Genomic DNA, 461,373 nt, shown 5'->3' on the forward strand with positions numbered 1-461,373 from the left:
ATGAACCAAGAACAACTTTTTTGGCAACGATTTATTGAATTAGCAAAAGTAAATTTTAAGCCATCTATTTATGATTTTTATGTCGCTGATGCAAAATTACTCGGAATCAACCAGCAAGTTGCCAATATTTTCTTAAATCGTCCATTTAAAAAAGATTTCTGGGAAAAAAACTTCGAAGAGTTAATGATTGCCGCTAGTTTTGAAATCTACGGAGAGCCTCTTGCCATCCAATATCAATTTACAGAGGATGAACAGGAGATTAAGAACACTACGAACGCAAGAAGTTCAGTGGTTCACCAGGTACAGACACCTGAATCGGCTACTCCTCAAGAAACTTTTAAACCGGTTCATTCTGATATAAAATCCCAGTACACCTTTGCTAATTTTGTACAAGGAGACAATAATCACTGGGCAAAGGCTGCAGCTTTAGCTGTATCTGATAACCTAGGTGAGCTCTACAATCCATTATTCATTTTTGGTGGTCCTGGTCTTGGAAAAACTCATATTTTAAATGCGATTGGAAATAAGGTTCTAGCCGATAATCCCCAGGCAAGGATAAAATATGTCTCATCGGAAACATTCATCAATGAATTTTTAGAACACCTCCGTCTCAATGATATGGAAAGTTTCAAAAAAACCTATCGCAATCTGGACTTACTTCTAATTGATGACATTCAGTCTCTCCGTAATAAAGCAACAACACAGGAAGAATTTTTCCATACTTTTAATGCGCTTCATGAAAAAAATAAGCAGATTGTACTCACAAGCGACCGTAATCCCGATCACTTAGACAATTTGGAAGAAAGACTAGTAACACGTTTCAAATGGGGGTTAACCAGTGAAATCACTCCACCTGATTTTGAAACACGTATCGCAATTTTACGTAACAAGTGCGAGAGCCTGCCTTACAACTTTACAAATGAGACGCTATCCTATCTAGCTGGACAATTTGATTCGAACGTACGTGATCTTGAAGGTGCCTTAAAAGATATCCATTTGATAGCCACTATGCGTCAACTGTCTGAGATAAGTGTCGAGGTTGCTGCTGAAGCTATTCGATCAAGGAAACAAACAAATCCACAAAATATGGTTATTCCTATTGAGAAAATCCAAACCGAAGTGGGAAATTTCTACGGTGTCAGCTTGAAAGAATTAAAAGGTTCTAAGCGTGTTCAACATATCGTTCACGCGCGACAAGTTGCTATGTTTTTAGCACGTGAAATGACAGACAATTCCCTTCCAAAAATTGGGAAAGAATTTGGTAATCGAGACCATACAACCGTTATGCATGCATACAATAAAATAAAAACTCTCCTCTTGGATGATGAGAATTTAGAAATAGAGATTACCAGTATAAAAAATAAACTTCGTTAACCTGTGTATAACTTTTCAAAAAAACTTTGTTTTTTCCACAAGTTGTGAACAAGTTAATTTCCGCAGTTTTATTGGTCTTTCATCACTTTTCCACAGAATACACAGAGACTACTATTACTATTAACCTTATAGATAATAAATAAAGGAGAATCCATGATTCAATTTTCTATTAATAAAAATATATTTCTACAAGCACTTAGTATTACTAAACGGGCAATCAGTACAAAAAATGCTATTCCAATTCTTTCAACAGTAAAAATTACAGTAACTAGTGAAGGGATTACTTTAACTGGTTCAAATGGACAAATCTCGATTGAACATTTTATTTCTATTCAAGATGAAAATGCAGGACTTTTGATCAGTTCTCCAGGTTCCATTCTCTTAGAAGCTGGTTTCTTTATTAATGTCGTATCCAGTATGCCGGATTTAGTCCTTGACTTCAATGAAATTGAACAAAAGCAAATCGTTTTGACAAGTGGTAAGTCTGAAATCACATTAAAGGGAAAAGAAGCAGAACAGTATCCTCGTTTACAGGAAGTTCCAACTTCAAAACCATTGGTGTTAGAAACCAAAGTATTAAAACAAACAATTAATGAAACAGCATTTGCAGCTTCTACACAAGAAAGTCGTCCTATTCTTACGGGTGTTCATTTTGTTTTAACAGAAAATAAAAATCTAAAAACTGTTGCAACAGATTCACACCGTATGAGCCAACGGAAATTGGTCCTTGATACCTCTGGTGATGATTTTAATGTTGTCATTCCAAGTCGTTCTCTCCGTGAATTTACTGCAGTTTTTACAGATGATATTGAAACAGTGGAAGTCTTCTTTTCAAATAATCAAATCCTTTTTAGAAGCGAGCATATTAGCTTCTATACACGCTTATTAGAAGGTACCTACCCTGATACAGACCGCTTAATTCCAACTGAGTTTAAAACAACTGCAATTTTTGATACTGCAAATCTTCGTCACTCGATGGAGCGTGCTCGTCTTCTTTCAAATGCAACCCAAAATGGTACAGTAAAACTAGAAATTGCTAATAATGTTGTATCGGCTCATGTAAATTCTCCAGAAGTTGGACGTGTGAATGAGGAATTAGATACTGTAGAAGTATCAGGTGAAGACTTAGTAATCAGCTTTAACCCAACTTACTTGATAGAAGCATTGAAAGCCACAACTAGTGAACAAGTGAAAATTAGCTTTATCTCTTCTGTCCGTCCATTTACATTGATTCCAAACAATGAAGGGGAAGATTTTATTCAATTGGTTACACCAGTGCGTACCAACTAAATAATATTAAGAACGGCTAAACTAGCCGTTTTTATGTTATACTAAAAAATAGCACCTAGCTTATTTTTATATATTTAGTGATGGGGAATAAATGACGTTATATATATTAGCTAATCCTAATGCTGGTAGCCACACTGCTGAACATATCATATTCAAAATAAAAGAAAGTTATCCACAGCTTGCAGTTAACATTTTTATGACAGTTGGTCCTGAGGATGAAAAAAGTCAAATAGAGGCTATTTTAAAGGAGTTTGTCAGTAGTGAGGACCAATTAATGATTTTAGGCGGGGACGGTACACTATCTAAAGCTTTGCGTTTTTGGCCAGCTAGTCTACCGTTTGCTTATTATCCAACAGGATCTGGAAATGATTTTGCTAAGGCAATGAATATAACATCGCTCTATAGAAGTGTAGATGCCATTTTAGAGGGAAAAACAAGTCGGATATATGTTTTAAACAGTTCATACGGAACGGTTGTAAACAGTATGGATTTTGGCTTTGCAGCTCAAGTTATCAATGGTTCGACGAATTCAATTTTGAAAAAAATTCTGAACAAGGTAAAACTTGGGAAGTTAACTTATCTATTCTTTGGTATTAAAACATTATTTTCAAAACAAGCTATAAACTTAGAATTAACTCTTGATGAAAAATCTTATCAGTTAGATAATCTCTTTTTTATTTCTGTAGCAAATAGTCTTTATTTTGGTGGAGGAATCATGATATGGCCAACAGCAAGTGCTAAAAAGAAGGAAGTAGATATTGTTTACTTCAAAAATGGAAATTTCTACCAACGTCTACAATCATTGTTAGCCTTATTAACGAAGAGGCATGAATCTTCTCATACAATTCAGCATTTAACAGGGGTAGATGTAGTTTTAAAATCAAAAGAAAAATTATTATTGCAAATAGATGGAGAGACATGCACTGCAAATGAGGTAACGTTAACCTATCAGGAAAGAAGTATGTATCTTTAAGGAGGAAGTATGTATCAATTAGGATCATTTGTCGAAATGAAAAAGCCTCATGCCTGTGTCATCAAATCGACCGGCAAGAAGGCCAATAAATGGGAAGTTATCCGTCTAGGAGCGGATATCAAAATCCGTTGTAGCAACTGTGACCATGTCGTTATGATGAGCCGGCATGATTTTGAACGAAAAATGAAACAAGTTCTACCAAGTGAAGCCTAGTTGACAGTTTGCAACTGCTGGTTGCGATTTTTTCCTAAAAATTTCTAGTCAACTGTTCCTTTCTAAGCTATAATAGACTTAGAAAAAAGAGGAGGATATAATCATGAAGCAGTTAGCACAACAAATCAAGAATCTACGCACAACCAAGAACCTATCTCAAGATGAGTTGGCAGAGAAACTCTATATTTCCCGTCAGGCTGTTTCCAAGTGGGAAAATGGCGAAGCAACGCCAGATATTGACAAACTGGTCCAGCTAGCAGAAATCTTTGGTGTTAGTCTGGATTATCTGGTTTTAGGAAAAGAGCCTGAGAAGGAAATTGTGGTGGAACAACGAGGAAAAATGAATGTTTGGGAATACTTGAACGAAGAATCCAAACGACAGCTTACAAGAGGAGATTTTATCTTTCTCATTCTTTGTCTTGTAATGTTTATTCAGCATTATTTTTAATGAAGCTTGCCAAACAGCAAGCTTTTTCTCTACTTTTCTGCTATAATAGTCATGATTGAATTTTTAATTGGAGAGTAAAAAACATGGCTTTAACAGCAGGAATCGTCGGTTTGCCAAACGTTGGTAAATCAACCCTATTTAACGCAATTACCAAGGCAGGAGCAGAGGCTGCAAACTACCCTTTCGCGACCATTGATCCAAACGTCGGCATGGTAGAAGTGCCCGATGAGCGTTTGCAGAAGTTGACAGAACTCATCACCCCTAAAAAGACAGTCCCAACGACTTTTGAATTTACCGATATTGCCGGTATCGTAAAAGGTGCCTCTAAAGGTGAGGGACTTGGAAACAAATTCTTGGCCAATATCCGTGAGGTTGATGCCATTGTCCACGTGGTGCGTGCCTTTGACGATGAAAATGTCATGCGTGAACAAGGCCGTGAAGACGCCTTTGTGGATCCAATCGCAGATATTGATACTATTAACCTAGAATTGATTTTGGCGGATCTAGAGAGTATCAACAAGCGTTATGCGCGTGTAGAAAAAATGGCCCGTACGCAAAAAGACAAGGATTCTGTGGCAGAATTTGCAGTTCTTGAAAAAATCAAGCCTGTCTTGGAAGATGGAAAATCTGCTCGTACAGTTGACTTCACCGATGAAGAACAAAAAATCGTTAAGCAACTCTTCCTCTTGACCACCAAGCCAGTCCTCTATGTTGCCAACGTCGATGAAGACAAGGTAGCAGATCCTGAGTCTATCAGTTATGTTCAGCAAATCCGTGACTTTGCGGCAACAGAAAATGCAGAAGTTGTAGTAATTTCTGCGCGTGCAGAAGAAGAAATTTCAGAACTAGACGATGAAGACAAGGGTGAGTTTTTGGAAGCTCTTGGCTTGACAGAATCTGGCGTTGATAAATTGACCCGTGCAGCCTATCACTTGCTTGGTCTAGGCACCTACTTTACAGCAGGAGAGAAGGAGGTTCGTGCTTGGACCTTCAAGCGTGGCATGAAAGCCCCTCAATGTGCTGGGATCATCCACTCAGACTTCGAGAAAGGCTTTATCCGTGCCGTAACCATGTCCTATGATGATTTGATTCAATACGGCTCTGAGAAGGCTGTTAAAGAAGCAGGACGCCTTCGTGAAGAAGGAAAAGAGTATGTGGTTCAAGATGGGGACATCATGGAGTTCCGCTTTAACGTTTGATGGCTAAACTGTCCTTATTCTTCGTTGTTTTACCTTGCCATACCATCAGTATTGTCTGCGGTTTCAACGCCTAGACTAAGAACAGTTTATCGCATCAAAGAGGATGATTACTTGGTTGGAAAGCATTTTCCAGCCTTTTGGTATTTAAGGAGAAAAAATGACACGATTGATCATCGGTCTGGGAAATCCCGGAGACCGTTATTTTGAAACAAAACACAACGTTGGCTTTATGTTGATGGATAAGATTGCCAAGCGTGAAAATGTAATTTTTAGTCACGATAAAATTTTTCAGGCGGATATTGCAACCACCTTTATTGACGGTGAAAAAGTCTTCCTAGTTAAACCAACCACCTTTATGAATGAGTCAGGTAAGGCTGTTCATGCCCTGATGACCTACTATGGTTTGGATGAGACAGATATTCTGGTAGCTTACGACGACTTGGACATGGCTGTTGGGAAGATCCGTTTCCGTCAAAAAGGATCCGCAGGTGGCCACAATGGGATTAAATCCATTGTCAAGCATATTGGAACACAAGAATTTGATCGTATTAAGATAGGTATTGGTCGTCCAAAAGGAAAGATGAGCGTTGTCAACCATGTCTTGTCTGGCTTTGATATAGAAGACCGTATTGAAATCGACTTAGCACTAGATAAACTTGACAAGGCTGTCAACTTTTATCTGGAAGAGGACGATTTTGATACAATTATGAGAAAGTTTAACGGCTAATGAATATACTAGATATACTTCACAAAAATAAGCAAATCAATCAATGGCAGTCTGGTTTAAACAAATCAACACGTCAGTTACTATTAGGATTATCTGGAACCAGTAAGTCATTAGTCATGGCGACTGCCTATGATAGTTTGGCTGAGAAAATAATGATTGTGACTGCTACTCAAAATGAAGCAGAGAAATTAGTTGCAGATTTAACAGCCATCGTTGGAAGTGAGAATGTTTACAACTTTTTTACAGATGATAGTCCAATTGCGGAATTTGTCTTTGCATCAAAAGAACGGACTCAATCAAGGATTGACAGTTTAAATTTCTTGATAGATTCTACCAGTTCAGGAATTTTAGTTGCTAGTATGGCTGCTTGTCGGGTCTTATTGCCGAGTCCTGAGACTTATAAAGGTTCTAAAATACAGCTTGAAGTTGGTCAAGAAATAGAAGTTGACAAACTTGTAAAGAATCTTGTCAACATCGGCTACAAAAAAGTGTCTCGTGTATTAACCCAGGGAGAATTTAGCCAACGAGGTGATATCCTAGATATTTTTGACATGCAAGCAGAAGCTCCTTATCGAATAGAATTTTTTGGAGATGAGATTGATGGTATTCGTATCTTTGATGTTGACAGTCAAAAATCCTTAGAAAATCTAGACGAAATCTCGATCTCTCCAGCTTCCGATATCATTTTGTCTTCAGAAGACTATAGTAGGGCTAGCCAATACATTCAGACAGCTATTGAACAATCGACCCGAGAGGAGCAACAGTCTTACTTACGAGAAGTCTTAGCTGATATGCAGACGGAGTACCGGCATCCAGATTTACGTAAATTCTTGTCCTGTATCTATGAACAATCATGGACATTGTTGGATTACTTGCCAAAGGGAACCCCTTTATTTTTAGATGATTTTCATAAAATTGCTGACAAGCAGGCTCAAATTGAAAAAGAAATTGCAGACTTGTTGACAGATGATTTACATAAGGGTAAAACAGTGTCAAGTTTGAAATATTTTGCCTCAACTTACGCTGAATTGAGAAAATACAAACCTGCCAGCTTCTTTTCAAGTTTTCAAAAAGGTTTAGGCAATGTAAAGTTTGATGCTCTTTATCAATTCACACAGTATCCTATGCAGGAATTTTTCCACCAGATTCCATTGTTAAAAGATGAATTGACTCGGTATGCGAAATCAAATAATACCGTTGTTATTCAAGCGAGTTCTGATGTAAGTTTACAGACTTTACAGAAAACTTTACAAGAGTATGATATCCATCTTCCAGTACATGCAGCAGATAAGTTAGTAGAAGGTCAGCAACAGGTTACGATTGGTCAGTTAGCTTCAGGTTTTCATTTGATGGATGAGAAACTAGTCTTCATCACTGAAAAAGAGATTTTCAATAAGAAAATGAAGCGTAAGACACGTAGAACCAATATTTCTAACGCTGAACGTATTAAGGACTATAGTGAATTAGCAGTTGGTGATTATGTTGTTCACCATGTTCACGGGATAGGTCAGTATTTAGGGATAGAAACCATTGAAATATCAGGTATCCACCGTGACTATGTGACAGTTCAATATCAAAACTCCGATCGCATTTCCATTCCTGTAGAGCAGATTGATCTCCTTTCCAAATACTTAGCGTCCGATGGAAAAGCTCCAAAAGTTAATAAACTAAACGATGGCCGTTTCCAACGAACCAAGCAAAAAGTTCAGAAGCAGGTAGAGGATATTGCGGATGATTTGATTAAGCTTTATGCAGAGCGTAGCCAGTTGAAAGGCTTTGCCTTTTCACCAGATGATGAGAATCAGATTGAGTTTGACAACTACTTTACACATGTGGAAACCGACGACCAACTTCGTTCCATTGATGAAATTAAGAAGGACATGGAAAAAGACTCTCCAATGGATCGTCTATTGGTAGGTGATGTCGGTTTCGGTAAGACAGAGGTAGCCATGCGAGCTGCCTTTAAGGCTGTCAATGATGGAAAACAGGTAGCTATCCTAGTTCCTACGACTGTTTTAGCCCAACAACACTATGCTAATTTCCAAGAACGGTTTGCAGAATTTCCTGTCAATGTGGATGTCATGAGTCGTTTTAAAACAAAAGCAGAGCAGGAAAAGACGCTTGAAAAGCTAAAAAAAGGTCAAGTTGACATCGTCATTGGTACTCATCGCCTTCTATCAAAAGATGTTGTTTTTGCTGATTTAGGTTTACTGATTATTGACGAAGAGCAACGGTTTGGTGTCAAGCATAAGGAACGCTTGAAGGAACTGAAAAAGAAAATAGATGTCCTAACCTTGACTGCAACTCCGATTCCTCGGACATTGCAAATGTCCATGCTGGGAATCCGCGACTTATCAGTAATTGAGACTCCACCGACAAATCGCTATCCTGTACAAACTTATGTGATGGAAACAAATCCTTCCGTTATCCGAGATGCAATGCTTCGAGAGATAGATCGCGGAGGTCAGGTTTACTATCTTTACAATAAAGTTGACACCATTGAACAGAAAGTGTCTGAATTAAAAGAATTGGTTCCAGAAGCTACTATAGGATACGTTCATGGACAAATGTCGGAGATCCAATTAGAAAATACTCTATATGCCTTTGTAGAGGGTGAGTATGATATTCTAGTGACCACAACAATCATTGAAACAGGTGTTGATATTCCCAATGCTAATACACTGTTTATTGAAAATGCAGATTATATGGGACTGTCAACTCTTTATCAACTTAGAGGACGTGTTGGCCGTTCCAGTCGGATTGCCTATGCCTATCTCATGTACCGTCCAGACAAGTCCTTGACAGAAGTAGCTGAAAAACGCTTGGAAGCCATTAAGGGCTTTACAGAACTAGGATCAGGTTTCAAGATTGCCATGCAAGATTTGTCCATTCGTGGTGCGGGAAATATTTTAGGTGCTGCTCAGTCAGGTTTTATTGATTCTGTGGGATATGAGATGTATTCACAATTGCTGGAACAAGCCATCTTGGAAAAACAAGGTAAGGCAACCCAACGTCAGAAGAGTAATTCAGAGGTCAATTTACAGATTGATGCCTATTTACCAAGTGATTATATTGGTGATCAGCGACAAAAAATCGAAATTTACAAGCGTATAAAGAATATTGACAGTCGTGTCAACTATCAAGAATTGCAAGAAGAATTGATAGACCGTTTTGGAGAGTACCCTGATGTAGTAGCCTACTTACTTGAAATCGGTCTATTGAAGTCATTTTTAGACCAAGTTTTCTGTCATACAGTTCTTAGACGACAACATCAAGTGACAGTAACATTCGAACCTATGGCTGGTCAAATTTTCCTAACGCAAGATTACTTTGAAGCTTTATCTGTGACAAATTTGAAAGCTCAGATAAGGGAAAATAAAGGAAAACTAGCTGTTGTGTTTAACATTCAACAGAAAAAAGAATATGAAATATTAGAGGAATTAATTTCTTTTGCCGAAAAATTAAAAGAAATTAAAGCAAGGAAGGCAGAATAAATTTCTCAAATACCTTGAAAAATGGTAAAATAGTGAACTGAGGTAAAGTATGAGACTAGATAAATATTTGAAAGTATCCCGCATTATCAAGCGTCGAACAGTTGCGAAGGAAGTTGCCGATAAAGGACGAATAAAAGTCAATGGGATTTTGGCTAAATCTTCAACAGATTTAAAAGTAAATGATCAGGTTGAAATCCAATTTGGTAATAAACTACTCACTGTAAAAGTACTTGAAATGAAAGATTCGACTAAAAAAGAAGACGCACTGAAAATGTATGAAATTATCAGTGAAAAAAGGATAGAAAAAGATGAAGAAATCTAAAATTCTACAACTGAATAATGCCTTTATTCAGTCGGAGCGTAAAAAAACTCAGCATCAATTGGCAGAACGCCAACAAAAAAATCGTTTTATGGGTGCAATTCTCATTCTAGTTATCTTTCTTTTTATGTTGCCTGCCTATAATCTTGTTGGGACTTACACTAATATTCAGCAGCAGGAAAAGAAGCTTGCTGAATTGGAAAAAAATTACGAAGAACTGACCAAAGAACAGAAGCAGGAAGCAGAGATGGTTGCAAAATTGAAAAATGAGGAATACGCAGCAAAGTATGTTCGGGCTAAGTATCAATACTCTAAAGAAGGGGAATTTGTCTACAATATTCCAGGGTTACCAAAATGACCGAATCTATTTTTAAAATTGTAGAGCAATTTTTACAGCATTCTGATGAAAAATTAGAAGAGTTGAATCAAAAGAATAGAGAATTAAAGCTAGAAGAAAATGAATCGTAGAAAGGAGGGAGTATGCAGAAAAAACTGCTCGTATGGTTATTGCCAGTTTTATTTGGATGGCAGGTGGTCGATAGTACAGAAATACCATTTGAACTCACAGCGCAAGAAGAATACGAATTGACTCATACTATCTATGATCAGTATTTTCAAACTATCCCTCAAAACCCAAATGTTTTTCAAACTGAGAATCTTTATTCGGATGAAGAACTGACTATAGCAGGTGGACAATTACAGCCGAACCAACATTTTTCTATTACGGATGTTCTAGTCAATAGCAAAAAAGAATTGGTTTTCAAAATAGATGACAAGGGTTACATTCTTGCAAGTAGGCATCTACTATTTGATGATGTAATTGTTACAGAAACTACTGTTGAGCAAACTTATTGGACAAAAAAAGGTTTCACATTGTTAACCTCACCAATTGCTAACGAAGCTACGGAAATAAAAAATGATTTACAACCCTATCAAGCTGTTATGGTTTCTAAAATCGTAACAACTTCCCTAGGTGATTTTGCCTATGTTACAGATAAAGGTTGGATTGCAGTAAATAATCTTTCTAAAACGGATAATAGAGTAGAAGCCGTTCAAGAGTTGTTGACTAACAAATATTCCAAAGATACTATTGGTATATATGTGAAACAATTGTCAACAGGTCAAACTGCAGGTGTAAATCAAGAGAAACTATTCTATTCTGCCAGCATTGCTAAACTACCAATTCTTTATTACGTTCAAGAGCAACTGAATGCTGGGTATATTGATTTGACTACTAAAGTGAAATATACAACCGAATCTATATCCTTCCCAGGAGCTTATGTTGCTGGAGGAAGTGGTTCACTGTCAAAAACTCCTGACAATAAAGATTATTCAGTGGAAGAATTAATCAATAAGACTGCTAAAGAGTCAGATAATGTAGCTAGTAATTTACTTTCTTATTATGTAGCTAATAAATTCGATTCCAATTTTTATCAAGTAATAACTGCTAAAACAGGTAGTGAGTGGAGTATGGTTACACGTGAAACTTCAGCTGAAATCGCAGGTAAAATGATGGAAGCCTTATATATTCAAAATGGCTATGTGCTAGAAAGTTTGTTATCTACTCAATTTGATGATCAACGTATTTCGAAAGACATCTCAGTTCCAGTTGCTCATAAAATTGGTGATGCAGATGATGTCAAACACGATGTAGCGATTGTTTACGCAGGGTCTCCTTTTGTTTTATCTATTTTTACAGATAAATCAAATTATGATGAGATTACACAAATTGCAAATGATATTTACGGGATTTTAAAGTAAATGAAAGATAGATTTTTAAAAGTGACACTGGATGGTCACTTTTTTGATAAACATAAGAAAGTACTAGTAGCCGTATCTGGTGGGTTAGATTCTATGAACCTATTCCATCTTTTATACGAATGCAAACAAGTGTTAGGGATTGAACTTGGAATTGCCCATATTAATCATGGACAGAGGGAAGAATCTGTCATTGAGGAAAAATATCTTAGACAGTTAGCAGAAGAAAGTAATGTTCCCTTTTATCTGTCCTATTTTGAAGGTGTTTTTTCAGAAGAAGCGGCGCGAAAATGGCGTTATGGATTTTTTGCTACAATCATGGAGAAGGAAGGCTACACTGCACTAGTGACAGCCCACCATGCAGATGATCAAGCAGAAACTGTCTTTATGCGATTGATCAGAGGAGGGCGTTTACGTCACTTATCAGCAATTCAACCGACTCAGCCTTTTGCAACAGGGGAACTTATTCGACCACTTTTATCTTTTAAAAAGGCAGATTTTGAAAAGCTATTTCATTTTGAAGATTGCAGCAATGCAGATTTCAAATATTTTCGAAATAGAGTCAGAAATGACTATTTACCAAAGTTAAAACAGGAAAATCCTAAAATCGAACTTACTCTCAATAATCTTGCAGTTGATACAAATAATCTATTTCAAGCGCTAAGAGATTTGACACAGGGTTTATCCGTTACAGATGTGATGAGTTTTCAACAACAGACACCTGCGGTACAAAGTTATCTATTAGAGGAATATTTGGAAAAATTTCCTGATTTACAGCTCTCTCGTCCACAATTTAATGAAGTATTACACATCTTGCGTTCAAAAGCTAACTACTATCATTTATTGAAAAATGATTACATGCTAGAAAAGGATTATCATCGTTTTCAAATTTATAAAATAGGACCAGAGACGGATAGTCAACCAGAAAAAATCATGATAAAATCAGAGGGTATTTTTTCTTACGGTTCATATATTTTTTCTCTCAATCATCCTTTGGAAGAAGCGGATAGTATTTTATATTTTCCTACAGAAAATCCAATTGTAGTGAGGAGAAGGCAGGCTGGGGATACCATTTTAATAAACGGAATAAATAAAAAACTCCGCCGTTGGTTTATTGATAATAAAATCTCACAGAAAGTTCGACAAAATGCGCTTATTATCGAGCAGAATGGAGAAATTTATGGAATTACGAATCTTGTTAGCAGTGATTTGAGTAAATCAGTAAAAAATGATATAATCAAAGCTACCTTATATATAAAAATGAAAGAGTAGAACAACTATGTTGGACAAAGATATTAAGAAAATTCTTGTTTCAGAAGAAGAAATCGTTGCAAAATGCAAAGAACTCGGTCAAATTCTAGCAACAGACTATGCAGATAAGAATCCTATTCTTGTAGGAATTTTAAAAGGTTCTATCCCATTTATGGCAGAATTAATGAAACATATTGATGCCCATGTAGAAACGGATTATATGGTTGTTTCTAGCTACCATGGCGGAACGGAGAGTAGCGGTACCGTTAAGATTATCAAGGATTTGGACAATAGTGTTGCAGGTCGACATATCATCTTCGTAGAGGATATTATTGACACTGGTCGCACATTAAAAGAATTGAAAGAACTCTTTGCTTTGCGTCAGGCAGCCTCTATTAAAATTGCCACTCTTCTTGATAAACCAGAAGGTCGTGTTGTTGAAATCGAGCCAGACTACACTTGCTTTACTATTCCAAATGAATTTGTAGTTGGATTTGGCTTAGATTATGATGAAAATTACCGTAATCTTCCTTATGTTGGTGTACTCAAAGAGGAAGTTTACACAAAATAGAAAAAGGTTTCCTACTATATTATGAACAATCAACCAAATAAAGGATTTATAAAAAATCCTTTTCTCATTATTCTCGTTATTGCCACTATTGTTACAGCCTTTCAATTTTTTAACGCTGGTCAGCAAGTAGCAACTCAAGAAATCAGTTATTCACAAGTAGTAACTGAATTGAAAAATAATAATGTATCTGAAATTACTTATCAACCAAATTCAAGTGTTATTGAAATTACTGGTAAGTACAAAAAAGAACAGGAAGCTAAAGATGAGTTAGCTTCAACTATTAAGTTATTCCAAGTTTCTAGTAAAGTTAAGTATAAAAACTTTAAATCACTAATTTTACCGTCAGAAACGAATTTGTCAGAGCTACAAGCTCTTGCAAATGAAAATGGAGTAAAGGTTACTATTAAACCTGAAAGTTCAAATGGACTTTGGTTAAATATCGTCTTTAATTTGTTACCGCTTATCATTGCTGGTGTATTCTTCATGATGATGATGAACCAGGGTGGTGGCGGAGCTCGAGGTGCCATGAATTTTGGGCGAAACAAGGCAAAAGCTCTTGAGCAAAGCAATATCAAAGTTCGTTTCTCAGATGTTGCAGGTGCAGAAGAAGAAAAACAAGAATTAGTTGAAGTTGTTGAATTTTTGAAGGATCCAAAACGCTTTACTAAACTTGGAGCACGTATTCCAGCAGGTGTGCTACTAGAGGGGCCTCCAGGAACCGGTAAAACCTTGCTTGCCAAAGCAGTAGCAGGTGAAGCGGGTGTACCATTCTTCTCCATTTCTGGTTCAGATTTTGTTGAAATGTTTGTTGGTGTCGGTGCCAGCCGTGTTCGTTCATTATTTGAAGATGCAAAAAAAGCAGCGCCAGCCATTATTTTCATCGATGAAATCGATGCTGTCGGTCGCCAACGTGGTGTCGGCATGGGTGGCGGTAACGACGAACGTGAACAAACCCTCAACCAACTCTTAATTGAAATGGATGGTTTTGAAGGGAACGAAGGGATTATTGTCATTGCCGCAACCAACCGTAGTGATGTTTTAGACCCTGCCCTTCTTCGTCCAGGTCGTTTTGACCGTAAAGTATTGGTTGGTCGTCCGGATGTTAAAGGACGTGAAGCAATCCTTAAAGTTCATGCGAAGAATAAACCACTAGCAGCAGATGTAGATTTGAAATTAGTAGCACAACAAACACCAGGATTTGTTGGTGCAGATTTAGAGAATGTTCTTAACGAAGCAGCTCTAGTTGCTGCACGTCGAAACAAAACTGTCATCGATGCGTCAGATATCGACGAAGCGGAAGATCGTGTTATTGCAGGTCCGTCCAAGAAAGATCGTCAAGTCTCAGCTAAGGAACGAGAAATCGTTGCCTACCATGAAGCTGGTCATACGATTGTCGGCCTTGTCTTGTCAAATGCGCGTGAAGTTCATAAAGTTACTATTGTACCACGTGGCCGCGCAGGAGGTTACATGATTGCCCTTCCAAAAGAAGATCAAATGCTTCTATCTAAAGAAGATATGAAGGAGCAATTGGCTGGTCTTATGGGAGGACGTGTTGCGGAAGAAATTATTTTCAATACCCAAACAACTGGTGCCTCAAATGACTTTGAACAAGCAACACAGATGGCGCGTGCTATGGTTGCTGAATATGGCATGAGTGACAAAATGGGACCAATGCAGTATGAGGGCAGTCATGCAATGTTTGGTGGCCAGACAACTCATAAACACATTTCAGAACAAACTGCTTATGAATTAGATAATGAAGTACGTGATTTGTTAAATGAAGCTCGCAACAAAGCAGCTGAAATTATTCAGTCTAATCGTGAAACTCATAAACTAATCGCAGAAGCATTGCTCAAATACGAAACTCTAGACAGTGTTCAGATTAAATCTCTCTATGAAACAGGCAAAATGCCAGAGAATATTGAACGTGATGATGAAGATGTTCATCCCCTTTCTTATGAAGAGGTAAAAGAGAAAATTAATACGAAAGAGTAGTATAAAAATACTCTGGGCAAGACATTCCATAACGGATCTGTCTTCACTCTCAACCACTAATAATAACCACAAAGCCTTCGCTAAGTACATAATCTTGGCGAGGGCTTTTTTACATGATACACATCAGAAACAGGGCATTTACAAGAAAAACGAATCAATAGTTATTTATACTCAACAAAAATCAAAATCAAACCAATCAAGTGTTTTTTAACCATCGTCTACTAACAATTGGTTTTAAAATAGACCAATCTAACTCTCGTATCACTTCTTGAAGCTTGTTTATCACATCATCTAGTGTTTTAAAAGCTTTATTCTTAAACCCTCTCTTTCGAATCTCAGCCCAAACTTGTTCAATTGGATTCATTTCAGGAGTATAGGGAGGAATAAACTCAAAACCAATATTATGTGGTTTCTCTAAGGTACTTGATTTATGCCAAACGGCATTGTCCATCACTAATAAAATATAATCGTCAGGATAAGCTTCAGATAGTTGTTTGAGAAAAACATTCATCCAATCTGTATTGCAACCCCCAGCGATAATGAAGAAGGACTCTCCTGTATGGGCATCAATAGCACCATAGCAATAGCGATACTCACGAATATAGTGGCTATGTACATGCGGTCTCACCCCTTTTGGTGCCCAGGCCTTTCCAATTTTACTAATCCGACCGAAACCCGCCTCATCTTGATACATTAGTCTGACTTTATGATAGCGACGACTATTCTTGAAGCGCTTTCCTATTTTCGTGAATGAAGATTTTATTTTTAGACGCTAGAATCGTTTCGGCGTCTGCTTTTTTAGGGTGTTCTGGTCTTGGCGTCACTTTGCGCCAACCATGGCGTTTCAGAAGGGCATAGAATCCTTCCTTGGTCGTAGGGTGTCCAACCCGTTTCTGATAAGTTTCGTAGAGAGAGTTTATGGTCACAAATTCGCCATTTAGTGAAGCTGTTAACTGTTCTTTTAGAAATGCTTCCTCTTCTTGAAGGGTTAAATATTGACGGTTCCGTCCACCTCGCGTTTCTCTTACTAGAGCTGAAATCCCACCAAGCTCATACTTGCCTTGTAAGGACCAGATTGTATACTTTGAATAGCCGATAAGGTTAGTGATTTCTCTATAACTGAGACCTTCGGCTCTGAACAGGATTACTTGAAGTCGTCTATGAAATGGGGAATAGGTTTTATCTTTCAAATAAGTTTTTAATTCGTTTGTTTGTTCGATAGTAAGTTTCATAAATCTATTATACGTTAGTTTTTGTTTTTTGAACAGTATTATCTCAATCTTAGAACTATACCAAATAACTCCCTTCTGAAACAGAATGCAATGCTTGTCATAGAGTATCAATAGCAAACGTACTTTAAAAAAGAAAAATCAAATAAAGTATGCTAGACAAAAATGTCCTGTAGAAAGCCAGCACTTTTCGATAAACTTAAACCATCAACAAAAGGAGATTAAGAAATGGAATTCGAAAAAGTGTACGCAAGCGTCAAAGGTATTGTAAATAAGGCTCGAAAAGAGTTTTACATTAAACTATGGGATCGAGATGATTGGGAACAAGAAGGAATGATGACCTTGTTTGAATTATTGGAAGCTCAACCGTGGCTAGTTGATGAACAAGTTCAATTATATTGTTATTTTAAAGTCAAGTTCAGAAATCGAATCAAGGATCGTATCCGCAAACAGGAAAGTCAAAAACGCAAGTTTGACCGAATGCCACATGAAGATATTCACGAATTATCTCACGCAATACAATCACCGGGATTGATAAACGATGAACTATTAATGTTGAGAGGTGCCTTGAGAGATTATCGAAAAAATCTGAGCAATGATCAACTTGATAAATACGAAAAATTAATTAGCGGACAATGTTTTAATGGTCGCCGTGAAATGATACGTGATTTACAAATTCATTTGAAAGACTTTCGCTAAAGCTAGTTACTAACATCACGTTAATCGAATTAAGAAATTGGGCAGAAGCACCATAAAAAGTTCTGTTCAGTTTCTTTTTATATAGGTTATAGCACAGGAAGAAGGAATAGGAGAAAAAACAAAGTATCTACATAGAACTTTCAGTGTAAAAAATCCCAAAAAACCGGTTGACAAAGTATATAAGTCGTGATAGAATAAATGAGTTGTCTCTTGAGGGACTGGTTAATAGAGAAACGAAAAAAAGTTTCGAAAAAGTGTTGACAAGACCATCAGAAGATGATAGAATAATTGAGTTGTCTCTTGCGGGACTGGTTAACAGAGGAACGAAAAAAAGTTTCAAAAAAGTGTTGACAAAGTTCACAAGAAATGATAAACTAAGATGGTTGTCGCGAGAGCGCGATAACGACAAGACCTTTGAAAATTAAAGAAGACGAACCAAACGTGCAGGGTGATTTATCTAAGGATAAATCGTCAATGACAAAAAAACAATAAAACGGAAAGCTAGCAATAGCTTGAGTTTGAATCAAAACTTTTAATGAGAGTTTGATCCTGGCTCAGGACGAACGCTGGCGGCGTGCCTAATACATGCAAGTAGAACGCTGAAGTCTGGTGCTTGCACTAGACGGATGAGTTGCGAACGGGTGAGTAACGCGTAGGTAACCTGCCTCATAGCGGGGGATAACTATTGGAAACGATAGCTAATACCGCATAACAGTATTTACCGCATGGTAGATACTTGAAAGGAGCAATTGCTTCACTATGAGATGGACCTGCGTTGTATTAGCTAGTTGGTGAGGTAACGGCTCACCAAGGCTTCGATACATAGCCGACCTGAGAGGGTGATCGGCCACACTGGGACTGAGACACGGCCCAGACTCCTACGGGAGGCAGCAGTAGGGAATCTTCGGCAATGGGGGCAACCCTGACCGAGCAACGCCGCGTGAGTGAAGAAGGTTTTCGGATCGTAAAGCTCTGTTGTAAGAGAAGAACTGTGAGAAGAGTGGAAAGTTTCTCATTTGACGGTATCTTACCAGAAAGGGACGGCTAACTACGTGCCAGCAGCCGCGGTAATACGTAGGTCCCGAGCGTTGTCCGGATTTATTGGGCGTAAAGCGAGCGCAGGCGGTTTGATAAGTCTGAAGTAAAAGGCTGTGGCTTAACCATAGTACGCTTTGGAAACTGTCAAACTTGAGTGCAGAAGGGGAGAGTGGAATTCCATGTGTAGCGGTGAAATGCGTAGATATATGGAGGAACACCGGTGGCGAAAGCGGCTCTCTGGTCTGTAACTGACGCTGAGGCTCGAAAGCGTGGGGAGCGAACAGGATTAGATACCCTGGTAGTCCACGCCGTAAACGATGAGTGCTAGGTGTTGGGTCCTTTCCGGGACTCAGTGCCGCAGCTAACGCATTAAGCACTCCGCCTGGGGAGTACGACCGCAAGGTTGAAACTCAAAGGAATTGACGGGGGCCCGCACAAGCGGTGGAGCATGTGGTTTAATTCGAAGCAACGCGAAGAACCTTACCAGGTCTTGACATCCCGATGACCGCCCTAGAGATAGGGTTTCTCTTCGGAGCATCGGTGACAGGTGGTGCATGGTTGTCGTCAGCTCGTGTCGTGAGATGTTGGGTTAAGTCCCGCAACGAGCGCAACCCCTATTGTTAGTTGCCATCATTCAGTTGGGCACTCTAGCGAGACTGCCGGTAATAAACCGGAGGAAGGTGGGGATGACGTCAAATCATCATGCCCCTTATGACCTGGGCTACACACGTGCTACAATGGCTGGTACAACGAGTCGCAAGTCGGTGACGGCAAGCTAATCTCTTAAAGCCAGTCTCAGTTCGGATTGTAGGCTGCAACTCGCCTACATGAAGTCGGAATCGCTAGTAATCGCGGATCAGCACGCCGCGGTGAATACGTTCCCGGGCCTTGTACACACCGCCCGTCACACCACGAGAGTTTGTAACACCCGAAGTCGGTGAGGTAACCTTTTAGGAGCCAGCCGCCTAAGGTGGGATAGATGATTGGGGTGAAGTCGTAACAAGGTAGCCGTATCGGAAGGTGCGGCTGGATCACCTCCTTTCTAAGGAAATGGAAACCTGTACGTCAGTCTTCTTTAATTTTGAGAGGTCTTGTGGGGCCTTAGCTCAGCTAAGCGAAACCTTTAGGTTGAAGCTTTGTCGAAACTAGCGGAGCTAGTGCACGACAGGGGCCAGCGTCTCAAAAATGATATTATATCGAAACAATTAAATACGTTAACAGGTACATAAAAATGTACGGGGCCTTAGCTCAGCTGGGAGAGCGCCTGCTTTGCACGCAGGAGGTCAGCGGTTCGATCCCGCTAGGCTCCATTAACAGGAGAAATCTTGTTAAGAAGGATAGTTGAATTCACGACTAACTTCTTAGGAAAATAGACAATCTTCCTTGTGTGCAAGACACACAGCGTCAGATTCCTAATTTTCTACAGAAGTTTCGCTAAGGCGACTGTCGTTCATATCCTAAACTTGTCCATTGAAAATTGAATATCTATCAAACATTCCTGATGTATCTGAAAGGATACATTAAGAAATAGTAACAAGAAAATAAACCGAAAACGCTGTGAATATTTAATGAGTTTTCTAGTTTAGAAAAAAACTAGTAATTAAGGTTAAGTTAATAAGGGCGCACGGTGGATGCCTTGGCACTAGAAGCCGATGAAGGACGTGACTAACGACGAAATGCCTTGGGGAGCTGTAAGTAAGCAATGATCCAGGGATGTCCGAATGGGGGAACCCGGCAGGTAATGCCTGTCACTCACTACTGTTAAGGTAGTGCAGAGGAAGACGCAGTGAACTGAAACATCTAAGTAGCTGCAGGAAGAGAAAGCAAAAGCGATTGCCTTAGTAGCGGCGAGCGAAACGGCAGGAGGGCAAACCGAGGAGTTTACTCCTCGGGGTTGTAGGACTGCAATGTGGACTTAAAGAGTATAGAAGAACTACCTGGGAAGGTAGGCCAAAGAGAGTAACAGCCTCGTATTTGAAATATTCTTTATACCTAGCAGTATCCTGAGTACGGCGAGACACGCGAAATCTCGTCGGAATCCGGGAGGACCATCTCCCAACCCTAAATACTCTCTAGTGACCGATAGTGAACCAGTACCGTGAGGGAAAGGTGAAAAGTACCCCGGAAGGGGAGTGAAATAGAACCTGAAACCGTGTGCCTACAACAAGTTCGAGCCCGTTAATGGGTGAGAGCGTGCCTTTTGTAGAATGAACCGGCGAGTTACGATATGATGCGAGGTTAAGTTGAAGAGGCGGAGCCGTAGGGAAACCGAGTCTTAATAGGGCGGATTAGTATTATGTCGTAGACCCGAAACCATGTGACCTACCCATGAGCAGGTTGAAGGTGCGGTAAGACGCACTGGAGGACCGAACCAGGGCACGTTGAAAAGTGCTTGGATGACTTGTGGGTAGCGGAGAAATTCCAAACGAACTTGGAGATAGCTGGTTCTCTCCGAAATAGCTTTAGGGCTAGCGTCGACATTTGAGAATCTTGGAGGTAGAGCACTGTTTGGATGAGGGGGCCATCTCGGTTTACTGATTTCAGATAAACTCCGAATGCCAATGATTTATGGTCGGCAGTCAGACTGCGAGTGCTAAGATCCGTAGTCGAAAGGGAAACAGCCCAGACCACCAGCTAAGGTCCCAAAATAATTGTTAAGTGGAAAAGGATGTGGGGTTGCACAGACAACTAGGATGTTAGCTTAGAAGCAGCTATTCATTCAAAGAGTGCGTAATAGCTCACTAGTCGAGTGACCCTGCGCCGAAAATGTACCGGGGCTAAAACAATTTACCGAAGCTGTGGATAACACATTAGTGTTATGGTAGGAGAGCGTTCTATGTGTGAAGAAGGTATACCGTGAGGAGTGCTGGAACGCATAGAAGTGAGAATGCCGGTATGAGTAGCGAAAGATGGGTGAGAATCCCATCCACCGTAAGACTAAGGTTTCCAGGGGAAGGCTCGTCCGCCCTGGGTTAGTCGGGACCTAAGGAGAGACCGAAGGGTGTATCCGATGGACAACAGGTTGATATTCCTGTACTAGAGTATGAAGTGATGGAGGGACGCAGTAGGCTAACTAAAGCGGGCGATTGGAAGAGCCCGTCTAAGCAGTGAGGTGTGATATGAGTCAAATGCTTGTATCTGTAACATTGAGCTGTGATGGGGAGCGAAGTTTAGTAGCGAAGTTAGTGACGTCACACTGCCGAGAAAAGCTTCTAGCGATGTATCATACTCTACCCGTACCGCAAACCGACACAGGTAGTCGAGGCGAGTAGCCTCAGGTGAGCGAGAGAACTCTCGTTAAGGAACTCGGCAAAATGACCCCGTAACTTCGGGAGAAGGGGTGCTGACTTAAAGTCAGCCGCAGTGAATAGGCCCAAGCAACTGTTTATCAAAAACACAGCTCTCTGCTAAATCGTAAGATGATGTATAGGGGGTGACGCCTGCCCGGTGCTGGAAGGTTAAGAGGAGGGTTTAGCGCAAGCGAAGATCTGAATTGAAGCCCCAGTAAACGGCGGCCGTAACTATAACGGTCCTAAGGTAGCGAAATTCCTTGTCGGGTAAGTTCCGACCCGCACGAAAGGCGTAATGATTTGGGCACTGTCTCAACGAGAGACTCGGTGAAATTTTAGTACCTGTGAAGATGCAGGTTACCCGCGACAGGACGGAAAGACCCCATGGAGCTTTACTGCAGTTTGATATTGAGTATCTGTACCACATGTACAGGATAGGTAGGAGCCTATGAAGTCGGGACGCCAGTTTCGACAGAGGCGCTGTTGGGATACTACCCTTGTGTTATGGCTACTCTAACCCGGATAGGTTATCCCTATCGGAGACAGTGTCTGACGGGCAGTTTGACTGGGGCGGTCGCCTCCTAAAAGGTAACGGAGGCGCCCAAAGGTTCCCTCAGAATGGTTGGAAATCATTCGCAGAGTGTAAAGGTATAAGGGAGCTTGACTGCGAGAGCTACAACTCGAGCAGGGACGAAAGTCGGGCTTAGTGATCCGGTGGTTCCGTATGGAAGGGCCATCGCTCAACGGATAAAAGCTACCCTGGGGATAACAGGCTTATCTCCCCCAAGAGTTCACATCGACGGGGAGGTTTGGCACCTCGATGTCGGCTCGTCGCATCCTGGGGCTGTAGTCGGTCCCAAGGGTTGGGCTGTTCGCCCATTAAAGCGGCACGCGAGCTGGGTTCAGAACGTCGTGAGACAGTTCGGTCCCTATCCGTCGCGGGCGTAGGAAATTTGAGAGGATCTGCTCCTAGTACGAGAGGACCAGAGTGGACTTACCGCTGGTGTACCAGTTGTCTTGCCAAAGGCATCGCTGGGTAGCTATGTAGGGACGGGATAAACGCTGAAAGCATCTAAGTGTGAAACCCACCTCAAGATGAGATTTCCCATAACTTTATGTTAGTAAGAGCCCTGAGAGATGATCAGGTAGATAGGTTGGAAGTGGAAGTGTGGCGACACATGTAGCGGACCAATACTAATCGCTCGAGGACTTATCCAAGATAAGTAATGAGAACGTTAAGAAAAGCGTATGATTTTAGGAAATCAACGCGGAAGTCGGTTAGACTTCAAGGCGATTTTTCTAAATCGCTAGCTTTTTAGTTCGAATACAATTACTTATTAAAACTAGAGTCAATATTGACAAGCGCACGGTTTCTTGTTAGAATATAGATATTCAATTTTGAGTTGACAAGACTCATTAGTTAAGTGACGATAGCCTAGGAGATACACCTGTACCCATGCCGAACACAGCAGTTAAGCCCTAGAACGCCTGAAGTAGTTGGGGGGTGCCCCCTGTTAGATACGGTAGTCGCTTAGCAATTTGGGAGTTTAGCTCAGCTGGGAGAGCATCTGCCTTACAAGCAGAGGGTCAGCGGTTCGATCCCGTTAACTCCCATAGGTCCCGTAGTGTAGCGGTTATCACGTCGCCCTGTCACGGCGAAGATCGCGGGTTCGATTCCCGTCGGGACCGTTCAAATAGTCTGGGAGACTATTTGAAGTTGGAGATAGAGCAAACGGAGTTTGCTTCATATTTTCGACTCGTTAGCTCAGTTGGTAGAGCAATTGACTTTTAATCAATGGGTCGCTGGTTCGAGCCCAGCACGAGTCATATGCGGGTTTGGCGGAATTGGCAGACGCACCAGATTTAGGATCTGGCGCTTTCGGGCGTGGGGGTTCAAGTCCCTTAACCCGCATAGGAGAAATATAATTTAGCCGGCTTAGCTCAGTTGGTAGAGCATCTGATTTGTAATCAGAGGGTCGCGTGTTCAAGTCATGTAGCCGGCATTAGGAAAGATTGCGAACGTAGTTCAGTGGTAGAACACCACCTTGCCAAGGTGGGGGTCGCGGGTTCGAATCCCGTCGTTCGCTTTGAGAGGCCGGGGTGGCGGAACTGGCAGACGCACAGGACTTAAAATCCTGCGATGGCAACATCGTACCGGTTCGATTCCGGTCCTCGGCATGAAGATTATAATAGTTAGCACCCTTAGCTCAACTGGATAGAGTACCTGACTACGAATCAGGCGGTTAGAGGTTCGACTCCTCTAGGGTGCATCACTCGCTTAATGGAGACGTTAGGGGAGCTTTATTTTTAATAGTATCGGGAAGTAGCTCAGCTTGGTAGAGTACTTGGTTTGGGACCAAGGTGTCGCAGGTTCGAATCCTGTCTTCCCGATTATATTATTTTGGCGGTGTAGCTCAGCTGGCTAGAGCGTCCGGTTCATACCCGGGAGGTCGGGGGTTCGATCCCCTTCGCCGCTATATATTCTTGTTTGCTGGACCTTTAGCTCAGCTGGTTAGAGCTCTCGGCTCATAACCGAGCGGTCGTAGGTTCAAGTCCTACAAGGTCCATATATTGGAGGATTACCCAAGTCCGGCTGAAGGGAACGGTCTTGAAAACCGTCAGGCGTGTAAAAGCGTGCGTGGGTTCGAATCCCACATCCTCCTTAGTATTATCGCGGGATGGAGCAGCTAGGTAGCTCGTCGGGCTCATAACCCGAAGGTCGTAGGTTCAAATCCTGCTCCCGCAATTTCTTTAAGAATTTGGCTCGGTAGCTCAGTTGGTAGAGCAATGGATTGAAGCTCCATGTGTCGGCGGTTCGATTCCGTCTCGCGCCATTAATTTAACTTTGTCCAAGTTTATTATCTTGGGCGCGTAGCTCAGATGGTTAGAGCGCACGCCTGATAAGCGTGAGGTCGGTGGTTCGATTCCACTCGTGCCCATATTATATTGATGGAGAATTACTCAAGAGGCTGAAGAGGACGGTTTGCTAAATCGTTAGGTCGGGTAACTGGCGCAAGGGTTCGAATCCCTTATTCTCCGTAGTGAACGAGATTATCGCTTGATATTCTCGTTTTATTGTATCTTGGTAAGGGGCTATGAGGGTCTATTATGAATAAATTTTCAAAATTAGTAGTAGTTGTTTCTATCTTTTTATTACTGTCATTTTCTCTTTTGTTTGTAACTTTCTCTAAGGGGTTACAGGTACCTTATTTAAATAATATCGTTAGGGTTGTTGTAACGCCAATTCAATCGGTTATTTCAGTGCCTACTAGATTTTTTTCTGAGCAGAAAGATGTCTTGACAGATTTGATGAACGCTTACGAGGAAAATAAACAATTAAAGGAAGCTATTATGAGCCTTGAAGGGATGGCTGCTGAAAATATTAGCTTGAAAGAAGAGAATGCATCGCTTCGTAGTAGTTTAGGTGTGGTATCTGATTTTCCTGAAAAACAACTTATTCCGGGATCAGTTTTAGTGAGGACTCCTTCATCGTGGTCGGAGCATATTTCAATTAATATTGGTGAGACTAGTGGTGTGACATCTAATGCACTTGTGGTTGCTAATGGTGGATTAGTTGGAATTGTGAGTTCATTGAGTTCAGATTCGGCGGTTGTTACCTTATTTACGAATTCGGATGAATTCACGAAGTTGCCTGTGAAAATTTCTGTTGATTCTAAAGAAATTTATGGTATTTTATCGGGCTATGATGCAGATACAAATAGTTTTATCATTAATCAGTTGAACTCAGCTGATGAAATTGCAGTGGGTAGCAATGTTGTAACGAGTGATTTGGCTGGTGCGACTTCGGCAAATATCCAAATTGGTAAAGTTTTATCGGTTAAATCAAATAGTAACAGTTTAAATAGAGAAGTATATGTTGAGCCGACAGCTAGTTTTTCAAATATTTATTCGGTTTTAGTGGTAGGTCAAACAAATGCGCAATAAAATGATAGAAATATTCATGTTTCCCATCTTGTTCTTTATTTTATTACTTGATGGACAGATTTCAACGTTGGTAACAAATTGGTCGGTCGGATTATTTACTATTTCAAGTCATTTGGTACTTATGTTAGCTATTTTTTATGCTAATTATGTATCTCTTGGTTTTTCATTATTCATATTTACTTTGCTAGGTTTGGTATATGATATTAGTTATCTTAATCTGATTGGTATTGCTACTACAACTCTTCCTTTAGTTTTATATTGCATCTATTTCTTCTTTCAAGGTGCTGTCAGCAAGCGAGGAATTAATATTTTGATTTTACTAGTAGCTATTTTTCAATTTGAATTTATTAGTTACTCATTTGCTCGCATTTTTCATATAACAAACTTGTCTGTGTTTATCTTTGTTTTTAATAAATTACTTCCAAGTCTACTATTCAATTTGGTCTTATTTTTCGTACTACAACCGTCATTTGAGCGTTTATTTGGAATAACAAACAAGACATAGAAATGTAATAATTGCGTAATATACTTACGCAATTTTTTTGATAAAATGAGAGAGTCAGAAAGTATAGAGGAGTTATGTTCGGATATGAAGAAAAAAATCTTGGCTACAATTATGTTAAGTACAGTCGTTCTATCTAATGCTAATTATGTAGCTGTGATTAGTGCGAATGATGTAGATAGTCAGATTGCAGCAAAAAATCAACAGATTAGTGAGTTGACAGCACAACAAGCTGAAGCTCAACAACAAGTTGATGCTATTCAAGGACAAGTTGATGCAATTGTTAGTGAACAGGCGAAATTAACAGAAGAAAATACTCGTTTGGAAGCAGAATCGCAGACATTGGCGGCAGATATTGAGCGTTTGTCAGCTGATATTGTGTCACGTGATGGTGCTTTAAAGGAGCAGGCGCGTAGTGCTCAAGTTGATGGCTCTGCTTCAAGTTATATTAATACAATTTTAGATTCAAAATCAATCGTTGATGCTGTTTCTCGTGTTAATGCAATGCGTGAGATTGTTTCAGCTAATAACCGTATGTTGGAACAACAAAAAGCTGATAAGGAAGCAATTGCTGAAAAACAAAAGGCAAACCAAGAGGCAATCACTACTTTGGCAGCTAATCGCCAAAAATTGGAAGATGACGCCCAAGTATTGCAAGTGCGTCAGGCTGAATTGGAAGCTGCTAAGTTAAATTTGGCTGTGCAGAAAGCTACTGCTGAAGATGAGAAAAATTCATTGTTGGCGCAAAAGGCAGCTGCAGAAGAAGCAGCTCGTCAAGCGGCAGCTCGTCAAGCGGAGTATCAAGCACAACAGGCAGCTCTAGCACAGCAACAAGTAGCCTCAGTATCAGCACCAGTCGTGTCAACGCCAGTAGAAACTACAGTGACTGAAACGGTTGCGACAGTATCACAATCTACACCAACGGTAAGCACACCTACAACGTCTATATCATCAGGTTCAGGTAGTTCAGCGGCAGCAAATAATGCGCGTTATGACGCTTCATCTTACCCAATTGGTGAGTGTACTTGGGGAGTTAAATCTCAACTTTCATGGGTTGGTCCTTACTGGGGAGATGCTAAACAGTGGTTAGCATCAGCACGTGCTGAAGGTTTTAGTACAGGTTCTACTCCACAAGTAGGTGCGATTGCTGTTTGGACAGGTGGTTATTATGGGCACGTAGCGGTTGTTACTGCTGTTCAATCTTCAACAAGTATCCAAGTTGTTGAATCAAACTACATGGGTCGTCGTTATATTGGTAACCACCGTGGTTGGTTTAATCCTACAACTACATCTGAAGGTGCAGTTTACTACATTTACCCTCCATATTAAGAAATTTTCAAATAGAGCGTGTGGATTTGCGCTCTATTTTTGTTTGAAAAATGAAGGAAAAAGGGTTAAAATAGTAAAGGTAGAAATATATAGGAGGCTGTCATGGCGTTTACTGACTTAAAATTGTTCGCTCTTTCGTCAAATCAGAAGTTAGCTGAACAGGTGTCGAAAAAAATAGGAATTCCTCTAGGAAAATCAAGTGTTCGTCAATTTTCAGATGGTGAGATTCAGGTAAATATTGAGGAATCCATTCGTGGAACTCACGTGTATATTCTTCAATCCACTAGCTCACCAGTTAATGATAATTTAATGGAGATTTTGATTATGGTCGATGCTCTTAAACGTGCATCTGCTGAATCAGTAAACGTTGTAATGCCTTACTATGGCTATGCACGTCAGGATCGTAAAGCTCGTGCTCGTGAGCCAATCACTTCAAAATTAGTTGCCAATATGTTACAAACAGCGGGAGTCAATCGTTTGTTGACAATTGATTTGCATGCTGCGCAGATTCAGGGATTCTTCGATATTCCTGTTGATCATTTGATGGGTGCTCCATTGATTGCGGATTATTTTGAGCGTCGTGGTATGGTAGGTGATGGCTATGTTGTTGTATCCCCTGACCATGGTGGTGTGACACGTGCCCGTAAGTTAGCACAGTTCTTGAAGACACCGATTGCTATTATTGATAAACGCCGTAGTGTTGATAAGATGAATACATCAGAAGTGATGAACATTATTGGCGATATTAAGGATAAAACTTGTATCTTGATTGATGATATGATTGATACTGCGGGTACCATCTGTCATGCAGCGGATGCTTTGGCAGATGCAGGGGCAACAGCTGTTTATGCTTCATGTACGCACCCAGTATTGTCAGGGCCTGCTATGGATAACATTAGTAAGTCAGCAATTAAGAAATTGGTTGTTCTTGATACAATTGAAATTGCAGAAGATCGCTTAATCGATAAAATCGAACATATTTCAACGGCAGAATTATTAGCGGAAGCGATTATTCGTATTCATGAAAAACGTCCTTTGTCACCTTTGTTTGAGGCGAGTCGTGTTAAATAGGTATGAGAAGAGTCAAATGACTCTTCTTTTTTACATTTATTTTCAAAATGTATTATAATAGTTTTATATGTTTTTGAGGTGGCAGAATGGATTTATTAAATCGTTTTAATAAGAATTTGAATCGGATTGAGGTTTCGATGATTCGTCAGTTTGATCAGTCTATTTCGGATGTTCCCGGGATTTTGAAACTGACCTTGGGAGAGCCTGATTTTACAACGCCTGATCATGTTAAAGAAGCGGCTAAGGCTGCTATCGATGCTAACAAGAGTTATTATACTGGAATGGCTGGTCTTTTGGAATTGCGTCAGACAGCAGCTGAGTTTGTGGCTGAAAAATATAATTTACACTACAATCCAGAAAATGAAATCCTCTCTACAATCGGTGCGACAGAAGCTCTGTCAGCGAGTTTAGTTGCTATTTTGGAGGCTGGGGATACAGTTCTTCTGCCTGCCCCTGCCTATCCTGGTTATGAACCGATTGTCAATATGGTGGGAGCAGATATCGTTGAAATCGATACGACGGCAAATGATTTTGTGTTGACACCTGAGATGTTGGAAGAGGCGATTATTGAGCAGGGGGATAAGCTAAAAGCTGTCATTCTCAACTATCCTGCCAATCCAACAGGTGTGACCTACTCACGTGAGCAGATTCAGGCTTTTGCGGATGTCTTGCGTAAGTATCCTGTCTTTGTCCTATCAGATGAGGTCTATGCGGAGTTGACTTACACTGGTCAGCCTCATACTTCGATTGCGGAGTTTTTGCCAGAACAGACCATTTTGATTCAGGGATTGTCCAAGTCTCATGCCATGACAGGTTGGCGGATTGGCTTGATTATGAGTCAGGCTCCCATCATCGCTCAAATTATCAAGAGCCATCAGTATCTTGTGACAGCGGCGTCAACTGCTATGCAGTATGGTGCGGTTGAGGCCTTGAAAAACGGTAAGGATGATGCTCTTCCGATGCGGGCGGAGTACGTCAAGCGTAGGGATTACATCATCGAGAAGATGACGGACTTGGGCTTTAAAATTATCAAGCCTGATGGAGCATTTTACATCTTTGCAAAAATTCCTGCGGGTTACAATCAAGATTCCTTTAGCTTCTTGCAAGACTTTGCGAGAAAGAAAGCGGTGGCCTTAATTCCGGGTGCGGCCTTTGGTCAATATGGTGAAGGCTATGTGCGAATTTCCTACGCAGCAAGTATGGAAAAGATTCAAACAGCCATGGCTCGTTTGAAGGAATATCTAGAAGAAAATGGAACGAATTGAAACGAGAGGCTTAGTCCTTTATAATCGGAATTTTCGAGAAGATGACAAGCTGGTCAAGATTTTTACAGAGAAGGCTGGCAAGCGAATGTTTTTCGTGAAACATGCCTCTAAGTCTAAGCTGGTTGCTGCTATTCAGCCCATGACCTATGCTGATTTTATCGTTAAAATCAACGATGATGGGCTGTCTTATATTGAGGATTTTCATCAGGTACAGCCATTTAAGAATATTAACGGTGATATTTTTAAGCTTAGCTATGCTACCTACATCTTAGCCTTGGCAGATGCGGCCTTGCAGGACAGGGTCTATGACCCAGCTCTCTTTGCTTTTTTGGTCAAGACCTTGGACTTGATGGAGTCAGGTTTGGACTACGAAGTTCTGACCAATATCTTTGAAATTCAGCTATTGGGTCGATTTGGGATCAGTCTGAATTTTCATGAGTGTGTTTTTTGTCATCGGGTTGGTTTGCCTTTTGATTATTCCTACAAATACAGCGGTGTTTTGTGTCCGCAACACTATCAGGAAGATGAGCGACGGGCCTATCTGGATCCCAATGTTCCCTATCTACTTGATCAATTTCAAGCTATTTCCTTTGATGACTTGGAAACCATTTCCATCAAGCCTGAGATGAAGCGAAAATTACGGCTTTTTATTGACCAGCTGTACGAGGAATATGTGGGGATTCACTTGAAATCCAAGAAATTTATAGATGATTTGTCTTCTTGGGGGCAGATTATGAAACCAAGAACAGAAAATGAGGAAACAGAATGAAACGTATTGCAGTAGATGCTATGGGTGGGGACCACGCCCCTCAGGCAGTGGTAGAAGGTGTCAATCAAGCCTTGGCTGCCTTTCCAGACATTGAAATTCAACTTTATGGCGATGAGGCTAAAATCAAGCAGTATTTGACAGCGACGGAGCGTGTCAGCATCATCCATACGACGGAGAAAATCAATTCTGATGATGAGCCTGTCAAGGCCATTCGTCGTAAGAAAGAATCATCTATGGTCCTAGCGACCAAGGCTGTCAAGGATGGTCGGGCAGATGCGGTCTTGTCGGCTGGAAATACGGGAGCTCTGTTGGCGGCAGGTGTATTTGTGGTTGGCCGTATCAAGCATATCGACCGTCCAGGTCTTATGTCCACTCTTCCTACTATGGACGGCAAGGGATTTGACATGATGGACTTGGGAGCAAATGCTGAAAATACAGCTCATCACCTCTATCAGTATGGTATCCTTGGCTCATTTTACGCGGAGCATGTGCGTGGGGTCAAACAACCTCGTGTGGGACTTTTGAACAACGGTACGGAAGATACCAAGGGCACGCCAGTTCACCAAGAGGCCTATAAACTCTTGGCGGAAGACAAGTCGATCAACTTTATTGGCAATGTGGAGGCACGTGAGTTGCTCAATAGTGTGGCGGATGTGGTTGTGACGGATGGTTTCACGGGAAACGCTGTGCTGAAAACAGTTGAAGGCACTGCCAAATCCATCGTTGGTCAGTTGACGGGCTCTATCAAAAATGGCGGTCTGCGTGCTAAATTGGGTGGTTTGTTAGTCAAGCCGACTCTTAAAAAGGCCTTGGGGGCTATGGATTATAAAACAGCAGGTGGTGCTATTTTGCTTGGTCTAAAAGCTCCTGTCATCAAGGCTCACGGCTCTAGCGATGCCCAGGCGATTTTCTATACCATTAAGCAGACACGTTCCATTTTGGAGGCTGGTATTGTTGAAAAATCGGTTGCCAAATTTTCAGTAGTGGAGGAAAGTCATGACTAGAGAGCAGGTCTATCAGCGGGTTGTTGAATTAATTCAGGATGAAAAGGGAGAAGATTTTCAGGTTCAACCTGAATCTACTTTGGCAGATAATATCGCAGCGGATTCGGTGGAAATTATGGAATTCGTTTTGACTTTGGAAGACGAGTTTGGTGTCGATGTTCCTGATGCGGCTATTGAGCGCTTTGAAACCTTGTCTGATATTGTGGATTTTATTTATGAAGAATTACAGAAACGTTCGTAGTTTACGGGCGTTTTTCTTTATTTTTTTACAAAATACCGTTAAATGCTTTTTTACACGAATGTTATGTGATAGAATAAACGAAAAGGCTAGAATATTTTATGAAAGGCGAACATTTTAATGAAAACAGACCTTCTCTATTCAGGAAAAGCTAAAGATATCTACGCAACGGCTGATAGTGACCAGATTGTTGCAGTTTATAAGGATCAGGCAACGGCTTTTAATGGTGGTAAGAAAGAACAGATTGTGGGCAAGGGCCGGCTCAATAATCTGATTTCATCTTTGATTTTTGAAAAGTTGAATGAAGCTGGAGTCAAGACGCATTTTATCAAGCGTTTGTCGGATACGGAGCAGTTGAATAAGAAGGTGGAGATTATTCCTCTTGAGGTTGTTTTGCGAAATGTGACAGCTGGGTCTTTCTCAAAACGCTTCGGTGTGGAGGAAGGGATAGTCTTACCTACTCCTATCGTGGAATTTTACTATAAAAAAGATGAGTTGGATGATCCCTTTATCAATGAGGAGCACATTGCCTTTCTAGAACTAGCTAGTCAGGAACAGATTGACTATATCAAGGAAGAAACACGTCGTATCAATGGGTTCTTGAAGGACTTGTTTGGTCAGATTGGGTTGACTTTGGTGGATTTCAAACTAGAATTTGGGGTTGACTCTTCTGGTCAGATTGTATTGGCAGATGAGTTTTCTCCTGATAATTGTCGTTTGTGGGATGCGGATGGCAACCATCTCGACAAGGATGTTTTCCGTCGGGGTCTCGGGGAGTTGACCGAGGTTTACGAGGTCGTATTGGCAAAGTTACAAGAAGTGAAATAAGGATTGGAAAAAATGGCGAAGCGGATTTTTGTTGAGAAGAAGGCGGATTTTCAGATCAAGGCGGAGGCTCTTTGCAAGGAGTTGACCCATAATTTGCAGTTGACAAGTCTGTCAAGTTTGCGTTTGGTGCAGGTGTATGATGTCTTTCATCTGGAGGAGGACTTGCTGGAGCAGGCCGTTAAGCATATCTTTACCGAGCAGGTGACGGACAAGGTTTTGTCGGATGAAGAATTAGGTCTGGAAGGTGCGGTTTATTTTGCTATTGAGGCTTTGCCTGGTCAGTTTGACCAGCGGGCTGCAAGCAGTCAGGAGGCCCTTCTCTTATTGGGTAGTCGTCAGGAGGTGCGTGTCAATACAGGTCAGCTCTATATCTTGAATGGCGATGTGCGGGAAGAAGAGTTAGCTGCTATCAAGAATTATTTGCTTAATCCTGTGGATTCGCGATTCAAGGATATGGATGCTCCTTTGGTGGCTCAGGAGTTTTCGGTGTCAGATACCGTCATTCCAAGCTTGGACTTTTTTGATAACTTTGGGGCAGAGGAATTTGCGGCTTACAAGCGTGAGGCTGGCTTGGCTATGGAAGTGGAAGACCTACTCTTCATTCAGGATTACTTCAAGTCAATTGGTCGAGTGCCAACTGAGACAGAACTCAAGGTCTTGGATACTTACTGGAGTGACCACTGCCGCCATACGACATTTGAGACAGAACTTAGGTCTATTGACTTTTCAGCTTCAAAATTCCACAAGCAATTGCAGGCGACTTATGACAAGTATCTGGCTATGCGAACAGAGTTAGGTCGGACAGACAAACCGCAGACGCTTATGGATATGGCGACGATTTTTGGTCGCTATGAGCGAGCAAATGGTCGTCTGGATGACATGGAAGTGTCAGATGAAATCAATGCCTGCTCGGTAGAAATCGAAGTGGATGTGGACGGCGTGAAAGAGCCGTGGCTCCTCATGTTCAAGAATGAAACCCATAATCACCCAACAGAAATCGAGCCTTTTGGTGGTGCCGCAACCTGTATCGGTGGAGCTATTCGTGATCCTTTGTCAGGTCGTTCCTATGTTTATCAGGCCATGCGAATTTCAGGTGCGGGCGATATTACCCAACCTCTGACAGCTACTCGTTCAGGGAAATTGCCACAGCAAATCATTTCAAAAACAGCGGCACATGGTTATTCTTCTTATGGAAATCAAATCGGTCTTGCGACCACTTATGTGCGTGAATATTTCCACCCAGGTTTTGTCGCAAAACGCATGGAACTAGGTGCCGTAGTCGGTGCATCTCCCAAGGAAAATGTGGTCCGTGAAAAACCAGTCGCAGGCGATGTGGTCATCTTGTTGGGTGGCAAAACAGGCCGTGACGGTATCGGTGGAGCAACAGGATCGTCCAAGGTACAGACAGTCGAGTCTGTGGAAACGGCTGGTGCGGAAGTCCAAAAAGGAAATGCCATTGAAGAACGCAAAATCCAACGCTTGTTCCGAAATGGTGACGTGACTCGCTTGATTAAAAAATCCAATGACTTCGGTGCAGGCGGTGTCTGCGTTGCCATTGGTGAGCTGGCAGATGGTCTTGAAATTGATTTGGATAAGGTTCCACTCAAGTATGCAGGTTTAAATGGAACGGAAATTGCCATTTCTGAATCACAAGAGCGAATGAGCGTCGTTGTCCGTCCAGAGGACGTAGACACCTTTATCGCAGCCTGCCGTCAGGAAAATATCCATGCAGTTGTTGTAGCCAAAGTCACTGAAAAACCAAACCTTGTTATGACTTGGAATGGTCAAACCATTGTTGATTTGGAACGTTCCTTCCTTGATACCAACGGTGTGCGTGTGGTGGTGGACGCCAAGGTGGTTGACAGTGCTGTCAACTTGCCGGAAACACGTACAACATCTGCTGAAACGCTACAAGAAGACTTGAAAGAACTTTTATCAGACCTCAACCATACTAGTCAGAAAGGCTTGCAGACCATTTTCGACTCATCTGTTGGTCGTTCAACCGTCAATCACCCTCTCGGAGGTCGTCACCAATTGACACCGACAGAAAGTTCGGTGCAGAAACTACCTGTCCAACACGGTGTGACGACGACGGCTTCTGTCATGGCTCAGGGCTATCATCCTTACCTAGCAGACTGGTCCCCTTACCACGGAGCAGCCTATGCAGTCATCGAAGCGACAGCCCGCTTGGTGGCAACAGGGGCTAACTGGTCCAAGGCTCGCTTCTCCTACCAGGAGTATTTCCAGCGAATGGATAAGCAGGCAGAGCGTTTTGGTCAGCCAGTAGCAGCACTTCTGGGATCTATCGAGGCTCAGATTCAGCTTGGTTTGCCGTCTATCGGTGGTAAGGACTCCATGTCTGGTACCTTTGAGGACTTGACTGTTCCGCCGACTCTAGTTGCTTTTGGTGTAACCACTGCAGACAGCCGTAAGGTCCTCTCGCCTGAGTTCAAGGCGGCTGGCGAGCATATCTATTACCTGCCAGGTCAAGCCTTGTCAGAAGACATTGATTTTGCCTTGATGAAGTCTAATTTTGAGACTTTTGAAAAATGGCAGAGCGATTATGCGATTACGGCTGCTAGTGCAGTCAAGTATGGAGGAGTTCTAGAAAGTCTTGCCCTTATGTCCTTTGGTAACCAAGTCGGAGCAAGAGTTGAGCTTGCAGCCCTTGAAGCCAGCTTAACAGGTCAGCTTGGCGGCTTTGTCTTCACATCGCAAGAAGACATTCCAGATGCTGTGAAAATCGGTCAAACCACTATAGACTTTACACTAGTTGTCAATGGTGTCAACCTTGCTGGACAGGACTTGCAGGCAGCCTTTGAGGGCAAACTAGAAGAAGTTTACCCAACAGAGTTTGAACAGGCGACGGAGTTGCAGGATGTTCCAGCAATTACCAGTTCATCGGTTATTCAAGCCAAGGATAGAGTTGAAGTACCTGTGGTTTACATTCCAGTCTTCCCAGGTACAAACTCAGAATATGATTCTGCCAAGGCCTTTGAACAGGCTGGTGCAAAAGTCAATCTGGTGCCATTCGTGACCTTGGATGCGGAAAGTATTGAACAGTCAGTTGACACAATGGTTGACAATATTGCTAAGGCACATATTCTTTTCTTTGCAGGTGGATTCTCGGCTGCGGATGAACCAGATGGGTCTGCTAAGTTTATCGTGACTATCTTACGAAACGCCAAGGTCCGCTCTGCTATTGAACAATTTATCGAAAAAAGAGGCCTCATCATCGGTATCTGTAATGGTTTCCAGGCCCTTGTCAAATCGGGCTTGTTGCCGTATGGAAACTTTGAGGAGGCGGGTGAAACCAGTCCGACCCTCTTCTACAACGATGCCAACCATCACGTTGCCAAAATGGTGGAAGCGCGGATTGCCAATGTCAACTCACCGTGGTTGGCAGGCGTTCAGGTCGGTGATATTCACGCTATTCCAGTTTCTCACGGGGAAGGGAAGTTTGTGGTGACAGACGAGGAATTTGCTATCTTGCGGGATAATGGTCAGATTTTCAGCCAATACGTTGACTTTACAGGTCAGCCAAGCATGGATTCTAAGTACAATCCAAATGGATCCAGCCATGCCATTGAGGGTATTACCAGTCGCAACGGTCAGATTATCGGGAAAATGGGGCATTCGGAGCGTTACGAGGACGGTCTTTTCCAAAACATTCCAGGTAAGAAAGACCAAGGACTTTTTGTTTCAGCGGTTCGCTATTTTACAGGAAAATAAATATGACATACGAAGTTAAATCACTCAATGAAGAATGCGGAGTTTTCGGTATTTGGGGACATCCGCAGGCTGCTCAGGTGACCTATTTTGGTCTGCATAGCTTGCAGCACCGTGGACAAGAAGGGGCAGGGATTTTAGCAAACGATGGTGGGCATTTACGTCGCCATCGCGGCACAGGCCTGATTGCAGAAGTCTTCAAAAATCCAGCAGATTTAGAAGCCTTGACAGGAACGGCTGCTATTGGTCATGTCCGCTATGCAACTTCTGGCTCTGCTTCTATCAATAATATCCAGCCCTTCCTTTTTGACTTTGCTGATATGCAGGTGGGTTTGGCACATAATGGGAATTTAACCAACGCGGTCAGTTTGAAGGCTGAACTTGAAAAAAATGGTTCCATTTTCTCTTCTTCTTCTGACACTGAAATTCTCATGCACTTGATTCGCCGCAGTCACAATCCAGACTTTATGGGAAAAATCAAGGAAGCCCTCAATACTGTTAAAGGGGGCTTTGCTTACCTGATTATGTTGGAAGACAAATTGGTTGCGGCCTTGGATCCTAATGGTTTCCGTCCACTTTCAATAGGCAAAATGAAAAATGGTGCCTGGGTAGTTGCCAGCGAAACTTGTGCTTTTGAAGTAGTGGGGGCTGACTGGGTGCGAGATGTGGAGCCTGGTGAAATTGTCGTCATTGATGATTCAGGAATTCAATATGATAGCTATACAAGAGATACGCAACTGGCTGTTTGCTCTATGGAGTATGTCTATTTTGCCCGACCGGACTCGGTTATTCATGGTGTCAATGTCCACACGGCTCGTAAAAATATGGGTCGTCGTTTGGCCCAGGAATTTCAACATGAAGCGGATATCGTGGTTGGTGTGCCAAACTCCTCCCTATCTGCGGCTATGGGATTTGCAGAGGAATCTGGTTTGCCAAATGAAATGGGGCTGATTAAAAACCAATATACCCAGCGGACCTTTATTCAACCAACCCAGGAATTGCGGGAGCAGGGTGTGCGCATGAAGTTGTCAGCCGTTTCAAGTGTTGTCAAAGGTAAGCGCGTGGTCATGATTGACGACTCTATTGTTCGCGGTACAACTAGCCGCCGCATTGTCCAGCTTCTTCGTGATGCAGGGGCAAAAGAAGTCCATGTGGCTATCGGCAGCCCAGAACTCAAGTACCCGTGTTTCTATGGAATTGATATTCAGACCCGTCGGGAGCTGATTTCAGCCAATCATACGGTTGAAGAAGTCTGTGAGATCATCGGGGCAGACAGTCTGACCTACCTTTCTCTTGAGGGGATGATTGAAGCCATCGGCATCGAAACCGATGCGCCAAAAGGCGGGCTCTGTGTAGCCTACTTTGACGGCGAATTTCCAACCCCTCTTTACGACTACGAGGAAGAGTACCTCCGTAGCCTAGAAGAGAAAACGAGTTTCTATATTGAAAATGTCAAGTAAATGACAGAGGTGTCAACGCTACTTGACAGACCTGTAAACTATTGAAAGGAATCAAAATGACAAATAAAAATGCCTACGCCCAATCGGGCGTTGACGTCGAAGCAGGATATGAAGTTGTCGAACGTATCAAGAAGCATGTAGATCGGACAGAACGTTTGGGCGTGATGGGAGCTCTCGGTGGTTTTGGCGGTATGTTTGACCTGACTAAACTGGATGTCAAAGAGCCAGTTTTGGTATCGGGGACAGACGGCGTCGGCACCAAGCTTATGTTGGCGATTCAGTACGACAAGCACGACACCATTGGTCAGGACTGCGTGGCCATGTGTGTCAACGATATCATCGCAGCAGGTGCAGAGCCGCTTTACTTCCTCGACTACATTGCGACTGGAAAAAATGAGCCAGCCAAGCTAGAGCAGGTAGTAGCAGGTGTGGCTGAAGGCTGTGTCCAAGCTGGTTGCGGATTGATTGGCGGTGAAACAGCTGAAATGCCTGGTATGTACGGCGAGGATGACTATGACCTGGCTGGCTTTGCCGTCGGTATTGCGGAGAAGTCTCAGATTATTGACGGCAGTAAGGTCCAGGAAGGCGACATTCTTCTTGGCTTGGCCTCAAGCGGTATCCACTCCAACGGCTATTCCCTAGTCCGTCGTGTTTTTGCAGATGTTTCTGGCGACGCTCTGTTGCCAGAGCTCAATGGCAGAGCTCTAAAGGATGTCCTATTAGAGCCGACCAGTATCTATGTCCAGCAGGTGTTGCCTCTGGTAAAAGCAGGGCTAGTCAACGGGATTGCTCATATCACAGGCGGTGGCTTCATTGAAAATATTCCCCGTATGTTTGCTGACAACCTAGCAGCTGAAATTGAAGAAGACAAGATTCCAGTCCTTCCAATCTTTACAGCCCTTGAAAAATACGGAAAGATCAAACATGAAGAAATGTTTGAAATCTTCAATATGGGAATCGGATTGGTCCTGGCAGTCAGTCCAGGCAAGGTTGACAGTGTCTGTCAACTAGTTGACGAGGAAGTTTACACCATTGGTCGCATCATCGCCAAGGAAGATAAGAGTGTGGTCATCAAATGAAACGAATAGCAGTGTTTGCATCAGGCAACGGCTCCAATTTCCAAGTCATCGCAGAACAGTTTGAAGTGGTTTTTGTCTTTTCAGACTGCAGAAACGCCTATGTCTTGGAACGAGCTGAAAAACTAGGTGTACCAACCTTTACTTTTGAACTCAAAGAGTTTTCAGATAAGCAGGCCTACGAAGAAGCACTCATCCAACTCTTAGACCAGCACCAGATTGATTTGGTGGTATTGGCAGGCTATATGAAGATTGTGGGACCAACTCTGCTGGCTCAGTACGAAGGTCGTATCATTAATATCCACCCAGCCTACTTGCCGGAATTTCCAGGTGCTCATGGGATTGAAGACGCTTGGCAGGCTGGCGTGTCGGAAAGTGGCGTGACAGTCCATTGGGTGGATAGTGGTATTGACACAGGACAAATTATTCAGCAAGTTCGAGTGCCTAGACTAGCCGATGACACCTTGGAAACCTTTGAAGCAAGAATACATGAAGCCGAGTACCAACTCTATCCAGCGGTTTTGGAGGAGTTGGGGGCGAAAAGAAGAGTGTTATGATAAAGAAAGTCATCTCATTTATTTTGGTATTTGTTTTGGCAGCTCTGCTGTTTAATAGCCTTATTTTTGTAAACTTAGAAAATCCAGCCCGTTTGATTCTGGCTTATGGTCTATCCTTGATTTTATCAGGATTCCTCATGACCCAAATCAAGTAGTTCTGGTAAGGAAAAGGAGAAAATATGACAAAACGCGCACTGATTAGCGTATCAGATAAGAATGGCATCGTAGAACTTGCCCAAGAATTGACCAAGTTTGGTTGGGAAATTATCTCGACCGGTGGTACCAAGGTTGCCTTGGATCAGGCTGGTGTAACTACCATCGCCATTGACGATGTGACCGGTTTTCCTGAGATGATGGACGGTCGCGTCAAGACACTTCACCCAAAAATCCACGGGGGCTTGCTGGCTCGTCGGGATTTGGACAGTCACCTGCAAGCAGCCAAGGACCACGAAATTGGCCTGATTGACTTGGTGGTGGTCAACCTTTATCCCTTTAAAGAGACCATCTTGCGTCCAGATGTGACCTACGACTTGGCGGTGGAGAATATTGACATCGGTGGTCCCTCTATGCTTCGTTCGGCAGCCAAAAACCACGCCAGCGTGACCGTTGTGGTGGATCCGGCAGATTATCCTACGGTTTTAGGGGAAATTGCAGAGCAGGGTCAGACGACCTACCCAACGCGTCAGCGATTGGCTGCCAAGGTATTCCGTCATACCGCAGCTTACGATGCTCTTATTGCAGACTACTTCACCAAGCAAGTCGGCGAAGACAAGCCTGAAAAACTCACCCTTACCTACGACCTCAATCAGCCCATGCGTTACGGAGAAAATCCTCAGCAAAATGCGGATTTCTACCAAAATGCCCTTCCGACAGATTATTCGATTGCGTCTGCCAAACAGTTAAATGGAAAGGAATTGTCCTTCAACAACATTCGTGATGCGGATGCTGCTATCCGTATTATCCGTGATTTCAAGGATCGTCCAACTGTTGTGGCTCTCAAACACATGAACCCTTGCGGTATCGGACAGGCAGAGACTATTGAGCAGGCTTGGGATTATGCTTATGAAGCTGACCCGGTGTCGATTTTCGGGGGCATCGTCGTGCTGAACAGAGAAGTGGATGCTGCGACGGCTGAAAAGATGCACCCGATTTTCTTAGAAATCATCATCGCACCGAGTTACTCGGCAGAAGCGCTAGCTATTTTGACCAATAAAAAGAAAAATCTTCGGATTTTGGAGTTGGCTTTTGATGCACAGGATGCCAGCGAAGTTGAAAAAGAGTTCACAGGCGTTGTCGGCGGGCTCTTGGTGCAGGATCAGGACGTGGTGGTGGAAAGCCCAGCGGACTGGCAGGTGGTGACCGAGCGTCAACCGTCCGAACAAGAGTGGGCGGCCATGGAGTTCGCTTGGAAGTCCTCCAAGTATGTCAAGTCCAACGGCATCATCATCACCAATGACAAGATGACCTTGGGCGTGGGACCGGGGCAAACCAACCGTGTAGCGTCCGTCCGTATCGCTATCGAACAAGCCAAGGATCGTTTAGAGGGAGCCGTTTTGGCGTCGGATGCCTTCTTCCCATTTGCTGATAACGTGGAAGAAATTGCTGCTGCAGGAATCAAGGCCATTATCCAACCAGGAGGCTCTGTTCGTGACCAAGACTCCATTGACATGGCCAACAAATACGGCTTGACCATGGTCTTTACAGGAGTAAGACATTTCAGACATTGAGAGCCTATATCTAGAGACTGGGAAAAACTGAGATAGGATTCCTTCTAATGAGCATGAATCTTACGAAATTGGCTAAGAAATTAGTCCAAGAGAGTATAAACAGAAAGAAAAACACAGACAGTTCGGCTGAATTTCATCTGAAGTAGCTCAATTTGTCTGTGTATTTTTTAGTTATTGGCTAGTTTTTACCCAGCCTCGCTTCAATGACTGAAATGTTGATTGAAGAAGAGAAATTAGATTTACTTCAAGAGTTTGTCAAAGACCAAAAAATCAGAGATTATCATATTACAGATGCCAGTTTAGCGGATATATTATTATTGGATAAGGAGACATCAAGGTGAATGTATTAGCTTATACAATAGCAGAATTTAGGAGACGAAAATCATATAGGGTGAGTACTATTTTGACAATTCTTGGTGCCTTTTTGGTTGTAGCCATTCAGATTTCGGTTTGGACCAGTGTAGTCACTGAAAACACATCATTTCAACTCGTTCTATATGCAGTAATTTCTAGGATGATGTTCATTCTTTTTCCAGATTATCGTACCGCCTCCATTATTTCAGAGATGATTCAAAAAGGTGATGCGGCAGTCTATTTTTTAAGACCCCATAGTTTTATGGGGATGCATTTTTTTAGACAAGTAGGTTCATTTGTTTATGATTTGATTTTTGTAGTCACTCCCTTGACGTTTGCTCTTGTCTTTTATTCATTCGTTACAGGAATATCTCTTGTTCCTGAAATGGTGCTATCATTTATCATGTCGGCTCTATTAGGTCTATTGATTTCGTTTTTATTTGGCTATCTCTTAGGGCTTTTATCTATCCGTTTTAATCAGATTTTAGGTGTTTTAGAATTTTACGATGCCTTGTTGATGCTTTTTGGTGGATCAGTATTACCTATTAGCTTTTTTCCAGAAATGTTGCAAAAACTTATTGTTTTAACTCCTTTCTATGCTATGTTATCAGTCCCTTCATCTATTTTATCGGCTTTATTACCAGCCCAATATGTTTTACAACAATTGTGCTTACAGATGTTTTGGGTTCTCCTTCTGGCTTTATTTATTTCTATGTATCAGAAGAAGCTATTTAAAGTGATGAACTATTATGGAGGTTAGTGATGACAAGATATTTTTACTTGTATATTCATTTTATGAAACTTCAATGGAAGAGGTATATCCAATATAGAGAAGATGCTGTCATTGGAATAATAGGCTATAGCGTGAACACTGTTATCTCAATCTATGTTTTAAAAGTATTTTTAGATAATCTATCAAATTTTCCTGGATGGTCTACAAATGAGTTAGTACTCTTGTTTGGATTTGTAACAATGGCCAGATCTGGCTGGAATTTGATTTTCATCAACACCTTATTTATTGGAGATTATGTCAGAGAAGGAACATTTGATGTCTTATTACTTAGGCCAGTAAACACCCTATTACTCATCATTTTTTCAAAGATAGATTTTGAAAGTATTGGCGAGTTTTGTATTGGTCTGATAATATTTTGGATGGCACTGCTTACAGAATTTGAAACGTTATCTGCTTGGCTTATACTGAAAATCATCCTTTTACTAATAGGTAGTATTTTATGTTACGTAGCAATCCACCTCTTCGTTAACTCATTAACATTTTTTATCAAAGATGTGTATTCCATTAACTTTATTGTTTGGAGACTGGATGAAACAACTCGCTATCCAAATAGTATTTATCCTGGTTGGTTATCAAAATTATTATGGTTCATTCCATATGCATTTATTGGATATTTCCCACTGATGTCAATAACAAAATCGTTACCTCTCTTAGCAGATTTAGGGACTATTTCTGCTAGCTATATCATCTTTTTACTTGTTTATAAGATTGTTTGGAAATTTAGTATTAGTCGTTATCATAGTTATAGGCAGTAAATTTAGGGATTTATTTTGGAATCGGAGAAAATAAGAATAACATAATGATTTATGACTATCTGTGTTGCAACATTCCTCAGATTCTAGTATAATGGTGCGTGAAACCAGAAGTCTACAGATAGCTATTCAGTCGGTCTTTTATTGCTTTGACGCATGAAGATTTCCAGCAGGTTTTCAGTTTACCAGCTATCAAGCTAAAAGACTAGGAACAGTTAGCTAATTGCGACTCTAGCCAGTGAGATAGGTTTTGTTTATTTTTGCTGTGCTTGCAAGAGGATTCTATATCATATCCCATGTGTAGCGAGATCAACAAGATTTTTGAAACTGGGGAAGGGGGAATGTACCATCTAACAAAAAGGTGTGTGAATTGTCAGTCAGTAGTTGGTATTATTGCGATACAATCGCTATACTGAGATTTGGCATAGATTTTGAGAATAGGTACTGGGAGCTACACCTGGTCTTGAAATAGGAACTGATGGTATAAAGGTAAATTGGAACTCTGTAATCTTTTAATATTGGATTAGAGAGATTTTTTAATATGCGTATTATAGTCCTTCAGTTTTACTTTAATGGTTTAACCAAGTGCTAGCTCAACTGCCAACCATCTTTCGTTCAAGGTGGGCTACTGAAACAAACTGACCACTTAATCAAAATCAGACTATCTTTCGCAGAGGAAATTTGGGATAGCTTGCACGCAATTCTTTTCTTTTTTCTAAATGCACGTGAGGCCGAAAATGTTTGCTTTTGATTTTTCTATAAAATATTAAGGAAGTATTATATGAAACAAAATTCTGGACAGACCGTTCATCGCTTTTCTTTGAGAAAAACATCGTTTGGACTAGTATCTGCTACCATTGCTAGTCTTTTCATGCTGTTTTCATTTTCTTCAGAAAGACAGGTATTTGCTGAAGATAGTGCCAAAACAGTGCATTATCGCTATATTGCCGAAGATGAATTAACAGCGTCAGAAAAGCAATTAATCGTAAATGAATTACCGAAATTAGTAGAAGAAAGTGACAATGCCTATTACTTGATTTATAAGCCAAAGCAGTCAGTATCAGAGGGCATTTTGCCTGCTACAGGTGATACATGGTTGGGGCAAGTAACAGGAGCACTTGTTGGAGCAGGGTTGCTGATTTTGGCTATCCGTAAAGGTCGTAAGGGGAAAAAAGAGTTTGCGGGATTGTTCATTTTAGGGGCGACAGGCTCATTGTTATTAGCACCTCCTGCCTTTTCTTTAACCAATCAAACCTTGGCTCGATTTAATCAGGAATTATCTATCAGCGTAGGTGAACAATTGCCAGAACCGATGGCTATTGAGGGCTATAGATATATTGGTTACATAAAGGAAGGTAAGAGTGATGAAATAGCAAAACCTATTCATCCTAACTCTGAGTTACTGGGTACAGACAATGCTGTCAATCCGGATAAACCAAGTTTGGCAGTTGAGCATGTAGATAGTGTTCAAACTGAACCCGTCGCTTATGAGATCCAAGAGGTTCCGAATAGCGAACTCCTAGCCGGTGAGACAGTTGTCAGCCAAGAAGGAGTTGACGGCGTACGCACCATTGTCACCCGTCGCTATACTGTCGATGGTCAGGTTGTTAAGACCGAGGAGATTTCGAACACGATAACGACCCCAGCTACTCCAAGAATCGTTCAAGTCGGTACCAAGGTCGTAGAGGAAGTCGCAAAGGATGCTCCAAGTCATGAACTGCCAAGCCTAGATATTGTGGAAAGTGATACAAGCTATACTGAACCCGTCGCTTATGAAACCCAAGAAGTTCCGAATAGCGAACTCCTAGCCGGTGAGATGGTTGTCAGCCAAGAAGGCGTTGACGGCGAGCGTACCATTGTCACACGCAGCTATATTATTGATGGTCAGGTTGTTAAGACCGAGGAAATTTCGAATACGATAACGACCCCAGCTACTCCAAGAATCGTTCAAGTCGGTACTAAGGTCGTAGAGGAAGTTCCAAAGGATGCCCCAAGCCATGAACTGCCAAGCCTAGATATTGTAGAACGTGACACGATTCGTACTGAACCCGTCGCCTATGAAACCCAAGAAGTTCCGAATAGCGAACTCTTAGCCGGTGAGATGGTTGTTAGCCAAGAAGGCGTTGACGGCGAGCGTACCATTGTCACCCGTAGCTATACTGTTGATGGTCAGGTTGTTAAGACCGAGGAAATTTCGAACACGATAACGACCCCAGCTACTCCAAGAATCGTTCAAGTCGGTACTAAGGTCGTAGAGGAAGTTCCAAAGGATGCCCCAAGTCTTGAATTGCCAAGCCTAGATATTGTAGAACGTGATACGACCCGTACCGAGCCCGTCGCCTATGAAACCCAAGAAGTTCCGAATAGCGAACTCCTAGCCGGTGAGATGGTTGTCAGCCAAGAAGGCGTTGACGGCGAGCGTACCATTGTCACACGCAGCTATACTGTCGATGGTCAGGTTGTTAAGACCGAGGAAATTTCGAATGAAATTACTACAGATCCAAGACCAAAGATTGTCCAAGTCGGTACTAAGGTCGTAGAGGAAGTTCCGAAGGATGCCCCAAGTCTCGAACTGCCAAGCCTAGATATTGTAGAACGTGACACGACCCGTATCGAGCCCGTCGCCTATGAAACTCAAGAGGTTCCGAACAGCGAACTCCTAGCCGGTGAGACAGTTGTCAGCCAAGAAGGAGTTGAGGGCGTACGTACCATTGTCACACGTAGCTATATTATTGATGGTAAGGTTGTTGAGACTAAAGAAATTTCGAATGAAATTACTACGGATCCAAGACCAAAGATTATCCAAGTCGGTACTAAGGTAAAAGAAATACCAACAATTACAATCACTTCTATTGCAGAAGATGAAAATGCAAAATCGGCAGAGGCTAGTTTTGAATTATCAGATAGAACTCAATCTTACATTTCAGCGGTTGCTCAGCTCTATCAGGGAGACCAGCTTGTAAGAGAAATTCCAATTACAGATGTGACTGCACCTCTCGCATTGACAGGTTTGGATTACTATACAGACTATAGTCTAAAAACAATTGTTACCTATAACGTAGGCAAGGGACCAGAGACAAAACTGCAAGAAAGTACACAAGATTTCCGCTTGGATTATAAGAAGATTGAAATTAAGGATATCGACCAAGTGGAGTTATATGGTCTTGACAATGGTCATTATCGCCGTCAATTGTCATTAACTAGCGAATCGGTCAATTTGGACAACTACTTTGTAAAAATCAAATCAGATCGTTTCAAAGAATTACTTCTTCCAATCTCTAAAATTGAAGAAGTAGAGATAGATGGTCAAACCAAGTATAAATTGACTGTTGAAACTGATGAACTGGTTCAGGATACAGGAAAACAATACGATAAAAATTATAGTTTTTATGTGGACCAGCGAGTAGAAAGCCAGAACGGTGTATACACTTCTTTCAAAGAATTGTTAACAGCAATAGAAGCCAACCCAGCAGGAACCTACACACTTGGTGCAGATATGACTGCTGACGAAGTTGACTTAGCTACAGATGCACTCTCTTATGTCACATCTACCTTTACAGGTCGTTTGAATGGTACTCATAATGGCAAATCGTACGCTATCTATAACCTTATTCAGCCACTATTTAATGTCATCAATAATGCAACTATTGAGAATGTAGACTTGATTGACGTTGCGATTATTTCTAAGACAGAAAAAGTCGGTGCACTTGCTAAAACAGCAACTGGAAGTCAGATAACGAACGTTTCAGTAGAAGGTAGTCTTTCAGCTCCTACAAGTATCGGAGGGCTTGTCTATCTCGCAAATGGTGCAACTAAGATTACGAATAGTTCCTTTAAAGGTCAGCTTGTAGCAATAGGAACCAATTCAGGTGGTTCTAATATTGGTGGAATCGTAGGTTGGGCACACGATAATCAGACTACGATTAGTCAGGTGCAATCTGATGTGGCGATAACGCTTTCTGCTCAAAATAATAACTACCGAGCAGGAGCTTTAGTAGGACATGTCCAAAATAGTGCTCGTTTACAAGACGGAGTAGCCAAGGGAACACTTGTCAATTTGACAACAGCTGGTCAGGTCGGCGGAGTAGTTGGTTCAACCTGGAGTTCTGGAGTTGTAAATAATGTTGTCAGCAGCGTACAGGTAACCAATGGTAAGCGAGTTCATGGAGATACCGCCTATGGTTCGGCCCCTATTACCAATACATTTGTTACTGGTTCGGCTAGCGGAGTTGCAGATAAGTGGAGTACTCAAATTTCTGAAACTGAAGCGACAAGTAAAATTGCAGCCATGGGAATTACTGCTACGGTAGCAGATAGTCTGAACAACCAAGCTAAGAATTTGTATAGTGTGGATTATAGCTTGCTAGATAAAGCAACTCCTGAACGTGCTATAGCCTATGCTAACATGGAAAAACTGTTACCATTCTATAATAAAGAATATATTGTTTACTTAGCTAACAAGATGGCCTTGACAGATAAATTAGCTCAAACGAGATTATTAGATGTTGTTCCAATGGTTGGCAATCAAATTGTAACAGATCCAAATAGTCAAAAACAGGCTATCAATCGTATTATGCTTCATTATGCTGACAATACGGTTGCTTATTTGGATGTTGCTTTCAAGGAAGATTTTGTAAATAACCATGTATCTGATTACACAATTGTAGGAACGGATTTACTCTATACTCCAGAAACATTCTTATCAAACTACGATGGAATGGTACATCGCCTTACAAATGATATTTCGAGTCTGGTATTTAACTCTGATAAAGTAAAAGCGGTGTTGGGAATTGTAGAGCCTACGACACCGCCAACAGAAAATGAGTTGAAGAACTGGGCATCGGATTTGGGAGTTCCATCAACTACTGAACAAAAACCATTGTGGGCACTGTATTTGGAAGATAGTTTCAATAGTGTACGTGATCATCTCGCGGAAGATTTACGGAAAGTGTTGGCTTCTGATAAAGCTATCAATAGCCTAGGTGCATCGGTTGAGAATTATCTAGTTCAGAAGATTTCTCAAAATAAAGAAGCATTGGTGCTGGGTCTTGCATATCTGAAACGTTGGTATAATATTGATTTCGGCGATTTAAATACTCGAGATTTGACTATATTTAAACAAGACTTCTTTGGTAATCAGGCAACCTCTACACTAGATGTTATTATTGCTTTGGGTAATTCAGGTTATGATAATCTTCGTCCAAAGAATAACGTTCAGACCTATGCTAACTCTTTACAGTTGGCAAAAGGAAAAGCTACTCTATTTGATTATCTTACAAGTTATCGACAATTATTTTTACCAGACAAAACAAATAATGAATGGTTGAAAGATACAAGTAAGGCCTATATTGTGGAAATGGCTTCGAATGTTGAAGAAGCTGCTAAGAAGCAAGCACAAGCAACACCGAATAGTCGCTATGCCTTGGGTGTGTATGACCGTATTACGAAGTCAAACTGGGCTCATCAAAACATGCTCCTTCCTCTTCTCACTCTACCAGATGAAAGCATGTATATCATTTCTACCATGTCAACTCTATCATTCGGAGCTTATGATCGTTATCTGTATGATGGTGCGTCTAATGGTATGAAGTTCGAAGATTATATGCATCAGATGGTTGATAGAGCAGCAACTCGGCAACGGAATCATTTTGACTTCTGGTATAGTATTTTATCGGAAGAATCACGTGAGAAGCTCTTCCGGTCTGTTTTGAACTATGATGGCTTTAATTTCCGTGACTCAGCAAGTAAGGCTACTTGGAAGAGTCTTCAAAATACGGAGCGTTCTTCTATTGCTAACTTCTTTGGTCCAGTAGGTAAATGGTATGTAGCGAATGGATCAGGTGCGTATGCAACAGGCTCATTGACGCATTTTGTTGTTGATAGAATGCTAGACCAGTATGGTACTTCTGTCTTCACTCATGAAATGGTTCATAACTCTGATGGAGGAATTTATTTCGAAGGAAAAGGTCGTCGTCAAGGTTTAGGGGCAGAATTATTTGCTCTTGGTCTATTGCAAGCTCCAAACGGTAATCAGGCACGTTCGCTAGGGATTAATACTCTATTTACTGGAAATGAGGATTCTATGACTCGTTATCATGCGGCCGATCCTACGGAACGTTACCGTAGTGTTGAAGATTTGAATACCTATGTTCATAACATGTTTGATGTTATTTACTTGCTAGACTACTTAGAAGCTAAGTCTGTTTTGAAACAAAATGAAACTGTTAAGCAAAAATGGTATAGGGTCATTGATAATTACTATATCAAGGATAAGGAAAAGAACACGCATGCAGGAAATACAATCCGTCAGCTGACAATTGAGGAAGCTGCAAAACTGAATACCACCAATGATTTGGTTGACAACAGCATTATCAACCGTCGCGAATATTGGGACACGCATACTGGCTTAACTCGTAATGGTTATTATACTGTTAGTCTCTTTTCTCCAGTTTATTCCGCTTTATCTAATCCAAATGGTTCTCCAGGAGATTTCATGTTCCGTCGTATGGCCTATGAATTGATGGCAGAAAAAGGCTACGTAGAAGGATTCATTCCTTATGTATCTAATCAACTTGGTAAAGAAGCGGAAGCGGCTGGGGAACTTGTGTATGATGGTTGGTTTAGACGAAATGTTGGTCTCATCACTGACAACAGAGTCTTCAAGCACATTTTTAAAGATGAGTATGCTGATTGGGCAACATTTAAGAAAGCTATGTACCAAAATCGTATTAATCAACTTGACAAGTTGGTTGACTTCACAATGACCTACGAATTGGATAAGCCAAACTCAACAAAACAAGTTACGATTAGCTCCTTTGCAGATTTAGAAAAGCTTATGGATGAAGCTGTGGCTCAAGATATGAAGAGCATTGATATCGTACTTGCTCACAATGAGTCAAGTTGGGTCAATGTCCTCAAACAACGGATTTATAATGCTCTTTTGAGAAATACGGATGATTTCAGAACTTCTATTTTTAAATAGTATGAGAAGAAGGAGCGAACTGGTTATATGGTAAATGGTTCCGCCCCTATCGTTCTAGGACTCTGTAAAGTTATCTGTAAGTCGTTACTTGCAAACCAAGACTCTAGATAACAGCATGCTGTCAAGTGGATATATCGTCATTTAGTTTTTCTTTTATTACTTCGACGACTGAAAAGCTCCATTGGAGGTTTTCAGCCTACCACCTGTCATTAAAAGAGTGGTAGTTTGAACTTGCCTTGCCTGATTTTGTAAAAGTGACTTGCTTTGCAAGTATTATCTCCCACCTTGCACAGTCCATTGACTGTGCAAGCAATCTGGGGGATACGAATAGTCCAGTGGACTATTCGTACCTGAGCCTGAAAACAAAAAAGCGAAGTACATCAGCTGGCCACCTAGAAATAAAAAAGCATTGAGTTATGCCTGCGACTGTTGAAGCGAACTTGGTTCGCACTATCTCCAGCCTTCAAAGGTTCCCCAAACCTTTGAAGTGAGTACTAAAAGTAAACTAAAAGACTATAAATATGACAAAAGCGGCTGTTCTAGTCACGACCTTGTCCCTACTTGTTTAGGAGGGATAAGGTCGTTTTTTATACAGCGGACAGTTTTGAAGAATCCATCGGCTAGCTATTATCGATAGTATGTAACCGCCCAATAACAAGGTATCTATCCACCCACTCCCTCCTCCAGTATACTGTTAGAAAAACAAAACTGGAGGATTTATTATGTCACACCCCATCATTCCATTGACTGTTCCCCAATCTCGCCGCTTTGAGAAGCGAGGCAGAAACGATATTATGATGAAAATTCGTCTCGGAAAAGTGGAGCTCACAGTCTTTCACACTATCAATCAAGAAACACTAGAAACAATCTTAGATAAGGTACTGTTCTATGACCATCCAACTCAGTGATTTAGGTCAAGTTTACTTGGTCTGTGGAAAAACAGATATGCGTCAGGGAATTGATTCCCTGGCCTATCTTATCAAAAGTCAGTTCAACCTGGATCCCTTCTCCGGTCAGGTCTATCTCTTCTGCGGAGGTCGAAAAGACCGGTTCAAAGCTCTTTATTGGGATGGACAGGGATTTTGGTTATTGTATAAACGTTTTGAAAATGGGAAATTGACCTGGCCAAACAATGAAGAAGAGGTCAAGGCTCTAACTTCCGAGCAAGTCGACTGGCTCATGAAAGGATTTTCTATCATTCCAAAAATAAATGTTTCAAAAAGTCGTGATTTCTATTGAAATCATGGCTTTTCTTTGTGTATAATGAGATAAAAAGAAGGAGATTGGTTATGTCATCACTAGAAAAAATTATTGAAACACAGTCAAAAACGATAGAGATGATGGCTAATGAACTCACTCTCCTTCGAGAACAGGTTGACTATCTGAGACAGAAACTCTACGGAAAATCATCAGAGAAGGTCGTATATCAACCAGGTCAGCTGAGCTTGTTTGGGGAGGAAAGTCTCCCTGAAGAAGAAGCTGACTTACCCAGTTGAAACGGAGACCATCACCTATAAACGCAAGAAAGCTAAGGGAGTTCGTCAGGCTATTTTCAGCCAGTTCACTCCAGAGATTGTGCATCACGAATTGCAGGGCGAAGACTGCACTTGTCCAGACTGTCATGGTCAGCTGAAAGAGATTGGCTCAACTGTTCAACGACAAGAGTTGGTCTTCATTCCTGCACAATTAAAGCGGATTGACCATGTTCAACACGCATACAAGTGTCAGGCATGTAGTCAGAAGAATCTAAGCGATAAGATTATCAAGGCTCCTGTTCCTAAGGCACCTTTGGCACACAGCTTGGGTTCAGCCTCTATCATCGCTCACACCATTCATCAGAAATTCAATCTGAAGGTACCCAATTACCGTCAGGAAGAGGACTGGCATAAACTTGGCCTGCCCATCAGTCGGAAGGAAATAGCCAACTGGCACATCAAGTCTAGTCAGTATTATTTCGAGCCGATTTATAACCTGTTGCACGAGAAATTGTTGGAGCAGCCTATTCTTCATGCGGATGAGACTTCCTACAAGGTCTTAGAAAATGATAGCCAGTTGACCTACTACTGGACTTTCTTGTCTGGGAAACATGAGAAAAATGGAATTACCCTCTATCATCATGACAAACGACGGAGCGGCTTAGTTGTGGAGGAGTTTCTTGGGGACTATGCGGGCTACGTTCATTGTGACATGTGGAGTGCTTATCGTCAATTAGACAAGGCTCAGCTCGTTGGCTGTTGGGCTCATGTTAGACGAAAATTTTTTGAGGCGACTCCTAAGAAGACAGACAAGACTTCTTTAGGAGCCAAGGGTTTAGCCTATTGCGACCGCCTGTTTGCCTTGGAGAGTGACTGGGCTGACCTGTCTACTGAGGAACGGCTACATAAACGGCAGACAGAGTTAACTCCCTTGATGGACGAGTTCTTTGATTGGTGCCGTGAACAGGCTGTCTTGCCAGCTTCCAAATTGGGTACTGCAATAGAGTATAGCCTCAAATACGAAACCACCTTCCGAGCCGTTCTCTCGGACGGTGACCTAGTCCTGTCCAACAATATGGCTGAGAGGGCTATGAAGACCTTGGTGATGGGCAGAAAAAATTGGCTTTTTTCTCAGAGCTTTGAGGGAGCCAAGTCGACAGCTGTCATTTTGAGTCTTTTAGAAACAGCTAAGCGACACGGACTTGATGCAGAAAAATATATGACCTATCTTCTAGAACACTTACCTAATGAGGAGTCGCTCGCAAAAAAGGAGGTTTTAGAAGCCTATTTGCCATGGGATAAAAATATTAAGAGAGCTTGTAAATAGAAAAAGGTTCCAGAGTCGACAGGACTTTGGAGCCTTTTCAATATACCTTGTTATTGGGCGCTTACAGTAGATGGCTTAATACCAAGTCGGTGTGCTTGCTCTGCTGATTGTATCTTTTCGGGTGATATATAACTCATGATAAGTACAGCCCGATGTCTTGGTCTAGCTACTGCATTGACTGCCTTTATAATCTCATTCACTTCTTCAGGGGCTTCACGTTGCCAATCGTGTTTTCTGTCTTTGTAATCCTCTGGATTAAATTCTAAAGACGGTATCAGCCAATTGCCAAAGCTCTCTGTCGGTTCATGAAATAGACTTGAAACTCTGCACCATCTATGAAACTCTTTCAGTTTTCTTTTTGCTAGTTGTTTTAAATCCATTTACACCCGCCCTCCATCATGTCCAACCCCAATAGTCCGCAAAGATTTCTGTAATTCGCTCCAAGCGTTTCTGTGTTGATTTCAAGCCTGTTCCTGTTAGTTCAGCGATTTCTTCGGGTGTGCGTTCATGTATCCAACGTAGTTCAAACACTAGCTTCATTGTGTCGTCTAATAGCTCTATTGTGCTTTCTATAGCGTTCAATTGGCACTCTAGCCCTTTCAGCTTTATATCACTGTCAAAGCGTTCTACAAGCCATTCTGTGCGTTTATACTGTTCAAAAAACAAAAACTAACGTATAATAGATTTATGAAACTTACTATCGAACAAACAAACGAATTAAAAACTTATTTGAAAGATAAAACCTATTCCCCATTTCATAGACGACTTCAAGTAATCCTATTCAGAGCAGAAGGGCTTAGTTATAAGGAAATCACTAACCTTATCGGCTATTCAAAGTATACAATCTGGTCCTTACAAGGCAAGTATGAGCTTGGTGGGATTTCAGCTCTAGTAAGAGAAACGCGAGGTGGACGGAACCGTCAATATTTAACCCTTCAAGAAGAGGAAGCATTTCTAAAAGAACAGTTAACAGCTTCACTAAATGGCGAATTTGTGACCATAAACTCTCTCTACGAAACTTATCAGAAACGGGTTGGACACCCTACGACCAAGGAAGGATTCTATGCCCTTCTGAAACGCCATGGTTGGCGCAAAGTGACGCCAAGACCAGAACACCCTAAAAAAGCAGACGCCGAAACGATTCTAGCGTCTAAAAATAAAATCTTCATTCACGAAAATAGGAAAGCGCTTCAAGAATAGTCGTCGCTATCATAAAGTCAGACTAATGTATCAAGATGAGGCGGGTTTCGGTCGGATTAGTAAAATTGGAAAGGCCTGGGCACCAAAAGGGGTGAGACCGCATGTACATAGCCACTATATTCGTGAGTATCGCTATTGCTATGGTGCTATTGATGCCCATACAGGAGAGTCCTTCTTCATTATCGCTGGGGGTTGCAATACAGATTGGATGAATGTTTTTCTCAAACAACTATCTGAAGCTTATCCTGACGATTATATTTTATTAGTGATGGACAATGCCGTTTGGCATAAATCAAGTACCTTAGAGAAACCACATAATATTGGTTTTGAGTTTATTCCTCCCTATACTCCTGAAATGAATCCAATTGAACAAGTTTGGGCTGAGATTCGAAAGAGAGGGTTTAAGAATAAAGCTTTTAAAACACTAGATGATGTGATAAACAAGCTTCAAGAAGTGATACGAGAGTTAGATTGGTCTATTTTAAAACCAATTGTTAGTAGACGATGGTTAAAAAACACTTGATTGGTTTGATTTTGATTTTTGTTGAGTATTAATCACTCGGTTGGTTTTGCTAGCCCCTATGTTTATGTCGGTACTGTGTTCGGTTTCTATTTCTAGCTTTCTTCTCGCTATCCTGCTTGGTAAGTGTCTATAGTTCATCAAAACATTATCGAGGAATTTATACTGAATATTTGATAAAGTCAACTGCGTACCCTCCAACTGTGATATAATGGTTTTAGGTTTTTACTCACATAGTCAGTGCGTGCGCATTGGCTTTTTTTGTGTTTTCTCGTACTTCGCTCGTGCTTCATCACGCGCCACCGTCTTTTAGAATTATACAGCGTTCGGATATTCGTCGTTTTGAAAAATCAAAAACGTTCCGTATTTTTGCACCCTTTTAACCCTGTGAATGCTTGATAGTGCTAGCTTTTTAGCCCCCAAACGTTCCGCCATTATTTGTTTTGTAAAGCGAACGTTTTAGTATTTGTTTGTTTGGAAATTGCCAAAGTGCTTCACCTAGATAACCCTCTCAGCCAATAGCTATCCCCTTTTCTAATATAGTTCAAAAACCTTTGATAATGTTTATAATATCTATCACGCTTCATTCTCTTTGGGCGACTGGGAAAACTGTCAAACATATATCCGCCACGGTCAGGGGTCCACCCTGGTTGGACCTTCCTAGCCTCCCTTAGTGCACGTTCCCAATAATACTGACAATCTGTCTTACTGCGGTTTAGTGTCTGCTTATGGATCTGCTGACACGTCCCACAACTAAAATACAGACACCGCTTATATAGTTTCCTGCAACGCCTACCACAATCGGGGCAAAGAAAGAAATACCTATAACCGCCTTTTGTTCCTGGTATTCTGGCCAATTCAAAACGATCTCTACCCATAACAATAAAAAGGTTGTCTAAGTCAATAGTCAAGGGGTAACCGTCTAATTCAGCCTTTCCCTGAGTTATTCCTTTCTTTTTCATAGCTCTGGTAAATGTCTCTATATACAATACTTTCATTCAAAAAAAAATACCCCTATACTGTAAAAACCCAAAACTATTGATTTAAGTACCATTATTCTTCATTTTCAGAAATCAATGCCCGTAATTCCTCTACGGTTAAAGCTTCAAATGGATTGTGAGGTGATACAGACACATTGCCATCATGTTCTAGTTTTGTCTTGGTTTTAAATTCATCATCTTTCCGCTCTAAGTACCATTTGGAAATAGCCACGTCTCCATCCTCTATGGCGTTAGATATGTTCAACTTTGCGCGTGTTTTCAGTCGTTGCTTCAGTAGCTCTTTTCGGTCAGAAAACTGTGGATTTTTCTTGCAATAATCGTATAGTGTCGGCTTTGAGATATTCGCATATAAGCAGGCTTCCTCATCACTTAGCCCCCTAAGAAAAGCCTCTTCCAGTTTCTTAATCGTTCCCTGTGTCATTTTCGTAGGTCTGCCACCTTTATTTTTAGCCATACTGCTATTTTCCTTTCTTTGCTGATATAGCACAAAAAGAGGCGCGTTGCCTCTCTTATCATTTTTAACGGCTTGCATATTGCCATAGAGCCTTATAGTCATTTTCCTTGTCTAAACTCTTCAGCAACTTCATAGCCTCGTCATCTACAGCCTTCAGGTTGGCATGTACGCCATTTACTGCCATATCAGGATAATCATCATCTAACACGCCATCAGCCAACTCCATAAGCTCCAGCTCACAAGCTACCAGCTTATCCAGCAAGCTATCAAAAGTTTCTGACTGCTTGAGTTGTTGCACGCGCTCCAGTTTGTAATCTTCTTTGATTTCATTTTCTTGCCCCTGGTGCGTGTAATAATCTTTGAACCCGTCACAAATCCTCTTGAAGATCTTACTTAGTTTCTTATCTTCTGCATACTCCAGCACTAGCTGACCTTTGCCCTTAATCGTTGCCTCGATTATTGGCGCGTGATAAGTCCCAAACATATAACCAAAGACAGCATTACTTGCCACTTTGGCGGTGTCAATGTCTTCAAAGTCATAAGTAAAAGTAAAGGTTTGTGGTTTGTCAGAAATAGTTTTTAGTGTCATGATATTATTCTCCGTTTCTGTTATTTGTATAAGACTAGTATATGTGTTACTGTGCCAAAGCTGTCAGAATACCCCGCTGATGCCATAGCGATTTTTACGTCAACCACTTCAACGGTTGCCATGAACTCGTTTACTCGCTCTTCAAAATCTTGTGGGCTTTCTTTAGCCAAGTTTTTTAATAGTTTAATTTTCATGTTTTTCCTCCGTTTTTTGCCTAGACCTCTGTTACTTTTACAGGGGTCTGCTCTGACCTCTGTTACTGCTAAACCCTTGATATGACTGGGTTTGCGCAGGGATACATGGGGTTCAGGGGTTTGCTTATATACTTTTATCATTTTTTTGTTTTTAGACTAAAAATATATATATGTATTTTGTGCCTTATTTTTGTATCTTTTTTCTTTTGCCCTATATAAACCTCTGTATACCCCTGTTCCTAGTGTAATAATAATAGCTAGATGGTTGATATGACTGGGTTTGTGAGGGTTCAGGGGTCGGGCTCAAACCCTTGTAACACCCCTGTATACCCCTGTTGCCTCAAAGAATGTCGTTAATATCTTCAAATACCTTTAATTCTTTTGTTTTTTTGTCTTCAGGTATATAACTCTCAAAGCGTTTTAAATTGTTCACGGTGTAAACGGTGACCGCTCTGCCATTTACTTTTTTTCTCTTAGACCTTACCCCAATAGTCTCCAGTGCATTTCTAGCCTTTACACCATTGTTTCCGTAAGTTTTTCTATAAAGCTCCTCCACTAAAAAATTATCTGTTCTAGTGATATATTCTTTGTGGTTTAGCGTGTTAAGTAATAACATTTGAAAATCATCTAAATCCACATCATTAAAAACCTCTACGGCTTTCCACTCAAATTTTTCCCCTTGTTCTTTGAAATAGTCCAAACTAGTCAGCAGGAAACCGATACAGCCGTCTATCTTTGGGGACTTGTCGGGGTGCGTGAATGCTTGCCAATATTCGGAAAAGATTGCTTCACGCTCTGAATCTGTTTCGCCCTCTGGTCTGTCTTGGTACTGTATAAGTACCTTGCGCCCGTTCATTTCATCAGACAACGATACATTTCTGTTAGTATCGATACACAACACGCTAGACAACTGTACAAGTCCTTGGTTACCTCCAACGCTTCGGGCTACGTGTGTTTTTTCGGTTGCAATAATCTTTAGCACCCTTTCCACCCTGTCGCCTACTATGTCGCCTTGCTCGGTTGCTAAAGCCATCTCACCGCCTGAAAATAAAGCCCACGCATTGAGTGCATCAAACCCCTTTGAAATAAGGTTATCTAACTCCACATCTATCTTGTTGAATAGTCCAGATAATGCAATATGTCGCAAGCCTTTCCCTGTTCGTACCCCTGACTTTGCGATGAAAAAATTAGTCTTTGACCGTAAACCGCTGGCAACTTGTGCCATGTAGTAAGTTTGTAAAGTCGCATTGTGTAGCGAAAGTTCATCAGCTATAACATGCCTCAAAAACTTATCAGCCATAGCTTGCCCATCTTTGGCGGTGTTGTAGTCCACTGGGTAATACTTAAAATAAGACTGTTCTTCGTTCGGGTTAGTCCTATAATAGCGGTGTTCTTTCAAGTCAATAATAAAGTCATCCCCTGCTATCTGGTAAGGCTGTAGCGTTCGTGCTGGCTCTATTTTGATATTGTTGGCAATACCTGAAAGGATTTCCAAAACATATTCCCCATCACGTTTAAAGCCATATAGGTTTTGTATAGTGATTTCATCCATTAGAATAGCTTGCTTGTTGTTTACGTCGTATAGTTTGCCCTCATAGAAAACAAATCGCCCTAACAGATAATCAATAACCAACTTAGCAAAGGGTGAGAAAAAGTGATCGTAGGTGATATGGATATACTCCTTTTTGTTGTCGCCCTTGCCTTTGGTCTTCTTCTCAAATGTTGCGGATATGTATTTTTTTGTCGTGCCTTTCTGCTCGGTGATATACATGATCCTATTATCAGGAATAAATACAGTTTGTCCGTTGTACCATGCATTATTCAGGCTATCAACTGCCACGATGTTATACAGTTGTTTCTTGTAGTCCGCCTTTAGTTTAGATTGTCCAAACTCTGCTTCATTCCAATTCAGTTGTAAAATCTCTTTTAATTGTTTCAAACAGTCACCCCCTCAAAGAATGATGTCGCCACTTGCAAGAAATAGCCTGCAAGGTCGCCCCGTTGGGTGAGATTGGCAAAGATTTCAATCGCTCCTATCATGTCCATACCGTTGATATAAAGCTCTCTAACCAAGTAAGCCACGTCTGCCCGTGAGTTAACACCGTACTTTAATAACTCCGTCAGCATTGGTGTATAGATGTAATCAAGGTTCACCCGCATTTTGTCCAGGTTGTACCGTTCCAGCTTCTCCATCTTCTCCAATAGCTCATTGTTTATCGTAGCTATGTTTTTATCTCTGACTAACTCCCATCCGTCCGCTTCTTTGGGGTAATCTTTGACAATTGTCACCATCAACCCTTGATAGATGAATCCAGTCATATAGGTATCAAAGGGCAAAAAGTAATAGAACTTGTAGAAATCCCCTTTCTTGAGTGCTTGTGTTTCCGTGATTGGTAACTTCTTCATGTTCTCCTTGTTGGTTGTGATTTCAATTAGGCTATACATGTCACTTTCTCCGTTTCTTTTGTCGTTGTTGTCCTTTGGTCTGTTCCATGTCCCCCTCTAGCCTCGTAAATCATTTTCTAACCGCTCCAGTCGTTCTTCCAGCTCGTCAACTCGGTTTTGTAGTTCAATGACAAGGTTTTCTAACTCGCCTGTGTAAAATTCGTTCATGTTACTTTCTCCGTTTCTTTTTCAGCTTCTTCAAACGTTGCTGTTCCTTGACCTGATCAAAGGTTGGGCGACGATCTTTATAAAGTTTAATATTGTGGTAATGTCCGCCACTGTCCGCTGGGTGTATGCTATACCTTGCCATTCTCCACCCCCAAAAATATCAAAACATCACTGACCCTATAGAAGATTTTTCTAGTGTCCTCTAGTGGTGGCTGGTAACGTCTTAGCCCGTTATCTTCCCATCGTTTCAAAGTCTTATTTTTTATACCTAGCTCATCCTTCAACTGTTGGGCTGTGATTAGCCCTAACAGTCTTGGCGGTGTTTGCTCACGCGCCTCCAGATAGTTCCCGATAAGCTCCAGAATGCCCGTTTTTAGGTCTGTTTCACTTTGTGCGGTTAGTTCAAGCTTCATCTCTGTACTTCCTCCAATCTTGCAAGTCTGCGGTTAGAAGCGCGTGGATGCGCTTATGCTCCTGGTCGTATTGACGTTGTAGTGGTAGCACTCCAGCAAGTCGTTCTGTTTCATTCTGGGGATATAGTAGCCACCTAGCTTGTTATCACGTCCACCGCATACCGGGATGCCATAGTCAACTATAAGCTGGCGGATATGTTCCCGAATGGTTCGAACGTCCAAGCCTGTCAGCTTCTCAATGTCTGGAGCGGTGATAGGTAAGTCCATTCCAAGCGGTAGTAGCTTGAAAACTTTATATAAGTGATCTGGTAATTTGTTTTCTGTCATGCCTGTACCTCCAGGCTAGCGATTTTGTATTTTATCCAAAGCAATTTACTATCGTGTTCCATATCAAGATAGCACTGCATTTCTTCTGGTGTAGTGTGTTTGAGAATAGTCTCTGTTATTTGTTCAAGTTCTCTAAATGTCAGCATAGTTTTCCCCTAATTGTAATATCTGCCCTGTGATTGTATATAAGCCCCGTAGTTCGCATTTATCAGCCGTCTGGTGTGATTACCCTCTGGCTTGTCTTTGGGCTTGCTATGGAGCTGATACGTTCCTAGATGTAGCCATAGAAAGATATTCAGCGGTGTTAGTATTGCGATAAGCGTTAACGCTGTTTCAATTGTCATTTCTTGCATTATAGTAACCCTCGCTCTTTTAGATCTTCGACAACTAGACTGCGTAAATAGGTCCAAGTGGAAGTAGTAGCGTGTGTAATGTCGTTGCTTAAATTATTTTCTTTGATAGCCTTATCTAAAAAATTGAATAGCAACCACTCAGGGGCTTTCTTGTATCGCTCCGTGATTTCATCATCATGCTTTTTAAGCTCTCCAAGCAAGTTGTTTACATTCGCTTGATAAAACTCTTCATGGTCTGCCTCGGCCTCTTTATAAGCCTCTGAAAGCCTGTAAAACTCCACCCAAAGTGTTGTAATAGCCGTCCTACACTCTTCAGCGATTTCAGTAGCTCCCTTGTGACGTTTGGCTATATGCCACTCGCTTAGAATGTCCAATTTTTCTTCAGCGACTTGTAACTTTTCTTCAAACTGTTCAAAATACTGTTTCATTTTTTACCTCGTTTTGCTGTTTATGATTTTCTGTGTAATGGCCCTAGTGGGCTTTATCCTGTTTGTAAAAGGCTTGATTTCTTTACTATACTTTTTTCTTTATACATTTTTTTGTTAGCCTAGACTATCCCCAGCGGATAACCGCCCCAAACTTACCAGGTTGTCCCTGTGGTCGTGTAAGCCTGTGCCAAAATAAATAGCCTAGCTGTGTGTGATTTTCTTAGGGTGGTTTAGGTTGCCCTGGGTCCATGGCTACCTAATGGCGATACCAGCACCTAATACTTTTCTGCTCCAGTTTTAAGGGTTAGCGCCCTCTGTATGGTCATAATGTCCTAGATATGGTATAATCTAGCTATAAAAATCTTTACTAAAACCCTTTTAATAACAGCTTGCCTGCTTGTTAATTTTGTTTTAGTTAGTGGTTAAAAGGCTTTGCTGATTGGTCTCGGTAAGCCTTTTTTTGTTGCTCTCACGCGCCTTGGGGTGCGTTTTTTAGTGGTCTGAATACCATTGTTTTAATGTCTTGGTATGTCATGCCTAAGTTGATCATAGCAATAGCCATGTCCTCTAGTGCTTGGTATCTGATAAGTTCCTGACTGGTTAGGCTGTCAATGCCATTGTGTCCACCACGGTGTGCCACTAGCTGGCGTTTGTTCATTCCAGTAGTTCCCTTTAGTAGCAAGTTTGTAACAGTGCTGTGCGCGTGTTTTGGGGCTTCCTGCCATGTTTCAATAGCTTCATGTAGTGCCTTGCGCTTTGGCTTCTCTAGTGCCCTCTGGTAGCGAAATTCTGCCACCTCGTCACGCATTTCAAAGAATGCTCGGACTAGGTTCTCTTTAAAGTTTGCAACTTGCTCGGTATTCTTTAGAAAAGTGATCAGCAAAGTTGCCTGTTGTTCGTTTAAGATATAATCTTTTGACTGTTGACCGCTCTCCATAGCTTGGATTTTAAATCCAACCTTTCCGAAACGTTCAAAGCGTTCAAGGTTTTTCCTGATAGTGCGGGTTATGGTGTGGTGTTGCACCTCTGCGCATTCTGCTACAATACTGCTCAATGTGTACGGCTCTTTCCGTCCATCCATGTAAACTAATTCCATGCTTGCCCCTTTCTATACTTGTGTAAGATACAACGCTATAAACTCCATTGGGTTATCTGATAAATCAGCAATCTTTTTCAAATTCGCTTTATTAGGTGCGTTTCTGCCTTTTTCCCAATTATTTACCGTACCTTTGGAAGTGTTGAAGCGTTGTCCGAATTGTTCCATTGTTTCACCTAGGCTTACTCTGATAACTTTGATTCGTTCGCCTAATTCCATGCTTGCCTGCTCCTTTCTATGAACGGTATAACCGTCTATCATGGTAAAAAAATAATGTCGTCATAAGCCACATTAAAAAGTTTTGAAATTTTTTCCACTTGGTCAACGGTTGGAAAACGCTTCTTGTTTTCCCATTTGCTCCAAGTAGTAGTGGAAATACCAAGTTTTTCAGCCACTTCAGTCTGCTTCATATCTGCATTAGCTCGTAGGGCTTTCAGTGTGTACTTGCTCATTACTTCACCTCCTTTTTTATTTGTGAACGGCTTAACCGTGTTTTCAGTATAAACGGTATTACCGTGTTTATCAAGCGTTTTTTAATTATTTTTTAACTTTTTTTCTTTTTTCTTGCTTTCTGTATGTTTTAACCGTATAATTAGAATTATGATAAAAAGAAAGGCGGTGCGGTTATGTCGCTAGGAAATAAGCAGATAATGGCAGAAAATATAAAGAGATTGCTAGATATGAAAGGGCTAAATCCTCGCCAAATGGCACTGGCTTTAGATTTCAAATATACAACCGTTCTCGATTGGGTCAATGCAAAGACCTACCCACGTATAGACAAAATAGAAATAATGGCGAATTACTTCGGTGTAAATAAGTCTGATTTGATTGAGGAAAAGAGTTCCGTCATTCCTTTTTCTAACTTTGACCCTCGACAAGCCATTTTGTTGTCTAACTATTCCAAGTTAGACGAAGCCAATAAAAATAATTTGTTAAAAACCTCTGAACAATTACTACAAAACCAAAATACTTCAATCGTTGAAGAATTGGCTATCACTTACGAAGTCAAAGCTGTTTCACGGCTAGCCGCTGGTGTCGGTTTTGGCTATGATGATAATGAAATAATCACCGTCCAAGTTACCAACGAACCGCCAAAGCATGATATAGCTTCAATTGTTGACGGCGATAGCATGACCCCGAATTATCACGATGGCGATGTTATTTATTTAAGAGATAAGGGTATTTCTTCATACTCTGGACAAGTCTGTGCCGTTGTGGTTGATGATAAAACCTACTTGAAAAGGGTCTACACTGAAGCTACTGGCTTGCGTTTGGTATCGATCAATAAAAAATACAATGATATTGTCATAGATTTCCCACCGTCTGAGGATACACATATCAAAGTTTTTTCTGTCGTTGGTAGTGATAGGGTTATCTAAGCCCTTTCACCACGTTCAAACACTTCTCTGGTATATTTACCCTACTGAATTATTCCACGCTCTCAGGGGCTTTCTGGTGACTGTGTGGAGTGAAAAAAGTCAGATTTTGTCGGTTGCTGAAAAAACTCAACAAAACTCAATAGCTAAAAAAAGTCAGTTTTTATCAGTAGCCGAAAAAGTCAACATTAGTCAACATGAAAAAGGTAGGTTTTGTTAGGAGCTGAAAAATGTCAAGTTTTGTCAATCTGTATATTTTAGCAACCATAGCAAACCATAGCTTCTATATTAGTTGTATGTTAGCATTTGCTAGCATTCGGCGCGTGATTACTAAACTACTAAATTTTATTATCTGAGAAAGGAAGACGATGAACGAATTACAATTCTTAATCTATACGGCTGATAATAGTCAAGAAACTGCTAGCGTGATTATTCGCGGTGAAACGATTTGGGCTAGTCAGAAAGAAATGGCCCGTCTGTTTGATGTTGGAGTCCCAGCAATCAGTAAGCACCTTAAAAATATCTTTGAAGAAGGTGAACTAGATGAAAAAGTGGTTGTTTCCAAAATGGAAAATACCACTCAACACGGTGCAATGGCTGATAAAACTCAAACAAAAGAAGTCAGTTACTACAACCTAGACGCCATTATATCGGTGGGCTACCGTGTCAACTCACAAAAGGCTACCAAGTTTAGACAATGGGCCACTTCCGTACTGCGTGAGTACATGATTAAAGGTTTTGCCATGGATGATGAGCGATTGAAGCAAGGCGAAAACTTGTTGGAAAAAGACTATTTCCGTGAGCTTTTAGAACGAGTTCGTTCTATCCGTGCTAGTGAACGACGAATTTGGTTACAAATCACAGATATTTTTGCTGAAATATCTATCGATTATGACCCTAAAAGCACCCTAACAAAGAATTTCTATGCTGATGTCCAGAATAAATTCCACTATGCTATCACTGGTCAAACTGCTGCGGAAATTATCTATACAAAAGCAGACCATACAAAAGAAAATATGGGACTGACAACATGGAAAAACTCCCCAGACGGGCGTATTCTGCAAGCAGACACCTTGGTAGCAAAGAACTATCTAACCGCTGATGAAATCTGTTCTCTTGAAAGAGGTGTGTCAAGCTACTTTGATTACTTAGAAAGACAGATTGAACAACGAAAAGCCCAAACCATGGCGCAACTCGCTGAAAGCATTGACCGCTTTTTGACTTTCCAAGAATACGATATTTTACAAGGACACGGGAAGATATCAACACAATCCGCCAAAGATAAAGCAAAAGCAGAATACCAACTGTTTAACAAGACGCAAAAAATAAATTCTGACTTTGAAAAATCACTAAAGAGACTGACAGATAAATAAAGATTTTTTTATCTTTTCTGGTTTCTGGTGCGTGCTATCGGTCTATAATCTTTATATCTCGAAAACGCTCCAAAATCGTCTGTATTCGCTTTTAACTTGTGACTGGTTATTTACCCTATCCAACCAAAACAAACGAAAATAGGGCTATTCTCGTAAGCCTACGCATGATATAAACAAACTTAATCTAAAATCTTTTTAATAACAGCCTGCCTGCTGATGTTTAGAAAGGTTTATGATCATGAAAATTACTGAAGTAACAAAAAAAGACGGTAGCATTGTTTACCGTGCAAGTGTCTATCTTGGGGTAGATGCCATTACAGGCAAGAAAGTAAAAACCAGTGTGACAGGTAGGACAAAAACGGAGGTTAAACAGAAAGCAAAGCACGCGCTGATTGAGTTTGCCAAAAATGGTTCAACGGTAAAAAAGGAAGTAGAAGTAAAAACCTATCAAGAATTAGCTGACCTTTGGCTAGAAAGTTACAAGTTAACAGTAAAGCCTCAGACTTTTGTAGTAACCAAAAGGCAACTATATAACCACCTTATTCCAATATTTGGAGTAATGAAACTAGATAAGATAGTACCAGCCACCATTCAGCAGTTTGTTAATGGTCTGGCTCCTAAGTTGGTAAATTTTAAAGCTATTCATTCAATCAATAATAGAATTTTACAACATGGGGTACTGTTGCAAGTTCTGGCCACAAATCCAGCTCGTGATGTTATCTTACCCAAAAAGCAGAAAAAGGGACGTGAGGCGGTCAGGTTCATAGAACCCGAACACTTAAAACAGTTTCTTGATCATGCTGAACAATTAGCAAGTACTAACTTTAGCAAGTATTACCAATATGTTATTTTTAAGTTATTACTGGCCACTGGTTGCCGTATTGGTGAATTGTCTGCCCTGGAGTGGTCTGATATTGACCTAGAAGCCGGCACAATATCGATCAGTAAAACCTATAGCATGGAACTGCATATAATCGGGACAACAAAGACAAAGGCAGGTACTCGTATCATCAGTATAGACAAAAAAACAGCTCTCTTACTGAAACAATATCAAAACCGCCAACGCTTGATGTTTCTTGAGGTCGGCGCGTGTACTCCTGATGTTGTATTTGCCACAACGGTTAGGGAATACCTCCCGCGGATTTCACTACAAGAAATTATAAACCGTCGGTGTAAGGCCTTGGGTATTCCTCGCTTTACTTGTCACGCTTTCCGCCATACTCACGCTAGTTTACTGTTGAACGCTGGTATTAGTTACAAGGAACTCCAATATCGTCTTGGACACTCTAACATTTCAATGACCTTAGACACTTATGGGCACCTATCCAAAGATAAAGAAAAAGAGGCAGTTTCATTTTATGAAAAAGCCATAAATAATCTCTAGGTGTACAAAAAGGTCCACAAATTACAAAAACAACTTTTTACAAGGTACTAGAAACCTTATTAAATCAACGTTTCGAAAGGAAAAAAGAAAAAATAGTATGAAAATCCGTGGATTCGAACTGGTTAGCCAGTTTACTGATGAAAATTTATTGCCAAAACGTGAGACAGCCCACGCAGCAGGTTACGACCTAAAGGCTGCGGAGAGGGTTAGCTTGGAGCCAGGTGAGATTAAGCTGGTGCCAACGGGTGTCAAGGCCTATATGCAGGCCAACGAGGTCCTCTATCTCTACGACCGTTCGTCCAACCCTCGCAAGAAGGGCCTGGTCCTGATTAACTCGGTTGGAGTTATCGACGGCGACTACTATGGAAATCCAGCCAACGAAGGCCACATCTTTGCCCAGATGCGAAACATCACAGAAGAAACCGTGGTGGTGGAAGCTGGGGAGCGAATTGTGCAGGCTGTTTTTGCCCCCTTCCTTTTGGCTGACGGCGACCAGGCCGACGGCGTTCGGACAGGTGGATTTGGCTCGACAGGGAAATAGACTACTATGCAGATTCTCTTTGTGCGGCATTCCGAACCCGACTACAGTATGTTTGACCGGCATGACAATCCTCGGCTGTATGCAGGTTTTGGACGGGATCTGGCTCCCCTGACTGAAAAGGGAAGGGCTTTGGCCCAGGAAGTTGCCAGCAGTCCTGTTTTTGCTCATGCCCAGTTGGTTATCGCTTCAAGCGTCACGCGGGCCTTGGAGACTGCAACTTATATTGCTCATGCCAACCAACTGCCTCTTCTGGTCGAGCCCTTTTTTCATGAGTGGCGACCAGACCTGACGGGGCAAAATGCCAGTCAAGATGAGGCTGTCTTGGCTCATCGATTATTTTTAGAAAATGGCGGAGCGGTGCCCGAGTCTTCTCCTGTTCGCTATGAGACTGCTGCGGAGATGAGAGAGCGATTTTTACAGGCTCTTGAAAAATACCAAGCCTATGACCGACTTGTTATCGTCTGTCATGGTATGCTGATACGCCAGTTTGTTCCCAAAGAAACTATAGCCTACTGCGAAATCCTAGAATATAATCTATAGGAGGAAATCATCATCGCTAAGAAAAAAACAACCTTTGTCTGTCAATCCTGCGAGTACCACTCGCCTAAGTATCTGGGTCGTTGCCCCAACTGTGGCTCCTGGTCTAGCTTTGTCGAGGAAGTGGAAGTCGCTGAAGTCAAGAACGAGCGGGTCAGCCTGACAGGTGAGAAGACCCGACCAATGAAGCTCAATGAAGTGTCGTCCATTCAAGTGGCTCGCACCAAGACCAATATGGAAGAGTTTAACCGCGTCCTTGGTGGCGGCGTGGTGCCGGGCAGTCTGGTCCTGATTGGAGGCGATCCAGGGATTGGCAAGTCCACCTTGCTCCTGCAAGTATCCACCCAGCTGTCTACCATTGGCAGCGTCCTCTACGTGTCGGGGGAAGAGTCTGCCCAGCAGATTAAGCTCCGTGCCGAGCGTTTGGGCGACATCGACAGCGAGTTCTATCTCTATGCGGAGACCAATATGCAGAGCATTCGGACTGAGATTGAGAAAATCAAGCCAGATTTCCTGATTATCGACTCTATCCAGACTATTATGAGCCCTGACATCTCCAGCGTGCAAGGATCTGTCAGTCAGGTCCGCGAAGTGACCAATGAACTCATGCAGATTGCCAAGACCAACAACATCGCAACCTTTATCGTCGGCCACATGACCAAGGAAGGAACCCTGGCTGGACCGCGGACCTTGGAGCATATGGTAGATACCGTTCTTTATTTTGAGGGCGAGCGGCAACACACCTTCCGTATCTTGCGGGCGGTCAAAAACCGCTTTGGCTCTACCAACGAAATCGGCATTTTTGAAATGCAGTCACAGGGCTTGGTCGAAGTTCTCAATCCAAGTGAGGTCTTTCTGGAAGAGCGTCTGGACGGAGCGACAGGCTCTGCTATTGTCGTGACCATGGAGGGCACTCGCCCTATCCTTGCCGAAGTGCAGGCTCTGGTGACGCCGACCATGTTTGGCAATGCCAAGCGGACCACGACAGGCTTGGATTTCAACCGCGCCAGCTTGATTATGGCGGTTTTGGAAAAACGGGCAGGCCTGCTCCTCCAAAACCAAGATGCCTACCTCAAGTCAGCAGGCGGTGTCAAACTGGATGAGCCAGCTATTGACCTTGCGGTCGCAGTTGCCCTCGCCTCCAGTTACAAGGACAAGCCAACCAACCCACAAGAGTGCTTTATAGGCGAAATCGGTCTGACAGGGGAAATCCGCCGCGTCAATCGGATTGAACAACGGATTAACGAAGCCGCCAAATTGGGCTTTACCAAGGTCTATGCCCCAAAAAATTCCCTGACAGGTATCAAGGTACCCAAGGAAATCACGGTTGTCGGCGTGACCACCATTGGCGAAGTCTTACAGAAAGTATTCAACTGATAAAATCATTCGGGAGTGACAGCTAGTCGCTCCTCTTTTTGCGACAAATAGTCGGGAATATGATAAGCTAGAACCAACTTATTTTCTGAAAAATTCAGAAATTCTTATCAGACAAGGAGGTCCTATGTCTTATTTTCAAAACTTTATGAAGGCCAACAAGGCCTATGTTGACCTACATGGTGATTACCATTTGCCTCTTCGTCCAAAGACCAAGGTGGCTATCGTGACCTGTATGGACTCACGGCTTCACGTGGCTCAGGCTTTGGGCTTGGCTCTGGGGGATGCTCACATTTTGCGGAATGCGGGTGGGCGTGTGACAGAAGACATGATTCGCTCGCTAGTCATTTCCCAGCAGCAGCTCGGCACAAGGGAAATCGTTGTCCTCCACCATACAGACTGCGGTGCCCAGACCTTTACCAATGAGGACTTTGCGGCCCAACTCAAGCGGGATTTGGGAGTGGATGTGGCTGGTCAGGACTTTCTTCCTTTTACAGACATTGAAGAAAGCGTGCGGGCAGATATTGCTCTCTTGAAGCAATCTCCGCTCATACCTGATGACGTTGAGATTTTTGGTGCGGTCTATGATGTGGATACAGGTCGCATGACAGAAGTACGATAAAAGACTGGGGTAACCCAGTTTTTTTCTGTAAAATTTATACTCTTCGAAAATCAAAGTCAGACCTTGTTGACTTGATAAACTTCAGTTCTGTCAGCATCTGTCTGTTTTTGATTTGCATTGAGTATTATCAGAATAACCGATAAATCCTTGACAAGTTTTTTTGAATAAGGTAAAATTGTATTATCACAACAGAACAAACAAGAAGGATAAATCTTGATTTGGTTTATTTTAGCTTGTTTTTGGTTCATTTTGGCAATGCTGTGGTTAACAGGTGCCTTTCGTAAAAAATAGGAGGAAATTATGTCAGATAATCGCATGAAATACACTATCGATAGCAATATGCAGTTTCCATTGGTGGAGATTGCTTTAGAAGCTGGTGAATCTGCTTATATTCAACAGGGAAGTATGGTTTACCATACACCAAGTGTGACATTGAATACTAAGCTCAATGCTCGCAGTGGCTCAGGTTTTGGAAAACTAGTTGGAGCAATTGGTCGTTCTATGGTATCCGGCGAATCCATGTTTGTCACGCAAGCCATTTCCAATAGCGACGATGGAAAAATCGCACTTTCACCGTCTATGCCAGGGCAAGTCATCGCTCTTGAGTTGGGTGCAAAACAATACCGCCTAAATGACGGTGCCTTTCTAGCCCTTGACGGTTCTGCCCAGTATAAAATGGAGCGTCAAAGTGTTGGTCGTGCCTTCTTTAGTGGAACGGGTGGACTCTTTGTCATGACGACTGAAGGCGAAGGAACTCTCTTGGCTAATGCCTTCGGTTCAATTAAGAAAATTGAGTTAAACGGTGAAAGTATCACCATTGATAATGCTCATGTAGTTGCGTGGAGCCGTGACCTCAACTATGATATTCACCTTGAAAATGGCTTCCTGCAATCTATCGGTACAGGGGAAGGAATTGTCAATACCTTCTCAGGATATGGAGAAATCTATGTGCAGAGTTTAAATATTGAAACCTTTGCTCGAGTCATTGGCAACCATATTGTCGGTGCGGGTGACTGATAAGGCGGAGGAGGAAGTACCTCTCTTCTTGATGCGATTTTTTAAGATTAAACCAGCTGCGGCTGGTTTTTTGGTGTTCATTTTTTACCACTTACCCTTTGATAGTGACCACTTACTGAAATGCCCTTGTATTTAGAAGCTGAATTGGTATAATAGAGCTATCAAAAAGGAGGGAGCTATGAAAGTTAGGATTGAATTTGATGACAACTTGGAACAGGTTGAAGTTGTTATCCGAGCTAGTCATCTGGGCCCAGAAATTGAACAAATCCAGCAGGCCTTGCAACAGCTTAGCCGTCCCTCGCTCGTCTTTTATAAGGGTAGCAGTGAGTATTTTCTATCTATCGGAGAGGTGCTCTTTTTCGAGACGGACGGGACCAAGATTTTTGCACACACAAGTGACGATGCCTATGAAGTCAAGATGAAACTCTACGAGCTTGAGGAATATTTGCCTATCTACTTTTGTCGGGTAGTAAAGTCAACCATCGTTAATAGCAAGGCGGTTTATTCACTGGATAAGTCCTTCTCAGGCACCAGCCGGATCTCCTTCTACAAGACACATAAGGAAGTCCATGTGTCGCGGCATTATTACCATTTATTAAAAGAAAAGTTACAGGAAATGAGGTAGGAAAATGAAACGTATAATTTGGGGCTGCTTAGTGATTGGATTAGCAGTTTTGGTACTGCTGAGGGATTCTTTAGGCTTGCATCTGGCTATGCCTTTTTGGACAACGGTTTGGTTTGTTTTGACCTTTGTTACAGGAGTGCATCGACTGGTGAAGTTAGATTGGATAGCCAGTATTCTTTGTTTCGGATTGGCCTTTATTGCAGTTAATTCAGTCTATGACTGGGTTGGTTTTGGTACTTGGAACATGATTTTGTCTCTAGTCTTACTCTGTCTAGGTTTGAGTATGGTGTTTAAGTCAAAGAAGCACAGGAACAGACAAGTATTTACTAATGGTGTCATTGGTGACAAGGGACGGGATGTAGCCTTTGGCTCCTCTACTCGTTACATTCATGATGATAATTTTCTCCATGATAGTGTGGAAGTAGCCTTTGGCTCTAGTATGGTTTACTTTGATCAGGCAGTGATTCTAGGAGATAAAGCTGAGTTTCACATCGATGGGGCTTTCTCCTCCATCAACCTTTATCTGCCTGCACATTGGCAGGTGGTCGTGGAAGTTGATAGCTCCATGTCTACTATCAACAACTATGTGACAGTAGCTGCAGAAAAGACGCTATATATCACAGGTGATATGGCATTTTCAACCTTAAATATTTATTCTATGTAAATTGATAAGCACAGAGAAAAGTCTATCCAGGCTCCTCTGTAGGATGAAAAGCCAGAATATTCTGAAAATTATTCAAAAGAAAGGGATTATCATGAAAAAGATTTTGAAAAATGCTACTTACCTATGGGTACTGACGGCGGATATGTTGTCCAATTTTGGCGATGTGGTCTATTATCTGGCCCTGATGAACTATGTTTTACTGGTGCCCAACAGTCGTCTGGCTCTGGCGATTGTGACCTTCTCGGAAATTTTCCCTAGCTTTATGGGACTCTTTACAGGCTATCTGGCAGACAAGACGGTCAACAAAATCAGCACTATCAAGCTGACCCTACTCTTTCGTGTTCTTCTATACCTCATCCTCGGATTCTGCATGGGCTTTGAGCCAGCCCTCTGGATTGTCGTGGTGGCTGCAACTTTCAATGTCTTTGCAGACTTCGCTGGCTTCTATGAAAACGGCCTCTATACACCTCTGGGATTACGCGTAGCGCCCAAGGAAGAGCGGGAGCAGTACTCGGCCTTTCGCCAGACCGTGACCAGCCTCCTCAACATCGCCTTTCAGGCCCTCTCTGCCCTCTTGGTCGGCCTCCTCTCCTACCAAAACCTAGCCTTTCTCAATGCCGGCACCTTTTTAGCCTCCCTCCTCATCATGCAGCTGCTGACGCCAGCCTTTCGCAAACTCCTGACGGAGCAGCCTTTGAAAATAGCAGAGCAGCCTAGTCAGCCTAAGCAGGAAAACAAGAGACCAGGAATTCTAGCTTCTTTCAAACAAGCCATCGTGGAGCTACGTAAGATACCAGAATTCCGTCTGGTCTTGATTACCAGTCTATCATAAATGCCTGTGGTGCCATTCTCTATCCTATTTTAGTCCTCTTGATTAGCGAAGACCCAAATCTTGTCTTTTTCAATGTTGAAACAACTCTTGCCCTTACCATTCTAATCTTCTTTGTTGGCAATATTTTGGGATCGACCTTGGTCTTTACACTTTTCAAGAAGACCAGCATGGTTCAGTTGGAAGTGGCAGCTACTTTCTCCCTACTAGGAGTGTTTATCGGAATCTTGCTCCATCAACTGCCTGTGATTTTCTTCTTCCTTACAACTATGGGGATTGGCTCTGGGGCAAGCGGTCCTAAGTTTAACGCTAAGTTTGTCAACTCCATGCCAGAGGAGCAGTTGGCAACCATCGGCGGTGCAGTATCTACCTACTTCATGTTGGGGCAGGCCCTTACTCGACTACTTGTTTCAGGTCTGGTCTTGGTATTGGCAGTCGATCAGATTAGCGGACTTTTCTTAGCCTTTACTGGAATTTTAGTCCTCTATGTCCTCTATTGGTTGGCACGTAACCAAAAAACGCCAAATTTCAAGTTGAAATTAGCCACCTAATAGAAATTCACTTGGCGACTTGTAGTCCAAGCATTTTTTGGGATAATTGTTAATCCACGTTTCGATAAAAGCGACTTCTTTCGGAGTCGTTTTCTTGGTTCCTTTTGGTAACCACCTCCGAATTAAGCGATTATGGTTTTCGTTTGAGCCTCTCTCCCATGAAGAATAAGGATGTGCATAGTAGATATGTTCCTGTGGAAATACCTCAGACAAACGACTAAATTCTGAACCATTGTCTGCAGTAATGGACAGAATGCAATATTCACCTAATAGTAACCTAAGTGCCTGATTGACAGATTCAGCGGTTTTGTTAGGTATGAGACGGATGATTTGGTGTCTACTCCGTCGGTCGGTTAATACTAAAAGGCAATGATTTTTCACTCTGGTTAGTAGAACTGTATCAATTTCATAGTGACCATTTTCTAAGCGAAGATTGATAAGGTCAGGACGTTCTTCGATAGATTTGCCTGCTGGTCTAAAGTTAGGACTAGCTTGCTTCTTGACACATTTCCCTTTTCTAGGGTAAAGCATGTCTGCTTTTGTCAATCCTAAATGTCCATTATGAAACCAATAGTAAATGGTTGAAATCCCCACTTTCAATTGTTTCTTCTTCACCATCATTTCAGGCGAATATTTTTGCTTAGTATAGTGTAAAATCTTCTCTTTCATTTCTTTGGTTAAGATTAATTTTTTTACCGACCGTTTTCGGTTTGTTTGGTAAACCGTTTGTGCATAGTCTGCGGAATAAACTTTTTTGTACAACCCTTTTCGCACCTGTTGTAGGGTTGTCACTCTCTTGACCTCATTATTAATCGTCTGAGGATCCTTTCCTAGCAAGCCTGCAATTTCACGATTGGACTTGTTTTCATTCTTCCACCGTTCAATCAGGCGACGGTTATCAATTGTCAAATGTTTCCCTTTTGGTGTATACTGTTTATGCATCTCTGTGCCTCTTTCTTGTGTTTGTGGTGAACAACAAGTATAGCACAGAGGTGTTTTCTTATGCCTTAAATTGGATTTCATTTGGCAACAGGAACCCTTGAAACTGTTTTGTCAGCTAAACCAAGGCTACTATTAGCCTTGGCTACTTAGCCTAACAGCTTCAAGCCTGTTATCAAATGAAATTACCGTTCTACTCAAAGGTAGTGAAACATCCATTTTTTGATTAAGGCAAGGTGGCTAACTTCATTATAGAACTTTCAGTAACCAAAAAACACCTCAAAATCAGTCTGTATAGGCTGATTTTTCTGTTCTCTGGCTCCTATCTATGCTATAATGTTCTTGATTGCTACTCTTCGAAAATCAAATTCAGACATGGTTGACTTGGTGAGTGGGAGTGGGAAAGAACTCGAAAAATAAAAACATACTAAGATTAGTAGTGAGGAAATCTCCGACGGGAGAGAGTACTCACTACTTTTTTCATTCTCAAAATGATAAAGTAGAGGTGTCTTGTTAAGTCGAGAACTCTTTTGACGCTAGACGTCGCATCAAAAACTGGCAAGACACCTGTTTTAGAAAGAATGTTATCAAAGTATGTGGGACGCCAGACGTCGAGTATTGAAAATGACATCACTAAAACAAGGAATCATTCAAGACAAAGAGGTAATATCATGCGTGCAGTTTTTGGGATTGATGTGAGTAAGGCAAGTTCAGAAGTGGCCATTCTAGTCAATGGTGAGAAAGTTCATGGCTATGCCATGTCCAATGACGCCATCGGCTTTGCTCGGCTACTTGGCGATTTGAGAACCGTCCATAAGCCAGAAATCATCTTTGAAGCAACAGGTGTCTATTCTCGTCGTCTTCAAGCTTTTCTGGATGAACATGACTACGCTTATACACGGCTTAATCCCTTAGAAGCTAAGAAGCAACTGGATAGCTTGCGTGTGAGGAAAACAGATCAAATTGACGCTGAAAAACTGGCTCAATCTCAATTTGTGCTGAATCGTAAACCCACTTATGTCCAAGAAGAAGTCTATCAAGAACTGCGAGATTTAAGTCGCTTCTATCAGAACTTAACTGAGGACATCGTTCGAGCTAAAAACCGTCTGCACAAGGTCTTGCAAGTCACGTTTCCAGAGATAGAGACTGTCTTATCAAAGCCAACTGGGGAACAATACTGGAACTTATACTGTTCAAAAAACAAAAACTAACGTATAATAGATTTATGAAACTTACTATCGAACAAACAAACGAATTAAAAACTTATTTGAAAGATAAAACCTATTCCCCATTTCATAGACGACTTCAAGTAATCCTATTCAGAGCAGAAGGGCTTAGTTATAAGGAAATCACTAACCTTATCGGCTATTCAAAGTATACAATCTGGTCCTTACAAGGCAAGTATGAGCTTGGTGGGATTTCAGCTCTAGTAAGAGAAACGCGAGGTGGACGGAACCGTCAATATTTAACCCTTCAAGAAGAGGAAGCATTTCTAAAAGAACAGTTAACAGCTTCACTAAATGGCGAATTTGTGACCATAAACTCTCTCTACGAAACTTATCAGAAACGGGTTGGACACCCTACGACCAAGGAAGGATTCTATGCCCTTCTGAAACGCCATGGTTGGCGCAAAGTGACGCCAAGACCAGAACACCCTAAAAAAGCAGACGCCGAAACGATTCTAGCGTCTAAAAATAAAATCTTCATTCACGAAAATAGGAAAGCGCTTCAAGAATAGTCGTCGCTATCATAAAGTCAGACTAATGTATCAAGATGAGGCGGGTTTCGGTCGGATTAGTAAAATTGGAAAGGCCTGGGCACCAAAAGGGGTGAGACCGCATGTACATAGCCACTATATTCGTGAGTATCGCTATTGCTATGGTGCTATTGATGCCCATACAGGAGAGTCCTTCTTCATTATCGCTGGGGGTTGCAATACAGATTGGATGAATGTTTTTCTCAAACAACTATCTGAAGCTTATCCTGACGATTATATTTTATTAGTGATGGACAATGCCGTTTGGCATAAATCAAGTACCTTAGAGAAACCACATAATATTGGTTTTGAGTTTATTCCTCCCTATACTCCTGAAATGAATCCAATTGAACAAGTTTGGGCTGAGATTCGAAAGAGAGGGTTTAAGAATAAAGCTTTTAAAACACTAGATGATGTGATAAACAAGCTTCAAGAAGTGATACGAGAGTTAGATTGGTCTATTTTAAAACCAATTGTTAGTAGACGATGGTTAAAAAACACTTGATTGGTTTGTTTTTGATTTTTGTTGAGTATTAGTTACTGCGTTTCCTTACAAGGACTTCGTGCTTGATTTAAGCAAGGACGAACTCTTAGAGAGCATTCGTCAGTCCACCTCAAAACGGATTTCTGACAAGCGTGTGGCGTACTTAGCCGAGAAGCTGATAGCACTAGCTAATCAATCGTATTGTGCCGTCAAGAAAACCTCTCCAATGCTGGAAGAGGTTCGTTACTATGGAAAAGAATTGCTTCGGCTTTCTGGACAGAGACAGGCAGTCTTAGATGAAATGGTAGAACTAGCTCAGCCATTACCTGAATATGACATTCTGCTCTCTATTCCTGGAATAGCTGAGACTACTGCAACAAGTATTATTGGTGAACTGGGAGATATTCGCCGTTTTCAGTCTGCCAATCAAATCAATGCCTTTATCGGTATTGATCTGAGACACTATGAATCTGGCAACTTCCTCGCTAAGGAACACATTACCAAGCGTGGCAATCCCTACGCTAGAAAGATTCTGTTCAAATGTATTCACAATATCGCTTCAGCCAGTCATACCAATCCTTGCCATATCGCAGACTTTTATGAGAAACGAAAAAGACAATCGCAAACGACTTCTACGAAGCCACATACGATTGCCTCCATACATCGTCTCATTCGGACAATGTATTACCTCATAACGCATAACAAACTTTACGATTATCGTTCTACCCAAAATCAGTAAGATTGTTTATGCTATATTATTGTAACACCTTATCAAAAATTTTCAACATAAGGTGTTCATTTCGTGTACTCTTTTTTACACGAAACTTTAGTCCAAAAGAAAACAATTTCCTTATTTTGACTATTGAACTTAACATATTTTTCATCAAATACCTTGATAGGCTTGACAAATGGTAGAAAGAAATTATTCAACTCTTTGATGAAAAACGCCTCAGCAAGTCTCCTGCTTCTTTCGATCCGAAAAAATTGGCTTGGATGGGCAACGAGTACATCAAGAAAGCAGATTTGGAGACTATTTTCAATCTTGCTAAACCTTTCTTGGAAGAGGCTGGTCGTTTGACAGACAAGGCAGAGAAATTGGTGGAACTTTACAAACCACAGATGTCCTCTGTCGATGAGATCGTTCCTCTGACAGACCTTTTCTTCTCTGATTTTCCAGAGTTGACGGAAGAAGAAAGAGAAGTCATGGCAGGTGAAACTGTTCCGACTGTTTTGAATGCTCTCAAGGAAAAATTGGAAGCTATGACAGACGAAGAGTTTCAACCAGACACTATCTTCCCACAAATTAAGGCTGTCCAAAAAGAAACAGGTATCAAGGGTAAAAACCTCTTCATGCCAATCCGTATTGCTGTTTCAGGCGAAATGCATGGACCAGAGTTGCCAAACACCATTTACCTACTCGGCCGTGAAAAATCTATCCAGCATATTGATAATATGTTGAAGAGTTTGTAAAATCATCATTTAGTTGACTTTTATTACGTCGGCTAATGAGAGGCTTGGTTCAAGCCTTAAAAATAGAAAATAGCTTAGAAGTACGCTGTGAGAAATGCCGTTTCTAAGCTATTTTTGATTGTTCAAATTGTAATTGGACATGTAAAGTTTTAGTCTCTGTCCAGCCTTGTATTATATGAGTGGACCAATATGGTATTCTTGGTCAATCAGAATATAGTTGAGTTTGTATTTTTTGCAGTTTTCAAAATAATAACCCTTGTCTTGTAGAAGTACTTCCTCGGTTGCCCACGAATCATCTATCCGCTTTTCAGTGATATTGGCAAATGCCTTGACGGTTGAGGCTGGGCAAAATGCCCAGTGCTACTTATCAGAGTTCGTGTCAACATCTCAGCGCAGTGGTTGATTGGCTTTAACAGTCCAGTGGAGTGAAACAGTTTGGGGAACTGTTTCAGCTGGTCATCCAAAAACAAGAATATGACCATAAAAGCCCGGACCTACATGTTTGGAAGTGAGGGGAATTCTTTCTGGGCTAGTCGAGTTCTTTCCCACTCCCGATATAGTTGGCGGAAAAAATCAAGCAAGTATAGCGAATGTGGGAGAGGTAGTCAGCTTCAAAATCTTTTTGCCAATCAAAGGGAATATAGCAACCTTCAACAATAAGATTTTGTTGATTTTCGATGGCTGTTTTGATCATTTTGACAATAATGGACCACAGATAGTCTGTTAGCTGGTCATCATCTTCCACTGTTAGTGTCGTCTGGCCACTGTGGATTAGCCCTATTTTGAAGAGGTCGATGGAAAGGTAGTTGAAGTGTTTTTGCTCCAATAGGGTCTGGGCAGCAGTGGTTTTGGGAGTGGGAAAGACACACTTCCTTCCAATAAAGTAGTACGACCAGATTGTATTTCTGAGTATTTTTTCTTTGTAGTTTATGGAGATTGGCTTTCGTTTGCGTACGAACGTTGATTTTTAAGGGAAATATGGAAACGATAAGTTTTATTCTTATCATTCATGACTGCAAACAAATTAGAATACATACGTTGCAAAAGTGGTTGTAAAGCTATAGTGAAAATGGTGCTTAACAATCCAGATAAGAATTTTAGGGAAAGAGCGTAGAAAAATATCGTTTTCCTTGCTATTTTTAAGGAAAAGTGATATAATATATCCAATCAACTTCTTAGAACTACCTAAGGTTTTAAGCATTTATACAAAAATAGAAGATACAAAAGTACTTCCTCTGCTAATTTTTATTAGCGGGGGGGGTATTTTTTTCTATGCTAAAACTTTAAAAAGGGCTATTAGGCGATGTGGCAAATGCCATCACAATATATTAGGAGGATTCCATGTCGAAAAAAGATATGTTTAGAAAAGAACAACGTTTTTCTTTTCGTAAGTTTAGCTTTGGTCTAGCTTCAGCAGTCATTGCAAACGTAATTTTTGGGGGAGCGATTGCAAATAGCCCTGTTGTGCATGCAAACACAGAAACTCGTGCTGAATCTGCAGAGACAGTATCGTCTGCTATAGGGGAGCCGGTAAAGCTTAACGCAGCTACAATACCTGTGTCACCAGAAGGCGAACAAACTCTTTCTGAGGAAAATCAAGCAAGTAAGCAGGCAGAAAATCAAGAAGCAGCGACTTTTGATAAGACGCTCTTGGAAAAGCTTATCTTAGAAGCTGACCTCCTTATTAAAGAGGGTGAGAAGAAGCTTGCAGACAATGCAGAGCTGGGAGCAGCAGTAGCAGCAGCTAAGCCAGTCCTAGGAGCAGCACAAGCTGTATTTTCTGACCAAGCTGCTAGCGCAGAACAGGTAGCAGAACAAGAAGAGGCTCTCCGCCAAGCTAGCAGTAAAGTCGGTGCTCAGCTAGCACTTCTTTCAGAAGATGGTAATGTTACTGTTGTCTTGACTACAAGTGCGGCTACAGACGATATGATAAGATACCCGTCAACAGCAGATGAAGCAACACCAAAAGGGTATGTTAGAGTAGAGTTTGCTCAAGGTCCTTACACAAAGTCAGGTGCATGGGTATGGAAAGGTAATCCTGGGGAGTTTCGAAACGCCAAAAAAGTTGTTTATTTTGTGAAGGAAGGGACAACTTGGGGGCAATTGGTAGATAATCCACAATTTATATTTCCTGAAGCTGATTTGGAAGATAGTGATGTGGTTGTAGGTTGGATTTGGAATAATACGGGATACAGTCCGAATATAGCATTACAGCCTAGAAAAAAACATCAAAATAGCCTAGTTATTAATTCTGTCCTAAAGCCAAATGTGGTTTATAAAGCTGAGCAAGTAGAACCACTTAATGCTAGTATAGAAGAATATAAAGGGAAATATAGTGAGGAAGATGCAGAAAAATGGCGTTTTATCACATTTGATGCACAGGGGGGGCAAGCTCCAGTAAAAAATCAAGTAAATGGTAGTATAGTACAGCGTACTTTATATTCTGTTGCAGTATATTATCAAGGTATCGCTTATTCAAATGGTGAATTCACAAAACGTGTTTTCAATCCTACTTTAGACAAACATACATTTGTAAGATGGCAAACAGATGAAAAAAAAGTTTTACCCAAAGATGCAACGATTATTTCAGAAGACGAAACATATAAAGCCTTATATATCAAACACCTTGATACACAAATCACAGTTGGTAATCAGGCTGCTTTAAAACCAAAAGAAAAAGCAGCAGTTGAGGCAGCAATTAGACAAGCAAACCCTGATACAGCAGATTTGATTGAAACAATAACTGTTAATGACAATGGTAGTGTGGTTGTGACTTATAAAGGTGGCGGTTCAGTCACTTTACCAACCCATTTAAACGTTGTAGAAGATTTAGAAACAGCTAAAGCAGATGCCAACAAAGCAATCGACGATGCGAAAGCAGCAGCGTTGTCAGCAATTGAAGCAAGCAACAACTTAACGCCAGAACAACGAGCAGCAGCTAAACAAGAAGTTGAAACAGCAGCAACGGAAGCGAAACAAAACGTTGCATCAGCAACAACACCAGAATTGGTACAAGAAAAAGAAACAGCTGGTGTGGATGCAATTAAAGCAAAAGCCTTAGAAACAGCTAAAGCAGATGCCAACAAAGCAATCGACGATGCGAAAGCAGCAGCGTTGTCAGCAATTGAAGCAAGCAACAACTTAACGCCAGAACAACGAGCAGCAGCTAAACAAGAAGTTGAAACAGCAGCAACGGAAGCGAAACAAAACGTTGCATCAGCAACAACACCAGAATTGGTACAAGAAAAAGAAACAGCTGGTGTGGATGCAATTAAAGCAAAAGCCTTAGAAACAGCTAAAGCAGATGCCAACAAAGCAATCGACGATGCGAAAGCAGCAGCGTTGTCAGCAATTGAAGCAAGCAACAACTTAACGCCAGAACAACGAGCAGCAGCTAAACAAGAAGTTGAAACAGCAGCAACGGAAGCGAAACAAAACGTTGCATCAGCAACAACACCAGAATTGGTACAAGAAAAAGAAACAGCTGGTGTGGATGCAATTAAAGCAAAAGCCTTAGAAACAGCTAAAGCAGATGCCAACAAAGCAATCGACGATGCGAAAGCAGCAGCGTTGTCAGCAATTGAAGCAAGCAACAACTTAACGCCAGAACAACGAGCAGCAGCTAAACAAGAAGTTGAAACAGCAGCAACGGAAGCGAAACAAAACGTTGCATCAGCAACAACACCAGAATTGGTACAAGAAAAAGAAACAGCTGGTGTGGATGCAATTAAAGCAAAAGCCTTAGAAACAGCTAAAGCAGATGCCAACAAAGCAATCGACGATGCGAAAGCAGCAGCGTTGTCAGCAATTGAAGCAAGCAACAACTTAACGCCAGAACAACGAGCAGCAGCTAAACAAGAAGTTGAAACAGCAGCAACGGAAGCGAAACAAAACGTTGCATCAGCAACAACACCAGAATTGGTACAAGAAAAAGAAACAGCTGGTGTGGATGCAATTAAAGCAAAAGCCTTAGAAACAGCTAAAGCAGATGCCAACAAAGCAATCGACGATGCGAAAGCAGCAGCGTTGTCAGCAATTGAAGCAAGCAACAACTTAACGCCAGAACAACGAGCAGCAGCTAAACAAGAAGTTGAAACAGCAGCAACGGAAGCGAAACAAAACGTTGCATCAGCAACAACACCAGAATTGGTACAAGAAAAAGAAACAGCTGGTGTGGATGCAATTAAAGCAAAAGCCTTAGAAACAGCTAAAGCAGATGCCAACAAAGCAATCGACGATGCGAAAGCAGCAGCGTTGTCAGCAATTGAAGCAAGCAACAACTTAACGCCAGAACAACGAGCAGCAGCTAAACAAGAAGTTGAAACAGCAGCAACGGAAGCGAAACAAAACGTTGCATCAGCAACAACACCAGAATTGGTACAAGAAAAAGAAACAGCTGGTGTGGATGCAATTAAAGCAAAAGCCTTAGAAACAGCTAAAGCAGATGCCAACAAAGCAATCGACGATGCGAAAGCAGCAGCGTTGTCAGCAATTGAAGCAAGCAACAACTTAACGCCAGAACAACGAGCAGCAGCTAAACAAGAAGTTGAAACAGCAGCAACGGAAGCGAATACAGCCATCGATGTAGCTACAACTCCAGCTGAAGCTCAAGTTGCTGAAGATAAAGGTGTTGCAGCAATTACTGGAGATATTCTTGATGTGGCTAAGCAAGACGCTAAGAACAAGGTTGTTGCAGAAGCGGATGCCGTTAAAGCAGCAATTGACAATAACCCAGGTTTGTCAGATGTTCAGAAAACTGCAGGCAAGGCTGATATTGATAAAGCAGTTGAAGCAGCTCTCATTTCAATAAATGGAGCGGGAACTTATTACGAATTGCTCCAAATCAAACTTCCAGTTGCAGCACTTATCAAGCCAGTTGTTCAAACAACACCAGTAGTTGATCCAAATAACTTGACTGATGCAGAATTGGCTCGCATCAAGGTTCTTCTTGAAGAAAATAATGACTTCCCTGCTGGAACAGAAATTATTGTTGCCAAAGCAGGTTCAGTAACAATCAAGTACCCAGATGGTTCTATTGATTTGGTGACACCTGCAGAAACTGTGAAACAAGCAGACTTGACAGCCCCAGTGATTGAAGATGATGCAAAAGGAAATATCGTTATAACACCTTCTGAGGAAGCTACTAAGTTAGTGATTACTTATGTTGATAAAAACGGTAAGGCGCAAACTGTTGTTGTTACTAAAGATTCAAATGGTTTGTGGACAACAACTGATGCAGTTGTGATTGTAGATTCAGTAACTGGTCAAGTGACTATTCCAGATTCTGAAATGAAACCAAATACTCAAGTTACAGCATACTCTGAGGATGAAGCTGGAAATGTTTCTGCAACTGGTTTAGTTGAAATCGTAGCAGTTGATGAGAATAATCCTTCTGCTGGAGTGAAAGTTAAATCAGCTGATAAGAAAGCTAAGCAATTGCCAAATACTGGTGAGAAAGATAATTCAGTAGCTTCTCTTGGATTAGCAGCTCTTGGAATGGGATTGGCACTTTTTGCAGCAAAGAGAAAAAAAAGACGAAGAAGAAGCTTAAAATAACTTCTTCATCGGAACCTCTTTGTTAAGAAGAGTAGGTAATCTTGTGGGTGCATGATCAGTATCTACTAATGGTGACAAAACAGTCATCTTAACGAGATATTTATCTGTATCGATAGAAAGATGCAAAAGGACTTAAAGTCAATTGACTTTAGGTCCTTTTCATTGTTGGTAAGAATTGAAATTTAGCTATAAATGTGAGAAAATAACAGTAAGCGCCCAATAACAAGGTATATTGAAAAGGCTCCAAAGTCCTGTCGACTCTGGAACCTTTTTCTATTTACAAGCTCTCTTAATATTTTTATCCCATGGCAAATAGGCTTCTAAAACCTCCTTTTTTGCGAGCGACTCCTCATTAGGTAAGTGTTCTAGAAGATAGGTCATATATTTTTCTGCATCAAGTCCGTGTCGCTTAGCTGTTTCTAAAAGACTCAAAATGACAGCTGTCGACTTGGCTCCCTCAAAGCTCTGAGAAAAAAGCCAATTTTTTCTGCCCATCACCAAGGTCTTCATAGCCCTCTCAGCCATATTGTTGGACAGGACTAGGTCACCGTCCGAGAGAACGGCTCGGAAGGTGGTTTCGTATTTGAGGCTATACTCTATTGCAGTACCCAATTTGGAAGCTGGCAAGACAGCCTGTTCACGGCACCAATAAAAGAACTCGTCCATCAAGGGAGTTAACTCTGTCTGCCGTTTATGTAGCCGTTCCTCAGTAGACAGGTCAGCCCAGTCACTCTCCAAGGCAAACAGGCGGTCGCAATAGGCTAATCCCTTGGCTCCTAAAGAAGTATTATCTGTCTTCTTAGGAGTCGCCTCAAAAAATTTTCGTCTAACATGAGCCCAACAGCCAACGAGCTGAGCCTTGTCTAATTGACGATAAGCACTCCACATGTCACAATGAACGTAGCCCGCATAGTCCCCAAGAAACTCCTCCACAACTAAGCCGCTCCGTCGTTTGTCATGATGATAGAGGGTAATTCCATTTTTCTCATGTTTCCCAGACAAGAAAGTCCAGTAGTAGGTCAACTGGCTATCATTTTCTAAGACCTTGTAGGAAGTCTCATCCGCATGAAGAATAGGCTGCTCCAACAATTTCTCGTGCAACAGGTTATAAATCGGCTCGAAATAATACTGACTAGACTTGATGTGCCAGTTGGCTATTTCCTTCCGACTGATGGGCAGGCCAAGTTTATGCCAGTCCTCTTCCTGACGGTAATTGGGTACCTTCAGATTGAATTTCTGGTGAATGGTGTGAGCGATGATAGAGGCTGAACCCAAGCTGTGTGCCAAAGGTGCCTTAGGAACAGGAGCCTTGATAATCTTATCGCTTAGATTCTTCTGACTACATGCCTGACACTTGTATGCGTGTTGAACATGGTCAATCCGCTTTAATTGTGCAGGAATGAAGACCAACTCTTGTCGTTGAACAGTTGAGCCAATCTCTTTCAGCTGACCATGACAGTCTGGACAAGTGCAGTCTTCGCCCTGCAATTCGTGATGCACAATCTCTGGAGTGAACTGGCTGAAAATAGCCTGACGAACTCCCTTAGCTTTCTTGCGTTTATAGGTGATGGTCTCCGTTTCAACTGGGTAAGTCAGCTTCTTCTTCAGGGAGACTTTCCTCCCCAAACAAGCTCAGCTGACCTGGTTGATATACGACCTTCTCTGATGATTTTCCGTAGAGTTTCTGTCTCAGATAGTCAACCTGTTCTCGAAGGAGAGTGAGTTCATTAGCCATCATCTCTATCGTTTTTGACTGTGTTTCAATAATTTTTTCTAGTGATGACATAACCAATCTCCTTCTTTTTATCTCATTATACACAAAGAAAAGCCATGATTTCAATAGAAATCACGACTTTTTGAAACATTTATTTTTGGAATGATAGAAAATCCTTTCATGAGCCAGTCGACTTGCTCGGAAGTTAGAGCCTTGACCTCTTCTTCATTGTTTGGCCAGGTCAATTTCCCATTTTCAAAACGTTTATACAATAACCAAAATCCCTGTCCATCCCAATAAAGAGCTTTGAACCGGTCTTTTCGACCTCCGCAGAAGAGATAGACCTGACCGGAGAAGGGATCCAGGTTGAACTGACTTTTGATAAGATAGGCCAGGGAATCAATTCCCTGACGCATATCTGTTTTTCCACAGACCAAGTAAACTTGACCTAAATCACTGAGTTGGATGGTCATAGAACAGTACCTTATCTAAGATTGTTTCTAGTGTTTCTTGATTGATAGTGTGAAAGACTGTGAGCTCCACTTTTCCGAGACGAATTTTCATCATAATATCGTTTCTGCCTCGCTTCTCAAAGCGGCGAGATTGGGGAACAGTCAATGGAATGATGGGGTGTGACATAATAAATCCTCCAGTTTTGTTTTTCTAACAGTATACTGGAGGAGGGAGTGGGTGGATAGATACCTTGTTATTGGGCGGTTACAATACATTTTCGAATCATTGTGAGAAAATAAGGAGATAATGAATGAAAGAACATGCCTTTCGTGAGGGGATGCGGGATGCCATTCCCACAAGCTTGGGTTATGCCAGTATTGGTCTGGCCTGCGGTGTCGTATCTGTCAATTCGGGGATTTCTGCGACTGAAATGGGATTGATGAGCCTTTTGGTCTATGCAGGGAGTGCCCAGTTTGTTATGTGTGCGATGATTTTGGCAGGGGCTCCTCTCCTGTCTATTGCGGTGACGGTTTTCTTTGTCAATCTGCGGAACTTCCTCATGTGTTTGCACACAACAACGATTTTTCAGGGAAACAGTCTGGGTTCCAATATTCTTATTGGTTCTTTTGTGACCGACGAGTCTCATGCAGTGCTTTTACGCAAGCATATTGAGGACAAGGAGATTTCTCCTGTCTGGATGTATGGGAACAACTTTGCCAGCTATGCGTCATGGGTGATTTTTACCATTTTAGGTAATCTCATCGGTGGGCTTATCCCAAATCCAGAGCAGTTTGGTCTTGATTTCGCCCTGGTTGCCATGTTTGTTGGTATCTTTTCCGGTCAGCTGGAAGCTATGGCACGGACCATTCCTGTCAAGAAGATTGGCCTGATTTTGCTGGCTGTTGGTTTGGCCTATGTCGGCTTGTCTGTGCTTGTGTCGTCTTATGTGGCGGTACTTTTAGCAACGCTTTTAGGTTGTTTTGTGGGAGTAATGATTGATGATAAAAACTAGTATTTTACTGATTATTCTAGCTTCAGCCCTTGTAACTTGGGTGCCGCGTGTCCTTCCTTTTGTCCTCACTCAAAACAAATCCTTGCCTCCTAAGTTGATAAAATTTCTCAGTTTTCTTCCGCTCACCATTATCTTTGCCCTGACCCTGTCTAGCATCATGGATGAGGAAGTCGGTTCTCTACCAAGCTTTCTTCCCGTTGAAAGTATCGCCCTGATTCCAACCTTCCTAGTGGTATTAAAGACCAAAAATATCCTACTGGCTGTTTTAGTCGGCGTTTTGACAACTGCGGCTCTCCGCTTGGCTTTCTAGGAGGTAAGTTATGGTAAAGGAAAATGCCAGAGGTGTCGGACTTTGTTTGCTTTTGGCTTTGGTGGGCCAGTGGTCAGGCAGTTTCTTTCCCCTAGTGGGTGGGTCTGTTTTTTCCCTTCTGATCGGAATGAGCCTGAACTTCTATGTTTCAAGCCAAAATGAATTTCAGTCTGGGCTTACATTCACCTCTAAGAAAGTCTTGCAGTATGCGGTGATTTGTTTGGGCTTTGGTTTAAATCTATCTGCGGTCCTTGCAGTTGGTCGTCAGTCGCTTCCGCTTATCCTATCGACTATTAGTTTCGCTTTGTTACTGGCATTCCTGATGTGGAAATTCTTGCCGATTTCTTCTCATCTGGCGACCTTGATTGGCGTTGGGACCTCTATCTGTGGAGGTTCTGCTATTGCGGCGACTGCCCCTGTTATTGAGGCTGATGATGAGGATGTGGCGCAGGCTATCTCGGTTATCTTTCTCTTTAATGTTTTGGCGGCTTTGGTCTTTCCTAGCTTGGCAACTTGGCTGGGTTTCTCGACAGATTCGGGTCAGGCCTTTGGGATGTTCGCCGGAACGGCGGTTAATGATACCTCGTCGGTCACTGCAGCAGCTTCGACTTGGGATAGTCTTTATGGTTTAGGAAGTCAGACCTTGGATACGGCTGTGACAGTCAAGCTGACGCGGACCTTGGCTATTATTCCCATCATGACGGTTTTAGCTATCTGGAAAGCTAGAGGTCAGGGTGTAGGAGCAGATAGCAAGTCTCTCTTAGCAGGTTTTCCAACCTTTATCCTCTATTTTATCCTAGCTAGTCTGGTAACGACAATTGCCGGTCAGTTTGGAATAGGAGCAGACTTTTTTGCACCACTTAAGGCTTTGTCAAAATTCCTGATTTGTATGGCGATGGTGGCTATCGGTTTGCGGACCAATTTGCTTGCTCTAGTAAAAAAGGGCAAATCCTCTCTGGTAGTCGGGCTGGTTTGTTGGCTAGGTGTGACGGTGTTGACACTAGTCTGGCAGGCTCTGCTTGGGATATGGTAAGAAAAGAGCGAAAAGCACCTCCATTTTATCGTTGGAGGTGCTTTTAACCTTGTATTTTATAATGTTAGAAATACTGTTCAAAAGCAATATCCGCCCGTTCATAGGGGAATTTATCCTTATCAACTGGGATTTCGATGAAACCGAATTTCCGATAAAGGTGGACAGCAGATGTGCATTTTCGATTGGAAACGATGATGACTTTTTGAATATGCTTGTCTCTTATAAAATCCATGCAGGCTTGCAAACAGGCTTTCCCAGCTCCTTGTCCTGCAAATTCTTTTTTGGCAGCAAATTTCTCAATCTCCCATTCGCCAGATGGCAGGGGTGCAATCATACAGGAAGCCATGATTTGTCCCTCATCATTGATAGCAAAGAAAATCTTTCCACCATTTGCAAGGCGTTGGTCAATGCTTTCTAAGACGGCACGATCTTCAGGCTCTACTTCAAACATTTCTTCGATCCAAGCTAGATTCATAGCGATAAATTCTTCTTTGTATTCGGGTTTGTAGGTTTCAATCTTCATGTTTTTTCTCCATTTCTTCTATGAGGGGGATAAGTGTAGCAATGGCCTGTTGAAATTTGGAACGTTGCTGAGCTGTCAAGCGACCTAACTGTTTTGCGATCTGCTGATTGGCCTTGTCGATATAGGATTCAACAGCAGTAAGTCCTGTTTCTGTCAAAAATAGGCTGTGTTGCCGTCCGTCAATCTGACTAGTTTTTTTCATGACAAAACCAGAGGTTTGAAATCGTTTGAGGATTTTACTGATGTAGCCCTTATCTAGTTGGAGAGAGTGGCTGATAAAGGAGGCTGTACAGCCGGCGTTCTCATAGATTTCAAAGAGTATTCGAACTTCTGTTAGGTTATAAGCCTCGCCTAGATAGTTATTGCCTAGCAAATGAAAGGCAGGTAGGTAGGAGCGGTTAAACTGTCGTAGTTGTGTAATGAATGTTTCCAAGTAGTCACCTCACACATTTAGTTGCCAAAAACAACCAATTTTATATAGAGTATATCAAAAAATAGTTGCTAAAAGCAACTATTTTTCTACCATTTGTCAAGCCTATCAAGGTATTTGATGAAAAATATTTTGAGTTCAATAGTTAAAATAAGGAAATTGTTTTCTTTTGGACTAAAGTTTCGTGTAAAAAAGAGTACACGAAATGAACACCTTATGTTGAAAATTTTTGATAAGGTGTTACAATAATATTGCATAAACAGTTTTACCGATTTTGGGTAGAAGTATAATCGTAAAGCTTATTATGCGTTATGAGGTAATACATTGTCCGAATGAGACGATGTATGGAGGCAATCGTGTGTGGCTTCGTAGAAGTCGTTTGCGATTGTCTTTTTCGTTTCTCATAAAAGTCGGCGATATGGCAAGGCTTGGTGTGACTGGCTGAAGCGATATTGTGAATACATTTGAACAGAATCTTTCTAGCGTAGGGATTGCCACGCTTGGTAATGTGTTCCTTAGCGAGGAAGTTACCAGATTCATAGTGCCTCAGGTCAATACCGATAAAGGCATTGATTTGATTGGTAGACTGAAAACGGCGAATATCTCCCAGTTCACCAATAATACTTGCTGCAGTAGTCTCAGCTATTCCAGGAATAGAGAGCAGAATGTCATATTCAGGTAATGGCTGAGCTAGTTCTACCATTTCATCTAAGACTGCCTGTCTCTGTCCAGAAAGCCGAAGCAATTCTTTTGTATAGTAACGGACCTCTTCCAGCATTGGAGAGGTTTTCTTGACGGCACAATACGATTGATTAGCTAGTGCTATCAGCTTCTCGGCTAAGTACGCCACACGCTTGTCCGAAATCCGTTTTGAGGTGGACTGACGAATGCTCTCTAAGAGTTTGTCCTTGCTTAAATCAAGCACGAAGTCCTTGTAAGGAAACGCAGTAACTAAGTTCCAGTATTGTTCCCCAGTTGGCTTTGATAAGACAGTCTCTATCTCTGGAAACGTGACTTGCAAGACCTTGTGCAGACGGTTTTTAGCTCGAACGATGTCCTCAGTTAAGTTCTGATAGAAGCGACTTAAATCTCGCAGTTCTTGATAGACTTCTTCTTGGACATAAGTGGGTTTACGATTCAGCACAAATTGAGATTGAGCCAGTTTTTCAGCGTCAATTTGATCTGTTTTCCTCACACGCAAGCTATCCAGTTGCTTCTTAGCTTCTAAGGGATTAAGCCTTGTATAAGCATAGCCATTATCTTCTAGAAAAGTTTGGAGACGGCGAGAATAGACACCTGTTGCTTCAAAGATGATTTCTGGTTTATGGACGGTTCTCAAATCGCCAAGTAGCCGAGCAAAGCCGATGGCGTCATTGGACATGGCATAGCCATGAACTTTCTCACCATTGACTAGAATGGCCACTTCTGAACTTGCCTTACTCACATCAATCCCAAAAACTGCACGCATGATATTACCTCTTTGTCTTGAATGATTCCTTGTTTTAGTGATGTCATTTTCAATACTCGACGTCTGGCGTCCCACATACTTTGATAACATTCTTTCTAAAACAGGTGTCTTGCCAGTTTTTGATGCGACGTCTAGCGTCAAAAGAGTTCTCGACTTAACAAGACACCTCTACTTTAACATAAAGAAAAAGTAGTGACTACTCTCTCCCGTCGGAGATTTCCTCACTACTAATCTTAGTATGTTTTTGATAAAAACAAGTTTTTAATCTGTCTCTTCTTGCAGGATAGAGGAATCAGTAAAGCGTTCAGACTCAATGAATTGCGAGGAAACTTGTCGCAGGGTTAAATTGTCTTGGTAATCTTTAGCGAAGATGCAAGAGTAGAGGACATCCAGTAGGTAGGTGATGGAGGTATCGGTTGAATAGGTTCCGATTTTTGAGTAGAGTCGTTCTTTTGTCGCCAAGCGAAGAGTAACATCAGCAAGTTGAGAGATGGGATTGTCGCCTAGACTGGTCAGGGCGATGATAGGAATTTTTTTTGAACGGAGAATGTTTGCGACCCGTATCAGCGATTTGGTGCCACCTGAGTATGAGATAATGATAGCACACGAGTTTTCCTGAGCCAGATAGGCATTGAAATGAATTTCACCTTGCAGCTGGTGCACACGGACATCCTTTTGGATACGGGACATATTGTGGGCGAACTCTTGGGCATTGAGGAGGTTATTGCTGGCAGCGAAGATGTGAATGGTTTGTGCGGGTTGTAAAAGACGAATGGCGTGATTGAGGTCACGTACTTCAAGGAGGGAACTGGTATCATCCACAATGTCATTAAGTTAACTAACCTATCACATTTTGTGGTGGGTTAGTTTTTATGTTACACTAAAAATAAAAGGGGAAAAGTCATGCTAGATCAGATTAAAGCTCATTTACTTGATAGTATTAACGACATCGTTTCTAGTGCCAATCAGTTTGTGCTTCATCCTGAAAAAGATTTTAGTCGGCAAAGTCAGCTAACTATGAAAACCATGATTCAAGCCATACTGACCATGGGAGGCAATACCTTATCTAAAGAGTTACTTGACTTACATTTACCAGTTACCCAATCTGCCTTTGTTCAACGACGGTATCAGATTAAACACCAAGCTTTTAAAACACTTTTTAGGGATATTACTTCTAAAATTCCAATCTCTGATAATCTCCCTATCCTGGCTGTTGATGGCAGTGATGTGATTCTACCAAGAAATCGTTTTGATAAAACGACCTCTTTTCAAACTGGACCACATCACACTCCTTACAATCTTATTCATATCAATGCTCTCTACAATCTTGAACAAGAGATATATCATGATTTACGGATCCAAGATAATCGAGAGGTTGATGAACGTGCAGCTTTTATTGACATGATGAAGAACTCTTCTTTCAAACAAGCTCTGGTAATAATGGATAGGGGGTATGAATCCTACAATGTCATGGCTCACTGCCAAGAAAGAAATTGGTCCTATATTATTCGTATTCGTGACGGGAATCATTCTATGAAATCAGGATTTAACCTCCCTGACACCCCTTGTTTTGATGAAAAATTTGACCTAAACATCTGTCGGAAACAGACCAATGAGATGAAGCAACAGTATCAAAATTTTCCTAATCACTATCGCTGTTTACCTAATCACACATCCTTTGACTTTCTACCAAGCTCTAGCCGAAAAAGCGACCCAGTTCAGTTTTACGAACTTCATTTTCGAATGGTGCGTCTCGAAATCAAGCCAGGTTTCTTTGAAACTTTGGTGACAAACACCGATTATTCTCCAGAAAAATTAAAAGATCTCTATGCCTACAGATGGGGCATAGAGACTAGTTTTCGTGACCTAAAATATAGTATCGGTCTAACTCATTTTCATGCAAAAAAGAAGGAAGGGATTCTCCAAGAAATCTACGCTCGCTTTATCAATTTTAATGTTTGTAAATGGCTAACCTCACACGTTGCTATTAAAACATCAAAGTTAAAACAGACTTATAAAATTTGTTTTTCAGACGCTGTTTATGCCTGTCGAAAATTTCTTAGAGAAGAACTTACTTCCTTCCAATTGGAAACCTACATTGCCAAACATTTATCCATCATCCGACCCAATCGAACGTTCCAAAGAAAGATAAAAAGCAAGGCACCTGTAAGCTTCACTTATAGAGTAACATAATAGTTGAAAAATAGGGTTAAAAAACCTCCTTTTTGTGCGCCCTAAATACAAAAACTATTCCCGTTTGGTCATCAATTGCTCGGACGGGAATAGTTCCTTTAATTGTTTAAATGCTTAACTTAATGACATTGGGTATCATCCAGCGTTTCTTTTTTTAGTTTGGCAATGTTGTTGGCGATTTGTAGGTAGTTATCGCTTGCTGTGAAAGGAATGTTAGCATCAATGTTGGATTCCTGTTTATTGAGGTAGTCAATCTCTTTCAAAAAGGCATCTTTGAATTCCCTCCAACCGTCAAAGCCCAGTTTTTTACTGATACGGACCAGAGTTGACTTGGAAGTAAAGCAAGAATCTGCAATCTTTTGGATGCTGATGTCCTTGATTTCCTCACGCTTTGTTAGGATAAACTGGATAACTTCTTTTTCGCTGGGAGAAAAGGGATATAGTTCAATTTTTTCTAATAAAAACATAAGCCTCTAAAACTTTGTTTACAAATGAAGGGGAAAAATAGAGAAAATTTGTAAACTCAGGTCCAACCTTTCTAAACTATCTGTTTTTCTATTATAACAAATGCTAAACTAGATGTACAAAGAGAGGAGGACAGAAAGTCAATGATAAAACAGCTTAGAAGAAAATCCATGGTTCGGTCTATCCGTTCTCTGTTTGCCTATGGTCTGGCAGGCTTTCTAGTACCTTATCTTTGGTCAAGAATAGCACAACCTTTTGGGAACTGGGCAGGATTTATAGCTGGCATGCTCATCATCTTTCCACTTTGGTACCTTGTTCATTATCGTGGCTTGGCTGTTCAAGAAGAGGACATGGCTAGCATTGACATGGGGATGGCGATTGGAATTGCGGTTTTTGTGAAAACAAGCCTGTCAACAGGTTTGGGACTGATGATTTCTTCTCTACCAACGCTCATTATCATGGGTCTGGGAGCCAGTCTAGCGGGCTTGGTCGTGGCAAGGTATGAGAATGGGAGGAAGTAAGATGACACTCATCCAAATGCTATCAACTTTCTTAGGTGGATTTCTGTTGCCACTAATCATTCTTTTATTTTGGGGAAGGAGCGTGGCTCGCTTTAGAGTCTTCGGTGGCTTCCTTTCAGCGACTCTCATCGTTGGGACACTTTGGTATCTCAATCATGGCTCAGCTAAGCCCTTGATTGTGCAAACAAGTAGTGTTGTAGTGGATATGGGTTTGGCGACAGGAATTGGTGTTCTGGTTTACGGTCTTGCCAGAGGAAAAGACTGGACTAAGACAAGGCCCCTCTTGCTTTCAGCAATCTTGGGTGGAGTTTTGGCAGGGGTTCTATTAACTGTAGTATAAAATATCGTCATTTAGTTTATCTTTTATTACTTAGACGTAATAGGAAACTCCGTTTCCCTATTTCCAACTTCAAACAATCCACTGGATTGTTTGAACTCGCTTTGCCGTACTTTGCATAAGTAACTTGCTTCGCAAGTCTTATTTCCAACCTTGTACAGTCATTAGACTGTACAAGCAGCCTGCAGCTTTTGATGCGAACAGAGTTCGCTCTATTTCCTAGCTCCAACTATCTCCCAGATAGTTGGAGCTAGTACTAAAAGTAAACTAAACAACTGATATGTAAAGCCCTTTGTCAAGTAAAAACAATCGAACTGATTAAAAAATGAAAAGTATCTAGAAAGAGCCTAGTTCTTAGCTTCGGGCATTGGCCACTCTGATATTCGTGGATTGGTTACCTACAGGTCAATGGTTCTGCCGCGAGTCCTACTCTCTATAAGCGTGGATCACAATTGTGCCACTTAGTCGTTTCGTAGATGACTCAAACCTTGAAGTCCTAAACTCCTTCAAGATACTTTCCATTCAAACATGATTTCAATCCTTATTTCTGTCCAAATTCACCCAGTGATTTTGGATAGAAATAGGGATTCCTCATCGCTCTGCGACGATAAAACTTAATGGTCAAAAGTGTACATGAAAACAAGCGCTAACTTCAAGCTATTCTTCCTGTCATCATCCCCCAAATAAAACCAGACAATTCTCGTGCAATAGCTGTTTTAGCAACATTTTGTTTCTTATTTTTTCCTAGAACAAGTGTGCGATAACGTCTTCTTAAGCGTTCATTAGCCTTATCCGCATAAGCAATCACCTCCACTCGGTTTCCACTTTGTCTCCTTTTCAATTCTTTGGATTTATACCCAATCGTCCCCTTAGCCAATGATTGTGCAGCTTCTATCAGAAGTCGTCTCACATGGCTATTCCCAGCTTTGGTGATAGCACCTCTTCTCTCCTTGTCGCCGCTAGAATTTTCGCTAGGAGTTAGCCCAAGATAAGAAGCAAAATGTTGAGCTGTCGCAAAGCGATTAAAATCACCGATTTCTGTCACAATGGAAAGAGCAGTTAGTGTTTTAATGCCAATAAAGCAAGAAAGCCGTGAGACCTTCTCTTGGTAACTGTCGCTTTGACCCAGTTGCTCAATTCGTGCATCATACCGTTCTATTTGATCTACTAATTTCTCATAGGTCAATAGATATTCTGTCAAAATCTCTGCATAAAGTCCATCAGGATTTAGGGAACGGAGCCAGCGGACATGTTTCTGTGTCCAATTACTGCTTCCCTCGGTATAGCGAAAATCATGTCGGAGACAGAAGGCAAGAATTTGTTGTTTGATTTTCTTCAGAGCCACTTTGTGGTCTGTTCTCATGCGGATATATTCTTTGACTTGTTCATCCTCAACAGTAGGAATATGAACAGGCCGATAGCTACGAAAGGCCAGAGCTTTTGCGAGCTGAGCTGCATCTTTTTTATCAGTCTTAACACGCTTAGATCCTTCCTTCATCACCGTTGTAGGCGCCATCACGATACAGGGAATCCCGTGAGCTTGTAGCTGGTGATATAGGGTAAATCCAAGACATCCGGCTTCGTAGCCACATAACACTTCTGCATCTTGACCATATAAACGACGAAGCTCATTCACATAGTTCACAATATAGCTAACATTTGGACCAACTTTAGTGCTATGTTTGAATTGATTCGCCATCATATCATAATAGCAGAGTGAAAAACTTTCTTTGTGAACATCCATTCCGATGAAAAGTGTGGTAAAATGAAACATATAAGACCTCCAATTGAGTGTGGTAATTCCTGTTAGAAGTTGATTGTTTTTTTATTCTAGTGTACAGGTAAATCCACGAATTCTCAACTGGGGGTCTTTACATATTGTCTATAAAAAAGAAACAACTATCTCCCCCTAGATAGCTGTTTCGTGCGCAAATTACAGTATAAAATATATTCCTAAAAGAAAACTTAAACCAAGAACTTGCCTTCACAAGTAACATACTGAGCTGTGAAGGCGGGTTCTAATTTTAGGAAAATTAAAATTGACACGTAGAGTGTTGTTTTCGGATGTTTTATCGTTTATTTAACTTGAATCGCCAAGGCTTGATACGGCTTAAGGGTGATTTTCTTACCGAGTTTGCTATCAGGATAGTTGCTGATGAGGACTTGGCCGTGGGCGTAGTCGTCTGCTAGGTCTAGTTCAACCTCTTCTGCGAAGAAATTGTTGAGGACTAGTAATTTTTCATCGTTTAATAAACGCTCAAAGGCATAGACTTTCTGGCTGTCCTTATAGGCGGCCTTGTAATCCCCTTCTGAAATCAGAGGGAGTTCTTTCCGCAAGCGGATGAGTTCTTGATAGAAGGTGAAGATTGGGCCTGTTTTTTCGGCTTCAACGTTAATGGTTGGGTAGGATTTGCCAGCTTTCAGCCAAGGAGTTCCTGTTGAGAAGCCTGCATTGTCAGAAGCATCCCACTGCATCGGGGTGCGGGAATTGTCACGGGACTTGGCCTGGATAATCTTGAAGGCCTGCTCAGGTGTGTGACCTTGATCCAAGAGCATCTGGTAGGCATTGATAGACTCTACATCCACGTAGTCATCCATGCTGTCGTAGTCGGGGTCAATCATGCCGATTTCCTCGCCCATGTAGATGTAAGGCGTACCGCGTGACAGGTGGATAGAGGCTGCCAGCATGGTTGCTCCTTCATTACGGAAATTCTTCACATCGACAAAGCGGTTGAGGGCACGAGGTTGGTCGTGGTTGTTGTAGAAAAGGGCATTCCAGCCATTTCCGACGGACATTTCTTCCCCCCAAGTATGGAAGAGGCGTTTGAGTTCCTCAAAGTCAAAGTCCATAATGGTCCATTTTTGCCCGTCCTTGTAGTCCACTTTCAAGTGGTGGAAGTTGAAGGCCATGGACAATTCTTCCCGTTCAGGAGCCGTGTAGAGAATGCAGTTTTCAATGGTGGTGGCCGACATTTCCCCGACAGTCATGAAGCCTTTTTCAGCTCCAAAAGTGGCGTTGTTCATCATCTTGAGGTAGTCGTGGGTAATTGGGCGGTCGGTGTAAGTAGGCTTTCCGTCATTGATTGGGCAGTCTTCGAGGACTTCGTCCTTACCAATCAGGTTGATAACGTCGAAGCGGAAGCCTTTGACACCCTTGTCTTTCCAGAAGTTGACCACCTTGAAGAGTTCTTCACGGACATGAGGATTTCGCCAGTTGAGGTCGGCTTGGGTCACGTCGAAGAGGTGGAGGTAGTATTTCCCAGTCTCTCCAAAGGGAGCCCAGGCATTGCCACCAAACTTGGAAACCCAGTCAGTTGGCTGGTCACGTAGGATAAAGAAATCTTGGTAGTATTTGTCGCCTGCTAGGGCTTTTTGGAACCATTCGTGGTCTGTCGAGCAGTGGTTGAGGACCATGTCTAGCATGAATTCGATGCCCAATTCTTTGCCGACAGCCACCATTTCTTCAAAGTCAGCCATGGTGTCAAAATCAGGATTGACGGCTGTATAGTCTGAAATGTCATAGCCGTTGTCTCGTTGAGGACTTGGGTAGAAAGGGTTGAGCCAAATCATATCAATGCCTAGCTCCTTCAAATAAGGTAGTTTTTCAATAATTCCTCGTAAATCCCCTACACCATTTCCAGTTGTATCCTTGTAAGATTTTGGGTAGATTTGATAAACAACCTTCCGTCTGTCTATTGTCATTTTGCTCTCTCTTTCTTGATTTTTCCTTCTTGCATAAGCAATGATAGGAGGTGCAAGTTACCTTGCGCCCTCCTAGAACATTAATTCTTTGTAACTGTCAGAATAGCTTCGCCTTGTGAGATGGCACGAGGAAGATTTCCGATAACTTGAGTGTCAAAGTCAGTTTGGTTGGTCACGATAACTGGTGTTTCAGCAACAAGACCAGCAGCCTTAATGACATCGATGTCAAAGCTAATCAATTTATCGCCAGCTTTTACCTTGTCACTTTGTTTGACGTGAGCTGTGAAGCCTTTGCCTTCCAATCCAACAGTATCCATACCGATGTGCATAAGGAGCTCAACTCCGTTTGCAGCAGTGATACCAACAGCATGGTTAGTTGGGAAGAGGACAGATACTTCACCATCGACTGGAGCAACCAAGATACCTTCGCTCGGGTCAATAAGGACACCTTGGCCCATGACACCTGATGCAAATACAGGGTCAGTAGCTTGTGACAATTCTTTGGCTTGACCAGTAAGTGGGCTAATCAATTCGATAGCAGCGCCAGTTTCAACAACTGCTTCAGTTGGAGCTACGACTTCTTCAACAGTTTCTTCTTTTTTTGAAAATGCACCTGTACGTTTGAAAACAGCTGTCAAAATCATTGGGACAACAATCGCAACAATCATTGCTAACAAGAATGGACCCCAGTATTCAGCCTTGATAGACAAGATACCTGGAAGACCACCGATACCGATAGAAGCAGCTTGGATGTTAAAGGTTACAGAAAGTAAGCCAGCGATACTTGAACCAATCATAGCAGCTACGAAAGGGTAAACGTATTTCACGTTGACACCAAAGAGGGCTGGTTCAGTAACACCAAGATAAGCAGAAATAGTTGCAGGAAGTGAAACTTGAGCTTCTTTTTCATTGTGACGGTTCATGAGGAAGTAAGCAAATACCGCAGAACCTTGAGCAATGTTAGAAAGAGCAATCATTGGCCAGAGACCAGTTCCACCAGCATCCGCGATCAATTGCGTATCGATGGCATTGGTCATGTGGTGAAGACCAGTGATTACGAACGGTGCATAAAGGGCACCGAATACCGCACCGAAGAGCCATTTCAATGGACCAGTCAAACCAGCCAATACGACAGTTGACAACCATTGACCAATTGTCCAACCGATAGGACCAAGGACAGTGTGAGCCAAGATGATGGCAGGAAGAAGTGATAGGAATGGCACGAAAATCATTGAGACCACTTCTGGAATAACCTTACGCCAGAAGATTTCTAGGTAAGACAGTGCCAAACCAGCAAGGAGGGCAGGGATAACTTGTGCTTGATAACCGATACGGGCAATACTAAATGCACCGAAGTTCCAAGACCAGTCGCTGGCAATGGTTGCTGCATCTGTACCAGGTACAGCATAAGCGTTGAGCAACTGTGGAGAAACCAAACAGATACCAAGGACGATACCAAGGATTTGTGAAGTTCCCATTTTACGAGATACGGACCAAGTGATACCTACTGGCAAGAAGTGGAAGATGGCTTCACCTGGCAACCAGAGGAAGTGATTGACACCATTCCAGAAAGGAGAAACCTGAACGATGGTGTTCCATACAGGGTTACCATCAGCATCGAAGACCAACTGCCCATCTTTCATAGCTTGTCCAAGCCATTCCATCTGAACACCTTCCAAGACGTTACGGAAACCGAGAATCAAACCGCCGACGATAAGGGCAGGAATGATTGGTGTGAAGATTTCCGCCAGCATGGTCATGACACGTTGGATGGCATTTTGGTTACTTTTAGCGGCTGACTTTGCAGCTTCTTTTGATACGCCTTCGATACCAGACACAGCTGTAAAGTCATTGTAGAAGATTGGTACATCGTTACCGATGATGACTTGGAATTGACCAGCGTTTGTAAAGGTTCCTTTTACTGCTGGAATGTCTTCGATGACTTTTACGTTTGCTTTTTTCTCATCTGCAAGAACAAAGCGCATGCGCGTTGCACAGTGTGTTACTGCATTGACATTCTCTTTTCCGCCAATAGCTTCTAGGAGCTGTTTGGCTTCTTTTTCAAATTTTCCCATATATTTTTCCTTCTAGACGGCTTATGGAATCCGTCACCCTATATTTTTTAGACATCTCTCGAAGTATGTCCTTTTTTGAAATTTGTACGGACAAATTTCTTTTGTGTTATCATTGTATCCGATTTCAAAAAATAATGCAAGCGTTTTTGCTTAGTTTTTTTAAATTTTGAAATGAATTTTGTTATAATGTTGATAGTTGTATGTTATTTGACAGATGAATTTGTGAGGAAATGATGAAAAAATACCAAGAAATTTATAATGACTTAAAAGAAAAAATACGGACAAATGTTTATCCGGCAGAAAGCTCCCTACCGACAGAACAACAGCTCCAGGAAATCTATGGTGTTAGTCGTGATACGGTTCGTAAGGCGTTGGCGATTTTGACTGAGGGAGGTTTGATTCAAAAAGTGCAAGGGCGTGGTTCAATGGTCCTTAAGCAAGAAATTCTCAATTTCCCAGTTTCAGGTTTAACTTCCTATCAGGAATTGACAAATGTTCTCCAGCTTTCTACCAAGACAGATGTTGTCAGCTTAGATATGATTACCGTTAATAGTAGCCTTTCGCACTTGACAGGCTTTGAGCCGTATAGCAAGGTGTGGAAAGTTGTCCGTACACGTTCGATTGATGGTAAGGTCTCCGTTGTGGATACAGATTATCTTGCTGTCGATGTCGTGCCAGAGTTGACAACTGCTATTGCTGAAAAATCCATCTATAAATACCTAGAAAATAAGTTAGGCCTTGATATTGCTTATGCACAAAAAGAGATTACGGTAGAGCCGACCAGCCGAGAAGAACGAGATTTGATGCAGATTCAGGATGATTATCTGGTGTTGATAAAATCCAGGGTCTACTTAGGAGATACGCGACAATTTCAATACACTGAAAGTAAGCACAAGATTGATAAATTCCGCTTTGTAGATTTTGCTCGTAGAAAGCATTCTTTATAGGAGAGATTAGCCAAATCAAGTTTTTTACGCTATAATAGATAGAAGAAGAGGTAAGATATGGCAAACTTAAATCGATATAAATTTACATTTGGCGAGAAGCAATTAACCTTGACAACTGAGCATGATAATTTATTCATGGAAGAGATTGAGCGTATTGCACAGGAAAAATACCAAGCCATCAAAGAAAAGATGCCGACGGCGGACCCTGAAACCCTCGCGCTTTTGTTGGCAATCAATGCTCTATCCGTTCAACTAACGCGCGAGATGGCATTTGAACAAAAGGAACAAGAACTTGCAAGCGTCAAAGAAAAGGTCTTGAAAAAGAATGTGACCTTGATTGACTTAGATGAGCTTGAGGACAAGGTATGATTTCATTAGTAATTATTCTCATTTTGGCATGGAGTTTCTACATTGGCTACAGTCGTGGTCTAGTTCTACAGGCCTTTTATAGCATGGGAAGTATTATTGCTCTGGTGGTTGCGACGGCTACTTATAAAAAATTGGCATCCTTCCTTTATCTCTGGGTGCCATTTGCCAATGCTACTCAGGGGAGCTCCAACTATTATTTTGATGAGAAATATCTCTTTGACCTAGATATGGTATTTTATGCGGGATTGGCCTTTCTTTTGATATACGTCTTGGTTTATGCTATTGTGCGTTTCATAGGAATATTTGTCCATCTATTAGAGGCTTTTAATCCTGATACAAAAATGACCAATCTCATAAGCGGCGCCTTGGCTGTCTTGGTGACTTTTATTTCTCTTCAGATTGTCATGGTCTTGCTATCAACTATTCCGTTAGCGATGATTCAAAATAAATTGCACAGTAGTTTTCTTGCCAACATCATGATTCAGTACACACCATTCACTAGTAGCTTTTTAAAATCTCTCTGGTTGAGTAATATAGCAGGGTAAGGGAGACCTTATCCTTTTTATCGTCATTTATAATACTCTTCGAAAATCAAAATCAGACATTGTTGACTTGATTTGATGAGTGGGAAAGACTAAGTAGGAATATATGAATAATAAAATTATTGAAACCCTTGAATTTCACAAGGTAAGACAAAAAATTGAGCCCTATCTCTTGACGGAACAGGGCTTCGAAGAATTACGACAGTTGGAGCCCATGGTGGAAGTCCATCGTATCCAACAGGCCTTTGACGAGTTGACAGACATAGCGCAGATTTTTGTGGAAAATCCCTATTTCAGTCTGGCTGCTACTAGTGACATCGGTCCAGCCATGCGTCGTTTGGAATTGGATACAGACCTCAATATCTCAGAATTATTGGCAGTCAAGCGAGTCTTGGAAGTGTCCAAAACTCTCTTGGATTTTTATGGAAATCTGGAAAATGTCAGTCTTAGCCAGCTGGATAAACTCTTTGAGAAGATTGAGCTTTTTCCACATTTACAGGGCTCCCTCCAGTCCATCAATGATGCTGGTTTTGTAGAGGATTTTGCCTCAGAAAAGCTGGCTCGTATCCGCCGGAAAATCCGTGAAGCTGAAGACCAAGTTCGTCAGGTCATGCAGGATATTTTGAAGACCAAGGGGGACATGCTGTCCGATAGCATTTTGGCAAGCCGTAATGGACGCAATGTCCTTCCTGTTAAAAATACCTATCGCAATAAGATTGCTGGGGTTGTCCATGACATTTCAGCTTCGGGTTCGACCGTTTATATTGAGCCGCGGGCAGTGGTGACTTTGAATGAAGAAATCAGTCACCTACGTGCAGAAGAACGCCATGAGCTCAACCGTATCTTGCAGGAATTGTCGGATATGCTCCGTCCGCATAGTGGTGTGATTCGTAACAACGCCTGGCTTATCGGACATATTGATTTTGTTCGTGCTAAGCATCTCTTTGCGCGTGATCATCAAGCAGTTGTACCCAAACTATCTGAGAAGCAGGATATTGCCCTTCTCAACGTTCGCCATCCGCTGATTGCTGAGCCCGTTCCAAACGACCTCTATTTCGGTAGTCAGTTGACGGCTATCGTGATAACGGGTCCCAACACGGGTGGCAAGACTATTATGCTCAAGACCTTGGGATTGACCCATCTCATGGCTCAGTCTGGTTTGCCTATTTTGGCTGATAAGGGCAGTCGGGTAGCTATCTTCAAAGAAATTTTTGCGGACATTGGGGATGAACAGTCGATTGAGCAGAGTTTATCCACCTTCTCCAGTCACATGACTCACACGGTACAGATTTTGGCGGAGGCGGATCAAGATTCTCTGATTTTATTTGATGAGTTGGGGGCAGGTACCGATCCACAGGAGGGCGCGTCGCTGGCCATGGCTATTTTAGACGACCTTCGCCTACGGGGCATCAAGACCATGGCAACTACTCACTATCCGGAGCTCAAGGCTTACGGGATAGAAACCTCTGGTATTGAAAATGCCAGCATGGAGTTTGATAGCAATAGCCTGCGTCCGACCTATAAGTTTATGCAGGGTGTTCCTGGTCGCTCCAATGCCTTTGAAATTGCCCGCCGTCTTGGTCTATCTGATATTATTATCCAGTCAGCCCAATCTTGGACGGATACAGATAGCGATGTGAACCGCATTATCGAGAAATTGGAAAGTCAGACGGTTGAAAGTCGTCAGCGTCTGGATAAGATTCGTGATGTGGAGCAAGAAAATTACAAGATGAACCGAGCCCTCCGCAAGCTCTATGACGAGCTCAATCGAGAGAGGGAAAATGAGCTCAACAAGGCACGCTTGGAAGCCAAGGAAATTGTAGATATGGCATTGTCAGAAAGCGAGGATATTCTCAAAAATCTCCATGCTGCAGCTAGTCTTAAGCCCCACCAGATTATCGAAGCCAAGGCAGAGCTGAAAAAGTTGGCGCCTGAAGTGGTGGATCTGTCTAAAAACAAGGTTCTGAAGAAAGCTAAAATTCAGAGGGAAGCCAAGGTGGGCGATGACATTATCGTTACAGCTTATGGACAACGTGGGACCTTGACCAATCAGCTCAAGGACGGGCGTTGGGAAGCTCAGGTTGGCTTGATTAAGATGACCTTGACCAAGGAGGAGTTTGAGCTTGTTAAGGTGGAAAAGGCAGAGCAGCCTAAGAAACGTCAGGTTCACACGGTCAAACGCGCCAATGTACGAGGACCAAAAGCCCGCTTAGATCTCCGTGGCAAACGCTACGAAGAGGCTATGATGGAGCTGGATGAATTTATTGACCAGGCCCTGCTCAATAACCTAGCACAAGTCGATATTGTCCACGGTATCGGTACAGGGGTTATCCGAGAAGGTGTGACCAAGTACCTCCGTCGCAACAAGCAGGTCAAGGAGTTCGGCTACGCTCCACAAAATGCAGGTGGTTCAGGCTGTACTATTGTGACGTTTAAATAGCAATCAACCGATGGGAGATTCTTATGATTATCAGAAAATATCAAACCAGTGATGAAAAAGGCTGGATTTACTGTAAGGCACTCAGCTACCTTTTCTCTCCATTCTTTGATGATAGAGAAACAGAGAAGCCCGACCTAATGACAGACGTTTATGATCATCGTGTGGAATGGGTGGCTGAAGTAGACGGACAAATTGTTGGTCTAATCGACATCGATATTTACACTGAGGAGTGCAGCCAGTCTTATATTTACGCACCAAGTAAGCGAACAGCTTATTTTACTAACCTAGCAGTCCACCCTGACTTTCAAGGGCAGGGCATTGCTCAGGCGCTTTTTGAAAAAGCAGAGCAGGAGTTGAGAGCGCAAGGTGTAGAGAAACTAGCCATCTTTACTCGTGAGGATGATGCAGTCAACCATTTATATCAGAAATGGGGTGGACGGTTAGTCTGTTCAGATTATCTTGTCATCGGTACACCTAAAGATACACCTTACGTCCGTTTTGGTGTCGATCTTCCCAATGCTAAATTGGCCTTTACAGATGAAACAGGTCAGCCAGCACCCTACTATCTCCGCGAAGGTGTCTATGTCGTGACAGACCCAGCAGATTTAGAATTGTTTGACATCGAAGAAGTCTATCAAGAACTGACCTATGTGGTGGATTTGACGGAAAAAAGTTGAAGTTTTCAACTTTTTTTATTATGGCTTCGAGCCAGTTTTTCTCGTAGAGAAAAACAAGAAAACCACCAGCTATGCTGGTGGCTGCCAAGGCTTTGAGCTTCCATTTCTTTTTCCTGTTATAATCAAATTGTTCAGGTTAGATAAAGGAGGAAAAAGAAATGGCTAAAACCAGTTACAGTTTATCACATACCAAATGGATGTGCAAATATCACATAGTTTTCACACCTAAGTACCGAAGAAAATCCATTTACTACAAAATTAGACAGGACTTAATTGATATTTTCCGTCATCTATGTCAATACAAAGGCGTGGAAATCATTGAGGGACACATGATGCCAGACCATGTTCATATGCTTGTTTTGATACCTCCGAAACTTTCGATTTCCGATTTTATGGGATATTTGAAAAGCAAAAGTGCTCTAATGATATTTGATAAACACGCTAATTTAAAATATAAGTATGGAAATCGAAAGTTTTGGGCCAGAGGCTACTATGTTAGTACCGTTGGACTGAATGAAAAGACAGTTGCGAAATATATTCGCGAGCAGGAGAAAAATGACATTGCACTTGATAAATTGAGTGTCAAAGAGTATGAAGATCCATTTTCAGATGGTAGTTTTAGAACGAGATAAAAGCCCGTTGTTACGGGCATTAGTCAAGTAATTATAGCACTAACCTGAACGAAGTTCAGCGAACGTCTTTAGACGTCGCTGGAGAGAAACGGCTTATAGCCGGTGTACAAGCCACCCGTTTTCACGGGTGGTTATGACTTTTCTCTTGCTATGGAGTGGACTCCATAGTTTATAATCATAATATCATCAGGGGCTGGAAAGGAAGTGATCTCTTGAAAACGATGAAAGAAGTGGCGGAGGAATTGGGTCTATCCAATGATACGATTCGCTACTACGAACGGATTGGGCTCTTGCAGGTGTCTCGGGATAAAAACGGTTATCGGCGGTTTGACCAACAGGCGATTGACTGGCTCTTCTTGGTCAAAATGCTTCGTAAGTCTGGGATGTCTATTGAAAGTTTGGTGGATTATGTTGCCCTTGTGCGACAGGGGGATCGTACTATTGCTGCTCGAAAGGCTATTTTACAGGAGCAAGAAGAGCGATCGAAGGCGCAAATAGCCCAACAAGAAGCCGTATTGGAGATGCTGAGTCATAAGGTAGCGACCTATGATAGTCAGTTGTTACGCTTTGAACAGGAACGATTAGACAAAGGAGAATAAAGATGCAGACAGTTACACTACACAACGGAGTTGAGATGCCTACAGTTGGATTTGGGGTCTTCCAAATCCCAGATCCAGAAACCTGCCAGCAGGTTGTCGAAGAAGCTATTCGGACAGGTTATCGCCTGATTGACACAGCTCAGGCTTATGGAAATGAAGAAGCAGTTGGTCATGCTATTCGCAATGCTGGTATGCCACGAGAAAAACTATTTATTACAACTAAATTGTGGATTTCAGATATGAGTTACCAAGGAGCCAAAGAAGCTTTCGCGGCCTCTATGGAGAAGTTAGGTTTGGACTATCTGGATCTCTATCTACTCCATCAGCCAGTAGGTGATACCTTTGGAGCTTGGCGAGCTTTGGAGGAACTCTATCATGAAGGAAAAATCCGTGCAATTGGTGTGTCCAATTTTAAACCAGACCAGATTGCTAACCTATCTCTTTTTAATACTGTGAAGCCGATGGTCAATCAGATTGAACTACATGTGTTCCACCAAAAACCAGAAGAGCGGGCCTATCTGGCCAGCAAGGGAATTCAAGTTCAGAGTTGGGGAGCCTTTGCAGAAGGGAAATTTGATGTTTTTACCAATCCTGTTTTGACAGCTATTGCTAGCAAATATGGAAAAACAACTGCTCAGGTCATGCTCCGTTTCCAACTCCAGTCAGGCATTGTTTCTCTATCCAAATCAGCCAAGCCCGAGCGTGTGCGTCAGAATTTTGACATCTTTGATTTTGGGCTGACGGAAGAAGACATGGTGGCTATCCAAGCTCTAAATACAGATACGACAGTCTTTGCCGACCACCACCAAGCCCAAACCATTGAAGCTCTAGCAGGCTATGTAGGGAAGACCTTTTAAGAGTGAGCTTGTTTTTGGCTACAACTGGATTTGACAGGAAGAACCATTTTCCGTTTCACGCTTGCTCCCTGCGGTCTAGTTTGGCTTGACAATACGCTTTTTTAAGTCACTATTTTCTCGACATGCCTATCTCCACTCTCATCCCGTAGCAAATATTCGCATTCTCTTTTTATTTGGTGTAGAATGATAGTACCAAAAACAGAAACGGAGAAAAATGATGGTTCAAGTTGTTACAGATGCAAACTTTGAAGTTGAAACACAAGAAGGCGTAGTCCTTATTGACTTTTGGGCACCATGGTGTGGTCCTTGTCGTATGCAAGCACCAATCTTGGAGCAATTAGCAGATGAAGTGGACGAAGATGAATTACGTATTTACAAGATGGATGTTGATGAGAATCCAAACACAGCTCGTCAGTTTGGTATCATGTCTATCCCAACTCTTTTGTTCAAAAAAGATGGACAGGTTGTGAAACAGGTTGCCGGTGTTCACACCAAAGACCAAATCAAAGCAATCTTGGCAGAGATTGGTTAATTGAAAATGAAAGCAAGTGGTGGATTGACTACTTGTTTTTTTACAACTGTGAGTCATACAAAGATATCAGATTGTGAAGGTTGGCACAAGATGTTATAATAACCTTATCATTGTCATTTTAGAAAGGTTAGATATGTCAACTATTAGTTACAAACCATTAAATCTCTATCGTCAGTTTAAAACAGCAGCTCAAGAGTTTCCAAATGTTGCCATTTATTTTGACAAACCCTACGCATCCTTCCCTGAATTAGGATTGGAAAATACTTATCAAACAGTTTTTGAAGCTATTCAAAAAAGAGCTGCCCAATTTGCAGCGGCAGGTATTGGCTATGGGGACAAGGTGGTTCTGTATAAGAGTCCAGCTTTTGACACCTATTTGTTAGCAGTAGCGGTAACGGCATTGGGTGCTGTTCCTGTTATGATTTCCTATCATTTGCCATCTTCGAATTTAGATGTGTTTGCGGAGCGATTGGAAAAGTCTTTCATTGTCTACGACCAAGAAACGGAAGAACGTGTAGCAGGAATGACTCGAACTGACCTGGCCACAAAGGTATTTTTACCCCAAGTCCTAGTGCAAGAAACAGATACATTTGAAGAAAATCTCCTGCCGGAAGATGTCATTCAGTACATGACTCATACTTCAGGAACGACAGGTGTTCCAAAACTAATCTGCCACACGGCACAGACCATGGGCTGGCGAGTAGCTTGGCAACAGACTATTTTTGACAAGATGACGGAGAGAGGCTTGCTGGCCTTCCATATCTCCCCTGTTCATTCGCGCTATAATATCGGTGTGTCGTCGGCGATTGGTCTAGGCTTCCCCCTCTACCCGCTTTCTTCTGCAAGAAAAGATGATGTTGAACGGGCGCTTGCTCTTCATCATCCAAGTGCTCTGGAAACCCATCCTAACAACTTTGTCCAATGGGCAAGATTGGCCAAGGAAAAACCAGAGGTCTTTAGTAGCATTCGTTATTACCATTCAACCTTTGATGCTATCAATATTGGTACACTTCGCGCCTTCTTGGAGGCTTCTAAAGAGCAAGGTCCAGTCTTTATGCAGGTTTATGGTCAAAGTGAATGTGGTCCAATGATTTTACGTTACCATCGCTTGGAAAATCTAGGAACAGTTAGTGGACGAGATATGGGGATTGGTCTGGAAGGTTACACAGAAGCACGCATCACAGATGCCCAAGGGAATCCTCTCCCAGCTGGAGAAAACGGACATATCCAGTTCCTGTCAAAAGGCCGTGCCGTGACCTACTACAAAGAAGATGCCCGCTTCCAAGATAATGTGTACGGTGCTTGGTGGGATAGTGGTGACTACGGCTGCATGACTCCAGAGGGGACACTTCTTCTAAAAGACCGTCAGGTTGACCTCATTGAGCACATCGACAGCAACCTTGCCTTGGAAGATTTATTGCTGGATAAATTGGACTTTTTATCAGAAGTCGTGATTATCCGCGATGTCAATGGAGCACCGCAGCCGATTATCGCTTTGGCAGAAGATGCTGAGATGAACTGGGAAGCTTGGTGGGCCATGGTTGCAGATCTACCACTATTGAAAGAGCCTATCTTGATGGCTTATGACGACATTCCACGAACAGCGACTATGAAGGTTCAACGCCTCAAAATGGAAGCAGAAATGAAAGAAAAAAATCTGTAAGGGTGACGAAACCAAGCTTGCAGATAAGAAGGAGTTCACATGAAAGAAATTTACCTAGCAGGCGGTTGTTTCTGGGGGATGGAAGGCTACTTTTCCCAGATTGATGGCATTCTAGACACCAGCGTTGGCTATGCCAATGGACAGGTGGAGACGACCAATTATCAACTCCTCAAACAAACAGACCACGCAGAGACGCTCTATCTAGCTTATGATGAGACTCGTATCAATTTGCGGGAAATTCTCCTCTACTATTTCCGCGTCATTGATCCCTTCTCTGTTAATCAGCAGGGACCTGACAAGGGGCGCCAGTATCGGACTGGTATCTATTACACCGATGAAGCTGATTTTCCGACCATCGAGCAAGTCATGACGGAGCAGTCCCAGCTCTTTGGCGGACGCCCCCTAGCCGTTGAAGTGGAGCCACTCGCACATTACATCCCCGCTGAAGATTACCATCAGGATTATCTCAAGAAAAATCCCCAAGGGTACTGCCATATCGATCTTGGGCAGGCAAAAATCCCTCTGATTGATGTTGCAGACTACCAAAAGCCAGACCAGCAAGTCTTAAAAGACAGCTTGACCGACCTCCAGTATCAAGTTACTCAAGAAGCTGCGACGGAAAGACCCTTCGAAAATGAGTTTTGGAATAGCGACCAAGCTGGCATCTACGTCGATATTACGACTGGCGAGCCCCTCTTTCTCTCGACAGACAAATTCGACTCAGGCTGTGGCTGGCCCTCCTTTACCAAACCAATCAGCAAGGAAGTTGCGACTTATTTCCAAGATCTTTCCCACGGCATGAACCGTATTGAAGTCCGCAGTCGGGCTGGTCATGCTCATCTAGGTCATGTCTTTGATGACGGACCACGTGATAAAGGCGGTCTCCGTTACTGTATCAACTCAGCAGCCCTTCGTTTCATACCGAGAGAGGAAATGGAAGAAGCAGGATATGGCTTGTTTTTGGATTTGCTTAAATAAATTTAGGAACGTAGAAAGTCTATTCGCCAAGAATAGGCTTTTTGTGTCGAAATAGTATGTTAGAAAAGATAATTTTGATATAATGATTTATACATAGATAATATTCTAGTTTAAGAAGTGGCTATTTTGCTGTCAATCAACCAGTTAGCTGAGATATTAAAGCGAACTCTTAGCAGAGACATTGGAATTTTTTCCTAGCCTATTTCTTACATTTTAGAGAATAGGAAGACAGGTGATTGTGATGAAAGGAAAATTTGTACTTGTATCGACGATCATTCTAGCCGTCTTTATGATTTGGTTGGGGGTTAGCCAAAAGGAGACTATGCTAGTTCATTATTATCCTTCTGTGACTACCTTGTCGATATCTGAGGACGTGACTTACTCAGATGTACGACAGCGATTAGAGGAATATTCTCAACAGACGGATAGTGTCATTGCCAGACGAGTGATTGAGCCAAGTACATCAGGCGGACGTACCTTTTCTTATGATAATTTTAGTCAATCTCCCCTACCAAGAGGACTAGAGGAATTTCAGTCATCAGAAAAAGTGGAGTCTACACTTTTAACCAAATATTTTATTTTCCAAGGGAAAGCGACGGTAGAGGAGCTTTGTTCTCTTCTTGTTTCGCTTGGATTTGATGAAGTTCAGATTCGGAAGCCATCGACTATTGCTACTTTACTAGCATTTCTGACACAAGGTGGTCAATTCTTAGCCATACTGGTCTTTCTCATTACCTATATGGCTTTGGTCGTGATTGCCAATGTAAGGCAGTTGCGTACAGCAGGTATCCGTTTGATTGCAGGAGATTCACGTTGGCATTTATTTCTACTATCTCTACAGGAAAATGCGAAAGAGATAGCTCTAACTATCCCATTTGTGGTTCTTCCAGCAGTTGGACTGGCATGTCTCATTGGATTAGATGGCTATTCTGTCTACTATCTGGTCGCAGCACTAGTGGGCTATCATTTCTTGCTTGGTTTGATTGTCCTTTTTTTCGCTACTACATTTACCTTGGCCATTCGGACCTATCACTTTTTACCCTTGTTAAAAGGGAAGATGCCCCTGCAAGGGATCCTGACCATTATGGTTATGGGACAAATGCTGGCTCTACTGGTGGTGTCATTGGGTGTGGCTCAAACCGTCTATTATTCAGGGATTTGGCAGGAATACCAAGTAGGTGCCCAGCAGTGGGAGAATGAAGGGGATTACTATAGTTTAGCTTGGAACATTTCTGCGGATGGTCGCTCAGGACTAAATTCGCCTGAAAATTGGTATCCTTTACTAAAGCAAGCTTTGGAGGAAGACGGCGCGCTCTTTGTTAAAAGTAATTTGAATGCCTATTTAATGGGCTCCCAACTGGAAGATGGGACACGCCTTGACAGCTACCATCCAGCAGGCAACACCCTCTACGTTAGTCCAAATTATTTGCAGATACAGGATGTAAACTTAGCAGAAGGAGAAGTGGCGCTCCCTTTACAAGAAGGAGAATTTCAACTTCTGTTGCCTGAAAAATTGCGCCCTGAAAGCGATAGGTATCTCCATCTTTACCAAGATTATATCAATCGTATAGTTAGACCTGCTAATCAAGCACGCTCAGCTACCATTAAGGGAAAAGTTGCCTATCTAAAAGATGGGCAGAAGCAGTTTATCTACAATCATCGTTCTGGTCAACATGTGCAATACCTGACAGACCCTATTTTAGTTGTGCTGGCACCGTCAAGTCTGGGAAAAGAATCTGCTGACTTTTGGTTGAATGAAGTAGATAGCAGTATCTTATTTAAAAATAGAGATAAACTTTTGCGCGAATTGAAGGCAAGAAATCTGTTTCAGTTTGTCAATGAAGTGAAAAGTAGTTCCTCCCTCTTTACGGAACTTTTAGATCGTATTCGGATAGAGACCATTTCAACATCTATGGGTGCTATTTTAGGGATTGTGACATCAATTATCCTGTTTAATACCATGAATCTTCTATACTTTGAAGAATTTAAACGTGAGATTTTCATCAAGGAAATTGCAGGGATGGATTTTTGGGGCATTCATCAGAAATACCTAACGTTCCAACTACTTTCCCTCTTGTTAGCTCTTGGAGCAAGCATGGTAGTAACAGGTCACATTTTCATAAGTAGTATCAGTTTTGCCTTGTTTATAATCAATGCCCTCTACTTATTGAGGTGGCAGGCGAGGAAAGAAGGAGCTTGGAATATCCGTATTTTGAAAGGAGCCTAGTATGTTTTCTATCCAATCAATTCAAAAGAAATTTGGGAAGCGCAGCTTGTTTTCTGATGTAACGCTAGACTTGCAGGCTGGAAAGGTCTATGCCTTGATAGGTGCCAGTGGTAGTGGAAAAACGACCTTGCTGAATATTTTAGCCAAGTTGGAGTCCTATGATGCAGGTGACATTCTCTACAAGAGAAAGGAATTGAAAAAGTTGAAGCCCCATCTCTTTTTTAGGGAGGAATTAGGCTATCTCTTTCAGAATTTTGGTCTTTTAGAAAGTCAGACAATCAAAGAAAATCTGGATTTGGGACTGATTGGTCAGAAATTGTCCAAAGACGAAAGGAAATCGAGGCAGGAAGCGGCACTTGATGCAGTTGGTCTGTCTTATCTGGATCTGTTCCAGCCTATCTATGAACTCTCAGGAGGGGAAGCCCAGCGGGTAGCTCTTGCTAAAGTCATTCTGAAAAATCCGCCATTGATTTTGGCAGATGAGCCGACGGCTGCCTTGGATCCTAAGAGCTCCCAAGAAATTATGGATATTTTGTTATCCTTGAAGAGCCCAGATCGGCTAATTGTGATTGCGACCCATAATCCTTTGATTTGGGAGCGAGCAGACCTTATCATAAAAATGGAAGACTTGTAAAAATTCATACTCTTCGAAAATCAAAATTATCCGTTGTCAACTTACCTTGATGAACTCCAGTTCTATCTTCGGCTTCGTTTCCTAGGCTACTTTTGATTTTCATTGAGTATCAGAAAATATTCTTGATTTTTTCGTGAAATTAGATTAAAATAAAACTAGATAAAACTGAATAACCGGTTGATATTGGGTAGAAGGGAAACTGACTGTTCAATGGACGGAACTCTGGAGAGACCATTTTGGCACCGAAGGGGCAAGGTAGTTCTGCTTGGAAAAGTGGACCTACTGAAACTCTCAGGTAAAAGGACAGAGCGTTGAAAAATAGGCTTTTTCTATATTTTCACGTTGATTCTAGAGGTTGAAGTGTTCAGCCTCTTTTTGTTTTTCCGGCAGCTTTATCGGATTAGAAACGCTTAGGAGGAACTATGTTAGAACTATTTAAGGCTATCAACAATCTTGTTTGGGGACCGCCCCTCTTGTTACTATTGGTCGGAACGGGTGTCTATTTCACCCTTCGTTTGGGAGTATTTCAGATTGGCAAATTGCCGACGGCTTTTTGTCTGATTTTCTCCAGCGACCAGTCTGGTCAGGGAGATGTGTCCAGCTTTGCGGCCCTTTGTACAGCTTTGGCAGCGACAGTTGGTACAGGAAATATTGTCGGAGTTGCGACAGCTATTACTACAGGTGGTCCTGGGGCTCTTTTTTGGATGTGGGTTGCGGCCTTTTTCGGGATGGCAACCAAGTATGCGGAAGGATTTTTAGCCATTAAATACCGTACCAAGGATGCCAATGGGCAAGCAGCTGGTGGACCCATGCATTATATCACCTTGGGGATGGGGCAAAAGTGGAAGCCTTTGGCAATTTTCTTTGCTATTTCAGGTGTTTTAGTGGCTCTCTTGGGAATGGGGACATTTTCACAGGTTAATTCGATTGCCTCTTCTATGTCTGCTAGCTTTGGTCTGGCTCCCCAGTTGGTCAGCATTGTGACAGCTATTTCAATTGCTTTCTTTATCTTTGGGGGAATTGAAAAAATTTCGGATGTTTCAACCAAAATCGTTCCTTTCATGGCGATTTTATACATTTTGGCAAGTTTGATAGTCTTGGTAGTTCACTGGAATGAACTGCTGCCGACACTTGGTTTGGTTCTGAAATCTGCCTTCTCACCTGGAGCAGCAGTAGGTGGCTTTGTAGGGGCAACTGTAAAAGAAGCAATCCAACGTGGTATTGCGCGTGGAGTGTTTTCAAATGAATCTGGTCTAGGTTCGGCGCCTATTGCTGCTGCGGCAGCCAAGTCTGATAATCCAGTTGAGCAGGGCTTGATTTCTATGACGGGTACCTTTATCGATACGATTATTATCTGTACCTTAACAGGTTTGACAATCTTGGTGACAGGTCAGTGGTCTGTCGAAGGATTGGAAGGAGCTCCTCTGACACAGGCAGCTTTTGCAACAGTTTTTGGCAATACAGGATCTATTGCCTTGACGATTAGTTTGGTACTTTTTGCTTTTACAACTATTCTTGGATGGTCTTACTATGGTGAACGCTGTATCGAATTCCTCTTTGGCACCCAGTCTATCTTGCCTTACCGTCTGGTCTTTGTAACCATGGTTGCTCTTGGTGGCTTCCTCAAGCTGGACTTGATTTGGACCATCGCTGATATTGTAAATGGTCTCATGGCACTACCAAACTTGATCGCCTTACTAGCTCTCTCTCCTGTTATCATCAAGGAGACACGCCAGTATTTTGCAAAGAAGAAATAAGATGAGACTGGGCAAAAAGACCAACCTCGCTTCTCAGGGTTCGTGTCAACATCTCAGCGCAGTGGTTGATTGGCAGATTTGTTCGTGTTTTACACTCCAAATCTGACCTAATCAACTGTGCGGGGGCGGGAAGACGAACTCTTTTTTCTACCATTTGTCAAGTCCATCAAGGTATTTGATGAAAAATATGTTAAGTTCAGTAGTCAAAATAAGGAAATTATTTTATTTTGGACTAAAGTTTAGTGTAAAAAGTGTATACAAAAGCAACACCTTATGTTGAAATTTTTTGATAAGGTGTTACAATGATAGAGCATAAACAGTTTTACCGATTTTGGGTTGAAGCGTAATCGTAAAGTTTGTTATGCATAATGAGGTAATACATTGTCCGAATGAGACGATGTATGGAGGCAATCGTGTGCGGCTTCGTTGAAGTCGTTTGTGATTGTCTTTTTCGTTTCTCATAAAAGTCGGCGATATGGCAAGGATTGGTGTGACTGGCTGAAGCGATATTGTGAATACATTTGAACAGAATTTTTCTAGCGTAGGGATTGCCACGCTTGGTAATGTGTTCCTTAGCGAGGAAGTTGCCAGATTCATAGTGTCTCAGATCAATACCGATAAAGGCATTGATTTGATTGGCAGACTGAAAACGGCGAATATCTCCCAGTTCACCAATAATACTTGTTGCAGTAGTCTCAGCTATTCCAGGAATAGAGAGCAGAATGTCGTATTCAGGTAATGGCTGAGCTAGTTCTACCATTTCGTCTAAGACTGCCTGTCTCTGTCCAGAAAGCCGAAGCAATTCTTTTGCATAATAACGCACCTCTTCCAGTATTGGAGAGGTTTTCTTGACGGCACAATAAGATTGATTAGCTAGTGCTATCAGCTTCTCAGCTAAATACGCCACACGCTTGTCCGAAATACGTTTTGAGGTGGACTGACGAATGCTCTCTAAGAGTTCGTCCTTGCTTAAATCAAGCACGAAGTCCTTGCAAGGAAACGCAGTAACTAAGTTCCAGTATTGTTCCCCAGTTGGCTTTGATAAGACAGTCTCTATCTCTGGAAACGTGACTTGCAAGACCTTGTGCAGACGGTTTTTAGCTCGAACGATGTCCTCAGTTAAGTTCTGATAGAAGCGACTTAAATCTCGCAGTTCTTGATAGACTTCTTCTTGGACATAAGTGGGTTTACGATTCAGCACAAATTGAGATTGAGCCAGTTTTTCGGCGTCAATTTGATCTGTTTTCCGCACACGCAAGCTATCCAGTTGCTTCTTAGCTTCTAAGGGATTAAGCCGTGTATAAGCGTAGTCATGTTCATCCAGAAAAGCTTGAAGACGACGAGAATAGACACCTGTTGCTTCAAAGATGATTTCTGGCTTATGGACGGTTCTCAAATCGCCAAGTAGCCGAGCAAAGCCGATGGCGTCATTGGACATGGCATAGCCATGAACTTTCTCACCATTGACTAGAATGGCCACTTCTGAACTTGCCTTACTCACATCAATCCCAAAAACTGCACGCATGATATTACCTCTTTGTCTTGAATGATTCCTTGTTTTAGTGATGTCATTTTCAATACTCGACGTCAGGCGTCCCACATACTTTGATAACATTCTTTCTAAAACAGGTGTCTTGCCAGTTTTTGATGCGACGTCTAGCGTCAAAAGAGTTCTCGACTTAACAAGACACCTCTACTTTAACATAAAGAAAAAGTAGTGACTACTCTCTCCCGTCGGAGATTTCCTCACTACTAATCTTAGTATGTTTTTGACCAGTCGAGTTCTTTCCCGCTCCCTGTTCTTTTAGGATGTTTTCTGCTATAATTATCTCATGAATGATTTTATTACCAAGTATTTGTCTCAATTTAATATTGAGGCCATTGTGACAGCAGGTCTAAATAAGGTTTTATCGCTTGTTTTACTCTTTGTTGCATTTTACATTATCAAGAAGATAGCTAAAGCTTCTGTGAAAAAGGTTTTAGTTCCCTCCCTAAAGGTATCCACTCAGGAAATTGGTCGTCAGAAGACCATCAGTCGTCTGGTGGAGAGTATCCTGAATTATTTGCTCTACTTTATTCTCATTTATTGTATCTTGAGCATTTTAGGTTTACCGGTATCCAGTCTTCTTGCAGGAGCCGGGATTGCTGGGGTAGCTGTTGGGCTGGGCGCACAAGGTTTTCTCTCAGACTTGGTCAATGGATTCTTTATCTTAATTGAACGACAGTTTGACGTCGGAGATGTGGTTAAGTTAACCAACGGGCCCATTACCATTTCAGGAACCATCGTTAGCATGGGAATCCAAACAACACAAGTACGTGATGCAGATGGGACATTGCATTTTATTCCCAATCGCAACATTCTAGTGGTGTCCAATCAGTCAAGAGGGGACATGCGTGCTCAAATCGATATTCCGCTCAAATTTAATACCGATTTGGAGCAAGTCTATCGCGTAATAGAAGAGGTCAATGTGAGAGAAATCAGCAATTTTGACCAGATTACAGGTGTGACTGTATTAGGTCCCCAAAACGCTATTTCGGGACAGTTTATATTTCGTGTTAATCTTTTTGTAGCCAACGGTCAACAGAACAAGATCTATCATCAATTCTTTGGTTTTTATCAAGATGCCCTGCGTCAAGCAGGAATAGATTTACCTTCAAGTGGGCCAACTGTTTTAAAATAAGGAGTTTATGATGCAAACAAAAGATTTTGTCGTTGAAAATGGGCAGATGTATTATAAGAAGAAACCCTTGCACAAACAGCCTCTCTTTTGGACAACCATTGCTGGTGCAGTCCTTTCTTTCATCCTAGGAGTGACCTGTTTTATTTTTATGATTGGTCTAAGCGCAGCAAATTTTGATAATTGGGATACAGGTAGTGACGGATACATTGATGAGACTGTGGAATACACGGAGTATCAAGTTGGTGACTCAGTTGATTTTTCTGATGGTCTTCATGTGACAGTAACGTCTATGGGCAAAGACGATAGCGTAGAACTAGTAGATAGCTACTATGGCACAGCTTATGTTGTTGAAGTGGAAGTTGAAAATTCGACCGCAGAAGAACTCTATTTTGATGAATACTATTTTAGTTTGGTTGATCCTGCTAGTCAGATTCCATTTACCCTAGATATGCGAACCTATGATGTGAATCTAGTTGAAAAGCTGAAGCCAGGAGAGAAAGTACAAGTAAAACTTATCTACGGTATAGATAATGAAACAAACTTTGGTTTTACCTACGAAGATGCCATGTGGACGGAATTAGTCGCAGAAGGTATCTAATTGCTGTAGAAAAAGTTTTAAATACTGCACAATTTTGCTGGTTTATAACGCCCCTTGGTTCAGATTGTTCGGCTTGGTAATTGTACTATATCCGATTTATCTGTTATTTTTACATTTTAAAAAGGAGAACATGTTTATCCACTGTTCTCCTCTTCTTTTAATGAAAAATACCCCCAAAATTGGCACGTCAATTTTGGGGGTATTTTTATTATAGTTTAGTAAACTAAAAGTAAGCTTATACCAAACCTTGGGCAATCATGCTATCCGCAATTTGTTCAAAGGCTGCGATGTTAGCACCTGCGAGGTAGTCTGTACCAAGGTCGTATTTTTCAGCAGTTTCTTTAGCGGTGTTGAAGATGTTTGCCATGATGTCTTTGAGACGACCGTCTACTTCTTCACGAGTCCATGAAAGACGAAGGCTGTTTTGGCTCATTTCAAGGGCAGATACGGCAACACCACCGGCATTGGCTGCTTTAGCAAGGCCGTAAAGAACGCCATTTTCTTTGTAAACTTTGATAGCATCAAGGTCAGATGGCATGTTGGCACCTTCAGCTACACAGTAAACGCCATTCTTCACAAGGGCAGCAGCTTGATCGCCGTTGATTTCGTTTTGAGTCGCACATGGAAGGGCAATATCAGCCTTGCCGTCGTAGTTCCATACAGAACCTTCGAAGTACTTAGCAGTTGCTTTTTCTGCAGCGTATTCTGTCAAACGAGCGCGGCGTTTTTCTTTGATGTCTACCAAGAGGTCGAAGTCGATACCAGTTTCGTCAATGATGTAACCATTTGAGTCTGAAACAGAAATAACTTTTGCACCAAGTTCAGTCGCTTTTTGAACAGCATATTGGGCAACGTTACCAGAACCTGAGATAAGTACAGTTTGGTCTTTGAAGGATTTACCATTTGCAGCCAACATATTGTCAGTGAAGTAAACCAAACCGTAACCAGTTGCTTCTGGGCGGATCAATGAACCACCGAAGCCAAGAGGTTTACCAGTCAAGACACCTGCATCAAACTGGCGGAGGCGTTTGTATTGACCGTACATGTAACCAATCTCACGACCACCGACACCGATGTCACCTGCAGGGACGTCAAGTGAAGGTCCGATGTGTTTTTGCAATTCAGTCATGAAGCTTTGGCAGAAGCGCATGATTTCAGCATCAGTTTTTCCTTTAGGATCAAAGTCTGAACCACCTTTACCACCACCGATTGGCAGACCAGTCAAGACGTTTTTGAAGATTTGCTCAAAACCGAGGAACTTCAAGATGGATTGGTTTACAGTTGGGTGGAAGCGAAGACCGCCCTTGTAAGGACCTACAGCTGAGTTGAACTGAACACGGTAGCCACGGTTGACTTGGACATTTCCATCTTTATCTGTCCATGGAACACGGAAGCTGATGATACGCTCAGGCTCAACGATACGGGCCAAGATGTTTTCTTCGATGTATTCTGGGTGTGCTTCAAAAACAGGCTCAAGTGTAGAGAAAAGCTCTTCTACAGCTTGGAGGAATTCTGTTTCATGTGGGTTGCGGGCTTTGACTGCTTCAAAAGAAGCTTGGATGTAAGCTTTGGCATTTGACATAGGGTCACCTGATTTCTTTTTTATTTATTAAATTGTCTGACAATTTAATTTATCTGATAATTATTATAGCACCATGATTTTTAAATGTAAAGAAGAAAATGTAAGAATTTTAAAAAAATTAATAAATTTTTATTGCAAAATCCGAATATTAGTAGTAAATGAAGAAACTCCGTTTGTTTCTTATGATATAATCAAGAAAGAATGACCTATATGGAGGATAATATGGTTTCAACAGCAACGACACTCGGTGGATTTACCTTTGATAATTGTTTGATGAATGCGGCAGGGGTTTGGTGCATGACCAAGGAAGAATTGGATGCGGTTAAGAACTCGAAGGCGGGTACTTTTGTAACAAAAACAGCAACCTTGGACTACCGCGCGGGTAATCCAGAACCACGTTATCAGAATGTTCCGCTTGGTTCTATCAATTCGATGGGTTTGCCAAATCAGGGCTTGGCTTACTATTTGGATTATCTACTAGAATTGCAGGAAACGGAGCCAGAACGCACATTTGTTTTATCTGTAGTTGGAATGTCGCCTGATGAGACTCATGAAATTTTGAGAACTGTAGAAGCCAGTGATTTTAAGGGGTTGACAGAGTTAAATCTTTCTTGTCCTAATGTCCCTGGAAAACCGCAGATTGCCTATGATTTTGAAACGACAGAAACCATCTTGCAGGAGGTCTTCACTTACTTTACCAAACCACTCGGTATTAAGTTACCACCTTATTTCGATATTGTGCATTTTGACCAAGCAGCAGCGATTTTCAACCAGTTTCCTTTGAAGTTTGTCAACTGTGTCAACTCTATTGGAAATGGTCTATATATTGAAGACGAGCAGGTGGTCATTAAGCCTAAAAATGGTTTTGGAGGTATAGGCGGTGAATATATCAAACCGACAGCCTTGGCAAATGTCCATGCCTTCTACCAACGCTTGAAATCGGAGATTCAGATTGTTGGGACTGGTGGCGTCTTGACAGGTCGGGATGCCTTCGAACACATCTTGTGTGGCGCCAGCATGGTCCAAGTTGGAACAACCCTGCAAAAGGAAGGTGTGGCAGCCTTTGAACGCATTACGGCTGAATTGCAGGCCATTATGGCTGAAAAAGGCTACGAGACCATTGAAGATTTTCGTGGCAAGCTACAGCACTTAGATGATTGAGAACATCTGTTGAAGACATAAAAAGAAGCTAACATTGTACCGTTCTCCCAGATAGTCTTTTAGGGGGTCACGAGGTGATAATGTTAGCTCTTTTTAATGGTCTGTGAAGATCGGTCTGATAATCGTTTGAGGAATGGAATACATAGTCAGAAACATATATTTGTGAGATGGAATTCTGATTTTATTTAGATTTTTTAGCAAAAATGTCGTATACTAATATTAGAACCTCTATTTATAAGTGATGTACTTTTATGGAAGAAATATTTTTTTGAGGGACTACTGACTGTATTTTGAACAAAGGTTCTTAAGTAGGGAGTATGAGGGTAAAGGTATGGAGAAAAGAGCGAACTATATTCGCAGAAAACGATATGCGTCCTATCGGACAAAGATGCATTTGTTTTTTATCTGTGGCTTAGCGACTATTATCTTGGCGATTATTATTGTAAGCGAGCACCTAGTTCCTAGGCTGAATCAGGCCTCAGAATCAATGCACTCAGATAATTCTGTTCGCATCATGGCTCATGGGGATTTGCTCTATCACCTTCCCATCCTTCGTGGGGCGGAGTTGGCAGACGGTCAGTATGATTTTTCTGAGAATTTTACCTACGTAAAGCCCTGGATAGAACAGGCTGATTTCGCTATCGCAGACTTTGAAGGGACCATTTCCCCAGATGTCGAATTAGCAGGTTACCCACTTTTTAATGCGCCTGCCATTGTCGCCAACAATATCCATGATGCAGGCTACGATTTGGTGGACTTAGCCCATAATCATATCTTGGACTCACATCTATCAGGGCTGATTTCCACTGTCAATACATTTAGAGATGCAGGTGTGGATACAGTCGGTGTCTACGCCGAAGGCAATCGGGCAACTGCACCACTCTACATTCGAGAAGTCAATGGTATCCGTATAGCTGTCCTAGCCTATGCTTACGGTTTCAACGGGATGGAGGCTTTGCTGGGTCAGGAGGAATATGATGCCTATTTATCGGATTTTGATAAAGAAAAGATGCGGGCAGAGATTGAGCGAGCTGAGAAAGAGGCGGATATTACCATCGTCATGCCTCAGACGGGTGTGGAATACCAGTTGGAGCCTACGGAGGAACAGACCAGTTTGTACCATCAAATGATTGATTGGGGAGCAGACATCGTTCTTGGTGGGCATCCGCATGTAGTCGAGCCCGCAGAGATTATTGAAAAAGATGGCCAGAGAAAATTGATTATCTATTCGATGGGGAATTTCCTGTCCAATCAGCGTATTGAGAGCATGGATGATACACCAAATTCCCAATGGACCGAGCGGGGTGTCTTGATGGATATAAGGATTCAAAAAGAGAATGGGCAGACAAGTATTCAAACTGCTCAAGCCCATCCAACCTGGGTGAATCGTATCTCTCAGGGAATGTATTCACTGGATGGTTATGAGCGTTTTAGCTATCAGACTTATGTATTGGAAGACTGGGTCGCTGGTGGTCGATACTATGGACAATTGGATCTAGATACACAGGCGCGTGTGGATGCAGCCTATCAAGAAATGAAAGACTTTGTCAATTTGGTATGGTGAGGAGAGAGAAGATGACAGTTCGATTAATTGCAACAGAAGTAAGAGTTCGGTAATTGATACAACAGAATATAGAGAAAGCCTTGGAAGTAGTTGTTTCCAAGGCTTTTTATCTATCCTCAGCAGTAGATGGGGCAAAGGGAGAGGTTGAAGGGAAGGATGACTTCTCATTGAGACACCCTTGATTTGTAAATCGTTAAATTTTAGAGAAATATTCCCCTTATTTTTTATTTACCAGTTTATCAAAATGGCTAGTATAGTGTAATTTTAACTTGTCTTCTCCTAAAAGATCGAGCACTTGTATGGCTTGTTTCATTTTTTCAATTCCTTTACCTGATCGCTTAAATTCAAAGTAGCCAGTAGCATAAAGAAAAACAGTTTGTTCATAAAAGTTTAGTTCATTGTCTAATAATTTTTTTATCTCACTAATCAAATAGGAACAATTTGAAAATTTTTCCATATCTATGCTAAGAATGAAACAATTTATAGCTAGCTGAGTAACGATTCGCTTATTGGTTTTATTTAATGAAGAATAGATGTAATTATGTAGCATTTCTTTTGTTAATAGGAAGTAGGAGTCGTAATTAATTGTTCGCACACAGTTACCTAATAAAATGATTTCATAGTAACCCCAGTTTTCAATTTTAAAGAGATAGTCTGTTAGTTGAAGCAACTCTTCATCTGATGGAACAATGTTACTGTCTAGTGTATGTAGAATGGACTTTACCATAGTTCTCACATACGGATTTAAATTATATTTTGAAGAGTTTGAAAGTAATGAGGCTATATTATCTATATTTTGCGATGAATATTGTTTACGAATATACTGCATTAATTTAGCAAATGATTCTGTGTTGGTATAATCACTATCATGAAGAATAAGAAATTCATCTAGAGAAATGTTTAATTTGTCTAAAATATTGATAAGTCGAACACAAGATATTTCTGACTCTCCACGTTCAAAACGAGATATTTGTGATTTAGAAAGATGCTCATCTGCTAGAGAACATAGACTGATTTGTTTTCCTTGTCTTACTTTTCTCAAAGTTTTTCCAAGATGTAATTTCATCTGATTTCCCACTTTCCCAACAAAAAATTGAACTAGTTTTATTTATTGTACAATAAATAAAAACGGAAAGGAAGTCCAAGTATGAAGAAAATATCAAAACTTATCCCGATTTTGGTATTGATTATGGACATCATTATCATTGTTGGTGGGTAAATCGATTAGGTGTACACCTAATTCTTTAGGCATATGCCTAAAGAATTGTTGCCTATTAGGTAATAAGGAGACGTGTACTTATTTTATCCAATAAATAGTGAGGAGGTGATACAAATATACAAGTAATAAATGGAGTAGAAAGCTGAAAGAGAATTATAGTAGTAACACTTTAATTTTTCTATATTAAATTAAATAAAGGGCAGTTGTTAGATTATAAATAAAAAATAGTATAATAGGTCCATAGATTATATGATTTTTTATAGCTCAAGTCTTTATTATTATTGCAGGAATATTGCTAGACAGGGTTTAAATAATCTTTAGTTTTATTGTAGAATCTGTTATAGATAATTTACTAAAAAATATTATTTAACAGAAAAAATAGATTGACAAAATCTATCAAGTATGACGCTATGTATGCGAAAAAATTTAAAGGAGGATTGGCTAATGGTTAAAGTATCGTTGATAAAAAATGACAAATTGTCAAATGTACAAAATATAACAGGTTTTGCACCTGTTATTGGGTATGAGCCATGGGCTTTAAGGACGATAGAGAGTGTTAAGCAATCATTAGTAGATGGACAACCTATTTTAATCCGTATTCATTCTGCACTATCTTATCCTACAGATAGTGATAGAAATACAGCTAAGTTAGATATGGAATCTCATGCGGTATTAATTATTGGATATGATGATTTTAAGCAAGAATTCGATATTCTAGACCCTTGGAGAGTTGATTGGAACGGTTCAAAAGGGGGACTTTCAACCATTAAATACGAAGCACTTCCTATAGTATGTGTTAATGCGACGGCTGAAAAGAGTACTCGTTGTTCACTAATTCAGAAGAAAGTAGCTGTGTATACAGATAAGTTTTATAATACCAGCGTTAGTATTGATTTTGGATTTTATGTCCCCAAAGGATACATAATAGATCAAAAACAATCTAAATTTACTGAGTTTGATGTAACTGCATCTTACACTTTAAACGGATCAGTATTCACTTATCATAATATTATTCGTGGTGAATGGTGGGTAGGGCAGACTGCAAAAATGGAAATTCCGATTGGTAAGGATATTTCTGAGGAAGTAGATGTGCATTTTGCTGTATCATCTAAATTAGTGGGAGATAGACCATACCACTATGAAGATATTATAAAATTTGAGTTTAATGAAATGGTTGATGTGACTAGTAGCTCTCAGCACAAATATAAGCAGGAATTTGACCTTAATAAGGTTGTAGTTTAAGTAATTAAAGATATCATATTTGTATATGATATCTTTAACTGTATAGAGGTGAAGATATGTTTAGAAAAAAATTAATAGAAGATATTGAAAATACTAATTTGCTATTTTCTAATTTAAAATGGGCTTTACCTATTGATGGATTAGTTAGAACTCCGTTTTTTGATCCTGAAAATCCACAAGATGGATATGTAGTATTTTATTCAGAAGTTAAGCAAGAATATGGTATTATAAAGTTCAATATTTTTACTGGTGAAGTTTTATGGACACAGAGTGTAGTCAACGGAGGATATGGGACACCCTTAGTATATAAAAATTTAGTTATTGTATTGAAGGAATTTGATTCTATTGCAGCATTTTCGAAAGAAGACGGAAAATTTATTTGGGAATATAGAGGGTGTGGGCGAGTACGAAGTTCACTTAATATTATTGATGATAAAATAGTATTTTCTTCAAGCAATATAATTTATTTTATAACCGAAGATGGAAAATTAGATTTTAAAATAGAAAAAGAAAATTCTTTCTTTTTTGGAACAATATCTTTATTTAATGGATATTTATTGACAATGTACACTAAGAATGACGCATTAACGCAAACATCTCATATTGTCATAGGTGGTCTCAATCTTGATGGAGGAGCTCTTTTTGAAGTTGATTTGGGCGAGAGCTATATTATTAGTGCAGACACATCTGGTTTTTTCTTATCGGATGATAGTATATTTGTTTCCTGTGGAGAAATCGTATTCAATATCAATGCTAATTCAGGAAGTATACTTTGGGAACAACGAATATCAGGTATAGCAGGGAGACATTTACCCGTAGTAGATAGTAACAACGTTTATACTACAACTCTGTCAGGGAATATATATTGTATAAATAAAAAATCTGGGGAAATAGATTGGATAATAGAAACAAAAGAAGGTTCAATTGTGGCTCCTCCTAGTATTTTTAGAAAAACTCTTTTGGTTTTAGCTGATTGTTCAATGTACTTTATTGATAAGGTAACAGGTAGAATATATGATCGAAAGGTGATAGGACACTCTCCTTATAGTGCGATTACAATACAAAGTAATTGCATAATTGTGGGCGGTGGCGAACCACCAGCACATGGTTTATTACAAGGATATCAAGTATCTGCAGATTACCCTGATGAATTGCTCATAAATCATTTTGAAATAGGAGATATTGTAGAAAATAATGAGTTACAGGTACTGATAAAGATAGATAGTGATGATATAGAGAATATCAAGATGTTTCCAGCAGTAATATCTCAGAAAGAAATTCTTATAGGTGATAGGATAGGAGAAAGTAAAATATTTTCATTTTTAGTCCCTCTCAAAAATAATAATGTAAAGGGAATGTATTGTGTACCACTTAAGGTTACTTTTAAATCAGGACTAGAGAAAATAGAGCCTATAATTATTGGGTTAAGTTCTAATAATTTATTACCAAGTTCTTTTAAGTTAAATCATTTATATCGGAATATACAGCAATCGGATTATTATAATAGTGGAGCGGCAATTGCTGAATTTTTATTTAGTATTTATGGAAAAGATATGAAACAAGATGAGTTTAGGAAAATCATTGATTATATAAAAGAAAGAAGTAAGTGGAAAGATGCAGATTTTCAAACTTGGAGATTAGTTTTAAAAAGAGCATTGAGTTCGCCAGCAACAACTTTAGAAGAATTTATTATAAATGAAGAGGGGATAGAATGAATAAAAAGCGAACAATAAGTTTTTTTAGACAATTAATTAAAAGTATAGGAATTACTCAAGTTTGTATCTATGTAGGCATCATAGTCGTTTTATTCTTATTGATAGGAATCCAGCCTTTTTTAATATCTGAACTTTTTTCATTTACTAAATCAACTATAGATTATACTTATCTATTCTTACTTTTATTATCATTTTTATCTGTATCATTTGTAGCGTTTCCGAAAAATTATATGTTGCAAAAAGTCAGAAAAGTTTCGAAATCTATTGTTTTTAAGGACATATCAGATAAAAGTTATTCTAAGTTCGTTGATATGAATTTAGGAGAAGTTCAAAATTTAGCATCTGAAATTTCATACTCAGCTAGATCGCTACAGTATGAAAGTATTAGTTTTATTTTAAATGTTATATTGATTATCTCTTTGTACGCATTTTCGCTTATAACCTATGATATTTTTATTGGTGGCGTTTATATATTATTTTGTAGTCTTTATCTATGGCTATCTATTGTATTTTCAAAAGATAATGTTCGCCTGATTCAAGATGCGTTGGATTCAACTAGTGAGACCAATTCCTTTTTTGTTGATTATTTTCAAAATGTAGAGGTAATTATTTCTACATTTAGACAATTTTTTGAAACTAAGAAATACGATACAATTTTAAGCAAAGAGCAAAAAACATATTTTAATCTACAAAAAAGGATAGATAGTCATCAGTTATTGTTACAGTTAATTCTATCAGTTATGACTGTTGTCATGATTGTATTAGTATTAAATAAAAGTAGTGATGGTAGTATGGCTTATATCCTAGTCTTAGTTTACTCATCTATTCATATGAACGGATTTGGCAAACAATTTTTATCTGTTTTAGAATCCCTAGATCGATTAGATTTAGCTTTAGATAAAATTGATTTTGGTAGATTAAATAAGGTATCTATATCACATGAGAATACAGATACAGATAGTTTGATTTCTTTAAAAAATGTTCAATTTTCCCATGGTGATAAGAAAATTTTTGATAATTTAACATTCAGCATTCGAAGAGGAAAATTTATTTTAATTAGAGGAAAAAATGGAACGGGAAAGTCAACTTTATTAAAGTTAGTAAAAGGGATGATTACTCCTGATTCTGGAAGCGTTACGCATTATTTATCTTCAGAACAAATAGGGTATTTATCACAAAAGATGACTTTATTTGATCGTACTTTGAAAGAGAACATGATATACCCTTTGGATAAGGTTGATGATGCCTTGTTAATGAACCTAATCGCAGAATTAAAAATGACAACTCTTATTCAAGATGTACATGGATGGTCTGAAAGAAAACCAGGTGATTTTGGGGATAAGTTGTCAGGTGGGGAAAAGCAAAAGATATTGATTGCCAGAGGTATAATCAATCAATATGAAGTTTTATTATTGGATGAAATAGATTCTGCTTTAGATTTAGAAATGCAGACTCAATTAATGACTATTTTAAAAAAATATTACCAAAATAAAACCGTCGTTATGGTAAGTCATAGGAAAATAGAAGAGTCGTTCTTTGATGATATAATTGATATTGAAACGATTAATTGAAATTAGAATAAACATTAGTTGTTCGAGTCAATTTTTTAGTGACTATAAGATTATTCATAGTGGTAATAAAATTATTCGATTGCATTGGTGAAGTTAATTCTCAATACTCACAGGTATGTCCCAAAAGAATAGTTAGATTTTATTGGGGTAGTGATATAGACCACGGAGTAACTTTGGATGAACTAAAAAATTTATTGATAACTAAAGATATTAAGAAATGTCGAAAAAATACACTTTACATTCTTCGGTAGCATTAAAAAGCCTCTCTTAATTTTTGGGGATTATGTTTCATGCTAACTGTGTGGTATAATAAAAGAAATTATACTAGGATTTAAGATGCACACCCTACATGGTTTTTGCACCCCCTTGAAAGGGAAAAGGTTAGATTGTATGATAAAGCTGATAGCAACAGATATGGATGGCACATTCTTAGATGGTCAAGGAAGTTTTGATAGAGAGCGATTTTCGAGGGTCTTGGATCAACTAGATCAGAAAAAGATTCCTTTTGTTATCGCTAGTGGCAATGGAATTGGGCGATTGCTACAATTATGCCAAGGATTTGAGCAACGACTGATTTTTGTAGCAGATAATGGAGCCCATGTTTATCAAAATGGCCAAACCATGATTCGACGGGCTATTCAGCAAGAAGAAGTCGAAGCTATACTGCATTTTTTCAAAGGACGTTGGGCGGATGTATGTCTGATGTTATCCAATGAAGAAAATATCTATATGCAGGCGGGAGCCGGACAGCCTTTTGAGGGAACGGATTTACCGATTGAACCTGCCCAAATGGCTGCCTTTCAGAGTCGTGTGACCTATTTAGACGACCTCAGTGCCTATCCTATTTCTGAGCCGATTTATAAGGTTGGTCTCTGGGTTCCTGAAGCGCGTGTGGAGTCGATAACGGAAGGCTTTAATCAGGCCTTTCAAGGCACTCTAGTGGCAGTCACTAGTGGCTATGGCTCCATCGATATCTTGCCAGAAGGGATTCATAAGGCATGGGGCTTGAAACAGGTTTTGACCTGTTTGGATATCGAACCTGAACAGGCAATGGCCTTCGGAGATTCGGACAATGATATCGAGATGTTAAACTATGTAGGTTATTCCTATGCCATGGAAAATGCGACAGACAAGGTCAAGGCAGTAGCCAAGTACCGAGCTCCCAGCCATTTGGAAGCTGGTGTGCTTCAGGTCATTGAAGAATATATAGACAATATGTAAAGACCCCCAGTTGAGAATTCGTGGATTTACCTGTACACTAGAATAAAAAAACAATCAACTTCTAACAGGAATTACCACACTCAATTGGAGGTCTTATATGTTTCATTTTACCACACTTTTCATCGGAATGGATGTTCACAAAGAAAGTTTTTCACTCTGCTATTATGATATGATGACCAATCAATTCAAACATAGCACTAAAGTTAGTCCAAATGTTAGCTATATTGTGAACTATGTGAATGAGCTTCGTCGTTTATATGGTCAAGATGCAGAAGTGTTATGTGGCTACGAAGCTGGATGCCTCGGATTTACCCTATATCACCAGCTACAAGCTCACGGGATTCCCTGTATCGTGATGGCACCTACAACGGTAATGAAGGAAGGATCTAAGCGTGTTAAGACTGATAAGAAAGATGCGGCTCAGCTCGCAAAAGCTCTGGCCTTTCGTAGCTATCAGCCTGTTCATATTCCTACTGCTGAGGATGAACAAGTCAAAGAATATATCCGTATGAGAACAGACCACAAAGTGGCTCTGAAGAAAATCAAACAACAAATTCTTGCCTTCTGTCTCCGACATGATTTTCGCTATACCGAGGGAAGCAGTAATTGGACACAGAAACATGTTCGCTGGCTCCGTTCCCTAAAACCTGAGGGACTTTACGCAGAGATTTTGACAGAATATCTATTGACCTATGAGAAATTAGTAGATCAAATAGAACGGTATGATGCACGAATTGAGCAACTGGGTCAAAGCGACAGTTATCAAGAGAAGGTCTCACGGCTTTCTTGCTTTATTGGCATTAAAACACTAACTGCTCTTTCCATTGTGACAGAAATCGGTGATTTTAATCGCTTTGCGACAGCTCAACATTTTGCTTCTTATCTTGGGCTAACTCCTAGCGAAAATTCTAGCGGCGACAAGGAGAGAAGAGGTGCTATCACCAAAGCTGGGAATAGCCATGTGAGACGACTTCTGATAGAAGCTGCACAATCATTGGCTAAGGGGACGATTGGGTATAAATCCAAAGAATTGAAAAGGAGACAAAGTGGAAACCGAGTGGAGGTGATTGCTTATGCGGATAAGGCTAATGAACGCTTAAGAAGACGTTATCGCACACTTGTTCTAGGAAAAAATAAGAAACAAAATGTTGCTAAAACAGCTATTGCACGAGAATTGTCTGGTTTTATTTGGGGGATGATGACAGGAAGAATAGCTTGAAGTTAGCGCTTGTTTTCATGTACACTTTTGACCATTAAGTTTTATCATCGCAGAGCGATGAGGAATCCCTATTTCTATCCAAAATCACTGGGTGAATTTGGACAGAAATAAGGATTGAAATCATGTTTGAATGGAAAGTATCTTGAAGGAGTTTAGGACTTCAAGGTTTGAGTCATCTACGAAACGACTAAGTGGCACAATTGTGATCCACGCTTATAGAGAGTAGGACTCGCGGCAGAACCATTGACCTGTAGGTAACCAATCCACGAATATCAGAGTGGCCAATGCCCGAAGCTAAGAACTAGGCTCTTTCTAGATACTTTTCATTTTTTAATCAGTTCGATTGTTTTTACTTGACAAAGGGCTTTACATATCAGTCGTTTAGTTTGCTTTTAGTACTAGCTTCAAAGGTTCGGGGAACCTTTGGAGGCTGGAAATAAAGCGAACAACGTTCGCATCAAAAAGTCGCAGGCTGTACTGGAGTACGGCAAAGCGAGTTCAAATCACTCCTGTGGAGTGTTTGAAGTTGGAAATAAGGAAACGACGTTTCCTCGCTCGTCGAAGTAATCAAAGATAAACTAAATGACTGATATGTAAAGCCCTTTGTCAAGTAAAAACAATCGAACTGATTAAAAAATGAAAAGTATCTAGAAAGAGCCTAGTTCTTAGCTTCGGGCATTGGCCACTCTGATATTCGTGGATTGGTTACCTACAGGTCAATGGTTCTGCCGCGAGTCCTACTCTCTATAAGCGTGGATCACAATTGTGCCACTTAGTCGTTTCGTAGATGACTCAAACCTTGAAGTCCTAAACTCCTTCAAGATACTTTCCATTCAAACATGATTTCAATCCTTATTTCTGTCCAAATTCACCCAGTGATTTTGGATAGAAATAGGGATTCCTCATCGCTCTGCGATGATAAAACTTAATGGTCAAAAGTGTACATGAAAACAAGCGCTAACTTCAAGCTATTCTTCCTGTCATCATCCCCCAAATAAAACCAGACAATTCTCGTGCAATAGCTGTTTTAGCAACATTTTGTTTCTTATTTTTTCCTAGAACAAGTGTGCGATAACGTCTTCTTAAGCGTTCATTAGCCTTATCCGCATAAGCAATCACCTCCACTCGGTTTCCACTTTGTCTCCTTTTCAATTCTTTGGATTTATACCCAATCGTCCCCTTAGCCAATGATTGTGCAGCTTCTATCAGAAGTCGTCTCACATGGCTATTCCCAGCTTTGGTGATAGCACCTCTTCTCTCCTTGTCGCCGCTAGAATTTTCGCTAGGAGTTAGCCCAAGATAAGAAGCAAAATGTTGAGCTGTCGCAAAGCGATTAAAATCACCGATTTCTGTCACAATGGAAAGAGCAGTTAGTGTTTTAATGCCAATAAAGCAAGAAAGCCGTGAGACCTTCTCTTGATAACTGTCGCTTTGACCCAGTTGCTCAATTCGTGCATCATACCGTTCTATTTGATCTACTAATTTCTCATAGGTCAATAGATATTCTGTCAAAATCTCTGCGTAAAGTCCCTCAGGTTTTAGGGAACGGAGCCAGCGAACATGTTTCTGTGTCCAATTACTGCTTCCCTCGGTATAGCGAAAATCATGTCGGAGACAGAAGGCAAGAATTTGTTGTTTGATTTTCTTCAGAGCCACTTTGTGGTCTGTTCTCATGCGGATATATTCTTTGACTTGTTCATCCTCAACAGTAGGAATATGAACAGGCCGATAGCTACGAAAGGCCAGAGCTTTTGCGAGCTGAGCTGCATCTTTTTTATCAGTCTTAACACGCTTAGATCCTTCCTTCATCACCGTTGTAGGCGCCATCACGATACAGGGAATCCCGTGAGCTTGTAGCTGGTGATATAGGGTAAATCCGAGACATCCGGCTTCGTAGCCACATAACACTTCTGCATCTTGACCATATAAACGACGAAGCTCATTCACATAGTTCACAATATAGCTAACATTTGGACCAACTTTAGTGCTATGTTTGAATTGATTCGCCATCATATCATAATAGCAGAGTGAAAAACTTTCTTTGTGAACATCCATTCCGATGAAAAGTGTGGTAAAATGAAACATATAAGACCTCCAATTGAGTGTGGTAATTCCTGTTAGAAGTTGATTGTTTTTTTATTCTAGTGTACAGGTAAATCCACGAATTCTCAACTGGGGGTCTTTACATATTGTCTATATTTTATAAGTATATAGAAAAAAGCTAGTGCTCTCAATCCAGAGAATGCTAGCTTTTTTTAATTTCCAACACTGGTGAATTTGGTCATACCATAGCGGAAGAGTTTGTAATTGATGGTAAATAAGACTAGGACAACCAGTGGCAGAGCCAGTCCCCATATGGATAGGTCTAAGAAGTAGAGGGCTGGGAAATAGGCTGTAAAAGCATAAGGGAAAACAAAAATCAGCAGGATTTGAATGATTTTTGGATAGATGTTGAGTGGGTATTGAGCCATCTGATTGAGGGCGAAAATTCCCATAGTCAAAGGAAATGATTCCACAATCCAAAATGCTAGAGCGGTTGGACCGAGTTGAATGGCTGCATAGAGTAGCCCGATACAAATGGCAATAAAGATTAGTAAGGCTAGTTTTCCAAGACTCCATTCCATGCCTAGCTCATTTGAAGCCTGGACTAGTGCAAGGGTACCGATGAGAGTTGTTCCGATTCCTTGAGGTTGAATTCGTTCACAGACAAGTTGAAAAAGTGGGTTCACAGGCATGAGGAGGAGGCGTTCAAATTCGCCTTGTCGGATGTAGCGACTGCCAAACATCCAGAGATTGTCAAAGAAAATCAGGTGAATGGAGCGTCCGACGGTCGCTATTCCATAGATGAAAAGCATTTGACCGTAGTTGAAACCAGCGATTTCCTTGATATTTCCAAAGAGGATGTTGAGGAAAATCAGGTAGACAATTTGTTCAATCAAAGAGGAGAAAAGCCCGATGAAGAAGTCCACCCGAAAGGACATCTGGGCCATCATGTAGACCTTGATGTTATATAGATAGAGGCTGATATATTTCTTCATGTTAACCTCCAAAAATGACAATACGACGCTTGGCTTGGGACCAGAGTAGAGCGATGAAGCAGGCTAGAATGGGTATCCATATAACTTGCAATCCCAAAGCAGTTAGATCGCTTTCCTGTCCTAGTAAAATGGAAACTGGAACGTTAACTGCATAATTATAGGGTAGGAGTTTCAAAAAGTTTTCCACAGCCTGTGGATAGAAGCTGAGTGGCAAAAGCGCTCCAGAAGCTAGATTGAAAAGCCCCATTCTCAGAAGCATGACTCCCCAGGCATTGACCGTAAAAAATGCTAAGAAGCCAAAAGCCATATCCAGGAGTTGAACGATGAACATACCGAGGATGGAGCTGACCAGAAAGAGTAAAATGGTCTGGCCGTCAGGTAGATAAAAATCCTGATGAACAAGTATGATACCGATAAATACGATAGCAAACTTTATCAGTTCCAAGAGCTTATTTCCAAGGTCTTTGAAAAAGAGGGCTAGGATAAAGGAATAGGGTCTGAGAAATTCTCCAGCAATGCTTCCTTTTAAAATGCTGTAGGACAAATCTTCCCCGAGTGAGAAAGAATTTAAACTGGCTAGTAGATTAGCAAAGATGATATATGTCGTAAAGGTTTGCAGGGTAAAACCATTGACTTCTGATTGAGTGAAGAAAATGGTTTTCCAGACATAGAGAGCTACCAAAATCTTCACTGCCAGTGAAACGAAAGTCGCTAGAAAGAAAGCCTTATACTGCATAGCATTCATCATGGTCAGGCGGGTCATGTAGAGATATTTACGCATGGATACCCTCCTCATAAATTTGGCGGACCATGGTTTCGATTTCCAATTCCTTCATGGTGACATCTTCAATTGAATAATGATTGAAAACTTGCTCAATCACCTGGGCGCTGGACCAAAGCTTGCTTTGATAATGGATTTCAAAGTGAAAATCATCTATTCGTTCAAATTCCCAGCCCTCCAATTGCAAATCTTTTTCAATCGTTTTATCTGTGGAAAAGAGAATAGTCTTGACTGTGGAAAAGCGTTCTTTGAGGACGGTCAGCGAACCATCGTAGACCTTCTTGCCCTTATCAATGATAAAAATCCGCTCACAGAGGCTCTCGATGTCCTTCATATCATGGGAAGTAATCAAAAAAGTGGTCTGGTATTCTTGATTCATATAGCGGATGAAGGAGCGAATGGTTTCCTTGACGCTGGCATCCAAGCCGATGGTTGGCTCGTCCAAAAAAACAACGGCAGGCTGGTGGATAAAGATAGCCGCAAATTCACAGCGAACCCGTTGGCCGAGTGACAGATTACGGATTGGTTGCTTCATAATATCTGCCAAGTCTAATAGATCAATCAAGACAGTCAATCGCTCTTTGAATACCTTGTCTGGAACATCATATATTTTTGCGTGAAGGATAAAAGATTCCTGGACAGGCAAGTTCCAATCCAAGTGAGATTTTTGTCCAAAGAGAAGGCCGATTTGCTTGTTGACAGCCTTGCGATTTTCTTGCGGATTGAGTCCATTGATGCGGACGGAACCCTGGTCTGGATAGAGAACACCTGTCAGCATTTTGATGGTGGTGGATTTACCAGAACCGTTGGAGCCGATATAGCCGATGATTTCTCCTTTTCTCACTTCTAAGGAAATATCTTGAACAGCAGGGATGGCCTTTTTCTTGGGCTTGAAAAAGGCCTTGATAGAGCCTTTTAGACCGACTTCCTTATCAATGATTGAATATGTTTTTGAAAGATGTTCTGCCTGAATCATATCATTATCTCCTTTTAAGAAAACGTTTGCACAATAATGCTATTATACCATATTTCTTAAGTTGTGAAGGCAGAAAATAATGTTTACGGTAACATTTTGATTAGAAAATCCGTCATGAATTGAGGTGATTCTTGTTTCCCATTTTTTATCCATACCTGCATGATACCGAAGAAGGCATGTGAAAAATAAATACTACGGTATTCTTTTTCCAGTTGTGATAAATTCTCTTTTCCTAAGCGCTCCGCTAAATCATTGGCAATAAGAAGTCGGACTTTATTGATAAGAAAATTTTGGATTTCTTGAGTTCCGTTATGGGTAAGTAGGGCAGAAAGCAATTTTTCACGATAGAGCAACTCGAAAATTTCTAAAAATGATGATTGGCGATTGCCATCATAACGGTCAAATATAGCCTCTAGTTTGTGAAAAAGTCCCTGTTGATAGGAGTCAATCAATTCATATTTATCCTTATAGTGGGTATAAAAACTGGAACGACTGATACCAGCAGTCTGGGCTAGGTGGGTGGTTGTAATGTCATTAAATCCTTGTGATTCCAGGCAGGTTACCATAGCTTCTAAAATAGCCTGTCGGGTTCGTTCTTTCCGATTATCTGTTCCCATAATTTCTCCTTTTGAACATTTTTAGACACAGTGTCTAAAAACAGTTCTTATGACTTGATTTTGAAATTGATACTTGTATAATGTATTTTATCAGTTTTTGGACACGATGTCTAAAGGAGTTGCTTATGTTACAAAAAGTGAAGAATATTTTCAAAAAACCAATGACTTTGGTTACCATTATTGGTGTTGCCTTTGTCCCAGCCTTATATAACATTAGTTTCCTAACCTCTATGTGGGACCCTTACGGTCGACTAGACCAGCTTCCTGTAGCAGTTGTCAATCAAGACCAGTCGGCGAGCTTTCAAGATAAAACCCTCACCATTGGTGATGACATGGTAGATAATATGAAAGAGAGCAAAAGTCTAGATTTCCACTTTGTATCAGAAAAGGATGCGGAAAAGGGCTTGGAAGAAGGGGACTACTATATGGTCATCACTCTACCAGAAGATTTATCAGAAAAAGCATCCAGTCTCTTGACGAATCAGTCTGAACCGATAACGATTTCCTATCAAACATCTAAAGGTCACAGCTTTGTCGCTTCTAAGATGGGCGAATCAGCTATGGAGAAATTAAAGACATCTGTTTCAGAGACGATTACTGAAACATATACCTCTGCCGTTTTTGACAGCATGGGAGAGATTCAATCTGGTATGGTTGAGGCAGCATATGGAAGTCAACAATTGACAGATGGTGCTAGTCAATTAGAAACCGGAAGTCAGACTCTATCATCAGGCTTATCTACCTTATCGTCATCAGGCCAATCACTGGTGACAGGAGCAAACCAATTGGCTACTGGAGTTGTGTCTTATACAGATGGAGTCAATCAGGTTGCTTCAGGAAGTCAAACACTTTCCAGTGGCTTAATGACCTACACAAATGGGGTAGCGAGTCTTGCTTCAGGTGCGGAGCAATTAAATGCCAATTCCTCTCAGCTCATCGCTGGGGTGGGACAATTGCAAACAGGAGCAAGTCAGGTTGAACAACTGGTAACAGGAGCCAATCAATTGCAGGCAGGCTTGGAACAACTCGCTAGTTCAACTAGTTTGTCTGCTGAACAGTCTAGTCAGATACAGGCCTTATTGACAGGGCTTCCTCAGTTGCAAGCGGCCATCAATCAATTAAATGATAGCCTATCAAGTATTGGAGGAGTTGCTGTAGATACTTCTACTTTATCTAGCCTCTTGACGGAGATGGGTGCTCAAGCTCAAGGCTTGTTGACTGCAGCCCAAGCTGATAAAACAGCCAGCATTGAAGCCTTGCAAGCAACGGCTACCTATCAAAACTTGACAGCTGATCAGCAAGCTGAATTGGTTGGAGCCCTCCAAAATTCACCTTCGACAACAATGACAGGAGCCCAAACGATTTTGGGGCAATTATCTCAACTGAGTCAAGCCTTATCTAGCCTACAAAGTCTTTCTGGCATGGCAACACAAATGACCCAGCTACAATCAGCTGTCGGTCAGATCAACACGGCTGCCAATCAAGCCTTGCCAGGTGCCACAACAGCCATTGAAAACCTATCAAGTAGCTTGAGTCAGGTCGACACCGCCCTGAACCAACAAGTTCTATCAGGAACTCAAGCCTTGACGAGTGGTGTGAATCAACTTCAAACGCAATTATCAAATGGAGCAAGTCAGCTCATGTCAGGAGTAACAGTCTATACCGCAGGTGTTGCCCAACTAGCAGAGGGTGGAGCTCAGTTGGTTGCTAACAACAGTAGTATCCAATCTGGAGGTAGCCAGTTAACATCAGGATTGGCAATTTTAGCTACTAACTCTAGTCAACTTGTCAGCGGTTCAGGACAACTGGCTTCTGGTAGTCAGCAATTAATTGCTGGTGCGGATCAATTAGCAAGTGGCGGTCAAACCTTGACAAACGGTATTTCCAGTCTTCGTACAGGTAGTGAGACCCTAACGAATTCGCTCAGCTCAGCCAGTCAACAACTATCAGTCGTCTCTGTAGAAGACAAAAATGCAAAAGCAGTTTCTCAACCAGTCACCTTGGAACACAGTGACAAAGATGATGTGAAAACCAACGGTGTCGGAATGGCTCCTTACATGGTGTCTGTCGCACTGATGGTTGCAGCCTTATCTGCCAATGTTATTTTTGTCAAACACATTGATAATCGCTCCTACAAGAATCGTTGGGACTGGGCCAAAGGAAAACTCTTGCTCAATGGGATCATTGCCAGCCTAGCAGCATTGATTCTGTACGGTGTTCTTCGCTTGATTGGAATCGAACCGGCTCATCCAATGGCAACCTTGGGATTAATCCTCTTAGCTTCTTGGACCTTCATGGCCCTCGTTACAGCCCTGGTGGGTTGGAATAATCGTTTCGGATCCTTCGCCAGTTTAATTATCTTGTTACTACAGCTTGGCTCAAGTGCAGGTACCTATCCAATTGAACTCAGCCCACGCTTCTTCCAAGTCATTCAGCCCTATCTTCCAATGACCTATTCTGTTTCAGGTCTTCGTCAAACCATTTCTATGGTTGGAAATAGTAGTCATCAAGTTTGGATGCTGAGCCTCTTCTTAGCAGGCTTCATGGGACTAGGTCTTTTGATTTATAATCAGAATAATGAATAATTAGAAAACCAACTGCTCCATGTGAACAGTTGGTTTTTGGTTGATGTAGTTATTTTGGGGTCCCTAAATTGATTGTCGCATTGGTGGCTTCAATGGTCAGTTTGTTCTTGCTACCTTTGTTTTCTAGGGTTAGGGTCTGTAGATCGTTTTCTGTCTTGACAGGGTATTTTGTGTACTTATCGCTAGTGAAAATGCCGATTTCCCCGAGTCGCTCTTGTAAGTAAGGGTCTTGGTTAACCATCTCTCCCAAATCCTCCCCATCTTCATAGTAGTAACCTTGGGCTTCTATTAACTACTCAACAAAAATCAAAATCAAACCAATCAAGTGTTTTTTAACCATCGTCTACTAACAATTGGTTTTAAAATAGACCAATCTAACTCTCGTATCACTTCTTGAAGCTTGTTTATCACATCATCTAGTGTTTTAAAAGCTTTATTCTTAAACCCTCTCTTTCGAATCTCAGCCCAAACTTGTTCAATTGGATTCATTTCAGGAGTATAGGGAGGAATAAACTCAAAACCAATATTATGTGGTTTCTCTAAGGTACTTGATTTATGCCAAACGGCATTGTCCATCACTAATAAAATATAATCGTCAGGATAAGCTTCAGATAGTTGTTTGAGAAAAACATTCATCCAATCTGTATTGCAACCCCCAGCGATAATGAAGAAGGACTCTCCTGTATGGGCATCAATAGCACCATAGCAATAGCGATACTCACGAATATAGTGGCTATGTACATGCGGTCTCACCCCTTTTGGTGCCCAGGCCTTTCCAATTTTACTAATCCGACCGAAACCCGCCTCATCTTGATACATTAGTCTGACTTTATGATAGCGACGACTATTCTTGAAGCGCTTTCCTATTTTCGTGAATGAAGATTTTATTTTTAGACGCTAGAATCGTTTCGGCGTCTGCTTTTTTAGGGTGTTCTGGTCTTGGCGTCACTTTGCGCCAACCATGGCGTTTCAGAAGGGCATAGAATCCTTCCTTGGTCGTAGGGTGTCCAACCCGTTTCTGATAAGTTTCGTAGAGAGAGTTTATGGTCACAAATTCGCCATTTAGTGAAGCTGTTAACTGTTCTTTTAGAAATGCTTCCTCTTCTTGAAGGGTTAAATATTGACGGTTCCGTCCACCTCGCGTTTCTCTTACTAGAGCTGAAATCCCACCAAGCTCATACTTGCCTTGTAAGGACCAGATTGTATACTTTGAATAGCCGATAAGGTTAGTGATTTCCTTATAACTAAGCCCTTCTGCTCTGAATAGGATTACTTGAAGTCGTCTATGAAATGGGGAATAGGTTTTATCTTTCAAATAAGTTTTTAATTCGTTTGTTTGTTCGATAGTAAGTTTCATAAATCTATTATACGTTAGTTTTTGTTTTTTGAACAGTATAAAGCTGAGCCATTCCAGAGTACTCTTAAGGGCAGGGGTAATGGTATGATTGTGCTCAGGGGTAGCAATAATGACCCCGTCAGCACGGGTGATTTTGTTGTAAAGGTATTGAATTGCAAAACAATCAGACTGGTCTTCGTCCTGATTGAACATTGGAACATCTTTGATTTCCAAAAGTTCTAGTTCAAACTTCACTTTAAAGTGGCGTTGAATGAATTGCAATAGCATGCGGTTATAAGATTGATCTGCATTTGATCCAACAATTCCGACAAATTTCATAGTATATTCCTCTCTTACAGGTTTTCCCAATCGAAGTTTTCAGCTTCTTTTTGGAGTAATTTTTTTGCGTTAGACAGCTTGCCAGTCATGGTGACAAAGAGGCGGAAGTCATCAAAGATGGCATCCAGTTTTTGACTAGTTTCTAAATCAATGAGCTCCCCATTGGCATCAAAGGCTTGCAAGGAATGTGACAATAAAAATTCATCTGGCAAGACAGTGGCCTTGAGTTCAGGAGCGTTGAGAATTTGACGTAGCTGTAGTTGGGCACGAGAGGAACCAAGTGTTCCATAAGAAGCACCAGTAATCATAACTGGTTTGTTTAATAGTGGATAGACACCGTATGATACCCAAGCAAGGGCATTCATAAGGACAGCTGGAATAGAGTGGTCATATTCGGGAGTTCCGATGATGACTCCATCAGCAGCCTCAATTTTTGCGACCAATTCTTTGACAATTTCTGGTAATTCTCGATTGGCTGGTTTATTGAATATTGGGAGTTCCTTGATTTCAACCAGTTCGATATCTGCCTTATCAGCGAAGTGCTGTTCAATGTACTGCAAGAGTTTGCGGTTGGTTGAGCGAGCGGAGTTTGTTCCGACCAGTCCTAGAAGTTTCATAGCGTCTTCTCTCTTTCCCAAATTTGGTACCTTTATCATACCCGTTTATCCAATATAATGCAAGCGTTTTCTGAAAGTGTAATAAAATTGTTCAAAAATTCACGAGTTTTTTGGTATAATATTAGTATGCAGAGAATATTCTATCTAGTATTTGGTTTTGTTAGTTTGATGCTTGGTGTCATTGGGATTGTTTTGCCGATAGTTCCGACAACCCCTTTTTTACTTTTAGCTGGTTTTTGCTTTGCGAGAAGTTCAAAAAGGTTTGAAAAATGGCTACACAATACAAAAATTTATCAATTTTACGTAGCTGATTACGTTGAGACCAAATCCATTTCCCGTAAACGAAAAAGGCAAATTATCTGGCAAATTTACTTACTCATGGCAATTTCTATCTGGCTGGCTCCTATTTTATTGGTCAAAATAGGACTGGGACTATTAACAATCTTCATCACTTACTATTTGTTTTGGGTCATACCGGAGAAATAAAGTCAGATTTGAGGGTTGAACATTGTCCTCAAAGACGGAAAGGTGATCGAGCAAGGCAACCACAGCCAGTTCCTCAAGCTCAACGGCTTCTACGCCGAACTCTACCACAACCAGTTTGTGTTTGAATAGACAAAAACTCCAGCCACTAGGTTGGAGTTTTGCTTTACCCTGTATTTCCTGTATAATAGACCTATGAAAAGACAGAGTCTTCAAGTTGAATTGTTTCCCCTGAAAAAAGAAGAAATCCTTGCCTACTTAGATGATAAGGGGATTTTGGTGAATGATTATTTTAAGACCTACCTAGCTCACCCCACTTATTAAGAAGTGGTGGAGAAACAGAAGTGTTTGGTTGAGATTGTCAGTCTAGCCGACATGGGATTTGCTAGGGAAGCAACTGCTCCTCAGATAGAGGAGAGAGCCGTGGAGATGGGGCATCAATTACCACCAGCTCATCTGGGAGTTTATCTTCGCCTGGCCTTGTTGGAACAGGAAGTCAGTCAAGATGCCATACTCTCCCAAGGAAAATCACCAGACGGAGCCATTTGTCTGCTGTCGCCTCAGTTGGAGAGAGAGTTTACCTTCCCTCGTAGGTCTATCTTCGCAAGGTTGACCAAGACTTGTGGCTACGTGCAGCCCGCTTTGATGACGAGTATGCCTTCCCCTTAACAACACTTTTTGCATTTGTGACGAAAAATGCGAATGAATCTGTAGTAGGGAGTGAACCCTAAATAACCAAAGAGGCAAATATGAAGGAATTACAATTTTTAATTTACCGAGCAGAAAACGATCAAGAAAAGGCTAGTGTCATTGTCAGCGATGAGACGATTTGGGCCAGTCAAAAGGAAATGGCAAGATTGTTTGATGTTGGTGTACCAGCTATCAGCAAACATTTGAAAAATATTTTTGAAGAAGGCGAACTAGATGAGCATTCAGTTATTTCCAAAATGGAAACAACTGCAAGTGATGGTAAAAATTATCTAACTAGTTATTACAATCTCGATGCCATCATTTCCGTCGGTTACCGTGTCAATTCTCAAAAGGCTACTAAGTTTAGGCAGTGGGCAACGACTGTACTTCGAGAATACATGATTAAAGGTTTTGCCATGGATGATGAGCGTTTGAAGCAAGGCGAAAACTTGTTGGAAAAAGACTATTTTCGTGAGCTTTTAGAACGAGTTCGTTCTATCCGTGCTAGTGAACGACGAATTTGGTTGCAAATCACAGATATTTTTGCAGAGATTGCGATTGATTATGATGCCAATAGCTTGATGACCAAGCAATTCTATGCACATGTGCAAAATAAATTTCATTATGCGATTACAGGTAAAACTGCTGCAGAAATTATTTATGAAAAGGCAGACCATAGCAAAGCAAACATGGGTTTGGTAACCTGGAAAAACTCTCCAGATGGACGTATCTTGCAATCCGATGCTCTTGTTGCTAAAAACTATCTGAACGAAAAGGAAATTCGTTCACTGGAACGCAGTATTTCAGGTTACTTTGACTATCTGGAGCGACAAATTGAGCAAGGAAAGACTCAGACCATGCAAGATTTAGCAGATAGCATTGACCGATTTTTAGCCTTCCAAGATTATGAACTCTTGGAGGGACATGGTCAGATTACAAGGCAGGTAGCCAAGGAAAAAGCTCGGTCAGAATATGCAGTTTTTAATAAAACCCAAAAGATAAACTCTGATTTTGAAAAATTACTTGAAGATTTATCCTCAAAATAAGCACTCGAAAGGAAACAAACATGAAAATCCGTGGAATTGAAATTTGACTAACGTTTGAGAGTGTCATAACTCCCAAACTCTTGATTTTACTGGTTTTTTAAAAAATCGTATCTCTTTAGATTTCCTTAGAACACCTCCAAAGGTGAACAAGAGGGTGAACAAATTTTACAAAGAAAAAAAGGTTATCAGAAGGCGATAACCTAAAAATTTAATGAGTTCAGCAGGCAAGCAACTAGCGTAGTGATCAGCTACGCTTTTTTTGATCGCTGATAAGTGTATTATACCATAGTCATGCACCGCTGTCTTGGTTTATCTTGGTAGTGCGTGCGGTATTGTCTTGCTGTGTCTGAACATTTTTCCCGTGAAAAAATTTGTACAGTGACGGCGTGAAGCGCGGTAAGTAGGGTAGGTAGGGTTACCCGCCCCTATATCGTTCTAGTATCCCACTACGGTACTGACTAGCAAACTCTTCCAAGGCTTCATTCTTAGCCAAGTAGTAAGTAGATGGTAACCGCCCAATAACAAGGTATCTATCCACCCACTCCCTCCTCCAGTATACTGTTAGAAAAACAAAACTGGAGGATTTATTATGTCACACCCCATCATTCCATTGACTGTTCCCCAATCTCGCCGCTTTGAGAAGCGAGGCAGAAACGATATTATGATGAAAATTCGTCTCGGAAAAGTGGAGCTCACAGTCTTTCACACTATCAATCAAGAAACACTAGAAACAATCTTAGATAAGGTACTGTTCTATGACCATCCAACTCAGTGATTTAGGTCAAGTTTACTTGGTCTGTGGAAAAACAGATATGCGTCAGGGAATTGATTCCCTGGCCTATCTTATCAAAAGTCAGTTCAACCTGGATCCCTTCTCCGGTCAGGTCTATCTCTTCTGCGGAGGTCGAAAAGACCGGTTCAAAGCTCTTTATTGGGATGGACAGGGATTTTGGTTATTGTATAAACGTTTTGAAAATGGGAAATTGACCTGGCCAAACAATGAAGAAGAGGTCAAGGCTCTAACTTCCGAGCAAGTCGACTGGCTCATGAAAGGATTTTCTATCATTCCAAAAATAAATGTTTCAAAAAGTCGTGATTTCTATTGAAATCATGGCTTTTCTTTGTGTATAATGAGATAAAAAGAAGGAGATTGGTTATGTCATCACTAGAAAAAATTATTGAAACACAGTCAAAAACGATAGAGATGATGGCTAATGAACTCATTCTCCTTCGAGAACAGGTTGACTATCTGAGACAGAAACTCTACGGAAAATCATCAGAGAAGGTCGTATATCAACCAGGTCAGCTGAGCTTGTTTGGGGAGGAAAGTCTCCCTGAAGAAGAAGCTGACTTACCCAGTTGAAACGGAGACCATCACCTATAAACGCAAGAAAGCTAAGGGAGTTCGTCAGGCTATTTTCAGCCAGTTCACTCCAGAGATTGTGCATCACGAATTGCAGGGCGAAGACTGCACTTGTCCAGACTGTCATGGTCAGCTGAAAGAGATTGGCTCAACTGTTCAACGACAAGAGTTGGTCTTCATTCCTGCACAATTAAAGCGGATTGACCATGTTCAACACGCATACAAGTGTCAGGCATGTAGTCAGAAGAATCTAAGCGATAAGATTATCAAGGCTCCTGTTCCTAAGGCACCTTTGGCACACAGCTTGGGTTCAGCCTCTATCATCGCTCACACCATTCACCAGAAATTCAATCTGAAGGTACCCAATTACCGTCAGGAAGAGGACTGGCATAAACTTGGCCTGCCCATCAGTCGGAAGGAAATAGCCAACTGGCACATCAAGTCTAGTCAGTATTATTTCGAGCCGATTTATAACCTGTTGCACGAGAAATTGTTGGAGCAGCCTATTCTTCATGCGGATGAGACTTCCTACAAGGTCTTAGAAAATGATAGCCAGTTGACCTACTACTGGACTTTCTTGTCTGGGAAACATGAGAAAAATGGAATTACCCTCTATCATCATGACAAACGACGGAGCGGCTTAGTTGTGGAGGAGTTTCTTGGGGACTATGCGGGCTACGTTCATTGTGACATGTGGAGTGCTTATCGTCAATTAGACAAGGCTCAGCTCGTTGGCTGTTGGGCTCATGTTAGACGAAAATTTTTTGAGGCGACTCCTAAGAAGACAGATAATACTTCTTTAGGAGCCAAGGGATTAGCCTATTGCGACCGCCTGTTTGCCTTGGAGAGTGACTGGGCTGACCTGTCTACTGAGGAACGGCTACATAAACGGCAGACAGAGTTAACTCCCTTGATGGACGAGTTCTTTTATTGGTGCCGTGAACAGGCTGTCTTGCCAGCTTCCAAATTGGGTACTGCAATAGAGTATAGCCTCAAATACGAAACCACCTTCCGAGCCGTTCTCTCGGACGGTGACCTAGTCCTGTCCAACAATATGGCTGAGAGGGCTATGAAGACCTTGGTGATGGGCAGAAAAAATTGGCTTTTTTCTCAGAGCTTTGAGGGAGCCAAGTCGACAGCTGTCATTTTGAGTCTTTTAGAAACAGCTAAGCGACACGGACTTGATGCAGAAAAATATATGACCTATCTTCTAGAACACTTACCTAATGAGGAGTCGCTCGCAAAAAAGGAGGTTTTAGAAGCCTATTTGCCATGGGATAAAAATATTAAGAGAGCTTGTAAATAGAAAAAGGTTCCAGAGTCGACAGGACTTTGGAGCCTTTTCAATATACCTTGTTATTGGGCGCTTACGATAGTATAATGGTTTGAATTAGAAAAAGGACAACCTTAAGTTATAGTAATTAGTAGCCTACTCCCAACATAGCTCTAGGGTTCTCAAATTGATAAACTTAAATGTGTCCTGTTTCTAATTCATTTTGCTATAACCGCCCAATAACAAGGTATCTATCCAATCACTCCTTCCTCCAGTATATTGTTATAAAAAACAAACTGGATGATTTTTTTATGTCACAGCCCGTTGTCCCATTGACTGTTCCCCAATCTCGCCGCTTTGAAAAGAAAAGCAGAAACGATATTCTGATGAAAATTCGTCTCGGAAAAACGGAAGTCACATTCTTCCAATCTATCAATCCTGATTTTAGTCGTATTTTTATACTCATGCCTATCGCATATTTTGGGGGTGCTCGTCAGTAGAGTGGATCAGTTTTTCCCTTGATGAATAACATCATTAACTCGTCAACCACAAAAATTATAAGAAATATGTACCGCCTAACGAAGGTGAAGCCATCATGGCTGTCTTGCCCAGCTTCTTTTTCCATTCCCGAACATTACCCGGCTTTTTCTATCAAAATCCGTCTGTTTTTGCTATACTGTTTATATAAAATCCGTTTTTGAGGTGTGAAAAATGAAACTTTTGGTTGTTGGGTCTGGTGGTCGTGAACATGCTATCGCAAAGAAATTGTTAGAGTCTGAGCAGGTAGAACAGGTTTTTGTTGCTCCTGGAAATGACGGAATGACTTTAGATGGTATCAAGTTAGTCAATATCGGAATTTCCGAACATTCTGCTCTAATCAACTTTGCTAAGGAAAATGACATTGCCTGGACTTTTGTTGGTCCAGACGATGCTCTGGCAGCAGGTATCGTTGATGATTTTGAACAGGCGGGACTAAAAGCTTTTGGTCCCAGTCGTCTAGCCGCGGAGCTGGAGTGGTCAAAAGACTTTGCCAAACAAATCATGGTCAAATACGGCATTCCAACAGCAGCCTTTGGCACATTTTCCAACTTCGAAGAAGCCAAAGCCTACATCCAAGAGCAGGGCGCACCCATCGTGGTCAAGGCGGACGGCTTGGCACTGGGCAAGGGTGTAGTCGTGGCGGAAACCGTCGAGCAGGCGGTCGAAGCGGCACGGGAGATGCTCTTGGACAACAAGTTCGGCGACTCAGGTGCCCGCGTGGTCATCGAGGAGTTCTTGGCAGGCGAGGAGTTTTCCCTCTTTACCCTGGTCAACGGCGACCAGTTTTATATCCTGCCGCCAGCCCAGGACCACAAGCGTGCCTTTGACGGCGACCAAGGTCCAAATACAGGCGGTATGGGGGCTTACGCTCCTGTTCCCCACCTGCCTCAAAGCGTGGTGGACACAGCGATTGACACCATTGTCAAGCCTATTCTGGATGGCATGATTGCGGAAGAGCGATCTTATCTGGGCGTGCTCTATGCTGGCTTGATTCTGACCGACCAAGGTCCCAAGGTCATCGAGTTCAACGCCCGTTTTGGCGACCCAGAAACCCAGATTATCCTGCCTCGCCTGACCTCTGACTTTGCTCAGAACATCGACGACATCCTCCATAAACGCCCGACACAGCTGACTTGGCTGGATAGTGGCGTGACGCTGGGCGTAGTCGTGGCTTCAAACGGCTACCCTCTGGACTATGAGAAAGGCGTAGAGTTGCCAGAAAAGACAAAGGGCGACATCACGACCTACTATGCAGGGGCTCGTTTTGCGGACAATAGCAGAGCACTGCTCTCAAACGGCGGTCGGGTCTATATGTTGGTCACCACAGCAGACACCGTCCAAGAAGCCCAAGAAAAAATTTACTCGGAGCTGAAAAATCAGGATACGACAGGCCTCTTTTATCGGACAGATATTGGAAGTAAGGCCGTGAAATAAGGGAAAAAGAAAAGGAAAGACAAGTATGAACATTCCAATTTCCATCATCATGGGTTCTAGTTCTGACTGGAAAACCATGAAAAAAGCAGCCGATGTGCTGGACAAATTTGGCGTAGCCTATGAAAAGAAAGTAGTATCTGCCCACCGCACGCCAGACCTCATGTTCCGTCATGCCGAAGAAGCTCGTGGCCGTGGCATCAAGGTTATTATCGCAGGAGCGGGCGGTGCGGCTCATTTGCCAGGTATGGTAGCAGCCAAGACCACCCTGCCTGTCATCGGTGTCCCTGTCCAATCTCGTGCCCTTAGCGGTGTGGATTCCCTCTATTCTATCGTGCAGATGCCAGGCGGCGTGCCTGTTGCGACCATGGCGATCGGTGAAGCAGGTGCCACCAACGCAGCCCTGACAGCTCTCCGCATTCTCTCCATTGAAGACCCAACTATTGCAGCTCAGCTGGCAGATTTTGCCAAGGAACAGGAAAAAATTGCGGAGGCGATGACAGATGACCTCATCTAAGACAATCGGAATTATCGGCGGCGGTCAGCTAGGGCAGATGATGGCTATTTCCGCTATTTACATGGGCCACAAGGTCATCACGCTGGATCCCGCGGCGGACTGTCCAGCCTCCAAGGTCAGCGAGGTTATTGTCGCTCCCTATCACGATGTGGCGGCCCTCAAACAGTTGGCGGAGCGGTGCCATGTCCTGACCTACGAGTTTGAAAATGTCGATGCCGACGGACTGGATGCGGTCATCAAGGACGGTCAGCTCCCTCAAGGGACAGACCTGCTCCGCATTTCCCAGAACCGCATTTTTGAGAAGGATTTTTTGGCGAAAAAAGCTGGCGTGCAAGTCGCCCCCTACAAAGTCGTCACATCTAGCCTAGACCTAGAAGGTCTGGATCTCAGCAAAAACTACGTTTTGAAAACAGCTACTGGGGGCTATGACGGACATGGTCAGAAGGTCATTCGAGAAGAGGCGGACTTGGTAGAGGCTAGTCAGCTAGCCAACTCTGCCGAGTGTGTATTGGAAGAGTTTGTGAATTTCGACCTAGAAATCTCCGTCCTTGTGTCTGGCAATGGCTCCGACTACACCGTCTTTCCTGTGCAGGAAAATATCCACCGCAATAATATTCTTTACAAGACCATTGTGCCTGCTCGTATTTCAGATGAACTAGCTGAAAAAGCCAAAAACATGGCCCTGCAAATCGCAGACAAGCTCCATTTAGCAGGCACCCTCTGCGTTGAAATGTTTGTGGCAGGGCAAGATATTCTGGTTAACGAAATCGCCCCTCGACCACATAATTCAGGACATTATTCCATTGAAGCCTGCGATTTTTCACAGTTTGACACCCATATCTTGGGTGTGCTAGGACAACCATTACCATCCATCAACCTCCATGCCCCAGCCGTTATGCTCAACGTCCTCGGCCAACACATGGAACAAGCCCAAAACTACGTCGCAGAAAACCCTAGCGCTCACCTCCACCTCTATGGTAAAATAGAAGCAAAGCACAACCGCAAGATGGGACACGTGACGGTGTTGGGGGAAGATGCGGATAGTGTGGAGGAGTTTTGAAAAGGAGCACTCGATATGACTAAGTTAAAATTACAGGCAGATGAAGTAGTTGTTTTGCAAGAAATTGGTGTGGAACATGGATTTGGACTTACCAGTGCATACACCGATGAATTGTACTTGACAAATAGGAATATATATTGTGTGAATAAGGGAATATTTGGGAATACAAAAAATATTTTTTGTTACCCATTGAATCAAATAAAAAGACTGAATGATCGTCCACAAGCAATGTTAGGAAAAAAGTCTAACGGTACACCTTCTTTGGAGATTTATTTTATTAACGGAAATGAATCATTTAGTTTTCAGTCTGGAAATAGGATAAAAATTAAAAAGTGGATAAAAGAAATTAGTAAGACGCTGGGGTATAGTGAACTTCCTGATGAGGAATTTGATAATTCAGATACTCCAATTGGGGAATTAAAAGGAGTGTTTAATGATGCTATGTCTGAGTTAGGGTTTAATTTTCAATTGGGAAAGAAAAAAACTTCAAATTCAATAAATCATAGAGAATCAAAGATAAATAAAAAATGCATTTCATGTTCTGCACCGTTAATTGGTATCAAAGGCCAGATGGTACAATGTCAGTATTGTGATACGCAACAAACTTTGTAATTAAGGAGTCGAATAATATGGGAATTGTTAAAGCTTTCAGCGGTTCAATCAGTAGTACGTTTGCAGATCAATGGAAGGATATATTTACTGCAGGTGTTTTTGATGAGCATATTGTTGTAGCACCAGGCATTCAAAAGTCTCTTAATAATGGTAAAGGAGCTAATTACAGAGGTTCAAATGGTGTGATTTCAAATGGTTCAAAAATTTATGTGCCAGAAAATACAGTTGCCTTTATTTTTAATCAATCTGGTATTGAAGAAATTATCACTGAAGTAGGTGGTTATGAGTATCAGAATGGACAAGCTAGTATATTTAATGGTGATGGTGTAGCAAAATCTATATTTCATCAAGTATCAGATAGAGTTGGTTTTGGAGGGATTACATCTGATGATAAACAAATCGCTTTTGTAAATTTACGGGAGATTCGCAATATAAAGTTTGGTACTAGAGGAGCACAAGTTTACAATGATCACTATTATGGGACAGATTTAGAAATATTTGCATATGGTTCATTTACAATTAAAGTCATAGATCCTGTAAAATTTATTAAGAACTTTGTCCCAGCAAATGTTACTTACTATTCTTTTGATGATGTGAAAGTGCGGTCTCAAATCCTTTCTGAGTTTTTACAGTCTTTCATTGTTGCTTTAAATTCTATGTCAAATAACTATAGAATCTCTCAGTTGCCCTCCCAAGCAAATACTCTGGCACAAATAGTGATAAACGATAGCAATAATGCAGGTACGTGGCCAGAAAGATTTGGCTTTTCGATTGTTCAAGTAGCTATTGAAAATATTGAACTCACAGAAGACTCAAGGGAACTTGTAAAACAATTCTCATCAAACAAGATGAATATGAAAGCATTTGAAGATATATCACAAAAAGCTTCTAATATTGCTGCTCAGCAAAAGATTGCTCAAGGGATACAAGAACATGGATTTGGGGATGGTGGTAATATGATTATGGGAATGAATATGGCCCAAACTCTCAATTCCAATGGTGCAGTGAAGGAAGAAAGTAATTCTTCTATGACTTTAGAACAACAGATTGATGCTTTGAGGAAATTAAAAGAACTGGTTGATACTGGAATTCTTTCTGAAGAAGAATTTCAGCATAAAAAGAAAGAAATTATGGGTCTTTAAATTGCTTACTAATTGACAAGGAGATGGATTTTCCGTGAGTTAATGATTGAGAAAGGGAGCTAATATGCTAACACGTTATTCCCGCCCGGAGATGGCGGCTATTTGGAGTGAAGAGAACAAGTACAAGGCTTGGTTGGAGGTGGAAATCCTCGCTGATGAGGCTTGGGCTGAGTTGGGTGAGATTCCCAAGGAAGATGTGGCCTTGATTCGTAAGAAGGCGACTTTTGACATCGACCGCATTTTAGAGATTGAAGAGGAAACCCGTCACGATGTGGTGGCTTTCACGCGTGCGGTTTCGGAAAGTCTTGGTGAGGAACGCAAGTGGGTCCACTACGGTTTGACTTCGACCGACGTGGTGGATACGGCTTACGGCTACCTCTACAAGCAGGCCAACGACATTATCCGTCGTGACCTTGAAAACTTTACCAATATCATCGCCGACAAGGCACGTGAGCACAAGTACACCATCATGATGGGCCGGACCCACGGAGTCCATGCGGAGCCAACGACCTTCGGTCTGAAACTGGCGACTTGGTATAGCGAAATGAAACGCAATATGGAGCGTTTTGATGTGGCAGCTAAGGGCGTTGAGGCTGGTAAAATTTCAGGTGCGGTTGGTAACTTTGCCAACATCCCTCCATTTGTGGAAGAGTATGTTTGTGGCAAATTGGGCATTCGTCCGCAGGAAATTTCGACTCAGGTCCTTCCTCGTGACCTCCACGCAGAATATTTCTCAGCCCTAGCCTTGATTGCAACGTCTATCGAGCGTATGGCGACAGAAATCCGTGGGCTACAAAAATCTGAACAACGTGAAGTCGAAGAGTATTTCGCCAAAGGCCAAAAGGGCAGCTCTGCTATGCCTCATAAACGCAACCCTATCGGATCTGAAAATATGACCGGTCTGGCTCGTGTGGTGCGTGGTCACTTGGTGACGGCTTTTGAGAATGTGGCTCTCTGGCACGAACGTGATATTTCCCACTCGTCAGCGGAGCGGATTATCACGCCGGATACGACCATTCTCATCAACTATATGCTCAATCGTTTTGGCAATATCGTCAAGAACTTGACGGTCTTCCCTGAAAATATGAAACGCAATATGGAGTCAACTTTTGGCTTGATTTACAGTCAGCGTGTCATGCTTAGTTTGATTGAAAAAGGTATGACCCGTGAGGAAGCCTATGACTTGGTGCAACCAAAAACCGCACAGTCATGGGATAATCAAGTGGACTTCAAGCCTCTTCTTGAAGCAGATGAGCGTGTGACAGCCAAACTCAGCCAGGAAGAAATCGATGAGCTCTTCAACCCAGACTACTATGCTAAGCGGGTGGATGACATCTTTGAACGACTTGGATTATAAAAAATTAAAATTCTTTGGATTTTCCAGAGAATTTTTTTGTTTACTTGCGAATAAATAGGTGAAGGGGAAGCCAGCTCACAACTTATTCAAAAAAAGTATCGTCATTTAGTTTTTCTTTTATTACTTCGTTAACTCGCCTTGCCTAACTCTAGTTATGCCTGCGGCTCATTGCCTAGTACTAAAAGTAAACTAAAAGACTATAAAAAATTTTTTCAAAAAAAGAAAACGATTTGCGAATAAGTAAGTGAGAGGGGAAATTCCCCTCAAGGAGATACACACTTGAAAAAATAAATCATTTTCCAAATGATTTACGAATAAACAAGTGTAGGAAAAATGAAAGGAGAATGAATATGACACAATTTATGAATGAAACAAATCGAAAGTTTGAAGTAAGCCAACCAGAATTCATCACCGTTACATGGAAATGTACCATGAAATAATTAATAAAGTAAGGAGAAAACTATGACCCAATTTATGAATGACACAAGTCGTAAGTTTGAAGTAAGCCAACCAGAGTTCATCACCGTTACATGGAAATGTACAGTTGGATAAAATGATACATAGGTACGTTGATTCATTTTGTAGGTATAAAGTCTAGTGGAGAAAAGTAAATGAAAGAAGCAACTTATACATTATCTTGTGGTAAAGCTGATATAGGGAATAAAAATACTTCAAAGATTGAAGAAAAATTTGAAAGATATATGGAGGGAGTAGCTGAAAAATTAATCAAATCAGATAAAAAACGTATTGATAAATGGTTTTTTCATGTAAGAATTGAGGAATAAGTATGTTTAAGATGGTAGATGCCCAACAAGTAAATAACCAAATTTATGGATTTAAGATTCATATCTCAGCAACTGCTGAAAACTATAAGCAAGTTTTTCAAGTAGTCTATCCTTTACTAGTAGAAAGTAAGGTTTGTTTTAAATATATTGAAGAAGATGTAGATGTATTGCGAAACTTTTCAGAACTTGAAAGTCGAGCAGAGTCTGGGAAGTATTTTACAATTTATCCTAACTCCCATATTCATTTTTTGGAGTTACTAGAGCAGCTCTACCTGAATATACCTAAGGATTTACAAGGAATCTATATTTTGAGCGACCGTCCCTACAAGGATTCAAATATTATTTTTTATCGATATGGATTTTTTGAAGATCATTCTCAATACAATGTTAATGGAATTCCCACTTTAGAGGGACCAAATGGAGAGGTTTGGCAAGATTATCAGAAAGCTTATTTTGACTTGCCACCTTGGATTGACGATATTCAAGAGCCTCAAGTATTTCAGAAAAGTTATCTTGCAGAAAAATATCAAGTTACGGATTGCCTGCGTATGAGTAATGGTGGAAATGCTTACCGAGGTTTTGATAAGGAAACCAATCAAGAAGTTATCATTAAGGAAGCACGAGCGGAAGTCGTTTCATATGAAAAGATTACAAAAAAGATGCTGCGAGAAAATGAATACAAATATGCTAAGCACCTGCAAGCTTCTAATCGAACTCCTAAGATACTGGAAAGAGTAAAAGAGTGGATAAATGACTACTATATCTATGAAAGCATCAGAGGCCAGAATTTGCTAGACTATGCTAGTCCAATGTCACTCTTTACGTACAGTAGCGACACTCCTGGTGAAAATATTGATAAATTTCAACATTTTCTTTCTCTAACAAAACAACTGATACATTTTATTGACTACTTCCATAAACGCAATATTGTTTTAAATGATATTCATGCTAATAATTTTATTGTGTCAGAAGATAATAAACTGTATTTTATTGATTTAGAAAATTCTTATGAAAACGAAAATGATAATTTAATTGGAATATATAATGAAATTAGTTTGAAAGAATGGAATAGACTAGATGGAAAACTTGGGGATTGTCATAAACTGGCGAATTTAATCTTATTTTTACTAGGTCGTTTGCAAATAAGAAGTGGAGAGAAATATGAAGCTTGTTTAACAGATGATTTGCTAAGTAGATATGGTATAAAAACTAATCTATCCCAACTGATTTCCTATCTACTTTCTGACGAAGCAAGTATATCTGTTGCAAAAGAAAAGGTTGAAAATGTAAGAGCAGAGCTAGGAAAAGTCTGTTGTGAGTTAATACCTTATGAAGATTCAATGCCTGAAGTTTCCATTCCCATTAGTCAATTATTGGATTTAGATGGCTTATCCAGATATTTGCATTGTAAGGAAGATGAAGCTCGCTTGAAAATTCTTATTGATAGAGAAACCAATATGGGATTAGATGGCTTGGCTGGAGTTATCGTCTTAATGGAGGACGGGGATCTACCAGCTACCCATCAGCAATATGTTGTAACAAAGATTTTGGACAAAATTGTAGAAACAGAGTATGGACCATCAATTGCATATGGACTGGGGTATGCTTCGCCTTATCTAACTACAGGTGTTGCGGGGGTGCTTAAAGCCTTGCAGTATATTGGTTATCCGAAGTTCCTCGACCTATCGCAAGAATTAGTGAAGAGTTTGTTAGTTGAGTATGGTCAATATCCAGATTTTAGGCAAGGGATGTTGGGAGTTGCAGATACCTTGCTAGATATATTTAGTGCTACAACGGATCAGAAACTACTGGCAACCGTAGAGAAACAGTTAGTGATGGTTGCAATTAAGGCAAAGTATGATAAGAAATTACAAAAAGAATTATTTTATGTATTTTCACGTTACGGGAGAATAAAAAATGAATTTATTATTAAGGAACAAACTGTATAATGTATTAGCTGTTTCACGTTTACTCAATTCATTGGGTGCACACATTTATAACCTTGTTTTCGTGATCTATGCAGCTACTCAATTTCGCTCAACATGGGCGATATCTGTCGCTAATATAATTATGGTTCTCCCTACAATTTTTTCATTTTATATGGGGATTCAAGCAGATAAGACTAAGAAAAAGGCAAACGCATTGTTTTCAGCAGCCCTTGTTCAGACTGTGTTATTCTTTGTTATGTCATTCTTACTTCAAAGTACAACGATTGGAGTATTTGCTCTTGTTTGTGTGATGAATGTAATAACTGATTTACTGTCTGATTATTCTTCAGGTTTGAGGTTACCGATTATGCAGAAGAACTTGAAAGAGGACGAACTTATGGAGGCTTATTCCTTCTTTCAGTTCATTTCTTGTGTGAGTGGTATTGGTGGGCAGGCTTTAGGGTTATGGCTTCTATCATTGTCAGGTAATAATTTTAGTATTGTTGCGATGTTGAACGCTTGTTTCTTCTTTATTTCTGGAATTTTACTCTATACACATAAAAAACATTTGACGCATGATGAGATTGAAATAGCATCGTCACAATCCATCAAACAACAGCTAAGTGATGTGATTGATGGTATTAAGGTTGTTTTTGAAACCAATGCCTCTGGTAATCTTTTGACAACTTTAAGTTGTATTTTACTTATGAATGCCCTAGGTGGTGCACTTGGTTCTATCTATACTATCTATTTTCTAGATAAGAGCTTGTTTGGGATGACTTATGGTCAGAGTCTTTTGACTATCAATGCTATCTTGGTTGTGAGCATGATTGTTGGGAGCTTAACACCAAATGATTACTTTGCAAAGTTATCTCTTACAAAAATGATGATTTGTAATGCGATAGCATTGATCGGAATTGGTTTGAGCCATTTATTGGGGTTAAGTGAGTTTATTGGAGTAGTTTTTCTAGCATTTTCAGCCTATATCGGTGGAAAGGTCAATCCTAAAATTGATTCTCTATTACTAGCGAATACTTCGCCGGAACTACTAGCTCGAACAGATACTTTATTGACCATGTTATTTACACTTTCTCTTCCTGTGGGAACCATTCTCTTTTCTACATTAGCTACTATACATATTCATTTGACTTGGGGGATGTTTGCTTTTATTGGATTGCTTGCAACTATCTTGGCAGTCCAATCTCAGCTAGCAACTGAAAAATCTAAACTTGTATCTGTATAGAATGGTTTGTTACTCAAAATTCTTTGGATTTTCCAGAGAATTTTTTAGTTTTCCTTAAGTTTGACGAGTTATACTCTATTCAAGCTAGAAATAGCGAAATTTCTTTTTCATATAATTTCCAGAAAACAGTCGGCAAGAATTAGCTGACTGTTTTTTTGTATAAAAAATCAAAAAATCCTTGACTCACCCCTAGGGGAATAGTGTATGCTAGGACTATCAAAACAGATGGAGGTTGCTTATGCAAGTCAAAGATGTGGAGAAGTTGACAGGCTTGTCAACTAAGGCGATACGACTGTATGAAGAAAAGGGCCTGATTGAAGTGGCGAGAAATCCGGTCAATGACTACCGAGATTACTCAGAGGAAAATGTGCGTCAGCTTCGCTTAATCAAGTTGCTCCGCTATTTTGAATGTTCTCTAGTAGAGATTAAGGAGCTACTGTCTTTTTCAGAGGAGGATTTGCGGTCAGCCTTGCATGAGAAAAAGCAGGGAATCAACCAGCAAGCAGAAGAATTGGCAGACAAGGTTGATTTACTGACTCAGGTAATCCAGGACTTGGGCAAGAAAGAGGATTGGTTGGAAGAAGCACAGGACTCCATTGCCTTTGTGGAAAGCGGTGAATTTCAAGACTTCAAACAAGATTTAGAAGATGCCTTGTTGCCAAGTATTTGGATGACTCTCTTGCAGACCTTGTCGCTATCAGGTCCAATCCTCTGGCTGTTTATTCGAATCCAAGAGGGTCGTCAGGAAAATCTTTTCCTACTAGCAGTGGTTTCCTTGCTAGCAACCGCTTGGATAACGCTTCTCTGGCGAGACTACCTCGTAACCTGGTGGAAACATCGGGACAAGGTTCGTCAGAAGAATCGTAGTCAGGTCTGGTGGACCCCGATTGGTCTTATCTCCCTCGTAGGTGGAATTGCCTACTTTGTCCTTGTCGGCTGGTTGACCGAAAGATTTTTCCTACCAAGCGATTGGCTCTTCTATGAGTATTCGACTGGTCTGGGCAAGGTTGCTATATTTTTTATCATGACTTTTCTCGTTTTTCTTTTGGGAAAACTGGCGAAGCTGGTGAAGTTATCTTGGAAATACGGCTTAGGTATGGCAGGCGGTTGTATCCTATTGACCGCTCTGCTGATTTCTACCACAACAGCAGTGACCAAAGACCAGATTATCGACATCAATTTGCTGGCTCCGTCCAAGGAATATCTTTACAGCGATGTCAAGTCTGTCTGGACAGGCTTTGGGACCAAGCTAGTGACAGTGAACAGCAAGGGGAATTTAGCTATCGAATTCAACTGGATGGGAAAAAGATTGTGTTTATGCAACCAACTGTTAATCAGAACTTGATCCCTGACGACACCTATATCGAACTAGAGGAGTTTGATCGGCGACTGATGAATTTGGGCATTCCCAAAGAAAGTTCAACAGAGGGCAGTCAGTACAATGAGTTAGATTCGCACTATCTAAAACGATTTTTGCGAATAGTGGAAAATCAATAAAATGAATTCTGTTTTAGTTTCCCTTAAGCTTGGCGAGTTATACTATATCCAAGCTAGAAATAGCAGAAATACTTTTCACCTAAAGGTGTCCCTAGCTCTAAGTCGCAAGCGACAAGAGCTAGGTATCATATAATCTCCTGAGAATACTGGACTCATTGAGTCTGGTATTTTCATTTTGTGCTATAATGGTTTCATGACAAATCGAATTTTAGATATGGAACAAATGCAGGACGAGGAGTATGTTGAGCGTACCCTGCGTCCACAGAAATTAAATGAATACATCGGTCAGGACAAGGTTAAGGACCAGCTGAAAATCTTTATCGAAGCAGCCAAGCTCCGTGATGAAGCCTTGGATCATACGCTTCTTTTTGGCCCTCCAGGTTTGGGAAAGACCACCATGGCCTTTGTTATTGCCAACGAATTGGGGGTCAACATTAAGCAGACCAGTGGTCCTGTTATTGAAAAAGCAGGTGACTTGGTGGCCCTTCTCAACGACTTGGAGCCTGGTGATGTCCTCTTTATCGATGAAATCCACCGTATGCCTATGGCGGTCGAGGAAATTCTCTATTCTGCTATGGAAGATTTCTACATCGACATTATGATTGGGGCTGGGGAGGCCAGCCGGTCCGTGCATTTGGAGTTGCCACCTTTTACCCTGATTGGAGCAACCACTCGTGCGGGTATGCTGTCCAATCCTCTGAGGGCCCGTTTTGGTATTACCGGTCATATGGAGTATTATGAACTGGCTGATTTGACGGAGATTGTCGAGCGGACTGCGGACATCTTTGATATGGAGATTACCCATGAAGCTGCTATTGAGCTGGCTCGTCGGTCTCGTGGAACTCCCCGTATCGCCAACCGTCTGCTCAAGCGGGTGCGGGATTTTGCACAGATTATGGGCGACGGTCTGATTGATGACACCATTACGGATAAGGCCTTGACTATGCTGGATGTGGACCGCGAGGGGCTGGACTACGTGGACCAGAAGATTCTCCGTACCATGATTGAGATGTACGGAGGCGGTCCCGTCGGCCTCAACACCCTGTCGGTCAATATCGCCGAGGAGCGTGAAACGGTGGAGGATATGTATGAGCCTTACCTGATTCAGCAGGGCTTCCTCATGCGGACACGGACGGGGCGGGTTGCGACAGCCAAGGCCTACGAGCACTTGGGTTATCCCTATACGGAAAAATAATGGCAGAGCAGATGAGACAAGTAGCCAGTTTATTTGGAGCTTGGCCTGAGGCAATTATTTGGACCTGTTTAGAAGGTGTCATGGGAGACATTTATGTTGATGACAGCCAGTTGCCCCAGTCAGTTCTAGCTCTCTATGGACGGCAGAGCTTCTTTGGTTTTTTAGCTGGCCAGCCACATCGAGACTTGCTAAAAATGTGCGAGGGAAAGGATATTATACTAGTCCCCCAAAACCAAGCCTGGTCAGACTTGATAGAAGAAGCTTACGGAGAAGGAGTTCGTTTTTTTACTCGATACGCTACGAAAAAGGAAACTGAGTTTGACCTTGGGCATTTACAGAAACTGGTTGATGACTTGCCTGAAAGCTTTGATATGAAACTGATTGACCGTAATCTGTATGAGGCTTGTCTGGTAGAGGAATGGTCACGGGATTTGGTGGGAAATTATATAGATGTGGAACAATTTTTGGACTTGGGGCTGGGCTATGTCATCTTGCACAAGGGGCAGGTGGTCTCAGGGGCTTCGTCCTATGCCAGCTATTCAGCTGGGATTGAGATAGAAGTGGATACCAGGGAAGACTATCGAGGTCTGGGTTTGGCAAAAGCCTGTGCGGCTCAGTTAATTTTAGCTTGTTTAGACCGTGGACTCTATCCAAGCTGGGATGCCCACACCTTGATATCCTTGAAACTAGCTGAAAAGCTGGGCTACCAACTGGACAGACCCTATCAGGCTTACGAATGGAGATAAGATGACACCGACATTTATTTGGGATTTGGATGGAACGCTCTTGGATTCCTATGAAGCGATTTTGGCTGGTATACAGGAAACCTATGAGCAGTTTGGCCTTCCTTTTGACCGTGAAGAAGTAAGGAATTTCATTCTTCGCTATTCTGTCAAGGATTTACTGGTGCGTGATGCGGACAAGTACGGTCTAGATAGCCATGAACTTAATCGTGTGCGTGCGACTTCCTTGAAGGAGAAAAATACGCAGATTCCTTTGATGTCTGGTGCGCGTGAAATTCTGGACTGGACAGCAGAGAAAGGAATTCAAAATTTCGTTTATACACACAAGAGTGACAATGCTTTTCAGGTTTTGGAGGATTTGGGTGTCCGTCACCATTTCACAGAAATCTTGACAAGCGATTCTGGTTTTGCCCGCAAACCAAGTCCAGAAGCTCTGCTATTTCTCATCGAAAAATACGGACTGAACAAAGAAAATACCTACTATATCGGTGACCGTTTGCTCGATGTAGAAACAGCTATCAACGCAGGGATTCAAAGCATCAACCTGCAAATTGATGGTGTGGAGCAGAATTGGAAGATTGTTTCTTTATTGGACATAAAACAAATGTTAACTGATGAATACAAATAAAAACAAACGTAAAACCGTTTGTTTTTTATTTAAAAACAGAAAAAGTATGGAAATTGAGTGGTAATTTTGCTATAATATACAAAAGAATATTTGGAGGTATTTTATGAACGATAAGGAATTTGGACAACGTGTACGTCAACTTCGAGAAACCGCTAGTCTGACACGTGAACAGTTTTGCGATGACGAACTTGAGCTCTCCGTCCGCCAACTAACCCGTATCGAAGCAGGTACTTCTAAGCCGACTTTTTCAAAAATCCAGTATATCGCAACCCGCTTAGGCATGGGGCTCTATGAGCTTATGCCTGATTATGTGTCGCTACCTGAACGATATTCCAAACTGAAGTTTGATGTACTTCGTACACCGACTTATGAAAATGAGGAATTGATGGGAAAACGGGCAGATATGATGACGGAAATCTATGATGATTATTACGACGACTTGCCTGAGGAGGAGAAAATAGCGATTGATGCCATTCAATCCATTATTGATGTATTTGAAACGAAGACAGCAGAATTTGGTCAAGATATTCTAGAAGATTATTTTGAACAAATCCAAAGAAAACCCCAATTTTCAGCCAACGATTTGTTGATAATCCAGCTCTATTTAATCAATTTGAGAATGGAAGTTAAACAGAGTAGTGATTTTCAGCACTTTTTAGACTTGGTGGAAAAGTTACCAAGCCAAGTAGAATTAGTTGAATCTGGGGATTTGTTTATTTTAAGGGATGTGATGATAACTTCTGTTGGACTTTTGGGACAAAAGGAAGAATTTAGCTATATTCCTACACTCTTTGAAGCACTTGATAAGATAATGCAGAAGACCCAAGATTTTCAAAAGAAACCTATTCTTAATCTGCTTAAGTGGAAATATGAGTTGTTAATAAATAAAGATAAAGATGCTGCAACTGCCTTATATGAAGAAGCACTTCTTTTTGCAAGAATAATTGGTAATGCCCACCTAACGGCTAAATTAGAAGAAGAGTGGAGAAAAGATAGTCAATTATAGGACATTTTTGTCCTGTTGGAAAATTTACTAAGATTGTAAAATAGTTTTATCAAATGAAGGAGATAGAGCAATGATTACAATTCTTACAAAAGTTTTTCCATTTGGAGATTTCTCAACAAGCTGGTGGAATTTTTAACATTCACCTTGTTCAAAAAGCCAACATATGTTAGGCTTTTTTTGTTATACATAGACAGTATGTAGGAGGTGGTTGTGTTAGAAAATTGGTTAAACACCAAACAAGGTCAGGTGTTTCATTACAAGATGGAGAGGACTGAGGATGCTATGGGGTGGTTAGGTAATCCATATTTAAATTGTTAGAATTAGAAATAGATTGGTAGCAAGACGGTCTGTTATGTGACATTTTTGTCCTGTTGGAAAATTTACTAAGATTGTAAAATAGTTTTATCAAATGAAGGAGATAGAGCAATGATTACAATTTTTACAAAAGTTTTTCCATTTGGAGATTTCTCGACAAGCTGGTGGAATTTTTAACATTCACCTTATTCAAAAAGCCAACATCTGTTCGGCTTTTTTGCTATACTAGACAATATATAGGAGGTGGCTATGTTAGAAAATTGGTTAAATGCCAAACAAGGTCAGGTATTTCATTACAAGATGGAAAAGATAGAGTATGCCCTGGAACTGCTGGGCAATCCTCAATTTACAGTTCTGGTCATTCATGTTGCTGGAACCAATGGCAAGGGGTCGACCATTGCCTTTATGCGCCAGCTATTTCAGGCACATGGTATGCGTGTTGGAAGTTTTGTATCCCCCCACATGGTGAGTGTGCACGACAGGATTTGTATTGACAGCCAGCCCATTTCAGACCATGATTTTCAGCACTATTTACAGAAAGTCTACGACTTGGAGCAGGAAGTCGCCACTCGTTATGAACCTTTTCGCTATTTTGAGGTCATGGTGCTCATTATGTTCCTCTATTTCGAAGCTCAACAACCCGATGTGGCACTAGTAGAGGTGGGCATCGGAGGACTTTTGGATACGACTAACGTCGTGGCACCGGCTCTCAGCGTCATCACCTCCATCGGCATGGACCATCAGGATTTACTAGGCTCGACTTTAAGGGAAATAGCAGAGCAGAAAGCAGGGATTATCAAGCAAAACGTACCTGTCGTCCTTGGACCACTTTGTCCAGAAACCACAGCCATCTGTCGCCACATTACCCAAGACAAACAAGCCTCTGTCCACCAATTTGGTCAGGAGTTTACCTATAAAGCAGGACAGTTCAGCAATGCGGACTTGGAACTGTCAGAATTGGTTCTAGGCTTGGCTGGTCAGCACCAAGAAGAAAATGCGGCCGTTGCCTTGCAAACTTTTTTGCTTTATATGACTAGTATCCAAAAAGACATTCAGCCTCAGTTGATTCAACAAGCCCTTGCTCAAACCAACTGGGCCGGTCGTTTGGAATTGGTAGTTCAAGAGCCAAAAATCTATTTGGATGGTGCCCACAATGTTCCTGCCATTGAACGCTTGCTTGAATTTATTCAGGAACAAGAAGAACCTGTCACTATTCTCTTTTCAGCCCTTCGGCGCAAGGACTTTCAAGAAATGCTTGAATTATTGGAAGAAAAATTACCACATACTGCCCTTGTATTAACCAGCTTTGCTTATGATGGTGCCTTGTCTGAGGAAAACCGACAAGGACGAGATTATGTTGAGAATTATCAGCAGTTTATAGAAGACTGGCAATCTAGCGAGCAAGGTATGTTGATTGTCACAGGCTCTCTCTACTTTATCTCAGAAGTTCGTCGGATTTTTAAAAAATGAATATCTTTTTGCGAATAAATAGGTATGACACATGCAGAAACAGTAGCCTTTTTAAAGGAATTTGAAAAAACCAAACGCCATACCTTCCGTCAATTAGAGCAGTTTGCAAAAATTTCCAGAACTCCCGATAGGAAATGACATCGGGAGTGCTTTTTGATATAATAAGGAAAGCAAATCCAAGGAGAAGAAAATGACAGAATTAGATGTAGTTTCGGACGTAGTTACTCATCCTGAGGAAACTTATCGACGTAGTCGTAGAGCATCCCGCAGACAGCAAGTGCAACTGAATGGTGAATTTCATGAAAGAGTATTAAAGACAAAGTACTGGCCAGCTCTTGTTTGGAGCTTAGTTTTAAGTGTTTTTAGCGTAGCCAATCCACTGCTAATGCCATTTGCAACCAATATACAAACTCAAAATTTATATGCAGGGATGGCAATGGCAAATGGACAAATCCCTTATGGTGATTTCTTTGGTACAAGCGGGTTATTATTCTACTTACTTGCTTTCTTAGGTCATCTGGGAGGGACTTTCATTATCTTTGGAATCCTCCAGTTTATAGCATTACTGATAGCGGGAATCTATTTTTATAAGATTGTAGCTTATTTTAGTCAGTCAGAACACCTAGCGACAAGTTCTAGCCATTGGTTCTATGTATTTATTTTTGCACTTGGTTTTGGAGGGATGTATGCAGAAATGTTTGCTCTTCCGTTTCTTTTGACTAGTGTGTGGTTTCTGGTCCGCTATTTTGAAAATGCAGTGCGTGATGAGGCATTTATCCTCTACGGAATCGATGCGGCATTGGTATTTTTAATTTACCCAAAAAGTCTGATTCTTTGGTTAGTTGCGGGTCTAGTTTTATTTATTTTTAATATCCAACACCGCCAAGTTACTCGAGGAATCTATCAATTATTAGCAACCATTTTTGGTTTTCTTCTGATTCTATATGCGGTAGGTTATTATGCTTTTGAGGCGCAGATTCTGGGGACAGCTATTCAACAAACTTTCCTTTATAACTTACAGTTAGACTTTCACCATTCCTATCTATATTTAGCCTTGGCGATTGTGTCTGTATTTTTACTCTTATCTGGATTCTTTAAAAGTTTCATCCAAATGGTGTTTTCTTTCAAACAAGGAAGACATACCTATATCAAAGTTCTCCTATTATTGACTTTCTTAGTTCAATGTGTCTTTATTATTGGGAATGCTAATTTTCAATGGAGCCAACTCATTCTTCTTTTACCGTATGGTTTTGCGATGTCGGTCGTTTACCTGCGTGATGAGGATGTAGAAGATTATCGTGGGTATTTGCGTCGTCAATTCTTTCTTCCGTTAGCTATTTGCTTGGGTATTATCGCTCAACCTGCTTATCTTTATTTGGTACAGGGAGATTTGAGAACTGACCGTGAACAAGTTGCCAATTACATTGGTGAACAAACAAAAGATTCGGATAAGATTTATGTTTGGGATAATAGCGCAAGCATCTATCTTTCAAGTCAACGTTTATCTGCCGCAACGATTACTACAGCAGAATCCTATCTGAATACTGACGACAATAAAAATAGCTTGATGTATGACATCAATAAAAATGAGGCAAAATTTGTAGTCGTCAATAAGACTTTGCCAATTCTAGATGAAATCAAGACAAATTTAGAATCACAGTACCAGTCTGTTCAGACAACGGACTACTTTACGATTTATCAAAAGAATGAATGATTGCTCAGGCAGTCATTTTTTCTTTAGCCTATCTGGGAAAAGGAGGGAAAGTGGATATGTGGTATAATGGAAAAATAAGCATTCGGGAAAAATTATTAAAGAAATGTAGGAGAAATGATGTCACATATTATTGAACTACCAGAAATACTAGCCAACCAGATTGCGGCTGGTGAGGTCATTGAGCGACCAGCCAGTGTGGTTAAGGAGTTGGTGGAAAATTCCATTGACGCAGGGGCTAGTCAGATTGAAATTAGTGTTGAAGAGGCTGGCCTTAAAATGATTCAAATTACGGATAACGGTGAGGGGATTGCCCCTGATGAAGTAGCGCTTGCCCTCCGCCGTCACGCTACTAGTAAGATAAAAAATCAATCGGATTTGTTTCGTATTCGCACCCTAGGTTTTCGTGGAGAAGCTCTGCCTTCCATTGCTTCTGTCAGTCATATGATCATTGAGACAGCTACGGCAGACTCTGCACACGGACTTCATTTGGAGGCCAAAGGTGGTGTCATCGAGAAAGAGGAGCCAGTTAGTCGTCCAGTTGGCACACAGATTACTGTTTCGGATTTATTTTACAATACCCCTGCTCGTCTCAAATACGTTCGCAGTCAACAGGCTGAATTATCACATATTGTTGATGTTGTAAATCGATTGAGTCTAGCTCATCCGGAAATAGCCTTTGCCTTAGTAAACGAAGGACGAGAATTAATTAGAACTGCAGGGACAGGGAAACTTCGTCAGGCAATTTCAGGGATTTATGGGATTGCTTCTGCCAAAAAAATGGTTGAAATTATGGCAGAAGATCTGGATTTTCAGATTTCAGGTTACGTTTCCCTGCCAGAGTTGACTCGTGCCAACCGCAACTACATTTCCATTTTCATCAACGGTCGCTATATCAAGAATTTTTTGCTGAATCGAGCGATTTTGGAAGGTTACGGCAGTAAGTTGATGGTTGGACGCTTTCCATTGGCAGTCATTTCTATAGAAATTGACCCCTATCTTGCTGATGTCAATGTGCATCCGACCAAGCAGGAAGTTCGTATCTCCAAGGAAAAAGAACTCATGACCTTGATTCGAGAGGCGATTAGTCAAGCACTTAAAGAGCAGGACTTGATACCAGATGCTCTTGAGAATTTAGCTCAGTCAAGTACTCGACCAAAAGTAAAAGCAGAGCAAGGTACCTTACCACTCAAAGAGCCAAAAATCTATTATGATACGATTAAGCAAGACTTCTTCTTAAAGCCAGACGTGGTCGCTGAGGATGTCAAACCTCTCGAAGAGGATAGGCAAGAGATTGTTGAGTCGCCTGTCGAAAATAAACCTACATCTGTTCAATTTGCAGAACGTCAGTCAGTGGAATCAGAAGATCAGGAGCATCCGAATCTAAGCGCAAAAGAATTGGCAAAACTGGCAGATAAATTAGACCGAGAGGAAACATCGACATTTCCAGAGTTAGAATATTTTGGTCAAATGCATGGGACGTATTTATTTGCGCAAGGTAAGACAGGACTTTATATCATTGACCAGCATGCCGCACAAGAGAGGGTCAAATACGAATACTACCGTGAGAAGATTGGTCAGGTAGACAATTCAGCTCAACAGTTATTGGTGCCCTATATCTTTGAATTTCCGCAGAATGATGCCCTTGACCTCGTCCACAAAATGGATGCCCTTCGTCAAGTTGGTGTCAACTTGGAAGAATATGGAGCTAATCAATTTATTCTGCGTGAACATCCTATTTGGATGAAGGAAGAGGAGATTGAGTCTGGCATTTATGAGATGTGCGACATGTTGCTCTTGACGGATCAGGTGTCAATCAAGCAGTATCGGGCAGAACTGGCCATCATGATGTCTTGTAAACGGTCAATCAAGGCCAACCATGCTTTGGATGATTATTCGGCGCGTGATTTATTGAGACAATTGTCTTACTGCCAAAATCCCTATAACTGCCCGCACGGTCGTCCGGTTTTAGTACATTTTAGCAAGTCAGATATGGAAAAAATGTTCAGACGCATTCAGGAAAATCACACCAGTTTGCGAGAGTTGGGCAAGTATTAACATAGTTGCAAAAGTTGACACATTAGTAAGGGAAGTATATGTACGACTATATCAAAGGAATTTTAACAAAAATCACTGCAAAGTATATTGTGGTAGAAACGCACGGAGTTGGCTACCTCTTGCAAGTAGCTAATCCCTACGCTTACTCTGGACAGGTCCAGCAAGAAGTGACGGTTTATACCCATCAAGTCATTCGTGAGGATGCTCATTTGCTCTACGGATTTGCTACAGAAAATGAAAAATCTGTCTTTCTGAGTCTGATTTCTGTTTCAGGTATTGGTCCGACAACGGCTTTGGCTATTATTGCTGTTGATGATAATGATGGACTTGTTCGTGCTATTGAGCAGAAAAACATTACCTACCTGACCAAGTTTCCAAAGATTGGCAAGAAAACAGCCCAGCAGATGATTTTGGACCTGGAAGGCAAGTTTGTCATGAGCGAAGAAGCGGGTCCTGTTCAACAAGTAGCACCATCCAGTGAAAATATCGCTCTTGATGAAGCTATGGAAGCCATGGAGGCCCTTGGTTACCGCCCAGCCGAACTCAAGAAAATCAAGAAATTCTTCGACGGCACCAACGACACCGCAGAAAACTACATCAAGTCAGCCCTTAAAATGCTGATGAAGTAACGTACCAGTATGATGGTTACTAAAGTAACTCATCATACTACGGCAATCGCTATTTGCGACTTGCCTAGGTACCTTACTAATTCGCCACAAAAATAATGTCGATTTTTGTGGCTCATGTCGTGTCCAGATACAAAGGACGTAAAGGACAAAGAGAAAATAGACGGCCGAACAGAAATTTTGCAAGAAATTTCGTTGTGAGACCTCCGCAATGACAACTAGGTAAAAGGCGAGTTTTGACGAAGCCTTTTGCCAGATGTCAGCTGCGTTATTCGGTGATATTTAGGATTCAGTTTGACAATTTTGCAAAGTATCGTAGCCGTGTTCAACTAACGTACCAGTATGATGGTTGCTGAAGCAACTCATCATACTACGGCAATCGCTATTTGCGACTTGCCTAGGTACCTTACTAATTCGTCACAAAAATAATATCGATTTTTGTGGCTCATGTCATGTCCAGATATAAAAGACGTGAAGGACAAAGAGAAAATAGACGGCCGAACAGAAATTTTGCTAGAAATTTCGTTGTGAGACCTCCGCAATGACAACTAGGTAAAAGGCGAGTTTTGACGAAGCCTTTTGCCAGATGTTAACTGCGTTATTCGGTGATATTTAGGATTCAGTTTGACAATTTTACAAAGTATCATAGCCGTGTTTCAGTCAGTTTATCCTGATTCGCACTTTAGTTATTCACGAAAAGGAGTTTCTATGTCCCCTTGTGCTTGGGTCAATCCCAACAATCCACTCTATATTGCTTACCATGATAAAGAATGGGGCAAGCCACTTCACGATGAGCAGTCTTTGTTTGAGTTGCTTTGCTTGGAATCCTACCAAGCTGGACTTTCCTGGGAAATTGTTCTCAATAAACGTCAGGCTTTTCGCTCTGCTTTTTTCAACTATGATATTCAAAGGGTTGCAGCTATGACAGATAGTGAGTTAGACGGTCTTCTTGCCAATCCCAACATCATTCGCCACAAGGCAAAGCTGTACGCTACCCGCACCAATGCTCAGGCCTTTCTTCGAGTACAGGAGGAATTCGGTACGTTTGATACGTATCTTTGGGAATGGGTTAACTTTACATCTATCGACAACCCTATTAAGACCTTTCGAGAGCTACCGACCAAAAGTGAACTATCAGAAAGATTGTCCAAAGATTTGAAGAAACGAGGCTTCAAATTTGTTGGTCCTGTCTGTGTTTACTCTTATTTGCAGGCGGCGGGTCTCTTAAATGAACACGAGGAATCTTGTGATTTTAGAAATCAATTACGAATTTATTAGATGGGCGAGCAATCGCACCCTAGACAGAGGAGGAATATGAAAGCAGAACTAATCGCCGTTGGGACGGAGATTTTGACAGGTCAAATCATCAATACCAACGCCCAGTTCCTTTCGGAGAAATGTGCAGAGCTGGGAATTGATGTTTACTTCCACACAGCTGTTGGAGATAATGAAAACAGGCTTTTGTCTGTACTGGAGGTAGCCAGCAAGCGTAGTGAGCTAGTCATTCTCTGTGGAGGACTTGGCCCAACTGAGGATGACTTGACCAAGCAGACCCTGGCGACCTTCTTAGGTAGAAATCTTGTGTTTGATGAGTTGGCTATGGCAAAATTAGACCGCTTCTTTGCCAGTCGCCCAGGTCGTGTTCGTACACCAAATAATGAACGTCAGGCACAGATTGTGGAGGGAAGTCAGGCGCTACAGAATCCAGCTGGTTTAGCTGTTGGTGGTATGATTGAGCAAGATGGTGTAACCTATATTGTTTTGCCTGGCCCACCAAGTGAGCTCAAGGCCATGTTTTCTGAGAGTCTCTTACCTTTACTGTCCCAATCTCAGCAGCAACTTTATTCGCGTGTCCTACGCTTTTTTGGCATTGGTGAAAGCCAGTTAGTGACTGTTTTGGCGGACTTGATTGACAACCAAACTGACCCGACGATTGCACCCTATGCTAAGGTTGGTGAAGTAACCTTGCGTCTGTCCACCAAAGCGACCAGCCAAGAAGAAGCAGATTTACGTCTGAATCAGTTGGAAGAAGACATCTTACAACGTGATAAACTGAGAGAATATTTCTATGCTTACGGTGAGGACAATAGTTTGGTCAAAACGGTAGCGACTCGTTTGGCGGAGAAAAGACAAACCATCGCTATCGTCGAACAGGGGACAGGTGGTCTCTTGCAAGCTGAATTGAGCCTGGCTTTGGCTGTTCAGCCGTATTTTAGCGGAGGAAAAGTCATCGGTCAGCTAGGGACAGAATCGGGCAGGCTATCAGAGGAAGCTGACTGCATTCGGCAGGAGCTGCAAGCTGATTTGGGTTTGGCTGTGTCTGTGCTTATCAAACCGAAATCAACAGAGGACAACGTACTTGCAAAAGTATATCTCACTTTGGCTACGACCTCGGGTATTTCCCAAAAAGAGATAGATTTAGGTGGTTATTCGTGGCAATACCTTCGCCAGCTTGCTTGTCTGCAGGCCTGGGATTTTGTACGAAACACTTTGTGAAATAGCAGATATTTGCTATAATAGTTTGACTAAGAAAAGAGGAGAAAATCATTGGCTAAGAAACCAGGAAAAAAATTAGAAGATATTACAAAGAAATTTGGCGATGAGCGTAAAAAAGCGTTGGATGATGCCCTAAAATCAATTGAAAAAGATTTTGGTAAGGGCGCTGTCATGCGTCTTGGTGAGCGTGCTGAGCAAAAAGTTCAAGTCATGAGTTCAGGTAGTTTGTCCATCGACATTGCGCTTGGGGCGGGTGGCTATCCGAAAGGTCGTATCATTGAGATTTATGGTCCAGAGAGCTCAGGTAAGACAACTGTTGCTCTTCATGCGGTAGCTCAAGCCCAGAAAGATGGTGGTATTGCTGCCTTTATCGATGCGGAACACGCCTTGGATCCAGCCTATGCAGCAGCTCTTGGTGTCAATATTGATGAGTTACTCTTGTCACAGCCAGACTCAGGGGAACAAGGTCTTGAAATTGCAGGCAAGCTGATCGACTCTGGTGCGGTTGACTTGGTTGTTGTTGACTCGGTTGCAGCCCTTGTACCACGTGCAGAAATCGATGGCGATATTGGTGATAGTCATGTTGGTTTGCAGGCTCGTATGATGAGTCAGGCCATGCGTAAACTCGGAGCATCCATCAACAAAACTAAGACAGTAGCTATTTTCATCAACCAATTACGTGAAAAAGTCGGTGTCATGTTTGGTAACCCTGAAACAACACCTGGTGGTCGTGCGCTAAAATTCTATGCATCTGTCCGTATGGATGTTCGTGGAAACACACAAATCAAAGGAACAGGCGATAAGAAAGATCAAAACGTTGGTAAGGAAACCAAGGTGAAAATCGTGAAGAACAAGGTGGCTCCACCGTTTAAAGAGGTTGTTGTTGAAATCATGTACGGTGAAGGAATTTCTCGCACAGGTGAATTGATTGAGATTGGTAGCAACCTCGGCATCATCCAAAAAGCAGGTGCTTGGTATTCATATAATGGAGAAAAAATTGGCCAAGGTTCTGAAAATGCTAAGAAATTCTTAGCAGATAATCCAGCAATCTTTGATGAAATTGACCGTAAGATACGTGTTCATTATGGATTGATTGAAGGTGAGGAAGCACCAGAAGTTGTGACAGAGGAAACCCCTGTTGCAACTGAAGAAGTCCAAGATGTTATTTTAGACTTGGATGGCGGCATTGAATTAGAAGAATAAAAGCGAAAAAGTTTGGGGAGACCAAACTTTTTTCTTGCCAAAACCCGAATTTTCCCACAAAAATTTAAAGTTTTTTTAAAAATAGGTCTACAGACGGATGGAATATGTGGTATAATAGACTATAATGTGCTTACTAAGATGTAGCAAAGGAGTGACTACATGATTAAAATTTATACAGTATCTAGTTGTACTTCTTGTAAGAAAGCAAAGAACTGGCTGAATGCCCATCAATTGTCCTATAACGAACATAATCTGGCTAAAGAGGCAATCACCAAGGAAGAAATTTTAAATATTTTAACCAAGACGGAAAATGGCATTGCAAGTATTGTATCGTCAAAAAATCGCTATGCCAAGAGTTTGGATTTTGATATAGAAGATTTAAGTGTCAATGAAGTGATCGACTTGATTGCCTCTAATCCACGTATTTTGAAAAGTCCAATTCTGATTGACGAGAAACGATTGCAGGTTGGATATAAGGAAGATGACATTCGCGCCTTCTTACCACGAGCGGTTCGAAATGTTGAAAATGCCCAAGCTCGTATGCGAGCAGCCCTATAAAGAGTAGGAAGAACTCTATTTATGGAGTTCTTTTTGCACTTTCTTTGTGCTTGTTCTAGAAATATGATATAATGAAAATGAATAAAAATTGAAAGAAGGTGTAAGTATGGGATTCACGGAAGAAACAGTTCGTTTTCGTCTGGATGACACAGATAAACAAGAAATCAGCAAGACATTGACTGGTGTTTATCGTTCGCTAGAGGAAAAGGGCTATAATCCGATTAACCAAATCATTGGCTATGTATTAAGTGGGGACCCTGCTTATATTCCTCGCTATAATGATGCCCGCAATCAGATTCGTAAGCATGAACGAGATGAAATCATTGAAGAATTGGTGCGCTACTATTTGAAAGGAAATGGGATTGACCTCTAATGAGAATAATGGGATTAGACGTCGGTTCTAAGACAGTTGGTGTAGCTATTTCAGACCCCTTAGGATTCACAGCTCAAGGTTTGGAAATCATCCCAATCGATGAAGAAAAGGGCGAATTCGGTCTGGAGCGTTTGACCGAACTTGTAGAACAGTACAAGGTTGATAAATTTGTTGTCGGTTTACCTAAGAACATGAACAATACTAGCGGACCTCGTGTTGAGGCTAGTCAAGCCTATGGAAATTTATTGATTGAGCAATTCAAACTACCGGTTGATTACCAGGATGAACGTTTGACGACCGTTGCGGCAGAACGCATGTTGATTGAGCAAGCGGATATCAGCCGAGGAAAACGTAAGAAAGTTATCGATAAATTAGCAGCTCAGCTGATTTTACAAAATTATTTAGATAGAACATTTTAAAGGAGATACGAATGGCACATCATCATGACCATGAACACGACCACAACCACGACGAACGTGAATTGATTACTTTGGTAGACGACCAAGGTAACGAAACACTTTTTGAAATCTTATTGACGATTGACGGTCAAGAAGAGTTTGGTAAGAACTACGTCCTCTTAATCCCTGCAAGTGCAGAAGAAGATGAGAACGGAGAAGTTGAAATCCAAGCCTACTCATACATCGAGAATGAGAACGGCACAGAAGGCGACCTCCAACCAATCCCAGAAGACGCAACAGCAGAATGGGATATGATTGAAGAAGTCTTCAACAGCTTTATGGAAGAGGAATAAAAAGGTCCAGTGGACCTTTTTATCATGAGCCTGAAAACAAGAAAGCGAATTGAGGTCCAGTGGACCTTTTTATCTTTTGCTTGAAAACAGGAGAGCAAAACTAGGTCCAGTGGACCTTTTTATCTTTTGCTTGAAAACAGGAGAGCAAAACTAGGTCCAGTGGACCTTTTTATCTTTTGCTTGAAAACAAGAGGGCCAAACTAGGTCCGGTGGACCTTTTTATCATGAGTTTGCAAATCAAAGAACGAATTAAGGTCCGGTGAATGTTTTATCTGCTCCCTGTCGTTAGAATGATATTTCTAACGATTTCTTTAAGGAAGCTAGAAAAAATAACTAAAATCAATGAACAACTTGAAGGTAGAGGATTGTATGAAAGAAGAGTTGGGAAAATATTTATCGCAAGACCCTGATATCAATAGGATTTTGGGGATTGTAAAGGATTTAGACTTAGCGGATTCATGGATTTGTGCGGGAACAATTCGTAATTTTATCTGGAATCACTATCGTTTTGATAAAAAAACGGATATTGATATCATCTTTTACGATGAAAAAATATCCTATCAAGAAACGAAAGAAATAGAAGCAAATTTGCATCAAAGATATCCGGAATATCAGTGGGAAGTTAAGAATCAAGTATTTATGCACATTCATAGCCCAGACACCCGTCCTTATCAATCGTCAAAAGATGCAATAGAAAAATTTCCCGAAAGGTGTACCGCAATCGGTGTCCGTCAGACAAAAAACGGGAATCTCGAAATTTTTGCACCTTATGGATTAGATGATATCTATCATTATTTGGTACGACCAACTCCTCATTTTATTGGTAATTCTAAACGTATGGATTTATATGAGAAAAGAATAAAAAAGAAAAACTGGAAAGAACAATGGCCTGTAATAACTGATATGTAAAGCCCTTTGTCAAGTAAAAACAATCGAACTGATTAAAAAATGAAAAGTATCTAGAAAGAGCCTAGTTCTTAGCTTCGGGCATTGGCCACTCTGATATTCGTGGATTGGTTACCTACAGGTCAATGGTTCTGCCGCGAGTCCTACTCTCTATAAGCGTGGATCACAATTGTGCCACTTAGTCGTTTCGTAGATGACTCAAACCTTGAAGTCCTAAACTCCTTCAAGATACTTTCCATTCAAACATGATTTCAATCCTTATTTCTGTCCAAATTCACCCAGTGATTTTGGATAGAAATAGGGATTCCTCATCGCTCTGCGATGATAAAACTTAATGGTCAAAAGTGTACATGAAAACAAGCGCTAACTTCAAGCTATTCTTCCTGTCATCATCCCCCAAATAAAACCAGACAATTCTCGTGCAATAGCTGTTTTAGCAACATTTTGTTTCTTATTTTTTCCTAGAACAAGTGTGCGATAACGTCTTCTTAAGCGTTCATTAGCCTTATCCGCATAAGCAATCACCTCCACTCGGTTTCCACTTTGTCTCCTTTTCAATTCTTTGGATTTATACCCAATCGTCCCCTTAGCCAATGATTGTGCAGCTTCTATCAGAAGTCGTCTCACATGGCTATTCCCAGCTTTGGTGATAGCACCTCTTCTCTCCTTGTCGCCGCTAGAATTTTCGCTAGGAGTTAGCCCAAGATAAGAAGCAAAATGTTGAGCTGTCGCAAAGCGATTAAAATCACCGATTTCTGTCACAATGGAAAGAGCAGTTAGTGTTTTAATGCCAATAAAGCAAGAAAGCCGTGAGACCTTCTCTTGGTAACTGTCGCTTTGACCCAGTTGCTCAATTCGTGCATCATACCGTTCTATTTGATCTACTAATTTCTCATAGGTCAATAGATATTCTGTCAAAATCTCTGCGTAAAGTCCATCAGGATTTAGGGAACGGAGCCAGCGGACATGTTTCTGTGTCCAATTACTGCTTCCCTCGGTATAGCGAAAATCATGTCGGAGACAGAAGGCAAGAATTTGTTGTTTGATTTTCTTCAGAGCCACTTTGTGGTCTGTTCTCATGCGGATATATTCTTTGACTTGTTCATCCTCAACAGTAGGAATATGAACAGGCCGATAGCTACGAAAGGCCAGAGCTTTTGCGAGCTGAGCTGCATCTTTTTTATCAGTCTTAACACGCTTAGATCCTTCCTTCATCACCGTTGTAGGCGCCATCACGATACAGGGAATCCCGTGAGCTTGTAGCTGGTGATATAGGGTAAATCCAAGACATCCGGCTTCGTAGCCACATAACACTTCTGCATCTTGACCATATAAACGACGAAGCTCATTCACATAGTTCACAATATAGCTAACATTTGGACCAACTTTAGTGCTATGTTTGAATTGATTCGCCATCATATCATAATAGCAGAGTGAAAAACTTTCTTTGTGAACATCCATTCCGATGAAAAGTGTGGTAAAATGAAACATATAAGACCTCCAATTGAGTGTGGTAATTCCTGTTAGAAGTTGATTGTTTTTTTATTCTAGTGTACAGGTAAATCCACGAATTCTCAACTGGGGGTCTTTACATATTGTCTATAAAATACGAATGATAAACCATATTTACTAATTAGTAGACAAAAATGTCCTGTTGGAAATCGTGCCTTTTCGATAAACTAAAACCATCAAACAGAGGAGATGGGATGATGAAATTTGAAAAGGTCTATGATAGCGTAAAAGGGATTGTCAACAAGGCTCGAAAAGAGTACTATATTAAATTATGGGAAAAGGAAGATTGGGATCAAGAGGGCATGATGACCTTATTTGAATTGTTGGAAGATCAACCGTGGTTAGCTGATGAGCAAGAACAGTTGTATTGCTATTTTAAAGTGAAATTTAGAAATCGGGTCAAAGACCGTGTACGCAGACAAGAAAGTCAGAAGCGTAAGTTTGACCGTATGCCGCATGAGGATATTCACGATTTATCTCACGTTATACAATCGCCAGGTTTAGTCAATGATGAGTTGTTAATGTTGAGAGGAGCATTGAGGGATTATCGAAAAAAACTAAGCAATGACCAGCTTGAAAATTATGAAAAACTAATTAGTGGCCAATGTTTCCGTGGTCGCCGTGAAATGATTCGCGATTTACAAATCTATTTAAAAGACTTTCGCTAATACTCTTCTATAAAAAGGAAATAGAGGAGGTTCAAAAAATCTTAGAACAAGTGTTTTAAGATTTTTTTGAATTTCGAGTAAAAACTCTTGCAATGTACAATATAATTTGATAGAATGTTCTAGTGCCGTAAAAATTACGGCTGTAGCTTTGATGCAAGAGGTTGCGACACGCTCGGTTGCATTGCCACGCAACACGTGTTGGTTTTCTTGTGGAGCTAGCCTATTATGTTAAATAGACGAAAAGGAGAAAAAGATGGCAAACAAAAAAATCCGCATCCGCTTGAAAGCGTACGAACACCGTACACTTGATACAGCAGCTGCAAAAATCGTTGAAACTGCAACACGTACAGGTGCTCAAGTAGCTGGTCCAGTTCCGCTTCCAACAGAACGTAGCCTCTACACAATCATCCGTGCGACTCACAAGTACAAAGACTCTCGTGAGCAGTTCGAAATGCGTACACACAAACGTTTGATCGACATCATCAACCCAACTCAAAAAACAGTTGATGCTTTGATGAAATTGGATCTTCCAAGTGGTGTAAACGTAGAAATTAAATTGTAATCAAGTAGCAAGGTAGAAAAGCAAGTGTTCATCAAGTAATCGAACACGGGTTAAACTCGGTGTATCTTGGTTTGAGCATGAAAAACGCTCGTTAAAAACTTTTTAACTATAAAATAAGAAAAGGAATATTTTTCTCATGACAAAAGGAATCTTAGGGAAAAAAGTGGGAATGACTCAAATCTTCACTGAATCTGGTGAATTTATCCCTGTAACTGTCATCGAAGCAACTCCAAACGTTGTTCTTCAAGTGAAAACAGTTGAAACTGATGGTTATGCAGCAGTTCAAGTTGGTTTTGATGACAAACGTGAAGTATTGAGCAACAAACCTGCCAAAGGCCATGTAGCTAAAGCTAACACAGCTCCTAAGCGCTTCATTCGTGAATTCAAAAACATTGAAGGCTTGGAAGTTGGACAAGAAATTACAGTTGAAACTTTCGCAGCTGGTGATGTTGTTGATGTAACTGGTACATCTAAAGGTAAAGGTTTCCAAGGTGTTATCAAACGCCATGGTCAATCACGTGGTCCTATGGCTCACGGTTCTCGTTACCACCGTCGTCCAGGTTCTATGGGTCCTGTTGCACCTAACCGTGTATTCAAAGGTAAAAACCTTGCAGGTCGCATGGGCGGCAACCGTGTAACAATTCAAAACCTTGAAGTTGTACAAGTTGTTCCAGAAAAAAATGTTATCCTTATCAAAGGTAACGTACCAGGTGCTAAGAAATCTCTTATCACTATCAAGTCAGCAGTTAAAGCTGGTAAATAATAAGGAAAGGGGAAATCAGTCGAAATGGCAAACGTAACATTATTTGACCAAACTGGTAAACAAGCTGGTGAAGTAGTTCTTAACGATGCGATCTTTGGTATCGAGCCAAACCAAGCAGTTGTATTTGATGTGATCATCAGCCAACGTGCTAGCCTTCGTCAAGGTACTCACGCAGTTAAAAACCGTTCAGCAGTCTCAGGTGGCGGACGCAAACCATGGCGTCAAAAAGGAACTGGACGTGCTCGTCAAGGTTCTATCCGCTCGCCACAATGGCGTGGCGGTGGCGTAGTCTTCGGACCAACTCCACGTTCATACGCGTACAAACTTCCACAAAAAGTTCGCCGCTTGGCACTTAAATCTGTTTACTCAGAAAAAGTTGCTGAAAACAAATTTGTAGCTGTTAACTCACTTGAATTCACAGCTCCAAAAACTGCTGAATTTGCAAAAGTACTTGCAGCATTGAGCATTGATTCTAAAGTCCTTGTTATTCTTGAAGAAGGCAACGAATTCGCAGCTCTTTCTGCTCGTAACATCCCAGGAGTTAAAGTTGCAACTGCAACAACTGCAAGCGTACTTGACATCGCAAATGCAGACAAACTTCTTGTAACTCAAGCAGCTATCTCTAAAATTGAGGAGGTTCTTGCATAATGAATTTGTATGATGTTATCAAAAAACCTGTCATCACAGAAAGCTCAATGGGCCAACTCGAAGCAGGCAAGTATGTATTTGAAGTTGACACTCGTGCACACAAACTCTTGATCAAGCAAGCTGTTGAAGCTGCATTCGAGGGTGTTAAAGTTGCAAATGTTAACACAATCAACGTGAAACCTAAAACAAAACGCGTAGGTCGTTATGTAGGTCGCACAAACAAAGTGAAAAAAGCAATCATCACATTGGCTGCTGATTCAAAAGCGATCGAATTGTTCGCTACAGCTGACGCTGAATAATCAAAGGAGGAATTAACGTGGGTATTAAAGTTTATAAACCAACGACAAATGGCCGTCGTAACATGACTTCTTTGGACTTCGCTGAAATCACAACAAGCACTCCAGAAAAAAGCTTGCTTGTTGCATTGAAAAACAAAGCTGGTCGTAACAACAACGGTCGCATCACTGTTCGTCACCAAGGTGGCGGTCACAAGCGTTTCTACCGTTTGATTGACTTCAAACGTAACAAAGATGGCGTTGAAGCAATCGTTAAAACTATCGAGTACGATCCAAACCGTTCAGCAAACATCGCTCTTGTACACTACACAGACGGTGTTAAAGCTTACATCATTGCTCCTAAAGGTCTTGAAGTTGGTCAACGTATCGTTTCAGGTCCAGAAGCAGATATCAAAGTTGGTAACGCACTTCCACTTGCAAACATCCCAGTCGGTACTGTTGTTCACAACATCGAGTTGAAACCAGGTCGCGGTGGTGAGTTGGTTCGTGCTGCTGGTGCATCTGCACAGGTTCTTGGTCAAGAGGGTAAATACGTTCTTGTTCGCCTTCAATCAGGTGAAGTTCGTATGATCCTTGGCACTTGCCGTGCTACTGTTGGTGTGGTAGGTAACGAACAACATGGCCTTGTTAACCTTGGTAAAGCAGGTCGTAGCCGTTGGAAAGGTATCCGTCCAACAGTTCGCGGTTCTGTAATGAACCCTAACGATCACCCACACGGTGGTGGTGAAGGTAAAGCACCAGTTGGTCGTAAAGCACCATCTACACCATGGGGTAAACCAGCTCTTGGTTTGAAAACTCGTAACAAGAAAGCTAAATCTGACAAACTTATCGTTCGTCGTCGCAACCAAAAATAATATATTCTTAGTTGCCTAGCATTCTATATCATCCGCCAACTCGGTAGGGTTTGTTATGGACTGACTATTCCAGCATCTCAGTTTGATTGAAATGCCAGTTTGACGCAGTGGTTGATTGCAGTTTCTAGTAGCTTAGCTACGTCGAAACTTCTAATCAACTGTGCGGGGGCAGGACAACGAATACGGTAACTGGGGTTCTGTCCAGCTCCCAAGCCGCTGTGGTACATATTTTAAAGGAGAAAATACTAAAATGGGACGTAGTCTTAAAAAAGGACCTTTCGTCGATGAGCATTTGATGAAAAAAGTTGAAGCTCAAGCAAATGACGAAAAGAAAAAAGTAATTAAAACTTGGTCACGTCGTTCAACGATCTTCCCAAGTTTCATCGGTTATACAATCGCAGTTTACGATGGACGTAAACACGTACCTGTATACATTCAAGAAGACATGGTAGGTCACAAACTTGGTGAATTTGCACCAACTCGTACTTACAAAGGTCATGCTGCTGACGACAAGAAAACTCGTCGTAAATAATTTAGGAGGAAAACACAATGGCAGAAATTACTTCAGCTAAAGCAACTGCTCGCACAGTACGTGTTTCACCTCGTAAATCACGTCTTGTCTTGGATAACATCCGTGGCAAAAGCGTAGCAGACGCAATCGCAATCTTGAAATTCACACCAAACAAAGCTGCAGGCATTATCGAGGGAGTTTTGAACTCAGCAATCGCTAACGCTGAAAACAACTTTGGTTTGGAAAAAGCTAACTTGGTAGTCAGCGAAGCATTCGCAAACGAAGGGCCAACGTTGAAACGTTTCCGTCCACGTGCGAAAGGTTCTGCTTCACCAATCAACAAACGCACAGCTCACATCACTGTAGTTGTGGCAGAGAAATAAGGAGGTAAAAACGTGGGTCAAAAAGTACATCCAATTGGTATGCGTGTTGGCATCATCCGTGATTGGGATGCTAAATGGTATGCTGAAAAAGAATACGCGGATTACCTTCATGAAGATCTTGCAATCCGCAACTTTATCAAAAAAGAATTGGCTGATGCGTCAACATCAACAATCGAAATCGAACGTGCTGTAAATAAAGTAATCGTTTCTATCCACACTGCTAAGCCAGGTATGGTTATCGGTAAAGCTGGTAGCAATGTTGATGCACTTCGTGCTCAATTGAACAAATTGACTGGTAAGCAAGTACACATCAACATCATCGAAATCAAACAACCTGATTTGGATGCACACCTTGTTGGTGAGTCAATCGCTCGTCAATTGGAGCAACGTGTGGCATTCCGCCGTGCTCAAAAACAAGCTATCCAACGTGCAATGCGCGCTGGTGCAAAAGGTATCAAAACACAAGTTTCTGGTCGTTTGAACGGTGCTGATATTGCTCGTGCAGAAGGCTACTCAGAAGGAACTGTTCCTCTTCATACACTTCGTGCGGATATCGACTACGCTTGGGAAGAAGCTTTGACAACTTACGGTAAACTTGGTGTTAAAGTATGGATCTACCGTGGTGAAGTTCTTCCAGCTCGTAAAAACACTAAAGGAGGTAAATAACAAATGTTAGTACCTAAACGTGTAAAACACCGTCGTGAATTCCGTGGAAAAATGCGCGGTGAAGCTAAAGGTGGAAAACAAGTAGACTTTGGTCAATACGGTCTTCAAGCAACTACTAGCTCATGGATTACAAACCGCCAAATCGAAGCTGCCCGTATCGCTATGACGCGTTACATGAAACGTGGTGGTAAAGTTTGGATTAAGATCTTCCCACACAAATCATACACTGCTAAAGCTATCGGTGTACGTATGGGTTCTGGTAAAGGTGCTCCTGAAGGTTGGGTAGCTCCAGTTAAACGCGGTAAGGTTATGTTTGAAGTAGCTGGCGTTTCTGAAGAAATCGCACGTGAAGCATTCCGCCTTGCTGGTCACAAATTGCCAGTTAAAGTTAAATTCGTAAAACGTGAAGCAGAATAAGGAGAAGACATGAAACTTCAAGAAATTAAAGATTTTGTAAAAGAACTTCGTGGCCTTTCTCAAGAAGAACTTGCTAAGAAAGAAAACGAATTGAAGAAAGAACTCTTCGAACTTCGTTTCCAAGCTGCTGCTGGTCAACTTGAGCAAACTGCTCGTTTGAACGAAGTGAAGAAACAAATTGCACGTATCAAAACTGTGCAATCTGAAGCTAAATAATAGATTGGGAAAGGAGAATTTCAATGGAACGCAATAATCGTAAAGTTCTTGTTGGACGCGTAGTATCTGACAAAATGGACAAAACAATCACAGTTGTAGTTGAAACTAAACGTAACCACCCAGTCTATGGTAAACGTATTAACTACTCTAAAAAGTACAAAGCTCATGATGAAAACAATGTTGCTAAAGAAGGCGATATCGTTCGTATCATGGAAACTCGCCCACTTTCAGCTACAAAACGTTTCCGTCTTGTAGAAGTTGTGGAAGAGGCAGTTATCATTTAATCAACCTGAAAGGAGAAAATTGACATGATTCAAACAGAAACTCGTTTGAAAGTTGCTGACAACAGTGGCGCACGCGAAATCTTGACAATCAAAGTTCTTGGTGGTTCAGGACGTAAATTCGCGAACATCGGCGACATCATCGTTGCTTCAGTAAAACAAGCTACTCCTGGTGGTGCGGTTAAAAAAGGTGACGTTGTAAAAGCCGTTATCGTTCGTACTAAGACAGGTGCTCGTCGTGCTGATGGTTCTTACATCAAATTCGATGAGAATGCTGCAGTTATCATCCGTGAAGATAAAACACCTCGCGGAACTCGTATCTTTGGCCCAGTGGCACGCGAATTGCGTGACGGCGGTTTTATGAAAATCGTTTCATTGGCACCAGAAGTACTTTAATCTAACAAACTAAGTCCCCTGTTATCTCGCCAGAGTAACAGGGTGCCCATTAGGGCGTAAGAAATCATAGGAGAAATCAAATGTTTGTAAAAAAAGGCGATAAAGTTCGCGTAATCGCTGGTAAAGACAAAGGCGTTGAAGCTCTTGTTGTAACAGCACTTCCAAAAGTAAACAAAGTTATTGTTGAAGGTGTTAACATCGTTAAGAAACACCAAAAACCAAATAGCGAAAACCCTCAAGGTGCTATCGTTGAAAAAGAAGCTCCAATCCATGTGTCAAACGTTCAAGTTCTTGACAAAAATGGTGTTGCAGGACGCGTTGGTTACAAGTTTGTAGATGGCAAAAAAGTTCGCTACAACAAAAAATCAGGCGAAGTGCTTGATTAATCACGAAGGAAAGGAGAAGTATAATGGCAAATCGTTTAAAAGAAAAATATCTTAATGAAGTAGTTCCTGCTTTGACTGAACAATTTAACTATTCTTCAGTGATGGCTGTGCCAAAAGTTGATAAGATCGTTTTGAACATGGGTGTTGGTGACGCTGTTTCTAACGCTAAAAACCTTGAGAAAGCTGCTCAAGAATTGGCTTTGATCTCAGGTCAAAAACCACTTATCACTAAAGCTAAGAAATCAATCGCCGGCTTCCGTCTTCGTGAGGGTGTTGCAATCGGTGCGAAAGTAACTCTTCGTGGCGAACGTATGTATGAGTTCTTGGACAAATTGGTTACAGTTTCACTTCCACGTGTACGTGACTTCCACGGTGTACCAACTAAGTCATTTGACGGACGTGGTAACTACACACTTGGTGTGAAAGAGCAATTGATCTTCCCAGAAATCAACTTCGACGATGTTGATAAAACTCGCGGTATGGATATCGTTATCGTTACAACTGCTAACACTGACGAAGAATCACGTGCATTGCTTACTGGCCTTGGTATGCCGTTTGCAAAATAAGAGGGAGAGAATAAATGGCTAAAAAATCAATGATCGCTAAGAACAAACGCCCAGCTAAGTTCTCTACACAAGCTTACACACGCTGTGAAAAATGTGGACGTCCACACTCAGTTTACCGCAAATTCAAATTGTGCCGTGTATGCTTCCGCGACTTGGCTTACCTTGGACAAATTCCGGGTGTAACAAAAGCTTCTTGGTAAGATAAGATGTGAGAGCGTTTAGCAACCAAGGCAAAGATCGGAGATTTGACGATGAAGTTTACTTCTAGGAAAATCTATCTTCTTTGCTAAGGTTGTAGCTCGAACTCAATTAAAACAACCCCGATACAAAGTTTGCTTGCCGATTTGAACACGGGCGAAAGCCTGTGTGAAAAAGACAAACTTTCCTAGAAACCAAAGTTTCTACGTCAAGTTTTCTATTTTCACTTTGGCTTTTTAGCGCCCTTTGTATCATGAATTAACTAGCAAGTGATTTAATCAAACTGCTAGTAAGAGGAGAAACAACAAATGGTTATGACTGACCCAATTGCAGATTTTTTGACACGTATTCGTAACGCTAACCAAGCAAAACACGAAGTGCTTGAAGTTCCTGCATCAAACATCAAAAAAGGTATTGCTACAATCCTTAAAAACGAAGGTTTTGTAAAAAACGTTGAATTCATCGAAGATGACAAACAAGGCATCATCCGTGTATTCTTGAAATACGGACCAAACGGTGAAAAAGTTATCACTAACTTGAAACGCGTTTCAAAACCAGGTCTTCGTGTTTACTCAAAACGTGAAGATATTCCAAAAGTTCTTAACGGACTTGGTATCGCAATCATCTCAACATCAGAAGGTCTTTTGACTGATAAACAAGCTCGTCAAAAGAACGTTGGTGGTGAGGTTATCGCATACGTTTGGTAATCTTTTAGCTTCCAATTTCGTCATGTGCCTGTGTTAGAGCGTCTTGACATACTCAAGTATGGTCTGCGTCGCTCTGCCGTGCCACATTTAGAAATTGAAACCTAAAAGCATGATACAAACGCGAGAGGACCAGCTCTTCGTGCGTGTTCAAATCAGATTTACTGATTATTTAGTATCATGTAAACTGCTCAATCGAACACGGGCTATTGTCCGTGTTTAAATGAGCCCCCGTGAAAACTAGTCGCTTGACGGCTTGATAATTTAACAGGAGAATTAAAAAATATGTCACGTATTGGTAATAAAGTAATTACATTGCCTGCTGGCGTTGAGCTTGCTCAAAACAACGGCGTGGTAACTGTAAAAGGACCTAAAGGGGAATTGACTCGTGAATTCCCAACTGCTATTGAAATCCGTGTGGAAGGTGCAGAAGTAACTCTTCATCGTCCAAACGATTCAAAAGAAATGAAGACTATTCACGGTACTAGCCGTGCTAACCTCAACAACATGGTTGTTGGTGTTTCTGAAGGCTTCAAAAAAGAACTTGAAATGCGTGGTGTCGGTTACCGTGCTCAATTGGCTGGTAACAAATTGACACTTGCTGTTGGTAAATCACATCCAGATGAAGTGGTTGCACCAGAAGGTATTACATTTGAAGTTCCAACACCAACACAAATCGTCGTGTCTGGTATCAACAAAGAAGTTGTTGGTCAAACAGCAGCTTACATCCGTAGCCTTCGCGCTCCTGAGCCATACAAAGGTAAAGGTATCCGCTACGTTGGTGAATTCGTTCGCCGTAAAGAAGGTAAAACAGGTAAATAATAGCTTGCTGAGGTGGCTTAGCCACCTGGCTGACTATTTCTCAAATTGTTTCGTAAGAAACAGAATCATACATTAAGAGGTGAATATTGTGATTTCAAAACCAGATAAAAACAAAATCCGCCAAAAACGCCACCGTCGCGTTCGCGGTAAAATCTCTGGAACTGCTGCTCGCCCACGTTTGAACATTTTCCGTTCTAATACAGGCATCTACGCTCAAGTGATTGATGACGTAGCGGGTGTAACGCTCGCAAGCGCTTCTACTCTTGATAAAGAAGTTTCAAAAGGTACTAAGACAGAACAAGCTGTTGTTGTAGGTAAACTCGTTGCTGAACGCGCGGTAGCTAAAGGTATTTCTGAAGTGGTCTTTGACCGCGGTGGATATCTCTATCACGGACGTGTGAAAGCTTTGGCTGAATCAGCTCGTGAAAACGGATTGAAATTCTAATAGGGAGGACACTAAGAAATGGCATTCAAAGATAACGCAGTTGAAATTGAAGAACGCGTAGTAGCCATCAACCGTGTTACAAAAGTTGTTAAAGGTGGACGTCGTCTTCGTTTTGCAGCTCTTGTGGTTGTTGGTGACCGTAACGGTCGCGTAGGTTTCGGTACTGGTAAAGCTCAAGAAGTACCAGAAGCTATCCGTAAAGCAGTTGAATCTGCTAAGAAAAACATGATTGAAGTACCAATGGTTGGTACAACAATCCCTCACGAAGTTCGCTCAGAATTTGGTGGCGCTCGTGTATTGTTGAAACCTGCTTCAGAGGGTTCTGGGGTTGCTGCCGGTGGTGCAACTCGTGCTGTAATCGAATTGACAGGTATCGCAGATGTGACTTCTAAGTCACTTGGTTCAAACACACCAATCAACATCGTTCGCGCAACAGTTGAAGGTTTGAAACAATTGAAACGTGCTGAAGAAGTGGCTGCACTTCGTGGCATCTCAGTTTCTGATTTAGCATAAGAAGGGAGATACTCATGGCTCAAATTAAAATCACTTTGACTAAGTCTCCAATCGGTCGCAAACCAGAACAACGTAAAACAGTTGTTGCACTTGGACTTGGTAAATTGAACTCTTCAGTTGTTAAAGAAGATAACCCAGCTATTCTTGGAATGGTTAACGCTATCTCTCACTTGGTAACTGTAGAAGAAGTTAAATAATCTAACAAATAGACTAAGTCGCATAGAGAAATCTTTGCGACTTCTAGTCCATTTTACATATTTACATACAGCGAGTTTGTGGAGGAAGACTCTTGTACTTCACAGGCGCTAGCATATATAAGAGGAGAAATAATAATGAAACTTCATGAATTACAACCTGCTACAGGTTCTCGTAAAGTCCGCAACCGTGTAGGTCGTGGTACATCATCAGGTAACGGTAAAACATCTGGCCGTGGTCAAAAAGGTCAAAAAGCTCGTAGCGGTGGCGGTGTTCGCCCAGGTTTTGAAGGTGGACAAACTCCATTGTTCCGTCGACTTCCAAAACGTGGATTTACAAATATCAATGCTAAAGAGTACGCAATCGTTAACCTTGATCAATTGAACGCTTTTGAAGATGGTGCAGAAGTAACACCAGTTGTGCTTATCGAAGCTGGAATCGTTAAAGCTGAAAAATCAGGAATTAAAATTCTTGGTAACGGTGAATTGACGAAGAAATTGACAGTTAAAGCTGCTAAATTCTCTAAATCAGCTGAAGAAGCAATCACTTCTAAAGGTGGCTCAGTAGAAGTCATCTAAGAGGTGACCGCCTATGTTTTTTAAACTTTTAAAAGATGCCTTAAAGGTAAAATTGGTACGTAGTAAAATTCTATTTACTATCTTTATCCTTTTTGTCTTCCGTGTAGGAACCCACATTACAGTACCAGGAGTAAACGCAAAGAGTCTTGAAGCCTTGTCAAACGTTCCATTTTTGAACATGTTGAGTTTGGTTTCGGGAAATGCTATGCGTAATTTCTCAGTTTTCGCACTAGGTGTTAGTCCTTATATTACAGCTTCCATCATTGTTCAACTTTTGCAAATGGATATTTTACCTAAATTTGTTGAATGGGGTAAGCAAGGTGAAGTTGGTCGTCGTAAACTGAATCAGGCAACACGCTACATTTCTTTGGTACTGGCATTTGTTCAATCTATTGGTATTACAGCAGGCTTTAATGCCTTGTCTGGTGCAAAATTGACCAATATGCCATTAAATTGGCAAACATATTTGTTGATTGGATCAATCTTGACAACAGGTTCGATTATTGTAACTTGGTTGGGGGAACAAATTTCTGAAAAGGGCTATGGTAATGGTACATCAATGATCATCTTCGCGGGTATCATTTCATCATTACCAGGGACTTTTCACGAGATTTACATTGATCGCTTTGTTAATATTGAATCAAGTCGTTTGGGGGAGTCAGCAATCTTTGTTGCTGCACTCGTCGTATTAATATTCTTTGTTGTGTATTTTACAACTTTTGTACAACAAGCAGAATATAAATTACCAATTCAATATACAAAACGTGCACAAGGAGCACCTTCTAGCTCATATTTACCGCTGAAATTGAATCCATCAGGAGTCATTCCCGTAATCTTTGCAGGCTCAATCACTGCAGTTCCAACTTCTTTGATTCAATATTTCGCAAGTCAAAATAAGAGTGCCGGGTGGTTATTGACGGTTCAGGAATACTTTGATTATTCAACTGCTAAAGGTATGATTGTATATGCAGGTTTAATTATTGCCTTTACATTCTTCTACACCTTTGTTCAAGTAAATCCTGAGAAGACTGCAGAAAGCCTTCAGAAAAGTGCAGCCTATATCCATGGAGTTCGTCCTGGTAATGGCACTGAACAGTTTTTGTCAAAATTATTGACAAGATTGGCAGTAATCGGTGCGCTCTTCTTGAGTTTTGTAGCTTTGTTGCCTATCCTTGCGCAAAATCTCTTTGGGCTTTCTTCAAGCATTGCGTTCCTTGGTACAAGTTTGATTATCGTAATCTCTACAAGTATCGAAGGCATCAAGCAATTAGAAGGCTACCTTCTTAAGAGAAAATATGTAGGTTTCTTAGAAATTACAGAATAGAATATAGGTTGACCTAGTCAACCTTCTATTTTGTTTTTAGATAAGTTTGTCAATAATGGCAAATTTATGTGAAAACAAAATAAGGAGTTTGTCATGAATCTTTTAATTATGGGTTTACCAGGTGCTGGTAAAGGGACACAAGCGGCCAAGATTGTTGAGAAATTCAATGTTGCTCATATCTCAACAGGAGATATGTTCCGTGCAGCAATGGCCAATCAGACTGAAATGGGTATTCTTGCCAAGTCGTACATTGATAAGGGTGACCTCGTTCCTGATGAAGTTACTAATGGCATTGTCAAAGAACGTTTGGTTCAGGATGACATCAAGGAAAAAGGCTTTTTACTAGATGGCTATCCTCGCACGATTGAACAAGCCCATGCCTTGGATGAAAATTTGGCTGACTTAGGAATTGAGTTGCAAGGTGTTATCAATATTGAGATTGATCCTTCAAAATTGGTAGAGCGTCTCAGCGGTCGTATTATTCATAAAGAAACCGGAGAGACTTTCCACAAAGTATTCAATCCACCTGTTGGAGACTACAAAGAGGAAGACTTCTATCAACGTGAAGATGACAAGCCAGAATCTGTCAAACGTCGTTTAGAGGTCAATATCGCACAAGGACAGCCAATCATTGATCATTATCGTGCAAAAGGGCTGGTCCATGATATTGAAGGTGACCAAGACATTGACCTTGTTTTCCAAGCAATTGATACAGTACTATCAAAATTGCAATAAACTAATAGATTTGGCTTGCATTTTTTATACAAAGATGATAAAATAGCCTAGTCTGACTTATAATTGTTACCTCTGTGTTCAGAGGACATCAAATCGATATTTAGAGAGGGGTTACTTTTGCATGGCAAAAGAAGATGTGATTGAAATTGAAGGCAAAGTAGTCGATACAATGCCAAATGCTATGTTTACTGTTGAGTTGGAGAACGGACACCAAGTCCTTGCAACTGTTTCAGGTAAAATCCGTAAAAACTACATTCGTATTTTGGTCGGTGACCGCGTAACTGTTGAGCTTAGTCCATACGACTTGACACGTGGACGTATCACATACCGCTTTAAATAGTCGAAATACTTGGAGGGATTAAACATGAAAGTAAGACCATCGGTCAAACCAATTTGCGAATACTGCAAAGTTATTCGTCGTAATGGTCGTGTTATGGTGATTTGCCCAGCAAACCCTAAACACAAGCAACGTCAAGGTTAAGAAATAGAAAGGAGAAAACATGGCTCGTATTGCTGGAGTTGACATTCCAAATGACAAACGTGTAGTTATTTCATTAACTTATGTTTATGGTATCGGTCTTGCAACATCTAAAAAAATTCTTGCAGCTGCAGGTATTTCAGAAGATGTACGCGTGAAAGATTTGACATCAGATCAAGAAGATGCTATTCGTCGTGAAGTTGATGCAATCAAAGTTGAAGGTGACCTCCGTCGAGAAGTTAACTTGAACATCAAACGTTTGATGGAAATCGGTTCATACCGTGGTATCCGTCACCGTCGTGGACTTCCTGTCCGTGGACAAAACACTAAAAACAATGCCCGCACTCGTAAAGGTAAAGCTGTTGCGATTGCAGGTAAGAAAAAATAATATAGGAGGTAGAAAAATTGGCTAAACCAACACGTAAACGTCGTGTGAAAAAGAATATCGAATCTGGTATTGCTCATATTCACGCTACATTTAATAACACTATTGTTATGATTACTGATGTGCATGGTAACGCTATTGCTTGGTCATCAGCTGGTGCTCTTGGTTTCAAAGGTTCTCGTAAATCTACACCATTCGCAGCCCAAATGGCTTCAGAAGCAGCTGCTAAATCTGCACAAGAACACGGTCTTAAAACAGTTGAAGTTACCGTTAAAGGCCCAGGTTCAGGTCGTGAGTCTGCTATCCGCGCTCTTGCTGCCGCTGGTCTTGAAGTAACAGCAATTCGTGATGTGACTCCTGTACCACACAATGGTGCTCGTCCTCCAAAACGTCGCCGTGTATAATCATACATTCCATACACAGCTTTTCGTTTAAGAGGGAGTAAGAAATGATTGAGTTTGAAAAACCAACAATAACAAAAATTGATGAAAATAAAGATTACGGCAGATTTGTGATCGAACCATTAGAACGTGGTTACGGTACAACTCTTGGTAACTCTCTTCGTCGTGTACTTCTTGCCTCACTTCCAGGTGCTGCAGTAACATCAATTAAAATTGATGGTGTACCCCACGAATTCGACACAGTTCCAGGTGTTCGTGAAGATGTTATGCAAATTATTCTTAACATCAAAGGCATTGCTGTAAAATCTTATGTCGAAGACGAAAAGAAAATTGAACTTGATGTAGTAGGTCCAGCTGAGGTAACAGCAGGAGACATTCTTACAGATAGTGACATTGAAATTGTAAACCCTGACCATTATCTCTTTACCATTGCTGATGGTGCCACTTTTAAAGCTGTTTTGACTGTCAATTCAGGCCGTGGTTATGTACCAGCTGAGGGTAACAAGAAAGATGATGCACCAGTGGGAACACTTGCTGTAGATTCTATCTATACGCCAGTGAAGAGAGTCAATTATCAAGTTGAACCAGCTCGTGTTGGTAGCAACGATGGTTTTGACAAATTAACACTTGAAATCAACACAAATGGCACCATTATTCCAGAAGATGCTTTAGGTCTTTCTGCACGCATTTTGATGGAGCACTTAGGTCTCTTCACTGACTTGACTGAAGTTGCAAAATCTGCAGAAGTGATGAAAGAAGCTGAAGTGGCTTCAGATGATCGTATGCTTGATCGTACGATTGAAGAATTGGACCTATCTGTTCGCTCATATAACTGTCTGAAACGTGCAGGCATTAACACTGTATTCGACTTGACAGAGAAAACTGAGCCAGAAATGATGAAAGTGCGCAATCTTGGTCGCAAGAGTCTTGAAGAAGTTAAAGTTAAATTGGTTGATCTTGGTCTAGGATTGAAAAAAGATAAATAATATAGGAGGAAATCATGGCATACCGTAAACTAGGACGCACTAGCTCACAACGTAAAGCAATGTTGCGCGATTTGACAACTGACCTTTTGATCAACGAATCAATCGTTACAACTGAAGCTCGTGCTAAAGAAATCCGTAAAACAGTTGAAAAAATGATCACACTTGGTAAACGTGGTGATTTGCACGCACGTCGTCAAGCAGCAGCATTTGTTCGTAACGAAATTGCATCTGAAAACTATGATGAAGCAACTGATAAGTACACTTCTACTACAGCACTTCAAAAATTGTTCTCTGAAATTGCACCTCGTTATGCAGAACGTAATGGTGGATATACTCGTATCCTCAAAACTGAACCACGTCGTGGTGATGCTGCACCAATGGCAATTATCGAACTTGTATAAGATCATCAATTTTGTTGAGTGTTATGATGATGGAATCCTATTCTGATTCTTAGTCTAGCTCTGGTCTACCGCTGAGCTTGTCTCAGCGGTAACACTCATCATGTTGATCGGACGCTTGTTTACGAAATTACTCTAAGATAGAATAATTTCGTAAGCAGGCGTTTTTATTTTACTCAAAAATTTTGATATACTTATAAAATGAATAGAGAAGACATGACATCCTTAGGCAATTGTTTTGAAGAATACTATTTTGCTAACATTAAAGAAAAGCCAGAATTGTTTATAGGTGTAGAATTAGAATATCCGATAGTTAATATCTCAGGGAAAGCAACTTCTATCCAAGTGGCTACAGATATGATGCGACATATATCTAATCAAAATGGGTTTACCATCGTCAAAAGAGATGATAGAGGAAATCCGATAGAACTCCAGCACGAGTCGGGAGATCTCATACTATTTGAAGTCACGTATAATACACTAGAATTTGCATTCGCAAAAGCCAAAAATATTGGTAGTGTAGAAGAGCGTCATAAAGAATTTCTAGAGCATATTCAATATTATTTGCGCCAAAATGGACACGAATTGCAGGGGTTAGGGATAAATCCCAACTGGGAAATCAATGACAATAGACCGGTAGATACGGGCCGATATAGGATGTTGATGAACTATCTCAAGCTAGGAGAAGGCAAACCTAATATGCATCCCTATACTGGATATGCTGGCTTTATTTGCAGAAATCAAGTGCAGTTTGATGTGAGTCGAAAATCCTTTTTACGAGTCATTAATGCGTTTAATAAAATTGAAGCAGCAAAGGCGTTTTTGTTTGCAAATTCACCATTCGATCATATGGATGATATGGCCCTTACTAGGGATTATTTTTGGGAATATTCAATGCATGGCCTCTTAAAGAATAACGTTGGTATCTATTCAGAGGAATTTCGTACTGAGGCAGAATATTGTCAATACCAAGAAGAGTCCGCAATGTTTTATGTCATCAGGGATAACTGCTATTATTATTTTAAACGAATTACTGTCAAATCTTTTTTTGAGCAAGAAAAATTTGCAGCGTATTCAGAAACTGGCGAGATATGTTACTTTGTTCCGAAAGCAGATGATTTCAAAAATCATCGCTCATACCACTATCAAGAGCTTACCAAACGAGGGACTATTGAATTTCGAAGTACATGTACACAACCATTTGAAACAACATTTGCTCCCATAGCCTTTCATTTAGGTCTGTTCGCCAATCTCGTGAAATTGGAAGAAATTCTAGAAAGTACGGAGTTCTTTAAAGAATTTGGCAGAAATTATTCAAAGTTACGTAGACAATTTTCGAGAAAAAAACTTTCTGATTTAGAACAAAGAATGGTGAAAGACTTTTCTAAGACATTATTAGATTGTGCACATGAAGCTCTCCTTTTGAGAGGATACAGTGAAGAAAAATATTTAACTCCACTGTACAATTCATTAATCGATGACTTCGGGGTATTGTGACAGTCTACTAAAATATGAGTAGGTAGCCATAGATTTTCACAAAAAAACATAAAGAACGGTAAAATTTTGATATACTGGAGGCATACGAAGACAAATATACAATCTCTGATTAGTATGTCTCTCAGTTTTTCGCCAAATTTCATAAAAAAATCTAAAAAATCCAAAAAACCGGTTGACAAAGTATATAAGTCGTGATAGAATAAATGAGTTGTCTCTTGAGGGACTGGTTAATAGAGAAACGAAAACATACTAAGATTAGTAGTGAGGAAATCTCCGACGGGAGAGAGTAGTCACTACTTTTTCTTTATGTTAAAGTAGAGGTGTCTTGTTAAGTCGAGAACTCTTTTGACGCTAGACGTCGCATCAAAAACTGGCAAGACACCTGTTTTAGAAAGAATGTTATCAAAGTATGTGGGACGCCAGACGTCGAGTATTGAAAATGACATCACTAAAACAAGGAATCATTCAAGACAAAGAGGTAATATCATGCGTGCAGTTTTTGGGATTGATGTGAGTAAGGCAAGTTCAGCAGTGGCCATTCTAGTCAATGGTGAGAAAGTTCATGGCTATACCATGTCCAATGACGCCATCGGCTTTGCTCGGCTACTTGGCGATTTGAGAACCGTCCATAAACCAGAAATCATCTTTGAAGCAACAGGTGTCTATTCTCGCCGTCTCCAAACTTTTCTAGAAGATAATGGCTATGCTTATACAAGGCTTAATCCCTTAGAAGCTAAGAAGCAACTGGATAGCTTGCGTGTGAGGAAAACAGATCAAATTGACGCTGAAAAACTGGCTCAATCTCAATTTGTGCTGAATCGTAAACCCACTTATGTCCAAGAAGAAGTCTATCAAGAACTGCGAGATTTAAGTCGCTTCTATCAGAACTTAACTGAGGACATCGTTCGAGCTAAAAACCGTCTGCACAAGGTCTTGCAAGTCACGTTTCCAGAGATAGAGACTGTCTTATCAAAGCCAACTGGGGAACAATACTGGAACTTAGTTACTGCGTTTCCTTACAAGGACTTCGTGCTTGATTTAAGCAAGGACGAACTCTTAGAGAGCATTCGTCAGTCCACCTCAAAACGGATTTCTGACAAGCGTGTGGCGTACTTAGCCGAGAAGCTGATAGCACTAGCTAATCAATCGTATTGTGCCGTCAAGAAAACCTCTCCAATGCTGGAAGAGGTTCGTTACTATGGAAAAGAATTGCTTCGGCTTTCTGGACAGAGACAGGCAGTCTTAGATGAAATGGTAGAACTAGCTCAGCCATTACCTGAATATGACATTCTGCTCTCTATTCCTGGAATAGCTGAGACTACTGCAACAAGTATTATTGGTGAACTGGGAGATATTCGCCGTTTTCAGTCTGCCAACCAAATCAATGCCTTTATCGGTATTGACCTGAGACACTATGAATCTGGTAACTTCCTCGCTAAGGAACACATTACCAAGCGTGGCAATCCCTACGCTAGAAAGATTCTGTTCAAGTGTATCCACAATATCGCTTCAGCCAGTCATACCAATCCTTGCCATATCGCAGACTTTTATGAGAAACGAAAAAGACAATCGCAAACGACTTCTACAAAGCCACACACGATTGCCTCCATACATCGTCTCATTCGGACAATGTATTACCTCATAACGCATAACAAACTTTACGATTATCGTTCTACCCAAAATCAGTAAGATTGTTTATGCTATATTATTGTAACACCTTATCAAAAATTTTCAACATAAGGTGTTCATTTCGTGTACTCTTTTTTACACGAAACTTTAGTCCAAAAGAAAACAATTTCCTTATTTTGACTATTGAACTTAACATATTTTTCATCAAATACCTTGATAGGCTTGACAAATGGTAGAAAAAAAGTTTCGAAAAAGTGTTGACAAGACCATCAGAAGATGATAGAATAATTGAGTTGTCTCTTGCGGGACTGGTTAACAGAGGAACGAAAAAAAGTTTCAAAAAAGTGTTGACAAAGTTCACAAGAAATGATAAACTAAGATGGTTGTCGCGAGAGCGCGATAACGACAAGACCTTTGAAAATTAAAGAAGACGAACCAAACGTGCAGGGTGATTTATCTAAGGATAAATCGTCAATGACAAAAAAACAATAAAACGGAAAGCTAGCAATAGCTTGAGTTTGAATCAAAACTTTTAATGAGAGTTTGATCCTGGCTCAGGACGAACGCTGGCGGCGTGCCTAATACATGCAAGTAGAACGCTGAAGTCTGGTGCTTGCACTAGACGGATGAGTTGCGAACGGGTGAGTAACGCGTAGGTAACCTGCCTCATAGCGGGGGATAACTATTGGAAACGATAGCTAATACCGCATAACAGTATTTACCGCATGGTAGATACTTGAAAGGAGCAATTGCTTCACTATGAGATGGACCTGCGTTGTATTAGCTAGTTGGTGAGGTAACGGCTCACCAAGGCTTCGATACATAGCCGACCTGAGAGGGTGATCGGCCACACTGGGACTGAGACACGGCCCAGACTCCTACGGGAGGCAGCAGTAGGGAATCTTCGGCAATGGGGGCAACCCTGACCGAGCAACGCCGCGTGAGTGAAGAAGGTTTTCGGATCGTAAAGCTCTGTTGTAAGAGAAGAACTGTGAGAAGAGTGGAAAGTTTCTCATTTGACGGTATCTTACCAGAAAGGGACGGCTAACTACGTGCCAGCAGCCGCGGTAATACGTAGGTCCCGAGCGTTGTCCGGATTTATTGGGCGTAAAGCGAGCGCAGGCGGTTTGATAAGTCTGAAGTAAAAGGCTGTGGCTTAACCATAGTACGCTTTGGAAACTGTCAAACTTGAGTGCAGAAGGGGAGAGTGGAATTCCATGTGTAGCGGTGAAATGCGTAGATATATGGAGGAACACCGGTGGCGAAAGCGGCTCTCTGGTCTGTAACTGACGCTGAGGCTCGAAAGCGTGGGGAGCGAACAGGATTAGATACCCTGGTAGTCCACGCCGTAAACGATGAGTGCTAGGTGTTGGGTCCTTTCCGGGACTCAGTGCCGCAGCTAACGCATTAAGCACTCCGCCTGGGGAGTACGACCGCAAGGTTGAAACTCAAAGGAATTGACGGGGGCCCGCACAAGCGGTGGAGCATGTGGTTTAATTCGAAGCAACGCGAAGAACCTTACCAGGTCTTGACATCCCGATGACCGCCCTAGAGATAGGGTTTCTCTTCGGAGCATCGGTGACAGGTGGTGCATGGTTGTCGTCAGCTCGTGTCGTGAGATGTTGGGTTAAGTCCCGCAACGAGCGCAACCCCTATTGTTAGTTGCCATCATTCAGTTGGGCACTCTAGCGAGACTGCCGGTAATAAACCGGAGGAAGGTGGGGATGACGTCAAATCATCATGCCCCTTATGACCTGGGCTACACACGTGCTACAATGGCTGGTACAACGAGTCGCAAGTCGGTGACGGCAAGCTAATCTCTTAAAGCCAGTCTCAGTTCGGATTGTAGGCTGCAACTCGCCTACATGAAGTCGGAATCGCTAGTAATCGCGGATCAGCACGCCGCGGTGAATACGTTCCCGGGCCTTGTACACACCGCCCGTCACACCACGAGAGTTTGTAACACCCGAAGTCGGTGAGGTAACCTTTTAGGAGCCAGCCGCCTAAGGTGGGATAGATGATTGGGGTGAAGTCGTAACAAGGTAGCCGTATCGGAAGGTGCGGCTGGATCACCTCCTTTCTAAGGAAATGGAAACCTGTACGTCAGTCTTCTTTAATTTTGAGAGGTCTTGTGGGGCCTTAGCTCAGCTAAGCGAAACCTTTAGGTTGAAGCTTTGTCGAAACTAGCGGAGCTAGTGCACGACAGGGGCCAGCGTCTCAAAAATGATATTATATCGAAACAATTAAATACGTTAACAGGTACATAAAAATGTACGGGGCCTTAGCTCAGCTGGGAGAGCGCCTGCTTTGCACGCAGGAGGTCAGCGGTTCGATCCCGCTAGGCTCCATTAACAGGAGAAATCTTGTTAAGAAGGATAGTTGAATTCACGACTAACTTCTTAGGAAAATAGACAATCTTCCTTGTGTGCAAGACACACAGCGTCAGATTCCTAATTTTCTACAGAAGTTTCGCTAAGGCGACTGTCGTTCATATCCTAAACTTGTCCATTGAAAATTGAATATCTATCAAACATTCCTGATGTATCTGAAAGGATACATTAAGAAATAGTAACAAGAAAATAAACCGAAAACGCTGTGAATATTTAATGAGTTTTCTAGTTTAGAAAAAAACTAGTAATTAAGGTTAAGTTAATAAGGGCGCACGGTGGATGCCTTGGCACTAGAAGCCGATGAAGGACGTGACTAACGACGAAATGCCTTGGGGAGCTGTAAGTAAGCAATGATCCAGGGATGTCCGAATGGGGGAACCCGGCAGGTAATGCCTGTCACTCACTACTGTTAAGGTAGTGCAGAGGAAGACGCAGTGAACTGAAACATCTAAGTAGCTGCAGGAAGAGAAAGCAAAAGCGATTGCCTTAGTAGCGGCGAGCGAAACGGCAGGAGGGCAAACCGAGGAGTTTACTCCTCGGGGTTGTAGGACTGCAATGTGGACTTAAAGAGTATAGAAGAACTACCTGGGAAGGTAGGCCAAAGAGAGTAACAGCCTCGTATTTGAAATATTCTTTATACCTAGCAGTATCCTGAGTACGGCGAGACACGCGAAATCTCGTCGGAATCCGGGAGGACCATCTCCCAACCCTAAATACTCTCTAGTGACCGATAGTGAACCAGTACCGTGAGGGAAAGGTGAAAAGTACCCCGGAAGGGGAGTGAAATAGAACCTGAAACCGTGTGCCTACAACAAGTTCGAGCCCGTTAATGGGTGAGAGCGTGCCTTTTGTAGAATGAACCGGCGAGTTACGATATGATGCGAGGTTAAGTTGAAGAGGCGGAGCCGTAGGGAAACCGAGTCTTAATAGGGCGGATTAGTATTATGTCGTAGACCCGAAACCATGTGACCTACCCATGAGCAGGTTGAAGGTGCGGTAAGACGCACTGGAGGACCGAACCAGGGCACGTTGAAAAGTGCTTGGATGACTTGTGGGTAGCGGAGAAATTCCAAACGAACTTGGAGATAGCTGGTTCTCTCCGAAATAGCTTTAGGGCTAGCGTCGACATTTGAGAATCTTGGAGGTAGAGCACTGTTTGGATGAGGGGGCCATCTCGGTTTACTGATTTCAGATAAACTCCGAATGCCAATGATTTATGGTCGGCAGTCAGACTGCGAGTGCTAAGATCCGTAGTCGAAAGGGAAACAGCCCAGACCACCAGCTAAGGTCCCAAAATAATTGTTAAGTGGAAAAGGATGTGGGGTTGCACAGACAACTAGGATGTTAGCTTAGAAGCAGCTATTCATTCAAAGAGTGCGTAATAGCTCACTAGTCGAGTGACCCTGCGCCGAAAATGTACCGGGGCTAAAACAATTTACCGAAGCTGTGGATAACACATTAGTGTTATGGTAGGAGAGCGTTCTATGTGTGAAGAAGGTATACCGTGAGGAGTGCTGGAACGCATAGAAGTGAGAATGCCGGTATGAGTAGCGAAAGATGGGTGAGAATCCCATCCACCGTAAGACTAAGGTTTCCAGGGGAAGGCTCGTCCGCCCTGGGTTAGTCGGGACCTAAGGAGAGACCGAAGGGTGTATCCGATGGACAACAGGTTGATATTCCTGTACTAGAGTATGAAGTGATGGAGGGACGCAGTAGGCTAACTAAAGCGGGCGATTGGAAGAGCCCGTCTAAGCAGTGAGGTGTGATATGAGTCAAATGCTTGTATCTGTAACATTGAGCTGTGATGGGGAGCGAAGTTTAGTAGCGAAGTTAGTGACGTCACACTGCCGAGAAAAGCTTCTAGCGATGTATCATACTCTACCCGTACCGCAAACCGACACAGGTAGTCGAGGCGAGTAGCCTCAGGTGAGCGAGAGAACTCTCGTTAAGGAACTCGGCAAAATGACCCCGTAACTTCGGGAGAAGGGGTGCTGACTTAAAGTCAGCCGCAGTGAATAGGCCCAAGCAACTGTTTATCAAAAACACAGCTCTCTGCTAAATCGTAAGATGATGTATAGGGGGTGACGCCTGCCCGGTGCTGGAAGGTTAAGAGGAGGGTTTAGCGCAAGCGAAGATCTGAATTGAAGCCCCAGTAAACGGCGGCCGTAACTATAACGGTCCTAAGGTAGCGAAATTCCTTGTCGGGTAAGTTCCGACCCGCACGAAAGGCGTAATGATTTGGGCACTGTCTCAACGAGAGACTCGGTGAAATTTTAGTACCTGTGAAGATGCAGGTTACCCGCGACAGGACGGAAAGACCCCATGGAGCTTTACTGCAGTTTGATATTGAGTATCTGTACCACATGTACAGGATAGGTAGGAGCCTATGAAGTCGGGACGCCAGTTTCGACAGAGGCGCTGTTGGGATACTACCCTTGTGTTATGGCTACTCTAACCCGGATAGGTTATCCCTATCGGAGACAGTGTCTGACGGGCAGTTTGACTGGGGCGGTCGCCTCCTAAAAGGTAACGGAGGCGCCCAAAGGTTCCCTCAGAATGGTTGGAAATCATTCGCAGAGTGTAAAGGTATAAGGGAGCTTGACTGCGAGAGCTACAACTCGAGCAGGGACGAAAGTCGGGCTTAGTGATCCGGTGGTTCCGTATGGAAGGGCCATCGCTCAACGGATAAAAGCTACCCTGGGGATAACAGGCTTATCTCCCCCAAGAGTTCACATCGACGGGGAGGTTTGGCACCTCGATGTCGGCTCGTCGCATCCTGGGGCTGTAGTCGGTCCCAAGGGTTGGGCTGTTCGCCCATTAAAGCGGCACGCGAGCTGGGTTCAGAACGTCGTGAGACAGTTCGGTCCCTATCCGTCGCGGGCGTAGGAAATTTGAGAGGATCTGCTCCTAGTACGAGAGGACCAGAGTGGACTTACCGCTGGTGTACCAGTTGTCTTGCCAAAGGCATCGCTGGGTAGCTATGTAGGGACGGGATAAACGCTGAAAGCATCTAAGTGTGAAACCCACCTCAAGATGAGATTTCCCATAACTTTATGTTAGTAAGAGCCCTGAGAGATGATCAGGTAGATAGGTTGGAAGTGGAAGTGTGGCGACACATGTAGCGGACCAATACTAATCGCTCGAGGACTTATCCAAGATAAGTAATGAGAACGTTAAGAAAAGCGTATGATTTTAGGAAATCAACGCGGAAGTCGGTTAGACTTCAAGGCGATTTTTCTAAATCGCTAGCTTTTTAGTTCGAATACAATTACTTATTAAAACTAGAGTCAATATTGACAAGCGCACGGTTTCTTGTTAGAATATAGATATTCAATTTTGAGTTGACAAGACTCATTAGTTAAGTGACGATAGCCTAGGAGATACACCTGTACCCATGCCGAACACAGCAGTTAAGCCCTAGAACGCCTGAAGTAGTTGGGGGGTGCCCCCTGTTAGATACGGTAGTCGCTTAGCAATTTGGGAGTTTAGCTCAGCTGGGAGAGCATCTGCCTTACAAGCAGAGGGTCAGCGGTTCGATCCCGTTAACTCCCATATAAGCGGGTGTAGTTTAGTGGTAAAACTACAGCCTTCCAAGCTGTTGTCGCGAGTTCGATTCTCGTCACCCGCTTTGAACATAGTTCATACCCAAACTTGGTTTGGGCGCGTAGCTCAGATGGTTAGAGCGCACGCCTGATAAGCGTGAGGTCGGTGGTTCGATTCCACTCGTGCCCATTATATGGTCCGTTGGTCAAGGGGTTAAGACACCGCCTTTTCACGGCGGTAACACGGGTTCGAATCCCGTACGGACTATATTATTCGGAGGATTACCCAAGTCCGGCTGAAGGGAACGGTCTTGAAAACCGTCAGGCGTGTAAAAGCGTGCGTGGGTTCGAATCCCACATCCTCCTTAGTATTATCGCGGGATGGAGCAGCTAGGTAGCTCGTCGGGCTCATAACCCGAAGGTCGTAGGTTCAAATCCTGCTCCCGCAATTTCTTTAAGAATTTGGCTCGGTAGCTCAGTTGGTAGAGCAATGGATTGAAGCTCCATGTGTCGGCGGTTCGATTCCGTCTCGCGCCATTAATTTAATATTATATTTCGGAGAGATAGCGAAGAGGCTAAACGCGGCGGACTGTAAATCCGCTCCTTCGGGTTCGGGGGTTCGAATCCCTCTCTCTCCATACCTTTACGGGCATAGTTTAAAGGTAGAACTAAGGTCTCCAAAACCTTCAGTGTGGGTTCAATTCCTACTGCCCGTGTTATATGGCGGGTGTGGTGAAGTGGTTAACACATCAGATTGTGGCTCTGACATTCGGGGGTTCGATTCCCCTCACTCGCCTATTTTAATATTGGGGTATCGCCAAGCGGTAAGGCAAGGGACTTTGACTCCCTCATGCGTTGGTTCGAATCCAGCTACCCCAGTTCAACTATATGCCGGCGTGGCGGAATTGGCAGACGCGCTGGACTCAAAATCCAGTGTCCGCAAGGACGTGCCGGTTCGACCCCGGCCGCCGGTATAGTTTAAAAGACAAGGTTTCTAAGCCTTGTCTTTTGTTTTATCTTTTCTATTGCTCTTTTTCAAGTTGCCAAAAAATTCCATTTTCTAAAAAATATCGTCCAATTTGTTCGCCAATGTCTTTTGTTTACTAGGGTATAAGTGGGAATATGTATCTATTGTAGTCGTGATAGAGGCGTGTCCAAGACGTTCTTTTACGACTAGATAATCTTCCCCTTGATTGATAAGTAAAGACGCGTGAGAGTGCCTTAAATCGTGTATTCGTATCTTTTTTAGATAGTCGTTCCTAGCCAGTATCTGCTTAAATTTTTTATCAATCATATTTTTTGTCATTGGTAGTGGTGTGCTTTGAATTACTTGAAGGTTTTCTGTATCTGTTGTAAATTCTTTAAGTAAGTCTTTTTGTTTTTCTTTCCAGTCTGCAAGCATTCTTGCTAATTTATGATTGATTGTAATACGTCTGGTACCTGCTCTAGTTTTTGTACTATTGATATGATTTGTACCGTTAACAAAGTATGCTGTTTTTGTGATGTGAATGCTATTAGTGATTAAGTTTATATCGTACCAAGTTAACGCAACTATCTCGCCCAATCGCATGCCAGTAAAAAAGGCAATCGTAAAGAATAGGTCATAACTTATTTCATCACTTGTAATAAGTTTTCTAAATTCGTTAAATTCTTCTACATTCCAAAAATTTATAGTTGGCTTACTAATAGGTAATTTTCTTATATTTTCAACTGGATTTTTATCTATCAATGACTTTCTTACACCAGTATCAAAAATCTTTTTGAGAAGTATCATTATTTTATTGACTGTATTATGACTTAACGTAGAGCTATCGTTTTGCTTTTTTGGCTTTATTTTGAGATACTCTCGAAATTCAAAAATGTGCTCATAAGATAATTTGTTTAAGTTTGTATTTATGAAGTAAGGTTTGATATGTCGCTCATAGTTGTTTCTTTGTGTGCTGATATAACTGATTTTTCTGTTATTTTGTCGGTCTTCTTCCTCAAGTATATCGAAGAGCATATCGGTTGTTACCAAAAAATCAAAACGTTTTTCTTTTAACTCAACAACACGGATATATTGTTCTAACTCTAAAGCTTCTTTCTTGGTCTTGAAACCTTTACGAATGATTCGTATCCGCTTTTTGGTAACTGGGTGGAAGCCGTCAGAAATATCAACAGTCCAAGTTCCATTTTTTGCTTTCTTAACTGTCATGATGAGCACCTAAAGAAACGTCAAAACCAAGTAATTCAGTAGCGATAGAAGCAGGGATAGTTCCGACACGCTTATTTTGATAAACCCTAAACCCTCTTGCTATTAGAAGCTCTTTCCCCTGTCTGATGATACGTTTAGAAGTTCCTTCAGAGAAACCAAGGGCAACTAGGTCATTCTTATTTACGGTTGCTATCATTGAACACTTTCCTTTCTTTTGTTATAATCTAGTTAGTTAATTTTTAGAGGCGACTTGTTTTCAAGTCGTCTTTTTTTGTCCCCATAAGGGAGAACTATTCTGCTCTCGAATATATTGCTCTATATCCTTTTCATCATTATCAGTTAGCCTTGACAAGCCCTCTTTTAGTAGACCTTGAATGTAGTCCTCTGCCTTTTGAACATCATAGGCTTGATATTTTGCTGTATAGACTTTTGCCAATGTCTTCGCAACTTGTTTCTCTGTCCAAGCCTCTGACTGCCGTAATGTAGGCTTAGTTCTCTCAACGCTCAAAACAGTCTGATTTTCGGTCTTTAGATAGTCTAGCCACCACTTGACCTTTTTTCTTCTCCAACGATTAGTATCTGTCGCATTTGGTTTCACAAAACGATAGTGACCATTGATAGCTTCAAAATAGATAGATGACAGAGGACGCTTTAGAAACAATTGCTCTGCAATAATATTCGCCTTATCCTGCCAACATCTAAGTTCCGCACGAATCCATGAGGGATATTCTACAAGCTCTTGCTTGCTAAGTTGTTCCATACGTTTATTGTAGATACACCATTGTTGATTACCTCTGGAACCTATAGCAACCGTCTCTCCAACTCGTTCTCCATTTTCTAAGACAGATTTCTCATGATACTCAAAATGCTTTGCTTTCGAGATACATAAACCTTTCTTGCAATAGTCATATACTCGCTGAACATCTAAACTACCGTCAAATATGTCGTGAGCAATATCTAAGCGAGTAAAATTAACCGAATACTGATACAACCGACCTATCAAAGCTATCCAATTATTTTCGTTACCGTCCAAAAATTCTTCATATTGGCGACAACCTTGCCCTTTTAATTCGATAAAAACCCCCATTGAAGGTCTATCCTCATTAAAGTACACTTTAATCTCAGAACAAGCATAATGTCGCTGGTACTTGTTTATTCCCCAATTATTTAATGTGAAATCTTCTAAAGGAATTAAAAGAATATCAGTTAAAACACTTTCTGGAGGAATATTTTTAACGGTTACTGCAAAATAATCAATTCTGACTGTATTCATAGGGTTATGCTCCTAGAATTTTAATGTCCTCACATACTAATTTAACACCTGCCCAGTTACTTCGTGCCATGTTCCAAGCTAAACGAACTTTCGGCTTAACCAACTCAATCGGAACATTCAAAAGTGATTCATTTTGAGCGAGCGTAGCAACCTTATCTACATTACCTACAATTTCTAGGTTGATAGCTTTCAAGTCATCAGTAGAAATTCCCATTTCAGTTAGAACTTTCACTTTATCGGCATCAAGGGCAGTACAAGTGATTTTCGTAACTTCTTCAGTTTTGATTTTCTCGCCATTAACCTCGTTATACCTATTATTTACTTTAGCAGATAGAATAACAATTTTTTTAGGCACTTCAAACTGTGTCATATCCAAATCAAGTTGCCCAATCTTAAGGGTAGTATCTGTCATATTGTAAGTCATAATAATTACTCCATTTTCTATTCAAAAAGTCGTATCCTACACGAAAAGCGACTCAATCCCTTCTCCCACAAGGGTTTCAATGACTTCGGTATAACCAACAAGCCGTAACCCCTTACGTATCAAGGGTTTAGAGTACATTTCATGTATGTGTGCACCCCCTATTAGTAATGGGGGTATTTTTCTGACCTCCTGCAAAGCAGTCGGTTGGCTCTTTCTCCTAGCGAAAAGAGGAACGCTCCGCTCGATTCTGCCCCCTGGGCAATCGTCCCCCCTATTTCGCTAGTCCGAAAGACCGTCATTATTAGTTTGGCAGTATATTTCTAACTACCTGTAAAAAATCTTGTTTTGTTTTAACATCGACGAACGGGACGATAGTTAGTACAGGCTCAACAGAATTTAAACCGTCAGCATAAAAGAGTGCTTCGCCTTTCCTGTCTGAAATTGTAGGAACATTTTCCAGTTCACACATACTAAAAGCCATTTTCAATCGGTCGTCCCCTATATTTCCGAGGTATAAAACTGCTGATATTTGGTTTCTAAGTTCAACAGGAATATTCTCTGCATTTGGGTCTTGGGTACTAAGGCAGAGGTGGCAACCTGCCTGCCGTCCTTTGCGTGCAATCAAGCCTAAGTTTTGCAGAATTTCATTCCATAGCTCTTTACCTTGTTTACTAGAACCACAACTATCACGAATAGAAGCAAGCTCATCAATAAACAAAAAATTAGGGGTCATTCCTAAATCATAGGCATCAGCATTTAGCGAACTGTTCTGCTTGATAACCTCAAAACGTTCATCCATAATTTTTACAAACTGTCTTGATAGCTTTGCTAGTGAAGTAGGAGAAGAGCCTACTGAAATTTGTTTTCCCAGTTCTTCTTGGAGGAGTGCCCCAAGAGCATATAAGTCAGCTCCTTTACCATCAACGATAGCTAGATAAGTATCAATACCGCACCCTTTGGCAAGTGCATTAAATAAGTACCATTGTAGAGCTATTGTCTTCCCTGTACCCGTCCTTCCATATACTCCTAAATTAGTATTCTGTTTTAGAGAAAATTGCTGAGTATTGGATAGTTTAACTATTGGCGTAGGTATGTCTTCAAAAAAATCTCTAGTCAATGTTTGGCTATTGAATATATACTGCTCAATTTCTTCCTTTCCAAGTTTATAAATAACATGGTCAGGAAATTCATATTTGGATAGTAGAGGTAGACCCAAGGTTGGAACAAGATATTCTTCAAGATTTTTTAGAAGTTTTAAAAACTTATTCCCAAACAATGGTACTTCGACCATTACAATATCATTGGGCAAGATTTCAAAGTTTAATGTTGCACTATTGGTTACTACATTATCACTTTCTTCGTATAAATTTAGTCCAATCAGCATATCAAATAGAGATTCTCTAACATACAGTATATTTTGAATTTTTGATATAAAAACAGACTTAAAAAATTTTTCAATAGAACAAATTATTCCAATAAATATCAATGAAAGCACTGATTTAATAGGGATTGAGTATGGAGAAATCCAAGTGTTTATCAATAACATTCCTAAAAATAAATCCATTCCGACTCTGCTCAAAAACAATCTTTTAGAGGTTATTATATAAGGATTAAACCTCACTCGTACTGCATGATTCAGCTTGATTAGCTTCATTATCTGTCCCTCCGTGGTCATTTTCTGATAAATAACCCAACAATAACAATAAAAGTGGAATAACTAAAAAACCTCCAGCTACAAACAAAGTATCAAACCACGGAGACATCGTCCCTTTCATCTGGAATATAATATACAAAGAAATAACTAGAGCAGGATAGGTTATGTTGAACATAAATTTATAAATTTTCATAATAATTTCCTTTCATAAAACCAAAGGGGGAGGGGTTAGCTCCCCCTTATATCACTAAGCCTCAATTATTGAGGTGTAAAAAGAAGTTTCCCTGTAGCCTTGGTAAATCTCTTTGTTCATCAAGCTAATCCTAAATTCATCAGAAATACGGTGTTTTTGACGATTAAGAATAATGATGTTTTCTGCTAACTTCTTCAAAGTAGGCTCATAGATTACCCCTTCAATTGGCAAATTTTCCTTTAAAAAATTTCTGGATTCATCATCTAAGGTAAAGTTTACTGATTTGTCTGAATTAAAGCTCTGTACTCGCTTAATTCCATTGATATTTGGCATTTCCATTCCTTCGCTAAGGAAAATATCTTTAAATGTTTTCATCTATGTTATTTCTCCATTTTTTATTTTGTTGTTACAGTCAATATTCTTAAATAAATTGGTGAAGCTCTAGCCTTCATTAGTATTCTCCTCTTTGTGTTTATGTATAAATGTAGTATCGGTCATAAACGACAGTAATTAAGCTACAGTTCCTCAATGTTACCATGAGAAACTGTAATCCTCTACTGCATTATTTCTTTATAGTAAGCAAAAATAACAAGTTTTAGAACATATGACAATCTAACTTGCCTAACCATTTCAGAAGTCATAAATTCTTTTTGATAACTTTCCAATGATGTAATAATAGAATTTTCCAAAAAAAATCTTACAGACAAGGTTCCAACATCCTTATCCTTTGGAATAGACGAAATCGAATGTTTCATTTCATTATCTAATTTATGCCAATCTTTCAAACTTAAAGATTTCGTTTTTTCAAAAGCCTCTTCTAAAACACTTGATGCAGAGGCTTTTAAAATCAAAGTCACTGAAGTTGCCCCTAATTCATTGTCAACTTCTTTCAAATATGATTTTGTTGCATGTTCTAAATTTTCTATATCTTGTTCATTTATTTTAGCGTCTAACTTTTCCTGAATCACTGCTTGTATTGATTCTAACCAATACTTCGCTTCGTAAGATAGACGTACTCCAAGGTGTGAGCGCATTTTTACTCCTATTATTAGTTTTGTTGTATTTGATATACACATTCTATCATCTATATTTGCAGAAATCAAGTAAAAACACCAAAAGATTTCCAAAAATAAAATATTCTATTTCCTTTACGACAGAATGGACGTCTTAAAATATTGATTTAATAGGCTTTGAGTAGTTGTAAGTTCTTAAGTATCAAACTCAAAATCCAGTGTCCGCAAGGACGTGCCGGTTCGACCCCGGCCGCCGGTATAGTTTAAAAGACAAGGTTTCTAAGCCTTGTCTTTTGTTTTGTGCTTGTAATTTCGGCTCATTGTCAACTGTAGTGGGTAGACGAAAAGCTAACACCTAGAGAGGACGAAATTCGTTCTCTCATTTTTAATGTTTAAAGCAATATATATCTTGGTTTTAAAGTTCGTAAAGTTCCTAAAGCCGAACGCTTGCCTCTTGATGTCTTTGATGAGTTTATTGGTCGCTTCCAGCTTAGCGTTTGAATATGGAAGCTCCATGGCGTTCGTGATGTACGTTTTATACTTTAGAAACGTTTTAAAAACAGTTTTAAAGGCAGGATTGACAAGATCCAGGTTGTCCTCTAGAAGCTCGAAGAAATATTTCGAGTTCATCTCTTGGAAATGGAAGAGAAAGATCTGGTAGAGTTCGTAATAGAATTTCAATTCATTTGAGAAATCCAATGTCTTCTGGACAACCTCTCTCGGTGTTACTGTTTGCCCAAAAGTGCGGGAATAGAAGCGATTCAGAGACAGTTTTCGACTATCTTTTTGGAGAATACGCCAGTGATTTTTCATGGATCGATAAGGTAGGGAACGCGTATCGAAAGTCTTCATAATATCAATTCTAGTCGTCATCATAGCACGGCTCAGGTGTTGTATAATGTGAAATCTATCAAGGACAATTTTAGCTCTTGGAAATAGTTTTTTGATGATGGGAATATAGCTACCCGACATGTCCACTGTTACGACCTCGACAGTTTCTCTGACTGCCCTAGGATACTTGTAGAAATAGTTCTTTATGGTTGCTTGGCGGTTATTCTCTAGAATGGTCACAATGCGTGTCGTCTCAAAATCCTGAGCAATAAAGGCGAGTTTTCCCTTGTTCCGACTAAATTCATCCCAGCTCAAGACTTTTGGTAATTTCGTAAAATCATGCTCAAATTGAAACTGAGCCAGTTTCCTCTGGACGACCGATACGGAGATATGTAGTCTCCTAGCGATGGCTATATTGGTCATGTTTTCTGTATGGAGTTGTGTCACTTTCTCCCAAATAGGTTGTGAAATCTGACAGTTTTTCTTGACTAGAGTTGTCTCAGCTACAGTCACTTTTTGGCAAGATTTGCATTGAAACCGCCGTTTCTTAAGCAAGAGGAGGGTCGGAAAGCCCTGGCAATCCAAAATCGGAATCTTTGACGACTTTTGAAAGTCGTACTTGATACACTTTCCTTGGCAATGAGGACAACCGGGGCTGTCGTAATCTAGCTTTGCCCTGATTTCTAGATGGGTCTGATGTTTCAAAATGAAGAGAATTTTGATGTTTTTGTCTTTGATTCCAATTAGTTCTGTGGTATGATCTTCGCTTTTTTATTTCTAGGCTCAGGAATCCAGAGTCACTTCCCTGACTCTGGATTTATTCCATATGAGTCTTTCTAATGTGAGTGTGGTTGCTTTTCATTATAGGTCATATGGGACTTTTTGTATATATTCAAAAAGGCTCCATAATCTCTATGGTGGATTTACCCACTACAGAAATTATAGAGCCGTAATTTCTCTTGTTTGAGTTACTAAAAATTACTATTTTTTTGTGGCTCATTGTCAACTGTAGTGGGTAGACGAAAAGCTAACACCTAGGGAGCGGGAAAGAACTCGACTGGTCAAAAACATACTAAGATTAGTAGTGAGGAAATCTCCGACGGGAGAGAGTAGTCACTACTTTTTCTTTATGTTAAAGTAGAGGTGTCTTGTTAAGTCGAGAACTCTTTTGACGCTAGACGTCGCATCAAAAACTGGCAAGACACCTGTTTTAGAAAGAATGTTATCAAAGTATGTGGGACGCCTGACGTCGAGTATTGAAAATGACATCACTAAAACAAGGAATCATTCAAGACAAAGAGGTAATATCATGCGTGCAGTTTTTGGGATTGATGTGAGTAAGGCAAGTTCAGAAGTGGCCATTCTAGTCAATGGTGAGAAAGTTCATGGCTATGCCATGTCCAATGACGCCATCGGCTTTGCTCGGCTACTTGGCGATTTGAGAACCGTCCATAAGCCAGAAATCATCTTTGAAGCAACAGGTGTCTATTCTCGTCGTCTTCAAGCTTTTCTGGATGAACATGACTACGCTTATACACGGCTTAATCCCTTAGAAGCTAAGAAGCAACTGGATAGCTTGCGTGTGCGGAAAACAGATCAAATTGACGCCGAAAAACTGGCTCAATCTCAATTTGTGCTGAATCGTAAACCCACTTATGTCCAAGAAGAAGTCTATCAAGAACTGCGAGATTTAAGTCGCTTCTATCAGAACTTAACTGAGGACATCGTTCGAGCTAAAAACCGTCTGCACAAGGTCTTGCAAGTCACGTTTCCAGAGATAGAGACTGTCTTATCAAAGCCAACTGGGGAACAATACTGGAACTTAGTTACTGCGTTTCCTTGCAAGGACTTCGTGCTTGATTTAAGCAAGGACGAACTCTTAGAGAGCATTCGTCAGTCCACCTCAAAACGTATTTCGGACAAGCGTGTGGCGTATTTAGCTGAGAAGCTGATAGCACTAGCTAATCAATCTTATTGTGCCGTCAAGAAAACCTCTCCAATACTGGAAGAGGTGCGTTATTATGCAAAAGAATTGCTTCGGCTTTCTGGACAGAGACAGGCAGTCTTAGACGAAATGGTAGAACTAGCTCAGCCATTACCTGAATACGACATTCTGCTCTCTATTCCTGGAATAGCTGAGACTACTGCAACAAGTATTATTGGTGAACTGGGAGATATTCGCCGTTTTCAGTCTGCCAATCAAATCAATGCCTTTATCGGTATTGATCTGAGACACTATGAATCTGGCAACTTCCTCGCTAAGGAACACATTACCAAGCGTGGCAATCCCTACGCTAGAAAAATTCTGTTCAAATGTATTCACAATATCGCTTCAGCCAGTCACACCAATCCTTGCCATATCGCCGACTTTTATGAGAAACGAAAAAGACAATCACAAACGACTTCAACGAAGCCGCACACGATTGCCTCCATACATCGTCTCATTCGGACAATGTATTACCTCATTATGCATAACAAACTTTACGATTACGCTTCAACCCAAAATCGGTAAAACTGTTTATGCTCTATCATTGTAACACCTTATCAAAAAATTTCAACATAAGGTGTTGCTTTTGTATACACTTTTTACACTAAACTTTAGTCCAAAATAAAATAATTTCCTTATTTTGACTACTGAACTTAACATATTTTTCATCAAATACCTTGATGGACTTGACAAATGGTAGAAAAAGAGTTCGTCTTCCCGCCCCCGCACAGTTGATTAGGTCAGATTTGGAGTGTAAAACACGAACAAATCTGCCAATCAACCACTGCGCTGAGATGTTGACACGAGCCCTGAGAAGCGAGATTAAACTTTTTGCCCAGCCTCTTTTTTGGTGTTTCTTTTTTATTAAGAAGGCTTACGAGTTGCTATGGATAGATATACTCTTTTTCAGTAAATTTTCCTTGTTTTTTTGTTTTCCATGTGGTATACTTAACAAGTTAATTAAAAGGTTAAGGGGATTCCTATGAATCGTATTGCATTAGAAATTGAGAAGTACCTGCACGAGATTGTTTTGAGTTCGGAGAATCAATTGGAGATTTTGGTTGGTTCTTGTCAAAGCACGGTGAAGTTGACGAATACGCAGGAGCATATTTTGATGCTTATTGAAAAGGCTGCTTATACTAATACTGAGATTGCTAAGGAGTTGAATGTTAGTCAGGCTGCGATCACGAAGGCTACAAAGTCATTAGTTGCTCAGGGGTTATTGGTGGCGGTTAGAGATGATAAGGATGCTCGTATTGTTCGCTTTAGTTTGACTGAGGCTGCTAAGCCTATTGCTGCAGAGCATGCTCATCATCACGCGCATACTTTGGAAGCTTATGAAGAGCTTTTGGAACATTATAGTCTTGAAGAGCAGGAGTCAATTGCTCGATTCTTAAGTGAGTTAGTGGAGAAGATTAGAAAATAAATGAGATATATTACTGTGGAAGACTTGTCGTTTTACTACGACAAAGAACCGGTTTTAGAACATATTTGCTATTATCTTGATAGTGGGGAATTTGTGACTTTGACTGGTGAGAATGGCGCAGCCAAGACAACCCTCATTAAGGCGACTTTGGGGATATTGAAGCCCAAACAAGGGAAGGTTTCTATTGCTGAGAAGAGTATAAAGGGTAAGAAGTTGAGAATGGCCTATTTACCTCAGCAAATTGCAAGTTTTAATGCTGGTTTTCCGAGCACGGTTTACGAATTCGTAAAATCAGGGCGTTATCCTCGACAAGGTTGGTTTCGTCGTTTGACAGCCCATGATGAGGAACATGTTCGGATTAGTTTGGAATCAGTTGGCATGTGGGAACATCGGGATAAGCGCTTAGGTGCTTTGAGTGGTGGGCAGAAGCAGCGTGCGGTCATTGCGCGTATGTTTGCCTCTGATCCAGATATTTTTATTCTGGATGAACCGACAACAGGGATGGATGCAGGGACCAAGGATGCTTTTTACCAGCTCATGCACCATTCGGCTAAGAAGCATGGAAAGTCGGTTTTAATGATAACTCATGATCCTGATGAGCTGAATAAGTATGCTGATCGAAACATTCACTTGGTTCGTGATCAGCAGTCTCCTTGGCGTTGTTTCAATGTTCATGAAGCGGATGAGGAGGTTGCCCATGTTTGATCTATCTGTATTTCATTATGACTTTATGCAGCGTGCTTTCCTGGCAATCATTGCGATGAGTCTGTTCTCGCCCATTTTGGGGGTCTTTTTGATACTCAGACGGCAGAGTTTGATGTCGGATACTCTTAGTCATGTTTCGTTGGCTGGGGTTGCATTTGGTTTGGTATTGGGGATTTCACCAACGCTTTCGACTGTTCTTGTCGTTATTGTGGCAGCTGTATTTTTAGAGTATTTGCGGACAATTTACAAGAATTTTATGGAAATTGGGACGGCTATCCTCATGTCGACTGGTTTGGCTATTTCGCTCATTGTCATGAATAAATCTGGTGGGAAATCAGGGCTTAGCCTGGAACAATATCTGTTTGGTTCGATAGTGACCATTAGTCAGGAGCAAGTAATTGCTTTGTTTACGATTGCTGTGATTGTCATTGTGCTGACATTGCTGTTTTTACGTCCAATGTATATTCTTACCTTTGACGAGGATACGGCATTTGTAGATGGATTGCCTGTGCGAGCTATGTCCATTGCCTTCAATGTGGTGACTGGTGTTGCCATTGCCTTAATGATTCCTGCGGCAGGTGCTTTGCTGGTTTCAACAATTATGGTTTTGCCTGCTTCTATTGCATTGCGACTTGGTAAGAGTTTTAAAGCTGTTATCTTTACTGGGATGGGCATTGGCTTTTTTGGAATGGTCATGGGGTTGCTGACTTCTTACTATGCAGAAACCCCAGCGAGTGCAAGTATTACCTTGATTTTCATTAGTATTTTCTTACTGGTGAATGTTGTTCAAAAATTTAAAAAATAAGGAGTTAAGATGAAAAAAGTTGGTTTATTATTTTTGTCTGTCTCAGCTTTGCTTTTAGGGGCTTGTAGCAATAGCACAGCTTCTGAAGATGGGAAGTTGAATATTGTAACGACCTTTTATCCTGTTTATGAGTTCACCAAGCAGGTGGCAGGTGATGAGGCAAATGTTGATCTGTTGGTTAAGGCTGGGACAGAGGTTCATGGTTATGAGCCGTCAGCCAAAGATATTGCTCGTATCCAAGAGGCAGATGCTTTTGTTTATGAAAATGAAAATATGGAAACATGGGTCCATGATGTTGAAAAATCACTTGATACAACAAAGGTTAATGTGATTAGTGCGACGGAAGGGATGCTCTTGTTACCAGGTAGTGAAGAAGGTGAGGATCACGACCATAGTGAGGAGGGGCATAGCCATGCTTATGATCCGCATGTATGGTTGTCTCCTGAGCGTGCCATCACACTTGTAGAAAATATTCGTGATAGTTTGGTAGCTAAATACCCAGAAAAGAAAGATGCTTTTGAAACAAATGCGGCAGCCTATATTGAGAAATTAGATGCTTTGGATGCTAAATATTCTGAAACATTATCTGCTGCGAAACAGAAATACTTTGTTACACAACATACTGCATTTGCATATTTGGCTTTGGACTATGGTTTGAAACAAGTTTCTATTACAGGTGTTGCTGCGGATGAAGATCCAACACCATCACGTCTAGCAGAATTGACAGAGTATATTAATAAATATGGCATTAAGTATATCTATTTTGAAGAAAATGCGTCAAAATCTGTTGCAGAAACACTTGCCAAAGAGACTGGGGTTCAGTTGGATGTTCTTAATCCTCTTGAAAGTTTGACGGATGAGGATATGAAAAATGGTAAGGATTATATTTCTGTTATGGAAGATAATCTGACTGCCCTTGAAAAAACAACTTCCCAAGAAGGTTCTGAAATTTTGCCAGAAGAAGGTGCTGAGACTGCGCAAACTGTTTATAATGGTTATTTTGAAGATAGTGCCGTAAAAGATCGTACTCTTTCAGATTATGCAGGTGAGTGGCAATCTGTTTATCCATACTTGCTTGATGGTACACTAGATCAGGTCTGGGATTACAAGGCTAAGATCAAAGGTGGTATGACAGCTGAAGAGTACAAGGCTTATTACGATACTGGCTACAAAACAGATGTTGATCAAATTAACATTACAGATAATACCATGGAATTTGTAGTGGGAGATAAGAAAGAAAAATTCACGTATAAGTATGTGGGCTATAAGATTTTGACCTACAAAAAAGGAAATCGTGGTGTTCGTTTCTTGTTTGAAGCAACGGATGCAAATGCTGGTAACTATAAGTATGTTCAATTTAGCGACCACAATATCGCCCCTGTTAAAACAGATCACTTCCATATCTATTTTGGTGGAGAGAGCCAAGAAAAACTCTTGGAAGAGTTGGAAAACTGGCCGACATACTACCCTGTTGGTTTGACTGGTTTGGAAATTGGTCAGGAGATGCTGGCTCACTAAGAATAATGAGAAGACTGGGCAAGGTGTTCAGTCTTTCTTCTTGACAATTTTTGACTACAAATGTAAACTGAAGTTAGAAAATTATTGTTGGGAGGTGAATGTGTGGAGCAGACAATTTCTGCTGCAGAGTGGCAGGTCATGCGGGTCCTGTGGGCCCATCCTGGTGCGACTTCTCAGGAAATTATTCATGCCTTGCAGGAAGGCTTTGATTGGCAGGCGACGACCATTAAGACACTCTTGGGGCGGCTGCGGAAGAAAAACTATTTGAGAATGGTCAAGGAAACCAGCAAATACCACTATTATCCGCTGATCAGTGAAGAGGAACATTTGCAGGGTCAGGTGGAGCTCTTACTAGCTACCATCTGTTCCACAAAACAGGGGCAATTGGTTGACAAACTGCTAGACACAGGGACATTTTCCCAAAAAAGCCTAGAAAATCTGGCCAGCAAAATCTCGCAGTTACAAAGGACTGCACCCGAGCAAATCGCTTGTCGGTGCTTGGCGGGGCAATGTACCTGTGGGCATCATCATACTCTTCGAAAATCAACCTCAGACGTTGTTGACTTGACTTGATGAGTGGGAGTGGGAAAGAACTCGACCAGTCTAAAAAGAGTTCGTCTTCCCCCCCCCCCCGCACAGTTGATTAGGCCAGATTTGGAGTGTAAAAAACGAACAAATCTGCCAATCAACCACTGCTCTGAGATGTTGACACGAACTCTGAGAAGAGGTGCTGGGCTTTCTGCCCAGCCTCAGCCGACTACCTGAAAATGCGAAAGTAGTAGGGTTCTATCTGCTCAGGGGGAAACGAAGACGTTCGCTCTATTTCTAACCTCCAAAGGTTCCCCGAACCTTTGGAGCTAGTCTGAACCTGATTTTCATTGAGTATAAAAAAGGAGAAAAAACATGAAGCAAACTTTGAAATTGAAAAACTTATCGTGCCAAAACTGTGTCAAGCATGTGACCAATCGCCTCTTGGACTTGGATGGGGTGGAAGAGGTGAAAATCCAGCTGGATCAGCAGTTGGCGGAGGTGGAAACCTCTGTAGCCTATGACTTGGAAGGTTATCAAGAGGCCTTGGAAGATACTATCTATGAAGTAGAAGAGTTGGTATAAAGAAAAAAGCAGCCGTCGGGCTGCTTTTTATAATGCTTTGAGAAACTTGTTCAGGTTTAGCTGTACTTGTGCAAGTGAAATTTGGTCCCAGAAGCCGTCTGATCGAAAGCGTGGAATCAGGTGGACATGGAAATGGGTTCCAGCATCAAACAAGCGATCGTTGCAGGCTATGGTCACACCGTCAATTGTCAATACTTGACAGAGTTTATCAGTCAAAAAGACTTCCAAGTCCGATAGCTCATAGCGAACAGCAGAAGGGATTTGGCTGAGCGTGTCATAGTGTTCCTTGCTGACAATCAGTAGATGCCCCGTTTGGACGGGGTCAATATCCCAGACGACCTTGAAATGTTCTGTCTGGTAGAGAATATCTTCTTCTTTGAGTTGGTGGCAAAAAATGCAGGTCATGTCTTTTCTCCTAGGTTAGCAGAAAAGTAAATCACATAGGATTTCCTTGGGAATTATATGTGATTTACTCTAATTGCCATTTTTTCTTTCCGATCCTGCCGTCTCTTTTCGAAGAAGGCTGCTCCTAGGAAAGATACGATTGGGCGTAAAATGTAGAAATAAAAGGCAAGTGTCGGATTAAAGTAAGCAAATAGGATAACGACGATGTTGAAAAGGGCGACGGTCACCAATTGCCGTAAGTGTGCCATGGAAACAAACCGCTTTGTATATGTTGTTCCGGCAAACTTTTCTTGTAGGACAAAGTAATTCAAAATGGATTGACAGAGATTGACTGCAATGGTCACGACCCCATAACCAACAACAGCCGTGGTAGTTATGCCTTCCATCATCCACCGAGTAAAGAGGGGAATGAGGGCCAGCGTTGCCATAAAGTTGAATTGAACAATTAAGATTTTGCTGGTTGCGTGCTCAATCTGTCCCAGAATCTTGTGGTTGTCATACCAAAATCCGCCACGATGAAAAAGGATACAAAGAAGATGAGGATGCCTGTGAAAAAGTGATGTGTATCAACAGTGTCGCTCGGTAAAGGAATTTCCAGCAACATCATGGTGATGATAACCCCAATCACTGCGTCGGAGAACACCTCCAGATGTTCCTTCAGGCGTTTGGCACGACGTGTCTCATCCTCACGATAGAGTTGGTCCAAAAATGCTTGACGTTCATCGGCAGACAAATGCTCTAACTCAGGATGCAAAAGACTGGCTTCCTGAGCCATTTGTTCAAAGTAGTCGTTCAAAAATTCTTGATTTTTAGGATTTTGCTTGGTATTTTTCATCGCTTAATAAGTCAAAACAGAATACTTCTTCTTCCCACGACGGATAACGGTTAACTCGCCGTCAATCTTGTCACTGTCAGAAAGGGTATAGTCCAAGTCCTGCACACGCTCACCGTTGACATAAATGGCACCATTTTGCACATCTTCACGAGCTTGGCGTTTTGAGTTGACAATACCAGAGGTGACTAGGAGTTCAACGATGTTAAGGTTGTCTTCAGCCTGTACAGCGTAGTTTGGAACGTTGCTGAGGCCCTGTTTGAGCTCTTTTGCGGACAGGTTTTTGATGTTGCCTGCGAACAATTGCTCGGTGATGTTAAGGGCTTGATTATAGGCTTCTTCCCCGTGGACCAAAGTCACGACTTCCCTAGCCAAAATCTTCTGAGCCAAGCGTTCATGACGGGCAGCGTCAAATTGTTTCTCGATTTCAGCAATCTCATCTAATGACAAGAAAGTAAAGATTTTCAAGAAACGAACGGCATCGTCGTCCATGACATTGAGCCAGAATTGGTACATTTCATAAGGGGAAGTCTTGTCAGCATCCAACCAAACAGCGTTGCCCTCTGACTTACCGAACTTCTTACCTGTTGAGTCAGTGATGAGGGGAACAGTCATCACGTGACCAGACTTGTCAGCCTTGCGGCGAAGCAACTCGGTACCCGCAGTCATGTTACCCCATTGGTCAGAACCACCGATTTGTAGGGTTACATTGTGCTTGTCATTGAGTTCATAGAAGTCATAGCCTTGCATGATTTGGTAGGCAAACTCGGTGTAGGAAATCCCTGTTTCAATCCGTTTTTTCACAGAGTCTTTGCTCATCATGTAGTTGACCGTGTAGTATTTACCAACATCACGAAGGAAGTCGATAAAGCTGATGTCTGAGAACCAGTCGTAGTTGTTGACCATTTCGGCCTTATTGTCACCATTTTCAAAATCCAAGAAACGAGAGAGCTGGCCTTGGATTTTTGTCACCCAACCGTCAACGGTGTCTTTGGTCTGCAAGCTGCGCTCCGCATCCTTGAAGGAAGGGTCGCCAATCAGACCAGTCGCACCGCCAACTAGGGCGTAAGGCTTGTGACCAGCTAGTTGCAAACGACGGCTGGTTAAAATCGCAACCAAGTGCCCCAAGTGTAAACTATCTGCTGTTGGATCGTATCCAGTGTAATAAGAAACCTGTCCTTCTGTCAATGCTTTTACCAAGGCTTCTTCGTCTGTCGTTTGAAAGACCAAGCCACGAGCTTTTAGTTCTTCAAAAATGTTCATGTGGGCTGTCTCCTTTAGGTTTAATATACAGGACCATAAACCATTTTATATGATTTTTGGACCGAACTTCATTTAAAAAAATTCCTCCCTATTATACCACGAAATTGCGGAAAATAAACAAAATTTGGTATAATGGAACGATAAGGAGTTAATATGGCGACTAAATCAGATAAGCAAGATTTTAAAAAGAAAATCAGTGCCCTAGGCCTAGGGGATGTAGTAGGAGTTTTCCTTCGGACGCTGAAATTATTATTCAATTCAGTAGCTGTCTTGGTGTTCCTATTCGGTCTTTTTGGTGCGGGCATAGGAATTGGTTTCGTGGTTAGTCTTTTTGATGACGTTAAGATTCCCAAAACAGAGGAACTGGTGGCGAAGGTTTCAGAAGTTAGTCGGATTTCCACCGTTACCTATTCGGATGGTAGCTTGGTGTCGGAAGTTAATTCAGATCTGCTTCGTGTACCCATTACTTCGGAGGAGGTCTCGAATTATCTAAAACAGGCTGTAATTGCGACAGAGGATGAAACATTTGAAACCCACAATGGGGTTGTGCCTAAGGCTGTTTTGCGTGCGGCACTGGGATCGGTTGGTCTAGGTTCATCTAGCGGTGGTTCAACCTTGACGCAGCAATTGATAAAACAGCAACTTGTCGGAGATGCTCCAACCTTTACGCGTAAGGCTAATGAGATTGTTTCGGCTTTGGCATTAGAGCGGAATATGACCAAGGAAGAGATTTTGACCATTTACCTAAATGTTTCTCCATTTGGTCGAAATAATCAGGGACGAAATATTGCAGGGGTAGAAGCTGCGGCTCAGGGAATTTTTGGTAAACCAGCGAAAGACTTGACTGTTCCGCAGGCTGCTTTTATTGCAGGCTTACCGCAAAGTCCGATTGTTTATTCTCCCTATGCATCAGATGGAACACGTAAATCAGATGAAGATATGGTTTACGGTATTGAACGCTATCAAGATGTTCTCTTTAATATGTATCGGGCGTCATTCTTGACCAAGGAAGAATACGAAACCTACAAAGCTTACGATATTAAACAAGATTTTATTGCTCCAGCTCCTGTAATGGCGGATACGAAAGATTATCTCTACTACGAGGTCATGGAAGAAGCGCAAGAGGTTATGTTTGATTATCTGGTAAAACGCGATAAGGTTTCTGAAAATGACTTGAAAAACGATGAAACTAAGGCTTCCTATGAAGAATTGGCTAAGCAAGAATTGAGTCAAGGCGGCTATACGATTAAGAGTACCGTTGATCAAGGAATCTATGCGGCAATGCAGTCTGTTGTGGCAAATTATGGCTCTGTTTTGGATGATGGAAACGAATATGTCGAGACAGGCAGTGTCTTAATTGATAATGCCACAGGAGCCATTTTAGGATTTGTGGGTGGTCGCGATTATGCAACTAACCAAAATAACCATGCCTTTGATACTCTTCGTTCGCCAGCGTCAACCATCAAGCCTCTGTTAGCTTACGGTATTGCGATTGATCAAGGTTTGATAGGTTCTGCCAGCATCCTTTCCGATTATCCAACGAACTTCTCAAGTGGACAACCGATTATGTATGGTTCAGGACGTGGTACTGGTATGATGAACTTACAGACGGCTATTGACCGTTCTGTTAACATTCCTGCTTTTTGGACCTATAAGATGATGAGAAATGCAGGTGTAGATGCCAAAGCGTACATGGATAAAATGAATTATCATATTCCTATGTACGATATTGAAAGTGTACCGTTGGGCGGTGGTGTTGAAATTTCAGTATTGACAAATACCAATGCCTATCAAACTTTGGCAAATGGTGGCGTTTATAACAAACATTACATTGTTGAAAGCATTACTGCTTCTGATGGAACAGTAGTGTATCAGCATGAAGCGGCTCCGGTTCAAGTCTATTCTAAAGCAACTGCAAGTATTATGAACCAGCTTTTGAGACAGGTTGTCAACTCTGGTTATACTACGACGTTCAAGAGTCGATTGAGTGGTTTAAACCCACAGGCAGCATCATCTGATTTCGTCGGTAAGACGGGAACAAGTAATGAAGTCAATGACGTGTGGCTCATGCTATCAACCCCTAGAGTAACTTTAGGTACCTGGGCTGGGAATGATGATAACTCAGAAATGTATGTCTGGACAGGCTACCATAATAATTCACAATATGTGGCTCATATGGTTGATGCGCTTTACAATGTTAATGCGGATATGTTCGCAGGAAAATTTGAATTAGACAGTAGTGTTATTGCTTCTAGCGTCGTTGCTTCTACAGGTCAACGTGCAGGGACGACACAGGTAAATGGGCGCCAAGTAACAGTTGGAGGTGCGATGACAACTAGTTATTGGGCTAAAAATGGTGCACCAGTGACGAGCTATAACTTCATGGTTGGGGGGACAGATAGTGACCGAGCACAGGCTTGGAATACAATTATCGGTTCCCAAACGCCAACATCAAGTAGCTCAACCCAACGAAGCAGTTCGACTCGGAGTAGAACGAGTTCTTCAGCTAATAACACGAACCAGTCATCAGAAACGCAAACAGCAACTAGTGAGCAAGCGAATAATGATTCACCTTGATTTTTTCTAGTACTTGTGCTATAATGGTGTAAATTATTTGTCGTGTGTCTTGTTTGAAATATTGTCCAAACAAGGCTTGCAGCAGTTAAATCAAACTTTTTCAAAGGAAGATTTAGCTGCTCTTTTTGTGTCTATGAGGAAATTTTTTGAGAATTGTTACCTATTCTTAAAAATTCTAAAAATTCAGAAAAAGGATGAATGTTGGTCATCACATGGCTGTATATAATCGAACTCGGGCTACACTCCTGTAGAAAAAGATACAGTTTGTGGAACTTTGACTTTGTTTACCCCTTGGCGTCGTAAACGTCTGAACTTTCTTCGACATTCTGTCTAGAAAGTCCTAGTCGTTCTGACGAGGGTGCGTCAACGAAATCAAAGATTTCGGACTTACCGCTTATTTTCTTTTGGAGTGTAAAACGCCCTCGTATCTTTTAATTGAACTCGGACTAAATTCGTCGGAAAAAAGCTTTGTTAATGAGTTTTTGTTTCGCTAACTGCTCATAACGTCGTAAACGTCTGGTCTTTCTTCGACGTTCTGTCTAGAAAGCCCTAGTCGTTCTGACGAGGGTGCGTCAGCAAAATCAAAGATTTTGGACTTACCGCTTATTTTTCTCTCGAATTTTACGTCCTCGTATCTTATTACAAAGGAGAAAACTTTTGGCAGGACATGAAGTTCAGTACGGTAAGCACCGTACCCGTCGTAGTTTTTCAAGAATCAAGGAAGTTCTTGATTTACCAAATTTGATTGAAATCCAAACGGACTCTTTCCAAGACTTTTTAGATTATGGTTTGAAAGAAGTCTTTGAAGATGTACTTCCAGTTTCAAACTTTACGGATACCATGGAATTGGAATTCGTTGGTTATGAATTGAAAGAGCCTAAATACACATTGGAAGAGGCGCGTGCGCATGATGCGAACTACTCAGCTCCAATCTATGTGACTTTCCGTCTGGTGAATAAAGAAACTGGCGAGATCAAGACACAAGAAGTCTTCTTCGGTGAGTTTCCAATCATGACTGAAATGGGTACCTTCATCATCAACGGTGCAGAGCGTATCATCGTTTCTCAGTTGGTTCGTTCACCAGGTGTCTACTTCAATGATAAAGTAGATAAGAACGGTAAAGTAGGTTATGGTTCAACGGTTATCCCTAACCGTGGAGCTTGGTTGGAATTGGAAACAGATTCAAAAGACATTGCCTACACTCGTATTGACCGTACGCGTAAGATTCCGTTCACAACGCTTGTTCGTGCGCTTGGTTTCTCAGGTGATGATGAAATCTTTGACATCTTCGGTGATAGCGAATTGGTTCGCAATACCATTGAAAAAGATATTCATAAAAACCCAGCAGATTCTCGTACGGATGAAGCGCTTAAGGAAATCTATGAGCGCCTTCGTCCAGGTGAACCAAAGACAGCTGAAAGCTCTCGTAGCCTTTTGACAGCTCGTTTCTTTGACCCACGTCGTTACGACTTGGCACCTGTTGGTCGTTACAAGATTAATAAAAAACTCAACCTCCGTACTCGTTTGCTCAACCAAACACTTGCTGAGCATGTGATTAACGGTGAGACAGGCGAAATCGTCTTGGAAGCTGGTACTGTGTTGAGTCGTGATGTGCTTGAAAAAGTAGAAGCACAATTCGATGAGCTCAACTTGGTAGAATATATTCCAAATGACAATGCTGTTCTTCTTGAGCCAGTTCTTTTGCAGAAATTCAAGATTGTAGCTCCTAAGGATCCAGAACGTGTTGTGACGGTGATTGGTAATGCTAATCCAGCTGAAAATGTGCGTACAGTAACGCCTGCGGATATCTTGGCAGAGATGAGCTACTTCCTCAACTTGGCTGAGGGTCTTGGTCGTGTAGATGATATTGACCACTTGGGTAACCGTCGTATTCGTGCCGTTGGTGAATTGCTTGCTAACCAAGTACGTATCGGTTTGACACGTATGGAACGTAACTTGCGTGAGCGTATGTCTGTTCAAGACAATGAAGTATTGACGCCACAACAAATCATCAATATCCGTCCTGTTACAGCCGCAATCAAAGAATTCTTTGGTTCATCTCAGTTGTCACAGTTCATGGACCAACACAACCCACTTTCTGAGTTGTCTCACAAACGCCGTTTGTCAGCCTTGGGACCTGGTGGTTTGACTCGTGACCGTGCTGGCTACGAGGTTCGAGACGTTCACTACACTCACTATGGTCGTATGTGTCCGATTGAAACGCCTGAGGGACCAAACATCGGTTTGATCAACAACTTGTCTTCTTATGGTCACCTCAACAAGTATGGCTTCATCCAAACACCATACCGTAAGATTGACCGTGCAACTGGTACAGTTACAAATGAGATTGTTTGGTTGACAGCCGATGAAGAAGATGCCTACATCGTAGCACAATCAACATCACCTCTTGATGAAAACAACCGCTTCGTTGATAAGATTGTTATGGGACGTCACCAAGGTAACAACCAAGAGTTCCCAGCAGATTCAGCAGACTTCATGGATGTATCTCCGAAACAGGTAGTTGCTGTTGCGACAGCATGTATTCCTTTCTTGGAAAACGATGACTCCAACCGTGCCCTCATGGGTGCCAACATGCAACGTCAGGCTGTTCCATTGATTGATCCAAAAGCACCTTACGTTGGTACTGGTATGGAATACCAGGCTGCCCATGACTCAGGTGCGGCAATTATCGCTCAACACGATGGTAAGGTTGTTTACGCAGATGCGGACAAGGTAGAAGTGCGTCGTGAAGATGGATCGCTTGACGTCTACCACATTTCTAAATTCCGTCGTTCAAACTCTGGTACTGCCTACAACCAACGTACCCTTGTAAAATTGGGCGACATCGTAGAAAAAGGCGACTTCATCGCAGATGGACCTTCTATGGAAAATGGGGAAATGGCTCTTGGTCAAAACCCTATCGTTGCCTACATGACCTGGGAAGGTTACAACTTTGAGGACGCGGTTATCATGTCTGAACGCCTTGTGAAAGACGATGTTTATACATCTGTTCACTTGGAAGAATACGAATCAGAAACACGCGACACCAAGTTAGGCCCTGAAGAAATCACTCGCGAAATTCCAAACGTTGGTGAAGATGCTCTTCGCAACTTGGATGAAATGGGGATTATTCGTATTGGTGCTGAGGTTAAAGAAGGCGATATTCTTGTTGGTAAAGTCACTCCAAAAGGTGAAAAAGATCTTTCTGCTGAAGAGCGTCTCTTGCACGCAATCTTCGGTGACAAGTCACGTGAAGTACGTGATACCTCTCTTCGTGTACCTCACGGTGCTGATGGTGTCGTTCGTGATGTGAAAATCTTTACTCGTGCCAACGGTGATGAATTGCAATCAGGTGTTAACATGTTGGTTCGTGTTTACATCGCTCAAAAACGTAAGATCAAGGTCGGAGATAAGATGGCCGGTCGTCACGGTAACAAGGGTGTCGTTTCACGTATTGTACCTGTTGAGGATATGCCATATCTTCCAGACGGAACACCAGTTGACATCATGTTGAACCCACTCGGGGTGCCATCACGTATGAACATCGGTCAGGTTATGGAACTTCACTTGGGTATGGCGGCTCGCAACTTGGGCATCCATATCGCAACACCAGTTTTCGATGGTGCAAGTTCAGAAGACCTCTGGTCAACTGTTAAAGAAGCAGGTATGGACTCAGATGCCAAAACCATTCTTTACGATGGACGTACAGGTGAGCCATTTGACAACCGTGTGTCTGTCGGTGTCATGTACATGATCAAGCTTCACCACATGGTTGACGACAAGCTTCATGCTCGTTCAGTCGGACCATACTCACTCGTTACCCAACAGCCACTCGGGGGTAAGGCTCAGTTTGGTGGTCAGCGTTTCGGTGAGATGGAGGTTTGGGCCCTTGAAGCCTACGGTGCTTCTAACGTCCTTCAAGAAATCTTGACTTACAAGTCAGATGATGTGACAGGCCGTCTGAAAGCCTATGAAGCCATCACCAAAGGTAAACCAATTCCAAAACCAGGTGTTCCAGAATCATTCCGCGTTCTTGTCAAAGAATTGCAATCACTTGGTTTGGATATGCGTGTCCTTGATGAAGACAACAACGAAGTAGAATTGCGTGACCTTGATGAAGGTGAAGATGATGACATCATCCACGTAGATGATCTTGAAAAAGCACGTGCAAAAGCCGCAGCTGACGCAGCCGCAGCCTTTGCAGCAGAAGAAGCAGAAGGCAAAGAATAATTAGAATGGATGGAACAAGTTGGTCCAAACCTCAGAACTGAAAGAGATAAGGGCCAACGGTCTTCCACCGTCTGATTTATAGAAAAATAGCTTACCAGCTATCCATTCTGCTGATTATTGTTCAAGAATTTGAGGTCTGGGAATCCAGCCTCTCACAAGAAAAGAAAGGGATTATTAGTGGTTGACGTAAATCGATTTAAAAGTATGCAAATCACGTTAGCTTCACCAAGTAAGGTTCGTTCATGGTCTTACGGTGAGGTTAAAAAACCTGAAACAATCAACTATCGTACACTTAAACCAGAACGTGATGGACTCTTTGACGAAGTCATCTTTGGTCCAACAAAAGACTGGGAGTGTTCATGTGGTAAATACAAGCGTATCCGTTATAAAGGGATTACTTGTGACCGCTGTGGTGTGGAAGTGACTCGTGCAAAAGTACGTCGTGAACGTATGGGACACATTGAGTTGAAAGCACCAATTTCACACATTTGGTATTTCAAAGGCATTCCAAGCCGTATGGGCTTGACCTTGGATATGAGCCCACGTGCCTTGGAAGAAGTTATCTACTTCGCAGCTTACGTGGTGATCGATCCGAAAGATACACCGCTTGAGCACAAGTCAATCATGACAGAGCGCGAATACCGTGAGCGTTTGCGTGAATATGGCTATGGTTCATTCGTTGCCAAAATGGGTGCAGAAGCGATTCAAGATCTCTTGAAACAAGTCGATCTTCCAAAAGAAATCGCAGCTTTGAAAGAAGAATTGAAAACAGCTTCTGGTCAAAAACGGATTAAAGCAGTTCGCCGTTTGGATGTATTGGATGCATTCTACAAATCTGGTAACAAGCCTGAGTGGATGATTCTCAACATCCTTCCAGTTATTCCACCAGATTTGCGTCCGATGGTTCAGTTGGATGGTGGCCGTTTTGCGGCGTCTGACTTGAACGAACTCTACCGTCGTGTTATCAACCGTAACAACCGTTTGGCTCGTCTCTTGGAACTTAACGCTCCAGGTATCATCGTACAAAACGAAAAACGGATGCTCCAAGAAGCTGTGGATGCTTTGATTGACAACGGTCGCCGTGGTCGTCCAATTACAGGACCAGGTAGCCGTCCACTTAAATCGCTCAGCCACATGCTTAAAGGTAAGCAAGGACGTTTCCGTCAAAACTTGCTTGGTAAGCGTGTTGACTTCTCAGGACGTTCCGTTATCGCCGTTGGTCCAACTCTAAAAATGTACCAATGTGGTGTGCCACGCGAAATGGCTATCGAGCTCTTTAAACCGTTTGTCATGCGCGAAATCGTTGCCCGTGATATTGCTGGTAACGTCAAAGCCGCGAAACGTTTGATTGAACGTGGTGATGATCGTATCTGGGATATCTTGGAAGAAGTGATCAAAGAACACCCAGTTCTTTTGAACCGCGCCCCTACCCTTCACCGTTTGGGTATCCAGGCCTTCGAGCCAGTTCTAATCGACGGTAAAGCCCTTCGTTTGCACCCGCTTGTCTGTGAAGCCTATAACGCCGACTTTGACGGTGACCAGATGGCCATTCACGTTCCATTGTCAGAAGAAGCACAGGCAGAGGCACGTATCCTTATGCTCGCGGCAGAGCATATCTTGAACCCTAAAGATGGTAAACCAGTCGTAACACCATCTCAGGATATGGTTTTGGGTAACTACTACTTGACTATGGAAGATGCTGGTCGCGAAGGTGAAGGTATGGTCTTCAAGGATGCGGATGAGGCTGTTATGGCTTACCGCAATGGTTATGTTCACTTGCATACCCGTGTTGGTATCGCAACAGATAGCCTTGATAAACCTTGGAAAGACAACCAAAAACACAAGGTCATGATGACAACTGTTGGAAAAATCTTCTTCAACGCCATCATGCCAGAAGGACTTCCTTACTTGCAAGAGCCAAATAACGCTAACTTAACAGAAGGAACTCCTGATAAATACTTCTTGGAACCAGGTTCAGATATCAAGGCTGCTATTGCAGAATTGCCAATCAACCCACCATTCAAGAAGAAAAATCTCGGTAACATCATCGCTGAAATCTTCAAGCGTTTCCGTACAACTGAAACATCAGCCCTCCTTGACCGTTTGAAAGACTTGGGTTACTATCACTCAACACTTGCTGGATTGACAGTAGGTATTGCCGATATTCCGGTCATCGACAACAAGGCTGAAATCATTGAAGAATCTCACGAACGTGTAGAACAAATCAAGAAACAATTCCGTCGTGGTATGATTACTGACGATGAGCGTTATGCAGCTGTTACAGATGAATGGCGTTCAGCTAAGGAAAAATTGGAAAAACGTCTGGTTGAAAAACAAGATCCTAAGAACCCAATCGTTATGATGATGGACTCTGGTGCCCGTGGTAACATCTCTAACTTCTCCCAGTTGGCCGGTATGCGTGGTCTGATGTCAGCTCCGAACGGACGTATCATGGAATTGCCAATCTTGTCTAACTTCCGTGAAGGTCTTTCGGTATTGGAAATGTTCTTCTCAACTCACGGTGCCCGTAAGGGTATGACGGATACGGCCTTGAAGACAGCCGACTCAGGTTACTTGACTCGTCGTTTGGTTGACGTTGCTCAAGACGTTATTATCCGTGAAGACGACTGTGGAACAGACCGTGGTCTTGACATTCGTTCAATCACAGATGGCAAGGAAATGATCGAGCCACTTGAAGAGCGTTTGCAAGGTCGTTACACTAAGAAAACTGTTAAACATCCTGAAACGGGTGCCGTTATCATTGGTCCAAATCAATTGATTACGGAAGATATTGCCCGTGAAATTGTCAATGCTGGTGTTGAACAAGTAACCATCCGTAGCGTATTTACATGTAACACTCGTCACGGTGTCTGCCGTCACTGTTACGGTATCAACTTGGCAACAGGTGATGCGGTTGAAGTGGGTGAAGCAGTTGGTACGATTGCAGCTCAATCTATCGGTGAGCCTGGTACACAGCTTACAATGCGTACCTTCCACACGGGTGGTGTAGCCTCAAACAGCGATATTACGCAGGGTCTTCCTCGTGTCCAAGAGATCTTTGAAGCCCGTAATCCGAAAGGGGAAGCGGTTATCACAGAGGTTAAAGGTGAAGTTATCGCAATTGAAGAAGATGCCTCTACTCGTACTAAGAAAGTCTTTGTTAAAGGTGTGACTGGTGAAGGTGAGTATGTGGTTCCATTTACAGCCCGTATGAAGGTTGAAGTTGGTGACCAAGTTGCGCGTGGAGCAGCCCTTACCGAAGGTTCTATCCAACCAAAACGCTTGCTCGAAGTCCGTGATGTTCTGGCAGTTGAAACTTATCTTCTTTCTGAAGTTCAAAAAGTTTACCGTAGCCAGGGTGTAGAAATCGGCGACAAGCACATCGAGGTAATGGTTCGTCAAATGCTTCGTAAAGTTCGTGTCATGGATCCAGGTGACACAGATCTTCTCATGGGTACCCTCATGGATATCACAGACTTTACAGATGCCAATGCTGAAGTGGTTATTGCAGGTGGTATCCCAGCAACAGCTCGTCCAGTTCTTATGGGTATCACTAAGGCTTCCCTTGAAACCAACTCATTCTTGTCTGCCGCATCCTTCCAGGAAACAACACGTGTCCTTACAGATGCAGCCATTCGTGGTAAACGTGATAACCTTCTTGGTCTTAAAGAGAACGTTATTATCGGTAAGATTATCCCAGCAGGTACAGGTATGGCTCGCTACCGTAATCTTGAACCACAAGCCATCAATGAAGTTGAAATCATTGAAGACACAGTAGCAGAAGAGCTTGCAGCAGAAGCAGAACTTGAAGCTGTAACTGAATAAATTAAGATGGCACATCTCTCTTTTCTAGGGATGTGCTTTTTGATATTCGGAAATAAAACGCATACATTGCTTGATAAGGAATTAACAAGCAGAATGTTTTCTTAAATCAGATGATTTCGATATAATGTGTACGAAAAAGGAAGTATGTGTTATGTATCAAGTAATTAAAATGTATGGAGATTTTGAACCCTGGTGGTTTTTAGATGGTTGGGAAGAAGATATAGTCAGTAAAAAGACCTATGAACGTTATGAGGATGCACAAAAAGCTTTTCAGAAGGAGTGGGTTAGGTTGTCCGAAAGTTTCCCTAATAAAAAGTGTAAAAATGGCACAATGGTGGCTTTTTGGGATGAATCAGACCAGCATTGGTGTGAGGAATGTGATGAATATTTACAACGTTATCATTCGTTGATGTTGGTTGAGTCCAAGGAAGTCTTACCGCAAGGCTTGCGAAAAAGAGAGGGGAGCTGTCGTGTTCGCCCTTGCCAATTAAGAAATACAGAAAAGCTCGGCTAGTCCGAGCTTTTTGTATTGTGGAGATTAATATTCTAGCAATCCTTTATACAGAGCTAGGGCAGTCGCGGCCCGTGCACCTGTTAGAACACTATACGGGACAATGTGGACAGGGGGCGTTTCTTGGGTAGCTAGTACCTTTGGTTCTAAGTGGATAAGGTGTTTGAGGAGGCTTTCCAATTGTTCATTCAGGAGGAGGGGGCTATGTAGATAAATAACCTGACTATCAATGAGCATATTAAGGTTCAAAATAGACTGTGCGAGATATTTCAAGGAGGTATTGAGTAGGTGTATAGTACCCACATCCCCTAGTTCGTAAGCTGTTAATAAGGTTTCTAAGCGAATGTCTTCTGGATCTTGAACAAGATTTGGTAATAAACTCTGGTCTGCGTTTTGATACAGAAGTTGAGCTTTCTTGATAAGCCAAGTTTCCCCTGCATAGGTTTGGAGACAACCGCGTTTACCACAGGAACACGGTTCGCCATCGGGTTGCACAACAGTATGGCCGATTTCTCCAATAATACTATTATGCTTGCCATAGATAGCTCCATTGTACATGTAGGAGCAATGCATGCCTCTTCCAAAATGAAAGAAGACAAAATTAAGATCTTTTCCTTGATTGAAGAATAGACGCTGAGCTAAACTCATACAATTCACATTGTTCGAAAAATAAATAGGATAAGGAAGTGCATCAGCTACTACTTTTAAGTTAAAATGTTTCCAGAGAGGATTGTCGGTTGTGATGCGGAAATCATTAAGATAGCGTCCTGGCAAGCCCATGCCGATTGCGATTAGCTTTGCTTTTTCTTGTAGAGAATCAATAAAAGGGAGGAGGAGGTCGAGGATTAGCTGGCTTCCTTCTTCTCTTATCCTTTTATTCGACAAGGTAACAGTCTGTTCCCTCAGAAGATTTCCCTTGCTATCTGTTGCCACAATAGACAAGTATTTTTCAGAGAGTTCAATGCCGATGAGGCATGCTTTATCCTCTTCAACCCGTAGAAGGATTTTTTTTCGTCCCGCTTTGATAATCGAAGTCTCTTCTTCACCAATTTCCCTGATGTAACCTTCCCGTATTAAGTCGGCCGTAATACTGCTGGTTGTAGCAGGTGTTATTGAAGTATTTTTTGCGATATCAATACGGGAGATTGGTCCCTGGACATAAATTTGTTCTAAAATTTTTGAACGGAGTTTTAATTGATTTTTTGAATGCATATAAAAAATAATTCCTTAACCAGATGATATAAATTGATTATAAAAAATTATCAAAAAAATAGCAAATGTATTGACAATCTTTTTGAAAAATTATAAAATATAATTAAATAAAACAAAGAAAAGAAAATAAACCAATTAATTGATTTCAAATTATAATTAAAGGAGGGGGTTCAATGACACGATTGATTAGTGCTAATCCTTCGGAGATTATCAAGATGTCTGCTAAAGAATTGAAACAGAGTATCTTGGAAAGTGAAGGGAGAGTAGTATTATCGGAAAATGTAGCCTTTCGCGAGGCATTCGTTGATGACTTAACCAATGCAGAGATTGCTAGAGCTTTTGGTGCAGATCTTATCCTGCTGAATGGAGTTGATGTGTTTTCCCCTTTTGTTAGTGGAATGGGGTCTGTATCAGATACATTTGTGACAGAGTTACGCTCCTTGGTTGCCTGTCCTATTGGGGTCAATTTAGAACCAGTGGATGCAAGCTACGTGAAAGAGGAGAAAGACTGTCTCGTCAAAGGGCGTCAGGCAACAGTAGAAAGCCTTCAGAGGGCTGAGGAACTGGGGTTTGATTTTATCTGTTTGACAGGGAACCCGGGTTCGGGTGTCAGCAACCAGACCATTAGAGCAATCTTGAGAGAAGCAAGGACTATTTTCTCTGGCTTGATTATCGCTGGTAAAATGCATGGAGCGGGTATTGGTGAAACATTGATGACACCAGACTTGGCCGAAGAATTCTTAACGGCTGGGGCAGACATTATTCTCATTCCAGCTGTTGGTACGGTGCCTTCTCTTACTGAAGAAGAAATGCGGTTGATTGTAAATCGTGTTCATCAACAGGGAGGGTTGGCTATGAGTGCTATTGGAACCAGTCAGGAAAGTTCGGATTCTGATACGATTAAGACGATTGCTCTTCAAAATAAAATGTGTGGAGTGGACATACAGCATATAGGAGATGCAGGCTATGGTGGTCTAGCCCCGGTTGAAAATATTTACGCTCTGAGCAAGGCGATTAGAGGTATTCGGCATACCGTATCGCGTATGGCTCGTTCAATCAAACGATAAGGAGAACGATAGTGAAAAAGACAATTATGCTAGTCTGTGCAGCGGGCATGAGTACCAGCCTTTTGGTGACTAAAATGCAACAAGCGGCAACAGCATCTGCTTTAGAACGGGAAATTTTTGCTGTATCTGCCATGGAAGCAGAAGAAATTCTTGCTGATAAAACAGTGGATATTCTCATGCTTGGGCCACAAGTTCGGTATATGTTAGCAGAATTCAAGGCAAAACTAGCTCCTTTAGGGATTCCGGTTGTGGCGATTCCTATGACTGACTATGGAATGATGCGAGGTGATAAGGTCCTAGAAACTGCGGAATCCTTAATAGGAGGATAAAAGATGTATCAGGAAACAGAATTAGAAGTTATTATGTCATTGATTGCCTATGGTGGGGAGGCAAAAAGCTGTGCTTTTGAGGCGATAACTGCTGCAAAAGAGGAAGATTTTACAGTAGCTCAGTCCCGAATTGCCCAAGCAGAACAGGCTTTATTGCAAGCTCACAAGGTACAGACAAGCTTGTTAAGTCAAGAAGCGTCGGGTCAGGAAATGAAGACTGGTTTGCTGATGATTCATGGTCAAGACCATTTGATGACCAGTATCTGCTTTGTTGACTTAGCAAAGGAAATTATTGCTCTGCGGAAGGAAATTGTAGAAAACAATAAAAAAGAAAGGGCAGACTGATGAAAAATAGTTTGGATCGATTGCAGGAAAAGCTGACACCAATTGCAGCCAAGATTGGGAATCAGAAGTTTTTAGTGGCACTTAGGGACTCGTTTGTGGGAATCATGCCTGTTATTATGACAGGTTCTATTGCTTTGCTGATCAATGCCTTTTTAGTTGACCTACCAGACCAGTTTGGAATACCTCAAATTACAGAGACATTCCAGTGGTTAGTAGATATAAACTGGTTAGTGTTTAAGGGAAGTATCCCAATTGTTTCTTTACTCTTTATCTTTTGTTTAGGTGTGAATGTTGCCAAAATTTATAAAACAGACACTACCTCGGCAGGTTTGGTTGCGTTAGCTTCTTTTGTCATTTCGATTGGTAATTCCATTACCAAGACATTCACGTTAGAAAATCTTGGAGATGTCGATTTAGCAAGTATTGTAGAAGGGGTTGCTGGTTTAGAGGTATCAGGATCCAATCTGACAGTTACAATTGGTGGTGTTTTATCTGGGGCTCAAATCAATGCTAGGGGATATTTTACAGCTATATTTATTGGATTTTTAGCAACGGTTATCTTCTGTAAAGCCATGAATAAGCAATGGGTCATCAAATTGCCAGACTCTGTTCCGCCAGGTATTGTCAAGCCATTTATGTCCATTATTCCTGGTTTCCTAGCTATGTATGCTGTGGGGATTTTCACCTACGTCTTCAATTTGTTAAGTCAAGATACCTTTATTGAATGGGTTTATAAGGTTTTACAAGTGCCACTTTTGGGCTTGTCACAAAGTTTCTTTGCAGTTATTCTGCTTGTCTTGCTTAATAAACTATTCTGGTTCTTTGGGCTTCATGGGGGAAATGTACTGGCCCCGGTCATGGAGGGACTATTTGGGGTAGCTATGCTGGCCAACTTAGAAGCTTATCAGGCAGGGGAGACCATCCCATATTTCTGGAATAGTGGTTCCTTCGGTGCCTATGTTTGGTTCGATGGATTAGCACTTGTCTTAGCGATTTTCATTGTATCTAAGAACAAACATTATAGAGAAGTTGCGAAACTTGGACTTGGACCAGTCCTCTTTAATATCGGCGAACCGGTAAACTATGGCCTTCCTGTAGTTCTGAACCCAATTATGTTTATTCCATATCTTTTAGGCCCTTGCTTGATGACAGCTGTTGCTTATCTAGCATCTGCTTGGGGCTTGGTTGCACCTGTAACTCAAAATGTTACTTGGGTTATGCCTCCGATATTGTATGGTTTCTTCTCGACAGCATTCGATTGGCGTTCGATTATTCTTTCGGTTGTTTGTTTGGCAATAGGGACACTAACCTATATCCCATTTGTAAAAATGGCAGACAAGCAAGTAGAATTGTAATGACAACAAAAAGCTCGGTTAATCCGAGCTTTCAGATTGCAGACAAACATCGTTTTGGTGTTTGTCTTTTTTACTGTTTTTAGAGAAAAATGGCTGTTTTAATGCTGAAACCACCCCATCTGGACAAAATAAAAAGGCCTTCTTGCCATCCTTTTAACTAGTTTTTTGAGATTTAAGCACGCCAAAGTCAGTCCAATCTTATCCTCCATTTTGGACTTGCCTTTTTCCCTCGTGTAGCGCAGATTATGGTATTCCTTGGCTGTGCCAAATAGCCATTCAATCGTCTCTTTCCGATGTTGATAGAGTTCCTTCATCCCTCTTTGATGACGAATATCCTCGCACTGTTCCAAATACTCCTTCCAAATATGCCGCGTGACAACTTTTTGATGGTTCTTACTGGTCGTACATACTGATAATAGGGGACAGTTGGCACAAATTGCTGGATCACTTTTGTATTCTCGGTAGCCTTCTCGGGTAGTCGTGCGATAGGTCAAGGTCTGATGTTCAGGACACAGGACACAATCGAAGTGTTCGTCATAGACAAAATCTTTAGGACGAAGTTGTCCCTTCTTCCCACGAGGACGGGTGTAGGGAAGGACAGGAGTGATTTCCTTATCAATTAGAAACTTGGCAATACTGGGAGTTTTATAGCCCGAATCTGCAATGATATACTCTGGTTTCAAGGGTTCAAGCTTGGCGAAAAGTGCAGGAAAAGCCTGACTGTCATGGATATTACCAGCCTCAACACTATAAGCAAGTGCCCAGCCATACTTATCACAGGCAACTTGGGCAGAATAAGCGAAAACTTCCTTATGATCACCTTTGTGGAACCAGCCACTTTCTGGGTCGGTTGTGGAGATTTTCTTAGCGATGGGCTCTGGCTCTTTGGCGGGCCCGAGCGGCTTTTTTCCGTGCTTTACCCGATCTTGATTAATTTCGATTTCCAGCTGTTCACTCATGAATTTGGCCTGCTTTTCCACCTCTTGGTTGATAAACTTACGATTATTGGCCGCAGCTTTAATATGAGTTCCGTCTATGAAAATCTCCGTCGGGTCAATCAGGCCTGCATTGATACACAGCCCAAGAATATGCTTGAAAATGGACTCAATCAACCCTTTCTCTTGAAAGCGACGGGAATAATTTTTGCCGTATGTCGTGAAGTGAGGCACCTTGTCATCTAGGGTTAAACCAAGAAACCAGCGATAGGCAGTGTTCACTTCAATATCCTTGATGGTCTGACGCATGGAACGAATACCATAAAAGCACTGAATCAGAGGAATTTTAACTAACATGACAGGGTCAAGACTAGGACGACCATTATCAGACGAATAGGTATCTTCTACTAGGTCATAAATGAAGTCGAAGTCAATCACAGCTTCCACTTGGCGCAGGAAATGATCTGCAGGCACAAGCTGGTCAAGGGTATAGAAACCGTACTGATTGCGGTTATAGTCAGGTTTTTCTTTGTGTAGCATAGGAGAACCTCATAAGTCCTTTTTCTTATATTATACTCCTAAATACGAAGAAAAGCCCTTAGAAAATCAATTCTAAGGACTTTGTCTTCAGTCTGAAAGCTCGGTTAATCCGAGCTTTTTGTTGTCTTAAAATGCAGGATCATGGTCTGGCTATCCAGCTCCACCTGAGCACCAATGGTAATGGTAAACAGAGGTTGGGTATGGGCAAAGTCCAAATCGTAGAGCACAGGAACTTTTTTGAGAATAGGATGTTTGTCCAAAATCGCCAGCAGAATCTCCTCAGTCATCTTGGTTTCCTTTGGAAAACGCCCAAAGACGACCGCTTGCGGATTAGGATAGGCTTGTAGAAGAGCAGTCAAGTGACGAGCAATAATCAGGTAATCATCATCTTCCGCCTCTTCTAAAAATAGAATATATTTGTCTGGTCTGGGTGCGAACTCTGTCCCAGTCAGCAGGTTGAGGGTGGAGATGTTTCCGCCGATGGCAATACCAGAGGCTTGGCCCGGATTGTAGACTTTCCATTCTGTTGGGTAAAAGGTGCGAGAGGCGTCTGGTAGGTACCAAGCGTCGCTAGACCATTCAGGACTCGGTGTCAGATCATAGGAGTCTTGTGTCACAGCCTTGAGCCAGGCTTCTGTTTGATACTCTTGGGCTTGCACCATTTTGAAGCTAGAATAAGCTGGACCCATATAGGTTTCCATACCCGTTTTGGCATAGATGGCATTGAGTAGGGCGGTCGTATCCGAATAACCACAGAAAATTTTCGGATTTTGTGCAATCAAATCAAAATCCAGATAAGGCAGCAGTTCGTTAGAGTTGAAACCGCCAATGGTTGTCATAATGGCATCGACCGACTCATCCGCAAAAGCCGCCTCCAAGTCCGCAACACGACTGGCAATCGGAGCTGAATCGAACATATCATTTTCAAAATAATGTTCTGAAAAGGAGAGTTTGAATCCCAGGTCTTCCAATTTTTCCTTGGCAGCTAGATTGGCCTCAAAACCACCAATTCTTTCAATAGATGAAGAAGGACTGACAATGCGAATATGGTCGCCTTTTTTTAATTTTTTCATAGGAACCTCCAAGCTTTTTTATTATTTTAACAAAAAAGTATGGAAAATCAAGTCTCCTTACGAATTGATAGGGTGAGGAGGTTGTATGATTCAAGAAAAAGCAAGAAAGATGATTGAAGAGGCGGTGGCAGATAGGGTCAGTGACATCTATCTAGTTCCTCGAGGTGAGTGTTACCAAGTCTACCATCGTATCATGGACGAGCGGGAGTTTGTGCAAGACGTGGCTGAGGAGGAAGTAACAGCCATCATCAGCCATTTCAAGTTTTTAGCAGGTTTAAATGTTGGTGAAAAACGCCGTAGCCAGCAGGGTTCCTGTGACTATGATTATGGGAGCGGAGAGATTTCACTTCGCTTATCAACTGTCGGTGATTATCGTGGCAAGGAAAGTCTGGTTATCCGCCTGCTCTATGACAATGACAAGGAACTCAAGTTCTGGTTTGAGGCGGCCGAGCGGCTTGCAGAAGAAATCAAGGGACGAGGGCTCTACCTTTTTTCGGGTCCAGTCGGCTCTGGTAAGACCACACTTATGTACCATCTTGCCAGGCTGAAATTCCCAGACAAGCAGATTTTGACCATCGAGGATCCTGTCGAAATCAAGCAGGAGGACATGCTGCAACTCCAGCTCAATGAAGCCATCGGAGCCACCTACGACAATTTGATAAAATTATCCCTGCGTCATCGACCGGACCTGCTCATCATCGGTGAAATTCGGGATGCAGAAACGGCTCGAGCAGTCATTCGAGCCAGTCTGACAGGTGCGACTGTCTTCTCAACGGTGCATGCAAGGTCTATTTCGGGTGTCTATGCTCGTATGTTGGAATTGGGGGTCAGCCCTGAAGAGTTAAATAATGCCCTTCAAGGAATTGCCTATCAACGATTAATCGGGGGAGGAGGTGTAGTGGATTTTGCAAATGGAGACTACCAAAACCATTCCGCAAACCAGTGGAATGAACAAATTGATCGCCTTTTTGCAGCAGGACATATCAGTCTTCGGCAGGCAGAAACAGAAAAAATTGCCCTTGGCTCGCCAGCGTAAGGTCATTGAACTGTTTAACAATCTCTTTGCTAGTGGTTTTCATCTGGGGGAGATTGTTGATTTCCTCAAACGTAGTCAGCTTTTAGCAGATCCTTACACTCAGGTTTTGTCGAATGGCCTTCTTGCAGGGAAGCCCTTTTCAAGTTTGCTGGCGGATTTGCGGTTTTCAGATGCGGTGGTCACACAGGTGGCTCTGGCAGAAGTTCATGGTAATACCAGCCTGAGTTTGAGCCATATCCAGTCCTATCTGGAAAATGTCAGCAAGGTTCGTAAAAAGCTGATTGAGGTGGCGACCTATCCGGTAATCTTGCTTGGTTTTCTGCTTTTGATTATGCTAGGCTTGAAAAACTATCTTCTGCCCCAGTTGGAAGAAGGTAATGCAGCGACTATGCTAATTAATCATCTGCCGACTATCTTTCTATCCCTCTGTGGACTTAGTTTGGTGGTGGTCTTAGCTGGTATGGTTTGGTTTCGCAAAACCAACAAAATCAAGGTCTTTTCCCGCTTGGCAGCTCTGCCATTTTTCGGAAAACTCATCCAAATCTATCTGACGGCCTATTACGCCAGGGAGTGGGGGAGTTTGATTGGGCAAGGCTTGGACCTGCCGCAGATTGTGAGCTTGATGCAATCGCAGCAATCGCAGCTCTTTCGGGAGATTGGCCAGGACCTGGAGCAGTCGCTTTCCAATGGTCAGAGCTTTCACGAACACATTAAGACCTACGCCTTTTTTAAGTGGGAGCTGAGTTTGATTGCCGAGTATGGTCAGGTCAAGTCCAAGTTAGGTAGCGAGTTGACAGTTTATGCGGCTGAGTGTTGGGAGGATTTCTTCTCTCGGGTCAATAGAGCCATGCAGCTGATTCAACCGCTGGTCTTTCTCTTTGTGGCCTTAATGGTCGTTCTTATCTACGCAGCCATGTTGCTGCCAATTTATCAAAATATGGAGTTATAAAATGAAAAAATTAATTGAAATGAAGGTAAAAGCTTTCACTCTGGTGGAAATGTTAGTTGTTTTGGGTATTATTAGCCTGCTCTTGCTCATTTTTGTGCCAAATTTGAGCCAGCAGAAGGATGCTATTCAGAAGAAGGGGAATGCGGCTGTTATCAAAGTGGTGGAGAGTCAAATGGAACTCTATGAATTGGAACATGACAAGGAAGCTACGGTAGCAGACTTGCAAGCGGATGGCTATATTACTGAAAAACAAGCGGAAGAGTATGCTAAGGCGAAAAAATAAGGCTTTTACCCTGTTTGAAAGCCTGCTGACCTTGTTTGTTGTCAGTTTTTTAGCTGTTTCCTTATCAGGAACGGTACAAACGGTCTTTCGGTCTGTTCAGGAAGAAATTTTTCTCTGGGAATTTGAGGCCATCTATAAAGACAGTCAGAAATTGGCAGCCAGTTCCCATCAAAAAGTGAACCTTGCTATCGGTGGACAGGAGGTTACAAATGGTTATCAGGCTGTAGAGGTACCCGGAAATGTAGAGGTCTTGGAGGAGAAAAATATCAAATTTGAAGAAAATGGAGGAAATTCTTCCCTGACCAAAATTCGTTTTCGGCTTAGTCGAAAGACAGTCACGTATCAATTATATATAGGGAGTGGTCGCTATAAGAAAACAGAAGAATAAGGCTTATATTTTGCTCGAAAGTCTGGTAGCCCTAGCTACCTTGGTGACCATTTGTAGCTTGATTTTATCAGCTGTGGATGCAGGTCGCAGGCGACAGGCTTGGGAATTGGAACAACAGGAGGTTCTCAATCTAGCACAGATGGCTGTTCAGACCGGGCAAGATAACCTAGCCTTAAACGGTGTTACAGTTCAGGTTCAACGAACTGCGGATGAGATTATTGTTTTCCACGAGGGAAAGGAGGTTCTATCAGTTGTTAAAAAGTAAAATTCCTGCTTTTACTCTCCTGGAATGCTTGGTAGCCTTAGTCATCCTATCAGGAAGTCTTCTGGTCTTTGAAAGCTTGTCAAAACTGTTGGTTCAAGAGGCGCATTACCAAGGTCAGACTGTTCAAAAGGAATGGTTGGTCTTCTCTAGTCAATTGCGGTCGGAGTGGGACCAGGCTGAATTGGTCAAGGTTGAAAATGGCAAGGTCTATGTCAACAAAGGCGAACAGGCTTTAGCCTTTGGCAAGTCACGGTCGGATGATTTTCGGAAAACAAATGACAGGGGACAGGGCTATCAGCCCATGATTTATCAAGTAGACAGCGCAGCTATTTCTCAAGAAAACCAGCTGGTGCGTATCGACTTTAGCTTTAAAAACGGAGAGGAGCGGACCTTTATCTATGCTTTTAAAGAAAAAAGTTAAGGCGGGTATCCTGCTCTATGCCCTTTTGATGTTGGCGGTTTTTAGTCTCTTGCTTCAGTTTTATCTCCACCGCCAAGAGGCTGAAAGTCAAATAGCTCAAGTAGCTAAGCAAGAAGCGACAGCCTATATCATGGCTCAGATGGTCTTGGAACAAGTTGAAGAAGACTTGCAGGAGCGTCAAGCAATTGACAAGAAGGTAGCAAGTCAAACAGAACAACAGAAGGAAGTTGAAGCAGCTGCTAGTGAAACAGCTAATATTAAGGAAGAAGGGGAGGTACAAGAAACAACAAGCACTAAGCCAGAACCAACTACAAAATCAGTTGACACATCATCAACTCAAAACGTGGAAAGCAAACCAATAGAAGATAAGGGAGCGGTCACTTTTCAGGAGGGTCAGGCTCGTTATCAACTTAAAGGAGACCAACTATTGGTTACAGTTGAGTTAACAAGTGATGGTCTGTATACCTATCAATTTCCTTTGGGGCTATCATCAGAAGGAGGGTGAGTTGACTTGCTCTCCTTTTTGGTGCAAAGTCTGTGAAATTTTGATAAGATAGGAGTATGAATTTTGAAAAGATCGAACAGGCTTACGACCTGCTATTAGAAAACGTACAGACTATCCAAAACCAGCTAGGTACCAATATCTATGATGCCATGATTGAGCAAAATGCTGCTTACGTAGCTGATCAGCATGAGACGGACCTTATTATCAATAATAACAAGACCTTGAAACAACTAGATTTAACCAAGGAAGAATGGCGTCGTGCCTACCAATTCCTGCTCATCAAGGCCAATCAGACTGAACCCATGCAGTACAATCACCAGTTCACACCAGACTCTATCGGATTTATCCTATCTTTTCTAGTAGACCAATTGGTGCCGACTCAAAAGGTGACGGTTCTGGAAATTGGTTCGGGGACAGGCAATCTAGCTCAGACCATTCTCAACGCCAGCCAGAAAGAATTGGATTACTTGGGGATCGAAGTGGATGACCTCTTGATTGATTTGTCGGCAAGTATTGCGGATGTCATGCAGGCAGATATTTCTTTTGCTCAGGGAGATGCGGTACGTCCGCAGATTTTGAAGGAAAGTCAAGTAATTTTGGGAGATTTGCCTATTGGCTACTATCCAGATGATCAGATTGCCAGCCGTTATCAGGTTGCCAGTTCAAATGAACATACCTACGCCCATCATTTGCTCATGGAACAATCCCTCAAATATCTGGAAAAAGATGGCTTTGCGATTTTGTTGGCTCCAAATGATTTATTGACTAGCCCGCAAAGCGATTTGCTGAAAGGTTGGTTACAGGAGCAAGCCAATATTGTTGCCATGATTGCCCTGCCACCAAATCTCTTTGGGAAGGCTGCTATGGCCAAGTCTATTTTTGTCTTGCAAAAGAAAGCTGCAAGATCGTTGACGCCGTTTGTTTATCCCTTGCAAAGTCTTCAAGAACCAGAAGCTATTCAGAACTTCATGCTCAATTTCAAAAATTGGAAGCAAGAGAATGCAATTTAAGTAAAAATCTGTTATACTAGTTAGGAAAACGCTTTAAAAAGGGGAACGATATGTCAAAAACAATTGCAATTAATGCAGGTAGTTCAAGTCTGAAATGGCAACTTTATCAAATGCCAGAAGAAACAGTGCTAGCGGCAGGGATTATTGAGCGCATCGGTTTGAATGATTCCATCTCAACAGTTAAGTATGATGGGAAGAAAGAAAGTGAAGTTTTAGATATTCCTAATCATACGGTTGCGGTTAAGATTCTCCTAGAAGACTTGCTTAAGCACAACATCATTGCTGCTTACGAGGAAATTACTGGTATCGGACACCGTGTTGTTGCAGGTGGAGAGATTTTCAAAGAATCAGCTGTTATTGGACCAAAAGAGGTTGAGCAAATTGAAGAACTAAGTGCTTTGGCACCACTTCATAACCCTGCTCACGTAGCAGCAATTCGTGCATTTGAGGAAGTACTACCAGAAGTTTTGAATGTAGCTGTTTTTGATACAGCCTTTCACACTACGATGCCAAAGCATGCCTATCTTTATCCGATTCCACAAAAGTACTATACCGACCACAAGGTTCGTAAGTATGGAGCTCACGGAACTAGTCACTATTATGTAGCGCATGAGGCAGCAAAAGTATTGGGACGTCCGATTGAGGAATTAAAATTGATTACGGCTCACATCGGAAATGGTGTATCTATTACTGCCAACTACCACGGTCAATCAGTTGACACTTCTATGGGCTTCACTCCTCTAGCTGGTCCAATGATGGGAACTCGTTCGGGAGATATTGATCCAGCGATTATTCCTTACTTGATTGCAAATGTTGATGAGTTGAAGGACGCTGCGGATGTTGTTAACATGTTGAATAAACAATCAGGTTTGCTTGGTGTATCGGGTTATTCAAGTGATATGCGTGACATTGAATCAGGTTTGGAAGCTAAGAACCCAGATGCAGTGTTGGCCTACAATATTTTCATTGACCGTATTAAGAAATTTATCGGTCAGTATCTTGCAGTTTTAAATGGGGCAGATGCTATTGTCTTCACGGCAGGTATGGGTGAAAATGCACCGCTTATGCGCAATGACGTAGCAGAAGGCTTGTCTTGGTTCGGTATTGAGTTGGATCCAGAAAAAAATGTATTTGGCAACTATGGTGACATTTCAACGGCAGAATCAAAAGTTCGTGTCTTGGTTATTCCAACGGATGAAGAATTGGTTATTGCGCGTGAAGTGGAACGTTTGAAATAAGAAAAACTAACTGGTAGTCGGAGACTGCCAGTTTCTCTTATAGTTTATACCTTTAGAAAGGTATAGTTTTTAGCAAGTGGTCAAAATATATAGTGTGTGATACAATAGACTAGCAAAGAAATTTGCACAGAGTAGATGGTTTGCGTCAAGTGTATGTGGATGGGATGTTGCCACATAACGAAGCTGATCTTTGCTTGCATCTGATGTCTCCTAGAGTAGGAACATTGGTCCTGGCTGAGAGTAGCGCGGTAAACCATTGCATCCGCTGTCGAATACACACGACAGCTCCATTTTTTGAAAAAGGAGCATTTTTTATGGAAAAGAAAATTCCAAAACTAACGGTGCAGCTGTTGGCTGCTATTGCGATGACCCTTGCCTTGGTCATGATTGTGGAGAACTATTTCTCTATTCGGATTTCTGATACTTTACAGGTTCAGTTTACCTTCATTCCCAATACTATTTTGGGAGCTATTGCAGGTCCGATTTGGGCAGCCGTCTTTGCGGCGATTTCAGACCCAATATTTGTCTTGTTTAGCGGGCAAACTGTCCTCTTCACTTGGATTTTGATTGAGGCGGTATCGGCTTTTATCTATGGCTGGTTCTTCTATCGAAAACCGCTAGACACCAAGAACAAGGCTGATTGGCTCTATGTTGCAGGGGTTGTTGTCTTGATTCAGGTTGTAATTTCCTTTATCATGACACCGCTTGCCTTCCATTTCCATTTTGGAACACCTTGGATTGTTCTGTATAGCAGTCGCTTGATTAAGGCAGTTTTTGAAATTCCATTACGCATTGTCGTGACTATGCTTGTCTTACCAAGTTTACAAAAAATACCTGAATTGGCTAAGTTAATGGGCATTAAATAAAACAGTATCTAGCAACAGGTCATCCCCCTGTTGCTTTTTATAGAGAGGGAAACATGAATTATTTAGAAATGAGGCAGTGGCTATCTAGTCGTCCTGCATCAGATTTAGAAAACGGCGTTGCACGTGTCAACTGGATTTTGGAACGCTTGGACAATCCCCAGCTTCAAGTGCCGACCGTTCACTTCGTAGGGACAAATGGCAAGGGCTCGACCCTCAGCGCCTTGCAGTCGATCTTACGGTCTTCGGGTTACACCGTTGGTCGTTTTACCTCGCCGTCCATTATCGATTTCCGAGAGCAGATTGTCTACCAGCAGGAGATGATTTCGGAGGAGGATTTTGCGAGGATTGTGACAGACTTGCAACCCTTGATTGAGGACTTGGACCAGACAGCAGAACTAGACGCCATCTCAGAGTTTGAGATTGTTGTAGTGGCTATGTTTGTCTATTTTGCTCACTACCAGCGTCCCGATATTCTCTTGGTGGAGGCAGGCATGGGCGGTTTACTGGATGCCACGAATGTCTTAAGTCCATTGGCGGTAGTGTGCCCCTCTATTGGTCTAGACCATCAATCCTTTTTAGGGGAGACTCATGCTGCTATAGCCCGTCACAAGGTTGCTGTCTTGCGTGAGCGGGTTCCCCTCCTCTATGCGACCGACCAGCCAGAAGTGGTGGCAGTTTTTGAGGAGCAGGCTCGTCAGCTTCAGAGTCCAACCTATGCGGTGGGGCGGGAGATTCTTTTGGAAAATAGCAGAGCAGGCTTTGCGGTTTCAAGTCTCTTCGATCGAGTTGAGGATTTGAGGCTACAGATGCAGGGCCGTCACCAAGAGGTCAATGCAGCCTTGGCAGTGACCACAGCTCAGCTCATCAGCCCTGATTTTCCAAAGATTACCGATGAAACCATCCGCCAGGGCTTGTCCCAAGCCATCTGGCCGGGCCGTTTAGAGTTGATAAGACCGAACCTCATGATTGATGGAGCCCACAATAATGAAAGTATCGCCGTCCTGACCCAGCTCTTGGAAGAAAAGTATGCTGACAGGGATATTGAAATCCTCTTTGCAGCCATCAATACCAAGCCTGTGGACCAGATGTTGTCCCAGCTCAGTCAATTTGGACCTGTTAGCGTTACGACTTTTGACGATTTCAGAGCGGTACAGTTAGAAGATTATCCGTCAGGCTATGAACGAGTTCAGACCTATCAAGAGTGGTTGGAGCAGGCGGACTTGGACAATCTCAAAAAACTCTACCTGATTACAGGCTCGCTATATTTTATTACCCATGTGAGGAAGTATGTTTTAGAAAAGTTATTCTGATATTAAAATTTTTCCCAAAAATTTTTGACAAAATTCTTAAAAATCATGCAAAATACTTGACAAAAGCCCTGCTATACTAGTATAGCAGGGCTTGACACTTCGGCCAAGCCCTGCTATACTAGTATAGCAGGGCTTGACACTTCGGCCAAGCCCTTCCTATTAGCTCATCAGGAGGAAAAAATGAAAAAGAACAAGTATATATATGGCACAATCGCGGCAACTACTGCCATCACCCTTGCAACCGTTGGTGCGTCTACCGTATCAGCAGACACACAATATGGTATTTTCTTAAACCGTGTGACTGGTGAGTGGCAAACTGTTAACCACGCCACAGGCGAAATTGTAAAATCTGAACCAAATGGAACTTACTCTTCTTATGAAGAAGCTCAAGCATCATTGACAACATCAACTGTTGAAGCTCCAGTTACAACTGAAGCACCAGCCGCGGAAACTACTGCTGTCGAAGCACTTAAAACTGCTGCTGATGTCAAACCAGCTCTTGATGCTCAACAAGCTGTTGTTGATGCAACTTCTCAAGATGCAACTAACGCTCAAGCTGATGCAGATGCAGCTAACCAAGACGTTACCACTGCTCAAGCAGACGTTGATACTGCAACCCAAGCAGTCAAAGACGCTGAAGCAAATACCGTAAACGCAACACCAGAAAACATTGCTGCAAACCAAGCTGACCAAACAGCTAACCTTGCTGACCAAGCTGCTAACGCAACTGAGACAGATGAAGTTAACGCTGAAATCGTAGCACAAACTCAAACTGTCGCAGACGCTCAAACTGCTGTTGATACTGCTCAAGCAGAAAAAGACGCATCTGATGCTAATGTCACTGCTAAAGAAGCTGATGTAAAAGCAGCACAAGACGCTATTTCTGGCACTGGTCTTGCTGAAGCTCAAGCAACTCTTGACCAAGCTACAGCTGACGTCAAAACAGCACAAGATAATGTTACAACTGCTACTACAGCCGTTGATACAGCTAAAAAGGCAGACGCAGACCGTCAAGCTAAGATTGATGCAGCAACAACTGACGTTGCAGTCAAAACAGACGCTGTTGATACAGCAAAAGCAAAATTGACTACTGCACAAGATACTGTTAAAACAACAACTGACGCAGTAAGCAAGGCTACTCATGCTGTCAAATCAGCAACAGACGCTCTTGCGAATGTGGATACTGTTACAATTGCAGACTTGACTCAATTCAAAGCTGATAAAGCGTCAGGCGATTCAGACTTTATGACTGATTCAGGTGCTACTGCTATTGAACAATCTTCAACTAAGATTGGTGAAGATGATAAAGCTGATGTTGTTGCAATTGGTAAACTCACAGTTGACCAACAACAAAAATTAAGCCTTTATGCAGCTCAAGTATTGACTGAAATCCGTACAAAACTTGGCATTTCAGACATCACAGTTACTGACGCAGCAATGAATTCTGCTAAAAATCAAGGTACTAAGTACGTTGCTCGTGGTACATCTGTTGCACAAGACGGTCACATCGCTGGTGACTACACTGGAGAAAACATCTCAACTGTATACTCAACAACTGATACTGTAACAATGTATGACCTCAAACAGCTAATGTACAATGCCATTATGGGACAAACATTTGCTGATGCTCCATCTAACTGGGGTCACTTGAAAAACAACCTCAAAGGTAATCATATCGGTGTTGACGTTGTAAAAGTAAATAGTCAACTTCACATCATCAGCGTTATCCAAACAGCTGGTGGTACTGAAATCTCCAACCCAAATGACCCAGCAACACTTCAAGCAGCACTCACTCAAGCTCAAGCAGCTCTTGCAGCGGCCCAAACTGCATCTGATGAAGCAAAAGCTAAGTTGACTCAAGCAAGCTCAGACTATGCAACTGCACTTGAATTGAAGACTCAAGCTGAGAAAGTCCTTGCTGATGCTACTGCTACACCGCTTCAAACACAGGTAGCAGAAAATAACCTACGTCTTGCTACTATTGCTTTGCAAAATGCTGAAACTCGTAAAGCTGACGCTCAAAAGGCTGTTGACAACTTCTCAGCAAATCTTGCTGAAAAGAAAGCAGCTCTTGACACTGCTAAAGCTGAACTTGCTACAGCACAAGCTACTGCAACCGCAAAAGCTGAAGCTCTTAAAACAGCTCAAGCTAACCTTGCAACACAACAAGCAACCCTTGATAGCTTGAACAAAGAACGTGATGCACTCCTTGCAGAAAAAGACCGCTTGGTTGAAGAAGCTAAGGCACTTGCTGAAGAATTGAACGGTTACTTGAATGCTCCTGCAATTCTTGCTGACGCACAAGCAACTCTCACAGCAAAACAAGCTGCTCTAACTGAAGCACAAGCTAAAGCTAAAACTGCACAAGACAAACTTGAAACTGTTACTGCTAAACTAGCTGAAGAACAAGCTAAACTAGCTGAACTCCAAGCAGAGTACGACAAACTCAAAGACCTTGAAGACAAAGCAAAAGACAATGTAATCGCAACACTTCCAGACGGAACAATTGTTGCAGTACCAAAAGATGCACCAACTGCTGCTGAAAAACCAGCTATTGACGTAGATGCAGTCAAAGACGCTATTACCAAAGGTCAAGATGTAACAGTTGTTGACGGTAAGGTTGTGGTGACAAACCCACAAGCAGGTGTCACCGTCACACCACGAGGTATTACTTACTCACGTGTAGACCGTGCTAAGGCCTTGCCAAACACAGGGGAGCAAACAAGTTTGTTGGCACTCGCAGGTGTGGCAGTATTATCTAGTCTTGGTCTTGCAAGTGCAAGAAGACGCAAACAAGGATAGGTAGTCAATATAAAAAATCTTCTTACTAAAGATAGTAGGAAGATTTTTTGGATTGCTAAAAATTTCGGAAAGACTACGCTATTCCAACAATTTTTAGGGATGAAATATGATACACTAGATGAGTAGAAAAGTGAAGACGGTAGCTCTTGATTTTCTGAAAGTGAGGTGATGCCTATGGGCAATTCATCAAAATCTGACGGAAAGGAGGAGCGTTCTTTTGACAGCTTTTGAAGTTGTGCAGACGATTTTAAGTTTCGGTGGTTTCACAGTTGCTTTGATTGGTTTGGGCTATAAAATCTTCAAAGATGAAGACAAAAAATAACCCGTCCCCACTTTTGCGCGAGTAGGACGGATTAAATCTGTAATACGAGCCACCGTCTTTTTAACGGTTCTACATTCGGAGCTGGATTGCCGTCCAGCTCTTTTTCCATTTTTATTATAACAGATTACATGTAAAATGCAAATAATCTGTTAATTTGGAGATTCGTTTGCTATAGGTTTGTTTCTTATAGTAGGCTCAGACTTATCGGTGAATGCCAGAATATGACGATACAGGTTAGAGAGCGTTTACTGATATATTATTTTAAACTGGCAAGATAGTTTCAGCGATTATTGGGTACTTCTTTGCTTTGCATAACTGTGATGTTAGTTGTCTAATAGTTTTTAATCAAATCAACCGTTGAGCGATCTAGTTTTTTAACGATGGCTTGCAAGAAGGCTTGAGCCTCTAGGAAGTCATCCATGCTATAGAGGGTTTGATGTGAATGGATATAGCGAGCGCAGACACCGATTGTCGTTGATGGAACGCCGTGGTTTTTCAAGTGGGCTGCACCAGCATCTGTTCCACCTTTACCACAGTAGTATTGGAATTTGACACCTGCTTCTTCAGCAGTTGTGAGGAGGAAGTCTTTCATATTTTTTAGCATGATGTGACCTGGATCATAGAAACGAAGTAGGGTACCATCCCCAATTTTTCCTTGGTCGCCATAAATATCACCTGCAGGTGAGCAATCAACAGCGAGGAAAATATCTGGATTGAACTTGGTTGTAGAGGCATGAGCGCCACGAAGACCAACCTCCTCTTGCACATTTGCCCCAGCAATCAACTGGTTTGGTAATGCTTGCCCCGATAGGTTTTCTAGCAGTTCGGTTACCATCAGGACACCATAGCGGTTGTCCCAAGCCTTAGAAATAACATTTTTTCCGTTGGCAGTAAGGATAGTTTCGTTTTTTGGAACCAGGACATCCCCCGGACGAACACCGAAAGCCCAGGCTTCGTCATAATTGGCAAAACCAGCATCGAAAATAATATCAGCAATGGCAGGCATGCCAGGAGCGTTAGCCCCCCGTGAAAGGTGAGGTGGTACTGAGCCTGAGATGGCTGGAATGGTACGACCGTCCTGCAACTGAAGAGTGAAGGCTTGGCTAGAAACAACCAGAGGATTCCAGCCACCTAGCTCGACAACACGGAAAGTACCGTCTGGCTTGATTTGGCTAATCATAAAGCCAACCTCATCCATGTGGGCGGCCACTAGGATACGAGGAGCGTTTTCAACAGCCGTATCCTTGATGCCAAAAATTCCACCTAGACCGTCTGTTTCAATGCGGTCCACATGTGGCGTGATTTTCTGGCGGATGTGGTTGCGAACCTGTCCTTCAAATCCCGGTAAGCTTTGCAATTCGGTTACTTCTTTAATTTTTTCAAAAAGAGTCATTTTTCTTCCTCCATGACATGATTACTACTATTTTATCACGAAGAGCTAGACTTGTCTTGAAAATATAGAAAAATATGGATAGTATTGACAAGAATGCTTGAAATTTGCTAGGATAGAAATGCCCCTCAAAATAGAGAGGAGGTGATTGCCTTGTTGTTCGAACTTCTCACATTGTTCGTTGCACCTATTGTATCAGGTCTTGTGTTGATACTCTTTGAGTATTGGCTCAACAATCGCAACAAATAGGCCCCAGGGGCAAAAGAAAACCCTCAACGCTGGGAACGTTGGGGGCTTTTTGATTGCCGATGTATTATCGAACTTCTCACTGTAAGACCATTCTATCTATTTTTAAGTCTTTTGTCAAGTGGTGCGAGTTTGTCTCAGCTGTCACAAGTCCAATGGCATTTTTGGGAAAAATTCGGAGAAATATGATAAAATAGTCAACATGAAAAAGAAGAAGACAGCCTTGCTAGCAGGCTTATTGGGGGCAGGTGTGCTCACCGCTAGTGCTCAATTTTACCGTAAAATCCAAGAAGACCGTAAAAAAGCACAGGCCTTGCAGGAGGTACGTGACTTTTTCGCTGATTTAGGAGAGATTGCCACGGTCTATGTGGATGAAACAGCCTCAACTCGTGACCAGCTTATTGGCGGGGTTGTGATGGAGGCAGGACAGGTGTTTTTATTTGAAAATACCAAAGGTTCTATTCAATACAGGGAGGAAGAAAGATGATTTTTCCAACAAATCTTGAAGAAGTGGCTGCTTTGATTGAAGATGGCAAGCCGACTGTTTTTCTATTTGTGACGACTTGGTGTGGAGATTGCCACTATATTAAACCGCATGTGCCAGCTATCGAAGAAGCTTTTCCAGATCTCCGTTTTGTGCAACTGGATCGAGATGACTTTATGCCTTTGGCACAGGAATGGGCTATTTTAGGCATTCCAAGTCTGGTTGTTTTGGAAAATGGTAAGGAAATCGGTCGTTTTGTCGATAAGAATCGCAAGACCAAGGAAGAAATCATGAACTTCTTAGCTGGACTGGGTAGATAAATTAGCAGAGAAGCTCTGCCATTTCCCAAAAGAAAGGAAAGAACATGAAGAAATCACTAGGAAAAATCCTTCTAGCACCTGTGGTGCTGGGTTTGGGTTTGGGTTTGAGTCTTGCTCCCTTGGTGCAGGCTGAGATTCAAACAGATGTTATCAATGAAAAATGGGGCAAGCCAACACTAGTCTACGGTGGAGGTCTGTCAGATGCGCAGGCGACAGAGGTTAACAATCTATTTGGTATTTCGGATGTCAATAATGTTAGCCGTCAGGTGGTTGTTGGCGCGGATATGGACCAATATTTAGGTACATCTGGAGCGGACACAGCCTCTCTCTATTCATCTGTCTTGGTGCAAAAGCAGGACACTGGCAAAGGGGTTGTGGTGGATATTAAGACGCCACAGAACATCACCTTGATTACCGAAACGCAGTATGCCAATGCGGCTATTACAGCTGGTGCGACAGATGTCTTGATTGACGTTGCGGCACCCATTCAGGTGACGGGAGAGTCCGCCCTGACAGGTGTTTACAAGGCTCTTGCAGCCAATGGTGAAACAGTTGATACCGCTCGAACTGAAGTAGCTCAACAGGAGCTAGAGACAGTCAATGAAGTGGCAACGGCTCACACAGGTGACACTAATTTTGATAGTTCGGCCTTGGATAAGGCAGTAGCAGAAATCAAGACAGCTCTTGCCGACTACAAAAAGTCTAATGGTCAGGTAGCTTCCGAATCAGACATCAATACTATGATTAACGATGTCTTGGCCAATAACGGTTTGGAAAATGTCATCACAGCAGATGAAATTTCTAAGCTAGTCACATTTGCCAAAGCTTATCAGGAAACCTCTGCTATTGATTCGGCTGAGGTTGCTGCCCAGCTCAACCAGTTCAAGCAACAGGCGGAGCAACAAATTTCAGAAGCCTATAAGAATCTACAAGATTCAGGGATTTTAGAAAAAATCGGTGCCTTCTTTGAAAATCTTTGGAAAGGCTTGACCGGTCTATTTGCATAAAGGAGAAATGAAAAAGAAATGATTTTTACATATAATAAAGAACAGGTTGGCGATGTCCTTATGGTGATTGTGGCTGAAGACAAGGGGCAGCCTGTTCAGTTTGAACGCAAGGGTCAAGTGGCGCGTGTTTTCCTAGAGGACACAGGGAAAACAGTAGCCTGGAATATTTTTGAAGCATCAAGTTTGGTTGAGATTGCTGGAAATGGTCAAGTTTTCATGACAGACGAGCAAGTTGCGACCTTGAATGCTGAATTGGCTAAGGAAGGTTTTGCTGAAGGCTTGGTTAACGACAATGCTCCAAAGTTCGTAGTCGGTCAGATTGCGGAATTGGTTCCTCATCCAGACAGCGACCACCTCAATATCTGTCAGGTCAATGTTGGGGACAAAACGGTGCAAATCGTAGCTGGTGCCCCAAATGCTGCCCAAGGATTGAAAACCATTGTGGCTCTTCCGGGGGCAATGATGCCGAGCGGTAGCCTGATTTTCCCAGGAAAACTACGTGGTGAAAATAGCTTTGGTATGATGTGCAGTCCGCGTGAATTGGCTCTACCAAACGCCCCACAAGTCCGTGGTATTATCGAATTAGACGACTCCGCAGTAGTCGGAGAAGCCTTTGATCCAGTTAAACACTGGAAGGGATAGAAAAGAAGAATTGGTCGCTTGGCCAATTCTTTTATGCTGGTTCAATTTTTCCTTCAATAGCCTGTTCGATTTCTTCGGTCGATGCTTGATGTGACCTAAGTTGGAAGTAAAGACTAGACAGAAAATGTTGGAGATTGAGCCACCGGAAGTAGTCTACTGGTTCTTGATTTGGAAAGTCCAGCTTGCTAATCCATCCTGTCAGCTCTTGGCTGGTTACTTTTTCATTCAGTAGTAAATATATAAGAATTTGTGCTAGACGGATTTCCTCGCCAGCTGAGAAAACTTTACTTTGTTTAGTTAGACAAGTGACAATAGTTTGCCAGACTGCTTTGCTTTTTTCATCGGGAAATTGATCGTGACAGCTTGCAGCCAGAAGAAAATCAGCTCCGTGGGCAGCGGTATGGATCCAACCGAGTTTTTCATCATAGCCAGACCAGTCATTTTCAATCGTCAAATAATCCAAGGCCTGCTGGAAGAGTAGCTCACGGTCGTTAGTGCTTAAAAATGCATGATAAATAGACTCTGGTTCATTATCGACAGACAGCAACAGACAGTAAAGTAAGCAAGTAAAACTTTGCTTTAGTGTGGAACTTTCTGGGGAAAATGGCTTGGTTTCTTGAGAGAATTGCAGTAGCGACTGTGCTTGCTCTCTTGTAATCAAGCCCTCCAAAAAGATATGGCAAAAACTAGCATAGACCAGTTCGTCGCGTATAGTAGGGTCTGGATGGCCGATGTTTTCCAACAACCAAGCCAGTTCGGCATTGGTATATGGTTGGGAGGTCTGTATCTTTTCCATCAAAAATTCTTTCATGATTTTCGCTCCTTTTCTAATCCTTCTACGAATAAATAAGTAGGAGGATATAAAATGTACAATAAAGTTATTTTAATCGGTCGCTTGACGGCCCAACCTGAACTCACACAAACACCAACTGGCAAAACTTTGACTCGTGTTACTGTTGCAGTTAATCGACGATTTAAGACAGAAAATGGTGAGCGTGAAGCAGATTTTCTCAATGTTATTTTCTGGGGCAAATTGGCGGAAACACTTGTCTCCTATGGCAGCAAGGGTAGTCTGATTTCTATTGACGGTGAATTGCGGACGAGAAAATACGAAAAAGACGGCAGCAACCACTATGTGACAGAGATTCTAGGCCAATCATTCCAATTGCTTGAAAGTCGTGCTCAACGTGCTATGCGTGAAAATAATGCGAATGATGATTTGGTGGATGTGATTTTGGAAGAGGAAGAATTGCCGTTTTAAAGCAATATCAGTCCCAAGACCGATGGAGCGTATTGAAAAATAGGCTATACTATAGTCAATCCTAAATATTTTTCATATCTCCTTAAAAACACCGACGAAAGTTGGTGTTTTTTGCTACTTATTTCTATATTTCCACCATTCTATCAGCATGATAATTAGAGAAAGTAGGAGAACTCCGTAGAAGAAAAAGATGATGTAACGAGGGTGGCTAAAGAAAAATATCCAGACTAGCCAGAGTAGATAGGAGAATATCATTTTCCCCCAAAAGCCTAATTTACGTTTTAAAAACCATTCTGCAAAACTTTCGTGAACGGAAAAACGGCTTTCAAGGTAATCTGTTTTTAAATCTCTAAAAAATTTCATAAATCCCCCTTAACTTTTTAATAATAGTATAGCATAGTTTTGCTATAATTAACAGGTTGCGTTTTCTCAGTCCCTGGACGGATTTTAGGTAAATTAAAAAAGAATTTTCTTGACTATTTTTGACCAAGTGATACAATAGGAAATGTGAATTAGCACTCATATGTATAGAGTGCTAAAAATACCAGGAGGTAGTAAAATGTTAAAACCATTGGGCGATCGTATCGTCGTAAAAATTGAAGAAAAAGAACAAACAGTTGGTGGCTTTGTCCTTGCAGGTGCAAGCCAAGAAAAGACAAAAGAAGCAAGTGTCCTAGCGATTGGACAAGGGATTCGTACCTTGAATGGTGACTTGGTTGCCCCAGCGGTAGCAGTTGGAGATACTGTTTTGATTGATGCTCATGCAGGATTGGAAGTCAAAGACGGTGATCAGACCGTTCACATCATCCGTGAAGCAGACATTTTGGCAATTGTAGAATAAGAGGTAGGAAAATGGCAAAAGAAATCAAATTTGCAGCAGATGCACGTGAAAGCATGGTCCGTGGTGTTGATATTTTGGCTGATACAGTCAAAGTAACCTTGGGTCCAAAAGGTCGCAATGTTGTCTTGGAAAAGGCTTATGGCTCACCACTCATTACCAACGACGGTGTGACCATTGCCAAAGAAATCGAATTGGAAGACCACTTTGAAAATATGGGTGCTAAGTTGGTATCCGAAGTGGCGTCAAAAACCAATGACATCGCTGGTGACGGTACAACCACTGCAACTGTTTTGACCCAGGCTATCGTACGTGAAGGCTTGAAAAACGTAACTGCAGGTGCCAACCCAATTGGTATCCGTCGCGGGATTGAAGCAGCAGTTGCAACTGCGGTTGAAGCCTTGAAAGCACAAGCAAGTCCTGTGTCGAATAAAGCTGAAATTGCTCAAGTTGCGGCTGTGTCTTCGCGCTCTGAAAAAGTTGGCGAGTACATTTCTGAGGCTATGGAGCGCGTGGGAACAGACGGCGTTATTACTATCGAAGAATCTCGCGGTATGGAAACTGAGCTGGATGTGGTAGAAGGCATGCAATTTGACCGTGGTTATCTGTCACAATATATGGTAACAGATAATGAGAAGATGGTTGCGGAGCTTGAAAATCCATTCATCTTGATTACCGATAAGAAAATTTCTCATATTCAAGATATTTTGCCGCTCTTGGAAAGCATTCTTCAGACCAACCGTCCGCTTTTGATTATTGCTGACGATGTGGATGGTGAAGCACTTCCTACCCTTGTTCTCAATAAGATTCGTGGTACTTTCAACGTTGTTGCTGTTAAGGCGCCAGGATTTGGGGACCGTCGTAAAGCTATGTTGGAAGATATCGCTATCTTGACAGGTGGTACAGTCATTACAGAAGACCTTGGTTTGGACTTGAAAGATGCGACCATTGAAGCCCTTGGTCAAGCTGCCAAGGTTGTGGTCGACAAGGATGGTACAACTATTGTTGAAGGTGCTGGCAATCCAGAAGCCATTGCCAACCGTGTGGCTGTTATCAAGTCACAAATTGAGGGAACAACTTCAGAATTTGACCGAGAAAAATTGCAGGAGCGTTTGGCTAAATTGTCAGGTGGTGTTGCAGTTATCAAAGTCGGTGCCGCAACGGAAACTGAGTTGAAAGAAATGAAGCTCCGTATTGAAGACGCCCTCAACGCAACACGTGCCGCAGTTGAAGAAGGAATCGTTGCCGGTGGTGGTACAGCCCTTGTCAATGTTATCGGTAGCGTAGCGAAATTGGAGTTGACAGGCGACGATGAAACAGGACGCAATATTGTCCTTCGTGCCTTGGAAGAGCCAGTACGTCAGATTGCCTATAACGCAGGTTATGAAGGTTCAGTTATCATTGATAAATTGAAGAATTCTGAGCTTGGAACAGGCTTTAATGCTGCGACAGGTGAACGGGTGAATATGATTGAGGCAGGAATTATCGATCCTGTTAAGGTGACTCGTTCTGCTCTTCAAAATGCAGCTTCCGTAGCCAGCTTGATTTTGACAACGGAAGCAGTTGTTGCCAACAAACCAGAACCAGCCGCTCCAGCTATGCCACAAGGTATGGATGGAATGGGTATGGGTTACTAAGAAATAGCAAAATGACACAGCTGAAAGGCTGTGTTTTTTCTGGTAAATTCTCAAAGTAAGTTCTAGTTCCCGTCCTTCCAGAAGTTACTTTGAGAAAACTGCATAACATCAACAGAATTTAGTCTCAGACTAAGTTCTGTTTTTGACTAAAAATGTTGATAGTAGTGAGTTTTAGGGTTGAAAATGTTGAAAATGTTGAAAAAAAGAGTACACTAAAGTTACTGGCTCTGAGACGTCTCAAAGTAAGTTCTAGCTATCTAGAATTTTGGATGGGACAAGTTCCTTTCTATTTTGAAATTATTTTTTGATAAAAACTAACGATTATTTATCCAATAATCGAGGTGATTGGATGACGTTCCCAGGGTCAATTTTAGAGATTCCCAAAAGTGTTGCCAATTCCTCACCGTAGGTAAATGTAAAGAGTTCATAGGCGGATTTTCCGTTGAAAGAAGCTCGTCTGACGCTGTTGACATGCGAACAAACCAGGTTGATGTCCTCCTGTGTCAAGTTATCAAACGAACTTCCTTTAGGAAGAATATCTCTGATAAGTGTGTGATTCTTCTCAATTCTCCCTTTCTGGTCAGAACGATTTGGGTCACAGAAGAATAGCTTAGATTCTCCACGAACATCCATTTCGATATCGTCCACTCTAGCGAATTCACCGCCATTATCGGTCAGAATGACAGGGAATAGTTCGCAGAAGTCCATCTCTTTCTGATGCAGGTCATTCTTGATAGCGTAGAGATGTTTAGCGACCTCATTAGCTGTTTTATTATCAAGTAATCGAGCGAAGATAAAGTTACAGAAGGAGAGGTTAAAGGTGAGAAGTACCTTTCCACCGATCCGTCCAGTAACGGTGTCCATTTCCAGCCAATAGCTGATTCCTTTCTCTATGAGAAAGCGTTGGAAGTCCTCGTAAGACCGTCCTTCTTTGGCAGTTTTAGGAATGGGTTGTAGTTTTCTGGTTCTCCGCTTTCTGAATTTCACGACACGGGGGAAATCAATGGGCTTTGTGGACAGATAGCCTTTTTCAAGGTATCTGTAGATAGAAGCTCTGGATGCCGAAAGTTCGTTTGAGGCGATGATGTGGTTGAGGTGTTGGCCCTTTTGGATGGCAGCAGAAACAATCTCATCCATGCGATAGAATTCGTCCTTGTTTAGTGCAACACCCGTTCTCGAGTCTGAGAGCTTAGCTTCATAATCAAGCTGAGCTCTTTTTGCGTAGTAGAACTGTTTCTGGTATCCGCAGTTGCTTCTCTTTTTCGGACAGGCATTACAAACGTATGGAGCCTTTTTGAGTAAAGGGCAGGCCTCACAATTGGAAGTACTAGAGTTCTCTTTTATCACTCTATTTCTCCGAACTTCTTTTGAAATTGTGGACGGGTCTTTTCCTAGCTTAACAGCGATAGCTGAGAAGGGCTTAAGTTGTTCAATTCCTATTTGAATATCATTGCGATCAGAGAGAGTTAAGTGTTTGTTTTTCATTGTCAGTTACCAACTTGTCCCATAGTAAGTTCTACCTTATTTCTTTGTCTCAGTCTAATTTCCAGTTTTTAAGATAGACTAGAACTTACTTTGGGAATTTAGCCTGTGTTTTTTCTTAAAAATTTCAAACATATCTATTTGACAATGGTTTTGGGATGTGGTACTATATTAGACGGTACTTTTTACTTTTGGTCTCTCAAGAGTGTACAGGGACGTGCTGACAAATGTTGCAAAAGTACACACAGATAGGGGTTGTCACCAATGCCTTATCACCAAAAATAAAAAATATATACAGGAGAATGTAGATGCCTACAATTAACCAGTTGGTACGTAAACCACGTAAGTCTAAAGTAGAAAAACCTAAATCACCAGCTTTGAACGTTGGTTACAACAGCCGTAAAAAAGTTCAAACTAACGTTTCATCACCACAAAAACGTGGTGTTGCAACTCGTGTCGGAACAATGACACCTAGAAAACCTAACTCAGCCCTTCGTAAATTCGCTCGTGTACGTTTGAGCAACCTTATCGAAGTTACTGCTTACATCCCAGGTATCGGTCACAACTTGCAAGAGCACAGCGTTGTTCTTCTTCGTGGTGGACGTGTAAAGGACCTTCCAGGGGTACGTTACCATATCGTTCGTGGTGCGCTTGATACTGCAGGTGTTAACGATCGTAAGCAAGGCCGTTCTAAATACGGTACTAAACGTCCAAAAGGCTAAGAAGGGGGAAATATAAATGAGTCGTAAAAATCAAGCGCCTAAGCGCGAAGTATTGCCAGATCCATTGTATAACTCAAAATTGGTAACTCGTTTGATTAACCGTGTTATGTTGGACGGTAAACGTGGTACTGCTGCATCAATCGTTTACGGTGCTTTTGATCAAATCAAAGAAGCAACTGGTAACGATGCACTTGAAGTATTTGAAACAGCAATGGAAAACATCATGCCTGTACTTGAAGTACGTGCACGTCGTGTCGGTGGTTCTAACTACCAAGTCCCAGTTGAAGTTCGTCCAGAGCGTCGTACAACACTTGGTCTTCGTTGGTTGGTAACAATCGCTCGTAACCGTGGTGAGCACACTATGATTGATCGCCTTGCGAAAGAAATCATGGATGCAGCAAACAACACTGGTGCAGCTGTTAAGAAACGTGAAGATACTCACAAAATGGCAGAAGCAAACCGCGCATTCGCACACTTCCGCTGGTAAGATAGGATGTGAGGACGTTAAGAAAATTCAAGGAAAAATAGGAAATCAGACGATGGACCTCAAGGTCCAAGGAAGATTTACACCTAAAGGTAGCCACACTTGTAATTGGCTAAAGCCAAAACAATTGCGTCTCTTTTTTCCAGAATTTTTAGTCCGAACTCAACTAAGATTAAGATACGAGGGCGTCAAGCAACTCCTAGACAAAATAGGGAAGCGAAGCAGATTGCTGTGCAATCAATGAGGTTCTCACCTAAAGGTAGCCCCATTTGTAATTGGCTAAAGCCAAAACAACTGCGTCTCTTTTTGTCAGCGAGTTGTAGCCCGAGTTCAATTAGGATGTGAGGACGTTAAGTTAGTTCTACATAAATCAATTGAGATTATGGTAGCAACTTATCGTTCAACCATCACAAACCGGATTGAGGATGACCTCATCCACTTCACACCATTAGTAAGAAATCAAGCGGGTGGGACTTGCCCACTCGCTTTTCTTAAAATATGGTATAATAAAGTATAAAACTAAAATTATAGGAGAACAAACCTCATGGCACGCGAATTTTCATTAGAAAAAACTCGTAATATCGGTATCATGGCGCACGTTGACGCGGGTAAAACAACGACAACTGAGCGTATTCTTTACTACACTGGTAAAATCCACAAAATCGGTGAAACTCACGAAGGTGCATCACAAATGGACTGGATGGAGCAAGAGCAAGAGCGTGGTATCACTATCACATCTGCTGCGACAACAGCTCAATGGAACAACCACCGTGTAAACATCATCGACACACCAGGACACGTGGACTTCACAATCGAAGTACAACGTTCACTTCGCGTTCTTGATGGTGCGGTAACCGTTCTTGACTCACAATCAGGTGTTGAGCCACAAACTGAAACAGTATGGCGTCAAGCAACTGAATACGGTGTTCCACGTATCGTATTTGCTAACAAGATGGATAAAATCGGTGCTGACTTCCTTTACTCAGTAAGCACACTTCATGAGCGTCTTCAAGCAAATGCACACCCAATTCAATTGCCAATCGGTTCTGAAGACGAGTTCCGTGGTATCATCGACTTGATCAAGATGAAAGCTGAAATCTATACGAACGACCTTGGTACAGATATTCTTGAAGAAGATATCCCAGCTGAATACCTTGAGCAAGCTGAAGAATACCGTGAAAAATTGGTTGAAGCAGTTGCTGAAACTGATGAAGAATTGATGATGAAATACCTTGAAGGTGAAGAAATCACAAACGAAGAATTGAAAGCTGCTATCCGTAAAGCAACTATCAACGTTGAATTCTTCCCAGTATTGTGTGGTTCAGCTTTCAAAAACAAAGGTGTTCAGTTGATGCTTGATGCAGTTATCGACTACCTTCCAAGCCCGCTTGACATCCCTGCTATTAAAGGTGTTAACCCAGATACAGATGCTGAAGAAGAGCGTCATGCATCAGATGAAGAGCCATTTGCAGCTCTTGCCTTCAAGATTATGACTGACCCATTCGTAGGTCGTTTGACATTCTTCCGTGTATACTCAGGTGTTCTTAACAGCGGTTCATACGTATTGAACACTTCTAAAGGTAAACGTGAGCGTATCGGACGTATCCTTCAAATGCACGCAAACAGCCGTCAAGAAATTGAAACTGTTTATGCAGGTGACATCGCCGCTGCGGTTGGTTTGAAAGATACTACAACTGGTGACTCATTGACAGATGAAAAAGCAAAAATCATCCTTGAGTCAATCCACGTTCCAGAACCAGTTATCCAATTGATGGTTGAGCCTAAGTCTAAAGCTGACCAAGACAAGATGGGTATTGCCCTTTCTAAATTGGCTGAAGAAGATCCAACATTCCGCGTTGAAACAAACGTTGAAACTGGTGAAACAGTTATCTCTGGTATGGGTGAGTTGCACTTGGATGTCCTTGTTGACCGTATGCGTCGTGAATTCAAGGTTGAAGCAAACGTAGGTGCTCCTCAAGTATCATACCGTGAAACATTCCGCGCTTCTACACAAGCTCGTGGTTTCTTCAAACGCCAGTCTGGTGGTAAAGGTCAATTCGGTGACGTTTGGATCGAATTCACACCAAACGAAGAAGGTAAAGGTTTTGAGTTCGAGAATGCTATTGTCGGTGGTGTGGTTCCACGTGAATTCATCCCAGCGGTTGAAAAAGGTCTCGTAGAATCTATGGCTAACGGTGTTCTTGCTGGTTACCCAATCGTTGACGTTAAAGCGAAGCTTTACGATGGTTCATACCACGATGTCGACTCATCTGAAACAGCCTTCAAAGTGGCAGCATCTCTTGCCCTTAAAGAAGCTGCTAAATCAGCTCAACCAACTATCCTTGAGCCAATGATGCTTGTAACAATCACTGCACCAGAAGATAACCTTGGTGACGTTATGGGTCACGTTACTGCACGTCGTGGTCGCGTTGATGGTATGGAAGCTCGTGGTAACACACAAATCGTTCGTGCTTATGTGCCACTTGCTGAAATGTTCGGTTACGCAACTGTACTTCGTTCAGCAACACAAGGTCGCGGTACTTTCATGATGGTATTTGACCACTACGAAGATGTACCAAAATCTGTACAAGATGAAATCATCAAGAAAAACGGCGGCAATGCTTAATTGCTAACCCAGGCAGCTTCGGCTGCCTTTTTCTATGTAAGTTCCTGCATTAAAGTATGCAAACTCTTGCAATTTTCGGTAAATAGTTATATAATAAAAACGTTGAAAAGATGCTTGTAGGCTTACAAGTTAATATTTTCACAAAAGGATTAAAAGGCTTGCCTTTTAAAATAAAGAACTCGATTTTCATAAGGAGGAAATCATTCATGGTAGTTAAAGTTGGTATTAACGGTTTCGGACGTATCGGTCGTCTTGCTTTCCGTCGTATCCAAAATGTAGAAGGTGTTGAAGTTACTCGTATCAACGACCTTACAGATCCAGTAATGCTTGCACACTTGTTGAAATATGACACAACTCAAGGTCGTTTCGACGGTACTGTTGAAGTTAAAGACGGTGGTTTCGAAGTTAACGGTAAATTCGTTAAAGTTTCTGCAGAGCGCGAGCCAGGAAACATCGACTGGGCTACTGATGGCGTGGATATCGTTTTGGAAGCTACAGGTTTCTTTGCTTCTAAAGAAAAAGCTGAGCAACACATCCACGCTAACGGTGCTAAAAAAGTTGTTATCACTGCTCCTGGTGGTAACGATGTTAAGACTGTTGTTTTCAACACTAACCACGACATCCTTGATGGTACTGAAACAGTTATCTCAGGTGCTTCATGTACTACAAACTGTTTGGCACCAATGGCTAAAGCTCTTCACGATGCATTTGGCGTTCAAAAAGGTTTGATGACTACAATCCACGGTTACACTGGTGACCAAATGGTTCTTGACGGACCACACCGTGGTGGTGACCTTCGTCGTGCACGTGCTGCTGCTGCAAACATCGTTCCTAACTCAACTGGTGCTGCTAAAGCTATCGGCTTGGTAATCCCAGAATTGAACGGTAAACTTGACGGTGCTGCACAACGTGTTCCAGTTCCAACAGGTTCTGTAACTGAATTGGTTGCAACTCTTGACAAGAAAGTAACTGCTGAAGAAGTAAACGCTGCTATGAAAGCTGCTGCTACTGAATCATTTGGTTACACTGAAGACCAACTCGTATCTTCAGATATCGTAGGTATCTCATTCGGTTCATTGTTTGATGCAACTCAAACTAAAGTTATCGAAGTTGATGGCGAGCAATTGGTTAAAGTTGTTTCATGGTACGACAACGAAATGTCTTACACTGCACAACTTGTTCGTACTCTTGAGTACTTCGCAAAAATCGCTAAATAATCCTTAGTGAAAATCGAAGAGGCTTCGGCCTCTTTTTTGTTTTGGTTGCTGAAATATAGCTGTTTTCTTATGCTAAGAAACAAGGATGGTATAAGTTGTTTCTGATTTGGCAACTTTAGAATTTGAAAAATCTGATTACGAGGCGATAGTTTTTAGATTTCATAACATTTGTGAAAAAAATATCTTTATGCAAGAAAAAATACAGAAAATATGATACAATGGTAAAGTAAATATAATTTAAGGAGTTCTTATCTAATGGCAAAATTGACTGTTAAAGATGTAGAATTGAAAGGCAAAAAAGTTCTTGTTCGTGTGGACTTCAACGTGCCTTTGAAAGATGGCGTTATCACTAACGATAACCGTATTACAGCAGCTCTTCCAACTATCAAGTATATTCTTGAGCAAGGTGGACGTGCAATTCTTTTCTCTCACCTTGGTCGTGTGAAAGAAGAAGCTGACAAAGAAGGTAAATCATTGGCTCCTGTAGCAGCTGACTTGGCGGCTAAATTGGGTCAAGACGTTGCTTTCATCGCAGGTGCTACTCGTGGTGCTGAATTGGAAGCAGCTATCAATGCTTTGGAAGATGGACAAGTTCTCCTTGTTGAAAACACTCGTTTCGAAGATGTTGATGGTAAGAAAGAATCTAAAAACGACGAAGAACTTGGTAAATACTGGGCTTCACTTGGTGATGGTATCTTCGTTAACGATGCATTTGGTACTGCACACCGTGCACACGCATCAAACGTTGGTATCTCAGCAAATGTAGAAAAAGCAGTAGCTGGTTTCCTTTTGGAAAACGAAATTGCATACATCCAAGAAGCTGTTGAAACTCCAGAGCGCCCATTCGTGGCAATCCTTGGTGGTTCAAAAGTATCTGATAAGATCGGTGTTATCGAGAACCTTCTTGAAAAAGCTGACAAAGTTCTTATCGGTGGTGGTATGACTTACACATTCTACAAAGCTCAAGGTATCGAAATCGGTAACTCACTTGTAGAAGAAGACAAGCTTGATGTGGCAAAAGCACTTCTTGAAAAAGCTAACGGTAAATTGATCTTGCCAGTTGACTCAAAAGAAGCTAACGCATTTGCTGGCTACACTGAAGTTCGCGATACAGAAGGCGAAGCAGTTTCAGAAGGCTTCCTTGGTCTTGATATCGGTCCTAAGTCAATCGCTAAGTTTGATGAAGCCTTGACTGGTGCTAAAACAGTTGTTTGGAACGGACCTATGGGTGTATTTGAAAACCCAGATTTCCAAGCTGGTACAATCGGTGTAATGGACGCTATCGTGAAACAACCAGGCGTGAAATCAATCATCGGTGGTGGTGACTCAGCAGCAGCAGCTATCAACCTTGGCCGTGCAGACAAGTTCTCATGGATCTCAACTGGTGGTGGTGCATCTATGGAGTTGTTAGAAGGTAAAGTATTGCCTGGTCTTGCAGCTCTTACTGAAAAGTAAAAAATGCGATGAAAAGAGTTGGGAGACCAACTCTTTTCTAGTACAAAGGCTAGATTTTCTGTGAACGTAGTGAGTTTAGAAAATCAGCCTAGGTAAAGGTTAAAATGCAACGGATTTCCGTTGCATTTTGTACACCACGTAGCGTTTCTACGAAGCTAAGCGAGTTAGAAAGTCTAGCAAGGTGTAAAGTACTTCCAGGACTTGCGACGGGAGCGGGAAAGAACTCGACTGTCAAAAATATACTAAGATTAGTAGTGAGGAAATCTCCGACGGGAGAGAGTAGTCACTACTTTTTCTTTATGTTAAAGTAGAGGTGTCGTAACCGCCCAATAACAAGGTATCTATCCACCCACTCCCTCCTCCAGTATACTGTTAGAAAAACAAAACTGGAGGATTTATTATGTCACACCCCATCATTCCATTGACTGTTCCCCAATCTCGCCGCTTTGAGAAGCGAGGCAGAAACGATATTATGATGAAAATTCGTCTCGGAAAAGTGGAGCTCACAGTCTTTCACACTATCAATCAAGAAACACTAGAAACAATCTTAGATAAGGTACTGTTCTATGACCATCCAACTCAGTGATTTAGGTCAAGTTTACTTGGTCTGTGGAAAAACAGATATGCGTCAGGGAATTGATTCCCTGGCCTATCTTATCAAAAGTCAGTTCAACCTGGATCCCTTCTCCGGTCAGGTCTATCTCTTCTGCGGAGGTCGAAAAGACCGGTTCAAAGCTCTTTATTGGGATGGACAGGGATTTTGGTTATTGTATAAACGTTTTGAAAATGGGAAATTGACCTGGCCAAACAATGAAGAAGAGGTCAAGGCTCTAACTTCCGAGCAAGTCGACTGGCTCATGAAAGGATTTTCTATCATTCCAAAAATAAATGTTTCAAAAAGTCGTGATTTCTATTGAAATCATGGCTTTTCTTTGTGTATAATGAGATAAAAAGAAGGAGATTGGTTATGTCATCACTAGAAAAAATTATTGAAACACAGTCAAAAACGATAGAGATGATGGCTAATGAACTCACTCTCCTTCGAGAACAGGTTGACTATCTGAGACAGAAACTCTACGGAAAATCATCAGAGAAGGTCGTATATCAACCAGGTCAGCTGAGCTTGTTTGGGGAGGAAAGTCTCCCTGAAGAAGAAGCTGACTTACCCAGTTGAAACGGAGACCATCACCTATAAACGCAAGAAAGCTAAGGGAGTTCGTCAGGCTATTTTCAGCCAGTTCACTCCAGAGATTGTGCATCACGAATTGCAGGGCGAAGACTGCACTTGTCCAGACTGTCATGGTCAGCTGAAAGAGATTGGCTCAACTGTTCAACGACAAGAGTTGGTCTTCATTCCTGCACAATTAAAGCGGATTGACCATGTTCAACACGCATACAAGTGTCAGGCATGTAGTCAGAAGAATCTAAGCGATAAGATTATCAAGGCTCCTGTTCCTAAGGCACCTTTGGCACACAGCTTGGGTTCAGCCTCTATCATCGCTCACACCATTCATCAGAAATTCAATCTGAAGGTACCCAATTACCGTCAGGAAGAGGACTGGCATAAACTTGGCCTGCCCATCAGTCGGAAGGAAATAGCCAACTGGCACATCAAGTCTAGTCAGTATTATTTCGAGCCGATTTATAACCTGTTGCACGAGAAATTGTTGGAGCAGCCTATTCTTCATGCGGATGAGACTTCCTACAAGGTCTTAGAAAATGATAGCCAGTTGACCTACTACTGGACTTTCTTGTCTGGGAAACATGAGAAAAATGGAATTACCCTCTATCATCATGACAAACGACGGAGCGGCTTAGTTGTGGAGGAGTTTCTTGGGGACTATGCGGGCTACGTTCATTGTGACATGTGGAGTGCTTATCGTCAATTAGACAAGGCTCAGCTCGTTGGCTGTTGGGCTCATGTTAGACGAAAATTTTTTGAGGCGACTCCTAAGAAGACAGATAATACTTCTTTAGGAGCCAAGGGATTAGCCTATTGCGACCGCCTGTTTGCCTTGGAGAGTGACTGGGCTGACCTGTCTACTGAGGAACGGCTACATAAACGGCAGACAGAGTTAACTCCCTTGATGGACGAGTTCTTTGATTGGTGCCGTGAACAGGCTGTCTTGCCAGCTTCCAAATTGGGTACTGCAATAGAGTATAGCCTCAAATACGAAACCACCTTCCGAGCCGTTCTCTCGGACGGTGACCTAGTCCTGTCCAACAATATGGCTGAGAGGGCTATGAAGACCTTGGTGATGGGCAGAAAAAATTGGCTTTTTTCTCAGAGCTTTGAGGGAGCCAAGTCGACAGCTGTCATTTTGAGTCTTTTAGAAACAGCTAAGCGACACGGACTTGATGCAGAAAAATATATGACCTATCTTCTAGAACACTTACCTAATGAGGAGTCGCTCGCAAAAAAGGAGGTTTTAGAAGCCTATTTGCCATGGGATAAAAATATTAAGAGAGCTTGTAAATAGAAAAAGGTTCCAGAGTCGACAGGACTTTGGAGCCTTTTCAATATACCTTGTTATTGGGCGCTTACGAGGTGTCTTGTTAAGTCGAGAACTCTTTTGACGCTAGACGTCGCATCAAAAACTGGCAAGACACCTGTTTTAGAAAGAATGTTATCAAAGTATGTGGGACGCCAGACGTCGAGTATTGAAAATGACATCACTAAAACAAGGAATCATTCAAGACAAAGAGGTAATATCATGCGTGCAGTTTTTGGGATTGATGTGAGTAAGGCAGGTTCAGAAGTGGCCATTCTAGTCAATGGTGAGAAAGTTCATGGCTATACCATGTCCAATGACGCCTTAGGCTTTGCTCGGCTACTTGGCGATTTGAGAACCGTCCATAAACCAGAAATCATCTTTGAAGCAACAGGTGTCTATTCTCGCCGTCTCCAAACTTTTCTAGAAGATAATGGCTATGCTTATACAAGGCTTAATCCCTTAGAAGCTAAGAAGCAACTGGATAGCTTGCGTGTGAGGAAAACAGATCAAATTGACGCTGAAAAACTGGCTCAATCTCAATTTGTGCTGAATCGTAAACCCACTTATGTCCAAGAAGAAGTCTATCAAGAACTGCGAGATTTAAGTCGCTTCTATCAGAACTTAACTGAGGACATCGTTCGAGCTAAAAACCGTCTGCACAAGGTCTTGCAAGTCACGTTTCCAGAGATAGAGACTGTCTTATCAAAGCCAACTGGGGAACAATACTGGAACTTAGTTACTGCGTTTCCTTACAAGGACTTCGTGCTTGATTTAAGCAAGGACGAACTCTTAGAGAGCATTCGTCAGTCCACCTCAAAACGGATTTCTGACAAGCGTGTGGCGTATTTAGCTGAGAAGCTGATAGCACTAGCTAATCAATCTTATTGTGCCGTCAAGAAAACCTCTCCAATGCTGGAAGAGGTTCGTTACTATGGAAAAGAATTGCTTCGGCTTTCTGAACAGAGACAAACTGTCCTAGACCAAATGGTGGAACTAGCTCAGCCATTACCTGAATATGACATTCTGCTCTCTATTCCTGGAATAGCTGAGACTACTGCAACAAGTATTATTGGTGAACTGGGAGATATTCGCCGTTTTCAGTCTGCCAACCAAATCAATGCCTTTATCGGTATTGATCTGAGACACTATGAATCTGGCAACTTCCTCGCTAAGGAACACATTACCAAGCGTGGCAATCCCTACGCTAGAAAGATTCTGTTCAAATGTATTCACAATATCGCTTCAGCCAGTCACACCAAGCCTTGCCATATCGCCGACTTTTATGAGAAACGAAAAAGACAATCGCAAACGACTTCTACGAAGCCACACACGATTGCCTCCATACATCGTCTCATTCGGACAATGTATTACCTCATAACGCATAACAAACTTTACGATTACACTTTAACCCAAAATCAGTAAAATTGTTTATGCTATATTATTGTAACACCTTATCAAAAATTTTCAACATAAGGTGTTAATTTCGTGTACCCTTTTTTACACGTAACTTTAGTCCAAAAGAAAACAATTTCTTTATTTTGACTATTGAACTCGATATATTTTTCATCAAATACCTTGATAGGCTTGACAAATGGTAGAAAAAGAGTTCGTCAACAAGTCTTTATTTCTAGTTGTTGAGCTGAAACAGTCTATCCCCAGACATCAATTTATGTGAGCTGACTGCCGTCAGCTTATATCTCCCACTTTAAAAGGTCTCCCAGACCTTTTAAACTCCCACCCCCGTATAGCTCCAAAGGTTTGGGGAACCTTTGGAGGTTGGAGATAGAGCGAACAGAGTTCGCTACAAAACTGTCTGGGAGACAGTTTGAGGTTGGAAATGAAGCGAACTCTGTTCGCATCAGTCGTATAGGCCAGATTTGGAGAGTAAAAAACGAACTGCTGAGATTTGCTTTGCAAATCTTATCTCCTACCTTTAACAGTCTCCCAGACTGTTAAAGCCAATCAACCACTGCGCTGAGATGTTGACACGAACTCTGAGAAGGGGTACTGGGCTTTCTGCCCAGCCTCGTCGGGATTCAGCTAGGTTTTCTGGGTGCGTTTTCATGGTATTTGCTGAAATACTTGCTTTGGATTTTTCATATTGCTCGTTGCGTTTCCCGAATATTTTTCAGGTTATTTTGTATATTTTTCGAACAAATGCGAATGATGGAGCTTGTATATTTATGTAAAGAAAGGGGAAGTGCTGGTTTTATATCGGTGCCATAACCTAGTTTGCACACATTTATTCATGTTGATGAAGTTGAACCTTGGCGACTATAGACTTGTCAGGCTGTAAGCGAGGGGGGTGCATGGATATTGTTGTGTGAAGAGATAGGGTTTGTTATATTTTTATGTTTTTGGGCTGGACGAAACTTTTCCCCTTATATCAATTGTTTAGTTCTCTTGTATAGCGATTTGAATCAAGAGTAGTACAATTTTGGGTTATTGTATCAGTAGCTCAATCTCAAAATAGCTTTAGGGTCCTCAAGCTGATAAACTTGAACCCGTCCTGTTTTTAATTCAATTTACTATAGTACAAGGCACAAGAAAACCCTCGAATGAGCATATTCAGAGGGCTTTGATACATTTTGTGAATTTTAAAGCATGTTCAGCCTGGGCGATAATCTTGTCGAGCTGAACGGTAAAATCACGATTGCCGAAAAATTCAAACCATTTTTTGACATCGTAGTCGGAAATGGTTTCGGGTTATATGGAGGGCAGATGTTAGCTATTTGCGTTCAACTCACTTTGAAGTTGGAGAACTCGCTCGAGAGGGAGGTTTAGATTTTCAGCTATTACTTCCGCTGGAAAACCAGACCTCAAGAAATTACGGGCAGAGGTGATTTGAACTTCTTCACGTCCTTCTTCACGACCTTCTTCACGACCTTCTTCGCGACCTTCTTCACGTCCTCGCTCCAGTCCTTCTTCAAATCCGTCTTCCATCGCAGTCATCAAAGTGGCATAACTAACTTCAAGGCTATCGATTTGTCTATCCCACATGTCTTTTTCCTCCTTTGTCCAAGTTGTAAAATCTAGGGCATGTTCAGCCTGAGATATGATCTTGTCAGGTTGAATGGTAAAGTCACGATTGCCGAAAAACTCAAACCATTTTTTGACATCGTAGTCGGAAATGGTTTCGGGTTATATGGAGGGCAGAGGTTAGCTATTTGCGTTCAACTCACTTTGAAGTTGAAGAACTCGCTCGAGAGGAAGGTTTAGATTTTCAGCTATTACTTCCGCTGGAAAACCAGACCTCAGGAAATTACGGGCAGAGATGATTTGAACTTCTTCGCGACCTTCTTCACGTCCTCGTTCCAGTCCTTCTTCAAATCCGTCTTCCATCGCAGTCATCAAAGTGGCATAACTAACTTCAAGGCTATCAATTTGCTTATCCCACATGTCTTTTTCCTCCTTTGTCCAGCTTGTAAAGTCTAAGGCGTGTTCAGCCTGAGATATGATCTTGTCAGGTTGAATGGTAAAGTCACGATTGCCGAAAAACTCAAACCATTTTTTGACATCGTAGTCGGAAATGGTTTCAGGCTGATATTTTTCCAACTCCAGAAATGCCATTTTCAAGAGGCTATGGTGCTTGGAGCTGGTTTTGGGTTTGACAGTCAGCTCTTCATTGGTCTCTTCTTCACGAAGGCTAAACACGTGGAAGGGCTTATCATCATCAAAATAATTTTTCTCCAAGAGAGCGATACCGTAAACAGGATAAATCCTCTCGTGAGTGAAGTGGGTATGACCGTGTTCCTGCCGAACCTTTTCGACGTTGTCATGCACCTGCGTACAAATGTAAGCCCAGAGTCGATTGACAAAAGTCTTTTGCTTGGCAATCTGGATTTCAATGACAACTTGTGTGCCATCGTCCAATTTGACTAAAATGTCCGTCACCGTATAAAAACCTTTAGGCAAGTCATCATTGGGCAGACGAATCTGATGTCCGTCAAGAAGTTCTACTTCTAGAACAGGCAGGTCCAAAATATCTGAAATAAAAGCCTTGGTCACTTCCGTGTTTTGAAAAATTTTCTTGGCAACCGTGTCTTGCGTTGGTCTTAGTAGGGTATGTCTCAATATCCCACATCCTTTCATTTGATTTTTCATGTTGGAACCAGTTTTTTGGGGTTCTACTTATTTTATTCGAAATCAAATGAAAAACTTTTCTATATTATATATAGTATACCACAAATGAAAAAAGTAACCCACCACAAAATGTGATGAGTTCGTTTCTAGGTACGTATAAAATTTTCTTTACAAATTCTCAAAAGCCAGACTAGGCTTGGCATTGAGGTCCCAGCCAGCAAGGTTTGCCTTATTGTACTCGCTGACCGCTGCCAAGGCAATCATACCTGCATTGTCACCGCAGAGGCGAAGCGGGGGAATGATGACCTCCACATCGGTAATTTCAGCCGCCAACCGCTCTCGTAAGCCCTGATTAGCTGCCACACCGCCCGCTACAACCAAGGTCTTGACAGGGTATTGCTCCAAAGCCTTCTTTGTCTTGGCCATGAGAATGTCCATAACACAGGCTTGGAAAGAGGCTGACAAATCCGCATTGGACAAGGTCTCTCCTTTCTGCTGGGCATTGTGGTAGAGGTTGATAAAGGCGGATTTCAAACCAGAAAAAGAAAACTCCAGATTATCTTCCTTGATCATAGCCCGAGGGAAGTCATAAATGTCCTGCCCCTCATGTGCCAATTCGTCAATCACACGACCAGCTGGATAGGGCAGACCCATGACCCGTCCCACCTTATCATAGGCCTCGCCGACCGCATCATCTCGCGTTTCACCGACAATCTTGTAGTCACCTGCCTCTGACACATAGACCAACTCCGTGTGCCCACCGCTGACCAAAAGGGCCAAGAGCGGAAACTCCAACTCCTTGACCGCACGCGCCGCCATCAAATGCCCTGCCATATGGTTGACAGGAATGAGCGGCAAACCATTAGCCCAGGCAAAGGCCTTGGCAGCCGAAATTCCAACTAGCAAGGCACCAACTAAGCCTGGTCCATAGGTCACAGCCACAGCCGTCAAGTCCTCTGCCGTCACTTCCGCCTCCAACAAGGCCTCCTCGATACAGGCCGTTATCACTTCCACATGGTGACGGCTAGCCACCTCTGGCACCACCCCACCAAACCGCTGATGGCTGGCAATCTGGCTGGCAATGACATTGGACAAAAGCTCCGCCTCATTGCGCAAAACAGCCACCGAGGTCTCGTCACAGGAGGTCTCGATCGCCAAAATCAATCTATCTTTCATCACGTTCTCTCTTCATTATCACCGCGTCCTCGACAGGATGGCGGTAGTAGTCTTTTCGTTTTCCTATTTTGGTAAAATGCTTGCGTGTATAGAGGGCCTGAGCTGCACTGTTAGACTCCCTCACTTCGAGGAAGATGTCTCCATCCCAGTCCATCACAGCAGCCATCAGTTGACTGGCGATTCCCAGCCTCTGAAAATCAGCCTTGACAGCAATCTGCAGGATTTCCATCTCATCCAGCACCGTCTGAACAGCCAAAAATCCGACCAATTCCTGACCTTTATAGGCCAGATAGTAGTCCTCATCCTGACTGGTCATGCTTGCAGCAATCTGTTCCAAGGTCCAAGGCGATTGCTCATAGACAGACTGCATAACTGTCAAAACAGCCTCCGCCAGATTTTCCTGACCGTTGTAGTGTTTAATCTCTATCATACACGCTTGATATAACTCTCTGAGCTAGCTTGGTTGACCTTGAGCCAGTTTTCCTCTGCTTCTACCCGCTTGAGATAGTTGGGCTCAAAGCTGGTCACATCTACTGCTGGCAAGTCTTGACCAATCACCGCCAGTTGATAGGCCGACGGCAGGCTGGTTTGATACTGAGCAGTCGGCAAATCTTGTTCGATTTGCTCCATAAAGTTTTCTACTTCACCAACAAAGGTGATATTTTCCTTACCAGCCAAGCTAGAAAGCAAGTCTTCAAAAGACCAGTAGCGGTCTGGCTCGACTGCTCTGCCATTTTCATAAAGACCTGCATAGACGCAGTTACGGCGGGCATCGATGAGGGGAACCACCAGACCCGTCAGGCTGGGAGGAACCAGAGACTGAAGACTGGATAGCCCCACCAAGTCAATCTTGAGGGTGTAGGCCAAGGTCTTGGCAGTCGCCACCGCCACACGAAGCCCCGTGTAGGAGCCAGGCCCCTGAGCGACCACAATCCTATCCAAGTCTTTGGGCGTCCAGCCCACCTGCGCCACCAAAAAATCGACTACAGGCATGAGGCTGATACTATGATTTTTCTTAACGGCCAGCAGGGTTTCCGCCTGCAAGCAACCGTCCTCCACCAAGGCCACCGACAGGGCCTGATTGGAGCTGTCTAAAGCTAGTATTTTCATAAGTTTCTCTTTCTTTACAATGCTACTCTCTATTGTAAGCTATCTTGACCTTTTTTTCAAATAATGAAAAGACTGGGGTGTGATTTCTAGTAGGTTAATGGATTGAACCGATTTGTCATTCTAGTAAGTCACATCACTATCTGGCAGTTGACAGGCATTTTCTCGACACAATTGAACTCAGTCTTAGTAATCCTAATACACTCGGAATCCTAGCTCACTTCCCTGTTTTATCCCTCTCGGAAATGCAGAATTTCTGAAAATCATGACACTTTTCCATTTTCCTACCAAACCCTTTTACCATCAGCATATTTTATGGTATAATGAAGAGTACATTTAGACTGAATAAATTGACAACTCGAGAAAATTGAATAGGCATTACCAGACAGCCCCAACTGTTTGAGGCTTTTTTCATAGTTGCCAGTCAAAAAGAAAGGAACTATACTACACATGATTTATAAAGTATTCTATCAAGAATCAAAAATTAGCCCACGTCGCGAGCAAACACGTGCTCTTTATCTAGACATCGATGCTGCATCAGAATTGGAAGGTCGTATTATCGCGCGTGAATTGGTGGAAACCAACCGCCCTGAATACAACATCGAATTTATCGACCTCTTATCAGACAATCATCTTGAATACGAGAAAGAGCACGCAGATTTCAAAATTACGGAGTTTTAATCCATGTCATCAGTCAATCTAAAACCTCATGAAGTTGGCGTTTTCGCCATCGGTGGTTTGGGAGAAATCGGGAAAAATACCTATGGTATCGAGTATAAGGATGAAATTCTCATCGTCGATGCCGGTATCAAGTTCCCAGAAGATGACCTTTTGGGTATCGACTACGTTATCCCAGACTACTCCTATATCGTTGAAAATCTAGATCGTGTCAAAGGTCTGGTTATTACCCACGGTCACGAAGACCACATCGGAGGCATTCCCTTCTTACTCAAGCAAGCCAATGTCCCAATCTATGCTGGACCTTTAGCCCTCGCCCTTATTCGTGGTAAATTGGAAGAACACGGACTCCTCCGTGATGCGACTTTGCATGAAATCAATCATAATACTGAGTTGACCTTCAAGCACCTCAAGGTCAGCTTCTTCCGTACCACCCACTCCATTCCAGAACCACTTGGTATTGTCGTTGACACCCCGCAAGGAAAAATCGTCTGTACCGGTGACTTCAAGTTCGACTTCACGCCAGTTGGCGAGCCGGCTGACTTACATCGCATGGCCGCACTCGGTGAAGAAGGTGTTCTCTGCCTCCTTTCTGACTCGACAAATGCTGAAGTCCCAACCTTTACCAACTCAGAAAAAGTGGTCGGTCAGTCCATCATGAAACTGATTGAAGGCATTCACGGACGCATCATCTTTGCCTCCTTCGCCTCCAACATCTTCCGTCTCCAACAAGCTGCGGATGCAGCGGTTAAGACCGGACGCAGGATTGCTGTCTTTGGACGTTCTATGGAGAAAGCCATCGTCAATGGTATTGAGCTCGGCTACATCAAGGTTCCAAAAGACACCTTTATCGAACCAAACGAGATCAAAGAATATCCTGCCAGCGAGATTATGATTCTCTGTACAGGTAGCCAAGGGGAGCCTATGGCAGCACTCTCTCGCATCGCCCACGGTACCCACCGCCAAGTGCAACTCCAGCCAGGCGACACGGTTATTTTCTCATCCAGTCCTATTCCGGGAAATACCACAGGTGTTAACAAGCTCATCAATATCTTGATTGAAGCCGGTGTCGATGTGATTCACGGCAAGATTAACAACATCCATACCTCTGGGCACGGTGGCCAGCAAGAGCAAAAACTCATGCTCCGCCTGATCAAGCCAAAATACTTCATGCCTGTCCATGGCGAATACCGCATGCAAAAAATCCATGCCAGTCTAGCAGTGGATACAGGTGTACCAAAAGACAACATCTTCATCATGGAAAACGGCGATGTCCTAGCACTGACCAAGGATTCTGCACGATTGGCCGGCAAGTTCAACGCCCAAGACATCTACGTGGACGGAAACCGCATTGGTGAAATCGGTGCAGCTGTCCTCAAAGACCGCCGTGACCTCTCAGAAGACGGCGTCGTCCTTGCAGTAGCCACTGTCGATTTTAATTCTAAGATGATATTAGCAGGACCAGACATCCTCAGTCGCGGTTTTATCTATATGAGAGAATCTGGCGAACTCATTCGCGAAAGCCAACGCGTTCTCTTCAACGCTATCCGCATCGCTATGCGTAATAAAGACGCAAATATCCAAACAGTCAACGGCGCCATTGTTAACGCCTTACGACCATTCCTATACGAAAAAACAGAGCGTGAACCAATCATTATCCCAATGATTCTGACGCCTGACCGATAACACACTAAAATCCCAGAGGTGAAACCTCTGGGATTTATTTTATATTAACAAGATAACCCAGCTTGAAAAAAAGACCGTTTCCAAGCTCATGCCTATCCCCTCGCCCTGCTATTTATTAGCTCAGGCCGAAACAGTCTCTTCCCAGACTATTTCACTCCACTGGACCATTACCCGCTTTCCAATTTCTCGGCTCGTGAACAAAGGACCCGTCGGGGTCCCAACTCGCTATCTGGTTTTCAAGCTCATGAAAAAATGGTCTTAGCGCCATTACTCGCTCTCTGATTTTCAAGCTCATGAACAAAGGACCCGTCGGGGTCCTAATTCGCTATCTGGTTTTCAAGCTCATGAAAAAATGGTCCACCGGACCATTTTTTTAATACATATCCAAATAGTTGTCGATTTCCCATTGAGAAACGTAGGTTGCGTAGCTTGCCCATTCGATTTTCTTAGCTTCCAAGAAATTCGTATAGATATGATCACCTAGAGCTGCACGAACTACCTCGTCTTCACGAAGAGCTTTCAATGCATTGTGAAGAGTTGAAGGAAGATCAGTGATACCTGCTTCACGACGCTCCTCATCAGACATTGCATAGATATTAGATTCTACTGGTGCTGGTGCTTCAATTTTATTTTGAATCCCTTCCAAACCAACTTCCAATAGAACTGCCATAGCTAAGTATGGGTTGGCAGTTGGATCAACCGAGCGCAATTCCAAACGAGTTCCCATTCCACGTGATGCAGGTACGCGAACCAATGGTGAGCGGTTTTTACCAGCCCAAGCAATATACACAGGAGCTTCAAAGCCTGGAACCAAACGCTTGTAAGAGTTCACTGTCGGGTTTGTAATAGCAGTATAGTTATAAGCATGCTTAATCAAACCACCAAGGAAATGGTAAGCAGTTTGAGACAGCTGCATACCGCGAGGATCCTCTGGATCAAAGAAGGCATTGTTTCCATCCTTGTCAAAGAGTGACATGTTACAGTGCATACCTGAGCCAGCAATACCAAACTTAGGCTTGGCCATAAATGTCGCATACATACCATGCTTACGAGCAATTGTTTTAACAACTAACTTGAAGATTTGAATATTGTCACAAGCTTTTAAGACGTCCGCATATTTGAAGTCAATTTCATGCTGACCTACTGCCACTTCGTGATGGCTCGCTTCAACTTCAAAGCCCATCTCTGTCAAGACATTAACGATTTCGCGACGTGTATTATCAGCCAAGTCCGTTGGTGCGAGGTCAAAGTAACCACCTTTATCATTTACTTCAAGCGTTGGATTTCCTTGTTCGTCCATCTTAAAGAGGAAGAATTCTGGTTCTGGACCAAGGTTGAATGAAGAGAAACCTGCCTCTTCCATGTGACGAAGCGATTTCTTCAAATTTCCACGTGGGTCACCAGCAAAAGGCTTAGCATCTGTTGTATAAATATCACAAATCAAGCCAGCTACACGGCCATTTTCATCACCCCAAGGGAAGATAGTCCATGTATCCAAGTCTGGGTAAAGATACATATCTGATTCATTGATACGAACAAATCCTTCAATAGATGAACCATCAAACATGACCTTATTTGACAAAACCTTTTCGACCTGCTCATCAGTTGCTGGAATTTCTACGTTTTTCATCACTCCCATGATGTCTGTAAACATAAGACGTAGGAAGGTAACGTTTTTCTCTTTGATATCGCGCTTGATATCTGCCACTGTGAATGTCATTATTTTTCTCCTCTATTTTAAAAGCTAATTACGACGAACGGAAAATGGAACTAGGACTTGAAAATCGTCCCTGACGACTGAATTCATCATGTAAGATACGACGGACATCTTCATCAGTCAAGGTTTTCTGCTGTTTTTGGACCTTAGCTTTCGCTTCCCGATTTGCATATTCCTTCTTAATCGCAGCAATATTCAATCCTTCATCCAAAAAATCCTTGATTTCTAAAAGTAAGTCCATATCGTTTAGAGAATACAAGCGACGATTCCCTTCGTTGCGATCGGGCTTAATCAAGCCTTGATCTTCATAGTAACGAATTTGACGAGCAGTTAAATCTGTCAACTTCATCACACTACCAATCGGAAAGATGGCTAAGGAACGACGAAACTCTTTTTCTCTCATAACGAACTCCTTTCTGCCTACCATTATAGGAGAATTTTTTTTTGAGGTCAATAGGCGATGTTATATTTTATAACATTATCTATCCTGAAAACGTTTTTTTATAACATTCACATCATAATTAACTAGAATCGCAATGAAAACTCCGATAAAGGTTTCAAACACACGAATAAACACATATTGAATCGTATCACCAGCAGGAATAGACAATGTAATAATTAATAAAGCTGATACACCACCAATAATTCCCGCTTTATTATTCATCGCCACATTTGTCATAATCGTTAACATGACAAATATCGGAACAAAAACCGCAGTTACCCAAAAATGATCTAAGAATAACCTATCCAAAATAAAGAAAAGTAGCGCATAAAAACCACCAATAGAATTACCCAGAATACGAGAAGCTCCAAAATGGACACTCTGATCGAAGTCTTCTCGTAAACTAAACACAGCCGTCAAAGCCGCAATCTGAATCCCTTCCCAGCCCATATAGCCAAAGAGTAGAATAACTAGAAAGACTGCCAAACCCGATTTGAACGTCCGCATCCCCAACCGAAATTTCTTTGGATCAAATGTATATTTCTTGAACATACTTCTATTTTAACATGATTTCGGAAAATAGAATAGCAAATACCTGCCCAGCTTTTCTTTTCTCCTAAGCTCGACTGGAAAAGCCTCCTGTTCACGCCAGCTTTTCGAAAAACCAATAATCTGCCACTTTAAATCAGCTGCAAGAAGGAACCCAGAAGTAAGACAAACAAATAGACGCTGCAAAAAACAACGTCTTTTTTTACATTTATATTTTTTCGCAGTAGCTGAATGGGAGTTGTGACCAAGATTCAGCCTTGCGGGGTTCAAATAGCACAGTGGACTATTTGAAGTTATCACCAAGAAAGATCAAAGTAACAATCTACGGAATCATTTTTGACAGAAGCTTCGCTTCTTCTATTTCTAACCTCAACATATCTCCCAGATATTTTGAGCTGACTTACCGCCTATTTTTCAGTCAAAGCTGCACCTAGCCAGTCTTTCAAGGTCATACTTCCCAGAAAGACTAGTCATGGCACTAGAAGCTGGGCATAAAGTCCAACCTCACTTCTTAGAGTTCGTGTCAACATCTCAGCGCAGTGGTTGATTGGCAGATTTGTTCGTGTTTTACACTCTAAATCTGACCTATACGACTGAAGCGAACAGAGTTCGCTTCATTTCCAACCTCAAACTGTCTCCCAGACAGTTTGAGCTGTGCGGGGGTAGGAGTGAAACAGTCTGGGGATAGACTGTTTCAGCTCAACAACTAGAAATAAAGACTTGTTGACGAACTCTTTTTCTACCATTTGTCAAGCCTATCAAGGTATTTGATGAAAAATATATCGAGTTCAATAGTCAAAATAAAGAAATTGTTTTCTTTTGGACTAAAGTTACGTGTAAAAAAGGGTACACGAAATTAACACCTTATGTTGAAAATTTTTGATAAGGTGTTACAATAATATAGCATAAACAATTTTACTGATTTTGGGTTAAAGTGTAATCGTAAAGTTTGTTATGCGTTATGAGGTAATACATTGTCCGAATGAGACGATGTATGGAGGCAATCGTGTGTGGCTTCGTAGAAGTCGTTTGCGATTGTCTTTTTCGTTTCTCATAAAAGTCGGCGATATGGCAAGGCTTGGTGTGACTGGCTGAAGCGATATTGTGAATACATTTGAACAGAATCTTTCTAGCGTAGGGATTGCCACGCTTGGTAATGTGTTCCTTAGCGAGGAAGTTGCCAGATTCATAGTGTCTCAGATCAATACCGATAAAGGCATTGATTTGGTTGGCAGACTGAAAACGGCGAATATCTCCCAGTTCACCAATAATACTTGTTGCAGTAGTCTCAGCTATTCCAGGAATAGAGAGCAGAATGTCATATTCAGGTAATGGCTGAGCTAGTTCCACCATTTGGTCTAGGACAGTTTGTCTCTGTTCAGAAAGCCGAAGCAATTCTTTTCCATAGTAACGAACCTCTTCCAGCATTGGAGAGGTTTTCTTGACGGCACAATAAGATTGATTAGCTAGTGCTATCAGCTTCTCAGCTAAATACGCCACACGCTTGTCAGAAATCCGTTTTGAGGTGGACTGACGAATGCTCTCTAAGAGTTCGTCCTTGCTTAAATCAAGCACGAAGTCCTTGTAAGGAAACGCAGTAACTAAGTTCCAGTATTGTTCCCCAGTTGGCTTTGATAAGACAGTCTCTATCTCTGGAAACGTGACTTGCAAGACCTTGTGCAGACGGTTTTTAGCTCGAACGATGTCCTCAGTTAAGTTCTGATAGAAGCGACTTAAATCTCGCAGTTCTTGATAGACTTCTTCTTGGACATAAGTGGGTTTACGATTCAGCACAAATTGAGATTGAGCCAGTTTTTCAGCGTCAATTTGATCTGTTTTCCTCACACGCAAGCTATCCAGTTGCTTCTTAGCTTCTAAGGGATTAAGCCTTGTATAAGCATAGCCATTATCTTCTAGAAAAGTTTGGAGACGGCGAGAATAGACACCTGTTGCTTCAAAGATGATTTCTGGTTTATGGACGGTTCTCAAATCGCCAAGTAGCCGAGCAAAGCCTAAGGCGTCATTGGACATGGTATAGCCATGAACTTTCTCACCATTGACTAGAATGGCCACTTCTGAACCTGCCTTACTCACATCAATCCCAAAAACTGCACGCATGATATTACCTCTTTGTCTTGAATGATTCCTTGTTTTAGTGATGTCATTTTCAATACTCGACGTCTGGCGTCCCACATACTTTGATAACATTCTTTCTAAAACAGGTGTCTTGCCAGTTTTTGATGCGACGTCTAGCGTCAAAAGAGTTCTCGACTTAACAAGACACCTCTACTTTATCATTTTGAGAATGAAAAAAGTAGTGAGTACTCTCTCCCGTCGGAGATTTCCTCACTACTAATCTTAGTATGTTTATCTTGGTCGAGTTCTTTCCCACTCCCAAGTTACTGCCGTAACATATCACAATGAACGTAGCCCGCATAGTCCCCTAGAAATTCCTCCACAACCAAGCCACTCCGTCGTTTGTCATGATGATAGAGGGTGATTCCCTTTTTCTCATGCTTCCCAGATAAGAATGTCCAGTAGTAGGTCAACTGGCTATCATTTTCTAAGACCTTGTAGGAGGTCTCATCCGCATGGAGAACAGGCTGCTCCAACAATTTCTCGTGCAACAGGTCATAAATCGGCTCGAAATAATATTGACTAGACTTGATGTGCCAGTTGGCTATTTCCTTCCGACTGATGGGCAGACCAAGCTTATGCCAGTCCTCTTCCTGACGGTAATTGGGTACCTTCAGATTGAACTTCTGGTGAATGGTGTGGGCGATGATAGAAGCTGAACCCAAGCTGTATGCCAAAGGTGCTTTAGGAACGGGAGCCTTGATAATCTTATCGCTTAGATTCTTCTGACTACATACTTGACACTTGTATGCGTGTTGGATATGGTCAATCCGCTTTAATTGTGCGGGAATGAAGACCAACTCTTGTCGTTGAACAGTAGAACCAATCTCTTTCAACTGTCCATGACAGTCTGGACAAGTGCAGTCTTCGCCCTGCAATTCGTGATGAACAATCTCTGGAGTGAATTGACTAAAAATAGCCTGACGAACTCCCTTAGCTTTCTTGCGTTTATAAGTAATCGTTTCTGTTTCAACTGGGTAAGTCAGCTTCTTCTTCAGGGAGGCTTTCTTCCCCAAACAAGCTCAGCTGACCGGGTTGATACTCAACTTTCTCTGATGATTTTCCGTAGAGTTTCTGCCTCAGATAGTCAACCTGTTCTCGAAGGAGGGTTAGCTCATTGGTAAGTTGTTCAATCGTTGAGGTCTGTTGTTTAATAATTGCCAATAACTCATCCATACGATCGAGCCTCCTTCTTTTTATCTCATTATACACAAAGAAAAGCCATGATTTCAATAGAAATCACGACTTTTTGAAACATTTATTTTTGGAATGATAGAAAATCCTTTCATGAGCCAATCTACTTGTTCGGAAGTTAGAGCCTTGACCTCCTCTTCATTGTTTGGCCAGGTCAATTTCCCATTTTCAAAACGTTTATACAATAACCAAAATCCTTGTCCGTCCCAGTAAAGAGCTTTGAATCGGTCTTTTCGACCTCCGCAGAAGAGATAGACCTGACCGGAGAAGGGATCCAGATTAAATTGACTTTTGACAAGATAGGCGAGAGAATCAATCCCCTGACGCATATCCGTTTTCCCACAGACCAAGTAGACTTGACCTAAATCACTGAGTCGGATGGTCATAATGTAGCACCTTATCCAAGATAGTTTCCATTACTTCAGGATTGATAGATCGGAAGAATGTGACTTCCGTTTTTCCGAGACGAATTTTCATCAGAATATCGTTTCTGCTTTTCTTTTCAAAGCGGCGAGATTTGAGAATAGTCAATGGGACGATGGGCTGTGACATAAAAAATCCTCCAGTTTGTTTTTTATAACAGTATACTGGAGGAAGGAGTGATTGGATAGATACCTTGTTATTGGGCGGTTACACCATATTCCTAATAATCGTTGACTAATTAAAGTAACTATCGTAATACATATCCAGCATGAAAATCCTAAAAGCAGGGGTTTCCCACCGCTTTTTATAAGTTTTATAACATTTGTGTTTAGACCTATTGCAGCCATTAGTTTTAATATTTGTCTTTCTCATACCTTTCCTCCTCACCAACAAAACCGCAGTTCCAATCCAAAAGGTCATGGCTGGAAGAAACACCAACATCAGATTAAACCAAACTGGAACAGCCATGACCATATTTACCATACCGCCAACAATCATAAAGAGATAGGTCGGTAAAAAGACATAGCGGACTAATTTTTCCTTTTGAAAAAATAGCAGAGCGAGACCAAGCAAGGTGAGTGGTACTAGAAGCTCCCAGCCAGTCAAGACTAAGTCAGGTTCCTTGGGGATTGCCCAGAGACGAAGGACACAAATCAGGAGAAAAAGAAGGGGGATGCAGAGAAAACTTGTCCAAACCTTGATTTTGCTGGTCTGGTAAATCAGACTGCGAATGATGAGGAAGATCCCTGCTGGTAGGAGGATGTTGGACGGTTTGAAGTGGTACGGCGAAAAGCATTGAAAACAGGACTATCTCAAAAAATACTAATGCGAACATAACGAAAATTCCCCTAGATTTGACAGGGATAGGGTTCTGTGGTAATATTTTAATGATACAAACTATGAGAAATGTAAGTACCGAGGATATTATGGGAATCGAAAAAACAGTCAGTGAGTTAGCTGAAATTTTAGGAGTGAGCCGGCAGGCTATGAATAATCGTGTCAAATCACTTCCTGAAGAATTTGTAGATAAAAATGACAAGGGTGTGACCGTTGTAAATCGTGCTGGCTTGATTAAGTTGGAGGAAATCTACAAAACAACCATTTTTGAAGATGAGCCGATTAGCGATGAAGTCAAGCATCGTGAATTGATGGAAATTTTAGTTGACGAGAAAAATGCTGAAATCATCCGCTTATATAGTCAATTAAAAGCCAAAGATAAGCAACTTGCCGAAAAAGATGAACAACTCAAGGTCAAAGATGTGCAGATTGCTGAGAAGGATAAACAGTTGGATCAGCAACAGCAATTGACACTAAAAGCTATGGCCGATAAGGAAGTTCTCAAGTTGGAATTGGACGAAGTTAAAGCACAGGCAGAAGAAGTGCAAGCTAAAGGCTTCTTTGCACGTTTGTTTGGGAAATAAAAAGGTCCGGGGGACCTTTTTATCATGAGCTTGAAAACAAGAGAGCGAATAAAGGTCCGGGGGAGTGAAACAGTCTAGGGATAGACTGTTTCAGCCCGAGCTTGGAAATAAGAAAGCGAGGTATAGTCTAGGGATAGACTGTTTCAGCCCGAGCTTGGAAATAAGAAAGCGAGGTACAGTCTGGGGATAGACTGTTTCAGCCCACACTAAAAAATGGAAGATGACATGTGATATAAAAAGATTGGTGGGAACCAATCTTTTTTAGTTTAAGTAGTGAGCACAATTGAATTTGTGTTTTTTATTATGTTAATTGGGCTCAAAGACTCTAGAAATCAGAAATGAAAAGGGATACAATTAAGACAAGGAGGAAAATATGGTTGATAATCGTACCATGGCGATTCTGATGGAATTGTTTGCGACTCGAAAAGAAAGTTTGTACGAACTTAGTATTCAAACAGGAATTGAAAAGGAGCAGCTACATTCTAATTTGGAACTAGTCAATCAATTGTTGCAAGAACATTCCTTCCCGCAGATACAATACAAAGATAGCGAGTTTGTTATTTCTACGGAGCTTTACAATCAAAAAGAAAGTGTATTTTCGCTCTTTCGCAATCGCCAGATCTATCTTTCGCAAGAAGAAAGACAGCTTCTTATCTATCTTTATACCTTTATCCGAAAAGAATTTGTATCAAACGTTCACTACCAAGAATTATTGAGTGTGAGCCGTAACACAACATTGACGGATATTAAGAATGTAAAGGAACTTTGCTTGGACTTTCAAGTACGCTTGGAATATACGAGGGCGAAAGGCTATCATCTAATTGGTCGAGAAGAAGATAAACATCGCTTGGCGCTTTATGCACTCAGTAATTGTTTGCAGTCTTCGATTGGTGTGTGGGCTTTGGATTATATTCTTAAATCTTGGGGTGAGGAAAATCCTATTGAAGAATTGAAAATAGTGAGTCAACAAGCTTGCAATTATTATAAAGTCTCAGCTTTAGAAGAGAGATTGGATGAATATTTGTATTTTTTGATATTTTTATTTATCCGTCAGGCGCGTGTTGGCAACCTTATTAACTGGAATTTTGAAGGAAAGGTAGGGTTTGTAAAAGATTTTCTGCAACGACTTTGGAAATTATTACGTTTAAAAAGTACTAGCACATTAGAATTAAATGCTGCGACACAAGAGTATCTGTCACATTTACTGCAAGGATGCTTAGAAGGTGAGAGCAGAGAAAAGGATGATTTATTTTACCACTTGACTGTAGAAATAGTGGAAGAGATGGAACGTTTGTCCTTAATTGCTTTTGAACATCGCTCGGAAATGATTGAAGGTTTGCAACGTCACCTAATTCCTGCTTACTACCGTTTAACATCTCGTTTGGTAAATGTCAATTCATATACTGAAACCATCAAAGAAGAGCATGCTGACTTGTTCTATCTTGTAAAAAAAGCTTTGCGACCTTTGGAAGAGCATCTAGGTTTTACTATACCAGATAGTGAGGTATCTTATTTTGTCATCCACTTTGGTGGCTACATCGAAGCAGGTCAACAACGTTCATATCGTTATCGGGCCTTGGTTGTTTGCCCAAATGGAGTGAGCTCTTCGCTGATTGTAAAAGAAAATCTACGGCAACTATTTCCTAATATCTATTTTGCCGATACCCATTCCTTACAGGATTGGAAGATGCTAGACATGACAGACTATGACATGGTATTTGGAACTATCAAGCTGAATATAGAGCTACCATTTTTCTTGGTATCCCAGCTGATGACCTCTAATCATAAAAAAGAATTATTTCATTTGGTTAATCAGCATTTCCCAAATGCGGCTTATTTTCCGATTGAGATTGAGCAGTTATTATCACTTGTTGGGAAACATGCAACCATTCATCAGGAGCAGGCTTTAAAATATGAATTGGTGCAGTTTCTCAATCAGCGCTCCCATGAGCAAAGGGGAAGGAGTCCTATGTTAGAAGAATTGATTACAAAAGAGACCTTTCAATGGTCTGAGGAAGTTTTAGACTGGCAAAAAGCAGTTGCCCTGGCTGCACGACCTCTGGCAGATAAAGGAGCTATAGAAACTCTATATATTGATGCTATGATAGCGAAGGTAGAAGAGTTTGGTCCTTTTATTGACCTAGGTAAAGGAATTGCGATTCCACATGCACGACCAGAAGATGGGGTTAATGAGGTAGGGATGTCAATGTTGGTATTGGATAAGCCAGTTTATCTATTGGATGACCCTAGTCATGAAATTCGGCTGTTCATTTGTATTGCAGCCGTGGATAATCAAACCCATCTCAGAGCACTCTCGCATTTGACAAAAATTTTGCGAGAAGAAGAAAATATTCAACAACTTGTCGGCGCCAAAGAATTTGCCGACGTACAACATTTATTAAAGGAGGAACAGTAATATGTTACGAATTGGAACAGCCTGTGGTTCAGGTTTAGGCTCTAGCTTTATGGTTCAAATGAATATTGAATCCATTTTGCGAGATTTAGGTGTATCAGATGTTCATGTGGAGCATTATGATCTAGGTGGTGCCAATCCGAGTGAAGCAGATGTGTGGATTGTCGGACGTGACCTGGCTGATTCTGCAACTCATTTAGGAGATGTTCGAATATTGAATAGTATTATTGATATGAATGAGTTGAGGGAACTTGTCACGGCTATCTGTCAAGAAAAAGGTTTGGTTTAAATTGTATACACAGGGGATGACCCGCAAAGATAAAATTATAAAGGAGACAGAAAATGATATTGGATTTTCTCATTGATATTGCTAAAACTCCGGCAATTCTGGTGGCTCTCATTGCTATTCTAGGTTTAGCCTTACAGAAAAAGCCCGCAGCAGATTTAATTAAGGGGGGCTTGAAAACTTTTGTTGGTTTTATTGTTGTTGGTGGCGGAGCGAATATTATTGTTGGCTCGCTTGAGCCATTTGGTCAAATGTTTGAACAAGCTTTCAACTTGAAAGGGGTTGTTCCAAATAATGAAGCTATTGTAGCGATGGCTTTGGATAAGTATGGAACTGCTACATCCTTGATTATGTTGCTTGGAATGGTCTTCAATATTGCTATTGCTCGCTTTACACGCTTTAAATATATTTTCTTGACAGGACACCACACACTATATATGGCCTGTATGATTGCAGTTATCATGAGTGTTGCAGGATTCACTTCTGTCGGCCTAATTGTGATGGGTGGGTTGGCTTTAGGTCTGATTATGACACTCTCCCCAGCCTTCGTTCAAAAATACATGATTCAATTGACAGGAAATGATCATGTCGCCCTAGGTCACTTCAGTGCACTTGGTTACTGGTTGAGTGGTGTAGTAGGCGGTTTGGTCGGTGATAAGTCTAAGTCTACTGAGGATATTAATTTCCCTAAAGGTTTGGCATTCTTGCGTGATTCAACTGTCAGCATTGCCATTTCTATGTACTTGATTTACATGATTGTGGCTTTGTTTGCAGGCGGTGATTATATTAAGGAAAACCTTAGTGGTGGTACTGACAGTATGATTTATGCCTTGACCCTAGGTGGAACTTTTGCAGCAGGTGTTTTTGTTATCTTATCCGGTGTACGCTTAATTTTGGCGGAAATTGTTCCAGCCTTCAAAGGAATTTCAGAGAAGTTGGTTCCGAATTCCAAACCAGCCCTAGACTGTCCAGTTGTTTATCCTTATGCACCAAACGCCGTGTTGATTGGCTTTATCTCTAGTTTTGCAGGTGGTATTGTCAGCATGATTATTCTTGCCTTGACTGGCGGTGTCGTTATCCTTCCAGGTGTCGTACCACATTTCTTCTGCGGAGCTACTGCAGGGGTTATGGGGAATGCCTCAGGTGGTGTTCGTGGCGCAGTTTGTGGTGCTTTTATGCAAGGGGTTCTCATTAGTTTCTTACCTGTATTCTTACTTCCTGTTTTGGGAGACCTTGGTTTTGCAGGTTCAACATTCTCAGATGCAGATTTTGGTCTATCAGGTATTTTCTTGGGAATTCTTGCTAAAAATGGCGGTATTTTCACAGTTTCTGTTGGTATCTTTGCTGTCTTGGCCTTGATGCTTGGATTGTCATTGGTGAAAAAAGAACAGAAAGAAGGATAATATGACTAGTGGTACAGCTGATTTGAAACGATTTGCCAAAGAAATTCGCTACCATACCTTGGCGACTTTGAATCAATTAGGATTTGGTCATTATGGTGGTAGCTTATCAATCGTAGAAGTGTTGGCTGCTCTATATGGAGAAATTCTGGACATTCGTGTCCAGAATTTCTCTTCTAAGGAGCGAGATCACTTTATTCTGTCCAAGGGGCATGCAGGTCCAGCACTTTATAGTACGTTGTATTTGAAAGGATTCTTTGATAGAGATTTTCTCTTGTCGCTAAATCAAAATGGAACACATTTGCCTTCACACCCTGACCGAAACTTAACGCCAGGGGTGGATATGACAACAGGTTCGTTGGGGCAAGGGATGAGTGTCGCTACTGGGGTAGCATACGGTAAGAAAATTGAACAGTCCCCATACTATACCTACACATTGGTAGGGGACGGGGAATTGAATGAAGGTCAATGCTGGGAAGCAGCTCAGTTTGCAGCCCACCACGAACTATCGAAACTGATTTTGTTTGTGGATGACAATAAAAAACAACTAGACGGTCGTACCCATGATATTTGCCAAACCTTTGATTTTGTTGAAAAATTTCAGGCTTTTGGTTGGGAATCAGTGCGTGTGAATGGTGCCGATATAGATGCTATTATAAATGCTATTCTAACAATGAAGTCAAGTAAGTCTCCACAACCAAAATGTATCGTTCTTGATACTACTAAGGGGCAGGGAGTCACCTTCTTAGAAGAATTAGAAAGCAATCACCATTTGCGTTTGTCGGGTCAATTACGGGAAGATTTAGAGCAAGTAACACTTGTTTTAGCGAGAGAGTTGGAGGTGACGGAATGAGACAGACAAAGGAGATGCGACTGGTTTATAGTGATTTTCTAGCTCAGGTAGGGCAGGAAGACACAACCATAGCAGCTATTGAAGCAGATTTATCCAGTTCAATGGCTACCAACAAATTGTCCTCTGTTCTGGGTGGACGCTATGTCAATGTAGGTATCATGGAGCAGGAAATGGTAGGGGTAGCAGCTGGATTATCTCTTCTAGGATACAAGCCATACATTCATACCTTCGGACCATTTGCTAGTCGTAGAGTCTATGATCAGGTGTTTATCTCTCTAGCTTATGCCCAGCTTAATGCCACGGTCATTGGTTCCGATGCGGGAGTATCAGCTGAGATGAATGGTGGGACTCACATGCCGTTTGAGGAGCTGGGCTTAATGCGGCTCATTCCAAAAGCGCGTGTTTATGAGGTCAGTGACGATGTCCAGTTTCAAGCTGTTCTTAAAGAAACCATCAAGGTAGACGGGTTGAAGTACATTCGTACCATTCGGAAAGCGCCAACGGCTATTTATCAAGGTGGAGAAGATTTTAGCAAAGGCTACTGTGTCCTTAGGCAAGGGGAGGATATGACCTTGCTTGCGAGTGGTATTATGGTAGAGCAGGCATTAAAGGCGGCGGATCAGTTAGAGGCTCAAGGAGTATCTGTTCAAGTCATTGATCTTTTTCGTATCAAACCAATTCATGAAGACATACCAGCTCTATTATCAGGAAGGCCAGTATTAACTGTAGAAAATCATAATCGAATTGGCGGCCTAGGTAGTAGCATTTGTGAATTAATGGCTACGGATCTGACAACCCCAGTACATCGAATTGGTATTGAGGAATCTTTTGGTCAAGTTGGGCAACAGGTCTATTTGATGGATGTTTATGGACTGACAGCAGAGCATATTGTTAAACAAGCACAATCAATGTTACAACAATAGTGAGATAGTGATTCGTATTTTATGTAGCCTTTCGATTTACTTTGGCTTGGAAATAGTAGAGCAAATCAAAAGTAAGAAATCAAGCTCCACTTAGGAACTTGATTTTTTCTTATTCTCTACCCATTCTTCTCTTAAAATTCCATATTTGATAGAATCATGATAATGCCCTTGCCAGTATCGAACCTTGCGGATATGGGCTTCTTTGGTCATGCCTAATTTTTCAGCGGTTCTCATCATGCCCTTGTTGCCAGACCAAGTAGTGAGCCCGATGTGTTCTAATTCTGTAAATTGCTGGAAAATGCTATCAATCCAGAGCCCAAGGGCTGCGGTACCATATCCTTTTCCCCAGACCTTATCGTCATAGATTTCAATCCCGATTTCGAGCCAGCGTGTTGGCTGGCACTCCCAGTAATAGCTCACAAATCCGATAGGCAGCTGATCCACTAAGATTGCTCTGACACAATCTTTTTGTAACCACTGGTAGAGTTCAAGTGCTTGAAAATCTTCAAAAGCGGCACAGGCCTGGTAGTCATCAAAATAGGGAGCTGCAAATTCCTTCCAGCGAGGTGCGGCTTCACGATGGCCAATCTTCCAAAGTGTATGCAAATAATCTTCAGTCATCGGTGCAATTCTAATCATGAGAACCCCCTTTATTTTTCTAGTCTAGCATATTTGATGAAGGCTTGCAATTCCTGTCAGAATATGGGACACTAGAATCATGAAAAAGATACAACGTGAATTTCAAAAAATATATTACAACTTAGACAAGATTCTTTTGCTCTTTTTTACCCTGTTTACCTTTATGGAATTTGTTTGGATACCGCTCAATTCATGGATTTCTGAGGGACTCTTAGCTATGACAGGGCATGCCTACCTTTCACCGACGAATTTGTTGTTGGTGTTTGCTGAAAATCCGCTCGTAACAGGCTTGTTTATTCTCCTCTTTTTTGTCAACATTGCCATTGCCTATCTAGAATTAGCTCTATTGTTCACAGGGGTTTGGCAACTGTTGGATGAAAAAGTCAAGCACCTCCCCGACTATTTACGGGATGTACGAGATAGTATGGTGGCGATTATCCGTCACAGCAGCCTACCAAAGGTTTTATTTCTGCTCTTTTACTCAGTTATTCTTCTCCCGTCTTTACGACGGGTATTAAATATCTATTATTTTAATAAAATCGTAGTACCCCAATTTATCGTAGATTACCTATCCAACACAGTCTGGCTAGGAATATTGATTTTGTTCTTTCTCCTCTTGCTCTTCTGGCTCGCATCACGCTTTATGTACGCTCTGCCGAACATTTACTTTGAACACAGGAGTGTGAAGGCGTCCATCGCTTATTCTTGGAAAAAGACCAAGGGAAGAAAACAAGTCAGTTCCTTTTTTCGTCTGATTTGGCTGGTCACTTTTCCAGTCCTCCTATTCACAGGAATAGGGATATTGCTCTATCTAGTACAGCTAGTGGCTGAACCTTATCTACCAGACACAGGTCCTTCATATTGGCTGGCAGTTGTTTGTTATGCAATCCTAAAATTAGCCTACTACGGAGTAGTTGCGCTCTTTATGATGGGATTTGTAAGTCTCTTAACAGGGAAACAATTGCCAAACTACCGCCGTAAACGCCTCCGTCATCGCCTGCGATTGGCAATTTTGCTAGTATCTAGTCTGGTATTCGGTACCCAAGGAGCGCTTGCACTCTACTATCCCTTCGATACCCTGCCAGTCACCATTTCCCATCGCGGTGTTGACAATGGCAATGCTGTCCAGAACTCTATCGAGGCCCTAGAGAAAACCTCTCAGCTCAAGCCAGATTATATTGAGATGGATGTTCAGGAGACGAAGGATGGTCAGTTTATTGTCATGCATGATACGGATTTATTGGCTTTGACGGGCAATCCCGGAGGTACACATGACTATACTCTTGCAGAGTTGACAGGGATGACTGCATCAGAAAACGGCATGGCAGCTCCAGTTCCTTCTTTTGATGAATATCTTGAAAAAGCGGATGAGCTGGGACAGAAATTATTGGTAGAAATTAAAGTGACCAAGGCAGATTCGCCAAAACTCACCCAGAATTTCTTAAAAAAATACGGTCAACGTTTGATTGCCAAAGGACACCAGATGCAATCATTAGACTACCGTACTATTATCGAAATAAAGCAGTATAGCGAGAAATTAGTATCTTTCTTTATTCTTCCGTTCAACTCTATCTATCCGACGACGGTTGCTGACGGCTATACTATGGAGTATACCTCGCTTGATCAAAACTTTATGGTAAAATCTTGGATTCGTGGGAAGTCAGTTTATGCTTGGACACCGAATGAAGAAGAGAGTATGACCAAGATGTTGCTGCTACAAGTGGATGGTATCATCACTGACAATATGACCGAGCTTCAAATTCTGATGGAGGAAATGAAAGAGAATCGACGTTATTCAGACCTCTTTTTCCTGCAATTTCAGTCTTTGATTTATAATTTTGAATAAACAAAGAGACGCGAGGGCCTAGCCCAATCGCGTCTTTTTTCTGTACTTAAAATGGTGATTTACCAGCAAAGGCCCCCAATTTTTTCTGAGTTGCCTCGTCAACTTTTGTAAGTGCAGCGTTGACTGCTTGGATTGTCATTTCTTGCAAGGTTTCAAGGTCGTCTGCATCCACAACATCAGCCTTGAAGTCGATAGAAACCAATTTCTTATCTCCAGTAAAAGTAGCAGTAACCAAGTCCTGTACAGAGCTACCAGTAAATTGAGTAGCAGCCAACTCAGCTTGGCTCTTCTCCATTTGTTTTTGAAGTTTTTGAGCTTGGCGCATCATGTTTTGCATATTCATCATAAGATTTTTAAGATTCCTTTCCTATCAAGGGTTTAGACCCTCTGGTTAAATTTTCGTTGCCTTATTTTGCCTTATTGTTAAAAATTTTCAAAGGCAGAGGCGTAGTAAATATTATAACATGTTTTATGTAGATAATGCTACCTTCTTAAAATAAGTTATAGTCAGCAATATCGGATATAAATTTGACATATTAATCTATTTCAAATTGACTTTGTAAGCACTTTCTTGTATAATATAAGAAAAACTGGTTATAACCATAAAAACAAGGAGGAGCTATGTTCCGTTTAGCAAAAGAAGAATTAGAAAAATTGGGGGCTATTATTACGGCGACCGAAATTTACCAACAGCCTGGCTTGTGGAAAGAGGCTCATCAACTCTATCTTGACCAGCTTGAGAAGATTGAGGGCTTCTTGAAGGCTATCAAGGAAAAACATGATTTTGTTCACGTTGTTTTTACAGGTGCAGGGACTTCTGATTTTGTTGGGCAAAGTATTGCCAACTACCTCAACCAAGTCAATGACTTGAAACACATTCGTTTTTCTGCCATTGGTACAGTGGAGCTGGTTAGTCGTCCACATGACTATTTACAGGCAGATGTGCCAACGGTTTTGGTATCCTTTGCCCGTTCAGGAAATTCACCAGAAAGTGTGGCAGCAGTTGAGGTCGCTAAGCAATTGGTAGATAAATTGTATCAAGTGACCATTACCTGTGCATCAGAAGGTAAGCTGGCACTAGCGGCTGAAGGGGATGCGGACAATCTCTTGCTCTTGCAACCGGCCGGATCAAACGATAAGGGCTTTGCCATGACAGGTTCTTACAGCTGTATGGCTCTGACAGCCCTCCTCGTCTTCTCGCCAGCCAGTCAAGAAGAAAAAGCTGCTTGGGTTGAGACCATTGCCCGTCTGGGTCAAGATGTTTTGGACCGTGAAGACTACGTGCAAGACTTGATTAACCTTGATTTTGAGCGAGTGATTTACCTCGGTTCAGGTGGTTTCTATGGTCTTGCCCACGAAGCTCAGTTGAAAATTCTGGAATTGACAGCAGGCAAAATTGCGACCATGTACGAGTCACCACTCGGTTTCCGTCATGGACCAAAATCCTTCATCAATGAAAAGACCTTGATTTTCCTCTTTGCCTCAAACGATGCCTACACTCGTCAATATGATGTGGACTTGCTCAATGAAGTCCATGGTGATGGCATAGCAGAGCGGATAGTGGCATTGTCGGCTGACAAGCTAGCAGATACAGAGGCAGCTAACTTTGTCTTGGCAGAAGGCGGAGCAGATCTGCCAGATGTTTTCCTAACCTTCCCTTACATCATCTTTGCCCAAACGGTATCTATTATGGCAGCCATTAAGTGCAACAACTTGCCAGATACACCATCACCAACAGGCACCGTAAACCGTGTGGTGCAGGGTGTGATTATACATCCACTAGAAAAATAGTTACATGTATTCAATGATGAAGAAGCAGAGCTATTCGGTAGAGTTTTAACACATAAAAAACACATCCAACCACCTGAGTATCGTGGTATAATATAGTATATAATAAAATATAATATATTTAGGGATGGTAGAAATGGAAACTGCAAATAAAAAATTCAGATATAGTATTCGTAAATTTAAAGTCGGCGTAGGCTCGGTGCTAATTGCTACTTGCCTACTTGGGGCGGGAGTCTCGACACCAACCGCTTTTGCGGCGACAGAGACTTCAACAGCTACAGAGACTACAAAAACACCTCTTCAACACCTCAAAGAACTTGTGGAAGAGCTAAAAATGGACTTGGAAGAATTGAAGAAGGTTCCTGAATATGATAGTTCTAAATACTCATTTCAAAAATACTTGTGGGACGATAATTTAAAATATGGAAAGGGTCAAATGGATCTTGCTTCTACTTTGAAGGAGGAAGATTCCAAAATTCCAAATATTGAAGGTTTAGTTGACTTTAGAAACCATATTAAGTTGGAACGTTTGACGCGTCAGGTTGCCCAGTATCGTATAAAATACCCTGACAATGAAGAAATTGAAAACGAGTATAAGGTACATTTGGAGCAAAGAGATGATGCTAATTATGCTAGTCAGATTGGAAGTAACCTGGAAAATTATACTCAAGAAGCAGAACAAGCGTTTGAAAGGATTAAAGAGATAGTTAAAAAGCTAGAGCCAAAAGCTGAAGAGCCGGCTCCAGTACCAGAAGCTCCAACACCAAAAGAAGAGCCGGCTCCAGCTCCAAAAGAGGAAGAGGCTCCGGCCCCAACACCAATTCCAGACACTCCAAAAGAGGAAGAAACACCAGCTCCAAAAGAGGAGGACACTCCGGCACCGAAAGTAGAAGAGGAAACACAGGAGCCGAAAACAGAAGAGAAGGCACCAGAGACGAAAGAAGAAACTCCGACACCGGACGCAGTCCCAGCTCCGAAAGAGGACGAAGTTCCAGTTCCAGCACCGGAAGCAGAAGCGCCAAAAGCCGAGGAAGAAATTCCGGCACCAATGCCAGAGGCTCCGGCTCCAAAAGAGGAAGACACTCCGGCACCGAAAGTAGAAGAGGAAACACAGGAGCCGAAAGCAGAAGAGAAGGCACCAGCGCCGAAAGAAGAAACACCAGTCCCAACTCCGGACGCAGCACCAACACCAATTCCAGAAACTCCAAAGGCAGAGGAAGAGGTTCCAACTCCGGCTCCAGTCCCGGAAACTCCAATGGACCAACCGAAAATGGAAGAACCGAAAGCGGAAATGCCAGCACCAACACCAATTCCAGAAACTCCAAAGGCAGAGGAAGAGGTTCCGACTCCAGCCCCAGTCCCGGAAACTCCAATGGACCAACCGAAAATGGAAGAACCAAAATCGGAAATGCCAGCACCGGCACCAAAAGAGGATGAAGTTCCGGCACCAATGCCAGACACTCCAATGGACAAACCGAAAACTGATAAAGTAGAGTCTGACAAACAGATGCCAGAGGCTAAGCAACCAGAAATGAAGCAGCCGAAAGCAGAAGACATGCCGAAGGAGGAAATGCCAAAGGCGGAGCAACCAAAAGCGGAAGACTCTGCACCTAAGACAGCAGTTCCAGAAGTCGCACCAAAAACAGCGGAAAAACCAAAGCTAGACTTCGCAACAAAAGAACGCAAGGTAGAAGAAGCTCTCCCTATCAAAGAAGAAATCAGATATGATGCAAGCCTAGCACTTGGCAAATCATACCTTCTTCAAGAAGGAAAAGCAGGTAAAAAAGTATCTGTTTATCAAGATGTCATAGTTGATGGTAAAGTTGTCGCAACCAACCTATTATCAGAAACTGTTGTTGAAGGTCAAAATCGTATCCTTGTAAAAGGTAGCTTGGAAATGAAGAAAGAAGAAGTAAAAACAACTCCTTCAGTACAATCAAATCCAACAATGAGTCAGAAGGGTGCACCTTCTGCAAACAAAGCAACCCTACCTGCAACAGGTGAACAACGCAATAACCTAGCCTTAGTAGGCCTTGGTTTAGCTGGAATTAGCTTAGCAGTAGTCGCTACAGCTATAAACAAAAAATCTAAAGATCAAATCTAAACCATTATGAAATAATAAAGAGGCAGGGCGGAAACGCCCAATGTCATTAAGTTAAGCATTTAAACAATTAAAGGAACTATTCCCGTCGATGACCAAACGGGAATAGTTTTTGTATTTAGGGCGCACAAAAAGGAGGTTTTTTAACCCTATTTTTCAACTATTATGTTACTCTATAAGTGAAGCTTACAGGTGCCTTGCTTCTTATCTTTCTTTGGAACGTTCGATTGGGTCGGGTGATGGATAAATGTTTGGCAATGTAGGTTTCCAATTGGAAGGCAGTGAGTTCAGCTCTAAGAAATTTTCGACAGGCATAAACAGCGTCTGAAAAACAAATTTTATAAGTCTGTTTTAACTTTGATGTTTTAATAGCAACGTGTGAGGTTAGCCATTTACAAACATTAAAATTGATAAAGCGAGCGTAGATTTCTTGGAGAATCCCTTCCTTCTTTTTTGCATGAAAATGAGTTAGACCGATACTGTATTTTAGGTCACGAAAACTGGTCTCTATGCCCCATCTGTAGGCATAGAGATCTTTTAATTTTTCTGGAGAATAATCGGTATTTGTCACCAAAGTTTCAAAGAAACCTGGCTTGATTTCGAGACGCACCATTCGAAAATGAAGTTCGTAAAACTGGGCTGGATCACTTTTTCGGCTAGAGCTTGGTAGAAAGTCAAAGGGTGTGTGATTAGGTAAACAGCGATAGTGATTAGGAAAATTGTGATACTGTTGTTTCATCTCATTGGTCTGTTTCCGACAGATGTTTAGGTCAAATGCCTCATCAAAACAAGGTGTGTCAGGGAGGTTAAATCCTGATTTCATAGAATGATTCCCGTCACGAATACGAATAATATAGGACCAATTTCTTTCTTGGCAGTGAGCCATGACATTGTAGGATTCATACCCCCTATCCATTATTACCAGAGCTTGTTTGAAAGAAGAGTTCTTCATCATGTCAATAAAAGCCGCACGTTCATCAACCTCTCGATTATCTTGGATCCGTAAATCATGATATATCTCTTGTTCAAGATTGTAGAGAGCATTGATATGAATAAGATTGTAAGGAGTGTGATGTGGTCCAGTTTGAAAAGAGGTCGTTTTATCAAAACGATTTCTTGGTAGAATCACATCACTGCCATCAACAGCCAGGATAGGGAGATTATCAGAGATTGGAATTTTAGAAGTAATATCCCTAAAAAGTGTTTTAAAAGCTTGGTGTTTAATCTGATACCGTCGTTGAACAAAGGCAGATTGGGTAACTGGTAAATGTAAGTCAAGTAACTCTTTAGATAAGGTATTGCCTCCCATGGTCAGTATGGCTTGAATCATGGTTTTCATAGTTAGCTGACTTTGCCGACTAAAATCTTTTTCAGGATGAAGCACAAACTGATTGGCACTAGAAACGATGTCGTTAATACTATCAAGTAAATGAGCTTTAATCTGATCTAGCATGACTTTCCCCTTTTATTTTTAGTGTACCATAAAAACTAACCCACCACAAAACGTGATAGGTTAGTTAACTTAATGACATTGCGGAAACGCCCAGCCTCTTTTTAGAACTGAAAATCAATATTATACTCTTCGAAACTCAAAATCAGACGTTGTTGACTTGATTTGATGAGTGTCAAGCTCCAGTGGAGCTTGACAGCCTGCTACCATAAAATAAGAAAGTAGCAGGGGTATATCTGTTCTTGGAGAAATGAACTTCATTCACTTTATCTCCAACCTTCAAAGGTTTCCCAAACCTTTGAAACTAGTCTGATTTTGATTTTCATTGAGTATTAGTGCGGTAAAATTAACTGTGATTGGCTTAAATCAAGGTGGATTTGCCATTGAGAATTATCCCGAACAGTACACTCAAAGTCGGTTGTATAGAGAATCAGCTCTAAGACGTCACCTTTTTTCAGCTGATAAATAGTCGGTTGCAGTTTCCAGCTCACATCCATCCACTGGTCTGGCACCACTTCCTCAATTTTCATCAAGTCAGTACGATTTTGCAGGTTCATAAAGCCCTTGGTCACCAAGCGTTGCGGCATCTCCACATAAGGCAACTCCAGCAGATTTTCTTGGGCATAGTAACGACCGTTGTCTAGACTCAATCTTGCTTTAGGCGCAGGGATTGGGGCTAGGCGTTTTTTATTTCCCTTGTCCAATAGCTGAGCAGATAAGAGGCCCTTGGCTACACTAGAAGATACACGGAGTTTCAGCGTGACTTGTCCGTTGATCAGGATATCCTCCGTTACAGGTAGTTCCATGCTGATTTGATTGGCCTTGCCTGCATAGAGGTCTTGGTGGAAACTTTGATATGCCTTGCCGTAGCGGTCAAAATCTTCTTGGGGATAGTGATTGGAAATGGTCTGGCTTCCAGTTCCCAGTGGCAAGACAGCCTCTTTTTCACCGCCAAAGGTTTCTAAGGTCGTCCAAGTTTGTTCACCGCTGTTGTCCTGCCAGATAACCGTTGGCAGTTGGTAGTTATTCTCGTAGCCAAGCAGTTTCTGACTGAGTAGGGCGTTCATGGACTCACGGAAATCGATAGACTGCCAGTTGTTCATATAAACGTGGGCACCGTTGTGGAAGAAGAGGTGCTTCTTGATGTGACTAGGTAGGGCGTGGAACATATTCCAGACATGGATTGGCTTAACATTCCAGTCCTGTGAGCCGTGGGTAAAGACCACCTCGCACTTGACCTTATCTGCGTGGAGCAGATAATTGCGGTCCTGCCAGTATTGGTTGTAGTCACCGCTGGTGCGATCCAGGGCAGCTCGTTCTGCTGCCAGTCCTTTTTTGTAAGTTTCTTTATTGCGGAGGAAATCCCCTGCTTGTAGACTTTTCGAGTAGGTCAGGGCGGTCAAGCTGTCCAAATCTTCGCCTGGATAGCCGCCAGGGCTGGTCACCAGCCCGTTTTCACGGTAGTAGTCATACCAAGAGGAAATTCCCGCTTCTGCGATGATGACTTCCAACCCGTCCACGCCAGTTGTTGCCAAGGCATTGGACATGGTGCCGAGGTAAGACAGTCCCGTCGTCGCCACCTTACCATTGGCCCAATCGGCCTTGACCTCAAGCGAGCGAGTGTGGTCTGTGTAAGCCTTGGTGCGACCGTTCAGCCAGTCAATCACCGCTTTATAGCCCTCCACCTGCTGGTAGTCGCCAGATGTCATGTAGCCAGTCGAGCCCAGCGTGCCGACACCAGACACATGGAGGCTGGCAAAGCCACGAGCTAGGAAGTAGTCGTTGAGGGAGTAAGAAGTGATGTGGCCCAGTTTTTCGGTAGCAGGGCTGATAGGCAGGTCCCGTTTGTCCAAGTCTAGCTTGGTGATGCTGGTCTGATTGACCTCAATGGTGCCGGCAGGTTTTTGTGCTAATTCACCTTCCATCTTGTGCAAGGCCTTGTCGCTAGCTACATCGTTAACTCCTTGATGATAGGGACTGTTGGTAATGACCGCAGGGATTTTCCCGTTAAAGTGCGGACGGAGAATGGACAGCTTAACAATGTCTGTCTGCCCAGTCCCAGCCGTATCGACAGGCGTTTCGACATAGACCACCTCACGAATGAGGTTTTTGGTTGAAAAGGTCGCTAGCGATTTACCGTTGAAGAAGTGGTAGTGGTTATCTTCTGGAATTAGGTCGTCGCTGACCAGCTGGTCAATCAAGGTATTTCCAGACTTGGTGCGGGTATTGAGGAGCTGGTAGAGATTGTCAATCATATCTCCATAGATGACAGGGAAATTGCTTTTCTCCACGAAGTCCATGACATCTGTATAATCCACACCAGGCACAAAACCCAGCAACTGAAAGGCCACTTGATAAAAAATCTGTTCTGTCAGCTCACGGTCAGACTGGAAGAAGGTCAGTAGGTCTGTGTCCCAGTCTGCAATCATGTTGGATAGGGCAAAGTCGGTGTTGGCTGTCAGGAAATGGCACTTTCTGACAAAGGTTTCTAAATTTGTCTTACTACTTGCATCAGGAATCAGTTGAAATCCTAGAGCATCAAGCTCTTGCAAGTAGACGGAGGTCTCTTTTTTTATAAAAGAAAATTGATTAAAGCGCATAAATTCTCCTCTTTTTTAGGATAATAGTCTATAATAGCTATTATATCTGATAAGCTAGTGTTTGTCTAAAAATTATCCGTATATATAAAGATATTAATGTATAAAACGACGATACAATTAGTTGTAAAATGACGAAATTTTTAATACAATATTGTAGAATGACTGAGGAGTGAAATGTATCGTGTTGAGAAAAAATGAAGCTATAGTCCCTGTTTTACGTATTAATAATAGGGCTATTAACCAAGGATTTTTAGAAAAAAATCTAGGAATGAAAACCAAGCTAGAAGATGGTCCTTTTGCTGATTTTGGAGATAGAACAAGTCCAGAAACGAAGCTTGTTTTGACAGAATCTCCTGGTAATCGCACCCGTGCTGTCGAAGGGCTTAAAAAACTGAATAAAATTGTGATAAAAGTAGATAATGCCTCTGAAATTGAAGCTTTACTGGCGCAAGGGTCACAGTATAGTAAGCTCTACCAAGGAAAAAATGGCTATGGTTTTGAAGCTGTGTCGCCAGAAGGAGACACCTTTCTTTTACATGCAGAAGCATCTGTTGATGACCTAAAAGAAATCCTTCCACCTGTTCCATTTAAGGTGCAGGATGACTTTTCTGGATTGACTGCTTTTACAGTAGAGTCTATTTGGATTAATACCCCACAGGCTAGTATTAGCCAAGACTATTATGAGGCTATCCTACCTAAACAAGCCTTTTTGCATTTTGTTGGAGCAGAAGGTAAGGATTTATTAACTCCTGCAGAACAAGTTTGGGATTTAGAAGGCTTGCGTTTTCCCGTCGAGCAGGACTTTGATTGGGCGCATTTGGAAAGCCAGTTGGAAGGACCGTTCTTTAAAGATAAAAAAGCAAGCTTTATTCAAACGGTTGACCCAAGTGGTATTGAATTGTGGTTCGAAAAATGAGACAAGCGATTTTAGACAAGATTTCAGAGCAGATTGGGCAAGGAGTCTATCCTGGTGCCAGTCTGGCTCTTTTTTCTAAGGGGCAGTGGCAGGAGCATTATTTGGGGACCCAGGATGGTCAGCTACCAGTTGAGGCGGGTTTGACCTATGATTTGGCGTCTGTTTCCAAGGTGGTTGGTGTGGGGACTCTTGCGACTTTTCTGGTTAATAGCGGAGCTTTGGAGCTAGATAGGACCTTGCAGTCTTATTATCCTGCTTTTGCGGATAGTCAGGTCACCATTCGGCAATTATTGACCCATACTAGTGGCATCGCCCCCTTCATTCCCAATCGGGATAGTCTGGATGCTGACCAGCTCAAGGAAGCGATTTTGAAGATTGCTGTAACGGATAAGAAAGCTTTCCTCTACACAGATATTAATTTTCTCTTACTGGGCTTTTTGCTGGAGGAACTGGGTGGAGCAAGTCTAGACCAGCTGATCAGACGGGATGTTCTAGAGCCCTTTGGTATGTCCCAAACCTCCTTTGGACCAGTCAGTCAGGCGGTACCGACGGTGCGTGGCGTGAAAGCAGGTGTGGTACATGACCCTAAGGCGCGTGTCCTAGGCCTCCACGCGGGAAGTGCAGGTCTCTTTTCGACGGTCAAGGATTTGGAAATCTTCTTGGAGCGCTATCTGACAGAGGACTTTGCGGCGGATTTGACCCAGGACTATGGCTTTGACGACAAGCGCAAGCGGTCGTTGGCCTGGGATAAGAAAGAGGACTGGTTGTCCCATACTGGCTATACGGGGACCTTTATCATGTACAATCGTCCCTTGCAGAAAGCTGCGATATTTCTCTCGAATCGTACTTTTGACAAGGATGAGCGGGCCCAGTGGAAGTTGGATAGAAACCAGGTCATGGTCTTGATTCGTCAGGTCTTGGAGGAAGAAGAGGCTATTGACTAATAACTATCCTTCCGCAATTTGTGGGAGGATTTTTAGTTATTGCCCATCAAGGAAGTGGTAAGAAAACGATAAAAAATCTCTTGCTAAACGCTTCGTGCTTCCTATAGTAGTGTACGATTTTTGATATAATAGAGGTATATTTTAGACGAGTGTTAGGAGAAATTATGTCAGCTATAAAAGGGAAACTCCCTCTGTTTCAAGCAAATGATGTCAACATCAGCAAGGACGTCAATTTAGTCTGGTCTATTGCAAACACCCTACGAGGTGCTTACCGAGCAGATAAATACCGTGATGTCATTATTCCCATGTTTGTATTGGCTCGCTTGGAAGCTGCCCTTTTACCGACCAAGGAAAAAGTGTTGGCTCAGTTCCAGTCGAATCCGTCAACACCAGAGAAAATCTTTGAGTCTCTTACAGGCTATAAATACTACAATACCAGCAAGCATACACTAAAGAATCTCTTGAATGAACCCGATGCTATCAAGGATAACTTTTTGGATTACCTAGATGGTTATTCCAAACGAGTCAAGGATATTATCGAGAATTTGAAATTTAAGGAGCAGGTGGATACCTTGGCAAGTACAGGGCGTCTCTTTACAGTAGTGAAGAAATTCTCGGAACTTGATTTATCACCCAGCACCGTTGACTCTATGCGGATGGGCTATATGTTTGAGGATATTATCCGCCGCTTTTCTGAAAATGAGGAGGCAGGTTCTCATTATACACCACGGGAAGTCATCGCTCTCATGGTCAACCTGCTCTTGATGGAGGCAGATGAAGAGCTTTTTGTTGACAATAAAGAGATTAAGGTCTTAGATATGGCGGCAGGTACAGGCGGTATGCTGGCAACTGCCAAAAGCTATATTCAACAGCTCAATCCCAAGGTCAACGTTCGCTTGTTTGGTCAGGAGTATCTAGCTGAAACCTACGGTATTGGCAAGGCGGATATGCTGATTCGTCAGGAAGAGTCGGATTACTTTGTTAAGACGGATACGCTCAAGGATTCAGACCCATTTCACGATAAGAAGATGAACTTTGTCATTGCCAATCCACCCTTTGGTCAGTCTTGGGGAGGGAAGGATGCGGATGACGGAGTAGAGCAGGCGGTCAAGGATGATCAGGCTCTCTTTGAGTCGACAGAAGGCAGGGAAGGTCGTTTCGTCAACACACCTACCACAGGCGATGCTCAGTTGCTCTTCCATCTACATGCTTTGGCGAAGTTGGAGGAAAATGGCAGAGCTGCTATCATTTCAAACGGTTCGCCCCTATTCTCAGGTGGAACGACATCTGGGGAAAGCCAAATCCGACGGTATATCTTAGAAAATGATTTGTTGGAGGCTATTGTCGCTCTACCGGGGCAATTTTTCTACAATACTGGAATTGGTATCTATATCTGGCTTTATAATAAGGATAAGAGTCCAGAAAGACAGGGTAAGATCCAATTTATCGATGCGACCAATGAATTTGTTCCCTTGCGGAAATCGCTGGGACAAAAACGCCGTGAGCTGTCACAGGACAATATCAAGGATATTCTCCAGTGGTACCATGACTTTGAGGAAAATGACCGTGTGAAAATCTTTGACAGCAAGGAATTTCTTTATAAAGAATACCTGGTCATGCAGCCTCTACAACGTCGTGGAGAAATCACGGAGAAAAGTCTGGAAAGTGTCCAGTCGGTCCAGTTTTTTGCCAAGCTCTTTGATGAGTACAAGTACCAAGAATTACTGGAAATGGAGCCACGCACAGCCAAGCAAGATAAGGAACTGCAAAAGCTTGAAGAAGGTAGAATAAAGCAAGAGGAAATCCTTCAAGCCCTCCGTCAAGGTCTGTCGGAAGCTATCTATCCAAACTTTGAGACCTTTACAGCCGTACTGAAAGACCTTTTGTCAGAAGTCAAGCTGACCCCAGCCAATCTCAATGCCCTAGCCCTTGCTATGAGTGAGATGGACAAGACTGCTGAGGTTATTAAAACGAAAAAGAAAGACAAGCTGGGTGAGATTGCGGACGGTATCGTCTATGACAAGACTACTAAGGATTCTGAGATTGTCAAGCTATCGGAAGAAGTGGAGACTTATTTTGAACGAGAGGTCTACCCTCATGTCCCAGATGCTCACTTCTGGTGGGAGGAAAACAAGCTGGGAGCAGAAATCCCCTTTACCCGCTATTTCTACCAATACCAAGCCCCAGAAAAGGCAGAAGACCTGCTCAAACAATTCTATGATCTAGAAGACCAATTACAAGCACTCTTGGAGGACCTCAAACATGACTAGGATGAAAGATAGTGGTATCGAGTGGATTGGGGAAGTGCCAGAGGAGTGGGGGATAACGAAGTTTAAGTATTTTTTAGATACGAATAAAGGTTTAACCATCACCAAAGAGAATTTAATTGAAGATGGAATACCAGTTATTAACTATGGTCAAATTCATTCGAAATATGGCAAGTCAGTAAGTACGGATAGGGATGTATTACCACAAGTTTCGGCTAATTATCTAAAATTCAAGCAATCGCTTCTAAAACCAGGTGACTTTGTTTTTGCAGATACGTCGGAAGATATTGATGGTTCGGGAAATTTTTCGACAAGAATTGATGATAATGGCGAACTATTTGCTGGTTATCATACAATTAAAGCCAAACTCAAAAATGCTTTAGAACATGACTTTAGATATTTTATGCACTACTTTGACTCTTTGGCGTTTAGAAAACAAGTTCAAAATAAGGTGAGTGGAATTAAAGTCTATAGTATTACACAATCAATATTGCAAGAAACTTGTTTGATACTGCCAAGTTTGTATGAACAAAACCAAATCGCTGACTTCCTCGATAAAAAAGTCGCTCAGCTGGATAAGGTCAAAAGCCTTCTGGAAGAGCAAATTAAGACCTTGGAAGACTACCGCCAAAGCCTCATTTACGAAACCGTCACAAAAGGACTGGATAAAACCGTTCCCCTAAAAGACTCAGGTGTTGACTGGATAGGACAGATCCCAGAGGGGTGGGGGGTAGGAAAATTATCCCAATTTTTTGGGGAAGTGAAAAAGAAAAATGTCAGAAATTTTGAAAAAAATTTATTATCACTAAGTTATGGTAGAGTAATACGGAAGTCTATCGATAATTTGATGGGATTATTACCTGAATCGTTTGATACATACAACATTATTGATGAAAATGATATTGTTTTCCGACTTACAGATTTGCAAAATGATAAAAAAAGTTTACGAACTGGATTATCAAAAGAGCGTGGCATTATCACTTCAGCGTATGTAACAATAAGAACTATAAACAATTTTATTAATGCCAACTACTATAACCATTTGTTCTATGCATATGATTTATGTAAAGTATATTATAATTTTGGAGGAGGAGTTCGACAAGGAGGCACGTGGGGAGACTTATCAGTACTACGGATTTTAATCCCTTCAGTTACAGAACAAAATCAAATCGCTGACTTCTTAGATAAAAAGATAGAGCAAATCAACCAAATGATTGCTATCAAAAAAGAACAACTCGAAAATATCAACAAACAACGCCAAACACTGATTTATGATTACGTGACAGGGAAAAGGAGGGTGTAGATGGCGGCAAGTTATAAGGAACTTAAATGTTATTTTTATCAGCTTAATGGTACTCAGCAGATTAAGCAACACATAAATCATTATTTTTCAAAAATTACAAACCAAGATACGATTGCAACGGAATCAATTTCTGGTTTTGATTATTATATAACATGTGATATTATTCAGCAGCCAGGCTATGTTTTGTTTACAATCGCAAAAGTTAATACCCATGAGGAAATCAAACTTGATGATATTGAAAAGCAACGACGTGAATTAGTTGATAAAGAAGATACTCAAGGTCTAGCAATTGATGCTCAATTTTTATACGATTGCAAATCTGAAATACTCGTACAAAAAAGAGGACAAGGGCAAATTAATATTAGTGATTTACAAATTTTTATATCTCAGAAAGTAAACATCAATAGTGAGTTGTTTAGATTTGATTTGATAAAAGATAAAGAAGGGCTTGAGAAGCTAGATCGTCTGAACCAGGTTCATGATTTTGTTTTTAATGTATCGGTTCCTAAGCAACTTAATTTGTTTGCAGATGATGTCAAGGATATCAACTCTGGTATTGAGCTTGCTAAGAAACTGTCTGGGGATAGTATTGAAATAAAAGTTCATGGTGAACGGCTAGATAAGAGGGGGATATGGGACAGTGTCCAATTATTAATGGCTTATCAAGACAAGCAAGATATGAAAGTTACATCCATGTCTATTTATGGTGATAGTGAGATTATCGATTTAGTAAAACACAAACTAGTATATTATAAAAAAATTTACATAGAGGAACTAACAACAATAGACATCTATAGATTTTTAGAGGAAGCCTACGCTAATAAGAGGGACTATCTAAAGTATTATGAAGAATCCAAATAAATATTTTCGTATATCACAAGCAATAGTTATACTTGTACTATCTTTCTATTTTTTAAGGAATGAGATTTCTATTTCTTGTATACCTAATTACTATGGCATATTGACCTCACTACAAGATTTTTTCATGTTCTTGTCCAGTGTATTACTAACTCTTTTCGGTATTAATTCATTTTTTCCCGATAATAGATTTATAAAAAATATTAAAAATCTAAACGTTGATTTGTTATTAATGAAAAATCTTTTTAATTTATCCATATCAAGTATTGTTATCGCATTTTTACCTAGTCTTTTGATGGTGTTTGGAGAAGATGATAACTCTGTTTGGGGAAGAATAAGTTTAGCAGGAACTATTATTGTAGTGTTACTCTTTTTCACAGAAGTGGGGAGATTAATCTTACGATTAAAGAGTATTACAGATGGTATTATTTCATCTGAAAAAGAATTACGAAAAAAGTAACTCTCCTTATCCTTTCCTTCCGAAAATTTTCCAAACATCCTTCCGTTAGTCCCCTATCCTTCCGAACTGTGCTATAATAGTATTAGAAAAAAGGACTGTTTTGGTTAGAAGGTGAGGTGTCCTATGTATATGTCAGTTAAGCAGGCAGCGGAGCTCTGGGGGATTTCAGACCGCCGTGTTCGTGACTTGTGTAGTCAGGGAAAGGTGGAAGGTGCTATCCGTGAGGGACGTTTATGGAAGATTCCCCAAGATACCCCAAAGCCAGTTGATGGTCGTTATAAAAGGGTGGAAAGCCTCCTGCCCTTGATTGATGAAAAGATGGTAAGGTTAGCGACGCTTCGTCCCTTGACCAGAGGAGAGATTGAGCGGCTCAATGAAGAATTTACAGTGGAGTTCACCTATAATTCCAACGCTATTGAGGGCAATACCCTGACCCTGCGTGAAACGGACATGGTTTTGCGAGGGTTGACCATTGACCAGAAGCCCTTAAAGGATCATCTTGAGGCTATTGGTCATAGGGAAGCTTTTGAATACGTACAGACCTTGGTGGCAGAAGATACGCCTTTGACGGAGCAGGTTGTAAAGGATATTCACTATCTGGTTTTGTCCGATAAGAAGGACGATAGGGGTGTCTATCGAAAGGTGCCCGTTCGTATCATGGGTGCTGCAAACGAACCTGCCCAGCCTTTTATGATCCGTCCCTTGATGGAGCAGTGGCTGGCGGACTATGCTCAGTGTCAGGAAAACATCGTGACCAAGATGGCTCGTTTTCACATTGCCTTTGAAAGTATTCATCCCTTTATTGATGGAAATGGTCGAACTGGACGGCTCTTGGTCAACTTGGAGCTGATGAAGGCTGGCTATCCTCCCATTGATATTAAATTTTCAGACCGATTAGCCTATTATCAGGCCTTTGATGACTTCCATGCTAAGGGAAGCCTGTCAGCAATGGAAGATTTGTTTGCCCGTTATCTGAATGAGAGATTGGATATGTATTTGTCTATCCTCTCCCCCGATGATGTAGAGTAAGTACAAGGAAGAATAAGGAATACCTATGGCTCATTTTGACCTTACAGAACGTTATGATTTTCAGCAGTGGATTATCAAGGATTTAGAAACAGAAAATGGTTTTACTCACAGACCGCAGAGCAAGTATAATCAACGCTTGGCAATGGATACAGACATCTTGTGGGAGTTTCTGCGAGCAACCCAAGAAGACGAGATGGACTATCTCTTGAAGAAGTTGGACAAAGAGGTTATTCTCAACTTGATTAACCAAGAAATTATCAAGGGAGGTCTTCTCTTTGCCTTGAAGTCAGGGGTTTTTATTGAAAATAAACAATTGAAACTGGTCTATCCCAAGCCTGCCACTTCCTTTAATGCCAAGGCAGTCAAGCGGTATGAGCAAAATCGTTTTACAGTTATGGAAGAGGTTGTCTACAAGGATCAGGAACGTGTAGACTTGGTTATCTTTCTGAATGGCCTAGCTATTTTTGCGATTGAGTTGAAGCTCAATTCCAGTGGTCAATCGGTAGATGATGCTATTCGTCAGTTGAAAAAGCGAGATAGCAAAAATCGCTTGTTTAAGTTTAATGCGGGCGTTTTGGCTTCTTTCGCGGTAGATACCTTAGAAGTTTACATGACGACCGAAATCAAGGGTCAAGATACCTATTTCCTTCCCTTCAATATGGGAAATGGTGAAGGGGTTGATCAGGGGGCTGGAAATCCGCACAATGAATCTGGTCCAGACACAGCCTATTTTTGGAAGGAAGTGCTGGCTAAAGACAGTATCCTCCAGTTGATTGAACGCTTTATCTTTTTGAAGGTTGATAAGGATAATAAAAACAAGAAAACGCTGATTTTCCCTCGTTACCAGCAAAGACGGGCGGTAAACCGTGTCCTAGAGGATATGAAGGTCAATCACACCGATAGCAATTACCTGATTCAACACTCGGCAGGGTCTGGCAAGACCAATACGATTGCTTGGTTGGCACATAGTTTGGTAAGTCTGCATGACCACGAAGACCGAAATGTTGTGGATGCGGTCTTGATTGTGACAGACAGGATTGTTGTGGATAGACAGCTACAGGATGCGGTTCAGGCTATCCAGCATCAGCCTGGGGTTATCAAGGTTATGGATGACAAGGCGACTTCCAGTGACTTGGCGGATGCCTTGGCTGGAAATACCAAGATTATCGCAACAACCATTCATAAATTTGCCCAAATCAATAAGTCAGATTGGATGACAGCTGGTCCAACTGCCCAGAAAAGATTTGCCATTCTGATTGATGAAGCCCACAGTTCGACGACGGGCTCCTATATGAGTGCTGTCAGTCAAGTTTTGACAGAAACAGATGTGGAGGACGGAACGATTGATGAGGTGCAGGAGGTTTCAGTGGCGGACGCCATTGAACAAGAAATTGCTCGGACAGGAAAGCAAGACAACATTTCGATCATTGCTTTTACAGCTACGCCTAAAGCGACAACCCTCCAGTTGTTTGGAAAAACCTTACCAGATGGTTCAAAAGGTCCTTTTGATGTCTACTCTATGAAACAGGCTATCCAGGAAGGTTTTATTCTGGATGTCTTGAATAACTATACTACTTACAAGACTTACTACAAATTGAACAAGGCTGTTGAGGAGGATCCTCAGTTTAAGAAAGGTCTTGCCAAGAGAAAGATTGCCAAGTTTATCGAATTATCGGATGAAAATATTGACCAGAAAGTTGAAATCATCATGGATCATTTCATCAGTCATGACATTATGGCTGAGTTGGGCGGTCAAGGTAAAGCTATGATTGTTACATCGGGTCGTGAGGCAGCAGTCAAGTATCAAAAGTCCTTTAAACGTTATTTCAAAGAGCATCATATCACCAGTATTGGAGCTTTAGTTGCTTTTTCAGGTAAGGTGAGTATGGATGATCAGGATTATACCGAGGCTCTGATGAACGGAATTGCGGAGGACAAGCTTAAAGAGAGATTTGATACAGATGATTATCAGATCTTGATTGTGGCCAATAAATACCAAACAGGTTTTGACCAACCGAAATTGGTGGCTATGTATGTAGATAAAAAGTTGCGAGATGTAGCAGCTGTACAAACTCTCTCTCGCCTCAATCGTACGGTGGGAGGCTACAATAAGAAAACTTTTGTACTAGACTTTAAAAATACCTATGAGGATATAAACAAGGCTTTTGCTCCTTACTATAAGGAAACGATTTTATCAGAAACTATTACGCCAAGTGATGTATTTGACTTGGTGCGTAAGATAGACGAATATGGTATTCTTGACAGTGATGTTATCCATGAGTTTAATCAATTCCTTTATCAAGAGAAACGTTCTAGTCGGGATAAGCAGAAGATGACAGCGTTGTTGAATAAAGGTTGCAGTCGTGTTCGGGAGTTTGATGCGAAGGAGCAGTTGGAAATCAAAAAAGTTTTCCGAGGTTTTCTTCGAATGTATACTTTCCTGATTCAAGCTACTGCCTATCAAAATGAGGTTCTGCATGAGCGTTATAATTATCTACAAGAATTGGTGAAGATGATTGATGTTCGGCTTGGTGGGACGGATTTTACCATTGCGGATAAGATTGTGGTTGACTACATGAAGCACAAGAAAACAGGTATCCATACCGTAGCTGACTTGGAAGGGGAATATACTCTTTCGCTTAATAAACCTAAAATCGGACCTATTGATGAAGAACAGGAAAAACGTCTTTCAGAGATTATTGATGAAATCAATGAGCAACTTGATTTGACGATTGCTCCTCAAATCGGTGTTAGCGGTGCAGTTTCTATTCGTGAACTCATGAAGAAAAATGAGAAACTCAAGCAGTCTGCTAAGGTAAATTCTCGTGAAGATTTCGAGTTTTCTTTTGAAGATGAGATTGACAATGCTTTAACTGAGGGTTATATGCAAAATCAAGATTTTTTTGGAGTCCTGCTTAATAATGATGATTTTAAAAAGAGAATTGCCAAGCTTTTTATAGACGATGTTTATAGAAGTTTGAAGGATGACAAATGATGATCCCTGTTTAACAGGGATTTTTTTATGAACTGGTTCTGTATCCTTCCGAAAATCTGCTGTGCATCCTTCCGAAGATTTACTATCCTTCCGCAACGCTCCGTAGATTTTTCGACATAGTAAAAGGACTTGCATGTGCAAGTCCTTTGAGTTTTTTATCAGCAAGATTAAGCTTGGCCTGAAACTTCTGCAGCGTGGTCGTCCATTGAAAGAACTTCGTGGAAGACACGTTGAGTCAATTCAGTTTTTTGCTCTTTAGTGAGGTATTTAGTGTTTACGCAGTATCCAGAGATACGAACGATAACATCTTCACCTGCCATAATCTTGTCATAAACGTCGTTCAAGTCCATAACGTTCAAGTTGACGTGTTGACCACCTTGTTCGAAGTATCCGTCAAGGATTGTCACCAAGTTGTTCACTTGCTCATCGAATGTTTTACCAAGAGCTTTTGGTGAAACTTGAGTTGTCAATGAGATACCGTCGTTGGCATGTTTGAAGTTGAGTTTAGAAAGAGTGTTCAAGTTTTGCAACCAACCACCACGAGATTTAGAAGTTGGGTTGGCACCTGGTGGGAAGAATTCTACTTTAGAAGTGTTGACAGAGCCATCTTCGTTGAGGAATACACCGCGGTGAACTGGTGAGTTAGCTGTTTGTTTAGAGTAAGCAACGTTTGAAGTGATTGTCAAGATAGACACAGTTGCTTCAGCATTCTTGTACAATTTGTGCTTGTTCAAGCGAGAGAAGAATGCTTCCATGAGCCATTTCGCGATGTCATCTACACGGTCGTCGTCTTCACCATAACGTGGGAAGTCGCCAGTTACTTCGTAATCGTAGATGAAGCCATCTTCGTCACGGATTGGTTTCACTTGTGCGTACTTGATAGCAGACAATGAGTCAACAGTATTTGCGAAGCCACAGATACCGAAGCCCATGTTTGCACGAAGGTGAGTTGGCAAGAAGGCCATTTGAACTGCTTCATAGTTGTACTTGTCAGTCATGTAGTGGATGATGTTCATCGCGTCTACATATGTATCAGTCAACCAGTCAAGGGCTTTTTCAAAGTTGGCGATAACTTGATCGTAGTCAAAGATTTCGGAAGTATTTGGTTCAACACCATCGAACACTTTGTAATCTTTGTGAACATCGTCGTAGCCGTTGTTCCAGCTTGAAAGAAGAGCTTTAAGAACGTTAACACGAGCACCGAAGTACTGAATGTTGTGGCGTTGGTCTTCGCTTTCTGGATCAAGTGGAGATACACAGCAAGAGATACATGACATTTCGCCATAACCATCTTTCGCCATTGTTGTCACACCTTCGTATTGGATAGAAGAGTGTTTGTGGCTCATTGCCATACAGTAGCGACGGAATGAATATGGAAGTTGGTCTGACCAAAGAACTGTCAAGTTTGGTTCTGGAGAGTTACCGATGTTGTCAAGTGTGTTCAAGAAACGGTAGTCCATCTTAGTAACACGGTGACGACCATCGTTACCCATACCTGCCATAGATGTTGTCAAGAATGTTGGGTCACCAGAGTAGATTTCGTCGAAGGCTTTTGTACGAGCGAATTTCACTGTACGAAGTTTCAATACGAAGTCATCAACAAATTCTTGGATTTCAGATTCAGTAAATGTACCACGAGCCAAGTCACGTTCTGCATAGATGTCAAGAACGATCGGCACACGACCAAGAGAAGTTGCGGCACCGTTGATAACACGGCAGACTGCCATGAAGGCAATGTTTGTCCATTGGATCGCTTCTTTCGTGTTCATCGCAGGTTTGCGTACATCAACACCGTAGTGATCACCTAAGCGTACAACTTGTTGCAATGCTTGGTATTGAAGGTTGATTTCTTCGCGAAGACGGATTGACTCTTCATCGATTTCAGTAATTGCATTCCAGTCAGCTACTTTTTCTTCCATCAAGTAGTCTGCTCCGTAAAGAGCCAAACGAGCGTACATACCGATGATACGGCCACGTGAGTAAGCATCTGGAAGACCAGAAACGTGGTGTGAGTGACGAGCGCGACGGATATCAGCTGTATAAGCACGGAAGATACCATCGTTTACAGTTGTTGCGTGTTTTGTATAGATTTCATGAAGGAGTGGGTCTGGAGTATAGCCGTTTTCGATAAGAGTGGTTTCAGCCATACGAATACCACCACGTGGCATGAAGTTAAGTTTGAAGAGCTCATCGTTTTGGATACCGAAAATCAATTCATTATCTTTATCGATGAAACCTGCTGGGATGTCAGCGATAGAAGTAGCACGATCTACGTCCATTGGGAAACGAGTGTCTTCGTAGCCAGCTTTTGTTTCTTCGATGATTTTTTTGATATGAAGTGAACGCTCAGTAGGACCCGCAAGGAAGCTTTCATCTCCATCATATGGAGTGTAGTTAGCTTGTACAAAGCGGGTTACGCTAGCTTTGTCTTGCCAGTCTGTACCTTTGAAGCCTTCCCAGGCTTGGGCGAAAATGTCTTCAGCAACATTTTTTGTTTTAACTTTTGTTGACATGAGGGTTCTCCTTTAAGCTATTGTTACTTTTCACATATTTTAGTATATCATATGTAAGCACTTTCTTCAAGACAAAACACTGAAAAATAAATTGGAATTTTTTCCAAGTAGTGGAATATAAATCCAATAATCCAGTCATCGGTCTCTCGAGACATCATTATATTAAAATATTTAAGAACAGTCAAATATAATGGGTTGATATATTGACAAAGAAAGCGCTATCATGTAGAATGTATGTGTATATTATATTAATAACAAAAGATAAAAAGGAGGCAGACGATGAGAGCTTACTCTAAGGAATTATTTTCTAAGAAGAATAGATATTCAATTAGAAAATTGACAGTAGGTGCGGCGTCAGTTATCGTAGGAATTTCTCTATTTTCAGGTGGAACAGTATTGGCAGAGGGAACAGCGCTTGCCGATACTCCTGTTGAGACGATAGAAAACAACGATGTTAGCAATACAAATGAAGGAGTTGTAGATCAAGATAGCTCCCAAACAGACGAGGTAGTTGCTACGGATATAGAAGCAGTACGGACGGAATTGAATTTTGCCCAGTCAGAATCTCAAGAAGTCGCTGCGGAATGGACGCCAACTTCTACACCGGCTGGTACAGTTGAGGTGGTTGAAGAAGAAGGAATTCGTTACAACCGCTTGTCCTCTGTTGCAGGTCAGGACAATTCGACAAATATTGGAACATTTGAAAATTCTGACTTGAAGATGAATGCAGATGGCAGTGCGGAGGTATCATTGTCATTTGTAGAACGTTCTGAGCCAGAAAAGGCTCGATTTGGTGTTTATCTCAATCATACTGATCAAAATAAACATGTCCTAGTTGGATATGATAAAGGTGGTTGGTTCTGGGAGTACAAGTCTCCAAGCGGAAGCACATGGTACCAAGGGCAACGGGTACCTGCTCCTGAAAGAAATGTTCTCTATGAATTAAGTGTTAACCTGACATCTACTGGGGAAATTTCTGCATCTATTATTTCAGATTCCATGACTGAAGCTCAGGAATTATTTGCTGCCAAGCAAATTCCTGAAGCAGCTTGGAATGACTTGAAGAATACACGCTCAGCAAAATTAAAAGTAACTAGCCGTGATGCTGACCGTACAGTGGTAGATATTGTTGCTAAAAACCAAGAAGGAGTTTCAGAAACTGCTAGCCAGCCAATAACGAATGCCACAACTGGTACAGGGACACCTATAACACCTACTGCTCCAACTACACCAACCCCAGTAGCAACTGAAAATACAGCTCCTACAACCATTGGACCAGACTGGCGTCCAGCATCGACTGTTCAAGGAACAGTTGGTGTCGTAGAAGTAAATGGTGTTCGCTATAATGCCCTTGCTTCTACTACATCTAATAACAATTCTGAGAATGTAGCCTTGTTTGTTAAAGAAGGTTTGACAGTAGATGCTTCGGACAACGCCAACCTTGCAGTGACCTTTGTGGAAAATTCAGAAGCTGGTCATGGTCGTTTTGGTGTCTATTTGAAACACAGGGATGAACGCAACCATATCTTTGTCGGCTATGACAACGGTGGATGGTTCTGGGAGTACAAGGTAAATGGTCAAGGCAATTATCTCAGCAATCGCAGTGTTCAAGCACCAACTAAGGGAAGCACCAACCGCCTAGAGATTTCTTATAAGTCAGACGGACAATTAAATGCGACTGTCAATGGTCAGAACTTATTTGATACCTATACAGTCGGAACAGAAGTTCGTCAAGCCTTGGCAAATGACAAGCGCATTGCCTTGAAATTGGGTACCTATGGCCAACAACTAACCAAGGTTAACGTGGTTGCAGACAACCAAGACGGCGTCAAACCAGTTGAGACAACAACAGAAGATGCAATTGTACTAAATGATAGCAATGTTTCCTACGAGACCCTTGCTTCAGATGTTCTTACTGCTAAGATTGACCGTGCCTTCCCACGTGTTAGAGAATATACTTTCAACGGGAACAAGGTATTTGGACAGGTTCATTCCCTCAATTCACTACGCATCAACAATGTGAAAGTGACGCCAACCGTTACCTATAACAAAGTTGACGACAAGACCGCTCACTATGTTTTGGATGTTGTGGATGAAGCTAACAAAATCAACGCTTCTATCAAAGTTCAAATCAAGGTAGAAGGTAAAGAACTTCACTTTGATGTTTTGGAAGTTAATAACCGCAACCAAGTGACCTATGGAGCAGAGATTGATGATGTTGCCAAGTTGATCCAAACCATTGCTTTTGATGAAAATAATTTGGTTTCAGTCGCTAGCCATCAAACCGATGCAAAATTTGATGGAAGCCGCATGTCGACCCACACCCATCGTACAGGTGATGAGCATATTCAATTGCAAGATGGTGTGAATTACCAACGTCAAGGGTACATGTATGGCTTTGTTTCAACAGATCAATTTGCGGCAGCAGTTTGGAGTAATTCACAAAATAGCTATGGTGGTGGTGCAAGTGACTTTACACGCTTGACAACAAATAGCCACCGATATACTGTTGATGGTGAAACTGGTGTTCATCTAGGAATTGCTTCCTCTCCATGGAGATGGGAGGGAGCCCACAACGGTGTCGTTTATCCGGAATATACTCTCGAATTGCCAAGTGCAAAAGTAGTTTTTGCAGCTGATGCAAACAATGATAATAAGGTAGACTGGCAAGATGGGGCTATAGCTTACCGTGATATCATGAACAATCCAAAAGGGCATGAATATGTACCGGAACTGGTAGCTTACCGTATTGCCATGAACTTTGGATCACAGGCTCAAAACCCATTCTTGATGACCTTGGATGGTATTAAGAAAATTGCCCTTCATACAGATGGCTTGGGACAAAGTATCCTCTTGAAAGGTTATGGTAGTGAAGGTCATGACTCTGGACACTTGAATTATGCAGATATTGGTAAACGTATCGGTGGTACAGAAGACTTCAAGACCTTGATTGAAAAATCACAACCATATGGTGCAAAACTAGGTATTCACGTCAATGCATCTGAAACCTATCCAGAATCCCAATACTTCTCTGAAGAGATTCTTCGTCGTCAGGCAAATGGTGACTACGCCTATGGTTGGAACTGGATTGATCAAGGTATCAACATCAGTGGTCATTATGATTTGGCCCACAACCGTTTGAAACGTTGGGAAGATTTGAAGAAAGAACTGGGTGACGGATTAGACTTTATCTATGTCGATGTGTGGGGTAATGGTCAGTCTGGTGGCGAAAATGCTTGGGAAACTCATGTTCTTGCCAAAGAAATCAATATGCAAGGTTGGAGAAATGCCTTTGAATGGGGTTATGCAGGTGAGTATGACTCGACCTTCCAGCACTGGGCAGCAGATTTGACCTACGGTGGCTACACTCTGAAAGGTATCAACTCTAATATCGCCCGCTTCATCCGTAACCACCAAAAAGATTCATGGGTTGGTGACTATCCTGCATATGGTGGTGCTGCAAACTATCCACTGCTTGGCGGCTACGATATGAAAGATTTCGAAGGATGGCAAGGACGTAGTGACTATAATGGTTACATTACCAACTTGTTTGCCAACAACCTGATGACCAAGTATATCCAACACTTCCAAGTAACCAACTGGAAGAATGGTGACCCTGTTCGTATGAGGGACAACGGTGAGACTTACACTTGGGTACCAGAGATGGAAATCACCTTGAAGGATAAGGCTAACAATACACTTGTATTAACTCGTAAATCCAACGATGTCAAGAATGAAGGCTATCGCCAACGTACAGTAACCTTGAATGGTCGTAAGATTCAGGATGGCGCAGCATACTTAGTGCCTTGGAACTGGGATGCGAATGGTAATGACCTGACTAGTGACAAACACAAAATGTACTACTTCAACGAAGAAGCAGGTGCTACAACCTGGACCCTCCCATCAGATTGGACTGGTAATAAGGTTTACCTCTACAAACTTACTGAGCTAGGTAAGACAGATGTTCAAGAATTGGCAGTAACCAATGGTCAAATTACCATTCAAGCGGATGCAAATGTGCCGTATGTCCTCTATAAATCTCCTCAGACAAATCCAGAGATGTCCTGGAGTGACGGCATGCATATCTATGACCAAGGCTTTAACTCAGGTAAGCTAGACCATTGGACAATTGATGGTGATACTAGCAAGGCTACTTTGGTCAAATCCCAAGGTGCCAACGATATGCTCCGTATCCAAGGCAATACATCCAAAGTTAGTCTCAGTCAAAAATTGACTGGCCTGAAACCAAATACCAGCTATGCAGCTTATGTAGGGGTAGACAACCGCAGTACAGCAAAAGCTAGCATTACAGTCAATACAGGCAGTTCAGAAGTTACAAACTATACAAATGAGTCTATTGCTCTGAACTACGTTAAAGCCTATGCTCATAACACATTGAGACAGAATGCGACAGTTGACAATACAAGTTACTTCCAAAATATGTATGTCTTCTTTACGACTGGAGACAATGTGGATAATGTACGCTTGACCCTATCTCGCGATGCAGATGCTGCAGCAACCTATTTTGATGAAATTCGTGTCTTTGAAAATGACTCAACCATGTTTGCAGGTGGTCACAATACAACTGCTGGTACCTTCAAGCAAAACTTTGAGAGTGTTCCGCAAGGTATTTTCCCATTTGTTATCGGTGGTATTGAACGAGTTGAGGACAACCGTACCCACCTAGCAGAAAAACATGCTCCATACACTCAACGTGGCTGGAATGGTAAGAAGGTGGACGATGTCATTGAAGGCACTTGGTCACTCAAGACAAATGGTCTGACAGCTCGCAATAGCATTGTTTACCAAACTATTCCACAAAACTTCCGCTTTGAAGCTGGCAAGGCCTATCGTGTAAGCTTTGATTATGAAGCTGGTTCCAATGGAACTTATGCCTTTGCTATCGGCGAAGGACGATATAACAATGATGCCGGTAGCCTAACGCTGAATCCATTGAACAATTCATGGGAAGATAGTGATAAGGCTAAGAAAGCAAGTTTCTTAGTTACAGGTGCAGATTCTGGCAATACTTGGGTTGGTATCTTCTCAACACGCCGTGGTGGTGATACTAAGGGAGATACTGGTGGAAATGCCAACTTCCGAGGCTACAATGACTTTATGCTAGATAATCTGGTGATTGAAGAAGTTACCTTGACTGGTCACTTGTTGACAACAGATTACTATAACTTGAATACTCCAGTCTTGAATGAAAACTATACTCAAGCAAGTTTGGCACCGTACAAAGAAGCTTTGTTAGCAGTGTCTGCAGCTCCTGAGGATATTAGTATCGAAGATGCTCGTACCTTGATTGCTACTGCCAATACAGCCCGTCAAAATCTTCAAGTGAAGAAAACAGCGATCACAAACGAAGATATTGGCTTGGCTCAGGCTAATGCTCAAGAAGGTGAAGAACTAGCTAAAGCCTTTGATGGCAATCCTTCTACTATCTGGCACACACCATGGAATGGCCGTCATATTAATGAGCCAGCGACAGTGAACCTTCGTAGACCAGTTGACATTCAACGTTTTGAATACGTGCCGAGACAATCAGGCCGTAACGGTATCTTGAAAGCATTGACATTGGTAATTACTGATGATCAAAACGTGGAACATACCTTTACTGGTGCGGATTGGCCAGCAACAAGTGCTACTAAGACAATTGATTTCGGTAAGACAATTAAGGCTAAGAAGATTGTGATTACAGGTACTGCCTCATACGGTGATACTGCAGATCAATTTATGTCTGCTGCTGAATTCCGTTTCTTGACACCTGTTCAGGAAGAAGCCACCCTTGATAAGGCAGCATATGAAGCAGCACTTACTGCAGCACGTTCAGCAGGTAAGACAGCTCTTGTCAAAGAAGTAGAAGACTTTATGGCTTCTGTCGAAGCTGCAAATCTTTTGACAGCAAATATCTTAGATGCTACAGTTGCTCGCTTGAATGCTAGTGAAACACCTGCAAATCCAGGCACGGTTGAGCAACCAGTTGATGAGCCAGTCAAACAAGATGAGGACATTGTCACTGCTAAAGGAGAAAGTACCAAAGCAGATCCTCTTCCGTTAGGGGAATTGCCACCGCTTGTGATTGCAAAAGGTGATAGTGTTAAAGCAGAACCATTACCTGCTTTCGATGGAGGCTTAGTTCCTAACTATGCTCCTACAGCAGCTGCTCTTCCAAGTATTGATCCTGCAAGCTTGGCGAAAGAAGCTGCTAGTCCAAAACCAGCAAAAGCTACTTCAGCTACTTTACCGCAAACAGGTGAAACAACTGAACAAGGCTTGCTCCTAGCAGCTGGTTTAGTAGGTCTAATGGCTATGGCGGCTCGAAGAAGACGATTTGAGTAGTCATTTCAGAAAAAAATACTTAGCTTGTTCTCCAAATACATTAGAGGTAGGTATTGGACCTGCCTCTTTTGTATTGTTTATCGAACCTTTTCACAACCTTATAGCAAAATGGAATTAGAAACAGGACACGTCTAAGTTTATACATTTGAAAATTCTAATATCTAAAAATGCGAAAGTAGAAGGGTTCTATCTACATCTGACTTTCCTAGTCTGATTTTGATTTTCATTGAGTACTACTTGCTCGTCAATGTTCGCTTTATGAAAAAATTTGCTAGATAGGCTATAATATGTCTAGTAGTAAGGAGCAGAAAGGAGTGTCCATGTTAATATTTCCCTTAATCAATGATTTATCTAGAAAAATTATTCATGTAGATATGGATGCTTTTTTTGCTGCCATTGAGGTCAGGGATAATCCTGCTTTGAAGGGCAAACCTGTTATCATTGGGGCTGACCCAAGACTATCTGGCGGTAGAGGAGTGGTGTCTACCTGTAGCTATGAGGCACGTGCCTTTGGCATTCACTCGGCCATGTCCTCAAAAGAGGCCTATGAGCGTTGTCCTCAGGCAATTTTCATTTCTGGCAATTATGAAAAATATCAGGAAGTTGGGCGACAGGTTCGAGAAATTTTCCATCGCTATACTGATTTGGTGGAACCCATGTCTATCGATGAGGCTTACTTGGATGTAACGGAAAATAAGTTGGGCATCAGCTCAGCGGTCAAAATCGCCAAACTCATCCAATACGACATATGGAATGAACTGCATTTGACAGCTTCTGCCGGTGTTTCCTATAATAAATTTTTGGCAAAAATTGCCTCTGATATGGAAAAACCGCACGGTTTGACCTTGATTCTACCTGAAGATGCTGTTGGTATTCTCGCCTCCCTGCCTGTTGAAAAATTTCACGGTGTGGGGAAGAAGACGGTGGAACGCCTGCATGAGATGGGGGTTTACACAGGGAAGGATTTACTAGACGTGCCAGAAATGGTCTTGATAGATCGCTTTGGGCGTTTTGGCTTCGACCTTTATCGGAAAGCGAGGGGGATTTCTAATTCGCCCGTTAAAGTGGACCGTGTTCGTAAGTCAATTGGAAAGGAAAGAACCTATCGCAAACTTCTTTATCGGGAGGAGGATGTCCTGAAAGAGCTAATCAGTCTCTGCCAACGGGTCGCAGCCAGTTTGAAACGAAATGGAAAAAAGGGGCGAACAATTGTTTTAAAGGTACGTTATGGTGACTTTTCTACCTTGACGAAACGTCATAGTCTAGAGGTGTATACGGACCAGACGGAAACGATTGAGAAAGAGGTTCGTCAACTAATTGAAGAAATTGGGAAGATTGAAAAAGGGATTCGTTTGCTGGGTGTGACCGTGACTAATTTTCAAACTTGAGTTCTGTTTCAGTCTATGATAGACTGAAACAAAGGAGAAGAGATGCAAATTTCAAGTAGATTTACCATTGCCAGTCATATTTTGGTCTTGCTGGCCTTGGAGGGAGACAAGGTAAAACAGACCAGCACCAGCATTGCAGGCAGTGTCGGGGTTAATCCTGTCATTATCCGAAATATTTTGTCTCAACTCAAGGAGGCTGGTCTGGTAGAAGTAGCGCGTGGTGTAGGTGGCGCACGTTTGGCCCAAGCACCAGATAAAATTTCCCTCCTTCATGTCTATCAGGCTGTGGAGTTATTTGGAGAAAAAGGTCAATTATTCGCTTTTCATGAGCAACCGAATCCTTCCTGCCAAGTAGGTCGCAATATTCATCCCCTGCTAGATAGCCGTTTGGAAAATGCTCAGTCGGCTTTGGAAAATGAACTTGCTAAGACAAGGCTTGCTGATCTCTTGGCGGAACTATAGACAATATGTAAAGACCCCCAGTTGAGAATTCGTGGATTTACCTGTACACTAGAATAAAAAAACAATCAACTTCTAACAGGAATTACCACACTCAATTGGAGGTCTTATATGTTTCATTTTACCACACTTTTCATCGGAATGGATGTTCACAAAGAAAGTTTTTCACTCTGCTATTATGATATGATGGCGAATCAATTCAAACATAGCACTAAAGTTGGTCCAAATGTTAGCTATATTGTGAACTATGTGAATGAGCTTCGTCGTTTATATGGTCAAGATGCAGAAGTGTTATGTGGCTACGAAGCCGGATGTCTTGGATTTACCCTATATCACCAGCTACAAGCTCACGGGATCCCCTGTATCGTGATGGCGCCTACAACGGTGATGAAGGAAGGATCTAAGCGTGTTAAGACTGATAAAAAAGATGCAGCTCAGCTCGCAAAAGCTCTGGCCTTTCGTAGCTATCGGCCTGTTCATATTCCTACTGTTGAGGATGAACAAGTCAAAGAATATATCCGCATGAGAACAGACCACAAAGTGGCTCTGAAGAAAATCAAACAACAAATTCTTGCCTTCTGTCTCCGACATGATTTTCGCTATACCGAGGGAAGCAGTAATTGGACACAGAAACATGTCCGCTGGCTCCGTTCCCTAAATCCTGATGGACTTTACGCAGAGATTTTGACAGAATATCTATTGACCTATGAGAAATTAGTAGATCAAATAGAACGGTATGATGCACGAATTGAGCAACTGGGTCAAAGCGACAGTTACCAAGAGAAGGTCTCACGGCTTTCTTGCTTTATTGGCATTAAAACACTAACTGCTCTTTCCATTGTGACAGAAATCGGTGATTTTAATCGCTTTGCGACAGCTCAACATTTTGCTTCTTATCTTGGGCTAACTCCTAGCGAAAATTCTAGCGGCGACAAGGAGAGAAGAGGTGCTATCACCAAAGCTGGGAATAGCCATGTGAGACGACTTCTGATAGAAGCTGCACAATCATTGGCTAAGGGGACGATTGGGTATAAATCCACGAATATCAGAGTGGCCAATGCCCGAAGCTAAGAACTAGGCTCTTTCTAGATACTTTTCATTTTTTTATCAGTTCGATTGTTTTTACTTGACAAAGGGCTTTACATATCAGTCGTTTTATTAGGTCAACGTAAGGAGAAACTTTGTTTCCTTATTTCCTACTTCAAACACTCCACTGGACTGTTGAAGTAGTCTGTAGAGTGTTGCCCTAGCACTAAAAGACTAGTTAGTGAATCATCCTTGTGATGATTTTTTTAATTTTCGAGTTGTAACGATTGATATTACAATCAAAATGATTTATACTTTCGTTGTAAATAAAATCATTACAACAAAACAAGTGAGGTAAACAATATGAAAATCGCCATTATTGCAGCAAACGGTCAAGCAGGTCAAGCCATTGCCAAAGAAGCAGTAGAACGTGGTCATCTGGTGACGGCCGTTGTCCGTTCTGAAAACAAGAGCGCAGCCCAGGAAGTGATCCAAAAAGATGCTTTTGCACTTAGCAAGGAAGACTTGGCGGGCTTTGATGTAGTAGTAAATGCTTTTGGTGCTTGGACACCAGAAACCTTGCCGGATCACGCTCGTCTTGCTGAGCATCTAGCGACCATCCTTGCTGGTAGTCCAACTCGTCTTTTAGTAGTTGGTGGTGCAGGCAGTCTTTATTTAGACGAGAGCCAGACAGCTATGCTGAAAGATACACCAGATTTCCCTACGGAATACCTGCCAATCGCTGAGGCTATGGGTGCTGGTCTAGACCTCTATCGTCAGGCGATAGCAGTTAACTGGACCTACATCAGCCCAGCAGCCGATTTTGATGCAGAAGGTCAAAAAGCAGGTGCCTACACTTTGGCTGGCGAGGTTTTCCAAGTCAATGCCCAAGGTGAAAGCTATATTAGTTATGCCGACTATGCTGTGGCTTTGGTTGACATTGCGGAAAAAGGTGGCTACCAGCAAGAACGAATTTCGGTTTTTGCATCATAAAATAGTAGAAAGATAGTTCCCATCGTGGAATTATCTTTTTTATTTTTTTGGTTTATATAGTATAATAATATGTACAAAACAAAAAAGGAGTTCCCTATGATTCACTTAATTTGTCCCAATCCAGCCCTAGACCGCACGCTTCTTGTGGAAAAGATTGAAAAGAATATTCCCCTGAGACCGACGGAAGTGAGGGATTATCCTGGTGGAAAAAGTTTCAACGTAGCCTATGCACTTCGAGAAAATGGAGTGACAGACTACACTATCCATACCATTTTAGGTGGGCAGATTGGTCGCTACATTCAGGACCTCAATGTCCAAAAGGGAAATCAATTGCAGGTCGTTGAAAATAATCAGAACACAAGAACCTGCAATATTTACGTAGAAACCAGCACAGGCGACGTCGTTCTTTTCTATGAAAAAGGCTTTGAACTGACAGAGGACCTACTTAATCAATTTACCCAGCAGATAGAAACTAGCCTAGAGGCTGGCGATATCCTAGTCTTTTCAGGCAGTCTCATGAAGGGCATGCCGGATGATTATATTCAGCGATTTATTGAAAAATATCCAGAGGTCTTGACCATTGTGGATACCAGTGGACCAGCCTTACAAGCTGCCTATCAAGCTCGCCCAGCCTTGATTAAAATCAATAATGAAGAGCTCAAGGACATCTATCCAGATCTGGATGAAGAAAGTCCAGCGGACATTTTGCGGATACTAAAAGAAGTAACGCCGCATGAGAATATCATTATTACCATGGGTGGAAAGGGAAGTTTGGCAAAGATTGGTCAGCGCTTCTTCCGTATCCAGTCGCCTAAGAAGGAAACGCGCAATCCCATTGCGGCAGGAGATTTCTACCTAGGCTTGCTAGTTAAGGGTATCAGCCAAGGACAAGACCCTGAGATTTTCTTGAAAGAGGCAGCAGCCTTTGCAACTGCTAACTGTCTTAACTACTTCCCAGAGGTTGAAGCAGAGCAGTTTGCAGAGATAGCGGGTAAAGTTGTTCTAGAGCAGGTTTAAAAATATTTCCTCAGTTCGTCTCATGGCCATCACTTTCCAATTGTTATGTTCTTCGGACCCAGTCATGTTTTTACGAAACGGCGTCCATAGATGGTAACCTTCTTGTTCTAAGTCCTTCTTGAGTTCACTGCTCAGGTAGCCTAAATCACCTAAGATAACCGATTGCTTACACCCCTCTAATAGCTCATAAACCACCTTGATATCATGGACAGAGGCTGGCGTGACAACAGACCTTCCAACAAGCGAAGGTGCTGTAGAAACAGCTAAAGGTACAGGTGTAACTGCAACATTGCCAGCTTTGGAAACTGTCAAAGGTGAAAGCGTTAAGGCAGCCGCTTTGCCAACAATTGACCCTGCAACAGTTAAAGCAACTGAAACAAAAGCAGCAGAGAAGAAAACAACTTCAACAGCATCAGAAAAACTTCCAGAAACTGGTGAAGTGATGACAGTTCTTTCGCTTGTAGGTGGTCTAGGTCTTCTTGGCTCAGCAGCCTTGCTCAAGAAAAGAAAATAATCTACATACAAAAAAGGACCTAAATGGTCCTTTTTGTTTCCCTTTATTTTCAGAAAAACAAGAAAGGTTTTGCGCCGATTTCCAAAAAATTACATAAAGAAAATGATAAAAAATACAATAAAAAACTTGACAAAAATATCGGGGGGGGGGGGGGTATAATAACTGTAATCATTGCATTTATAGGGTGATGGTTAGGATAAGAGCCACGGATAATGGTGAAACATTATCTCAGCTTTATTTCAAATGTAGATTATATATAAGGGAAGGTGACATTATGTCAACAAAGAAAACATATCTTTTGAGAAAAACCTCTATTGGTTTGGTATCATTGGCAGCTCTTGCGGTTGTAGGAACAACTGTATCAGCTAATGAGATTGGTGTAGCAACTGCACATGGTACAGGTGCTTATGCAGATCCAATCCCAACTTTCAATATCAATACAGGTGAATTGACAGCAAAAGGTAGCAGCGTATTGAACTCTGACTACAAACCAGCCTTGGATCCAAGTACGGTGGACATCACAAAACATGGCGAGGGTGTGACTGCGGAACTTCCAGAAGTAGCACTTGGTTTTGACAATGGTGAGCCATATGTTTATGCGCACGGTACAGGTGTGACTGCATCAGTAGAATTGTCAGCCTTGGATCCAAGTACTGTAGATATCACAAAACATGGTGAGGGCCTTACCGCACCAACATTAAATGAAGTAGCGGTTGCCTTGGATGAAAATGGTTTGTATTTTACAAACACACCAGTTGAGGCTCCAACAGCAGAAGCGATTCCAGAAGTGCAAGTAGGTGGTAAAGATGGAGAATTCTATCTTTATGCTAAGGGTGAAGGTGCGACAGTAGAGCTTCCAACAATTGACCCTGCAACACTTGGTGCTCCTATTGAAACAGCTAAGGGCGAGAGTGTAACAGCACCAGCTCTTCCAGTAGCTGAGTTGCCAGCTTTGGAAACAGCTAAAGGTGAAAGTGTAACAGCTGAAGAATTACCAACTGTAGAAGTTGCTAAAGATGAAGCAGGTGAGTATCTCTTCTCTAAAGGTGCTAGTGTAACAGCAGTAGAGCTTCCAACAATTGACCCTGCAACACTTGGTGCTCCTATTGAAACATCTAAGGGTGAGAGTGTAAAAGCTGAAGAATTGCCAACTGTAGAAGTTGTTAAAGAAGAAGCTAAGGCTCCTAAAGTAGAAGTGGTAGCAGCTACTCCAACAGCATCAGCAGCAGAGCTTCCAGAAACAGGTGAAGCATCTACAGCAGTTTATTTTGCTACGGCTCTAGGACTTCTTGGTGCAGCAGCAGTGCTTGCCAAAAAACAAGAAAACTAATCAATCATCAGTAACTAATCACACTTAAGGAGGGTTCCCCTCCTTATTTTTGTGCAGATAGAAGGGTTTGGGAAGGATGATGACACTCTTTGTTCCAAGTCTACCTTAGTTGGTAATACTTTTTGAAATTAAACATATCTGTAGTCAACTTACCTTGCTGAACTCAGGTCGACCCTAGGCTCTCATTGATTTTCATTGAGCATAACATAGCCGATTTCCTCACAAGTGCGCTACTCTTTGAAAGAACAGGTAGCTATTGTTGACTTGCTCTTTATTTCTATGGAGAGCGAAATGGAGAACAATAGAAAAAGACAAACACTGTAAGTAAGATGTTTGTCTTCTTCTCGGAAAGGGATGCACGAATATTCCTTTAAGTTTGTTAGAGAATAGGGGAATAAACCTTGTGGTTACTCGACCTTGTCCAAGGTTGCATATACCTGAGGTTCTTATACTAGATCGTACACGGATTCTACAGATGGGTTAAAAGGATTTCCCCACATAATGACCTTGTATTGTCCGTCCTCGAGGATAAAACCTGGTGCAATATGTCCGCCGAGGCCAGTTACTCCTGGAAGAAGGGCAGAACCTTCGCCATCAACTCCACGAATCAGGTAGTGGTTTAGAGCATATTCAACCAGATCTGTAACTCGAGCTGTGTAGGTCTGGATGAGCTGTTCTCCTTCCTCGTCTTCACTAAGTCGAAAATCTTCATAAGTAGTAAAGGTACCGTCTGCGCTGATAGTTACTTCAACATTGCGTGCTTGCTGGCTGCTTCCTTGCCATTTGCCGACTAGATTATCTGGAATAGTAGTAGCTGGCAAAGTTAGTAGTTGAGTGTGAGTTGTTTCGGTACTTAGGACACTTTCTTGGGCTTGAGAGTTCTGAGTTTCCTGGTTTTGTTGTTCTTGTTGACTATTCTCTGCTGATGAACTGGCTTCAGTTGTATTTTCTTGGGAACTAGCAGGCTGGGAGGCGCTAGTCTGATTGGTACTTGCTTGGGTCGTTTTACTAGTGACTGCTTCGGTCTGGCTTTTTTGCTGAACAAGCTGTCAATAGACAGGTTACAGGGAGCAACAATACTGAGTAGTTGAATATCTTTTTCATTTGTTCTCACCTCTACTTATAAACAGAGGTAAGAACAAATAAAAACAAGCTTGTCAACATAAAAATGTAATATTTGCAACATTTTTGTAATAAAAGAAATAGTTTTGTTACTTATTCTTGAAAAATTCCTCTATATCTGCCTCTTGGATGCCAATCATGGGGTCGATGGTTAGCAGGTTGTCCACAGTCAGAATATATTCTCTGGGTTGGGGACTTGTTTTTTCTGGCTGGTCTTGATCAAGAAGGGAGAGTTGTTGGTTGTTTTCTTTGACTACTTTAACCTGTTCTTTCCTGTCTGGCTGAGTAGGGGGCTGGGTTTGTGTGGTTGCCGCTGTTTTACTTTCGGCTTTTTCAGCCAAAGCTTCCTTGCTGTCCTGCTCTGCTATTTCCCCTTGGAAACGTGGGACCAGATAGGTTTTTCGGACGGTGCCGGCGTTTTTGACGGCGTAGTCGAAGGCGGAGATTTCGCCCAGGAGGATGAGCTTGCTCTTGGAACGGGTGATGGCGGTGTAGACCAGATTGCGCTGGAGCATGCGGTGGCTGGTGCGGGTGATGGGAAGGATAACGACCTGGAACTCGCTGCCTTGGGACTTGTGGATGGACATGGCATAGGCTAGGGTAATTTTGTACCATTCGTTACGGGGATAGGAGACCTCGCTGCCGTCAAAGTTGATGGTGATTTCATCCTGCTTGGAGTCCGTATATTTGGCCGGTAGGAGGTCGGTGATGTAGCCCAAGTCGCCATTGAAGACATTGGTCTCGGCATCGTTGACTAGGTGGATGATCCGGTCGCCTTGGCGGAAGGCTTGCTCATTATGGAGGAATTCTAGCTCTCCCTCTTCCAGTGGATTGAGCAGGGCCTGGGTCATGGTGTTGAGTTGGTCAATACCTGCAGCACCACGGTACATAGGCGCGAGGATCTGTACCTCGTTTGCTGGAATACCGGACTTAATAGCTGCGCCGATAATGCGCTCAATCAGGGCTGGAATTTGTTCGTTTTGCGCTTCAAAATAGGAGCGGTCTGCCTTTTTTTCGCGGAAATCGCTCGGCAGGGCACCTTGGCGAATCTGGCTGGCTAGGGTAACAATGGTCGAATCATCGGATTGACGATAGATACGTTCTAGAGTGATGCTGGGTAGCTTGTCAATTTTCAAGAGGTCAGCAAGGACCTGACCGGGACTGACAGATGGTAATTGCTCCGCATCGCCGACAATCAGAACTTGGGTTTGGGAGGAGATGTTCTGGAAGAGCTGGTTTGCCAACCAAGTATCTACCATAGAAAACTCATCCACGATGATAAAGTCGGCATCCAAATAATCATCACGGCAGGATTCTTCCTGTCCTTCTACCAGACCGAGGTGGCGGTGGATGGTGGCGGAAGGCAGACCTGTCAATTCATTCATCCGTCTGGCTGCTCGTCCAGTTGGAGCGGCTAGGAGGACAGGGCATTCCTCTCGGTTGCGAGTCAGGTCAATCTTATGCAAGATGGCATAGACCGCGATAATACCGTTGATAACCGTTGTTTTTCCAGTCCCTGGTCCGCCTGTCAGAATGAAAAGCGGATTGGTAATGGCTTGGACGATGGCTTCTTTTTGAATGTCATCGTAGGTCAGGGAAGACATAGTTTCCAGCTCTGCTATAGCAGCCTCAACGTCTGCGCGTGGGAAGGGGTTGAAACCATTTTTTCCCATCAGACGGATCAGGTTTTTATGGATACCATGTTCGGCAAAGTAGAGGCTGTTGTCAAAAATCTTTGTGCCTTCTTGCTGTACCTTGTCGTCTGCAATCAGTCCTGTCAACTCGTGGGCAACAGCAGCGGGGTCCAGTTCTGTATGGCGGGATTTTTCCAGCAGTTCAAGGGTTGCTTCCAGTAAGTCTCTGGCCTCCACATAGGTATCGCCTGTTTCCATGGAGCGATGGATGAGGCTAAATAGCATGCCTGCCCGAAAACGTTGGGGTGCATCACTGGCAATTCCCAGGTTTTCCGCAATCCTATCGGCAATGGTAAAGCCGAGCCCCTGGACATCTTCGACCAGTTGATAGGGATTTTCTTCAATAATTTGGAGTGTTTTTTCCTTATACTGGTCTTGGATTTGAAAGGCTAGTTTGTTTGGAATGCCGTACTCAGCTAGTTTTGCCAAGATCAACTCGGTTCCATAATTGAGGCGGAGTTTTTCGACAAATGCCTGCATGTTCTTGCTGGATAGGCCTGTGATTTGAGTTAGTTTTTCAGGTTCAGCTAAAATTTTGTCGATTGTATCCTCTCCATAGAGTTCAACAATTTTTTCAGCCGTTTTGCGTCCAATTCCCTTGAAATGCTCGCTGGAGAAATACTTGACCAGACCAGCTGAGGTAGGCTTGCTGCGTTCGTAACGCGAAATTTGCAGCTGCTGACCATACTTGGGATGGGTGACCAGATTGCCATAGAAACGATAGTCTTCTCCTTCAATGACATCGGCAATCGTTCCGGTCACAATAATTTCGTAGTCATCATAGTCTGCGTCTGTCTCCTCAATTTCAAGGAGAAGGATTTTATAAAAATTACTAGGATTTTCAAAAATAATCCGGTCAATGGTGCCGGTAAAATACACTTCGTTCATAGAGTTTATTTCCAATAATAATGAAAAAGAAGTTTGGAACGGATTGCTCCAAACTTGTTTGTGTTATACTCAATGAAAATCAAAAATAGCCTAGGAAACGAAGCTGATGATAGAACTCTGTTACTGTCTTGTTTCAAGGTAACAGGCTGAAAAGCTCCACCGGAGCTTTTCACTCATCAAGGCTCTTGACAACGGATAGTTTTGATTTTCGAAGAGTATTAATCAACAGTCCCAATACGGTTGAGAGGCCACATGCGAAAGACAACTTCTCCTTTGAGGTTTTCACGGGAAAATGTTCCTACACTACGACTATCTAGTGAGACAAGGCGGTCATCTCCCATCAGGTAGTATTGTCCTTCTGGGACTGTCACGGTAAAGTCTACGTAACCATTGGCATCTTGTGTGAAAGCTTCAGCAGATTGTGCCACAGCTTGGAATTGTTTGTTGTAAGAATAGACTTCTTGAAGTTTATCTTTCTGGAATGCAGCGAGATATTCATCTAAGTAAGGCTCGTCCACTTTTTGGTCGTTAACATAGAGGACATCGTTTTCGTAGCGAATGGTGTCACCTGGCATACCAATCACACGTTTGACAATCAGTTTTTCCTTGCCGTCGCTGTCTGTCTCACTGGCTACAACAATATCAAAGCGGTCGATAGAGGTTGTTTTTAGCATGATGAGTTTTTCTTGGTGTTGAAGCGTTGGGTCCATGGAATGGCCATCGACAGAGACAGGATTCCAGATAAAGTATCGACTGGCAAAAAAAGCTGCCATAAATAGTAAAAAGATGCCCCATTCAGCTAAGAAGGCGACTAGTGGTGAGCGTTTTGTTTTTTGGATTGCTCCCATATTTTTTCCTCATTTCAATAATTTTTGTGCTTTTTGCGTATTAGCAAAGTGAAGTTTTGCAGTCTCATTGAGACCAGCCATGCCATAGTTTTTTAAGATGCTTGCTGCGACTTGGTCGGATTTACTGCCTGCACCAGACGGCAGATTCATCCCAACTAGTTGACCAAGCTGGACAAGATTTTCTAAAAACATAGCTCTAGCAATAATAGAAGATACTGCCACAGCCAGATACCTGCCCTCAGCCTTTTCTTCTAGAGTGACGGGGTTGGCAAATTGGTTGGCTTCCTTCTTCAAGTACTTTTGATAATTTTGACTGGAAGTGAAGGCATCAATGACAATCTTCTCAGGCTGGACACCCTTTTGCAAGAGTAGGAAAATAGCCTGATTGTGCAGGGCGACCTTGACAGACACCGCATTGTAGCCTTGCTCGATGACTTCGTTGTATTTTTTCGGTGACAATAGCAGAGCTTGGTGGGGGATTTTCTCTTTTAAGAGAGGAGCGATTTGGCAGATTTTTTGGTCTGTCATTTTTTTGGAATCATCGACACCAAGCGACTTGAGAAAGGCATGGTCTTCTGGGCGGACAAAACTAGCAACGACTGCCAAACCTCCAAAATAAGACCCGTTTCCAACCTCATCGGTACCAATCATGGGCAGGTTTTGACCAGGTATGGTCGTCTGTCCAGAGCTTTCTGGCTCATAGCCCCAGAGCCCTGCTTCCTGCTCTGCCATTTCCCCCTGAAAAACGACTTTTCCAGAAGTGTAGATGGACAGGCTGGCACCGGTCAGTTTGAAAAATGCTTCTATGTAAGGATTTTTGCTGGTCTGCCGATAGCGGTCATAGTGAGCCATCATGGCTTGTTTTTGCTGAGCAGATACCTTTAGTACAACAGTGTTCATCTTCTTATTGTAACACAAATGCTAGTTAGAGTGTGCAGAAAAGGGTGGAATTTACTATAATGGTAGAAGAAAGTGAGGTAGACTATGGAAGTTCAAATGAAGTATAAATGGGCGACTCTGGGAACAGGTGTCATTGCCAACGAATTGGTTCAGGCCTTGCAGGCTATGGGAGGAAATCTTTATTCGGTAGCCAACCGTACCTATGACAAGGGTGTGGAATTTGCGCAAAAATATGGCATTGAGAAAGTTTATCGAGAAATCGATGAAGTGTTTGAGGATCCTGAAGTAGACATTATCTATATTTCTACGCCTCACAATACCCATATCCATTATTTGAGAAAGGCCTTGAAGGCTGGAAAGCATGTCCTCTGTGAAAAGTCTATTACGCTTAATTCAGAAGAATTAGCAGAAGCCATTCAACTGGCAGAAGAAAATCAGGTTATCCTGGCAGAAGCCATGACCATTTTCCACATGCCAATCTATCGTCAGTTGAGCGAAGTTGTTGCAAGTGGCAAGCTGGGAGATTTGAAGATGATTCAGATGAACTTTGGCAGCTACAAGGAATATGACATGACCAACCGCTTTTTCAATAAGAACTTGGCCGGCGGTGCCCTCTTGGATATTGGTGTCTACGCTCTGTCCTTTGTCCGTTGGTTTATGACTGAAAAGCCAAATCAGGTTTTATCTCAGGTTAAATTGGCTCCGACAGGTGTAGACGAGCAAGTAGGTATTTTGCTCAGTAATGATGCGGGTCAAATGGCGACCATCGCCCTGACCCTCCATGCCAAACAGCCAAAACGCGGAACGATTGCCTACGATAAAGGCTACATTGAGCTCTACGAGTATCCTCGTGGACAAAAGGCGGTTATTACCTATACTGAAGACGGTAGTCAAGAGGTCATCGAAGCGGGCGAGACAGCCAAGGCGCTATCTTATGAAGTGGCGGATATGGAAAAAGCTGTCGCAGGCATCGAAAACACCATGCACCTAGCCTACACCCAAGATGTCATGGATATCATGACCCAACCCCGTAAAGAATGGGGCTTGGTTTATCCTGAAGAAATGTAGGTTTTTGACTAATCCGAAAATAGAAATGAGAGTGAGTTAGTAGCCAATTGTTGGATTACTGCCTTACTCTTATTTTTTACTTATACTCTTCGAAAATCCAGACGTTGTTGACTTGATTTGGTGAACGTTAGTTCTATCTGGATCTGCGTTTCCGAGTCTGTTTTTGATGTTCATTGAGTATTATCTAATAATATGACAGTCAGATGACATTTATATTGATTGTGTGACAGAAAAGTCCTAAGATTACATAGTGGAGACAGTTTATTTAAAAGAACGGTTGAAGGCTTGTTTTTCAGATTTGATTTAGGTAAGATAGAACCATCTCAAAATAAAGAAGGAATAAGATTATGAAACGTAAGAGAACAAATAAACCACAACATATGCGTCGCAAGAGAAAAACACCTATCATGAAAAACAATAAGAAGATGTTATACACATCTTCATTGGCTCTTTCCCTATTTAGTACAGGGATGATTTCGACAAATGTTTTAGCCATCGAATGGGCTCCACGTACTGTTTCTGAAATTAGCCCAGAAATTGTACAAGAAGAAGGAAGGATGACCTATACTGTTCGGTATGGAGATACCCTATCTGCCATCGCCTCAGCTATGAATATTGATATGGACTTGCTGGCGAAAATAAATCAAATTGCAGATATCAACTTGATTTTCCCTGATACGGTACTGACGACGACTGTTGACCAAAACAATCAAGTGACTCAGGTTGAGATTGAAGCTCCTGTTCAGGGAAACACAAATGAGACCGTTCAGGCAACTGTTGACCTAACAACCAATCAAGTAACGGTTGAGGATACGGTTGTTCCGTTGGATCAAATTTCATCAGTTACCGACTTAGCGCCCGTAGAGGAGGTTGTAGAACAACCTGTGGTTGAGGCACCTGTAGAGGAAGTTGTAGAGCAGCCTGTAGTAGAAGCGCCTGTAGAGGAAGTTGTAGAACAGCCTGTAGTTGAAACTCCACAAGTGACAGCCCTATCAACCACTACAACAAGTACAAGTGCTTATGATGTCGGTTTGCAACCTCAGGTAGCAGCCTTCCGCGCAGAAGTGGCAAATGCCTTCGGTATTACTTCTTTCTCAGGTTACCGTCCTGGTGATTCTGGCGACCATGGTAAGGGATTGGCAATTGACTTTATGGTGCCACAAAGTTCAGCACTTGGGGATCAAGTGGCGGCTTATGCAGTTGCAAACTTAGCTTCTAAAAATATCAACTACATCATTTGGAAACAGCGCTTCTATGCGCCGTATGACAGTATCTATGGTCCAGCCTATACATGGAACCTGATGCCAGACCGTGGTAGCGTTACTGAAAACCACTACGATCATGTGCATGTATCTTTTAATTAGACTTACAAAAATAACCGTTTCAGCCTTATCTGAAACGGTTATTGCTTTATATGTAGTAATATAGTCGAATGAATTAACTTTCAGACAAGGAACTGAGGTGCAGGCAGCTAGGACAGCCTAGAGGCTGTTCTAGGTTGGAAATAAGACTTGCGAAACAAGTCACTTTCGTAGAGTACGGCAAGCTGAAAGTGATGATGTATCAAAGTTAATTCAAATGACTGATATGTAAAGCCCTTTGTCAAGTAAAAACAATCGAACTGATTAAAAAATGAAAAGTATCTAGAAAGAGCCTAGTTCTTAGCTTCGGGCATTGGCCACTCTGATATTCGTGGATTGGTTACCTACAGGTCAATGGTTCTGCCGCGAGTCCTACTCTCTGATATGTAAAGCCCTTTGTCAAGTAAAAACAATCGAACTGATAAAAAAATGAAAAGTATCTAGAAAGAGCCTAGTTCTTAGCTTCGGGCATTGGCCACTCTGATATTCGTGGATTGGTTACCTACAGGTCAATGGTTCTGCCGCGAGTCCTACTCTCTATAAGCGTGGATCACAATTGTGCCACTTAGTCGTTTCGTAGATGACTCAAACCTTGAAGTCCTAAACTCCTTCAAGATACTTTCCATTCAAACATGATTTCAATCCTTATTTCTGTCCAAATTCACCCAGTGATTTTGGATAGAAATAGGGATTCCTCATCGCTCTGCGATGATAAAACTTAATGGTCAAAAGTGTACATGAAAACAAGCGCTAACTTCAAGCTATTCTTCCTGTCATCATCCCCCAAATAAAACCAGACAATTCTCGTGCAATAGCTGTTTTAGCAACATTTTGTTTCTTATTTTTTCCTAGAACAAGTGTGCGATAACGTCTTCTTAAGCGTTCATTAGCCTTATCCGCATAAGCAATCACCTCCACTCGGTTTCCACTTTGTCTCCTTTTCAATTCTTTGGATTTATACCCAATCGTCCCCTTAGCCAATGATTGTGCAGCTTCTATCAGAAGTCGTCTCACATGGCTATTCCCAGCTTTGGTGATAGCACCTCTTCTCTCCTTGTCGCCGCTAGAATTTTCGCTAGGAGTTAGCCCAAGATAAGAAGCAAAATGTTGAGCTGTCGCAAAGCGATTAAAATCACCGATTTCTGTCACAATGGAAAGAGCAGTTAGTGTTTTAATGCCAATAAAGCAAGAAAGCCGTGAGACCTTCTCTTGGTAACTGTCGCTTTGACCCAGTTGCTCAATTCGTGCATCATACCGTTCTATTTGATCTACTAATTTCTCATAGGTCAATAGATATTCTGTCAAAATCTCTGCGTAAAGTCCATCAGGATTTAGGGAACGGAGCCAGCGGACATGTTTCTGTGTCCAATTACTGCTTCCCTCGGTATAGCGAAAATCATGTCGGAGACAGAAGGCAAGAATTTGTTGTTTGATTTTCTTCAGAGCCACTTTGTGGTCTGTTCTCATGCGGATATATTCTTTGACTTGTTCATCCTCAACAGTAGGAATATGAACAGGCCGATAGCTACGAAAGGCCAGAGCTTTTGCGAGCTGAGCTGCATCTTTTTTATCAGTCTTAACACGCTTAGATCCTTCCTTCATCACCGTTGTAGGCGCCATCACGATACAGGGAATCCCGTGAGCTTGTAGCTGGTGATATAGGGTAAATCCAAGACATCCGGCTTCGTAGCCACATAACACTTCTGCATCTTGACCATATAAACGACGAAGCTCATTCACATAGTTCACAATATAGCTAACATTTGGACCAACTTTAGTGCTATGTTTGAATTGATTCGCCATCATATCATAATAGCAGAGTGAAAAACTTTCTTTGTGAACATCCATTCCGATGAAAAGTGTGGTAAAATGAAACATATAAGACCTCCAATTGAGTGTGGTAATTCCTGTTAGAAGTTGATTGTTTTTTTATTCTAGTGTACAGGTAAATCCACGAATTCTCAACTGGGGGTCTTTACATATTGTCTATAAAAGGCAATAGTTACCAATCATGCAATGAGTATAAATAGACATAATAAACATATATGAAAACGATATATATTTGTATGATTGGAACCAAGAAAATTTCAAAGACTTTTTCATAACTCCCTGAAAACTGCTGAAAAAATCGCATTTGCATATATATATATATATATATATATATATATCAGTGGAATTTGTTTGTTTTTTTGCTGTAAACTACTTTTATTTTTTGAAAAATTTGGTATAATTTAGCTGAAATGACAATGTGATAAATAATAATTATGCATATAAGTAAATGAAATGGAGAAAAGTTATGAAAAAGGTAAGATACTTTTTTAGTTCTTTCTTATTACTTGTTCTATGTCTGGATATTATTCGGCTACCGATAACAATTTTTTCGGAATCAGTTAGTGCTACAACGCCACTAACCATTCGGACTAAGTATCTAGAACATCTGAAGGAAGATGGTCAAAAGCTGGCCATTAAGCTAGATACCAGTCAAAAGCAGCTCGATAGGCTAGATGTGATTGTCCAGATTGAAGAGGGAGTAGACATCAGCAAGGGGCTTAGCTTGGTAGTCCAGAATGAGCTGGAACTGGAAAGTCAGCTGGATGAGCAAGGGGTTCCAAAGGAAAAACTTCCACCAGGTTTTGTCAAGGATGAAGACTATCGTGAAGAAGATGTGCCCAAGGAATTTCCTGAGCAGGAAGTTGCCCCAACTGTTGCAACACAGGATTCTCTAGAAGCTTCCTTGCCTGTATATGGTCTAGGCTATTACTCCATCAAAATCAAGCCAGAGCCTGAACGCCATATAGAGTGGAAGGTAGATGAAGAGAAGCCTGAGCGGAGATACGAGGAAATTCTGCTACGCTTGAAGATAAAGAAGCCGCTACAAACTGGTCAATTTATGGCCGTTCTGTCATCAGATTATAAGACCATCTTAACAGAAGACTGGAAAACATTTGAAGAATTGGTCAAAAGGAATAGTATAGAGATGGTGACTGATTCCGTAGCCTCCGATACCGAGCAGCCAATTCCAGAAACTTCTGAATCTACTTCTGACAACACGCAGTCTAATCCAGTACCTGAAGGCGAAGAGGTGATACAAGAAGAACAAGCTTTAGCCATTCAAACAGCTAATCTACGCTTGGTATTACGAGAACATGAAGAAGGTGTCTTGCAACCTAGCAAGCCCATCGCAGGTGCGGAGTTTTCTATTAGCTCTGTAGAAAATCCAGAAATAAGTTATAACGGCCGCACTGATGAGCAGGGGATTTTAGACTGGAAAGACTTACCTTTGGGTGAGTATCAAGTGAGTCAAATCACTTCGGTAGAAGGCTTTGAAGTTGCATCTGTTCAAGATATTTCCCTACAGGCTGAGCAGGATACTATCTTACAGATTTTCAATTATAGAAGACAAGAATTGCCATCGGCAGAGGGAACGAGTATAAGAAGAGTTCGTATGAGGAGGTCAGCGGATACTCCGACAACAGGAACCATTACTGTTCAGCTACGAGAATATGCCAATAATACTGTAACGACAACAGGTATCCAAGGCTCACGCTTTGAAATCCGTGGAGTGACAGATCCTCGGTTTGTCAGAGAAGCGACGACAGACAATGCCGGAAACCTCACTATATCAGGGATTCCGTTTGGTGAGTACGAAGTCGTCCAGATGACTACACCAGATGCTTATCGGTTGGCGACTCTTTCCAGTAGAGTGACTCTAACAGCTAATAAACAAACAGGCGTAGTTACTTTTTCAAATGTTCGTAAGAATAGTGCGACTACATCGGGACCGATTCCTACAGGTGGGCGCACCAGCACCACCTTGCGTCTGACAGTTGTCTCTAGTGAAGATGAGCGGACACCAATCGCGAACGCTTCTTTCCTTGTGACGGGGAGCAGCGGTGTGAGACAGACTATCACAACCAATGCCCAAGGTCTAGCAACTCTCTCAGGTCTGACCCAGGGGAGTTACACCATTACACAGATTAGTAGTCCAGAAGGCTATATGGCCTCTCCAAAGGATGGTAAATTTGAGATTCCACCTCCTCGTAATGAGTATGCAGAATTTGTGGATGTCAAATTCCTCAACAACCCCTATGATGTTGAAACCTATGGCAAGCTATTTGTCAGTGTTTTCGATAACCAAAACCGTTCGCAGACGGTTCCAAATGTCAAGTTACGCTTGACGGACGATTTGGGCAATACCTACGTGGGTGTGTCAGATAGCAATGGGCAGCTGGTCTTCAAAAACCTTTCAAAAGAGCGAACCTATGAGGTCAAGATTATAGAGGCACCTTATGAGTATGAGTTGACGGGAACGATTTTGGAAGGCAATATCCGTCTTGATCCATTGACCAATAGCAAACAGCAGAATATGTATCTCCCAAGAAAACAGTTTAACCGATTGACCATCGTCAACCATGAGGCTGGGGACTCTGCTATCCCTATACAAGGTTCTCGTTTCCGCTTGGTTCACCCGGATGGTTCCAGTCGAGAGTTTACCATTACGAACACCAACGGAGTTTATGAAGTTGACTTGCCTTTGTCTACGGACAGGGACTACATGCTCTACCAACTCTCCACCGATAACAACCATCAGGTCTATGCAGAACCGATTGCTATTTCAATCGGTCGTCCATCAACCATTTATGTACCCAATAAGCTGAAAAATCCAGCAAGTGCAAAAGTTAGTGTCACATTCACAAAAGAGTGGGCCGATAGACCTGCTTCCAATCAGCAAGTTGTCGTCCGTTTGATGCGAAATGGAGAAGTCTATGGACAGGGACAACAGTTCACCCTCAATTCAAGTGGTGGAACACAGACCAAGACATTTACCGATCTGCCTAAATATGATAACAACCATGAAACCTATAACTATTCTGTCAAGGAGGATCCTGTTTCCGACTGGTATGCAGATTATCAGGAAACGGGTCACAATCAATGGAAAATCATCAACTATGAAGGCTCCCTGACGGGTACATGTAGTGCAGACCCGAATGCTCCAGCGATTTTATGGGTAGCAACGGAGAATGCTGCACATATGTTGGTAAATGGTGTGACGCTGACCAAAACAATACTCTTTCCGACCAATCAGGGTAGCAATACCTATGGCTACGGGATAGCCTATGACCGAACAAGAGGTTATATCTACGGTGTCAACCAAGATGGTAGAGTTGCAGTTATGGATACCCATAAGGGGACCAATGGCTCTCTGGTCCGCCTGGCTACCCTGGGTGGTCAGCGAAATGGTCAATTGGTTCCCCTATCAGAAATAACCCACTCAGAGCGAAATGAAGATGGCAAGCACATCCATCCTGATTTCCGAAAGGTCAATTCCATGGAAACGACGGTGGATGGTAAGTACCTGCTGGTCAAGATTTTAGCAGACCCTAATATCTACATGTACCGTCTTAGTGATTTGGTTGATCCTTCTGGCAGGGGACTTGTAGCTCCAGTCAGAAAGTTGGATGCCCGCTTCCCTCTCAAGGCCAATGCCAATACCTACACAGGGGTATCGGATGGGGACATCATCCAGTATGATAATGGGGACATTCTCTTTACAGGTCACGAAAATCTCTTCCATGTTGGAGCGCTTTCTGCCCCAGTTCGGGCCAATTATTACTTTTTCCTCATGAAGTACAATGGTCCAAGAGATGGCAATGGCAAGGCTACGGATGTCTCACAAGGTACCTATGAACGGCCGATACGAGTCGGAAGTTTTCGTGTACCCGGTCAAGTCAATTCCTTTTGGGATGGCATGAACCAAGATACCTCTATTGAGGGTATTTCTTACGTAGACAGATTTCAGCGTCTATTTGTCACATCTGTTATTCAACCAAGAGGCGGTGGCACACCAATCAAAACAGTAGGAACGCTTAATCCTACTAGGGGAAGGACAGAGCGTTTGCCAAATCGTGATACGAATGAGAACACGGTATTTGAATTTAGTCCACTTCCTAATACACAAGCCAATAACATTTCAAGCTCTACCTTTACCGATATGACAGGTGGAGCAAGGGAGCTGTGTAACCCAGAAATCATCATCCGTGGTTCCAAGTCTTGGCTAGGTGACACGGAGGCGGATCGACCTGCCTCTGTCCAAGTGCAGTTGTTGGCAGACGGTCAACCCTATGTCTATCCTGATGGGGCAAGTAATACTCGCACCTTGACCTCTGCCAATGGTTGGAGATATGAATTTGGCAACCTACCTAAAACCAATAACCAAGGGGCAAGAATCGTTTATAGTGTCAGGGAACTTAATCCACCATCTAACTACCTGTCAACAGTCACAGACTACAGCATTACCAATACCCTCATCAAGGGAGGCTTCACCCTTAAGAAAACCAATGCAGATAAAAGCCAGTCATTATCTGGGGCACGATTTAGCTTGTGGAATAGTGACAAGACCAAGTTAGTGGCTAGTTCCAGCGAAACCAATGCAGAAGGTTTGGTATCCTTCACAGGCCTGGCAGCAGGCACCTACTATCTAATAGAGGAACAGGCACCAGAAGACTATCAAGCAGCTGCCACAGAATACCGCGTGGTCGGAACAGTCAATCAAACCAGCAAACGAGTGGAATTCCAAATTTACCAAGGCAGTAGTCTGCTAGAAAAATCAGGTGATCATTGGATTGTCAAAAACACCAAGCCAGGCTTTAAAATCAAGCTGGTCAAGATTGATGCTTCAACTGGTCAGAAGATTGCAAGTTCTACCCGCTTTGCCATTGTCAACAGCCAAGGGCAGACCATCAATGGACAGGTTTCATCCTTTACAAATGGCGAATACCTATTTACCAATAGCAATAGTCTTTTCCAAGCAGGTACGTATTACCTGAAAGAAGAAACAGCGCCAGCAGGCTACGAGCGATTGACGGGTCTGATTCCGATTACTATCAAGTCCGATGGTTCTGTAGTGGTAAATACGGCTCATCAAGGTTTGGTTGATGGTCACAGCACTCAGGTGACAGGTGTAGCAGATACTGTTGAAATCCGTGTCCGCAACCAAAGAAGTCCTAAGAAATTTATCCTGACCAAGCGGAGCAAGGGGATTGAGGATCAGGGAGCCTTTATCACTAGCAGTGTCAGCTTCCGACTGACTAAGGACGGTGATACCAGCTTCACTCCGATAGAAAAGACAGCCAATGCCAATACCAACTTTGTATTTGACGGTTTGAGAGAAGGCATTTACACCCTTGAAGAAACCAGTCCACCACAAGGCTATGTCAAGGACAAGGCTGTTTACAAGGTTGAGGTTGGGGCTAGTGAAATCAAGATTTATACTCAACAAAAATCAAAATCAAACCAATCAAGTGTTTTTTAACCATCGTCTACTAACAATTGGTTTTAAAATAGACCAATCTAACTCTCGTATCACTTCTTGAAGCTTGTTTATCACATCATCTAGTGTTTTAAAAGCTTTATTCTTAAACCCTCTCTTTCGAATCTCAGCCCAAACTTGTTCAATTGGATTCATTTCAGGAGTATAGGGAGGAATAAACTCAAAACCAATATTATGTGGTTTCTCTAAGGTACTTGATTTATGCCAAACGGCATTGTCCATCACTAATAAAATATAATCGTCAGGATAAGCTTCAGATAGTTGTTTGAGAAAAACATTCATCCAATCTGTATTGCAACCCCCAGCGATAATGAAGAAGGACTCTCCTGTATGGGCATCAATAGCACCATAGCAATAGCGATACTCACGAATATAGTGGCTATGTACATGCGGTCTCACCCCTTTTGGTGCCCAGGCCTTTCCAATTTTACTAATCCGACCGAAACCCGCCTCATCTTGATACATTAGTCTGACTTTATGATAGCGACGACTATTCTTGAAGCGCTTTCCTATTTTCGTGAATGAAGATTTTATTTTTAGACGCTAGAATCGTTTCGGCGTCTGCTTTTTTAGGGTGTTCTGGTCTTGGCGTCACTTTGCGCCAACCATGGCGTTTCAGAAGGGCATAGAATCCTTCCTTGGTCGTAGGGTGTCCAACCCGTTTCTGATAAGTTTCGTAGAGAGAGTTTATGGTCACAAATTCGCCATTTAGTGAAGCTGTTAACTGTTCTTTTAGAAATGCTTCCTCTTCTTGAAGGGTTAAATATTGACGGTTCCGTCCACCTCGCGTTTCTCTTACTAGAGCTGAAATCCCACCAAGCTCATACTTGCCTTGTAAGGACCAGATTGTATACTTTGAATAGCCGATAAGGTTAGTGATTTCTCTATAACTGAGACCTTCGGCTCTGAACAGGATTACTTGAAGTCGTCTATGAAATGGGGAATAGGTTTTATCTTTCAAATAAGTTTTTAATTCGTTTGTTTGTTCGATAGTAAGTTTCATAAATCTATTATACGTTAGTTTTTGTTTTTTGAACAGTATAAATATGTTATCAGATTGGTACCAAGAGAATATTGAAAGTAAATCTGAAGAGGAGATAAAAAGTATTGATAGCTATTATACCTTGCACGGGTCAAAAGGACTAGAATTTGATAATGTAGTTGTTATTTTACAGGATAAATTTGCTAGAAAAACTGATTATTGTAAATATTTTTTAAAAATTATAATTCTACAACTTTTGAGGATAATAGATTTCAAGAAATTCGTAACTTACTTTATGTAGCGTGCTCAAGAGCAAAAATAAATCTTCATGTAATTTATATTTCTAATACCTATGAAGATGTATTAGAAAATATAGGAAATATTTTTGGCGATGTTCAAAAATTAACATAATGATCTTTCGTTTTAGAACTCCTGCTCTCGTTGTTTTCACTTAATGTGATATCTTCCAAACAAACGATGCTAGAAAATAACCTCCAATCAATTTCGAACAAATGTTAAAATTTCCAACATCTTCTTGTTGATTTTTGATATAATGTAAAAAAACAACAAAGGATTAAACATGAATAAACGAGAACGATTAGAAGAAATTACACGTTTGGTAAATAAAAAAGGTACGGTTCGAATTTCTGAGATTGTTGAATTGCTAAATGTTACTGATATGACAGTTCGACGTGATTTTATTGAATTGGAAGAGCAGGGGGTCTTAACCAAAATCCATGGCGGTGCTAGAAGTAATAAGGCTTTTCAATATCGGGAATATTCCCATTCTGAGAAACACATTCAAAATAAGGAAGCCAAGCAAGAGATAGCAGAAAGGGCGGCACAACTGATAGAAGATGGAGACACGGTATTTTTAGGTCCAGGAACAACAGTGGCCTTTCTGGCTGAGGCCATTAAAAATCCTCGTCTAACTGTCATCACAAACTGTATGCCTGTTTTTACCATCTTATCACAAAAAAAGACAGAGGATTTTCAAGTCTTTCTTCTTGGAGGAGAATATCGCCAAGTGACAGAATCTTTTGTAGGAGAAATTACCAATACAAGTTTAGAAAAAATGCGATTCAGCAAAATTTTCTTTTCAGGTAACGGACTTAAGGGAACGGATGTCATGACCTCTACCCTAGCCGAAGCCTATACGCAAAATATTGCCATCAAACATTCTTTAGAAAAATATCTTCTGCTAGATGCCTCAAAAATTGGAAAAGATGATTTTACTTCCTTTTGTGATTTGAATGATATAACTGCTCTAGTGACAGACATGAATGCAAAGGATGAAAATTACCAATTATTAAGTAAGCACATCGAAATTATCACTACAAAATCATAAAGTTATCAAAACCAACAGCGAAATGTTGGTTTTTTGTTTGCATACGAAAAAAATAAACAAAAATAAAACAAAATATGTTGACTTTGTGTTTGTTTGGTTGTATAATTTAAACATAAAAAGCGAAAACGCTTTTTCTAAGTTTTGCAAAACAGAGATTTTCTGCCAAATATGGCTACAACTTTCTATTTTTGTTAGGAGATAGGTTATGACAATCATTATCGGTGCTGATCCAGCGGGTTCAAAACTAAAAGACGTTATTAAAGATTATTTGCTAGAAAAATCATATGACTTTAAAGATGTCAGTGATGGAAGTGATTTTGTTGATACAACTTTGGCAGTAGTTGCAGAAGTTAACCAACAGGAAGGAAATCTTGGCATTGTGATTGATGCTTATGGTGTTGGTCCATTTATGACCGCAACTAAAGTCAAAGGCATAATCGCTGCAGAAGTTTCAGACGAACGTTCTGCCTATATGACAAGAGGACACAACAATTCGCGTATTATTACAATCGGTAGTGAGATTGTAGGAGAGGGAATTGCTAAAAATATCGTTAAAGGATTTGTTGAAGGTGAGTATGATGGTGGCCGTCACCAAATTCGTGTTGATATGCTAAATAAAATGTGCTAATTGTTGTAAACAAAGGAGAATAAGAGATGAAAATTGCAATCGGTTGTGACCACATTGTAACCTATGAAAAAATCGCTGTGGTAGATTATTTGAAAAATCAAGGATATGAAGTATTGGACTTTGGGACTTATGATAATGTTCGTACTCATTACCCAATCTTTGGTAAAAAAGTTGGTGAAGCTGTTGCAAGCGGACAAGCAGATTTGGGAATTTGTATTTGTGGAACAGGTGTTGGAATCAACAATGCTGTAAACAAGGTTCCTGGTGTTCGATCAGCCCTGGTTCGTGATATGACCTCCGCACTCTATGCAAAAGAAGAGTTAAATGCCAACGTCATTGGTTTTGGAGGAAAGATTACAGGTGAGTTGCTCATGTGCGACATCATTGAAGCCTTCATTAAAGCAGAATACAAACCAACTGAAGCAAACAAACGTTTGATTGAAAAGATTGCTGCAGTTGAAACGCTCAATCAAGAGCAGGCTAATCCAGAGTTCTTTACGGAATTTCTTGAAAAGTGGGATCGTGGAGAATATCACGACTAGGAGGCTCTCATGATTTTAACAATCACTTTAAATCCGTCGGTTGATATTGCCTATCAATTGGATACCTTTCATTTGGATGCGGTCAATCGAGTAGAAAAAGTTCAAAAAACAGCTGGAGGCAAGGGGCTCAATGTCACACGAGTTTTGAAACAAATTGGTGAAGATGTTGTAGCAACAGGCTTTATTGGCGGTGAGATTGGAAGTTATGTAAAGAAACAACTCACTCGAAATGATATTAAAAATTCCTTTGTGGAAATTGGGAGCGAAACACGTAACTGTATTGCGGTTCTTCACGATGGACAACAGACGGAGATTTTAGAACAAGGCCCAACTATTCAAGAACATGAAGCCTTGAATTTTATCGAACACCTCGAAATTATTCTGAACAATGTAGATGTAGTTGTTATTTCAGGAAGTTTGCCTAAGGGACTTGCTAGCAATTATTATGTTGAGATTGTAGAACTTTGTAAAAAATGCGGTGTAGCTGTTGTTTTGGATTGTTCTGGTGAGGCGCTGAAAAACGTTTTAGAAAGCCAGCAGAAGCCGACAGTGATTAAGCCGAATACAGAGGAGTTATCACAACTGATTGGTAAAGAAGTTACTGATGATATTCAAGAGTTGAAATCAGTTTTGTCTGGTCAACTTTTCCAAGGAATTGAGTGGATAGTCGTCTCATTAGGGGCACAGGGGGCTTTTGCCAAGCACAATGACAAGTTCTATCGTGTCAGAATTCCAAAAATCAAAGTCGTCAATCCAGTAGGATCAGGAGATTCAACTGTTGCAGGTATTGCAGCTAGTTTGGTACATGCCTTACCTGATATAGAATTACTTAAAAAGGCTAATGTTTTAGGCATGTTAAATGCCCAGGAAGAACAGACAGGTTTTGTCAATTTAGAAAATGCAGAATCGTTGTATTCTCAAATCGAAGTCGAAGAGGTATAATATGGTAGTAACAGCAGATAAAAGAAAATACATGGAAAAAATAAGCAATAAAGCAGGTATTATTTCAGCTTTAGCTTTTGACCAACGTGGCGCCCTGAAAAAAATGATGGCAAAACATCAGACAGAAGAACCTACTGTGGAGCAGATGGAAGAACTAAAGACACTAGTTTCAGAAGAATTAACACAGTTTTCTTCCTCAATTCTGTTAGATCCTGAATTTGGTTTGCCAGCATCACGCGCCCGTGACGAGCAGTGCGGTTTGCTCCTAGCTTATGAAAAAACTGGCTATGATACAAGCTCTACTAGTCGCTTACCAGATTGCCTAGTAGAGTGGACTGTAAAACGACTAAAAGAAGCAGGGGCAGATGCTATCAAGTTCTTACTCTACTATGATGTTGATGGTGATCCATACGTCAATCTTCAAAAACATGCCTATATTGAACGCTTGGGTTCAGAATGTCAGGCTGAAGGTTTACCATTCTTCTTGGAAATTTTGAGCTATGATGAAACGATTGAAGACAATGCCAGTGTGGAATTTGCAAAAGTCAAACCTCGAAAAGTAAATGAGGCTATGAAAGTATTTTCGGATGAACGCTTTGGAGTAGATGTTCTCAAGGTAGAGGTACCTGTGAACATGAATTTTGTAGAAGGCTTTGGAACAGGGGAAGTCGTCTATACAAAAGAAGAAGCAGCTGAATATTTCCGTCAGCAAGAAGCATCAACGGACTTGCCATACATTTATCTTAGTGCAGGTGTCTCAGCTAAACTCTTCCAAGATACTCTGGTGTTTGCTCATGAAGCAGGTGCAAAATTTAACGGTGTTCTCTGCGGTCGTGCGACGTGGGCGGGTGTTGTGCCAGTCTATATTGAACAAGGCGAAGAAGCTGCGCGTGAATGGTTACGTACTGTTGGTCGTGAAAATATTGAGGGACTTGATGCAGTCTTGTCTCAAACAGCAACTTCTTGGCTAGAAAAATAATTGAAAAAATAACCATTTTCTTAAAAGAAAGGGTTTACATTTTCTGAGAATATGCTATAATAATCTCATCAGCAAGAATAGAGTGGATTGTAACTAATTCGATTAGGCAAGACTACAAATGGATTTGAGAGTAGGATATTCTCGGTTTGTTTGTAGTCTTTTTTTGCTTAAAAATATAGGAGGGATATATGTTTAGGATTATACAGTCACTAAATAATAACGCTGCCTTGGTGAAAAATGAACATGGGGAACAGGCGGTCGTGATGGGATTAGGTATAACCTTTCAAAAGAAAAAGGGAGATTTAATTGTTAAGGACAAGATAGAAAATATCTTTTCGCTAAAAAATGATGAAGCCAAAGAAAATTTTCTAACCTTATTAAAAGATATTCCCTTAGATTTTATTTCTGCAACCTACACGGTTATCAATCATCTGGTAGAAACTTATCATTACCCTGTACAAGAATATCTATATGTGACACTGACAGATCATATCTATTGTGCATATCAGGCGGTTTTAAAGAATAGTTATCAAGAAAGTAGGCTACCCAATATTTCAGCCGAATATCCATTGGAATATAAAATGGCGCGTGAAGCCTTAGCTATGTTTCGTGAAAAGTTGCTAAATGATTTTCCAAATGATGAGATTGGTAAAATTGCACTTCACTTAATCAATGCAAAGGGTGAAACAATTCATCCCACTAGTGAAGAACATGACATCAGTAAGAAAATTATTGCTGAGGTTGAACAAATTTTGATAGAGAATGGGATTAAACGCACAAAAGAAAATAGCAATTTTTATGATCGCTTTATGATTCATTTGTCCTATTTTCTGAATTACTTAGATAGATCCCATCAGTCAAATGAATCGATTGCTAGTTTGGAACAGTACATCAAGCTCCAGAATCCAAGAGCCCATCAGGTTGGAAGTCAGATTTTTGAGATGATTACATCATTGGTAGATGAGCCAGTAAATGATAGTGAAAGGTTCTATATTGTACTACATATTCAACGGTTATTGTAAATCATACTCTTCGTAAATCCAATTCAGACGTTGTTGCCTCAACTTGATGAGTGAAAAGCTCCAGTGGAGGTTTTCAGCCTGTTCCATTGAGATGAGAGGGGAACAGAGTTCTATCTACGTTTTCGTCGCCTAGTCTGAATGGTATTTCCATTGAGTACATAAAAAATAGGAGGTTCATATTATGAACAGAGAAGAAATTACGTTATTAGGTTTTGAGATTGTTGCATTCGCTGGTGATGCTCGTTCTCGTTTGATGGAGGCGCTGGCTGCGGCTCAAAAAGGCGACTATGCAAAAGCAGAAGAACTAGTTGAAGCGGCCAATGCTTGTATTGTTGAAGCCCACCACGCTCAGACAAGTTTGTTGCAGAAAGAAGCGGCTGGTGAGGATTTAGCCTTTAGTGTGACGCTCATGCATGGTCAAGACCATCTCATGACAACATTGTTATTGAAAGATATGATGAGTCATATGATTGAACTTTACAAACGAGGTGATAAGTAATGAATAAATTGATTGAATTCATTGAGAAAGGGAAGCCTTTCTTTGAAAAGATTTCGAGAAACCCTTATTTAAGGGCTATCCGTGATGGTTTTATCGCTGCCATGCCGGTTATCTTGTTCTCAAGTATCTTCCTATTGGTGGCTTTTGTTCCTAATATCTTTGGTTTTACTTGGTCTGATGAAGCAGTTGCGGCTATCATGAAACCTTACGGTTATACAATGGGTATTGTAGCTGTCCTAGTTGCAGGAACGACCGCAAAATCTTTGACAGATGCGTTTAACCGTCAATTGCCAAAAACCAATCAAATCAACTTCATTTCAACAATGATTGCCTCAATTTCAGGTTTTTTATTACTGGCTTCTGATGGTATTGAAGGTGGATTTGCCAATGGTTACATGGGAACTAAGGGACTTTTGACAGCCTTTCTGGCAGCCTTCATTACGGTTAATATCTATAAGGTCTGTGTGAAAAACAATGTCACCATTCGTATGCCAGACGAAGTTCCACCGAACGTATCCCAGGCGTTTAAAGATGTGATTCCATATGCATTGTCTATCTTTGTCTTGTATGGAATTGATCTTGTGACACGTCAATTCCTTGGAACAAACGTTGCTGAGGCGATTCTGAAATTATTTGAGCCTCTGTTTACTGCCGCAGATGGTTATGTTGGTATTACAATTATCTTTGGTGCCTATGCTTTGTTCTGGTTTGTAGGGATTCATGGTCCATCTATTGTGGAACCAGCAATTGCAGCCATTACTTATGCCAATATTGAAACCAACTTCCAGCTTCTACAGGCGGGTCAACATGCGGACAAAATCCTGACTTCAGGTACTCAAATGTTTATCGTGACAATGGGTGGTACAGGTGCTACCTTGGTTGTGCCATTCATGTTTATGTGGTTGACTAAGTCTAAACGAAATAAAGCAATTGGACGTGCTTCAGTTGTTCCAACTTTCTTTGGTGTAAACGAACCGATCTTGTTCGGTGCACCACTTGTACTCAACCCAGTATTCTTTGTTCCATTTATTTTAGCTCCAATTGCTAACGTATGGATTTTCAAATTCTTTGTTGATACGCTAAAAATGAACAGTTTCAGCGTTAACTTGCCATGGACAACTCCGGGACCATTGGGGATTGTAATGGGAACAAACTTTGCTCCACTTGCCTTTGCACTAGCTATCTTGTTGGTATTTGTCGATGTACTTATCTATTATCCATTCTTGAAAGTTTACGATGAGCAAATTCTTGCTGAAGAACAATCAGGGAAAGTTGAAAATAGCTTGAAAGAGAAAGTGGCGGCTAACTTTAATACTGCCAAAGCGGATGCTATTCTTGAAAAAGCTGCAGTTGATACCGAAATTTCTGAACAAACCAACGTTCTGGTACTTTGTGCAGGAGGTGGCACAAGCGGATTGCTTGCCAACGCTCTAACTAAAGCTGCAAAAGAATATGGTGTTCCAGTTACAGCTACAGCAGGAAGTTATGGGGCGCACCGTGAGATTTTGCCAGAGTATCAATTAGTCATCCTTGCACCTCAAGTAGCATCAAACTACGATGACATTAAACAAGAAACCGATGCATTGGGTATTAAACTTGCCAAAACTGAAGGGGCTCAATACATTAAACTCACACGAGATGGTCAAGGTGCTCTTGACTTTGTCAAACAACAGTTTTAGAACCTATATTCACAGTTCAGCACTTCCATCTAAGGCTAGTTTTTCAGCTACTCATTGTTAGTTTTTTTCAAAATACAGTCAGTATTCCCTCAAAAAACCGCCTTGATTAGCGAAAAACTATCTCTTAACTACAAGCACTTCACTTGTGAATACAGGTTCTTAATCAAAAGGGGAGGGAGTTATCATCTCCAACTCCTACCCCTACCCCTTTATTTATTTTTGATAGAAGAAGGTAGGAATATGGTTAAAACATTACCGAAAGATTTTATATTTGGTGGAGCAACTGCTGCATATCAGGCAGAGGGTGCTACACAGACGGATGGGAAAGGTCGTGTTGCGTGGGACAAGTATCTAGAAGATAATTACTGGTACACTGCGGAACCAGCTTCTGATTTTTATAATCGTTACCCAGTTGATTTAGAACTAAGTGAACAGTTTGGTGTGAATGGCATTCGGATTTCGATTGCGTGGTCTCGTATCTTCCCAACAGGCTTTGGAGAAGTGAATCCAAAGGGAGTAGAGTTTTACCATAAATTATTTGCGGAATGCCATAAACGTCACGTAGAACCATTTGTAACGCTTCACCATTTCGATACACCAGAAACGCTACATTCTAATGGTGACTTTCTGAATCGAGATAACATTGAACACTTCGTCAATTATGCAGCGTTTTGCTTCAAAGAATTCCCTGAAGTGAATTACTGGACAACCTTTAATGAAATCGGTCCAATTGGTGATGGACAGTATCTTGTAGGTAAGTTCCCGCCAGGGATTCAGTATGACTTAGCTAAGGTATTCCAATCTCACCACAATATGATGGTTTCACATGCCAAGGCAGTTAAGCTCTACAAGGATGCTGGATATAGCGGAGAAATTGGTGTTGTACACGCATTGCCAACGAAATATCCTTATGACCCAACCAATCCAGATGATGTCCGTGCAGCGGAACTTGAAGATATTATTCACAATAAATTTATCCTCGATGCTACATACTTGGGTTACTATTCTGAAAAAACGCTTGAAGGCGTTCGACATATTCTGAAAGTAAATGGTGGGGAATTAGACCTTCGTGATGAAGACTTCGCTGCCTTAGATGCCGCAAAAGATTTGAACGACTTCTTGGGCATCAATTACTATATGAGTGATTGGATGAGGGCTCATGACGGTGAGACTGAAATTATCCATAATGGTAAAGGTGAAAAGGGAAGTTCTAAGTATCAAATCAAAGGAGTCGGTCGTAGAGAATCTCCAGTTGATATTCCAAAAACGGACTGGGATTGGATTATCTATCCGCAAGGCCTTTATGATCAAATCATGCGTGTGAAAAATGACTATCCAAACTATAAGAAAATCTACATCACTGAAAATGGCCTAGGCTATAAAGATGAGTTTGTAGATGGTACAGTCTATGACGATGGTCGAATCGACTACGTGAAAAAGCATTTAGAAGTGATTTCAGATGCTATCTCAGATGGTGCCAATGTTAAAGGTTATTTCATCTGGTCCTTGATGGATGTATTTTCTTGGTCAAATGGATACGAGAAACGATATGGATTGTTCTATGTTGACTTTGAGACCCAAGAACGTTATCCAAAGAAAAGTGCTTATTGGTATAAAAAAGTAGCAGAAACACAGGTTATTGAATAAAACTAATACAAGGATGCCTAGCTCAAGTTAGCATCCTTGTTTTCATATAAGGGAGGCAGTTTTTATGCTCGAATTAAAAAATGAGAACTTAACAGTACAATTTTCTGAATTAGGTGGGCAAATTATTTCTATTAAAGACAAGGATGGTATCGAGTATCTTTGGCAAGGAGATCCGACCTATTGGAGCGGTCAAGCGCCAGTTCTATTTCCGATTTGTGGCAGTTTACGAAATGATTGGGCTATCTATGAACCTGCAGAAAGACCGACATTTACAGGCACAATTCCAAGGCATGGACTTGTGAGAAAAATGCTGTTCAAAAATGTAAATAGTGCTGAAAACTCTTTGGAATTTTCTATTTCATCAAACGAAGAAACCGTAAAAAATTATCCTTTTGAATTTGAACTTTCCATTAACTACTCACTACTTGGCAATACAATTCGAACTGAATATCGGGTGAAAAACCTTGAGGGACATAGAAAGCTACCTTACTTTATTGGGGGTCACCCAGGTTTTAATTGTCCCTTGTTGGATGGTGAGAGTTATGAAGACTATTATTTAGAATTTGAAAAAGTAGAATCTTGTACAGTACCTAGAAGTTTTCCAGAAACTGGCTTACTTGATCTGCGAGACCGCCGACCATTCTTGGAAAATCAAAAGACCTTGGACTTGTCCTATCAACTGTTTGAGCATGATGCCATCACATTGGATCAATTAGCATCACGAAAGGTAACCTTGAAATCCAAAAATCATCAGAAGAAACTTTCGATTGCATTTGATGATTTTCCATATTTAGTGATTTGGTCAACTACAAATCAGAGTCCCTTTATCGCATTAGAACCATGGAGTGGACTCTCTACTTCATTGGAAGAATCTGATATTTTCAATGCCAAACGAAGTATTAGCTATGTTGCTCCAAAAGAGGTTGATAAAAAACATTTTGATATTATTATTGAGTAACCTTTAATGAAAAAACTAAAAAATATTAAGCCACGATGCTTTGTTTTTATTTGTATCCTAATTTTTCTTGCTTTAGGCTTTGACAGTCGGCTTCAAGTAACTCATTACAGGCTTGTTAGTCCCAAAATATCTCAGCCAATCAGACTTGCTCTAATTACTGATTTACACTCATCAAATTACGGTAAAAATCAGATACAAATCTTGGAAACATTAGAGAAAGAAGAGCCAGATATCATTTTATTAGGTGGAGATATTTTGGATGATGAACTTTCTGACAGAAAAACTCTAGAATTGTTAAGCGGGCTAAGTAAATTTAATCATACTTACTATGTGTCAGGTAATCATGAAATATGGAGTAATCGATATGATCAGATGCTGGAACATCTGAGACAACAGAATGTGGTCGTATTATCTGGAGATAGTAGTAGAGTTGATGTAAGGGGGCAGTCCATCACTATTTCAGGCATTGATGATCCTGAATATTTTCAAAAGTATGATACTAGCGAGAATTTGCTAGACCAACTTGAAGACATAAAAGGGAAGCAAATAAGCACTGACTTCCAAGTTTTACTAGCGCACCGACCAGAACTAATTGATACTTATCAAAAGTATGGATTTGATTTAGTGTTATCTGGTCATGCGCATGGAGGACAATGGAGAGTGCCTTATTTGGTTAATGGTGTATTTGCGCCTAATCAAGGTTTTCTTCCGAAATATGCAGGTGGTTTATATGAAGTTGAAAATTCGTATTTTATTGTAAGCAGGGGTCTGGCCAAAGAATCTACACGAGTACTAAGATTCTTTAATCGCCCAGAAATTATCATTGTAGATCTTGTTAATCCGTAACTTCACTTCTTTCTAATCACTCAAAAACCCACTGACTTAATGAGCCAGTGGGTTTATTACTTATCCGAATCAAAAACTTATTTCAAAAGTAAGCGCCCAATAACAAGGTATATTGAAAAGGCTCCAAAGTCCTGTCGACTCTGGAACCTTTTTCTATTTACAAGCTCTCTTAATATTTTTATCCCATGGCAAATAGGCTTCTAAAACCTCCTTTTTTGCGAGCGACTCCTCATTAGGTAAGTGTTCTAGAAGATAGGTCATATATTTTTCTGCATCAAGTCCGTGTCGCTTAGCTGTTTCTAAAAGACTCAAAATGACAGCTGTCGACTTGGCTCCCTCAAAGCTCTGAGAAAAAAGCCAATTTTTTCTGCCCATCACCAAGGTCTTCATAGCCCTCTCAGCCATATTGTTGGACAGGACTAGGTCACCGTCCGAGAGAACGGCTCGGAAGGTGGTTTCGTATTTGAGGCTATACTCTATTGCAGTACCCAATTTGGAAGCTGGCAAGACAGCCTGTTCACGGCACCAATCAAAAAACTCGTCCATCAAGGGAGTTAACTCTGTCTGCCGTTTATGTAGCCGTTCCTCAGTAGACAGGTCAGCCCAGTCACTCTCCAAGGCAAACAGGCGGTCGCAATAGGCTAAACCCTTGGCTCCTAAAGAAGTCTTGTCTGTCTTCTTAGGAGTCGCCTCAAAAAATTTTCGTCTAACATGAGCCCAACAGCCAACGAGCTGAGCCTTGTCTAATTGACGATAAGCACTCCACATGTCACAATGAACGTAGCCCGCATAGTCCCCAAGAAACTCCTCCACAACTAAGCCGCTCCGTCGTTTGTCATGATGATAGAGGGTAATTCCATTTTTCTCATGTTTCCCAGACAAGAAAGTCCAGTAGTAGGTCAACTGGCTATCATTTTCTAAGACCTTGTAGGAAGTCTCATCCGCATGAAGAATAGGCTGCTCCAACAATTTCTCGTGCAACAGGTTATAAATCGGCTCGAAATAATACTGACTAGACTTGATGTGCCAGTTGGCTATTTCCTTCCGACTGATGGGCAGGCCAAGTTTATGCCAGTCCTCTTCCTGACGGTAATTGGGTACCTTCAGATTGAATTTCTGGTGAATGGTGTGAGCGATGATAGAGGCTGAACCCAAGCTGTGTGCCAAAGGTGCCTTAGGAACAGGAGCCTTGATAATCTTATCGCTTAGATTCTTCTGACTACATGCCTGACACTTGTATGCGTGTTGAACATGGTCAATCCGCTTTAATTGTGCAGGAATGAAGACCAACTCTTGTCGTTGAACAGTTGAGCCAATCTCTTTCAGCTGACCATGACAGTCTGGACAAGTGCAGTCTTCGCCCTGCAATTCGTGATGCACAATCTCTGGAGTGAACTGGCTGAAAATAGCCTGACGAACTCCCTTAGCTTTCTTGCGTTTATAGGTGATGGTCTCCGTTTCAACTGGGTAAGTCAGCTTCTTCTTCAGGGAGACTTTCCTCCCCAAACAAGCTCAGCTGACCTGGTTGATATACGACCTTCTCTGATGATTTTCCGTAGAGTTTCTGTCTCAGATAGTCAACCTGTTCTCGAAGGAGAGTGAGTTCATTAGCCATCATCTCTATCGTTTTTGACTGTGTTTCAATAATTTTTTCTAGTGATGACATAACCAATCTCCTTCTTTTTATCTCATTATACACAAAGAAAAGCCATGATTTCAATAGAAATCACGACTTTTTGAAACATTTATTTTTGGAATGATAGAAAATCCTTTCATGAGCCAGTCGACTTGCTCGGAAGTTAGAGCCTTGACCTCTTCTTCATTGTTTGGCCAGGTCAATTTCCCATTTTCAAAACGTTTATACAATAACCAAAATCCCTGTCCATCCCAATAAAGAGCTTTGAACCGGTCTTTTCGACCTCCGCAGAAGAGATAGACCTGACCGGAGAAGGGATCCAGGTTGAACTGACTTTTGATAAGATAGGCCAGGGAATCAATTCCCTGACGCATATCTGTTTTTCCACAGACCAAGTAAACTTGACCTAAATCACTGAGTTGGATGGTCATAGAACAGTACCTTATCTAAGATTGTTTCTAGTGTTTCTTGATTGATAGTGTGAAAGACTGTGAGCTCCACTTTTCCGAGACGAATTTTCATCATAATATCGTTTCTGCCTCGCTTCTCAAAGCGGCGAGATTGGGGAACAGTCAATGGAATGATGGGGTGTGACATAATAAATCCTCCAGTTTTGTTTTTCTAACAGTATACTGGAGGAGGGAGTGGGTGGATAGATACCTTGTTATTGGGCGGTTACTTTCAAAAAAGGTAGTGATTCGACTGATTTGTACTGCAATGTAATGAAAATTCATCTTTCAAAAATCTCTTAAAATCAGGGCTTCTAACGTCTATTGACGTGTATTGAATCCCTATTTCACCTCAGTAAAGATTAAGTATTGTCTATTTTAGCTGTTAGAAACGTTTATATATCAACGTTTTTGTAATGTTCCTTAGCAAAAGGTAGAGTGAATGGTAGAGTAGTTATTGCGTTAGTTCAGCAATCTTATCAAGATAAATACCCACAGCTTCTAACATTCGTTGAGGTGCTAATTCAGCGTAAGTATCCATTGTTATCCTAGTTGATTAAAAAAATCTCTGATTTCCTCATCTTTTATAAAATAATATATAATTTTCCCCTCTCTTCTAGTGTCCAAGATGTTTTGATTGGCTAGTTTACGAAGATGGTGGGAGGCAGATGCCATACTGAGATTTAGTAAACAGGCTATATCGCAGACACAGAGTTCTTCGACGGCAAGGAGATAAAAGATGATATTTATCTGTTTATTATCGGTAAATTTTGATAAAATGCGAAGTGATTTTTGGACTTTTTCCTTTTCAAGGTAGTTCGTTGCGGTTGTAACATTTTGTTGATTAATAACATCCACTTGACAGATACTATCTTTTTTCATAATTTTTTCTCCTAGCCTAACACAGCCCGTAGCATGTCAAAGCTGTTGTTTTCAATCAGGATATATATCCCCAATCCTAAATAGACAACGGCAATAAACCATCTGCTATATTTTTCCAAAGTTTCTCCAACAGAAGGGACTTGTGCCAATTTTTGGGCAGAAAAAACCAAGAGATAAATCATGACTAGAAAGGTAAGTAAAGCCACTATCAAATTCGCTAAATTTAAGGTAGTAAAATATGGGACAAAGACACCAATATTGTCAGCACCACAACTTGTAAAAGTAATCATAGCGACTAGAAAAATCAGGTTTTTATTATCTTTGCTCAAACCTTCTTTGGCAATAGCTTCGCCATCAGAATCTCCAAAAAGCAAAACTTTGAGGCCTAGGAAAATTGGAATCAAACCGAGTAAACCTAAAATCTCTTTACTAGGAATATAATTTAAGACAAATGCAAAAAGCAAACTTAGCAATATTAGACTAACAGAGCCTAGAAATTGTCCTAAATAGATGTTAATGATGTCTTTTCTGCTTTTTCTTTTGGCAAAAAATAACATTAGGATAATAAGTAAGTCTACGGCTGTCCCAGAATACAGGATTATTGAAGTAACAACATTTTGAATCATAAAACACCTCATTCAAATATATTTTTGAATGTATTTTAACATTAAACATTGTAGATGTCAACTTCAGCTCCACCAAAATATAGATAAGAAGTTAGTGTACCAAATATAAAAAAGCCCTGCCATCCAAATGATAACAGGGCTTAACTTCAATATCCAAATGATATATTCATCTAAAAAAGGTAGAGTAAAAGGTAGAGTTCTTATTGATTTATATTGCAATGTAATGAAAGTTCATCTTTCAAAAATCGCTTAAAATCAATGTTTTGACGTCTAATGACGTGTAGTGAACCCCTTACTTAACCTCAGTAAAAATCACGTGCTTGCGCAATTTTGGTGAGTATTTTTTCAATTGAAGACGGTCTGGAGTGTTACGTTTGTTTTTTGAAGTAAGGTACAAACGCTCACCAGATTCTTTGTGTTCAAGTGTAATATTTACGCGCATGGTATCTCCCTTCTATTATTCAGCTGAAGCAGCCTTAGCGATTTTACGTCCTTTGTAGTATCCTTTCAAAGATACACGGTGAGAACGTGAGTAATCTCCAGTAGTTTCATCAAATTTCACAGTTGGAGCTGCTACTTTATAGTGAGTACGACGTTTGTTTTTCTTCGCTTTTGAAGTGCGACGTGCAGGTACTGCCATTTCTTTCTTCCTCCATTAAATGTCAGGGCCAAGCCCTTTTTCAATCTAAAATAGTGCGTATGACTTTCGCCAACTTTAACAGTATAACAAAAGTTTTTTGTAAAGTAAAGTTACTTGACAGATTTTTTGAAAAAAATTTGTTCAATTGTATTTTCCTATTTTTATTTAAGTATTGCACTTAATTTTTCTTCCCCCCAAATTTTTTGAAAAACTTCTCAAAAATCATGCAAAAAACTTGACAAAATGCCTGCTATACTAGTATAGCAGGGCTTGACACTTCGGCCAAGCCCTTCCTATTAGCCTAAACAGGAGGAAATAATGAAAAAGAACAAGTATATATATGGCACAATCGCAGCAACTACTGCCATCACCCTTGCAACCGTTGGTGCGTCTAACGTATCAGCAAATACACAATATGGAATTCAATTAAACCGTGTTACTGGTGAATGGCAAACTGTCAACAATGCTACAGGTGAAATTGTAAAATCTGTACCAAATGAAACTTATTCTTCTTATGAAGAAGCTGAAGCATCATTGATGACATCAACCGTTGAAACATCAGTTACAACTGAAGCACCAGCCGCGGAAACAACTGCTGTCGAAACACCTAAAACTGCTGCTGAAGTTAAATCAGAAGTTGATGCACAACAAGCTGTTGTTGATACTACTGCTCAAGATGCAACTAACGCTCAATCTGATGCAGACGCAGCTAACCAAGACGTTACCACTGCTCAAGCAGACGTTGATACTGCAACCCAAGCAGTCAAAGACGCTGAAGCAAATACCGTAAACGCAACACCAGAAAACATTGCAGCAAACCAAGCTGACCAAACAGCTAACCTTGTAGACCAACAAGCAAACGCTACAGAAACAGATGAAGTTAACGCTGAAATCACAGCACAAACTCAAACTGTTGCTGACGCACAAACTGCTGTTGATACTGCACAAGCAGAAAAAGACCAAGCAGATGCTACTGTCACTGCTAAAGAAGCTGACGTAAAAGCAGCACAAGACGCTATTTCTGGTACTGGTCTTGCTGAAGCCCAAGCTAACCTTGACCAAGCAACTAAAGATGTCGCTACAGCAACTACTGCTCTTGACGCTGCAACTAAGGCTGCTAACGCTGCTAAGAAAACAGATGCAGAACGTCAAACTGCAATTGATGCAGCAACAACTGACGTTGCAGTTAAAACAGATGCGGTAACAACTGCTTCAGCAAAATTGACCGCTGCACAAGATGCTGTTAAACAAACAACTGATGCACTAACTAAGGCTACTGATGCTGTCAAATCAGCACAAGATGCTCTTGCAAATGTTGATACTGTTACAATTGTCATGCCAGACACAATTGTTTCAGATGAAGTGAAACAAAGAAATGGTTATACATCAAATGTTTCTAACTTTAAAACAGCTTATGAAAAGTATATGACAAATAAAACCAGCCAATGGTCACTAACATTGACTGGTCAAGGTGTTAAGGTGGCTCAAGCCTCAAGCACCAATATCAGTCCAGCTGATAAAAACAAAATTGTCAACATTGATGCCTTAACAAATGAACAACAAACAGAACTCAGCCTTTATGCAGCGCAAGTTTTGACTGAAGTTCGAAAAGTTCTAGGTAGACCAGCTATGGGTGTTACCGACGCCTCTCTACAATCAGCAACTGCTCAAGCCAAAAAATACATTGCTCGTGGAACATCAGCTCGTCAAGATGGACACCTTTGGGGTGATTACATTGGAGAAAACATTTCGTTAACGGCATCACGCTATACAATGACGATGTATGAACTCAAAGAACGTATGTATGAAGCAATCATCAGTCAAACATTCTTAGATGCACCATCTAACTGGGGACATTCTAGAAATAATATGAGCGGTAACTACGTTGGTGTTGCTCTTGCTAATGTTGGCGGTGATCTTCATATCATCAGCGTTATTCAAACTGCTGGTGGTACAGAAATTACCAACCCTAACGACCCAACAACTCTTCAAGCTGCCCTTGCTAAAGCTCAGGCAGATCAATCAGCAGCACAAGCCGCATCTGATACTGCTCAAGCAAATCTTGTAAAAGCAAGCTCAGATTACGCTAAGGCTCTTGAATTGAAGACTCAAGCAGAGAAAACTCTTGCTGATGCTACTGCAACACCGCTTCAAACACAGGTAGCAGAAAACAACCTACGTCTTGCAACAATTGCACTTCAAAATGCTGAAGCTCGCAAAGCTGATGCACAAAAAGCAGTTGATAACTTCTCAGCAAACCTTGCTGAGAAGAAAGCCGCACTTGATACAGCTAAGGCTGACCTTGCTCAAGCACAAGCTACTGCTACTGCAAAAGCAGAGGCTCTTGAAACAGCTAAGGTTGAGCTTGTTAAACAACAAGGTACACTTGATAGCTTGAACAAAGACAAAGACGCTCTTCTTGCAGAAAAAGACCGTTTGGTTGAAGAAGCAAAAGCACTTGCTACTGAGTTGAAAGGTTATCTTGAAGCACCAGCTATTCTTGCTGAAGCTCAAGCAACACTTACTGAAAAACAAGCGGCTCTTACTGAAGCACAAGCTAAAGCTGAAACAGCACAAAACAAACTTGAAACTGTTACTGCTAAACTTGCAGCAGAAGAAAGCAAATTGGCTGAACTTCAAGCTGAGTACAACAAACTCAAAGACCTTGAAGACAAAGCAAAAGACAATGTAATTGCAACACTTCCAGACGGAACAATTGTTGCAATACCAAAAGATGCACCAACTGCTGTTGAAAAACCAGCTATTGATATTGATGCAGTCAAACAAGCTCTTGATAAAGGTCAAGATGTGAAGGTTGTTGACGATAAGGTTGTGGTGACAAACCCACAAGCAGGTGTCACCGTCACACCACGAGGTATTACTTACTCACGTGTAGACCGTGCTAAGGCCTTGCCAAACACAGGGGAGCAAACAAGTTTGTTGGCACTCGCAGGTGTGGCAGTATTATCTAGTCTTGGTCTTGCAAGTGCAAGAAGACGCAAACAAGGATAGGTAGTCAATATAAAAAATCTTCTTACTATGACAGTAGGAAGATTTTTTGGATTGCCAAAATTATTGAAAAGCTTGTTCTATTCCGACAGTTTTGGGAAATTTTTAATGATTTCTTTTACCGTTAATTGGAATGGTGATGGTTATTGAGAAGAGTGAAAACAGAAAAATCTAGGACTTTGCTAAAATAGTCAAAAAAGAAAGAAAATACTTGACAGCATATATATATATAATGGTTATAGGACAAGTTCCAATTATTCAATATAAAGGAGAACTGTATGAAAACAGTTGGAAAGTTTTTTGCGAAAAAGTTGGCTAGCCTCTTAGTCTTGCTGCTGGTTTTAGGTATAGGTATTTTCTGGTTTAGAAATAGCATCCTAGCATGGTTCCAGGGAACCCATAAGGTTCAATATGAATTTGTCATTAAGAAGTTTGAAGCGGAAAGCAAGCTGGTTGTAGCAGGTGCTGAGGTGGAGACGACTGCCAACCAGACCTTTGAAAATAATAAATTAAAGGAATGGCCAGACTGGACAGAGCCCATTACCAAGCTCTTTGTAGGACGTGAAATGTCCGTTGATATTCCTGTGCAGACGGAGTTCAAGCTGGTCTTGGAGGGCATTGGTCAGTCTGATGTTCAGATTCAAAACAATACCTTAACCTTCAAGAAACCTGTGCTTGTTGAAGTTGATTCTCAGCAACATGGAGAAATCAAAATCAGCAATAATAGCAATGGTCTTGTCGATAAGGCGGTGGATGTATTTACTGCAGGGCAAAAGGCTCAGGAATTTTTAAATGATAAATCCCAAGAAGCCATTTACAAGACAAGTGAGGAAGTCTTGAATGATGCAGGACGCCAAGAAAAAGTAGCGGCCTTTGCAGAAACAGCCTTAGAAAACCTCCTCAATCTCAACTCCGAAGAAAAACTTGAGGTTGAGATAGAAGTGAGCGACTTGAATTTCCAGATTGTGGATAAGAAATAGTTTTTTTAAACAAGGTCGTGTCAGTAGGCACGGCTTTTTGTCTGCTCTGCTATTTCCAAAAATGCCCAAAATATGGTAAAATAAGGGGCAAGATATAGAGAAGTGAGAAGACCTATGAAATTACAAAAACCAAAAGGAACGCAAGATTTATTACCACAGGATTCTGCCAAGTGGCAGTATGTCGAACATTTTGCTCGGAACATTTTCAAACAGTACAATTACGCTGAGATTCGCACACCGATCTTCGAGCATTACGAGGTGATCAGTCGTTCGGTTGGTGATACGACGGACATTGTGACCAAGGAGATGTACGATTTCTATGACAAGGGAGAGCGTCATATCACTCTTCGTCCAGAAGGGACGGCACCGGTTGTTCGCTCCTATGTAGAAAACAAGCTCTTTGCTCCAGAAGTACAAAAACCTGCTAAGTTCTATTACATGGGCCCAATGTTCCGCTATGAGCGTCCGCAGGCAGGTCGTCTCCGTCAGTTCCACCAGATTGGAGTGGAGTGTTTCGGTTCCAATAACCCAGCGACAGATGTAGAAACCATTGCTATGGCCTATCACTTCTTTGAAGAGTTAGGGATCAAGGATATCCGCCTCCACCTCAACAGTCTGGGCAATCCAGAGAGCCGTGCCGCTTATCGCCAGGCCTTGATTGATTATCTGACACCACTCAAGGACCAGCTATCTAAGGACAGCCAGCGTCGCTTGGAAGAAAATCCCTTGCGTGTGTTGGATTCCAAGGAAAAAGAAGACAAGATTGCTGTGGAAAATGCGCCGTCTATCTTGGATTACTTGGATGAAGAAAGTAGAGTCCACTTTGAAACTGTCAAGTCTATGTTGGACAGTCTAGGTATTGCTTACACCATCGACACCAACATGGTGCGTGGTTTGGACTACTACAACCACACCATTTTCGAGTTTATGACAGAAGTGGGTGGTAACGACCTGACCATCTGTGCCGGTGGCCGTTATGATGGTTTGGTGACCTACTTTGGTGGACCAGAAACGCCAGCCTTTGGCTTTGGTATGGGGATTGAACGTCTCATCCTAGTCCTTGAAAAGCAAGGCATCGAGCTCCCTCTCGACACTCAGCTAGATGTCTACATCGCAGTTTTAGGTCAGGAGGCCAATAGCGGAGCGTTGGAGCTGGTTCAAGCCATCCGCAAGCAAGGCTTCCGAGCAGAGCGTGACTATCTGGACCGCAAGCTCAAGGCCCAGTTCAAGTCAGCAGATGTTTTTGGAGCTAAGACCATTATCACACTTGGTGGAAGCGAGTTGGAAAGCGGACAGGTAGTGGTTAAAAATAACCAGACAAGAAGTCAAGTTGAAACAAGCTTGGAAACACTTAAAACAGATTTTGCAAGTATTTTAGAAGAATTGGAGAAGCAGTAGTCTAAAGCTGCTTCTTTTTATTTTAGAAAGCAAAAAAAGAAGCGATTGGATAATCACTTCTTGAAAATAGTGGAGAACGCATTAGTGTGAGTGGCAGAAGTCTAAGACCATACGGCCTTGGATAGTACCTGCAGCCATTTCATCAAAGACTGCTTCGGCATCTTCGACTGGACGTTTTTGAACGACTGGAACAACCAAGCCCATAGCACCGAAGTGGAAGGCTTCTTCTAGGTCTTTACGAGTACCAACCAGAGAGCCGACCACTTTGATACCGTCTAGCACAGTCTTCACGATACTGAGGTCCATGTATTCAGATGGAAGTCCGACAGCCACCACATAGCCACCTGCACGAACGCTGTCAATAGCCTGGTTGAAGGCAACCTTAGAAACAGCCGTTACGACAGTTGAGTGAGCACCGCCACCAGTTACTTCCTTGATATAGCCAGGCACGTCTTCTACTTCAAGTCCATTGATGATGACATCTGCACCGACTTCCTTGGCTAATTCCAATTTATCATTATTGATATCTACAGCAATAACGTGGGCATTGAACACTTTTTTAGCGTATTGTACAGCAAGGTTTCCGAGTCCGCCAGCACCATAGATAGCGATCCATTGACCTGGTTCCAAGTGAGCTTCTTTAATCGCTTTGTAGCAAGTAACGCCCGCACAAGTGATAGAGCTTGCTTGAGCTGGATCAAGACCTTCTGGAACTTTTACTGCATAGTCTGCTGTTACAATCCATTGCTCAGCCATACCACCGTCAACAGAGTAGCCTGCATTTTTTACAGTGCGGCAGAGGGTTTCACGGCCAGTAGTACAGTATTCGCAAGTACCACAACCTTGGAAGAACCAAGCAACGCTGACACGGTCGCCGACCTTCAAGCTGGTCACATCAGGAGCAATTTCAGTCACGATACCGATACCTTCGTGACCAAGAACGCGACCAGGAACCTTACCAAAATCACCATTGGCAACGTGGAGGTCAGTGTGACAAACACCACAGTACTCAATTTGGACCAGAGCTTCGCCAGCTTCGAGTGGACGAAGTTCTTTTTCAACAACGACAACACCAGTAGATTCTGGATTAACAACAACTGCTTTCATGGTAGACCTCCTATTTATTGCAGCACATTTTTTGAATGTGTTAATATAGATATTTTCTTGTTAATAATATCACAATGTGAACAAAAATGCAAGAGTAGAAAAGGAGGGACAAATGAATATAAAATTGAAAATTATCACGTAATTACTACAAAATTTTCAAAAAAATCTATTTACATGGAAGCGTTTTCTTGATAAACTAGTATCGTAAATGTTAGAGAAAGAATAAATGATAAAGATTTGTCTTACTTTATGTATTTTTCGACCAAACAAAGCAGAAACAAATCTGAATGTTTTCTGAAAACAGGAAAAAGTAAGCGTTTTCCAAAACAAAACAGAAAAAATGTGAAAAAATTAACAATTTCTCTTTACAAATAAAATAAAAAATAGTAGAATAACATTGTGAAAAAGTTAACAAATAGTTAGCGAGTATATTTGGAGGAACACAATGGCTGATAAAAAAGTAGTATCACCAGAAGAAAAGTTGGTAGAAGCGCGCAAGCATGTCGATGAGCTTGTTCAAAAAGGTTTGGTTGCTCTTGATGAGTTCCGTAAACTTGGTCAAGAAGAAGTAGACTATATTGTAGCGAAAGCTTCGGTTGCAGCCCTTGATAAACACGGTGAATTGGCAATGCACGCCTTTGAAGAAACCAAGCGTGGTGTATTCGAAGACAAGGCTACTAAGAACTTGTTTGCCTGTGAGCACGTTGTCAATAACATGCGCCACACGAAAACTGTTGGTGTTATCGAAGAAGATGAAGTGACAGGCTTGACTTTGATTGCTGAGCCGGTCGGTGTTGTTTGTGGTATCACACCAACAACAAACCCAACTTCTACAGCAATCTTTAAATCATTGATTGCCTTGAAGACACGTAATCCGATTGTCTTTGCCTTCCACCCATCTGCACAAGAATCTTCTGCTCATGCAGCTCGTGTTGTCTATGAAGCAGCTGTGGCAGCTGGTGCCCCTGAAAACTGTATCCAGTGGATTACAAAACCATCTATGGAAGCAACATCTGAGTTGATGAAACATGATGGTATTGCAACAATCCTTGCAACTGGTGGTAACGCAATGGTGCGTGCAGCTTACTCTTGTGGTAAACCTGCCCTTGGTGTAGGTGCAGGTAACGTTCCAGCATACATTGAAAAATCAGCAAACATCCGTCAGGCAGCACATGACATCGTTATGTCTAAGTCATTTGACAACGGTATGGTCTGTGCGTCAGAGCAAGCAGTGATCATTGATAAGGAAGTGTATGACGAGTTTGTAGCTGAATTCAAATCGTACAAAACTTACTTTGTTAATAAGAAAGAAAAAGCACTTCTTGAAGAGTACTGCTTCGGTGTGAAAGCTAACAGCAAAAACTGTGCAGAAGGCAAATTGAATGCGGACATCGTAGGTCGCCCAGCTGCATGGATTGCTGAGCAGGCCGGCTTCTCAGTTCCAGAAGGTACAAACATCTTGGCAGCTGAGGTTGCTGAAATCGGTGAGAAAGAACCATTGACTCGTGAGAAATTGTCACCTGTTATTGCCGTCTTGAAAGTTGATGGTCGTGCAGAAGGTCTTGAAGCAGCTCGCCAAATGGTTGAATTCCACGGTCTCGGTCACTCTGCAGCTATTCATACGGAAGACGCAGAATTGGCGAAAGAGTTTGGTACAATCGTACGTGCTATCCGTGTTATTTGGAACTCTCCATCTACTTTCGGTGGTATCGGTGATGTTTACAACGCATTCTTGCCATCATTGACACTTGGTTGTGGTTCTTACGGACGCAACTCAATCAGTGATAACGTAAGTGCTATGAACTTGCTCAACATCAAGAAAGTAGGAAGACGTAGAAATAATATGCAATGGTTTAAAGTTCCTTCTAAAACATACTTCGAACGTGACTCTATCCAATATCTCCAAAAATGCCGTGACGTTGAACGTGTCATGATTGTTACAGACCGTGCCATGGTAGAACTTGGATTCCTAGATCGTATCATCGAACAATTGGACCTTCGTCGTAATAAAGTTGTTTACCAAATCTTCTCAGACGTTGAGCCAGATCCAGACATCACAACGGTTTATAAAGGTACAGAATTGATGCGTACCTTCAAACCAGATACAATCATCGCACTCGGTGGTGGTTCACCAATGGATGCTGCCAAAGTTATGTGGCTCTTCTACGAACAACCAACAGTTGATTTCCATGACCTAGTTCAAAAATTCATGGACATCCGTAAACGTGCCTTTAAGTTCCCAGAACTTGGTAAGAAATCTAAGTTTATCGCGATTCCAACAACATCAGGTACAGGTTCAGAAGTAACACCGTTCGCCGTAATCTCTGATAAAGCAAACAACCGTAAATACCCGATCGCTGACTACTCATTGACACCAACTGTGGCAATCGTTGACCCAGCACTCGTATTGACAGTACCTGCACATGTTACAGCGGATACTGGTATGGACGTATTGACTCACGCTACAGAAGCATACGTTTCAACAGTAGCCAACGACTTTACAGATGGTTTAGCACTTCAAGCCATTAAACTTGTATTTGAAAACCTTGAAAGCTCAGTGAAGAATGCTGACTTTGTATCACGTGAGAAAATGCACAACGCATCAACTATGGCAGGTATGGCTTTCGCCAACGCATTCCTAGGTATTTCTCACTCAATGGCTCATAAGATTGGTGGACGTTTCCATACTGTTCACGGTCGTACAAACGCTATCTTGCTTCCATACGTCATCCGCTACAACGGTACTCGTCCAGCTAAGACAGCTACATGGCCTAAATACAACTACTACAAAGCGGATGAAAAATACCAAGATATTGCACGTATGCTCGGTTTGCCATGCTCAACCCCAGAAGAAGCAGTTGCTGCTTACGCACAAGCTGTTTACGACCTCGGTGAGCGCATCGGTATCCAAATGAACTTGAAAGCACAAGGTATCGACGAGAAAGAACTCAAAGAACACTCTCGCGAATTGGCTCTTCTTGCCTACGAAGACCAATGTACACCAGCTAACCCACGTTTGGCGATGGTTGACCACATGCAAGAAATCATCGAAGACGCCTACTACGGTTACAAAGAACGTCCAGGCCGCATCAAGTAAGGATTTTCGTCACGATACATCGTTAAAGCTCCTTGCCTAACTTTAGTTATGCCTACGTCGCTTTGCCTTGTCTCGATTAGAAAATCATCCCTTGTTGAATGGGTTATCTTCGTCAATCTGTCTAGATAGCTTTTGGCTTAGAATGATTATAGTAGTAAGTTTAGGAACGTATGGTAAATCCTGTCTCGGTTAGTTGACCGACATATGATTTACAGGTAAATTGCCTCCAAACTTTCATATATACCAGTCTATTTTCGGATAGGCTGGTATTTTCTTATCATATCTTGCCAATTTTCTGTCAATTTGTGGTAGAATAGAAAAAATAGATTTTTGCGGAGAATATTATGACACTAGTTTATCAATCAACACGCGATGCTAAAAATACTGTATCGGCTAGTCAGGCGATTTTACAAGGTTTGGCGACTGACGGTGGTTTGTTTACACCGATTTCCGTTCCGACAGTTGACTTGGACTTTTCTGTTCTCAAAGATGTTTCCTATCAAGAAGTTGCCAAGTTGATTTTGTCGGCTTTCTTGGACGATTTTACGGCAGATGAACTGGACTACTGTATCAATAACGCCTACGACAGCAAGTTTGACACGCCAGTTATTGCCCCAGTGGTTAAGCTCAATGGTCAGTACAACTTGGAACTTTTCCGTGGCTCAACCATTGCCTTTAAGGATATGGCTCTGTCCATCCTGCCTTACTTGATGACGACTGCGGCGAAAAAGCATGGTTTGGAAAATGAGATTGTCATCTTGACAGCGACTTCAGGCGATACAGGCAAGGCGGCTATGGCTGGCTTTGCGGATGTCCCAGGCACACAAATCATTGTCTTCTATCCACGCGACGGGGTGTCTAAGGTCCAAGAATTGCAGATGACCACGCAGACAGGGGCTAATACCCACGTGGTGGCTATTGATGGTAACTTTGACGACGCCCAGACAAATGTCAAACACATGTTCAACGATGAAGCCCTCCGTGCCAAGTTGGCGGCTAAGAAACTCCAGTTTTCATCAGCCAACTCCATGAACATCGGCCGCTTGGTGCCACAGATTGTGTACTATGTCTATGCCTACTCTCAGTTGGTTAAGACCGGCGAGATTGCGGCGGGCGACAAGGTCAACTTCACCGTTCCAACAGGAAATTTCGGAAATATCTTGGCAGCTTATTACGCCAAACAAATCGGTCTGCCAGTTGGCAAACTCATCTGTGCGTCCAACGACAACAACGTCTTGACTGACTTCTTCTCGACAGGCGTTTACGACAAGAACCGTACCTTCCGCGTGACCACCAGTCCGTCCATGGACATCTTGGTGTCTTCTAACTTGGAGCGCTTGATTTTCCACCTCTTTGGTAATGACGCTGGCAAAACAGCTGAGTTGATGGAAGCTTTGAACACAGCTGGTCAGTATGACATTCAAGGAGCTGACGCGGAAATCCTCTCTCTCTTTGCTGCCGCCTTTGCGACAGAAGAAGAAACCGCTGCGGAAATCAAACGTGTCTATGACGAGTCAAACTACATTGAAGATCCACATACGGCTGTTGCCTCAGCTGTCTATAAACAGTATGTGGAGCAAACAGGAGACCAAACTCCGACAGTGATTGCGTCAACCGCTAGTCCTTACAAGTTCCCTGTGGTTGCGGTAGAGGCGGTGACAGGTCAGTCAGGCTTGACTGACTTTGAAGCCCTTGCAAAATTGCATGAGATTTCAGGTGTAGACTTGCCACCAGCTGTGGACGGCTTGGAAATAGCACCTGTTCGTCACAATACCGTCGTTGCAGCTGCAGATATGCAGGTTGAAGTAGAGCGTTATTTGGGTGTTTAAGTAAATTTAGGGGCGAAAGCCCCTTTTGAATTGGAGAATGATGAAAGAAACCTACAAAGACGTATTAAAAATCGCCCTGCCTGCCATGGCAGAAAATATTCTTCAAATGCTGATGGGGATGGTAGATTCTTATCTAGTCGCTAGCCTCGGACTTGTGGCCCTGTCTGGAGTGTCTCTGGCCAATAATATCTTGGCGGTCTATCAGGCTATATTTATTGCGCTTGCGGCAGCTATTTCTTCACGAATGGCTCAGATGCTTGGGCAGGGGAAGACTGAGAAGGTGGGCTACCTTGCTAGTGAAAGTCTAAAAGTGACCCTATTTGTCAGCTTGGTTTTGGGTGCTCTTGCAGTTTTGGCAGGTCCTTACTTGCTGACAGGCTTGGGAGCTGAAGCTGCGGTTGCCAAGGCAGGTGGTCTTTATCTCATCTTGGTTGGTGGAGGCATTCTCTTTCTCGGTCTGATGATGAGTTTAGGGGCTATGTTAAGGGCTTTAGGGCAACCTCGTTTTCCTATGTATATCAGTCTGCTTTCCAATCTCCTCAACGCTCTTTTTTCAGCTTTTGCTGTTTTCGTGCTTCATGCTGGCGTGGCTGGAGTTGCACTTGGAACAGTCTTGTCACGGCTGGTAGGTTGTTTTCTGTTGTGGGCAAAGCTGTCTGTCCCTTTTGAAAAATGGACCTGGTCTTGGGATGTAGAACTCATTCGTCTTGCCTTACCAACAACCGGAGAACGTTTGATGATGCGGGCTGGTGATGTGGTGGTTGTTGCTTTGATAACTAGCCTAGGAACAGCAGTTGTAGCAGGCAATGCCATAGGGGAAACCTTGACTCAGTTTAACTATATGCCAGCCATGGGCATTGCTACAGCAACCATTATTTTGACAGCTCAACATCGACAAAATCAGTTAGCAGTTCAAAGGATTTTTAAAACGAGCTTGCACCTATCACTCATATTTATGCTTTTGATGGCGGCGACGACTTATTTTGCAGGTCCTTTTTTGACCAGTCTCTATTCAAGAGAGTCTCAAGTAGTTCAAGCCAGTCAGACAGTCCTACTCTATTCTATGCTTGGAGTTCCTGTTACAGCAGCTACCCTTATTTTAACTGCCTTGTGGCAGGGCTTGGGCAATGCCAAGCTACCCTTCTATGCAACTAGTTTAGGGATGTGGCTGGTCCGCATAGGTCTTGCTTATTTGCTTGTAGGTATCTTTCAGTTGGGGTTGCAGGCCATTTGGATAGCAACCATAGTGGACAATGCCTTTCGTGCAGGATTTTTGTATGTTCAATATAAGAGAGTAGGAAAAGTTAAAACTGATTAAGGAATTTCTAAGAAAACTTTCAGTTTGGCTTAAGTTTGTAGATGTATACTATCATCAAGCTAGAAATAGCCCTTCTTTTTCATATAATCTCCTAGAGAACAGTCGGCCGTGGTCGGCTGTTTTCGTGTTTCGGCGCATTTTGGAAGTTTGCTTAGTTATATTCGTCCATCTTTTCACCTAAAGGTGTCCCTATCTTTGTTAACAGACTTTTTCAACTAAAATCATTTTCAGACTTTTTATATCTAGTTAAATCTGTAAAGTGAATTTTTCTCTTTAGATAGATTTTTAGTAAAAAGACACTCTAAAACAGAATATAATTCAAAAATATTATAAAAATTATAAAATAAGCAAAAAAGTGATTGATTTTTTTAAAAAAGTATTTTATACTCGTCTTATATAGATACGTCAAATATAAGCAAGGCATACAAACAGCACCCTCAGAGTTTGCTTTATATTTACTTGATGAAATCTTTAGAAAATGGAGAACGGGTTATGAAATTAAAACAGGTATGGAGAATATTGCCTAAGTTTAAAATATGCTTACTCTTGCTTGCATTGATAGGAGCAAGCTTTGACGGGATTATTATGTCTCAGGTTATTTCGAGAGTTAGTCAATTTAGCTCGGAATCAACTGTAAAAGATGTTTTACTATTCGCCGGTTGCAGTATATTGTTCTATTTATTGATTCAATTATCAGATTTATTTGTTTCAATAATAAAAAACGACTTACTAAAAAATCTGCATAAAAGGTATAAGATGGAACTGTTAAACTATCTTGGAAATAAGGAGAATGCATTAGATGTTACAGGGTCTCTTGCGGTATTAACAGTAGATTTAAAATTAGTAGAAGATAAATATTTTTCCGTTCTTTTTGATTGCTTATACTACAGTCTTTTAGGGGCGGTTTCATTGATATATCTTGTCTATCTAAGTCCTGCAATTTCTGTATTATTTATTATTTTCTCATTTCTTCCAATGTTGCCAGCAATACTATTTAGCAAATATCTAGGAACTGCAACAGAGAATTTTACTAAGTCGAATGAGAAATTTATTCGTAGCATAAAAGATATTTTTCAAGGTTTTTCGGTTCTATGGACATATGGTGCGAATCGTAAGTTTTTAGGGATGGCTGAGACAGTTGTCAATGACTTAGAAAATAGTAATGAGGCATTAAATAATAAACACAGCATAGTTAATCTTGTTTCTTCCATGCTGTCGTGGTTAAGTTATATTGTTCCAATAACTGTAGCTCTAGTATTTGTAACCCAAGGGAAACTAGATGCTAGTATTGTTATCGCTTTATTTTTAGCCAGTGACCGTGTTATCTATCCATTTAGAAATGTTTCGAACTATTTACGAATGATACAATCAACGGAGCCAACTCGAAAAAAATTAGAGAAAATGTTACAGGATTCTCAGCAACAGGAAGTGTTTGAAAATCATATTGATGAATCAATATTGAAGCCTGAGATTCATTTTTCAGGAGTAGCCATTGGACATGGAACAGCAATTATCAAAAATTTTAATGCTACAGTCCCATATGGTCGTAAAGTGCTGATTAGAGGAGCTTCAGGAAGTGGAAAGACGACCTTGCTAGATAGCATACAGGGTGTACTGCAACCGTTGGAAGGGGAAATATCTGTATTAAATCATCAGAAAAAAATAAGTAATCCTAGCAATCAAATGGCAAGAATCCAACAATCGCCCTACTATTTTGAGGCAAACTTAAAAGAGAATCTCCTAATGGCACTTGAATCAGTTCGTGAGGAGGAGTTGTTAACCTTGCTTTCAGAGCTGGGGTTGGTAGAAGAGCTGGGTGAAGATTGTTTAGAGAAATATTATGGTGAAAATGGGGCGCAGTTATCAGGAGGACAAAAACAACGTATTGAGATTGCCAGAGCCCTCCTTCATAATAAGAAAATCTTGTTAGTTGATGAGGGGACATCGGCAATTGATAAACAATCCTCAGCCCTCATTCGTAAAAAACTTGCCAATTTACCAATTACAATCTTTGAGGTTGCTCATCACTATTCAGAGTCGGATCTTGGCCTATACGATGAGATATGGGAAATTCATCCGAATAGTGGTACAATAGAGAAAATACTATGAATTGGAATGTGAATTGTGAAAGAAAAAATTGCTAGTCTTATTAAGCGGACGCGTTTGGAGAAAGGATTTAGTCAAAAAGAACTGTCTGAGGGTATTTGTGCTCAAGCAGTTATTAGCAAAATTGAAAAAGCTGAGGTTTCTCCATCAGTCGAATTATTTTTTAAACTTGTCAAAAAATTAGACATTGATTCTAGTGTGATATTGGAATTGTTTCAACTAAAGAAGAGTACAGAAGAATCGATTCTTACGGATGAATTGAAGTCCATTCTTTACCGAAGAGAGTATGATACATTGGAATATTTTTTGCAGTTTATTTCAAAAGATTCTGTATCTCCGATTCAAATGCCATATATACAATACCTTAATGGGGTATTGTTATTTGGGAAATACAAAAAGTCAAATGAAGCTTTAGAGATTTTGGAAGGGTTGCTGCCTACTTTGGTTGAAAATGCTAATCTATTTTTACGAGTTGGGATTGCCATTGCGGGAATATATTCGGAGTTAGAAGAGTATGCAACATCATTGAACCAATATGAAAGTCTCATTCATCACTATCATGAGTCGAATGATTGGGAGTTGAAAGTATTATTTCAATACGGATATTCTAGAATTTTGTACCTGTGTAACAACTTTGAAAAAGCCTTGGTTTATAATGCAGAATCACTAGAAATATTAAAGAGTCGAAATACTTTATTTATGTTAGGCAATACTTTGTTAATGAGAGCCAACATATTAGCAAAACGCTCCATTATTTCAGAAGCAATTGATATGGTCAAAAAATCAATAGTTGTTTATGACTTAGAAGGCGACGAGCTCTTAAAAAATTTAGCTCAGTCACTCCTTATAGATTTATTGGAACAGGAGTCGCAAGACGAAAAAGAAATTAATGAAATTTAGTGTATTATTGCTTACATATGTAATATTATTTGGAGATAAGATTCCACCAGTAATACTAAGTTAAAATTGGGAATCAGTATAGATGATGATAAAACACCTAAATTCCTCAGAATAAGTCGGAATTAGGTGTTTTTGATTGGTGTAAAAAGATGAGAAGTATTAATATAGTGGTTTGAATTAGGAAAAGGACGGTTTTAAGTTATAGTGTTAATAACCCACTCCTAAAATGACTTTAGAGTTCTCAAATTGACAAACTTAGATATGTCCTGTTTCTAATTCACTCTACCATAGTTCCGAGTTTCTAGGCTGTATTCAAATTTTTAGATACGATAATATATAAAATCGTATGAATTTTACAGTTCAGTGGACTGTAAGAGGTCTGAGCCTTGAAACTCAAAGCAAAGAGGAAATATACAGCCTCATTTTGCGGTCGGCTGTTTTCGTGTTTCGGTGTGCTTTGAAAGTAATATTCGTTCATCTTTTCACCTAAAGGTGTCCCTATCGCTAAGTCGCAAGCGACAAAGAGCTAGGTATCATATAATCTCCAGAGAACAGCTGACTGCGGTCGGCTGTTTTCGTGTGTTCTATTCTTATGTAAAAATGGTATAATGGTAGTGATTGTATAAGGAGAAAATTATGTTGGTAGTAGGAAAAGCAAATGGAAAAATCATTTTGATGGGCGAGCATGCGGTTGTCTATGGTCAGCCAGCAATTGCTATGCCTTTTTCTGCTGTGGAAATTACTGCTCAGGTGACTGCCCAAGGCCAGGCTCTCAGTGTAGCCTGTGATTTTTATGAAGGGTTGGTTCACAAGATGCCAAAAATCTGGGAAAGCCTCAAACATGCCATTCGCTTTTCCCTCTACCGTATCGGTGCCCCGACTGATCCAGCTATTCATATCGAAATCAGCTCCACCATTCCTGCCGAGCGCGGCATGGGCTCCAGTGCTGCGGTGGCAGTTGCAGTAGCACGCGCCCTCTTTGCCTATTATGAAAAAGAGCTGACCGACAGCGAACTCTGGGACATCGTCCAGTCTTCGGAAAAAATTGCTCACGGCAATCCATCAGGCATAGATGCGGCGACCACCAGTGGCAAGTTTCCCGTCTTTTTTATCAAGCACCAGCCCATCGAACCTTTTGAGCTGAAACTCCATGCCCATTTGGTAGTGGCTGATACAGGCGTGACGGGAAACACCTTAGAAGCCATTTCAGACGTGGCTGATTTGTTGGAGAAAAAGCCAGAGGCTATCAAGCTAGTAGAAGAACTGGGGAACTTGACCCGACAGGCCAAGGAAGATTTAGCCACAGACCAGGCAGAGCTTCTAGGTAGCAGAATGAACCAAGCTCATGCCCTCCTGCAAAAATTAGGCGTGTCTGATTCCAGCCTAGATAAGCTAATCAGCCTTGCTCAAGAAAATGGAGCCCTCGGAGCCAAATTAACCGGTGGCGGACGAGGCGGTTGCATGATTGCCCTGGCAAGAACAGGCCAAGATGCTCAAACTCTTGCCCAAGTTCTTGCCCAAGCAGGTGCCCGCCAAACCTGGATACAGTACTTAGGAGAAACCAATGACTAAACAAATAGGCATAGCCCGTGCCCATACTAATATTGCCTTGATTAAATACTGGGGAAAACGCGATAAGGAATTATTCCTACCTATGAATTCCAGTTTATCCCTGACCCTTGACGCATTTTATACGGATACCAAGGTCGTTTTTGACCCAGAATTGACTGCCGATGAGTTCTATCTCAACGGAATGTTACAAAAAGAAAAAGAAATTTTAAAAATTTCTCGATTTTTGGATTTGTTTTGCGAATATATAGGTGAAAGGGCATTTGCCCGAGTGGAAAGTCTAAATTTTGTTCCGACTGCAGCTGGTTTGGCCAGCTCAGCATCAGCCTTCGCAGCACTTGCACTTGCAACCGCCACTGCCTTGGATTTAGATTTGTCACCAGCCACCCTATCAACCCTTGCTCGCAGGGGTTCTGGCTCTAGCACCCGCAGCCTATTCGGTGGATTTGTCGAGTGGGATATGGGAACGGGTTCGGAAGATTCTATGGCTCATCCCATTGCTGATGCCGATTGGGATATTGCCATGGTCGTCTTAGCCGTCAATACTGGACCGAAAAAGATTGCCAGTCGAGAGGGAATGGACCACACAGTTGCCACCTCCCCATTTTACACAGCCTGGGTAGAAACCGCCAAACAAGACTTGGTGGACATCAAGGCAGCTATTGCTAACCGTGATTTTGAAAAACTTGGTCAAATCACAGAGCACAATGGCATGAAAATGCATGCAACAACGCTTTCTGCCAATCCACCTTTTACATACTGGTCAGCTGATAGCCTAGTGGCCCAAGAGGCAGTCCGTCAGGTTCGTGAGGCAAGTGGCTTATCAGCCTACATGACCATGGATGCCGGACCGAATGTCAAGGTCCTCTGCCGAGCAAGTCAAATGGATGAGCTAGTAGCTGAATTGGCCAAAGTCTTCCCAAGAGAGAAAATCATCACCAGCAAGCCTGGTCCTGCAGCCTATGTCCTCGGTGAAGACGAGTGGCAGGCCTCACAAGCAACGTTTGAAAAGGGCTTGTAGCATGAAAGTACAAGTAAAGATACCTGGAAAACTCTTTCTAGCAGGGGAATACGCAGTCGTCGAGGCAGGCTATCCCGCAGTGATTGCGGCCCTTGACCAATACCTGACTGTCACCATTGAAACAAGTGACCACGGCCTTCTTCACTCCAGCCAGCAAGCAGACCTCTATCTGACCTGGGAGCGTCAGGAAGGTATCGTTCATGTCCAAGGTGACCATCCTTATGCTCTGATTGAGACAGCCATGCAGGTTACAGAAGCCTATCTGACAGCCAAAGGTCAGTCCTGTCAAGCAACCTACAGCCTAGCGGTCCAATCTGACCTGGATGACCAGACTTCAGGTGCTAAGTACGGATTGGGGTCGTCAGGGGCAGTGACGGTTGCGACGGTCAAGGCCCTGCTGACCTACTACGGTCACCGACCAGATGCCCTGCTGACCTACAAGCTGGCAGCCCTGGCCCAGACCAAGTTAGGTAGGACGGGTTCCTTCGGAGATTTGGCAGCTTCCAGTTTTGGTGGCTTGATCGCCTATCATTCCTTGGACCGTTCTTGGCTTTTAGGGAAAATGGCAGAGCTGTCCCTGCTTGAGCTGGTGGAAAGTGATTGGCAAGGTTTGTCCATCAGTCCGATCCAGCTACCTGAAGGCTTAGACCTCTTGGTTGGCTGGACAGGGTCGGCGGCTTCGACAGATCGATTGGTTTCCCAGATGGAAAGCCAAAAAAGTCAGGCAGAAAAAGAGCACATTCATAGCCAATTTTTAGCCGACTCTAAAACCTGTGTAGAGCAGTTGATAGTAGCTTGTCAGACAAATGACTCAGCGTCAGCAAGACAGGCCATTACTCAGAACCGCAAGCTTTTACAAGACTTTGCGACTGGGATGGGCTTGGTGATTGAAACTCCTCAACTGAGTCAACTCTGTGAACTGGCTCGGACTTATGGGGCGGTGGCCAAATCGTCAGGAGCAGGTGGTGGTGACTGCGGCATTTGCTTGGTAGATAGTAAGGAACAAAAAGCAGCGATTGAGAAGGCTTGGCAACAAGCCGGCATTTTTCCACTCAAATTAAACATCGCAAGTAGAGAATAAGGAGAAACTATGTTTTATTTAGGAGCATTTGGTTTAGACCGTAAGGATCAACATGTTGGCTTGGCCAATCAGCAGTATAGTGCCATGCCGGCCAAGGATTTTACAGAAACTTTGTTTGTTCACCATTCCTTGCCTCAGACCAAGGTGGATGAGGTGGATATTTCGACCAGTGTAGCTGGTTTGGACTTTGACTTTCCTTTCTTTATCAACGCTATGACTGGCGGGAGCAAGAAGACGAGAGAAATCAATCGTCTCTTGGGGATTATGGGGCATTTTGGTAAGATTGCCTTGGCCTCAGGGTCTGTTAGTGCAGCTATCAAGGAACCGTCTGTTGCGGAAACCTTCTCAGTTATGCGTAGGGAAAATCCTAATGGCATTATCTTTGCCAATCTAGGTGCTCATCATGGTGTTGAAAATGCCAAGCGAGCGGTGGATTTATTGGAAGCCAATGCTATTCAAATCCATGTCAATGCACCGCAGGAGATTGTTATGCCTGAGGGGGATCGTGATTTCACCATGTGGTTGAAAAACATTGAAACTTTAGTGCGTGAGATGGAAGTACCTGTCATTGTCAAAGAGGTTGGTTTCGGTATGAGTCGTGAAACAGTTGCCCGACTGGCTTCTGTCGGTGTAAAAACTATCGATGTTTCTGGTACAGGTGGAACAGATTTCGCTAAGATTGAAAATGCCCGCCGAACCTTCAATGCTTATGCCTATTTAGAAGGTTGGGGTCAATCAACAGTGACCTCCTTGGTAGAGGCTATGACTGTTTCTGAGGATATCCGTCCAAGTCTCATCGCTTCTGGTGGTATTAAAACACCGCTCGATATTGTCAAGTCACTAGCCCTAGGTGCAGACTTTGTTGGTATGTCTAATTATTTCCTTCAATATGTAAAGGATGGTAAGGGGTATCGTTTTGATGAGGGGCTTCAGGCTATTAAGACCATTCAATGGCAAATGGCAGAAATCATGACCATGTTGGGGGCAAAGAATATTGCTGACCTTCGCAAGAAAGATTTGGTTTTGGCACCGAATGTACAGAACTGGTGTGAGGCACGAAATATTGATTGGAAAGCCTATGCCCGTCGGTCAGTGAGATAAGAATACACAAAAAAGGTGGTCGAGAGACCACTTTTAATGTTCAATGTGTTAAGAAAATGTGTGCAACTAAGATTGTAAGCTTTTTCTTTACAGATATAATAAAATGAATCAGAAACAGTACACGTCAAAGTTTATCAATTTGAGAACTCTAAAACTATTTTGGGAGTGGACTACTAACACTCTAACCAAAAGTTGTCCTTATTCTAATTCAAGCCACTATACTATACAAACTAGCTATCAATATCTCTTGAAAAAATCGTATTTTCATGCAATAATATAGTTAGATAGGTGCTGAATTCGCCTAATAAAAAGAATGCTCCAGACCTAATTGAAGACTGTCTACTAAACTTTCGTCTCATTAGGATTGACAAGAGTAGTGAGAAAAGAAGTGGTATTTTGAGACACACTCGCTTAAAACCAACCCAAGATACAGTTGCCAAGAAGATTTTCCAGAACAAGGAAGTGACCAAGGCTTTTGTTTCTGATATTTTAAACTTGACCGTTACCGAAGTGGAGTTACTTGATGGCTATCAAATCCGCCTCCCCAATGACCATCTCCCTAGGGGTTTTTACACGGTAACAGACATTTTAGTCAAGCTTGATGACGGGACCTAGGTTGTTATTGAAATCCAGATTGTCAGGCAGAAATTTTTTATCAATCGTTTGTGGACCTACATCTGTACCCAGGTACATGATAATTTAGAAAAAGCTCGTCAGGAACATGGCAACACCCACACCAGCCATGAGTAGCTTTATCCTGTTTACGGTATTGCACTGGTTGAAAAAAATTACTTTGACGATGACCGCCCTTTCCACATCTTTTCTTTAAAAGAAGAAGAGACGAATGAGGAACTGTTTATCCAACCAAAGGACAGTATCAAACAGCACAGCCTGGTCAAATTAGCCTTTCTTGAATTGGATAAATACCAACCAGAGACGGTTCCAGACTATGACTTGAAAAAATGGTTTGAATTTTTCGGAAATTGCAGCTTCAGCATACAACCAGACCGGATCATTTCAGAGGCAGAACATGCCCTAGACTTTACAACATGGACCAAGGAGGAATAAGATATGTGGAATAAAGAGTTGGATCGAGAGGAACTATATTATTCTTCCCTACGATATGCCAGAGAAGAGGGGATAGAAAAAGGTATCGAAAAAGGTATCGAACAAAATAAGATTGTTTCTGCTTGTAATTTCTTGAGGTCAGGTTTTTCTGTTGATGTTATCGCACAGAATTTGGAGCTTCCATTGGAACAGGTTATCCAGCTTCAGCGTGATATGCTTGCGAATCCCTAATTAGTCAGGTTTCTATGCATATTTCACCCCTGGTGCTAGTTCATTTCAAAATACAATAAAAAGCCCAAATGGACTATACTGTAAGTGACGAAACATACAGGAGGTTAGTCCAAATGAGCCACTTACAGTATACTGCTAAATCTCATCATTTGCAATGGAATGTACGCCAATTATCACAAATTTGTCATCACTTCTACCAAAACTATTGCCCAGATTCCTTTAAACATCGGCGAAATGTTGGCTTAGTCAAAGTTTCAGATGAATCAATCCTTGTCTTGCTCTTGTTACAAGCTGAACTAGGTATAACATCGCAGCGCCATTTCTACAGTATCTGCCACCTCTTTCCTTTTGGTCAGTTACTAGAAAGAAGTCGTTTCAATCGTCGGTCAAAACAATTGATTTGGCTAGTCCAATTAATCCGAAAAGCTATGAGTGATATGCTTCCATCTGATAGAGTCGCCATTATAGATAGTTTTCCTTTGCCACTTTGCCAACCCGTTCGCAATCACAGAGTTACCATTTTTAAAGGATTAGCCGATATTGGCTACAACGCCTCTAAACATCTTTGGTTCTACGGCTTCAAGGTTCATATGCTGGTGACCTTATCTGGTTATATTTTGAACTATGTTGTCACGCCAGCCTCTGTTCATGATATCAAGGTGGTTTATGAATTATTAGAAGGGTGTAAGCAATCGGTTATCCTAGGTGATTTAGGCTACCTGAGCAGTGAACTCAAGAAGGACTTAGAGCAACAAGGATACCATCTATGGACACCATTTCGTAAAAACATGACAGGGGCTGAAGAGCATAACAATTGGAAAGTAATGGCCTTGAGACGAACTATTGAAACACGTTTTTCTGAACTGTGTCGTCTCTTTGACATCGAACATACATTGGCTAGAGGGCTAGCCGGACTACAGTTACGAATGGAACAAATTATTCTAGCTCATAACTTACACTATTTTGAAATGAACTAGCACCACGGGTATATTTCGTAAAAATATAAAAAGGATGCATGTAGCTTGAAAATGTTTACATGCATTTTCTTTGTGTCTACGACCTGCGAACGTTTACAAAACACTTGAAATAAAACAGGATATATGGTAAAATTCATGTATTCATTGATATAAGGAGTTGACGGTTCTCATGACTTGTCTTACAATCAGACAGACAGACAGACAGACAGGTGTAGACTGTCTTTTTGAGCTAATATAAATTGGTGGCGGACTTCGTGTAGAAGCTCCGCCTTTTGCAGTTTCTGTATTTCTGGCTAGCCTGACAGCTTGTTTGTATCGTCATTTAGTTTGTCTTTTATAGAGCGATGAAGAATTCCTATTTCTATCCAAACTCACTGGGTGATTTGGACAGAAATAAGGATTGAAATCATGTTTGAATGGAGAGTATCTTGAAGGAGTCTAGGACTTCAAGGTTTGAGTCATCTACGAAATGACTAAGTGGCACAATTGTGATCCACGCTTATAGAGAGTAGGACTCGCGGCAGAACCATTGACCTGTAGGTAACCAATCCACGAATATCAGAGTGGCCAATGCCCGAAGCTAAGAACTAGGCTCTTTCTAGATACTTTTCATTTTTTAATCAGTTCGATTGTTTTTACTTGACAAAGGGCTTTACATATCAGTCATCTACGAAATGACTAAGTGGCACAATTGTGATCCACGCTTATAGAGAGTAGGACTCGCGGCAGAACCATTGACCTGTAGGTAACCAATCCACGAATATCAGAGTGGCCAATGCCCGAAGCTAAGAACTAGGCTCTTTCTAGATACTTTTCATTTTTTAATCAGTTCGATTGTTTTTACTTGACAAAGGGCTTTACATATCAGTTGTTTGGTTTTTATTTAGGGGCCAATGAAGCAAACCTAGGATTTAGGGAAGTGATTTTCATAAATCCGTTAGTTACTTTGCAACGTTAGGGGCATCAAATCGGACTACTGTTTTAAAACTAAGCAACTATATTACCGCAAGGAGTGGAAAAATTAAGTGACCATAAAAGAGAGGAGTTAGATGAAAATAGAAACTTGTTTGCTTGGTCTAGTCACGCTTTGTCTGTCATGGGGAAGGTCAGCTTATCATCAATGTGGAAAAATTCAAGGAGGAAACGAATTTGCATAAATTTAAACGGAAAAAGTTAAACAGGCAGGAAGCCTTTAACTTTGAAAAAAGAAGTCAGTTTAGTATTCGTAAGCTGACTATCGGGGTTGTCTCTCTTGCCATTGGTATCAGCACTGTTTTGACAGATGCTCCTATTGTAGAGGCGGGAACGGATTACACTCCAGGAGTGGATATCCGTTACGCCCGTAATGGTTCGCCTAAGGACTTGTCAACTCAAAAGGACTTCGACATTACAACGACACCATACTACGACTCTGCCACTAAGAAGCATTATGTCGATGTGACTTTAACCTTTAACAACGAAGGAACTTCTTATCCAAACATTACCTTCCTTGCATTTAATATTCCGGATTCCCTCTATGATCCTCAACAGATCACAAGGGAAACTTATCTGAACAATGGAGCAACCCAAGTTTTATATCAGACAGACAAGTTTAGTGCTTGGGAATGGGCAGATCCTGCAGATGCTGGAACCTCTCATTGGAACACTCCAGCTGTCTGGATGGATGCTCGTTTTGTTGCTGGTCGTCCAGATTTATTGACCGACAATGGTCAATCACATGTAAAGTGGATTTCAGCTACTCAGAAAACTGCTTGGGCTGGTTGGCAGTACAATGGTGATAAATGGCAAGGGGACTGGGGGCGTCTTTTGGAGACCTTTAACACTAGTGGTGACGGCGCAGCAGCTGAAATCGCTGTTCACAGGGACTTTAAAGATAAGTCACGCACTTTCTATATAAACAAGCTTCCCGCTTCTTCTAATAAGGTTGTTTATAAGTTTAGATCAGAAGTTAAAGATGGCAACAAACCGATGAACTTTATTTACGGCATGAATGCCCAAATCGCTAACGGCTACGCTAACTTCTACGCTAAATATGGAACAACCCCAGATATTCGTACCATGGCGGAGAAGTATGAACCCAAGTTACCGTCACGGACACAGGTAGATGATCTAGGACAGATAACTAACGAGCAGAAACAACAGAAAACTCAAGCAATTAAAGAAGCCAACCCAGATGTAAAAGATAGTATCAAGGAGATTAAATATCCAACAGGTGATACTGGCAAGGTGGAAATTATCTATACAGACGATGCAAAAGATAGCTACGATCTCTCTGCTTTCTTCTATCCTAAACCAGCCACTACCCAAGGAGGGACGGGAACTTTTACGTCCACACAAACCAGTCTGAGTTACAATTCTTCTGATCATACAGCAGAAACAGAAAATGGCAATAGAAACAAAGTTATTTTTTCACCTAACGAACAGACGAAAAATACCATGCATCGTATTCAGTTGCCGGATAAAGTTGAAGTGCCAGATGCTAGCAATATTGAAGAAAGCAAATGGAATCAGCAACTAAACGCTCTGAAAATTAAGAACAATCTGAAGAGAAGTAACGATGGTGGACGTAGTGGTACACTAGCTAAAGGAACGGTTATATTTGGTTATGGTAGTCGTTATGATAATGACGTGGCTACTGACGATATGGTTGTAGCCTCTGAAACCGATGCACGTCTTAAACGAGAAGGTAATAAGATTGTAGGTATCGAAGTTTTAGGAAAGAATCAAAGTGGTCAAACAGGTCAAGTTGCCGGTGTTATCACAGCAGACATGCTTTTCAAAAAGGCTGAGGCTAAGACGGACTTGACACCACTGAAAGAGTCTGCTAAAACCGAGATTGACAAGTTGATCCTTGAGCCAGAGGATAAACAGAACTTTAAAAATGCAGTTCAAGACGCTCAGGATGCTAACGCAATCGAACAAGCTCTGACAAATGCTAAAAACAAGGCTGATGAGTTGAAGCAGAAAAAAGCTACTGCCAAGGCTGAGATTGACAAGTTTGCCAACTTGACAGAGGAAGAAAAAACTCAATTCAAGCAAGGAATCGACGATCTAACCACTACAAACGCTATTGATGGCAAAGTAGCTGAAGCTAAGGCCCAAGACCTAAACAAGTTCAAAGAAACAGCCAAGGAGAAGTTAAAAGACTTTACCAACCTAACTCCTGATCAAAAAACTCAGTATACGAACGAAATTGCTAATGCAGATTCAGCTGATGCTATCAAAACAGCCTTGGATAAGGCGGCTTTTGATGATATCAAGACCAAGGCCGTAGCAGATATTAATGGCATGGACCCAGCACCAGCAAACAAGGAAGACCTCCTAAACCAAATCAATGCCATTACCAAGGATACCTCTGTATCAGACAGTAAAACACCAGCTGAGCAGATCAAATCCATCGTGGACAAGGCCAAGGCTGATGCCGCCAAAGATGCCGTTAAGCGCACCATCGATGCCATCCAAGGATTGACAGACCCGCAAAAACAAGATTATAAGAATGAAATCGACGTTGCTACCACAGAGGGCGACATCAACAACATCATTCAGGACGCACAAGCTCAACCTAAGAAAAATGACACGAAAAACAAGATTAGTGCATTGACAAACTTGAACAATGCTCAAAAAGATGATCTTAAAGCAGCGGTAGACAACAGTAACTCTGTTGAGGAATTGGACGGAATTCTGGCAACTGCCTACAACCTCGACGCTGACATGAAGCACTTGAAAGACCTAGTTGCTCAGGCAGAAGAAACTAAGAATTCAAATCTTTACACTAGTGTTACTCAAGACAAACAAACGGCACTAGACAATGCAATAGTAGCAGCTAAGAAAGTAACTGAGCAGAATACACTTGGCAATGTTCCTACTTTGACTAACGATTTAACACTTGCTCTTAAGGGATTAAACGCTAGTCCTGTTACCAAGGATCTTGACAAGAAAGGTCTGGAGCAGGCTATTGCAGATGCAGAAGCAGCTAAAAACGATGCCAACCCACTTTACAAGTATGCTTCTGAAGATAAGAAACAAGCCTTTGAGCAGGATCTAGCAGCAGCCAAGGTAGCAAAAGAAAATACAAGTTCGAAACAAACTCAAGCAGATGTTGATAATGCTTTAACAAACTTGATTACAGCAAAAGCTGGCTTGAACGGTAAGGCTCCTGTCAAAGTTCAAGATGTTACTCCTCCACTTCTTGTCGATGCTGAGCTAAATGCAAAGTATAGCGAGGTAGCTTTCCACGGCATGAGTACTGTTGGTAGAAAAGTGGCTCGTCCTAGGACTTCAACAACTGAAGATCTCTACGGAAAAGATACAACAGGTTTGGTTGAGTTAAAAGTGACAAATGACGGTTCTCCTGTAGACTTGACTTCTGTTCAATTTGATGATGATTCACAAGCTAAATTGCGGACACTTGGATTGCAGTACGTCCCTTATACAGAAGATGAAGCACAAACTCGTACTAATAATGCGATTGGTTACTTTACAACAATTGAAGAAGCTGGTGTTGTCAAAGATACAGGCACTGAAATTGTCGAGCTTAAATTTAGTTTAGCCAATAAAGATGGTGTCAGATCAAGTTTACAAACCTTCAAGTATCTAGTAAAAGATGACATTGCGCCAACGGCAGATGTCACAGAACATATTCTTATCAAGGGGGAAGCCTATACGATAGACGTTCCAATTCAGGACAACTCCCTATTCGGTACAGAGGGTGGAGTTTCAAAAGGAACTATAAGCATTAAACCAACAGATAATAGTGGACCACTTACACCGTCTATCCTAGGTGTGACAAACGGTACTACAGCGAATGCCTTTACTATTACTCCAACCAAACCTACTCAATTTATACTAGGAAATGATAATCGTGGTCAACGTTCAAACACTGGTAAGGTGAGTTTCTCAGGAACTCCAACTGAGACACTAGAGCAGACGACCTATAAGTTCCGTTTGGGCGATGATAATAAGCTAAGGAATTCTCCTGAAAATGTTTCCCTCACCGACATCACCTTCACAGTTGTGGATCGCTTGGTAGCACCAGCAGAAAGTGCCAAAGTTTCTGTTAACAATGCAAGTAGTTTGACAGATACTGAAAAGAATGCCATCAAGCAGGCTGTTAAGGATGCCAACCCACATATCGCAGTGATAGATGGTTATGCAGGTAACGATGCTAGCAAGCAAGTTCGTATCGATGTTACAAATACCGGTCAAGTAACAGTCACCTATCCACATGGTGGCAAGACAGATACTCTTACAGCAGATCAAGTCTTGAAAGCCAATGAAGGACCAGTATTTGGAACAAGCGACCTGCTTCCAACTCGCTGGGTAACAGGTGCTAATATTCAAAGACATGAACTTCCTACATTGCTTGTGTTCTCAGGTCCTGAGAAAAATCAGCCAGCCCCTGCCTTCCCTACAGATCGTCAGAGCTTAACTGTGGAACAAGTAACGAATAATAAATTTGGTAGAATGCCATTTACAGACCCAGAAGGAGATGCACTGACATTTGAATCAATCAAGACATTATCTAATGGTACAATTGGCATTAATGTAGCGCCAAACGGAACCCTACATGGAAATGGTATTGGAAACTATGGACCGGGTGCTTCATGGATAGTCAACCTTACGGCTACAGATAGTAAAGGAAAGGCAACTAAGAGCAGTGATTTCCGTGTAGTTGGTTATACAGATAAGGTGGCAGATCCTAATCAGGCTGTAGCTGGAACCTACGGTCAGGCTGTGGAAGAAGCTCAAATCTTTGAAAAATTAACCATTGATGCGACAAGCGCCTATGCTGATAACTTTAAAAAAACAAACGATCCTAACTACAAGTTCGAAGTTCCAGCGGATCAATATACTCGTACAATCACAGGTCATAGTACTACAAATGATGGTCAAAATGTTACAACTGTAAATAACGGAGCAGCAGGTCTTCCTACACAAGGTACCTACTTCGCAGAAGTTACCACAACCAACGTTTGGGGACAAGTGATTAAGAACTATGTGAAAGTGGTTTACCCTGAATTAACGACGACTATCGACCCTCAAGCTCCTACAAGTCCTGTTACTCTCCAAGGAGAGACGGTTCAAGAGTCTGAAAAACCACGGATTATTCAGGCCTTGAAAGATGCTAACCCGAACATCACATTCCCTGAAAGAACAGACTTCCAAGTTGCAGGAGATGGTACAGTAACCATTGTCTACCCAGACCAGTCTAGGGATACAGTAAGGGTGCCAATCAAGCAACAAGACAGTGCCAAGTACACTCCAACAGTGACTGAAACACCGATTAACTCTGTAACAACGCCAGGCACACCATTGACAGAGGAAGAGCGAAACGCAGTGAAAGCTGCGGTAAGAGTAACGAACTTCCCTGAAGGTGGACAACAGCCAACAGTTACAGTTCCTGAAAATGCCCAGGTAACAACAGGAACAAGTGGAAATACAGGCAAGCAGGTGGTTGTTGTGACTGTTAACTACCCAGATGGTTCTTCTGAAAACGTTGAAGTCCCAGTCAAGCAGAGAGACAATGCCAAGTATGAAGCGACTGTAAGCAATCCAGATACGCCAGCCGCTATCAAGGCTAGTCATGCTCTAGGTACAGCTATCACTGATCAGGCTGACAAGGCAGCCATCCTTGCTAAAGTAACGGTTCCAGCTGGTTCTAATGGTCAACCTACTCTTGATCAAACTCCAGTAGTTGAAATCCATGATGGCAAACCAGCTGTCAAGGTAACCGTGACCTACCCAGATCAGACCGCAGACACAGTCTATGTCCCAGTAGATCAGAAGGATAACGAAGCTACGGAGCCAACTGTCACAGAACCAAACAAACCAGCCCTTATCAGCCAGCCAGCTACAGCTGCAACGACACTAGATAAGTTGACAGAAGAAGACAAGACAGCTATCAAGGATAAGGTAGAGGTACCAGGTCTTTCAGGTCAAGATGCACCTAGAAAAGAAGTTGTTTCAGGAGTCAAAGACGGCTCAGGTCAAAATGCAGACAAGAAAGTTGTCGAAGTAGAAGTAACCTACAAGGACGGCACTAAGGACAAGGTAGAAGTCCCAGTGGCTCAAAAAGACAGTGCTCAGTACGATGCGACTGCCAAAGAAACACCAGTAGCACTAGATACGCTATTGACCTCAGATCAGCCACTTTCTGCTGAAGACAGAGAAGCCTTGAAGGCTGGTGTGAATGTACCAGAAGGCTCAAATGGTGAGATTCACGTTCCAGAAGATGCTAAGGTGAAACAGGTTGCCGGCAAGCCAGTTGTTGAAGCAGAAGTTCATTACCCAGATGGCACAGTTGACAAGGTTCAAGTACCAGTTCGTCAATCTGACAGAGCTGTCTACACACCTAACTTGGTAGAAAGCAAAGAAGTTCCAATCTCTGTAGATCCAGCAGGCAATCCTTCGATTACTAGCCCTGACGATGCTGCTATCCTTGCCAATGTAGATGTTCCAGCAGCTACTCAAGATGGCACTAAGCCTCAAGTGACTAAGACCATTGCTTCAGCAGTCAAAGACGGTACAGGCGCAAATCAAGGTAAGAAAGTAGTTGCAGTTGAAATTACTTACCCTGATCAGTCTAAAGAGATGATTGAAGTTCCTGTCAAACATGCGGATAACCAAGTCCACAACCCAACAGCCCCAACTGCAGCGGTCAAAGTGGATGCCCCTGTTACTCCGGACAGCCCTCTATCAGCAGACGATAAGAAAGCTATCAAGGATGCTGTGACGATTCCAGACGGTTCTAACGGTGTCGCAAGTCTTCCAGAAGATGCTAAGGTTGTAGATAGAAATGGCACACCAGTTGTTCCAGTGACAGTGACCTATCCAGACAAGACTACGGATACAGTTTATGTCCCTGTTGTACAAAAAGACAGTGCTAAGCATACACCAAGCTTGACAAATGCGGATAGCCCAGTCTTGATAGACACACCAGCTAAGACAAATGAGCCTGTACAAGAAGTTGACAAGACAGCCATTGCAGGCAAGGTTGATAAGACAAATCTTCCTCAAGATACGGAAGTGAAAGTACCAGATAATGCCGTGGTTGAAATCGTGGATGGCAAACCAGTCGTTCCAGTCGAAATCACCTACCCAGACGGCACTTCTGAGACCATTAATGTCCCAGTTAAACAGGCTGACAATTTGGCCAACGACCCAAGTCTGAGAGATACTAATTCAGTCCCAGTTCTGACAGAAGCAGCGGTTGGTCTAAGCGTATCAGATAAGGCAGACAAGGAAGCTATTGAAGCCAAGGTTGACTTGAGCAAGTTGCCAGAAGGAACAAAAGCTACAGTAGATAATCCTACTATTGTCGCTGGTAAGGAAGATGGCCCACATGCAGGTCAACCAGTTGTCAATGTTCTTGTGACCTACCTAGATGGTACCCAAGATACTGTTGAAGTCCCAGTTAAACAGGCTGATAATGTTGTTAAAGAGCCAGGCTTGAAAGACCAGACTTCAGTGCCAATTCAGGCAGCTGCGGCAACAGGTACAGTGGTTCCAGAAGCCGACAAGCAAGCAATTCTTGCTAAGGTTGAAGTTCCAGAAGGTGCTAAGGCAACGATCGCAGATGATGCCAAAGTGGTACGTGAAAACGGTGAACCAGTTGTTCCAGTAACAGTGACTTACCCAGATGGTACTCAAGATACTATTCATGTTCCAGTGAAACGTGCAGACAATAGCAAGTACACACCAGAACAAGTAACAGAATCTGTTCAGGTAGATGCTACGGTGACAGACGGTAGTCCAATCACTAGTCAGGTTGATAAAGATGCGATTATCGCAAGTGTTAAAGTACCAACAGTAGCTCAGGGCGATCAGGCTCCAACGGTAACCCTACCAGCAAATCCTACTGTCAAAGTAAAAGAAGACCAACCAGTTGTGGAAGCTACGATTACTTATGCAGATGGTACGACAGATACTGTAGATGTGCCAGTTGTTCAGAAAGAAAGTGCTCAGAAAGAACCTAGTTTGAAGAAAGCAGAAGATGGCAATCCAGAAAAAGCTATTGTTTCAGTTGAACCTAAGGCAGGTACAAGTATTACTGAACAGGCTGATAAGGATGCGATTTTAGATAAGGTTCTTGCTCCAGAAGGCGCCACTGCAAGTCTAGGTCAGAGTCCGACTGTGATTGTTGTCGAAGACCAGCCATACGTTCCAGTCTTTGTGACCTATGGCGATGGCTCAGTAGATACGATTAACGTTCCGGTCAAACAGGCAGATAACCAAGCGTATGAACCAAGTCTGAAGACATCAGCTGTCACCTTGACTGACATCCCTCGTGTAGGTGATAAAGTGGAAGAGGAAGCAGACTTGGTAGCCATCAAGGATGCGGTTGAAACCAACGGTGGTACAGCAACTATTGACAATCCAGTCATTGTTGAGACAGCAGATGGTCAGCCGGCAGTTGAGGTTGTTGTGACCTACGAAGATGGTACCAAGGATACAATCCAAGTACCTGTACGTTCAGGAGACAATCGCCTCTATACTCCAAGCTTGAAATCAGAATCACCAGTCCTAATTTCGGTATCGACAGAAGAGGGAACAGCACTTCCTGGTGCTGATCAGGCTAAGATTTTGGCAAATATCGATGTTCCAGGTATCAATGGCGGTGAAAAACCAGAAGTCGAATTGACTATTGCAAATCCTAACGTTGAGCATAAAAACGGCAAAGCTGGCGTGACAGGAACAGTGACTTACAAAGACGGTACAACAGATACTATCTTTGTTCCAGTTGCCACAGATACAGACAAGGACGGCTTCAGTGATCAGGAAGAAGACGGAAAAGGTTCAGATAAGAACAATCCAGCAGATGTTCCGTCAGGTGAAACCTCAGCTCAACGCCTTGATCCTATTGTGAAAGAAGCAGTCCCAGTCTCAGACCCAGCTAAGTTAACAGATATCGAAAAAGAAGCTATCAAGGAAGAAGTGAAGACTTCTAACGACCTCCCAGCAGGCACAGAAATCACAGTATCAGACAACGGAACAGTAACCGTTACTTATCCAGACCAGTCAACAGATACTATCCCAGCCAACACTACGGTGACAGCTAAGGATACAGACGGCGACGGCTTCTCAGACAAGGACGAAGCAGCAGCAGGTAGCGATATCAATGACAAGGCTTCAACCCCTGAAACCCTTGACGACGATAAAGACGGCTTTACCAACAAGGAAGAAACTGCGGCCGGCACAGATGCCAAAGATCCAGCTTCAACCCCAGCAGGTCAAGATACCGCAGGACGCTTGACTCCAGCAGTTGAGAGCCCAGTCCAAGTCACAGACCCAGCTAAGTTGACTGATGAAGAGAAAGAAGCTGTTAAGAAAGCAGTTGAAGACAGCAACAATCTTCCAGCAGGCACAGAAATCAAAGTATCAGACGACGGCACAGTAACCGTTACTTATCCAGATAAGTCAACAGATACTATTAAGCCGTCTGAAACAGTGAAGGCAACTGAGACTGAAGCACCAAGCAAGCCAGCTATTGCGACGACAGAAAAAGGCGATGTCCTCATCACTCCACCAGCTGAAAATGTAACAAACCTTGACATTACATTCACACCAGAGGGCAGCGCTCAACCAATCACCGTTACAGTAACCAAGGGTGAAGACGGTAAGTGGACAGCTCCAGCTGACTCAGGCTTGGTTGTGAACCCAGATGGCAGCATCACTATCCCAGCTGATCGTGTGAAAGATGGCTCGGCAGTATCTGTAGTGGCTAAGAATGGCGACAGCTTAGCAATTGAAGTAGCGACGACTGTTGTACCGACTGCGTCTACAAATGCAGACGAAAAACCAGTAGCACCAACTAAACCAGGTGTGACCGTGACTCCAGAAGGTGAGGTACTCATTACTCCACCAGCTGAAAATGTAACAAGCCTTGACATTACCTTCACACCAGAGGGCAGCACTCAACCAATCACCGTTACAGTAACCAAAGATGAAGCAGGTACTTGGACAGCTCCAGCAGGCTCAGGCCTAGTTGTGAACCAAGACGGCACAATCACTATCCCAGCAGACATTGCCAAAGATGGTAGCTCTGTATCCGTGGTAGCTAAGAATGGTGACCTTGCTTCTGACCAAGTTGGCTCCACAGTTGTACCAGTTCAGTCAACAGAAGTACCAGTGATTCCAAGCAAACCGACTGTAACAGCCAATGGTGATGGTAGCGTAACTGTTACTCCGCCAGCTGAAAATGTGACAAGTCTTGACATTACCTTCATCCCAGAAGGCAGTGACACACCAGTTAGAGTGCCAATTACCAAGGGTGAGGATGGCACTTGGATAGCTCCAGCAGATTCAAGCTTGGTGGTTAACCCAGACGGTAGCATCACTATCCCAGCAGATAAGCTCAAAGATGGGACAGAAGGTCAAGTAACAGCAGTGGCTAAGAATGATCAAGCGACATCTGAGGATACCCCAGAGACTCCAGCTGTAGCTCCACTAGCTCCTACAGTTGAGACCGCAACAGACGGTAGCGTACGCATCACACCGCCAACTGAAAATGTGACAAGTCTTGACATTACCTTCACCCCAGAAGGTAGCGACCAACCAGTCACTGTAACAGTGACCAAAGATGCGGCAGGCAACTGGACAGCTCCAGCAGATTCAGGCTTGGTAGTTAACTCAGACGGTAGCATCACTATCCCAGCCGACCGTGTGAAAGACGGCTCAGTAGTATCTGTAGTGGCTAAGAATGGGGAGGTTCCATCAGCAGAAGCAGGCGCAAGCTATGTTCCATCAACTTCAACAGCAGTTACTCCTGAAACTCCAGTGGCGCCAGCAGTACCAACAGTACCAACAGTATCTGTAGACAGTAATGGCAATGTGCTTATCATACCACCAGCAGATGGAGCGACAAGCATTGACATCACCTTTACTCCGAAAGATAATGCACAACCAATCACTGTAAGCATTACCAAGGGTGAAGATGGCAAGTGGTTAGCACCAGAGGGCTCAATCCCGGTAGTCAACCCTGATGGCACGATTACTATCTCTGTTTCTGAGATTGAAAGTGGCACAGCTGTTTCAGTTATTTCTAAGAATGGGGAGGTACCTTCAACAGAAGCTGGTTCAGTTCTCATTCCGAAAGCTACAATATCAGATCGTTTGACTCCATCAGTTGCTAGTCCAGTGAAAGTCACAGACCCAGCTAAATTGACAAATGAAGAGAAAGAAGCTGTTAAGAAAGCAGTTGAAGGCAGCAACAATCTTCCAGCAGGCACTAAGGTAGAAGTTTCTGACAACGGTACAGTAACCGTTACTTACCCAGACGGCTCTGTCGATACAATCTTGCCAACTAAGACTGTCATGGAGTCACAACATGGCGCTGGCGAAACTCATGAGCTTCCAGCTTACGATCTTCAGGCTGATGATGATAAAGATGGCTTCAGCAACCTAGATGAATTGCTTGCAGGTACTGATCCAACAGCCCCAGCATCAACTCCAGCAGGTCAAGATACCGCAGGACGCCTGACTCCAGGTCTAGCTGAGCCAGTAGAAGTTAAGAACCCAGCTAAGTTAACAGATACCGAAAAAGAAGCTATCAAGGAAGAAGTGAAGACTTCTAACGACCTCCCAGCAGGCACAGAAATCACAGTATCAGACAACGGAACAGTAACCGTTACTTATCCAGACCAGTCAACAGATACTATCCCAGCCAACACTACGGTGACAGCTAAGGATACAGACGGCGACGGCTTCTCAGACAAGGACGAAGCAGCAGCAGGTAGCGATATCAATGACAAGGCTTCAACCCCTGAAACCCTTGACGACGATAAAGACGGCTTTACCAACAAGGAAGAAACTGCGGCCGGCACAGATGCCAAAGATCCAGCTTCAACCCCAGCAGGTCAAGATACCGCAGGACGCTTGACTCCAGCAGTTGAGAGCCCAGTCCAAGTCACAGACCCAGCTAAGTTGACTGATGAAGAGAAAGAAGCTGTTAAGAAAGCAGTTGAAGACAGCAACAATCTTCCAGCAGGCACAGAAATCAAAGTATCAGACGACGGCACAGTAACCGTTACTTATCCAGACGGCTCTGTCGATACGATTGTGGCTAAGGATGCGGTTCGTATCAAAGTAGTTCCAGATACTACAAATCAACCAAGCGGTAGTGCAACAGCAGGCTCAACTAGCCGCTCTGTATTACCAAGCGGCGGTGCTTCATCTGTAGGAGGTAAGAAAGGAATCTTACCAAACACAGGTGAACAAGCAAGTCTATCGACCCTAGCAGGTCTATTAACCCTAGCAGGTCTAGGCCTTGTGGCTATGAAACGCCGCAAAGAGGAAAAAGAATAATCTAAGATTCTTTGACGGACTTGTAAAGATAGACAGTGACCATGGATAGGAAAGAGGAGGCTCGAATGAGGGCTCTTTGTCAACTGTAGTGGGTAGATGAAAAGCTCTACCTCGAGAGAACGAAGTTCGTTCTCTCTTTTTCTATATTTAAAGCAATATATATTGTAACCGCCCAATAACAAAGTGTATTGAAAAAGGTTCCAAAGTCCTGTCGACTCTGGAACCTTTTTCTATTTACAAGCTCTCTTAATATTTTTATCCCATGGCAAATAGGCTTCTAAAACCTCCTTTTTTGCGAGCGACTCCTCATTAGGTAAGTGTTCTAGAAGATAGGTCATATATTTTTCTGCATCAAGTCCGTGTCGCTTAGCTGTTTCTAAAAGACTCAAAATGACAGCTGTCGACTTGGCTCCCTCAAAGCTCTGAGAAAAAAGCCAATTTTTTCTGCCCATCACCAAGGTCTTCATAGCCCTCTCAGCCATATTGTTGGACAGGACTAGGTCACCGTCCGAGAGAACGGCTCGGAAGGTGGTTTCGTATTTGAGGCTATACTCTATTGCAGTACCCAATTTGGAAGCTGGCAAGACAGCCTGTTCACGGCACCAATCAAAGAACTCGTCCATCAAGGGAGTTAACTCTGTCTGCCGTTTATGTAGCCGTTCCTCAGTAGACAGGTCAGCCCAGTCACTCTCCAAGGCAAACAGGCGGTCGCAATAGGCTAAACCCTTCGCTCCTAAAGAAGTCTTGTCTGTCTTCTTAGGAGTCGCCTCAAAAAATTTTCGTCTAACATGAGCCCAACAGCCAACGAGCTGAGCCTTGTCTAATTGACGATAAGCACTCCACATGTCACAATGAACGTAGCCCGCATAGTCCCCAAGAAACTCCTCCACAACTAAGCCGCTCCGTCGTTTGTCATGATGATAGAGGGTAATTCCATTTTTCTCATGCTTCCCAGATAAGAATGTCCAGTAGAAGGTCAATTGGCTATCATTTTCTAAGACCTTGTAGGAGGTCTCATCCGCATGGAGAACAGGCTGCTCCAACAATTTCTCGTGCAACAGGTCATAAATCGGCTCGAAATAATATTGACTAGACTTGATGTGCCAGTTGGCTATTTCCTTCCGACTGATGGGCAGACCAAGCTTGTGCTAGTCCTCTTCCTGACGGTAATTAGGCACCTTCAGATTGAATTTCTGGTGAATGGTGTGAGCGATGATTGAAGCTGAACCCAAGCTGTGTGCCAAAGGTGCCTTAGGAACGGAAGCCTTAATAATCTTATCGCTTAGATTCTTCTGACTACATGCCTGACACTTGTATGCGTGTTGAACATGGTCAATCCGCTTTAATTATGCGGGAATGAAGACCAACTCTTGTCGTTGAACAGTAGAACCAATCTCTTTCAACTGTCCATGACAGTCTGGACAAGTGCAGTCTTCGCCCTGCAATTCGTGATGAACAATCTCTGGAGTGAACTGGCTGAAAATAGCCTGACGAACTCCCTTAGCTTTCTTGCGTTTATAGGTGATGGTCTCCGTTTCAACTGGGTAAGTCAGCTTCTTCTTCAGGGAGACTTTCCTCCCCAAACAAGCTCAGCTGACCTGGTTGATATACGACCTTCTCTGATGATTTTCCGTAGAGTTTCTGTCTCAGATAGTCAACCTGTTCTCGAAGGAGAGTGAGTTCATTAGCCATCATCTCTATCGTTTTTGACTGTGTTTCAATAATTTTTTCTAGTGATGACATAACCAATCTCCTTCTTTTTATAGTTATTAAGTTTTGAAATAGTAATCCAATGATTCATTTATAGATTCGAATTGCGGTAATAATTCTATGATTGCTTTCTTTAAGTTTGCCCAAGCAGTTTCAATTGGATTTAATTCCGGTGAATACGGAGGTAAGGGCAGAAAGAAGTGGTGATGTTCAATACAAAGCTCATCTAGTTGTTTCTTAGGGTGAAAAGTCGCATTATCCATCACAATAACATGAGTTTCAGATAAGGAGGGTAACAGCTCCTCTGAAAACCACTTCATAAAAAAATCACTTGTCATACTTTCTTTGTAAATCATCGGAGCTACAAATTGATTTCCAATTTGACCAGCTACAACTGAAATACGTTCAAACCTTCGTCCACTAATCTTCTCCAGAACCTTATGCCTCCTAGGAGCTCTCGCTCGTGGGCGTGTTAAATAAGTATCAATGCCGGTTTCATCAATGTAAATGATTGGATAGCCGGATAGGAGTTGGAGAATGGTTGAGAACTGCTGGACTTTTCCTGTGTCCTGCTCTTTATAAGTTCTTGTCTTTTTTTAAAGTTATTTTGAGTTTCTTTAAAGCAGCCCAAACAGACTGTGGTGTGCAATCAAAATGTTCAGCTATTTCACGGAGAAAGGCATCTGGATGCTCTGAGACAAACTTCTGAAGTTGATCCGGTGGCAATTTTCTAGGACGTGAAGAACGCTTTTTAACCGCCAAAGTCCCGTGATGTTTTAACTGTTGTTCCCATAAATAGAGAGTGTTTACGCTAATATCAAAAAGCTGACAAGCTTCTTTTCGAGTATGACCTTCGTCTTGAACAAACGAAATCACTCGTTTTCTAAAATCTAAATCGTATGCCATAACTTTAGTATACCATAATTACTGATTTAAAACTGATTAACTATAATAGATGGTGACATTTTCTCGTTTTGGTGGACGTGAAGGGCAAGAAGGACGGCAAAATATTTTTGTGGTTTTGACAGCGTAGCGAAACAGATTGTCATAGGAAGAGTCGTTTTCAATGATAGCTTTCCATTCGGTTTCGGTCATCATATCGTTTGACCTCCTTCAAGATTTAAGAGGGCTATTTTTCGCTCAATCCCACCGGCATAGCCTGTCAGTTCTCCCTTGCTTCCCAAGACACGATGGCAGGGGATGAGTAGAGAGATTGGATTGTGCCCCACGGCCCCACCAACTGCCCGTGCAGAACTCTTTTCTTTTCCTTCCAGCTTGGCTATCTGCTCTGCTATTGCCTTATAAGTAGTCGTTTGCCCGTAAGGGATTTGCACCAGTAGTTCGAGTACTTTTCTGCGAAAATCCGTGACTTCAGGAGCTAGGATAGCTAGGTTTACCGTTGGATTTTCTCCAGCGAAATACCGCTTTAGCCAATCTTTTACTTCGATGGTAATCTTATTTTCGCCTATTGGTATGACTTGAAGGTCGTAGCCAGCTCCTAGATATTTTTGGTCGTGAAACCAGATTCCTTTGATAGATTGGTCATCAGCCAGTATAATCAGTCTGCCCATTGGGGACAGATAATCGTTTTGAATCAGCATGATTTTCCTCCTTTAGTAGATTAAACGCCAGATATAAAAGGTGGCGTAGCTAGCCCAGTTTCCCCACTCTTGCTTTAACTGGAGCAAGGTATCAGGACTTGGCTTTTCTGGTAATTGCTTGATGGTTTTGATGCCATTTAATAGCCCAATATCTGCCATGGGGAAGGCATCTCCCATTCGCAGACAACGCATGAGAACATAGTTGGCTGTCCAAGGACCAATTCCTCTTAATTTGACCATAGCCTTTTCGGCTTTCTCGGCAGATGCAAATGTCTGGTAATAGGATTTTGAAATGTTACCATCCGCAATTTTTTGTGAGATGTCAATGAGATATTCAGCTTTCCGGACTGTCATACCTAGACTAACTAACTTTTCAATAGTCGTTTGAGCTACTTTTTTAGGGTCTGGATATATCCAATAATCTTCGCTCTTGAAAGAAACGGCTTGTCCGAAAGTCTCTGTAAACCGTTTTTTTAGGGTATAGGCATAGGCGAGATTGATTTGCTGGCCTAGTATTCCCCAAGTAATGGCTTCGTAGAAATCAGGCATGCCGACCATTCTGAGTCCATAAAATTCCTTGATAAGATTACTCAGAATGGAATCAGTCGATGCCAATTCATAAAATGCTACCAAGGATGTGTCTAAATCAAACCAGTCCGAGACAAACTGTGCAATGTATTCTTGACTGCTAGTGCTCCAATTTTGTCGATTTAAAACCGAAATTTGGAGTTGTTTTTTAGGTTCAATATAAGCTATTTCACACAGATAGATTTGGTTATCGATGAAAAAGGTACGTCGAACTTTATCCTCAATCACCTTGTACATGATTTCATGTTTTTCACGGGTCAGGTAGCCTAAAATAGCTTCCCATGAAAAGATAGTCGGCACGGAGAGTGTCAGTATTTGTTGGGGCATAATAGAACCTTTCTGGATTTTCTTGTTTTCATTATAACAGAATACCAGTCAGGAAAAATAACACAATCTGTCTTTTACTATAAGAACTGCCGAAGCTGTTTGTTGCATTTTAAGGACTAGAAAGTCTGGCTCTGGCAAGTACAATTTGGTAAACTAGCCTTAGAAAGAAAAAAGGATTCTTATGAAACTCACCATTACCCATCAATTTCAAGCATTTCTAAAGAGTATCGGAGCAGACATTTCCCTGCTCTTGCAGCGGGCGGAAGTACCCAACAAGCTCTGGCAGGAAGAAATTAGTCTGACCAGCTTAGAGTATTATCGTCTGTTACAGGAATTTGATCGTGTTATGACAGAAGAAATATCCGTATGCTCAGTCAGATTTCTCAAATACAGATGTTTGTTCCAGCCTTCTTTGCAGCTTTATCATCTCCACATGGGATAGAGGCCCTGGACCGCTTTGCTCGTTTTAAGAAAATTGTGGGACCGATTGAAGTGGATATGGTCGAAGCTAAAACAACGGTTTCCATCACCTACAAATTTGCCCATGCCAATATGGATCTACCCAAGTTTTCAGTCCTTAATGAGCAATTATTGGTCCTTCATCTGATTCGGACGGGGGTTGGTGAGCGGATTGTTCCACTAGTGGTCGAAAGCCCCTTTGGCTATGACGAAGAAACCATCAAAGAGTTTGGCCTGCCTGTCCAAAAAGGCAAGAGTAATCTTCTAGTTTTTGATAAGGCGGATTTGCAGAAGCCCTTCTTGACACAGAACAATATTATGTGGCAGTATCTAGAAACGGAGCTCAATCAGCATCTAGCTCAGCAGGAGAGGGAGCAGAGCTTTGCTGGCTATGTCCAACAGGAACTCTATTCAGCTATTCCCAGCGGCTTCTTTTTTGTAGAAGATATTGCCCACCGTTTAGGAGTCAGCGTTCGGACCTTGCAACGAAACCTAACTGGAGAAAATACCAGCTTTAAGAAGGAACTACAAGTTGTCCAAAAGGCCATGACCTTATCCTATCTCAAGATAAAACTTTCGATAGAAGAAATCTCTAGTTTGGTTGGCTATAGCGAGGTCAATGCCTTCAGTCGTGCCTTCAAAAACTGGACAGGCATGACCGTGACAGATTACAGAAAACAACAAGGTTTGTAAATACGGACGATACGGGTAGAAAAGGAATGATTTCTACCTTTTTTTGCATATTTATGATAAAATAAATGAAAATTTAGAAGAGGTGTTCAGATGAAAGCTATTGTTACAGTTGTCGGTAAGGACAAGTCAGGAATTGTTGCGGGTGTTGCGACTAAGATTGCGGAATTGGGTTTGAATATTGATGATATTTCTCAGACTGTTTTGGATGAGTATTTTACCATGATGGCGGTGGTGTCATCAGATGAGAAGAAAGATTTCACGCAACTTCGTGCAGAACTAGAAGCCTATGGTCAGGCTTTGAATGTGAAAATCAACATTCAAAGTGCGGCGATTTTTGATGCTATGCACAACTTGTAAGGAGAGCAATCATGGACATTAGACAGGTTAGAGAAACCATTGAGATGATCGAGGAGCAACACTTCGATATTCGGACTATTACAATGGGGATTTCCCTTTTGGACTGTATTGACTCGGACATCGATAAGGCTGCTGAGAAAGTATATACCAAAATCGTGACCAAGGCCAAGAACTTGGTAGCGGTCGGCGATGAGATTGCGGCGGAGCTGGGAATTCCCATTGTTAACAAGCGGGTGTCGGTAACGCCAATTGCTTTGATTGGTGCGGCGACGGATGCCACGGATTATCTTCCCTTGGCTCATGCCTTGGACAAGGCGGCTCATGAGATCGGTATCGATTTTATCGGAGGTTTTTCAGCTCTGGTTCAAAAGGGCTACCAAAAAGGGGATGAAATCCTCATCAACTCTATACCGCAGGCATTGGCCCAAACGACAAAAGTCTGCTCGTCAGTCAACATCGGCTCGACCAAGACGGGCATCAACATGACGGCTGTGCGGGACATGGGGCGGATCATCAAGGAGACGGCGGAGGCTTCTGATATGGGGGCGGCCAAGCTGGTGGTCTTTGCCAATGCGGTCGAGGACAATCCTTTCATGGCGGGTGCCTTCCATGGTGTCGGCGAGGCGGATGTGGTCATCAATGTCGGCGTGTCTGGGCCTGGTGTGGTCAAGCGTGCCCTTGAAAAAGTGCGTGGCGAGAGCTTTGATGTGGTGGCAGAAACCGTTAAAAAGACGGCCTTCAAGATTACCCGTATCGGTCAGTTGGTCGGCAATATGGCCAGCGAACGCCTGGGTGTTAAGTTCGGTATCGTGGACTTGTCCCTTGCTCCGACGCCAGCTGTTGGAGACTCAGTGGCTCGGGTGTTGGAGGAAATGGGCTTAGAAACCGTAGGTACGCACGGAACGACTGCTGCTCTGGCTTTGCTCAATGACGCAGTCAAAAAGGGTGGGGTCATGGCTTGCAACCAAGTCGGTGGCTTGTCAGGTGCCTTTATCCCTGTATCTGAGGACGAGGGCATGATTGCGGCGGTGCAAAATGGCTCACTTAACCTTGAAAAATTGGAAGCTATGACGGCTATCTGTTCAGTTGGTTTGGACATGATTGCTATTCCAGAAACAACGCCTGCTGAAACTATCGCGGCTATGATTGCGGATGAGGCGGCCATTGGGGTTATCAACCAGAAAACCACTGCGGTCCGTATTATTCCACTTGGAAAAGAAGGGGACATGATTGAATTTGGTGGGCTTCTGGGAACAGCTCCTGTCATGAAGGTCAATCAGGCTTCGTCTGTGGACTTTATCAACCGTGGCGGACAAATTCCAGCTCCAATTCATAGCTTTAAGAACTAAAAACGTAAACCGATTGCGACAAGCAGTCGGTTTTTTGCTATACTTAATAGTAAGAAAAGACAAGGAGAATGCTATGGCAGAAGTAAGATTATATATTTCTCGACATGGGAAAACCATGTTTAATACAATAGGGCGCGTGCAGGGCTGGTGTGATACACCGCTGACCAAGGCTGGTGAGGAAGGGATTCGTGAATTGGGCTTGGGGCTCAAGGATGCGGGCCTTGATTTTAAACTAGCCGTATCCAGTGACTTGGGGCGGACCGTTCAGACCATGACCATCGCCCAGCGTGAGTTGGGAATTTTAGGAAAAATCCCATATTACCAAGACAAGCGGATCCGTGAATGGTGCTTTGGTAGTTTCGAGGGCATGTATGATGCCGAGCTTTTCCAAGGGGTCCTGCCTCGTTTGAAAGGGACAGTTGATGCGACAGGCATGTCCTTTGCGGAAATCGCAGCAGGTATCCAAGAAGCAGACACAGCTGGCTGGGCGGAATCTTGGGAGGTCTTAAGCAATCGTATCCTGACAGGCTTTGAGGCTATCGCCCAAGACTTGGAAAAGCAGGGTGGAGGCAATGCTCTAGTGGTCAGTCATGGTATGACCATTGCAACCCTAGCCCATCTGTTGGAGCCAGAACGTGGTGCCAATGTCTTCCTGGATAACGGCTCAATCACCGTCCTCAAATACGAAAATGGCAAGCTTTTAATTGAAGCCGTTGGGGACCTATCCTACCGCAAACGCGGAGCAGAATTGATTGCCCAAGGGGAATAGATGTGAAATGAAAACATGTATGTCATACGTTTTTTCTGATGTGTGACATACATGTTTTTTATATATGAAATCTAAGCTACATCATTTTAACTCTTTCCTACTAAAGATAAAGTAACTCAGATAAAGGTAGATGAGGGTAGCCATAAAGCTAACACCCATGGATAGCCTTGAAATATGTTCCCCTTGTTGGAGGGAAAGGAATAGAAAATAATCTGTTGGTAATTTCATATGGAGTAGGTTACTAGTAATGAGGTTGGAGACGTTGTCAAAAAGAAGGCTCATTAAACCAAAGGCAAGATAGGCTTGATTGACCTTATTGGACTTGACAAATATCAGGATGGATAACAGAGAGATGCAGATAAATAAAGGTACTTGAACAATGAAACTTTGTATTATCACTGCAACATCAATACGATCACCTAGAAGTAAGCCAACACTGCTACTCAATAAATAGGCTAGAAGGATATAAGCGAGATCTAGTACAAGGGTTGCTAAGACTTTATAGAAAAATACCCCTTTTCTTGTTTGTTGCTTGATAATAATATGATTGATGGTACGGTAAGTAAAATCTTCTCCAAAGAATAGGTTGGCTGGAACGATAAAAAATAGTGTGATAAATTGAGAAAGCAATTGAATCAGAGAGCTAGTGAAGTCTTCGTTGCCATGCAACAAAAAAGCGGATAAAAAGGACAGTAAAGCCAATATTCCCAATGAAACCGTTAATCTCTGTTCTTTTTGAATCTTAAATAAATCAGCTTTAAAGTAATGTATCATGCTCTTCTCCTTCTTGAATCAATGTCAGGTAATAGTCTTCAAATGACATTTGTTGTTTAAAAATTTCTTTGACCTCAATCTCATGGTTTATCAAGAGATGAATGAGGCTCATAACATTCGTATCTGATGACAGACTGATATAATCCTTATCTATTTTGTAAGCGATGTCCTGCTCTTCAAGGATAGTCAAGGTCTTAGGATGGTTGTTCGTTTGTAGATAGAGCTATTCTTCTAGGGTTTGTTCAAGCTCTTGCTTTGAGAATTCTTTGACGATAAGGCCTTTATGCATAATAATGTATCGATCAACCACCATCTCAAGCTCTGATAGGATATGACTGGAGATAAGGATGGTCATCCCATATTGATTTCGAAGATTTAAAATAATACTTCTCATCTCTTTGATTCCAACAGGGTCAAGACCATTAATCGGTTCGTCTAAGATTAAAAAGTCAGGCCTATCTAGGATAGCTAAGGCAATGGCTAAACGTTGACGCATTCCCAATGAAAAATCTTTGGATTTTTTCTTAGGATCCACATCCTCTAAACCGACAATTGCTAACGTCTCTAAGATTTTTTCGTCAGCTTGCTTAAGGTTTAATTGCAGAGCCATGTAACGAAGATTATCGATAGCAGATAAATTAGGTTGTAGAGCAGGGGATTCAATTAAAGCTCCCATACGACAATCTTTTGAGCTAGTAATGATACCTGAAGTTTGGGAAATGAGGCCCGATAACATTCTGAGAAGCGTTGTCTTTCCAGCACCATTTTCACCGACTAAGCCGCAGATTTCTCCTTTATTAATCGTTAAAGAAACCTGATGAACGGCCTTCTGTTTCCCGTATTGCTTTGATAATTCTTGGGTAGATAAGAGAGATGACATAACTACCTGCCTTTCTATAAAAAAATGATAAATCTATGATATACTAGATTCAAAAGTCAACGAATTTCGTTACATAAATGTAACGAGTGGAGAATATAATGGGAACTTATGGAAAAATTTTTAAACTCATTCGTGAATCAAAAAATATGTCTCTAAAAGAAGTGGCTGGGGATTTCGTTACACCTGCTCAGTTATCACGCTTTGAAAATGGAAAGAGTAATCTTTCTGTAGATACATTTTTTCATTGCTTGAGACGGATGAATGTGGTTGAGGGCGAATTTTCTACCCTCTACCAGTCCTACTTTCAGATAGATAATTTGTTTTCCTCAGAAGAATTTGTCCGTGCGGTTTATAGTCACAATGCTCAGTATATGGACAATAAAATTTTGTACCATCAAGCAGAGTATGATAGGGATGGACGTCTGTTTGATAGGGTGATGGTCGCAGCCTTTCATATCTTCAAGCAGCAATGGTGCGATCCTGATTATGATATTTCTGAGGATGAAAAGGCTATTCTATCGGACTATTTAATGTTCATAGATGATTGGGGGAAATTTGAACTCTGGATTTTCGGAAATTGTAGCAGAGGTCTTCCTAGCAAGATGTTAGAGGTGTTGGGAATGGAAGTTCTCAATCGAACCAAGTTTTATATGGATATCACAGAAAACAGAGATAATGTCTATAAGGTACTCATCAATATTTCGAGTAGCTTGTTAGATAGGGGAGAGGAGCTTGTTGCTATTCGCTTTCTCAAAATTCTTGACTCTGTCAATATCATAGAAAAGAATATGCGGGATCGCTTGCTGCTTAAGCTCCTAAAAGCACGCTTGTCCTATATGAATGGAAACGATAATGGCCTAGGAATAATGAAGGAATGCCTGCATATTGCTAAATTTTTAGATTGCTATGATTTAATCCACCAGATCAATAAGGAAATTGAGAAAGTTACAGATATGTAATGAATTTTAAGTAGGTCGCTATTTCCTGTATGATAATACTTGTAAGTTTTACAACTTTACAAAACAATGTTTAGAACCTGTATTCACAAGAAAAGTGCTTTTAGATATCGTCATTTAGTTTTTCTTTTATTACTTCGTTAATTCGCCTTGCCTAACTTCAGTTATGTCTGCAGCTCATTGCCTCGTACTAAAAGTAAACTAAAAGACTGATATGTAAAGCCCTTTGTCAAGTAAAAACAATCGAACTGATATGTAAAGCCCTTTGTCAAGTAAAAACAATCGAACTGATAAAAAAATGAAAAGTATCTAGAAAGAGCCTAGTTCTTAGCTTCGGGCATTGGCCACTCTGATATTCGTGGATTGGTTACCTACAGGTCAATGGTTCTGCCGCGAGTCCTACTCTCTATAAGCGTGGATCACAATTGTGCCACTTAGTCGTTTCGTAGATGACTCAAACCTTGAAGTCCTAAACTCCTTCAAGATACTTTCCATTCAAACATGATTTCAATCCTTATTTCTGTCCAAATTCACCCAGTGATTTTGGATAGAAATAGGGATTCCTCATCGCTCTGCGATGATAAAACTTAATGGTCAAAAGTGTACATGAAAACAAGCGCTAGCTTCAAGCTATTCTTCCTGTCATCATCCCCCAAATAAAACCAGACAATTCTCGTGCAATAGCTGTTTTAGCAACATTTTGTTTCTTATTTTTTCCTAGAACAAGTGTGCGATAACGTCTTCTTAAGCGTTCATTAGCCTTATCCGCATAAGCAATCACCTCCACTCGGTTTCCACTTTGTCTCCTTTTCAATTCTTTGGATTTATACCCAATCGTCCCCTTAGCCAATGATTGTGCAGCTTCTATCAGAAGTCGTCTCACATGGCTATTCCCAGCTTTGGTGATAGCACCTCTTCTCTCCTTGTCGCCGCTAGAATTTTCGCTAGGAGTTAGCCCAAGATAAGAAGCAAAATGTTGAGCTGTCGCAAAGCGATTAAAATCACCGATTTCTGTCACAATGGAAAGAGCAGTTAGTGTTTTAATGCCAATAAAGCAAGAAAGCCGTGAGACCTTCTCTTGGTAACTGTCGCTTTGACCCAGTTGCTCAATTCGTGCATCATACCGTTCTATTTGATCTACTAATTTCTCATAGGTCAATAGATATTCTGTCAAAATCTCTGCGTAAAGTCCATCAGGATTTAGGGAACGGAGCCAGCGGACATGTTTCTGTGTCCAATTACTGCTTCCCTCGGTATAGCGAAAATCATGTCGGAGACAGAAGGCAAGAATTTGTTGTTTGATTTTCTTCAGAGCCACTTTGTGGTCTGTTCTCATGCGGATATATTCTTTGACTTGTTCATCCTCAACAGTAGGAATATGAACAGGCCGATAGCTACGAAAGGCCAGAGCTTTTGCGAGCTGAGCTGCATCTTTTTTATCAGTCTTAACACGCTTAGATCCTTCCTTCATCACCGTTGTAGGCGCCATCACGATACAGGGGATCCCGTGAGCTTGTAGCTGGTGATATAGGGTAAATCCAAGACATCCGGCTTCGTAGCCACATAACACTTCTGCATCTTGACCATATAAACGACGAAGCTCATTCACATAGTTCACAATATAGCTAACATTTGGACCAACTTTAGTGCTATGTTTGAATTGATTCGCCATCATATCATAATAGCAGAGTGAAAAACTTTCTTTGTGAACATCCATTCCGATGAAAAGTGTGGTAAAATGAAACATATAAGACCTCCAATTGAGTGTGGTAATTCCTGTTAGAAGTTGATTGTTTTTTTATTCTAGTGTACAGGTAAATCCACGAATTCTCAACTGGGGGTCTTTACATATTGTCTATAAGAGATCGTTTTTCGCTAATCAAGGCAGTTTTTTGAGGGAATACTGACTGTATTTTGAAAAAATGAACGATGAGTAGCTGAAAAACTAGCCTTAGCTAGAAGTGCTGAACTGTGAATACAGGTTCTTAATTATCTTGGAGGAAATAATGATGAAGAAATTACTTGTTTTAGGTGCTCTTGCAATGCTAGGTTTTGTAACTTTTGGGCTTCTAACAACGAATAGCAGTTCAGCAAGTGCTGAAATGGAGGACAAGGTAGTTCTGTTTGGGAAAGTCGATTTTTCAGACGATAAAGAACAGGACACGGATGAGGGAAGGGAAGAAGTAGCGACGGAGAGCGATGATGCTAGCTGGATTGAAAACTTTATCACGACACATAAAACACCATTTTCTAAAACAATCAAGAAATGAAATCAGGGATTTTCTCTGATTTTTTTCTTGACAAGTGTATCGAGGTGCGATATAATTTATATATCGAAGTTCGATGTATCGTAGTGCGAAAGGAGTTTTATGAACGATAAGTTAAAACGCGTCTATGTTCCCATGACAGAGACAGCCTTCTATATTCTCTTTCATTTACAGGAAGAACGGCATGGTTACGATATTACCCAGAAGACCAAGGAAGTCACGGCAGGTCAGGTCATGATTAGCCCTGGAACCATGTACGGCACCCTGTCGAAAATGGAGAAAGACGGCTTGATTGCCTTTGTTAGAGAAGAAGACAAGCGAAAGTTTTACCAAATAGCAGCAACAGGTCGAGAAATTCTGGATATAGAATTGGCTCGAATCGAACGCCTTTATCGGAATAGCAAGGGGGAAAGTTATGGAAACTAAGACAGAATGTAAAGTATTTTTTATCACAGATTTCAATCAACAGGCACGCTACCTTAGTGACATGCATAAGAAGGGGTGGAAGCTAGTTAAGATTAGCTGGAGCTTGTTTTATCATTTTGAAAAATGTGAGCCAGAAGATGTCGCCTACCAAGTTGATTTTAAAGAAAGTAAAAACAAGGATAGAGAATCCTATCTACGCATGTACGAGGACTATGGTTGGGAATTTGTCACATCATGCCAAAACTTCGTTATTTTTAGGAAGGCAGCTGTAAAGGGAGATCTTGAGATATACGGTGATAGGGAAAGCAAAGTGGAATTTGTTAAAACAATCATCCAAAGACGTTATTTACTATCCTTAGGACTTTATTTCATTTTGATAGGGGTGAATCTGAATGAGCATCATTATGTACTTACGCTTATTCTTTCTGCTATCTATATCCCTCTCTTGCTGTTGACTGGATACCGTTTTTACCGACTTGTAAAAAACAACTAGGTCCTTAGACTGATTTTTAGCACTCTAGGTAAAAGAGTGCTAATTTTTTGTCTTTTTCTCTTGACAATCCATTTTTTCAGCGTATAATGGGAGTATAAAGTTTAGCACTCGACATCATAGAGTGCTAACGTTAAAAATCAATCGTGTTCATGAAAGGAGCGGAGATGATTACCCAACGTCAAAATGATATTTTGAATCTGATTGTTGAATTGTTTACGCGCCATCATGAGCCAGTTGGTTCTAAGGCCTTGCAGGAGATGATTGCTTCCAGCTCTGCTACCATTCGCAATGACATGGCTAAGCTGGAGCAGTTGGGCTTGCTAGAAAAAGCCCACACTTCAAGCGGTCGGATGCCCAGTCGGGCTGGTTTTCAATACTTTGTCAACCACTCGCTTAATCTGGAACACATTGATGAAGAAGATGTTTATCAGGTGGTTAAGGCCTTCGACTTTGAAGCCTTCAAGCTGGAGGACATCTTGGAGCGGGCCAGTACAGTCCTAGCGGATTTGACTGGCTACACTTCGGTCATCTTAGATGTGGAGCCGACCAGTCAGCAGTTGACTTCCTTTGACATCGTGCAGCTCAGTAACCACGATGCTCTGGCAGTCTTGACTCTGGACCAGTCCAAACCTGTCACCGTTCAGTTTGCCATTCCCAAGAACTTTTTGACCAGGGAGTTGGAGGTGCTCAAACGCTTAGTTGATGAGCGATTCGTAGGACAGACAGTCTTGTCCATTCACTACAAGCTACGGACGGAGGTTCCCCAAGTGGTGCAGCGCTACTTTGCCACGACGGACAATGTCTTGGATCTCATGGATTACATCTTTTCCAATCTCTTCCAAGAATCAGTCTTTATCAGGGGAAAGGTCGCTTCGCTGACCTATGGCAATCTCGCCACCTATCAGCTCTTGGATAGCCCACAGCTATTAGCCCCAGAGTTGCGGCAGGGCTTGGCTCCAGACCAGCAGACCAGCATTTCTGTGGCAGAACATAGGGATCCTGCCCTAGCAGATGTGACAGTCATTCATCATCGCTTTCCAATCCCCTATCGGGGCATGGCCCAGATGAGCTTGCTTGGTCCTGTTGACATGGACTACCGCAGGCAGATGAGTTTGATCAATATCATCAGCCGCGTCCTATTTATGAAATTAACCGATTACTACCGTTATCTAAGTAGTAATCATTACGAAGTCAATTAGAAGGAGAATGCTTTGTCAGAAGAAATCAAAAACGAAGAAATCGTAGAAGAGGTTGAAACAACAGAAGAAGTTGTGGAGACACCTGAAAAATCGGAATTGGATTTGGCAAACGAGCGTGCAGAGGAATTTGAAAACAAGTACCTCCGTGCCCACGCTGAAATGCAAAATATTCAACGCCGTGCCAACGAAGAACGCCAAACCATTCAGCGTTACCGTTCGCAAGACTTGGCCAAGAAAATCTTGCCGAGCTTGGATAACTTGGAACGCGCTCTTCAAGTCGAAGGCCTGAAAGAAGATGTCAAAAAAGGCTTGGAAATGGTACAGGAAAGCTTGATTCAAGCCCTCAAAGAAGAAGGGGTGGAAGAAGTCGCAACAGATGTCTTTGACCCAAATCTTCACATGGCCATTCAAACTGTTCCAGCAACAGACGACTGTCCAGCAGAACACATCGCTCAAGTCTTCCAAAAAGGTTACAAGTTGCATGAACGTCTGTTGAGACCTGCTATGGTGGTGGTGTCTGAGTAGTCGCTCTGCTATTTTCCACAAAAATACTTGACCGAAATGTCGTAAAACTACTTGAAAAGAAAGTAAATTAAAAAGAGGTAAAACATATGTCTAAAATTATTGGTATTGACTTAGGTACAACAAACTCAGCAGTTGCAGTTCTTGAAGGAACTGAATCAAAAATCATCGCAAACCCAGAAGGAAACCGCACAACTCCGTCTGTTGTGTCTTTCAAAAATGGTGAAATCATCGTTGGTGACGCGGCAAAACGCCAAGCAGTAACCAACCCAGATACCATCATCTCTATCAAATCAAAAATGGGAACTTCTGAAAAAGTTTCAGCAAACGGCAAAGAATATACTCCACAAGAAATCTCAGCAATGATTCTTCAATATTTGAAAGGTTATGCTGAAGAATACCTTGGTGAAAAAGTAACCAAAGCCGTTATCACGGTTCCTGCTTACTTCAACGATGCTCAACGTCAAGCAACAAAAGACGCTGGTAAAATCGCAGGTCTTGAAGTAGAACGTATCGTTAACGAACCAACTGCAGCAGCCCTTGCTTACGGTTTGGACAAGACTGACAAAGACGAGAAAATCTTGGTATTTGACCTTGGTGGTGGCACTTTCGACGTATCTATCCTTGAGCTTGGTGACGGTGTCTTTGACGTACTTGCAACAGCAGGTGACAACAAGCTCGGTGGTGACGACTTTGACCAAAAGATTATCGACCACATGGTAGCAGAATTCAAGAAAGAAAACGGCATCGACTTGTCAGCTGACAAAATGGCTCTTCAACGTTTGAAAGATGCAGCTGAAAAAGCTAAGAAAGACCTTTCAGGCGTGACATCAACTCAAATCAGCTTGCCGTTCATCACTGCTGGTGCAGCAGGTCCGCTTCACTTGGAAATGACATTGACACGTGCCAAATTTGACGAATTGACTTACGACCTTGTAGAACGTACAAAAGTTCCTGTTCGTCAAGCTCTTTCAGATGCAGGCCTTAGCTTGTCAGAAATTGACGAAGTCATCCTTGTCGGTGGATCAACTCGTATTCCAGCCGTTGTAGAAGCTGTTAAGGCTGAAACAGGTAAAGAGCCAAACAAATCTGTAAACCCAGACGAAGTAGTTGCTATGGGTGCGGCAATCCAAGGTGGTGTCATCGCTGGTGATGTCAAAGACGTTGTCCTCCTCGACGTAACACCATTGTCACTTGGTATCGAAACAATGGGTGGTGTATTTACAAAGCTCATCGACCGCAACACTACCATCCCAACTTCTAAGTCACAAGTCTTCTCAACTGCAGCAGACAACCAGCCAGCTGTTGACATCCATGTGCTTCAAGGTGAGCGTCCAATGGCAGCAGACAACAAGACTCTTGGTCGCTTCCAATTGACAGATATTCCTGCAGCACCTCGTGGTATCCCACAAATCGAAGTAACATTTGACATCGACAAGAACGGTATCGTTTCTGTAAAAGCCAAAGACCTTGGTACGCAAAAAGAGCAAACTATCGTTATCCAGTCTAACTCAGGTTTGACAGATGAAGAAATCGACCGCATGATGAAAGATGCAGAAGCAAACGCTGAAGCAGATAAGAAACGTAAGGAAGAAGTGGACCTTCGTAACGATGTGGACCAAGCGATCTTTGCGACTGAGAAAACTCTTAAAGAAACAGAAGGCAAAGGCTTCGACGCAGAACGTGACCAAGCTCAAGCAGCTTTTGATGAGTTGAAAGCAGCTCAAGAAGCAAACAACTTGGACGACATGAAGGCGAAACTTGAAAATCTCAACGAAAAAGCCCAAGCCCTTGCAGTGAAACTCTATGAGCAAGCCGCAGCAGCACAACAAGCAGCTGCAGGCCAAGAAGGTGCTCAAACAGCTAACAACGCAGGCGATGATGTCGTAGACGGCGAGTTTACTGAAAAATAAGATGTGAGAGCGTAAAAAGAACGACAGAAAAATAGGAACTTGACGCTGAATGCTTGCATTCCAAGGAAAGTTATCTTTTTTCAGAAGTTCTTAGCTCGAACTCAGTTCTCATCTTCTCGAGAATAGAAATCATTCGTTAATAAAATTTCCAATCACAGAGGTTGCAACCCAGCCTCTGTTTTTGGGTAAATACCCTTCTAACTTTTACAGAATTGAATACGCCTACGACTCTGTGAAAAAGTCAAAAAGTCTGGGGATAGACTTTTTGAGGAATACCTGTCGCTTATTGTTTTTGTACGACAGGGCTGAAAGTGTCTGCTAGACACTTTCACTCCCTATTTTCACTTTGTCTAACTTTTACAGAAAGGAAAGTGTTCGTAACTGGACACGGGCTACTTTCAATATTTCAAAGAAAGGAATACAAGTTCGGTAATTCGAACACAGGCTAAAAACCTAGTGAAAAAGATAAACCTCCTAGTGTGTTTTACACACTGCGTCAGTTTCCTATTTTCATACGGTTTTCTTAACGCCTTTTGTATCATAAACTATGAACAATACTGAATTTTACGATCGTCTGGGCGTTTCTAAGAATGCTTCGCCAGACGAGATTAAGAAGGCTTATCGGAAGCTTTCAAAGAAATACCATCCAGATATTAACAAGGATCCGGGTGCGGAGGATAAATACAAGGAGGTCCAGGAGGCTTATGAGACCTTGAGTGATCCGCAAAAACGGTCTGCCTATGACCAGTATGGTCCTGCTGGTGCCAATGGAGGCTTCGGCGGAGGAGCTGGTGGCTTTGGTGGTTTCGACGGAGCAGGTTTCGGTGGCTTTGAAGACATTTTCTCTAGCTTCTTTGGTGGAGGCGGTGCGACGCGCAATCCTAATGCACCTCGTCAAGGGGATGACTTGCAGTGTGCGGTCAACTTGAAGTTTGAAGAAGCGATTTTTGGTGTGGAACGTGAAGTTTCCTATAACCGTGAGGCAACTTGTCGAACCTGTACAGGTTCAGGTGCCAAGCCTGGAACAAGTCCAGTAACCTGTGGGCGTTGTCATGGTTCTGGAGTGATCAATGTGGACACCCAAACTCCACTTGGAACCATGCGCCGTCAAATGACCTGTGATGTCTGTCATGGTCGCGGAAAACAAATCAAAGACCCATGTACAACCTGTCATGGAACTGGTCATGAAAAACAAGCCCATACTGTGACGGTTAAGGTGCCAGCTGGTGTGGAAACTGGTCAACGTATTCGCTTGGCAGGTCAAGGTGAAGCAGGTTTCAATGGAGGTCCATATGGAGATCTCTACGTTGTCATTCAGGTCCAACCTTCAGACAAGTTTGAACGTGAAGGGACCACTATTCACTATAAACTGAACCTCAACTTTGTCCAAGCAGCACTTGGAGATACAGTTCATGTGCCAACGGTTCACGGTGATGTGGATATGGTCATTCCTGAAGGTACCCAGACTGGTAAGACCTTCCGACTCAAAGGAAAAGGTGCCCCAAGTGTTCGTGGTGGAGCTATTGGTGATCAATATGTCACAGTAAATATCGTCACTCCGACAGGTTTGAATGACCGCCAAAAAGCAGCTCTTAAAGAATTCGCGGCAGCAGGAAACATTGATGTCAAACCCCATAAAAAAGGATTTTTTGACAAGGTAAAAGATGCCTTTGAGGATTTATAATTCTAAGATGAGACTGGAAACTCCAGTCTCCTTTCTTTTTCAGAAAAAACTCTGGGCATTTTCTCCGACGCATCACAGGCTCTGTGTTAAAATAAGATATAGTAATTTGAAAGAGAACGCTTACGAATGAAATCTTGGGTTGAGAATGTGACCATAAAGAAATACGAAGATCGGTCTGGTTTGACGGGTTTGAAACAGGGGCCATTGGTGTGGACCGAGGTCTTTTTGCGCGAGGTCAATCGTCAGTCCAATACAGGGATTTTACATTTTTGGCCCATGGACCAAACGGTCATTCTGGGGATGATGGACAGTCAGGTTGCCCAGCTGGACAAGGGCTTGGCCAGTATTGGTCAGGCAGGCTATAGTCCTATCATTCGGAGTTTGGGCGGTTTGGCAGTTGTTGCGGATGAGGGGATTTTAAATGTCACTCTGATCTTGCCTAATCCTTATGGTCACAAGGTTGATTTGCGGGAGTCTTATCAGGTCATGGTGGAGTTGATTGCTCAGGCGCTTTCGGATTTTCCCTTTGAGGTGGTCAGTGGTGAGGTGGCTACTTCCTACTGTCCTGGGACCTACGACCTTAGTATCAAGGGGCGGAAGTTTGCTGGATTAGCCCAGCGGATTTACCAAGAGGCCATTGCCATTTCTGCCTATATCAGTGTGTCAGGCAATCAAGTCAAACGAGGGCAAGTGGTGGCTGATTTTTATGCAGCCAGTTTTGCTCCGCAAGAAGTATCGGACAGATTTCCACAGGTGGATCCGGATTCGATGGTTAATTTGTCAGACTTGGTCGGTCAGGATGTGACGGTGGAGGATATGAAAACACGAATTGAGCGTGTCTTGATTGAAAACGGGGCTTTTCTGTCCACCTTTTATCCTTCGTCGGACAACATGGCTGATTTTATGGCGCTCGGAAAGACTATCAAGCAGTCTATGGAAAAATATGGTATCTAGGAGGAAATATGGAAACCTATCAAGCATTATTTGAAGCTCTGCCATTGCACCAAACCGTCCTAGCCAATCGTTTTGTCCTGTCGCCCATGGTGACCAATTCCTCCACAGCGGATGGCTTGGTGACCCAGGATGATTTGGACTATGCGGAACGGCGGGCGGATGCGGCTCCTCTGCAAATCACAGGAGCGGCTTATGTGGACCCCAAGGGGCAATTGTTCGAGTTTGGCTTTAGCGTGGCCAAGGATGAGGATGTTGATGCTTTGCGAAAACTGGCCCAGGTCATGCAGTCCAAGGGGGCAAAGGCAATCTTGCAGCTGACCCATGCTGGTCGTTTTTCCAGCCACACCCTTCAGCGGGATAAGCTGGTCTATGGTCCTAGTCACATGAAGCTCCATGCTCCCTTTCCCCATGAGGTCAAGGAGTTGACCATAGCAGAGCTGGAAGAGCTGGTGGAGGCCTATGGGCAGGCGACGCGGCGGGCTATTGAGGCGGGTTTTGCAGGAGTAGAGATTTCTTCTGCCCAGCGTTTGCTGATTCAGACCTTCTTTTCGACTTTTTCCAATCAGCGTCAGGACCGCTATGGCTGTCAAAACTTGGACAATCGTTCCCGTTTTGGTTTAGAAGTTTTACGGAAGGTCCAGGAAGTGATTGACCAGTTGGCTCCAGCTGGCTTTATCCTCGGTTTTCGGGCAACGCCTGAAGAAACAAGAGGGGCCAATATCGGCTATTCTATCGAGGAATTTTTACAGTTCATGGGCATGGCTTTGGAGCTTGCAAGGATTGACTACCTAGCCATCGCTTCATGGGGGCATGATGTCTTTCGCAATCAGGTTCGAGGAGCTGGGCGCCATCAGGGACGCTTGGTCAATCAGGTGGTTCATGATGCCTTAAAGGATAGGCTGGTGGTTATGGCGACAGGGGGGATCAATTCGGCGGAGAAGGCATTAGAGGCCTTGGAGCATGCGGATATGGTTGGTCTGTCAACACCTTTTATCACCGATCCTGAGTTTGCTCACAAGATTGCGGCCGGCAAGCCAGAAGACATCCAGCTGCGGATCAAGCCAGAAGACCTGTCTAAGCTGGCTATTCCCCAGGCTTCTTTCAAGGATATTGTTCCCTTGATGGACTATGGGGAGTCGTTGCCGAAGGAGTCGCGAGAGCTTTTCCGCAGTCTTTACTCTTCGAAGAGTAAAAATAAAACACTACGAGGAGGAAAGGTATGAAAATTAGTCTCTTGGACTATGGGCTTTTGGATGAGGGTCGGACCTATCAGGAGGCCTGGCAGGATAGTTTGGCGCTGGTGCAGGCGGCGGATCTCTTGGGCTACCATCGGTTTTGGTTGGCGGAGCACCACAATGTCCATGCCCTGACCATCGGCAGTCCCGAGGTCGTGATTCCTTACTTGGCCAGTCAGACCCAGCGGATCCATCTAGGTTCAGGTGGCATCATGGGCTTGCATTATTCGCCTTATAAAATAGCAGAGCTGGCAGCTAGTTTGGAAACTCTTTTTCCAGGTCGGGTGGACATCGGCTTGGGAAATTCTACTGGAACGGCTCTGGTTAAAGAGCACATGCGTAGCCAGTTTCAACCCAGTCAATTTGACCAATGGGTACAGCAGTTTACAGGCTATCTGATAGGAAAAGATGAAGCCATTGGTCTGTCGCCCAAGCTGGCAAGCTATCCAGAAATTTTTACCTTGGGGATGGGAGGTCAGTCCATGGCCCTGTCTGCTAAGGAGGGCTTGGGCTATGTCTTTGGTAGCTTCCCTTACATTCCCCATGATCCTGTGGAAACAGCTGGAAAATTGGCTCAGGATTACCGCAGGGATTTTCAGCCGTCAGACATCATGGCGCAACCGCATTTTGCCCTGGCCCTCTTTGTCGTGATTGCGAAAACCAGTCAGGAGGCGGAGAATCTGGCAAAATCGCTGGACATTTGGATGTTGGGCAAGCAAGATTTTAATGAGTTTACCCATTTTCCAAGTCTAGCCACCTATCAGGCCTATGAGCTGACGGAGCAGGATAGGGAGAGAATTGCCCAGCACCGCAGTCGGATGATTATCGGTAATCCGACAGAAGTTAGGGAGCAGCTTGAAAGACTGGTTGTAGCTTGTCAGCCAGACGAACTCCTCTTTATACCCTTGGTTTCAGGGATTGACAACCGCTTGAAAGCCATCGAATTATTAGCACAAATTGTAGAAAGTGAGACACTATGAAAAAAATTGCCAACTACCTTTGGGTAGAAAAAGAAGATGCTATTTACACTATTCGTATGACAGCAGAGTTGCAGGATGATGTCGGTACGCTTGGTTTTGTTATTTTTTCCGACAAGGAAGTCTTGGAGGTCAATGATGAGATTCTCAATCTAGAAGCCTCAAAAACAGTTATGGCTATCCTGACCCCTATTGCAGGTCGGGTGGTAGAGCGCAATACGGCTGCTCTGGAACAACCAACCTTGCTCAATTCGGAAAAACCAGAGGAAAACTGGTTGATTCGCTTGACCGATGTGTCTGAAGAAGCCTTTTTATCACTTGAAGATGCTTAAGGAAGAGATGCTGGACTTGCTGACGGCTATGATTGCCATCTTGCAGACTGAGAAAGGTGATTCGCAGTCGGCGGAGCTAAAATTGGCTAGTCTTGAAGAGGCTTTTCCGATTTGGAGAGGTTTGGTCAATCAACGGTCAGCGGGACCGATTGGGGCGGCCTATCTGGCAGTGGAGGCGGCCTTTTTAGCCGCCTATCATGAGGAACATATGCAGGATGTGTCAGTCTGTCAGCCGACGAGCGACCCTCAGATTTTTCTCTATTCAGGAGATTTGTGTCATTTACAGGTTGATGCAGTGGTCAACGCTGCCAATAGTCAGATGCTGGGCTGTTTTATCCCCAACCACGCCTGTCTGGATAATGCCCTCCATACCTTTGCTGGTTTGGAGTTGCGCCAGTTTTGTGCCAAGAAAATGGAAGAACAAGGTCTTCCAGCAGCAGCTGGCAAGGTCATGGTGACACCTGGTTTTCACCTGCCAGCTGGTTTGGTCTTTCACACGGTGGGGCCCTCTATCCCAGAAGGTAAGCCTGTTTCAGCTATTCGGAGAGGGCTCTTGGAGCAGTGCTACCTGTCCTGTTTAGAGGAGGCCAAGGCGCGTGGTCTTAAAGCAATGGCCTTTCCAGCCCTATCAACAGGGGAATTTGGCTATCCCAAGGACCAGGCGGCAGAAGTGGCAGTTCCTACTGTTCGCAAGTGGCTGGCGGAAACAACCTATCCCCTAAAGGTCATTTTTTCGACCTATACGGTGGAAGACCAGAGCTACTATACAGCCTTATTAGGAGAAAAGGAGGATGTCCATGTGGCAGACGCTTAAACAAGAAGAAAAAACTCAGGCGGAGCTGCTTGCAGGTTTGCTGGCTGAAGCTGATGCGGTGGTGGTGGGCATTGGAGCAGGCATGTCTGCGGCGGATGGCTTTACCTACATCGGTCCTCGTTTCGAAGTTGCCTTTCCAGACTTCATCGCTAAGTACGGCTTTTTGGATATGTTGCAGGCTAGCCTCTTTGACTTTGAAAGCACGGAGGAATACTGGGCCTTTCAGAGCCGCTTTGTTGCCCTTAATTATCTGGACCAGCCTGTCGGTGCTTCCTATATTCATTTGCGGGAGCTTTTAGAAACCAAGCCCTATCATATCATCACCACCAATGCAGACAATGCCTTTTGGGTGGCCGACTATGATAAAGATAAGGTTTTCCATATTCAAGGGGAATACGGACTCTGGCAATGCAGTCGCCATTGCCATGACCAGACCTATCGAAATGATGCCCTCATTCGTCGTATGATAGCAGAGCAGGAGGATATGAAGATTCCTTATGACCTGATTCCGCGTTGTCCAGTCTGTGATGCTCCTTTCGAGATTAACAAGCGCAATGCAGAAAAGGGCATGGTTGAATCGCCGGATTTCTTCGCCCAAAAAGCCCGCTACGATGCCTTTTTAGAAGACCATCAAACAGGTAAGGTCCTCTATCTGGAAATCGGGATTGGCTTTACCACGCCTCAGTTTATCAAAACACCTTTTCAAACAAGAGTTCAGCAAAATCCACAGGCCCTCTATGTCTGTCTTAATCAAAAACACTATCGCCTGCCTCTGCCTATTAGGGAACGAAGTTTGACCCTGGCAGAAGACAGTGCCCAATTATTAAAAGAAACCCATAGGATTTATTTTAAAGGAGATACCCCATGTACCTAATCGAACCAATCCGCAACGGTCAATATGTCAGCGATGGAGCAGTTGCTCTAGCTATGCAGGTCTATGTTCAACAAAATGTCTTCTTGGATGACGACATTCTCTTCCCTTACTATTGTGACCCCAAGGTAGAAATTGGCAAGTTCCAAAATGCCTTGGTCGAAATCAATGAAGACTACCTCAAAGAGAACAATATTCTCTTAGTTCGTCGGGATACAGGTGGTGGTGCTATCTATGTAGACAAGGGGTCTGTCAATGTTTGCTACTTGATTCAGGACAATGGAATTTTCGGAGATTTCAAACGTGCCTACCAGCCTGCCATCAAGGCCTTGCATGAGCTAGGAGCCGTTGAGGTAGAGCAAACAGGACGAAATGACCTGGTGATTGAAGGGAAAAAGGTGTCAGGTGCAGCTATGACCATCAGCAATAACCGTGTTTATGGTGGCTACTCTCTCCTTTTGGATATTGACGAAGAAGCCATGTCCAAGGTCCTCAATCCCAATAAGAAAAAGATTGAATCAAAAGGTATCAAGTCTGTCAAAAGCCGTGTGGGAACCATCCGTCCCTATCTGGCAGAAGAATACCAGTCTGTCACAACGGAGGAATTTAAGAACCTCATTACCTGCAAGTTATTGGGCATTGACTCCATCGACCAGGCAAAACGCTATGTCTTGACTGAGGAAGACTGGGCAGCTATTGACAAGTTGGTGGCAGACAAGTACAAGAACTGGGAATGGAACTACGGTAATTCGCCACAGTATAGCTACCACCGTGATGGTCGTTTTGCTGGGGGAACTGTGGATATTCACCTCGAAGTTGAAAAAGGCCGCATTGCCAAATGCCGTATTTACGGAGATTTCTTTGCCAAGGGCAATATTGACGAAGTCGAAAACAAGCTAATCGGTACACGCTTGCTCGAAGAAGACCTTCAGGCAATCTTGGCAGATTTGGACATGGCGTATTATTTTGGTAAGATTAGTGCGGAAGAGTTGGTCGGCTTGATGCTGAGCGAAGGATAAGATAGAAATAGAGGTTCCTATGGAATGGAAAGATGCGACAGCCATGGCTCAGGCTGTCAATCAAAAACAGGTTTCTGCCAAGGAATTGGTGCAAGAAACAATTGACAGGATTGAAAAGCTCAATCCCACCCTCAATGCGGTTATCAGCAAGCAGTATGAAGAGGCCTTGAAAGAGGCGGAAAAAGAAGACTATCTGGGCAAGCCATTTGCTGGAGTTCCTTTCTTGTTGAAGGATCTGGGGCAAAATGAAAAGGGGCAGCCATCTTCTGCAGGTTCTCGCCTGCTTGCTGGTCGACCAGCAGGTCATACCGACACCTATGTCCAACGCTTGAAGGACTTGGGTTTCATCATTGTCGGTCGAACCAACACGCCAGAATTCGGCTTCAAAAATATCTCAGATGCCAGCCTGCACGGTCCTGTCAATCTTCCCTTGGACCCCAGCCGTAATGCTGGTGGATCAAGTGGTGGTGCAGCTGCAGCACTGGCTTCAGGCATGGTCTCTATTGCTGCGGCATCGGATGGTGGTGGCTCTATTCGTATCCCCGCCTCCTTCAATGGCTTGATTGGACTCAAAACCAGTCGTGGTCGGATTCCGGTTGGACCTAAGTCTTATCGTGGCTGGCAGGGGGCATCTGTCAATTTTGCCCTGACCAAGTCTGTCCGAGACACTCAGCGTCTGCTCTATCATTTCCAGGATTATCAGCTGGAAGCCCCCTTTCCCCTTGCCAAGCTGAGCGAGGAGGAGGTGTTTGGAAAGTTGTCTCGCCCCCTAAAAATCGCCTACTATACCAAGTCTCCGGTAGGGAGCAAGGTTAGTCCTGAAGCGGTAGAAGCGGTTCAAACAGCCTGTCATCACTTGGTTGATTTGGGGCATGAAGTGGTGGAATTGTCGGAATATCCTCTGGATGGAGTGGCCCTGATGAAATCCTTCTACCTGATGAACAGCGTGGACACGGCCCAGATGTTTGACGAAATCGAAGCAGCTTTTGGGCGTCAGATGACCTTGGATGACATGGAAGTCATGTCTTGGGCTATTTACCAAAGCGGGCAAACCATTCCAGCCAAATTGCACTCCAAGGCCCTATTGGACTGGGATCAGTTTGGAGCCAGCATGGCGCGTTTCCATGAGGAATATGACTTGCTCCTGACACCGACAGTGGCTGATGTAGCGCCCAAGCATGGGCAATTTGACCTATCAGCAGATTTGCTGGACCGCCTCAAGCAGACCCAGAACTATTACATGGAAGAGCAGCAGGAATTGATCTGGCAAATGTTCGAGGACAGCCTAGCCCTAACTCCCTTTACGCAACAGGCCAATATTTGTGGTCAGCCAGCTATTTCTCTGCCAACTTATGTGCGGGCTGACGGATTGCCAATCGGCATCCAATTGACAGCAGCCAAGGGACGAGAGGATTTACTCTTGCAGTTGGCAGACCAACTGCAGGCAGCTGGTCTGCTTCATTTGTAAGAGATTTCATTTTTCAGATAAAATACTTGCCAAATTTCTGCAAAAGTGTTACCCTATAAAAGTTGGTGGGTTAACACCTAGAAAAAGAAAAAAGAGAAGCCCAAGCTTCTAAAGGAGATTAGAACCTATGTTGAAAAAATTGTTGACATCAGCCCTACTTGTTTCATCAATTACTCTTGCAGCTTGTTCAAATACTTCAACAAGCACAGAAAGCTCTTCTTCAGCTAGCCAAACCCAGTGGGAAAAAGTACAAGAAGCAGGTGTCTTGAAGGTTGCAACACCAGGAACCCTCTTCCCAACTTCTTACTACAACGATGCCAAAGAATTGGTCGGTTATGAAATTGACATGATCAATGAAATTGGTAAGCGTTTGAAACTGGAAATTGAATACCAAGAAATCGGTGTGGCAGAAGCCTTTACAGCGGTTGACAGTGGTAAGGTAGATATTTCTGTTAACAACTTTGACATGACTGAAGCTCGTAAGGAAAAGTATAATTTCTCTATCCCTTATAAATATTCAGTTGGTGGTTATATCGTCCGTGAAGATGGTTCATCAGGAATCGAAGCTGCAGACTTGAGCGACTGGACTGGTAAGAAAGCTGGTGGTGGTGCAGGTACTCAGTACATGAAGTTGGCTGAGAAACAAGGTGCAGAGCCAGTTATCTATGACAACGTAACCAATGATGTTTACTTGCGTGATGTATCAACAGGTCGTACAGATTTCATTCCAAACGACTACTTTACACAGGTAATGGCTATTAAATGGGCTAAGGCTAACTTCCCAGACATCAAAGTGAAGATGGGTGCAGCTCAGTACAACCCAACTGAACAAGGGATTGTCATGAGCAAGGCTGATAAAAGCTTGAAAGAAAAAATTGACGAAGCTCTTGAAGCGATGAAAGCTGATGGTACCTTGAAAGCTATTTCTGAGAAATACTATGCAGGACAAGACCTATCAGTACCAGTTGAAAATGCTGATAAATTGCCAGTTATCGAAGTTGAATAAGACCTCGTAACAAATTAAATGCATCTTGTATAGACTTTGTCAGTCACAGACTGGCAAGGTCTATCTGGTTTTTAGGAAAGAGGAGAAGATATGGATATTAACTGGCAGGTAGTTTTTAATGCAGATATTGCAAGAGAGGCCATTCCACAGATTTTGGAGGGGCTACCCTACACTCTATCCCTATCCCTAATTGGTTTTGCCTTGGGAACTTTCTGTGGATTTTTTGTAGCCCTCATGCGGATGTCTAAGTTTGGACCCTTGCGTTGGTTGGCTATGGCCCATATTTCTCTCATGCGTGGCATTCCCCTCATGGTTCTTCTTTTCTTCATTTATTTTGGTTTGCCGTTTATGGGGCTACAACTAGATGCCATCTCTGCATCTATTATCGCCTTTACCTCCATGTCCAGTGCCTACATTTCTGAAATTATTCGTGCATCTCTTTCGGCCATTGATAAGGGACAATGGGAGGCGGCGCGTTCCCTGGGCTTGCGGACCAATGTGATTTACAGAAAAATCATCATTCCCCAAGCCTTTCGGATTGCCCTTCCACCCCTTAGCAATGTCCTCTTAGACATGGTCAAAAGTACTTCTCTGACAGCCATGATTACTGTACCAGAGATTTTCAATAAGGCAAAAATAGTCGGTGGAGCCAAGTCGGATTATATGACGGTTTATATCTGTGTAGCCCTCATTTATTGGGTTATCTGTACCCTTTATGCATTTGGTCAGCTCAAGCTGGAAAAACGCTTGGCTACCTATTAAAAAGAGGTTGGCATATCCTTCCAATTAAAATTTGAACAATCAAAAATAGCTTAGAATTTCCGTCTCGAATGACGTGGTCCTAAGCTATTTTTTATTTTAAAGACTGTTTTTTCGATGTAACTCTCACTCTTTCACATATTCCAAAATATCTCCTGGTTGGCAGTCTAGGATGCGGCAGATGCTCATCAAGGTATTGAAACGAATACCTTTTGCCTTGCCTGTCTTGAGAATGGACAGATTGGCTTCGGTGATGCCGACTTGCCCTGCTAGGTCCTTGGAAGTCATTTGTCGATCTTTGAGAATCCTATCTAAGTTTACGCGAATCATGTCCATATCAGATAAACTTGCTGTTCTCGGTTTCAAGTTGTTGCCCCTTTTGTACTAAGGTCCAGACAAAATAAGTCAGGAAGATAAAGAGAGCATTGAGGATGAAATCTGACCAACGCAGATTGAGGAAGTTATTTGGTCCAGCAGCGTTTGTCAAGGCAAACAAGCTGGTTAGGCAAAATTGTCCAGCAGTCAAGACGAGCAAACTGATGAAGAGTTTCTGATAAAGTTCCAGACTAGCTGAAGCGAAATAATCTTCTTCCAGAAGCAATTTACATAACTTTTGAAGTAAGTGGGCAATGTGACTGAGTGCCGCTAAGACAACTAGAATCAATTCAGTCGCTAACAGAATGAGCCAGATATCAATCTGGTCAATGGGTTTATTAAAGGAGTATTCCCAAGAGTCTATCGCAAAGGAGTCGCCTCCAAGACCAGCCAATGTAAATATGGTATAAAGAGCAATCGTGAAATAGAAGAAATAGCGAACACAAGTAGCCACAATGCCAGCTGTTTTGAGTAGATTGGTTTTCATAGTAACCCTCCGATTATTATTGTTTTATGATAATATTATCTGTAAAATTATTATAAAACAATAATTTTTAAAATGCAAGCGTTTTTTTAAAAAAAGAATAATAAGAAAACCGCCAACTACCTGGCGGCTTTCTGCTATGTAAAATACAAGAGTCTCAGTCCGTTGAGAATGACCAAAATAGTTGATCCTTCGTGGCCCACCACACCGAGTGGCAGGTTGATAGACTGGAAGAGGTTGGAAATGATAAGAAGGGCAATGACGGACAGAGCAAAGATGATGTTCTGTTTGATGATCCCCCGCATTTTTTTAGACAGGCGGATGGAGTAAGGAATCCGTGTCAGATCTTCCATGAGCACGATGTCGGCTGACTCCATAGCGATGTCCGTTCCGCTTCCCATAGCATAGCTGACATTGGCTTGGGCAAGGGCGGGAGCGTCGTTGATGCCGTCTCCGACCATGCCGACTGATGCAAACTCGGTTTGCAGTTCTTGGATAACAGCAGCCTTATCCGTCGGCAGACAGTTGGCAATCACACGGTCAATACCGACCTGACTCGCCACGTAACGAGCCGTCTTTTCTTGGTCGCCCGTCAAGAGAATTGGCGTCACGCCCATTTCTTTCAACTGGGCAATCAGCTGCTTGCTCTCTGGCTTCAAACTATCTTCCACCATGAACATCGCCACCAGCACATCATTTTGGCTGACATAGACCAGGGTTTTTCCGGTGCTTTCCGACTCATCAATCTGTGCAACTAAGTCCATAGACAGCGGACGGACCAAGCTATCCACCACAAAGCCTGCCTTACCGATTTTCCAGCTGTCGCCCTCATAGCCAGCCACCAAGCCTTTTCCGGTCACGTCTTCTAGGCTTTGGAGGTCAATAGCAGAGCTGTCAGCCGTATAGGTCATGAGAGCTTGAGCGATCGGGTGACTAGATTGTTTTTCAACTGCCTGAACAACCTGTTTGATAGGCTCCTCATCGCCAAGATAGCTTGCCCCTACAACCTCAGGTTTACCAATGGTTAGGGTACCCGTCTTGTCAAAGACGATGGCTTCTAGATTGGCGATTTTATCCGCAATGTCACCGCCCTTGATAATCATGCCCTTGCGTGCCGCACGGCTGATGGCAGAAAGTGTCGCCGGTGAAGAAGAAGCTACGAGGGCACATGGAGAAGCAATGGTCAAGAGAATCATGCCACGATAGAAGGCGGTCAACCAGTCCCAGCCCAGAGCAAAATGAGCAAAGAGAATGAAGAGTGGTACTACCACCAAAACAACCTTGACATAGGTATCTTCCATATTTTCAATGAAAGTCGCTGTGTTTGATTTGGATTCTTGGGCATTTTCGACCATTTGGACGATTTTATCAAATAGGGCATCGCCTTTCTCAGCTGTAACTTGAACGGTAACCGTTGGCCCTTGGTTAATGGTTCCGCCGATAACAGCCTGTCCAGCCATTTTCTCCGCAGGGAGCGGCTCGCCTGTAATCATGGATTCGTCAAAGATGGATTGCGGACTGATGAGGGTGGCATCCAGTGGGACCGTGTCACCCTTGCGGACTTGCAGGAGGGCGCCAATGCGGATGGCTGCGGTGTCTAAGACAGTAATGTCACCATTTTCCTCGATTTTGCGAGCCGTTGGAGGCGTCATATTCATTAAAGCGGCAATAGCATTCTTGCTTTTTTCCATGGCTAATTCTTCCAGAGTAGAAGAAAGGGAGAAGATGAAGATGAGTAGAGCCCCTTCCATCCAGTAGCCAATTAGACCAGAGCCGATAGCAGCCAAAATCATGAGCAGGTCGACAGACAGGTGCTTGTCGAAAATCAGCTCAGAAATGCCTTCCTTGGCTGACTGGTAGCCCCCGATGACAAAGGCTGAAATGAAGAGGATAGGAGCCCATCCCTGTCCAGTCTGAAACAGAAGGATACCTATTAGAATGAGCGCCAAGCAGAGAGCGGTTGTGATGATGTGGCTGTGTTGTTTGAGGTTGGTTACGAGTGTCATAGTTTGTTCTTCCTTATTTAGAATTATTATCATTTAACTAAGTTAATTATAACAATTATAAAAAGAAAGTCAAGTTTTTTATAATAATTCTAAATAATATTGTTCTAATAATTCAAAGGAAAATAAAAAAAGCGACAGAAAGCCGCTTTGATATTCGTCTTTTACCCCTGACAATCAGGACAAATGCCGTAGATGGATAGCACCTCTTTTGTAATTTTGTAACCAGTTTGGGTATGAGCCTCCTTCTTCAAGCTCGGGATTTCTACATCCATGAAATCAGTGATTTTTCCACAGACTTCACAAATAACATTGAGGTGCTCGTGGCCCATGAAATCATAATAGGTTGTCGTGTCATTGGTACGCTTGAGTTCAGTGACAAATCCTTCTTCTAAGAGAACTTTGAGGTTGTTATAGACAGTTGCCAAACTCATATTAGGGTAGTTGGGCAGGAGGTCTTTGTATATCATTTCAGCACTTGGGTGATCGTCGCTATCAATGATATAGGCTACAACAGCCTTACGTGTTTCTGTAATGCGAACACCTTTTTCCTTTAAGTGTTGAATAACATGCTCAAAGGCAGTTTGGTTTTCTGCGTTAAGGTGAGAGTGTAGTTCCATTCGTGCCTCCTGTTCTTTTCAAGAATAATTCTAATTTACTTTTCTTCATTATAATCCTTTTTATGAAAGCTGTCAAACTTAGAAGGGGTTCATCTGTGCTAGTACAGTTGTTGTTTTATAGGCTTGTTTTTCTAAGTTTGCTTGTGCTACAATCAGAACATGACACGATATAAGGCAATTATTTCCTACGACGGCCATGATTTTTCTGGTTTCCAGCGCCAGCCCCATGCCCGTACAGTTCAGGAAGAAATCGAAAAAACACTAATAAGACTAAACAGTGGCCAGCCGGTGACAGTGCATGGTGCGGGTCGGACAGACGCAGGAGTGCACGCTTATGGTCAGGTGATTCACTTTGACTTGGCTGGCAGTCGAGATGCTGAGAAGCTCCGCTTTGCCCTGGATACCCAAACACCTGAGGATATTGATGTGGTCCAGGTGGAGCAGGTGGCGGATGATTTTCATTGCCGCTATGCCAAGCACAGCAAGACCTACGAGTTTCTGGTGGATATCGGGCGGCCCAAGAATCCCATGATGCGCCACTATGCGACCTTCTATCCCTATGATTTGGATTTGAGCTTGATAGAAGAAGCCATTCAGGACTTGGTGGGGACCCATGATTTTACAGGTTTTACGGCTTCAGGAACCTCGGTCGAGGACAAGGTGCGGACCATTACGGCGGCAAGTATGGAATATGACAAGCGGCGACAGTTTTTGATTTTTACCTTTTCAGGCAACGGTTTTTTGTACAAGCAGGTGCGGAATATGGTTGGGACCTTACTGAAAATTGGCAATGGTCGGATGCCTGTGGGGCAGATTAAACGGATTTTGGCAGAAAAAGATCGTGGTTTGGCGGGACCGACTGCGGCAGGAAATGGTCTCTATCTAAAGGAGATTATCTATGAAGACTAAGTATATTTTGGCGCTTTCGGGTAACGATATTTTCAGCGGTGGCGGTCTCTATGCGGATGTGACCACCTACGCTGTCCACAAGCTGCATGGGTTTGTGGCGGTGACTTGCTTGACAGCTATGACGGAAAAAGGTTTTGAGGTCATTCCGACAGATGCGGCGGTCTTTGCCCAGCAGCTGGCTAGTGTGAGGGATGTGCCCTTTTCTGCGATTAAGATTGGCTTGCTTCCCACGGTGGACATAGCAGAGCAGGCTTTGGAGTTTATCAAGACTCACCAGGAGATTCCTGTGGTCTTGGATCCAGTCTTGGTCTGCAAGGAAACGCACGATACCGAGGTCAGCCAGTTGCGAGATGAACTCTTGAAATTCCTTCCCTATGTCAGCATTATCACACCAAATCTGGCAGAAGCTCAGCTATTGCTCCAAAAAGACATCAAAACGGTGGAAGAGATGAAGCAGGCGGCAGTGGCTCTCTACGACTTGGGAGCTAAATCAGTGGTCATCAAGGGTGGCAATCGCTTGGGCGATCAGCAGGCTGTGGATGTTTTCTACGACGGTCAGGAAGTGGTGGTGCTCCAGTCGCCTCTGTTGTCAGAAAACAATGTAGGGGCAGGCTGTACCTTTGCGTCCAGCATTGCCAGTCAGCTTTTGCTGGGTCAAGAGCCTTTGGAGGCGGTCAGACTGTCCAAGGACTTTGTTCATGCGGCGATTGAAAAATCAGATGATTATGGGGTGATTCAATATGAGAAATAAGAAAACACAGGAATTAGTATTATTAGCTATCTTAACAGCCTTGAGCTTGGTCTTAGCCTACTTCCATTTGCCAACACCTTCGGGGTTTGTGACACTTTTGGATGTTGGGGTATATTTTACAGCCTTTTACTTGGGCAAGAAAGAGGGAGCTATTGTCGGCGGTTTATCTGGACTCTTGATAGATTTCTTGCTGGGCTATCCCCAGTGGGCTTTCTTTAGTTTGCTCTTCCACGGTGCTCAGGGTTATTTTGCGGGTTGGACAGGCAAGAAACGGATTTTCGGTCTAGTCTTGGCGACGCTCTCTATGGTTGGGGGCTACTACCTAGCATCTCGGATTTATTTTAATGACCTCAAAGCCATTGAAAGTGTTTTTGGCAATAGCATGCAAAACTTTGTCGGTATGGGCTTAGGGTTTGCAGTGGCTAAATTAGTTGAGAAAAGCGGTGCTATTAACTATGTCACTCGATAAAATCAAAGTTCAAACCCAGCAAGTTGTGCAAGAAGTCTTAGAGCTCAGCAATCTTCAAAAGGGGCAGATATTTGTCCTTGGCTTATCATCTAGTGAGGTCATTGGTGGGCATATTGGCAAAAATTCTAGTCTGGAAGTTGGTGAGGTGGTTGTTGAAACCATCTTGGAAATCCTGGAGCCAAAAGGTATCTATCTAGCTGTCCAGGGTTGCGAACACCTCAATCGTGCCTTGGTGGTGGAGCGGGAATTGGCAATCCAGAAGGATTTGGAAATAGTCAATGTCTTACCCACCCTCCATGCAGGTGGTTCTGGGCAGTTGGCGGCCTTCAAATATATGAAGGATCCGGTGGAAGTCGAGTTTATCACTGCACAGGCTGGTATAGACATCGGCGACACAGCTATCGGCATGCACATCAAGCACGTCCAAGTTCCGATTCGACCTAGCCTGCGTGAAATTGGACAGGCCCATGTCACCGCTCTCGCCAGCCGACCAAAACTAATCGGCGGAGTCCGAGCAGCCTATCAGGAAGATACCATACGGAAAGGTTCATAATGAAAGAATTTACGGTCAAGGATTTAGTGTGGACCCGTCCACCGCGACAATTCACTATTTCAGATGAAGAAATTACCATTACCACCCACCCCCAGACGGATTTGTGGCAGAAGACCTATTACCATTTTGTGAATGACAATGCTCCTGTTTTGCAAATGGAAACGGAGGAGGACTATTTTACCTTTACTGTGAAGACGGATTTTGCGGGTAGTCATACTCGATTTGACCAGTGTGGAATTGTCCTTTATCAAGATTCGGAGAATTGGCTCAAGTGTTCGATAGAGTATGAAAATGATGACTTCCAACACTTGGGAAGTGTGGTGACCAATCACGGATTTTCTGACTGGGCAACTACTGAAATCAGTTCACAAGTCAAATCCATGTGGTTTAGGCTCAGTCGCAGGGGAGCTGATTACTGTTTTGAAAATTCCGAAGACGGTATTCATTTCAAACAAATGCGGGTTTGCCATTTTCATCAAGGGGCAGGGAAAATAGCTTTTGGGCTGTATGCCTGTTCACCAGAAAACTCCAGTTTTACAGCTCGCTTTACCAATATGGAATTGAGCGACTGCAAATGGCTGCCCCATGACGGACAAGAGCCAGATGAAATATAGTGAGAGTTTTAGGTAAGTAGTAACAGAAAAATAGTTGAAACTCAGACTCTTCTAAAATCAAAATGATCTGTAGTCAACTTGCCTTGAAGAACTCCTGCTCAATCTTCGCCTTCGTTTCCTAGGCGACTTTTGATTTTCATTGAGTGTCAGGGGGAGTGGGAAAGAACTCGACCAAGATAAAAAGAGTTCGTCAACAAGTCCTTATTTCCAGTTGTTGAGCTGAAACAGTCTATCCCCAGACTGTTTCACTCCCACCCCCGCACAGCTCAAACTGTCTGGGAGACAGTTTGAGGTTGGAAATAGAGCGAACTTTGTTCGCAACAGTCGTAATGGGCAGATTTGGAGTGCAAAACACGAATTGCTGAGATTTGCTTCGCAAATACTATCTCCAACCTTTAACAGTCCACTGGACTGTTAAACCCAATCAACCACTGCGCTGAGATGTTAACACGAACTCTGGGTAGTGGTCCTGGGCTTTTTGCCCAGCCTCTTTATCTTTTGAGCCAAATCCTTGCCAAGAAGTCTGGCTTATGGCATACTTGTTCTTGTAGTTGATACAAGAACGGAAAGGAGACCTAATGGATACAAAGTTTTCAGTAGCCCTTCATATATTGACCATGATCAGTGAGAGCAAGGAAATACTTAGCTCGCAAGCCTTGGCTGAGAGCGTTGGTACCAATGCCAGCTACATCCGCAAGGTGATTGCACTCTTGAAAAATGCAGGCTTAATCACTTCGCACCAAGGGCGATCAGGCTACCAATTGAGCAAGTCCCCTAAGAATATTAGCTTATTGGAAATCTACCTTGCGACGCAAGAAGTGGAGCATATTCGTCTATTTCAGATACACCAGAATGCCAATCTTACTTGTCCAGTTGGACAGCATATAGAAGGGGCAATGGTTCCCATCTTTTCCAGTGTTGAACAAGAACTGGAAAATCAACTCAGTCGTCAATCCTTAGATAATGTGATTGATAATCTCTATCAATCCGCACAAGAAACCCGAATCTGACCTCGGTCAGATTTTATAAATCCAAACATAGACCTGTAAGTGATACAGGAACAAACAAAAATAGAAAAGAGAAGAACATGAAAGCAGCACAACACACATCTTATAACAAAAACAACATCACCCTTAACCTTACAGAAATTGCTAAGCCACAAATCAAGTCTAACCAGGTCCTTGTCAAAGTGACCGCAGCAGGCGTTAATCCATTGGACAACATGATTTCACGCGGAGATGTGAAATTGATTGTCCCTTACAAATTGCCACAAACAGCTGGAAATGAGGTAGTCGGCTTGGTTGAAGAAGTCGGTGCAACTGTAACCAACTTTGCAGCAGGTGACCGTGTTTTCGGTCGTCTTCCACTTGATAGTATCGGTGCTTTCGCTGAGTATGTAACGGTTGACGCTCAAGCTCTTGCTAAGGTTCCTGCCTACTTGACAGATGAAGAAGCGGCTGCTGTTCCTTTGACAGCCTTGACCATCATGCAGGCCCTTGATCTCATGGGTGCTGAGGCAGGCAAGACCATCTTCATCTCAGGTGGAACTGGTGGTGTCGGCGGTATGGCTATTCCGATTGCCAAAGCCAAGGGCTTGACCGTCATTACCAACGGTGATGGGGCAAGTGCAGAGCGGGTGTTGTCACTGGGTGCAGACCAGTTTATCGATTACAAGACAGAAGATTACACCAAAACCCTTAGCAATGTTGACTATGTCTTGGACACACTTGGTGGTGCAGAAACAGAAAAACAAATGTCAATCATGAAAAAAGGTGGACAGCTGGTTTCCCTTCGTGCCATGCCAAATGGTGAATTTGCCAAACGCATGAATTTGCCAAAATGGAAACAAATCTTGTTTGGGCTAGCTGGTCGTTCATTTGACAAAATGGCTAAGAAATACGGTGTTCACTACCATTTCATTTTCGTAGAGAGCAATGGTCGTCAGCTGCAAGAAGTAGCAGACATTTTCAGTAAGCTCGAAATCAAACCGTCTATCGATACAGTTTATCCATTTGAAGAAGTTAATGCAGCACTTGATAAGGTTGCCAACGGTCGTTCACGCGGAAAAACCGTCCTCAGTTTCAACTAAAAAATAAAATATACAGGGAAAAATCATGTCATATATTACAACTAAAAACCAATACCTCACCGTTTCAAACAATAAAATCGCCTATCGTGAGCTTAGCAAGGGCAAGTCTGACATCCCTTTGGTCATGCTGGTTCACCTAGCCGCGACCTTGGACAACTGGGATCCCAAATTGCTGGATTTGCTAGCTGAAAAGCACCATGTGATTGTCCTAGACCTTCCTGGCGTAGGAGCTAGTCAAGGCAAGGTGGCTCCAACTATTCCAGGAAGGGCTCAGCAGGCTGTTTCCATTATCAAGGCTTTGGGTCATGAGAAAATCAATTTGCTAGGTCTGTCTATGGGTGGTTTCATTGCTCAAGAAATCGTTCGTCTGGATAGTCAGCTGGTCAACCGTTTGATTTTAGCAGGCACAGGTCCTCGTGGTGGTTTTGAAGTTGATAAGGTGACTGGAAAAACCTTCCGCTATATGCTGAAGGCTGGTTTGGAGCGTGTGGATCCAAAACGCTACATCTTCTACAATCATGATGAAGCAGGTCGTTTGGAGGCAGAAAAAGTCTTGGGTCGTATGGGGGAAAGAAGTGCTGCTCATGCAGACAAGGACATGAATGTTCCAGGATTTTTGACCCAGCTGAAAGCTATCAAACGCTGGGGAAGAGAGCCGCAAGATGACATGACCTTTATCACCCAACCAACACTTATCGTCAACGGTGATAAGGATATGCAAGTTCCGACAGAAAATTCTTACACCATGCATGAGAAGATTAAAAATAGCCAACTGATCATCTATCCAAATGCAGGTCACGGCTCGATCTTCCAAAATGCAGAAGAGTTCTCGAAAGCCTTACTAGCCTTTTTGGAGGAAACCAATGCCTAAAACTATTTTAATCACAGGATCGACAGACGGAATTGGCAAACACCTAGCCATGAAACTAGCTAGTGAAGGTCATGAAGTGATCTTGCACGGACGAAATAACGAAAAGCTCCGTGTAGCCCTCAGTGATATTCAACTAAAAACAGGAAATAAAAAGATTCACGGCTATCTTGCAGATTTTTCCAAGTTAGCAGATGTCTATCGTTTCAGCCAAGAGATTAAACGAGATTTTGAGCAGATTGATGTCTTGCTAAACAATGCGGGTGCTTACTTTGGAGATGCCCGCGTGGCAACGGCAGAAAATATCGAGATGACTTTTATGCTGTCTGTCCAAGTTCCGTATATCTTGACGACGGAGTTGCTGCCCTTGCTGGAAAAAGCAGCAGGCAGGGTCATTCATACCTCTTCCTTCATGCACCATTTTGCACAAACCAGAGGCTTGGATTTTGGTTTAGAGCAGAGCTATTCTGCAGCCATGGCTTACAATAATGCCAAGCTTTACACCATTTGGCTGGCAATAGCTCAGGCAGAGGCCTTAGAAAAGCAAGGTTCATCTGTGACCGTCAATGCCTACCATCCTGGCTTGATTGCGACAAATTTGGGCAATGATGGGGTCAAACGCAATCTGAGAAGTCGGATTCTCACCAGTCTGATGAAACCCTTTTCCAAAGATTTGGACCAAGGGATTGAAACGGGTTGCTACTTAAGCCTGTCACCAGAGGTGGCTGGAGTATCAGGTCGTTATTTTGCGGAGAAAAGGTTGGCTAAGGTCAGCTTGAAAGGATTTGATTTGGCAAAGAGCCAGGCCTTACTAGCCTATCTTGATAAGAAAATTCAAGTATTTAAGGAGAGCTACGGTGACTAAGATTTTGTTAGAAAACCTCCAACTGCCCAATGGTCAGGTCTTAGATAATCGCTTTTTCAAATCCGCCATGAGCGAAACCCTGGCAGATAGTCAGGGAGCTCCTTCAGATGACCTGATTGCCTTATATGATTTTTGGGCCAAGCAGGGAATGGGTGTCCTAGTGACAGGTAATGTCATGGTGGACGGCCGCTACCTTGGTGAGCCAGGCAATGTGATCCTTGATTCAGACGATCATCTGGCTCAATTTCGGAAATGGGCATCCGTTGGGAAAAAGAACGGTGTGCCTATCTGGCTCCAGCTCAATCACCCTGGCAAACAGATGTATCGGTCAATCAATCAAACTCCGATTGCACCCAGTGCCATTCCGATTTCTGGAGGCTCAGCTTCGGCCTTTCGTCCACCGAGAGAAATGACCGTGTTTGACATCAAAGAAGCTAGAGATAAATTTATTGCAGCAGGCCTTCGGGCAAAAGCAGCAGGATTTACAGGTGTACAGTTACACGCTGCACATGGATACTTGATCAATCAATTCCTCTCGCCAGCAGATAATCAGCGGACGGACCGCTATGGTGGCAGTCTAGACAATCGCATGCGATTTTTGGTGGAAGTCTATCAAGGTCTGCGTGAAAAAGTGGGACCAGATTTTACCATCGCCTTGAAATTGAATGCTTCCGATTTTAAGGAAGAGGGCTTTGGTTTTGAAGATTGTAAGCATGTGGTGAAAACCATGTCTGACTTGGATATTGACCTGATTGAAATTTCAGGTGGTAATTATGAGACACCTGTTTTTGGTAGTGACTATGAGAATGGTGCTGGATTTGTCACCTATGCCCTTGCCTTAGCGGATTTGACTTCTGTTCCTATTGTTTCAACAGGCGGTTTCCGAAAAGTCACCCAGATGGAGGAAGCTATCAAGGATGGTGTGTCCATGATTGGTCTTGCCAGACCCTTTGTCCTTCGTCCAAGTCTTGTCAATGATTACCGTCAAGTCGGTGATGTGCAACTGACAACGCCTCGCCTGACAACAGGTCTTCCAAAACTGGATAAGGCCCTTGGTCCCATAATCGGTGTCAGTTATTACGAGGCCCAGATGAAACGCTTGGCCAAGGGAAAATCTGTCAAAATCAGTCGAAATGCCTGGACTTATCTTCTTCAGACCGTCAAGGCACACGGTCTGTCAGCCTTGAAACCGAGGAGGAAGTAGAATGATGCTAATCATGACGATACTAAATTAATTTTAAAGCTACTTTTACAATGCGTGTAAGAGTAGCTTTATTTTCATTATAGATATTCGATTGAGGAGAGGTTCAAGCCTAACACACTTCTCAGAGTTGTTTAACAAGTCTGATTTATCTGTTTAGTTCTTTACCATTCCCTTTTTTCAGCCGCCTTCCCATGCCCAAGCGTTACAGCCACTAAGGCTTCGACTGCCTGGTCCAAGTCATAGCTAGTCTGGGTCAGCCAGTAGGAGATAAAGCTGGTGATTCCTCCAGCGAAATAGTGGATGTAGTCTAAGCGACACTGCTTTTCCCAGTTGCCGAAGTTCTGCGTCAGAGCGGAAATCATCATGGTCTGGAGCTGTTTGGAAAAATCCTCCTGCGGTAATTTCAAAAGCTGAGTGATCACCCTCCGATTGTCCTCCACAGCGGTTAGAATATTACTGAGATAAAGTTTCTCCGCCTCAAAATTCAGTTCGGACAAGCTCTCTACGACCGGTCGGCAACTCTCCTCAATGGCAATGACGATATCTGTGACGATGGCTTGATAGAGGTTTTCTTTCCCTTCGTAGTGCTGGTAAAAGGCATTGCGTGAGCAGTTAGCCAGTTTGCAAATGTCCGTGACAGCGATTTTTTGATATTCCTTTTCCTCTAGGAGTTGTAACATAGCAGAGCGTAAATTGTGTTCGGTCTTGATATAGCGTAAATCGTGATTCATGATGACAGGTTTCCTCTTTTTGTAATTTAAGTGACAGATGTCCATTATCTGTCATTTGACGGATTAAAGTGACAGGTGTAACATAAAAAGTGTAACAAAATGAAATGGAGAAATCAAATGACAAACCGTATCACAGAAATTTTAGGTATTGAAAAACCAATCATCCAAGGACCGCTGGCTTGGTTGACCAATGGTCGCTATGCTGGTGCGGTCAGTGCTGCTGGAGGACTTGGAGTATTGGGTGTCAGTGCTGGCCAGTCTACCGCAGCAACCACTATTGAAGAAACTGTCGAAAACATGCGCCGTGAAATTCGTATCGCTCGTGAGTTGACCGACAAACCGATTGGATTAAATGTTTTCCCCGGAGATCCAGCAACAGATCCCTACACGCAACCTATGTTGGATCTCATGGTAGAAGAAAAGGTTCCAGTCGTCGTCATGGTTGGTCAATTTTCTGCTGAATGGGTGTCAAGATTTCATGAAAAAGGGATCAAGGTCGTTTTTCGTGCAGAAACTCCGACTGTTGAAAATACGGAAGAAGCCATTCAAGGTGGGGCAGATATTATCGTGGCGACTGGCTTTGACGAAGGTGGAACCGTTCCTCATAAGGTTGTGGGTACCTTTTCTATTGTCCCTATGATTGTGGATGCGGCAAAAGGTCGTGTGCCTGTCATGGCGGCTGGCGGGATTGCGGATGCTCGTACGGCACGGGCCGCTTTCGCACTCGGAGCAGAAGGACTCTTTGTCGGAACAGCCTTCATGATGAGTGAGGAGTCAATCTTAGCACAAAATATCAAAGAACAGGCTCTCTAGCGATTTGCTTCTTTACCGCACAGTCCCAGCCTACTACCGTTCATTGCCAGGAGAAATTCCAAACAAACTCTTGGAAATGAGCCAGGCTGGTGCCAGCGAAGAAGAAATTTACGAGGTCCAGCGAGGTTATCTTGGCTTGCGTGACGGTATGCTTTTCGGTGATTTGAGCAAGGGCTTCGCCTCCTTTGGTCTGGGAATTTCTATGATTGACAAGATCGAGCCTGTGGCGGTTATCATGGACAAATTGATGAGTGGAATTGAGGACTTAGTGTAAGATGGCAGACAAAAAACAAATGGTACTCGGCTTAGCTATGTTTGGTGCAACTGGTTCGAACTTAAAATCCTGGACGGACCCAGAAGCGAAATTGACGGAGTACCCAAACATTTCAGTGGATATCAAGGCAGCTCAGCTGGCAGAAAAAGGCAAATTCCAATTCATGTTCTTCGGAGATTTTCCGGGAATAAAAGCTAGTGATAATGGCGACATGCAGACTATGGGCTTGGATCCCCTCTTGATCGCTAGTATTATCAGTAGTCACACAAACCGAATTGGATTTGGAGTGACCCGAGCGACCTCCTGGTCCAATCCCTACGAGTTGGCTAGACAGTTCAAAACCTTGGATGCAGTCAGCAAGGGGCGTGCTGCTTGGAACGCAGTCACAGGAGCTAATGGGGTTAGTGCACAAGCCTACGGTGTGAATTTGAATTTTGACCGCTATGGAAAAGCCTATGAATTTATAGAGACGGTCCAACACCTTTGGTCAACTTGGGGTGAGGATGCCTTGCAGCTCAACCATTCGACCAAGGAATTTGCAGATTATGACCAAGTTAAGACGGTAAACATCAAGGGGAATTATGTGCAGACCACCGGTACGCTACCTATTCCACCATCCAAGCAAGGCCAACCCGTCATCATTCATTCAGGTGGTTCTGAAAACAGTATCGCCTTCGCAGGTAAATATGCAGATGTATTTGTCGGTGAATTATATACCATAGAGCAAGGTCAGGCCATGCGTCAAGCGTTGCGGGATGCAGCTGTTGCTAATGGTCGGAATCCAGATGATATCAAGTTTATCGCAGGTGTTATGCCTCTGATGGGTGCGACCAAGAAAGAAGCCATTGAACGCCATGGAACCTTCATAGATGGGAAAACGCTTCTACAACGCATTGCCTATATCGGTTATATTCTAGGAGTGGAGTTCACTCCTGCAGATATTGAGCAGCCGATTTCTTCAGCTATTTTGGACGCTGTTCAGATTACACCTTTCAGTGACCCACGAACTGAAAATGTCATTCGTGTGGCGCGTGAGGGTTGGACCCTGCGTGAAGTGGTTTACCACTCAGTGATTGACTATCACCCAACTGCAGTTGGTACTCCCAAAGATATTGCTGACTACTTGACAGACTGGTTTGAGGCAGGTGCTGCAGATGGATTCTGGGTTATGCCCGACTCCTTTGGAGTTGATTTGCCACGCTTTGTCGATGAGGTTGTCCCAATTCTCCAAGAACGAGGCCTTTTCCATAAGGACTATGAGGGCGAAACCTTGCGTGACCACCTCGGTCTTGATTACCAGTACGGCGTGAGAAAATAGTTAACTGACAACCACATACAAAAAAGACTTAGAGTGACTGAACATCAGTTGTCTAAGTCTTTTTTTGCTTGGTCTGGTCAAGAACGTTGACAAGCTTGCCCTATTGCTCACCCATCAACCGCATGATGTCATCAGGGCTTTCCTTACAGCCTCTAGCAACCCAGGTTTTGAGCACTCGGAAAAATCCTCCTACGATAAATTGCAGGTGAAAATCATCAGTCATGTCCCCCAGCCTTTCTTTGAAATAGCGATCCAAGACCTCCTCGAGCAAGTAGTCCAAATGGTTGGCAGTCAATAAGCGAATCTTATCCTGTTGCTCATACCAAAAGTCAAAAAATTGCCGTAAAGCTAGTAAGAGATGGGCATCTGACCAATCCGACAAGTCAATCTGCCGATTGGTCAACCAGGCTTGCAATTCCAAGTTGAAGGACCGTTCGAGAACCTCTTCCTTATTAGAAAAGTTCCTATAAAAAGTTACTCGACCGATGCCAGCTCGCTCCACCAACTCTGACACACTAACCTTTTCAAAGGATTTGTCTTCCAACAACTCCCACAGAGCCTCCACGACACTCTCCACAAATAACGACTCTTTCCGCTTCACTCTTTCCATGCGAAACACTTCCTTTCATTTGTTTCCTTTTGGGTAAATAGCAGAGCTGGGACTAGTTTTCCCACTGTTCATCTGCTATACTAGCAAAATAGAAACACTTGTTTCTCATAGTATAACATAAACGAGGCATCATATGCCCAAATAACTCTTGCTCTGGAAAATCTTAGTGTCCGTTCTTATCAAACTGAGCATGATAGAGGGAACCACTTTTAGCTGTCCTTTGACTGGTCTGTACCGACATTCACCAGCTATGAGGCCTCTAAGCGACTGGTAGGAACGATGATAGGATTTGTAACTAGATGTAGAGGAAAATTTTTCACTATGAAAAGTGAAGATACTATATAGAGTTAGCAAGAAATAAACAACAAATAAAGGAGACTTTCGATATGATGGTTGACAAGAAGGAAAAGGCGAAAAGAAGACTTAAAAAAATCACTTTGGTGATTATGGGAGCCGTTTTGGCAATCCTTGCAGTGTTATTTTTTGGGACTCGGATTGTGACAAGAAATGCTTATCCTAGAGTGGATAGACCAGAGTTTTCCTATCAATGGTTTTATGACCACTATGAGGATACGCTACCAAGAAAGCAGGTTTCTATCCAATCAGGTGAAAATGAACTTGCTGGATTTATCTATGGAGAGGAGAACGATAAGGGTTTAGTGGTATTGTCACATGGTAGTGGTGCTTATCACGAATTCTATATGAAGGAGATTGTTTGGTTTGTTCAACATGGTTACAGGGTTTTTGCTGCCGACTATACAGCTAGTGGCCATAGTGAAGGAGAACAGACAGGAGGACTTAGCAAAACTCCTATTGACCTGGATATTATCCTTACCTATATTGAGCAGGACGATAGCTTGAACAAATTGCCTAAGGTGCTAATCGGACATTCGTGGGGGGCTTATGGTGTGACAGCAGTGTTGAACTATGACCATGATATTAAAGCTGTCGTCAGCCTTGCTTCATACAACGAACCAGCAAAACAATTGGCAGATATTCTCGGCAGAACGGTTTCACCGATACTCTATGGACTTGAACCATTCTTCCGTATGAATAATATTGTTGATTACGGTAAGTATGGTACATTGACAGCGGTGGATGGTATCAATCAAAGCGGTGTTCCAGTCATGATTGTTCATGGGACAGGCGATCAAATGATCCCTTATGATGGTGATGCCTTGACTGCCTATCGTGATAAAATCACAAATCCTAATGTGGAATGGGTCATTCTTACTGAGGAAGGTCATAATGACCATGGCTCCTTCCTTATGACCAAAGAAGCAGAGGAACTGGAAAAGCCTTTTAGCGAGAAAATAGCAGAATTAAAAAAACAGTACGGTGATGAAATACCACATGATGAGCTTGAACAGCTGTACAGTAATATTGATCAGGAACTGATGAATACACCGAATGAAGAGTTTATGCAGACATTCAATAATTTCTTTGAAAAATATATCCAATAGCATCAATGAGAAAGGCAGATGTGGGAAATCCACACCTGCCTTTTTGTCAGTTCTGAAACCGTCAAGGTTGAAAATTCTTTCTCACTCATCAATTCTAAAAGGGCCACCGTCACGCTTTCCACAAACAGCGAATCCTGCCGCTTAACATTGTCCATGCGAAACACTTCCTTTCATTTGTTTCCTTTTGGGCAAATAGCAGAGCTGGGACTAGTTTTTCCACTGTTCATCTGCTATACTGATAAAAAACGAAACACTTGTTTCCAAAAATATACCATAAAGGACAGAAAAAAGAAAGTATGAAAAAAGTTTGGAAAATAGTAGCGGCTGTAACAGTTGTTCTAGCCTTGCTTGGTTTTATTGCCTACAAAAAGACATTTGGCTGGTCAGCTCCTGAGCTTGTTGACCAGACCCCACAAGTGAATGAATGGTACCGCCTCAGTCCTGAAGGGGTTGTAGATTCTCAGGGTAATCAGGCACACGGCCTGCTTCGTATCGGTAAAGAGAAGAATAAGGTGATGGTCTATTTCTTCGGTGGTGGTGTGAGTATCAATGAAGAGACTGCTAGTGGTGGCACACGCTATTTTGTGACCACAACTGGCCATCAAGATTATGTCGCAACTTGGGGAATTGGAAGTCCGCAGGAAGACAATCCATTTAAGGACTGGACTATGATTGTCCTTCCTTATGGGACAGGAGATTTTCATGCAGGTACCCAAAACTTTTCTTATATAGATGATAAGGGAAAAGAGCAGGTAGTCCATCACCAAGGTTATTCCAATCTGATGAGTATTTTAGCAGCAGCCAAGGCTCACATAGGCAATCCAGATACGCTTCTGGTAACTGGATTTTCAGCTGGAGGATTTGCGACCTCACTGCTAGCGGATGATGTCATTTCTCATTTTCCAACAGCGAAAAATGTCACCGTTGCAGTGGACAGTTCCTTTTTGAGACATGATAATTGGAAAAGCATTGCGGAAAATGTCTGGAAGACACCGACTTCTATTAGTGACCGCCTGCATTCAGATAATATTGTTTTAGATAGCTTAGTAGCCCTCCATGAGAAACGCGGGGATAGTGTTAAGATATTGTTTGACATTTCCTATCGAGATGGGATTCTTCAGCAGTATCAGGCCTATATTGACCAAGGGAAACTAGCAGATGCAACTGAAGAGAGCAGTGAGCACTTTCAAAAAGAACTTAAAAAAATGATTCAAGAACTGCAATCTAAGATTGATGGTGTGGGTATTTTTATCTGGAACTATGGTCAAGATGAAAAGACCACAGCTACTCAGCACACCACCATTAACTTCTCAACATTCTTTACCCCTATGTCTCAAGACAAGAGTGTGGCAGAATGGCTGGATGATGCAGTTAACGGAGAGGTAAAAAGTTACGGGTTAGAACTACTAGATTAGGAGAATAGCATGAAAAAAGTTTTAATCGGCATTGGGATTTTTATAGCTTGTTTGGGTATTGGTTTCCTGTTTTTAGCCAGCAAGCCCTCGGTTGCTTCTAACTACACAGAAGTGGTTGAAACGGGAGGAGCTGTCGAGAAAAAGTATCTTGGGCTAGGAAACTATGATGTTTCCTATCTCGAAATCAATGCTTTACAAAATTTCAAAAAATATGAACTATATTATCCTACAAGTATTGAAACAGAAACCAGAACATTTCCAGTTGTGATATTTTCTAATGGTACCGGTGTTAGAGCTTCTAAGTATGCGGCTGTTTTGAAACATTTGGCTTCTTGGGGCTTTATTGTGATTGGTACTGAGGAAGAATATTCTTGGAATGGATTTTCATCCGAAATGAGCTTGCGACTTGCTATCAAGCTAAATGATAATAAGACTGTTGAAGGTCTAAAGTTAAATCCTTTCTTTAGTAAAGTTGATTTAGATAAGGTCGGCCTATCGGGTCATTCTCAAGGAGGAGTTGGGGTCTTTAATGCTGTTACAGAACAAAAACATGGCAATATGATCAAAACCATCTACGCTGCAAGTCCTGCCAATTTAGAACTTTCTAGTAATTTAGAATGGGACTATGACCCGAGTTTGATCTCTGTTCCGACCTTTCTTGTCTCAGGTACGGGTGCTGGAGATGAGGATTTGGTAGTGTCTGGCAAGCAGTTGACACAGATTTATGAGACATTACCAGCTACCATCACAAAGGTAATGGATCGGAGAAAAGAAGCTGGACATGGTGATATGCTTAGTCTTCCAAATGACTGATATGTAAAGCCCTTTGTCAAGTAAAAACAATCGAACTGATTAAAAAATGAAAAGTATCTAGAAAGAGCCTAGTTCTTAGCTTCGGGCATTGGCCACTCTGATATTCGTGGATTGGTTACCTACAGGTCAATGGTTCTGCCGCGAGTCCTACTCTCTATAAGCGTGGATCACAATTGTGCCACTTAGTCGTTTCGTAGATGACTCAAACCTTGAAGTCCTAAACTCCTTCAAGATACTTTCCATTCAAACATGATTTCAATCCTTATTTCTGTCCAAATTCACCCAGTGATTTTGGATAGAAATAGGGATTCCTCATCGCTCTGCGATGATAAAACTTAATGGTCAAAAGTGTACATGAAAACAAGCGCTAACTTCAAGCTATTCTTCCTGTCATCATCCCCCAAATAAAACCAGACAATTCTCGTGCAATAGCTGTTTTAGCAACATTTTGTTTCTTATTTTTTCCTAGAACAAGTGTGCGATAACGTCTTCTTAAGCGTTCATTAGCCTTATCCGCATAAGCAATCACCTCCACTCGGTTTCCACTTTGTCTCCTTTTCAATTCTTTGGATTTATACCCAATCGTCCCCTTAGCCAATGATTGTGCAGCTTCTATCAGAAGTCGTCTCACATGGCTATTCCCAGCTTTGGTGATAGCACCTCTTCTCTCCTTGTCGCCGCTAGAATTTTCGCTAGGAGTTAGCCCAAGATAAGAAGCAAAATGTTGAGCTGTCGCAAAGCGATTAAAATCACCGATTTCTGTCACAATGGAAAGAGCAGTTAGTGTTTTAATGCCAATAAAGCAAGAAAGCCGTGAGACCTTCTCTTGATAACTGTCGCTTTGACCCAGTTGCTCAATTCGTGCATCATACCGTTCTATTTGATCTACTAATTTCTCATAGGTCAATAGATATTCTGTCAAAATCTCTGCGTAAAGTCCCTCAGGTTTTAGGGAACGGAGCCAGCGAACATGTTTCTGTGTCCAATTACTGCTTCCCTCGGTATAGCGAAAATCATGTCGGAGACAGAAGGCAAGAATTTGTTGTTTGATTTTCTTCAGAGCCACTTTGTGGTCTGTTCTCATACGGATATATTCTTTGACTTGTTCATCCTCAGCAGTAGGAATATGAACAGGCTGATAGCTACGAAAGGCCAGAGCTTTTGCGAGCTGAGCCGCATCTTTCTTATCAGTCTTAACACGCTTAGATCCTTCCTTCATTACCGTTGTAGGTGCCATCACGATACAGGGAATCCCGTGAGCTTGTAGCTGGTGATATAGGGTAAATCCGAGGCATCCAGCTTCGTAGCCACATAACACTTCTGCATCTTGACCATATAAACGACGAAGCTCATTCACATAGTTCACAATATAGCTAACATTTGGACTAACTTTAGTGCTATGTTTGAATTGATTGGTCATCATATCATAATAGCAGAGTGAAAAACTTTCTTTGTGAACATCCATTCCGATGAAAAGTGTGGTAAAATGAAACATATAAGACCTCCAATTGAGTGTGGTAATTCCTGTTAGAAGTTGATTGTTTTTTTATTCTAGTGTACAGGTAAATCCACGAATTCTCAACTGGGGGTCTTTACATATTGTCTATAAAACAAGGACAAACAATAGAAAGACAAAACTGGCTTTTGAAAAGCGATGATAGATTCTAGTCGGTTCATTTTTGGTCTTGATAGAGTTTGTTTTGAACAATTTCTGGAGAGTTTCCTTGAAATGCCGTCTCTGATTCAAGGTCCCCTTGTAATTGCCACATAAACCAAGCTACCATATAGACAATATGTAAAGACCCCCAGTTGAGAATTCGTGGATTTACCTGTACACTAGAATAAAAAAACAATCAACTTCTAACAGGAATTACCACACTCAATTGGAGGTCTTATATGTTTCATTTTACCACACTTTTCATCGGAATGGATGTTCACAAAGAAAGTTTTTCACTCTGCTATTATGATATGATGACCAATCAATTCAAACATAGCACTAAAGTTAGTCCAAATGTTAGCTATATTGTGAACTATGTGAATGAGCTTCGTCGTTTATATGGTCAAGATGCAGAAGTGTTATGTGGCTACGAAGCTGGATGCCTCGGATTTACCCTATATCACCAGCTACAAGCTCACGGGATTCCCTGTATCGTGATGGCACCTACAACGGTAATGAAGGAAGGATCTAAGCGTGTTAAGACTGATAAGAAAGATGCGGCTCAGCTCGCAAAAGCTCTGGCCTTTCGTAGCTATCAGCCTGTTCATATTCCTACTGCTGAGGATGAACAAGTCAAAGAATATATCCGTATGAGAACAGACCACAAAGTGGCTCTGAAGAAAATCAAACAACAAATTCTTGCCTTCTGTCTCCGACATGATTTTCGCTATACCGAGGGAAGCAGTAATTGGACACAGAAACATGTTCGCTGGCTCCGTTCCCTAAAACCTGAGGGACTTTACGCAGAGATTTTGACAGAATATCTATTGACCTATGAGAAATTAGTAGATCAAATAGAACGGTATGATGCACGAATTGAGCAACTGGGTCAAAGCGACAGTTATCAAGAGAAGGTCTCACGGCTTTCTTGCTTTATTGGCATTAAAACACTAACTGCTCTTTCCATTGTGACAGAAATCGGTGATTTTAATCGCTTTGCGACAGCTCAACATTTTGCTTCTTATCTTGGGCTAACTCCTAGCGAAAATTCTAGCGGCGACAAGGAGAGAAGAGGTGCTATCACCAAAGCTGGGAATAGCCATGTGAGACGACTTCTGATAGAAGCTGCACAATCATTGGCTAAGGGGACGATTGGGTATAAATCCAAAGAATTGAAAAGGAGACAAAGTGGAAACCGAGTGGAGGTGATTGCTTATGCGGATAAGGCTAATGAACGCTTAAGAAGACGTTATCGCACACTTGTTCTAGGAAAAAATAAGAAACAAAATGTTGCTAAAACAGCTATTGCACGAGAATTGTCTGGTTTTATTTGGGGGATGATGACAGGAAGAATAGCTTGAAGTTAGCGCTTGTTTTCATGTACACTTTTGACCATTAAGTTTTATCATCGCAGAGCGATGAGGAATCCCTATTTCTATCCAAAATCACTGGGTGAATTTGGACAGAAATAAGGATTGAAATCATGTTTGAATGGAAAGTATCTTGAAGGAGTTTAGGACTTCAAGGTTTGAGTCATCTACGAAACGACTAAGTGGCACAATTGTGATCCACGCTTATAGAGAGTAGGACTCGCGGCAGAACCATTGACCTGTAGGTAACCAATCCACGAATATCAGAGTGGCCAATGCCCGAAGCTAAGAACTAGGCTCTTTCTAGATACTTTTCATTTTTTAATCAGTTCGATTGTTTTTACTTGACAAAGGGCTTTACATATCAGTCATTTGAATTAACTTTGATACATCGTCACTTTCGTCTTGCCGTACTCTAGTATAGCCTGCGCCTCAGTTCCTTGTCTGAAAGCTAATTCATTCGACTATACTAGCCAATTTGTGGTCTGCGCCAATATTGTTGGCAACCTTTTTTAGATTGAAGAGCAAGGTTTCATTATTTATAGCACTATCGGTACTATCTTGCTGCTGAGATGATGCAGTTGTGGAGGAGCTCTCTTTATTTTCGGTAGATTGCGGACCTATATCCTTGTCAGTGACATAGCCTACATACTGATACTGCTTTATGTTACTTGGATTAGGAAGTTGGTCTCCGACTTTTAGCTGATGAACCTGATTGTAGTCTGCAAGTAAATTGCTTTCTAGAGCCTGGATACTCTGGATAGGTAGAATAGAACCAGTGGCGGTCAGAAGAAGGATGGATGAAATTTTGCCTTTTCCAACCAAACTTATTCCTAGAACTAGAAGAAGTTCCCCTCCAATCGTTAATAGATTAATCCCGGTCTCCCCTGTAGCTGGAAGAATCCCAAATATTTTTTTAGGTTCGGTCTTGTAGATGAGATAGATTGTTTGATTCTCCGTAGCTATTTCTTTGGAAGGTGAGACAGTTTTCAGCTTAGATAAGACAGAATCCTTCTCTGAACTTGTTAGTTCATCTTGTGCAATATATTGATATTGAACAGATACCGTCGATGCATATAGGAGGCTGGCTTCCCCATAGGCCACTCACTATGGCTACTGTAGTACTAGACATGGCTAGTTGTTTAAGAGCGATTTTCTTGGTATACATTTTCCTCTCCTTTTTAAATATTTACTTGTACAATCAGATTATACTACTTGTACGAAGAAAAAAATGCCAAATCGTTCACATTTTTGGGGCAATAGTGCATATTTTTTTAAAATTTTAAATGGTATATTTTTACTAGAGATAGAGGATGGTATCCTGGTATTTATTTTAGTAATTGGTGTCTTAATCATGTTCTTTTTAGCAATGTAGTATTACTGTGTAGAAATTTTTCCAGATTATGGTATTTTTATCTAAGAATACTGTGTATCCTAGTGCCAAACCTTGAAAATTGCCTAATTTTCTGCTACAATATATTATTGACTAAAATTGAAATAGGATGAATGATATGGTAACAAATGTACTTCGTTCTCTCATTGAAAATGATAAGGGAGAGCTAAGAAAACTTGAGAAAATGGCAGACAAGGTCTTCTCGTATGCCGATGAAATGGAAGCGCTGACTGATGAACAGTTGCAAGCTAAGACAGCAGAATTTAAGGAGCGATACAATAACGGTGAATCCCTCGATGATCTTTTGTACGAAGCTTATGCGGTAGTCCGTGAAGGAGCTCGTCGCGTATTGGGCCTCTATCCCTACAAGGTTCAGGTTATGGGAGGAATCGTTCTTCACAACGGTGACGTTCCAGAAATGCGTACTGGTGAAGGTAAAACTCTGACTGCAACGATGCCTGTTTATTTGAATGCCTTGTCTGGTCAAGGTGTTCACGTAGTGACGGTTAACGAGTATCTTTCTACTCGTGATGCGACTGAAATGGGTGAATTGTATTCATGGCTTGGTCTATCAGTTGGTATCAACTTAGCTGCTAAATCACCCTTGGAAAAACGTGAGGCCTATAACTGCGATATTACTTATTCGACCAACTCAGAGATTGGTTTTGACTACCTCCGAGACAATATGGTTGTTCGCGCAGAAGACATGGTTCAACGTCCTCTCAATTATGCCTTGGTCGATGAAGTTGACTCAATCTTGATTGACGAAGCTCGTACGCCGTTGATTGTATCTGGTGCACAAGGTTCTGAAACAAACCAGTTGTATTTCTTGGCAGATAATCTTGTTAAATCTTTGACAACAGAAGATTACATCATAGACATTCCATCTAAGACGATTGGTCTGTCTGATTCAGGTATTGACAAAGCAGAGAAATTCTTCAAGTTAGATAACCTCTACGATATTGAAAATGTAGCCATTACCCATTTCTTGGATAATGCACTTCGTGCCAACTACATTATGACCTATGATATTGACTATCTGGTCAATGAAGACCAAGAGGTCATGATTATCGATCCATTTACAGGTCGTACGATGGAAGGTCGTCGTTATTCTGATGGACTTCACCAAGCTATCGAAGCTAAGGAAGGTGTACCGGTTCAAAACGAGTCTAAGACAAGTGCCTCTATTACCTACCAAAACCTTTTCCGTATGTATAAAAAATTATCAGGGATGACGGGTACTGGTAAAACAGAAGAGGAAGAATTCCGTGAAATCTACAACATCCGTGTTGTACCAATTCCAACCAACCGTCCAATCGCGCGTGTTGACCACGAAGATTTACTCTATCCAAGTCTAGAATACAAATTTAATGCCGTTATTGCTGATGTGAAGAGACGCTATGAGAAAGGGCAACCTGTCTTGGTCGGTACAGTTGCGGTTGAAACTTCTGATTTGATTTCTCAAAAATTGGTAGCTGCAGGTGTCCCTCACGAAGTATTGAATGCTAAAAACCACTATCGTGAAGCGCAGATTATTATGAATGCTGGTCAGCGTGGTGCGGTCACTATTGCGACCAACATGGCGGGACGCGGTACCGATATTAAGTTAGGTCCAGGGGTACGTGAACTTGGTGGGCTGTGTGTTATTGGTACTGAGCGCCATGAAAGTCGTCGTATTGATAACCAGCTTCGTGGACGTTCAGGTCGTCAAGGTGACCCAGGTGAATCACAATTCTATCTATCTCTCGAAGATGACTTGATGAAACGCTTTGGTTCAGAACGCATCAAAGTATTTATGGAGCGTATGAATCTAACAGAAGAAGAGTCCGTTATCAAGTCTAAAATGTTGACACGTCAAGTTGAATCTGCTCAGAAGCGTGTGGAAGGGAACAACTACGACTCACGTAAACAAGTCCTTCAATATGACGATGTGATGCGTGAGCAACGTGAAATCATCTATCGCCAACGCCAGGATGTTATTACTGCTAACCGTGATTTGGCTCCTGAAATCAAAGCGATGATGAAACGGACGATTGAACGCCAAGTTGCTGGTCACTTCCTTGGTTCGAAAGATGAAGCTATTGATGGAATTATCAAATTTGCGCATGCAAATCTCGTTGACGATGATACCTTGAGTAAAGCTACTTTTGAAGCAATGAATCAGAAAGAGATTGTCGAAGAGCTCTATGAACGTGCTTTGAGAGTCTATGATTCGCAAGTGAAAAAATTACGCGATGAAGAACGTGTACGCGAATTCCAGAAAGTTCTTATCCTTCGTGTTGTGGATAACAAATGGACAGACCATATTGATGCCTTGGATCAATTGCGCAATGCAGTCAGTCTTCGTGGATACGCTCAAAACAATCCAATCGTTGAATATCAATCAGAAGCATTTACTATGTTCAACGATATGATTGGGGCTATCGAGTTTGAAGTAACCCGTTTGATGATGAAGGCGCAAATTCATGACAATATTGAGCGTGAGCGTACAAGTCAAGAAGCACATACGACAGCTGTTAAGAATATTATGCCGAACCAATCGCATGCAATTCAGGAGAATGTATCTTTTGAAGGTGTTGATCGTAACGATCCATGCCCATGCCAGTCTGGTAAGAAATTTAAAAATTGTCACGGCCGTAAATAGGAATGACGCGTGGACTGGACGGCTGTCCAGTCCTTTTGCAATTTTTAGACCAGTCACTAGAGTCAGTTCGTTTATGTTAATAAATGAATTGACTATGCAAAAGGAGACCGATTAATGATAGTAGGACATGGCATTGACCTTCAGGAGATGGCGGCGATTGAAAGTGCCAGAATCAAACACCAAGGGTTTCCCCAAAAGATTCTCACAGAGAAAGAATTTGAACGGTATCAAAGTCTGTCCGGTCGCCGTCAGTTAGAATATTTAGCTGGACGTTGGTCAGCCAAAGAAGCACTGACCAAGGCCTTGGGGACAGGCATTGGTAAGATAGGATTTCATGATATTGAAATTCTGAATACCAGCAAAGGAGTTCCCTATGTGACGAAGAGTCCCTTTGATGGGAATATTTGGCTCAGCATTAGCCATTCAGGAAATTTTGTACAAGCTAGTGTGATTTTGGAGGAGAAAGATGATTGAAAGTGAACATCGACCCACGCAAATTCGGGTTGACTTAGATGCGATTGCGGAAAATTTCGAGCAAGTAATGACCAACTTGCCCCATAAGACCGAAGCATTTGCAGTTGTTAAGGCGAATGCTTATGGTCATGGAGCTGTTGCGGTAGCGAAAAAGTTATCCAGTCAAGCAGCTGGTTTTTGTGTTTCGAATTTGGATGAAGCATTAGAGTTACGTAAAGCAGGTATCGAGCATCCTATCTTGATTTTAGGAGTGGTTCCTGTACGTTTTTTACCAGTAGCTCATCAACTCAATATCAGTGTGACAGTTGCCAGTCTGGACTGGTTGCAAGATGCAAAAGACTTAGAGGCTGATTTATCTGGTCTAACTGTCCATCTTAAGCTGGATACAGGTATGGGGCGGATTGGTTTTAGAAAAATAGCCGATTTGCTACAAGCGATTGCTATCCTTGAAGAATTAGAGTATGACATCGAAGGAGTTTATACTCATTTTGCTACTGCGGATGAGGTTGAACAGGCGCACTTCGAGGGTCAACTGTCTGTTTTTAAAGAATTTTTGGATGTTCTACCAATTACTCCGCGCTGGATTCATGCCAGCAATTCAGCAACAAGCATTTGGCATGCTGATACAGTATTTAACCTGGTTCGTTTGGGAAACATTCTTTATGGACTTAATCCAAGTGGACGAGTGCTAGAACTCCCGTTTGATGTTCAACCAGCCTTATCTCTCGTATCTGAAATTGTTCATGTAAAGCAGGTTGAAGCTGGCACAACAATTGGCTACGGAGCTACTTATCACAGCACCGATTCAGAATGGATTGCGACCGTTCCGATAGGATATGCAGACGGTCTCGTACGAAGCTTACAAGGCTTATCAGTCCTAGTCGATGGGCAGGCCTGTGAAATTGTAGGGCGTATTTCGATGGACCAGATCACCATTCGTTTACCTCATGCTTATCCGCTTGGTCAAAAAGTCACCCTAATCGGTCAAGATAGAGATAAAACGATCTCTGTTCAGGAGTGGGCTGATCGCATCGGAACCATAAATTACGAGGTGGTTTGTCTTTTGACAGATCGTCTACCTCGAATTTTTGAGTAAATGTGACGATAATCCGCCTCTTTCACTAGGAATAGAAGGCTAAAATATTAGAGAAGTGTTGCCTATAGATTGTCTATAATACAAATATCGTCATTTAGTTGACTTTTATTACTTCGACGTAAGGAGGCTGGGCAAAAAGCCCAGGACCACTACTCAGAGTTCGTGTCAACATATCAGCGCAGTGGTTGATTGGCAGATTTGTTCGTGTTTTGCACTCCAAATCTGGCCTAATCAACTGTGCGGGGGTGGGAAGACGAACTCTTTTTATCTTGGTCGAGTTCTTTCCCATTCCCTATTTCCAACTTCAAACACTCCACTGGATTGTTTGAACTCGCCTTGCCTGATTTTGTAAAAGTGACTTGCTTTGCAAGCAATCTGGGGGATACGAATAGTCCAGTGGACTATTCGTACCTGAGCCTGAAAACAAAAAAGCGAAGTACATCAGCTGGTCACCTAGAAATAAGAAAGCATTGAGTTATGCCTGTGGCTTTTGATGAGGCTGGTCAAAAAGTCTAGGACCACTACTCAGAGTTCGTGTCAACATATCAGCGCAGTGGTTGATTGGCAGATTTGTTCGTGTTTTGCACTCCAAATCTGGCCTCTACGACTGATGCGAACAGAGTTCGCCTTATCTCCAACCTCAAACTGTCTCCCAGACAGTTTGAGCTGTGCGGGGGTGGGAGTGAAACAGTCTGGGGTTAGACTGTTTCAGCTCAACAACTAGAAATAAAGACTTGTTGACGGACTCTTTTTATCTTGGTCGAGTTCTTTCCCACTCCCTTTGTCCCCAGTCTCCAACTATCTCCCAGATAGTTGGAGCGAGTACTAAAAGTAAACTAAAAGACTATAATGAGGCTGGTCAAAAAGTCTAATACTCTTCGAAAATCAAAATTATTCGTTGTCAACTTGCCTTGATGAACTCCGGTTCTATCTTCGACTTCGTTTCCTAGGCTACTTTTGATTTTCATTGAGTATAAAAAAATAGCTTAGAATTGCATCGTCAGAAACGTTGATTCTAAGCTATTTTTGTTTATTCAAATTTTAATTGGTACTCAATGAAAATTAAAATCAGACTAGCTCCAATGGAGCTTGACACTCATCAAATCAAGTCAACAACGTCTGGTTTTGATTTTCGAAGAGTATGAAGAGGGAACTGACCGACCTCGTTGTGATTATTGCTCGTTAAAAAAAGCTTCATAGAGTGCGTGCAGAGCGCGTTTCTTTTCTTCGGTTTTGACAACGAACATAACAGAAACTTCGCTGGCTCCCTGTGAAATCATTGCCAAGTTGACATTTTGTTTAGAGAGGGCAGTGGTAGCGGTAGCTGTTACACCGACATGGCTCTTCATATTTTCACCAACAATCATGATAATAGATAAACCATGTTCGATTTCGGCCTTGTCAACTTCCATTTTCGTATTGAGTTGACGAAGGATCTCTTCTTCCTTGATAGGAGTCAATTCACGCTCACGGACTACGATGGATAAATCGTCAATCCCGGTCGGCATGTGCTCCCAGCGAATATTGAGATCTTCGAGAATTTGCAACACCTTGCGACCAAAACCAACTTCACGGTTCATCAAGTATTTGGACAAGTTAATGCTGACAAAACCATCGTCTGTAGCAATACCGACAACAGGAACTGTTTGCTCGGTATGTTTGTGTACAATTCGGGTACCAGGGTGAGTTGGGTTATTGGTGTTTTTGATAACCAATGGAATCCGCCCGCGATAGGCAGGAAGGAGGGCTTCATCGTGGAGGACGGAGAAACCTGCATAAGCTAATTCTCGCATTTCACGATAGGTCAATTCTTTGATTGAATGTGGATTTTTAATGATGCCAGGATGGGCAGCAAAAATACCATCGACATCTGTAAAGTTTTCATAGAGGTCAGCCTTGACCCCGGCAGCAATGATGGAACCTGTAATGTCCGATCCACCTCGTGAGAAGGTACAAATCTGGTTATCAACAGTTACACCGAAGAATCCTGGGATAATGAGTACTTCATCTGTATCACGAAGCTCTTCGATTTTGTCATAACTTGAAGGCAAAATGCGAGCATTTCCTGGTTCGGAGCTGACAATAATACCAGCTTTTTTAGGATGTACATAGCGTGCAGGCAATCCTCTGTGGGTAAAATATTCGGCAATCAATTTGGCATTATTATCTTCACCAGCTGCTAAGAATGCGTCGTAAAGGAATTCGTTATCATCAATTGGTAGGCTGGCCAAAGAGATGATGCTGTCTGCGATTTTCTTCATGCTGTTAGCTGTGAAACCAAGTTCGTCAACCATTGCCTGATAACGGTTGATGATCCATTCTTGACTGGCAGTCACATCTTTTCCGTTAACATATTCTTTATAATATTTAATCAACGCATCAGTAACTTTAGTATCCTCGGCATTGCGTTTTCCAGGTGCAGACACCACAACAAAGCGACGTTCTGAATCAGATTGAACAATATTGAAAACTTTTTCTAACTGTCCAGCAGAAGCAAGTGAGCTTCCCCCAAATTTAATAACTTTCATTCTCATCTCCTTGGATATTTTTTTCTATTATAGCAGAATGATATGAAATTGTCAGTATGTTCAGACAAATCTTGCCAAGAATTTTATCGAAAAACGAACAAGAGGCAAGTATGAAAATTTCAGAAAAACATTTTTTTCTTTCAACTGTGTTACAATTAAAGTAATAGGAGGCGAGTATGGTAAAAGCAATTATTTTCGACATGGATGGTGTACTTTTTGATACAGAAACATTCTATTTTCAACGTCGAGCGGATTTTTTAGCGACAAAAGGTTTATCGGTTGATCATTTGGATCCATCTATATTTGTCGGTGGAAGGGCTAGTCAAATTTGGAAACGGATTTTAGGGGATGATTATGATAACTGGGATGTCCCTGCCTTGGAAGAAGAATATCGTGTGTATAAAGAAAAGCGACCAACCCCTTATGCAGAGCGGATTTTTCCTGAAGTTAAAGCGGTATTGGAGAGACTAACTATCCAAGGTATTCCTGTAGTTTTGGCTTCAAATACCGACCGTTCAGAAATCGAACGTGCTCTACTAGATGCTGGTATACGCTCTCACTTTAGTCATGTTTTCTCAGCGATGGATTGTGAGGCCCCAAAACCAGATCCCGCGGTTTATGTGAAAGCAGCCAGTGCAACAGGAGTAGCTAAATCGGACATTTTAGTATTTGAAGATAGTGCGAAGGGGATTGAAGCTGCTAAAAAAGCAGGTTTGACAGTTTGGGCTATTCGAGACCAGCATTATGGAATTGATCAGTCGAAAGCAGACAAATTGGTAGACAATCTTGAAGATGCCTTTGACTTATTGCGATTTTAAGAAATGTTATATTTTAGTCCAAGTATCAGTTCTCGTGAAAAATGGTATTTCTAGCTCAGAATCCAGTTAGATCTTCCAAAATTATTGATGTAAAAAATGAAAGTTGTAAATTAAACTTAGAGCCTATAATTTACAGTTCAGACTTGTATATTGAGGTTGTTTTTTAAAAATATAGTCAGTATTTCATGCAAAAACTACCTTGATGAGTGAAAAAGCCAAGGCGCTTTTCGTGTGAATATAGGTTCTTAGACACGTTATTTTCTAGCATATCTAAATTTTATATTGCGATAATGGCCTCCATCTTTTTCGGACGTCACACTTTACTTGCTAGAAAAAAAGTGACAATTATAAAAACTGTGTTACAATGGAAAACAAGAATTTGAAGTTTGATATTCAAATCTTTTAATTATCAAACTATTTTGAAAGGAGCAAGAGAATGGCCTACCAAACAATTCGTTATGAAGTAATTGATTCCGTAGCGATTCTAACTTTAAACAGACCGGAAGTGGCAAATGGTTTTAATATTCCTATGTGTGAAGAAATCTTAGAAGCAATCCGCCTTGCAGAAGGGGATGCCTCCGTCAAAATTTTACAAATTCAAGCACAGGGTTCCATTTTCTCCGTGGGTGGAGATTTAGTTGAGATGAAGCGTGCAGTGGATGATGATGATATTGCTTCTTTGGTAAAAATAGCAGAGCTGGTGAATGATATTTCGTTTGCGATGAAGAAATTGTCTAAAGTGGTCATTATGGTGACGGATGGGGCAGTGGCTGGAGCCGCGGCTAATATGGCAGTGGCAGCTGATTTTGTTATTGCCTCCAGCAAGACAAAATTCATCCAAGCCTTTGTAGGTGTTGGACTTGCGCCGGATGCGGGGGGACTCTTTCTACTGAGTCGTGCTATTGGGGCTAATCGTGCTAGTCACTTGGCGATGACTGGAGAGGGCTTATCAGCGGATAAGGCTTTAGAATATGGGATTATTTATAAATTGGCAGAGCCAGAAAAACTAGAAAAGACAGTTGCCCAGGTCATAAAAAAACTCTTGCGAGGCTCAGTAAACTCTTATGCAGCAATCAAACAACTGACATGGGAAAGCCAATTTAAAGACTGGGAGTCTTATCGCCGATTGGAGCTGGATTTACAAGAAACATTGGCCTATAAAGAGGATTTTAAAGAGGGAGTTCGAGCGCATGCAGAACGACGTAGACCAGTGTTTACGGGAGATTGATTTTTAAATTAGTAAAAAAATATTTGACAATCAAAGTTTTATGGTTTATACTTTGACTATCAAAGTAAAGGAGGCCTGTTTTGGAAGATCCAAAAGTAAATGAATATCTAACGGCCATTTTTAACAATGTGTTGGTGATTGAAGAAACAAGTCTGCGTAGTAGCCGATTCAATGATATTTCGATTAAGGAAATGCACACGATTGATGTGATAGGAAGTATTGATGGAGCTACTCCGAGTGATGTTGCTCGGACTTTGATGGTAACCTTAGGTACTGTTACAACTAGCTTGAACAATTTGGAAAGAAAAGGATATGTTGAGCGTATTCGTTCGACCAAAGATCGGCGAGTTGTTCATCTCTATCTGACCAAAAAAGGTCGACTGGTCTATCGTTTACATCAACGATTTCACAATGAAATGGTGAAACAGATTACAGATGGTATGGATGATGCAGAGTATCAGGTAATGAAGAAAGGACTCATGAAACTCTATCACTTCTTGGAGGATTTGAAATGAGAAACCATGCTAAAATCAGTCAGGTGGCCCACTATCTTCCGAAGAAGATTGTGACCAATGATGATTTGGCCCAGCAAATGGATACCAGTGATGAGTGGATTCGTAGCCGTACAGGTATCGGTCAACGACACATTGTTACTGGAGAGACGACGAGTGATTTGGCTAGTCAAGTGGCTAGAAAATTACTGGAAAAGTCTCAGCTAGATGCTAGTGAAATTGACTTCATCATCGTAGCAACGATTACTCCGGATGCTTCAATGCCATCTACGGCAGCTATGGTCCAAGCAGCAATTGGCGCGAAAAAGGCTTTCGCCTATAATCTCGTTGCAGCTTGTTCAGGATTTGTTTTTGCGCTATCAACAGCGGAAAAATTACTTGCTTCAGGAGTCTATAAGAGAGGACTTGTCATTGGTGCAGAGACCCTATCTAGGTCTGTCGACTGGTCAGATCGATCAACGGCTGTTTTATTTGGAGATGGTGCTGGAGGAGTTTTGCTGGAAGCGTGTGAACAACCGAGCTTTTTAGCAGAAATCTTGCGAACGGATGGCGGTCGAGGTGCGAGTCTGACAGCAGGGATAGACCAGAAAGAGACGCCATTCTCGACACAAAGTCGTCAACAACCCTTTATCCAAATGGAGGGCAGAGCTATATTTGAATTTGCGACGAGGGATGTCACGGCAACCATGGCAGAGCTGCTAGAACAAGCTGATATGACTGTGGATTGCGTTGATTATTTCTTGCTCCATCAAGCCAATATACGTATTCTGGATAAGATGGCTCGTAAATTGGGAGTGGCGGGTGAAAAATTTCCAGCAAATATGGATAAATATGGCAATACCAGCGCAGCAAGTCTTCCTATTCTCTTATCAGAATGTGTAGAGAGCGGAATGTTGCGATTGGATGGAAGCCAGACTATTCTCATGGCTGGTTTCGGTGGAGGCCTCACATGGGGAACTCTACTCTTACAACTTTAGTTAATTCCTTGCCCTAGGCAAGATTAAAATATTTTATTTTCCAAAAGGAGACACATATCATGGCAGTATTTGAAAAAGTACAGGAAATCATCGTTGAAGAATTGGGTAAGGATGCTGAAGAAGTAACTCTTACAACAACCTTTGAGGATTTGGACGCAGATTCATTGGATCTTTTCCAAGTTATCTCTGAAATCGAAGATGCATTCGACATCCAAATCGACACTGAAGAAGGTTTGACTACTGTAGGCGATTTGGTTGCCTACGTTGAAGAAAAAACAAAATAATGACTGTTAAGGAAAGTGCTATTTAGCATTTTTCTTAAAATAAATACTTTGATAATCAAAACATTGAGATATCAAACTATTTTTGAGTGAGGGGGCAACCTTTCACTTGTTTACCTAATGATTTGATATTCAAATGATTAGGTAAGCAAGAAAAAAGATGAGGGAATTATGAAGATGAAAATAACAGAATTGCTCGATATTAAGTATCCAATTTTTCAAGGTGGTATGGCTTGGGTAGCTGATGGAGATTTGGCTGGTGCCGTATCTAATGCAGGTGGTCTAGGAATCATCGGCGGAGGAAATGCTCCAAAAGAAGTCGTTAAGGCAAACATTGATAAAGTCAAGTCCATCACAGACAAGCCTTTCGGTGTCAATATCATGCTCCTATCGCCTTTTGCAGATGACATTGTTGACTTGGTCATCGAAGAAGGTGTGAAAGTTGTCACCACAGGAGCAGGAAATCCAGGGAAGTATATGGAGCGTCTCCATGCTGCAGGGATTACAGTTATTCCTGTTGTACCAAGTGTAGCCCTTGCTAAACGCATGGAAAAACTGGGTGTGGATGCCGTCATCGCTGAAGGGATGGAAGCCGGAGGCCATATTGGTAAATTGACCACCATGACCTTGGTTCGTCAGGTTGTTGAAGCCGTATCTATTCCTGTTATTGCTGCTGGAGGTATTGCAGATGGTGCAGGTGCTGCGGCAGCCTTTATGTTGGGAGCAGAAGCGGTGCAAGTTGGAACTCGTTTTGTAGTAGCTACAGAGTCCAATGCCCATCAGGCTTATAAGGAAAAAGTTTTAAAAGCTAAGGATATTGATACAACTGTATCTGCTTCTATTGTTGGACATCCTGTGAGAGCCATCAAGAATAAGTTGTCATCTGCTTATGCAGCTGCAGAGAAAGATTTCTTGGCAGGTAAAATTTCAGCAGATGCTATTGAAGAACTTGGTGCAGGTGCCCTTCGTAATGCAGTTGTTGATGGTGATGTAACAAATGGCTCCGTGATGGCTGGTCAAATTGCTGGTCTGGTTTCTAAAGAAGAATCTTGTGAAGATATTTTGAAAGACATCTATTATGGAGCAGCCAAAGTGATTAGAGAAGAGGCAAGCCGTTGGGCTTCGGTTGGAGAATAGGATGACAAAGACAGCTTTTCTTTTTGCAGGTCAAGGGTCTCAGACAGTGGGGATGGCCCGTGACCTTTACGAATATTACCCGATAGTTAGAGAAACGTTTGACCAGGCTAGTCAGTTTCTGGGGTATGACATTCGTGACCTAATTGACAATCAAGAGGATAAATTACATCAGACTCGCTATACCCAGCCTGCGATTTTGACAACTTCCCTTGCTATTTATCGTTTATTGGCAGAAAAGAGGATTAAACCCGACATGGTGGCTGGTTTGTCCTTGGGAGAATACGCAGCCTTGGTTGCTTCAGGTGCTCTGGTCTTCGAAGATGCCATTGCCCTGATTGCCAAACGGGGTGAGTTTATGGAGACGGCTGCACCAGCAGGGACTGGTAAGATGGTCGCTGTCCTTAATGCAGATGTCAGCTTGATCGAAGAGGTCTGTTCATCTGTTACCTCTGGGATTGTTTCTCCAGCCAACTACAACACACCAGCCCAAATCGTTATCGGTGGCGAGGTGGCAGCTGTAGATGAGGCAGTGGAAGCCTTGAAGGCGGCGGGTGTCAAACGCATGATTCCCCTCAATGTGTCGGGGCCTTTCCATACGGCTCTCTTGCGTCCAGCGTCGGAGCAATTGGCTCAGGCCTTGGAGCAGGTGGAATTTTCGGACTTCCAAGTAGAGTTGGTCGGTAATACGGAAGCTAAGGTCATGAAAAAAGAGGACATCAAGTCCCTCTTGACCCGTCAAGTGATGGAACCAGTTCGTTTCTATGAGTCAATCGCAACCATGCAGGAAGCCGGTGTGACTAACTTTATTGAAATTGGTCCAGGTAAAGTCTTATCAGGATTTGTCAAGAAAATCGATAAGACGGCGCATGTTATAGCAATTGAAGACATAGAGGGACTACAAATAGTATTGAATAAATCATGAGGAGGAATCATGGAATTAACAAATAAAAATGTTTTTGTAACAGGTTCAAGCCGAGGAATCGGCTTGGCCATTGCCCATAAGTTTGCCAGTCTTGGTGCCAATGTGGTGCTGAACGGTCGTGGTCAGCTAGGCCAGGACTTGCTGGATAGCTTTGCAGATTACGGTGTGAAAGTCCTAGCTATTTCAGGAGATATTTCGAGCGCGGAAGATGCCAAACGAATGGTGGCAGAAGCTATCGGAACTCTCGGTAGCGTCGATATTTTGGTCAACAATGCAGGGATTACCAAAGACGGTATGGCTCTTCGTATGACAGAAGAGGATTTTGATACGGTTCTGAAGGTAAATCTTACTGGAACTTTTAATATGACGCAGGCTGTTTTGAAACCAATGACAAAGGCTCGTGAGGGTGCTATTATCAATCTATCAAGTGTATCTGGCTTGATTGGAAATGCTGGACAGGCCAACTATTCTGCTTCTAAGGCAGGTGTGATTGGATTTACTAAAGCCATTGCCCGTGAGGTTGCTGGGCGAAATGTTCGTGTCAATGCGATTGCGCCGGGCTTTATCCAGTCTGATATGACAGATGTTTTATCTGACAAGATTAAAGAAGCTATGACTGCACAAATTCCTATGAAACGCTTTGGTGCGACAGAAGAAGTAGCGGATGTAGCAGTGTTCTTGGCTAAGCAAGAATATCTAACAGGACAGGTGATTGCGGTTGACGGCGGCTTGACCATGCAGTAAGAGAGGTTTGAAAATGACAAAACTAAATCGTGTAGTGGTGACAGGCTACGGTCTGACATCTCCAATCGGAAATACGCCAGAGGAGTTCTGGGATAGTTTGAAGGCTGGGAAAATTGGGATCGGAAAGATTACCAAGTTTGATACCAGTGAATATTCGGTCCATAATGCTGCGGAATTAAAAGATTTTCCTTTTGACAAATATTTCGTTAAAAAGGATACAAATCGCTACGATAATTACTCGCTCTATGCACTCTATGCAGCTAAAGAAGCGATTGCTAATGCACAGCTGGATACAGAGACAGTGGATAGTGACCGTTTTGGCGTTATCTTATCAACAGGTATCGGTGGTATTTTAGAAATTGAAGAGCAAGTGGCTCGGATGAACGAAAAAGGTCCAAAACGCATTCGTCCCATGGCTCTTCCAAAGGCCTTGCCAAACATGGCTGCTGGAAATATTGCTATGCAGGTCGGTGCAAATGGTGTCTGTAAGTGTGTCATCACAGCCTGTGCTTCGTCAAATGATGCCTTAGGAGAAGCCTTCCGTGAAATCAAGTTTGGTTTCCAAGATGTCATGTTGGCAGGTGGAGCAGAAGCAGCCATTACTCCGTTTGCAATCGGTGGTTTCCAAGCTTTGACAGCTATGTCGACTACTGAGGATCCAGAACGTGCGTCTATTCCATTTGACAAGGACCGCAATGGTTTTGTCATGGGAGAGGGTTCCGCGGTTTTAGTATTGGAAAGTTTGGAACACGCAGAGGCGCGTGGGGCGACGATTTTGGCTGAAATCGTTGGTTATGGAAATACTTGCGATGCTTACCACATGACTTCGCCACATCCAGAAGGTCTGGGTGCTATTAAGGCCATGAAGTTGGCCATTTCAGAAGCAGGTTTAGAGCCAGCTGATATTGACTACATCAATGCCCATGGTACTTCGACACCGGCTAATGAAAAAGGGGAAAGCCAAGCTATCGTATCCGTCTTCGGAAAGAACACGCCAGTTTCTTCTACCAAGTCCTTCACTGGTCACTTGTTGGGGGCAGCGGGTGCCGTTGAAGCGGCGGCTGTTATTGAGGCTATGCGTCACTCTTACGCACCAAAGACAGCTGGTACGACAGAATTATCTGAAGATATTGAAGCGGATGTCATTTATGGACAGGGGCGTGATATGGAAATCCGTCATGCCATTTCAAATACATTTGGCTTTGGAGGTCACAACTCGGTGATTGCTTTCAAACGTTGGGAGGCCTAAGTGAATATTACAGAAATTAAGGACCTGATGAGTCAGTTTGATCAGTCAAGTTTGCGAGAATTTTCATATAGCAATGCTGGGGAAACCTTGCATTTCAGTAAAAACCAGCAGGCGACAGCGGCTCCGAGTCCAATCGTAGAAGCTCCGCTTGCTCCAGTAGCTCCTGCAAGCCCAGCCCCTGTGCCAGCAGTTGAAATGAGTGAGCCAGCTCCAGTAGAAGCCAGCTCAGCCCCTGCGGCAGAAGGTGCGGTAATGGAAAGTCCCTTGGTCGGGGTGGCTTATTTGTCGCCAGCCCCTGACAAGCCAGCCTTTGTAGCAGTTGGCGATACGGTCAAAAAAGGGCAGACCCTCATGATTATCGAAGCCATGAAGGTCATGAACGAAGTGCCTGCTGACCGTGACGGTGTGGTCACAGAGATTTTGGTGGCCAATCAGGACGTTGTAGAATTTGGACAAGGATTGGTACGCATCAAATGATTGATATTTTGAAAATTAAAGAGGCACTACCTCATCGCTACCCTATGCTCTTGGTCGATCGTGTCCTTGAAGTATCGGAAGATGAGATTGTCGCCCTCAAAAATGTGACCATTAACGAGCCCTTCTTCAACGGGCATTTCCCAGACTATCCTGTTATGCCAGGTGTTCTCATCATGGAGGCCTTGGCTCAAACCGCAGGTGTCTTGGAGTTATCCAAGGAAGAAAACAAGGGCAAGCTGGTTTTTTATGCCGGCATGGACAAGGTCAAATTTAAGAAGCAAGTTGTACCTGGTGACCAGTTGATTATGACAGCTAAATTTGTCAAACGCCGTGGAACCATTGCGGTCGTTGAGGCAAAGGCAGAGGTGGACAGAAAACTGGCTGCGTCGGGGACGTTGACTTTTGGTATTGGAAAATAAATCAGTTCTCCATTTTATCTTTTATTGCGTCGACGAACGAGGAAACTTCGTTTCCTTATTTCCAACTTCAAATAATTTCATCATTATTTGAACTCGTTTTGCCGTACCCAAGTACTGTCTACAACAATTGATACGAATTTTATTCGTCTCATTTCCAACCTCCAAAGGTTTCCCAAACCTTTGGAGCAAGCACTAAAAGTAAAATGAAGAACTGCTATTGATAACCGTTATTTAATATTCTCACCTTGAGATTGTTATAACAATTATTCTATGTTAAAAAGGAGATAGGATTCATCATGTTTGAGAAGATTTTGATTGCCAATCGTGGTGAGATTGCGGTGCGGATTATTCGTGCGGCCAGAGAGCTAGGAATTGCGACGGTAGCTGTCTATTCAGAGGCTGACAAGGAAGCTCTCCACACCATGTTGGCAGATGAGGCTGTCTGTATCGGCCCAGCCCGTTCGACAGACTCCTATCTCAATATGCAGGCAGTCATCTCGGCGGCTGTTGTGACAGGTGCCCAGGCCATTCATCCTGGCTTTGGATTTTTGAGTGAAAACTCTAAGTTCGCCACCCTTTGTGAAGAGGTTGGTATCAAGTTCATCGGACCTTCTGGGATGGTTATGGATACCATGGGCGATAAAATCAATGCACGTGCAGAGATGATTAAGGCCCAAGTGCCTGTCATTCCAGGATCGGACGGCGAAGTTTTGACCAGCCAAGAAGCCCTTGAAATCGCGGAAAAGATTGGTTACCCCGTCATGCTCAAGGCATCGGCAGGTGGTGGCGGTAAGGGGATTCGTAAGGTGGAAAAAGCCGAAGAACTAGTGCCTGCCTTTGAATCAGCTTCCAGCGAAGCCAAGGCAGCCTTTGGAAGCGGAGCCATGTATATGGAGCGTGTTGTCTATCCTGCCCGGCATATCGAGGTGCAGATTTTAGCGGACCAACATGGGCATGTCATCCATCTGGGAGAACGGGATTGTTCCCTTCAACGCAACAACCAGAAGGTCTTAGAAGAGGCACCATCCATCGCTATTGGTCAGACTATGCGGAATCGGATCGGTCAGGCTGCGGTCCGTGCAGCCCAATCAGTCGGCTATGAAAATGCGGGGACTATTGAGTTCCTCTTGGACGAAGCCAAGGACGAATTTTACTTCATGGAAATGAACACACGGGTGCAGGTAGAACATCCTGTAACTGAATTTGTAACTGGTGTGGATATTGTCAAGGAGCAAATCAAGATTGCAGCTGGTCAGGAACTCAGCGTTCGCCAAGAAGATGTGCGGATTACAGGTCATGCCATTGAATGTCGCATCAATGCTGAAAATCCAGCCTTCAACTTCGCTCCAAGTCCAGGTAAGATTTCCAACCTCTACCTGCCAAGCGGAGGGGTTGGTTTGCGTGTAGATTCGGCAGTTTATCCAGGCTACACCATTCCGCCTTACTATGATTCGATGATAGCTAAGGTCATCGTGCATGGGGAAAATCGTTTTGAAGCCCTGATGAAGATGCAGCGAGCCCTCTACGAATTGGAAATTGACGGAGTGGTGACCAATACGGACTTCCAGCTGGACTTGATTTCCGACAAGCGAGTGGTGGCTGGTGATTACGACACCGCCTACCTCATGGAGGAATTTTTACCCCGCTATCAGGAAGAATTAAAAAAGTAAACTAGGAGAATGCTATGGCTTTGTTTCGCAAAAAGGACAAATATATCCGCATCAATCCCAATCGTTCGCGGATAGAGTCA

The 461,373-nt window shown here is 42.1% G+C and carries 421 protein-coding genes, 30 tRNA genes, 6 rRNA genes, 19 pseudogenes and 2 riboswitches (1 of these 478 only partly in view); of the genes and pseudogenes, 352 read left to right on the forward strand and 124 right to left on the reverse strand.

All coding sequences use genetic code 11. The annotated features are described in order from the left end of the window. Positions 1-38 precede the first annotated feature (38 nt). The 15 genes and pseudogenes from dnaA to ftsH form a co-directional block, all read left to right on the forward strand. Positions 39-1,374 (forward strand): annotated as a pseudogene (gene dnaA, locus K6969_RS00005) (chromosomal replication initiator protein DnaA); the annotation flags it as partial. A 153-nt stretch (positions 1,375-1,527) separates the two neighbouring features. After that, positions 1,528-2,664, forward strand: coding sequence for a DNA polymerase III subunit beta (gene dnaN, locus K6969_RS00010; protein WP_004194538.1), 1,137 nt, complete (start codon positions 1,528-1,530; stop codon positions 2,662-2,664). Positions 2,665-2,755: 91 nt separating this feature from the next. Continuing rightward, a complete protein-coding gene (locus K6969_RS00015; RefSeq protein ID WP_024402082.1) occupies positions 2,756-3,637 on the forward strand; it encodes a diacylglycerol/lipid kinase family protein in 882 nt (293 codons plus the stop codon). A gap of 9 nt (positions 3,638-3,646) precedes the next feature. After that, the gene (locus K6969_RS00020) at positions 3,647-3,850 is read left to right on the forward strand and encodes a DUF951 domain-containing protein (protein ID WP_004195358.1); all 204 of its coding nucleotides are present in this window, start codon (positions 3,647-3,649) and stop codon (positions 3,848-3,850) included. Positions 3,851-3,953: 103 nt separating this feature from the next. Beyond that, positions 3,954-4,298, forward strand: coding sequence for a helix-turn-helix domain-containing protein (locus K6969_RS00025; RefSeq protein WP_171942916.1), 345 nt, complete (start codon positions 3,954-3,956; stop codon positions 4,296-4,298). Between the two features lie 83 nt (positions 4,299-4,381). Continuing rightward, entirely contained in the window at positions 4,382-5,497 is a 1,116-nt protein-coding gene (gene ychF, locus K6969_RS00030; RefSeq protein ID WP_014637241.1) for a redox-regulated ATPase YchF, read from the forward strand. A gap of 157 nt (positions 5,498-5,654) precedes the next feature. Next, positions 5,655-6,224, forward strand: coding sequence for an aminoacyl-tRNA hydrolase (pth, locus tag K6969_RS00035; RefSeq protein WP_171942915.1), 570 nt, complete (start codon positions 5,655-5,657; stop codon positions 6,222-6,224). Next, a complete protein-coding gene (gene mfd / locus K6969_RS00040) occupies positions 6,224-9,718 on the forward strand; it encodes a transcription-repair coupling factor (protein ID WP_171942914.1) in 3,495 nt (1,164 codons plus the stop codon). Before pth ends, mfd begins: the two co-directional genes overlap by 1 nt. Before the next feature lie 49 nt (positions 9,719-9,767). Next, positions 9,768-10,040, forward strand: coding sequence for an RNA-binding S4 domain-containing protein (locus K6969_RS00045; RefSeq protein ID WP_004194330.1), 273 nt, complete (start codon positions 9,768-9,770; stop codon positions 10,038-10,040). Further along, the gene (locus K6969_RS00050; RefSeq protein ID WP_004194327.1) at positions 10,027-10,395 is read left to right on the forward strand and encodes an FtsB family cell division protein; all 369 of its coding nucleotides are present in this window, start codon (positions 10,027-10,029) and stop codon (positions 10,393-10,395) included. Before K6969_RS00045 ends, K6969_RS00050 begins: the two co-directional genes overlap by 14 nt. Then, positions 10,392-10,505, forward strand: a complete 114-nt coding sequence (locus K6969_RS00055; protein ID WP_004194325.1) for an SP_0009 family protein — start codon at positions 10,392-10,394, stop codon at positions 10,503-10,505. The genes K6969_RS00050 and K6969_RS00055 overlap by 4 nt, the downstream gene beginning before the upstream one ends. 12 nt (positions 10,506-10,517) lie before the next feature. Continuing rightward, on the forward strand, positions 10,518-11,798 hold the full coding sequence (locus K6969_RS00060; protein ID WP_171942913.1) for a serine hydrolase: 1,281 nt from the start codon (positions 10,518-10,520) through the stop codon (positions 11,796-11,798). Then, positions 11,799-13,067, forward strand: a complete 1,269-nt coding sequence (tilS, locus tag K6969_RS00065; protein WP_171942912.1) for a tRNA lysidine(34) synthetase TilS — start codon at positions 11,799-11,801, stop codon at positions 13,065-13,067. Positions 13,068-13,074: 7 nt separating this feature from the next. After that, positions 13,075-13,617 (forward strand): hypoxanthine phosphoribosyltransferase, encoded by a 543-nt coding sequence (hpt, locus tag K6969_RS00070; RefSeq protein ID WP_014735203.1) that lies wholly within the window; start codon positions 13,075-13,077, stop codon positions 13,615-13,617. A gap of 21 nt (positions 13,618-13,638) precedes the next feature. Continuing rightward, a complete protein-coding gene (gene ftsH / locus K6969_RS00075; RefSeq protein ID WP_004195369.1) occupies positions 13,639-15,612 on the forward strand; it encodes an ATP-dependent zinc metalloprotease FtsH in 1,974 nt (657 codons plus the stop codon). Between the two features lie 196 nt (positions 15,613-15,808). Here ftsH and K6969_RS00080 read toward each other — a convergent pair. Further along, a pseudogene (locus K6969_RS00080) lies at positions 15,809-16,667 on the reverse strand (IS630 family transposase); the annotation flags it as partial. A gap of 402 nt (positions 16,668-17,069) precedes the next feature. Here K6969_RS00080 and K6969_RS00085 point away from each other — a divergent pair. The 44 genes from K6969_RS00085 (at position 17,070) to K6969_RS00300 (ending at position 53,051) form a co-directional block, all read left to right on the forward strand. Then, entirely contained in the window at positions 17,070-17,540 is a 471-nt protein-coding gene (locus K6969_RS00085) for a sigma-70 family RNA polymerase sigma factor (RefSeq protein WP_002936602.1), read from the forward strand. Between the two features lie 531 nt (positions 17,541-18,071). Then, positions 18,072-19,620, forward strand: a 16S ribosomal RNA gene (locus K6969_RS00090). 195 nt (positions 19,621-19,815) lie between these two features. After that, positions 19,816-19,888 (forward strand) — tRNA-Ala (locus tag K6969_RS00095). A gap of 294 nt (positions 19,889-20,182) precedes the next feature. After that, positions 20,183-23,086, forward strand: a 23S ribosomal RNA gene (locus K6969_RS00100). 202 nt (positions 23,087-23,288) lie between these two features. Beyond that, positions 23,289-23,404: ribosomal RNA gene (gene rrf, locus K6969_RS00105) — 5S ribosomal RNA — on the forward strand. The 16S, 23S and 5S rRNA genes sit together here with 17 tRNA genes alongside, the layout of an rRNA operon. A gap of 5 nt (positions 23,405-23,409) precedes the next feature. Continuing rightward, a tRNA-Val gene (locus K6969_RS00110) sits at positions 23,410-23,482 on the forward strand. 2 nt (positions 23,483-23,484) lie between these two features. Then, positions 23,485-23,557 (forward strand) — tRNA-Asp (locus tag K6969_RS00115). A gap of 65 nt (positions 23,558-23,622) precedes the next feature. Then, positions 23,623-23,695 (forward strand) — tRNA-Lys (locus K6969_RS00120). Positions 23,696-23,698: 3 nt separating this feature from the next. Then, positions 23,699-23,780 (forward strand) — tRNA-Leu (locus K6969_RS00125). 18 nt (positions 23,781-23,798) lie between these two features. Next, positions 23,799-23,871 (forward strand) — tRNA-Thr (locus K6969_RS00130). A gap of 12 nt (positions 23,872-23,883) precedes the next feature. Then, a tRNA-Gly gene (locus K6969_RS00135) sits at positions 23,884-23,955 on the forward strand. Positions 23,956-23,962: 7 nt separating this feature from the next. Beyond that, a tRNA-Leu gene (locus K6969_RS00140) sits at positions 23,963-24,046 on the forward strand. A gap of 18 nt (positions 24,047-24,064) precedes the next feature. Further along, positions 24,065-24,138 (forward strand) — tRNA-Arg (locus tag K6969_RS00145). A 47-nt stretch (positions 24,139-24,185) separates the two neighbouring features. Beyond that, positions 24,186-24,259: transfer RNA gene (locus tag K6969_RS00150), tRNA-Pro, on the forward strand. Between the two features lie 12 nt (positions 24,260-24,271). Further along, a tRNA-Met gene (locus tag K6969_RS00155) sits at positions 24,272-24,345 on the forward strand. 16 nt (positions 24,346-24,361) lie between these two features. Continuing rightward, positions 24,362-24,435: transfer RNA gene (locus K6969_RS00160), tRNA-Ile, on the forward strand. Between the two features lie 6 nt (positions 24,436-24,441). After that, positions 24,442-24,531 (forward strand) — tRNA-Ser (locus K6969_RS00165). Between the two features lie 9 nt (positions 24,532-24,540). After that, positions 24,541-24,614 (forward strand) — tRNA-Met (locus K6969_RS00170). A gap of 15 nt (positions 24,615-24,629) precedes the next feature. Continuing rightward, positions 24,630-24,702: transfer RNA gene (locus K6969_RS00175), tRNA-Phe, on the forward strand. 31 nt (positions 24,703-24,733) lie between these two features. After that, positions 24,734-24,807 (forward strand) — tRNA-Ile (locus K6969_RS00180). A gap of 12 nt (positions 24,808-24,819) precedes the next feature. Continuing rightward, positions 24,820-24,907, forward strand: a tRNA-Ser gene (locus K6969_RS00185). Positions 24,908-24,976: 69 nt separating this feature from the next. Further along, complete coding sequence (mreC, locus tag K6969_RS00190) at positions 24,977-25,813, forward strand: rod shape-determining protein MreC (protein WP_171942919.1); 837 nt, start codon at positions 24,977-24,979, stop codon at positions 25,811-25,813. 16 nt (positions 25,814-25,829) lie between these two features. Then, complete coding sequence (gene mreD, locus K6969_RS00195; RefSeq protein WP_228381584.1) at positions 25,830-26,318, forward strand: rod shape-determining protein MreD; 489 nt, start codon at positions 25,830-25,832, stop codon at positions 26,316-26,318. A gap of 84 nt (positions 26,319-26,402) precedes the next feature. Beyond that, positions 26,403-27,644, forward strand: coding sequence for a peptidoglycan hydrolase PcsB (pcsB, locus tag K6969_RS00200; RefSeq protein WP_029177293.1), 1,242 nt, complete (start codon positions 26,403-26,405; stop codon positions 27,642-27,644). A gap of 102 nt (positions 27,645-27,746) precedes the next feature. After that, positions 27,747-28,715 (forward strand): ribose-phosphate diphosphokinase, encoded by a 969-nt coding sequence (locus tag K6969_RS00205; RefSeq protein WP_002935337.1) that lies wholly within the window; start codon positions 27,747-27,749, stop codon positions 28,713-28,715. Positions 28,716-28,801: 86 nt separating this feature from the next. Next, positions 28,802-29,980, forward strand: a complete 1,179-nt coding sequence (locus tag K6969_RS00210; protein WP_029174282.1) for a pyridoxal phosphate-dependent aminotransferase — start codon at positions 28,802-28,804, stop codon at positions 29,978-29,980. Further along, complete coding sequence (gene recO, locus K6969_RS00215) at positions 29,967-30,749, forward strand: DNA repair protein RecO (RefSeq protein ID WP_029174283.1); 783 nt, start codon at positions 29,967-29,969, stop codon at positions 30,747-30,749. The genes K6969_RS00210 and recO overlap by 14 nt, the downstream gene beginning before the upstream one ends. Next, the gene (gene plsX, locus K6969_RS00220; RefSeq protein WP_029174284.1) at positions 30,746-31,753 is read left to right on the forward strand and encodes a phosphate acyltransferase PlsX; all 1,008 of its coding nucleotides are present in this window, start codon (positions 30,746-30,748) and stop codon (positions 31,751-31,753) included. The genes recO and plsX overlap by 4 nt, the downstream gene beginning before the upstream one ends. Continuing rightward, positions 31,746-31,994: a phosphopantetheine-binding protein gene (locus K6969_RS00225; RefSeq protein WP_029174285.1), complete on the forward strand. Its 249-nt coding sequence runs from the start codon at positions 31,746-31,748 to the stop codon at positions 31,992-31,994. The genes plsX and K6969_RS00225 overlap by 8 nt, the downstream gene beginning before the upstream one ends. A 117-nt stretch (positions 31,995-32,111) precedes the next feature. Continuing rightward, positions 32,112-32,819 carry a phosphoribosylaminoimidazolesuccinocarboxamide synthase gene (gene purC, locus K6969_RS00230; RefSeq protein ID WP_029174286.1) on the forward strand — a complete coding sequence of 236 codons (708 nt, stop codon included), beginning with the start codon at positions 32,112-32,114 and terminating at the stop codon, positions 32,817-32,819. A gap of 12 nt (positions 32,820-32,831) precedes the next feature. After that, a complete protein-coding gene (locus K6969_RS00235; RefSeq protein WP_029174287.1) occupies positions 32,832-36,551 on the forward strand; it encodes a phosphoribosylformylglycinamidine synthase in 3,720 nt (1,239 codons plus the stop codon). 2 nt (positions 36,552-36,553) lie between these two features. Further along, on the forward strand, positions 36,554-38,008 hold the full coding sequence (gene purF, locus K6969_RS00240; RefSeq protein ID WP_024394843.1) for an amidophosphoribosyltransferase: 1,455 nt from the start codon (positions 36,554-36,556) through the stop codon (positions 38,006-38,008). Positions 38,009-38,064: 56 nt separating this feature from the next. Next, positions 38,065-39,087, forward strand: a complete 1,023-nt coding sequence (gene purM / locus K6969_RS00245; protein WP_171942920.1) for a phosphoribosylformylglycinamidine cyclo-ligase — start codon at positions 38,065-38,067, stop codon at positions 39,085-39,087. Next, positions 39,084-39,641 carry a phosphoribosylglycinamide formyltransferase gene (gene purN / locus K6969_RS00250; RefSeq protein ID WP_171942921.1) on the forward strand — a complete coding sequence of 186 codons (558 nt, stop codon included), beginning with the start codon at positions 39,084-39,086 and terminating at the stop codon, positions 39,639-39,641. Before purM ends, purN begins: the two co-directional genes overlap by 4 nt. Then, positions 39,638-39,796: a phosphoribosylaminoimidazolecarboxamide formyltransferase gene (locus K6969_RS00255; protein ID WP_099776336.1), complete on the forward strand. Its 159-nt coding sequence runs from the start codon at positions 39,638-39,640 to the stop codon at positions 39,794-39,796. The genes purN and K6969_RS00255 overlap by 4 nt, the downstream gene beginning before the upstream one ends. A 24-nt stretch (positions 39,797-39,820) precedes the next feature. Then, complete coding sequence (gene purH, locus K6969_RS00260) at positions 39,821-41,368, forward strand: bifunctional phosphoribosylaminoimidazolecarboxamide formyltransferase/IMP cyclohydrolase (protein WP_029174290.1); 1,548 nt, start codon at positions 39,821-39,823, stop codon at positions 41,366-41,368. Between the two features lie 212 nt (positions 41,369-41,580). Beyond that, positions 41,581-41,709, forward strand: a complete 129-nt coding sequence (locus K6969_RS00265) for a hypothetical protein (protein WP_257060737.1) — start codon at positions 41,581-41,583, stop codon at positions 41,707-41,709. After that, positions 41,706-42,482: an ABC-2 family transporter protein gene (locus K6969_RS00270; RefSeq protein ID WP_105146372.1), complete on the forward strand. Its 777-nt coding sequence runs from the start codon at positions 41,706-41,708 to the stop codon at positions 42,480-42,482. The genes K6969_RS00265 and K6969_RS00270 overlap by 4 nt, the downstream gene beginning before the upstream one ends. A gap of 35 nt (positions 42,483-42,517) precedes the next feature. Beyond that, on the forward strand, positions 42,518-43,270 hold the full coding sequence (locus tag K6969_RS00275; RefSeq protein ID WP_194283873.1) for an ABC transporter permease: 753 nt from the start codon (positions 42,518-42,520) through the stop codon (positions 43,268-43,270). A gap of 778 nt (positions 43,271-44,048) precedes the next feature. Next, positions 44,049-50,249, forward strand: coding sequence for a ZmpA/ZmpB/ZmpC family metallo-endopeptidase (locus tag K6969_RS00280; RefSeq protein ID WP_171942922.1), 6,201 nt, complete (start codon positions 44,049-44,051; stop codon positions 50,247-50,249). Between the two features lie 722 nt (positions 50,250-50,971). Next, positions 50,972-51,157: a hypothetical protein gene (locus K6969_RS00285; protein ID WP_029188188.1), complete on the forward strand. Its 186-nt coding sequence runs from the start codon at positions 50,972-50,974 to the stop codon at positions 51,155-51,157. Then, complete coding sequence (tnpB, locus tag K6969_RS00290; RefSeq protein ID WP_029188189.1) at positions 51,138-51,488, forward strand: IS66 family insertion sequence element accessory protein TnpB; 351 nt, start codon at positions 51,138-51,140, stop codon at positions 51,486-51,488. Before K6969_RS00285 ends, tnpB (K6969_RS00290) begins: the two co-directional genes overlap by 20 nt. Positions 51,489-51,538: 50 nt before the next feature. After that, positions 51,539-51,745 (forward strand): transposase, encoded by a 207-nt coding sequence (locus K6969_RS00295; RefSeq protein ID WP_029178852.1) that lies wholly within the window; start codon positions 51,539-51,541, stop codon positions 51,743-51,745. Beyond that, positions 51,699-53,051 (forward strand): IS66-like element short variant transposase, encoded by a 1,353-nt coding sequence (locus K6969_RS00300; protein ID WP_321537402.1) that lies wholly within the window; start codon positions 51,699-51,701, stop codon positions 53,049-53,051. The genes K6969_RS00295 and K6969_RS00300 overlap by 47 nt, the downstream gene beginning before the upstream one ends. A 50-nt stretch (positions 53,052-53,101) precedes the next feature. On the opposite strand, the gene K6969_RS00305 is transcribed toward K6969_RS00300, so the two are convergent. Together K6969_RS00305 and K6969_RS00310 are read right to left on the reverse strand one after the other, a co-directional pair. After that, the gene (locus tag K6969_RS00305) at positions 53,102-53,431 is read right to left on the reverse strand and encodes a hypothetical protein (RefSeq protein WP_171943280.1); all 330 of its coding nucleotides are present in this window, start codon (positions 53,429-53,431) and stop codon (positions 53,102-53,104) included. 16 nt (positions 53,432-53,447) lie between these two features. After that, positions 53,448-53,717 (reverse strand): hypothetical protein, encoded by a 270-nt coding sequence (locus tag K6969_RS00310; RefSeq protein ID WP_321537426.1) that lies wholly within the window; start codon positions 53,715-53,717, stop codon positions 53,448-53,450. A gap of 198 nt (positions 53,718-53,915) precedes the next feature. Between K6969_RS00310 and K6969_RS00315 the strand changes: the two are divergent. Then, a pseudogene (locus K6969_RS00315) lies at positions 53,916-54,774 on the forward strand (IS630 family transposase); the annotation flags it as partial. Between the two features lie 491 nt (positions 54,775-55,265). On the opposite strand, the gene K6969_RS00320 reads toward K6969_RS00315, so the two are convergent. From K6969_RS00320 to K6969_RS00385, 15 genes and pseudogenes are all read right to left on the reverse strand, one after another. Continuing rightward, complete coding sequence (locus K6969_RS00320) at positions 55,266-55,769, reverse strand: hypothetical protein (protein ID WP_253911828.1); 504 nt, start codon at positions 55,767-55,769, stop codon at positions 55,266-55,268. Between the two features lie 55 nt (positions 55,770-55,824). Continuing rightward, positions 55,825-56,226: a hypothetical protein gene (locus K6969_RS00325; protein ID WP_029174009.1), complete on the reverse strand. Its 402-nt coding sequence runs from the start codon at positions 56,224-56,226 to the stop codon at positions 55,825-55,827. A gap of 64 nt (positions 56,227-56,290) precedes the next feature. Continuing rightward, positions 56,291-56,815: a hypothetical protein gene (locus K6969_RS00330; RefSeq protein ID WP_029174010.1), complete on the reverse strand. Its 525-nt coding sequence runs from the start codon at positions 56,813-56,815 to the stop codon at positions 56,291-56,293. A 20-nt stretch (positions 56,816-56,835) separates the two neighbouring features. Beyond that, positions 56,836-57,009, reverse strand: coding sequence for a hypothetical protein (locus K6969_RS00335; RefSeq protein WP_162841090.1), 174 nt, complete (start codon positions 57,007-57,009; stop codon positions 56,836-56,838). 340 nt (positions 57,010-57,349) lie between these two features. After that, the gene (locus tag K6969_RS00340) at positions 57,350-58,948 is read right to left on the reverse strand and encodes a hypothetical protein (protein ID WP_029174011.1); all 1,599 of its coding nucleotides are present in this window, start codon (positions 58,946-58,948) and stop codon (positions 57,350-57,352) included. Continuing rightward, the gene (locus K6969_RS00345) at positions 58,945-59,454 is read right to left on the reverse strand and encodes a hypothetical protein (protein WP_029174012.1); all 510 of its coding nucleotides are present in this window, start codon (positions 59,452-59,454) and stop codon (positions 58,945-58,947) included. The genes K6969_RS00340 and K6969_RS00345 overlap by 4 nt, the downstream gene beginning before the upstream one ends. A 169-nt stretch (positions 59,455-59,623) precedes the next feature. Then, complete coding sequence (locus tag K6969_RS00350; protein WP_171943019.1) at positions 59,624-59,764, reverse strand: hypothetical protein; 141 nt, start codon at positions 59,762-59,764, stop codon at positions 59,624-59,626. Then, the gene (locus tag K6969_RS00355) at positions 59,751-60,035 is read right to left on the reverse strand and encodes a hypothetical protein (protein WP_029174013.1); all 285 of its coding nucleotides are present in this window, start codon (positions 60,033-60,035) and stop codon (positions 59,751-59,753) included. Before K6969_RS00355 ends, K6969_RS00350 begins: the two co-directional genes overlap by 14 nt. A gap of 33 nt (positions 60,036-60,068) precedes the next feature. After that, complete coding sequence (locus tag K6969_RS00360) at positions 60,069-60,362, reverse strand: hypothetical protein (protein ID WP_228381568.1); 294 nt, start codon at positions 60,360-60,362, stop codon at positions 60,069-60,071. Continuing rightward, a complete protein-coding gene (locus K6969_RS00365; protein ID WP_171943020.1) occupies positions 60,359-60,508 on the reverse strand; it encodes a hypothetical protein in 150 nt (49 codons plus the stop codon). Before K6969_RS00365 ends, K6969_RS00360 begins: the two co-directional genes overlap by 4 nt. A 9-nt stretch (positions 60,509-60,517) precedes the next feature. Next, positions 60,518-60,715, reverse strand: coding sequence for a hypothetical protein (locus tag K6969_RS12320; RefSeq protein ID WP_029174014.1), 198 nt, complete (start codon positions 60,713-60,715; stop codon positions 60,518-60,520). Further along, positions 60,715-61,143 carry a hypothetical protein gene (locus K6969_RS00370; RefSeq protein ID WP_029174015.1) on the reverse strand — a complete coding sequence of 143 codons (429 nt, stop codon included), beginning with the start codon at positions 61,141-61,143 and terminating at the stop codon, positions 60,715-60,717. The genes K6969_RS12320 and K6969_RS00370 overlap by 1 nt, the downstream gene beginning before the upstream one ends. 469 nt (positions 61,144-61,612) lie before the next feature. Further along, positions 61,613-62,239: a Rha family transcriptional regulator gene (locus tag K6969_RS00375; RefSeq protein ID WP_029174016.1), complete on the reverse strand. Its 627-nt coding sequence runs from the start codon at positions 62,237-62,239 to the stop codon at positions 61,613-61,615. A 54-nt stretch (positions 62,240-62,293) separates the two neighbouring features. Beyond that, positions 62,294-62,458: pseudogene (locus K6969_RS00380) on the reverse strand (helix-turn-helix domain-containing protein); the annotation flags it as partial. A 38-nt stretch (positions 62,459-62,496) separates the two neighbouring features. Then, positions 62,497-62,691 carry a helix-turn-helix transcriptional regulator gene (locus K6969_RS00385; RefSeq protein ID WP_032538261.1) on the reverse strand — a complete coding sequence of 65 codons (195 nt, stop codon included), beginning with the start codon at positions 62,689-62,691 and terminating at the stop codon, positions 62,497-62,499. A 198-nt stretch (positions 62,692-62,889) separates the two neighbouring features. Here K6969_RS00385 and K6969_RS00390 point away from each other — a divergent pair, with 198 nt between their 5' ends. From K6969_RS00390 to K6969_RS00440, 11 genes and pseudogenes are all read left to right on the forward strand, one after another. Continuing rightward, entirely contained in the window at positions 62,890-63,618 is a 729-nt protein-coding gene (locus K6969_RS00390; RefSeq protein ID WP_228381569.1) for a helix-turn-helix transcriptional regulator, read from the forward strand. Between the two features lie 365 nt (positions 63,619-63,983). Further along, positions 63,984-64,988: a virulence RhuM family protein gene (locus tag K6969_RS00395; RefSeq protein WP_171943021.1), complete on the forward strand. Its 1,005-nt coding sequence runs from the start codon at positions 63,984-63,986 to the stop codon at positions 64,986-64,988. Positions 64,989-65,226: 238 nt separating this feature from the next. Continuing rightward, complete coding sequence (locus K6969_RS00400; RefSeq protein ID WP_029174019.1) at positions 65,227-66,372, forward strand: tyrosine-type recombinase/integrase; 1,146 nt, start codon at positions 65,227-65,229, stop codon at positions 66,370-66,372. 97 nt (positions 66,373-66,469) lie between these two features. Next, a complete protein-coding gene (locus K6969_RS00405; RefSeq protein ID WP_024388517.1) occupies positions 66,470-66,913 on the forward strand; it encodes a dUTP diphosphatase in 444 nt (147 codons plus the stop codon). Positions 66,914-66,919: 6 nt separating this feature from the next. Beyond that, positions 66,920-67,453: a histidine phosphatase family protein gene (locus tag K6969_RS00410; protein ID WP_029174020.1), complete on the forward strand. Its 534-nt coding sequence runs from the start codon at positions 66,920-66,922 to the stop codon at positions 67,451-67,453. Positions 67,454-67,459: 6 nt separating this feature from the next. Further along, entirely contained in the window at positions 67,460-68,827 is a 1,368-nt protein-coding gene (gene radA, locus K6969_RS00415) for a DNA repair protein RadA (RefSeq protein ID WP_171943025.1), read from the forward strand. A gap of 124 nt (positions 68,828-68,951) precedes the next feature. Then, positions 68,952-69,446 (forward strand): beta-class carbonic anhydrase, encoded by a 495-nt coding sequence (locus K6969_RS00420; RefSeq protein ID WP_171943022.1) that lies wholly within the window; start codon positions 68,952-68,954, stop codon positions 69,444-69,446. A gap of 300 nt (positions 69,447-69,746) precedes the next feature. Beyond that, positions 69,747-70,463, forward strand: a complete 717-nt coding sequence (locus K6969_RS00425; RefSeq protein WP_029945730.1) for a TIGR00266 family protein — start codon at positions 69,747-69,749, stop codon at positions 70,461-70,463. A 178-nt stretch (positions 70,464-70,641) separates the two neighbouring features. Next, positions 70,642-71,088, forward strand: coding sequence for a LytTR family DNA-binding domain-containing protein (locus K6969_RS00430; protein ID WP_171943023.1), 447 nt, complete (start codon positions 70,642-70,644; stop codon positions 71,086-71,088). A 4-nt stretch (positions 71,089-71,092) separates the two neighbouring features. After that, entirely contained in the window at positions 71,093-71,752 is a 660-nt protein-coding gene (locus tag K6969_RS00435; RefSeq protein ID WP_029174024.1) for a LiaF transmembrane domain-containing protein, read from the forward strand. A 91-nt stretch (positions 71,753-71,843) separates the two neighbouring features. Continuing rightward, a pseudogene (locus tag K6969_RS00440) lies at positions 71,844-73,132 on the forward strand (MFS transporter). Here K6969_RS00440 and K6969_RS00445 read toward each other — a convergent pair. After that, the gene (locus K6969_RS00445) at positions 73,121-74,074 is read right to left on the reverse strand and encodes an IS30 family transposase (RefSeq protein WP_171943024.1); all 954 of its coding nucleotides are present in this window, start codon (positions 74,072-74,074) and stop codon (positions 73,121-73,123) included. The pseudogene K6969_RS00440 and the gene K6969_RS00445 overlap by 12 nt on opposite strands. Positions 74,075-74,742: 668 nt before the next feature. Between K6969_RS00445 and K6969_RS00450 the strand changes: the two are divergent. From K6969_RS00450 to K6969_RS00465, 4 pseudogenes are all read left to right on the forward strand, one after another. Then, a pseudogene (locus tag K6969_RS00450) lies at positions 74,743-75,258 on the forward strand (IS110 family transposase); the annotation flags it as partial. Between the two features lie 215 nt (positions 75,259-75,473). Beyond that, a pseudogene (locus K6969_RS00455) lies at positions 75,474-76,332 on the forward strand (IS630 family transposase); the annotation flags it as partial. 28 nt (positions 76,333-76,360) lie between these two features. Continuing rightward, positions 76,361-77,050 (forward strand): annotated as a pseudogene (locus tag K6969_RS00460) (transposase); the annotation flags it as partial. A gap of 176 nt (positions 77,051-77,226) precedes the next feature. Then, a pseudogene (locus tag K6969_RS00465) lies at positions 77,227-77,781 on the forward strand (glutamate--tRNA ligase); the annotation flags it as partial. A gap of 553 nt (positions 77,782-78,334) precedes the next feature. On the opposite strand, the pseudogene K6969_RS00470 reads toward K6969_RS00465, so the two are convergent. Beyond that, a pseudogene (locus K6969_RS00470) lies at positions 78,335-78,661 on the reverse strand (adenylate kinase); the annotation flags it as partial. A 461-nt stretch (positions 78,662-79,122) separates the two neighbouring features. On the opposite strand from K6969_RS00470, the gene K6969_RS00475 reads away from it, so the two are divergent. Then, entirely contained in the window at positions 79,123-83,337 is a 4,215-nt protein-coding gene (locus K6969_RS00475; protein ID WP_321537427.1) for a DUF1542 domain-containing protein, read from the forward strand. 273 nt (positions 83,338-83,610) lie between these two features. On the opposite strand, the gene K6969_RS00480 is transcribed toward K6969_RS00475, so the two are convergent. From K6969_RS00480 to K6969_RS00495, 4 genes are read right to left on the reverse strand one after another with little or no spacing between them, the layout of a single operon-like run. Continuing rightward, positions 83,611-84,963: an IS66-like element short variant transposase gene (locus tag K6969_RS00480; RefSeq protein WP_321537393.1), complete on the reverse strand. Its 1,353-nt coding sequence runs from the start codon at positions 84,961-84,963 to the stop codon at positions 83,611-83,613. After that, positions 84,917-85,123: a transposase gene (locus tag K6969_RS00485; protein WP_029178852.1), complete on the reverse strand. Its 207-nt coding sequence runs from the start codon at positions 85,121-85,123 to the stop codon at positions 84,917-84,919. The genes K6969_RS00480 and K6969_RS00485 overlap by 47 nt, the downstream gene beginning before the upstream one ends. 50 nt (positions 85,124-85,173) lie before the next feature. Further along, positions 85,174-85,524, reverse strand: a complete 351-nt coding sequence (tnpB, locus tag K6969_RS00490; RefSeq protein WP_029188189.1) for an IS66 family insertion sequence element accessory protein TnpB — start codon at positions 85,522-85,524, stop codon at positions 85,174-85,176. Next, a complete protein-coding gene (locus K6969_RS00495) occupies positions 85,505-85,690 on the reverse strand; it encodes a hypothetical protein (protein WP_029188188.1) in 186 nt (61 codons plus the stop codon). The genes tnpB (K6969_RS00490) and K6969_RS00495 overlap by 20 nt, the downstream gene beginning before the upstream one ends. Positions 85,691-85,814: 124 nt before the next feature. Between K6969_RS00495 and K6969_RS00500 the strand changes: the two genes are divergently transcribed. From K6969_RS00500 to K6969_RS00510, 3 genes are read left to right on the forward strand one after another with little or no spacing between them, the layout of a single operon-like run. Next, positions 85,815-86,516 carry an AzlC family ABC transporter permease gene (locus K6969_RS00500; RefSeq protein WP_029174410.1) on the forward strand — a complete coding sequence of 234 codons (702 nt, stop codon included), beginning with the start codon at positions 85,815-85,817 and terminating at the stop codon, positions 86,514-86,516. Continuing rightward, positions 86,503-86,826, forward strand: coding sequence for an AzlD domain-containing protein (locus tag K6969_RS00505; RefSeq protein WP_171943237.1), 324 nt, complete (start codon positions 86,503-86,505; stop codon positions 86,824-86,826). The genes K6969_RS00500 and K6969_RS00505 overlap by 14 nt, the downstream gene beginning before the upstream one ends. Before the next feature lie 10 nt (positions 86,827-86,836). Beyond that, positions 86,837-87,859: a YeiH family protein gene (locus K6969_RS00510; RefSeq protein WP_321537428.1), complete on the forward strand. Its 1,023-nt coding sequence runs from the start codon at positions 86,837-86,839 to the stop codon at positions 87,857-87,859. A 64-nt stretch (positions 87,860-87,923) separates the two neighbouring features. Here K6969_RS00510 and K6969_RS00515 read toward each other — a convergent pair whose 3' ends face one another. The 4 genes from K6969_RS00515 to K6969_RS00530 form a co-directional block, all read right to left on the reverse strand. Continuing rightward, on the reverse strand, positions 87,924-88,382 hold the full coding sequence (locus K6969_RS00515; protein ID WP_029174407.1) for a GNAT family N-acetyltransferase: 459 nt from the start codon (positions 88,380-88,382) through the stop codon (positions 87,924-87,926). Then, positions 88,372-88,815, reverse strand: a complete 444-nt coding sequence (locus tag K6969_RS00520) for a MarR family winged helix-turn-helix transcriptional regulator (RefSeq protein ID WP_029174406.1) — start codon at positions 88,813-88,815, stop codon at positions 88,372-88,374. The genes K6969_RS00515 and K6969_RS00520 overlap by 11 nt, the downstream gene beginning before the upstream one ends. A 262-nt stretch (positions 88,816-89,077) precedes the next feature. Further along, on the reverse strand, positions 89,078-90,280 hold the full coding sequence (locus K6969_RS00525; protein ID WP_321537491.1) for an IS110 family transposase: 1,203 nt from the start codon (positions 90,278-90,280) through the stop codon (positions 89,078-89,080). Positions 90,281-90,541: 261 nt separating this feature from the next. Next, the gene (locus tag K6969_RS00530; RefSeq protein ID WP_321537429.1) at positions 90,542-91,102 is read right to left on the reverse strand and encodes an SIS domain-containing protein; all 561 of its coding nucleotides are present in this window, start codon (positions 91,100-91,102) and stop codon (positions 90,542-90,544) included. An 81-nt stretch (positions 91,103-91,183) separates the two neighbouring features. Between K6969_RS00530 and K6969_RS00535 the strand changes: the two genes are divergently transcribed. Continuing rightward, positions 91,184-92,473 carry an IS4 family transposase gene (locus tag K6969_RS00535; RefSeq protein ID WP_321537425.1) on the forward strand — a complete coding sequence of 430 codons (1,290 nt, stop codon included), beginning with the start codon at positions 91,184-91,186 and terminating at the stop codon, positions 92,471-92,473. A gap of 119 nt (positions 92,474-92,592) precedes the next feature. Here the strand turns inward: K6969_RS00535 and K6969_RS00540 are convergent, their stop codons facing one another. Next, positions 92,593-92,940 carry a MurR/RpiR family transcriptional regulator gene (locus tag K6969_RS00540; RefSeq protein WP_171943259.1) on the reverse strand — a complete coding sequence of 116 codons (348 nt, stop codon included), beginning with the start codon at positions 92,938-92,940 and terminating at the stop codon, positions 92,593-92,595. Positions 92,941-93,081: 141 nt separating this feature from the next. Here K6969_RS00540 and K6969_RS00545 point away from each other — a divergent pair, with 141 nt between their 5' ends. Next, entirely contained in the window at positions 93,082-93,459 is a 378-nt protein-coding gene (locus K6969_RS00545; RefSeq protein WP_153309461.1) for a Lin0368 family putative glycerol transporter subunit, read from the forward strand. Between the two features lies 1 nt (position 93,460). Continuing rightward, positions 93,461-93,799, forward strand: a complete 339-nt coding sequence (locus tag K6969_RS00550; RefSeq protein WP_029173838.1) for a Lin0368 family putative glycerol transporter subunit — start codon at positions 93,461-93,463, stop codon at positions 93,797-93,799. Between the two features lie 649 nt (positions 93,800-94,448). Here K6969_RS00550 and K6969_RS00555 read toward each other — a convergent pair. The 3 genes from K6969_RS00555 to treP all read right to left on the reverse strand — a co-directional run bounded on the left by K6969_RS00555 (position 94,449) and on the right by treP (position 99,573). Next, positions 94,449-95,570 carry an IS110 family transposase gene (locus K6969_RS00555; RefSeq protein ID WP_015445098.1) on the reverse strand — a complete coding sequence of 374 codons (1,122 nt, stop codon included), beginning with the start codon at positions 95,568-95,570 and terminating at the stop codon, positions 94,449-94,451. Between the two features lie 302 nt (positions 95,571-95,872). Then, complete coding sequence (gene treC / locus K6969_RS00560; RefSeq protein WP_321537430.1) at positions 95,873-97,498, reverse strand: alpha,alpha-phosphotrehalase; 1,626 nt, start codon at positions 97,496-97,498, stop codon at positions 95,873-95,875. Between the two features lie 80 nt (positions 97,499-97,578). Then, positions 97,579-99,573 carry a PTS system trehalose-specific EIIBC component gene (gene treP, locus K6969_RS00565; RefSeq protein WP_171943156.1) on the reverse strand — a complete coding sequence of 665 codons (1,995 nt, stop codon included), beginning with the start codon at positions 99,571-99,573 and terminating at the stop codon, positions 97,579-97,581. 233 nt (positions 99,574-99,806) lie between these two features. Between treP and treR the strand changes: the two genes are divergently transcribed. The 9 genes from treR (at position 99,807) to trxA (ending at position 107,168) form a co-directional block, all read left to right on the forward strand. After that, positions 99,807-100,520, forward strand: a complete 714-nt coding sequence (treR, locus tag K6969_RS00570; RefSeq protein WP_029173724.1) for a trehalose operon repressor — start codon at positions 99,807-99,809, stop codon at positions 100,518-100,520. Between the two features lie 57 nt (positions 100,521-100,577). Then, positions 100,578-100,889 carry a hypothetical protein gene (locus tag K6969_RS00575; RefSeq protein ID WP_002935948.1) on the forward strand — a complete coding sequence of 104 codons (312 nt, stop codon included), beginning with the start codon at positions 100,578-100,580 and terminating at the stop codon, positions 100,887-100,889. Then, the gene (locus tag K6969_RS00580; RefSeq protein ID WP_029173726.1) at positions 100,886-101,434 is read left to right on the forward strand and encodes a CvpA family protein; all 549 of its coding nucleotides are present in this window, start codon (positions 100,886-100,888) and stop codon (positions 101,432-101,434) included. Before K6969_RS00575 ends, K6969_RS00580 begins: the two co-directional genes overlap by 4 nt. Before the next feature lie 103 nt (positions 101,435-101,537). Further along, a complete protein-coding gene (locus K6969_RS00585) occupies positions 101,538-103,871 on the forward strand; it encodes an endonuclease MutS2 (RefSeq protein ID WP_029173727.1) in 2,334 nt (777 codons plus the stop codon). 23 nt (positions 103,872-103,894) lie between these two features. Then, positions 103,895-104,548 (forward strand): GNAT family N-acetyltransferase, encoded by a 654-nt coding sequence (locus tag K6969_RS00590; protein WP_029173728.1) that lies wholly within the window; start codon positions 103,895-103,897, stop codon positions 104,546-104,548. Between the two features lie 158 nt (positions 104,549-104,706). Continuing rightward, positions 104,707-105,180 carry an IS200/IS605 family transposase gene (gene tnpA / locus K6969_RS00595; protein ID WP_024378560.1) on the forward strand — a complete coding sequence of 158 codons (474 nt, stop codon included), beginning with the start codon at positions 104,707-104,709 and terminating at the stop codon, positions 105,178-105,180. 221 nt (positions 105,181-105,401) lie between these two features. After that, positions 105,402-105,779, forward strand: coding sequence for a MerR family transcriptional regulator (locus tag K6969_RS00600; RefSeq protein WP_044760212.1), 378 nt, complete (start codon positions 105,402-105,404; stop codon positions 105,777-105,779). 2 nt (positions 105,780-105,781) lie between these two features. Beyond that, positions 105,782-106,636: an aldo/keto reductase gene (locus K6969_RS00605; RefSeq protein ID WP_029173435.1), complete on the forward strand. Its 855-nt coding sequence runs from the start codon at positions 105,782-105,784 to the stop codon at positions 106,634-106,636. Between the two features lie 217 nt (positions 106,637-106,853). Further along, positions 106,854-107,168 (forward strand): thioredoxin, encoded by a 315-nt coding sequence (gene trxA, locus K6969_RS00610; protein WP_044760211.1) that lies wholly within the window; start codon positions 106,854-106,856, stop codon positions 107,166-107,168. Between the two features lie 93 nt (positions 107,169-107,261). Here trxA and K6969_RS12325 read toward each other — a convergent pair whose 3' ends face one another. Next, a complete protein-coding gene (locus K6969_RS12325) occupies positions 107,262-107,312 on the reverse strand; it encodes a hypothetical protein (protein WP_353735889.1) in 51 nt (16 codons plus the stop codon). On the opposite strand from K6969_RS12325, the gene K6969_RS00615 reads away from it, so the two are divergent. From K6969_RS00615 to K6969_RS00635, 5 genes are all read left to right on the forward strand, one after another. Next, positions 107,302-108,831 (forward strand): AMP-binding protein, encoded by a 1,530-nt coding sequence (locus tag K6969_RS00615; protein WP_044760210.1) that lies wholly within the window; start codon positions 107,302-107,304, stop codon positions 108,829-108,831. The genes K6969_RS12325 and K6969_RS00615 overlap by 11 nt on opposite strands. Before the next feature lie 39 nt (positions 108,832-108,870). Further along, entirely contained in the window at positions 108,871-109,809 is a 939-nt protein-coding gene (gene msrB / locus K6969_RS00620; RefSeq protein WP_029943672.1) for a peptide-methionine (R)-S-oxide reductase MsrB, read from the forward strand. A 241-nt stretch (positions 109,810-110,050) separates the two neighbouring features. Then, positions 110,051-112,036, forward strand: coding sequence for a DUF1430 domain-containing protein (locus tag K6969_RS00625; RefSeq protein ID WP_171943145.1), 1,986 nt, complete (start codon positions 110,051-110,053; stop codon positions 112,034-112,036). 1 nt (position 112,037) lies between these two features. Continuing rightward, entirely contained in the window at positions 112,038-112,670 is a 633-nt protein-coding gene (locus K6969_RS00630) for an ABC transporter ATP-binding protein (protein WP_053864557.1), read from the forward strand. A gap of 212 nt (positions 112,671-112,882) precedes the next feature. Next, positions 112,883-112,987: riboswitch (glycine riboswitch) on the forward strand. Between the two features lie 105 nt (positions 112,988-113,092). Beyond that, positions 113,093-114,427 carry an alanine/glycine:cation symporter family protein gene (locus K6969_RS00635; protein ID WP_171943144.1) on the forward strand — a complete coding sequence of 445 codons (1,335 nt, stop codon included), beginning with the start codon at positions 113,093-113,095 and terminating at the stop codon, positions 114,425-114,427. 322 nt (positions 114,428-114,749) lie between these two features. Here the strand turns inward: K6969_RS00635 and K6969_RS00640 are convergent, their stop codons facing one another. Continuing rightward, positions 114,750-115,952, reverse strand: a complete 1,203-nt coding sequence (locus K6969_RS00640) for an IS110 family transposase (RefSeq protein ID WP_321537492.1) — start codon at positions 115,950-115,952, stop codon at positions 114,750-114,752. A gap of 307 nt (positions 115,953-116,259) precedes the next feature. Between K6969_RS00640 and K6969_RS00645 the strand changes: the two genes are divergently transcribed. After that, positions 116,260-117,108: a mechanosensitive ion channel family protein gene (locus tag K6969_RS00645; RefSeq protein WP_171943121.1), complete on the forward strand. Its 849-nt coding sequence runs from the start codon at positions 116,260-116,262 to the stop codon at positions 117,106-117,108. Positions 117,109-117,118: 10 nt separating this feature from the next. After that, entirely contained in the window at positions 117,119-117,706 is a 588-nt protein-coding gene (locus K6969_RS00650; protein WP_044777616.1) for a DUF4352 domain-containing protein, read from the forward strand. Between the two features lie 235 nt (positions 117,707-117,941). Here K6969_RS00650 and gdhA read toward each other — a convergent pair whose 3' ends face one another. Then, complete coding sequence (gene gdhA / locus K6969_RS00655) at positions 117,942-119,288, reverse strand: NADP-specific glutamate dehydrogenase (protein WP_024376281.1); 1,347 nt, start codon at positions 119,286-119,288, stop codon at positions 117,942-117,944. A 222-nt stretch (positions 119,289-119,510) separates the two neighbouring features. Between gdhA and K6969_RS00660 the strand changes: the two genes are divergently transcribed. From K6969_RS00660 to K6969_RS00670, 3 genes are all read left to right on the forward strand, one after another. Further along, a complete protein-coding gene (locus K6969_RS00660; RefSeq protein ID WP_171943122.1) occupies positions 119,511-120,449 on the forward strand; it encodes a dihydroorotate oxidase in 939 nt (312 codons plus the stop codon). A 331-nt stretch (positions 120,450-120,780) separates the two neighbouring features. Beyond that, complete coding sequence (locus tag K6969_RS00665) at positions 120,781-122,013, forward strand: CapA family protein (RefSeq protein WP_171943123.1); 1,233 nt, start codon at positions 120,781-120,783, stop codon at positions 122,011-122,013. Positions 122,014-122,066: 53 nt separating this feature from the next. Further along, positions 122,067-122,195, forward strand: coding sequence for a hypothetical protein (locus K6969_RS00670; RefSeq protein ID WP_264294679.1), 129 nt, complete (start codon positions 122,067-122,069; stop codon positions 122,193-122,195). Positions 122,196-122,230: 35 nt separating this feature from the next. On the opposite strand, the gene K6969_RS00675 is transcribed toward K6969_RS00670, so the two are convergent. Beyond that, positions 122,231-123,079 (reverse strand): helix-turn-helix domain-containing protein, encoded by an 849-nt coding sequence (locus K6969_RS00675; protein ID WP_029943134.1) that lies wholly within the window; start codon positions 123,077-123,079, stop codon positions 122,231-122,233. 81 nt (positions 123,080-123,160) lie between these two features. Here K6969_RS00675 and K6969_RS12330 point away from each other — a divergent pair, with 81 nt between their 5' ends. The 6 genes from K6969_RS12330 (at position 123,161) to K6969_RS00700 (ending at position 130,200) form a co-directional block, all read left to right on the forward strand. Beyond that, a complete protein-coding gene (locus K6969_RS12330) occupies positions 123,161-123,232 on the forward strand; it encodes an SHP2/SHP3 family peptide pheromone (RefSeq protein WP_133057281.1) in 72 nt (23 codons plus the stop codon). A gap of 444 nt (positions 123,233-123,676) precedes the next feature. Continuing rightward, positions 123,677-124,474, forward strand: a complete 798-nt coding sequence (locus tag K6969_RS00680; RefSeq protein WP_024394723.1) for a C39 family peptidase — start codon at positions 123,677-123,679, stop codon at positions 124,472-124,474. A 56-nt stretch (positions 124,475-124,530) separates the two neighbouring features. Further along, positions 124,531-126,189: a PQQ-binding-like beta-propeller repeat protein gene (locus tag K6969_RS00685; RefSeq protein ID WP_171943124.1), complete on the forward strand. Its 1,659-nt coding sequence runs from the start codon at positions 124,531-124,533 to the stop codon at positions 126,187-126,189. Continuing rightward, positions 126,186-127,760 carry an ABC transporter ATP-binding protein gene (locus K6969_RS00690; RefSeq protein WP_044775198.1) on the forward strand — a complete coding sequence of 525 codons (1,575 nt, stop codon included), beginning with the start codon at positions 126,186-126,188 and terminating at the stop codon, positions 127,758-127,760. The genes K6969_RS00685 and K6969_RS00690 overlap by 4 nt, the downstream gene beginning before the upstream one ends. 390 nt (positions 127,761-128,150) lie before the next feature. Beyond that, positions 128,151-128,981 carry a Cof-type HAD-IIB family hydrolase gene (locus tag K6969_RS00695; RefSeq protein ID WP_172020426.1) on the forward strand — a complete coding sequence of 277 codons (831 nt, stop codon included), beginning with the start codon at positions 128,151-128,153 and terminating at the stop codon, positions 128,979-128,981. A 97-nt stretch (positions 128,982-129,078) separates the two neighbouring features. Beyond that, on the forward strand, positions 129,079-130,200 hold the full coding sequence (locus tag K6969_RS00700) for an IS110 family transposase (RefSeq protein ID WP_321537345.1): 1,122 nt from the start codon (positions 129,079-129,081) through the stop codon (positions 130,198-130,200). Positions 130,201-131,163: 963 nt separating this feature from the next. On the opposite strand, the gene K6969_RS00705 is transcribed toward K6969_RS00700, so the two are convergent. From K6969_RS00705 to K6969_RS00725, 5 genes are all read right to left on the reverse strand, one after another. Then, a complete protein-coding gene (locus K6969_RS00705) occupies positions 131,164-132,285 on the reverse strand; it encodes an IS110 family transposase (protein WP_061366882.1) in 1,122 nt (373 codons plus the stop codon). A gap of 170 nt (positions 132,286-132,455) precedes the next feature. Beyond that, positions 132,456-133,238, reverse strand: a complete 783-nt coding sequence (locus K6969_RS00710) for an ABC transporter permease (RefSeq protein WP_171943183.1) — start codon at positions 133,236-133,238, stop codon at positions 132,456-132,458. Between the two features lies 1 nt (position 133,239). Further along, entirely contained in the window at positions 133,240-134,019 is a 780-nt protein-coding gene (locus tag K6969_RS00715; protein ID WP_171943184.1) for an ABC transporter permease, read from the reverse strand. Continuing rightward, positions 134,012-134,995, reverse strand: coding sequence for an ATP-binding cassette domain-containing protein (locus K6969_RS00720; protein WP_171943185.1), 984 nt, complete (start codon positions 134,993-134,995; stop codon positions 134,012-134,014). Before K6969_RS00720 ends, K6969_RS00715 begins: the two co-directional genes overlap by 8 nt. An 83-nt stretch (positions 134,996-135,078) precedes the next feature. Beyond that, the gene (locus K6969_RS00725; protein WP_024377403.1) at positions 135,079-135,612 is read right to left on the reverse strand and encodes a TetR/AcrR family transcriptional regulator; all 534 of its coding nucleotides are present in this window, start codon (positions 135,610-135,612) and stop codon (positions 135,079-135,081) included. 125 nt (positions 135,613-135,737) lie between these two features. Here K6969_RS00725 and K6969_RS00730 point away from each other — a divergent pair, with 125 nt between their 5' ends. Next, entirely contained in the window at positions 135,738-138,197 is a 2,460-nt protein-coding gene (locus K6969_RS00730; RefSeq protein ID WP_171943186.1) for a YhgE/Pip domain-containing protein, read from the forward strand. Positions 138,198-138,246: 49 nt separating this feature from the next. Here the strand turns inward: K6969_RS00730 and K6969_RS00735 are convergent, their stop codons facing one another. From K6969_RS00735 to K6969_RS00750, 4 genes and pseudogenes are all read right to left on the reverse strand, one after another. Next, positions 138,247-138,438, reverse strand: coding sequence for a hypothetical protein (locus K6969_RS00735; protein ID WP_253911844.1), 192 nt, complete (start codon positions 138,436-138,438; stop codon positions 138,247-138,249). An 80-nt stretch (positions 138,439-138,518) separates the two neighbouring features. Further along, positions 138,519-139,377: pseudogene (locus K6969_RS00740) on the reverse strand (IS630 family transposase); the annotation flags it as partial. A 210-nt stretch (positions 139,378-139,587) separates the two neighbouring features. Continuing rightward, positions 139,588-139,872: pseudogene (locus tag K6969_RS00745) on the reverse strand (NAD(P)H-dependent oxidoreductase); the annotation flags it as partial. Between the two features lie 14 nt (positions 139,873-139,886). Further along, entirely contained in the window at positions 139,887-140,489 is a 603-nt protein-coding gene (locus K6969_RS00750; protein ID WP_015647489.1) for an NADPH-dependent FMN reductase, read from the reverse strand. A gap of 126 nt (positions 140,490-140,615) precedes the next feature. Here K6969_RS00750 and K6969_RS00755 point away from each other — a divergent pair, with 126 nt between their 5' ends. The 4 genes from K6969_RS00755 (at position 140,616) to K6969_RS00770 (ending at position 142,708) form a co-directional block, all read left to right on the forward strand. Further along, on the forward strand, positions 140,616-140,975 hold the full coding sequence (locus K6969_RS00755; RefSeq protein ID WP_171943231.1) for a YbaN family protein: 360 nt from the start codon (positions 140,616-140,618) through the stop codon (positions 140,973-140,975). 192 nt (positions 140,976-141,167) lie between these two features. Continuing rightward, positions 141,168-141,296: a hypothetical protein gene (locus K6969_RS00760; RefSeq protein WP_261308356.1), complete on the forward strand. Its 129-nt coding sequence runs from the start codon at positions 141,168-141,170 to the stop codon at positions 141,294-141,296. A gap of 6 nt (positions 141,297-141,302) precedes the next feature. Further along, complete coding sequence (locus K6969_RS00765) at positions 141,303-141,641, forward strand: hypothetical protein (RefSeq protein ID WP_321537431.1); 339 nt, start codon at positions 141,303-141,305, stop codon at positions 141,639-141,641. A gap of 80 nt (positions 141,642-141,721) precedes the next feature. Beyond that, on the forward strand, positions 141,722-142,708 hold the full coding sequence (locus K6969_RS00770; protein WP_171943230.1) for a virulence RhuM family protein: 987 nt from the start codon (positions 141,722-141,724) through the stop codon (positions 142,706-142,708). 415 nt (positions 142,709-143,123) lie between these two features. Here K6969_RS00770 and K6969_RS00775 read toward each other — a convergent pair whose 3' ends face one another. Next, complete coding sequence (locus tag K6969_RS00775; RefSeq protein WP_301540412.1) at positions 143,124-143,246, reverse strand: hypothetical protein; 123 nt, start codon at positions 143,244-143,246, stop codon at positions 143,124-143,126. 51 nt (positions 143,247-143,297) lie between these two features. Between K6969_RS00775 and K6969_RS00780 the strand changes: the two genes are divergently transcribed. The 32 genes from K6969_RS00780 to K6969_RS00935 all read left to right on the forward strand — a co-directional run bounded on the left by K6969_RS00780 (position 143,298) and on the right by K6969_RS00935 (position 173,498). Next, positions 143,298-143,483: a hypothetical protein gene (locus tag K6969_RS00780; RefSeq protein WP_029188188.1), complete on the forward strand. Its 186-nt coding sequence runs from the start codon at positions 143,298-143,300 to the stop codon at positions 143,481-143,483. Continuing rightward, the gene (tnpB, locus tag K6969_RS00785) at positions 143,464-143,814 is read left to right on the forward strand and encodes an IS66 family insertion sequence element accessory protein TnpB (protein WP_029188189.1); all 351 of its coding nucleotides are present in this window, start codon (positions 143,464-143,466) and stop codon (positions 143,812-143,814) included. The genes K6969_RS00780 and tnpB (K6969_RS00785) overlap by 20 nt, the downstream gene beginning before the upstream one ends. Before the next feature lie 50 nt (positions 143,815-143,864). Next, complete coding sequence (locus K6969_RS00790) at positions 143,865-144,071, forward strand: transposase (RefSeq protein ID WP_321537432.1); 207 nt, start codon at positions 143,865-143,867, stop codon at positions 144,069-144,071. Further along, positions 144,025-145,377, forward strand: coding sequence for an IS66-like element short variant transposase (locus K6969_RS00795; protein WP_321537393.1), 1,353 nt, complete (start codon positions 144,025-144,027; stop codon positions 145,375-145,377). The genes K6969_RS00790 and K6969_RS00795 overlap by 47 nt, the downstream gene beginning before the upstream one ends. Positions 145,378-145,655: 278 nt before the next feature. Beyond that, positions 145,656-145,844, forward strand: coding sequence for a hypothetical protein (locus K6969_RS00800; RefSeq protein WP_029173241.1), 189 nt, complete (start codon positions 145,656-145,658; stop codon positions 145,842-145,844). 211 nt (positions 145,845-146,055) lie between these two features. Then, positions 146,056-147,318, forward strand: coding sequence for a phosphoribosylamine--glycine ligase (gene purD / locus K6969_RS00805; RefSeq protein WP_321537433.1), 1,263 nt, complete (start codon positions 146,056-146,058; stop codon positions 147,316-147,318). 25 nt (positions 147,319-147,343) lie between these two features. After that, positions 147,344-147,832 (forward strand): 5-(carboxyamino)imidazole ribonucleotide mutase, encoded by a 489-nt coding sequence (purE, locus tag K6969_RS00810; protein WP_029173239.1) that lies wholly within the window; start codon positions 147,344-147,346, stop codon positions 147,830-147,832. Then, on the forward strand, positions 147,819-148,892 hold the full coding sequence (gene purK, locus K6969_RS00815) for a 5-(carboxyamino)imidazole ribonucleotide synthase (protein ID WP_029173238.1): 1,074 nt from the start codon (positions 147,819-147,821) through the stop codon (positions 148,890-148,892). The genes purE and purK overlap by 14 nt, the downstream gene beginning before the upstream one ends. Positions 148,893-148,907: 15 nt before the next feature. After that, complete coding sequence (locus K6969_RS00820; RefSeq protein WP_029173237.1) at positions 148,908-149,504, forward strand: hypothetical protein; 597 nt, start codon at positions 148,908-148,910, stop codon at positions 149,502-149,504. A 17-nt stretch (positions 149,505-149,521) separates the two neighbouring features. After that, on the forward strand, positions 149,522-150,646 hold the full coding sequence (locus tag K6969_RS00825; RefSeq protein ID WP_171942858.1) for an SPFH domain-containing protein: 1,125 nt from the start codon (positions 149,522-149,524) through the stop codon (positions 150,644-150,646). A gap of 64 nt (positions 150,647-150,710) precedes the next feature. Further along, on the forward strand, positions 150,711-152,003 hold the full coding sequence (gene purB, locus K6969_RS00830) for an adenylosuccinate lyase (RefSeq protein ID WP_029173235.1): 1,293 nt from the start codon (positions 150,711-150,713) through the stop codon (positions 152,001-152,003). Positions 152,004-152,614: 611 nt separating this feature from the next. Further along, positions 152,615-152,788: a hypothetical protein gene (locus tag K6969_RS00835; protein ID WP_171942859.1), complete on the forward strand. Its 174-nt coding sequence runs from the start codon at positions 152,615-152,617 to the stop codon at positions 152,786-152,788. A gap of 2 nt (positions 152,789-152,790) precedes the next feature. Next, positions 152,791-154,737 carry a protein kinase family protein gene (locus K6969_RS00840; RefSeq protein ID WP_029173234.1) on the forward strand — a complete coding sequence of 649 codons (1,947 nt, stop codon included), beginning with the start codon at positions 152,791-152,793 and terminating at the stop codon, positions 154,735-154,737. Further along, entirely contained in the window at positions 154,706-155,959 is a 1,254-nt protein-coding gene (locus tag K6969_RS00845) for a hypothetical protein (RefSeq protein WP_029173233.1), read from the forward strand. The genes K6969_RS00840 and K6969_RS00845 overlap by 32 nt, the downstream gene beginning before the upstream one ends. Positions 155,960-156,197: 238 nt before the next feature. Continuing rightward, the gene (locus K6969_RS00850) at positions 156,198-157,304 is read left to right on the forward strand and encodes a MerR family transcriptional regulator (RefSeq protein ID WP_321537434.1); all 1,107 of its coding nucleotides are present in this window, start codon (positions 156,198-156,200) and stop codon (positions 157,302-157,304) included. Further along, entirely contained in the window at positions 157,277-157,456 is a 180-nt protein-coding gene (locus tag K6969_RS00855) for a hypothetical protein (protein WP_321537435.1), read from the forward strand. Before K6969_RS00850 ends, K6969_RS00855 begins: the two co-directional genes overlap by 28 nt. Positions 157,457-157,649: 193 nt before the next feature. Continuing rightward, positions 157,650-158,651: a Holliday junction branch migration DNA helicase RuvB gene (gene ruvB, locus K6969_RS00860; protein ID WP_024377694.1), complete on the forward strand. Its 1,002-nt coding sequence runs from the start codon at positions 157,650-157,652 to the stop codon at positions 158,649-158,651. Next, positions 158,651-159,397, forward strand: a complete 747-nt coding sequence (locus tag K6969_RS00865) for a GNAT family N-acetyltransferase (protein ID WP_171942860.1) — start codon at positions 158,651-158,653, stop codon at positions 159,395-159,397. Before ruvB ends, K6969_RS00865 begins: the two co-directional genes overlap by 1 nt. 1 nt (position 159,398) lies before the next feature. Further along, on the forward strand, positions 159,399-160,022 hold the full coding sequence (locus K6969_RS00870; RefSeq protein ID WP_171942861.1) for an HAD-IA family hydrolase: 624 nt from the start codon (positions 159,399-159,401) through the stop codon (positions 160,020-160,022). A 103-nt stretch (positions 160,023-160,125) separates the two neighbouring features. Further along, complete coding sequence (locus K6969_RS00875) at positions 160,126-161,028, forward strand: helix-turn-helix domain-containing protein (RefSeq protein ID WP_024399278.1); 903 nt, start codon at positions 160,126-160,128, stop codon at positions 161,026-161,028. 564 nt (positions 161,029-161,592) lie between these two features. Next, a complete protein-coding gene (locus K6969_RS00880; RefSeq protein WP_029173231.1) occupies positions 161,593-162,813 on the forward strand; it encodes a bifunctional folylpolyglutamate synthase/dihydrofolate synthase in 1,221 nt (406 codons plus the stop codon). A gap of 190 nt (positions 162,814-163,003) precedes the next feature. Then, complete coding sequence (locus K6969_RS00885; protein ID WP_029173230.1) at positions 163,004-164,527, forward strand: quinol oxidase; 1,524 nt, start codon at positions 163,004-163,006, stop codon at positions 164,525-164,527. A gap of 117 nt (positions 164,528-164,644) precedes the next feature. Then, positions 164,645-166,582 carry a DNA mismatch repair endonuclease MutL gene (mutL, locus tag K6969_RS00890; protein ID WP_029173229.1) on the forward strand — a complete coding sequence of 646 codons (1,938 nt, stop codon included), beginning with the start codon at positions 164,645-164,647 and terminating at the stop codon, positions 166,580-166,582. Between the two features lie 38 nt (positions 166,583-166,620). Next, positions 166,621-167,211: a Holliday junction branch migration protein RuvA gene (ruvA, locus tag K6969_RS00895; protein WP_029173228.1), complete on the forward strand. Its 591-nt coding sequence runs from the start codon at positions 166,621-166,623 to the stop codon at positions 167,209-167,211. A 705-nt stretch (positions 167,212-167,916) separates the two neighbouring features. After that, positions 167,917-168,486, forward strand: coding sequence for a DNA-3-methyladenine glycosylase I (locus tag K6969_RS00900; protein ID WP_029173227.1), 570 nt, complete (start codon positions 167,917-167,919; stop codon positions 168,484-168,486). Positions 168,487-168,522: 36 nt separating this feature from the next. Then, a complete protein-coding gene (locus tag K6969_RS00905) occupies positions 168,523-169,704 on the forward strand; it encodes a competence/damage-inducible protein A (protein WP_171942863.1) in 1,182 nt (393 codons plus the stop codon). A gap of 51 nt (positions 169,705-169,755) precedes the next feature. Continuing rightward, on the forward strand, positions 169,756-170,907 hold the full coding sequence (gene recA / locus K6969_RS00910; protein ID WP_004195473.1) for a recombinase RecA: 1,152 nt from the start codon (positions 169,756-169,758) through the stop codon (positions 170,905-170,907). Positions 170,908-171,066: 159 nt separating this feature from the next. Continuing rightward, complete coding sequence (spx, locus tag K6969_RS00915) at positions 171,067-171,465, forward strand: transcriptional regulator Spx (protein WP_004195475.1); 399 nt, start codon at positions 171,067-171,069, stop codon at positions 171,463-171,465. Positions 171,466-171,571: 106 nt separating this feature from the next. Beyond that, the gene (locus K6969_RS00920) at positions 171,572-171,838 is read left to right on the forward strand and encodes an IreB family regulatory phosphoprotein (protein ID WP_004195477.1); all 267 of its coding nucleotides are present in this window, start codon (positions 171,572-171,574) and stop codon (positions 171,836-171,838) included. Beyond that, a complete protein-coding gene (gene ruvX / locus K6969_RS00925; RefSeq protein WP_099780101.1) occupies positions 171,838-172,257 on the forward strand; it encodes a Holliday junction resolvase RuvX in 420 nt (139 codons plus the stop codon). Before K6969_RS00920 ends, ruvX begins: the two co-directional genes overlap by 1 nt. An 11-nt stretch (positions 172,258-172,268) precedes the next feature. Beyond that, the gene (locus K6969_RS00930; RefSeq protein ID WP_002939343.1) at positions 172,269-172,589 is read left to right on the forward strand and encodes a DUF1292 domain-containing protein; all 321 of its coding nucleotides are present in this window, start codon (positions 172,269-172,271) and stop codon (positions 172,587-172,589) included. Positions 172,590-172,958: 369 nt separating this feature from the next. After that, entirely contained in the window at positions 172,959-173,498 is a 540-nt protein-coding gene (locus tag K6969_RS00935; RefSeq protein WP_253911814.1) for a nucleotidyltransferase family protein, read from the forward strand. A gap of 366 nt (positions 173,499-173,864) precedes the next feature. On the opposite strand, the gene K6969_RS00940 is transcribed toward K6969_RS00935, so the two are convergent. After that, positions 173,865-174,986: an IS110 family transposase gene (locus tag K6969_RS00940; RefSeq protein WP_015445098.1), complete on the reverse strand. Its 1,122-nt coding sequence runs from the start codon at positions 174,984-174,986 to the stop codon at positions 173,865-173,867. 218 nt (positions 174,987-175,204) lie between these two features. Here K6969_RS00940 and K6969_RS00945 point away from each other — a divergent pair, with 218 nt between their 5' ends. The 48 genes from K6969_RS00945 to K6969_RS01180 all read left to right on the forward strand — a co-directional run bounded on the left by K6969_RS00945 (position 175,205) and on the right by K6969_RS01180 (position 200,814). After that, positions 175,205-175,675 (forward strand): transcriptional regulator, encoded by a 471-nt coding sequence (locus tag K6969_RS00945; RefSeq protein ID WP_029943166.1) that lies wholly within the window; start codon positions 175,205-175,207, stop codon positions 175,673-175,675. A 253-nt stretch (positions 175,676-175,928) separates the two neighbouring features. Then, the gene (rpsJ, locus tag K6969_RS00950; RefSeq protein ID WP_002939332.1) at positions 175,929-176,237 is read left to right on the forward strand and encodes a 30S ribosomal protein S10; all 309 of its coding nucleotides are present in this window, start codon (positions 175,929-175,931) and stop codon (positions 176,235-176,237) included. 136 nt (positions 176,238-176,373) lie between these two features. Further along, positions 176,374-177,000 carry a 50S ribosomal protein L3 gene (gene rplC, locus K6969_RS00955; protein WP_011921686.1) on the forward strand — a complete coding sequence of 209 codons (627 nt, stop codon included), beginning with the start codon at positions 176,374-176,376 and terminating at the stop codon, positions 176,998-177,000. Between the two features lie 24 nt (positions 177,001-177,024). Then, positions 177,025-177,648 carry a 50S ribosomal protein L4 gene (gene rplD, locus K6969_RS00960; RefSeq protein ID WP_004195490.1) on the forward strand — a complete coding sequence of 208 codons (624 nt, stop codon included), beginning with the start codon at positions 177,025-177,027 and terminating at the stop codon, positions 177,646-177,648. Beyond that, positions 177,648-177,947, forward strand: coding sequence for a 50S ribosomal protein L23 (locus K6969_RS00965; protein WP_004195491.1), 300 nt, complete (start codon positions 177,648-177,650; stop codon positions 177,945-177,947). The genes rplD and K6969_RS00965 overlap by 1 nt, the downstream gene beginning before the upstream one ends. Before the next feature lie 17 nt (positions 177,948-177,964). Next, complete coding sequence (rplB, locus tag K6969_RS00970; RefSeq protein ID WP_171943042.1) at positions 177,965-178,798, forward strand: 50S ribosomal protein L2; 834 nt, start codon at positions 177,965-177,967, stop codon at positions 178,796-178,798. A 250-nt stretch (positions 178,799-179,048) separates the two neighbouring features. After that, positions 179,049-179,330 (forward strand): 30S ribosomal protein S19, encoded by a 282-nt coding sequence (gene rpsS, locus K6969_RS00975; RefSeq protein WP_000533766.1) that lies wholly within the window; start codon positions 179,049-179,051, stop codon positions 179,328-179,330. A 17-nt stretch (positions 179,331-179,347) separates the two neighbouring features. Then, entirely contained in the window at positions 179,348-179,692 is a 345-nt protein-coding gene (gene rplV, locus K6969_RS00980) for a 50S ribosomal protein L22 (RefSeq protein WP_002936662.1), read from the forward strand. Between the two features lie 12 nt (positions 179,693-179,704). After that, positions 179,705-180,358, forward strand: a complete 654-nt coding sequence (gene rpsC, locus K6969_RS00985) for a 30S ribosomal protein S3 (RefSeq protein ID WP_002936661.1) — start codon at positions 179,705-179,707, stop codon at positions 180,356-180,358. Positions 180,359-180,361: 3 nt separating this feature from the next. Further along, the gene (rplP, locus tag K6969_RS00990) at positions 180,362-180,775 is read left to right on the forward strand and encodes a 50S ribosomal protein L16 (protein ID WP_002936660.1); all 414 of its coding nucleotides are present in this window, start codon (positions 180,362-180,364) and stop codon (positions 180,773-180,775) included. Positions 180,776-180,784: 9 nt separating this feature from the next. Beyond that, on the forward strand, positions 180,785-180,991 hold the full coding sequence (rpmC, locus tag K6969_RS00995; protein ID WP_024377707.1) for a 50S ribosomal protein L29: 207 nt from the start codon (positions 180,785-180,787) through the stop codon (positions 180,989-180,991). Positions 180,992-181,014: 23 nt separating this feature from the next. Beyond that, positions 181,015-181,275 carry a 30S ribosomal protein S17 gene (rpsQ, locus tag K6969_RS01000; protein ID WP_000440801.1) on the forward strand — a complete coding sequence of 87 codons (261 nt, stop codon included), beginning with the start codon at positions 181,015-181,017 and terminating at the stop codon, positions 181,273-181,275. A gap of 24 nt (positions 181,276-181,299) precedes the next feature. Next, the gene (gene rplN, locus K6969_RS01005) at positions 181,300-181,668 is read left to right on the forward strand and encodes a 50S ribosomal protein L14 (protein ID WP_004195497.1); all 369 of its coding nucleotides are present in this window, start codon (positions 181,300-181,302) and stop codon (positions 181,666-181,668) included. Positions 181,669-181,748: 80 nt separating this feature from the next. After that, positions 181,749-182,054: a 50S ribosomal protein L24 gene (gene rplX / locus K6969_RS01010; RefSeq protein ID WP_014637292.1), complete on the forward strand. Its 306-nt coding sequence runs from the start codon at positions 181,749-181,751 to the stop codon at positions 182,052-182,054. A gap of 23 nt (positions 182,055-182,077) precedes the next feature. Then, positions 182,078-182,620 carry a 50S ribosomal protein L5 gene (gene rplE, locus K6969_RS01015; RefSeq protein WP_002936653.1) on the forward strand — a complete coding sequence of 181 codons (543 nt, stop codon included), beginning with the start codon at positions 182,078-182,080 and terminating at the stop codon, positions 182,618-182,620. Between the two features lie 14 nt (positions 182,621-182,634). Then, positions 182,635-182,820, forward strand: coding sequence for a type Z 30S ribosomal protein S14 (locus tag K6969_RS01020; RefSeq protein ID WP_002936651.1), 186 nt, complete (start codon positions 182,635-182,637; stop codon positions 182,818-182,820). Between the two features lie 306 nt (positions 182,821-183,126). Then, positions 183,127-183,525: a 30S ribosomal protein S8 gene (gene rpsH / locus K6969_RS01025; protein ID WP_002936647.1), complete on the forward strand. Its 399-nt coding sequence runs from the start codon at positions 183,127-183,129 to the stop codon at positions 183,523-183,525. Positions 183,526-183,807: 282 nt separating this feature from the next. After that, a complete protein-coding gene (gene rplF / locus K6969_RS01030; protein ID WP_004195502.1) occupies positions 183,808-184,344 on the forward strand; it encodes a 50S ribosomal protein L6 in 537 nt (178 codons plus the stop codon). An 88-nt stretch (positions 184,345-184,432) separates the two neighbouring features. Further along, positions 184,433-184,789: a 50S ribosomal protein L18 gene (rplR, locus tag K6969_RS01035; protein ID WP_002936641.1), complete on the forward strand. Its 357-nt coding sequence runs from the start codon at positions 184,433-184,435 to the stop codon at positions 184,787-184,789. A gap of 18 nt (positions 184,790-184,807) precedes the next feature. Next, positions 184,808-185,302 (forward strand): 30S ribosomal protein S5, encoded by a 495-nt coding sequence (rpsE, locus tag K6969_RS01040; RefSeq protein ID WP_171943043.1) that lies wholly within the window; start codon positions 184,808-184,810, stop codon positions 185,300-185,302. A 14-nt stretch (positions 185,303-185,316) separates the two neighbouring features. Continuing rightward, on the forward strand, positions 185,317-185,499 hold the full coding sequence (gene rpmD, locus K6969_RS01045) for a 50S ribosomal protein L30 (RefSeq protein WP_002936638.1): 183 nt from the start codon (positions 185,317-185,319) through the stop codon (positions 185,497-185,499). A gap of 135 nt (positions 185,500-185,634) precedes the next feature. Next, positions 185,635-186,075: a 50S ribosomal protein L15 gene (gene rplO, locus K6969_RS01050; RefSeq protein ID WP_002936637.1), complete on the forward strand. Its 441-nt coding sequence runs from the start codon at positions 185,635-185,637 to the stop codon at positions 186,073-186,075. Between the two features lie 13 nt (positions 186,076-186,088). Beyond that, complete coding sequence (gene secY, locus K6969_RS01055; protein WP_004195506.1) at positions 186,089-187,399, forward strand: preprotein translocase subunit SecY; 1,311 nt, start codon at positions 186,089-186,091, stop codon at positions 187,397-187,399. Positions 187,400-187,492: 93 nt separating this feature from the next. After that, positions 187,493-188,134: an adenylate kinase gene (locus tag K6969_RS01060; RefSeq protein ID WP_002936630.1), complete on the forward strand. Its 642-nt coding sequence runs from the start codon at positions 187,493-187,495 to the stop codon at positions 188,132-188,134. A gap of 121 nt (positions 188,135-188,255) precedes the next feature. Then, entirely contained in the window at positions 188,256-188,474 is a 219-nt protein-coding gene (gene infA, locus K6969_RS01065; RefSeq protein WP_002936627.1) for a translation initiation factor IF-1, read from the forward strand. Positions 188,475-188,498: 24 nt separating this feature from the next. Continuing rightward, positions 188,499-188,615 carry a 50S ribosomal protein L36 gene (gene rpmJ, locus K6969_RS01070; RefSeq protein ID WP_001808836.1) on the forward strand — a complete coding sequence of 39 codons (117 nt, stop codon included), beginning with the start codon at positions 188,499-188,501 and terminating at the stop codon, positions 188,613-188,615. 19 nt (positions 188,616-188,634) lie between these two features. Then, the gene (gene rpsM / locus K6969_RS01075; protein ID WP_002936622.1) at positions 188,635-189,000 is read left to right on the forward strand and encodes a 30S ribosomal protein S13; all 366 of its coding nucleotides are present in this window, start codon (positions 188,635-188,637) and stop codon (positions 188,998-189,000) included. Positions 189,001-189,017: 17 nt separating this feature from the next. Then, the gene (gene rpsK, locus K6969_RS01080; protein ID WP_004195509.1) at positions 189,018-189,401 is read left to right on the forward strand and encodes a 30S ribosomal protein S11; all 384 of its coding nucleotides are present in this window, start codon (positions 189,018-189,020) and stop codon (positions 189,399-189,401) included. A 44-nt stretch (positions 189,402-189,445) separates the two neighbouring features. Then, positions 189,446-190,384 carry a DNA-directed RNA polymerase subunit alpha gene (locus K6969_RS01085; RefSeq protein ID WP_029173221.1) on the forward strand — a complete coding sequence of 313 codons (939 nt, stop codon included), beginning with the start codon at positions 189,446-189,448 and terminating at the stop codon, positions 190,382-190,384. Between the two features lie 14 nt (positions 190,385-190,398). Continuing rightward, entirely contained in the window at positions 190,399-190,785 is a 387-nt protein-coding gene (gene rplQ, locus K6969_RS01090) for a 50S ribosomal protein L17 (protein ID WP_000331493.1), read from the forward strand. A gap of 198 nt (positions 190,786-190,983) precedes the next feature. Beyond that, complete coding sequence (locus tag K6969_RS01095) at positions 190,984-192,279, forward strand: glutamate-cysteine ligase family protein (RefSeq protein WP_253911830.1); 1,296 nt, start codon at positions 190,984-190,986, stop codon at positions 192,277-192,279. Positions 192,280-192,765: 486 nt separating this feature from the next. Continuing rightward, the gene (locus K6969_RS01100; protein ID WP_321537493.1) at positions 192,766-193,968 is read left to right on the forward strand and encodes an IS110 family transposase; all 1,203 of its coding nucleotides are present in this window, start codon (positions 192,766-192,768) and stop codon (positions 193,966-193,968) included. Positions 193,969-194,439: 471 nt separating this feature from the next. After that, positions 194,440-195,988 (forward strand): 16S ribosomal RNA (locus K6969_RS01105). Between the two features lie 195 nt (positions 195,989-196,183). Next, positions 196,184-196,256: transfer RNA gene (locus K6969_RS01110), tRNA-Ala, on the forward strand. Positions 196,257-196,550: 294 nt separating this feature from the next. Further along, positions 196,551-199,454 (forward strand): 23S ribosomal RNA (locus tag K6969_RS01115). 202 nt (positions 199,455-199,656) lie between these two features. Further along, positions 199,657-199,772, forward strand: a 5S ribosomal RNA gene (rrf, locus tag K6969_RS01120). Between the two features lie 5 nt (positions 199,773-199,777). Beyond that, positions 199,778-199,850, forward strand: a tRNA-Val gene (locus K6969_RS01125). Between the two features lie 5 nt (positions 199,851-199,855). Then, positions 199,856-199,926 (forward strand) — tRNA-Gly (locus K6969_RS01130). Positions 199,927-199,956: 30 nt separating this feature from the next. Continuing rightward, positions 199,957-200,030: transfer RNA gene (locus K6969_RS01135), tRNA-Ile, on the forward strand. 6 nt (positions 200,031-200,036) lie between these two features. Further along, positions 200,037-200,108, forward strand: a tRNA-Glu gene (locus tag K6969_RS01140). Between the two features lie 8 nt (positions 200,109-200,116). Next, positions 200,117-200,206, forward strand: a tRNA-Ser gene (locus tag K6969_RS01145). A 9-nt stretch (positions 200,207-200,215) separates the two neighbouring features. Beyond that, positions 200,216-200,289 (forward strand) — tRNA-Met (locus tag K6969_RS01150). A gap of 15 nt (positions 200,290-200,304) precedes the next feature. Then, positions 200,305-200,377 (forward strand) — tRNA-Phe (locus K6969_RS01155). 20 nt (positions 200,378-200,397) lie between these two features. Continuing rightward, positions 200,398-200,478, forward strand: a tRNA-Tyr gene (locus tag K6969_RS01160). A gap of 7 nt (positions 200,479-200,485) precedes the next feature. Then, a tRNA-Trp gene (locus K6969_RS01165) sits at positions 200,486-200,556 on the forward strand. Positions 200,557-200,563: 7 nt separating this feature from the next. After that, positions 200,564-200,636, forward strand: a tRNA-His gene (locus K6969_RS01170). Between the two features lie 11 nt (positions 200,637-200,647). Beyond that, positions 200,648-200,719, forward strand: a tRNA-Gln gene (locus tag K6969_RS01175). 11 nt (positions 200,720-200,730) lie between these two features. Beyond that, positions 200,731-200,814: transfer RNA gene (locus K6969_RS01180), tRNA-Leu, on the forward strand. An 86-nt stretch (positions 200,815-200,900) separates the two neighbouring features. Here K6969_RS01180 and K6969_RS01185 read toward each other — a convergent pair. The 9 genes from K6969_RS01185 to K6969_RS01225 form a co-directional block, all read right to left on the reverse strand. After that, positions 200,901-202,034, reverse strand: coding sequence for a tyrosine-type recombinase/integrase (locus K6969_RS01185; protein ID WP_012774899.1), 1,134 nt, complete (start codon positions 202,032-202,034; stop codon positions 200,901-200,903). Then, entirely contained in the window at positions 202,024-202,230 is a 207-nt protein-coding gene (locus K6969_RS01190) for a DUF3173 domain-containing protein (protein ID WP_011921695.1), read from the reverse strand. The genes K6969_RS01185 and K6969_RS01190 overlap by 11 nt, the downstream gene beginning before the upstream one ends. Positions 202,231-202,290: 60 nt before the next feature. Next, positions 202,291-203,307 carry a replication initiation factor domain-containing protein gene (locus K6969_RS01195; protein ID WP_011921696.1) on the reverse strand — a complete coding sequence of 339 codons (1,017 nt, stop codon included), beginning with the start codon at positions 203,305-203,307 and terminating at the stop codon, positions 202,291-202,293. Between the two features lie 4 nt (positions 203,308-203,311). Further along, a complete protein-coding gene (locus K6969_RS01200) occupies positions 203,312-203,731 on the reverse strand; it encodes a hypothetical protein (RefSeq protein ID WP_011921697.1) in 420 nt (139 codons plus the stop codon). Between the two features lie 301 nt (positions 203,732-204,032). Next, positions 204,033-205,385, reverse strand: coding sequence for an FtsK/SpoIIIE domain-containing protein (locus K6969_RS01205; RefSeq protein WP_024383213.1), 1,353 nt, complete (start codon positions 205,383-205,385; stop codon positions 204,033-204,035). After that, positions 205,342-205,578, reverse strand: a complete 237-nt coding sequence (locus K6969_RS01210) for a hypothetical protein (protein WP_012774901.1) — start codon at positions 205,576-205,578, stop codon at positions 205,342-205,344. The genes K6969_RS01205 and K6969_RS01210 overlap by 44 nt, the downstream gene beginning before the upstream one ends. 54 nt (positions 205,579-205,632) lie before the next feature. Beyond that, on the reverse strand, positions 205,633-205,953 hold the full coding sequence (locus K6969_RS01215) for a hypothetical protein (RefSeq protein WP_024383212.1): 321 nt from the start codon (positions 205,951-205,953) through the stop codon (positions 205,633-205,635). Between the two features lie 179 nt (positions 205,954-206,132). Continuing rightward, the gene (locus K6969_RS01220; protein ID WP_011921701.1) at positions 206,133-206,705 is read right to left on the reverse strand and encodes a hypothetical protein; all 573 of its coding nucleotides are present in this window, start codon (positions 206,703-206,705) and stop codon (positions 206,133-206,135) included. A 234-nt stretch (positions 206,706-206,939) separates the two neighbouring features. Continuing rightward, entirely contained in the window at positions 206,940-208,166 is a 1,227-nt protein-coding gene (locus K6969_RS01225; protein WP_321537494.1) for an ISL3 family transposase, read from the reverse strand. 565 nt (positions 208,167-208,731) lie between these two features. Between K6969_RS01225 and K6969_RS01230 the strand changes: the two genes are divergently transcribed. The 7 genes from K6969_RS01230 (at position 208,732) to K6969_RS01260 (ending at position 214,976) form a co-directional block, all read left to right on the forward strand. Further along, on the forward strand, positions 208,732-209,934 hold the full coding sequence (locus K6969_RS01230; RefSeq protein ID WP_321537492.1) for an IS110 family transposase: 1,203 nt from the start codon (positions 208,732-208,734) through the stop codon (positions 209,932-209,934). A 457-nt stretch (positions 209,935-210,391) separates the two neighbouring features. Continuing rightward, entirely contained in the window at positions 210,392-210,835 is a 444-nt protein-coding gene (locus tag K6969_RS01235) for a zinc-dependent MarR family transcriptional regulator (RefSeq protein ID WP_004195554.1), read from the forward strand. Beyond that, positions 210,836-211,540, forward strand: a complete 705-nt coding sequence (locus tag K6969_RS01240) for a metal ABC transporter ATP-binding protein (RefSeq protein ID WP_024380289.1) — start codon at positions 210,836-210,838, stop codon at positions 211,538-211,540. It abuts the gene before it with no gap. Then, on the forward strand, positions 211,533-212,345 hold the full coding sequence (locus K6969_RS01245) for a metal ABC transporter permease (RefSeq protein WP_002936593.1): 813 nt from the start codon (positions 211,533-211,535) through the stop codon (positions 212,343-212,345). Before K6969_RS01240 ends, K6969_RS01245 begins: the two co-directional genes overlap by 8 nt. A gap of 9 nt (positions 212,346-212,354) precedes the next feature. Then, a complete protein-coding gene (locus K6969_RS01250) occupies positions 212,355-213,863 on the forward strand; it encodes a zinc ABC transporter substrate-binding protein AdcA (protein WP_029174295.1) in 1,509 nt (502 codons plus the stop codon). A 102-nt stretch (positions 213,864-213,965) separates the two neighbouring features. Beyond that, positions 213,966-214,436 carry a CopY/TcrY family copper transport repressor gene (locus tag K6969_RS01255; RefSeq protein ID WP_171942982.1) on the forward strand — a complete coding sequence of 157 codons (471 nt, stop codon included), beginning with the start codon at positions 213,966-213,968 and terminating at the stop codon, positions 214,434-214,436. A 330-nt stretch (positions 214,437-214,766) separates the two neighbouring features. Beyond that, positions 214,767-214,976, forward strand: a complete 210-nt coding sequence (locus K6969_RS01260; RefSeq protein ID WP_171942981.1) for a heavy-metal-associated domain-containing protein — start codon at positions 214,767-214,769, stop codon at positions 214,974-214,976. Between the two features lie 27 nt (positions 214,977-215,003). Here the strand turns inward: K6969_RS01260 and K6969_RS01265 are convergent, their stop codons facing one another. The 4 genes from K6969_RS01265 to tyrS are packed head-to-tail and all read right to left on the reverse strand — an operon-like array spanning position 215,004 to position 217,476. Beyond that, on the reverse strand, positions 215,004-215,381 hold the full coding sequence (locus tag K6969_RS01265) for an HIT family protein (protein ID WP_171942980.1): 378 nt from the start codon (positions 215,379-215,381) through the stop codon (positions 215,004-215,006). 53 nt (positions 215,382-215,434) lie between these two features. Continuing rightward, positions 215,435-215,770 (reverse strand): hypothetical protein, encoded by a 336-nt coding sequence (locus K6969_RS01270; RefSeq protein WP_321537436.1) that lies wholly within the window; start codon positions 215,768-215,770, stop codon positions 215,435-215,437. Between the two features lie 56 nt (positions 215,771-215,826). Further along, positions 215,827-216,216, reverse strand: a complete 390-nt coding sequence (locus K6969_RS01275) for a TMEM175 family protein (RefSeq protein WP_253911822.1) — start codon at positions 216,214-216,216, stop codon at positions 215,827-215,829. Positions 216,217-216,219: 3 nt separating this feature from the next. Further along, entirely contained in the window at positions 216,220-217,476 is a 1,257-nt protein-coding gene (tyrS, locus tag K6969_RS01280; RefSeq protein ID WP_023369073.1) for a tyrosine--tRNA ligase, read from the reverse strand. A 153-nt stretch (positions 217,477-217,629) separates the two neighbouring features. On the opposite strand from tyrS, the gene pbp1b reads away from it, so the two are divergent. The 4 genes from pbp1b (at position 217,630) to K6969_RS01300 (ending at position 228,622) form a co-directional block, all read left to right on the forward strand. Next, positions 217,630-220,053 (forward strand): penicillin-binding protein PBP1B, encoded by a 2,424-nt coding sequence (pbp1b, locus tag K6969_RS01285; RefSeq protein ID WP_171942979.1) that lies wholly within the window; start codon positions 217,630-217,632, stop codon positions 220,051-220,053. Positions 220,054-220,710: 657 nt separating this feature from the next. Next, positions 220,711-224,283 carry a DNA-directed RNA polymerase subunit beta gene (rpoB, locus tag K6969_RS01290; RefSeq protein WP_002936570.1) on the forward strand — a complete coding sequence of 1,191 codons (3,573 nt, stop codon included), beginning with the start codon at positions 220,711-220,713 and terminating at the stop codon, positions 224,281-224,283. 177 nt (positions 224,284-224,460) lie between these two features. Then, a complete protein-coding gene (rpoC, locus tag K6969_RS01295; protein ID WP_171942978.1) occupies positions 224,461-228,108 on the forward strand; it encodes a DNA-directed RNA polymerase subunit beta' in 3,648 nt (1,215 codons plus the stop codon). A gap of 151 nt (positions 228,109-228,259) precedes the next feature. After that, a complete protein-coding gene (locus tag K6969_RS01300; RefSeq protein WP_029173978.1) occupies positions 228,260-228,622 on the forward strand; it encodes a DUF1033 family protein in 363 nt (120 codons plus the stop codon). A gap of 24 nt (positions 228,623-228,646) precedes the next feature. Here K6969_RS01300 and K6969_RS01305 read toward each other — a convergent pair whose 3' ends face one another. After that, complete coding sequence (locus K6969_RS01305) at positions 228,647-229,831, reverse strand: ROK family transcriptional regulator (protein WP_171942977.1); 1,185 nt, start codon at positions 229,829-229,831, stop codon at positions 228,647-228,649. Between the two features lie 173 nt (positions 229,832-230,004). On the opposite strand from K6969_RS01305, the gene K6969_RS01310 reads away from it, so the two are divergent. Genes K6969_RS01310 through K6969_RS01325 form a run of 4 tightly spaced genes read left to right on the forward strand, consistent with a single transcriptional unit; the run spans position 230,005 to position 232,927 of the window. Further along, a complete protein-coding gene (locus K6969_RS01310; protein ID WP_029173980.1) occupies positions 230,005-230,898 on the forward strand; it encodes a PEP phosphonomutase in 894 nt (297 codons plus the stop codon). A gap of 8 nt (positions 230,899-230,906) precedes the next feature. Beyond that, on the forward strand, positions 230,907-231,227 hold the full coding sequence (locus K6969_RS01315; protein ID WP_044760034.1) for a PTS sugar transporter subunit IIB: 321 nt from the start codon (positions 230,907-230,909) through the stop codon (positions 231,225-231,227). A gap of 3 nt (positions 231,228-231,230) precedes the next feature. After that, positions 231,231-231,572 (forward strand): PTS lactose/cellobiose transporter subunit IIA, encoded by a 342-nt coding sequence (locus tag K6969_RS01320; RefSeq protein WP_044760035.1) that lies wholly within the window; start codon positions 231,231-231,233, stop codon positions 231,570-231,572. After that, on the forward strand, positions 231,572-232,927 hold the full coding sequence (locus tag K6969_RS01325) for a PTS sugar transporter subunit IIC (RefSeq protein WP_044760036.1): 1,356 nt from the start codon (positions 231,572-231,574) through the stop codon (positions 232,925-232,927). Before K6969_RS01320 ends, K6969_RS01325 begins: the two co-directional genes overlap by 1 nt. 98 nt (positions 232,928-233,025) lie before the next feature. Here K6969_RS01325 and K6969_RS01330 read toward each other — a convergent pair whose 3' ends face one another. Then, positions 233,026-234,402, reverse strand: a complete 1,377-nt coding sequence (locus K6969_RS01330; RefSeq protein ID WP_414820583.1) for an IS1182 family transposase — start codon at positions 234,400-234,402, stop codon at positions 233,026-233,028. A gap of 104 nt (positions 234,403-234,506) precedes the next feature. Continuing rightward, complete coding sequence (locus K6969_RS01335) at positions 234,507-235,475, reverse strand: S66 peptidase family protein (RefSeq protein ID WP_321537437.1); 969 nt, start codon at positions 235,473-235,475, stop codon at positions 234,507-234,509. An 85-nt stretch (positions 235,476-235,560) separates the two neighbouring features. On the opposite strand from K6969_RS01335, the gene comGA reads away from it, so the two are divergent. The 13 genes from comGA (at position 235,561) to K6969_RS01400 (ending at position 246,870) form a co-directional block, all read left to right on the forward strand. Then, a complete protein-coding gene (comGA, locus tag K6969_RS01340; protein WP_171942940.1) occupies positions 235,561-236,511 on the forward strand; it encodes a competence type IV pilus ATPase ComGA in 951 nt (316 codons plus the stop codon). Then, positions 236,423-237,460: a competence type IV pilus assembly protein ComGB gene (gene comGB / locus K6969_RS01345; protein WP_253911821.1), complete on the forward strand. Its 1,038-nt coding sequence runs from the start codon at positions 236,423-236,425 to the stop codon at positions 237,458-237,460. The genes comGA and comGB overlap by 89 nt, the downstream gene beginning before the upstream one ends. A gap of 1 nt (position 237,461) precedes the next feature. Further along, on the forward strand, positions 237,462-237,743 hold the full coding sequence (gene comGC, locus K6969_RS01350; protein WP_171942939.1) for a competence type IV pilus major pilin ComGC: 282 nt from the start codon (positions 237,462-237,464) through the stop codon (positions 237,741-237,743). Further along, positions 237,724-238,131 (forward strand): competence type IV pilus minor pilin ComGD, encoded by a 408-nt coding sequence (comGD, locus tag K6969_RS01355; RefSeq protein ID WP_171942938.1) that lies wholly within the window; start codon positions 237,724-237,726, stop codon positions 238,129-238,131. Before comGC ends, comGD begins: the two co-directional genes overlap by 20 nt. Beyond that, positions 238,103-238,396, forward strand: coding sequence for a competence type IV pilus minor pilin ComGE (gene comGE, locus K6969_RS01360; protein ID WP_024376294.1), 294 nt, complete (start codon positions 238,103-238,105; stop codon positions 238,394-238,396). The genes comGD and comGE overlap by 29 nt, the downstream gene beginning before the upstream one ends. After that, entirely contained in the window at positions 238,383-238,817 is a 435-nt protein-coding gene (comGF, locus tag K6969_RS01365; protein WP_029173990.1) for a competence type IV pilus minor pilin ComGF, read from the forward strand. The genes comGE and comGF overlap by 14 nt, the downstream gene beginning before the upstream one ends. Next, complete coding sequence (gene comGG, locus K6969_RS01370) at positions 238,795-239,322, forward strand: competence type IV pilus minor pilin ComGG (RefSeq protein ID WP_029173991.1); 528 nt, start codon at positions 238,795-238,797, stop codon at positions 239,320-239,322. Before comGF ends, comGG begins: the two co-directional genes overlap by 23 nt. Before the next feature lie 56 nt (positions 239,323-239,378). Then, a complete protein-coding gene (locus K6969_RS01375) occupies positions 239,379-240,332 on the forward strand; it encodes a class I SAM-dependent methyltransferase (RefSeq protein WP_029173992.1) in 954 nt (317 codons plus the stop codon). A 50-nt stretch (positions 240,333-240,382) separates the two neighbouring features. After that, positions 240,383-241,570, forward strand: coding sequence for an acetate kinase (locus tag K6969_RS01380; protein ID WP_171942932.1), 1,188 nt, complete (start codon positions 240,383-240,385; stop codon positions 241,568-241,570). A gap of 125 nt (positions 241,571-241,695) precedes the next feature. Further along, a riboswitch (THF riboswitch) is annotated at positions 241,696-241,840 on the forward strand. A 44-nt stretch (positions 241,841-241,884) separates the two neighbouring features. After that, positions 241,885-242,436, forward strand: coding sequence for a folate family ECF transporter S component (locus tag K6969_RS01385; protein WP_171942931.1), 552 nt, complete (start codon positions 241,885-241,887; stop codon positions 242,434-242,436). Positions 242,437-242,489: 53 nt separating this feature from the next. After that, the gene (locus K6969_RS01390) at positions 242,490-243,746 is read left to right on the forward strand and encodes a bifunctional folylpolyglutamate synthase/dihydrofolate synthase (RefSeq protein WP_171942930.1); all 1,257 of its coding nucleotides are present in this window, start codon (positions 242,490-242,492) and stop codon (positions 243,744-243,746) included. Positions 243,747-243,926: 180 nt separating this feature from the next. Then, a complete protein-coding gene (locus tag K6969_RS01395) occupies positions 243,927-246,548 on the forward strand; it encodes an SEC10/PgrA surface exclusion domain-containing protein (RefSeq protein ID WP_321537438.1) in 2,622 nt (873 codons plus the stop codon). A gap of 181 nt (positions 246,549-246,729) precedes the next feature. Further along, positions 246,730-246,870 (forward strand): putative holin-like toxin, encoded by a 141-nt coding sequence (locus tag K6969_RS01400; protein ID WP_099875943.1) that lies wholly within the window; start codon positions 246,730-246,732, stop codon positions 246,868-246,870. 331 nt (positions 246,871-247,201) lie between these two features. On the opposite strand, the gene pepA is transcribed toward K6969_RS01400, so the two are convergent. Next, entirely contained in the window at positions 247,202-248,263 is a 1,062-nt protein-coding gene (pepA, locus tag K6969_RS01405) for a glutamyl aminopeptidase (RefSeq protein WP_171943164.1), read from the reverse strand. Positions 248,264-248,404: 141 nt separating this feature from the next. On the opposite strand from pepA, the gene K6969_RS01410 reads away from it, so the two are divergent. From K6969_RS01410 to ytpR, 5 genes are all read left to right on the forward strand, one after another. Then, a complete protein-coding gene (locus K6969_RS01410) occupies positions 248,405-248,509 on the forward strand; it encodes a type I toxin-antitoxin system Fst family toxin (protein ID WP_125175873.1) in 105 nt (34 codons plus the stop codon). A 199-nt stretch (positions 248,510-248,708) separates the two neighbouring features. Next, a complete protein-coding gene (locus tag K6969_RS01415; protein ID WP_044682592.1) occupies positions 248,709-248,993 on the forward strand; it encodes a DUF4651 domain-containing protein in 285 nt (94 codons plus the stop codon). Next, a complete protein-coding gene (locus K6969_RS01420) occupies positions 248,990-249,310 on the forward strand; it encodes a thioredoxin family protein (RefSeq protein ID WP_172011758.1) in 321 nt (106 codons plus the stop codon). Before K6969_RS01415 ends, K6969_RS01420 begins: the two co-directional genes overlap by 4 nt. A gap of 44 nt (positions 249,311-249,354) precedes the next feature. Continuing rightward, positions 249,355-250,317, forward strand: a complete 963-nt coding sequence (locus tag K6969_RS01425) for a DUF1002 domain-containing protein (RefSeq protein WP_171943162.1) — start codon at positions 249,355-249,357, stop codon at positions 250,315-250,317. An 18-nt stretch (positions 250,318-250,335) separates the two neighbouring features. Beyond that, positions 250,336-250,959 (forward strand): YtpR family tRNA-binding protein, encoded by a 624-nt coding sequence (gene ytpR / locus K6969_RS01430; RefSeq protein WP_171943161.1) that lies wholly within the window; start codon positions 250,336-250,338, stop codon positions 250,957-250,959. A 31-nt stretch (positions 250,960-250,990) separates the two neighbouring features. On the opposite strand, the gene K6969_RS01435 is transcribed toward ytpR, so the two are convergent. Further along, complete coding sequence (locus K6969_RS01435) at positions 250,991-251,770, reverse strand: DUF2785 domain-containing protein (RefSeq protein ID WP_171943160.1); 780 nt, start codon at positions 251,768-251,770, stop codon at positions 250,991-250,993. A gap of 54 nt (positions 251,771-251,824) precedes the next feature. Between K6969_RS01435 and K6969_RS01440 the strand changes: the two genes are divergently transcribed. Next, positions 251,825-252,220, forward strand: coding sequence for a single-stranded DNA-binding protein (locus K6969_RS01440; protein ID WP_171943159.1), 396 nt, complete (start codon positions 251,825-251,827; stop codon positions 252,218-252,220). Between the two features lie 114 nt (positions 252,221-252,334). On the opposite strand, the gene K6969_RS01445 is transcribed toward K6969_RS01440, so the two are convergent. Further along, positions 252,335-252,583, reverse strand: a complete 249-nt coding sequence (locus K6969_RS01445; RefSeq protein ID WP_171943158.1) for a hypothetical protein — start codon at positions 252,581-252,583, stop codon at positions 252,335-252,337. A 196-nt stretch (positions 252,584-252,779) separates the two neighbouring features. On the opposite strand from K6969_RS01445, the gene groES reads away from it, so the two are divergent. Together groES and groL are read left to right on the forward strand one after the other, a co-directional pair. Beyond that, a complete protein-coding gene (gene groES, locus K6969_RS01450) occupies positions 252,780-253,061 on the forward strand; it encodes a co-chaperone GroES (protein WP_014637330.1) in 282 nt (93 codons plus the stop codon). Positions 253,062-253,072: 11 nt separating this feature from the next. Then, positions 253,073-254,695, forward strand: coding sequence for a chaperonin GroEL (gene groL, locus K6969_RS01455; RefSeq protein ID WP_321537439.1), 1,623 nt, complete (start codon positions 253,073-253,075; stop codon positions 254,693-254,695). A 321-nt stretch (positions 254,696-255,016) separates the two neighbouring features. On the opposite strand, the gene K6969_RS01460 is transcribed toward groL, so the two are convergent. Next, positions 255,017-256,180, reverse strand: coding sequence for an IS30 family transposase (locus K6969_RS01460; protein WP_321537440.1), 1,164 nt, complete (start codon positions 256,178-256,180; stop codon positions 255,017-255,019). A 305-nt stretch (positions 256,181-256,485) separates the two neighbouring features. Between K6969_RS01460 and rpsL the strand changes: the two genes are divergently transcribed. The 10 genes from rpsL (at position 256,486) to K6969_RS01510 (ending at position 266,598) form a co-directional block, all read left to right on the forward strand. After that, the gene (gene rpsL, locus K6969_RS01465) at positions 256,486-256,899 is read left to right on the forward strand and encodes a 30S ribosomal protein S12 (protein WP_024380262.1); all 414 of its coding nucleotides are present in this window, start codon (positions 256,486-256,488) and stop codon (positions 256,897-256,899) included. A 16-nt stretch (positions 256,900-256,915) separates the two neighbouring features. Then, positions 256,916-257,386, forward strand: coding sequence for a 30S ribosomal protein S7 (gene rpsG / locus K6969_RS01470; protein ID WP_002940031.1), 471 nt, complete (start codon positions 256,916-256,918; stop codon positions 257,384-257,386). A gap of 541 nt (positions 257,387-257,927) precedes the next feature. Continuing rightward, complete coding sequence (gene fusA, locus K6969_RS01475; protein WP_002938501.1) at positions 257,928-260,009, forward strand: elongation factor G; 2,082 nt, start codon at positions 257,928-257,930, stop codon at positions 260,007-260,009. A gap of 206 nt (positions 260,010-260,215) precedes the next feature. Continuing rightward, entirely contained in the window at positions 260,216-261,226 is a 1,011-nt protein-coding gene (gene gap, locus K6969_RS01480; RefSeq protein WP_012775479.1) for a type I glyceraldehyde-3-phosphate dehydrogenase, read from the forward strand. Between the two features lie 255 nt (positions 261,227-261,481). Beyond that, entirely contained in the window at positions 261,482-262,681 is a 1,200-nt protein-coding gene (locus tag K6969_RS01485; RefSeq protein ID WP_014637337.1) for a phosphoglycerate kinase, read from the forward strand. Between the two features lie 400 nt (positions 262,682-263,081). Further along, the gene (locus K6969_RS01490; RefSeq protein ID WP_029188188.1) at positions 263,082-263,267 is read left to right on the forward strand and encodes a hypothetical protein; all 186 of its coding nucleotides are present in this window, start codon (positions 263,082-263,084) and stop codon (positions 263,265-263,267) included. Further along, positions 263,248-263,598: an IS66 family insertion sequence element accessory protein TnpB gene (tnpB, locus tag K6969_RS01495; RefSeq protein WP_029188189.1), complete on the forward strand. Its 351-nt coding sequence runs from the start codon at positions 263,248-263,250 to the stop codon at positions 263,596-263,598. The genes K6969_RS01490 and tnpB (K6969_RS01495) overlap by 20 nt, the downstream gene beginning before the upstream one ends. Positions 263,599-263,648: 50 nt before the next feature. Next, positions 263,649-263,855 (forward strand): transposase, encoded by a 207-nt coding sequence (locus tag K6969_RS01500; protein WP_029178852.1) that lies wholly within the window; start codon positions 263,649-263,651, stop codon positions 263,853-263,855. After that, positions 263,809-265,161: an IS66-like element short variant transposase gene (locus K6969_RS01505; protein WP_029943010.1), complete on the forward strand. Its 1,353-nt coding sequence runs from the start codon at positions 263,809-263,811 to the stop codon at positions 265,159-265,161. The genes K6969_RS01500 and K6969_RS01505 overlap by 47 nt, the downstream gene beginning before the upstream one ends. Positions 265,162-265,395: 234 nt before the next feature. Beyond that, the gene (locus K6969_RS01510; protein WP_321537495.1) at positions 265,396-266,598 is read left to right on the forward strand and encodes an IS110 family transposase; all 1,203 of its coding nucleotides are present in this window, start codon (positions 265,396-265,398) and stop codon (positions 266,596-266,598) included. Between the two features lie 1,302 nt (positions 266,599-267,900). Here the strand turns inward: K6969_RS01510 and K6969_RS01515 are convergent. The 5 genes from K6969_RS01515 to tsaB all read right to left on the reverse strand — a co-directional run bounded on the left by K6969_RS01515 (position 267,901) and on the right by tsaB (position 271,545). Then, complete coding sequence (locus tag K6969_RS01515; RefSeq protein WP_029173483.1) at positions 267,901-268,176, reverse strand: hypothetical protein; 276 nt, start codon at positions 268,174-268,176, stop codon at positions 267,901-267,903. A gap of 159 nt (positions 268,177-268,335) precedes the next feature. Continuing rightward, positions 268,336-269,250: an Rpn family recombination-promoting nuclease/putative transposase gene (locus tag K6969_RS01520; protein WP_321537441.1), complete on the reverse strand. Its 915-nt coding sequence runs from the start codon at positions 269,248-269,250 to the stop codon at positions 268,336-268,338. Between the two features lie 177 nt (positions 269,251-269,427). After that, positions 269,428-270,435, reverse strand: coding sequence for a tRNA (adenosine(37)-N6)-threonylcarbamoyltransferase complex transferase subunit TsaD (gene tsaD / locus K6969_RS01525; RefSeq protein ID WP_029173482.1), 1,008 nt, complete (start codon positions 270,433-270,435; stop codon positions 269,428-269,430). Further along, on the reverse strand, positions 270,425-270,865 hold the full coding sequence (gene rimI, locus K6969_RS01530; RefSeq protein ID WP_029173481.1) for a ribosomal protein S18-alanine N-acetyltransferase: 441 nt from the start codon (positions 270,863-270,865) through the stop codon (positions 270,425-270,427). The genes tsaD and rimI overlap by 11 nt, the downstream gene beginning before the upstream one ends. After that, on the reverse strand, positions 270,862-271,545 hold the full coding sequence (gene tsaB, locus K6969_RS01535; RefSeq protein WP_029173480.1) for a tRNA (adenosine(37)-N6)-threonylcarbamoyltransferase complex dimerization subunit type 1 TsaB: 684 nt from the start codon (positions 271,543-271,545) through the stop codon (positions 270,862-270,864). The genes rimI and tsaB overlap by 4 nt, the downstream gene beginning before the upstream one ends. A gap of 447 nt (positions 271,546-271,992) precedes the next feature. Between tsaB and K6969_RS01540 the strand changes: the two genes are divergently transcribed. Beyond that, the gene (locus tag K6969_RS01540; RefSeq protein WP_002938523.1) at positions 271,993-272,223 is read left to right on the forward strand and encodes a DNA-dependent RNA polymerase subunit epsilon; all 231 of its coding nucleotides are present in this window, start codon (positions 271,993-271,995) and stop codon (positions 272,221-272,223) included. A 3-nt stretch (positions 272,224-272,226) separates the two neighbouring features. Continuing rightward, complete coding sequence (rnjA, locus tag K6969_RS01545) at positions 272,227-273,906, forward strand: ribonuclease J1 (RefSeq protein ID WP_029173479.1); 1,680 nt, start codon at positions 272,227-272,229, stop codon at positions 273,904-273,906. A 373-nt stretch (positions 273,907-274,279) separates the two neighbouring features. Here the strand turns inward: rnjA and glnA are convergent, their stop codons facing one another. The 9 genes and pseudogenes from glnA to K6969_RS01590 all read right to left on the reverse strand — a co-directional run. Then, positions 274,280-275,626: a type I glutamate--ammonia ligase gene (gene glnA / locus K6969_RS01550; protein WP_011921751.1), complete on the reverse strand. Its 1,347-nt coding sequence runs from the start codon at positions 275,624-275,626 to the stop codon at positions 274,280-274,282. A gap of 28 nt (positions 275,627-275,654) precedes the next feature. Next, positions 275,655-276,026, reverse strand: a complete 372-nt coding sequence (locus K6969_RS01555) for a MerR family transcriptional regulator (RefSeq protein WP_002940041.1) — start codon at positions 276,024-276,026, stop codon at positions 275,655-275,657. Between the two features lie 75 nt (positions 276,027-276,101). After that, the gene (locus K6969_RS01560; RefSeq protein WP_024419397.1) at positions 276,102-276,617 is read right to left on the reverse strand and encodes an FUSC family protein; all 516 of its coding nucleotides are present in this window, start codon (positions 276,615-276,617) and stop codon (positions 276,102-276,104) included. 912 nt (positions 276,618-277,529) lie between these two features. Next, the gene (locus K6969_RS01565; RefSeq protein WP_321537495.1) at positions 277,530-278,732 is read right to left on the reverse strand and encodes an IS110 family transposase; all 1,203 of its coding nucleotides are present in this window, start codon (positions 278,730-278,732) and stop codon (positions 277,530-277,532) included. A 293-nt stretch (positions 278,733-279,025) separates the two neighbouring features. After that, positions 279,026-279,766 (reverse strand): annotated as a pseudogene (locus K6969_RS01570) (IS66 family transposase); the annotation flags it as partial. Further along, positions 279,720-279,926 (reverse strand): hypothetical protein, encoded by a 207-nt coding sequence (locus K6969_RS01575; protein WP_029178813.1) that lies wholly within the window; start codon positions 279,924-279,926, stop codon positions 279,720-279,722. The pseudogene K6969_RS01570 and the gene K6969_RS01575, both read right to left, overlap by 47 nt. A gap of 53 nt (positions 279,927-279,979) precedes the next feature. Further along, positions 279,980-280,330, reverse strand: coding sequence for an IS66 family insertion sequence element accessory protein TnpB (gene tnpB / locus K6969_RS01580; RefSeq protein ID WP_061631536.1), 351 nt, complete (start codon positions 280,328-280,330; stop codon positions 279,980-279,982). Next, the gene (locus K6969_RS01585; RefSeq protein ID WP_029174225.1) at positions 280,311-280,496 is read right to left on the reverse strand and encodes a hypothetical protein; all 186 of its coding nucleotides are present in this window, start codon (positions 280,494-280,496) and stop codon (positions 280,311-280,313) included. Before K6969_RS01585 ends, tnpB (K6969_RS01580) begins: the two co-directional genes overlap by 20 nt. Before the next feature lie 83 nt (positions 280,497-280,579). After that, a pseudogene (locus K6969_RS01590) lies at positions 280,580-280,726 on the reverse strand (putative sulfate exporter family transporter); the annotation flags it as partial. Between the two features lie 567 nt (positions 280,727-281,293). On the opposite strand from K6969_RS01590, the gene K6969_RS01595 reads away from it, so the two are divergent. The 6 genes from K6969_RS01595 to K6969_RS01620 all read left to right on the forward strand — a co-directional run bounded on the left by K6969_RS01595 (position 281,294) and on the right by K6969_RS01620 (position 287,663). Beyond that, positions 281,294-281,788 carry a DUF536 domain-containing protein gene (locus K6969_RS01595; RefSeq protein WP_012774919.1) on the forward strand — a complete coding sequence of 165 codons (495 nt, stop codon included), beginning with the start codon at positions 281,294-281,296 and terminating at the stop codon, positions 281,786-281,788. 373 nt (positions 281,789-282,161) lie between these two features. Next, on the forward strand, positions 282,162-284,204 hold the full coding sequence (locus K6969_RS01600; RefSeq protein WP_171943092.1) for a BglG family transcription antiterminator: 2,043 nt from the start codon (positions 282,162-282,164) through the stop codon (positions 284,202-284,204). A 1-nt stretch (position 284,205) separates the two neighbouring features. Beyond that, complete coding sequence (locus K6969_RS01605; protein ID WP_002935998.1) at positions 284,206-284,490, forward strand: PTS sugar transporter subunit IIB; 285 nt, start codon at positions 284,206-284,208, stop codon at positions 284,488-284,490. Between the two features lie 53 nt (positions 284,491-284,543). Continuing rightward, complete coding sequence (locus K6969_RS01610; protein ID WP_171943093.1) at positions 284,544-285,890, forward strand: PTS ascorbate transporter subunit IIC; 1,347 nt, start codon at positions 284,544-284,546, stop codon at positions 285,888-285,890. A gap of 1 nt (position 285,891) precedes the next feature. After that, a complete protein-coding gene (locus K6969_RS01615) occupies positions 285,892-286,740 on the forward strand; it encodes a transketolase (protein WP_044683669.1) in 849 nt (282 codons plus the stop codon). Beyond that, complete coding sequence (locus K6969_RS01620) at positions 286,737-287,663, forward strand: transketolase family protein (RefSeq protein WP_171943094.1); 927 nt, start codon at positions 286,737-286,739, stop codon at positions 287,661-287,663. The genes K6969_RS01615 and K6969_RS01620 overlap by 4 nt, the downstream gene beginning before the upstream one ends. Before the next feature lie 90 nt (positions 287,664-287,753). Here the strand turns inward: K6969_RS01620 and K6969_RS01625 are convergent, their stop codons facing one another. After that, on the reverse strand, positions 287,754-288,302 hold the full coding sequence (locus K6969_RS01625) for a GNAT family N-acetyltransferase (protein WP_171943095.1): 549 nt from the start codon (positions 288,300-288,302) through the stop codon (positions 287,754-287,756). A 79-nt stretch (positions 288,303-288,381) separates the two neighbouring features. Between K6969_RS01625 and K6969_RS01630 the strand changes: the two genes are divergently transcribed. After that, entirely contained in the window at positions 288,382-290,148 is a 1,767-nt protein-coding gene (locus tag K6969_RS01630) for a glycerophosphodiester phosphodiesterase (protein WP_171943096.1), read from the forward strand. Between the two features lie 46 nt (positions 290,149-290,194). On the opposite strand, the gene K6969_RS01635 is transcribed toward K6969_RS01630, so the two are convergent. Then, the gene (locus K6969_RS01635) at positions 290,195-290,494 is read right to left on the reverse strand and encodes a YbaB/EbfC family nucleoid-associated protein (RefSeq protein WP_171943097.1); all 300 of its coding nucleotides are present in this window, start codon (positions 290,492-290,494) and stop codon (positions 290,195-290,197) included. 275 nt (positions 290,495-290,769) lie between these two features. Here K6969_RS01635 and K6969_RS01640 point away from each other — a divergent pair, with 275 nt between their 5' ends. Together K6969_RS01640 and K6969_RS01645 are read left to right on the forward strand one after the other, a co-directional pair. Further along, the gene (locus K6969_RS01640; RefSeq protein ID WP_014635829.1) at positions 290,770-291,939 is read left to right on the forward strand and encodes an SIS domain-containing protein; all 1,170 of its coding nucleotides are present in this window, start codon (positions 290,770-290,772) and stop codon (positions 291,937-291,939) included. A gap of 133 nt (positions 291,940-292,072) precedes the next feature. Then, the gene (locus K6969_RS01645) at positions 292,073-294,040 is read left to right on the forward strand and encodes a GAG-binding domain-containing protein (RefSeq protein ID WP_171943098.1); all 1,968 of its coding nucleotides are present in this window, start codon (positions 292,073-292,075) and stop codon (positions 294,038-294,040) included. A gap of 160 nt (positions 294,041-294,200) precedes the next feature. Here the strand turns inward: K6969_RS01645 and K6969_RS01650 are convergent, their stop codons facing one another. After that, entirely contained in the window at positions 294,201-295,490 is a 1,290-nt protein-coding gene (locus K6969_RS01650; protein ID WP_321537443.1) for an IS4 family transposase, read from the reverse strand. 329 nt (positions 295,491-295,819) lie between these two features. Beyond that, a complete protein-coding gene (locus K6969_RS01655) occupies positions 295,820-298,087 on the reverse strand; it encodes a Xaa-Pro dipeptidyl-peptidase (protein WP_171942943.1) in 2,268 nt (755 codons plus the stop codon). Positions 298,088-298,268: 181 nt separating this feature from the next. Between K6969_RS01655 and K6969_RS01660 the strand changes: the two genes are divergently transcribed. The 8 genes from K6969_RS01660 to K6969_RS01695 all read left to right on the forward strand — a co-directional run bounded on the left by K6969_RS01660 (position 298,269) and on the right by K6969_RS01695 (position 308,859). Beyond that, positions 298,269-299,003 carry a CppA N-terminal domain-containing protein gene (locus tag K6969_RS01660; protein WP_044781588.1) on the forward strand — a complete coding sequence of 245 codons (735 nt, stop codon included), beginning with the start codon at positions 298,269-298,271 and terminating at the stop codon, positions 299,001-299,003. Further along, on the forward strand, positions 299,000-299,947 hold the full coding sequence (locus K6969_RS01665; protein WP_171942944.1) for a serine hydrolase domain-containing protein: 948 nt from the start codon (positions 299,000-299,002) through the stop codon (positions 299,945-299,947). Before K6969_RS01660 ends, K6969_RS01665 begins: the two co-directional genes overlap by 4 nt. A 164-nt stretch (positions 299,948-300,111) precedes the next feature. After that, entirely contained in the window at positions 300,112-302,217 is a 2,106-nt protein-coding gene (locus K6969_RS01670; RefSeq protein WP_171942945.1) for a type I restriction-modification system subunit M, read from the forward strand. Next, positions 302,210-303,517 (forward strand): restriction endonuclease subunit S, encoded by a 1,308-nt coding sequence (locus tag K6969_RS01675; protein WP_029178858.1) that lies wholly within the window; start codon positions 302,210-302,212, stop codon positions 303,515-303,517. The genes K6969_RS01670 and K6969_RS01675 overlap by 8 nt, the downstream gene beginning before the upstream one ends. Beyond that, positions 303,518-304,378: a hypothetical protein gene (locus tag K6969_RS01680; RefSeq protein WP_171942946.1), complete on the forward strand. Its 861-nt coding sequence runs from the start codon at positions 303,518-303,520 to the stop codon at positions 304,376-304,378. Then, entirely contained in the window at positions 304,362-304,835 is a 474-nt protein-coding gene (locus K6969_RS01685; RefSeq protein WP_125177555.1) for a hypothetical protein, read from the forward strand. Before K6969_RS01680 ends, K6969_RS01685 begins: the two co-directional genes overlap by 17 nt. Positions 304,836-304,958: 123 nt before the next feature. After that, positions 304,959-305,864: a Fic family protein gene (locus tag K6969_RS01690; RefSeq protein ID WP_171942947.1), complete on the forward strand. Its 906-nt coding sequence runs from the start codon at positions 304,959-304,961 to the stop codon at positions 305,862-305,864. Positions 305,865-305,889: 25 nt separating this feature from the next. Continuing rightward, a complete protein-coding gene (locus K6969_RS01695; RefSeq protein WP_321537444.1) occupies positions 305,890-308,859 on the forward strand; it encodes a type I restriction endonuclease subunit R in 2,970 nt (989 codons plus the stop codon). A 167-nt stretch (positions 308,860-309,026) separates the two neighbouring features. Here the strand turns inward: K6969_RS01695 and pflB are convergent, their stop codons facing one another. Next, the gene (gene pflB / locus K6969_RS01700) at positions 309,027-311,372 is read right to left on the reverse strand and encodes a formate C-acetyltransferase (protein WP_099807181.1); all 2,346 of its coding nucleotides are present in this window, start codon (positions 311,370-311,372) and stop codon (positions 309,027-309,029) included. Positions 311,373-311,651: 279 nt separating this feature from the next. On the opposite strand from pflB, the gene K6969_RS01705 reads away from it, so the two are divergent. The 6 genes from K6969_RS01705 (at position 311,652) to K6969_RS01730 (ending at position 322,600) form a co-directional block, all read left to right on the forward strand. Beyond that, positions 311,652-317,717: an endo-alpha-N-acetylgalactosaminidase family protein gene (locus K6969_RS01705; protein ID WP_171942949.1), complete on the forward strand. Its 6,066-nt coding sequence runs from the start codon at positions 311,652-311,654 to the stop codon at positions 317,715-317,717. Between the two features lie 320 nt (positions 317,718-318,037). Continuing rightward, positions 318,038-319,105, forward strand: coding sequence for a DNA polymerase IV (gene dinB, locus K6969_RS01710; protein ID WP_171942950.1), 1,068 nt, complete (start codon positions 318,038-318,040; stop codon positions 319,103-319,105). A 42-nt stretch (positions 319,106-319,147) separates the two neighbouring features. Next, the gene (locus tag K6969_RS01715) at positions 319,148-319,567 is read left to right on the forward strand and encodes an Rrf2 family transcriptional regulator (protein WP_029173009.1); all 420 of its coding nucleotides are present in this window, start codon (positions 319,148-319,150) and stop codon (positions 319,565-319,567) included. A 108-nt stretch (positions 319,568-319,675) separates the two neighbouring features. Further along, positions 319,676-320,635: an IS110 family transposase gene (locus K6969_RS01720; protein ID WP_321537445.1), complete on the forward strand. Its 960-nt coding sequence runs from the start codon at positions 319,676-319,678 to the stop codon at positions 320,633-320,635. A 318-nt stretch (positions 320,636-320,953) separates the two neighbouring features. After that, on the forward strand, positions 320,954-321,583 hold the full coding sequence (locus K6969_RS01725) for an NAD(P)-dependent oxidoreductase (protein ID WP_171943117.1): 630 nt from the start codon (positions 320,954-320,956) through the stop codon (positions 321,581-321,583). Positions 321,584-321,679: 96 nt separating this feature from the next. Next, on the forward strand, positions 321,680-322,600 hold the full coding sequence (locus K6969_RS01730; RefSeq protein WP_029173011.1) for a 1-phosphofructokinase family hexose kinase: 921 nt from the start codon (positions 321,680-321,682) through the stop codon (positions 322,598-322,600). Between the two features lie 6 nt (positions 322,601-322,606). On the opposite strand, the pseudogene K6969_RS01735 reads toward K6969_RS01730, so the two are convergent. Next, a pseudogene (locus K6969_RS01735) lies at positions 322,607-322,828 on the reverse strand (transposase); the annotation flags it as partial. A 214-nt stretch (positions 322,829-323,042) separates the two neighbouring features. Between K6969_RS01735 and K6969_RS12335 the strand changes: the two are divergent. Continuing rightward, positions 323,043-323,114, forward strand: a complete 72-nt coding sequence (locus tag K6969_RS12335; protein WP_231640516.1) for a hypothetical protein — start codon at positions 323,043-323,045, stop codon at positions 323,112-323,114. Between the two features lie 274 nt (positions 323,115-323,388). Beyond that, positions 323,389-324,444: an LPXTG cell wall anchor domain-containing protein gene (locus tag K6969_RS01745; RefSeq protein WP_171943118.1), complete on the forward strand. Its 1,056-nt coding sequence runs from the start codon at positions 323,389-323,391 to the stop codon at positions 324,442-324,444. 446 nt (positions 324,445-324,890) lie between these two features. On the opposite strand, the gene K6969_RS01750 is transcribed toward K6969_RS01745, so the two are convergent. The 4 genes from K6969_RS01750 to rnhC form a co-directional block, all read right to left on the reverse strand. Next, entirely contained in the window at positions 324,891-325,265 is a 375-nt protein-coding gene (locus tag K6969_RS01750; protein ID WP_237656693.1) for a hypothetical protein, read from the reverse strand. 390 nt (positions 325,266-325,655) lie between these two features. Then, on the reverse strand, positions 325,656-328,148 hold the full coding sequence (locus tag K6969_RS01755; protein WP_171943119.1) for an ATP-dependent RecD-like DNA helicase: 2,493 nt from the start codon (positions 328,146-328,148) through the stop codon (positions 325,656-325,658). Between the two features lie 218 nt (positions 328,149-328,366). Further along, a complete protein-coding gene (gene lepB, locus K6969_RS01760) occupies positions 328,367-328,996 on the reverse strand; it encodes a signal peptidase I (protein WP_029173015.1) in 630 nt (209 codons plus the stop codon). A gap of 9 nt (positions 328,997-329,005) precedes the next feature. Further along, positions 329,006-329,896: a ribonuclease HIII gene (gene rnhC / locus K6969_RS01765; RefSeq protein WP_029173016.1), complete on the reverse strand. Its 891-nt coding sequence runs from the start codon at positions 329,894-329,896 to the stop codon at positions 329,006-329,008. 84 nt (positions 329,897-329,980) lie between these two features. Between rnhC and K6969_RS01770 the strand changes: the two genes are divergently transcribed. Both K6969_RS01770 and K6969_RS01775 read left to right on the forward strand, forming a co-directional pair. Next, positions 329,981-330,964 carry a Gfo/Idh/MocA family protein gene (locus tag K6969_RS01770; RefSeq protein ID WP_029173017.1) on the forward strand — a complete coding sequence of 328 codons (984 nt, stop codon included), beginning with the start codon at positions 329,981-329,983 and terminating at the stop codon, positions 330,962-330,964. Between the two features lie 347 nt (positions 330,965-331,311). After that, entirely contained in the window at positions 331,312-332,328 is a 1,017-nt protein-coding gene (locus K6969_RS01775) for a LysM peptidoglycan-binding domain-containing protein (RefSeq protein ID WP_171943120.1), read from the forward strand. Between the two features lie 753 nt (positions 332,329-333,081). Here the strand turns inward: K6969_RS01775 and K6969_RS01780 are convergent. After that, positions 333,082-334,203, reverse strand: a complete 1,122-nt coding sequence (locus tag K6969_RS01780) for an IS110 family transposase (RefSeq protein ID WP_015445098.1) — start codon at positions 334,201-334,203, stop codon at positions 333,082-333,084. A gap of 418 nt (positions 334,204-334,621) precedes the next feature. Here K6969_RS01780 and K6969_RS01785 point away from each other — a divergent pair, with 418 nt between their 5' ends. After that, entirely contained in the window at positions 334,622-339,637 is a 5,016-nt protein-coding gene (locus K6969_RS01785) for a SpaA isopeptide-forming pilin-related protein (protein ID WP_321537446.1), read from the forward strand. Here K6969_RS01785 and K6969_RS01790 read toward each other — a convergent pair. Then, positions 339,623-340,481: pseudogene (locus tag K6969_RS01790) on the reverse strand (IS630 family transposase); the annotation flags it as partial. The gene K6969_RS01785 and the pseudogene K6969_RS01790 sit on opposite strands and share 15 nt — an antisense overlap. A gap of 736 nt (positions 340,482-341,217) precedes the next feature. On the opposite strand from K6969_RS01790, the gene K6969_RS01795 reads away from it, so the two are divergent. From K6969_RS01795 to K6969_RS01845, 11 genes are all read left to right on the forward strand, one after another. Further along, positions 341,218-341,985, forward strand: coding sequence for a DeoR/GlpR family DNA-binding transcription regulator (locus K6969_RS01795; RefSeq protein ID WP_029173092.1), 768 nt, complete (start codon positions 341,218-341,220; stop codon positions 341,983-341,985). A gap of 205 nt (positions 341,986-342,190) precedes the next feature. Further along, positions 342,191-342,613 carry a galactose-6-phosphate isomerase subunit LacA gene (lacA, locus tag K6969_RS01800; RefSeq protein ID WP_029173091.1) on the forward strand — a complete coding sequence of 141 codons (423 nt, stop codon included), beginning with the start codon at positions 342,191-342,193 and terminating at the stop codon, positions 342,611-342,613. Between the two features lie 26 nt (positions 342,614-342,639). After that, positions 342,640-343,155 carry a galactose-6-phosphate isomerase subunit LacB gene (gene lacB, locus K6969_RS01805; RefSeq protein ID WP_002941130.1) on the forward strand — a complete coding sequence of 172 codons (516 nt, stop codon included), beginning with the start codon at positions 342,640-342,642 and terminating at the stop codon, positions 343,153-343,155. Positions 343,156-343,164: 9 nt separating this feature from the next. Further along, positions 343,165-344,097, forward strand: a complete 933-nt coding sequence (locus K6969_RS01810; protein WP_029173090.1) for a tagatose-6-phosphate kinase — start codon at positions 343,165-343,167, stop codon at positions 344,095-344,097. 1 nt (position 344,098) lies between these two features. Continuing rightward, positions 344,099-345,076 (forward strand): tagatose-bisphosphate aldolase, encoded by a 978-nt coding sequence (gene lacD / locus K6969_RS01815; RefSeq protein ID WP_029173089.1) that lies wholly within the window; start codon positions 344,099-344,101, stop codon positions 345,074-345,076. A gap of 188 nt (positions 345,077-345,264) precedes the next feature. Then, entirely contained in the window at positions 345,265-346,098 is an 834-nt protein-coding gene (locus tag K6969_RS01820; RefSeq protein WP_029173088.1) for a PRD domain-containing protein, read from the forward strand. Positions 346,099-346,279: 181 nt separating this feature from the next. Continuing rightward, positions 346,280-346,597: a PTS lactose/cellobiose transporter subunit IIA gene (locus K6969_RS01825; RefSeq protein WP_003048451.1), complete on the forward strand. Its 318-nt coding sequence runs from the start codon at positions 346,280-346,282 to the stop codon at positions 346,595-346,597. After that, entirely contained in the window at positions 346,597-348,276 is a 1,680-nt protein-coding gene (locus tag K6969_RS01830; protein WP_029173087.1) for a lactose-specific PTS transporter subunit EIIC, read from the forward strand. Before K6969_RS01825 ends, K6969_RS01830 begins: the two co-directional genes overlap by 1 nt. 240 nt (positions 348,277-348,516) lie before the next feature. Beyond that, entirely contained in the window at positions 348,517-349,923 is a 1,407-nt protein-coding gene (lacG, locus tag K6969_RS01835) for a 6-phospho-beta-galactosidase (protein ID WP_029173086.1), read from the forward strand. A 64-nt stretch (positions 349,924-349,987) separates the two neighbouring features. Next, positions 349,988-350,881: an aldose 1-epimerase family protein gene (locus K6969_RS01840; protein ID WP_171943130.1), complete on the forward strand. Its 894-nt coding sequence runs from the start codon at positions 349,988-349,990 to the stop codon at positions 350,879-350,881. Between the two features lie 6 nt (positions 350,882-350,887). Continuing rightward, complete coding sequence (locus K6969_RS01845) at positions 350,888-351,727, forward strand: metallophosphoesterase (RefSeq protein ID WP_171943131.1); 840 nt, start codon at positions 350,888-350,890, stop codon at positions 351,725-351,727. A 153-nt stretch (positions 351,728-351,880) separates the two neighbouring features. On the opposite strand, the gene K6969_RS01850 is transcribed toward K6969_RS01845, so the two are convergent. The 6 genes from K6969_RS01850 to K6969_RS01875 form a co-directional block, all read right to left on the reverse strand. Next, on the reverse strand, positions 351,881-353,233 hold the full coding sequence (locus tag K6969_RS01850; RefSeq protein WP_321537402.1) for an IS66-like element short variant transposase: 1,353 nt from the start codon (positions 353,231-353,233) through the stop codon (positions 351,881-351,883). Next, the gene (locus tag K6969_RS01855) at positions 353,187-353,393 is read right to left on the reverse strand and encodes a transposase (RefSeq protein WP_029178852.1); all 207 of its coding nucleotides are present in this window, start codon (positions 353,391-353,393) and stop codon (positions 353,187-353,189) included. Before K6969_RS01855 ends, K6969_RS01850 begins: the two co-directional genes overlap by 47 nt. A gap of 50 nt (positions 353,394-353,443) precedes the next feature. Further along, positions 353,444-353,794, reverse strand: coding sequence for an IS66 family insertion sequence element accessory protein TnpB (gene tnpB / locus K6969_RS01860; protein ID WP_029188189.1), 351 nt, complete (start codon positions 353,792-353,794; stop codon positions 353,444-353,446). Further along, a complete protein-coding gene (locus K6969_RS01865; protein WP_029188188.1) occupies positions 353,775-353,960 on the reverse strand; it encodes a hypothetical protein in 186 nt (61 codons plus the stop codon). Before K6969_RS01865 ends, tnpB (K6969_RS01860) begins: the two co-directional genes overlap by 20 nt. A gap of 395 nt (positions 353,961-354,355) precedes the next feature. Next, a complete protein-coding gene (gene cadX, locus K6969_RS01870; RefSeq protein ID WP_000711078.1) occupies positions 354,356-354,694 on the reverse strand; it encodes a Cd(II)/Zn(II)-sensing metalloregulatory transcriptional regulator CadX in 339 nt (112 codons plus the stop codon). Between the two features lie 11 nt (positions 354,695-354,705). Next, entirely contained in the window at positions 354,706-355,320 is a 615-nt protein-coding gene (locus K6969_RS01875; RefSeq protein WP_301540411.1) for a CadD family cadmium resistance transporter, read from the reverse strand. 28 nt (positions 355,321-355,348) lie between these two features. On the opposite strand from K6969_RS01875, the pseudogene K6969_RS01880 reads away from it, so the two are divergent. Continuing rightward, positions 355,349-355,573, forward strand: a pseudogene (locus tag K6969_RS01880) (FanG protein). 39 nt (positions 355,574-355,612) lie between these two features. On the opposite strand, the gene rpmG reads toward K6969_RS01880, so the two are convergent. Together rpmG and rpmF are read right to left on the reverse strand one after the other, a co-directional pair. Continuing rightward, the gene (gene rpmG / locus K6969_RS01885) at positions 355,613-355,762 is read right to left on the reverse strand and encodes a 50S ribosomal protein L33 (protein WP_002262412.1); all 150 of its coding nucleotides are present in this window, start codon (positions 355,760-355,762) and stop codon (positions 355,613-355,615) included. A 15-nt stretch (positions 355,763-355,777) separates the two neighbouring features. After that, a complete protein-coding gene (gene rpmF, locus K6969_RS01890) occupies positions 355,778-355,960 on the reverse strand; it encodes a 50S ribosomal protein L32 (protein WP_002937589.1) in 183 nt (60 codons plus the stop codon). Between the two features lie 318 nt (positions 355,961-356,278). On the opposite strand from rpmF, the gene K6969_RS01895 reads away from it, so the two are divergent. The 3 genes from K6969_RS01895 to hisS all read left to right on the forward strand — a co-directional run bounded on the left by K6969_RS01895 (position 356,279) and on the right by hisS (position 361,347). Beyond that, positions 356,279-358,972, forward strand: a complete 2,694-nt coding sequence (locus K6969_RS01895; RefSeq protein ID WP_321537447.1) for an SEC10/PgrA surface exclusion domain-containing protein — start codon at positions 356,279-356,281, stop codon at positions 358,970-358,972. 275 nt (positions 358,973-359,247) lie between these two features. Continuing rightward, a complete protein-coding gene (locus K6969_RS01900) occupies positions 359,248-359,949 on the forward strand; it encodes a hypothetical protein (protein ID WP_171943143.1) in 702 nt (233 codons plus the stop codon). Positions 359,950-360,063: 114 nt separating this feature from the next. After that, positions 360,064-361,347 (forward strand): histidine--tRNA ligase, encoded by a 1,284-nt coding sequence (gene hisS, locus K6969_RS01905; RefSeq protein WP_171943142.1) that lies wholly within the window; start codon positions 360,064-360,066, stop codon positions 361,345-361,347. 81 nt (positions 361,348-361,428) lie between these two features. Here the strand turns inward: hisS and adhP are convergent, their stop codons facing one another. Beyond that, a complete protein-coding gene (adhP, locus tag K6969_RS01910) occupies positions 361,429-362,454 on the reverse strand; it encodes an alcohol dehydrogenase AdhP (RefSeq protein WP_171943141.1) in 1,026 nt (341 codons plus the stop codon). Between the two features lie 445 nt (positions 362,455-362,899). Here adhP and adhE point away from each other — a divergent pair, with 445 nt between their 5' ends. From adhE to K6969_RS01975, 13 genes are all read left to right on the forward strand, one after another. After that, the gene (gene adhE / locus K6969_RS01915) at positions 362,900-365,551 is read left to right on the forward strand and encodes a bifunctional acetaldehyde-CoA/alcohol dehydrogenase (protein WP_171943140.1); all 2,652 of its coding nucleotides are present in this window, start codon (positions 362,900-362,902) and stop codon (positions 365,549-365,551) included. Between the two features lie 344 nt (positions 365,552-365,895). Next, positions 365,896-367,380, forward strand: coding sequence for a threonine synthase (thrC, locus tag K6969_RS01920; protein WP_029174096.1), 1,485 nt, complete (start codon positions 365,896-365,898; stop codon positions 367,378-367,380). A gap of 37 nt (positions 367,381-367,417) precedes the next feature. Continuing rightward, a complete protein-coding gene (locus K6969_RS01925; RefSeq protein WP_029174095.1) occupies positions 367,418-368,698 on the forward strand; it encodes an MATE family efflux transporter in 1,281 nt (426 codons plus the stop codon). Positions 368,699-369,160: 462 nt separating this feature from the next. Further along, positions 369,161-370,807 (forward strand): ATP-binding cassette domain-containing protein, encoded by a 1,647-nt coding sequence (locus K6969_RS01930; protein WP_321537405.1) that lies wholly within the window; start codon positions 369,161-369,163, stop codon positions 370,805-370,807. Positions 370,808-370,822: 15 nt separating this feature from the next. Then, entirely contained in the window at positions 370,823-371,704 is an 882-nt protein-coding gene (locus K6969_RS01935; RefSeq protein ID WP_171943242.1) for a helix-turn-helix domain-containing protein, read from the forward strand. Positions 371,705-372,340: 636 nt separating this feature from the next. Then, complete coding sequence (mvk, locus tag K6969_RS01940) at positions 372,341-373,276, forward strand: mevalonate kinase (RefSeq protein ID WP_029173948.1); 936 nt, start codon at positions 372,341-372,343, stop codon at positions 373,274-373,276. After that, positions 373,269-374,294: a diphosphomevalonate decarboxylase gene (gene mvaD / locus K6969_RS01945; protein WP_044759025.1), complete on the forward strand. Its 1,026-nt coding sequence runs from the start codon at positions 373,269-373,271 to the stop codon at positions 374,292-374,294. Before mvk ends, mvaD begins: the two co-directional genes overlap by 8 nt. A 1-nt stretch (position 374,295) precedes the next feature. After that, positions 374,296-375,375 carry a phosphomevalonate kinase gene (locus K6969_RS01950; protein WP_044759023.1) on the forward strand — a complete coding sequence of 360 codons (1,080 nt, stop codon included), beginning with the start codon at positions 374,296-374,298 and terminating at the stop codon, positions 375,373-375,375. A 9-nt stretch (positions 375,376-375,384) separates the two neighbouring features. After that, the gene (gene fni, locus K6969_RS01955; RefSeq protein ID WP_044759021.1) at positions 375,385-376,476 is read left to right on the forward strand and encodes a type 2 isopentenyl-diphosphate Delta-isomerase; all 1,092 of its coding nucleotides are present in this window, start codon (positions 375,385-375,387) and stop codon (positions 376,474-376,476) included. Between the two features lie 396 nt (positions 376,477-376,872). Continuing rightward, complete coding sequence (locus tag K6969_RS01960; protein WP_061631524.1) at positions 376,873-377,091, forward strand: hypothetical protein; 219 nt, start codon at positions 376,873-376,875, stop codon at positions 377,089-377,091. 456 nt (positions 377,092-377,547) lie between these two features. Further along, positions 377,548-377,775, forward strand: a complete 228-nt coding sequence (locus K6969_RS01965) for a hypothetical protein (RefSeq protein WP_029173952.1) — start codon at positions 377,548-377,550, stop codon at positions 377,773-377,775. 113 nt (positions 377,776-377,888) lie between these two features. Beyond that, positions 377,889-378,752, forward strand: coding sequence for an IS982 family transposase (locus tag K6969_RS01970; RefSeq protein ID WP_029173953.1), 864 nt, complete (start codon positions 377,889-377,891; stop codon positions 378,750-378,752). Positions 378,753-379,901: 1,149 nt separating this feature from the next. After that, positions 379,902-392,054 carry a Rib/alpha-like domain-containing protein gene (locus tag K6969_RS01975; RefSeq protein WP_321537448.1) on the forward strand — a complete coding sequence of 4,051 codons (12,153 nt, stop codon included), beginning with the start codon at positions 379,902-379,904 and terminating at the stop codon, positions 392,052-392,054. Between the two features lie 230 nt (positions 392,055-392,284). Here K6969_RS01975 and K6969_RS01980 read toward each other — a convergent pair. The 7 genes and pseudogenes from K6969_RS01980 to K6969_RS02010 form a co-directional block, all read right to left on the reverse strand. Next, positions 392,285-393,637: pseudogene (locus tag K6969_RS01980) on the reverse strand (IS66-like element short variant transposase). Continuing rightward, a complete protein-coding gene (locus tag K6969_RS01985) occupies positions 393,591-393,797 on the reverse strand; it encodes a transposase (RefSeq protein WP_029178852.1) in 207 nt (68 codons plus the stop codon). Before K6969_RS01985 ends, K6969_RS01980 begins: the two are co-directional and overlap by 47 nt. A gap of 26 nt (positions 393,798-393,823) precedes the next feature. Continuing rightward, positions 393,824-394,303, reverse strand: coding sequence for an IS630 family transposase (locus K6969_RS01990; RefSeq protein WP_061756377.1), 480 nt, complete (start codon positions 394,301-394,303; stop codon positions 393,824-393,826). Between the two features lie 37 nt (positions 394,304-394,340). Continuing rightward, positions 394,341-394,670, reverse strand: a complete 330-nt coding sequence (locus tag K6969_RS01995; RefSeq protein ID WP_043027258.1) for an IS630 transposase-related protein — start codon at positions 394,668-394,670, stop codon at positions 394,341-394,343. 36 nt (positions 394,671-394,706) lie between these two features. After that, positions 394,707-394,862: an Ada metal-binding domain-containing protein gene (locus K6969_RS02000; RefSeq protein ID WP_269434364.1), complete on the reverse strand. Its 156-nt coding sequence runs from the start codon at positions 394,860-394,862 to the stop codon at positions 394,707-394,709. Further along, entirely contained in the window at positions 394,859-395,365 is a 507-nt protein-coding gene (locus tag K6969_RS02005; RefSeq protein ID WP_029945712.1) for a methylated-DNA--[protein]-cysteine S-methyltransferase, read from the reverse strand. The genes K6969_RS02000 and K6969_RS02005 overlap by 4 nt, the downstream gene beginning before the upstream one ends. Before the next feature lie 12 nt (positions 395,366-395,377). Next, on the reverse strand, positions 395,378-396,280 hold the full coding sequence (locus K6969_RS02010; protein ID WP_029173834.1) for a DNA-3-methyladenine glycosylase family protein: 903 nt from the start codon (positions 396,278-396,280) through the stop codon (positions 395,378-395,380). A 181-nt stretch (positions 396,281-396,461) separates the two neighbouring features. On the opposite strand from K6969_RS02010, the gene K6969_RS02015 reads away from it, so the two are divergent. From K6969_RS02015 to K6969_RS02035, 5 genes are all read left to right on the forward strand, one after another. Beyond that, positions 396,462-396,722, forward strand: a complete 261-nt coding sequence (locus K6969_RS02015) for a hypothetical protein (protein ID WP_228381563.1) — start codon at positions 396,462-396,464, stop codon at positions 396,720-396,722. After that, on the forward strand, positions 396,674-397,432 hold the full coding sequence (locus tag K6969_RS02020; protein ID WP_306455368.1) for an AraC family transcriptional regulator: 759 nt from the start codon (positions 396,674-396,676) through the stop codon (positions 397,430-397,432). The genes K6969_RS02015 and K6969_RS02020 overlap by 49 nt, the downstream gene beginning before the upstream one ends. Positions 397,433-397,522: 90 nt before the next feature. After that, the gene (locus K6969_RS02025; protein WP_029173833.1) at positions 397,523-397,789 is read left to right on the forward strand and encodes an ACT domain-containing protein; all 267 of its coding nucleotides are present in this window, start codon (positions 397,523-397,525) and stop codon (positions 397,787-397,789) included. Positions 397,790-397,800: 11 nt separating this feature from the next. Further along, positions 397,801-399,138, forward strand: coding sequence for a PFL family protein (locus tag K6969_RS02030; protein WP_024384706.1), 1,338 nt, complete (start codon positions 397,801-397,803; stop codon positions 399,136-399,138). Positions 399,139-399,211: 73 nt separating this feature from the next. Continuing rightward, the gene (locus K6969_RS02035; protein ID WP_029173832.1) at positions 399,212-399,907 is read left to right on the forward strand and encodes a histidine phosphatase family protein; all 696 of its coding nucleotides are present in this window, start codon (positions 399,212-399,214) and stop codon (positions 399,905-399,907) included. A gap of 81 nt (positions 399,908-399,988) precedes the next feature. On the opposite strand, the gene K6969_RS02040 is transcribed toward K6969_RS02035, so the two are convergent. Genes K6969_RS02040 through K6969_RS02050 form a run of 3 tightly spaced genes read right to left on the reverse strand, consistent with a single transcriptional unit; the run spans position 399,989 to position 401,561 of the window. Then, positions 399,989-400,681, reverse strand: a complete 693-nt coding sequence (locus K6969_RS02040; RefSeq protein WP_029173831.1) for an ABC transporter permease — start codon at positions 400,679-400,681, stop codon at positions 399,989-399,991. Continuing rightward, entirely contained in the window at positions 400,665-400,871 is a 207-nt protein-coding gene (locus K6969_RS02045; RefSeq protein ID WP_226961013.1) for a hypothetical protein, read from the reverse strand. Before K6969_RS02045 ends, K6969_RS02040 begins: the two co-directional genes overlap by 17 nt. Before the next feature lie 33 nt (positions 400,872-400,904). Beyond that, positions 400,905-401,561, reverse strand: a complete 657-nt coding sequence (locus K6969_RS02050; RefSeq protein WP_226961012.1) for an ATP-binding cassette domain-containing protein — start codon at positions 401,559-401,561, stop codon at positions 400,905-400,907. A 98-nt stretch (positions 401,562-401,659) separates the two neighbouring features. Here K6969_RS02050 and K6969_RS02055 point away from each other — a divergent pair, with 98 nt between their 5' ends. Further along, positions 401,660-402,520, forward strand: a complete 861-nt coding sequence (locus K6969_RS02055) for an Rgg/GadR/MutR family transcriptional regulator (RefSeq protein ID WP_171943149.1) — start codon at positions 401,660-401,662, stop codon at positions 402,518-402,520. A 622-nt stretch (positions 402,521-403,142) separates the two neighbouring features. Here the strand turns inward: K6969_RS02055 and K6969_RS02060 are convergent. Next, on the reverse strand, positions 403,143-404,264 hold the full coding sequence (locus K6969_RS02060) for an IS110 family transposase (protein WP_015445098.1): 1,122 nt from the start codon (positions 404,262-404,264) through the stop codon (positions 403,143-403,145). A gap of 259 nt (positions 404,265-404,523) precedes the next feature. Here K6969_RS02060 and K6969_RS02065 point away from each other — a divergent pair, with 259 nt between their 5' ends. The 17 genes from K6969_RS02065 to K6969_RS02145 all read left to right on the forward strand — a co-directional run bounded on the left by K6969_RS02065 (position 404,524) and on the right by K6969_RS02145 (position 420,459). Next, positions 404,524-404,787, forward strand: a complete 264-nt coding sequence (locus tag K6969_RS02065) for a hypothetical protein (protein ID WP_029173830.1) — start codon at positions 404,524-404,526, stop codon at positions 404,785-404,787. A gap of 99 nt (positions 404,788-404,886) precedes the next feature. Further along, positions 404,887-405,210, forward strand: a complete 324-nt coding sequence (locus K6969_RS02070; RefSeq protein ID WP_029173829.1) for a PadR family transcriptional regulator — start codon at positions 404,887-404,889, stop codon at positions 405,208-405,210. Further along, a complete protein-coding gene (locus K6969_RS02075) occupies positions 405,200-405,703 on the forward strand; it encodes a DUF2812 domain-containing protein (RefSeq protein ID WP_029173828.1) in 504 nt (167 codons plus the stop codon). Before K6969_RS02070 ends, K6969_RS02075 begins: the two co-directional genes overlap by 11 nt. Positions 405,704-405,867: 164 nt before the next feature. Beyond that, the gene (gene hrcA / locus K6969_RS02080; RefSeq protein WP_029173827.1) at positions 405,868-406,902 is read left to right on the forward strand and encodes a heat-inducible transcriptional repressor HrcA; all 1,035 of its coding nucleotides are present in this window, start codon (positions 405,868-405,870) and stop codon (positions 406,900-406,902) included. A 12-nt stretch (positions 406,903-406,914) separates the two neighbouring features. Beyond that, complete coding sequence (grpE, locus tag K6969_RS02085; RefSeq protein ID WP_029173826.1) at positions 406,915-407,427, forward strand: nucleotide exchange factor GrpE; 513 nt, start codon at positions 406,915-406,917, stop codon at positions 407,425-407,427. Between the two features lie 86 nt (positions 407,428-407,513). Next, on the forward strand, positions 407,514-409,337 hold the full coding sequence (gene dnaK / locus K6969_RS02090; protein WP_044777643.1) for a molecular chaperone DnaK: 1,824 nt from the start codon (positions 407,514-407,516) through the stop codon (positions 409,335-409,337). Positions 409,338-409,884: 547 nt separating this feature from the next. Then, positions 409,885-411,021: a molecular chaperone DnaJ gene (gene dnaJ, locus K6969_RS02095; RefSeq protein WP_029173823.1), complete on the forward strand. Its 1,137-nt coding sequence runs from the start codon at positions 409,885-409,887 to the stop codon at positions 411,019-411,021. Between the two features lie 126 nt (positions 411,022-411,147). Further along, positions 411,148-411,975 carry a lipoate--protein ligase family protein gene (locus K6969_RS02100; RefSeq protein WP_029173822.1) on the forward strand — a complete coding sequence of 276 codons (828 nt, stop codon included), beginning with the start codon at positions 411,148-411,150 and terminating at the stop codon, positions 411,973-411,975. 8 nt (positions 411,976-411,983) lie between these two features. Beyond that, positions 411,984-413,198 carry an NADH-dependent flavin oxidoreductase gene (locus K6969_RS02105; RefSeq protein WP_171942780.1) on the forward strand — a complete coding sequence of 405 codons (1,215 nt, stop codon included), beginning with the start codon at positions 411,984-411,986 and terminating at the stop codon, positions 413,196-413,198. Further along, positions 413,195-414,190, forward strand: coding sequence for an MsnO8 family LLM class oxidoreductase (locus tag K6969_RS02110; RefSeq protein WP_044759439.1), 996 nt, complete (start codon positions 413,195-413,197; stop codon positions 414,188-414,190). The genes K6969_RS02105 and K6969_RS02110 overlap by 4 nt, the downstream gene beginning before the upstream one ends. After that, positions 414,187-414,519, forward strand: coding sequence for a glycine cleavage system protein H (locus K6969_RS02115; RefSeq protein WP_029173819.1), 333 nt, complete (start codon positions 414,187-414,189; stop codon positions 414,517-414,519). Before K6969_RS02110 ends, K6969_RS02115 begins: the two co-directional genes overlap by 4 nt. Next, a complete protein-coding gene (locus K6969_RS02120; protein WP_029173818.1) occupies positions 414,512-415,333 on the forward strand; it encodes a protein-ADP-ribose hydrolase in 822 nt (273 codons plus the stop codon). Before K6969_RS02115 ends, K6969_RS02120 begins: the two co-directional genes overlap by 8 nt. Then, positions 415,311-416,207: an SIR2 family NAD-dependent protein deacylase gene (locus K6969_RS02125; RefSeq protein ID WP_029173817.1), complete on the forward strand. Its 897-nt coding sequence runs from the start codon at positions 415,311-415,313 to the stop codon at positions 416,205-416,207. Before K6969_RS02120 ends, K6969_RS02125 begins: the two co-directional genes overlap by 23 nt. After that, on the forward strand, positions 416,198-417,223 hold the full coding sequence (locus K6969_RS02130; protein ID WP_029173816.1) for a lipoate--protein ligase: 1,026 nt from the start codon (positions 416,198-416,200) through the stop codon (positions 417,221-417,223). Before K6969_RS02125 ends, K6969_RS02130 begins: the two co-directional genes overlap by 10 nt. 19 nt (positions 417,224-417,242) lie before the next feature. After that, entirely contained in the window at positions 417,243-418,691 is a 1,449-nt protein-coding gene (locus K6969_RS02135; RefSeq protein WP_029173815.1) for an amidase, read from the forward strand. 127 nt (positions 418,692-418,818) lie between these two features. Continuing rightward, complete coding sequence (locus K6969_RS02140) at positions 418,819-419,697, forward strand: transporter substrate-binding domain-containing protein (RefSeq protein ID WP_029173814.1); 879 nt, start codon at positions 418,819-418,821, stop codon at positions 419,695-419,697. Between the two features lie 90 nt (positions 419,698-419,787). After that, on the forward strand, positions 419,788-420,459 hold the full coding sequence (locus tag K6969_RS02145; RefSeq protein WP_029173813.1) for an amino acid ABC transporter permease: 672 nt from the start codon (positions 419,788-419,790) through the stop codon (positions 420,457-420,459). A 123-nt stretch (positions 420,460-420,582) separates the two neighbouring features. Here K6969_RS02145 and K6969_RS02150 read toward each other — a convergent pair whose 3' ends face one another. From K6969_RS02150 to perR, 4 genes are all read right to left on the reverse strand, one after another. Further along, complete coding sequence (locus tag K6969_RS02150) at positions 420,583-420,792, reverse strand: helix-turn-helix domain-containing protein (RefSeq protein WP_029173812.1); 210 nt, start codon at positions 420,790-420,792, stop codon at positions 420,583-420,585. Position 420,793: 1 nt separating this feature from the next. Beyond that, positions 420,794-421,318, reverse strand: coding sequence for a hypothetical protein (locus tag K6969_RS02155; RefSeq protein WP_029173811.1), 525 nt, complete (start codon positions 421,316-421,318; stop codon positions 420,794-420,796). A 134-nt stretch (positions 421,319-421,452) separates the two neighbouring features. Next, a complete protein-coding gene (locus K6969_RS02160) occupies positions 421,453-423,321 on the reverse strand; it encodes a heavy metal translocating P-type ATPase (RefSeq protein WP_321537496.1) in 1,869 nt (622 codons plus the stop codon). A gap of 161 nt (positions 423,322-423,482) precedes the next feature. Further along, positions 423,483-423,938, reverse strand: coding sequence for a peroxide-responsive transcriptional repressor PerR (perR, locus tag K6969_RS02165; RefSeq protein WP_029173809.1), 456 nt, complete (start codon positions 423,936-423,938; stop codon positions 423,483-423,485). 159 nt (positions 423,939-424,097) lie between these two features. Here perR and truA point away from each other — a divergent pair, with 159 nt between their 5' ends. The 10 genes from truA to K6969_RS02215 all read left to right on the forward strand — a co-directional run bounded on the left by truA (position 424,098) and on the right by K6969_RS02215 (position 432,260). After that, on the forward strand, positions 424,098-424,847 hold the full coding sequence (gene truA / locus K6969_RS02170) for a tRNA pseudouridine(38-40) synthase TruA (RefSeq protein ID WP_029173808.1): 750 nt from the start codon (positions 424,098-424,100) through the stop codon (positions 424,845-424,847). Further along, on the forward strand, positions 424,837-425,598 hold the full coding sequence (locus K6969_RS02175; RefSeq protein WP_029173807.1) for a bifunctional hydroxymethylpyrimidine kinase/phosphomethylpyrimidine kinase: 762 nt from the start codon (positions 424,837-424,839) through the stop codon (positions 425,596-425,598). Before truA ends, K6969_RS02175 begins: the two co-directional genes overlap by 11 nt. Further along, positions 425,588-426,067: an ECF transporter S component gene (locus tag K6969_RS02180; RefSeq protein ID WP_029173806.1), complete on the forward strand. Its 480-nt coding sequence runs from the start codon at positions 425,588-425,590 to the stop codon at positions 426,065-426,067. Before K6969_RS02175 ends, K6969_RS02180 begins: the two co-directional genes overlap by 11 nt. Further along, positions 426,054-426,620, forward strand: coding sequence for a TIGR01440 family protein (locus K6969_RS02185; RefSeq protein ID WP_029173805.1), 567 nt, complete (start codon positions 426,054-426,056; stop codon positions 426,618-426,620). Before K6969_RS02180 ends, K6969_RS02185 begins: the two co-directional genes overlap by 14 nt. Next, entirely contained in the window at positions 426,620-427,234 is a 615-nt protein-coding gene (locus K6969_RS02190; RefSeq protein ID WP_029173804.1) for a DUF1349 domain-containing protein, read from the forward strand. The genes K6969_RS02185 and K6969_RS02190 overlap by 1 nt, the downstream gene beginning before the upstream one ends. A gap of 578 nt (positions 427,235-427,812) precedes the next feature. Next, positions 427,813-428,244 carry an Rrf2 family transcriptional regulator gene (locus tag K6969_RS02195; RefSeq protein WP_029173803.1) on the forward strand — a complete coding sequence of 144 codons (432 nt, stop codon included), beginning with the start codon at positions 427,813-427,815 and terminating at the stop codon, positions 428,242-428,244. Positions 428,245-428,321: 77 nt separating this feature from the next. Then, positions 428,322-429,323, forward strand: a complete 1,002-nt coding sequence (locus tag K6969_RS02200) for an NADP-dependent oxidoreductase (RefSeq protein ID WP_136647894.1) — start codon at positions 428,322-428,324, stop codon at positions 429,321-429,323. A gap of 25 nt (positions 429,324-429,348) precedes the next feature. Then, entirely contained in the window at positions 429,349-430,194 is an 846-nt protein-coding gene (locus tag K6969_RS02205; protein WP_171942782.1) for an alpha/beta fold hydrolase, read from the forward strand. Continuing rightward, positions 430,187-431,056 (forward strand): SDR family NAD(P)-dependent oxidoreductase, encoded by an 870-nt coding sequence (locus K6969_RS02210; RefSeq protein WP_171942783.1) that lies wholly within the window; start codon positions 430,187-430,189, stop codon positions 431,054-431,056. The genes K6969_RS02205 and K6969_RS02210 overlap by 8 nt, the downstream gene beginning before the upstream one ends. Further along, positions 431,049-432,260 (forward strand): NADH:flavin oxidoreductase/NADH oxidase family protein, encoded by a 1,212-nt coding sequence (locus K6969_RS02215; protein ID WP_171942784.1) that lies wholly within the window; start codon positions 431,049-431,051, stop codon positions 432,258-432,260. Before K6969_RS02210 ends, K6969_RS02215 begins: the two co-directional genes overlap by 8 nt. A 161-nt stretch (positions 432,261-432,421) precedes the next feature. On the opposite strand, the gene K6969_RS02220 is transcribed toward K6969_RS02215, so the two are convergent. Continuing rightward, positions 432,422-432,991, reverse strand: a complete 570-nt coding sequence (locus K6969_RS02220) for a TetR/AcrR family transcriptional regulator (RefSeq protein ID WP_029173798.1) — start codon at positions 432,989-432,991, stop codon at positions 432,422-432,424. A 117-nt stretch (positions 432,992-433,108) separates the two neighbouring features. On the opposite strand from K6969_RS02220, the gene K6969_RS02225 reads away from it, so the two are divergent. Genes K6969_RS02225 through K6969_RS02235 form a run of 3 tightly spaced genes read left to right on the forward strand, consistent with a single transcriptional unit; the run spans position 433,109 to position 435,396 of the window. Beyond that, positions 433,109-433,804 carry a nitronate monooxygenase gene (locus tag K6969_RS02225; protein WP_253911806.1) on the forward strand — a complete coding sequence of 232 codons (696 nt, stop codon included), beginning with the start codon at positions 433,109-433,111 and terminating at the stop codon, positions 433,802-433,804. A 4-nt stretch (positions 433,805-433,808) separates the two neighbouring features. Next, entirely contained in the window at positions 433,809-434,078 is a 270-nt protein-coding gene (locus K6969_RS02230) for a dioxygenase (RefSeq protein WP_253911807.1), read from the forward strand. A 1-nt stretch (position 434,079) separates the two neighbouring features. Beyond that, positions 434,080-435,396, forward strand: coding sequence for an NtaA/DmoA family FMN-dependent monooxygenase (locus K6969_RS02235; RefSeq protein ID WP_029173796.1), 1,317 nt, complete (start codon positions 434,080-434,082; stop codon positions 435,394-435,396). A 100-nt stretch (positions 435,397-435,496) separates the two neighbouring features. Here K6969_RS02235 and K6969_RS02240 read toward each other — a convergent pair whose 3' ends face one another. After that, entirely contained in the window at positions 435,497-436,006 is a 510-nt protein-coding gene (locus K6969_RS02240; RefSeq protein ID WP_171942785.1) for a TetR/AcrR family transcriptional regulator, read from the reverse strand. 386 nt (positions 436,007-436,392) lie between these two features. Here K6969_RS02240 and K6969_RS02245 point away from each other — a divergent pair, with 386 nt between their 5' ends. Next, entirely contained in the window at positions 436,393-437,469 is a 1,077-nt protein-coding gene (locus K6969_RS02245; protein WP_029173794.1) for an alpha/beta hydrolase, read from the forward strand. A gap of 2 nt (positions 437,470-437,471) precedes the next feature. Here K6969_RS02245 and K6969_RS02250 read toward each other — a convergent pair whose 3' ends face one another. Then, the gene (locus K6969_RS02250) at positions 437,472-437,624 is read right to left on the reverse strand and encodes a hypothetical protein (RefSeq protein ID WP_153309460.1); all 153 of its coding nucleotides are present in this window, start codon (positions 437,622-437,624) and stop codon (positions 437,472-437,474) included. A 141-nt stretch (positions 437,625-437,765) separates the two neighbouring features. On the opposite strand from K6969_RS02250, the gene K6969_RS02255 reads away from it, so the two are divergent. Together K6969_RS02255 and K6969_RS02260 are read left to right on the forward strand one after the other, a co-directional pair. Next, positions 437,766-438,884: a pectin acetylesterase-family hydrolase gene (locus tag K6969_RS02255; protein ID WP_171942786.1), complete on the forward strand. Its 1,119-nt coding sequence runs from the start codon at positions 437,766-437,768 to the stop codon at positions 438,882-438,884. Between the two features lie 9 nt (positions 438,885-438,893). Then, positions 438,894-439,697 (forward strand): alpha/beta hydrolase, encoded by an 804-nt coding sequence (locus K6969_RS02260; RefSeq protein WP_171942787.1) that lies wholly within the window; start codon positions 438,894-438,896, stop codon positions 439,695-439,697. 373 nt (positions 439,698-440,070) lie between these two features. Here K6969_RS02260 and K6969_RS02265 read toward each other — a convergent pair whose 3' ends face one another. Together K6969_RS02265 and K6969_RS12340 are read right to left on the reverse strand one after the other, a co-directional pair. Continuing rightward, on the reverse strand, positions 440,071-441,192 hold the full coding sequence (locus K6969_RS02265; protein ID WP_321537345.1) for an IS110 family transposase: 1,122 nt from the start codon (positions 441,190-441,192) through the stop codon (positions 440,071-440,073). A 178-nt stretch (positions 441,193-441,370) separates the two neighbouring features. Continuing rightward, a pseudogene (locus K6969_RS12340) lies at positions 441,371-441,484 on the reverse strand (lipase); the annotation flags it as partial. A gap of 109 nt (positions 441,485-441,593) precedes the next feature. On the opposite strand from K6969_RS12340, the gene K6969_RS02270 reads away from it, so the two are divergent. Beyond that, positions 441,594-442,715 (forward strand): IS110 family transposase, encoded by a 1,122-nt coding sequence (locus K6969_RS02270; protein WP_321537345.1) that lies wholly within the window; start codon positions 441,594-441,596, stop codon positions 442,713-442,715. Between the two features lie 465 nt (positions 442,716-443,180). Here K6969_RS02270 and K6969_RS02275 read toward each other — a convergent pair whose 3' ends face one another. Next, a complete protein-coding gene (locus K6969_RS02275; protein ID WP_029174482.1) occupies positions 443,181-443,828 on the reverse strand; it encodes an LPXTG cell wall anchor domain-containing protein in 648 nt (215 codons plus the stop codon). Positions 443,829-444,235: 407 nt separating this feature from the next. Here K6969_RS02275 and secA point away from each other — a divergent pair, with 407 nt between their 5' ends. The 3 genes from secA (at position 444,236) to alr (ending at position 448,331) form a co-directional block, all read left to right on the forward strand. Further along, positions 444,236-446,761 (forward strand): preprotein translocase subunit SecA, encoded by a 2,526-nt coding sequence (gene secA / locus K6969_RS02280; protein WP_002942480.1) that lies wholly within the window; start codon positions 444,236-444,238, stop codon positions 446,759-446,761. Positions 446,762-446,875: 114 nt separating this feature from the next. Further along, complete coding sequence (gene acpS, locus K6969_RS02285) at positions 446,876-447,235, forward strand: holo-ACP synthase (protein ID WP_321537449.1); 360 nt, start codon at positions 446,876-446,878, stop codon at positions 447,233-447,235. Next, the gene (gene alr / locus K6969_RS02290; RefSeq protein ID WP_171942741.1) at positions 447,228-448,331 is read left to right on the forward strand and encodes an alanine racemase; all 1,104 of its coding nucleotides are present in this window, start codon (positions 447,228-447,230) and stop codon (positions 448,329-448,331) included. Before acpS ends, alr begins: the two co-directional genes overlap by 8 nt. 1,172 nt (positions 448,332-449,503) lie before the next feature. Here alr and K6969_RS02295 read toward each other — a convergent pair. Beyond that, positions 449,504-450,859 carry an aspartate kinase gene (locus K6969_RS02295; RefSeq protein ID WP_171942740.1) on the reverse strand — a complete coding sequence of 452 codons (1,356 nt, stop codon included), beginning with the start codon at positions 450,857-450,859 and terminating at the stop codon, positions 449,504-449,506. A gap of 176 nt (positions 450,860-451,035) precedes the next feature. Here K6969_RS02295 and K6969_RS02300 point away from each other — a divergent pair, with 176 nt between their 5' ends. The 13 genes from K6969_RS02300 to accD form a co-directional block, all read left to right on the forward strand. After that, positions 451,036-451,677, forward strand: a complete 642-nt coding sequence (locus K6969_RS02300) for an HAD family hydrolase (RefSeq protein ID WP_044760060.1) — start codon at positions 451,036-451,038, stop codon at positions 451,675-451,677. Between the two features lie 436 nt (positions 451,678-452,113). Beyond that, positions 452,114-452,905: an enoyl-CoA hydratase gene (locus tag K6969_RS02305; RefSeq protein ID WP_012027714.1), complete on the forward strand. Its 792-nt coding sequence runs from the start codon at positions 452,114-452,116 to the stop codon at positions 452,903-452,905. Positions 452,906-452,985: 80 nt separating this feature from the next. Continuing rightward, positions 452,986-453,420: a MarR family winged helix-turn-helix transcriptional regulator gene (locus K6969_RS02310; RefSeq protein WP_002942505.1), complete on the forward strand. Its 435-nt coding sequence runs from the start codon at positions 452,986-452,988 to the stop codon at positions 453,418-453,420. Then, the gene (locus K6969_RS02315; protein ID WP_029174479.1) at positions 453,417-454,394 is read left to right on the forward strand and encodes a beta-ketoacyl-ACP synthase III; all 978 of its coding nucleotides are present in this window, start codon (positions 453,417-453,419) and stop codon (positions 454,392-454,394) included. The genes K6969_RS02310 and K6969_RS02315 overlap by 4 nt, the downstream gene beginning before the upstream one ends. A 59-nt stretch (positions 454,395-454,453) precedes the next feature. Further along, a complete protein-coding gene (locus K6969_RS02320; RefSeq protein WP_002938891.1) occupies positions 454,454-454,678 on the forward strand; it encodes an acyl carrier protein in 225 nt (74 codons plus the stop codon). 168 nt (positions 454,679-454,846) lie between these two features. After that, on the forward strand, positions 454,847-455,812 hold the full coding sequence (fabK, locus tag K6969_RS02325; RefSeq protein WP_029174478.1) for an enoyl-[acyl-carrier-protein] reductase FabK: 966 nt from the start codon (positions 454,847-454,849) through the stop codon (positions 455,810-455,812). 1 nt (position 455,813) lies between these two features. Then, positions 455,814-456,734, forward strand: coding sequence for an ACP S-malonyltransferase (fabD, locus tag K6969_RS02330; RefSeq protein ID WP_029174477.1), 921 nt, complete (start codon positions 455,814-455,816; stop codon positions 456,732-456,734). A 9-nt stretch (positions 456,735-456,743) separates the two neighbouring features. Further along, positions 456,744-457,478, forward strand: a complete 735-nt coding sequence (fabG, locus tag K6969_RS02335) for a 3-oxoacyl-[acyl-carrier-protein] reductase (RefSeq protein ID WP_029174476.1) — start codon at positions 456,744-456,746, stop codon at positions 457,476-457,478. A 13-nt stretch (positions 457,479-457,491) separates the two neighbouring features. Next, positions 457,492-458,727 carry a beta-ketoacyl-ACP synthase II gene (fabF, locus tag K6969_RS02340; protein WP_029174475.1) on the forward strand — a complete coding sequence of 412 codons (1,236 nt, stop codon included), beginning with the start codon at positions 457,492-457,494 and terminating at the stop codon, positions 458,725-458,727. After that, complete coding sequence (accB, locus tag K6969_RS02345) at positions 458,728-459,204, forward strand: acetyl-CoA carboxylase biotin carboxyl carrier protein (RefSeq protein WP_029174474.1); 477 nt, start codon at positions 458,728-458,730, stop codon at positions 459,202-459,204. After that, a complete protein-coding gene (fabZ, locus tag K6969_RS02350; protein WP_321537450.1) occupies positions 459,201-459,623 on the forward strand; it encodes a 3-hydroxyacyl-ACP dehydratase FabZ in 423 nt (140 codons plus the stop codon). Before accB ends, fabZ begins: the two co-directional genes overlap by 4 nt. A 296-nt stretch (positions 459,624-459,919) precedes the next feature. Continuing rightward, complete coding sequence (locus tag K6969_RS02355) at positions 459,920-461,293, forward strand: acetyl-CoA carboxylase biotin carboxylase subunit (RefSeq protein ID WP_321537451.1); 1,374 nt, start codon at positions 459,920-459,922, stop codon at positions 461,291-461,293. A gap of 14 nt (positions 461,294-461,307) precedes the next feature. Further along, a protein-coding gene (accD, locus tag K6969_RS02360; RefSeq protein ID WP_024418178.1) for an acetyl-CoA carboxylase, carboxyltransferase subunit beta crosses the window boundary here: on the forward strand, positions 461,308-461,373 show its 5' end (the start). 801 nt of this gene lie beyond the right edge of the window; 66 of the gene's 867 nt are visible here — the first part of the coding sequence; the start codon lies at positions 461,308-461,310; the stop codon falls past the right edge of the window.

This window comes from Streptococcus suis (genome assembly GCF_019856455.1).
Lineage (GTDB): Bacteria > Bacillota > Bacilli > Lactobacillales > Streptococcaceae > Streptococcus > Streptococcus suis_AE.

Bases quoted from the DNA above. Each gene is read 5' to 3' on its own strand.
- tnpB (WP_029188189.1), top strand. From the start codon at position 51,138: ATGACCATCCAACTCAGTGATTTAGGTCAAGTTTACTTGGTCTGTGGA.
- K6969_RS02035 (WP_029173832.1), top strand. From the start codon at position 399,212: ATGGCAGAAGTAAGATTATATATTTCTCGACATGGGAAAACCATGTTT.
- K6969_RS01540 (WP_002938523.1), top strand. From the start codon at position 271,993: ATGATTTATAAAGTATTCTATCAAGAATCAAAAATTAGCCCACGTCGC.
- K6969_RS01995 (WP_043027258.1), bottom strand. From the start codon at position 394,670: ATGGCATACGATTTAGATTTTAGAAAACGAGTGATTTCGTTTGTTCAA.
- K6969_RS01680 (WP_171942946.1), top strand. From the start codon at position 303,518: ATGGCGGCAAGTTATAAGGAACTTAAATGTTATTTTTATCAGCTTAAT.
- K6969_RS02040 (WP_029173831.1), bottom strand. From the start codon at position 400,681: ATGATACATTACTTTAAAGCTGATTTATTTAAGATTCAAAAAGAACAG.
- K6969_RS00485 (WP_029178852.1), bottom strand. From the start codon at position 85,123: ATGTCATCACTAGAAAAAATTATTGAAACACAGTCAAAAACGATAGAG.
- K6969_RS00385 (WP_032538261.1), bottom strand. From the start codon at position 62,691: ATGAGCAAGTACACACTGAAAGCCCTACGAGCTAATGCAGATATGAAG.
- K6969_RS01985 (WP_029178852.1), bottom strand. From the start codon at position 393,797: ATGTCATCACTAGAAAAAATTATTGAAACACAGTCAAAAACGATAGAG.
- rpmG (WP_002262412.1), bottom strand. From the start codon at position 355,762: ATGCGCGTAAATATTACACTTGAACACAAAGAATCTGGTGAGCGTTTG.
- K6969_RS00850 (WP_321537434.1), top strand. From the start codon at position 156,198: ATGCAAGTCAAAGATGTGGAGAAGTTGACAGGCTTGTCAACTAAGGCG.
- gdhA (WP_024376281.1), bottom strand. From the start codon at position 119,288: ATGTCAAATGCCAAAGCTTACATCCAAGCTTCTTTTGAAGCAGTCAAA.
- K6969_RS02205 (WP_171942782.1), top strand. From the start codon at position 429,349: ATGTCATATATTACAACTAAAAACCAATACCTCACCGTTTCAAACAAT.
- K6969_RS00015 (WP_024402082.1), top strand. From the start codon at position 2,756: ATGACGTTATATATATTAGCTAATCCTAATGCTGGTAGCCACACTGCT.
- K6969_RS00635 (WP_171943144.1), top strand. From the start codon at position 113,093: ATGTTAGAACTATTTAAGGCTATCAACAATCTTGTTTGGGGACCGCCC.
- mreD (WP_228381584.1), top strand. From the start codon at position 25,830: ATGTTTCCCATCTTGTTCTTTATTTTATTACTTGATGGACAGATTTCA.
- mvk (WP_029173948.1), top strand. From the start codon at position 372,341: ATGTTGGTAGTAGGAAAAGCAAATGGAAAAATCATTTTGATGGGCGAG.
- rplO (WP_002936637.1), top strand. From the start codon at position 185,635: ATGAAACTTCATGAATTACAACCTGCTACAGGTTCTCGTAAAGTCCGC.
- K6969_RS01445 (WP_171943158.1), bottom strand. From the start codon at position 252,583: ATGAAATTTTTTAGAGATTTAAAAACAGATTACCTTGAAAGCCGTTTT.
- K6969_RS01385 (WP_171942931.1), top strand. From the start codon at position 241,885: ATGGAAAAGAAAATTCCAAAACTAACGGTGCAGCTGTTGGCTGCTATT.
- dinB (WP_171942950.1), top strand. From the start codon at position 318,038: ATGTTAATATTTCCCTTAATCAATGATTTATCTAGAAAAATTATTCAT.
- spx (WP_004195475.1), top strand. From the start codon at position 171,067: ATGATTAAAATTTATACAGTATCTAGTTGTACTTCTTGTAAGAAAGCA.
- K6969_RS01555 (WP_002940041.1), bottom strand. From the start codon at position 276,026: ATGAGAGAAAAAGAGTTTCGTCGTTCCTTAGCCATCTTTCCGATTGGT.
- K6969_RS02260 (WP_171942787.1), top strand. From the start codon at position 438,894: ATGAAAAAAGTTTTAATCGGCATTGGGATTTTTATAGCTTGTTTGGGT.
- K6969_RS00330 (WP_029174010.1), bottom strand. From the start codon at position 56,815: ATGACACTAAAAACTATTTCTGACAAACCACAAACCTTTACTTTTACT.
- comGC (WP_171942939.1), top strand. From the start codon at position 237,462: ATGAAAAAATTAATTGAAATGAAGGTAAAAGCTTTCACTCTGGTGGAA.
- K6969_RS00875 (WP_024399278.1), top strand. From the start codon at position 160,126: ATGAACGATAAGGAATTTGGACAACGTGTACGTCAACTTCGAGAAACC.
- K6969_RS00800 (WP_029173241.1), top strand. From the start codon at position 145,656: ATGTCACAGCCCGTTGTCCCATTGACTGTTCCCCAATCTCGCCGCTTT.
- K6969_RS02235 (WP_029173796.1), top strand. From the start codon at position 434,080: ATGGCAGACAAAAAACAAATGGTACTCGGCTTAGCTATGTTTGGTGCA.
- acpS (WP_321537449.1), top strand. From the start codon at position 446,876: ATGATAGTAGGACATGGCATTGACCTTCAGGAGATGGCGGCGATTGAA.
- fabK (WP_029174478.1), top strand. From the start codon at position 454,847: ATGAAGATGAAAATAACAGAATTGCTCGATATTAAGTATCCAATTTTT.
- ftsH (WP_004195369.1), top strand. From the start codon at position 13,639: ATGAACAATCAACCAAATAAAGGATTTATAAAAAATCCTTTTCTCATT.
- K6969_RS01595 (WP_012774919.1), top strand. From the start codon at position 281,294: ATGGGAATCGAAAAAACAGTCAGTGAGTTAGCTGAAATTTTAGGAGTG.
- K6969_RS02355 (WP_321537451.1), top strand. From the start codon at position 459,920: ATGTTTGAGAAGATTTTGATTGCCAATCGTGGTGAGATTGCGGTGCGG.
- fabG (WP_029174476.1), top strand. From the start codon at position 456,744: ATGGAATTAACAAATAAAAATGTTTTTGTAACAGGTTCAAGCCGAGGA.
- K6969_RS00660 (WP_171943122.1), top strand. From the start codon at position 119,511: ATGGTTTCAACAGCAACGACACTCGGTGGATTTACCTTTGATAATTGT.
- rplE (WP_002936653.1), top strand. From the start codon at position 182,078: ATGGCAAATCGTTTAAAAGAAAAATATCTTAATGAAGTAGTTCCTGCT.
- K6969_RS01630 (WP_171943096.1), top strand. From the start codon at position 288,382: ATGAAAAAGATACAACGTGAATTTCAAAAAATATATTACAACTTAGAC.
- K6969_RS00920 (WP_004195477.1), top strand. From the start codon at position 171,572: ATGGGATTCACGGAAGAAACAGTTCGTTTTCGTCTGGATGACACAGAT.
- plsX (WP_029174284.1), top strand. From the start codon at position 30,746: ATGAAACGTATTGCAGTAGATGCTATGGGTGGGGACCACGCCCCTCAG.
- secA (WP_002942480.1), top strand. From the start codon at position 444,236: ATGGTAACAAATGTACTTCGTTCTCTCATTGAAAATGATAAGGGAGAG.
- rimI (WP_029173481.1), bottom strand. From the start codon at position 270,865: ATGATAGAGATTAAACACTACAACGGTCAGGAAAATCTGGCGGAGGCT.
- pcsB (WP_029177293.1), top strand. From the start codon at position 26,403: ATGAAGAAAAAAATCTTGGCTACAATTATGTTAAGTACAGTCGTTCTA.
- K6969_RS02025 (WP_029173833.1), top strand. From the start codon at position 397,523: ATGAAAGCTATTGTTACAGTTGTCGGTAAGGACAAGTCAGGAATTGTT.
- K6969_RS00780 (WP_029188188.1), top strand. From the start codon at position 143,298: ATGTCACACCCCATCATTCCATTGACTGTTCCCCAATCTCGCCGCTTT.
- glnA (WP_011921751.1), bottom strand. From the start codon at position 275,626: ATGACATTCACAGTGGCAGATATCAAGCGCGATATCAAAGAGAAAAAC.
- K6969_RS00445 (WP_171943024.1), bottom strand. From the start codon at position 74,074: ATGCATAAACAGTATACACCAAAAGGGAAACATTTGACAATTGATAAC.
- K6969_RS01625 (WP_171943095.1), bottom strand. From the start codon at position 288,302: ATGATTAGAATTGCACCGATGACTGAAGATTATTTGCATACACTTTGG.
- K6969_RS00515 (WP_029174407.1), bottom strand. From the start codon at position 88,382: ATGAAGATTGAAACCTACAAACCCGAATACAAAGAAGAATTTATCGCT.
- K6969_RS01305 (WP_171942977.1), bottom strand. From the start codon at position 229,831: ATGCATTCAAAAAATCAATTAAAACTCCGTTCAAAAATTTTAGAACAA.
- mutL (WP_029173229.1), top strand. From the start codon at position 164,645: ATGTCACATATTATTGAACTACCAGAAATACTAGCCAACCAGATTGCG.
- K6969_RS02105 (WP_171942780.1), top strand. From the start codon at position 411,984: ATGGAAACCTATCAAGCATTATTTGAAGCTCTGCCATTGCACCAAACC.
- alr (WP_171942741.1), top strand. From the start codon at position 447,228: ATGATTGAAAGTGAACATCGACCCACGCAAATTCGGGTTGACTTAGAT.
- K6969_RS01510 (WP_321537495.1), top strand. From the start codon at position 265,396: ATGCGTGCAGTTTTTGGGATTGATGTGAGTAAGGCAGGTTCAGAAGTG.
- K6969_RS01310 (WP_029173980.1), top strand. From the start codon at position 230,005: ATGACACGATTGATTAGTGCTAATCCTTCGGAGATTATCAAGATGTCT.
- comGG (WP_029173991.1), top strand. From the start codon at position 238,795: ATGCTTTTAAAGAAAAAAGTTAAGGCGGGTATCCTGCTCTATGCCCTT.
- K6969_RS02100 (WP_029173822.1), top strand. From the start codon at position 411,148: ATGAAATCTTGGGTTGAGAATGTGACCATAAAGAAATACGAAGATCGG.
- K6969_RS00585 (WP_029173727.1), top strand. From the start codon at position 101,538: ATGAATAATAAAATTATTGAAACCCTTGAATTTCACAAGGTAAGACAA.
- K6969_RS01665 (WP_171942944.1), top strand. From the start codon at position 299,000: ATGAGACAAGCGATTTTAGACAAGATTTCAGAGCAGATTGGGCAAGGA.
- tnpB (WP_029188189.1), bottom strand. From the start codon at position 353,794: ATGACCATCCAACTCAGTGATTTAGGTCAAGTTTACTTGGTCTGTGGA.
- purD (WP_321537433.1), top strand. From the start codon at position 146,056: ATGAAACTTTTGGTTGTTGGGTCTGGTGGTCGTGAACATGCTATCGCA.
- K6969_RS00210 (WP_029174282.1), top strand. From the start codon at position 28,802: ATGGATTTATTAAATCGTTTTAATAAGAATTTGAATCGGATTGAGGTT.
- K6969_RS01615 (WP_044683669.1), top strand. From the start codon at position 285,892: ATGACTAGTGGTACAGCTGATTTGAAACGATTTGCCAAAGAAATTCGC.
- rplC (WP_011921686.1), top strand. From the start codon at position 176,374: ATGACAAAAGGAATCTTAGGGAAAAAAGTGGGAATGACTCAAATCTTC.
- K6969_RS01415 (WP_044682592.1), top strand. From the start codon at position 248,709: ATGAAAAAGAAGAAGACAGCCTTGCTAGCAGGCTTATTGGGGGCAGGT.
- K6969_RS00365 (WP_171943020.1), bottom strand. From the start codon at position 60,508: ATGCTGACATTTAGAGAACTTGAACAAATAACAGAGACTATTCTCAAA.
- K6969_RS01375 (WP_029173992.1), top strand. From the start codon at position 239,379: ATGAATTTTGAAAAGATCGAACAGGCTTACGACCTGCTATTAGAAAAC.
- comGD (WP_171942938.1), top strand. From the start codon at position 237,724: ATGCTAAGGCGAAAAAATAAGGCTTTTACCCTGTTTGAAAGCCTGCTG.
- pbp1b (WP_171942979.1), top strand. From the start codon at position 217,630: ATGGCGACTAAATCAGATAAGCAAGATTTTAAAAAGAAAATCAGTGCC.
- rpsM (WP_002936622.1), top strand. From the start codon at position 188,635: ATGGCTCGTATTGCTGGAGTTGACATTCCAAATGACAAACGTGTAGTT.
- K6969_RS00545 (WP_153309461.1), top strand. From the start codon at position 93,082: ATGATAAAACAGCTTAGAAGAAAATCCATGGTTCGGTCTATCCGTTCT.
- rplF (WP_004195502.1), top strand. From the start codon at position 183,808: ATGTCACGTATTGGTAATAAAGTAATTACATTGCCTGCTGGCGTTGAG.
- K6969_RS01645 (WP_171943098.1), top strand. From the start codon at position 292,073: ATGGAAACTGCAAATAAAAAATTCAGATATAGTATTCGTAAATTTAAA.
- K6969_RS00685 (WP_171943124.1), top strand. From the start codon at position 124,531: ATGTTTAGAAAAAAATTAATAGAAGATATTGAAAATACTAATTTGCTA.
- K6969_RS00025 (WP_171942916.1), top strand. From the start codon at position 3,954: ATGAAGCAGTTAGCACAACAAATCAAGAATCTACGCACAACCAAGAAC.
- dnaK (WP_044777643.1), top strand. From the start codon at position 407,514: ATGTCTAAAATTATTGGTATTGACTTAGGTACAACAAACTCAGCAGTT.
- K6969_RS00305 (WP_171943280.1), bottom strand. From the start codon at position 53,431: ATGGATTTAAAACAACTAGCAAAAAGAAAACTGAAAGAGTTTCATAGA.
- fabZ (WP_321537450.1), top strand. From the start codon at position 459,201: ATGATTGATATTTTGAAAATTAAAGAGGCACTACCTCATCGCTACCCT.
- K6969_RS02060 (WP_015445098.1), bottom strand. From the start codon at position 404,264: ATGTTTCATTTTACCACACTTTTCATCGGAATGGATGTTCACAAAGAA.
- K6969_RS01695 (WP_321537444.1), top strand. From the start codon at position 305,890: ATGGCTCATTTTGACCTTACAGAACGTTATGATTTTCAGCAGTGGATT.
- K6969_RS00710 (WP_171943183.1), bottom strand. From the start codon at position 133,238: ATGAAGAAATATATCAGCCTCTATCTATATAACATCAAGGTCTACATG.
- trxA (WP_044760211.1), top strand. From the start codon at position 106,854: ATGGTTCAAGTTGTTACAGATGCAAACTTTGAAGTTGAAACACAAGAA.
- K6969_RS00510 (WP_321537428.1), top strand. From the start codon at position 86,837: ATGGTAAAGGAAAATGCCAGAGGTGTCGGACTTTGTTTGCTTTTGGCT.
- rpmJ (WP_001808836.1), top strand. From the start codon at position 188,499: ATGAAAGTAAGACCATCGGTCAAACCAATTTGCGAATACTGCAAAGTT.
- truA (WP_029173808.1), top strand. From the start codon at position 424,098: ATGACACGATATAAGGCAATTATTTCCTACGACGGCCATGATTTTTCT.
- hisS (WP_171943142.1), top strand. From the start codon at position 360,064: ATGAAATTACAAAAACCAAAAGGAACGCAAGATTTATTACCACAGGAT.
- K6969_RS00345 (WP_029174012.1), bottom strand. From the start codon at position 59,454: ATGTATAGCCTAATTGAAATCACAACCAACAAGGAGAACATGAAGAAG.
- K6969_RS00680 (WP_024394723.1), top strand. From the start codon at position 123,677: ATGGTTAAAGTATCGTTGATAAAAAATGACAAATTGTCAAATGTACAA.
- K6969_RS02300 (WP_044760060.1), top strand. From the start codon at position 451,036: ATGGTAAAAGCAATTATTTTCGACATGGATGGTGTACTTTTTGATACA.
- K6969_RS00325 (WP_029174009.1), bottom strand. From the start codon at position 56,226: ATGGCTAAAAATAAAGGTGGCAGACCTACGAAAATGACACAGGGAACG.
- K6969_RS00880 (WP_029173231.1), top strand. From the start codon at position 161,593: ATGTTAGAAAATTGGTTAAATGCCAAACAAGGTCAGGTATTTCATTAC.
- K6969_RS00935 (WP_253911814.1), top strand. From the start codon at position 172,959: ATGAAAGAAGAGTTGGGAAAATATTTATCGCAAGACCCTGATATCAAT.
- K6969_RS02265 (WP_321537345.1), bottom strand. From the start codon at position 441,192: ATGTTTCATTTTACCACACTTTTCATCGGAATGGATGTTCACAAAGAA.
- K6969_RS00350 (WP_171943019.1), bottom strand. From the start codon at position 59,764: ATGGCAAGGTATAGCATACACCCAGCGGACAGTGGCGGACATTACCAC.
- K6969_RS02160 (WP_321537496.1), bottom strand. From the start codon at position 423,321: ATGACACTCGTAACCAACCTCAAACAACACAGCCACATCATCACAACC.
- lepB (WP_029173015.1), bottom strand. From the start codon at position 328,996: ATGGGAGCAATCCAAAAAACAAAACGCTCACCACTAGTCGCCTTCTTA.
- K6969_RS01620 (WP_171943094.1), top strand. From the start codon at position 286,737: ATGAGACAGACAAAGGAGATGCGACTGGTTTATAGTGATTTTCTAGCT.
- K6969_RS02200 (WP_136647894.1), top strand. From the start codon at position 428,322: ATGAAAGCAGCACAACACACATCTTATAACAAAAACAACATCACCCTT.
- rnjA (WP_029173479.1), top strand. From the start codon at position 272,227: ATGTCATCAGTCAATCTAAAACCTCATGAAGTTGGCGTTTTCGCCATC.
- rpmC (WP_024377707.1), top strand. From the start codon at position 180,785: ATGAAACTTCAAGAAATTAAAGATTTTGTAAAAGAACTTCGTGGCCTT.
- K6969_RS00930 (WP_002939343.1), top strand. From the start codon at position 172,269: ATGGCACATCATCATGACCATGAACACGACCACAACCACGACGAACGT.
- ruvX (WP_099780101.1), top strand. From the start codon at position 171,838: ATGAGAATAATGGGATTAGACGTCGGTTCTAAGACAGTTGGTGTAGCT.
- K6969_RS00750 (WP_015647489.1), bottom strand. From the start codon at position 140,489: ATGAAACTTCTAGGACTGGTCGGAACAAACTCCGCTCGCTCAACCAAC.
- K6969_RS00420 (WP_171943022.1), top strand. From the start codon at position 68,952: ATGTCTTATTTTCAAAACTTTATGAAGGCCAACAAGGCCTATGTTGAC.
- K6969_RS02020 (WP_306455368.1), top strand. From the start codon at position 396,674: ATGTTTGTTCCAGCCTTCTTTGCAGCTTTATCATCTCCACATGGGATA.
- K6969_RS00020 (WP_004195358.1), top strand. From the start codon at position 3,647: ATGTATCAATTAGGATCATTTGTCGAAATGAAAAAGCCTCATGCCTGT.
- K6969_RS00695 (WP_172020426.1), top strand. From the start codon at position 128,151: ATGATAAAGCTGATAGCAACAGATATGGATGGCACATTCTTAGATGGT.
- tnpB (WP_029188189.1), bottom strand. From the start codon at position 85,524: ATGACCATCCAACTCAGTGATTTAGGTCAAGTTTACTTGGTCTGTGGA.
- K6969_RS01755 (WP_171943119.1), bottom strand. From the start codon at position 328,148: ATGAACGAAGTGTATTTTACCGGCACCATTGACCGGATTATTTTTGAA.
- K6969_RS00855 (WP_321537435.1), top strand. From the start codon at position 157,277: ATGCAACCAACTGTTAATCAGAACTTGATCCCTGACGACACCTATATC.
- recO (WP_029174283.1), top strand. From the start codon at position 29,967: ATGGAACGAATTGAAACGAGAGGCTTAGTCCTTTATAATCGGAATTTT.
- K6969_RS00335 (WP_162841090.1), bottom strand. From the start codon at position 57,009: ATGAAAATTAAACTATTAAAAAACTTGGCTAAAGAAAGCCCACAAGAT.
- rplN (WP_004195497.1), top strand. From the start codon at position 181,300: ATGATTCAAACAGAAACTCGTTTGAAAGTTGCTGACAACAGTGGCGCA.
- K6969_RS01500 (WP_029178852.1), top strand. From the start codon at position 263,649: ATGTCATCACTAGAAAAAATTATTGAAACACAGTCAAAAACGATAGAG.
- tnpB (WP_029188189.1), top strand. From the start codon at position 143,464: ATGACCATCCAACTCAGTGATTTAGGTCAAGTTTACTTGGTCTGTGGA.
- K6969_RS01330 (WP_414820583.1), bottom strand. From the start codon at position 234,402: ATGCTACACAAAGAAAAACCTGACTATAACCGCAATCAGTACGGTTTC.
- K6969_RS00550 (WP_029173838.1), top strand. From the start codon at position 93,461: ATGACACTCATCCAAATGCTATCAACTTTCTTAGGTGGATTTCTGTTG.
- hpt (WP_014735203.1), top strand. From the start codon at position 13,075: ATGTTGGACAAAGATATTAAGAAAATTCTTGTTTCAGAAGAAGAAATC.
- K6969_RS02180 (WP_029173806.1), top strand. From the start codon at position 425,588: ATGAGAAATAAGAAAACACAGGAATTAGTATTATTAGCTATCTTAACA.
- K6969_RS00505 (WP_171943237.1), top strand. From the start codon at position 86,503: ATGATAAAAACTAGTATTTTACTGATTATTCTAGCTTCAGCCCTTGTA.
- K6969_RS01655 (WP_171942943.1), bottom strand. From the start codon at position 298,087: ATGCGCTTTAATCAATTTTCTTTTATAAAAAAAGAGACCTCCGTCTAC.
- K6969_RS00690 (WP_044775198.1), top strand. From the start codon at position 126,186: ATGAATAAAAAGCGAACAATAAGTTTTTTTAGACAATTAATTAAAAGT.
- K6969_RS02050 (WP_226961012.1), bottom strand. From the start codon at position 401,561: ATGTCATCTCTCTTATCTACCCAAGAATTATCAAAGCAATACGGGAAA.
- K6969_RS01490 (WP_029188188.1), top strand. From the start codon at position 263,082: ATGTCACACCCCATCATTCCATTGACTGTTCCCCAATCTCGCCGCTTT.
- K6969_RS01770 (WP_029173017.1), top strand. From the start codon at position 329,981: ATGGAAGTTCAAATGAAGTATAAATGGGCGACTCTGGGAACAGGTGTC.
- K6969_RS02130 (WP_029173816.1), top strand. From the start codon at position 416,198: ATGTACCTAATCGAACCAATCCGCAACGGTCAATATGTCAGCGATGGA.
- lacD (WP_029173089.1), top strand. From the start codon at position 344,099: ATGGTAGTAACAGCAGATAAAAGAAAATACATGGAAAAAATAAGCAAT.
- K6969_RS01325 (WP_044760036.1), top strand. From the start codon at position 231,572: ATGAAAAATAGTTTGGATCGATTGCAGGAAAAGCTGACACCAATTGCA.
- K6969_RS01650 (WP_321537443.1), bottom strand. From the start codon at position 295,490: ATGCTAGATCAGATTAAAGCTCATTTACTTGATAGTATTAACGACATC.
- K6969_RS01260 (WP_171942981.1), top strand. From the start codon at position 214,767: ATGAAGCAAACTTTGAAATTGAAAAACTTATCGTGCCAAAACTGTGTC.
- K6969_RS00400 (WP_029174019.1), top strand. From the start codon at position 65,227: ATGAAAATTACTGAAGTAACAAAAAAAGACGGTAGCATTGTTTACCGT.
- K6969_RS00405 (WP_024388517.1), top strand. From the start codon at position 66,470: ATGAAAATCCGTGGATTCGAACTGGTTAGCCAGTTTACTGATGAAAAT.
- K6969_RS00625 (WP_171943145.1), top strand. From the start codon at position 110,051: ATGAAAGGAAAATTTGTACTTGTATCGACGATCATTCTAGCCGTCTTT.
- K6969_RS01730 (WP_029173011.1), top strand. From the start codon at position 321,680: ATGATTCACTTAATTTGTCCCAATCCAGCCCTAGACCGCACGCTTCTT.
- rpmF (WP_002937589.1), bottom strand. From the start codon at position 355,960: ATGGCAGTACCTGCACGTCGCACTTCAAAAGCGAAGAAAAACAAACGT.
- K6969_RS01635 (WP_171943097.1), bottom strand. From the start codon at position 290,494: ATGATGAATATGCAAAACATGATGCGCCAAGCTCAAAAACTTCAAAAA.
- K6969_RS01095 (WP_253911830.1), top strand. From the start codon at position 190,984: ATGAATAGAGAAGACATGACATCCTTAGGCAATTGTTTTGAAGAATAC.
- K6969_RS01275 (WP_253911822.1), bottom strand. From the start codon at position 216,216: ATGAAAAATACCAAGCAAAATCCTAAAAATCAAGAATTTTTGAACGAC.
- K6969_RS02110 (WP_044759439.1), top strand. From the start codon at position 413,195: ATGAAAATTAGTCTCTTGGACTATGGGCTTTTGGATGAGGGTCGGACC.
- K6969_RS01300 (WP_029173978.1), top strand. From the start codon at position 228,260: ATGTATCAAGTAATTAAAATGTATGGAGATTTTGAACCCTGGTGGTTT.
- K6969_RS00555 (WP_015445098.1), bottom strand. From the start codon at position 95,570: ATGTTTCATTTTACCACACTTTTCATCGGAATGGATGTTCACAAAGAA.
- K6969_RS01240 (WP_024380289.1), top strand. From the start codon at position 210,836: ATGAGATATATTACTGTGGAAGACTTGTCGTTTTACTACGACAAAGAA.
- fusA (WP_002938501.1), top strand. From the start codon at position 257,928: ATGGCACGCGAATTTTCATTAGAAAAAACTCGTAATATCGGTATCATG.
- cadX (WP_000711078.1), bottom strand. From the start codon at position 354,694: ATGAAAAAAGATAGTATCTGTCAAGTGGATGTTATTAATCAACAAAAT.
- K6969_RS00425 (WP_029945730.1), top strand. From the start codon at position 69,747: ATGTCAGATAATCGCATGAAATACACTATCGATAGCAATATGCAGTTT.
- K6969_RS01575 (WP_029178813.1), bottom strand. From the start codon at position 279,926: ATGGATGAGTTATTGGCAATTATTAAACAACAGACCTCAACGATTGAA.
- K6969_RS01810 (WP_029173090.1), top strand. From the start codon at position 343,165: ATGATTTTAACAATCACTTTAAATCCGTCGGTTGATATTGCCTATCAA.
- comGB (WP_253911821.1), top strand. From the start codon at position 236,423: ATGAACAAATTGATCGCCTTTTTGCAGCAGGACATATCAGTCTTCGGC.
- K6969_RS00275 (WP_194283873.1), top strand. From the start codon at position 42,518: ATGAAACTTCAATGGAAGAGGTATATCCAATATAGAGAAGATGCTGTC.
- K6969_RS00705 (WP_061366882.1), bottom strand. From the start codon at position 132,285: ATGTTTCATTTTACCACACTTTTCATCGGAATGGATGTTCACAAAGAA.
- K6969_RS02140 (WP_029173814.1), top strand. From the start codon at position 418,819: ATGTTGAAAAAATTGTTGACATCAGCCCTACTTGTTTCATCAATTACT.
- K6969_RS01685 (WP_125177555.1), top strand. From the start codon at position 304,362: ATGAAGAATCCAAATAAATATTTTCGTATATCACAAGCAATAGTTATA.
- K6969_RS00790 (WP_321537432.1), top strand. From the start codon at position 143,865: ATGTCATCACTAGAAAAAATTATTGAAACACAGTCAAAAACGATAGAG.
- K6969_RS00640 (WP_321537492.1), bottom strand. From the start codon at position 115,952: ATGCGTGCAGTTTTTGGGATTGATGTGAGTAAGGCAAGTTCAGAAGTG.
- K6969_RS01235 (WP_004195554.1), top strand. From the start codon at position 210,392: ATGAATCGTATTGCATTAGAAATTGAGAAGTACCTGCACGAGATTGTT.
- K6969_RS12320 (WP_029174014.1), bottom strand. From the start codon at position 60,715: ATGCAAGAAATGACAATTGAAACAGCGTTAACGCTTATCGCAATACTA.
- dnaN (WP_004194538.1), top strand. From the start codon at position 1,528: ATGATTCAATTTTCTATTAATAAAAATATATTTCTACAAGCACTTAGT.
- K6969_RS02270 (WP_321537345.1), top strand. From the start codon at position 441,594: ATGTTTCATTTTACCACACTTTTCATCGGAATGGATGTTCACAAAGAA.
- K6969_RS00535 (WP_321537425.1), top strand. From the start codon at position 91,184: ATGCTAGATCAGATTAAAGCTCATTTACTTGATAGTATTAACGACATC.
- pepA (WP_171943164.1), bottom strand. From the start codon at position 248,263: ATGACTCTTTTTGAAAAAATTAAAGAAGTAACCGAATTGCAAAGCTTA.
- K6969_RS00650 (WP_044777616.1), top strand. From the start codon at position 117,119: ATGCAAACAAAAGATTTTGTCGTTGAAAATGGGCAGATGTATTATAAG.
- K6969_RS00580 (WP_029173726.1), top strand. From the start codon at position 100,886: ATGATTTCATTAGTAATTATTCTCATTTTGGCATGGAGTTTCTACATT.
- K6969_RS02010 (WP_029173834.1), bottom strand. From the start codon at position 396,280: ATGCCCCAACAAATACTGACACTCTCCGTGCCGACTATCTTTTCATGG.
- K6969_RS00050 (WP_004194327.1), top strand. From the start codon at position 10,027: ATGAAGAAATCTAAAATTCTACAACTGAATAATGCCTTTATTCAGTCG.
- purC (WP_029174286.1), top strand. From the start codon at position 32,112: ATGAAAACAGACCTTCTCTATTCAGGAAAAGCTAAAGATATCTACGCA.
- K6969_RS01670 (WP_171942945.1), top strand. From the start codon at position 300,112: ATGTCAGCTATAAAAGGGAAACTCCCTCTGTTTCAAGCAAATGATGTC.
- K6969_RS01185 (WP_012774899.1), bottom strand. From the start codon at position 202,034: ATGACAGTTAAGAAAGCAAAAAATGGAACTTGGACTGTTGATATTTCT.
- K6969_RS02255 (WP_171942786.1), top strand. From the start codon at position 437,766: ATGAAAAAAGTTTGGAAAATAGTAGCGGCTGTAACAGTTGTTCTAGCC.
- purE (WP_029173239.1), top strand. From the start codon at position 147,344: ATGAACATTCCAATTTCCATCATCATGGGTTCTAGTTCTGACTGGAAA.
- K6969_RS01335 (WP_321537437.1), bottom strand. From the start codon at position 235,475: ATGAAAAAATTAAAAAAAGGCGACCATATTCGCATTGTCAGTCCTTCT.
- K6969_RS01640 (WP_014635829.1), top strand. From the start codon at position 290,770: ATGTTCCGTTTAGCAAAAGAAGAATTAGAAAAATTGGGGGCTATTATT.
- mvaD (WP_044759025.1), top strand. From the start codon at position 373,269: ATGACTAAACAAATAGGCATAGCCCGTGCCCATACTAATATTGCCTTG.
- K6969_RS00495 (WP_029188188.1), bottom strand. From the start codon at position 85,690: ATGTCACACCCCATCATTCCATTGACTGTTCCCCAATCTCGCCGCTTT.
- K6969_RS01195 (WP_011921696.1), bottom strand. From the start codon at position 203,307: ATGAATACAGTCAGAATTGATTATTTTGCAGTAACCGTTAAAAATATT.
- purK (WP_029173238.1), top strand. From the start codon at position 147,819: ATGACCTCATCTAAGACAATCGGAATTATCGGCGGCGGTCAGCTAGGG.
- K6969_RS01605 (WP_002935998.1), top strand. From the start codon at position 284,206: ATGTTACGAATTGGAACAGCCTGTGGTTCAGGTTTAGGCTCTAGCTTT.
- tsaD (WP_029173482.1), bottom strand. From the start codon at position 270,435: ATGAAAGATAGATTGATTTTGGCGATCGAGACCTCCTGTGACGAGACC.
- K6969_RS00590 (WP_029173728.1), top strand. From the start codon at position 103,895: ATGATTATCAGAAAATATCAAACCAGTGATGAAAAAGGCTGGATTTAC.
- K6969_RS00715 (WP_171943184.1), bottom strand. From the start codon at position 134,019: ATGCGTAAATATCTCTACATGACCCGCCTGACCATGATGAATGCTATG.
- K6969_RS02000 (WP_269434364.1), bottom strand. From the start codon at position 394,862: ATGATGACCGAAACCGAATGGAAAGCTATCATTGAAAACGACTCTTCC.
- rpsL (WP_024380262.1), top strand. From the start codon at position 256,486: ATGCCTACAATTAACCAGTTGGTACGTAAACCACGTAAGTCTAAAGTA.
- rplX (WP_014637292.1), top strand. From the start codon at position 181,749: ATGTTTGTAAAAAAAGGCGATAAAGTTCGCGTAATCGCTGGTAAAGAC.
- K6969_RS00720 (WP_171943185.1), bottom strand. From the start codon at position 134,995: ATGATTCAGGCAGAACATCTTTCAAAAACATATTCAATCATTGATAAG.
- K6969_RS01875 (WP_301540411.1), bottom strand. From the start codon at position 355,320: ATGATTCAAAATGTTGTTACTTCAATAATCCTGTATTCTGGGACAGCC.
- K6969_RS01020 (WP_002936651.1), top strand. From the start codon at position 182,635: ATGGCTAAAAAATCAATGATCGCTAAGAACAAACGCCCAGCTAAGTTC.
- K6969_RS00060 (WP_171942913.1), top strand. From the start codon at position 10,518: ATGCAGAAAAAACTGCTCGTATGGTTATTGCCAGTTTTATTTGGATGG.
- treC (WP_321537430.1), bottom strand. From the start codon at position 97,498: ATGACAATAGACAGACGGAAGGTTGTTTATCAAATCTACCCAAAATCT.
- purB (WP_029173235.1), top strand. From the start codon at position 150,711: ATGCTAACACGTTATTCCCGCCCGGAGATGGCGGCTATTTGGAGTGAA.
- adhE (WP_171943140.1), top strand. From the start codon at position 362,900: ATGGCTGATAAAAAAGTAGTATCACCAGAAGAAAAGTTGGTAGAAGCG.
- K6969_RS01830 (WP_029173087.1), top strand. From the start codon at position 346,597: ATGAATAAATTGATTGAATTCATTGAGAAAGGGAAGCCTTTCTTTGAA.
- tilS (WP_171942912.1), top strand. From the start codon at position 11,799: ATGAAAGATAGATTTTTAAAAGTGACACTGGATGGTCACTTTTTTGAT.
- K6969_RS01060 (WP_002936630.1), top strand. From the start codon at position 187,493: ATGAATCTTTTAATTATGGGTTTACCAGGTGCTGGTAAAGGGACACAA.
- rplD (WP_004195490.1), top strand. From the start codon at position 177,025: ATGGCAAACGTAACATTATTTGACCAAACTGGTAAACAAGCTGGTGAA.
- K6969_RS00255 (WP_099776336.1), top strand. From the start codon at position 39,638: ATGATAAAGAAAGTCATCTCATTTATTTTGGTATTTGTTTTGGCAGCT.
- K6969_RS00525 (WP_321537491.1), bottom strand. From the start codon at position 90,280: ATGCGTGCAGTTTTTGGGATTGATGTGAGTAAGGCAAGTTCAGAAGTG.
- K6969_RS00235 (WP_029174287.1), top strand. From the start codon at position 32,832: ATGGCGAAGCGGATTTTTGTTGAGAAGAAGGCGGATTTTCAGATCAAG.
- K6969_RS00730 (WP_171943186.1), top strand. From the start codon at position 135,738: ATGTTACAAAAAGTGAAGAATATTTTCAAAAAACCAATGACTTTGGTT.
- K6969_RS01395 (WP_321537438.1), top strand. From the start codon at position 243,927: ATGAAAAAGAACAAGTATATATATGGCACAATCGCGGCAACTACTGCC.
- rpsJ (WP_002939332.1), top strand. From the start codon at position 175,929: ATGGCAAACAAAAAAATCCGCATCCGCTTGAAAGCGTACGAACACCGT.
- K6969_RS00645 (WP_171943121.1), top strand. From the start codon at position 116,260: ATGAATGATTTTATTACCAAGTATTTGTCTCAATTTAATATTGAGGCC.
- K6969_RS00770 (WP_171943230.1), top strand. From the start codon at position 141,722: ATGAAGGAATTACAATTTTTAATTTACCGAGCAGAAAACGATCAAGAA.
- rplQ (WP_000331493.1), top strand. From the start codon at position 190,399: ATGGCATACCGTAAACTAGGACGCACTAGCTCACAACGTAAAGCAATG.
- rpsG (WP_002940031.1), top strand. From the start codon at position 256,916: ATGAGTCGTAAAAATCAAGCGCCTAAGCGCGAAGTATTGCCAGATCCA.
- K6969_RS00375 (WP_029174016.1), bottom strand. From the start codon at position 62,239: ATGGAATTAGTTTACATGGATGGACGGAAAGAGCCGTACACATTGAGC.
- K6969_RS00885 (WP_029173230.1), top strand. From the start codon at position 163,004: ATGACAGAATTAGATGTAGTTTCGGACGTAGTTACTCATCCTGAGGAA.
- purN (WP_171942921.1), top strand. From the start codon at position 39,084: ATGAAACGAATAGCAGTGTTTGCATCAGGCAACGGCTCCAATTTCCAA.
- K6969_RS02305 (WP_012027714.1), top strand. From the start codon at position 452,114: ATGGCCTACCAAACAATTCGTTATGAAGTAATTGATTCCGTAGCGATT.
- fabF (WP_029174475.1), top strand. From the start codon at position 457,492: ATGACAAAACTAAATCGTGTAGTGGTGACAGGCTACGGTCTGACATCT.
- K6969_RS00700 (WP_321537345.1), top strand. From the start codon at position 129,079: ATGTTTCATTTTACCACACTTTTCATCGGAATGGATGTTCACAAAGAA.
- K6969_RS01435 (WP_171943160.1), bottom strand. From the start codon at position 251,770: ATGAAAGAATTTTTGATGGAAAAGATACAGACCTCCCAACCATATACC.
- ruvB (WP_024377694.1), top strand. From the start codon at position 157,650: ATGACAAATCGAATTTTAGATATGGAACAAATGCAGGACGAGGAGTAT.
- K6969_RS01515 (WP_029173483.1), bottom strand. From the start codon at position 268,176: ATGTGGGATAGACAAATCGATAGCCTTGAAGTTAGTTATGCCACTTTG.
- K6969_RS00285 (WP_029188188.1), top strand. From the start codon at position 50,972: ATGTCACACCCCATCATTCCATTGACTGTTCCCCAATCTCGCCGCTTT.
- K6969_RS00500 (WP_029174410.1), top strand. From the start codon at position 85,815: ATGAAAGAACATGCCTTTCGTGAGGGGATGCGGGATGCCATTCCCACA.
- K6969_RS02250 (WP_153309460.1), bottom strand. From the start codon at position 437,624: ATGGACAATGTTAAGCGGCAGGATTCGCTGTTTGTGGAAAGCGTGACG.
- K6969_RS02185 (WP_029173805.1), top strand. From the start codon at position 426,054: ATGTCACTCGATAAAATCAAAGTTCAAACCCAGCAAGTTGTGCAAGAA.
- lacG (WP_029173086.1), top strand. From the start codon at position 348,517: ATGGTTAAAACATTACCGAAAGATTTTATATTTGGTGGAGCAACTGCT.
- K6969_RS01100 (WP_321537493.1), top strand. From the start codon at position 192,766: ATGCGTGCAGTTTTTGGGATTGATGTGAGTAAGGCAAGTTCAGCAGTG.
- treP (WP_171943156.1), bottom strand. From the start codon at position 99,573: ATGGGAAAATTTGAAAAAGAAGCCAAACAGCTCCTAGAAGCTATTGGC.
- K6969_RS01725 (WP_171943117.1), top strand. From the start codon at position 320,954: ATGAAAATCGCCATTATTGCAGCAAACGGTCAAGCAGGTCAAGCCATT.
- K6969_RS01845 (WP_171943131.1), top strand. From the start codon at position 350,888: ATGAAAAAACTAAAAAATATTAAGCCACGATGCTTTGTTTTTATTTGT.
- K6969_RS00755 (WP_171943231.1), top strand. From the start codon at position 140,616: ATGCAGAGAATATTCTATCTAGTATTTGGTTTTGTTAGTTTGATGCTT.
- K6969_RS00600 (WP_044760212.1), top strand. From the start codon at position 105,402: ATGAAAGAAGTGGCGGAGGAATTGGGTCTATCCAATGATACGATTCGC.
- K6969_RS02030 (WP_024384706.1), top strand. From the start codon at position 397,801: ATGGACATTAGACAGGTTAGAGAAACCATTGAGATGATCGAGGAGCAA.
- purM (WP_171942920.1), top strand. From the start codon at position 38,065: ATGACAAATAAAAATGCCTACGCCCAATCGGGCGTTGACGTCGAAGCA.
- K6969_RS00475 (WP_321537427.1), top strand. From the start codon at position 79,123: ATGTCGAAAAAAGATATGTTTAGAAAAGAACAACGTTTTTCTTTTCGT.
- K6969_RS00395 (WP_171943021.1), top strand. From the start codon at position 63,984: ATGAACGAATTACAATTCTTAATCTATACGGCTGATAATAGTCAAGAA.
- K6969_RS01215 (WP_024383212.1), bottom strand. From the start codon at position 205,953: ATGAAAACATTTAAAGATATTTTCCTTAGCGAAGGAATGGAAATGCCA.
- K6969_RS00045 (WP_004194330.1), top strand. From the start codon at position 9,768: ATGAGACTAGATAAATATTTGAAAGTATCCCGCATTATCAAGCGTCGA.
- K6969_RS01265 (WP_171942980.1), bottom strand. From the start codon at position 215,381: ATGACCTGCATTTTTTGCCACCAACTCAAAGAAGAAGATATTCTCTAC.
- K6969_RS02295 (WP_171942740.1), bottom strand. From the start codon at position 450,859: ATGAAAGTTATTAAATTTGGGGGAAGCTCACTTGCTTCTGCTGGACAG.
- K6969_RS02135 (WP_029173815.1), top strand. From the start codon at position 417,243: ATGGAATGGAAAGATGCGACAGCCATGGCTCAGGCTGTCAATCAAAAA.
- K6969_RS02320 (WP_002938891.1), top strand. From the start codon at position 454,454: ATGGCAGTATTTGAAAAAGTACAGGAAATCATCGTTGAAGAATTGGGT.
- K6969_RS00945 (WP_029943166.1), top strand. From the start codon at position 175,205: ATGAAATTTGAAAAGGTCTATGATAGCGTAAAAGGGATTGTCAACAAG.
- K6969_RS00360 (WP_228381568.1), bottom strand. From the start codon at position 60,362: ATGACAGAAAACAAATTACCAGATCACTTATATAAAGTTTTCAAGCTA.
- K6969_RS02315 (WP_029174479.1), top strand. From the start codon at position 453,417: ATGAGAAACCATGCTAAAATCAGTCAGGTGGCCCACTATCTTCCGAAG.
- K6969_RS01425 (WP_171943162.1), top strand. From the start codon at position 249,355: ATGAAGAAATCACTAGGAAAAATCCTTCTAGCACCTGTGGTGCTGGGT.
- K6969_RS01780 (WP_015445098.1), bottom strand. From the start codon at position 334,203: ATGTTTCATTTTACCACACTTTTCATCGGAATGGATGTTCACAAAGAA.
- treR (WP_029173724.1), top strand. From the start codon at position 99,807: ATGAAAAAATACCAAGAAATTTATAATGACTTAAAAGAAAAAATACGG.
- K6969_RS00725 (WP_024377403.1), bottom strand. From the start codon at position 135,612: ATGGGAACAGATAATCGGAAAGAACGAACCCGACAGGCTATTTTAGAA.
- K6969_RS02070 (WP_029173829.1), top strand. From the start codon at position 404,887: ATGAACGATAAGTTAAAACGCGTCTATGTTCCCATGACAGAGACAGCC.
- K6969_RS01895 (WP_321537447.1), top strand. From the start codon at position 356,279: ATGAAAAAGAACAAGTATATATATGGCACAATCGCAGCAACTACTGCC.
- K6969_RS01950 (WP_044759023.1), top strand. From the start codon at position 374,296: ATGAAAGTACAAGTAAAGATACCTGGAAAACTCTTTCTAGCAGGGGAA.
- lacB (WP_002941130.1), top strand. From the start codon at position 342,640: ATGAAAATTGCAATCGGTTGTGACCACATTGTAACCTATGAAAAAATC.
- K6969_RS01715 (WP_029173009.1), top strand. From the start codon at position 319,148: ATGCAAATTTCAAGTAGATTTACCATTGCCAGTCATATTTTGGTCTTG.
- K6969_RS02005 (WP_029945712.1), bottom strand. From the start codon at position 395,365: ATGCTGATTCAAAACGATTATCTGTCCCCAATGGGCAGACTGATTATA.
- msrB (WP_029943672.1), top strand. From the start codon at position 108,871: ATGAAAGAAATTTACCTAGCAGGCGGTTGTTTCTGGGGGATGGAAGGC.
- K6969_RS02225 (WP_253911806.1), top strand. From the start codon at position 433,109: ATGACAAACCGTATCACAGAAATTTTAGGTATTGAAAAACCAATCATC.
- K6969_RS02015 (WP_228381563.1), top strand. From the start codon at position 396,462: ATGAAACTCACCATTACCCATCAATTTCAAGCATTTCTAAAGAGTATC.
- rpsH (WP_002936647.1), top strand. From the start codon at position 183,127: ATGGTTATGACTGACCCAATTGCAGATTTTTTGACACGTATTCGTAAC.
- K6969_RS01205 (WP_024383213.1), bottom strand. From the start codon at position 205,385: ATGAAGCTAATCAAGCTGAATCATGCAGTACGAGTGAGGTTTAATCCT.
- K6969_RS01600 (WP_171943092.1), top strand. From the start codon at position 282,162: ATGGTTGATAATCGTACCATGGCGATTCTGATGGAATTGTTTGCGACT.
- K6969_RS00840 (WP_029173234.1), top strand. From the start codon at position 152,791: ATGTTTAAGATGGTAGATGCCCAACAAGTAAATAACCAAATTTATGGA.
- K6969_RS00435 (WP_029174024.1), top strand. From the start codon at position 71,093: ATGAAACGTATAATTTGGGGCTGCTTAGTGATTGGATTAGCAGTTTTG.
- K6969_RS01190 (WP_011921695.1), bottom strand. From the start codon at position 202,230: ATGATAGCAACCGTAAATAAGAATGACCTAGTTGCCCTTGGTTTCTCT.
- ytpR (WP_171943161.1), top strand. From the start codon at position 250,336: ATGATTTTTACATATAATAAAGAACAGGTTGGCGATGTCCTTATGGTG.
- K6969_RS01250 (WP_029174295.1), top strand. From the start codon at position 212,355: ATGAAAAAAGTTGGTTTATTATTTTTGTCTGTCTCAGCTTTGCTTTTA.
- K6969_RS01840 (WP_171943130.1), top strand. From the start codon at position 349,988: ATGCTCGAATTAAAAAATGAGAACTTAACAGTACAATTTTCTGAATTA.
- K6969_RS00870 (WP_171942861.1), top strand. From the start codon at position 159,399: ATGACACCGACATTTATTTGGGATTTGGATGGAACGCTCTTGGATTCC.
- rpsS (WP_000533766.1), top strand. From the start codon at position 179,049: ATGGGACGTAGTCTTAAAAAAGGACCTTTCGTCGATGAGCATTTGATG.
- K6969_RS00085 (WP_002936602.1), top strand. From the start codon at position 17,070: ATGGAATTCGAAAAAGTGTACGCAAGCGTCAAAGGTATTGTAAATAAG.
- lacA (WP_029173091.1), top strand. From the start codon at position 342,191: ATGACAATCATTATCGGTGCTGATCCAGCGGGTTCAAAACTAAAAGAC.
- K6969_RS01705 (WP_171942949.1), top strand. From the start codon at position 311,652: ATGAGAGCTTACTCTAAGGAATTATTTTCTAAGAAGAATAGATATTCA.
- K6969_RS01925 (WP_029174095.1), top strand. From the start codon at position 367,418: ATGATGAAAGAAACCTACAAAGACGTATTAAAAATCGCCCTGCCTGCC.
- K6969_RS01690 (WP_171942947.1), top strand. From the start codon at position 304,959: ATGTATATGTCAGTTAAGCAGGCAGCGGAGCTCTGGGGGATTTCAGAC.
- K6969_RS01965 (WP_029173952.1), top strand. From the start codon at position 377,548: ATGTGGAATAAAGAGTTGGATCGAGAGGAACTATATTATTCTTCCCTA.
- K6969_RS00845 (WP_029173233.1), top strand. From the start codon at position 154,706: ATGAATTTATTATTAAGGAACAAACTGTATAATGTATTAGCTGTTTCA.
- comGA (WP_171942940.1), top strand. From the start codon at position 235,561: ATGATTCAAGAAAAAGCAAGAAAGATGATTGAAGAGGCGGTGGCAGAT.
- K6969_RS01775 (WP_171943120.1), top strand. From the start codon at position 331,312: ATGAAACGTAAGAGAACAAATAAACCACAACATATGCGTCGCAAGAGA.
- K6969_RS02115 (WP_029173819.1), top strand. From the start codon at position 414,187: ATGAAAAAAATTGCCAACTACCTTTGGGTAGAAAAAGAAGATGCTATT.
- K6969_RS00965 (WP_004195491.1), top strand. From the start codon at position 177,648: ATGAATTTGTATGATGTTATCAAAAAACCTGTCATCACAGAAAGCTCA.
- K6969_RS01440 (WP_171943159.1), top strand. From the start codon at position 251,825: ATGTACAATAAAGTTATTTTAATCGGTCGCTTGACGGCCCAACCTGAA.
- K6969_RS01825 (WP_003048451.1), top strand. From the start codon at position 346,280: ATGAACAGAGAAGAAATTACGTTATTAGGTTTTGAGATTGTTGCATTC.
- ychF (WP_014637241.1), top strand. From the start codon at position 4,382: ATGGCTTTAACAGCAGGAATCGTCGGTTTGCCAAACGTTGGTAAATCA.
- K6969_RS01270 (WP_321537436.1), bottom strand. From the start codon at position 215,770: ATGATGGAAGGCATAACTACCACGGCTGTTGTTGGTTATGGGGTCGTG.
- K6969_RS00540 (WP_171943259.1), bottom strand. From the start codon at position 92,940: ATGTTTTTATTAGAAAAAATTGAACTATATCCCTTTTCTCCCAGCGAA.
- groES (WP_014637330.1), top strand. From the start codon at position 252,780: ATGTTAAAACCATTGGGCGATCGTATCGTCGTAAAAATTGAAGAAAAA.
- dnaJ (WP_029173823.1), top strand. From the start codon at position 409,885: ATGAACAATACTGAATTTTACGATCGTCTGGGCGTTTCTAAGAATGCT.
- K6969_RS00820 (WP_029173237.1), top strand. From the start codon at position 148,908: ATGACTAAGTTAAAATTACAGGCAGATGAAGTAGTTGTTTTGCAAGAA.
- K6969_RS00865 (WP_171942860.1), top strand. From the start codon at position 158,651: ATGGCAGAGCAGATGAGACAAGTAGCCAGTTTATTTGGAGCTTGGCCT.
- K6969_RS01745 (WP_171943118.1), top strand. From the start codon at position 323,389: ATGTCAACAAAGAAAACATATCTTTTGAGAAAAACCTCTATTGGTTTG.
- K6969_RS00280 (WP_171942922.1), top strand. From the start codon at position 44,049: ATGAAACAAAATTCTGGACAGACCGTTCATCGCTTTTCTTTGAGAAAA.
- rpsE (WP_171943043.1), top strand. From the start codon at position 184,808: ATGGCATTCAAAGATAACGCAGTTGAAATTGAAGAACGCGTAGTAGCC.
- pth (WP_171942915.1), top strand. From the start codon at position 5,655: ATGACACGATTGATCATCGGTCTGGGAAATCCCGGAGACCGTTATTTT.
- adhP (WP_171943141.1), bottom strand. From the start codon at position 362,454: ATGAAAGCAGTTGTTGTTAATCCAGAATCTACTGGTGTTGTCGTTGTT.
- K6969_RS01200 (WP_011921697.1), bottom strand. From the start codon at position 203,731: ATGACTTACAATATGACAGATACTACCCTTAAGATTGGGCAACTTGAT.
- pflB (WP_099807181.1), bottom strand. From the start codon at position 311,372: ATGTCAACAAAAGTTAAAACAAAAAATGTTGCTGAAGACATTTTCGCC.
- K6969_RS00835 (WP_171942859.1), top strand. From the start codon at position 152,615: ATGAAAGAAGCAACTTATACATTATCTTGTGGTAAAGCTGATATAGGG.
- K6969_RS02220 (WP_029173798.1), bottom strand. From the start codon at position 432,991: ATGAATCACGATTTACGCTATATCAAGACCGAACACAATTTACGCTCT.
- tnpB (WP_061631536.1), bottom strand. From the start codon at position 280,330: ATGACCATCCGACTCAGTGATTTAGGTCAAGTCTACTTGGTCTGTGGG.
- infA (WP_002936627.1), top strand. From the start codon at position 188,256: ATGGCAAAAGAAGATGTGATTGAAATTGAAGGCAAAGTAGTCGATACA.
- K6969_RS00295 (WP_029178852.1), top strand. From the start codon at position 51,539: ATGTCATCACTAGAAAAAATTATTGAAACACAGTCAAAAACGATAGAG.
- K6969_RS02190 (WP_029173804.1), top strand. From the start codon at position 426,620: ATGAAAGAATTTACGGTCAAGGATTTAGTGTGGACCCGTCCACCGCGA.
- mfd (WP_171942914.1), top strand. From the start codon at position 6,224: ATGAATATACTAGATATACTTCACAAAAATAAGCAAATCAATCAATGG.
- tsaB (WP_029173480.1), bottom strand. From the start codon at position 271,545: ATGAAAATACTAGCTTTAGACAGCTCCAATCAGGCCCTGTCGGTGGCC.
- K6969_RS01560 (WP_024419397.1), bottom strand. From the start codon at position 276,617: ATGTTCAAGAAATATACATTTGATCCAAAGAAATTTCGGTTGGGGATG.
- K6969_RS01865 (WP_029188188.1), bottom strand. From the start codon at position 353,960: ATGTCACACCCCATCATTCCATTGACTGTTCCCCAATCTCGCCGCTTT.
- K6969_RS01565 (WP_321537495.1), bottom strand. From the start codon at position 278,732: ATGCGTGCAGTTTTTGGGATTGATGTGAGTAAGGCAGGTTCAGAAGTG.
- K6969_RS00905 (WP_171942863.1), top strand. From the start codon at position 168,523: ATGAAAGCAGAACTAATCGCCGTTGGGACGGAGATTTTGACAGGTCAA.
- K6969_RS02210 (WP_171942783.1), top strand. From the start codon at position 430,187: ATGCCTAAAACTATTTTAATCACAGGATCGACAGACGGAATTGGCAAA.
- K6969_RS01085 (WP_029173221.1), top strand. From the start codon at position 189,446: ATGATTGAGTTTGAAAAACCAACAATAACAAAAATTGATGAAAATAAA.
- K6969_RS00900 (WP_029173227.1), top strand. From the start codon at position 167,917: ATGTCCCCTTGTGCTTGGGTCAATCCCAACAATCCACTCTATATTGCT.
- K6969_RS02195 (WP_029173803.1), top strand. From the start codon at position 427,813: ATGGATACAAAGTTTTCAGTAGCCCTTCATATATTGACCATGATCAGT.
- K6969_RS01855 (WP_029178852.1), bottom strand. From the start codon at position 353,393: ATGTCATCACTAGAAAAAATTATTGAAACACAGTCAAAAACGATAGAG.
- groL (WP_321537439.1), top strand. From the start codon at position 253,073: ATGGCAAAAGAAATCAAATTTGCAGCAGATGCACGTGAAAGCATGGTC.
- K6969_RS00055 (WP_004194325.1), top strand. From the start codon at position 10,392: ATGACCGAATCTATTTTTAAAATTGTAGAGCAATTTTTACAGCATTCT.
- tnpA (WP_024378560.1), top strand. From the start codon at position 104,707: ATGGCTAAAACCAGTTACAGTTTATCACATACCAAATGGATGTGCAAA.
- K6969_RS02065 (WP_029173830.1), top strand. From the start codon at position 404,524: ATGATGAAGAAATTACTTGTTTTAGGTGCTCTTGCAATGCTAGGTTTT.
- thrC (WP_029174096.1), top strand. From the start codon at position 365,896: ATGACACTAGTTTATCAATCAACACGCGATGCTAAAAATACTGTATCG.
- K6969_RS01720 (WP_321537445.1), top strand. From the start codon at position 319,676: ATGTTTCATTTTACCACACTTTTCATCGGAATGGATGTTCACAAAGAA.
- K6969_RS01900 (WP_171943143.1), top strand. From the start codon at position 359,248: ATGAAAACAGTTGGAAAGTTTTTTGCGAAAAAGTTGGCTAGCCTCTTA.
- rpmD (WP_002936638.1), top strand. From the start codon at position 185,317: ATGGCTCAAATTAAAATCACTTTGACTAAGTCTCCAATCGGTCGCAAA.
- K6969_RS00390 (WP_228381569.1), top strand. From the start codon at position 62,890: ATGGCAGAAAATATAAAGAGATTGCTAGATATGAAAGGGCTAAATCCT.
- tnpB (WP_029188189.1), top strand. From the start codon at position 263,248: ATGACCATCCAACTCAGTGATTTAGGTCAAGTTTACTTGGTCTGTGGA.
- K6969_RS00205 (WP_002935337.1), top strand. From the start codon at position 27,747: ATGGCGTTTACTGACTTAAAATTGTTCGCTCTTTCGTCAAATCAGAAG.
- perR (WP_029173809.1), bottom strand. From the start codon at position 423,938: ATGGAACTACACTCTCACCTTAACGCAGAAAACCAAACTGCCTTTGAG.
- K6969_RS01245 (WP_002936593.1), top strand. From the start codon at position 211,533: ATGTTTGATCTATCTGTATTTCATTATGACTTTATGCAGCGTGCTTTC.
- rplP (WP_002936660.1), top strand. From the start codon at position 180,362: ATGTTAGTACCTAAACGTGTAAAACACCGTCGTGAATTCCGTGGAAAA.
- K6969_RS01785 (WP_321537446.1), top strand. From the start codon at position 334,622: ATGAAAAAGGTAAGATACTTTTTTAGTTCTTTCTTATTACTTGTTCTA.
- K6969_RS00410 (WP_029174020.1), top strand. From the start codon at position 66,920: ATGCAGATTCTCTTTGTGCGGCATTCCGAACCCGACTACAGTATGTTT.
- hrcA (WP_029173827.1), top strand. From the start codon at position 405,868: ATGATTACCCAACGTCAAAATGATATTTTGAATCTGATTGTTGAATTG.
- purF (WP_024394843.1), top strand. From the start codon at position 36,554: ATGACATACGAAGTTAAATCACTCAATGAAGAATGCGGAGTTTTCGGT.
- K6969_RS00760 (WP_261308356.1), top strand. From the start codon at position 141,168: ATGAAAAGACAGAGTCTTCAAGTTGAATTGTTTCCCCTGAAAAAAGAA.
- K6969_RS01820 (WP_029173088.1), top strand. From the start codon at position 345,265: ATGTTTAGGATTATACAGTCACTAAATAATAACGCTGCCTTGGTGAAA.
- K6969_RS00825 (WP_171942858.1), top strand. From the start codon at position 149,522: ATGGGAATTGTTAAAGCTTTCAGCGGTTCAATCAGTAGTACGTTTGCA.
- K6969_RS01420 (WP_172011758.1), top strand. From the start codon at position 248,990: ATGATTTTTCCAACAAATCTTGAAGAAGTGGCTGCTTTGATTGAAGAT.
- tyrS (WP_023369073.1), bottom strand. From the start codon at position 217,476: ATGAACATTTTTGAAGAACTAAAAGCTCGTGGCTTGGTCTTTCAAACG.
- K6969_RS00225 (WP_029174285.1), top strand. From the start codon at position 31,746: ATGACTAGAGAGCAGGTCTATCAGCGGGTTGTTGAATTAATTCAGGAT.
- K6969_RS02175 (WP_029173807.1), top strand. From the start codon at position 424,837: ATGAAGACTAAGTATATTTTGGCGCTTTCGGGTAACGATATTTTCAGC.
- K6969_RS02240 (WP_171942785.1), bottom strand. From the start codon at position 436,006: ATGGAAAGAGTGAAGCGGAAAGAGTCGTTATTTGTGGAGAGTGTCGTG.
- fabD (WP_029174477.1), top strand. From the start codon at position 455,814: ATGACAAAGACAGCTTTTCTTTTTGCAGGTCAAGGGTCTCAGACAGTG.
- K6969_RS01930 (WP_321537405.1), top strand. From the start codon at position 369,161: ATGAAATCTTTAGAAAATGGAGAACGGGTTATGAAATTAAAACAGGTA.
- K6969_RS01610 (WP_171943093.1), top strand. From the start codon at position 284,544: ATGATATTGGATTTTCTCATTGATATTGCTAAAACTCCGGCAATTCTG.
- K6969_RS02150 (WP_029173812.1), bottom strand. From the start codon at position 420,792: ATGGACATGATTCGCGTAAACTTAGATAGGATTCTCAAAGATCGACAA.
- K6969_RS00355 (WP_029174013.1), bottom strand. From the start codon at position 60,035: ATGAAGCTTGAACTAACCGCACAAAGTGAAACAGACCTAAAAACGGGC.
- fni (WP_044759021.1), top strand. From the start codon at position 375,385: ATGTTTTATTTAGGAGCATTTGGTTTAGACCGTAAGGATCAACATGTT.
- K6969_RS01485 (WP_014637337.1), top strand. From the start codon at position 261,482: ATGGCAAAATTGACTGTTAAAGATGTAGAATTGAAAGGCAAAAAAGTT.
- K6969_RS00320 (WP_253911828.1), bottom strand. From the start codon at position 55,769: ATGAAAGTATTGTATATAGAGACATTTACCAGAGCTATGAAAAAGAAA.
- K6969_RS02245 (WP_029173794.1), top strand. From the start codon at position 436,393: ATGATGGTTGACAAGAAGGAAAAGGCGAAAAGAAGACTTAAAAAAATC.
- ruvA (WP_029173228.1), top strand. From the start codon at position 166,621: ATGTACGACTATATCAAAGGAATTTTAACAAAAATCACTGCAAAGTAT.
- K6969_RS01460 (WP_321537440.1), bottom strand. From the start codon at position 256,180: ATGAAAAACAAACACTTAACTCTCTCTGATCGCAATGATATTCAAATA.
- K6969_RS00615 (WP_044760210.1), top strand. From the start codon at position 107,302: ATGTCAACTATTAGTTACAAACCATTAAATCTCTATCGTCAGTTTAAA.
- K6969_RS01970 (WP_029173953.1), top strand. From the start codon at position 377,889: ATGAGCCACTTACAGTATACTGCTAAATCTCATCATTTGCAATGGAAT.
- K6969_RS00940 (WP_015445098.1), bottom strand. From the start codon at position 174,986: ATGTTTCATTTTACCACACTTTTCATCGGAATGGATGTTCACAAAGAA.
- secY (WP_004195506.1), top strand. From the start codon at position 186,089: ATGTTTTTTAAACTTTTAAAAGATGCCTTAAAGGTAAAATTGGTACGT.
- rnhC (WP_029173016.1), bottom strand. From the start codon at position 329,896: ATGAACACTGTTGTACTAAAGGTATCTGCTCAGCAAAAACAAGCCATG.
- rpsQ (WP_000440801.1), top strand. From the start codon at position 181,015: ATGGAACGCAATAATCGTAAAGTTCTTGTTGGACGCGTAGTATCTGAC.
- K6969_RS00675 (WP_029943134.1), bottom strand. From the start codon at position 123,079: ATGAAATTACATCTTGGAAAAACTTTGAGAAAAGTAAGACAAGGAAAA.
- K6969_RS01320 (WP_044760035.1), top strand. From the start codon at position 231,231: ATGTATCAGGAAACAGAATTAGAAGTTATTATGTCATTGATTGCCTAT.
- K6969_RS00665 (WP_171943123.1), top strand. From the start codon at position 120,781: ATGGAGAAAAGAGCGAACTATATTCGCAGAAAACGATATGCGTCCTAT.
- K6969_RS01390 (WP_171942930.1), top strand. From the start codon at position 242,490: ATGAATTATTTAGAAATGAGGCAGTGGCTATCTAGTCGTCCTGCATCA.
- K6969_RS02120 (WP_029173818.1), top strand. From the start codon at position 414,512: ATGCTTAAGGAAGAGATGCTGGACTTGCTGACGGCTATGATTGCCATC.
- K6969_RS00630 (WP_053864557.1), top strand. From the start codon at position 112,038: ATGTTTTCTATCCAATCAATTCAAAAGAAATTTGGGAAGCGCAGCTTG.
- K6969_RS01230 (WP_321537492.1), top strand. From the start codon at position 208,732: ATGCGTGCAGTTTTTGGGATTGATGTGAGTAAGGCAAGTTCAGAAGTG.
- K6969_RS00265 (WP_257060737.1), top strand. From the start codon at position 41,581: ATGTTGATTGAAGAAGAGAAATTAGATTTACTTCAAGAGTTTGTCAAA.
- K6969_RS00605 (WP_029173435.1), top strand. From the start codon at position 105,782: ATGCAGACAGTTACACTACACAACGGAGTTGAGATGCCTACAGTTGGA.
- K6969_RS02155 (WP_029173811.1), bottom strand. From the start codon at position 421,318: ATGAAAACCAATCTACTCAAAACAGCTGGCATTGTGGCTACTTGTGTT.
- K6969_RS00430 (WP_171943023.1), top strand. From the start codon at position 70,642: ATGAAAGTTAGGATTGAATTTGATGACAACTTGGAACAGGTTGAAGTT.
- mreC (WP_171942919.1), top strand. From the start codon at position 24,977: ATGAATAAATTTTCAAAATTAGTAGTAGTTGTTTCTATCTTTTTATTA.
- K6969_RS00370 (WP_029174015.1), bottom strand. From the start codon at position 61,143: ATGAAACAGTATTTTGAACAGTTTGAAGAAAAGTTACAAGTCGCTGAA.
- gap (WP_012775479.1), top strand. From the start codon at position 260,216: ATGGTAGTTAAAGTTGGTATTAACGGTTTCGGACGTATCGGTCGTCTT.
- K6969_RS01675 (WP_029178858.1), top strand. From the start codon at position 302,210: ATGACTAGGATGAAAGATAGTGGTATCGAGTGGATTGGGGAAGTGCCA.
- K6969_RS02145 (WP_029173813.1), top strand. From the start codon at position 419,788: ATGGATATTAACTGGCAGGTAGTTTTTAATGCAGATATTGCAAGAGAG.
- K6969_RS02055 (WP_171943149.1), top strand. From the start codon at position 401,660: ATGGGAACTTATGGAAAAATTTTTAAACTCATTCGTGAATCAAAAAAT.
- K6969_RS00735 (WP_253911844.1), bottom strand. From the start codon at position 138,438: ATGGTTAACCAAGACCCTTACTTACAAGAGCGACTCGGGGAAATCGGC.
- K6969_RS01585 (WP_029174225.1), bottom strand. From the start codon at position 280,496: ATGTCACAGCCCATCGTCCCATTGACTATTCTCAAATCTCGCCGCTTT.
- K6969_RS01795 (WP_029173092.1), top strand. From the start codon at position 341,218: ATGAATAAACGAGAACGATTAGAAGAAATTACACGTTTGGTAAATAAA.
- K6969_RS02075 (WP_029173828.1), top strand. From the start codon at position 405,200: ATGGAAACTAAGACAGAATGTAAAGTATTTTTTATCACAGATTTCAAT.
- K6969_RS00575 (WP_002935948.1), top strand. From the start codon at position 100,578: ATGGCAAACTTAAATCGATATAAATTTACATTTGGCGAGAAGCAATTA.
- purH (WP_029174290.1), top strand. From the start codon at position 39,821: ATGACAAAACGCGCACTGATTAGCGTATCAGATAAGAATGGCATCGTA.
- rplV (WP_002936662.1), top strand. From the start codon at position 179,348: ATGGCAGAAATTACTTCAGCTAAAGCAACTGCTCGCACAGTACGTGTT.
- K6969_RS01380 (WP_171942932.1), top strand. From the start codon at position 240,383: ATGTCAAAAACAATTGCAATTAATGCAGGTAGTTCAAGTCTGAAATGG.
- K6969_RS01210 (WP_012774901.1), bottom strand. From the start codon at position 205,578: ATGAAAATTTATAAATTTATGTTCAACATAACCTATCCTGCTCTAGTT.
- K6969_RS02125 (WP_029173817.1), top strand. From the start codon at position 415,311: ATGTCCATGTGGCAGACGCTTAAACAAGAAGAAAAAACTCAGGCGGAG.